We start from the raw sequence: 461,373 nt of genomic DNA, 5'->3' as shown, positions 1-461,373 counted from the left end.
TATATTGCTATGCATGCGTTCAGAACCGCTCAGAGATGCTGATTAAGGCCTATCCCTCTTGATGATCCACCTAATCAGATAAGAACATTGACACGTTCCCTTATGAAGCAAAAAAATATGAGGCCTTATCTTTACTCTTTTAGTTAAGCATTCGCATCAATTTATCTAAAATAAATGATATATACTATTTAATGACTACTTTTATTATATTTTAAATTTAAAAGCTAGGTAATATGAATGATTCCTCCGAAAAAACCCAAAAATGAAGCGGAACGTTTAGCGACGCTTTACAAATTACACATCCTCGATACGGAGAAAGAGGAGCGTTTCGATAGAGTAACACGTATTGCGCGCAAACTTTTTGAGGTTCCTATTTCGGCCATATCTTTTCTTGAGGCTGACCGCCAGTGGATGAAATCTACTCAAGGAATTAATATAAAAGAGGCTGCGCGGAAAACTTCATTTTGTGGTCATGTTATTCTTTCAGATAAAATTATGGTAGTTGAAGATGCTACTCAAGATAAGCGATTTTATGATAATCCTTTTGTCTTAAAAAAGCCCAATTTCAGATTTTATTTAGGATGTCCTTTGCAAGTTAAAGGATATAATGTGGGCGTATTTTGTTTAATCGACAACAAGCCGAGATCAAAATTGGACATTGATCAAAAAATGGTTAATGACCTGGCTCGAATGGTGGAAATGGATTTAGAGCAATTACAGGTTTCCATAACTGATGAATTAACCGGTTTATCGAACCGTAGAGGCTTTTTAAAATTAGCCGACTATTTGTTTCAAAAATGCCAACGTGAAAATCAAGTTTTTACCCTGTTATTTTTTGATTTAGATAAATTTAAGCATATTAATGATGAATTCGGACATTTGGAAGGTGATAAGGTTTTAAAGATTTTTGCGCACGCTCTTCTCCAAAACTTTCGATATTACGATGTAATCGCACGTTGGGGTGGTGATGAATTTTGCGTATTTTGTTCTGGCTTAAAGCGAAAATATGTACCTGGAATTATTCAACGCCTAAAAGACTCATTGGAAGCTGCAAAAATCAAGGATTACTCTATTCAATTTAGTGTGGGTATTATCGAATACAATCAAAAAGAACATCAAACACTTGAGGATATGATAACTCTTGCCGATTCTAAAATGTATGAATCTAAAAATAGTAAAGGATGAAACATTGACTCACAGCGAACGTAAGGGGTCAGGCCTTGAATTGTGACATTTCAAAACTGCAGTCGTAATTTTTTGACTCTTTGATTCACCCTCGAATAAAGCAAGCAAAAATATTCCCCAATTTCTTCGCCACTCAAGGCCTGCCCCCATTAAGTATTTATTTAAAATTGTATAGTTAAATCAAAGAGGAAAATCTTTTTTAATTTTGTTCAAATCAGAACTTTGATCTGATTAAAGAAGAAACCCCAAAAATATAGAAATTAAAATTAGAAAACTAATTGCAATAATTAAGTTGGATACCACCACTGGATTTCTCCAGGAATTAACTGTGAAAGGAGTAGTTATCTTATAAATTATTTGAATGGTAAGTAATGCAATTATGATTTGCGAATTAGGCATTAATATTAATGCGATAGATAATACAAAAATTGCTAGATAGATTGATAGTAATATTTGTCTTGCTGGGGTCTTGGGTCCATATGCTTGGATAATCCAATGTGCATCTAAAATAAAACCGACAATCACAGGTAGAAGAACCACCATGTTTATAACAAGCGCGATGATTAATATTAAGTTCATTTTCGATTAATCTTGATTTTGTAAACTTATCCTATAAAGTGAAAACATTAACAAAGCCCTCCCCAAAAATCTAGATAGTTTTCTTGATGTAACGGTATTCTTTTTTAAATTAATTGAGAGCGGAAAATGTATGGACGAAATCAGTTATCATTATGAGGCGGTTGTAAAACAAGCCGAGTTGGACTTAGTCGAAAAAGGTCATATCGCAGCCGAAGCGGAACATGGCATTGTTTGTAATTATGCATTATTTTACATTGCAGCTAGAGATAAAAAGAATCGTTTAGTTGGGCTATTAACCGCATACACTGCCTTTGCAGAAATTTACGTGGAAGATCTGTGGGTGCACTCCAATTATCGAAAGCATAAAATTGGGAGCACGCTTCTTGAAACTCTTGAAAATCAGTTCAAAGGCAAAGGCTATAATAATATCAACTTGGTAACCAGTGCATTTCAAGCCCCGGAGTTTTATAAAAAAAGCGGCTATGAAGTGGAGTTTGTTAGAGAAAATAAACATAATCCAAAACTAACTAAAACGTTTTTTATTAAATATTTTGAAGATGACGTTCAACATCAAGGTATTATTTCAAATAATAACCAATGATAAGACTGCCTTTGATAAACGGCTGCGTTAGCGTACGGTGTCAGGCCTTAAATTGTAAAATTTTTAAATAGGGACGTCCAATAAATTTTCTTTTAATTTCTTTATCCTGGCAAATGAATAGAAAGTCATACCATTATGAAAAAATCTATCGTTTTAAGCGCTTTAACTTTATTTTTCCAAGCAAATAAGGGATAGAGCACCAACCGATAATGCCCTCTAAAATCAATACAATACCCAATGTGATATAAAAAATCTTTCCCATTCCAAAGATCGCAGCAAGACACAATGCAGCACCAATTATTGTACGGTTTACCCGATCTGTTTTATCTATATTACATGCAAACTTCATTTAAATTCCTTTATTATTTAATTCTAAATTAACTTCAAATCCAACATCGTTGGTTCCTTTGCTCGTTTATCCTTCTCACTTCTATGCTCCCGTAAGGGGTCGGGCCTTGAATTTTGAATTTTCAAAACTGTAGTCGTAATTGTTTGACTATTTTACGCACACTAAAATAATGCAAGCAAAAATGTTCCCCAATTTCTTCACAATTCAAGGCCTGACCCCATTAAGCTGCGCTCAAGTATTTCTTGAACTATAGAACTGATGCATTACTGAAATCAATCGATTGTACAAATTCTTAAATCAATATTTATTTGTTCTGTACAAGCTTAGATAATTCAATCTTAGTCATTGCCAAATAGGTGACGAAGGCAATTTTAACAAACTCAAAAGCATGAATGTGTGAACTCATCGAAGACTGTAGGCTTTGATCGTGTAGTCTAAGTTTCTGTTCAAATGCGCCTGCTAGTCCATTTAGGAAATTATCAAGAATACACAGATCAATTTGACCAAAATTATTTAGCAACGGCATAGGCGCAAATCGAAACAACATTAATGCACGAAGCATAATCAAGGTTTGAAAAACTCGCAGTTAGTGTCATGATATAATATAAAAATTACTATCACTCGAGAAGAAAAGCTCGCGATTGACCTCCATGAGATCTCGTGTTTCTTCGGCAAAGGCTAATACTTTGCCAACCTCTTCCAAATCTATCACTTGCCGAATAGCCTCTTTCACATTCCCGGTTTTAAAAAGCGATGGGGCACGATTATCAGCGGCGTGAATCAATGATTTTAATTCTCGTTTAACTTGCTTAAGTTCCTGAATTTTTTGAGGCAATTCCAAAAAATAATTTCTTATACCATGATTGTATTCATTTGCAACCATGAACTTATCAGTACACATGTTAAATTTGGCATAATTATTCAATTTTTCATTTTTAAAATAATTCTGTTTATCGGAGGTTCTTAAACTTTCAATAGTTTCTTCATAAATGTGCCTCTGGATCAAATAACTATGTAAATGCTTCGGGATAAATGAACCAGGATCATTTATTGCTTCAATTGAGTCCTTTAACTTGGTAAATCTAACCTTCAACTCACTAGCGTCGACAAGATAAGATAGCTTACTTTTTTTACTCATAATTTTAAAGTTAATTCATTGATGTGCAAATATTATACACCGCTAGATTGTTTTGTTCAATTAATTACCTATATGCTCAATTAATACTATGCGGACGGGGTCAGGCCTTGAATTGTGAATTTTCAAAACTATAGCATTTTGAGCATCAATAGATTCATCAACCTTCAATTGAAATTCACAATTCAAGGCCTGACCCCATTAAGTAAGTAAGCATTGTTGATATTTCTTTACAGAAAAACTTAAGCTGCTAGAATCCGCAAAAACAGTGATATGTCGCGGAAAATTATGTAAGCCACGGTTATGATGAGGTGAAGAATGCTGGGCATGGAGAAAGTGGCGAAAAAATTTAGAGCCAAAAAGGCCGAAACAAAGCAAGGGAAAATTAAAGGGTTCTTGAAAAGTTTAATAGAGATTCCTGTTAAAGAAAAGGACGCATTACAAGACCCCGCTGGAATAGATCAAGTCGAACAAGTTACTGAAGCTCAGGATTTTGTTGAACAAAAATCAATAGAAGATACTTTTGCAAGCAGTAAGCAAACGCGTTCGAGAGCTCAGTCAAATCCGGACAGGGAAAGACTGAGAGCGCTCGGTTATCGTAAACGCTCCATCGATAAATTTTTTATGGGCTCAGCGCTACAATTGGAATCAAATAATACGAACGGAAACGAACAAGATCCCCAGTGGCAAGATTTAGAAACAGACTCTGAAAGAAAAATATCTAAAACTGGAAATAATAGACACAGTTATCCAGATACCTCTATTACCTCTTCTGATACCAGCAATGAGGGTAGTCTTAGCTCTAGCCCTATAGCACTTTTTCAAGAAGTATTTGCGCTGGATCTTGAAGAGCATCTTGATCCCCCTATACAACCAGAAAAACGACCAGAAAAAGAAAAGGTTAAATTTAATCTTAGCCCTCTTCAACTGGATCAATTAGAGCTCAGAGAGCATGATTTTGTTCGCAAAAAAACCCCAAGATACCTTAGCCAACAATTTGTTCAAAATCAGTCTAAAATTTCCTCAGAGTATTCTACTTTACCTCAAGCAGATGAAAAGAAAAAATCAAAATTTGATTCATTACCTTTTAGGCGTTCAAACTCCAAAATTAAAAAATCTCGTGAACGAAAAGATGTATTAACAATTGGCATCGATGATATTGATCCGTTTACAAGTTCCTCTGAGTCAATAACTACTAATTCAGATTCATCAGATTATGAGAGCGAATACTGGAGTAAGGAAGATAGAGAAGAAGAAATGAAGCGTAACAAAATTGGCCGATCTGATAAATTCAAATCACAAACTTTATCAGCGTCTCATGAAAGAGAAGCAAACTTATTAGATAATCCTGATGTACCTCGGGTTGATAGTGCCAATATAGAGGGTTCTGATATTACAAATGGCCCTCAACATCAAGATGCGCAAACTGATTTTTCCGCTTTAACTGGAGACGAAAGTGCTGCGACAGATTGTTCTGAAATAACGGAAAGCTTTACAACTCCAAGAGTTGAATTTGATAACCAATTGGACGAGGGAGCCAATGGACGAAGGCCACCAGGTAAACTTAAATCTGTAGTATCAAGTAGAGTGGTGGTTTTAACACCTCGTAAAGGCTCGCTTGCATCTCCTGGCTTCCATAAGCCTGATGAAAAACTGGTGAAAAAGTCAAACATAAAAATAAATTATCCGGGACAAGGAATATTTGGAGCAAAGCAGCAGGATGTAATCTCAGACGAGAATGAATTTGTAACCAATCAAACAATCATTGATCCGTAAAAAATCAGATCAGGAGCAGAATCGATTGAAAAATCAAAATAACTGATGTCACAAGCTTTTGGGTCAGGCCTTGAATTGTGAATTTTCAAAAATATAGTCGTAATTTTTTGACTATTTTACTCTCACTAGAATAATGCGAGCATAATTATTCCCCAATTTATTCACAATTCAAGGCCTGACCCCATTAAGCGCAAGTTGAATGCCGCTTACATATAATATAACATCACCAGAATGGATTTATTTTAACCACCCACTGTGTGAATTATCAATCTGATTTCATAGGAAATAGTAATGTACAATAAAATTGGAAGTGAAAAATATTCAACTCGCAGCAGTTGGGCTAAATCTTCAGAGGAAAAGCAAAAATTAATTTCCGAGTATCAAGACATTTATAATTCTGAATTATCAGAGGGAACTGTATATAGGGTTGTGGGTCTTTCTATTTTAGAAACATTAGCCTTGCCTAGATGTAACCACCTTTGGGTCTTGCCTGTAGGCCGTTATCATAGTGTCCCTCCTGAGCTCACACTTTTCTCACCTGAACGTTTGGAAATACAAAATCCGGGAGGCGCTTCTCGTTTTGCCTCAGTTATTGTCTATGATGAAATAACCGGAGGAATGTGCTTTTTTCATTTTGGTAAAAGTCCAGCATATCTATCTCATTCAAGTGCGGAGTATAAAGAAAAAAACGAGTTCTTTTTAGGTACCCCTTCTGCAAAACTTTCCGTAGACATATTAAATATATTAAAGGAATGTAATACCTTGGATAAGGTAGCAGGATCTAACCTTTTTGCTAGTTTTAAAACACATGTTAAGGAAGAAATAATTAGACATTCAAAAGAGGTAACTGATCAGACCACAAATAATTTAGCAACCTTTACAAACTTAGGCCTTGAGCGTGATACTGTAAAAATCCTCAGCGGCGAGCATGAGGAAAATACGATTATCGGTATTATTCCTTTATTGCCAGAAGAACAGCCACTTATTCTTTGTGATAGGGATCCTGCATGGGGTCCCGGTACCCATTTTACTCAAATCCCTGCTCATTTAATGCAACCATTCACTGAATTAGTTACAGATAAATCTTCTGGTGTAGACAATGAAGTGCTCCATCACTCTGGCGAGGGTGCGTTCAAGCAAAAATCAAATACACCGCATTCTTCTTTGAGCCTCTTTAATAATTCTTCGTCTAATGATAATGTCTCACCTTCTCTAGGCGATGCATTAGAAAAGGCTTTTGTAGGTTTTTAGCACTCACGGGGTCAGGCCTTGAATTGTGAATTTTCAAAACTATAGTCGTAATTTTTTGACTATTTACTCACACTAGAATAATGCAAGCAAAAATATTCCCCAATTTATTCACAATTCAAGGCCTGACCCCATTAAGTATTCATTAAGTATTTGGCTCTACACCAATTAAGGCGGCACTTTAATCAAGATCATCTAAATTAAGTCCTTGATTTAGCGATTAACAAGAGATTAACGTGCCTGGATATAATCTAATCCTAAATTTACCTGGGCTTTCCACAGTAAAGTGAGTGGTTGTAAACGACCAGTCATTCAGTGGTTTTTTTTAGCTGCGTTATGCGAAAAAATAAAAATACATCCTACAATGAAAATCAATAATACTGCGGACGCAGCAAACCGACTCAAATCCAAGCCACCTTTGGCAATCGGTTTATCGAGAAAATCCCCGAGGACAGCGCCCAATGGGCGGGTTAATATAAAAGCTAGCCAAAAAAGGATTGTTTTAGATAACTTAGTATAATAGTGAAACAGTACCAGCAAACAAAGTATACTGCTAAATAATAAGGCACTTCCTGTGTAACCAAATCCAGCACTGTCTGCAGTCCAATCGCCTAATGCCGTGCCTAGGGTTTGAGAAAACATGATGGTGGTCCAGTAAAAAGCTTCTTCTTTGGGTGTTGCTACTGTATTAATTGCAACGGAACCTAAGGTTTTTTGCCAAGTGAACAAAGAGGCTAACAAAAAAAATAATAAGATCAACGAACCACCGGCATAGCCAATACCCAGTGATCGATCGGCAAAATCAGCCAGTGTAGTTCCCACTGTCGTGGTAGCAATAATTGTTAACCAGTAAAGCATTGGGTGGAAATACCGTGCTTTTATTTGCATATAAACAGCAATACAAAAAACGAATGCAAATAAAACTGTGCTGATAAAATATCCTAAATTCATCGACATTGAAACAGCATCACCACCAGTTTCTCCAAGCGTTGTTGCCGCAATTTTCATAATCCAAAATAATAGAGTCACCTCAGGTACTTTACTCAATACCTCTTTTTTTATTGTCCGCACGGCTCCGCCCCAAATGAATTTTAAAAGTCGACATAGAGAAAGACATAACGTTCTTAGTGTGCCTTAAATCAATAATCTAACAATAACAGGCTTCCATCGAAAAATGAATTTTGCACGGCACTCACGCAGGCCTCACTCTCGGGGTCAGGCCTTGAATTGTGAATTTTCAAAACTATAGTCGTAATTTTTTGACTATTTTACTCACACTAAAATAATGCAAGCAAAAATACTCCCCAATTTCTTCACAATCCAAGGCCTGACCCCATTAGGTATTATCATCCCCTTATCCTTTAACTCCTATGTGCATTCTGATTTTTTAATAGCTAAATGCACTCACTTTTAAGCTTGAAGCGCCTTTTATGGCATATTTTTGTACAATCTTTAAATTATATCTACACTAAATACAATAGATATAATTCTTTTAGATCTTTCCTACTGCTTCATTCTTCCAATAAAAATGACGTTGAAAGTAAAGGTACAAAAACGAGGTATTTATGACTTCAAGCAAAACAGAAGCCGATCATACAAACCCGAAGCAGACTCAAACAGCTCAGACTAAAGCGCTGACCGATCTCACCGAACCCCATCGATTGAATATGTTTCAAAATAGCCAAGAGAAGTGGGCAGAAAAATCAGCTGAAGTAGTAGACAAACTTTCTTCAATGGCCAAAAAAGGATGCAGTTTACTCGAGTTATATGACTTTGCTCGTAACAGAAGAGCTGAGATTGCAGTAGAGTTAGGGCAAAACAAAAAACAGAAGAAAAATCTATTTGGTATGATAAGAACTGAGAATTTAATCACTGCAGATGAATATGCTTATCACCATCTTCTGGTAGAAGGTGAAGAAAATTTATTTACTATTATTTCACAGCGGGTTAATTCTCAACGTGAATCATTTAATACAAAAAAAAGCGTTGAATTATCCCTGTCAAAGACTCAACTAAGAGCAAATGAATTTATCTCACAAGCTCCTAAAGAACCTTTAGTCTTTTATGAAACAGACCGCAAAGATCCTTCTGATATGAGCCTTAGTGCCTGGGGTATTCAAGATCCAAATGGACAGGTTCATATACTCAAAGTATCGGCAAAATGGGGTATAACCAGCGAGAAACACTATAAAGAAAAATTGGATGAACTTGATAAGTTACTTAAAGAAGCAATGGACTCTCAAAAGACTGATCAAGAATTTTTGGAGTGTCTTGCTGAATTAATGTATGAACTTTCCAGAGCGATTCTTCTTACCCGAGGTACAGCCGCTGTTGATGGTTGGCTTGCACGAGCACTTGCCCAAACGAGGGGAATTGATCTTGGTAAGATGCATGTTAATGGTCTTCCCTTTGATATTTGTGCAGAACTCACCTTAGACAAAAAGCAATACATAAAAGATTTTGTTCAGTCATTCAGTAAAGACTTTATTACAGGTAAAGAAGAAGAAACAACCTTTACTGATTCACATTCCAATAAACCCGATATAGCCCCCTCTCTCTCACATCAAGACCAAGACTTTGCAAAGAAAAAATTTTCAAACATGCTCTATCTCAATATGAATCTCAGTAAGAAAAAAATAAATGACAGCGATTTTTCCTCTACGGTATTTAAAGATTGTAGCTATGAGCATGTTGATTTTTCTAACTCAAATTTTCATAAGACGGTCTGTACCGATTGCGATTTTTCTTTCTGTAGTTTTAATAGTGTTGGATTTTTAGAGGCAAATTTTTCTAAATCGACATTTATGAATTCAAGTTTTCTCGATGCGCTTCTTGTGTTTACAAATTTTTCAGATTCCAGCTTAATCGAATGCAATCTAACAGGGGCTGATTTAAGAAGTACACGGTTCGTTGGAACAAACCTTACACGTTCTAATTTAACCTCTACTATCCTAGTAAATGCTGATCTCACAAATGCTGATCTCTCTAATGCTAACCTCTCCAAAGCCCACTTAGGCAATGCGAACCTAAAGGGAGCAATATTAGCAGGCGCTGATTTTTCTGGCGCAAACTTGACTAGAGCCAAACTTCAAGATGCACTTTTTTTTGTAAAAACTGATAATTTGGTTGAGTTCAAGAAACAATTAGATTCGTTTGATACGGTATTAAACTTATTAACATCAAAAGAAGACATTAAAGCGCTTCGAGCGAAAGCAGTTGACTCTATTTTGAAAATGTCAGCTCAATTACCTCCCGAAACTGGCGAAGCCATGCGAAAGTTAGCAAGCTCCCATTCGTGTTTTGCAAAGCATAGAGACTTTGATTTATTAAAGTCGGCAGCAAACAGCATGTTTAGTTTTTGGTCAAACTCTCTTGGGATTAAAACAGATTCCCAAAAATCTCTCCTCGATCCTACACCATCAACTCCCTCAAAAAAAAGCTAAAATAATTTAATGCACCTGCCGTACTTACACAAATCAACGGAACTGCCCCACCCTCTCCTTTGGAAAAGTACGAACGGGGTCAGGCCTTGAATTGTGAATTTTCAAAACTATAGTCGTAATTTTTTGACTATTTTACTCACATTAGAGTAATGCAAGCATAAATATTCCCCAATTTATTCACAATTCAAGGCCTGACCCCATTAAGTATTGCACATTAGAGTAATGCAAGCATAAATATTCCCCAATTTATTCACAATTCAAGGCCTGACCCCATTAAGTATTGCTATCTCAAGGCGAAAACATCATGTGGGTGTCTAAACAGTTAGGGCATGTTGATGTTGAAATGGTAATTAAAACTTATGGTCGTTGGATTCCAGATAGCTCTTTGCAATCTGGTTATCGTCCAGTTCATGATTGGAGTAGCCATTTAGGGTGATTTTTTTCTATCTTACTGAACATCATTTCTGTTTTTTTTTCAGATGGTTAGTGATTTTATCTATAGTAGGCCGTGTATCATGTACCGTTATACTTCCATCTACAGTTACTTTTGTTATTGTGCCTCCAAAACCCTCAAGATGATTTTTTAATTGTAACCATTCGCCATCATTTAGTCCCGATTGACTAATAGTCATTAAATCAGGAAAATCTTTTAAGGATATTAATGCGGCACCAATAGTTTCATGCTCTTCTAAAGTAAAACCAATATTTGCTTTTTCCATTTCGAATCCTTTCAAGTTTTAACTATAAGCTTAGACTATTTAATTAAAATATGCCCTCGTAATGAGCCGAAAGAAGCAGAATAAAGAATAATGGTGCCGCTATAGTGCCGGGCTTCGGAAGATAGCTAAATAATCACTTATAAATCAAGAAGTTAGTTGGTGGAGGCGGCGGGAATTGAATTCAATTTCTTTGGCATTGATTTTATTCGATAAATTATTTTTAGACTTTATATGTACCAACAAAAGTACCAACAAATAATTTTATAGTTAACTCCAATATATTAACTGCTCCCTTTTGAAGACCAATAATTTGTGCTATTTCTAATTCAAGTTGAATAAATAAAACATGAAACTTATCTTTCAAATTATTTTTACATTTATTATGTGATGCTAATGCCTCTTTTGAAAAATAGCATGACCTAATTCATCAGATTGAACTCAGTACATTCTCATCATAAAATGGCAGTGGTTGTTTAAGCTCGCCAAATATCCATAAGCTTTCAAAGGACACAAGCGATAGAAACCCACATATTGCCATATCTATTACGCACATAAAATAAGATGCGTTCCCATGGTGTACTAGTCATACGATACATGAACACAGAAAATGATTATTTTTGATATATGAAATGGACCTTCAAAATTATTTACTGATACGGCTAATTAACAGTAACCGGTATTGATAATAGTGTTTCTATAGGTGTGTAAATATCAGCAGTCACATCGGGCGTACTTAACGTAACAATTAAAGTATATCTTGCGTTTTTATTTGTATATCCTTTTGCATACATTTCTCGCCACCAACCTGTAACGGGAAAAACAGCTATATGATTTCTTTCAGATAAACTTATAGCAGTACCATGCCAAAGATCAGAATGAATACTCCCTTTGGATCTTAATCTTTCACCAAAAAACCATTCGGCTGTATCAGCTTTAGATGTAACACTTTTTCGCCCAAGCTCATCATCCCAATGCTTTTTATTAATCCTGGTGATAAATTCTTTTTCTGTTTCAAGCGAAGTTTTAATATCAAATCTTAATCCATGGGACGAATATCTAAACTTGTGTTCCCAGCCTCTTCTTCCTGGATTAGGTTCAATAAAATAAGAAAGGGTTACACGCATCTTTACTGGTGTATCTCCTAATGATTGAAGCACCTCTTTAGGCCAGGGTAATTCATGCAGATTTAATTCATTCATTGAATTTGCATCGTATGGTTTTAACACATCCTGTGCAATAAGGGTTAATGAATTGCTTGCACTCCACAAAGCACGCTCAAGATTTGGAACACCATATCCACATATTCTTAATAAGGATGCTCGGTTTTGTTTATTCTCGATAGGATATGATTTTTTCATTGTTTCGGTCCATTCTGCAGAATGAACAATTAAACCACGAATTGTTTCAGGCCAAAAAGTAGGATATTGATTACCAATTATCGCAGCCATATTGGCAATTTGAGCAGTGGCAGCACTCGTATCTGCCATATGAGTGAACATTCTACCGAATATATTATGATAATTGGTTGATAACAATGCTAAGCTTTGAGGAAAATCTACATTTTCTCTACTTTCATCTATAGCCGCATTTCCTCCTTCAAAAACAACATCAGGTTTTATAGGCCATTTATTATTTTCCCAGATTAAAGAAGTAGTATTTGATGGAGCGATATCTCCAGCCTCAGCTAATGGAGACCAATTTTCAAAATTAATTTCTGATATATGCATCTTTTCAGTATATGAACCAACCGTTAAAGCATTCCATGATTGACCTGGATCATGAATACCATCACTTAGATTAGAATTAGGATATTCTATGTAATTCTGATCTTGAGCATTTCCCGCACAAATAATAACTAAATGTTGTTTTTGTGGAATAGTTATTCCTACACAGATGTTATCAACAGCAGCAGACCAGGATGAAGGCTGCCCTCGATCTCGACCATCAGTAGAAGCGACTGCCATACAAATAATTCGTTCTTTATTAGGATTACTTTCTGATACTTTTCTTATTGCTTCTTCAGTTATGTGACCATATAAATCCGCATGATTTTGCATATTTGGATGTAATATCTTTACAGACTCTAAAGAGCAAGGCACTACAATCTTCTGAGTACTTAAAAGCATGGTACTTAAATCACCATATAGAACAAGACCTGCCATTGCCGTTCCATGACCATCCTGATCATTAGTCGGCCATTCTTGATTAATTGCATATGTATGCTCAGATGCTAAAAATGGTCTAATTAAGGGATGAGTATTTGCAACTCCTGTATCGAGAACACAAACTACTGGACTATTATCGTTTAACGGCTCTATAAGATTGAGAATAGATTCTACCCATTCTCCTTGTTCATTATTGGACATTTCTAAAAAATCTTTTGTCGTTTCTTTAGCTCTTCTTATTTCTGCAAGATAATTTATAGTTTCAAGTGACTCGGATAATATTGCTGCAGTCGTATAAGCCAAAACCACATAGCGCCCAAAACACTCCTGTATCCTTGGGCTTACATTAATTTTTTGTTCCTTGGCAAATTTTAAAAATTGCGGAACAGCATCCGGTTGACCTCTTAACCATATTTCCCACCAAATTGCCTCATTTTGTGCTGGAAATAGCTCTTCTATATCAGTCCATAATGACTTTAATGCAGCGAGTTTAATATTATTTATACTACAAACCAAATCATTATTTTTGGGCTTACCTGTTTTTGTTTCCTCATTTTTATATTGTTCAATCTTTTTTATAAAAACAGGTAACTTACCTTCAGGAACAAATACAGTGGCATTAATCAACTCTTGGCCATCGTCTAGTTTGCTTTTTTTAACATTTAATAACTCAATATTACTTGAGGGAAGATCAAGTTTCTTTAAATCCAAATTAAACCCTGGTGAACTTTCAAACTCTAAAAAAAGCCCCTCAGATTCTATAGTTTTCGATTGTCCAATATTTTCTTTTAGCTTCTCATCATAAATTCGAGTAATTTGAGATAAAAGATGATCTGCATGTTGAGAACGATTACGATTAGGATATTTAACTCGAGGGAATTGATTTGGCGAAGTATAGGATTGCGCAACAGCAGAACCTTTAAGTAAGAAATGAGTAAGTTTGCTTTTATATATTGGCATTAAATATCTCTTTTATGAATTAAAATTTGCTCCTCTATACTATGCACTAATATATCCATAGATAACTTTATTGATTCCTCATTTAAAATGACATGTTTGATTGCGTTTTCACAAGCTTTACATATCTCTGCGAAACTTAATCCTTTACTTATATCGGCCAAAATTGAAAAATTAATATTTTTCTTATAAAACATTGTTAAATAATTTTTGAAAGTATCTTCTGCTAATTTTTTATCTGGAATAGTATATTCTATAATATCATCAAATCTTCTAAACAAAGCTTTATCTAACAAATCAAGATTATTAGTCGCAGCTAATATAATGCTTGTTGAATTGCTTTGTTCTATAAACTGCAGAAAAGAGTTCAATACTCTTCGAATTTCTCCAACGTCATTTTGAGAGGTTCGGTGACTTCCAATTGCATCAAACTCATCAAAAAAATAAATTCCTTTAACTCTATCAATACTATCAAAAATTATTCTTAGTTTTGCTGCGGTTTCTCCCATATATTTTGTGATTAAACCATCCAAAAGGATGGTATAAAGAGGAAGATTTAATTCACCAGCTAAAATTGAAGCAGTGAAGGTTTTCCCTGTCCCTGGAGGGCCATAAAGCAAAACTTTTCTTCTCGGTTGTAAACCATATTCTGCCAGTTTAACTCGTTGTCTTTGCTCTAATATTATGCGTCTTAATCTATTAATTCTGTTTTCGGGAAATATAAGCTCTGCTAATTGATTCTTAGGATATGAAACTGAAAGCAGACCAGCAAGTTCACCTCTTGGTTGGCTTATATTCGAAATTGAGCTAGATTTTTCTAATTCGGGGCTTTTTTCTTTGACCTCATCTATTAACACCCTTAGTTCATGTGCTAAACGAGAGTGTCCCTGTCGAGCTGCTTGAGCAGCCATTTGCATAGCAACAGAATAAAAATGGCTATCATCTCGACCTGCGTGGCTTTTAATTAAAGCTTTAATTTGTTCAGCGGTAGCCATTTCTTCACCACAATATCTAAGGAATAGTTTAATTTTAGCGAAGTTATATTATATTTGCATCGTTTTTATGTGTATGTATTATAAAGATTGCTATTTGTAGCAGAAAAGTAAAGCATACGTTTTATCTATTGCCATAGCCGATAAAGGCTCAAAGGAAGATAAGATAAAAGGTATAAGGTATGACAAGATATTAATAATCCGAAATTAGTGTGTTAATTGGAGGAAATAGCTCACCAACCTCAATATTCAAACACTTAGCAATTTGAATTAAATTAAGTGCTGCAATATTACGCTCACCTCGCTCAACACCGCCCATATATGTTCGATCTAACCCTACTTCTGCAGCAAAACTTTCTTGAGAAAAGCCTTTTGCTTTGCGTAAGTTACGAATTTGATAGCCAAGTTTTATTAATGATGGATGTTTTTTTCTCATCAATAAAGCATAAGTTTGGTATACTCATCGAACCACGGACTATGAGTATCAAACATTAAGTTTGAATTCGATTTAAGCATTTAGTAAACGACTTCACATAAATACTAACAATAATTCAATACGGATTTTGTCAAAAATAATCGGTGGCTAAGGAACTTGTGTCATTAGGCTTTCAAGTTCTAGTTGATAATACAAAAATTAATTGAGTAACATGCAATGAAAACAACATTAAAACATATCCTTCTGAGCCTTATTCCTTCATTAATTCTGGGTTTAGGATTTTTTTTCCTTATATGCTTTTTGAATGGAATGGATGAAGCAAAAAATACCTCTCCTATGTGGATAGTTATCAGTGTTGTAGGGTTTATATTTCTATTTGTTTCATCGAATAAAGGACAGAATATTTTTGGTCAATTTCTTAGATATTCTGCCTATGAATGTTGGATTTCTCCATTATGTGCTCTCATTTATATAATCAAATCAATTTTACAAACAAAAAATAGTCTAAGTAACATAGGTGTATTAGCCACTGGATTTGAGGGTATTTTCTTAATTTTAATTTTTGGAGTTGTGGGTGGGTTATGCGGTCTAGTTCTTTACCTAATCAGCAATTCAATCCTTAAAAAAGCCAATCAACAAGTTCAAATTCCTAATCAGGAAATGATAGCAACACCCCAAATGTTTTATAAAAAAGCAAGAGAAGAGAAAATCTTAAACATTTTACAATGGTTTTGTCCTACATTTGTAATCCTGATTCTCATCTTTATGATTGCGAACAAGCTAACTGTACAAAAGGAAGTAATTACTAACGATCCAAATGTTTCCCTACAGAGAGGCTATGTTCTCAATTCTAAAGAATTAAAAATCTTAGATATATTATTTAAAGACGATATGACAGGTTTTGTAAAAGGTAGTCCATCACTACTAGAAAAGAATAAGAAACTATTAACCGTATCTGTTGGCCAAATAGCTAAAGACTATGATGAAAATCAGGTTGCAGCCGATCAAAAATATTTTAAAAAACTGCTCAGACTTTCTGGGCAGATTGAAAGCATTAATAGTGGATTAGGTAATGAACCTTATATTACTTTGAATGGTATAAATTCATTTTTATTGCCCCAAGCTCACTTTAAGGAGAGTAATACAGCCAAAATTGCTAAGTTAAGGAAAAAGCAACAAGTATATCTAGTATGTACAGGTAACGGTGCGATTATGGGTATACCCACGTTTAAAGATTGCCAGTTTGCTAGAGATTATGCTGAAAAAGAAATTACAGAAATAAAATCAGAGCTGGAGGATTTCCTAGATGGTAAAAAAGATACATCAGAAATAATAGCACATATTGCAATTCTTCCGATTGCTATAACAAGGGCATTGCCACAAACCTCGGTTTGTTTTTCAGACGGTAGGCAACAATGTTTAAAAGAAATAAGAGATGTTACACACAAGAAAAATTTTATCAAAATAACCAAAAAAGTGGTTAATGAATTAAAAAGATCAGGAGTACAGGCCTCAGATATGAGATTCAGATCAAATTCATAAGCGGTGTGATTCATAGAAATCATTTCAACTAATTTACAGTATTCATGATCTATCAATAACAGGTTAAAATGAGAAAAGAATGGATTAACTTGTATCTTTAGAGGCGCAAAGTATATCGAACTATTTGGGAGGAAAGGTTGAACTAAGGTAGTCATCCTCTCATAATCTGCTGATATATTTTAGATGCTTCTATAGGGCATTTAGTATTAATGCTAAGATCATAGTTCACACTTTTAGCTTGTTCATCAACTAAACTTCTTAGTCTTTCAGCATTTTCGATACTAATTCGACCATCGAGTGCTGCTTGCAATATATCTTCTTGCATCTTAGTTTTATTTTTTTGAAATTGAATCCCCGTTGATTCATGATTTGCTTTAGGTATCAAACGTTCAATACAAAGACGTAAAGCTGTTATCTCTCCTTCTAATGCAAGCTCAATCAATTTATTAATTAAACTCTCAGCATGTAGATCTAACATTTTGGCCAATTCTGTACGTTTATTAAGCGTTCCCTTCCGTCTACCATGGGGGTTACCTGATTGTCCTTTTATAAAAGTCATGGCTTGCTCCTAGCTTGTTGTTTACAAGCACTTTAGCTCTGAATTATACCTTAATTCCTAAAGTCCATTTAATAATTAATTGGTTCCGCCAACCGCCAAGTATCCGCCGTGTGTCTTTTTAATAGATTGGCGGACTCCATAAACAATACCCCTATAGTATTCCGCCAGATACTATAGGGGTATGGGGAGTAGCGAGCGAAGTATTAATGAATAAAAAACTAATTTCCATTTGCCTAGGTTATCTGCTCCTTGTTAGTAGATGGAGGGTATAAAGAAGAAATAAGATTTTGAGCTTTATCCGTGAGTTTGTATCGCTTACGATTCTTCGAATCGAGATTTTTATATTCTTCTCTTCTCAATAGCCCTGTGTTTTCTGCATGTAATAAAATACTTTTCATTTGTTTATTATCACATATCGATTTTGGAAATTCAGGATGATCTTTTAATGCTTTAAAAGTATTTGGACGAGCATTATTTGCAGGAGAAATAAAATCATCTTGTTTATAGTACCTATCAATGAGCTTCAACACGATTTTAAGATTTGTTTCAAAAAGATCATTGTTGGACTCATTATTGAGAACTAAAACATAATCAGCAGAAAATGTCATACTGATAGGTTTGGAAAGTTGTCCATGATTTGACTTTTGATGTTCTAGTTTCAATCCTCCCTTATCATCTTTAGTGAGATATAAGCGTGATCGAGCTGAATTATTCCAAGCGGTTGAGCCGCTATAACCTTCTGAGTTGTAATCGCCCTTCGCTTTATTCTTATCTATATGAGAAAGTAATAGTACTGTTCCCAATCGCTTAAGTGCACATAGAAATCCTTGCACTTGAGAGCGGCTATTTTCATTACCATCAAAGGTATCACTAGCATTGTCAATGATAATTACATCTGTCACAAATGCTTGGGTACATGCTAGTAAACTAAAATATGCATTTGTTGCTTTGGTTTCTTGATATATATAAGGGCTTTCTGTAGCATCAATTAATTGGATATTTTTCGCAACTTCTTTAGGATCTAATTGCATTTGTCGACAAATTTTTTGAAATCTATGTCTAATGATTTCATTTTTGTCCTCTCCTGAATAGAATAGAACACGACACTTTTCCACATCCTTACCCATAAATGAATAGCCAGTAGCTAAACAGACGGCTGCTTGGAGTGCTAACATAGACTTTCCAGTGCCACCATGAGCAGATAGTAACGTTAGTTCTCCAGCAGGTAACAGTTCTGCGATCAAAAATTGTGGTGGCTTAGGTGGATTAGTAAATACGTCTGAAACAATAATTTCCGACCATCCAAGTAGTAGCGGAGGGATTAATTGAACTTGGTTATCTGGTAATCGTTTAAATATCTCTTTTGGGTCAGGTCCCGTTCTAGGATTAATCCAGCCTTTTTTTTGTGCGTACGCAAATACTGCTTGATAACCGGTATTATCCCCTGAAAATCCACCCCAGAGAGCAAGATCGCTATCACCCATATATTTATCACTGGTAGCACTCCATTCAGCCCATAACTCATAACCACCCTCTACCCAGCGTAACGCATGTCCAATTGCAATCCAAAGCCCACGTTCATCAGCTGGCATTGAGAACAATGCGGAACGAAGGTCTTGCATTTGCTCAGATGATAACTTAGTCAAAGTTTTTGATGCATTCGAGATTTTTGGAATGTTTTTTTTCTGAGTATCTATACTCGTTCCATGCATAGGGCATAATACTTGCTCTACATAATTTGCAAGGCATATGGGCTGTGTGGGAGCATCCAACCCCAACCATCCGTTAATTGCGTTGCCTGTAATCGTGAAATACCTACCATGACTATAGCTTTCAATGCTAGTTCCATTGCTTGCTAATGTGATGAAGTCTCGACCGTAGCCTAAGGCATGCCAACCCTTTCCACTCGGGCTTAACTCTACATATCCCGGCGGTTTGAGTATATATAGCTCGTGGTTACTCCAAACATCATCTAAATCAATCCCTTGCCAATACCCTCCCTTGCCATCAGCACCAAGCGCGAAACCTAAACCAGTGTAAGCACCTTTTGCATAGACATCATACGTTTCATCAAAGCTTACTAATTGTGCTAAGTCTTCTTGAGTATCAGTTTTTCCTCGTTTTTTCCCATTTGAATAATAAGGAACTTTATTATTATGAAGTAACCATCTTCGACAATCTGGTTTTGTCATATACTCTGGAAGTGTGTTGCGAAGATCTTCACGCCGTTTAATAGGCATATCCCTATGCATACACGTGGCGTTCTGAATGTTATTAGGCATTATATTTGGAATATCCATATCCAACACCTCCCAGTCTTAAAAACTCAACTATAGGAGTTATGTCACATTCCTTTGGAAAAATTTTATATTTTGCTTGGCTTAAGTCACACCATAACATTCCACATCTGCAATCTATATCATCAAATAAAAGAGGTGAAAAATATGCTCCTGCACCAATAATTGCCAAAAACCCCTGCGATGCTGGTATTAAACACAAGATTAGTTTAAAACGGGACACATTTTCTTTTATCCAATGATAAGCTTCACTACGAAAAGTTATGAGTTGAATGTGAGAGTTATTCATTTTTTCTCCCCCAACTCTGATCTTAGAGATTCAACTAATGGGTGCAGATTTCCTACTTTGTCTATGAGCTTGATACTTGAAGGTATTAAGTCGCATGGTCCAAGACACATACAATATATCTCTCCTTCTCGAATGAATGGGGAAAAATAAGGGCCAATTCCGTATACTTCAGTATCAGATTCTATGTGATGGTATTTTTTAAGATTTACCTCATAAATACCTATATATTCACAAGCGGGTTCACGGATCAATATGAATTGCAGATATTTGCGCTGAGATTTATAATTGTAAGTGTTCTTATAGCCTGTTTTTTCTGTCGAGAAGTTGGGGTTTTTCATTACACAGTCTCCATTGGCTTACGAAATTCTGCAATTCGAGCACTAACCCACTCTTGAACCTCTGATTCTATCCATGCTACGGACATTGATCCCAATGAAATAGGCTTGGGAAATTGGCCTTGTTGCATTAAATAGTAAATTCTTGAGCGTGATAACGTCGTAATATCTTCAACAGTTTTACGACGGATTAGGGTTGGGGGTGTATTGGTTTTTATCATTTGTATTCCTTAAGTATTTTAGGGAATACGTATTTAATAACGGATGTCTTGGTATACCCAAAGGGCTTACCAAGATTATTTAATTTTTCTAATAGATTTTCGGATGGATTGTGTTGCTTCTGCAGGTAGATTTAGACGCTTTCTTATTAATTCAGCAACATCTTTTTTCTTACGCTTTCTTTCTGGATCGATTTCCTTATCAATCTTATCCCACAAAATATGATCTTCTGGGGTATACTTAATTGTTGCATCAGTGGCTTTTTTCTGGTTTTTACGCAGCGGTTTTACTCTTAGAGTATTAATATCTATTGCTAGCTGAGTCACTAGCTCTTGATACATTGCTAATACTTCAGATCTAAGTGTCTCTGCCCTTTCTGGATTGTCTTTTGAGCCTAAAGCAATCTTAAGATTTGCATTTTCTTTTGCCAAAAACAAAATGTATCTATTCTGCATATTCGCTCTAGCAAACGCCTCTGCCGTAAGGTTTAAAAGAGCATCTTTCGAAAGTTTTTCTGCCTTGAGCTGCTCCTTAATTTGGCGTCCTTCATCAGATCCCTTTTTTTTACAAAACTCAAGTTCTTCTAAAGAATTACGCATGTTTACTTTCCCTTTAAGTTATCCAGATAGTCCGCCCACTCTTGCATCATAACTCTGCGTTCTGGCAGGTGTGATGTTCGGTTATATGCACGTCCATTAGGATCACGTACCGCATGAGCCAGTTGGTGTTCAATGTAATCCGGCCTGATATGCAGAATTTCATCAAGCAATGTTCTCGCCATCGCACGAAAGCCATGAACACTGATTTCATTTTTAGTAAATCCCATACGACGTAAAGCGAAATTAAGTGTATTTTCGCTCATAGGGCGGGTGCTGGTTTGCTCGCTAGAAAATACATATTTTCCATGGCCTGTCAGAGGATAGAGCTCTCGCAATATAGCCACAGCTTGTTTTGATAAGGGAACTAAATGCGCAATACGCATTTTCATTCGATCTGCTCTAATATTCCATTCAGCAATATCAAGGTTAATCTCATTCCATTCCGCCGCTCTTAACTCACCTGGTCGTACAAACACAAGTGGCGCAAGTTGCAAAGCACATTTTGTAACAAAACTTCCATGGTAGTGATCAATCGCTCTTAACAACTCTCCAATAGCTTTAGGATCAGTAATTGTTGGAAAATGTTTCGTTTGAACTGGTTGTAACGCCCCCTTTAAATTAGGTACAGGATCATGTTCTGCTCTGCCTGTTGCTACAGCATAACGAAATATCTGACTGCAATTTAACAAAGCCCTGCGAGCAGTTTCTTTAACTCCACGTTCTTCAATTCGTCTTGCAGCGATTAGTAATTGTTGTGCTGTAATAGTGGAAATTGGTGATGCGCCAAGCCATGGAAAAATATCTCGTTCAAGACGGCGAATGATTTTATTTGCATGAGAAGGAACCCATATACTGGATTGGTTAACAAACCATTCACGCGCTACCACTTCAAAACTATCAATATTTTGAGTCGTTTTAGCACTTTTGGCAGCTTTTCGAGTTTCGCCGGGATCAATACCATTTGCCAGAAGTTTACGTGCATCATCTCGCTTTAAACGAGCATCAGCCAAACTTATTGTTGGATATACACCTAAAGCTAAGGTTTTTTGCTTTCCATTAAAACGATAAGCAAGACGCCAATATTTCTTGTTATCAGGATTAATCAGTAAAAATAATCCATGTCCATCAGAAAGCTTTAGTGGCTTGTCTAATTCTCTTTTTTGTTTTACTTCTGCGACTGTTAGCTTCATTTTTATTTTTGTTGGTATCTAAGTGTGTTGGTATCGGAAATACCAACGTATAGTACCAACAAATAAAGCAGGACATCAAGGGAATTATCAGGATCACTAAGGAAGGGTTATTTCATAAAACTCAGTCTTTACAAGGAATGGAAAGACTTTTCAGGAACATCTAAGATTAAGTTATGGTGGAGGCGGCGGGAATCGAACCCGCGACAATTTTTTGTAACGGATTGATTTTTATAGGCTTAAATTATTACTTTCTAATTTTGGGACGTAAATGGGGCATTTTTGATGCTCCTTGTCTATCATCTTAATCACAATCTGTGCTCTCAAGTATAATTCTCTTAACTTGAAAAACATTCTTGATTTTCTGCAATTTGCTCTCCGAACTTAACAAAAAATGTTAAGTTTATAAAGTGAATCGCATTGAGAGCATTATAAACGCAATCAATTATTTTAATCATCTGGCCACGAAGGACAAAGATATTTTATGGAAGACATCTTTCATAAAATAGTTTAATGTATATTATTATTTGCGTTAATAGACTTAATGTTAATTATAGTATACATTAAGTTATATTGCTTGTTTTTTAACTTAATGTAACTTATTATTTACGTTAAGATACATAATGTAAAATATAAAATACGTTAAGAGTTAAAAACATGAGTAAAAAAACACATTTACCCATCCCAGTGCAGAAAGTTTTAAGAACCCTGGGCAAGAACATTAGTGATGCGCGACGCCGTCGTCGTATCGCTATGGAGCTTATGTCTGAACGCTGCGGTTTTTCTCGGCTCACTTTATCCAAGATTGAAAAAGGCGATCCAAGCGTATCCATGGGTTCGTATGCATCTGCTCTATTTGTTTTAGGTATGTCTGAGCATTTGACAAACGTTGCTGATGTTTCTCACGATATTGTGGGGCGTGAACTTGAAGAAGAAAGTCTCCCGAAAAGAATTAGAATGCCCCAAGGCAATAAAGGGGACGCAAATGAGTAGCCAACAAATTTATGTTTCGATTGATCTTGGCGAAAAAACGCACAAGGTCGGCAAGCTCTGGTTTCATCAGCGTAACGCCAGGCAAAGTGCATCCTTTGAATATGATCCTGACTGGCTGAAACATTCGGAAAAGTTCGCTCTTGATCCAGCTCTTCAGTTAACATCTGGAGCATTTCATACCACAGCAGACCAGATATTATTCGGTGCTATTGGTGATTCCGCGCCAGATCGCTGGGGTCGCGTGTTGATGCGCCGAGCAGAAAGTGTGCGCTCAAAATCAATGGGAGAAGCACCAAGAACACTGTCAGAAGTAGATTATCTGTTAGGCGTTAATGATGAAATTCGTCAGGGTGCTTTACGTTTCTCGCTAAAAGATGGCGGGCCTTACTTAACTCCCAAAGATAAAGAAAGCATCCCGCCTTTAATCGATCTCCCTAGACTTTTTTCTGCAACTGAACGTTATCTCAATGACGATGAAACAGCTGAAGATTTGAAAATATTATTGGCACCTGGGTCGTCTCTTGGTGGGGCGCGGCCAAAAGCATCAGTTAGAGATAAAGACAGCCATCTTGCGATCGCTAAATTTCCCAAAAAAGATGACGAATTTAACGTGGTCGTCTGGGAAGCTGTTGCGCTGAGCCTTGCAGAAAAAGCTGGTATTAAAACAACGGAATGGCGTTTGGAAACAATCTTGGGAAAGCCAGTGCTGCTTTTGCGCCGTTTTGACCGTCAAGCAGGCCAACGGATTCCATTTCTTTCTGCAATGAGTATGTTGGGTGCAAAGGATAATGACCCTCACAGCTATCTTGAAATTGCTTATGCCATTACACAACACGGCGCAAGCCCAAACAGTGATTTAGAAGAGCTGTGGCGCCGTATCATCTTCACCTTACTGATTTCAAACACAGATGATCATTTAAGAAATCATGGTTTCTTATATGAACGTCATAAAGGTTGGAGATTGTCACCAGCCTATGATGTCAATCCTACCCCCGTTGAAATTAAAGCACGGATGTTATCAACTTCGATAGATTATGATGATCCAACAGCATCTATTGACTTGGCGCTTTCCGTCATTGATGAGTTTCGGATAAAGAAAGCAAGAGCGATTGAAATTATAAAAGAGGTTGTACTAGCTGTCAGTGAATGGCGATCTGTTGCTGCCCAATTTGGTTTAATAAAGAGTGAGATTGACCGCATGGCTTCAGCTTTTGAACATGAAGATTTGAAGAAAATCTAGCACAAAAACATTCATCTGAATTTTTCATTCATGATATGGACCCATTTTTGATGTCTGGTTTAAACTGGGTCATTAATGATGCAGCTCAGCATATAAAAGAGAAGTTTCTTTGCTCTTTGCCTGGTAGAGTCATGGAACAGTACTGAATGATAATGCTACTTTGCCATGCCAGACAATGGTGAGGACCAGTCATTTACTGTTGTATATCCTGCTATGGTTGATGTGTCAGGAATCCATCTACCATAATTTTTAATAATCATTTCTGTATCTTTATGTCCCATTTGCTTTGCAACCCATAAAGAATTTTCGCCAGCGGAAAGCATCATAGAAGCATAAGTATGGCGAGTCTGATATGGGTTGCGGTAGCGAACTCCTGCCTTTTTTAAAATATGAGTCCAGCAGGTTTTTCGAATTTGACCGTCTGTTTCCCAAGCCGTGTTAGTGCGAGGATTATAAAAAACACGTGCCCCCTCAAGGAAAGTAAATTTTTTTTGATTTTGCAGTGCTTCTAGTGCTGGAGGAAGTAAAAGCACATCGCGTTGACCTGATTTTGTTTTGGTGCCTTTTTCTTTTTTAAGAACCACGGCCCTTGATACTCTTACAATCCCATTTAACCAATCAATATCGCCCCATTCTAAAGCAATAAGCTCAGAAGTACGTAAACCGCTATAAAAAGCAAATTGGAATAAATTCCTTGCTTGATCTTTAGCCTCCGAAAGAATGGCTTTAATTTCTTCTTGATTAAATGGATCTACCTCCCAATTACTGCTGCGAGTTTTTTTATCAACTAACTTAGATAAAACCAATCGATCTAAAGGATTTGATGTAATCATTCCATCATTTAATGCTTGATCTAAAGTATTTCTTAATGGGGTTAGAATATTTCGTATGGTTTTTAGCGTCAATTCGAGCTTTGTCACATAATTACGAATAATCATGGATGACAGATCTTTTATAGGAATATTGCCAAATGCTGGGTATAAATGTGCTTCGCATGATTTTCTATAGCCATTAAAAGTACTGGGCTCAAGTGTTTTTTCAGCAATTTCCATATATTCTTTGAGCAACTCACCCACAGTAGATTTCACTACTGAATAGCCAAACATTTTTGACCTTTGGGAATTTGGGAAATAATCCTGATAATTAAATGTACCCAGACTAATGGCGTTTAGAACTTCACCTCTCAACCTTTCGGCGTATTTAATATTTGCTTTGGTTGGTTCAATTTTTAAAGTTTCACGACATCTAACACCACGATACGTAAAATCAATTCTAATACATTTACTGGAATCTAACTCTCGAACACTTATCCCACGCGCAACCGGATATTCGTTGCTTTGTTGCCGTTTTCCACCCATTGTTCAACCTCAACTAAATTAATCCATATGTTACCATCAGGCCCCACTTTACATTGTACACCATCTAACCACATACCTCGCTTTCGTTTGGCGTGAACTGCATTAGAAGTGTCGCCCGATATTTCGCAATATTTTTTTAATTTTACCCATTTCATAATAGATTACTCCCACTCATGCACTAAGTTGTCTAAAATTTTTAGGAAGAGGTAAATATTTTTTAAGCTGTTTTTCTCGACTGTTTATTTCGAGAATCATTTGATATAACCGTACTAATTGCACTTCTGAGGAAAAATTATGTGGTACGAAGTTTTCACGATGAATGGTACTAATATTTTTTATTGAGGAATTTGAAAGATCAGCAATATTTTTTAAGGTGTAGTTTGTAGATTCCAAAATATATTGAATAATTCCTTTATAAATTTGTAATTTGGAATTGTTCTCCATGAGTAATACTCCTTTGACTATCTTGTTTAATAGCTAACTTATTCATTAAAAGTTAAATTATCCCGCAATTTGTTTGGTAGATTAACCAACAACATGATATATTGGCTATAATTATTCTATTTAATATTATTTTAGCAGATTCATTGAATAAATTTATTCAATTAAAAATAATATACATATTTAATGATATGTATGTCAATCTGTTTTCGAATAATTTTATTCATTTATTGGTTTATTAATGACTGAGATGACACTAAGCAATAACTTGCAACAACTAATGAGAATACATGGTAATATTTCTGTGAGTGAGTTAGCTCGGTTAACTGGTATACCGCAACCAACAATTCATCACATTCTCACTGGTTCAACCAAAAATCCGCGAAAGAAGGCATTAGAAGAGCTATCTCGTTATTTTTCTGTTTCCATCAATGAATTAATAGGCCAAGAACCTCTACCCGCTGTTATTCCTGATGTAGTTAAGGAAAATTTACAGATCAGTACCATCCCTGTTATAGAATGGGAGTCATTAAAAACATGGCCTTTAGAAATAATCAAAACCCAAGATACGCAAGAAATATTAATTGATAAGAAAATTGACAAGAATTCTTTCGCATTAGTTATGCCTGATGCATCAATGGAACCTCTTTTTCAACAAAATAGCCTTTTAATCTTTGATTCAGGTAAAACGCCTAAAGATAGGGATTTCGTAATAGTGTTCTTAGCAAAAGATGGACTAGTCGCATTTAATAGATTATTTATCGAAAATAATTCCTTTTATCTGCGGCAGGGTTTAGAAGATGGAAACATTAAACTAACAAAAATAGACAAACCTAATGATCAGATTCTCGGTACTCTTATTGAAGCGCGGATTCAGTATTAAGTTTGTAATCATTAGAGCGTTCTTCATTCAACCCGAATATAAATGGATTAAAGTTTGTATGAATATCGTAATGGTCTACTTGCTCAACTTTCTTCAAATATTTCACGACTAACCAGGCAGGGAACACCATAATGACTGCACAACACATTTTCCATAAATAACCACAAACCATCATCCATCCGAGATGATGATCAGTTAACTTTCCAAAATAATTTAGGATATCAACAACTATTGTAAGCAAGGCTTGTCCTAGAGCGGTAGATAACAAGCATCTTAATATAAAAAATCGGCCTCTTAAAAAGATCTTCCATTTTGAAAGTAAATATATATTAGTCAGTTCTCCAATTAGCAAACCAATAAGGCCCGCACCCACATATCTTAATGTTGGATCAAAAACTATCTGATAAGCTGTTGCTTGTGTGAAAAAAGCTGGTGCAGGCATATGTGATACTGCTGTTACTACTAAGGCAAAAATGAGTTCAGCCAGCACTCCAATCCAAATAAATAACCTTGGGTAAGCATAGCCATATACTTCCCCAACAATATCACAGATGCTAAACGTAAGAGGAAATACAAAAATTCCTCCAGGTTCAAGCATAGTTCCAATTTGCATTATTCTACTAGCTAAACATACCGTTGAAAGTAAAAAGGTTAAATATAACCCGAGTAGCAAATAGGGATATTTATATTGCTTTTTGCGAGTTAGTGCATCAAAAACTTCCCTGCTCAAAAACATCTCCTTACTACAATTATTGTTCTTTATTAATCAGTTGAAACTCTGTAACGGTTTCTCTTACACCTGCTAAATATCCAATTCTATTGGCGTCTGCTGAATTAAATTTTTCAATTAAATCTTTATTTTTTGAAAGTTCAGAAGGGGATTTTTTTATCGTAGTTGCGTTGGATTTTGATTTTATTTCAAGCAAATACTCGTCTACTTCAGGTGTCATATGCTGAACCACAATAGAATAATCAGGTTTTAATCGCTCAACGGTGGCAATGTAAGTCAAAGTCCGAACAGTTTTAGGATCCAGATTCTCAATTAATTCATTATCCATAATAATATCGCTGATATTTTTTTCCTTTGTATGTCTTTCAGACAATTTAATTACTGCTTTTGTAAAGCCAGTTTTTTTACATTCAAAAATATCTACAATTTCATATTTAAGTTTCTTTGCTGTTTCTGCTACAAATTCCTTTAACATGGCGGCAAACCATTCATACCAGCTGATCCTTTCTTTCATCATCCCTCACTCAAATTACTCCAATTGCACCAATACTCTCTTTACCATACTCTGGTAATAGCAAGTCCTCTGGAAATTGACCACTTCTGTTGATGTACTCTGAGTGCTCAATTGAAAAACCAGCTTTTAACAAACTTCGATCTAATACTTCTTTTGTGATCCAATGTACAAATTTAGGTAATGAACTTGCCCGACCACTGCTTTCAAACTTTGCTGGTTCAGTAATTTCGCCAGGCCACTCTTCTTTATTCTCTACTCGTCTATTGAGTTCAGGAATAAAACGTTGCCAATTTCTCAAAAAAGGTGTTTCGCAAACGATATATATCTTACCGTTTGGCGCTAAAAGCTTTGATAATAAGGCCAATGACTCTTCTATCTTGGCACCAGAGAAAAAATGTAAAACACGACAAATCAAAATAGCATCAAATTGTTTTTCGGGAAGACCAATTAATTCATTTGGCAATTCACCCGGTACAAGAATTAATTTACTACTATCTCCCGTTAGTGATTCACTAGAGTCATCAGTTGTTTCCATAAAACGCTGACGAACAACAGCTAAATTTTCCGGATCAATATCATTGCAAAAAACAGTTGCTCCTTTTGCAATAGCTTCCAATGTTGCCGCACCAAAAGCAGCACCAATTTCTAGCACTTTGCCACCCTTTTTAGCTGATAAAGCTGCATGCTCAATGAACCTCTGAGAAACAGGATCGCATGGGGTTGTTGTAAAACCTCCAAAAGGATTATGCGTTTTTGTAAAGATACCGGTAATCTCTCTGGTAAGTGGTGCGTCTACCCTCGAAACACTTTTCGGGTCAGTAACAACATTATTATCATGATCTATACTAAAGCCCTCAATTTTTGAGATAAGCCAAGGAAAATCAATAGTTGACTCTGCTTCGAGGGTTAATTCATCAAATAACTTTGTTGTTTTATCAATCTGCAATTTAAACGATAGGAGAAATGTAATTGTAGGAGTACCAAAATGATGCTCCCATCGCTTGGCTCTGATAATCTGCAAATCTTTTTTCAATGATTCTGTGCTTAGATGATGATAAAAGCCTTCAAATAAAATAGTTGCCTGGGTCATACTGAGAGATTTATTCACTTCATCGCTTTTGATTATCTTATCTAACTCAGCTAGTAAAATAAGATTCTTTTCTGAGACACCATTGTTTTTATTGTCATTTTCAACGGCTTCTTGAATGGCTTTGCAAAAATCTAAAAACTCCATTTACATCCTTCCTACTTCTTAAAGTGTATGCAATATATAATTAAGATCAATTAATTTCAATAATTTTATTCAAATAATTTTTTAGGGCATGCCCATTCAATAACCTTACTCATGAGGTAGAGCAAATAATGAAACTAATAATATCATGCATGCCAAACTACAAGCCATTTTGATTGGATAGAATGCTTGCATGCCAATAATACAATTAACCTAAAAAAGAATTTTAAACAGTCCGATTCATCATTTGAATTCAATCCTAGCCTCTATAACCCCAAGAAATACAAAAAATAGACTATTATTTTAATAAATATACAAATATAAGATTGTAAAATGGCACCTAATATAAGAAATCAATTAACGGATCTAATTGTAGATAGATTAAATGAAACAAAGGAGCATTTGAAACAACAATTTTTTCTTGAGCATCCTATAGAAGTTGCCCGTTACTTTACACTGGATAACCTTCTTCCAACTGAAATTGCTAAAAGAATATATGCCGATTTCCCTAAACCAAACCAAATGCATCTATTAAGTATTCCTGGAAAATTAAAGTTAAAATACAGTCACTTAAAAGATGTATCCAGTTTATTGCAAGATATTAATTCTGTGATTCAAGACCCTCAAGTTGTTCCGGTGATTGAAAAAATAACTGAGATTAAAAAACAAATCCCTGATCCATCACAGTATGCTGGTGGAATTAGCACATTACTCAAAGGATATCGTCTTAATCCTCATTTGGATAACTCGCATGATGTAGACAGAAAATACTATCGAACGGTAAATGTACTTTATTATGTGTCCCCCAATTGGCAGCTCGAAAATGGTGGAAATTATGAACTATGGGATAAAGAAATTAAAAATCGCATTATTGTCCCCAATCTTTTTAATCGCCTGCTTGTGATGGAAACAAATCGAACATCGTGGCATGCTGTCAATCCAGTCTTATGTGACCAACCTCGATGTTGTGTGTATAACTACTTTTTTTCTGAACAATCTCCTGAGGGTGACGATTATTTCTTCAATGGAAATTCATTTAAAGCGCGACCGGAACAAAAAATTCGCCGTGCAATTGAACGTGTCAAGAACACATTCATAAGATAAGCCTTTATCAATGCAACTTGATACACATTGAAAGATGTTGAGAAAAGGATCAAATAAATGTTATTTGCTTTAGTTGTTCTCTTCGGTGTAGTTATGGTTCTTTTTTCAGAGGAGTTTAGCAAATCCTTAAAGAAGCTATGGGCAATAAAAGGAGCTAGGTTACTTCTACCACTGTTTGCTGCTTCCTGGTTTATCTATACTTTTGATTTTTTGTTTGTGTGGGTCATCTTTTATTTAAGTAAATTTTTGCATGATATACTGGCGTTTTTAATAAAGCTTATGCCTTTTCAGCAAGGTGCAGAATCCATAGCATTAGTCATTTTATTAACTTTTTTTTCTGTTGTCCCTGTACTGATTATTGATTTTTTTACACGAAAGAAAACCTATAAGAGTTATCCATATCCTTATATAACAAGTACACTAATTTGGATATTGTGTATTGTTCTATTAATAATCATCTAATTGCCTATACCCTTTGCAGCCCAGAACAATCTTTAAAGAGGGAGAAACGAGGACTTGCTCGCTGATTTTTTAATCCATTTTAATCGAGTCATCCACCTCTTTGACCTAAAACATTTAATACATAGTCCCAAATTTTACTTGGCACATTAATTCGCTCCCCATCAGAAGGGTTAAGGTGCAAATCGATATAGGGAAAGCTATTGTTTTCAATAATTCCAAATGGTTGCTTGTGCCATGGAAGAGAAATATCCTGACAAATAAAATCAAGACCAGTAAGGGGTATATTGAGAATTTTATGTACTTTTTCCAATAACAATTTGTTCTCTGGATGGATTAAATCGGTAACATTACTAATTTTTGCACCACTGCCCATAGTCACTTTTTTAGAAATAAAAATTTGTTGTCCTTTGTTTAGTACTGTGTTCCGTGTAACCCCCTGAGCCTCTAGGATTTTCTTCAAGTAACTATTGAGATTAATTTTGTATGGATTACTACCACCAGCAGCTTCATTCTTTTTATCGATTAATTCTTCAAAAGTACTAATACCGTCACCAATCACGCTCCCAGGTTGTCGCATCACACAAGCGATTAATGAATCATTAATAATTAATGAGCGATAAACATTGCCAGGAATTTGTTGCTCAACCAATACGCGAAAATCGACTTGTTTTACTATTTTAATCGCATCTTTTAATTCCTTTGGCGTTTGAATATTACAAAAGGCATGAATACTTAGGGATTCAGATACTGGTTTAACTGCAAGAGGAAACCCTAATTTAATGCCGTATTGATAAGCGCTTTTGCTGGAAATAAACACTCTTCCTTCAGGACAGGGGATTTTTTGGTTTAATAATTTCTTTTTGAGAATCCATTTATTATCGTATTTGGTATCCTCATCAAAGCACGTATTTTTTTGATAAAGAAGAGAAATAGGAGTCTGCATGAAATAATATCTTTTGCTATGGAATATCAACATAAAATACAACGTGTGTAATTGGAACTCCTTAAAATTATAGAGCTCTAATCCCCTTCGTTGCGCTTCATCCCATAATGCAAGCATGCTGTTATTCCATTGGCTCCTATCAATAATATTGGTTTTGGTAAATAATTTTAGTTTTTGAAAAATATGAATGGACAACCTATTTAATAGGTTATCGAATCGTAAAAAATCATGCTCTGACAGGAGAAACGTTTTAGATAACACGTAGATAAATGGATTGAAGATAAAATAATCGAATAAACTAAACATTTTCCTTCTAACATGACAGCGTTTTTCAGGATAGCAATGCTCACAAGTTTTATCATCCATCACCGTATACTCCCTTATAGGTATGGTGTTATCTCAAAATGTAATAACGCTTTTATTTAAATCCGTATGCTCAACCTTTTTATTCGTAATAGTAGTTTCTACAGCTACCCCAATGTACTAAGCAATGAGTTTAAAAAGACTTACCGATGAGAAACCCTGATTTAAATCCACAATAATTATCCTGTTGATTTTTTTCTTTTCTCTTTTCAGGTGTCAAGAATCCTAAAGTTAATGTTTTTGCTTTTGGTAATGAAGGAGTTAATGGTTCTGATTCTTCACTTACTACCAAACTTTCTTTTATAGAGTCTTTTAATTGTGATCCCTTAAAACTGTCCTTAATAGCAGTTTCTTTTTCTAATTCTTTTGATATATTTTCTTCAATCTTAGGCGCGGTTTTCTTTAAGCAATTGGGATTGACTCCATGGAAATTAGTTATCCCTCCCAGTTCATCAAAATTCCGTGCAAATCCATAGGTTTGAAAAAAGTAATTAAGCACGTTATCTATCTCTACTTCTGGAGATAGGATTGAATCTGCTAAAATATGACCATTATGCGCGTTGGCAAAATATACTATAGCCGACTTGTCTTCTAAATTCATGGCCACCCACGCTCTCCATTCATTCATATCACCAGAATGATAGGCTCTGCTTGCAGGATGGATATGACCTGTTACAGAGGTAATCAATTTTAATTCACTCCCTTCAGCTAATTTATAGGACTCGGTACATTGTGCTTTCAGCCTATTAAAATCATCCTGATTACTCTCAGTTAACTCAATTTTATGAACCGTTCGAGTAGATTGATCCGCATAAAAAAGCATATCATTAAATAAAATAACCGCGTTTCTATCTTCCAATAAGCGTTCTATGCAATCAAAGGAGGACTGACTTGGATCGGTTGTCATTTTAATAAGACCACACCCACTTTGCTCATTGGTTTGTAATCCAAAACCTAAACCCCATGCCACATGATTTCGATCCTGTTCTAATCTGTTTGCCTCTATTGGCCAGTTCCCAGGCAAATAATCATTGTTCATGAAGACATTGGGTTGAAATGCATACTGTAGCTCTTCATCATTCATCCAGGCTACTATAAATTTGGCATAATCACTCGGCGTTGTATAGAGACTATTTGCGGCCTGCGGAGATTTACTTTTATCCGTATGAAAACTGCTGTGCTTCATATTTAACGCTTTTTCCCCAAAGATGTGTTCTTGGGCAAGTGTTTCAAGTTTGGAGTCAGTTAATACCTCGATAACTTCTTGCAAGTAAGCAATTCCTGGACCCGAATAGGCGTATTTTGTGCCAGGGTCAAACTGAAATTCAATGAGCCCTTTGCTCTCATCATGCGTAATAGGTAACCCTGTGGTGTGAGATAATACCATTTCTGCGCTCAATTGCTTGGCCTTATCTTCATCTTCCTTGCGGAATTTTTTTAGTATCTCTGGAAAAACCTCATAAAGAGGGGTTTTTAAATCAAATTTGGCATTAAATTTCCCCAGTCCAGGTTGGGCTTCATTCGCGTTATTTACTGCGATTAATTTTAATACTAAATAGGCAAATATGGGTTTACTAAGCGATGCGGCTCCAAAAACCGTTTCAGAAGTTACTTCGGTAGATGGGCTTGAGTGAAGATGGTCTGTAATCGAGGTAATCTCACTTAATTGATCATCGGACAAGATATCTATTGGTTCATCTTTGGCGAAACTTTTACGTAATTCTTCTAACTGATATTCATCCAGTTCAAGCTTATGAAGTTTATCCTTCGATTTGTTGTAATAAAGCAAGCCTTCTTCAGTCAAGATGTAATACGATTTATAGAATTTGCTTTGCTCTTCGATTGTTTTAGCCACAGACATCTTCAATAACCCACATTGGGTTGAGCTGACAGTGCCTTTAACGAGTGGCGGAGAAATAATTCCTTCATGATTGACCGCGACAACCGATATGCCTGGAATATCAGCTTTTTTCATCACCTCTTCCAATGTCATTTTTGATGTGGAAGCAGTTGCTTGTTGTTTCTTCTCTATAATGGGCTGAAATGCGAGATCGAGAAAATGATATGCAACGTGTCCTCGTTCTGTGTCAAACTCAAGACGAAAATTGAGATTGTTTTCTGGTGAAAAAATATTCTTACCCACAGGAATAAGCTGATAACTTTGCCCGAATGATTGGAGCTTTAACGACTCTCCTTCAAGGGTTATTTCATGAGGCCCATACTTGCCCGTATATTCCTGCAATTTTTCTTTACATACGTCAATTGGGTGATCCAAATCATTTAACCATGCAAGGTGTTTTTCGATCTGCTTCTCAGATTCTAAATCTAGCACCAGTACTTGATTAAATTTGATTATGGCGGTTTTATAATCACCTTTTAATTCTGCTTTTATTCCTTCCTGTCGCTCTTTCCAACCCGGCTTATCATAACACTCAATGTGTTGCGTCAGTTCAACAGTGTATTTAGGTTCCAATTCAATGGCCTTGAGCAATTGGATTTTTGCAGTAACATAATCGCCTCGTGACTCAGCCAGTAAGCCTTCATGTCGTTCTTTGTAACCCGGGTTATCATAGTGCGTGTAATCATATTTGCCACAAAGGTAATCGAGGCCTTTTGTTAAACCAACATGAGGAGTTACTAGTTCTTTGACAAGAGATAACCCATTTTGGCTGTTCGCAAAATAACAAATCGCTGAACCATTTTCAGGGTTTATTGCAACAAATGCCTTCGCGCCTAGTGTGTCTCCCCAATGGAATGCCAAGGTTCCTTTCCCTGTTTTCTCTAAACCCCATCCTAATCCCCAAAACACAGATTGTAGTATTTCTTGAGAAATCTCTTTCTTTCTTGCTATTTCATCTTTTCCTGTTGAGACGAGCTCGTTCATTGCTGTCTTTCTCAGCATTTGCTCCTTGAGTAATGCCATTACAAATTGTGCATAATCATATGCTGTAGTTTGTAACGACCCAGCAGCAGTTAACTCGTTTCTATACGGTTGGGGCTGCATGAGTTCATTATGACGGGAAGCAAATTGTGTTCCTGGCTCAAAACAAGCACGTTCAAAGTGACTGTTTTTCATACCAAGCGGTGTAAATACATAGTCTTGTGCAAGCGTTTCAAGACTTTTTCCCGTTTTTGCTTCAATGACTTTCTGTAAATAGTGATACCCTTCACCAGAATAATGGTATTGTTCACCCGGTTTGAATTGGAACTCAAGTTGATTAGTACCAGGCTCCCAGTTAGGCAATCCTGTTTGATGCGACAAAATCATTTGTGGCGTTAAAGACATTACTTTTTCTTTATCCTCACTCTTAAAACGTCCATATTCTATTTCGGGCAAGAGTTGGGTCAGAAAGTCTGGTGGCAGTTGGTCTTTTTCTATCAGTTTTAATACTAAATAAGCAAACAAGGGTTTACTCAATGAACACGCCTCAAATACAGTAGATTCATCAACACAATCTCCTGAGTCCATATCAGAAATACCGAACGCACCGTTCCAAGAAAGTGTTCCATCAGAAATAGTGGCGATGGATATTCCAGGAATATAGGCTTTTTCCATCAAATCGTGCAACATCACTTTTTTTCCTGAATCAACAGTTGTTAAAGAAGGCTGCTCTTTAGTTCCACCTGTTTTTTCATGATCCGTTTCTAGTTGAGGTTTTGGTAAAGGATGTTTAAACAATAAGGTTTGATCACCATGGATAGAAATAATTTCCACGAGATCTCGCTTGAAACTTAGTTTGAACGATGGATCCTCTTCAGGAAGAAATTCGGTCTCTGATATTCGCACAAGCTTTGTTTCTCTATTAAAACGCCTACAGATTAAGCTACTTTCTCTTAGGTAGATCTCTGCTTCATCGTTATAATTTCCTACAAAAGTCTCCAATGGAGAGGTAAATACTGTTTTTTCTGGAGAAGAATTTTGGTGAACTGCATTCGACCACTCCAAACGCCTTAGCTCAATGGCCTTTTCAAAATAATGTTTCGCCTCTTCAAGCCTACCCTCATTTTCAGCAATCTTACCTGCAATGGTTTCTTGCCAACCTGGCTCATCACTTTGACTAAAACTCATATAGTTAAAGAGCTCTTGCATGTCGCCAATAGGAGGTAAATTAGGAGAGTTCAAAATTTGAGTTGCAATACTCATCCCATTTTCTGAATTCGTAAAAAATACCGCACCCTTTTTTTCTGTAACATTGAGTGCAATAAAAGATCGGGTATTAGGGTTTGCACCCCATTGATAGGCGATGACGGCATCTTTATTTTTATAAAGATGCCATCCTAATCCACATGTATTCGCGATACTGTAAGCACTTCTTGGTTCAAAGGCTTGTTTTATTATTGGATCATCCATACTATCCAACCAAGCACCCATAAATTTTGAAAAATCATTGGCTGTTGTAAGCAGTGATGCGGCAGAATGAAGTGGTGGCTCTATTTCTAATATGGGAGTCGATTTTTCTAGCTGAGTATGAACCACTACAATATTTGTATCGTCTTCTGGTTGCGGCTGGAACGTAGAGCGCTCCATTTTTAAAGGGTCAAACACATACTCTTTAGCCAGGGTCTCTAAATTTTTACCCGTTTTTGTCTCGATAACTTTTTGTAAATAAAGAAACGCTTCACCTGAATACGAATATCCACTACCGAGATCTGATTTAGGATCAAACGTTAGTGTAGAAGATAAATTTGGAGCCCAATTGGGTAAGCCTGTAGTATGTGACAATACATGTCGAGCTGTTAATTGTATCGCTTTTTCGGGATATTCACCATGTACCTTGAATCGTTCATATTCCTGACCTTCTTGTTGCAGAATAGAAAGTAATGGCTCATCCAAATCGATTTGCTTCTCTTTGACCAGCTGTAACACCAAATAAGTAAATACAATTTTACTCAGTGAAGAGGCTGGAAATCTCGTATTACCATCTACGGTATTCTCAGTACCTGTGGATTGAACATTTTTTTTGCCAAGAGCAAGAGAAGTTTTTACCAATCCGTGTTGGTGTTGTTCATTGGATTCAACATAAGCATAACTTACAGCGGGAGTATGAGCAGAATCGATTATTTTTTGTAGTTGCCCTTTATTAAGTATAAAAGTTGTGAGTTCTTGGTGAAGCATTATTTTTTTATCATGCATGTTTTTTCGGTCTATAATAGCCTTTTTTGAGTCTTCTACTCGTTTTGCATCCTCCTCGTTTTCAGGCAAGATAACGGGAAATTGACTCACCGTATCCAGATAATTTTTAAGTGCTGTTGGCGGCTGGCCATGATTGATGTATTCATCAGCGATGAGCGAGTATGTCCAAAAATCTCTGAGATTAAATCTAAGCTCATCCCGATGTTCTTGGAGTATTTTATCTATTTTTTCAAAATCACCATGCCGCGCATAGGCAAACATTCGTTCTCCTACTGATAATTCTTGAGAGATTCTAACTAAATCGGTTGAATCGATTTTGACATCATGAATAACAGGCTCTAAACCAAGTTTCATGGCACATACATTGACTGCCCTAATGTTGGCCGGTGAAAAATAAGCGTGAGTAAAATTAACAAAACCAGTCAAATTGACTTCTTTTCCAGAATGTAATGCATCAAATAACTCGTTTGTGTATTTTCCAGTATCGTGCTTAATCGCACTGCCTATTTTAAACTGCCAATCACCCTGTTCGTCTTTAAAAAACAGAATGTTTTCAAATCCGATGGCATCCAGGATGATATTGGTCTTTTGATAAAAATCACGATAATGATTTAAAAATTCAATCATGACTTCCCGAAGCTTTGGATCGCTATCCAAACGTTGCAAAATGGCTCCGATTCGTTCGTCAATAATCGCATAATCATTAAGCTCAAAATCTACTCCAGCGTCGTCTTTATGAATAAGTGTTTTATGTACTTTATCAAACAACTCCTGGTTGTGCTCCATTAAGTAAATATCAAGTTCTGCAGGTTCTATTTTAAAATCAAATTTTACTTTAGATTTGAAACATTTTTCATATGGAACAATGGATAAAGCTGCATTTTGAGGTTCCTTTCCGGGAAGTTGCACCTGATATGTAATATGTTGTTCCCGGATGCATCGTTGTTTTCCATCTTTATCAAAGCAATCGTATAAAACAGCATATTTTTTCTCTAATTCTTCAAGTTCCATAGGGTTGGGATTTTGTTTCATCAATTTAATAACAAAAGGCGCATCTGGAAATCGATAAAGTATATGAGTCCCACCTTCAGCGATACGCTCAGCTTTAGTTAAATCAATTGCACCGGATTCAGTCTTTGGTACTGAGTGAATGAAATCTTGTTGTGCCCATTCACCTGGAATTTTTTTCACTGAGAGAATTTGAGTGATTTCTGTATTGGATGTTGACATGGAAAAACCAAAATAAAAGTGTTGCGCAGATTTTAACCTAAAAAATTTGCACTCACTTCGGCTGATAATTCTTTTTACGGTTTTTTTACAGCTCAAATTGCTTTTTCATGATTTGATCCCATGACTTTCTTGCTCATTGCTTAAGATAGTCATTAAACCGGTACTTTACCTATCAACAAGTTATTGTCTTTCGCTCTCGCAAACACGTTAATTCCTTATTGCTACATTAACAGCGCTAGATAGAGCTACAAAAAATTAAATTTGACCCACAAAAAAGGAAGGTATAATCTGTACAAAACTGAGTACATTATCCCCCATACAGTGTATTATTAATCATCTCAATAGTACCTACAATATTGACCGCTAGAATTCCACCAAACACATGAATTAAGCCCTTTCCAGTTGCTCCTGGTTGGCTACCCGAACCTGCAGCGCGCGCAATCAATACCCACCCTCTTACAAAAGCAATTAAGCCGATGACTTGAATAATAATAGTCAATGGCCTTCCAACGACACTTCCACTACCAAATAAGGTATCCAAAGTCGAATTACCGCTGTTTACCGGTGCGTATTGAAGAACATTTTGATAACCAAAAGAAGATTGCATGAATGTTGCAAAAGTCGTTGGGAAATAAATCAGCATTGTACCGATGAACAAATAGGTTATTGGCTCTTTAATGTTGGTATTACTCGAATACATTGTTCGTTGTTCACCATATTGCTTTAAAGAATAGATGCCCTTAAATAAAAAAGCGCAACCGATAAGATAAGCTCCTCCGGTAATCAAGCGCTCTACAGGAAGCAAGTTATTTGCAACATTATTTAATACATTGACCTGACTTGATATCCAACATGCTACCGTTCCGCCTGTACATGTATCAGCCATATAAACCTCAACTATTTTCTTAGCTAAACCTAATCACTCTTAATGAGCTCGTAAATACCCATCAACCCTCCACCGAGTTAATTAATTTCACCCCATGCCTTGCAATTTTTTTCTCTTACAGTTAAGTTTAGAACATTTGTACCAATTTGGTTTAAATAAAACCAAAGCAATTAAAATATAATGCCATTTGACTAAATTTTGCATATAATTTAATATATGTATAATATTTTCATTATTTATAAATTTGAATTGGTATCCTTTATGAAAAAAGACAAAGAGAAAGAAAAACATCAACCCGTCTCTGAATCAACCAAAGCAGGCAAACCAACAACCTCTTCAGCTTCAATAACGTTACAACTATTAAACAAAGAAAAAGAAAAAATTAAAGAGGCAGAGAAAAAAGAGGCTGCGGCTGAAGCAGCAAAAGTACGTTGTAAGACTTGTTTTAAAGAAGTCGCTCCTAAACGTCTTTGTTCTGGACATGGCGGCGGTGGTGGTGGAGGTGATAGTGCCTCCTCTGATAAAACATCTGAGGATAAAGCCAGCCAAATTGAAGATAAATCTCTAACTAAACCAAACAAAGTAGTTGAGACTGATGAATTGATAGGCGAGTTTGCTTCAATGGGGGATAATGAAGAACTTGACTTAGAGTCTAGTTTTGACCCAGAAATAATTGAAGAGTTGATTGCCAAAGAAATATTGCTGGTTGAGAATGATCGCGAATCAATGACTCTTACGATTCAATTCAAGCCAGAGCTCCTAACAAAAGAGCAACTAGCGAAAGTGCAACCTGAAGTAAATAAATACATGAACGCTGTTGCAAAAGAATTCAATGACTTCAAAAAAGAACATAACCTTTCGGATGAGTGTATTAACCTCACTAAAGATGATAAAGGAAATATTCTTTCTCTTAGCATTAAGATGCCCACATTAGCTTTATATGATGCATTTATCCAACGGCTAGCAAATAATTTAGTGCCCATACCAGGTCCGAAAGCACAAGAAAAGGATGAAGTCACAAAAAAACAAAGTTTTGCTCCAAATCCACTTTCGATGGAACCTAAACCTTCTACCTCTAAACAAGAAGAAATTGAGCATAATAAGGATATAGAACCTAAAAAGACAGAAAATGAGGAAGAGGAACAAGTAATCTTTAACCCATCTCCTTTCAATATGAAACCTTGGTAAAATAATGAGCGCGAATAAAAAATGTTTTACTTTTATTCGCGCTCATTTTGCGTTTCACTTAAAATAAATATATTGACTAAATACAAGTCTTTTCTTTGTAAGAGGCGATAATATTTCTTACTGCTAAATGTTAGTGACTGCAAGCAAATAATAAGACTGAAAAAAATTAGCTAAAAAAACAATAGAATGTATTTCATCTAGACCTTCATTCCGGAAAAACCACTCCATCCTTCACCTGGGACACGCGTTGCGAAAGACTTTAGAGATTCAAAACAGCATTTGATTTTATTTCGAGAAATTAAAAGAGTAAATATGCAATTATACAGCACCGCGATCCAGATAATCCCCAAACTATGGGTGTTAAAGTGCGCAATTACCAACCATTCAGTCCCTGTGTTCTCTTTTAGTTCAGCAGAGGGACTTACTAGCTTGGAAATTTTGAACACAGCATGAATTAGCTTCAATTTCACATCAGACCTTTTTGGCAGTGCACAGAACAAATGGTTTCTATTAAGTTAGCTAAGATTACGTTCACTATAATTTACTTCTAATTAATACCAAAACCACTCCAACAATTTGATGGTGGTCGTCGTGTTGCACTCGAATATTTGCCCAGTTATCATTGAGTGCTATTAACTCATACTCTTTAGTCGGTTTATCAGCTGATAATTGTTTGTATCGGCGCACAACCACCTCATGGCTATCGCGAGCAATAACCAATCCCCCAGGTTGAACATTTTTATCAGGATCAATAATTAAAATATCTCCGATTTTAAGTTCTGGTAACATGCTGTCATCTTGTACGCAAAATGCAAAAGCATTATTACTAAGTTGTTTTGATAATTCCGGACTGAGCGGAATAAAAGAAACTGAATCACTCTCGCGCTCTTCTTTTAGGGCTTGAATACACGTCGTAGGATCACTGGCTTGTTGTGCATTCAACATGGGAATTAGTGCACCTAGCCATGGAAATTCTGTCTTTATTTGTTTGTCATCAGTCAAACACATCAAATATCCAGGAGCTACATCTAACGCCTCTGCTAATTGTTTAATTTCCTCAGGTCCTGGGGTTCTTATTCCCCTTTCCCAGTTATTTATACGGGAAGGTTTTAAATCGTCTGTAAGCTCTGCTAGCGCTTTTCTGGTCAGTCCTTTAGCTTGTCGCTCTTGAAAAATTCGCTCACCAATTTTTTCTTTGATGTTCATCATTGAGTTATACCTTTTCTCAAAATAACTAATAAATCCATTGACAATTCACTTAGTGTGCAATATTGTCATGCGTAATTGCACATTAAGTGCAATTAAGAAATCATTATCTGTCAAATAAAGATAACACAGAACAAAAACAATAACGAGATGTACAACCAGGAATGTGTATCAATCATGGATTTTATGGTTAACAGCGAGGAACTTGAGGCAATTTATGGTTTGCCTCATGCACAACAACTCGCTTATTTAAGAGGGATACGACCGTATATGGACGTTAAAACAGGACTTGTTGGCGTTAAACGGCGAATTAGCTTCCAGTCGATTGCTGAACAAATTTATATTCAGCCGCACCAAGGTGTAAAAAGCGAAAAATATTCTCGTGCCCAAGTTCGACGTGCTTTGTCTGCTTTAGAGCGCGTTGGTTTGATCAGTTTGCAATCAGAGGAATTACAGCTGATTTTAAAATGCAATTTAGCAACTTTGGGTTATTTTACCCAAAATAAAGTAGTCACAAACCCGTCACAGAAAGCCGTCACATTTTGTTCTGACCAATACCTTGAAAATAAAGGGTTTTACGAAGGTTATTCAGAAAAACCAGTCACAGTAGAACCTCCAAAAGCCGTCATACCTCTTATAAAAGAAAATAATTATATTTATTTATTACGCCAATTCGACCATTTCTGGAATATGTACCCCGAGAAAAAGTCACGTGAGCGTACTTTTGAAATTTTTCAACAAATCAATCCTGATGAGCATTTACTGCAAAGCATGTTGCAAGCACTCGATAGCCAAATCAAAGCCCGTAAAGCAAAAGAAGCTCATGGTGAATGGGTTCCAGCCTGGAAGTTTCCAGCTAACTGGCTGTCGCAGAAGTGTTGGGAAGATGAAGTCAAAATTGAATTAAAGCAGGAGAAAAGGAATGAGAAGCATCGCGCAAGTACTGGAACAGCCCATGATCCCTTCTGGAACGAAGACACAGAAGACTCAGCAAGCACCGGAGAGGATGAATATCAGCAAACCAATGTCGTCAGCTTGCAATGGTACCGACAAGCGGATTGAGAACTTGTTTACCCGCTTTGCTGTTTTTTACGGGCATTTGTGGCGCAGTCAGTTTAAGAGCGATGGATTTTTGGAGTTTGCTAAAAAAGAGTGGTCGGAAGGGTTGGGACAATTTACCGATGAAATTTTGAATCAGGCCATTCTAGCGTGTCGGGATCATTGTGACATGCCGCCGAGTCTACCGCAGATGATTGGTTTTTGTCGTGACATCAAACGACGGAATACTTTTTATGTCGCAGGTGAAGCACATCAACCAGCAAGCCAAGCTGTGGTTGAAGAGAATATCAGGCAATGCAAAGCCTACTTACTTAGATAAAAAGAGGAGAAGCACCATGTTATTTTTAATTAGAAAGGTCGGGGAATCCGTGATTATCGGTGAAGAAATTTACTGCACGGTACTTGAATACAAGCCTGGAGAAGTTTGTCTGGGTTTTCATGCTCCCAAGTCCATTCCCATTCATCGGGAAGAAATTCAACGCAGAATTAACCGCGAACGTCAAAAAACTGAATGGCATAGCGATCGTGTGTCTCATCAAGAAAACGTGGTTGATCGCCTAATCAATAAATTCAAAAGCGAGATGAGTCCTGCTCAGAACCATAAACAATAATAAGAGGATTAACTCAATGATAGAGCTGGTTGAACAAGGACTAACGGTTAAAGACCGTGCTCGTGAAAAGCTAAAGCGTGATTTAGGAGATTTGATTGAAGGAGCGCTTCGCGATCCGAAAACAGTAGAGATCATGCTTAATGCAGATGGCCGACTTTGGCAGGAACGGCTTGGTGAAACCATGCGTTGTATTGGGAATATAAATGCAGCACGTGCCGAATCCATCATCAAAACTGTTGCCGGTTTTCATGGAAAAGAAGTAACTCGCATGAAGCCTTTACTTGAAGGAGAGCTACCTCTGGATGGTTCACGTTTTGCAGGACAACTACCGCCGGTTGTTTCAAGTCCAACCTTTGCCATCCGCAAAAAAGCTTTATCGGTTTTTACGCTGAATGACTATGTTCAATCGGGGATTATGACAGAAGCTCAGTGTGAGCTGATTGAAAAAGCCGTCTCTTCACACCGAAACATTTTAGTTATTGGTGGTACAGGTTCTGGTAAAACCACATTAGTGAACGCCATTATCAATGAAATGGTGATTCATGCACCTGAAGAACGTATTTTTATCATCGAAGATACAGGAGAAATCCAATGTGCAGCTAAAAATTGTGTTCAATACCATACCACGATTGATGTCAGTATGACCCAGCTTTTGAAAACCACTCTTAGGATGCGGCCCGATCGAATCATTGTTGGTGAAGTTCGCGGTAGTGAAGCACTTGACTTGCTGGATGCCTGGAACACGGGACATGAGGGAGGAACAGCCACATTGCATGCTAATAACTGTCTTGCAGGACTTCATCGGTTGAAATCACTCATCACCAGAAATCAGGCCGCACCTTCTGAAATCGAACCTTTAATAGGCGAGGCTGTCCATTGTGTCGTACACATCTCAAGAACCCCTCAGGGACGGCAAATTCAAGAAATTATTAATGTCCATGGTTATGAAAACGGTCATTACAACATCGAAAAACTTATTTAGGAGAAAATGAATGAATCAAACAACTCTGTTTAATCAAAAGAACTACTGGATAATGGGATTAATCGTTTTACTTTTGTTGTTAATCACCCATCCAGCTGCTGCATCCTCTGCAGGCGGAGGACTTCCCTTCGACTCATGGCTGACTAAAATTCAAAAATCCATTACAGGTCCTTTTGCCTTTAGTGCTGCCATTATTGGATTGGTTGCAGCAGGTGCGACGCTTATTTTTGGCGGTGAATTAAATGGGTTTATGCGGTCTCTTGTCTTTTTTGTGTTGGTGCTCTCATTTTTGGTAGCAGCTCAAAATACCATGACGGCAATTACTGGCAAAGGCGCGGAAATTTCTAAACCATCTGTTGGGGTCAAAGCAACGGAGACTCAGCCATGAGTCTTCGTACCATCCCCATACGTCGATGCGGAAACCGCCCAAGTTTGTTTATGGGCGGAGACCGTGAGCTGGTCATGTTCTCAGGGCTTTTGTCAGCAATCCTAATCTTTGCAGCTCAAGACTGGCTGGCAGCCTTTGCAGGTTGTGTCATATGGTTTCTATCCCTGAAAGGGCTTCGATTAATGGCCAAATCCGACCCTTATATGAGGGCTATCTATTTAAGGCAGAGACGCTACCAAGCCTATTATTCCGCCCGTTCAACTCCTTTCAAAATAAATAAAAGGGGGTATCAATGATTGTATTAATCACCTTTTTAATCAGTACCATAGGGCTTTTACTTTTGAGCTGCCTCTTTTGGGAAATTCGCCTGAAAAGCCGTAAATACCATTTAAAAAAGCATCGCCATAATTCAGGAGGCACTGCTGATTTACTCAATTATGCATCAGTGGTCGATGATGGCGTGATTATCGGTAAAAACGGCTCATTTATGGCGGCATGGCAATACCTGGGCGAAGATAATGCCAATACCACGGATGAAGCTCGTGAGATGGTCTCGTTTCGAATCAATCAGGCAATGTCCTCCATGGGCAATGGTTGGATGGTTCATGTAGATGCTATAAGACGAGCTGCTCCAGGTTATAGTGAGCGCGCTTATTCTCATTTTCCAGATCCGATTTCCTTTGCAGTTGATGAGGAAAGAAGAAGACTTTTTGAAAGCATGGAAACCCTATATGAAGGGTATTTTGTGATTACGTTGACCTGGTATCCGCCAGTGATTGCCCAAAAGCGTTTTGTGGAATTGATGTTTGATGACGAAGGATTGAATCTCAGCCAAAAGACAAAGACGCATCAAATGATAGAGGAATTCAAACAAGCCTGCAGAAACTTTGAATCGCGACTGAGCTCAGCACTTCGACTTGAGCGACTAAATGCTGAAAAACATGTTGATGAACACAACAATATAGTGACTCAGGATAACTTTTTAAGATACGTGCACTATTGTGTCACCGGATTTAACCATCCGGTCAATCTGCCGAAAAATCCAATTTACCTTGATGCGTTAATCGGTGGTCAGGAATTAATACTGGGCATTACGCCCAAAATTGGCCGGAAATTTATTCAATGTGTGGCGATTGAAGGTTTTCCAATGGAGTCCTACCCTGGAATTCTAACAGCCCTAACTCAATTGCCAGTTGAATATCGTTGGAGTTCTCGATTTATTTTTATGGATCCTCATGAAGCGGTGGCGCATTTCACCAAATACCGTAAAAAGTGGAAACAAAAAGTCAGGGGATTTTTCGACCAGGTTTTTAACACCCATTCAGGTGTGATTGATGAAGACGCGCTCAATATGGTGAATGACGCACAATCAGCTATTGCTGAAACCAATTCAGGTATGGTGGGTCAAGGTTATTACACCTCCGTTGTCATTTTGATGGATGAAAACCGTGATTTAGTCGAAAAAGCGGCTCTTTTGATTGAAAAGAACATCAATGTCTTGGGATTTACTGCAAGAACAGAAACCATTAATACCATGGATGCCTTTATGGGCAGTCTTCCAGGACATGGTGTTGAAAATATAAGACGGCCTTTAATCAACACCATGAATTTGGCTGATTTGATACCGACCTCTAGCATTTGGACCGGCGAAAACAAATCCCCTTGCCCACTGTTTCCACCATTATCTCCTCCATTAATGCATTGCGTCACCACCGGCAACACACCCTTTCGCCTAAATCTTCATGTAAGAGACTTAGGCCACGGTATTATGTTTGGCCCTACACGCTCAGGTAAATCAACTCATCTTGGTTTAATCGCATTATCCTGGCGCCGCTACAAAGATGCACGGATTTATTCATTTGATAAAGGGATGTCCATGTATCCCACGTGTAAGGCCAGTGGCGGCGAGCATTACATTATTGCGGATAAAAACTCGCACCTCTCATTTGCACCCTTACAGTTTTTATCGACCAAAGCAGATAGAGCTTGGGCAATGGAGTGGATTGATACGATTCTTGCCTTAAATGGGTTACATACCACTCCTGCCCAACGCAATGAAATTGGTCATGCCATTATGAGCATGCATCAGAGTGGTTCTAGAACAGTATCTGAATTGGTTATGACCATTCAAGATGAACCCATTCGTGAAACGCTGAAGCAGTACACGATCGATGGATTGATGGGGCATTTATTGGATGCCGAAACCGATGGTCTAGGACTGTCCTCATTTATGACTTTTGAAATTGAGCATCTTATGGGGCTGGGTGAGAAATTTGCTTTGCCCGTATTGCTGTATCTGTTTCGACGCATTGAAACATCACTGGATGGCAGGCCAACCCTGATTTTACTGGATGAAGCATGGCTGATGTTGGCACATCCGGTGTTTAAAAACAAAATTGCTGAATGGCTTGATTCCATGGCTAAGAAAAACTGCGTGGTGTTTATGGCAACACAGCATTTATCGCATGCCGCAAATTCTGGAATTTTAGACATCATTGTTGAATCAACCGCCACAAAAATCTTTTTACCTAATCTGTATGCACGAGATCCTGAAACACGCCTGATCTATGAACGCATGGGGTTAAACCCACGCCAGATTGACATCATTGCCTCAGCTCAACCCAAGCGTGATTACTACTACGTAAGTAGCAAAGGACAGCGCCTTTATCAATTGGCTTTAGGTCCAATGGCGTTGGCCTTTGTGGGTGCCACAGATCCTGACTCCATCGAGCGAATGAAACAGCTTGAGGCGCAACATGGCGCTGAGTGGGTTTCATATTGGCTTTTAGAAAAAGGAATTACGATGAATCAATTTGGAGAAGCAGCATGAACCAAATAAAACAAAAGTTAAGGCTTAAAAATAAAAAAAACAACTTAACAGATAATCCTTATCTCAATGCCAAAAGAGCCTGGAATTTTCATACAGCAGGTCTTATGAAATCATTACAGATATGGCAATTGGTAAGTCTAGGTAGTCTTTTAATCACGTTGGCTGCTCTTGGCGGACTCATAACGATTGGAAGTCAGTCCAAATTTATCCCCCTGGTATTTCAGCAGGATGCCAGCGGCAATACGTTGTCAGTCACTCGTGCAGACCGTGTTGGTGAGGCAGTCATCGATGATTACCGAGCGGCTGCAGCCCATTTCATTGAAAACATCCGGATGGTCAGTGTCGATGTCGCGCTGCAAAAAAAGGCTGTATTTCAGGTTTATTCCTATTTGAACCAAAACGATGCGGCATTGACCAAAGTTCAAGAATTTTACAGTGACAAACAACACTCCAATCCTTTTGACCGTGCAGCTCATGAACTCGTCAGTATTGAGATTCGCTCAGTCCTGCAAGAGTCTTCTGATACCTGGCAGGTTGATTGGGTCGAGACCGTAAGAAACCGTGACGGAACCCTCAAAGAAAAGCCCGCCCGGATGAAAGCTATTGTAACAATGTATCAGGACAATGAACTTAATGATGTATCCAATGAATCGATTTTAAAAAACCCTCATCTGATTTATGTCCGCGATTTCAACTGGTCTTATGATCTTCAGCATGGAGAAAATGCATGAAAAAAATAATTCTTTCCTTTGGATTGATGCTCCCTTTGACAAGCTTTGCTGTGGACAACACAGAACTTGCTAATTTCTATTTTTCCAAAACCATTCCAGCACTCACGAATCAGGAAAAGCAGGCTTTAAGCATTGCTGAAGAATGGCAGAAAGGGGATAAAACCAGCAAACCGTTCCATTCCTCAGATGGTTCGGTCAGTTTTGTTTATGGTTCGGGCCAAACCAGAGTGGTATGTGCGCCATTACAGGTTTGCGACATTGCGTTACAGCCAGGGGAACAACTTAACGATATGAATGTCGGCGACCCGCGTTTTCTCGTTGAGCCTTCCATTACCGGTTCAGGCATGGATCAACAAATCCATCTGTTAATTAAACCCAAAGATGTTGGACTGGATACTTCTTTAGTCGTTACTACAGACAGAAGGACCTATCATTTCAGGCTGAAGTCCGATCAAAACGATTTTATGCCCTATGTCTCCTTTACTTATCCAGAGGATGCAAAAGCTAAATGGCGATTGATTCAGCACATGCAAGCAGAACGCCGAAAAGCCAATACATTTACTGAAACCAATGAATATCTAGGCGATCTGAATTTCAATTACAGGATACAGGGCAACTCCCGGTTTAAACCGGTTCGGGTTTATAACAATGGCGTAAAAACCATTATTGAAATGCCGGGAAGCATGTCTGAACGCGAAGCCCCTGCCCTGCTGGTCATAAGAAATGGTGGTTTGTTTAAAAAACCAGAATCAGTGATGGTCAATTATCGCCTGCAAGGCTGCCGATATATTGTTGATAGTGTCTTCGACAAGGCAATACTGATTATCGGAAGTGGCTCTTCTCAAGAAAAAATTACCATTACGAGGTGCTAGAGATGAAGAATTTATGTGTTTTATTTTTGGTAATTTTTTTGTCGAACTGCGCAAGCATGCAATATGGAAATTTTACAGTTGCCTCTCAGAGCAAAGATATTTATTTGGCTAAAGATGCTGCATCACAGCTCACTCAGGTTTATCCACCGGCTCAAAATACATTTTATATCAGTCAAAAAGTCAGTGATGGCTTTGGCATTAATTTGATTCATGAAATGCGAAACAAAGGTTATGGGGTAATTGAAAATGTCCAACCAAAACAAAAAGCAAATTTTTTCTATGTAGTTGATGAAATTAAGCCTGGATATATCTATCGAGTCAGTCTTTATGTTGGCTCGCAAACATTCAGCAGAATCTATGTCAAAACTAAAGAAAAAATCGCTCCTGCTAGCCTCTGGTCACACAAGGAGTAATACTGATGAACCCAAATTATGATTTATTATCAAAGGACCACTCACCACAAAAGCTTAAAACAGCGGGAGTAAAGCGTGTAAATAACTTACCCTTAATAATCGCAGTTGGTGTATTGACCGTTTTTGTTGTGCTCATTGTCTTTGTTGCCCATAAGAGAGCCAATGTACAAAACCAAGCCCCAGAGGTTATAAAAGTCACGGGACAGAAGAAAAATAACATGAGTTTGGCCAATGAAGTCGTTGGAAATCACAAAAACGGTGTGATGCCTGCGTCTAATGAGACACTCATCATCAATCATGAGCCAGTAGTTGAGTTACCTGTGAATCAAAACTTCCCTCAAAAACAAGAGATGGATAGTCAAAATGCATCGGACACAGAGCTGGAGCGAATTCGTCAAGAAAAAGCCCAGGCATTTGAAGAGGCAGTCAAAGCAAAAACATCAATTATGGTTGATAATCCTCGCCTGAATAGCAAGGAAAGTATCAATACACACAGAGCAAATTCTGTTGCACCATTCGATGTCGCTGGCGACAGCTCCTTAAAAGAGCAACTTCAACTGTTTGAGGGGCGACAAAATGCCAGACCTATGCCGCAAATTCTGGGTGGTGAGGAAAATGAAATGCGCTGGCATTTAAATTCACGACTTGAAAATCCCAACAGTCGATATGAGTTAAGAACTGGAAGCGTCATTCCCGGAGTGATGATCAGTGGTATTTCTTCTGAACTGCCCGGGCAAATCATCGGTCAAGTCTCCCAGAACGTTTATGATACAGCGACCGGTAAGTATCTTTTAATCCCACAAGGTACAAAGATTTTTGGCCTTTATTCCAGTGAGGTAAGCTTTGGTCAGAATTCGGTACTGGTAGCTTGGCAACGTCTTATTTTTCCAGATGGAAAAGCTTTGGATATTGGTTCCATGCCAGGAGCTGATAGTGCAGGTTTCGCAGGCTTTCGTGATAAAGCTAACAATCATTACTTACGAATTTATGGTTCAGCCCTCTTGATGTCCGGTATCGTTGGGGGAATCAGTTACAGTCAAAATAGTAATCAGTCCAATCAGTATGGATTTAGCCCCCCTACAGCGGGCAGTGTATTAAGCCAGGCATTAGGTCAACAGCTGGGCGAAGTAACGTCACAACTGGTGGCAAAAAATCTTAATGTAGCACCGACTCTAAACATTCGTCCGGGTTATCGATTCAACATCATTGTCGTAAAAGATTTAACTTTTAGAAAGCCCTACCGGCAGTTCAGATAACAAAAAAGAGGAACTGTGATGAAACTTAGAATCCTGTTTGTTTATTTATGGACATTTAATGCCTTCTCCAATATGCCCGTGTTTGATTTACCCAATTACGTACAAAATGGAAAAATGCTACTGAATCAGATTAAAGAGTATAAAACTCAGGTTGATCAATACAACAACCAGATTCAGCAATATCAAAACATGCTGGATAACACCAAATCACTCACATCGTTTCAGTGGGACAATGCCAATGGGGTAATAGATAATCTGCTTGAATCGACCGATACGATTGATTATTACAAACAGGAAGCAGGTAGCCTTCAGAATTACCTGGATAGGTATCAAAGTCAGGAATATTATCAAAAAACCCCCTGCTTTAATGGCAGTAACCAGTGTAGTCCCGAAGAAATCCAGAAAATAAGGCAAAGTAAATTATCCGCTTCAGTGGCTCAAAAACGTGCTAACGATGCCATGCTCAAAGGAATTGATAAACAGCAGCAAAGCTTAAAGGAAGACTCTGTGAAACTGCGCACCTTGCAATCTCAGGCTCAAACTGCCCAAGGACAAAAACAAGCGCTCCAGGCTGCCTCGCAACTGGCAAGTCAACAATCCCATCAACTGCTTCAAATAAGAGGACTTTTATTAGCACAACAAAGCGCACAAACCACAAAAGATGCAGCAGCCGCGAATAAAGAAGCCATACAAAACGCTGCTGATGAGCGTTTTAGATCGGGCAGCTACCATAAAAGTTCAGGTAAAAAATGGTAACTCATTTATAACAAGAGGAAGACAACAATGAAACGATTAGGATTATCCATAGCACTTTTAGCATTTCTGCTTACAGGCTGTGACAGCGCTGAAACGAAAGCAAGAAAAAAGGCAGAGCATCTCGCATCGTTAACCTGCGACAGCTCCAAAGAAGGCAGGACAGCCGATGAGCTGCAGGCCATAGCGGATGCTTGTTTTAAAGGCGGAAGTTATTCCAAAAGTTCAGGTATAAAGTGGTAATCCTATGAAAAAAAAGACAATCACTTATTTAATCGTATTCCTTTTAATTGGGTTTTCCGTGTCCGCCTATGCACAAGGCAGCATGGACAGCAGGGATTTGCTGGATAATATTCTGTATCGTTTTTCCAGCACAGCCTCTACATGGAGCCAAACCCTATTAAGTTATGCTCGATACCTCTTCTGGTCTCTGGCATTAATCAGCATGGTATGGACCTATGGGCTTATGTCATTACGAAGAGCTGATATTCAGGAATTTATGGCTGAAACGGTTCGATTTTTAGTGGTTGTCGGTTTTTTCTATTGGATTTTGGATAATGGACCTGCCATTGCCAGTGCAATCATCGATTCCATGCGACAACTCGCGGCTCAAGCTTCCGGAATTGATACGCACATTTCCCCCTCTGACATTATTGACGTAGGTTTTGATATTGTCTCAAAAGCAATTGATAACTCCTCCCTCTGGTCCCCTGCAGCAACCACGGTGGGATTAATCGTTGCTGGGGTGATTCTGGTCGTTTTGGCACTGGTCAGTATTAACATGCTGATTATTCTGATTACTGCCTGGATTTTAACCTACGGCGGCATCATTTTATTAGGCTTTGGTGGCGGACGCTGGACTTGCGATATCGCGATTCAATACTACAAAACGGTGCTTGGTATTGCATTACAGGCATTTGCCATGATTTTGATTATTGGTATCGGTAAGTCTTTTGTCGACCAATATTATGCCGCTATGGCAAAAGACATTCTGTTAAAGGAAATGTTTGTGATGCTCGTTGTCGCCATTCTTTTGCTGATATTGATTAATAAAATCCCTCCTGTTCTTGCCAATATTGTATCTGGTGGTGGCGGCGGAGGCAGCGGTGGTATTGGACTGGGTGGCGCTTTAGGTGCTGCCAGCATTGCCGGTGCCGCTTTGGCAAGCAGCGCCGGAGCTGTCAGTGCTCAAAGTGCAGGAGGATTATCAGCGCTTCATGCGGCATTCAAAGCAGCATCACAAAGTATGGGGATTGGTGATTTAGGTTCTGTTTCAGATGGGAACACACCTTCTAAAACTGGCAGTTTGACCCAAGCTATGGGACAGGCTTCCAAATTCGCCGGCTCGTTCGGGTCGCATTTGGCATCAGGGGCATTTGATGTGGCTCTTGAAAAGGCAAGTGCTGTAAAGGAGGCGATCGCGGCAACTGTGGCCGAAACTACCGGTGGGAAAATTGCCGATGCAATTCATCAACGGGTGGAATCACAAAACGATTTATCACTATCGGAACACAAGGATTGTGCATTTCAAAATATTACCTCTATAGGTGTCCCAGAAGGAAGTTTTAGTTCTGGAGAAAATGACGATGAAGTCAGCCATTTTGTCAATCGCAAAGCTTCCGGAGACAGCCTATGAATCTGAATAAGCCTAATAAATCTATTGGCCCACAGGTAAGGCAAAAACAGGATAAAAAGAAAACCATACGAATCATTGGAATGATTATTCTGGGTTTTTTAATCAGTCTGGAAATTGGCACACAATATGTGGCTTATAAGTTTCATTATCACAATAGTTTAGGCTTTTCATTGGCGCATGTTTATCTACCCTGGAATCTGTTCTGGTGGAACATGAATTATCATCATTACCATCCCGAATATTTTAATGCCGCCTTGGGCATGGTGGTGATGAGTAGCTGCCTTTTTTTGATGATGCTGTTGTTCGCGAGTCGCCATTTTAAAAAAGAAAACATCAGCGAATACCTTCACGGCTCAGCCAGATGGGCGAATAAAAATGATTTGAACAATGCTGGTTTGCTTGACCAGGAGGAAGGTGTGTATGTTGGGGCGATTGAAGATACGCAGGGAGAAATTCATTATTTGCGCCATAATGGACCGGAGCATGTTTTAACCTATGCGCCAACGCGCTCAGGCAAAGGTGTTGGCCTTGTAATCCCTACCCTTTTATCGTGGAAACACTCCTGTGTCATTACCGATTTAAAAGGTGAACTTTGGGCATGTACTTCCGGCTGGAGACAAAAGCACGCCAACAATAAAGTGATTCGCTTTGAACCGGCAACATTAAATGGCTCAGCCCGTTGGAATCCCCTTGATGAAATCAGAGTGGGTACGGAATCAGAGGTGGGTGACGTACAAAATTTGGCAACGCTTGTAGTTGATCCTGATGGCAAAGGGTTAGAAACGCACTGGCAGAAAACATCGCAAGCCCTTTTGGTTGGTTTTATTCTGCATGCCATTTATAAATTGAACACCCAGGGGGAACCGGCTACATTTCCCAACATTGACCGTATGCTGGTTGATCCCAATATTAATATTGCCGACCTACTCATTGAAATGACCCAATACCCCCATATCGAGGGCAAAACCCACCCTGTTATTTCTGCCTCCGCCCGTGACATGATAGACCGCCCCGAAGAAGAGGCTGGTTCTGTGTTATCCACCTTAAAATCTTATCTGGCGTTATACCGCGATCCAGTGGTAGCACATAATGTCTCGGCTTCTGATTTTTGCATTCGCGATTTGATGAACCATGAAAGTCCTGTGAGCCTCTATATCGTGACTCAACCCAATGATAAGGCAAGACTTCAACCTCTGGTTCGGGTCATGATTAATATGATAGTGAGGCTATTGGCTGACAAAATGGAGTTTGAGCGTGTATCAGATGATAAAGGCTTATCCTATGTCAGAACGAAAAAAACGTATAAACATCGATTGCTTTGCATGATTGATGAATTTCCAAGCCTTGGAAAACTCGATATTCTGCAAGAGTCATTAGCCTTTGTTGCAGGTTATGGTTTAAAGTTTTACTTAATTTGTCAGGACATCAATCAGCTTAAAAGCCGTGAACGAGGTTATGGTCCTGATGAAACCATCACCTCTAATTGCCATATTCAAAATGCTTATCCTCCCAACCGGGTTGAAACAGCAGAGCATCTTTCCAAGCTGACCGGCCAGACGACCATTGTTAAAGAACACATCACCACCAGCGGTAAACGCTTTTCGACGTTCTTGAATCAAATATCAAAAACGGTTCAGGAAATATCAAGACCCCTTTTAACTGTAGATGAATGCCTGCGTATGCCAGGACCTAAAAAGGATGCCAATGGCTTGATTGTAGAAGCTGGGGATATGGTGGTTTATGCGGCAGGATTTCCTGCGATTTATGGAAAACAGCCGCTATATTTTAAAGATCCGGTCTTCATGGCAAGAGCCTCTGTGGAGGCACCATTGCACTCAGATATTTTACGTACCCGTTTAAGTGACGAGGAGCGGATCAAGTTATGAAAAAACTGTCCATCCTCATCGCTATTGTACTAATCAGCCTTATTGCTGCAGGCGTACTGCTCCATGCCATAGGATTTAGGATAAACCGGACTGAATCCATTCCTATAGGCTTATATCGCATCACCAGTGCAGCCCCTATCAAAAATGCCTATGTGATTTTTTGTCCTGATGACAGGGAAGCATTTAGGTTAGCACGCAATAGAGGCTATATAGACCAGGGCCTTAATTGTGGCGGATATGGTTATTTAATGAAAAAAGTGGTGGCTGTATCTGGTGATATCCTCTCGGTGACCAATGAAGGGGTTTTTGTGAATCACATGCTAATCCCCTATTCAAAACCAAAATTACAAGATGGCATGAACCGCGCATTACCTCAATTACAGATAACGAATTACTCACTTCAAAATGATGAAGTCATGACAATGACCAGCCAAAGCGAATGGTCATTTGATAGTCGATATTATGGCCTTGTTCACACAAGGCAAATCAAGGGAATGCTTACACCCATATGGGTAATTAATAAACGGGAGAACACCACATGAATCATGAAACTGAGTTAATGGATGTGATTGCAGAACAATTCGAGGATTTAGAAATCCCTGGATTTCTTCTTGAAGTCAGTCCGGTAGAAGCGGATATCATGGGAGCATTTGTAGAAGATGCACTCAATGAAGAGGATGCGATGGAGGCCATGTATGACTAAGATGCCTTACCATCAAGTCGTTGCCAATCAAATTATTGAAAGCCTGAAAACAGGAACCGCGCCCTGGTTAAAACCATGGGAGCCAGGCACAGGCACTGGTCAAATTCCATACAATCCAGTAACCGGGAAGCGTTATCGAGGAATCAATGCTTTGTATTTGATGGTGAATCAAAGTGATGACAATCGTTGGTTAACCTACAAACAAGCACAAAGTATGGACGCACAAGTTCGCAAGGAAGAAAAAGGCACCACAATCCAATATTGGAAATTTCATGAAGAACAAATCAAACATGATGATACCGGTAAACCTGTGCTTGATGAACAGGGTAATCCATTAAAAGTGCAGGTGAATCTTGAACGACCGAAAGTGTTTTATGCAACGGTATTTCATGCCTCGCAAATTGATAATATGCCAGACCTTGTTACAAAAGAGCCAGACTGGTCCTTAATAGAAAGAGCAGAAAAACTGCTACATAACTCAGGTGCTAAAATTATTCATTCCGAAGCCGACAGAGCTTTTTACAGGCTATCGACGGATAGCATCCATCTTCCACCGAAAGAGCAATTTAAATCCGCAGCAAACTATTACGCCACTGCCCTACATGAACTGGGACATTGGAGCGGCCATACTTCAAGACTCGATAGAGATTTAGGCCATCCGTTTGGTTCAGATGCCTATGCCAAAGAAGAATTGAGAGCAGAAATTGCAAGCATGCTTTTAGGTGCCGAACTGGGTATCGGTCATGACCCATCTCAACACACTGCTTATATCAAATCATGGATTCGGGTTTTGGAAGATGAACCTTTAGAAATCTTCAGGGCATCTGCAGATGCAGAGAAAATAGTGAATCACCTGTGTGCTTTGGAGCAAACCCAAAACATTCAACTGGCAGAACTTATTGAAATCAAGGATGATAAACTAAAAGAGAAAGCTCTTATGGCATCTGAAAACACCACCTCGGAAAAGGTCTGGTTAAGCATCCCCTTCAAACAAAAAGAACTTGCCAAATCCACAATAGGAAAACTTCCTGATGGAACACCAGGAATTGCCTGGGATAAAGTCCAAAAATGTTGGTATGCAAACCCTGGTGTTCCTGTTGAGAAGATCAAAGCCTGGCTTCCTGAATATCAAGCACAATCTCAGGATAAAGCGCTCATTCCTGCAGATGAATTTAAAGCCGCATTGGTAAGCCTTGGTGCTATTGTTTCAGGCGAGCATCCAATTATGGATGGCAAACCGCATCGTATCCCCACGGAGGGTGATAAAAACGGTGAAAAGGCAGGATTTTATGTAGCCCATTTAGATGGTATACCAGCAGGATACATTAAAAACAACCGAACTGGCACTGAGCTTAACTGGAAATCTAAGGGTTACATTTTAACTGATGAACAGAAAGCAACGCTAAAAGCGGAAGCACTTGAGCATCAACAAACTCGTCAACGTGAGCTTGAAGCCAAACAAAAAAGTACTGCATTAAGGCTCAAGCAAAAAATATCCATGATGGCAGAAGTTGTGGAACCCACGCCTTATATGCAATCTAAAGGTATTCAGGTTCATTCTGGGGTGTATACTGATGAAGAAAAAAAACTCACCTGTATTCCGGCAATGGATTGTGAATGGACCCTTTGGACTGTGCAGTACATTGCCGAAGATGGAACTAAGCGGTTTGCTAAAGACTCAAAAAAGGAGGGCTGCTTTCATGTTCTGGGTGGCATGGACAAACTTTCTGATGTACCAGTTATTGTCATTGCTGAAGGTTATGCAACCGCAGCAACGATAAAAGAAGCATGCGAGCTGCCTGCCGTCGTTTCAGCCTTTGATTCAGGGAATCTTAAAGCAGTAGCTAAAGCATTGCATGAAAAATATCCACGTACTCCAGTTGTCCTGGCAGCTGATGATGATAAGCATCTAGAGTTATCGAAAGGTATCAACCCCGGTAAAGAAAAGGCAAGCGAGGCTGCGGATGCTGTTAATGGCTTTATTGTTCTACCAATTTTTGCACCAGGTGAGCAGTCATCAAACCCTAAGCAATTCAGTGATTTTAATGACTTGGCAAATCATAGCAAGTTAGGTTTTGATGGTGTTAAACGTCAGATCAAACCAAAGATTGAAAAAATTGCCAAACGCTATAATCGTCTGCGATTATCAAGGAACAGTAATGTAATTCATATTTCCTAGGCTCAACATGATTGGTAAAGCTTCAATCCGTCAGATTAGGTTTAAAGCTTTACCTTTTATTACAATACACCATTTACTTTCTACGGCTTTTACTTTTCTCATTTATTCCAAAAACTTTCCATCGCACATGGTTATCAGGTTGGAGTCTTTGCTGCTCCAGCTGATCATGTGCATTATCCTGCAATAGCACTTGACCTCCTCCGGTGAGCTGAACCAGATCGCATTTGGACAAGTTTCGCAAGCTGTTGTGATCTTTGGCTGGCGAGCCTTGTCTAATGCTGAAAGCGTTGGACTTTGTGTCTCGGATTTTTCTATTTTCATTGGCTGTTCCAATAGTCTCATGGCTTCCAGGAGCTCTTCTTCGATGGTTTTGTCTGCTTGATCTTGATTGTTCATGAGATTTTTCCTGTTCTAAATTTAGTTTTTGACGTTGATTTTCCAAATCCAAATCAGCAAAAGTGATTGGCATTTGATATTGAATAACAATTTGCAAGATAATCTTTTTAAATAGTGGAGAGCCGTTTACACAAATACAATCACCATAGCGCTGCCTTGCCATTTCCAAGGCTCTTTTAAGCACAGGGATAGAACCACCTTTAGAAATGATAATTTCTTTTCCATTGTCTCTGATAACAGCGTTATCCTTTTTATAAATCTCAGTACCTTCTTTAGTAACAGAGTCGATTTGTCCAAAATTAAAAGAAGAAAAAACTGAGTCTGTGCCCGATATAGTGTAATTACTGTTGTTTTTTCGATTGCGATAACGCATTGCCATTAAAGCATTCTGGTCACCACTTTGCGCTTTGTTTTGCAGCCAATCAGCCCAGGTCTTATTTTGATAGTTTTCCATTAAACTGTGTCGAGCATGCGTATAATTTTTCCTGATGTTCTCAATGTCGTGCAGGAGAGTTTTGCTAATTTGCTGATAAAGAAACTTTTTGCTCATCTGTGAAAGGTTCATTAACTTTAAAGCGGTTCGTTTTATTCGTCCTCGTTTTTTGGCCTTATCAATCAATTTGGCTTTAGCTTCGCACAAGTATTTTAGTTTTGCTGAACGTACATTTTGGCTTTGTGCTTTTTCATGCTGGTACTGGACATAGAGTTCACTACTGATAAACGTTTTGTTTAGTGGTTCATACCGATAAACATTGGATGATGATAGATTTGTTATTGAAAGCAATGGTTCAAATTCACCAAGCTTTGATTCAAGACGCTGTTTTGAAAAATTTCTGGATACAGAACTCGCTTTGACTTTAAGGCCATCCTCATCACAAAAAATAAAGCCATTATCCCTGATTTGTATTCTCATATGGTGTTTCGCTAAAACCTTATGTAAGTCGCTCCAATTTTGAGACGCTTCGATTTGCTCTTTACAATTGCGCTTCATCCAGTTAATCAAGCTCTCAATTCCCGAATGGTGCTCCATATCGTCAGCAAGGTTTTCCGAACGGCTTTTACGGGTTTGATGATTGGTTATTTGAAGACCTAATTCAATTTCGAGCTTGGATGCAATCTCGGCAAAAGTTTTATATGCTCTGTAGGGTTCAATCATATTAAAGGTTTGGGGATGAATTTTATTAATCGCAACATGAATATGAAAATTGTCTGTGTCATGATGAACAACAGAGATTCTTTGGTGTTCTTTAAATCCAATCGACGATGCCACTTTGTCTTCAATTTCTTGTAAAGCTTGAGGTGAAGGGTTTTCTCCTGGAGCGAAAGAAATGAGCATATGGTAGGTTTTATCACCCATCGCTCTCTGATTCTTGGCTTGTGTTGCCAAAACCTCCTGAACAGCCCAAATGGGATCGAGACTATTGCAATTTGTTAGTCTGACTTTGCCCACACGCTCTTCTTTGTTTTGTTTATTACACAGGTATTGGATAAGCCCTGAAAAACTGCTAAGTCTTGTTTTCTTCATAGGTATATGGCAAATAATCATAGTTTTTTCACCACTTCAAACATTGCATCCTGTGTGGTTTGAATACGACTTAACAATGTTTTTATTGTTTGGAGATCAAAGTGCGCAACACGTTTATCTTGAGTCAGCCATAATTTTAACAGTCCGCCAAGCCGTCCTAAGTCTCCATTGATTTTGGCCAGCTGTAGTATGTAATCCTTATCAACACTACTTTGAATTTGATAACCGAGGCTAATCCGTCTTAAGTATTCAGCAATTGAAAGGCCAGCAGTGGCCGCATTCGACTTAATTTGAATTTCTTCGGAAGGCAAAACAGGTACGCGAAGATGACGACTATTTTTTCTGGTAGGGGTTTTAAGTTTCTCGTCCATAAGGATGCCGACCTCTTAACTAAGTGGTTATGCAATCCTTTGAGTATCAATTTGATCTCAAAACACAGTTTTTTCGTTGAGCACCGAAGGTGCGAATAAGACTCGTGAGGTTTGGTAGCCAGCTTGCTGGTTAGCTAACTTCACCTATCTTGCCCTGCGTTTTAAGTTCATTAAATGGGATACTATCAGGTAATTTTATGTAATTTCAAGGTTTTTTTTTGAAAATCCCTATAATTACGTATAATTACCAATTATTACGATAAATTGCATATATGTCTGTTTAAGAAGAAGTTTAATTACGCCAACAGGAAAGAAAATAACATAATCTATTGCACAGAAACGCAATATTTCATACCATCAGAGAGAACAACAATAATTGACGGTATGACATGGGAAGCTCCCTCAGCGAACGAATCGCAGCAAAGCAGATGGAAAGAAAAGTCTCTGATAAATCTGTCAACAAAGCCGCTTTTCTTGCGCTAAAAAAAGATATAGCTTCAGCGCTAACTGATGGCTGGTCCATAAAGCTTGTCTGGGAAACCTTAGTTGAAGAAGGCAAAATCTCATTTTCATATAAAACATTTTGTGGCTATGTAGCACGTTTGATTGCTGCAGAAAAAAAGCCGTCTATTCAGGAGAACACCAAGGAAGATGAACAGGCTAAAAGTAAAGCAAAAAACGAAATTCGCGGTTTTACTTTTAATCCAAAACCCAACCTGGAGGAACTCTTGTAATGGCAAAAATTCATATAACACTGCAAGGCAAAGGCGGTGTCGGCAAATCATTTATTTCAGCAACAACGGCACAATACAAACACCACAAAGGCCAACCCCCTCTGTGCATTGACACCGACCCCATCAATTCAACCTTTCATGGCTTTAAAGCTTTAAATGTCGACCATATTCAAGTCATGAGCGGCGATGAAATCAACCCTAGGCTATTCGATACTCTCATCGAAAAAATTGCCTCAACGACTAATGATGTAGTCATTGACAACGGTGCCAGTTCTTTTGTACCGCTATCTCATTACCTCATCAGCAATCAAGTTCCAGCTTTGTTAAAGGAATTAGGTCATGAAATGGTGATTCATACTGTTATCACCGGCGGCCAGGCCTTGTTCGATACCATTAATGGCTTTGCTCAGCTGATTAACCAGTTTGCAAATGAAGCACAGTTTGTCGTCTGGCTCAATCCATATTGGGGAGTGATAGAACATGAAGGTAAAACGTTTGAACAACTGAAAGCCTACCGAGATAATAAAGACAGAATATCAGCCTTAATTCAAATCCCTGATCTAAAAAAAGAAACCTATGGCCGGGATCTTACTGAGATGTTGCAACAAAAGTTGACCTTTGATGAAGTACTGGGAACACCAGAGAAAAGCATTATGACTCGTCAACGATTAAAAATCGTTCGTGATCAACTGTTTGGCCAATTAGACAACGCCAAGGTGATCTAATGACTGATAAATTTGATGCAGCTATTCAAGAGATCGCCATTAAGCATGGGGTGGTTGTAAGCAAAGATGACCCAATTCTCATCCTGCAGACCATGAACAATAGATTAATTGAAGAAACACGACAGGCACAAGCGGATATGTTGGCGCATTTCAGAGAGGAAATGGAGGGTATTTCCTCTCAATGGAAGGATGATGCCAAGGAAAAGGCGGAAAAGGTACTCAATGCAGCATTAGTTGGAAGTAAAGAAGCTATGACTAACTTGTTGCAAGTAGCCACAAAGGAATATACATTAGCAATTAAAAAAGTAATTTCTGATTCAATAGCAGAAGCCCGTAATACAGCAAAGCAAACAAAGAAATATAGTCTGTTGACTTTATTTGGATTAATGTTGGTTATATCTTGTATATATTTAGTTCTGTTTTTAATTTAGTACTGAATTTGATTTATATCTGGAGAGACTCAACATATTAATTAATTTTAATTTATTCCTGATGGCTTTGCTGTAGTTGTAAACGGGGTAATTGAACTATCATCTTTTTTTATCTCATCCTGACTTGCAGTAAGATCGGGAGCCTTATGCGACATTGCTCTAAAGTTTTGCATTCTTTCACGTGCTTCTAATAATTTTTTCTCTGATGGTTGCAACAACTCGCTATGCTCATCTTTAGTGTATGGCTTATTAGCACAAACAAATGGAAGTGCCTGGTCAGTTATAACATGAATTGTTGATAATTCATTATGTCCACTTGGTAGTGATATAAATTCGACATTATGTCCGTTCCTTTGCAATTCCTCAAAGAATCTCTGGTTGGCCTCAAGTCGAGTTTCGGCTGTGACACTATATTTGGCTTGGTTATCAGGTGTTTGTCTTAGGGTTTCTAATTGGCCAATAGACATGAAAATATTCAAGCCATGTTTTCTGTTAGACTCTTTTAATTGTGTCCCCAGTGATTTAATACTAGTATTGAATGCACCAGAAAGACAGATAACGTTGCCTATATTCTCTGGATGCGCGAGACCAGCTTCCGCAGCAAAATGTCCTCCTAAGCTGAATCCTGTTAAAATGGTATCCTCTGCTTTATTACTTAAATGAAGAGTAGGATCTTGTCTTAATCGTTCAATAGTTGGGGCAATTACAGCGGCATAAAACTCTTCACTATGATCCAAGAACTCATATTGACGATGGTCAGTATCATCTTTTGATATCCCTTCCACTAAATTAACGGGGTGATATTTAACTGAACCTTCCCTTACATTTCCAACAAAAGCAATTACAGTATCTCTTAGCATAGGATTTTTTTTCTGTTGGCGGTCTAAATGAGGTTTCATTAACGTTGTATATGTTCCACCATCAGTGATCACCATTAATTTATATGCCTCTGTTTTTTTTGGATTGAAATCTGGTGGGGTGTATACCCATAATTTTCTTTCACCGAAGCCTTGCTCTTTTGCATCGATATATTGGGTTTGAAGTGAACCTCGCTGATCACTTATTTCTCCTTTATACCATGTTTGCTCCGGATTAGCGTTTGGAAGCACTAATACTGAAGAATTTCGTTTATCAAGAAATGTTTCGCCATTATCTAAATTACAAAGTGGCAAATGGAATGTTTTTTTATTTAGCTGGTCTTGCATATCATGCTTAATACCATCATAACCAGTAACCGTAATACCATAGGGAATAATTACATTATCGGGTATGTTTTCAAGTTTGAACATATAAATGTTTGTACCTGGAATTTTTTCAAATGTCTTTATTTTCCCATCAAGATCAAGTTTTTGCTCATTCAAATCATTACAATCCAGCTCCACTTTAACTTCGTCTTTAGAACGATACAAAAATGTTACCATGTAATTCCCGGAGTGATTTTTTTCAATAATTGGTGTGCCAGTACCTTGCTCAATTTTTTCCCAGAAGTCTTTTAGTATTTCCTCTCTTTTGTCTATCTCTATCTGAGCCATCTTTATTTGAAGATCCAGAAGTGACACATTATTTCCAGAAAGATCGGATGGAATCTTTGCACTGTCAGATTCTCCTGGTTTATACATATTTACCTTCTTTGCCAATGAACTGTATTAAATTATAGCAAATTAGCCAGGTATTAAATAGAAGCATCCCGATAGATTATATTGTGTCTGGCCCTTGGGGGTCGTGTGGAAGAACCACCAAAAGTGTTAATTCTGAATGAAGCCGGCTACCAAGCTGTAATTTAAGCCAAAGATGGAAGTTTAACGTTGGGCTTACGTAATGTGAATTAATTAATCCAGAAGATAACCGTATCAAAAGCCATCATTCAATGTAAATTTTTTGCAAAATAAGTTGAATTAGAAAAAAAATAAGCATCTTTTTTGTATAATCTCCGGACAGAGTAATATAAATTTAACTCTATGCTAAGAGAGCTTACACTGTATTGATTGTCCCCCTATTAAAGAGGTTTACCATGCATGTTGTTTTGTTATTAGGATCATCAACCGCAGGAAAATCATCCCTGTGCAGAGAATTGGTTACAACACATGGGTGGAAATCTTCGAGCATTGATGAAATGGTGGATAAAATTGTTAATATGAGTCCAAGTAATCGAAAGTTATTCATGTTTGAGAAACTTGATGCAGCTGGTGTTATACAAAACCTTCAAACATTAATGACTGAAGAGGAAATGTTAACATTATGTAGTACCGGGGTGCTTACTCTATCCAAAGGCAATCATCTAATTACAGCCCAAGGATTCCCTAATCCCTTGCTTCCTAACCTCGAAGACGTCCTAAAAAAGGCGGGATTTATAGAAAGTGAAATATCTAAACTGGCTAAAGAGTTACGTTTTGTTACCAAAATCGATGATCCTACGGTGATGCTTTATGATGAGGTGTTCGATAAGAGCCATTCTGGGCAATCCATTGTTATTGATCTAGTGCCAAACCCAGATGAAAGTGCCAAAGAATGTTTAAAGTATTTTCAAAAGCGTGCACAGCAATATAATGAAGAAAACCCAAGCGAAACATTAACCACTTCTATAGTTTTTGCTTATTGTCCTGTGCAGAAATTAAGTGAGCGTATTCAAGAGAGAAATCGTAAAGCGGACATCGATAATCCTATGGATAAACGGATAGGATTATTTCCATTTCATCAGTTAGCAACGTTAGTCACGGCAGATAAATTATTTGATGATTCTTCTAAGCATGTTCTCTCAAGAAATGAATTGTTTTATATGGTCAATAAACATGCCAATACAGACAAAAATGGTGACTCCTTATTTTTAGAAAACCCTGTTGATCTTGACGCACTACCACAAAGTTACCAAGAGGAAGTTCAGATAGTAACCACCTCAGATCGTGTGGTCAAACTGCAGATTAACGATGATTCGCTGGAATTATCCTCCGATGATTTACCACGCATAGGCTCTAAAAAAACTATTGAGGAGTATAGTAAGCTAGCAAATAAGTTTGGTTTTTTTGAAAATCAAGAACGTGCTTCGCTTAATATTTCAGAGGGCATAGACTTTGATGCTGTTATTAATACAGCAAAAGGAAATCCTGCAACACTGGCCAACGAATTTTTAGAGAAATTGGAAAAAAGTAAAATATCCTCTGAACGTGTTTCAACACTATAACGGATCTTGGTTAGGAACCCAAAAAAATGCTCACCACACTAAATTTCAGAAATAAATATATTTACTCGCATCTGCCACAATTTATAGGATGCCCATTTTTATTTTCCAGCAATTGATTTAATGCCCATCGTCACGCCATCCATAAGCAAACTTAATAAAAAGTTCCCACTAATGCATACTTTTTACCATTCAAGCCAGATTTAAATTCTGATAGTTGCTTATATCTTTTATCTGAAAGAATACCACCCAAATCAAACGAAATTTCTCCCCGTAGCTTTGCTTCATTGATTGCATACCATAATAGAAAATTGTGTGCGTTAAATTTTCTACCTATCTCACCATTCCACCCCAACAAATAACTACATGATTTACCATGAGTTACAATGATTATCCCTGAGACAGGGACGTCTTTATATTTTGCAATTAAAATATGAATGCTACCACTGCCAATCATTTGTTCATAAAGAACCTCTATTAACTCTCGGGCAACCCCAATAATTTTTTTTTGTATTTTAAATTTTTCATACTGATCGAGCAGCCAATCTAAATCAGCACGCTGAGTTGTTTTTTTTAACTCCAAATGTTTCATTGATCTTTTTAATGAATTTCTCCAATTAGCCTTCATATTTTGAAGTAATTTTTCTTCATTTTGTAATAAATTTACCTTGCTCGACTCCCAGCGTGATTTAGTGGCGAGTCGAAAACCCATAGAGCAAAGTGAATCATAATATACTGTTTGAAATGGTAATTCTGGTTTAATCAACAACAACTGAGCTTTCCAAAAATTCCATCGAGCACGTATTTTTATTAAGATTGGAATTGCATGATTCACTTGATAGCTATCATCTAAAAATAATGGGCCTCGCTCAAGCCTAATATACCTTAAGAAAAAATATCTTTTTTTAAAGATCTGAAAAAAACCTATAATTGTTTCATTGTAGTAAATTAAATATCGTTCAATTCCCCAACCTATTTTGCTCAAAGCCTCGGCATAATCCCAGGATTGCTCCAAATTTGCGTTTTCAATGGATAACATTAATTTATCCCACTCCTCCTTCGATAAATTGTTTTTTTTAAACTGGTAAATGGGGGCATGAGAATTAGAGAAAAATTTATTGCAACCATTTAAAAATGAACATAAATTCTTATTGCGCTGGCTGACTGGCTGACTGGCTGACTGGCTGACTGGCTGACTGGCTGACTGGCTGAGCTTTAGTCGCTTTATAAGCTATGTCAATAATAAAGTGGACTATTCTATCAAGAATCATAAAATTTCCTTGTCCTTCTGCTATATCAAAAATATTACAAACCATTCTAATTTAGATTTCTCTTTTCAAAAGAGCCTGCAATACTATAATGAAGCCCTCTAAAACATCCTGACGCGTATGTTCTATTTTATTATCACTATACCTTTTTTATTAGTTATCTTAAAACTTCTATTAACTAACATACTTGTTCCCTATTTCAAGAAAAAAGAGTTAAAAAAACAGTTAATTCAGAGGTCAGATTGGTCAAGTATAGAAAAAAAGACTAGCATTTTGGAGGCTCTTTACAAAAAAGCCCATGCAAAGTCCTATTCGATAAGGTATCGATTATTACATTTGATTCAAGATAAGGAGTTTATTTATGGAGAAATCGATTTTTTGTCGTTTTATACCATTCTTGAACGAGCCACCCCGTCCAATCAGGATATTTTTTATGACTTAGGTTCGGGCTCAGGAAAAGCAGTATTGAGCGCTATATTATTTTTTAATGTTAAAAAATCTATTGGTATTGAGTTGTTACCTCCTCTATATGAGCAATCAAATACACTGCTTAAAAAGGTAACTCAACGATTTCAACAACATGACGATGAGAAAGAATACCTACCTCAAACGGAGCGCATTCAATTTATCAACGACAGTTTTTTACATTACAATTTTGGAGATGCTAATATTATTTACGTGGCAGCCACTTGCCTTACTGATGCTACTTGGAATGAATTAATTTCAAAGATGGCTCGTCTAAAACCAGGAAGCCGAATTATTGTGACCACTAGAACGATACACCACGAACAATTTGAACCCATTTATCAGGGCATAGAATTAATGAGTTGGGGACTATGTCCAGTGAGAATATATAAAATCAAACACTAAATCGGTTGACTGAATACAACCCATAGGAAGTATAACTGAGAAGGAGTACTCCATAAACTAAGCCCATTCCCGGTAGTGAGAAATTACCGCATCGCATAAAAAAGAATAGAATCAAGGCAGGCGTTGCAGCTATAGCTAATAGACGACATGAGGCTTTAAATGGGAGTTTAAAGCTGAAAAAAATATCAGAGTACAACTGCACCAGTGCGGACAATAGGAGTAACATAACCCCAAAAACCCCAAAATAAAATAAAGTTACGCAGGGAAAGACAAAGATTTGCATCAACGTATTTAATCTGGAAATCCCAGTGGACTCAATCCACTCTGCGCCAGAAAGCAGTCCATTAACCCCTTTGTCAAAATTACGTGTATAAATTAGGTTGCCAATGTTGTCTTTAGCCAAACCTAAGAATTGTTTATAACTGGGCGGTCTTAAAATCATTTTGTTTTTGGTAATTAAAACCGTGAGTTGAGGGTATGACTGATTCATTTCAGACACCGTTCCTGTCGTGTCTATTATTGAGACCACTTCTCCCCTGTTGTTTTTTATTAAATAGGGCATGGGTTGATTGTAAGTGATTTCACCATTTTGTATGGTCAGTAGAGGAAGCGCTTGAATGGGGAATAGAATTTCCCCCTTAAAAAAATGATTAAATGCTATGATTACTCGTCCAGATAAAGGAATAGCTCCCAAAATAATAAGAAATAAAAGGTATCCTATCCCCAATCCGTGCCAACGCTTCACCACATCGGAATATAAAACAGAAGAATAGAACGAAGCGTAAAGAGCTTTACTATATTGTGATAAAGTAAAAAACCAACGATATAATCGATCGTACATTAGTACCTCTTGGGGAATACTATCATTAGCTGGATTTTCCTGCATAACCAGCTCATGATGAGATATTTATTTTCTAATTGAAGTATCAACCTTTTTCTCCGATAGAAACATTTCGAGAACGTAAGTACAGATACAACGTAGTTTTAGAAATATCCAACTGTTCAGCAATTTTTTTAACAGGGATGGTTCCATTTTTATAAAGAGCTTCAGCAATAGCCGCTTTTTCCATTGCTGATTTTGACATGCCCTTTGGTCTTCCACCTTTTCTTCCTCGAGCCCGAGCTGATTTTAACCCTGCTTGAGTTCGCTCACGAATTAATTCACGTTCAAATTCAGCTAATGTTGCAAAAATACCAAAAACCATCCGCCCTTGAGCAGTTGAAGTATCAATAGGATCATTTAAACTAATTAAGCCGACCTTCTTCTCAATCAATTTATTGGTCAAATGGATGAGATGAGCCAAGTTTCTACCTAGCCTATCCAATTTCCAAATGACCAACGTATCACCTTCACGAATGTTTCGCATAATTTCATCAAGAACAGGTCTGGCAGTTTTTGCACCACTTGCAATTTCCTCATGGATTTGATCACAACCGGCTTTTTTTAATGCGTCAACTTGCATGGATAAAGATTGCTCTTTTGTTGAAACGCGCGCATATCCTATTTTCATGCAGAGTAGTCCATTTTACTAATTAAAAAACAATATATTGAACCAAGATTTACTGAACCGCTTTATCTTACCAAAAATGAGCGTACAATCCCATCTTTAATTGCTGAGATTAGTAGTCCAGCAAAACCCTCGTTTTTTTGAACCACCCTATGACAAAGAAAAATCGGTTCCAGTTACTTACCGAGCCAGAAATTGAAGATTTTTATGCGCGTCCTAATTTTAATTCCGGTGAACGTGAGCTTTATTTTGCAATGAATCCACAAGAGATGATTGCGTTGCGTCAATATTCTGCAACAAAGACCCAAATTGCCTTTAGACTGCAGCTTGCTTACTTTAAAGCCAAGCAGAAATTTTTTGAATTCACTTTCGATGAAGTGCATGATGACGTGGCCTATCTCATTGCAAAATATTATAAAAATGCAAAAGCCAAGTTACCAAGCAGCATCACACGTCAAACCCTTAACCAACAAAAACAAGACATTCTAAACTTATTTGATTATCAAAACTGGTCGCTAAAACAAAATGCCTTGGTTGAATCCCATCTCTGCGAATTATTACGTTATTACCCTAAAGGCAATGATACATTTAGGCAGTTGTTGGTATATTTTGAAAATCAGAAAATACTGCTCCCGTCTTACCGTACTTTACAAGATCTGTTTACACGAGCATTTTCCAGAGAAAGTGAACGAATGGGCAAGCTGATTCAGCTAATCCCACAGGAACAACAAGAAAAACTGTCAAATCTGATCAAGCGTGAAGAAGGAAGCACTAAATTCAATGTCATTCGAGCAGATCAGAAGAGCTTTAAATATAATCCTATCAAGGAAGAAGTAGCCAAGGCAGTCGAGCTCCTCGACTTATATGTATTTGCAAAGGAGTTTTTACCCTCGTTACTAATATCCAAAAATGCGATTCGTTATTATTCCGATTTGGCTGAGCAGTATGCCGCATCCAGATTACGTCGAGTCAATAAAACACAACAGTACTTACAGGCATTGTGTTTTATTTACCATCGCTATCAGCAAATCATGGATAATTTGATCACTAGCTTTATGTTTCATATTAGAAGCATCATGTCAGATGCTAAAAAATATGCTGAAAAAGCACGTGCGGAATACAATGCCAATTTGACTGTTGATGTTCCAAAGTTGGCAAAATTTATGAAGTGGTTCCCCAACCGTAAATATGGCATGGGGCATGAAGAATTAAATCGGGAGGCCTATAACATTCTGCCCGAAAAACAATTTCCGATCATTGCAGACTATTTAATGGGAAGCAGGTTTGATGCAAAAGCCGCCAAACGAAGTTTTTATCTGGAGCAGTCTCGTTTATTTGCGCTTTATTTGCGACCGGTATTACTTCATGTTTCATTTGAATACTATAAAGCAGATGCCGATGTCATGGCATTTATCAAACACATGAAAAATCATTATGGTCGCCGGAAAAAAGGCCCGGCATCCTTTAAATTACCTCAAGAGCTGGAAGACAGGATTTCAGAAACTGCCTTGCCTTATTTGAAGAAAACCGCGAACGATGAACAAATCGATCCGCATCTGTTTGAGTTTTTTGTATATCAAAAAATGTATCACCGTTTAGATAAAAATTTGCTCTGTTGTAACGATAGCGTGACCTATTGTGATGTTGATCATGATTTGGTGGCTGAATCAGTGGTTGATGATGCTGAAAAAATTGCCAATGAATTTGGCTATAAAAAAATACCTGTTTATTGCGATGAACGTTTAGATGAAGTTCTGAATGAATTAGACCGTGCATGGGAGAGAACAACCAGTCGAATTAATCGTGGCGAAAATCAGTCCTTCAAAATTAAAGAAACGAAATCGGGTGAACAAGATTGGAGCCTTGGGTATGATGGTGTTGAAAAACTGGAAGATAGCTTTTTTAAAACATTACCCCAGGTAGAAATTCCGGATATCATGATGCACATGGGGGACCGTACCAACATGTGGGATGTGTTTACCCACATGAAGTCACGGTACAATGTAAAAACAAAGCCACCTAAAACTGCGGTAAATGCTTGTATTCTCGCCGATGCCTTCGGTATTAGTACTGAAAAAATGGCTGAAATGTCGGATATGAATTTCAACCTTTTACGCTCAACTCATCAGGATTACATTCGAGTCGATACAATGTGTGCGTCAAATGACAATGCAGGTAATCTTGTGCATGGGTTGCCTATTTTCAAATTGTGGGATCTTATCGACAATAAAACATTGGGGGATGGTGACGGGCAGAAGATGCCAACCAGCGAAAGTACCATTCAATCGCGGTATTCAAAAAAATATCTTGGGAAGGCGCCGGAATTTCTGTATATACATTGATCGCAAACTTTATCGCAGTCAATGCCAAGAACATTGGATTGAATGAATATGAAGGCCATTCACTCTATGATCTTATTAATGGCAATAAAACAGACATCAATATTGATATGGTAACAGGGGATAATCATTCGCTGAATCAATTGAATTTTGTCATATTGGACTCCATCGATGTTGAATACGTACCAAGCATCAAGGACATCAAAGAAGCAGCTCGAAACCTGCTTTCCGTTAAACCAGTTGCTGAATATAAGGGTATGATTTGTCCGAGTGGTGTTGTTAATGCATCATTAATTCGATCACAAAAACGCGGAATCTTGCGTATACTCCTGTCTTTGTTATTACAAGAGAATACTCAAAGCACAATCGTCAAAAAAATTAATTCTTCTGCGCGCTATTCAGGGTTGAAAAAAGCACTATTTGAATATAACAAGCTTTTGAAAAGCATTCATGTTCTCAATTTGATTGATAACGTGGCACTGAGGAAAGCCATACGCACAGCACGAAATCGGACCGAAGCATACCATCAACTGCAAGGCCTCATTAGAAAAATATATCGCGGCGTTTTTAAAGGAAAGAAAATCGTCCACAATCGTGTCAGTGCTCATGCTGTGAGGCTGGTTGCGAATTGCATCATTGCGTATAACAGTATTATTTTGAACATTGTATATGAACAAATGCTCGCCGAGGGTGTAAGTCAGGAGCTTATTAATAAGTTTGCCCGGATTTCCCCGATTGCATGGGCGCATATTGCCTTTACTGGCAAGTACAATTTTAAAAAGAGCAACGGTGAAATTGACATAACAGCGATGGTGAATGCGTTTGAAAAACATTTAAAACAACATTTTTGGAAGGTTTAATGCAGAATTAACACTTTTGGTGGTTATTCCACACGACCCCCCTTGGAGAACATTCTATAATTTGAGGGATACTTATTGATTAAAATTCAAAGACAATTTAATAAAACATCCCTTAAGTCGGTTGGCCGTTCCTTACCCCCCAAGGACCAAAAGTGCCACTTTAGTTGGAGGGACAACAGGAAAAAAAGTAAAATTGCGAGAAGAATTGAAAATGGATTTTTTGCGCGGATTAAAAATGGCCGAAGCAGATTATTTAGAAACATTATAATTAGAAACAAAAGAAATCTGTGAGAAATTGCTTGACAGCGTCAATCCTAAAATTAATTTTATTCATTTAAAAGGTGAAATAGAGAACCCACTATTCTTTGGGAGAGCTGGCATATTTTTACATCAATTCGGTAGAGAGCGATTATCAAAAAAATTTATTGCTCAAATGCCATATGTCACATATTCATCTATTTCAGACGGAGTAACCTGCAATCTAATATTTGCATATCTTACTCAAGATGCCAAAGAGTACTCCAGAGATCTAGATATTTTTATTAATTCTCCGTATTTCAAAAAACGACTGGAAATTTTAATTTATTCTCAAAGTGATTGTTGCATTTTGAGAAAAGATCTTACGGATGCTCACACTAGTACTATTAAAGAGATAGTTGATTTTTATCGTTAACTCTATTTCAATCGGTTCATGCATAATGAATTAATTTTTACCCTATTTTTTGGGGCGCCATTGGGGCATTAAATTAAAATTTGGGGCTTTTTTGGGACATTTTGTAGACAATGATAGACCATGAAATACAACATACAAACCAATGAAAACCCGCGCAATGCATTGATTTTATTGGGTTTATGATGGTCTTTGGTGGTCAGGAATGGTTTGAATAATTGGTGGAGGCGGCGGGAATCGAACCCGCGTCCGCAAATCCTCTGCCTTCAGCTCTACATGCGTAGCCGTGTCTTTTGATTTAACTGTGCATTCTCCGACGGGCAGGATACTACACAGCGATTCCCTGAATTTCGCATCTTAATACGGGATGGATTAAGACACTAGCTTATCTCTTATGACCGTTGATTCGATACCGATAAGCGGGCTCGGTCGAACGGGATACTGGGTTTATTGGCCAGTACACAGTGATGGTTCATCTAAAGTGCTTATTAGGCAGCGATAGCTTCCCCACCAGCAAAGTTTTCATCGTTTGCATTTATATTTAGTTGAGTCTGATTTACGAGAGTTCTCATTCTCGGCATGCACCTCTGGTTTTGCAACCCACGTCGAAGCCAGGTCGCCCCCAATCTGTACATTTTAAGTATAACATAAAATGGTCGCAGATGAGCAGCCTTTCTTGTGAAAATTCATTTGGATTTAGAAAGGCACCTGGGCTACAGCCTCGCTTTCGCCCAGTGTCTCATTACCCCTGAATGCCATTGTGACGTAGCAAAGCATCCACCGTTGCAGGACGTCCTCTGAACTCTTGATAAGCCTCAGCGGCTTTCTTCGAACTGCCTGCTTCCAGGATATAATGCAAGAAATCATGTCCTGTTTTGGAGTTTAATACGCCTTCTTCTTCAAAACGGGAAAAAGCATCGCTGGATAAAACTTCGGCCCAACTGTAACTGTAGTAGCCTGCAGCATATCCACCCCCAAAGATATGACTAAAGCTCTGGGGAAAACGATTGTAAGGAACCACAGGGACCACACAGGTTTTAGCACGTACATCAGCAAGAATGTCATCAACCAATGATTTACGATTCGGAACATATTCCTGATGAATACGAAAATCAAATACTGAAAACTCCATCTGCCGTAACATTGCCATAGCGGATTGGAAATTTTTGGCGGCAATCAGACGTTCAAAAAGTGAATCAGGGAGTGGCTCCCCAGTATCCACATGTGCAGTTAAAGCAGCCAAACCGCTTTTCTCCCAACACCAGTTTTCAAAAAATTGGCTGGGTAATTCCACCGCATCCCATTCGACGCCATTAATACCTGAGGCACCGAGATAATCAACCTGAGTTAAAATGTGATGCAAGCAATGGCCAAATTCGTGGAATAAAGTCACCACCTCTTCGTGGGAAAGCATCGCAGGCTTATTGGCTGATGCCTTAGCAAAATTACAGGTCAAGGTCGCAATGGGTAACTGTAGGGTACCATCTTCCAACCTTCTGCGGCTTTGCAATGAATCCATCCATGCACCGCTGTGTTTATTGGGTCTGGCAAACAAATCGGTAAACACATAACCACGAACATTGTTGTGTTCATCGACAACACAATAGCATTGTACGTCTTTATGCCATATATCAACGCCTTTTATTTCTTCAATCGACATCCCGTAAAGCTTTTTAACTAAATCAAATAGTCCCTGCATGACTTTCGGTTGAGGGAAATAGGGACGCAAATCTTCCTGTGATAGAGTGAATAAAGCTTGTCTTCGTTTTTCAGACAAATACCCTATATCCCAAGGCTTGACCGGATTGAGCTGATACTTTTCTGCGGCAAATTGTTCCAACTGTTTAAACTCACTAGTTGCCTGGGTATGTATTCTGCCAACCAAATCGTCCATAAAATCGCGCACTTGCTGGGTTGATTCGGCCATTTTTGTTGCGATTGATAGTTCTGCATAATTATTGAAACCTAACAGTTTGGCCTTTTCATCGCGTAATGCCAAAATTTCCTGAATCAAGGGTGTATTGTCATAAGTACCCGCATGAGGGCCTTGATCTGAGGCTCTGGTAATATAAGCCTGGTACATTTCTTCACGTAAGGCGCGATCTTCCGCATACGTCATCACCGCTTGATAACAGGGGTACTCCAGGGTCAGCACATGTCCTTCCAGACCTTTTTCTGCGGCAACTTCTTTAGCAGTATGTAACGCATGCTCTGGTAGTCCTGCCAAACGTGCAGGATCTTTAATATGTAAGGTAAATGCTTGTGTTGCATCCAAAATATTGTGTTCAAATTGATTGGTCAGATCGTCCAGACGTGTCTGGATTGCTTCAAATCGCTTTTTATGCTCTTTATCCAAAGCAACGCCGGATAATTCAAAATCCCGCAAACTATCCGCAATTATTTTTTGCTGCACTGGATTCAAAGAATGGAGATCGATTGATTTAATGGCTTCATACAAGTCATGGTTATGGCCCATTGCAGATTCATAAGCTGAGAGTAATGGCAAACAGGCATCATAGCATTGACGCAACTCAGGGGAGTCCATCACCCCATGCAAATGAGACAGCGGAGACCAAAAACGCTCCAGCTCATCAGCCATATCATCTAAAGGGTACATTAAATTGTCCCAGGTGTAATGAGGATTTTCTTTGAGCAAACGCTCCACCTGCTCTAAATGCTTTTTTAATATGGCATCAAGATGTGATTGAAAGTGATTCACATCAAGATGGCTAAATTGGGGTAATCCGACTGGCGCTGACATGCTCTACCTTTGAAAATTAATACAAGACCTAAAGCATAACATTCAATTAATAAAGGCTCTATACCCCAAATGAGATCATTGATGGAGGTGGAGGTTGTGCAGCGAGGTCTCTATTTTCTAGCACGGTGCATCAGAGGAGATCCCTCCCTGCACTCGGGATGACGGCCGATTATTGTAGGCAGCAAGAGGTCTCATCGAGTTGCATCTCGTCTTCTTCCTTAGAAATATTCTCTAACTCTACAATTGCTGGCTCTTTATGGCCAAAAAATCCCAACTTTGACAATGCGGATGAACGATCTAGGGTATCTTTGGGGCGACTCTCGTTAATCGCGTCGGTTAGAGCAAAATTAACAAAACAAATCACCACCAGGGCAATGGCACCAAGCACACCAATAATGGGATTCGCTGCAAAAATAGGAAGCGCGCAACACATAGCCAGGAAAATGAGCGTGGTCGTCGTTAAATGAGAGCCAAGTCGAAATTGCTCAAAGGCAATTTGATTGTCTATTGCTTTAAGGTGCTCGTTTATTGCTCTTTGCTCTTTTATATCCGAGGTCGTGCTTAACATGGTTGTATATTTCGACCGTAGCTCAAATAAACGACTCAACTCAATATACGCACGAGTCAACGACATGATGATATCAAAAGCAAAAGCAGCAAGGGACACATAAAAAGCAAATGGCGCCAAGGCGCCCACTAAATAGTAACAATTAATAAATCCGGCGCTAAACCAAACAATATCATTCCCTAATTCAAACCACCGACGTTTAATTTGCGCATTGAAACGAACAGACCAACCCAAAGATTCCTCTTTCTCCTCCATCCACCAACCAGGCACCGTATGTTTGAACACCACGAAGAAGTTGACCAACAAACGGGGTAGAAAGAAAATCCATGCTATTTGCGCAAGAATAGGGTCCAGAACATTATCCATTACACTGACAAAATGAAGGTATGACTCTGATTTGGATATCCGCGATATAAAATCTAAAGCACGTTTCGAACGTGTGAATAACAATCGAAACGGATTTGCTTCGACCGTCATATTGCGTATTTCTTGAGTAAATGAAAACTCATCTACTGTTTTAGGTTTTTTAGGAAAATTGGGTATTAACTGTGCGAGTAATTCACGATACAAATTTTGTTGCTGACGTAACCGTACCACTTCTCTTGGTACAATCAAATAGTGCGCGTAGATATGTTCCAAAAGTTCAGCCATCATCAATGCGGCAACCAGCTGCTCTGTGAGTCCCTCTCGATCGATCGGCTTCTCAGAGTCAAACTTGGCTTTTAGTTGTTGTCCCAAAAGACTATATTCTAGGTTCAGTACCAAATGAAGAGGGACTATCTTACGATAAAAATCAGGACCTAACTTTTTAATACTTTCTGTGAAGTTCCAATTCACAGGATTTTGTACAACCTGTGAGAAAGGGAGCTCAGAGAAAGTTTCTGCTAAAAAAGTTTCATGTAAATGTCGAATAAGTGGGGTCATGATGTCCTAAAATGAATTTTGGGATATCAAATGAACAATCTTATAGTGCTCATTTGCTTATTGTCTATTAATAACTTCAAAAGTAAAAAAATCGGTCTGATTATATATAAATCTATACAAAAAGAAAATTTATGAACATTAGTTCTACTGGTTATTGTTTCAGTGAATCGATAAAGCACGCCTGGATTCGTTTTTTATCACCCCAAAAATATCCATGATCTATCTTATCGATCTATAATATAGTTACACAAATTTATCGTTTTAGCATGCTCATTAAACACGAAAATAGGACAAAATTAAGTCTTTTTGCAAAATAATGATCAAAAATGCACTTATTTTCTTGCTGATTCATGTCTTCTGAGCGACAATATCACACCGAGTTAAGCACGAAGAGTACCCATGAATCTTTCCAAAGAATTAGCTAATGCCATTCGCATTTTAAGTGTAGATGCCGTAGAACAAGCTCAATCAGGACATCCAGGAATGCCTTTAGGCATGGCAGACATAGCCACCGTTTTATGGAAGAAGTTTTTAAAACACAATCCCCAAAATCCTCATTGGTTTAATCGCGATCGTTTTGTATTGTCCAATGGGCATGGTTCCATGCTGCTTTATTCATTACTTCACCTCACCGGTTATAAGCTTTCTTTGGAAGACTTGAAGCAGTTCCGTCAATTAAATTCGAAAACCCCTGGACACCCAGAATTCGGCCATACGCCTGGAGTAGAAACGACTACAGGTCCTTTAGGACAAGGTTTGGCAAATGCTGTAGGCATGGCTTTGGCAGAGCGGGTGCTCGCAACACACTTTAATCGTGATGATTTTAATCTCGTGGATCACTATACCTATACTTTTACTGGCGATGGATGCCTTATGGAAGGCATTTCGCACGAAGCGTGTTCGCTCGCAGGTACTTTAGGTTTAGGAAAGCTCATCGTTTTCTATGACGACAATGGCATTTCAATTGATGGGAAAGTTGAATCCTGGTTTACTGATAATACAGCCCAACGTTTTAAAGCCTATCATTGGCAAGTTATCGAAGCGGTAGACGGCCATGATATGGATGCCATTGAGCAAGCCATTCTTAAAGCACAGGCCAATACCACACAACCCACACTGATTATCTGCAAAACCGTAATTGGACTGGGTTCCTCGGTAGCAGGAAGTGAAAAAGCTCATGGATCTGCGCTGGGTGCAAAAGACGTTGCCAATGTTCGTGAATTTTTTAACTGGAACTACGAGCCTTTTGTCATCCCTGATACCATTTATCAGCAATGGAATCATATAGAACAAGGGGAAAAAGAAGAGCAACAATGGCTCATGCAACTGAATCAATACCAGCAAAAATATCCTCAAGACCACTATGAATTGTTACGTCGAATCAATGGCGATCTGCCTGATGATTGGCAAAGTTACAGCGATGCATTTCTTGAGCAGTGCCGCAGCAATGATAAAGCCATTGCCACCCGTAAATCATCACAACAATGCATTGAACATTTTGCCCGCTTACTGCCTGAAATGCTCGGTGGTTCAGCAGACTTAACTGGATCCAACAATACAGATTGGTCCGGCACCAAAGCCATCACTGCCGAAGACTTTTCAGGTAATTACCTATATTATGGCGTACGCGAATTCGGTATGGCCGCAATAATGAATGGCCTGGCCGTCCATGGTGGATTTATTCCTTATGGTGGAACATTCCTTGTTTTTGCCGACTATGCACGTAATGCCTTACGTTTAAGTGCCTTAATGCAGCAACGTATTATTTATGTCTTTACTCATGATTCAATTGGGTTAGGTGAAGATGGCCCAACCCATCAACCAGTAGAACATGCGTCCATGCTTCGTATGACTCCAGGTATGAGTGTTTGGCGTCCTGCAGATTTAATGGAAACAGCCGTTGCATGGAAACTCGCTTTGGAGCATCATAATGGGCCGACATCCTTGCTGCTTTCAAGGCAAAATCTTCCTGCATTGCCTCATGGAGCAACAGCGGCTGAGTTAATTAAAAAAGGAGGTTATATCATTCTGGATTGTGATGGAACTCCTGATGCCATCTTAATCGGAACAGGCTCGGAGGTTCAACTAGCACTTGCTGCTGCAGAGCAGGTGAAAACACGAGGACTTAAGGTGAGAGTAGTCTCTATGCCTTGTGCGGAACGATTCTTGGAGCAAGATCAAAGTTATAAAGAACATGTTTTGCCTCAAAATATTCAAACCCGCATCGCAATTGAAGCGGCCAGTTCTGCTTATTGGTATCAATTTGTTGGTTTACAAGGTGCAGTCATCGGCCTGGATCGTTTTGGCGTATCTGCCCCTGCTGCCCAAGCCTATCAATATTTGGGTATTACTGTAGAGCGAATAATTAAGACATTGGAAACATTAGTAGTAAAAAATAAAATATGATTAATAAATTTGTAGTCTAGATAAAGCAAAGAAGCATGCCCTCCCCCACTTGTGGGAGAGGGGTTGAGTGAGGGTTCACATAACCGCAATTAAAAACCCTCATCAGCCCTAAGGACACCTTCTCCCCATGGGGAGGGAAATTGCTGAGCTTCATGGCGGTAAAGCTACGAATTAGATACTTAACTTGAGATAAAGGGTCTGCTTACCATTTGCTAAATTGTAAACAGACGCCACTAAAATTGGAGAGAAGTAATATGACAATACGTGTCGCGATTAACGGCTACGGTCGCATTGGCCGTTGTATCTTAAGAGCAATTTTTGAATCAAAAAAACAAAATGAATTTGAAATTGTTGCAATCAATGATTTATCTGCGATTGATACTACAGCACATCTGACCCGTTATGATACAACACATGGTCGTTTCGCATCCGATGTAAGTGTTGAAGGCGACATGCTTGTTATCGATGGTCATGCGATTAAAATCATTGCCGAACGCAATCCCCTGAATTTGCCGTGGAAACAGTTGAATATTGATTTAGTTTTAGAGTGCACTGGCTTTTTTACCGAGCGCGAAAAAGCGATGCAACATATTACTGCTGGTGCGAAAAAAGTATTGATTTCTGCCCCAGGAAAAAATGTGGATGCGACCATAGTTTATGGAGTAAACCACCATACACTCAAAGCCTCTGATCTCATCGTTTCCAATGCTTCATGCACCACAAATTGTTTAGCTCCAGTTGTGAAACCATTAAATGATGCTTTAGGCATTGAAGCAGGTTTATTAAATACCGTGCATGCCTACACCAATGATCAAATGCTTTTAGATGGAAGCCATGAAGATCTTCGCCGTGCTCGTGCAGCAGCCCACTCCATTATTCCAACCAAAACCGGTGCCGCCGCAGCAGTAGGATTGGTATTACCTGAATTAGCAGGGAAACTGGATGGTTTTGCAATGCGTGTTCCAGTTCTTAACGTGTCTGTTATTGATTTAACTTTTACAGCAAAACGTGAAACCACTGCAAAAGAAGTCAACGATATTGTACGCCAAGCAAAAAGTCGCATCTTACAAATTAATGATGATCCTTTAGTTTCCTGTGATTTTAATCATAATCCTGCATCAGCTATTTTTGACACTACTCAAACTAAAGTATTTGGTAACCTAGTTAAAATTGTAGCCTGGTATGACAATGAATGGGGCTTTTCTAATCGTATGCTTGATACAGCTCAGCAAATGATGAGTTGCTAGAACCCCAGTTTGGAGATAACTGATGAATCTGATACAAATGCGCGATATAGACCTGTCAGGAAAGCGGGTGCTGATTCGTGAAGATCTGAATGTTCCAATCAAAGAGGGGATTATTACCAGTGACCAACGATTACAGGCAGCGCTTCCTACGCTTAAAGCTGCTTTAGATGCTGGTGCTGCAGTTATCGTCTTATCTCATTTGGGACGTCCTGAAGAAGGAAAATTCGAACGACGTTTTTCGATGGCGCCCATTGCAGAATATTTGCAGGACCATTTAGATTATCCTGTTCGTTTCGTAAGTGATTACCTCAATGGAGTGGAAGTCAAACCAGGTGAATTAGTCGTTTGCGAAAACGTACGCTTCAATGTTGGCGAAAAAAACAATGAAGAACAGCTGGCAAGGAAACTTGCCAATCTATGTGATGTTTTTGTCATGGATGCTTTTGGAACAGCGCACCGAGCGCAAGCCTCGACTTACGGTGTCGCTCAATATGCACCGATTGCAGTGGCAGGCCCCTTATTAGTAAGGGAACTGGATGCTTTGAACAAGGCACTTGCCGCCCCCAAAAAACCCATTGTGGCAATTGTTGGTGGCGCCAAAGTTTCCACGAAACTCAGTTTGTTACGCCAATTAGTCACTCTCGTTGATTATTTAATCCCTGGAGGTGGAATTGCCAATACATTCCTTAAAGCCCAGGGATTTGAAATTGGTGTTTCTCTTTATGAACAGAATTTATTGGATGAAGCACGTGAAATTCTCCAACTGGCTAAAGAGAAAGGCTGCCATATCCCCTTACCAACTGATGTGGTAGTCGGCAAATCCTTTAGTGAACATTGCCCAGCCTATAATAAATCACTGCAAAATGTCGCTACAGACGACATGATTCTCGATATTGGTCCGATGACCGTGAGTGAGTACGTTGATATTATTAATCAAGCTAAAACTATCATTTGGAATGGTCCTGTTGGAGTTTTTGAATTTGCACAGTTTGCTTATGGAACCCGCGCTTTAGCTATTGCTATTGCTGAAAGCGATGCCTTTTCAATTGCCGGTGGTGGCGATACGCTTGCAGCAATCGATCTCTATGATTTAAACCAGCAAATTTCTTATGTTTCCACAGGGGGTGGGGCGTTTCTTGAGTGTTTAGAAGGAAAGACCTTGCCAGCTGTTGCCATTTTGCAGGAGCGTGCACAAGATGTTAAGACAAACTAAAATTGTTGCCACATTAGGACCATCCAGTAGCGACCCAATCACACTCCGTGCCATGTTAACCGCTGGTGTTGACGTGGTACGCATTAACTTCTCCCATGCCGATACCTCTGCATTGCAGCTTATTGCCCTGGTTCGAGGAATTGCGGAAGAGTTAAATTGCCCGGTGGCAGTCATGGCCGATTTGCAAGGGCCAAAAATTCGCATTGGCCGTTTCCAAAATAAATCGATCTCTTTGATTGAAGGTCAAGCCTTCACTTTGGATTGCGATGCCCCAGAACTGTTAGGTAATAATAATGAAGTATCTGTAGCTTATCCCAGTCTAGCTCGGGAACTTGCCCCAGGAGATCATTTATTGCTTAATGATGGCTTGATTGAATTAGAAGTCAAAACCATTTCTGGCTCTAAAATTCACTGTATCGTCATTGAAGGGGGTATTCTGAGTGATCTTAAAGGATTAAACAGAAAAGGCGGTGGCCTGGCAGCCAGAACCATGACGGATAAAGACAAACGTGATTTACATACAGCCATTGAAGCGGAGGTAGATTACATCAGTTTGTCCTTTGTAAAAGATGCCGAAGACATTCGCCATACCCGTGCCCTCATCACTGAATTCGGTAAAAAAATACCGATTATCGCAAAAATCGAACGGACAGAGGCGCTGGAATTCCTCACTGAAATTATTCAGGAAGCCGATGCAATCATGGTTGCACGAGGTGATCTAGGTGTTGAAGTAGGTGCTGCAGAAGTCCCTGCCATTCAAAAACATATTATTGGTGAGGCCCGTAGACTGGATAAAGTGGTCATCACTGCAACACAAATGATGGAATCGATGATTAGCCATCCTCAACCCACTCGTGCCGAAGTTTCTGATGTTGCCAATGCCATATTGGATGGAACTGATGCGGTGATGTTGTCTGCAGAAACTGCCAGTGGTCAATTCCCCGTAAAAGTTCTCGCTATGGTCAATAAAATCTGCCTCAGTGCTGAGAAGCATGCGAATTTTTACTATCATAGTAACGAGGAAACCTATCATTACCAACGTGCCGATCAAGCAATTGCGATGGCAACAATGCATGCGGCGAATCATTTCCCTATCCAAGCCATTATTACTTTGACTGAATCAGGTGATACCGCATTATGGATATCAAGACAACAAAGCGCCGTTCCTATTATTGCCGTATCTGCGAATAAGAGAACTATAGGTCGCTTATGTCTTGTTCATAATGTGTTCCCGGTGTTTATGGATTACCATCAATTCGCTTCTGAAACCTTGAATCAACAAGTACTTGCAGAGTTAATCAAGTCAGGCCATCTGGAGAAAGAACACTTTGTATTATTAACACGTGGTCGAGTAATTGGTTCAGCAGGCGGTACAAACAGTATGGAGATTATTCGGGTTTAGCGATTATAATAAATAAAATTTTGCGGGTGTAGTTCAATGGTAGAACCTCAGCTTCCCAAGCTGATGGCGTGGGTTCGATTCCCATCACCCGCTCATTCAGGTGTACTGATGATACTCGTGTGTCATTGGTACTTTTTGATGCAACAATGAAACCTTGTTTGTTCCGTTAGCGGCGTGTATCATAAAGTGTTTTTAATTCGCCACAGCCACCCCAAGTAATAACATAAGGAATTGTTATGAGCTATTTAACTCAAATTCACTAGTTTTAAGTGCTTTCTATTTATTTCCAGATCCTGTTTTAAAATACACACCAACCACGAACTGCCTTATTGTTTGCGGTAGATTGTCTCCTTATGAGCTGAAATTTGCTGCAACTGCACATGCCAAGACACTCAAATCGTTTCAAGGATCTGAAAAAATTGATTACTTTAAGAATTTTGTAAGTCCTAATCGACGTGATTCATCTGTTAAGGATAATTATGAAAATAACATCATTATTTTTATTCCTCGCATCATATTTTTTATGCAGTAGTGCTTATTGTGAAGAAGGCTATTGGGATGTTTTAAAAATAGAAGAAGTTCAGCAAGACAATAAATTTTCTTCTGAAGAGCGCAAGTTACGAGCCCGTGTGCAAATGGTATATCAAAATTACAGCCAAGCACATCCGAATTGCAATTACCAAGCAAATCCTAATGTCTATGTTTATCCAGCAACAACTTATATCCTCTCCAATCCTTATATTCCAACGGGTAAAGAGCGCATGGCCTTTAAATTTAAGATTAGAAATTTTGTAATCGACAGTCCGCCAAGTGATCAGGTTAATGATCCCTACTGTGGCAAAGTCAGCATCAAATGTGCCTCTTATGATGAGCCGTTTCTCAAGTTCAACTATTATTGCGAACGCATTCATGACGGGAAGGTATCCGATCCGGCACGATTATCTGATCCGAGATATAATAAATACCTAGCCTATCAGACAATTTATAATCTGACAGTCATGCCTACAGCACTGAAAAACTTTGGCCTGCTGCAACAATTTTATCCTTTAGAGGCATTCCCTCCCTATTCCAGCGCACAAACCCCTAATCCAGATTATGAATATCCAGCCGTAGTCTATTCTACTTTTAACTATCCAGATCCAACAGTCCCTCCCTCACCCAATTACAGTAACGGCAACTATGGTTTCTTATTCCTGGGTTCAGCAGAAAATTTAAAGTCTTTATGTTATTCAATTAAGCGTTCTAATTTATCATTAGAAGATGCGGGCGTTCGTATTAACGAGTTTTTCGGATTACCACCAGACTCCCCGGACGTACAACGTGCATTTACTTTTTTCAAATTAAGAAATAATCCGCACCTTTCTGGGGTACAAGATGGCAATATGTTTCGACCCTGTGCGGTGAACAGCAGCATTGAAACCCTTTCCTGCCCTGTTTCTGCGCTAGAAATCGCTCATAATTGCAAAAATCCGCCCCCCGCACCCTATGATGGGACGACACTCAGCTCGTTCTTAACAAATCAATTTTATTCCGCTTATTGCAGCAAGACCCCAAGTAAAGATTCGGGTCAACCCATTCATTACCCATGGACAGGACAAGGATTTACTTATGATTGGTATCCATGGCCTATATATCCAATCAATGTTCAAGGAAACTCTGAGTATGTTCCGGCTACAAATAGCGGCGGTTTTAATATCGAAGTAACGGATAAAAAGACGTTAGCAGATTTTCTAATGACTTGTGATTTTGACTAAAAGAAGTGATGCCTTCTAGCCTGGGTAAGGCGCAGCCTAACCCAGGTTCTTTTGTGTCATCTCGGATGCAACGAGGGTTCTCTGAGTATGGCATTGTGCTACAACTTAGAGAGCCCTTGCAAAGTTCGGGATGATGAGATTGCGCCACGTCACTCAAATTACAGCAAGAACTATTCTATGACTTCCTTTTTCTCTTCAAGGCTTCTCGAGAGCCCTAATTTCTCTTTCAAACGCGCGACAACATCGGGATCGTATTGTCTTGTAGTTTTATTTTTTACCATCACTGCCGTAGCTCTAGCAGGTTGTGCTGGTGCATTTAAGGTATTGTATGTTGAGGAGCGCACTGGATAAGTAGGAAAGTGGTCTTCAGCAGGTAACGATGGTTGACCTGTTTTCGCTTGGAAGCTTGTATTTTGCTGCGATGAACTGACTTGATTTGGTGTTTTTTCCGTCAGAACTTTACGTGCATTTCGTACGCTTTTTTCAACACGCTTCTTAATCTTAACTGCAGCGTGCTCGGCTTCTTCTTCGCTGACTTCACCAACAACATTACCGTGCAAATCAATGCGCATTTCTCGCAACTTTAGGCATGCCAAATAATCAAGACGGCGGGTGAATAAAACCACGGCCTCTCTTAATTTACTTTTGGAAATACCTTGTTCTGCAGCGTTATCTGCATGCAGCAAGATATCATCCATAATCCCTATTTTTAATGGACGAATTCGTAATGAATTATCGAATGCTTCAGGAAAATGAGCAGCGAGCCATAACAATGCATCGGTTCGTGCTTTTTTAGACTTATTTTTTTGAGTTTTATTTATAACAGCGGTGCGTGGGTGCAGCTCCTGTTTTCTCATTAGAGTACCCTTGTTAGATAGTAAATGTCATTCCAGATTGGCCTTAAGAATGAGCGCACAATGTACAATGTTTAATGATTGTTTGCAAGCATTCTTAATCATGTTCAGTTTCGGTGCATAAAAAGGAAAATAAGGCAGGTCAGGCGAATAGTTACTCAGTTTGGTCAATGAGTAGAACGATGAACGGCACTAGTAGAAAAATAGGTAATTATGGTCCTATAATGAAACAGGTCTTTTTGCAATGGCCATCGTTTTTTGGTCTGTGCATTGATGTGATAACATTCATAATCCTTGATAAAACAGTTGGAACCCTAGTGAGCATCCTTCGCTTGCACAACTCGTTTCAACTGCTTTTGCTAAGATTATTTAATGACGGATTTAACGTTTCGATTAAAGCTTATGGGAGCACTATATGGTAAGCTTCATACAAAAAATGTTTATATTCTTCCTCGCTGTATTCTTTCCATGGATCATTTTTCTTATGAATGATAATCCTGGAGGTGCCTTTGTTGCCCTAGCTTTACAAGCAACAGTGATTGGATGGCCTTTTGCAACCATTTGGGCTTTGCGAACTCACTATCCTCCCCCAAAAGAAAAATCATAAATCATTTTATGAGGAGAACTATGTTAACGCGTGTTATTGTGAATGGGGCCAATGGTAAAATGGGCTCATTGGCTTGTGAGACTTTAGAGAATCACAAGGAATTTGAATTAGTTGCACAACTTGGCAAACAAGATAATTTAGCGCAAGCAATTGAAGAGACTAAAGCACAAATTGTGGTTGATCTCACTCGTGCAGATTGCGTGTATCAAAATAGCCTTACTATTATCAAACATGGCGCACACCCAATTATTGGAACCTCAGGACTTCTTCCAGATCAAATTAAAGAATTAACTGCATTATGTGAAAGTCGTCGTCTGGGGGGCATCATTGTGCCTAATTTTTCTATAAGTGCTGTTTTGATGATGCTTTTTGCAGCTAAGGCTGCTGAGTACTTTCCCGAGGTGGAAATTATTGAGGCGCATCATCAACAAAAACTTGATGCCCCATCGGGAACTGCGTTAAAAACTGCTGAAATGATTGCTGCAGCAAGAAAACATCCCAAAAATAAATTAAATCTCAAGGAATTGATCCCTGGTGCTCGTGGTGGAACCCATCGAGACGTCAGTATCCATTCGTTACGTCTTCCTGGTGTTATTGCCCGTCAACAAGTCATTTTCGGTAGTGTAGGTGAAACATTAACCATTACTGATGACTGTATTGATCGCCGTTGTTTTATGCCCGGGATTATTTTGTCCTGCCAAAAAGTCTTGGGATTATCTACATTAATTTACGGACTGGAGCATTTACTTTAACATCGAGACTCAGCCCGGCCAACGAAATGCACCGGGCTCTAGTTAATGATGAAAAGGTACCTCACTATGGTGTGATTGTTTCGATTTATTAAACAAGCTGCTCCACTCTTCGACGGTCCGGTCGACCAATCCAGAAAAAGGGAGTTGCTCTTCATTTGCCTTTAAAAGTGAGCGTAAACGTCCATAAACAGAATTTGTAGCCTCAGAACGGGATTCATCTGCTATAGGCCTATCTAATACGATTTGCAATATTTTTTCCAGCCGTACAAGATTATCTTTTCCAGAGGTAGGACTTAACATGAGTTCAGAAATTTGTTCTATTCCCTCAGGAGTTGTTGGCGACGTATCCGTAAAAAACAAAGTAGACCAACGTGAACCCGGTTCTGGGGTAAATAAACTTTTTTCGTTAATTAAAGGATGAAGCGCATCGTAAAGTCGATTACAATTTTTTTTGCCTAATTGTCGCGCCACTAAACGACATTTTAGGGTGTTTTTAGGTAATAAATATTCGTTTACTTTTTTATGACCACCCACAAAAATATTTTTTACTTCGTTATCCGTTGCAGCTCGGTCATCATCTCTAAGCGCTCGCTCACTATCGAGACGCTTTTTAATTTCAGTGGCAATATCTTCTGGTAAATACCATTCAGGAGTTTTAATGCCTTCAGAGCCCGGAGCATTATGTCCTGCATGTTCCTGTTGATGACGGCTCATATAAAGATCAGCGACCAGAGAAACAAAACGAATGCGATCTTTAGCTTCAGGTTCATCGAATATGGGCCAGCAGCCATAAAGCTCTCTATAAAGGAGCATTGCATCCGTATGGATGAGTTCAATGGCTTTTCTATCCTTACCACTCACACAAGATCCATAAGGATGTCCATCAATGGTCAAAATAATTAACTGCTCCAAAGAGCTCAAAAACAACTCTCTGCCAGCATAATCAAAAACCGTTGCGGAACCTGGTTTGGACTCTAAAACATTTTTATATTGATCCAGTAAAGTCTGTAGTCCAGGAGTTGTGGAAACGTATTTTTTCCCGACAGCCAATAAATTCAAACCGTCAGGATCATTTGACGGAGTATAGTAGATCCTTTTTGCTAAATTATAAGGATGATTATTTTGTTGAATGGGTTGAAGCTTTTCTCCCCGCTCTTGCGCATACTTCTCTCGCCGCTCTACCGCAGCCCGTGCTAATTTATACAACGCCAAATCTGGAGGCAATGTGGGTAAAAAGTCTGTAATCCAGGTCGGTACATAGTCTACAGCATGAATTGGACTAATCAGCGTTTGTAATAATGCTGGTTGATCAGGTTTCACCTGCTCCATCACTTTAGCCAAATTCGAGTCGGAATGGCGTTGTTGTACTGCTGCAGGCCACTCCAACCCATCGCGTGTGGCAATATGGCTGGAACGGTAACGTTTTTTTGAGAGTTCGCGAATTACTTTTCCATCATGACTCATGCCCAATAAACTATGAGCGGCATAATTTGCAGGCAAAGGCAGCGTACGATGACGGCTGGATAAGAAAGTAACCGCATCTTCTATTTTATCAAAACCTTGTAGTACGTGTTGCAAAAAAAACTGTTGGTGATGAGGCAATACCCAGTACCATTGCGGAAGGCTGGAGATTTGTCCCACTGTATCCGCACTCTCGCTATTAAAACTCTCTCCAGTGATCAAATCTTTAAACTGATCCAGATTTTTGTCTAATTGAGCAGGATTAGCAGCCAAAAGCCGCATCATCTCTCGCAAATGCGGACTCAACTCATTAAACCATTTGGGGAGTGGCAACAAATTACTAGCAATTTGTTCTAGATCCCTCTTTAAACTGATGGCTTTCTTTTTTATTGATGTCCAATTGATTTTAAAGTCAGTGAAATCCTGAACCACTTTCGTAGGACTGCTAATGTCTCGATCCAGATGGTAAAAATAGGCTTGTTGATATTCAGGCAGCTTGGCTAGCCAGGATGGAGTTTTCGGATATTTCTGGGCTTTTATCTCTTTTAGTTCGTTAATTATTTCATCGTAGTAAGGAGGCAGTGATTCGTCCAATTGAAGGATATAACTGATATCCTCGCCCACTTTCATAGGCATTAAAGTGGCCAAATCATTGCGACCATTCCGCATTAATTCATATTGTTCCGCCTCATTGAGCAGTTCAATCGCTTCTTCGTTAGAGGTACCCCAAGCCAAAGCAATCACTTCGATTAGTTTGGCAGTATATTTTTCTAACTCTTTATGTAACTTATCTGTTGAGCCTTTTGCATCTAAAGCCGAGGTTTTACAGTCCTCTACGTAATCACGTAACGTTTCCTTGGCCAAAAAATTACTCTGCGGAGGTAAGGGGTATGCGTCAAGAAGAAAATTGAACGCATTGTTAAGGCTATTGACCCGACGTCCGAAACTCCGATTATAATCAGGTTTCTGATGGTAAGTTTCTAAAACATAACCAGGAAAGCGTTTCTGTAATGAATTGAGTAATTCTGATGATAATTCGGTACCATGAGGTACACGTATAATAATTCCTTTTCCCATCGATTAATTTCCTTAACTACTTGCCTCGATTCAAAAATATTCAACAGTGCGATTCAAATAGAGGTCATTTTTAGTCCTAATCTCTTCGTTATTATTGTATAAATAATTCCATGAAACAATTACAATAATCACTTAATTTGATAAAAATAATAAAAAGGAGTTTGCTAATGGGCTACATTGTACAACATTATATTGGTGGTCAATTTATCAACGAAACGAACGCCACAAGTCACTCTATCTACAATCCTGCTTTGGGAGAAGTGATTGGTCAAGTTCATTTCGCGTCTACAGCACTGTGTGACAAAACAGTTGCTACCGCCAAAGAAGCAGGAATCCAATGGGCCCAGACTCCCGCCATAAAAAGAGCGCGCATCCTTTTTAAGTTCAGAGAATTATTAGAAAAAAATCAATTGGACCTGGCACGGATCATTACTCGTGAACATGGCAAAACTTTGGATGATGCCAAAGGTTCCGTAGCACGTGCTATCGAAGTAGTCGAATTACATTGTGGGATAGCCAATCACCTGCAAGGTGATTTTTCAGCCGATGTGACCCATGGCATTGATTGCCACACATTAAGACAACCATTAGGGGTGTGTGCCGGTGTTTCCCCTTTTAATTTCCCTGTAATGGTTCCTGTATGGATGATGATTCCTGCTATCGCTTGTGGCAATACATTCATATTAAAACCCTCTGAACAAGACCCTTCTGCCTCTGTCCGCTTGCTGGAATTATTAAGTGAAGCCGGGTTACCAGCCGGTGTGGCCAATTGTTTACATGGTGATAAAGCAACTGTAGACCATTTGCTCGCCCATCCCGACATTGCTGCGTTTACTGCGGTAGCCTCTACACCTGTTGCCCAACATATCTATACTGCAGCAACATCGCATGGAAAACGTGCTCATACATTTGGGGGGGCTAAAAACCATTGCGTGGTCATGCCTGATGCCGACCTCGATCAAGCAGCTGCTGCGATTGTTGGCGCAGCTTATGGTTCTGCAGGTGAACGTTGTATGGCCATCTCCGTCGTTGTTACGGTAGGCGAACATACGGCGGATGCGTTAATTGACAAAATGACACCACAAATTAAAGCGACTCGCATCAATGCTGGGGATGCTCCCAACACGGATATGGGACCATTAATTAGTGGAGTGCATCGAGAAAAAGTATTGGCAGCCGTAGATAAAGGAATAAGCGAGGGAGCCAAACTCATTATTGATGGCAGAGCATTTAAGCATCCTGAACACCCACAAGGGTTCTTCATGGGCCCCTGTCTTTTCGATCATGTGGATGAAAACATGTCCATTTATCAAAATGAGATTTTTGGTCCTGTTTTGGTGATTGTTCGTGTCAATCATTTTGAGGAGGCACTCGCCCTGGTGAATAGAAACCAGTACGGTAATGGCACCGCCATCTTCACACGGGATGGATTTAGTGCTCGCGAATACAGCCAACGCGTCCAAGTGGGCATGGTTGGGATTAACATTCCTATCCCTGTTCCTGTTGCCAATCATCCGTTTGGTGGTTGGAAACATTCTTCTTTTGGCGACAGTAATATGCACGGACAGGAAAGCATCCATTTCTATACCCGACGCAAAACCATCACCAGTAAATGGCCTGTTACTGAAATCAATGAAAGTGCTTTTATTATGCCAACGCATGATTAAAACAAGAGAAATAATTTCATGTGGCCTGAATAAAACGACACAGAACCCGGAACGCTTTGATAGAAAAGCCCCGGGTTAGGGCTTCGCTTTCACCCAGGCTACATTTTACAGCACATGGAGAACGCAATGGCAAAAATAGGATTTGTGGGACTTGGTCATATGGGCTTACCCATGGCCATCAATCTCGTTAAAGCAGGACATCAAGTGACCGGTTATGATGTGCAACAAAGCGCCTTGCATCATTTTTCCCAGGCAGGTGGCCTAATCGCGCAAAACACCCTTGAAGTCGTAAGAGAACAAGATATATTAATTACGATGCTGCAAAACGGCCAGCAAGTATTAAATGTTTGTCATGGCAATAATGGATTGTTCCATGCAGCAAAAAAAGGAGCTTTGTTTATTGATTGCTCCACCATTGATGTCAACAGTGCGCGTGAACTGCATCACTTAGCCAAACAACACCAACTTCAAGTCGTTGATGCTCCTGTATCTGGCGGAGTAGCTGGAGCCGGAGCAGCCACCTTAACCTTCATGGTGGGTGGTGAAGAAAATGCATTCCATGCCGCTCAGCCTATTTTGGCAACCATGGGACAGAAAATCATTCATACAGGTACTGCAGGCAGCGGACAAGCAGCGAAAATATGTAATAACATGATCCTTGGGATCTCGATGATTGCGATTTCAGAGGCATTTACTCTCGCAGAACACCTGCAACTGTCACCGCAAAAACTTTTTGAAGTAGTCACTAATGCTTCAGGACAATGCTGGGCAATGAGCAAATATGCACCAGTTCCAGGAGTTTTGGAAAACGTACCTGCCAATAATGATTACAAACCCGGATTTGCAGCAGCAATGATGCTTAAAGATTTATTGCTCAGCCAGGATTCAGCTCGATCAGTTAATGTGAGTACTCCTTTAGGTGCAAAAGCAACCACCATTTATCAACATTTTATCGACCAAGGCCTAGGCGATTCTGATTTTTCTGCAATTATTAAAATGATTTCTCAAGGTGAAGAGGTATAACATGCATGCTCATTTGCACGATCCAAAATTAACTCCAACTGAAGATTCCCTATGCGAGTTTTGGTCCGAAGTGGCCCAACAAACTGTAGATTGGCTCCAACCTTGGGATACCGTCCTCACCGGCAGCTTCAAACATGGGGATGTCACCTGGTTCAAAGGTGGAAAATTGAATGTCAGCATGAATTGTCTCGATCGCCATTTACCCCATAAAGCAAACCAGCCAGCAATTATTTGGGAAGGCGATGATCCCAGCCAACATAAAATCCTGAGTTTTGCTGAATTACATGCAGAAGTATGTCGCATGAGTAATGTGCTCAAACAGCTACAAGTAAAAAAGGGAGACAAAGTAGCGATTTACTTACCCATGATTCCTGAAGCAGCAATTGCCATGCTCGCTTGTACACGTATTGGCGCCGTGCATACCGTCATATTTGCTGGTTTTTCTGCCCACGCGTTAAGACAACGCGTCATTGCTTCTGAATGCACTTGTTTGATCACGGCAAATCATTTTAATCGTGGTGGTAAATTAGTTAGTCTTAAGGAGCAGGTTGATGAAGCATGTAATGATCTTCCTTTGCAAAGACTCCTAATCAAAACCAGCGAGGATGCCGTTCCTTTTGATAAAAATAAAGATCATTGGTGGCATGAGCTCAAGACAAAAGTAAGCGCGCAGTGTGATCCAGAACCTATGGATGCAGAAGATCCCCTATTCATATTATATACCTCTGGAAGTACCGGCCAACCGAAAGGAGTAGTGCATACCACAGGAGGTTATTTAGTACAAACTGCTTACACCCATCAATTAATCTTTAATTGTCAAGAAGATGAAGTGTTTTGGTGCACTGCGGATATAGGCTGGGTTACAGGGCATAGTTATGTGGTATATGGTCCGCTTTGTAATGGAATAACCACTCTAATTTATGAGGGAATTCCTACTTGGCCCGATTCCTCTAGGGACTGGCAAATCGTGGATAAGCATCAAGTCAATGTATTTTATACGGCACCCACCGCCATACGTGCTTTAATGCGTGCTGGCGATGAATGGTTAAACTCGAGCTCCCGACGCTCCTTACGATTACTTGGATCCGTTGGCGAGCCTATTAATCCCGAAGCATGGCAGTGGTATTATCAAAAAGTAGGCCAAAACAGATGCCCTATAGTAGATACCTGGTGGCAAACCGAAACTGGCGCCGTAATGATTAGCCCCAGAGCGGATGATGCCATCCAAAAGCCTGGCTCAGCGCGCCAACCCATCCCAGGCATCGTTCCTGTACTACTCAATGAACATGGTCACGAAATCATAGGCGCCGGCGAAGGATTTTTAGCAATAAAATACCCCTGGCCTTCTATGGCAAGAACGATTGCCGGTGATCACCAACGGTACTGCATGACCTATTTACACCATGGTTATTACATTACGGGAGATGGTGCAAAACGAGATGAAGATGGTGATTATTGGATTACCGGACGCGTGGATGATGTGATTAATGTCTCAGGACATCGCTTAGGTACTGCAGAAATCGAAAGTGCACTGGTGAGCCATCCTGCTGTTGCTGAAGCAGCTGTAGTCGGTATTCCCCATGAGCTTAAAGGCCAAGGTATTTACGCCTATGTTATTTTAAAACAGGATTATGTGGCTGATGCCAAATTACAGACGGAATTAATCCAGCAGGTCAATAAAGAAATAAGCCCTATAGCCAAGCCTGATGTCATTCATGTGGTGAGTGATTTACCCAAAACCCGCTCAGGCAAAATCATGCGTCGTATCTTACGTAAGATTGCGGGAAAGGAAATAGAGAGTCTTGATGAATTGGGGGATATATCCACTTTGGCAAACCCAAAAATCGTAGAGAAATTGTGGAAGGAGTCAAATCAATCTTAATCCATTCATTTATCTATTAAAAATGTGGCCTGGGTGAAGGCGTCGCCGTAACCCGGGATTTCGAGAATATGAATGTCTTAACCTGGGCTTTTTGGTGCTGCATCCAGGCTATAATTGCACGCCCCAATATTGTAAATTTTTGACCAATTTGTCAAGTAAATGCAAAATATGTATTGCTTTATATGCGAAATATAAGTAAAATTAGACACGTTTTAGCTACAAGTCAGATCCCCTAAAATGCAAGATGCCCCGGATTGTTTTGATTTTTCTCAGCTGTCCTTGGAGGAAATAGCTCATTTACTCCAACGTTTTAGCTTGCGCCTCACTCCCGAAGAAGCCCTCACCATTCAGAATACCTTACTAAAAAGACCACCAACCTATGCTGAATGTGTCTTATGGTCAATTCAGGGTTCGGAACATTGTTCCTATAAAAGCAGTCGCAAACACCTTAACCAATTTAATACGAAAGCACCCCACGTCATCCTAGGCCCCAAAGAGGACGCCGGCATTGTGGCAGTAGCTACAGACAAACAAAATAGACGCTATGGTATTGTGGTCAGTCATGAATCACACAATCACCCCTCGCAACTTGTACCTTTCGAAGGAGCGGCTACAGGAGTGGGTGGAAATGTGCGTGACGTATGCTGTATGGGTGCTGAAGTCATTGCCGTTGCAGACAGTTTGCGCTTTGGAGATATTAATCGTCCAAAAACAAAATGGATCCATCAAGGCGTAGTGCAAGGAATTGCGGGCTATGCCAATCCACTTGGTATCGCCAATCTCGGCGGTGATACATATTATGACGAAGCGTATAATGAAAATTGTCTCGTTACCGTAGTTACCTTAGGTGTGGTTAGAGAAGATCACATTATCCACTCCTATGCCCCCCCTAATGCAGAAGATTATCAATTTATATTGGTCGGTAAACCCACAGATAACAGTGGTTTTGGCGGTGCGGCTTTTGCTTCGGCCACGTTGAGTGAAGAGCAACAAGAACAAAATAAAGGCGCCGTACAAGAACCCAATGCGTTCTTGCAAAGACATATTCTTAAAGCCAATTATGCGATGTTTGAATTCCTGCGCGAAAAAAATCTCATTGATCGCGTTGGCTTCAAGGATTTAGGTGCTGGAGGAATTGCATGCGCCAGCGTTGAATTGGCAGAGGCCAGTGGCTATGGGGCAGAAATCAACCTTGATCTAGTGCCAACCAGTATGAACAATTTATTACCTGCCGTGGTCTTATGTTCCGAAACACAGGAACGCTTTATGTGGGTTGTTCCCAAAGAATTGGTAGAGACCTTCTTAAACCATTACAACACGCGTTTTGCACTTCCAGAAATCTGCGATGGAGCACAAGCAACAGTAGTGGGTAAAATAAGAAATGATGGCTTATATGTCGTTAAAGCCCAAGGAAAAGAAATTGTCTCGGCGCGAGCAGAAGACATTACCCAAGGTATTCTTTACGATCGTCCCTACAGCTCAAAACAACACTCGCACAGTGAACCACAGGCTATTATCGTGAGTGATTTCAATGAAGAATTATTGAGTTTGCTTGCTCATGAAAACATTGCTTCACGTGCCCCCATTTATGAAAGTTATGATAAGCAGGTTCAAGGTCGTTCTATTGTGGAGCCAGGATGCGCTGATGCAGGAGTAATTGCCCCCTTTAATGAGGATAAGTATCCCGAAGAAATTCAGCGCACAGGTGTTGCCTTATCCGTCGATCATAATCCCCGTTACAATAAAATTGATGCCTATTGGGGAGCAGTGAATGCCGTCATCGAATCCGTGCGTAATATCATCGCAGTAGGTGCCTGGCCTCTCGCTTTGACCGACTGTTTGTGCTTCGGCAATCCCGAGAATACCGAGCAAATGGGTGAATTTGTTGACTCTGTGCGTGGGATAGTCGATGCGTGTCATGCGGTAAAAATGTTTACTGATCGCAGTGTAAGCCTCCCTATTATTTCAGGGAATGTGTCGCTGTATAACGAATCAGCCCAAGGCGCCATTCCACCAAGTCCTATTATCAGTTGCCTTGGTGCAATGAATGATTTATCCAAAACGGTCACTTATGATTTCAAACATCCTAATTCAGTGCTTTTGATGGTTGGAGCACGTAAAGATGAATGTGGTGGCAGTGTGTATTATCAGTTACACAATCAACTGGGCAGCCAACTCCCTAAACCGGATCTTGCTGCATTTGCTGATGAGATCAGCGCAGTACATGCAGCCATGCAAGCAGGTCTAGTATTGTCAGCTCATGATATTTCCGAAGGCGGCATCGCGGTTGCTCTCGCAGAAATGAGCTTTAAAAGTGAAATTGGAGTCAATGTTTTTATTTCCGGTGATTTGCCCAATGATAAAAAACTGTTTTCAGAAAGCGGCGGTTTCATCCTCGAAGTTTCCCCGGAAAATATAAGCATGCTGGAACAAATATTCCACCAATATTCTGTAGCGTTTCAAACTATAGGTGAAACCACAGCAACCCCAACCTTGATAATGAATTCGGTTATCAATCTGTCAATCAGTGCAGCCAAAACTGCCTGGAAAAATGGTTTAGTTGAGAGGCTCATATAATGTCAATTATTGATTATAAAGCTGCCGGTGTAGACATAGAAGCAGGCAATGAAGCAGTTCGTAGTATTAAAAAATCGGTAGAAAGCACGTTCTCGCCGCATGTACTGACCGGGATTGGCAGCTTTGGTGCCATGTACGATCTCAAAACCCTGCTGCAAGATTACCAGCATCCGGTTTTAGTCCAAAGCATTGATGGTGTGGGTACCAAAATGATGGTCGCCAAAATGATGCAAAAATTCGATACCATCGGGATCGATTTAGTCAGCGCCACAACCAATGACATTATCGTTTTAGGTGCCAAACCGCTTACGCTGCTTGATTACATTGCCAACGATAAATTAAAACCGGAAATTGTTGAGCAGATCATTAAAGGTATGGTCCAGGCCTGTAAAGAAAACCACATTTCTTTAGTTGGTGGTGAAACTGCAGAAATGCCTGGTACTTATTTACCTGGCGAACTGGATTTGGTTGGAGTTATTACCGGGGTAGTTGAAAAAAATAAAGCGATTGAAGGCAAAGCAATCTGTGAGGGCGATCTGCTGGTGTGTTTTCCTTCAAGTGGCTTGCATACCAATGGTTATTCATTAGCAAGAAAATTGCTCTTTGATGTTGCGGGTTACAAAGTAGAGTCACAATTTCAAGATTTTTCCCATAGTATTGGGGAAGAGCTTCTAACCCCACATATTAATTACACCAGACCTATTTTGAGTATTTTGGAAAAAAACATCGCCATTAAAGGCATGGCGCACATCACGGGTGGTGGTTTATTGGAGAACATTCCCCGTATTTTACCGCAACATTGTGGTGTAGAAATTCATAAAAATCGGATTCCTGAACTACCTATATTCAATTTATTACGTAAGTTAGGGCATCTGGATGATGAGCATATGTATCGTACGTTTAATATGGGCGCGGGTTTGGTTCTTTTTATAGCACCAGAAACATTATCTGCTGTACGCGAAGTACTCCGTGATTTTCCATCGTTCCCTCTTTATGAAATTGGACAGGTTGTAAGAGGAGATCAAAGGGTGAAACTGTTATGATACGCATTGGTTTAATTCAATTTCCAGGTTCCAATTGTGAACGAGAAACGGCGCTTGCGGTCAAACGCGTTGGCATGGAGCCCGTAGAGTTTTTATGGAATGAACCTCTAGAGAAGCTACGTCACTTAGATGGTTATATCCTTATTGGGGGATTTTCTTATGAAGATCGTTCCCGTGCAGGAATTATTGCCGCACTTGATCCCGTAATTCAAGAAATCAAAGCCCAGAGTGAACAAGGCAAACCGGTGTTTGGGATCTGCAATGGGGCCCAAATACTCGTCGAATCAGGTTTAGTGCCCGGCTTTGACCAGGATGAGATTAGTATGGCACTGACTGAAAATAAGCGCATTGCCAATGGCAAAATAGTAGGCACTGGTTTTTATAATGCCTGGGTGCACATGCGATTAGCAGAAAATCATCAGCATAATGCATTTACCCGTCATCTTAAAACCACCGATTTAATTCATCTTCCTATTGCCCATGCGCAAGGGCGTTTTTTAATGCCTGATTCTTTGTTAAAGAAAATAGAACACCATGGTTTAAATTTATTTCAATATTGCGATGCCGAAGGCAAGATTATTGATAATTTCCCAATTAATCCCAATGGCTCTGCAGGCAATATTGCCGCAATTACCAATCAGGCTGGAAATGTCATGGCGATGATGCCGCATCCAGAGCGCACGATTAATGGTGATCCAATTTTTGCCTCCATGCGTGATTATATCAAAGAACGTACTGGTCGCTTGGATGTCGATGCAGCCGCTCCAGAGTCCTCGCGTGAATGGGATTCTGCAAACAAGGCGCGGGAAGGAATCGCCGTCCACCTAAAAAATTTCAATAAAAATCCAACCAGTCATCTTTGTCTGGTCAAACTCATTATCACAGACAACCAAGCTTTGACGGTACAAAAAACCTTAAGACGCTTAGGATTTCCGGTAACAGTGAATCGTTTTGAACACTGGGAAATTGATTGTGATTCTGCAGACGAGTTTGCACAGCTCAAAAATACTGGACTTTTATATTCGGATCGAAAAGAGCGTGAAGTTTCCTTTAACGAGCTCAACTCGAACAATACTTTCGCGTATCTCGTTCGTGCAAAAGAAGACCTAAAAGGACAACAAACGCTACAAACGCTGAATACCCACTATGAATTACCAAAAATTAATACAATTAATCACGGTGTTTTATGGCAGTTTACTAGCGAGGAAACTGATGTTTCTACGTTAATAGACCCTATTTTGTTAACTCACATCATTGGAAATCCCTATGCTCATGAATGCTACCGATACAACCACGCGTTATGACAACGAAATTCGAGAGGCTTTAGCTTTTTGCTTGGATCAAACGAATTTACCTGTAGGCAAAAAATATCAAGGAAAAGTAAGAGATGCATATGATTTGGGTAATTACCTCATGCTCGTTACTACTGATAGGCTCACCGCCTTTGATCGACATCTAGCCCTTATCCCTTACAAAGGTGCGGTACTTAATTTAACCAGTGCATGGTGGTTTGAACAAACCAAAAATCTTGTTCCTAATCACATCATTGCGGTTCCTGATCCCAATGTGGTTATTGCCAAAAAATGCTCCGTTTTTCCGATTGAATTTGTAGTAAGAGGTTATATTAGTGGCACAACCGGTACTTCGCTTTGGACTCAATATCAAAATGGGGTGCGTGAATATTGTGGGATTACTTTTCCTGAAGGATTAAGAAAAAACCAGCAATTGGAACAGCCGGTTTTGACGCCAACCACTAAAGAAAAAATTCATGACCGCCCTATTGCGCCAGCTGAAATTATTTCTGAGGGATGGATGAGCGAAGCGGATTGGTTAGAAGCCAGTGCTTTAGCACTGAAACTGTTTCAACGTGGTGCTGAAATCGCTAAAAATCATGGTTTGATTCTAGTAGATACCAAATATGAGTTTGGCCGTGATGCAGAGGGGAACATTATCGTAGTGGATGAAATCCATACGCCCGACTCCAGTCGTTATTGGCTTGCCGACAGTTATCATGACCGCATTACCGCAGGATTAGAACCCGAAAATATTGATAAGGAATTCTTGCGACTGTGGTTTGCAAAAAATTCAGACCCTTATCATGATGAGCAACTTCCGCAAGCACCACAAGAATTAATTGAAGAGCTCTCATCACGCTACATTCAGTTGTATGAACGAATCACAGGTAAAAAGTTCAGCTTTGCGGAACATAAAGAACCTGCTGAGCAACGGATCATGCGTCATATTGCAAATTACTTGGGGTAACATAACCAATGTGTGGGATAGTAGGTATTTACAGTCATGAACCAGTAGCCTCTGAATTGTATGAGAGTCTTATCCATTTACAACATCGAGGTCAGGATGCCGCTGGCATCCTGACGTGTGATCAGCGGTTCTACACAAAACATGGATTGGGTTTGGTACGTGAAATTTTTACGCCAGATAATGTTTCCCCGCTCATGGGTAACATCGGCATTGGTCATGTTCGTTATCCTACCGCAGGCGGCTATACGGAAACCGATGTCCAGCCCTTATGGATTGGCAGCCCCCGTGGCATAGCGCTGGCACATAATGGCAATTTGTCGAATTACCAAGAGTTGGCCGATGAAATTCGTTTAAAACAACATCGACATCTCAACACGTCCCTCGATTCGGAAGCCCTATTACTGATGCTTGCGGATAATCTGGCCAGTAATGCCGCCAGTAATGAGGAAAACAATGACAGCTTTTTCGAGCTACTGACCAAAGCAGTCTCACATATTTTTGAACGCATGGAAGGGGCTTATTCGATTGTTTCTGTGATTATTGGCAAGGGACTGGTTGCCTTTCGTGACCCCCACGGCATTCGCCCTTTAGTTTGGGGAACACGTGAAAATCCTGATGGAACTGTAGATACAATTTTTGCATCAGAAACCACCCCTTTTTATGCCTTAGGCTTTGAGCCCAAAGGAGATATTTTACCTGGTGAAGTTGCCTTTATTGACTTAAACGGGACGATGCACCGCCGCGTTTTGAAGACGCAAGAATTCAGACCTTGTGTTTTCGAATATGTTTATTTCGCCCGGCCAGATGCAACGCTCAATAACGTCAGTGTTTACCGTTCGCGTTTACGGATGGGACAGAATTTGGCGATCCAATGGAAGAAAAAACATCCCGATCTTATCCCAGATATTGTGATCCCAGCACCGTTCACGGCCAATACCGCCGCGTTGTCTTTTGCCAGCGAATTAGGGGTCCGCTATTCTGAGGGGCTGTATAAAAATCCTTTTATAGGCCGTACGTTTATTATGCCCAATCAAAAGGCCAGAAGTCGGAATATTCGTTACAAACTAACCCCGCAACCAACGGAAATTAAAAATAAAATAGTCATGATTATCGATGACAGTATTGTTCGAGGCACCACCTCTCGCGAAATTGTGAAAATGGTAAGAGAGTCTGGTGCGAAACAAATTTATTTTGCCTCCACGTCGCCCGCACTTAAAAATCCCTGCTTTAGTGGAATTGATATTCCCTCACGCAAAGAGTTAATTGCTGCAAATCAAAGCGAGGATGAAATTGCCAACTATCTCGGGGTGGATGCGTTACTCTATCAATCCCACGAGGACTTGATTGAAGCCGTAACGCGTCGGGGGGAACATCAAATCAAGAAACCCTGCATGGCGTGTATGGATGGCGATTACTTTTGTAAAAAGCTCACTGCAGAAAAAATGAAGCAACTTGAACTACAACGTGAAACAAGTAGAGGTATTTCCCCAAAAAAAGAGGACATTGAATGAACATTCTTGTTATCGGTTCTGGTGCGCGTGAGCATGCACTCATCAAAGCACTACACCGCTCACCACAACGACCTTCATTATTTTGTTATGGGACGGCAATCAACCCAGGCATCCATCATCTCACGGCACACTATGCTGCTGGGGATATTACCGATTGTGCTGCCGTTGTCTCTAAGGCAAAACACTGGAATATTGAATTAGCGATTATTGGCCCAGAAGCCCCTCTTGAACAAGGCATGGCGGATGCATTATGGCAAGCAGGAATTCCAACCATTGGCCCGAAAAAAGAATTGGCGCAAATTGAAACCTCTAAAGAGTTTGCCCGTGATTTAATGAAAAAACATCATATTGCCGGTCTGCCACGTTATCAAAAATTTACCACACTCAATCAAGTTGAAGCATTCCTCTCTGAGCTTGGGGAAGGTAATTACGTCATTAAAGCCAATGGCTTAATGGGGGGTAAAGGGGTTAAAGTCGCAGGGGAACATTTGCACTCAATTGCTGAGGCCTTGCGTTTTTGTCAGGAAATTCTTGATAAAAAGCAAACGATTCTCATCGAAGAAAAACTCATTGGCCAGGAATTTTCCTTCATGTGTTTTGCTGATGGCAAAAGACTCATTCCCATGCCTTTAGTGCAAGATCATAAACGCGCTTATAACGGCGATCGAGGTCCTAATACGGGCGGCATGGGTAGTTATTCAGACACCGACCATCGCTTGCCTTTTTTAACCCCTCACGACGTACACGAAGCGCTAGTGATTAACAATGCCGTCTTTCAGGCATTGTCTTCTGAATATGATGAACCTTATATTGGCATTTTATATGGCAGCTTTATTGCGACTAAAAACGGAATTTATGTCATTGAATTTAACGCCCGCTTTGGCGATCCTGAATCATTAAATGTATTATCGATTTTAGAATCTGATTTTGTTGCCGTTTGCCAAGCAATGATTCATGGCGACTTAAGCGATGATAAGGTCCGATTTTCCAAACAGGCAACTGTGTGTAAATATGCAGTTCCTGAAGGCTATCCTGATACCCCAAAGAAGAATTTTGTCGTTGATTTTTCAAAAGTAGTTTGCCAGGATCATCTCTACCTTTCTTCAGTCAATCAGGTCGATCAGCAAATCATTGCTGAAGGTTCGCGTACTGCAGCTTATGTAGGAATTGCCGATTCCATTGTTGCTGCTGAAATAAAAGCGGAAGGTGAAATTTCATCCATTGAAGGGCCTTTATTTCATCGTGAAGACATCGGTACACAACAATTAATTCAGCAACGTATTGATCATATGCAAAGGATACGCGCCTCATGATTCGCATTGCCGTACTTGGTTCCACTCGCGGTACTAATTTAAACGCCGTTGTTGCTGCAATAAAACAGCAGCGTTTACCTGCAACAATCGAGCTGGTTTTAAGCAATAAAGCAGATGCTCCCATTTTGGAAAAAGCAGAAAATTTCGGACTCAAATCCCTGTTTATTAATCCTCAGGGATTAAGTCGCAGCGATTTTGATCATTCCTTATCCGAGATACTCAAACAACATCGCATAGAACTCATTGTTTTAATTGGCTATATGCGCATATTATCTGCTGAGTTTGTCGCAAATTGGGAACATAAAATAATCAACGTTCATCCTTCTTTATTGCCTGCTTATGCAGGATTAATGAACCTGGATGTGCACCAAGCCGTTTTAGATGAGGCTGAAATTGAAACCGGCTGCACCGTGCACTTTGTCACGGAACAGGTCGATGCTGGCCCAATTATTGTACAAAAGAAATGTCCTGTTTTAGCAGGCGATACTCCCGAGTTGTTGAAAACCAGAGTACAGGAACTGGAAGGAGAGGCTTTGATTGAAGCGATATACACCATTGCAACTTCCGACAAAGCTCCATGTAAATAATAGAGGTGAATATGTCAAATATACTTGTATCAATACTGATGGGCTCGAAATCGGATTGGGCCATTATGGAAGAAGCCAGCTTAACTCTGGAACAATTTAACATTCCTCACGAGGTACGCGCTTTATCCGCACACCGCACCCCCGATGCGCTATTTGATTATCTCAAATCAGCAGAACAACGTGGCGTAGAACTCTTTATCGCTGCAGCGGGTGGCGCAGCGCATTTGCCCGGTGTTGTTGCTGCGAAAACCATAGTACCTGTTTTAGGTGTCCCCATGCCCTCATCGACCTTCACGAATGGTCTTGATGCACTGTTATCCATAGTCCAAATGCCCGCAGGAATCCCCGTAGGCACTCTAGCAGTGGGGAAAGCAGGCGCTATCAATGCGGCTATTTTGGCAGTAACGATCCTCGGCAATAAGTATCCCGAGTATCGCGAGGCGATTAAAAAATATCGTGCCGCTCAAGCAGAAAAAGTATTGGACAATGCGGAAATTAAGGGCTAACTAGAGAATGAATTATAGAAAATTCATCTCTCCATGCAGTTTGTAGATACTGTCTTTAAAAGCAAGTTAAATGTTCATTAAAAGCTTGCTTATTTTTTAAGACACCGAAAATAATGTGAGCTAACTTGCGCATCACAGCACAAATGATTGTTTTCGGTGTTTTGCCTTTCGCTTGAAGTTTATTAGCAAAAGGAAGCAGCGATTTATTGTAACGTTTGGCAACTAAAGCAGCCATGTAAAGAGCCTTTCTTAATCGGCTGTCACCGAGTCTCGAAATCGTAGTTTTGCCGATAAAAGAACCTGATTGATGTTGTTTGGGAGTAATCCCCATATAGGCAGCGAATTGTTTTGCTGTTTGGAAGCATTGTACTTCAGGCATACGTGCCAATATCTGATAGGCAGTAAGTTTTCCAATACCCTTAATAGACAGTAATAATTCAAATTGCTCTCTAAGCTGCTTATTATTATCAATGCGTTCATCAATTTGTTGTTGAATGGCTTTAATTTCTTGTTCCAGCTTCTCAATCATTTTCTTGACGCTTTTCTGTGCTGCATGTCCCTTAAGGCTATGTAGTTGATTCGTTAATTGAATGACCTGGGCTTTTAGCATATCCAATACTTTAGTTAACTCTCTTATTTCTTTTTGCTCTATAGAGCTTGACTGATAAAGGCGGGGTTCCATACGTTGACCAAATTGGGCAATGATTTTTGCATCAATCGTATCATTTTTATTGCGTGCTAGGGAGGCTTTGGCAAAGCTCTTAATTTGAAAGGGATTAATGACACTCACTCGAATTCCTTTTTCCGTTAAGAAGTCAGCAAGCCCCTCGCTGTAATGACCAGTTGCTTCCATACAGACCCAAGGAGATATTGTGTGTTGCTCAAGCCATTTATGAAATGCTTGATATCCTTGTTTGTTATTAGGAAAAACAGCATGTTTGTAACGGTTATTGATTGCTAGAGCACTATCAAACTTATCCTTAGCGATATCAACACCTATAAAATCATATGCACTCATGCTAATCTCCAATGGCTGTAAAAAATACTTGAGGTTATTTATCATTGACCAAGCTTGCGAATACAGGCTTACTTTGACGAGAGCGGCCTAAGATACTGTTCGGTCGATTGATAAGTGGGGAGAAGGTCCTAATCTACACATCAGGCTTTTATGCCTTGCCCGGTTACAAGATCACTTCTCCCATCTCAAGTGCCCTTGAGATTAAGCTTTTTTGCTTACAGATTAAAGATACAAGTCCGGTTGCTTGCAACCAGACTACACTAATTCAAACCATTGATTGAGCAAAGCAATCAATTCCGCAACCCCTTCTTTCTTCAAGGAAGAAAAAGATTGCACGGTGATTAAATGCTCCGCCAAGTCATAATGCTTGCGTACTTTTAATAGGGTGTTCTTTACATCGCTGCGGCTTAATTTATCCGACTTAGTCAGTAAAATATGTACCGGAAGCTCTCGCTCCAAAGCCCAATCGATCATCATCACGTCCAAATCCTTTAACGGATGACGGATATCCATTAATAAGATCAACCCTTTTAAACTTTTTCTGACTTCAAGATAATGTGCTAAATTTTTTTGCCAATCCATTTTCACTTGTAAGGCGACTTTGGCGTAGCCATAGCCGGGTAAATCAACAAGACGACGCTCTGTATCGATCTCAAATAAGTTAATTAATTGGGTGCGGCCGGGTGTTTTACTGGTTCGTGCCAAATTTTTGATGCCGGTTAAACAATTTAAGGCACTTGACTTGCCGGCATTGGAACGGCCGGCAAAAGCAACTTCATATCCTGAGTCCTCGGGCAGATGGGATACGCGTGCAGCACTTTTTAAGAATATTGCTTTAGAATAAGGATTTTCTGACATATGAATTATAATATTTCGGATTTCAACCAAGGCAGTGTACCATTACTTCAAGAATTTATTATGAGAAATCGATGAAAAAATTTGTACTCACTTTTCTTCTCGGTGTACCACTCACCCTTTTTGCCCAGGAAAATGCTAACTCCGTAGCAAATAAAGCAGCTGTTTGTACCGCATGTCATGGTCCACAAGGCAATAGTCCCAATCCTGATTGGCCTAATATCGCAGGACAACATCCCAAATATTTTATAAAACAGCTTAAAGACATCAAAGAGGGTACCCTTCGCAATGTTCCTACCATGCAGGCTATTGTTGCGATGCTGAACGAGCAGGACATGGATGACTTGGCAGCATATTATGCTAAAATGCCTCTTGCTCAAGGCAGCACCCCTGAAAAATTTCTTACTCGTGGTGAACAAATTTACCGTGGTGGAGATTTTACAAAAAGGATTACGGCATGTATTGCCTGTCATGGTCCTAAAGGGACAGGTAACTCCCAAGCGGGCTTTCCGGTGCTTTCGGGGCAACATGCTGCTTATACCGTTTTGCAACTCAATGCATTTAAAGACGGTAAGAGAAAAAATGATTTAAACCATATCATGCAAGATATTAGTAGTAGAATGAGCCAAGATGATATGGAAGCAGTTGCACATTATATTGAAGGGTTACATTAGGAAATTAAAATTATGTTAAAAAAATTAATCGCTGTATTCTTGCTCTTGCCCGCAATGGCTCTAGCCGCTTCATTTGTTGAAGGTAAGGATTATCAAGTTGTGAGTAATCCCCAAGCCACCAATAATAAAAATAAAACCCCCATTATTGAAGAGTTTTTTAGTTATGGCTGTCCTTGGTGTTATAAAATAGAAGCACCTTTAGATGAATGGGTGAGTAAAATGGGTAATAACATCCAATTCGAACGCGTCCCTGTCGTCTTCAAGCCTACTTGGGAGCTTTATGCCAAGGCCTACTACACTGCAAAAACACTCGCACTTTCGGATAAAATGGATCCGTTACTCTTTAAAGCCATACAAGTAGAGAAAAAACCGTTAGAGTCAAAACAAGCGATGATCAATTTCTTTATTACTCAAGGTGTCGATAGGGAAATTGCAAAAAGCGCCTTTGAAAATTCGCCAACAATCGATATGCGCGTGCAAAATGGAATGAGCCTCATGGGCACTTATCAAATTAATGCGGTCCCCGCTTTTGTAGTGAATAATAAATATAAAACTGATTTACAAATGGCTGGGAGTCCAGAGCGTTTACTGGAAATACTGAATTACCTCTCTCGCAAAGGGTAATCTGCCTTATGCGTGCTATACGGCCGTAAGGGTGGTGATGCGGTAAATACCCCCTCACCCTAACCCTCTCCCTCAAGATGGAGAGGGGATGTAGGTGAAATAATATTTAGATAACATTAAAAATCCCCATACCGCTCAAGAAATTTGCTTAGATCGCGGGCTAGCGTCACTGCCATTTAGTTAATAATCCCCACTCGTGCGAGAGGGTTAGGGTGAGGGGATATTTTGACCTATTTTCTTCGCCTGATAGACATAGACCAACTCAAGACATGCTTTTCGGTCAGCATAGGCTCATGCAAATGAATGTCCTGATGGGTGTCGTATTTACAGAACATTGGCCATCGTACTTTTCGGATAAATCAGTTCTTTTGCGCTAGCTGAACCCAACATCTCCCCTAACACATTGGTTAGCACATTTAATGTTTGTTTTAATATTTTTGTAAGCGGACTTGAAACAAAACCACTCAAAACAGGATTGTCCCGTTTATAAAACTCACTCCCTCTTTCCATAAGCTCCGATGCTGTTCTACAAAACGCAACTAACTCCTTCACATTTTTGTAATCAAATAATTGTTTAAAATGAGTTTTGAATTCTTCTTGTAGCTTCTCATCACCTTTACTTAACAACACACCTTGGTCTATAAAAAAGCCGACATGGTTTCTGGGATTAGTTAATTTTAAATACTCATGGAAATACGCTTCTAAGGTATGCTTTACCTTATTCAGCTGTGTAGAAATATATATTTGCTCAAGGATCTGGGTAAACGGTTGCTCAATATTTGCTTTTTTGAGGGCAGAAACTTCTAAATAAGCAAGTCCCAATTCATCGGCGAATTGCTGTGCCTGTTCGGTGGGTATTTCTCGACGATGGGTGATATCTGCTTTACAACCCACGAGTAGTATAGGTACATTTTTTTTAGCTGACCGTAAACGCTCAATATATTCTTTGGTATTCTGTAACGATCCCTTTTGCGAGAGATCAAAGCAAATCAAGGCGCCATCCACCGTACGAAAATAGGTGTCTACTACTTTTTGTAATCTCGGAGCCCCAGATGCATCCCAGATCCGTAATTGTATTTTTTTATTAAAGGCATTTATCCATTGTATTTTTTGATCAACACCCATAGTGCTCATATATTCATCAAAAGGATGAAGGGTGCCCCCACAATAGGTATGCATCAAACTGGACTTCCCTACAGCATTATCTCCAAGAAGAATTACTTTGAAGTGCTCATCATATTCTCTTTTGTGCTCCATGCTAAATAACCTTAGATCAGCTTGAACAAAAATAATAACGAATTATTGGTGTTAATTTAAGTGTTCTTTGAACTTATAGTTATTAATTGGTGCACAGTGAAATCCGCTTTGCAGCGACGAAGATTTTTATCAGGCGCCTTTACCAGGGTTTTCCAAACTTAAGATCCCCGTATTAAAATCGTAGGCAAAAATCTCGGCATAACGCCCCCAATCAATCATGGTGCGTAATACCCGATCAGCTTCTTTTTCACTTAAATAATCTTCAAGCTTACTCAAAAACCGTTCTTCAGAAACTCGATGACCTACTTTTTCATCTAAAATCCGTCGTATATAACGTGCAAGGGGCACTTTTTCCAATAATCTTTGTGCAAATAGTTGCTTACGTTCTTGAAGATCCGCTTCCGCAAATTGCTTTCCTAAGTCGCTTAATTGGATATCCCCCGCAGAAACTTTAGCAAAACCTAATATCTCCAGAGTTTCGAGTATGGGGAAGAGATCATCAATATTCATCATTAATTCATCAGCGAGTTCTGGCAAATCAATCCGCTCTTCAAAAGAAGTCATTGTCTCAATCAAACCCGTTAATTCAGAGGGTTCCACATCAGGCAAGCGATATCCCAAACCGATTTGTCGTTCTCTTTGCGCGCGTTTTGCCTTCTCTTTGGGGCCGGTTGTCATTAACGTATAAATTTTATCAACCAAAGCCCGAAACTCAGGAGACTCAGGTTCACGCGGCTGCGGTAAAGTCACAGGGAGTTCCGCACGAATGTAGCCGGGATCATTACCGAAAATTACAATTCTATCGGCTAATGTAGCGGCTTCTTCAATATTATGTGTTACTAATAAAATTCCATTGGTATTGGTTTTCTTTTCTTTCCACAATTCCAATAAGTCCGATTTTAGGTTTTCTGCGGTGAGTACATCAAGGGCAGAAAAAGGCTCATCCATAAGTAAGACATCCGGATTAATGACAAGGGCTCGCGCAAATCCGACCCGTTGGCGCATCCCTCCAGAAAGCTCTTTAGGGAAAGCGGACTCAAAACCGTCAAGACCAATAATATCAATTGCTTCAATCGCGCGATGTCTACGCTCTTCACGGTTTACACCTTGTGCCTCAAGCCCCAGTTCCACATTTTCTAATACGGTAAGCCATGGCATCAACGCAAAAGACTGAAAAACCATCGCAATACCATCAACTGGGCGGGTAACCGGTTTGCCTCGATAAGTTACCGTTCCACTGGTAGGCGCTATAAGTCCGGCAATAATACGCAGCAAAGTAGATTTTCCTGAACCGGATTTTCCTAATAAAGCAACGATTTCACCTTCTTGCAGTTTAAAATTAACATCCTCAAGCACCAGCAAATCTTGTTCTGCGGCTTTTTTAAATGACTTGCGCAAGCTTTCTATAGCAATAATGGTTTCAGACATAGGTATCTTTTTAATTAAAGTTAAAACGTTCTTCCGCCAACCGATAGAGCGGACGCCAAATCAAATGGTTAAAAGTCAGCACATACAAGCACATCATCGCGGTACCTAAAGCAATCTTTGGGAAATCACCAGTTGCCGTACTGGCTTGAATGTATTCGCCCAGGCCTGTGGCTCTAAGGGTAGTATTCCCCCAACTCACAAACTCCGCGACGATACTGGCATTCCATGCACCACCTGCCGCTGTAATGGCACCAGTAATATAAAAAGGAAAAATTCCAGGCAGCGCCAATCTTTTCCACCAAATCCATCCTTTCAAACCAAAATTATCTGCAGCGAGATAAAGCTCACGCGGAATAGTAGATGCTCCTGCAATCACATTGAATAAAATATACCATTGTGTTCCAAGAATCATGAGTGGCGTCACCCATATTTCTACATTTAAATGAAACGCGACAATAGCAATCACAAATAAAGGATAGAATAAATTCGCTGGAAACGCCGCAACAAATTGGATAACAGGCTGTATTTTTTGTGCAATTCTCGGTCTCAAGCCAATCCACACCCCTATTGGAATCCAGACGAGGGAGCTCAAGAAAATCAAACAAAGAACTCGAGTGCCTGTAGCAGCGCCGAGTAGAAATACATGTAAAATATCACTGACTTTCAATTCTGCAAGGATAAAGCGTAATAGGAACCATGCTCCCGAGCAAACACTGATTAAGACTAAAATACTCCAAAGCCGATCCAGACGTTTCTGTCTTTTAAAATCAACTTCTTTAATGGCTTTAGCCTCATTAATCCTAAGCCAGCGCGCATTGACAAAATAATCAGTAAAAATACTGATGACTTCAGCAAATTGCTTCATTAACCGACTACCGCGTATCCAATCTATCAACCAAGACTGATATTCCACTTCATCATGAGACTGTTCTGTTTTAAATTTTTCGGACCAGGCAATTAACGGTCGGAAGAATATTTGATCATATAAAAAAATAACGATCACCATTGCCAAAATGGCATAACCCACCGCATGGATATCCCGTTGCTGGATTGCTAAGGCAATGTACGAGCCCACTCCGGGTAATCTGATGTCTTGATGGGCTACAGAAATTGCTTCCGATAAAACCACAAAGAACCAGCTTGCAGACATGGAAACCATCATGTTCCATAACAAGCTCGACATCGAAAAGGGAACCTCCAGTTTCCAAAAACGCTGCCATGCTGAAAGTCGAAACATAGAAGACACTTCTTGTAAATCATGAGGTAATGTTTTTAATGACTGATAAAAACCAAAAGTCATATTCCATACTTGGGCACAAAAAATAGCGAAAATGGAGGCACATTCAGGTCCCAACAAACTGTTTGGAAATAGGCGGATAAATCCAGTCACGGTAATGGATAAGAAACTAAGAACCGGTATGGATTGCAAAATATCAATGGCAGGGATAATGATTTGTTCCGCACGGCGATTTTTGGCCGCCCAAAGTCCTACAGTAAACGTAAAAATGATTGAAAAAAACAATGCAATAAACATACGAAGAACTGTACGTAATGCATAAAAAGGCAGATTGGCAGGATCTAAAGAAATGGGTATCTGCTGTCCCAACTGATAAGGAGTAGCCATTTGTGAACCGGCCCACCCCAAAAAAAACAAGATGGAAAAAATAAGAATAAGGAGCAACAAATCCCAACGATTGATATATCGGCCAAATCTATCAGGATTAGCAAAGTAGAATCGACTTTCTCGCACCATGCCCCCCTTAATAACCTTGTCGACACCCAAAACACACTCTGCAACGTATGAATCACGCAGTAAAGGTCTGTTTACAATGCGCTAGATTGGGCGCAAATGGCGTGATATGCGCTGGCATACTATCCCTTGTCATCCCTCGCTATGCTCGGGATGACGGAGATTGGGCACTGCATTTTAATATTCTAAATCACGTCATTTGGGCTCAATCCAGCGAATTTGCAACAGGCCCTATTTTTATAGAAAAAGCAGTGAAGTTCAAAAATAACATCATGATAAGCTTGTATCTCAAATTGTGATACAGGTTTAATTGTATTGATGCGAGTTTCAGCTGCTTGTTTAAGGGGAATAAAATACCATAAAGACAACATAATCGATAGATTTAAGCAGCTGAATATGTACTTTTCTGCTTAATTAGGATGTTTTATCTGACTCAAGTTCAAAAAACCCAACGTTGCTCGATATAAATTTGAGAATAAAATAACTGCTTTAATTATTAAAATGCCTTAATATTCAATAGCCTATTTATTCCATTTGATTATTTATTGATTTAAATGATAAAAATTTGATTAATAATTGAACTTTTTGATATTTTTTGTGTCTAACATAGTGAGCATTTCCCCCGAATGCTTAGCTCCGCTTTACCCCCTCTTAAGCGGGGCAATGTTTGGATTTATAATCTAAACATCCAATTTGCCCCGGCCGCAGCCGGGGATTTTTTTATGTGCATTGAATAATGCTACACTATGGTGTAGTAAACGAAGTCTAGCCCTCCTTATTGTAAAAGGACCATACATATGAATAAAAAATTTGCCTTTATTTTATTATCCATTTTTTTCCAATTAAGTTATGCACAACCTGAACAGGCTGAATTATCGGTTTGGGTCAATGAAGCAATTGTTGCTACATATACCTACAGCTATCAAAATTACCTCGAAGATCAAAAGAAAATAGCCAAATATTTCACAGCTGATGGCTGGATCGCCTTCAGTAATGCTTTAAATGCTTCCAAATTGCCAGAAGCGGTGCAAAAAAATCAATATAGAGTGAGCTCGGTAGCAACAGAACCTCCTTTAATCACTCAAATTGATCCCACGCATTGGAAAGCAAACATGAGGCTGTTGGTGGTCTACCAAAATCCTCAGTATCAGCAACGACAACATTTGAAAGTAGCCATTAATTTTATGGTCGCACCTTCAGGTCAAGGTGTTCGCGGATACAGCATTACCAACTTACAGTCTGTAGAAACGAAACCCGCTTGTAAATGCATTGTCGAAGAAGACAGTGAAACACCGAATAGCACACCATCTCCGAGTACGACAAATACACCATCAACGGGTACTCCACCTACCCCCAATAACGCCAAGCCATAAGACCTAGGTGCACAACAATTAATATGCCAATCAAAATCAATATAATATTTAATTTGGTTGGCATCGATACGTCTAAAGCAGATTGCTCTGGACGATTCGGATTATAATAAATATCAATTGCCTCATTCTCTTGAAAGGCTACGGCTGCTTTATATGCTACTCCACGAGAATATTTACTGTTCGGATTATTATGAGCTGTATCCAAAAACAAATATTCCCCTGTCAAATTATGATCGTTAATCTGATACGTGTATTCAATTTTAGGCCAAACGCTATGGCCGACTGTAGTCCATTCACATGCGGTAATATATCCCTTAACTTTTAGCCATGATTGAGCCTGTACCAAAATTTGTCTATCACGCCAAAAATGTCTAAAGAGTATTAAAAGAAAGAGCAACCAACCTAAATCCAGCATCCAACGCCAAACATTTAGCCCAATCATTAAAGTAGTCCTAAGAAATATGCTGTATGCAATATACAGTATATATCGCAATAGGTATAATCACCCACATTAAGGTGATTGAAAAAGGACGTACAATGATTGCTAAAACCCCTCTTCATGCCACTCATCAAGCATGTGGCGCTAAAATGGTTGATTTTCATGGCTGGGAAATGCCATTGCATTATGGATCGCAGATTAATGAACATCACTATGTTCGAAAAGATGCCGGCATGTTTGATGTCTCGCATATGACCATTGTTGACATACTTGGCGCCGGTGGCCGCCAATTTTTACGTAAGCTGTTAACGAATGATGTGGATCAACTCGAGCACAATGGGAAGGCGCTTTATAGTTGCATGTGCAACGAACATGGTGGAGTTATTGATGATCTCATCGTTTATCAACGTGCTTCCGATAATTACCGAGTTGTCCTGAATTCGGCAACACGACAAAATGATTTGGCCTGGATTCGCAAAAAAAGCGAAGGATTTGCGGTAGGTCTACAAGAACGCAGAGAATTGGCGATGATTGCCATCCAAGGACCTCAGGCAATAGAAAAAACCTTGAAAACGCTTAATCCTGCGCAAATTGATGCAGTCTCTACACTGACACATTTTGAATGTGTGGATGTGGAACAATGGTTTTTTGCACGCACTGGATATACTGGAGAAGATGGATTTGAAATCATCGCTCCTCAAGAGAGCATCGTCCAATTATGGAATAACTTAATGCAGGTGGGCGTACATCCCTGTGGCTTAGGCGCTCGAGATACGCTGCGGCTGGAGGCGGGCATGCTTCTTTACGGCCAGGATATGGACACGACCACTAGCCCCTTAGAATCAGGGCTTGCTTGGACCATTAAATGGGAACCTGCAGATCGTGATTTTATCGGAATGGGGGCCTTATTTTCGCAAAAACAAATAGGAATCAAGCGTAAAATGGTTGGACTTACCTTGTTAGATAAAGGGATTATGCGTCATGGACAAAAAGTAATCATTCCAGGCTGCGCAGATGGGATTATTACTAGCGGCAGCTATTCACCCACCCTGGAAAAATCCATTGCTTTAGCAAGAGTCCCTATTGAGACAGGTGATGAAGTCATGGTTGATATTCGAGGCAAATTAGTTCCAGCAAAAGTAGGTAAACCCCGTTTTGTTAAATCAGGAAAGGCGCTTTAGACACGGTATCGATTCATTATGATTTCAAAATCTAAGTGAACAGACAGAGTTGAGCGTAGGTTGAGCGAAAAGCGCGTTGAAAAAGCGTAGCATAGATGGTTATGTGAACATTTCTCAGCGTGCTTTTCGCCCAAGATGGGCCAAATATGGCTTTTCAGCTGAATCGTTACCAAACATTTTGAATTAAGTGGTTATATAATTAAATAAGGATAATACGAATGAATGAATTGAAATTCACAAATACCCATGAATGGCTCAAAGAAGAGCAAAATGAAGTAACCATAGGCATCACGGATCATGCGCAACAATTATTGGGTGACATGGTTTTTGTAGAACTGCCTGAAGTAGGTGATGAAGTGAGCGCAGGTGAAGAGTTAGGTGTTGTCGAGTCAGTAAAAGCTGCCTCTGACTTCTATGCCCCCGTAAGTGGCGTCGTTACCGCGGTCAATGAAGTAGTCGTCGAAAATCCAGCGCTAGTTAATTCCGACCCTTATACTGCTGGCTGGCTGGTCAAGCTGAAACCTAGTCATCCTGGTGAAATTGACAGTTTATTATCTGCTGAACAATATCAAAATGAGATTGCTGAGGAACACTAATCATGCCTTATATCCCACACACGTCCGAAGACAGCAAAGCGATGCTTGACGCCATTGGCGCGCAAGATACCCAAACTTTGTTTGATGAAATTCCATTGTCTTTGCAATATGCAGGATTTCAAAATATACCTGCTGGCATAAATGAAATGGATATGTTAAAAGAAGCTCAAGAACTGGCGAATAAAAACCGTAACGGAATCTGCTTCCTAGGTGCAGGATGCTACGAGCATCACATACCTGCAGCAGTGTGGGATATTGCTTCGCGTGGTGAATTCTTAACCGCATACACGCCTTACCAAGCCGAGGCCAGTCAAGGCACGTTGCAATTGTTATACGAATACCAAACCATGATCTGTGAACTAACAGGCATGGAGGTATCCAATGCATCGATGTATGATGGTGCTACCGCGCTTGCTGAGGCCATTTTAATGGCAGTGCGTGTCAATAAACACAGCAAAACAAACCGCGTATTAATCACCGGCACAACTCATCCGCTCTATCGTGAAACCATTGAAACCATTCTGCGGAATCAGCACATTGAAGTGATTACATTGCCTTTTGATGAAAAACAGGGCATTACCTCTCTTGCGGCTTTGGAACAATATGCAGGAGAAGATATTACGGCATTGGTTATTGCTCAACCTAATTTTTTTGGTTGCCTGGAAAAAGTAGATGAGCTGAGTGATTGGGCTCATCAAAACAAAACAATCAGTGTTGCCTGCGTCAATCCTGTATCACTTGCCTTATTAAAACCACCAGGTGCCTGGGGCAAACATGGCGTAGACATTGCCTGTGGCGAGGGTCAACCTTTAGGGGCACCAATGGCATCAGGAGGTCCTTATTTTGGATTTTTAAGCACACGTATGGCTCATGTACGCCAAATGCCTGGGCGAATTATCGGATGTACTTTGGATAAAGATGGAAAAAGAGGGTTTACCCTAACCTTACAAGCACGGGAGCAACATATACGCCGTGCCAAAGCAACCTCAAACATTTGTACCAATCAGGGCTTATTGGTTACGGCAGCCACCATTCATATGAGTCTTTTGGGCGCAGAAGGATTACGTCAAGTTGCAAGCCAATGCCACCATAATACTCATGAATTAGTGGACGTCCTAACCGAAATTGATGGTGTAGAACAGGTGTTTACTGCACCTTATTTTCATGAAGCCTTGCTTAAACTCAATCAACCTGTAGAACAGGTATTAAAAAAATTAGCGAATGCGGGTATCACTGGAGGTTATAACCCAGGAGTTCATTATCCTCAATTAGCGAATACCCTTTTAATTTGTGCTACGGAAATGCGAACGCCAGAGGACATCGCGTTTTATGCAAAAACGTTGAAATCCATCATGTCTCAACGAGGTGACTCATGTTTGTAATTCAGTTGACCTATTTAGTTCCTCTTAGTGAAGTAGATAAATACCTGCAAGCACATAGAGAATTCCTTGATTATTATTATAAACAAGGTTTATTGCTGGTCTCGGGTCCTATGAAGCCACGCACTGGTGGAATCATCATCGCAGCTTCAAATGATCGAGCTTATCTCGAATCCATATTCAAAAAGGATCCCTATTATCTGGCGGAGATCGCCGAGTATCAATTTATTGAATTTACTCCGGTCAACCATCGCGCTGAACTTAAAGAATTTATTCAAAAAATGGAAGGCAAATTATGTTGATTTTTGAATTATCTAAAAAAGACCGTCAGGCAGCTGCCCAAGCGCCCAAAATTTCAACCAGCAAATACGCCATTCCCGCTGAATTGGAGCGAAGAACGCCCCCCAAAATGCCCGCTTGCTCCGAATTACAAGTGGTAAGGCATTTTACCCGTTTATCCCATAAAAATTTCTCCATCGACAGCAATTTTTATCCTCTGGGTTCATGTACCATGAAGTACAATCCGCGAGGAGTCCACAAAGCAGCATCCATGGCTAATTTTCTTAATCGTCATCCTTTGGCAACTGAAGAAAACAGCCAGGGTTTCCTGGAAGTATTGTATCGCTTGCAAGAACATATTGCTGAAATTACAGGCATGGCAGGTGTTTCTTTGACTCCCATGGCAGGATCCCAAGGTGAATTTGCTGGGGTTGCGATGATTAAAGCCTATCATCAATCTCGAGGTGACACCGCACGTGATGAAATGCTAATTCCTGATGCAGCCCATGGTACAAACCCCGCTTCTGCCGTCATGTGTGGCTTTAAAATTGTTGAAATATCGACTGCGGCAGATGGCGATATCGATCTTGAAGAATTAAAAAGCAAACTAGGTCCAAGAACAGCAGGTATTATGCTAACCAATCCTTCTACTTTGGGCTTGTTTATGCGTCAAATTAAAGAAATAGCAGCCCTAGTTCACCAAGCAGGAGGGTTATTGTATTACGATGGAGCCAACCTCAATGCTATTTTAGGAAAAGTTAGACCCGGGGACATGGGTTTTGATGTCATGCACTTAAACTTACATAAAACATTTGCTACACCTCACGGTGGGGGTGGCCCCGGTGCTGGTCCTGTGGCTGTAGGCAAACGCTTACTCCCTTTCATGCCATTACCGGTAGTGAAAAAAACGAATTCCGAATATCAATGGGCAACCCATCAAGATTATCCACAAAGTATTGGCCGCTTATCCTGTTTTATGGGAAATGCCGGTATTTTGCTGCGCGCTTATTTTTATATGCGTGTTCTTGGCAAAGAAGGGTTACTCCGAGTTTCAGAATATGCAACATTGAATGCAAATTATCTGCTTAAAGAACTCACTAAAGCAGGTTTTACCGCAGCCTATCCAAGCCGGCGAGCGTCTCATGAATTTATTCTTACTTTAAGTCCAGAAAAGAAAATGTATGGTGTTACTGCAATGGATTTTGCCAAACGATTATTGGATTATGGGGTCCATGCACCAACCACCTATTTTCCACTACTCATCCCAGAATGTCTGCTGATTGAGCCAACAGAAACTGAAAGTAAAGAGGAATTGGATCACTTTGTACAGATAATGAAAACCATTAGAGAAGAAGCGGCCATAAATCCTAATTTAGTCAAAGAGGCACCTCATACGCTGCCTGTCAAACGGTTGGATGATGTAAAAGCAGCCCGAGAGTTGGATTTAAATTATTTTGCACATCAGGAATCCAACGAGAAGTAGAACTATTGCTCTTCCAGACGCCCTTCCCCCATTTGTGGAGGAGGGCATTCTTTTTTTAAGGGTTAGAAAGGTTTTCACTGCAGAACTTTTGGTTACACTCCGTGCTCAAACAGTTCGGAAAAGCCAATAACCATTTATAAAGCACCTAGAATAGCTCTTGTACATCAATCTTATAAGGTCTATAACTATAAGATAGAATGAACCATTTCGGCTCCATCTGCGACCCCGGATTTGTGTGCTCAATGATGGTTTTAAATTACAGCTATTAGAACTCTTAGGAAACTCGCTGCGGGGGATAAAGTGCAAGCAGAGGCGTTGCATCGACGGAGCAATTCGCTCCCTTCAGTAAAATTTCCGAGATCTTTTTAAGGAACAATATAAAGTGCCCCAGAAGAACCTTACAGTTCTCCACTTTCTTTTGCAGGACATAAAAGTCTGTATGGACTTACACTACATAGAACAAGTTCTGCCCTTGCCTATGCTTGAAATTGTACCGTCTAGCCCTATCTACTTTGTAGGGCTAATGAATCTAAAAAATAAATGCATTCCGGTTATTGACCTAGCAATTTGTACTGGCTTGATTCGCAATGAAACATACCCTTTAAATATACCCATCCTACTTTGTTCCGATGGAATGCATCAAGTTGGTCTGATTGTTGATAAAGTGCTTGGGTTGAGTGATATCGACAACCAGCAAATCGAAGTACATGAAGAATTAACAAATAATAACTCACCTTTCTTGGGCGCTGTCACTTTAGAAACTGGGGTTTCACTATTGCTCGACATCAATTGGGTTTTAGCTCTAAAGTTAACGCAAGAAATCAACCTGTCAGATACCAATCATGAGTAATATAACATGGGTAACAATACATTAAATGACATAAAAAAACTTGAATCTGCATTTATCGAGTTAATCCATAAGCGCTATGGATTGGTAATCCATGTGAATCAAGCACAAGAGTTAACAAAAACCATTGCTGTCGCATGCAATAAATTCAATTATCAACCTCAAGAATACTTAGAGCAATTAAATAACTGTGCCAGCAATTCCTCTTTATTAGCTGATTTAGTCGCAGCAATTACCATAGGAGAAAGTTATTTTTTTCGTGATAAAAATCAAATGCAGTTACTTGAGAATAAACTGTTACCTGATTTAATTAATCAAAAGTCACAAGACTTCTCTTTAAAAATTTGGAGTGCGGGTTGTTCTTCGGGTGAAGAAATCTATACCCTGGCCATCTTGTTGGCAGAGCTCATACCCAATATTGACATATGGGACCTCTATTTATTAGGTACCGATATCAATAGCACCTCACTTGAAAAAGCATCTGCAGCTACTTTCGGGCAATGGTCCATGCGTTCTATTCCAGAAAAATACTTACAACGCTATTTCGTGAAAAATGACCGGACTTACATTCTTTCACCCGAGATTCGCGATTTAGTACAATTTAAATACCTTAACTTATGCGATAACAGCTACCCCTCGATAATCAATGGAATATTTGAGGTGGATTTGATCTTATGCCGCAATGTGCTTATTTATTTTGATAATGAACTTGCTGGAAAAATTATGAAAAAGCTGAGTGCATGTATGCATAAAAACGCTTATCTTATATTAGGTGCATCAGATCCTATTGTCACCAATGGGACAAATCTTGTTTTTCATCATGATGGTGCAATCTATTTCTCGCTGGATAGCAGCAGTGAATCAAAGAAGGATATTGAATGATGAATAAAGAACAGCCGCACGCTTCCGCTTTGATGCCCAAAACTGAATTAGCAATAAAAATCCTGAAATCAAGGGCTTTGCAACTTGCAAAACAGGAAATTGATACCAGCAAAAATCAAGGTATTTCTTTTGTTCACTTCAAGCTTGGCCAAAAAGAAAGTTATGGCGTTTCATATCAATACGTTCAAGAAATTTTACATAATACCCCTATAGAGCAACCTCCTTTTGTACCTCATTTTATCTCCGGGGTGATTAATTGGCGTGGTACGCTGATTACAGTGGTTGATCTCAACAAATTTTTTCATCCTCAACATTCGGAACACAATCCGAAGCAGGACAATAAATTTATTATCATTATCCGGGCAAATGATATCACTCTTGGCTTGCTGACTTATCGTGTTGAAGGCAGTGAGACTTATCAACCAGACCAATTAGCGGCCCCATTATCCGCCGTCAACATTGCTAATCCAGAATATATCCTAGGATTACACCAGGCGGCCACTGCAATCCTGAATGTGGAAAAGATGATATCCAGCTTAAACCAAGAAATTAAAATGCGTTTATACAAGACAGGAGAGTCTCATGGAAACTAATAGTAATAAACGAGGTTTTATTATTACTGTACGTGCTCGATTACTTATTGGTTTTATGACCCTGAGCTTGCCCTTATTAATATTAATGATGTTTTTGATACCCAAAGTAGATACGGTGGTCTATCTAAGTCAAAAAATTCGTAGTGAAAACTTACCCCAAATTCTTGATAGTCAAGTATTCCAAGCTCAAGATCTTGTTGAACATTGGGCAATGACCGGCAACCAGGAGGCCAGGGAACATTTTGCACTGCTGTGGAATGAAATCAATAAGATTCGCAGTCAATGGGATCAAGCTATGCACTCCCTGGGTAACAAAAACTTACGCGATGCCTGGGATAAATTACAAGAGTTATATATCCCTCTTTATGATATTCAATCATCCATAATCAATGCCCCTAGAGATCCCAATAATCAAAATAATGTAGAAAATAGCAGACATATGACAAGAACCGTTGAAAATGCAATGATTGACATTATATTGGGCTCCTATTCTCCAGAATCAGGTAAAAGAAATGGGGGGTTATATGTGCTTTTAGGGCAAGAAATAGAAAAAAATACCCATAAAATCAATGACAGCTTAAACTCTTTAAAGATGAGCGCTTATTGGCTATTTAGCCTTACTATTATCCTCACGATTTTAGTTCCTTACCTAACACAGCGAGCCATTGCCAATCCTGTAGACAAAGCAATTAATATAGCAGAACGAATTGCTGCAGGTGAACGTGATGTAGTTATCCAAATTCATTCAGCAGATAAATTAGGCAAATTGCTTTTATCCCTCAAAACCATGCAAGAAGCAATTAGGAAAAATGAGGAAATCCTCCGCACCAAAGAAGAGGAATCACGGGAATTATTTGAGAAACTTGTTAATTCATCGAAAAAATTTAGGCTACATAGCAGTAAAGTTGCAGCGGGCGATCTCAGAGAACGTCTTGAAATCGATAAAGAAGATATACTGCAGGATCTCGGTAAAGATTTAAATTTGATGACGGATGGTTTGGCATCAATTACAGCAAAAATTACTAAAGTCAGTAACGACATTGTCACTATGGTAGGAACCGTGCTCACTTCAGCAAATGAACAAGCAGAAGGGATTACCTCTCAAGCGTCGGCTATCAATGAAATCAGTGCTTCATTAGAAGAAATTGATAAGAGCTCAAAACAAACCATGTTGAAAGCACAAACCCTGCGGGAAGTAGCGAAGAACACCTATGAACAAGGGAAACTCGGAACTGAATCCGTCGAACAAAGCATTCATGGCATTAAAGCCTCAGAAGAAAAAATGAAGCTTATAGCACAAACCATTCTTGATTTAAGTAACCACACCCAACAAATTGGCGATATTACCTCGGTCGTCAACACCCTAGCACAACAATCAAAAATGCTGGCATTAAATGCATCGATTGAGGCATCAAAAGCCGGTGAAGCTGGAAAAGGTTTTGCAGCGGTAGCCACAGAAGTAAGAAATCTTGCCGAACAGTCAGAACAGTCAACTGTACAAGTCCAAAAAATTCTTGAAGATATTCGACGGACCACTGAAAAAGCAGTCACCGTAACCGAGGAAGGAACGAAGTCTCTTGATTCAGGAACAAAACTGATTGAGAAAGCAGGCCAAGTGATTAAAACTCTAAGTAAAATGCTTAATGAAGCATCCGTCTCTAGCCAACACATTGAGGTGGCTATCCGGCAAGAAGCAGTTGGAATTGAGCAAATTGTTGAGAGTATGAATGAAATAAATCGCACAACTTCAACTTTTTCAAGCGGAATAAAAGAGATGATGGCGTTTATTCATAATTTGGATAATATTGCCAAACATCTTAAAGACGATGTGAATATTTATAAAGTTTAGGAGGCACCAATGACTCCAGACGATCACCTATCCAAAGAGTTGTTTGAAACGTTTAGCACAGAGCTTGAATCATTATTGACCGTCATCACGGATAATTTAGAAAAAATGGAACGTGGTGGATCAATGGATGATGTAAGCCATCTGATGGAAGACGTTTCGCGAGCAGGGCGTAATATTAAGGTTTCCGCACTTTCTCTGGGGATTAATGACTTAGGGACCATGGCGGAATACGTTGAAAAGCTGTTTGCACCGTCGCAAAAGGTATCACCAGAAGTCATTAATTTAACGTTTCGCACCATACATGGGATGCGTGAACTCCTTCATGATTTTATAGAACAAAAACCGCGTTCAACTGCGCTTGACGAATTGTTACATCAGTTACAATACATTCTGATTTATGAAGAAAAAGAGGAATCGCCAAGCACAGAAGAACAACCTCCATTACCTGAAGAGAACCCGGTCACCGAAGCCATAGCCCTTTCTAAACCATTGGATAATGAATTCATCAAAAAAATTGTTGAAACATTTAAAACAGAACTTCAAGAAAATTTAATCACGATTACTGATGGTTTGCTACAACTTGAGAAGGGAACAAAATCAGAAGAAGAATTCCAGGGCGTGCTGAATGAAATGTTTCGAGTTGCCCATAACATTAAGGGTTCTGCACGGGGTATAGGTGCTCAAGATGTCGGTGAGATTGCCCATCCTCTAGAAACATTATTTACAGCAATTCAGAAAAAAAGTATTAAAGTTTCCCCTGAACTCATTAATCTTTGCCTGCAATCGATCGATTACATGAATGAAGCAATGCAATGCTACAGCGAGCAAAGACCGCTTTCCTTCGATTTAAAAAAACACTTACTGCAACTGCAACACTACATGGAATTACCTACTCAAGACATATCTTCTGCTCGAGAATTGTATGCAAAAGATATAGAAGAACCTGAAAAAGACCAACATACTCCAACGATACAGGCTAAAACAAGTGAATTTGAATCAATACGCGTCTCTTTGCAAAATTTAGATAGTGTTTCAGTTTATACGGAAGAAATTCAAACCATAAAAATCGCTATTGAAGAGTATTATTCCAAATTAAGTAAAATGAATTTCAAAATCGATGATCTACTCCTTTCATGGAAAAAAAATCGAGCTTATTTCAAAACAAATACCGATGGTATAAGTGGACCAATAGATTACCTATTCGCCACAAATTTCGTTGAATTATCCGACATCAATAATTCGATGCACTTAATGCAAAGAGAGTTGTCAGTATCTATTAACGAACTATCCCTGTTGTTAAATGCCCTGCAAGATGAAATCCGTACCTTACGCCTTATTCCAGTATCCACACAATTACGTTACCTACCACGTATAGTCCGTGACTTAGCTCAAGAACTAAACAAACAAGTCAATCTTGAAATAAGCAGTAATGATGTAAAAATTGATAAAATTATACTGGATGGTTTAAAAGATCCAATTATGCATCTTTTGCGCAACGCAATTGATCATGGGATAGAAAATGCTGAGGTCCGTAAAGCAGCAGGCAAGCCACCGCAAGGAAATATCCACATCAAGGTCAATCAGGAAGATAATCAGATAGTTTTTAAAATTATTGATGATGGAGCCGGCATTAATACCAATGATGTGATGCGTATTGCCCTGCAAAAGAATTTAATTACCCAAGCCGAGCTTGGAAATATGAAAAAAGAAGATATTTATGAACTCATTTTTCGACCCGGTTTCTCTACCCGTGAAATTGCAACAGATATTTCAGGTCGAGGTATAGGGCTGGATGCGGTGCGCTCTAATTTGCTCCGTTTAAAAGGCCAGGCGAGTGTTGAAAGTCAACCCAATAAAGGGACAATCTTTTATCTCAAAGTTCCGCTCACATTGGCTACTGAGCGTGGATTGATTATCTCCTGTTGCAATCAAATTTTTGTCCTTCTTACCAGCTCGGTGGAAAGTGTGATGTTGTTAAGGAAAAATGAGATTATCAACGTCGAAGGAATCCCTTCTGTTCTTGTCAAAGAACAGCCCGTTTTGTTATGCTCTTTGTCTAAAGCACTGCATCTTAATGAAAAAAAACAAAATTTTAAAGAACATATCTCTGTTGTGACAATCAAAAATAATGGAGACCGAATCGCCTTGCTTGTCGATGAAATTGTTGGTGAAAGAGAAATTGTACTTAAACCATTACAGGAACCATTAACCAATATACCTTGTATAATCGGAGCTACCTTAACAGGCAGCAATCAAATTAATTTCGTATTAAACTCTGCAGAGATAATTAAACGAATGTTGCTATAGTGAATTACGGCCTATGATAAAAATTTTAATTGTTGATGACTCGCCAACAGAAGCTGCATTAATTCAACACATCATAGAATCTGAAAAAGATATGCAAGTCATTGGTATTGCAAAAAATGGCCAAGAAGCAATTGATCTCGCTGCAAAATTAAAACCCGATCTCATTACGATGGACATTCAGATGCCCATCATGGATGGCCTTCAGGCAACACGCATCATTATGGCCAAAAATCCAACACCAATTGTCGTGATAAGCTCTCTGGTTAATGATGAATCAATTCATGCCACCTTCCATATTCTTGAAGCAGGTGCATTGACTGCTTTAGCAAAACCAGTGAATGTATTTTCTTCCTCTTTCGAAGAAAGTAGAAAACACATTGTTGATATTTTACGCAGCTTTTCTGATATTCGGGTTATAAAAATACCATTGAAAAAACATCTTGAGGAAAGCAAAAGACATCAGATAGCACATGCTAAAGCAACCCATTACGAAATTATAGCAATGGGCGCATCGATTGGCGGACCTATGGCATTGAAAACCATTCTCGGGCAATTAGCCCCTAATTTCCCTTTACCTATAATGGTTGTTCAACATATGGGTACCGGTTTTATCCAAGGATTTGCACAATGGCTTGGCGAAAATATAAGTCTTAAAGTGAAAAATGCTGAAGATAATGAACCCCTACAAAAAGGAACGGTGTACATAGCTGCTGAACCCAAACATATGGAGGTTGAACGTGTTCATGAACAACTGATCTGTAGGTTAGTTGATGGCGCCCCGGTTTCTGGTTTTTGTCCTTCAATTACACGATTACTGCAATCAATTGCGAAGGTTTCGGGGAAAAAGGCTATTGGAATCCTATTAACGGGAATGAGTAATGACGGCGCAGAGGGTTTATTGGAATTAAAACAGGCGCATGGGCATACCTTGGTTCAAGACCAAGAAAGTTCTATAGTTTTTGGAATGGGAGCTGTTGCTCAGTCATTGAATGCTGTAGATCAGCTCATTGGGTTAGAGCATATTGCAAGTTATTTAACAAAAATTTGTACCACTGAAAATGAGTAGCTCTTTATGGAAAAAGAAAGTCCGGTGATTTTGGTTGTGGATGACAGCGCCACCATGCGTTTAATTACCTGTAATGCACTAAACCAAACGGGATTTACTGTCATTCAGGCTGAGAATGGTGAAGCAGCATTATCATTACTAAAAACTTCGAAACCCGATGCGATTTTGCTGGATGTAGAAATGCCTGGCTTGAATGGGTTTGAAGTATGTGCTGAAATTCGCAAATTACCTGATTGGCGTTATCTTCCGATTATGATGGTTACCGGCTTGGAAGATTATGAATCGATTAATAAAGCGTTCCAGGCCGGTGCGACAGATTTTACCACCAAGCCCATTAATCCCACGCTCTTAGGCTATCGAGTGCGCTATATGGTGCGCACTAATTCGTACTTTCAAGAACTGCAAGTTGCCGAACAAAAAGTCCGAGTACTCAATAATGAGCTTATCGATAAGCTAGTCGAGATCCAGCAAAATGCAATTGCCGTAGCACGCTTTGTGCCCCAAGATTTTCTGAAGGTGCTGAATCGTAAAAATATTGCCGACATAAAACTTGGCGACTGCGTTGAAAAAGACATGACCGTTCTTTTTTTAGATATAAAATCATTTAGCTCCATGGCAGAGCGATTATCTTCTGTTGAAATTTTCAACCTTTTTAATACGCTAATGAGTTATTTAGATCCAGCCATTCTTAAAAATTCTGGCCTTATTGATAAATATATTGGTGATGCCATTATGGCCTTATTCAATAATGCGGATGATGCTGTTGCTGCCGCATTAGATATGCTAGAAGCCTTACATACGTTTAATACCACACGAGCGCGCGATAATCTTCCCCTCATCCACGTGGGAATTGGAATAAATACAGGCAACTTGATTGTAGGTACCGTTGGGTTTGAGGAGCGTATGGATTGCAGTGTCATTAGCGATGCGGTCAATATTGCCTCTCGGCTTGAGACCTTAACGCGAAGTTTTAATATCGAACTCATCATTGGTGAAGAAACTTATGAGCAGTTAAAACAAAAAGAAAAATATAATTTACGTTTCTTAGGCTTCTCGAAAGTGAAAGGCAAAAGCCTGCCGATCAAAGTTTATGAGGTGTTTAATCATAACGCACCCACCGAGGTGCAATTGAAAAATGATTCTGCCTCTATTTTTGCTACAGCTTTGGATCATTATGCGGCGAAGCAATTTGATCAAGCGGCAAAGCTTTTTGAACAAATCGTGACAAGTAATCCCAATGACTCACCTGCAAAATATTTTTTGCAGCAGTGCAAAGAACAATTTTTAAAGTAGTTTGGGCCTTCTGCTCTCCTCCGCACTTTGTATCGCTCCCTTATCCGTTATCGCATCAATAGGCTGCGTGAACTCTTTTGCTTTGCTCCTGCACTCATTGACGATTGCTGTTACCTTATTTTTATAATCCAGCAATTCATTTGCATTGGCAGGTAAAGGCAAGTCCTGTATGTATCTTCGGGCTTTTTGATAATAGCGATTATCATCACTAAAACGATTTATCGCCTGCAAGAGTTCATCAGGTAGTTTGCTGCATTCTCGCGCCACTCCATTTTCCCCTGAAAACCGCAAACTATGTCGTGACTTCATATGAAAAAAACGAAATAAGGGATTGGTTTCTGGGGTGTGCACCAAGCGCAACAGCTGGGCATCGCGGAATTTAAAAACCTCTTCCGCAAGCCCTTTTAGGATTACTTTGGCTTTTAAAGAATCAGGTAACAATGAAATAATACGCTCTCTCACCGCCTCGCTTTGGCTGGCAATCACGATACTCTGTAAGCTTGGGCACTCATCAAATGCCGATGGAGCAATAGCAGTAATCCCATCCGGAATGGTTATTGTTTGTAATCTGCTGCAGCCATGAAATGCTCTGTAATGAATGGAGGTAACTTGTTCCGGAATGGTGATGTTCCTTAATCCACTGCAACCATAAAATAACATGCTTTCAATTGACGCAACACTCTCGGGGAGAAGGATGCTTTGTAATCCACTACACCCCAAAAATGCGCAGGACTCAATAGCGGTCACCCCTTGCGGTATGATAATGCTTTCTAACCCACTACACTGGCTAAATGCCCCATCTCCAATAGAGGTCACTCCTTGCGGAATGGTTATTGTCTGCAATCGGCTACAGCGGACAAATGCCCCCTTTCCAATAGAGTTCACTCCTTGCGAGATGGTGATGCTCTGTAATCCGCTGCAACCCATAAATGCATAATCTCCAATAGTGGTAACTCCTGCAGGGATAACAAGGCTCTGTAACCCACTGCACCCTGAAAATGCCGATGTATCAATAAAGCTAACCCCTTCAGGAATGGTGATACTTTGTAATCCAGTACATTCAGAAAATGTACCCCATTCAATAGAAGTAACTCCGACCGGAATATTGATGCGTTGCAATCCACTACAGCCATTAAATGCACCTTGTCTAATGGAAGTAACACTTTTGGGAATGGTGAGCGATTTTAACCCGGTGCAGGATTGAAATGCCGCCTCTCCAATCGAGGTAACTCCTTCTGGGAGGGAGAGCCTTTCTAAGCCGCTGCAACCAAAAAATAAAAAATTGCTAATAGAGGTAACACTGCTGGGTATGGTGAGACTCTGTAAGCTATTACATTCATAAAATGCCCCCTCTTCAATAGAAGTAACTCCTTCGGGGATAATGAGGCTTTTTAATTTACTACAATAGCTTAATGCCCATCGTCCAATTGAGGTGACACCTTCAGAAATGATGAGACTCTGTAACCCTCTGCAAAAACCAAATGCCATATTTTCAATAGAGGTAACTCCTGCTGGAATCTCAAAAGAACCATCTTTTTTGAGATCGTTATCCCTCACTTCAATTAGCGTCTTGCCATCGTCACTTAATTTCATATTATATCCATGCTCCTTTACACATTTTAGCGAATCACTCATGCTCAAAAGAATTTATTGAGCAAAAAATTTTTAGTCATTTTGTTTCTATCAAAATCTCAGATTTAAATTTTTTATTGTTTATTGAGCCACCCTGAATTTTTTTTAACCATCACTCCATGATTAGCTCAAAAGCCAGCGATCGTTCTCTACTCCAGTGAAACCAAGAGATTGAACAACATCCATAAGAATTGAAAACTCCATGCTTACCGGCTTAAGGCAACCCGCATTCTGTATTCCTCGGTCCTATGTATCGCTCCCTTATCCGTTATCGCATCAATAGGCTGCGTGAACTCTTTTGCTTTGCTCCTGCACTCATTGACGATTGCTGTTACCTTATTTTTATAATCCAGCAATTCATTTGCATTGGCAGGTAAAGGCAAGTCCTGTATGTATCTTCGGGCTTTTTGATAATAGCGATTATCATCACTAAAACGATTTATCGCCTGCAAGAGTTCATCAGGTAGTTTGCTGCATTCTCGCGCCACTCCATTTTCCCCTGAAAACCGCAAACTATGTCGTGACTTCATATGAAAAAAACGAAATAAGGGATTGGTTTCTGGGGTGTGCACCAAGCGCAACAGTTCGGCATCGCGGAATTTAAAAACTTCTTCCGCCAGTTCCTTTAAGATTACTTTGGCTTTTAAGGAAGCAGGCAGTAATGAAATAATACGCTCTCTCACCGCCTCGCTTTGGCTGGCAATCACGATACTCTGTAAGCTTGGGCACTCATCAAATGCCGATGGAGCAATAGCAGTAATCCCTTCCGGAATGGTTATTGTTTGTAATCTGCTGCAGCCATGAAAAATTGACTCACCAATGGAGGTAACTCCTTCTGGGATGGTGATGTTCTTTAATCCGCTGCAGCCACTAAATACCCAGCCTCTAATAAAAATAACTCCTTGTGGGACAATGAAACTCTGTAAGCTGCTGCAGCCCTGAAATGCACCTTCTCCAAGAAAGGTTACTCCTTGCGGCAGAGTGATGCTCTGTAAACTACTGCATCCATCAAATGCCCAGTTTCCAATGAAAGTAACTCCTTGTGGGATGGTGATGTTCTGCAAACCTCGGCACCCTTCAAATGCACTATCTTCAATAAAGGTAACTCCTTCGGGAATAGTGAGATTTTTTAATCCAATGCAGCCCTTAAATGCCTCGTCTCTAATAATGGTAACCCCTTCTGGGATAACTATGCTTTGTAATTTACTGCAACCATTAAATGCACCCGTTCGAATAGAGGTTACCCCTTGTGGGATGACAATGCTCTGTAACTCACTACAATACTTAAATGCCGAGCTGCTAATAGAAACAACCGTTTCTGGAATAATGAGGCGCTTTAAGTTCCAACAGCCGTGAAATGCCCCTTCTCCTATAGAGGCAACTCCTGCTGGAAACTCAAAAGAACCATCTTCTTTGATATCGCTGGGAGCCACATGAAGCAGCGTCTTGCAATCAATACTTAATTTCATACTATATCCATGATCCCTTACACATTTTGGCAAATCATGCGCTTAAGGATTTCACCACCTTCTGAGCAAAAATTTTTTAAGCAATTTTTATTATCATTAAGACACTATGAGTTATTTTTAGCCATCATATCATAAGGATGATGATTTACTCAAAAGTCAGGGATCTTTTCTCTACCCCTGCAGTGAATCCAAGGAGTAGAATCCTCTCAACATGCATAGCTCCATGTTCCTATTGGTTTTTCGCGAAAACAATTTGATCATGTCACGCTATGCCTGTCATCTTATTAAAAATCTAACCTTATGTTTTATAATAATTTTTTTAATGAACCCGAAGATACTTCAGGGTCTTGGCTCAACCTGTACCTTTAACCCGCTTTAATTTGATCAACAACGTGTTGATCAAGATGAGTCACAATTAAACTCACTAGTTTAACTGCTTGATCATAATCACGCTTATCAAATACTCCAGCTTGTTGATGCGCATAGCGAATCGGTACACCGATATTAATACTGGGAACACCTGAGCCAGAACCTTGCACTTTTGATCCATCTTGTCCATAACCTACTTCTGATTCCAATTGGACTTGAATGTTATTCTTTTTGGCTAAATCTAAAATCCAATTAAGTAGTTCTTGATGAGGGATCATGGAACGATCATATACAAATAAAGTAGGTCCTTTACCTAAGGCAATGCGACCTTTACGTTTTGCAACTAACGCTGGGTAATCATCGGCAATGCCGACCTCAACATTAATGGTAATATCAGGATGTGTACTTTGATAAACAGTACTCGCGCCACGCAAACCAACCTCCTCTTGTACTGTTGCAGCAGCATACAGTTGATTGGGGCGGTCCTTAGTGTTTATGGAATCAAGAACATCGCCAATAAGTGCCAATCCGAGTCGATCATCAAGGGCTTTGGCTAAAAAGCGATTTTCACTTAATGGACTAAATTGACTGGCCGGAGTCACTTGCAATCCTGGGCGTACCTTAAATTTTGTTTCGGCTTGTTCTTTGCTTTCTGCGCCAATATCAAGAAACACTGCATTAGCCGCAGGCAGATTATTTTTTTTAGCTTCCTCAAGAAGATGGGTGGAGTCCATTCCTGAATAGGCCAAAATAGGACCGTTGGGAGTCGATACCATCCACCGTTGTGCAAAGATTACCGAAGCAGGGATACCGCCCAAGGGGATGATCTTTAAAAAACCATCTGGAGTAATGGATTCAACCATGTATCCTACTTCATCCATATGCGCCATTAATAAAACGCTAGGTCCTTTTTGATCCTCTTTATATTGACCAATTAAATTACCCATTCCATCCACAGTAAGCTTACTCATGGACTGCTGCCATTGTTGCTTTACTACATCACGAACAGACTTCTCAAAACCGGATGCACCTGCTAAATCAGTTAACTTCACCAAAGAATATTCGTCAGCAACAGCGCCGGTAGCCGCACTGATTAACATCAACCCTAGGGTTAACCCATTTAATTTGTTCATAAAAACGTCCTTATTTTATATAAAATTCAAAACATCAAATACCTCAAGTTAGGAACTATATACCATTCACTCGAGAGAACCAAAATGGACGCGAGCGGAGATTTATCAAGAGCCTAATCCGCAATTATTGTAACCTGATTCCACTATAGTAACCGTATAATATTTAGGCTATTATTGAGCCTTTTTTATCATCGGAACAATTTGTGTCATGTATACGACCATCGTTATCCCTGCTCGTTACGCATCAACTCGCCTACCCGGAAAACCTCTGGCAATGATTCATGGCCAAACCATGCTCCAACGCGTGGTGCAATTATCCCGTGCTGCTGTCGTGGGATTAAACAATGTTTCTGTGGTAGTTGCCACGGATGATGCCCGAATTGTCCAACATTGCGATGAATTAGGCGTTGACTCGGTAATGACCTCAGTTGAGGCGCCCAGCGGAACTGATCGAGTCGCCGAAGCCATCAGCACCATGACGAACAAACCGGATTTTATTTTAAACATGCAGGGCGATGCCCCACTAACGCCCCCTGATTTCTTACGCGCACTGATTGATGCATTTGCTGCCTCTCCTTGCGACGCAGTAACTCCTGTGACTCAGTTAACCTGGAAACAGTTGGATAATCTGCGCAAAAATAAACAAGCCACCCCCTTTAGTGGCACTACAGCCGTTTTCAATGAAAAAACAGGCAATGCCTATTGGTTTAGTAAAAATATTATTCCCGCCATCCGCAAAGAAGAAGAATTACGCCAAAAAAGTGATTTAAGCCCTGTATTTCGTCATATTGGCTTGTACGGCTATTCGTTAGATATGTTGGAACAATATATTACTTTGCCAGAAAGTCCATTCGAAAAAATGGAAGGATTAGAACAATTGCGCCTCTTGGAAAATGGCTATACCCTTCGTTGCATTCCAGTTGATTATAAAGGCCGCGCCAACATGTCAGGCATTGATAGCCCAGAAGATGTGGCTCGCGCTGAGGCGTTGATTGCCCAATACGGTGAATTATTAGAGAGTAGGTAACGATGACAACACGATTACTCATTGCACGCCATGGTAATACCTTTGGCCCAGGGGACATTGTTCGACGAGTGGGAGTCACTGATTTGCCCTTAGTGGATAGTGGTCTGAATCAGGGACGCCTATTGGGTAGCTACCTGAAAAATAATCATCTTATTCCTGATGTCATCTTCACTTCCAAACTCAAGAGAGCCATACAAACTGCAGAACAAGCACAAAATACGATGGGAACCAATTTACCGATTAACACCTTGGCTATTTTCAACGAGATCGATTACGGACCCGATGAAAATCAACCCGAAGAAAACGTTGTTGGCCGTCTTGGTAAAGAAGCACTCCATGCCTGGGAATCAGGCGCGGTGGTGCCTGAGGGTTGGAAGGTAGACCCTGCCGCACTGATTAAGAATTGGATGGATTTTGCCACCCGGATACGTCTAGAATACCCGGGAAAAACATGTCTTGTAGTGACTAGCAATGGGATCGCCCGGTTTTCACCCTATTTAACGGGTGACTTTGCAACATTCAGTGCACAATACGGAATCAAAATCGCTACCGGAGCCTTGTCTGTCTTTGAACATAGCGAACCCACTCAGACATGGTGTTGTCGTGCTTGGAATGTGAAACCACCACCGGATACTTTGTAGCCTGGTGAAATAAAGCGAAGTTCCTCAATTCAGGAAGATGATTAATGAAATTATGGATGATGGTATTTTCTCTATTGATGCACTCCTTTTGCTATGGAGCTTCAGCATATTGTTTGCCTAATCAAGCATGTTGGCCAAGCCAAAAACAATGGGACGCATTAAATAGGCAAGTAAACGGTCATTTGCTGCAAGGACATTCTCCCTTATCTCCTTGTATTAAAAGCTCGAATAACATCGCATGTAGCGATATTCTCAATAAACTTAAAAATCCTTATTTTATTGAATCGCAACCTGGTGCAACTCAATCCAATGGCTGGATCGATGCATGGCAATCGGCAGTAAGTCCTTATGTTGTTGCGGTTGAAAATGCACAAGAAATTGCTTCGGCAGTTAATTTTGCCCGTCAACATCGAATAAAGCTTGTGGTGAAAGGTACCGGTCATGATTATCTTGGTCGCTCCAACGCAGCCAATTCACTCTTGATCTGGACCCATAACATGCGCAAGGTCACCCTCCACGATCATTTTATTCCCCAGGGGTGTCCTACAACACAGAGACCTAAACCTGCAGTCACCATAGCCGCAGGTACACGCTGGTTAGAAGCATATAAAGAAGTCACGACCAATAATGGCCGTTACGTGCAAGGAGGAGGATGCGCTACCGTCGGTGCTGCCGGTGGATTCATTCAAGGCGGAGGCTTTGGAAGTTTCTCCAAAAAATTTGGTACCGGCGCTGCAGGAGTTCTCGAGGCAGAAATCATTACTGCCGATGGCAGGATACGCACTGCGAACGCCTGCCAAAACCAGGATCTTTTCTGGGCTTTGAAAGGAGGCGGAGGAGGTACTTTCGGCATTGTCAGTAAAATCACCTTACTGACTCATGAGCTCCCGAGCTCATTTGGAAAAGTTAAAGGGACAATTACAGCGAAATCAGATACAGCCTACCAAGAACTGATTCGTTACTTTATCCATTTTTATCGAGACCATCTCCATAATGAACATTGGGGAGAACAAGTGAGCTTCACTCCGGGTAATAAAATGACTTTCTCTCTAGTTTTTGCAGGTTTAAGCAAGTCCGAAGTGGACACACTGTGGCAGCCCTTTCTGGATTGGTTAAGCAAAAAGCCGGAACAATACCAAGTTCGATGGGATAGTGCGACACGTCCTGCAAAACACTACTGGGATTTTGATTTTCTGATTGCCAATGCCCCTGAGGCCATTGTGGTAAATAAAGCTAACAATGCATCCCCCAGTGAGTTTTGGTGGGCCTCAAATCAGACAGAAGTATCCATGTACATCAATTATTATTTATCCATGTATCTTCCTGCCAAATTATTTGCTCAAGAAAACGCAGATCATTTGGCCCAAACCCTTTTTAAGGCATCCCGTTTCACTGAAGTGGTCCTTCATTTTAATAAAGGTTTGTCGGGGGCCTCATCCGAGGCTACCGCACGGCAAAAAGATACCGCAATGAACCCAGAAGTACTTGATGCGGTAGCTTTAGTCATTATTTCTGGAGGCCAACAAAATACCTATGCCAACATTGCCGGTCATAAGCCTGATTTAATTAAAGCAAAAAAAGAGATCCATCAAGCGAATAAGGCGATGGAATTATTCCATGCGTTAAGTCCGAACTCAGGGACTTATCCGAACGAAGCAGATTATTTTATTAAGAATTGGCAATCTGCTTTATGGGGAAGTAATTATCCTAAACTACTGCAGATAAAACACAAATACGATCCGCACAATGTATTTAGCTGTCATCATTGTGTGGGAAGTGAGTAAAGTTTGGTGCGTTTAGAGGCGATATTTTGGGATTACAGTGCCTCCATGCCTCCAGCAGCGAAGATCCCTTCTCCACTCGGGGAGAAGGGAAACTCAGTGTGATACAGCTGCCGACCCATCAATTACACATCATCAAAATAATTTTTTAATGTGTACTGTACCTCTAAATTGAGTTCACCTGAATTCGGGTCAATCGCACTCACCGTATCTCCCAGATAGCCAATTGCCCAAAAGAAAAGGTTGGAGGTTTCCATATTGGCTTGCAAATAAGGCATTAGCGAATCGGTAAAAAAGGCTTTTCCTTTTGCAGTCTTCCAAGAGGCCTCACCCAGCACAACAGGATATCCCGCTTGATATAAAAATCCCCATGACCAATCAAAACGTAATTGACTGGGCATCCCAGGTGCTGTTTCCCATCCTGCAACCTCAGCAGGATAAACATGGGGTGAGAAAACCAAATGACCATTCTGAGCCGAATCATCACCCAGCAGCCAGGATAATGCAGCGTCATTTATACCTTGCTTGCTTAACTCACTCTTGAATTTGTTCTTATCAAAAACAGCAATGCCGTTTTTAGCCTGCATTTCATCAAGCAACGGTTTAAAATCCTCACCCCAATTTCCTTTAAAAAACACACGCTCTAAATTGCCACATAAAGAAGGATCTGGAGAATGGCTGTATCCATTGTCATTCACTACTTGTGATTTAGGGATACAAATTACAGGATTGTTTGAATCATCATTTCCTGAATCAGGGCCTTCGACAAACAACAGTAAATCGGGGTTATTTTTCTGTACTGCATTGGCAGCTGTGGCGATGACTTTAGTCCATGGAACTTGAGAGTCATGCGATTTAAACCAATTTAATCGATAAGGCTCATTAAAAATGTCAATGCCTATGACATTGTCTAAGTTACGGTTTTTAATTTCTGTTGCTAATAGAGCAATGTCTTGCTCATATTGCTTCATCTCATATACAGTTCCATCGCGCATCGCATCACCATAACCATGACGATGGTGGATATCAATCATTACCTTGATATTTTTCTTTTTTAATTCGTGCAGAACAATCCAAAAAGCTTGCTTCGGACTCACTGCTTTTTCACACGCCAGACCATTACTTTGCCATGTCTTACAAAATATACCGTTGCCTGCATTTGGGGAAGACTTGTCCGCAAGCCATTTATTCAAATCAACCTCATGTTGCTCATCATAAAGCACCTCAGGTTGTATGGGTAATCGTAAGGTCTTAAAATTCACCGCGGTATTTTTATCTACGCCCGAACTTGGAAAGTTCCCTGGATTACTGATTAAATCCATCATGCCATAAGCTCTTGGGTTGGAACTAAGGGTTGGTATGGCGTAAAAAGGATTGCTTTGCAAACCCTGCAGAATATTTGAGTCCTGAAATCCTGACCATGAAAGGCCATTGATGTGAATAAGCTGGCCTTTGTCATTGTAAATTTTACTGTTTTGAGTTTGGTAGGAGTGCGCATCCAATGCAAGCATTAATAAAAACCAACATCCTAATACGCTTATTTTTTTCATTCACTATTCCTCCAAATTAATACATGGATAATTTTTAAATGAGCATCATTTAGCTACTCATCAATCATTTCAGGTGAAACGTTGAATGGAGTTTACAAAATTCAACAAATGGGGGTTGTATTTGATTGGTGCAAAAACAAACATCATGACAGCCTGAGTGAAGCAGGTGTAACCCATGGTGTACTCAATCCATGGTCACACGTGCTAAAGAAGAAAAGTAGTTAGCCTACATGTGAAAAGCGACGATCATTTTCATAAATGGATCTTTTAACCAATTCATCCATCTCTGCGCTTGGTTCACACGATTGAAAAACCATTTTTAGCGGAGACACGTCTACCGTTGATTTACTCACATCATTTTGCAAATAACCATCAAGATTTCTATAAGTAAGATATTTATCTGTAGCAAACTCTTGGCATTGAGCCATCGTTTCATCTTGGCATATTGAAAATTTAATCAAATGTTCTGCATGGAATGGTTCTTGGCTTTTTGAAAACACATACTGTATATCGTATAGAACACTATCAGCGCCAGCACAAAAATAGGTACCTGATTGAAATTTATTATTTTCGAATACATCACTACGGATATAACGACCTTCTCCTGGTTGCAAACCAGCAAGGGATACTTTATGAGTTGCTATTTCTTTAGGATTGTCTGCAACAACGTAACCAGTTAAAACCAAACCCAATACTACAGAGGCTATTTTCATCATTCTGTTTTAACTCCTAATATGAAATAAATATTCCTTGAAATGGATTATTTTCCCTAAGCCATTACAAAGAATTATAAAAATATGAAGTTGTCTAAAAAAAGAGGGAACTTTCATTAATTTCAGCCGAGCATTATACCCTATTTCATACGAATAGTGCAAAAATTTATAAATTAATTCTCATTTTGATCGAAAACCACTTAATAAATCGTCTAGAAACAAATAAGAACTACCGTCATCCCGCAATGGCTTTTAGACCCAATTCTTCTATTTTTTGATCTCTTTGCTTTTTTTATTTACTAATTTAAAATTATTGATTACACTCTGCAACACTTAAAATAAAAATACATTTTTTAATGTCTAAAAATTTAAGCAAAAAATTCAGAGCGTCATTAATCAGTTATTTTAAGAATCCTGACGAGCTGCAAAATAAAAAAGATCTAGCTGCATCTGCTTTTCTGCTCTTTGAACATGCCGCAAAGACCTGCAATAGCATCGAACCCGATAAATTTATGGGCATGATCGATGACATAGTAAGAGTTGCCGTGCATGGAATTAAAATACATCCATACCTTGGAATCATGCTGGATTCATTTTCTCGAGAATTAAGGGATTCTGAATGTCGTAGTGAACTACTCGCATTTCATGTTCTTACTCTGGCTTATAATCTTTATTTGAAAAATAATTTAATTGACCCAGAACAAGAGGCTAGGGATAAATTAAAAATAGTTGAAGAAACAATTCAACAATTAAAAATGAATAATAATCCTTATGCCGCAGAATTAGAAAGTGCCCTAATCAAACTAACTGTTTTAACGGATGAGTTTTTTAAATTAACCCCCAACCAACAATTTCAAAAACATGCAAAATTTGAGCAAAACCTAAAGCTTGTTTGCTCTAGCCATCAAAAGGCCATAGAAAGCGATTTGCGAGTTAAATCGGCTTTTTATGGTTTCCTTGCAGTAATTTTGAGTTTCTTTAATTTTTTTGGACTTTCGCTTGCTGACGAATACCAAAGGAAAAATAGATTTTTTCAAGAGATTTCTTTGGCTCCAAGGAATACCTTATCGGATTTCAAAATATCTTTTGATGAAATTGAAGAGATTCAGGAAGTCTCCGAAGCTAGATTATAGACAGCTTATAACGTTAATGAAGATCCCTCATCATCGATGTCTGGAAGCTGTTCCACTCCCTCAACTAGCGTCGAACTTGGGGCTGCGTGAAGATGGTGTTTTCCCTCAGGATTTTTAAAAATTTGAGCTTTAGGCTGCTCAGTCTTAGAATTAGGTTGAATCGCTGCAAGTTCTTCAAAATTAGATTTGTTGACCAAACCATCGTTTTCAGAATAATGGACTTCTATCGGAATGAGCTTGTCAACATCCTCTCTTTTGAAAAATCGTTCCAGGTTTTTAAACGCATTGGCTACAAAGGTGATAAAATCCCCAAGCGATGAAAGAGCAGACGCTCCTCCCTCCCGTCTTATTCCTCGTTGTCCTACCAGTTGAGCGTGTTCATCTTTATCGCTTGGATTTCGATAAATCGTGGGTAGATTGCCGATAATTTGTAATAGTGGGTTTTTCATGACTGCTGGAGCGACTAACTGAATCTTTTTGATTTTATTTTTAGCGATACCTTCTGGGGGATTTTCATTCAGTTCATGTATCATATTTAAAGCATTGCTAATAACCGCCCCACCTAAACTGTGACCGAGTAAAACAATTTCATCAACATTTGGATCGCGATAGGCTTTTTCTAACATGCTATAAAAATCAAATTGCATTTGTTTAATATTCAAACCCTTTTCCCCGCGAGATTCATCAAAAGCAGCACCCGACTGGTCATAACTGATGACTTTATAGCCTTTTCTGGCATATTGATTGGCGACTACATTAAAAGTATTGACGCTGTCTTGTAATCCGTGCACGGCGAGTACTAATTTGCGTGGCTCTGTTTCTAAAGTAGAGTCAGACCATGTTTTTGTTTGTAAGGTTCTTATATCATTACCCGTGTTGTGCTTTTTTACGGCGTAATCTTTGATGGCTTTCTTAATTAAATCTTCAAATCGACTTGAAAAGCCCCTACTAAACTTATCAGATAAAAAATATTTTGCTATCTCTTTAACCACATCATCAGGAGATGATTTAGTATCCTGATGATTTTTTATTATACCTCTTATTGCCGCAAGATCGGCTTTCCGCTTCATATTTGGGTTGGGGTTTAAATCTTCATACTGTTTACACGCGTATTCTATTACTTTGGCAATATCATAATTTATTGTTTCTGTTCCATAACGTGCATAAGGCTCTAATGCGATCAAAGCTTTTTGCATGGTTCTATTTATTTCGTTTGCTGCTTTTGACCTTTGCGCCCGTTCGTTTTTGGAACCTCCTTGAGCAACAATCTGATCGGCTAAGACAGCATGCCAATTGTTATTCGTTGCATAATTTTCTGCTCCAATCTCCTTTGCCTTGTCCACTAGAGAGGTAATTACAGCGTCCATTTTCTTTTCATCAATTTTTATAATTTTCTTTGAAATTAAGCTTGTTAATGCAAGCTTAAATGCCTCTTTTAACGCATCATCGGCTCTGGATTCTACTGCCACGGCATCTAATTTTTCGTGATACAAGAGAAGAGCAGCTTTATAGTAATGAGTGAAATCTGGGTTTTTCTGAGCTAATGCTTTATAAGCTTCTAGAGTTTCTGGTTTTTGAACCTCTGTCTGACTCTTTTTAGACTCGAGATAAACAGCAAATGCTTCATTAAGATATTCTAATTTAAGTTTTTTTCGATCAGATAAATCATCCTGCTGATGAAGGTGTTGCACATGTTCCCTAGATCCTAATTTCGTATAAATACTTTCATAGCTACTGCCCATTTTTACACCTCATTCAAAAATACGGCTGTATTTTTTTCTGACATCATCGCAAGAATTATTATTCATCATATAGTATAAATATTATACTATTAATTTATAAAATGAACAACATCCTGTACCCGGTGCACTTCCTTCATTTCACGGGGTAACCTCGCATTCTGCTGGGAATTATCACTGATTTTAAACCGCTACTGGTCAACTAGTTATCATAATGGCAAGTTAAATAATAACTATTTGATTTCATACTAAAAAACTCTTTGCTATTAAAAAAAAATGAGTTATAACTCTCTTACCTGAATCATGGATTGACAGGTATCTGGGATAGGTCAGCATGATGCTGAATATTTTTTTCATGGAGGAGAAAATGAACAGTAAAGTATTTTCGCAACGCTTCAATCGCGAGTTAGCTTCATTGGGCTTTCCTGAAGATTTAGCGGAGAAAATCAAAGCGGTAGCTAAAGTTTTTGGTGTTTCACGACATTTAGCAAATTCTTTAATTTTCGGCCATATACTTCCAGGGAACGAACAGCTCAACAAGATTGCAGAAATTTTAGAAGTTTGCCCACAATGGTTAGGTGGCGCAACTGACAGAAAAAAAACTTATCCAAGCCGCGAAGTTGCAGATAGTGTATAATAGTTAAAGTTGAGATAATTATTATATATTGTAAAATGCTGTATCTGATCCTGATATCGGGTATTGGGTACAGCAGTTTGTATCTCTATTTTTTACCTTAAAAGCTTTATTTCGCGGGTTATTACCATCATGGAATGCTTGAGTTTTTGTATTGCCAAAACAATTGATTTAGCACGAGTCGACAATCATTTTAAAAGTGCTTCAACTGAATTTACTTCGTTGAAGACCCGTGATGTCCTAAAATTAAGTGCAAACCACAACAAAGATCATACGATTTTTATTTTTAAAAATGGCACGGTTGTTTCCTGGGGGATCAAACGTTATCAAATTAATGATTATTTGAATACGATCAAACTCCTGGTTGATAAACCCGTAACTCTTTTAGTGCATGATGAATTTCATTATCAGTTCAGTGATAAAACCACCATAGAACCACATGATTTTTTCGATGTGGATTGTTTAACCATTGAAGATGACAGTGATGAGCTCAAACTCAGCCTTTCTTATGGGTTTTCTCAATCAGTAAAATTACAATATTTTGAAACCATCATTGATGCACTCATTGAAAAATATAATCCGATGATCCAAAGTCTTTCAATCACGGGTGAAATGGAAATTAGCCGCACCCAAATACAACAGATTATTGGAGAAATACTTGGTGCTAAAAGTGAAATGAATTTAATTAGTAATTTCCTTTATCATCCAAAATATTTTTGGCAACATCCAACTTTAGAAGAGCACTTTTCCATGTTGGAACGGTACCTGCACATCCAAAGACGAGTCAATGCAATTAATCATCGCTTGGACACTCTCAATGAAATCTTTGATATGTTTAATGGTTACTTGGACAATCGACATGGTCATAATTTAGAGATTATCATTATTGTATTGATCATTTTGGAAATTGTAGTTGCCGTTTTAAACTTACATTTTTAATAAATTTTCAATTTTAATGAGAGCAAATTAAGACAAAACAAGCTATTCTTTAGAAAAACAAGTTCTATTTATTAAATTATGCTTAGTAATACAAATCAACTCAATGAAGATCAACTCAATGATCTTGAACAATTAAAAACCGTCTGTAAAAAAAAGGATGGCAGCGTTCCTAATTTATATACTCATTTGCTCACTCAAAAACGCAATTTGCCTACGATTTTACTGCATTATGACAAACACCATTTAGTTGGATTTTTAAGTGTTTTTTTCTTTTATGAAGATGCAGTTGAAATCTCGCTGCTTGTTCATCCAGATTATCGACGTAAAGGCATTGCTAAAAAAATGCTTCACACCATTTTGCCTTTAGTGAAAGAACAAGGCTTTTCTAAACTGGTTTTTTCTAGTCCTTCCCATTTAAATCAACAATGGATTGCGGATCTCGGATTCATTTATATGCATAGCGAATATTACATGGAGCGACATGATTTAAATCCCTTACTGGATTATAAGAAAAATCTGACGTATCGCACTGCAACAGAGCAGGACATTCCTTTACTCTGTGTTCTGGATGAGGCATGTTTTTTTAAAACTCAATCCGAATTAATTCCTCGTTTTGAACACATATTAAGTGATAGAACCTATCAAATAATATTGGCCTTTGAAGACAACCATCTTATAGGTAAAGCACATATACGCTGGCAAAAACATGGGGCTACTCTTTCTGATATTGCAGTTTTGCCCGTTCGCCAAGGAAAGGGGTTAGGAACAGCATTGATTTCCCACTGCATTAATTATGCTTTAAGCGAAGGTAAGCCGGAGCTCAATCTCGATGTAGAAACACATAACCAAAAAGCCTTAAATCTCTATACCCGACTCGGTTTTCTCACGCAAAACTCATGTGAATACTGGGAAGTCGATCTCTACACATTGCAAAAATTAGTTAAGCCAAAACACCCCCATTAATTTACATCATGTTTCCCCAGACGCTTTATCTATCTGGGCAAACATTTTTCTGTAAAATAAAACCTCATCGTAGAGCTTGACAGAATTTAAACCCCACCTTTAGTATTGTCCGATCAGCTATTCACATAGAAGTCGCTGTTTCAACGTACATAAAAAGCGTCATCCATTAAAATTAAAAGGATCATTGATGAAAAAAAGGGTTGTCATAACCGGTATGGAAATAACCTCTTCCATAGGAACAGGCTTAAGTAAATTTTGGGAGGCTGCAAAACAGGGACAATGCGGAATAAAACGCATCCAAGGTTATGATCCTTCTTCATATCCCACTCAAATAGCTGGTGAAATTACTGATTTTTCCCTAGAGCACCTTCCCGAACTGAATAAAAACAAACGTTATCCACGAGTTGCCCAATTCGCTCTTTATTGCACACATAATGCCATAGAACAGTCTGGACTTACCGCCCATGAGCTCAGTAAAGCAGGAACTTTCATCGGTACGGGCATGGGGGGCTATCCCGAATCAGAATCAAGTTATCAATTTTTCTTCGCTGATAATTGGAAAAAAATGCAACCCCTGACGGTGATCCGAGGAATGGCTAACTCTATTGCCAATTTTGTTGCCATCGCCTTTGGTCTTGGAGGTCCTAATTCAACCATTTCCAATGCCTGTATTTCATCAGCTGATGCTATAGGCGCCGCCTACCATCAAATTGCTCATGGGCGGATTTCCACGGCGATTTGTGGCGGTACTGAAGCACCAATTTGGGAATCAATGATGTCTGCCTGGTGCAAATTAAAGGTATTGTCTACGAACAATGAAAATCCAACAAAAGCCTGCCGCCCTTTTGATTTGCATCGAGAAGGGATGGTGATGGCCGAAGGAGCTGGAGTTTTAATTCTTGAAGAATTAAATCAAGCCAGAGCACGTGGAGCTACCATTTTTGCAGAAATAATTGGTTTTGGCTCCAGCTGTGATGCCTTTCATATTACCGCACCCTCTTCGGAAGGGCAGCAACGTGCGATTCAAGGGGCATTAGATGATGCAAAATTATCACCGCGCGATATTCAGTATCTGAAAGCTCATGGGACTGGGACGCCATTAAATGATCGAGTTGAAACGCAAACGATTAAATCACTATTTGGTGAACAAGCCTATGAGATCCCAATCACCGCCCAAAAATCAATGATTGGACATGCGATTGGAGCTTCTGGAGTCATGGAAGTCATTTCCACATCACTTAGTCTGCAACATGATTTGTTGCTGCCTACGATTAACTTAGAAACTCCTGACCCTGATTGTGATTTGGATTATGTAGCAAATGAAGCACGTAAAAAGGCTATTGATATCGTCCTATCCAATCATTTCGCCTTTGGAGGGGCTAATATGGCTTTGATTCTTCGAAGATACATCAATTGAAGAGCAAATTTGGCTGCTTTTGGACACGGTATTTAACCTAACTTTTACTCATTGATGCATTGTAGCGTTGTAGGTTGGGTCAAGGCCCATCCTACATCTTGGGATAATTTCTGGTGCAAAAGCAATGGGCTAATTAATACATATAGCCTATGCTGAACATTAAGGCAGTAGTATATAAATGAGGCATGCCTGGACCTTGGCTCAAAGTTGCTCCATCGCCCCCCAAATAATTTTTACCCCAATCGGCAAGTTCAACTCCTGCACCTACTTGCCAATTTTGAGTTAACATTTTTTGGACACCCGCGCCAAGCGTGTAAGAAAAAGCGACTATACTGGAGGTAGTAAACCAATACGTCGGATAAAGAATAGGATCGATTGTTGTAGGCTGCCAGTCATGAGCATGGTTCCACCCCACACCAAAACTGCCACTAAGATAAGGCTGTAGCGTTTGAAAACCGTTACCAATAAGCTTACCTTTAAACTCTGCTCGGAAATGACTTACTTTATACTGATAGGTATAAACATCGGGAACTCCATTCACTGTAACTGTACCCGAAAGAGAAGCATCACTGGCTGCTGCAACTCCAAGACCAAATTGAGCAATGACATTGCTTGCACCGATAAAATGCTGCAACCCAAAAAAGAGTCCGCCAGTGCCTAACCAATCCGATTTCGAATCGGCAAGATAACGGTTGTATTGGGGGGGCGGAAAAGGATAAAGATATTGATCTTTCCCCGGATTAGACCAAGCTGGACCTCCGCTTGCAATAATAATAGACGACCACACCTGCGGTAAAACAGGGGCATAGAGGTCTTCAGTAGCAAAGACATTGATTGAAAGGAATGCAAAAAATCCTGAAACTATTATTTTTTTAAACATTACATATCCTTTTGATTTTTCATCATGAAATCCTGGGCATTCAGGGTAATTTTATACAGTATTTGGATCTACTTTTCTATACCTCGGTTGCGAGAATTGTAGCGTGAACAGAGGGACGGCGGCTATTGAGTTAGAAGAGTTAGACTATTATTAGCTCTTTAAACCCCTTAGGCAGTCTTTCTTATTTCATTTGTTAAGGGCTTGATTGTATGTGAAATTTTTATCAGTATGATTACATAAATTCCCAGGGAGCTATAAAAATGAAAACCAAATTTGGCTTTTTTGGCACAAATATTGAGCTGCAAGAACTAAAGGGACCAGAGCACATCCCATCGTTTAAGGTGATTTTTGTTGGGGACGCTTGCGGCAAAACCTCGCTATTACAAACACTGACTTCAGGAAAATACCCCCGTCATGTTAGAGCTTCAATGGGCGCAAATTTTTATCATAAGTTGTTTGAAGTCAGTGGAAGCAAAATAAATCTTCACATATGGGATATATCCGGCGCAGCACGTTATGGCAATTTATGCAGGCTTTATTTTAAAGAAGCAGACATAGCGATTATAGGTTTTGATCTAAGCCAAAAAGTAACCTTTGATGGTGCTATAAAATGGCTGGAAGAAATTAATCGGCATTTAGATAGGGATATGTTGGGAAAAATTATTCTAGTTGGGTTAAGAAGTGATGCAGTACCTGATCAAGAATTAGACATTAAAATACTGAACGGATTTATTAAGGCTAATAATTTATGTTACATGACGGCAAGCGCAAAAACAGGTCAAAATATAGAAGAGTTATTCTTGCAAGCGGTCACTTTAAAAATGGAGTCATTACGTCGCGAAGAAGAAACATTAACGTTCTCCAGTTAACGTTTATCATTAGACCAAAGGCTGAATTTTTTTAGAATTGTGCCTTGTTGGGAATCATGGGCGACTCAATCAAAAACAGCTAACTAGAGGGTTAACTATTTATCAGCTAAATGGTTTTCATTCTTTCTTTTATGCAGATGTTGATCCACAAAAATGAAGCGGCCTAAAACATAGCAATGGAAGTTTCTTGAGTATATAATCAGCTATTTTATAAAAAAAGGCCAACAGATGAGTTATTCACTACGTGATATAGCAAACAAGGTACAAGGGGTAGTCATTGGTGATGACTCAATAAAAGTTTCTGTCTTATCACCTATTGATGAAATTAGCCCCGGAAGCATTGTGTTTGCTGATAGTAATGAAAATGTGAAGTTAGCAGAAGCCTCACCCGCAGCTGCCATATTAGTCAACGAACAGATTTCTGTTTCAAAAAAACCATTAATACAAGTAAAGCATCCATTTAAAGCCTTCATTTCTTTGATGCATCATTTTAATCCGCCTCAAAAAACGATCCCTGGCATTCATCCTACTGCAGTCATTGGCGAAGGAGTGCAATTGGGAAAGGATGTCTTTATAGGCCCTTATGTAGTGATTGAAGCAGGCAGCATTATCGGGGATCATAGTATTTTAAAAAGTCACATTCATATTGGCCGTGAAGTGACTGTAGGAAATAATACCACCATACACTCCCATGTCACCGTATACGATACATGTCAAATTGGCTCCCGAGTCATTATTCATGCCTCTACGGTTATAGGCTCTGATGGGTTTGGTTATACCTTTGTTGATGGCAAACATCTCAAAGTTCCCCATGTTGGACGGGTCATTATTGAGGATGATGTAGAGATAGGTGCGAATACCGCAATTGATCGAGCCACAATGGGAGCAACGGTTATTGGTGAAGGGACTAAAATTGATAATCTGGTCCAAGTGGCACATTCTGTTAAATTAGGTAAACACAATATCCTTTGTGGTTTTACCGGTATCGCCGGAAGCACTACTTCAGGGAATCATGTAATTTTTGCTGCCAATGTTGGTGTGAGCGATCATGTACGCATTGATGATGGGGTAATTCTAGGGGCTCGTACAGGAGTACCTCCGAACAAACATCTGAAAGAAGGGAATATTTATTTAGGAAATCCTGCTCGTCCCAAAGATCTTGCCATTCAACATGAGTTGGGGGTTAATCGCATTCCCTTGATGCGCAAAAATATTAAAGCGCTTTCGGAACAAGTTGAATTATTGAAGAAACAACTTGCCAAAGAAGAGGCAGAGTAACTATGACATCACCCTTGATCCTCATTGATGGCTCATCCTATTTTTTTCGTGCATTTCATGCACTACCGCCTTTGACTAACTCAAAAGGGCAACCCACAGGAGCGATCTATGGGGTAGCCAATATGATTAAAAGGCTCATTAAAGATTATCAGCCGGAAGAATTAGCCGTAGTCTTTGATGCCAAGGGGAAAACATTCAGGGATGAATGGTATCCAGAATATAAGGCTCATAGGCCGCCCATGCCTCATGATTTAAGCATCCAATTTGAGCCCTTAATCCAGTTATTAGAAGCCATGGGTCTTCCCATACTGATTATTGATGGCGTTGAAGCAGATGATGTGATAGGAACCTTAGCAAAACAAGCCACAGAACAAGGAATCCCGGTTGTCATTTCTACTGGGGATAAAGATATGGCTCAACTGGTTAATGAACATATTACGCTCATCAATACGATGAGCAACACCACCATGGATATTGAAGGAGTCCAAACGAAATTTGGCATTAAACCAGAACAAGTAATTGATTATCTTACGCTAATTGGCGATACCGTCGATAATGTTCCTGGGGTAACCAAATGTGGGCCCAAGACAGCAGTCAAATGGCTTACTGAATATCAAAATCTGGATAACCTGATTCAAAACGCAGACGCAATTGGCGGTAAAATTGGCGAGAATTTACGCGCAAGTATTCCACAACTCCCCTTATCCAAAAAGTTAGTAACGATCAAAACTGATGTTGAGCTACCTCTAAATTGGGGTGAATTAAAACCTAATCCAGTGAATAAAGAGCAGCTTATTGAATTAACGCGCCTATTTGAATTCAAAAACTGGCTAAAAGAACTCTTAGGAGAAGAGGGAAGCTCCTCCTCGAACAAACCAGCTATCTCCAGTATACCCTTTGAAATAATCACAACGAACCAACAACTCGATCATTTGCTCAATCAACTGGAACAATGCCAAGCATTTTGTATCGATACCGAAACAACCAGCATTGACATTATGTTGGCCGAGATCGTTGGCATTTCTTTAGCGATTGAAGAGGGAAAAGCGGTTTATATCCCGTTTACTCATACAGATGGAACAGCTCAATTAATTCGTGAAGAAGTATTAACCGCTTTAAAACCTGTTTTAGAAAATCCTCAAATAAAAAAAATTGGTCAGAACCTCAAATACGATTATGCGGTGTTGAAAAATCATGGCATTACTTTAGAAGGCATACGTTACGACACGATGTTAGAGTCTTACGTACTCAACAGTGGCGCCGGTCGTCATGATATGGATACATTAGCTTTAAAATATCTGGGACACAAAGCGATTAGTTATGAAGAAGTTGCTGGCAAAGGTGCAAAGCAGTTACGTTTTGATCAAGTTCCAGTGGATAAAGCAGCAGCTTACGCAGCGGAAGATGCAGACATTACCTTGCAGCTGCACAATAAACTGTTTCCTTCGATCCCGGAATCGGTGCAAAGTGTATTCAATGACATCGAAATGCCCTTAGTGACCATCCTTGCCGATATGGAACGACTTGGGGTACTCATAGACTCCGTAACCTTGGAGCGACATGGAACCCGTTTGAAAGAGCGCATCCATGCCTTAGAACAAGAAGCATTACAACTGGCAGGCAAACCTTTTAATTTGAACTCACCCAAACAATTACAAGAAATTCTCTTTGATTCCCATAAACTCCCTGTAATCGCAAAAACACCAACTGGACAACCTTCCACAGCAGAGTCTGTATTACAAGAGCTGGCTTATGATTATCGTCTTGCCGCGGTGATCCTGGAATACCGCAGCCTGACTAAGCTGGTTTCTACATACATTGACGCTTTGCCTAAAAAAATTAATCCGCAAACTCATAGAGTACACACATCCTATAACCAGGCGGTTACTGCAACAGGTAGACTTTCCTCAAGTGAACCTAACTTGCAAAACATTCCAATACGCAGTGAAGAAGGTCGTCTGATTCGTACCGCATTTATCGCTCCCGATAATTGCATTATCCTCGCAGCAGATTATTCTCAAATCGAATTGCGGATCATGGCTCATTTATCGCAAGATGAAAATCTGTTAAAAGCTTTTGCTCAGGGTTGGGATATTCATGCAGCAACAGCCAGTGAAATCTTTCAAACGCCACTCGAAGAAGTTAGCAGCGAACAACGCCGCAGAGCAAAAGCCGTCAATTTTGGCCTGATTTATGGAATGTCTGCTTTTGGCCTGGCAAAACAAATTGGGGTGGAACGGCAGGATGCGCAATATTACATCGATACTTATTTCCAGCGTTATCCTAAAGTTTTAGAATACATGAACCGTACCCGCCAACAAGCTCATCAGCTCGGTTATGTAGAGACCTTATTCGGCAGGCGTTTGTATCTACCTGAAATTAATACTCGCAATATGGTACGACAAAAAGCAGCTGAACGAACTGCAATTAATGCGCCGATGCAAGGTACTGCAGCAGACATTATTAAAAAAGCCATGATATCCATCGCGAAATGGCAAAATGAGCAAAAAAATCCATCTGCGAAAATGATTATGCAAGTCCATGATGAATTGGTTTTTGAAGTAAATAAAGAGGCAGTAGAGCCCTGCAAAAAAAGAGTTCGCGAATTGATGGAACATGCGGTGATACTGTCTGTGCCGCTTGTAGTCTCTATTGGTACAGGGACTAATTGGGATGCCGCCCATTAAAAATTTTGGCGGAATACAATTAAATTAGAATTGTATTCCGCGTGCGCTTCTATTATTCTTTTTGAAACACTTAAAAGGACTAAGAAGATGTTTCATAAGATACTAAAAGCCACTTTTTCTATTCTTTGTTTTTCTCTTGGATGGAACGCTCAAGCAGCTCAAGATCTAATGATTATTAATTCGAGTGATCAAATAGCAGAAGCACACGTTTTTAACTACGATTGCCTAGACACCAGGAGTTGTTCTATTGCTCCAGGCACATCAATAACTATTTCCCAAGCCACAATGAATTCTCTTTGTGTAGAATCTCCAGAAAAATGTGAAATTAAACTGGGTGTTGCACCAATTATTGCAGCAATTGGAATCGGAGTTTATCATACTGAACAAGGTTTGCTGTATGTAGCAGGATCCCGCTGGACTGGTTACTCTGCCCGTCAATTAGCAAGTAATATAATTGAAATTTATAAAAAAAATAAAATTGAAGAAACGCATTGATAGTCACTTATGGAGATTAAGTGACTTTTTTATGTATGGTGCGTTGCCCAATAAATATTCAATGCATCACCATATTCTAAAGGTTTAATAATTTGCCCTCTCACATTTAAATCTTTAATTGCTAGCTTATCTTCTTTTGTATAAGCATTGGTCAAAATAAAAACTTCTGTAAATGCTAATGAGGGATCCTTTCGAATAATTTTTAGCAAATCGATGCCGTTTACCTTGGGTACATTAATATCGAGAAGGATCACCTTGGGATGGATTTTTTCTTGTCCATAACGTCCCAATAATTTGTTCAGTGCTTCTTCACCATTGGAAGCCACTTCAATCGCACAAGATTCTTTAACTTTTTTAAATATGCGCTTTACACCCTCGACATCTACAACATCATCCTCGATATACAGAATATCAACGGCGTTCTTGTGTGTTTCCATAACAATTCTCCACCAGCGCATTCCTGTACTTTAAATGATATTTAAAAGTGTGCGGAAATCAGGAAATATTTTGGCTAAAAAATTTAGCCCCAGCGCCTGTATAAGGCTTACATTAATTATAGTACTAAAAATATATCAATTTTGAAAAAAAATTAAATTTATTGCCTATAATTTATATACATATAGAGAAGGATAAAATTATGTATCAATTGGATAAATCAATTCATTTCATGATCATTGACGATGATGTAATTGATATCAAAGACATGCAAAGAACCTTTAAAAAAAATAATATTGATAATCCTCTTCATATTGCAACCAACGGATTAGAAGCATTAAACAAATTATTGGGGCTAAATGGCGAGAAAAAGATTATGCCCACCCCGCAAATTATTATCCTCGACATCAATATGCCTAAAATGAATGGCATAGAATTTATGAAAAATATCCGCGCCAATAATCAATTGAAATCACTGCTGATTTTTATTTTTACTACATCAAATAGTGAGAAAGATAAAATAGAGGCATACAACTTAAATGTGGCTGGCTATATTGTAAAACCTTTTCAGGTGTCACAATTTATGGAAATAATTTCATCATTACATCGTTATTGGAATCTACTCGAATTTCCTAATAAAGATAAGAGCAAGGACTAATCACTATTTTGTTTTCTGATTTGCTTAGGCCAAGTAAATGACATTGCGGTTCCATGGCCTACTTGAGATTGCACCATCACTTTGCCTCCCTGAGATTCAACAATTTTTTTCACAATACTCAAGCCAACACCGGTGGACTCCAATTCATCTCTTGATTTAAGGGTTTGAAAAACGATAAAAATTTTATCAAAAAATTCAGGCTCAATGCCTGGGCCATCATCTCTGATCGTAAACAGATAAAATGCCCCCAATGAATCAACCTCGATTTTGATTGTGCCCTTTTTTCGATGGTGATGTTTGATGCTATTATTTATCAAATTGGACAACACCTGAATCAATGGAATCTTCGCTGTTTGAAAAACGGGTAATTGTTTGGGGTATATAAACTCAAATTGGCCCTCAGGATTAAGGCCTTCAATAATATCTTTCAAAATTGTTTTAGTATCCACAAGTTCAACATTCAAATCGACCCGACCAGCACGCGAATATTGTAATATGCCATCAATTAAATTCGACAAACGCAAAGTACGTTGGCGTAACAATGCCAAGTGTTCTTTTGATTTCTCATCAATCTTGTCGGCATTATCCTCTTCAATCCAAGTAGCTAATCGTTCGATTGCCCGCAAAGGTGCCTTTAAATCATGTGAGGTAATATAAGCAAATTGTTCCAATTCTTCATTGGTCTTAATCAGTTGATTTTCAACTCGCTTCGCCTCGGTAACGTCTTTGGAAATTAAAAGAAAACCAATAGGCTTACCTGAATCGTCTCGACGTAAGCTTAAGGTAACGAAAGCAAGAAAATGTGATCCATCTTTGCGAACCCGTTCAAACACTCCTTCAGCTTTGCCTTCCTGCAAAGCTTTTTGCATAAATTGTTGAACTGCTCCCGATTCAATGTCTTCGGGGATATGTAAGGAAAGTAGATTTTTTTTATTCACCATTTCAGAAGCATGGTAGCCATAATTGCGGTAAGCTCCTTCATTCCATACAATTATTTTTCCATTTAAATCGGTAGCGACAATCGAATAATCTATGGAACTTTCCAGTATATTTTGCAAAATACTTTTTGCATAAAAGGTGTCTTCGTCTGTTTTAATAGTTTGTGCCTCCAAATTGAGAATGCTTTTTTCTGTGCGCATACTCTCTTTGCTCTTGTGTTTTTCAGTCTGATTTAATTGTTGACCAAAGGCTCCAAAAGTCTTTTTCCCACTCTTTTTTCTTTCCGCGAGTATTTTTTTTGCTTTCTTCTCATTGGAGTTTTGCATCCATTCATATTCCATTGTACCTTCCTCAAGATATGGATCTTATTTATATGTCCATAGAATAGATAACTCTAATTATAGCGTGTGTTTTATGCACTTGCTGATTGATCATCAGCTTCAATGCTGGGAAAGGAGTCAACATCGAGAAAATTGAGCACACGGCTGGACGACTGAGAGAAATCACCATCCGGATAAAGAGTACACCCATCGTTTTACGCGGCTCTAAAACGAGCTGGGTATTGGATTAGATGCAATCAAGATGATAATTGGCTTGTCTTTTAGTACGAGTATGATGAGAGTATGTGGGTTGCTTTTCATTGACTGCATCATCAAAATAAAAAGACCAGGTTTTTTGAATGCACTCTGGGTTGACTGTTTTTGTCCAAGTATTGTATTCGTTAACTAAACGATTCGCTTGAATAAAAACCTTGGCGAAAGCACTACGCATAAACTCCGAATCTGACCAGGCAATTATGGGAAGATGGGGATATTTTTGCAAAATAACGGCTGCAAGTTGGGGACCATGAGTCGATAATTCATCAATCAAATTCAACTCACCATCAATGATAACGAGATCGGGCACATGGGTATCTATACAAGACAATGCGTCTTGACTATTACTCACAACATCTATTGATACCGATGCAATTACTGACTCTAAGAGTCGAGACAAACAAAATGCATTAAAGGCATTGTCTTCAATAATTAATACACGCATCGCATCCGGGCTCCCTGTTAGTTCAAGATTAAGTATAAAGATCAAACCTTAAGGAACAATTAAGAAATTATTTTTATAAATAATTATTTTTAATATTGGATTATGAGTCGTTGGTTACGAAAGAAGAGGTGATGATTTAAAAAACAGGTCACCTCTCAGAGGAAAATATTTTGCTTCAAACCATTGGGCTATGATCGTTGAAAAAGTAATGCAGCACGTGCCTGTATTTCCAAAGAGATAGAGAGCTATCGCGCACCACCACCAACGCCACCTATTCCACCATGTCCACTACCACCTTCTCCGGAGCCTTCTCCGCCATAACCTTTTTCATTGTTAGTTGAAAAAGGGGGATGATTGGTATTACAGGAGCAAACAAATAAGGTAGTTCCAAACAGACACAACGCAAAAATAGCTTTTTTCCATTGCTGCATAGTTAACATGTTTTTTCCTTATGAATTATTTATTCCCTTATAGGGTGTCTTACCCATTTATTCATAAACATAATGGAGTAGCAAATCATTACGTTAACTCTAAATATAATATAAGTTAGTTCAAAATTCATTTCGAATAGAATCTTACTCACATTATTGTAAATTATAATCCGCAATTAACTCGTCAATTACGTTCCATGACTTTTCAATGTCCTCTGGATTAGTCCCAGGTAATCTTGCACAGACAATGAGTGCTTTCCATAGCGCCCATCCTCGAGCACGCGCCCATGTTGCTTTATCAAGTTGCAGCGTTTTACGAAAAACCTCACGACTCTCCGTTTTGAAAAAAGTCCAAGCAATCACCAAGTCACATGCAGGATCACCGACTGCTAATTGACCAAAATCAATGACCGCACACAGACGTCCTTCTTTGACTAATAAATTGCCTGGGGCAATATCGCCATGAACCCAAACAGGATCAGAAAGCCAGGCATCACTCAGTGCCTCAGACCAGATTGCAGAAAGAGTCCCAGTATCTATTTGTTGCCGCAAAATTTTAATAGCCTCTTGTGTCTCGGCATCATAAGTTGACAGTGGTCCACCGCGGTAAAAACTGTGCTCGCCAGCTACTGGACCACCAATCGCCTTAATCCCTTGTAATTGCAACAAAAATTGAGCTAAATCAGCAGCAAATCGATTCATTTCATCAATACGCGCAATGGACGCGGTTTGTCCCTCAATCCAGCGGTAAATCGACCAATGCCAAGGATAGTCCTCTGTGGGCTCACCCTTTGCTAACGGGATTGGTATCGGTAAAGACAAATGTGATGCAAGATAGGGTAACCAACGCTGCTCTTTTTCTACTTGGAGTGCATAAAATGCATCACTTGGAAGGCGAACCGTCATTTCGCTGCCAAGATGAAAGGTTCTATTGTCCCAGCCACTGAATTCTACAGGCTGAATGGGTAAAGCAGACCATTGTGGAAATTGTGACTGAATCAGTCTGTGTACAAGTGAAACATCGATATGTACGGTCATTATTATCCCCACAAATGTGGTTTCTTGGTCAATTTTTACTTAACAATAGGTCAACGCTTTTGCGGAGAGCAAAAGCCTATACCTCAACATCATGCGCCAATAAACGTCGATTCGCACGAAAATAAGTTGCCGGAGAATGCTCCAACAAATCCGATAGTTTTTCCATATAAATACACGCAAAGCGATCGACTTGGTAGGCAAAATAACTTTCTTCTGCTCCCGCGCGAAAAATACGTTCCCATTTTGGATTAAAATAGGTTTGTTGTTCCTTTAATAATTTTGTAAGTTGTGCATCAATTTTACTGATTTGCGCCTGCAGTTCTTGAATTTCATGGCTGTATTGATTTGAGCTTTCATCAATCATTTTGGTGTAAATATTGACATATTGCTTTTCCAGTTCTTTTTTTACATTCATGGCTTCGCTAATTTTTTTCTCTACCGGCATTGCCCGTGCTTGCGCCGCTATTTCTTCTCCAAGCTCTTCAACAACTAAAGCAGTACGCCAATTGCAGTCTTTCTTTAATCGTAAAATATCCCCGTAGATATGATCTCCAATATAGAGAATTTCATCGCCACGGACACGCAAATCTTCAGTAAATTTTTTGGCATTACCCCCTTGATACACCCCTGGAACGATAGACCCGATCATATTAGTCATGGTCCCATTCACAGGATTAATCGACAAAAATCGGAGATTATCATAAAAAAAACGGGGTTTATTCGCTAATGTAATGACAAATTCAAATAAATTGATCCAACTCTCACCCTTTTTTAAAAAAGGATTAATCGCATATTCTAGTAAGAGTTTGGTATAGGAATAGTCGGAATTGGTAAGAATAAAAATTTTTTTTCCGTGATGGATAAAATGTTTCAATCCCTCGACTAATGCACGCTCTTTAATCACGTAAGTAGGCAAATTTTTACTAATGATTGTTTTTAAACTGCCATCCGAATGTACTTTATCCACACAAAATTGTACGTCTTGAGCTATGGCTTGATAACTGGGAATTTGCTCAGGATACAAACTATCTTTCAAATCAACTAATTGACCATATAAAACACAGAAAGCAATCGAAAAAGCGGTGTCGATTGCCATATAATTTGGATCACCTAAATCAACATAGATACTGCGATAAATGTTCTGTTGCTCGACAAAATCAATCTGTTTGGTGCCGTGATAACTTTGTCGAATAGCACCATAACGACTCAATTTCAAGATGTTGCCGTTCTTGCTATCAATGACTAAACCACGAATTGCATCATGGTAATTAAAATTTAATTTTTTAATTTGCTCAGGATAATGTTTTACCTCGACCAATTGTTCTTTGACGAGCTGATAAACCAAAGACTCAAAATTCTCCGAATTATAACGAATCAAGGTATGGTCCATATCCAGACCAATTAACTTGATTTTTTTCATATTTAGAATTCGATTTACATAAACTTTATGTTCATTCATTAGCCTAAAACCTATTTATTATAAGTAGTCTGGACCGTGCAGCAGGAACTTTCGTCAACCTCGCATGCTCAGGAAGCTGGGGCCTCTGCTATTTAACGCGCTTCACACCGTCCTGAGAAGCCAATAAAACAACATCCGCCGTACGATGCGCAAATATACCATTTTCTACAACGCCAGTGATGCGGTTAATACGATCTTCCATATCTAATGGTTCATTGATTGTTAAATTAAATACATCAAGAATAATATTACCATTATCCGTGATAAATCCTTCTCTATACTCGGGATCGCCACCTAATTTTACTAATTGCCGAGCAACCATACTCCGTGCTAAAGGAATTACTTCAACAGCGACAGGAAAACGTCCTAAATGTTTTACTAGCTTTGAGTCATCCACAATACAAATAAATTGTTCTGCCAACTGGGCTACAATTTTCTCACGCGTATGAGCGCCGCCGCCGCCCTTTATCATTTCGCCATGCTCAGTTACTTCATCAGCACCATCGATATAAATGGGTAGTTCCTGTACTGAATTCAAATCAATAACGGGGATACCTTCCTTTCTTAAAAGCGCTTCTGTCGCTTTAGAGCTTGATACGCACGCATCAATTTTATGCTTTATGGTCGCCAATTCTTTAATAAAGAAATTCACTGTGGAGCCGGTACCTACACCGACCACCATGTCCTCTTCGATAAATTGCAATGCAGCTTTTGCCGCTTTCATTTTTAATTCGCTCATTAAGAACCGCTCCCTTTTCTTTGCCTTACAATTTCATATAAAGAAACACCAGTGGCTACAGAAACATTCAAACTGGATACACTGCCTAACATCGGCAAAGAGAACAAACCGTCACAGTGCTCACGCGTCAGCCTACGTAGCCCTTCACCTTCAGCCCCCATAACCATTGCGATATTGCCAGTACAGTCTGTTTGATAAAGCGAACTGGTTGCCTCACCCGCAGCACCATAAATCCAAACCCCATGTTCCTTTAAAAGGTTCATGCTACGGGCCAAATTAGTCACTCTGACTACAGGGATTGACTCTGCTGCACCACAGGCAACCTTACTAACTACAGGAGTAATACTGGCGCTTTTGTCTTTTGGTATCACTACAAAATCAACTCCGGTTGCATCTGCGGTACGCAAACATGCTCCCAAATTATGTGGATCAGTGACCCCATCCAAAATAAGAATCAAAACAGGCTGTTTACTGGACTCCAATAATGCAAGCAAATGAGATTCATTATAATCGGGTAACGCAGAAGCTGTTGCCACAATGCCTTGGTGAGTAAAGTCTGCAAAGCGCTGATTCATTTTTTGCATACTCAATTTTTCAATGTGGACACCCATTTGCATGGCTTTATTAATGAGGTCCTGCAAGCGCAGGTCCGCACGTTCTTCACTGATATAGAGTTTTTTAGTCACTCGATGTGGATTGGTTAACAAAGCAGAAACCGCGTGCACCCCATATACATACTGCTCACTCATGACTCTGTGGTTCCTCTACTAGCTCAAAATCAATTTTACGCTCATCCAAATCCACACGGGCGACTAATACCGTCATCCTGTCTCCCAAACGATACACCTGTCCACCACGTGTTCCGATTAGACGATGCTTTACAGAATCAAATGTATAATAATCATTTTTTAAAGAAGTCACATGGACCAGACCTTCAACATAAATTTCATCAAGTTCTACGAAAATTCCAAAACCTGTTACTGCAGAAATTCGCCCGTTGAATACTTGCCCCAATTTATCTTGCATGTACTCACATTTTAACCAAGCAACTACTTCGCGGGTCGCGTCATCAGCGCGGCGTTCGGTCATCGAAGCATGTTTACCTAAGCGATTCATATCCTCATGGGTATAATCAAACTCACAAATTGGCTTCTTATCTAATAAATGACCAATGGCGCGATGAATTAACAAATCCGGATAACGTCTGATGGGTGAAGTAAAATGAGTATAGGCAGAATAAGCCAGACCAAAATGTCCTTCATTCGCCTCAACATAGTGTGCTTGTTTCAGAGAACGAAGCATTACCGTTTCAATCAGATGTTTGTCCGGTCGACCCTCAATGGCATTCATAGTACGCTGAAAATCTTTAGGCCCAGGTTTTTTTCCACCACTCAATTGCAATCCCAACTCACCTAAAAACTGTCTTAAGGCGGTAATTTTGTCTTCTTCTGGCGCGGCATGCACTCGATAAAGTGTAGGAATTTCAGCTTTTTCTAAAAATCGTGCGGTGGCAACATTCGCAGCCAACATACATTCTTCAATTAATTTATGGGCATCATTGCGAATCACTGGAACGATACATTGAATTTTTTTATTTTCATCAAATTCGATGCGCGTTTCAGTGGTTTCGAAATCCATAGCGCCTCGAAGTTTACGAGTAACTAATAAAACATGATACAAATCATGAAGCGCTTGCAATGTAGGCCATAAAGAGACATGTTGTTCATCCGCAGCGGCCTGCTCAAGCCAAGAGCCCACTTGGGTATAAGTTAATCGAGCATGTGAATGAATGACTGCGCGATAAAAACGAGAGCGCGATATTTTACCCTCATTACTGATCGCCATTTCAGCAACCATACACAGCCGATCGACATGAGGATTTAGCGAACATAAACCATTAGATAAAGCTTCCGGTAACATGGGAATTACTTTGCCGGGGAAATAAACCGAGTTACCGCGGCGCGCTGCTTCTTTATCCAATGCCGAATCGTGCATTACATAATTGCTGACATCAGCGATTGCAACATATAATTGAAAACCACCTTTGGGTTTTTTATAACAATAAACTGCATCATCAAAATCTTTAGCATCTTCTCCATCAATCGTCACAAAAGGCAGCCCACGCAGATCAGTACGGCCCTTAATTTGTTCTTCGGTGACATGCTGTGGGATTTTCGCTACTTCAGTGCTTACATCCTCCGGCCATTCAAAAGGAATTCCGTGCGCATAAAGTGCAACTTGAATTTCCATACCGGGAGCCATATGCTCGCCTAAGACATGAATTACTTTGCCTATAGCTTGGGTCCGTTTACTTGGAAAGGCAATTAATTCGACCAAAACAATTTGACCATTTTTTGCCCCATTCACCAGTTCTTGCGGAATGGAAATATCCTGAGTTAAATGTTTGCTATCCGGCAAGACAAAACTAACACCATGATCTGTAAAAAACCTACCCACAATAGTCGCATTAGCATGCTCAATCACTTCGTGGATTTTCGCCTCAGGCCTGCCTTTACGATCCACGCCAACCTGATAGGCAAGGACCACGTCTCCATGCATGACCGCCCGCATTTCTTTAGCAGACAAGAACATATCTTCCGATCTGTCATCAGGGATAAAAAAGCCAAAACCATCTGGATGTCCCTGGACGGTACCGCGCGATAGGTTAATTCGTTGCATTAAACAAAATCGCCCGCGCCGGTCTTGCATAATTTGACCATCGCGCAACATTGCTTTGAGTCTAAATCCCATGGACTCTTGTTTGCGATCATCTTTTATTTGTAATTTATCGAATAATTGATTGCGCGACATAGGCTTACCGTATTCATTAAGAACATCCATAATGAATTCGCGGCTAGGAACAGGATCGGAGTATTTTTCACTTTCCCGTTTATAAAAGGGATCTTTCGATTTTTTGCTCACCGTATATCCTGTTTGTATTTTGTTTTCATCATATTGAATCACTCATCATGTGCTCATGTTCTACCACTTATCTATGAAAGTAGCAAGCTAAGTGGCTCTGCGCTTTACTGGGGTTTGGCTACAGGAATTACAAATCCACGTGTACCTACTGCCGCAGTTAATCCAGATAAGGACATATTTTCTGCTGCCCAAAACGTACTGCCTTTGTCATTAGCAGGAGTCTTTACACCTTTCCATTTGCACACAGCAATGAGGCCTTGACAAGGTACTTGTTGTTCATGACCTGGCTTGGATTCAATGCAATTTAATGCAAATGGACCTTTATTTAAGGCTAATGCAGACCAATTTCCACCTTGTAACCGCGTTGTCCAACCGGCACTGGCACTGGGATTTGCTACCGGATGAGTAATCCATATATCTGTAGAAGCGAGATTATGAATAAAGACCAAACTGCTTTTTTTAGCTTGTAGTGTCACTGTTTCACCTTGAACTGCAACTGCCTGACATCCAGTAGGGAAAGTCGATTCAGCGGTGACACAAAATGACCATAGCGAACAACACAAAAAAGCGAAGATTCTCATTACGTTCTCCCAAAATAAAAATTGAACCTGTTTGTCCAATATTGTGGAACAGTTTAACAAGAATAAAATTATATTTATACAATTAGCCTATGTCTCTAGTCAGCCTTACTTGCTAAAATCATTCTACTTTTCTTTTGCCAATGTAACGAATATGCATATCTGGGTAGATGCCGATGCGTGCCCCAAAGTAATTAAGGAAATTTTATTTCGTGCCGCAGTCCGTACACAAACATCACTGACTTTAGTGGCCAATTCCTTTCTTACCTATCCTAACTCTCCGTTCATCCGCGCAGTGCAAGTCACTAAGGGGTTTGATAGTGCCGATCAGTATATTACAGAACATTTAAAACCGTTTGACCTTGTGATTACCGCCGACATCCCTCTAGCTGCAGAAGTTATTGCCAAAAAAGGATTAGCGATTAATCCGCGTGGCGAGGAATATACTGAAAACTCCATCAAGCAACGGTTAAATTTAAGAGATATGCATGAACAATTACGTGCAACAGGAAATTATTCCGGTGGCCCTGCTGCATTAAGCATCAAAGAAAAAACTGCTTTTGCTAATGCATTGGATAGATGTTTGGCAAAGAAAGCACCAAAATAATTAAATTTCCTTCTCCCGGTCCTTGTCGTTTCGAGCATTCGAGGAATCTCCATGCCGTAACCCAGAATCATGGTGAGAAGGAGTACCTATTGCTGGAATGGAACCCCCATCCCTACCTCTCTGTCATGGATAACAATTCCATACTTCAAGCACGTTCACCAAAGAGCGGGTCATTAAAATTTGACAAATAATTTTCAGCAACCTAGATTTTAAATAGGCACAAGAAGGATGATAAACTGCATGAAGCTGCTTCGGCATATCCTGTTTTTTATTACATTAGTGAGCAATACACTTGCTTATAGCGATACCATTATCGTTGGTGTTTCTAAATCAGCCCCCCCATTTTCTGCAATAGCTGGTGGCGGTCATTATTTTGGCTTTTGTATCGATATTATGAATGAAATATGCAAACGTCTTAATGAAACCTGTGAATATAAACCTATAACCATAAGAAACCAGATAGAGATGTTGAATTCAGGTGACATAGACATTACTTTTCCACCCGCCCCGATACCTCAAACACCATCGCATGATTACATTTACAGTTTGCCTTATATGACCAGCAATGGCCAATTTTTAACCATGTCTCCAGACATAAAAACAATTGCCGACATTAAAAACAAAAAAATAGGCACTGTACAAGAAAGCCACCTTCGCGACACGCTTTTACTTTATACGAGTCAAGATAACATCAAAGAATATCCCAAAATTTCGCTCATGATTATGGCATTACTCAATCAGGAAGTGGATGCAATTATCATGAATGTAAATATCTTTAAGTATCTTACCATTAATAAAGTTATTAATTTTCAAACAGTAGGCCCTCCTATTGTTCTAGGAAATGGATATGGACTCATCACACTCCCCAAAAATGCCAATCTAATTGACAGAATCAATAAGGTGCTATTAGAAATGGAAAATGATGGGACCTATGAAACCATCTATAATAAATATTTCGGCTCTAATTTGTAGCTCTATTGAGTATGGGTTAAACTGGCACCCTTATAAAAAATACAGGATAAAACATGCCAGATAGTATTAATGTCGCAGAAATTACTAACCTTCACAAAAATTCCATCATCACATGGAAAGCTTCAGGAATAGTCCATCAACACCAAGAATTCTATCGGCTGGTTGAAGAGAATCACGCGTTTAACTATCAACTTTGGCATGCGGAAGATAGGGCGCGTCGTGATGATCAGGGCCCTGAGTTTGTATATCAAGCGAAACGGGAGATTGACCGATTTAATCAATTGCGTAATAACCGTATGGAAGCGATGGATGAATGGCTTTTCAACCAACTGCAACCGGAACACTTTAGTAGATGTCCAGTGAACTCTGAATCACCAGGAATGATCATTGATCGCCTTTCTATTTTGTCCTTGAAATCATACCATATGGACCTACAAACTAAGCGCGAAGATGCCACGGAAGAACATCGCAAAAATTGCGCGCACAAGTCAATAATCATCAATCAACAATTGGAGCAATTAGCCCAGTGTTTCAACGAGTTGCTTGAGGAAGTAAAAGCAAAAAAACGTACGTTTCGAATCTATCATCAATTTAAAATGTATAACGATCCTAATCTAAACCCACAATTGTACTGCCGGAATTAGATATCACGTGATGCGTCAAATCTGAATCACTTTTTGAATGGGTCATTGTTCGATCTGGAGGGGGATTTTGAGGGGGGGTATCTTTATGAAAGAAGAAATTCCAAAGAGAAGAAGATGAGCCTTTCCTCGACAGGGAATCAGAGGCGCTCCTTTTGACAGAGTCACTTGATCCCCTGTGGGACTCGGTCTTGCTTTTATCCATCGACACATCGTCCTGGCCAGCCTCTTTCGTCTTAACCTGACCTAGAGGTGGACGCCCTAAGCCACGTGCCAAAGCTCTTAGGCCTAGAATTAATGAAAATAAGACTGCGTTAGCTATCGCTAATACACCCATTACCGGTGTATCTTGATAATGTCCTTCTGAATCCATTTCCTGGAAAGGGGTCGTGACAAAATTAGAAAAATTAAATCCCTTAGAAATACCGGAAGCGAGAGAGCGACCTACCTCACACCGTTCTTGAAAGAAGCTTTGTGGTGAAGAGCTTATACAAAGACCATCTTTTAATGAGGTTTTAAAATGATCTGCCGTTAAAAGTTGAGCATCTTTTTGTTCCTCTAAATCTTTTTTCATCGCTTTTACTTGTGCATAAGGATGTTCTTTTTCAAGCTCTTCTTTTTGTTTCTCCATATGCTGATAATGAGCATGCAACATATAAGCGGTCATTCCGACCATTAACACCAGACCAGAAACAATAAATGCAGCAAGTAGCGCAGGAGGAAAGGCACTTGCAGTAATTAAAAATACCGTGGAGACAGTAAATAAAATACTAGTCAATACTCCATAAGCAAACAAACCATATTTCATTCCCAATAACCCAGCAGTAATGTAACTGTGATTTGTTTGGTTTTGTAATAATTGACGTTCTTCTTCAAATTCTTGAATTAATTTACAAACTTTCCGTTTCAACCGGCTCAATTCCAAGGGGTCTACTGCTTTTCTATTAGCATTTTCTTTTAGCTCAATAAATTGGGCATAAGTAAGTTCTAATTCTTTGGTTGTTAATGCCAATTTACAGCGGGTTTGCGTAATTTCCAATCGCAATTGGAAATCATATTCCTCATATATTCGTGTAACAACACAAGCTAGTGTGTAAAGAGCACTAATGACTGCCATGGCGAGAAAAAGGGGCGGAGAAAGAACTGAGAGACTCACCACACCTATATAAAGATATAAACCATCAATCAATCCACCAGTTCCTACCGCTAAAAAGGCATAAAAACGATCCTCTGCACTCTGATATTCTATGCGATCTAAATAAGATTTACGCTCTAATGGTGCTAATGAAGTCAACTGCTGGATTTCAAGTAAAAGCTCTTTATTCTCATTCATTTGCTTTTTACGCCGCTCGACCATACTGCGTATCCAGAAGCGATTAGCGGCAGCAAACACACCCAATACCAAACCAACAGGAATGACCATATATTTAAGATCCATCCCGCTGATCATGCTTAACACTTGTACGGTACTTCGCCACCCTTTATACGCATTTTTTAAGCCCTTCATTACATCACGAAAATAGGGCCAAGCAGCTGCTATGAATTTTTTTACGGAATTATTTTCTTCTCCATCAAAAACACTAGCAAGAAAGGAAAAAGACACTAAAAACATTGCCTCTGCAGCAACTGCGGCAATGCCTTCAGGAGAGGTGAGTATCTTACGGATTAATTCAGCGTCACTCTTAGCAATAAATACTTCTAAAAAGTATTTAAACATACTGTAGGAAGAGCTTAGGGAATCGAGAACGGCATATGCATGATAGATGTAACGGTCTTTATCGAGTTTTTGCGCGAGGAGTCTACTTTGCGCGTCAATACGGCCGGCGATTGCCAAGAGGAAAACGAGTTCTTTAGAATTTAAAGATGAACCTTCTTCGCCCTTATTAGACATTCTTACACACAAAAATGACCGTAAGTTAGGATGGCGCGAATTATATGGATAATTGCGCTTGATGTCAATAATCGTTTCATCCTGAATTAAAAACACACAATTCAGTTGGCGGTTTATTAGGATATCATACTCAGTTCGTACAAAAAATATTTCTTTAAACCCAACTACGGGTTGTGACTTAAGAGGCAAAACCTGCTACGATATTGCACTAATATTAAAACAACTCAGGAAAGAGGATTAAATGAGATCGATACTTGCTCTCTTTATTTTTGCAGCACTAATGACTGGACCTGTTATGGCATCAAATGAAACACAAATTTACGGGTATGTTGAAAAGGTTACGTTTCCAGATAAAAATTTAACACTCTCAGCAAAACTGGATACCGGAGCTAAGTCAGCCTCATTAAATGCGACCAATATCACCGAAATTACTAAAAATGGCGTCCCTTATTTGCGTTTTACGGTTCCAACGAAAACCGGAGATTTTCAATTTGAGGCAGAATATAAAGGCCGCGTCAAAATAAAAGTTCGTGATGGAGAGCATGGTTCACAAATACTAGCACACGCCCCCATCAAACGTCCTGTTGTACTGCTTGCCATACAACTCGGAGATAAAGTTAGAACGATTAAAGTGAATTTAACTAATCGCAAACGCTTCCTCTACCCTTTGCTTTTAGGACGAGATGCAATTATTGCTTTTAATGGTGCGGTAAATCCTGCACTGACATTTACGTTAAGAAATCAGAGTCTTAAGAAATAATGAAAAATAACGCGCGTCATGTTTATGGACTTATTTTGACTTTATTTATCCTAGGGACAGGGATTTTTTTATACCGACACTTTATACTTGATGTGCCACTGACTGACACTGAAACAATAAATAGTTGGACGGTTGAGTCGAATTTGCGTTTTGTTGCAGATCCGAATACACCAATTAAGGCGAGTTTTAATATACCCTATTTACCGACACATTTTGCGATTTTAGATGAGTATTTTGTGTCAAGGAGTTATGGGGTAACAACCAATTTAAATGGTGATAATCGGGAAACAGTATGGTCCATCAGACGCGCACATGGCCCACAATCCTTATATTACAGAGCAATTTTCCGACAAACTGAGGGAAATGAATCTTCATTAGGAACCCCACCGGCAGTCAAAACACAGCCGCTTGAAGAAAGCCAAAAATCTGCAGTAGAAACGATTACTAACCAAGTAAGACAATCCTCGGCAGACATTAAAACTTTTGCCCAAAGTACAATTAAAGAACTGAATAAAAAGGATGGGAATGCTAAGTTATTGACCGGAAATGATTTTAGTGATGAACGTCTGATTAATGCAGCAATCCTTATTTTGAACCAGTCTAAAATTGCAGCGATTCCAGTAAAAGGAATTTATTTATCGCAAAAGAGCAAGGCGGAGCTCAGTTCATTTTTGGCCGTCTTTAATGGCAAAAATTGGGTGTATATCAATCCTAAAACAGGCAGCGCCGGATTGCCCAAAGATTTTCTTGTCTGGCAATATGGTAATGAACCTGTATTTAATGTAACTGGTGGTAAAAAAGCTCAATTTAGTTTAACGGTGTCTCCTACCCCCATAAATGCTTTAAGTATTGCCAAAACGAGAGGCTTACAATCAGACTCACAATTATTGCGCTTCTCGTTATTGCAACTACCCGTCAACGTACAGGCAACTTATAAAATTTTATTAACAGTACCCATAGGTGCTTTTATTATCTTGATTCTGCGAAACTTTATCGGGATTAAAACATTCGGTACTTTTATGCCCGTTTTAATTGCTTTAGCCTTTAGAGAAACTCATGTAATCTGGGGGATTTCCCTCTTTGTCATTATTGTATCTTTTGGCCTCCTAGCACGCTTTTATCTGGATCAATTAAGGTTGCTTTTGGTACCAAGGCTCGCGGCAATTCTGACTGTTGTCATTTTGCTGATGATCTTTATAAGTGTCATCAGTCAAAATCTTGGGTTAGATATAGGACTATCAGTTGCCTTATTCCCTATGGTCATTTTAACCATGACCATAGAACGTATGTGCATTACCTGGGATGAGCGAGGTGCCTCCGAAGCAATAAAATCGGGGATAGGCAGTCTAGTCGCGGCCGTAATTTCTTATTGGGCAATGAGCTATGAACCACTACAATACCTTGTCTTTGCGTTCCCCGAGCTTCTTTTAGTTCTGCTTGCTTTAATATTGTGGTTCGGACAATATCGAGGATACCGATTATTTGAGTTGAAGCGCTTTAAATCACTTGCGAGACATGTAGAATGATTACGCTGTTTCGTCGCTTAAAAAATCATGGGATATTAAGTATCAACCAGCGTAATACTGATTTTGTATTACGCTACAATCCAAGAAAATTATTCCCTCTTGTTGATGATAAATTAAAAACAAAAAAATTGGCTCTAAAGGCAGGAATCGCTGTTCCCCCTTTATACGATATTATTGAAACAGAACAACAAATTAAAACCATAGAGGAACGCTTAGAGCCTTACAACGATTTTGTGGTTAAACCCGCGCGGGGCTCAGGTGGTGATGGTATTTTAGTGTTTAAAGATAAGGTCTATGGACGTTATCGACAAATTAATGGAAAGTTAACCACCACTCAGGAGCTGAGCTATCATTTATCATGCCTGCTCTCAGGGGCGTACAGTCTTGGTGGCTCCTCAGATTATGCAATTATAGAGAAACGAGTAGTAGTTGATCCTGTATTTGCTGAGGTAAGCTACGAAGGCATTCCTGATATTCGAATTATCAGCTTACTGGGTTATCCTGCTATGGCCATGGTGAGGTTGCCAACACGTTTGTCTGGTGGGAAAGCCAATCTCCATCAAGGCGCAATTGGTGTTGGAGTAGATCTCGCTACGGGAAAAACCCTTGGTGGGGTATTTCATAATGACATCATTGATTATCATCCAGATACACTCAATCCTATTGTGGATATAGAAGTACCTTATTGGAACAAAATACTGGAGATTGCTTCCAGTTGCTACGACCTCACTGGCCTAGGTTATCTTGGGGTAGATATAGTTCTTGATAAAGAACAAGGACCTTTAATGCTCGAACTCAATGCCCGGCCTGGCTTAAATATCCAAATTGCGAATAGGGAGGGTGGTTTGAAACGTTATCGAGCAATCGAAGCGCACCATCAGGAACACCCTAACGAATCAGTAGCCGAAAAAGTAGCCTTTAGTCGTGAACATTTTGCCCGCTTAAAGTAGCACCTGTTGGTAATGTGTACCGCCTGCCGAGGGATAATGAGGGTATCTTCCTGCGAGGAACATGATGCTAGAGCATGAGTTCCCTCACTATATTGGGTATGCGGTTGCTCAAAAAAATCCTGAAGAACTTGATCAAATTCTGAGGAGTTTACGACGAAGGATCTCCTAATTTATGACATATGTTCTATACAGGATAAATGCCACATTCAAGAGATCCCTGTGTTCGGGTTGAAGAAAATAGTCTTAAATAACCATTGCCTTACTTTCTTCATCTTCGCTCATTTCAGCGATCTTCCTTTTTTTGCTCGAATTATTTTCCCCAAATTGGAAGGTGGGACTCCAAGAAGTTAAGTTCGCTTTACGGCTGCTGTCATTCTCAGCACAATCTTCTACCACAAGTGGAGAAAATTCTTGCTCAAACGCATTGTAATCATAGCCAGGAGTTAGAATTCGCTCATTATCCTCAAACTCAAAATCAGATTGCGCAATCCACTCATTCGTTTGCTCTTCCTTAAATGGATTGCAAATGGGCTCCGCAGTTTCTTGTAAATTATAACCTGGAGTTTTGGGGATCACATACTCCATAGTCAGTTCGTTTTCACTCCAGGTCGCCTTGTAATAATATTGGGACTCATTAAAATCAGCAACAATTTGCGGTAAAGAGGTCGGTAAGGCACCATAATCATAATCACTGTAATAGGCCAGAATTTCTTCGCCTGGTTGAATTTGGCGTGTCGTTACATAAGAATCCGATGCAAAATCAAAACGTACATTCATTCCACTTCGGTGTTGTGCCCCTTCTATGCAATAGGCCTCCGACGCTTGATTTTTAGTATAGAGATATCCTCCCCGGCCTGATTGCACTAGGTAATTGATGTCTAGATTACGTTGTTTCGCCCATGATTTCATCCCTTCTTCTGGCACATCATCCATTCTCTGGCCAACGAGTTGGCAGAGTCGTTTTTTCGCAGGGATTCTCTGACCACTAAATAGAGAGTAACGGATTTCTCCATCCCCTCTTACCGTAGGAGCTATAAATAAATGGTAAGGTGAGTTTCTTTTTAGCTCCATTTTTTGATTTGTTTGAAAACGCGCCACCTCTTCTACTTTATCCAAATCATAAATTTTAGGATCTAAATTGCTGTCTAAATACATCTGCTTTTTATGTTCTCTTTTGCGCAGATCCGCTTTCTGCGTTAATAAATGAAAAAAGTCTCTTATTGCATCGGGTGTATGTATTTCTTCAGGATTAACTTCTTGCTCTTGTGTTTTAGCCAAATCCTGCAGAACATCAATCAAAGTTTGTGGCTGGCGCCAGATTTGCGGACGATCTTTTGTAAAGTATTCATCTCCATAAGAAATAGTCAGCTCATCAGCAAAAGCAATTTTTTTGGCCGCGACATAATAGGCATGATAATCAAATTGAGTTGTACCAAACTCGTCTTTCCATCGACGACAAATGACCTTTACTTCTAAATTAGGCTTTCCCGCGTGATTAACCCAACGTGTATTAGAGCCTGCTTTCAACATATCAATGACTACGGCATATTCATCATTATCATCTAAATTTAATTTCCACACATAAGTAGAATCACCTTGATAGTCTTTGACTTCTCGGTCTATTTTAGCACTAGGCTTTATACCGAATAAATCTATGCCTTTGATTTCTCCGACGATTTCTCCTTTGACAAACGATTTAGCTGCATAGACTCCCAGTTGTTTGGAACCAAGACTGGGAATAGCCGCTATAATTACCCCTTGATCATAATCGGTGGATAAATAATCAAAGTCGGGTTGGTCGCATTTATCCTTCACGTAATTACATAGTCTTAATTGAGACTCTCCGCTCTCAGGAAAAAATAACAATTGTTCTGCTAACATTTCTTCTTGAGCTTGCAGCTGAACTCCTTTATTCAAAAATTTAACATTTTTTGGGGGCATATTGATTCTACGTCATTTTATTTGCCACGAATTTTAGTGAAAAAAAATAACCTGTCCAGCTATTTCCTGGATGAAAAATTAATCTTTGTTCTCACCTGCCTCAATCAGAAGTGTTCTCCTTGATGTATCCCCATGAGCGCCACCCGAAAAGCCCAAGTCATATCGGTACAATGATCGTGAAGAATGCATTTGAACATCCCCATGCGAGCGAAAGACACGCCTAAGCCCATGTTTTTGGGGGCACGCCTACATGCATGTAAAGTGCGTTAATAACAATTTGTGGACTTTTATTGGTGTGTGCCTTGCGCGTGTTGGATAAATAACCGTTTTATAGGGGAAAATCCATTACATACATTTAAACCCAGACCACGCAGGGTAACAAGAGGCATAAAGGAATTACTGAATAAGCGCTTGAAGCCTTCCATTAACAAAATCGTTTGCCATACGGCATTTTTACGCTCGCGTTGATAAGCGCCTAATGCCTTTTTCGATACAAGTTTACCATGAGCAGCATTCAAACAATCCATCCAGGAATGGACGTCAGCCAGCCCTAAATTGAGACCTAATCCGGCCAAAGGATGGATTGTATGGGCTGCATCCCCCAGAAGTAACCAACGATTTCCCACATAGTGTTTGACATGTCTCATTTGTAAAGGAAATTGATGACGTGTGCTGATGACTTCGACCTGACCTAGCTTTCTGGCAAAAGCTTCAGTTAAGGATGCATTAAACTCCGACTCTGAAAGATTCATTAATCGTTCAACATGTGCGGGTTTAGTAGACCACACGATGGAGCATTGATGTGCATCCGCTAGAGGTAAAAATGCCAAAGGACCATCAGCGCGAAACACTTGATAGGCAGTCTGCTGATGCTCTTTCTCTACAGAAACGGTTGCAACGAGTGCATGTTGATCATAGGACCAGCTGTTTAAGGGCACCTTGAGTTGTTGACGGACTGGAGAGTTGGCCCCATCGGCCACCATTAACAATTGTCCTTCCCAAGTCTGCTGCTTACTGCATACTCGAACGCCAGCTTCTTCGCAAAAAACATCTTCCACACGGCATTCAGGGAATAAATGAATGAAAGATTGGGTAGAAGCCTGCTGCAGTAAAGCGTGTTTTAAGACAGACTCTTCAATGATGCTCCCTAGATTCGGTGCACCCACGTGACGTGAATCAAAATCAATATGTGCTTTACTTTCAGCATCCCAAACATACATGCGACGATAAGGAGAAACACGTGCACTCTCCAAGTATTGCCAGGCATTTAATTGCTGCAAGAGTGCCTGTGACGCATGATTAATCGCATAGACTCGGGTATCTGATTGTGAATTTTCGACTTGTAATGAACCTGCATCAATGACTGCTACCGTGAAACCACGTTGAGCCATAGCTAAAGCCGCAGTTAAGCCCACGATACCACCACCAATGATTAATACATTAAATTGCAGACTCATTTCATTTCCTTCATAACTATTTTTGCAGCTTTGGCAAAGCAATTTCACAGACTAAATCAGGAATTACTCCCCCGAATCCACGTGCATATCGTGCTAAAAGATTCTTCAAGGCGGGGATATTATCCAGAGCAATCAATCCTAACCCACGCACAATTCCCAATCCAGGTAAACGGCTAGTAAACACTTGGATTAAACCATCGGTTAAATGAGTGATGGCCTTTTGGTCATGAGATCTTAATTGCACATAATGCTGGAGCATTTCTGCATTGAGTCCCCTCTCAGCGATGCATTGTGCAAGCATAGCTACGTCTCTAAGTCCAAGATTAAATCCTTGTCCTGCTACAGGATGCAAGGTGTGCGCCGCATTACCAACAAACACTACGGGCCATTTGGTTTGTATTGGCATTAAAACTTGTTGCAAAGGAAAGGAAAAACGTTTCCCTACTTTGGCAAAACGGCCTAAGCGATAACCAAATGCGCTTTGTAACTCTCGTAAAAAATCAACCTCAGATAAAGACAACAAGCGTGCTGCTTCCTTGGGAGGCACAGCCCAAACCAAAGACATTCGATTTTCTTGCATCGGTAAAAGCGCCAAAGGACCATAACTGGTAAAACGTTCGTAAGCACGATGTTGATGAGGCTTTTGCAAGCCCACGTTCGCTACAATTGCGTGTTGACTATAGAGTTTGGTTTTGGAAGGTAATGAACAAAAACGACGGACTTCCGAATGCGCACCATCAGCAGCAACAATAAGACGTGCCTTAATTTTTATTTCACCCGAATCAGTGAGAACGGTCGCTGAATGGTTTTCATAATCCAGCGCCTGTAAACTCGCTGGAGCAATCAACTGGTCATGAGGCAGCAGTTGATGCAAAGCCTGATTGATGTGCTGCATTTCGGCAACATAGCCCAAAGGGGAATCCAAATCGCCTTGCAGGCGTGATGTTCCAAAGTGATGTTGATCGGAAACATGAATCATCTCTATAGCGGTTACATGCTCTTTAAGAAGATCCCAAACGCCAAGCATCCTTAAAATACGTCGACTCGCGGGCGATAGTGCTAGAGAGCGTGCATCAAAATCAGGACTTATTTTATCACTAAAAGGCTTAGCTTCTACCAATAAAGTACTATACCCTAACCCTTGCAATGCAAGCATTAAAGTGGCACCTGTTAAGCCTCCTCCAATAATCAGTATATCAATCTCTTTATTAATCACGCATTAATGCCTCAATTTCATCTACATCCACAGGTAATGCTGCAGTTAATACTTCATGCCCTGTTTTCGTTACTGCCACATCATCCTCAATACGTACACCAATACCCCACCAACGCTTATCCACTCCCGGACTGTTTGAGCTAATGTATAAACCTGGCTCAACCGTTAAAACCATCCCGGGTTCTAAGGCACGCCATTCACCATTAATTTTATAAAGACCGCTATCATGAACATCCAATCCCAACCAATGTCCAGAATTATGCATGTAAAACGGTTTATATGCTTCTTGGGCAATCAATTCCTCTACATCTCCTTGTAAAATACCCAAGGCGCATAATCCTTCAGTGAGAATGCGGACCATGATTTGTTGTACCCCATTCCACAGCAGACCCGGCTTAATCGCCGCAATCCCCGCTTTTTGGGCTTTAAGCACCAATTCATAAATACTTTTTTGTTCGCGGCTGAATTTGCCATTGATAGGAAAGGTTCTGGTGATATCCGCAGCATAATTTTCAAACTCCCCTCCAGCATCAATAAGGACCAAGCTGCCTCGATGCAAAGGTTTGTTGTTTTCTGTGTAGTGCAAAACACACGCATTTTCACCACTGCCCACAATAGGATCATAAGCGACACTACGGCAACCATGACGACTGAATTCATAAACAAGCTCTGCTTCAAGCTGATATTCATGTTCCAAATGCTTGCAACGACGCATTGCGTGTTCATGGGCTTTCACGGAAATGCTGGCTGCTCGACGCATTAAATCCAGCTCCGCATCGCTTTTAAATAAGCGCATTTCGCCTAATATAGGCTCCAAATCACACAACTGGTCTGGCACCTTAACTCCGCGTCGTACTTGACCTTTAAGGGCTTTCAATGACTGCATGATCGTTTTTTCCATCTCTGGATTTCGAGCCAGTGCGTAATAAATGGCTGACTTACCATTTAATAATTTAGGTAGCTCTTCCTCAACACTGTCTATAGGAAAAGCTGCGTGCATGCCCAACTCAGAAAGCGCCCCATCTTGTCCAAGACGTTTTCCTGTCCATTGTTCTTCCGCCGGATTACGTTTACGATTAAATAAAATACTCTGAGTATTTGCTCCCGCAATAAGTACCAATAAAGCATCAGGCTCATTAAATCCGGTGAGATAATAAAAATTACTGTCCTGACGAAAGCGATAATGCGCGTCACCGTTACGTAATACTTCATGAGCCGCCGGGATAATGGCAATACTGCCTGCGGGCAATTTTTGCGCTAATTTATTTCTTCTTATTTGGTATTCTTGTTGGGAAATCATTGTAACTTCCTTTTTTAATGAGTTATTCCAGTATGACCACCACGTTCTCTTTCATTCATAATTAGATCACTATGCAAACGCAGAACTGCCATCCGTGCATATTCACTGACTTCCATTAATGCACGTTCATCTTCTTCGTCAACATCCAAGGTATCACAATCAAGTTCAGCAAATTCAATAAGATGTTGAAATGCATCCTGAGCCTCTTCTTCATGCAATTGGTTAAGACCTATACCAGCTAAAGTTAATGCTTGGGTAAACCCTTCGCACCACTCACTAAAAGCTTGTGCCCTTAACAATAATGACTCCTCTTCATCAGGAAGCATCATTTGAAATTTAAAATCCAAACTGTTAATTTGTTGCTGGCTTATAGAAAAAACAGCAAACATGGCTAAAACGGCATTGCGGCTGGCTTCATCTTTTTTATTATTTAATAAAGCACGTAAATAAGCTTCTCCTTGACTGTCAGCACCAGCACATAGGTAGCCGCACATCATCCCATGCAATAAGCTGGCTGATATATGCAGCATTAAAACAGAAATGGATGCAGAAAATTCATCATAATCAGGTAAATGCAAATGTTCTCTTTCTTCAGACATATTTAACTCATTTATAGAAAAAATACCCCATGATACCCGATTTAATGCAAGCGTTCATCCTACTAATTGCTGCTTGCGATCAAAATTGTTACTATTCATAACAGCTCTCTATGGAATTGCAAAGGTCTTATTATGACGCAGATGAAATCGTGTACTGTTAAATTACTCAATAAAACATATGAAATTAAATGCCCGGAAGGTGAAGAACCCAATTTATTGCTTGCGGTGCAAAAATTAAATCATCAAATCATGATGAATAAAAAGAAATCGAAACAGTTGGACAATTTCCAAGCCTTGTTGCTCGCTGCACTGGATATTAGTCATGAATTGATACTATGTAAAAACAAACAAGCACAACAGCAACATCAGGTCACTCAATTTATTAACTCCCTGGAAAATAAAATCAATAAAATGGTGGGTGGAGAGATGATAGAACGAATTCCAGAAATGGATTAATTGATTTATTCTGGATTTGCAAAAAATGTTCCCGCCTCTTTCGCGGGAAAGCTAGCACACATGCTTCATCTCTTATCATGTGGGCTTTGTTGATTAGATAGTGTGGAAGAATAGAATAAGCACTATGCTGTCTCTATCATTCCCGTGAGGAGAGAATCGATACATTAGGCATCATGCCCAATGGAGAATAGATTACCGCCTTCGCTGGAATGACTGGCGATTTGTTCAACAAAGTTTAAAAGAGGGACAATAGATCTTGATTAAAAGGACTTAAAAATGAGACGCCAATGGTATATAGGATTTGGAGTAGCCTTATTATTTACTCTTGCCCTCTTTGCGATGTTCCATAGCATCAAATGGTTTTTCGCTTTTCTCATTCCCCTTATTGTGATTTGGATCTACGATTTGATTCAAAAAGAACATACCATTCTGCGTAACTTTCCCGTCTTGGGGCATGTGCGTTACTTTTTAGAGTTTCTACGTCCAGAAATTCAACAATATTTTATTGCTACTGATGAAAGCGAACTTCCTTTTAATCGTGAAATACGTTCCCTCATTTATGAGCGCGCCAAAAATACTCGTGACACAGTCCCTTTTGGTACCGAGCGTGATATTTTAAGTGTTGGCTATACTTGGGCCCTACACTCTTTAGCTCCGAAACATCATTCAGAGGTCGAACCCCGAATTATGGTAGGTGGGCCAGATTGCCTCCAACCTTACAGTGCCTCTCGATTTAATATTTCCAGCATGAGCTTTGGGGCCCTGTCTGGTAAAGCAATTATGGCCATGAACAAAGGAGCGCAGATTGGTGGTTTTTACCAAGCCACCGGTGAAGGAGGGTTAAGCGCCTATCATTTACAAGGCGGCGATCTGGTATTCCAATTTGGAACTGCCTATTTTGGTTGTCGTGATGCTCAAGGCAATTTTGACGAAAAGGAGTTCGCCGCTGAAGCCAATCGTAAAGAAGTAAAAATGATAGAAATAAAACTCTCGCAAGGAGCCAAACCCTCTCATGGAGGCATCTTGCCTGCTGCCAAGTTAACGGAGGAAATTGCAAAAGTCAGAAAAGTCCCTATGGGTCAGGATGTACTCTCTCCTATAGCTCATTCTGCTTTTACCACTCCTGTAGAGTTACTTTATTTCATAAAAAAATTACGCGATTTATCTCATGGCAAACCGATTGGCTTTAAATTATGTCTGGGCCGAAGAGATCAATTTCTCGGCATATGTAAAGCCATGTTAAAAACCAATATCCTGCCTGATTTTATTACTGTTGATGGTGCAGAAGGAGGAACTGGGGCTGCGCCAGAAGAATACATTAATTTTATAGGCACACCGTTAGAAGCAGGGTTAGTCTTTGTGCATAATGCCTTAGTAGGGATTAATGTAAGGGATAAAATTCGTGTTATCTGCAGTGGTAAGGTTGCGAATGGATTTGATATCCTGACTAATATCGCTTTGGGTGCTGATATGTGTAATTCTGCACGCGCAATGATGATGGCTACCGGTTGCTTACAGACGAAACAATGTAATGCAAATACTTGCCCCACCGGAGTAGCAACGCAAAATAAACGCTTACAATATGGCCTCGTTGTCGATCAGAAAAAACATTATGTAGCCAATTTCCATAAAAACACCATGAAAAGCTTTTTAGAAATGGTTGGCGCGCTCGGTTTGGACAATCCCAGCGATTTAAAACCCATCCACATCATGAGACGAGTCAGCGTACAAGAAGTCAAAACATTTAATGAAATATATGATTATCTTACACCAGGACAACTATTAGGCTCTGATATTCCTCAGAGTTATAAATCACATTGGGAAATGGCCGATCCGGATAAATTCTAACTTTAAAAGCGATAATATGGTTTTTCTAGCACCTGCAACCAGGATACTGTCTACGAGTAATCCTGGTCGCAAGCACCTCCATCTTCTACACCCGTCGGTATAAAAAACCTAAAGATAAACAGATTTGCAGACTAAGACCATCCAAGTAATGCGTTACTTCCACTTAATATTGCATCCCAAACTTGGCTTTTGCTCTGGACTCACTGGTTTTCCAGCAAGGAGATTATCCAGGGCATTTTGTAAATGCGAGCCAGTTACCGGTTTATTATTTCCTGGTGTTGATTCATCCAAACAGCCGCGATAGACACAAAGCATGTCTTTATCAAAAATATAAAAATCAGGGGTACATGCTGCTTTATAGGCTTTGGCCACTTCTTGTGATTCATCATACAAATAAGGAAAAGAATAATGAAAGTTTTCCGCTTCCACTTTCATTTTTTCTGGGCCATCAGCAGGATATTTTTCGGCATCGTTGGAACTGATTGCTACAAATTGAATCCCTTTTTTCTGATAAGTTTCCGCTAATTCAACTATTTTTGTCTGAATATGTTTCACATAAGGACAATGATTACACAAAAACATAATCACTGTTGCAATCGGTGATTTAATCTGCGCAAGGGAAACCAAGTGATCATTGCGTGTATCTACTAAAGTAAAATCAGGTGCTTTACTTCCTAATGGAAGCATGTTTGAAGCAGTTGCTACCATAATTACCCCTTATTAACCCAAAATAGGCACTAGAACACTATCGTATTCGTCTCGATTCCTCGTTGCAGGAGAATATCAACAAATAGATTGAGTGAACATGAATTGAAGTGTTGAGTGATCTTCATTTTGAACAAAATTTCAAAAAAGAATTGCGGTTGCATGGTAAACGAAAAATCCAGGGTAATCAAATGGCTCATTCTGAATGGCTTACTGGTATGTCGCTTATTTCATAGAAATCAATTCCCTAGGGCTCATATTTTATCTACTATAGTTTATTTTCTTTACAAAATAGGCAATTAAAAGGCAAACAGGTTCTATTTTATCTATACTTTGATACAGGTCGCTTTACAGATTAAGGTAATAGAAATGGCTTATGACGCATTAGATTTCCCACGAGAAAGGATGGATGAAATTCTTCGAGAATTTAATCAATTAATGGAAGAACTAGAAAAATCATTTGATACCCTCTCTGAAGAAGAAAAAACTGTTTTGGATGGTCTAGATGATGATCTGGCTGAATTAAGTGAACTTCAAGAGGGCAAGAAAGACACTCCATCACTTGCAGTGGAAAAGCTCCTTGAATTAGATCTTCAAACTGCCCTACGCACCGTTATTGCTGAATTCCGACCCACTAAAATTGGTGATTTACAGATGCAATGTCAAAAGTTGATAGACCACCACGGTTTTGCGACCTTTCGAGAAACATTTGATGCACTATTGATTCAGGCTGAATCGTTAAAAAGCCAGGAATTAAGAGCGATGAAGCATATTAATCGCCACTTGATGAACAGAATGGCGGATACCTTTGCCGCCATCGCCGCAGAAGGCTCAAAAACTTACGCTAAAAGCATTATAGATGTACTTAACTTAAATCAGTATTTTCGAGTAGAAGGTCTTGAAGCAGCGAAAACAGACAGTACTAAAGCAAAGGAAATGGCCATCAAAAGGGTTGAGACTGAAGCGGCTCAAGCGCGAGAGGAAATAAGAGCGGAACTAAAAGAGAAAATAGAGGCAATAAAAAAACAAGGGCAGCCTGAAGAGACACAGAAAGACTTGATTGAAAACGCCAACGAGGAAGCCACACAGAAGCTCACTGCGATTAATAAGGAAACCGCAAAAAAGATCACTGCAATTAAAGAACAAAAGGACTGCCTTCATCTCGTCAAGGAACTAACCATCAATCTAATTCAGGCTAAAGCAGCTCAAGAAATAGAGCACATAAAAAAACACAAGCCTGAAGGCGAACAGGAGCAGTTGATTGAGCAAGTCAATAAGGCAACTGCCAAAGAGGTTGATGCGATTAATGCCCAAGAGGACCGTCTTCAATTAGCCAGGGAGATGGCTAGCAAATTGGCTCAGACTGAAGCATTCGCAAAAATAAGGGATATAAATCAAAAGGTACTTACTGAAGCAGAACGAAATCAATTGATTGAACAAGTTAACCAGGAAACCTCCGCAGAAATCAAGGCAATTCAACAGATGGAAGTAATATCACCCGATTATTACGTCCGAGGCGAACGCCGTATTTTTGAAGAACAGGTGTTTCAGGCAGCAGAGAAAGATGGATATCAAAAGGCGAAAAAACTGACCATCAAAGCCATTGAATCGGAACGAGACAAAAAAATAGAGCAACTAAAACAGCAAGAACTTCCTGAAAATGAACCGTTAATTGAGCAAGTCAAAAAAGAAGCCGCTGAACAAATCGCTGCAATCGAACAGATGAAAACCATGCCACTGGATTATTACATCGAAGCGGCACGGCGAAAGATGCTCGTAGACGATACACGTAAAAAAGCTCTTTTTCAGCGCTATGATAAAATAGCGGATTTCGTACTCAAAGACATACTGTCTAGAGAATCGATGGATGAACGAACCTTAGTGATGGAGCGTTATCTGTTAATCACTGAAAAACTGATGGCACATAAACATTATGATGCGGCACTTCCCATTTTTGGAGCATTACAACAAACTCCTATCTTTCGCTTGGCAAAGACAAAAGAAGGATTATCAACTCATGCACAGCACGTTTTAGAAAAACTCGGTGAATTGCAAAACGATGCAAAGAATTTTGCAGCGATTAGAGGGCGTTGTGAGCGTGAAAATACCTACGTTCCTTTGAATTTCACCGTGACTGATATTACCTTTTCTACGGATGATGTTAATCCATTTATTTTAGATAGCAAAGGAAAAATCGTGAGAGGCTGTGATACATTACCCGGCATGGAACGAATCATTTCGAACTGTGTTAAAGCAGCAGCAAGCAAACCCTCTGAACCTGACAACACCCTATCCCTGGAAATGGAAGCACACCGAGAGGAATTAGCCACAAAAACAAAAAAAGAGATAGAAACAGCTCAAGATAAAGCGTCACAGCAGTGTGAAACTCGAGGTGCGCTTCCTGAAGCCAGTACCTTACTTTCTAAGTCAAAGTTAAAAAAATTAATTCACTTGGGAATAGTAGTGCCTCCCAAAAGAAGCGAACAAACGCGGAAAATAGAGGAGGCCTTTCACGACTTAAAAAATCGGATACAAAACAAGTTAGATCACCTAAAAAATCTGGTAGCCCGGTATGAAGACAAGGCGGAACGTAAACTTTCTTCTATTGTAGAAAAAATGCAAAATGCAGTTACTCCTCTTTTTGAACGGATACACACCTCATTAAAAGATTCCATTCAAAACAGTAGTCAGCGATTTCGTGAGTTAATGCTGTCTTCTAAAAAAGAAAAGGAAAATGAAGATCAGGAAGGTGAGCGCCCCCATACTTTTTAAGTCTGCACCAGGCCATTCTTGACTTTCATCGAGATGGCCATGGTATAATCAGCTTAACCCGATAGCGAGAGATTTTAGAACCAATGCTAACAGCATGGGAAGCATCCTGAAATCGGCGTTGTGCAAGCCCACCTTGGAGTGGGAAGCCTGAACCGATTCATTCGCTACCCACTTGAACCTCAGGGTTCATAATCCATGTCTGTCGGGCTCCTTTCTTTTGAGATGCAAAAATCTGAGGGAATGCAGAATTTTCGTCGCCCGATCTAATAATCTTGGTAAATAGTCGTGATTGGTATCGAGTGTCTAATGACGTTACTTCATCAATTGCTCTTTCAATAAAAGATACTCATCTCTAATCTTGGCTGCTGCTTCAAACTCCATGTTTTTGGCATGCAAATACATTTGTTTTTCCAAGGTATTGATGTGTTTTACTAATTCTTGAGTTGACCAGTGCAAATATTCTGGACTGGGTTCTGCAACAGCAATGTTGCGTTTTCCTTGATAAGCACCTTCCATAATGTCTGTTATGGATTTGCTAATCCCTTTGGGGGTGATGCCATGCGCTTCATTATATGCCTTTTGCTTCTCACGTCTTCGGTCGGTTTCATCAAGCGCTCTTTGCATGGAGCCTGTGATTTTATCCGCATAAAGAATGGCACGTCCCTTCACGTTACGCGCAGCCCGCCCTATGGTCTGAATCAAAGAGCGATCAGAACGTAAAAAACCCTCTTTATCTGCATCAAGAATTGCAACTAAAGCCACTTCGGGCATATCCAAACCTTCACGTAATAAATTGATCCCCACCAAAACATCAAATACACCTAAGCGCAAATCGCGAATGATCTCCACCCGCTCCACCGTATCGATATCGGAATGCAAATAACGTACTTTAACGCCATGCTCATTTAAATAATCCGTTAAATCTTCTGCCATGCGTTTCGTTAAAGTGGTCACTAAAACGCGTCCATTTTGTTGGATCACTTGACGAATTTCTGACATTAAATCATCAACTTGAGTACGCACTGGTCGAATTTCCACCTCAGGATCGACAAGACCTGTGGGGCGTACTACTTGTTCTGCAACATTATCAGAATGTTCTTGTTCATAAGAACCTGGAGTAGCTGAAATATAAATCGTTTGTGGTGAGCGTGCTTCAAACTCTTCAAACCGTAACGGTCGATTATCCAGGGCCGAAGGAAGTCTAAAACCATACTGCACCAACGTCTCTTTACGCGAACGATCCCCGCGGTACATACCGCCAATCTGGGGCACGGTAACATGAGACTCATCAATAATCAGCAATGCCTCTTCAGGCAAATAATCAAATAAAGTTGGCGGTGGTTCGCCCGCCTCACGCCCAGATAAATAACGGGAATAATTTTCAATACCCGAGCAATAGCCCAACTCCAACATCATTTCCAGATCGAAATTAGTGCGCTGCTCCAAACGTTGGGCTTCAACTAATTTATTTTGCTCCTTAAATTCAGCCAGCCGCTCTTGTAACTCCTCTTTGACCCAATCGACAGTTTGCAAAATACGATCACGAGGGGTCACATAATGGGTTTTAGGGAAAATCGTAATCCGGGGGAAACGTTGCAAAATTTCACCAGTGAGCGGGTCAAACTGAGCAATGTTTTCAACCTCATCATCAAATAATTCAATGCGTACCGCGTCGCGCTCTGAATCGGCTGGAAAAATATCAATAATATCACCATGCACGCGAAACTGCCCCCGTTCCAGGGACAAGTTGCTGCGCGTGTACTGCATTTCAGCAAGTCGTCTTAAAATTTTACGCTGATCGGATTGTTCTCCACGGGAAAGATGTAATACCATACGCAAATAGGAATCCGGATCACCCAAACCATAAATTGCCGATACCGTTGCGACAATAATCGCATCTTTACGTTCAATTAAGGCTTTGGTTGCAGACAAACGCATCTGTTCTATGTGCTCATTGATGGATGAATCTTTTTCAATAAAGGTATCTGAAGCGGGCACATAAGCTTCTGGCTGATAATAATCATAGTAGGAAACAAAATATTCGACCGCGTTGTCGGGGAAATAGGCTTTAAATTCGCCATAAAGCTGAGCAGCAAGCGTTTTGTTGGGCGCCATAATTAAGGCAGGCCGGCGCATGGATTGAATAACATGTGCTATAGTAAAGGTCTTGCCCGAGCCAGTAACCCCTAAAAGGGTTTGTTTGGATAAACCGGATTTTAAGCCGTCAATTAATGAGGCTATGGCTGTCGGCTGGTCACCAGCGGGCTTATAATCGGCATATAGTTTAAATAAATCTTTCATATCTTATTAGTATATCGCACAGGAGCAACAAATGGATATCGCATTAGCAAAACGCGTGCAAAAAGTTAAGCCTTCACCTACTTTGGCCGTAGCAGCAAAGGCCACCCAAATGCGTGCTCAAGGGCATGATGTTATTAATTTAGGTACCGGTGAACCCGATTTTGACACACCCGATTACATTAAAGAAGCCGCTATTGCTGCGATTAATAAAGGGTACACCAAGTATACTGCAGTTGACGGTATACCTGAACTCAAAGAAGCAGTTAAAAATAAATTTAAACAAGATAACGGCCTTGATTACCAGCTCAATCAAATTTTGGTTTCCGTTGGCGGCAAGCAAAGCTGTTACAATCTCTGTCAAGCGCTGCTTAATCCTGGTGATGAAGTCATTATTCCTGCGCCATACTGGGTCTCTTATCCCGATATGGTGTTATTGGCTGAAGCAACCCCGGTGATTATTTCTACAACCCCGGCACAACGTTACAAAATCAACGCCCAGCAACTCGAAGAAGCCATCACCCCTAAAACGAGGCTCATCTTTTTAAATAGCCCATCCAATCCATCCGGAGTAGCATACACATTGGATGAGTTGAAAGCTTTAGCCGAGGTCTTGAAAAAGCATCCGCAAATTATTATTGCTACCGACGACATGTACGAACACATTCTTTGGAGCCAACCTTTTGCGAACATTCTTAATGCCTGCCCCGAATTATATGAGCGAACGATTGTCTTAAATGGTGTATCCAAAGCGTATGCCATGACAGGATGGCGCATCGGTTATGCAGCAGGCCCGCTGCCGTTAATGAATGCGATGAAAACCATCCAGTCCCAATCAACCTCAAATCCTTGCTCTATTGCCCAAAGGGCCGCTGTAGCCGCACTATCAGGCAGCAATGAAAGCGTCATCGAAATGGTTAAAGCCTTTCGCCAAAGACATGATTTTGTCGCGTCCAGATTGCAAGAAATACCTGGAATAGAAGTGATTCCAGCGGATGGTACTTTTTATATTTTCCCAAGCGTACAAGCAATCATTAAACAACGCGGTTATCAGAATGACCTTGAATTCTCAGAAGAATTACTCGCTAAAGAAGGCGTGGCGTTAGTACCTGGCTCTGCTTTTGGCAATGAAGGCTGCATCCGTTTATCCTTTGCAACCAGCATGGAAATCCTGCAAGACGCATTAAACCGTCTACAACGTTTTTGCAGTTAGATAAATCCCTTCTCCACAAGGGTAGAAGGTGCCCGCCAGGGCGGATGAGGGAATTAAATTGCAAATAATTCCCTCACCCCTACCCCTCTCCCCCAAGTTGGAGAGGGAATTTCTACTAAATGGAACATGTAGAATGTAATCCTGCCACCCAAAAAGCCGCAAATAAAACAAATTTTAAAAAATTATTTATTAAATCTACTTGACCCTCAATCAGAATCGTTTTAAGATTCCGACCCTATTCCCCGGTAGCTCAGTCGGTAGAGCGGATGACTGTTAATCATTAGGTCACAAGTTCGAGTCTTGTCCGGGGAGCCAATTCCAGTCTGGGTTTTGGCGCAAATCAATCAAACCTTAAATTTTACGTGTCGAAGTTTGAGGTAAGATACTGGGCTCTTCCCCAAATCAGGGGTACTAATCAAGAACACACATAACTCATAAATCTGGGCGGTTTTCTAAATCATAAGCACAGTACTAGGGCCTTCATGTCGACATAACGTAGACCGATTATTGCCTACATTTGCTATAATTAAAAAAATAACAATCAATTATATTTATGAACAAGGACGATCAAATATATACCTTAATTGAGTGTAACTCAGCAGACGAATATATTGAGCTGCTAAGAAAAAGTAACTCAAAATGGTGTTTAAGCAATGATCAATTTTATCCGTGGATCTTTCGAGGACATAATAATCATAACTACTCTCTAAAACCCTCTGTCTTCAGAGATAACTTCAATATTAATGAATATGCAAAAACAAATGAAATAATTCATAAATCATTTCAGGAGGTTGAAAACACATTAAAAGAAACTCCTTTAAATTTGATTAATCCCGTTAATGGTAATAACATTAAAGTTGAATTTAGCTCTGCCATGAGCAAAAGATTATCGAAAGTCTTAAAACAAATAATAATTGAAAGATATTTTATTGAAAAATTTACTTCAGAGTCTATTAGGGTCAGACTGCCTATAACCAACTATTATCCTTTTGGCAAACCCACCATTCAAGATCAAGATTTAACAGCTTCATTACCACTTGACAGAACTGTTGAACAAATAATTAACTATGGCGGATTTTTAGTAAGGCACATTAATAATTATTTGGGATTTTTATTTAGTGAAGTTGGATCCTTTGATACTTCTTTTTTAACGACAAATGAAATTGATTGGAACTTAATATGTGCAGCACAACATGTTGGGATTAAAACGAGATTATTAGATTGGACATATAAACCATGGGTGGCTGCTTTTTTTAGTTGTTGGAAAGTGAACGAAAACGAAAAAACAAAAGGAGTCCGCAACCCATCAAATAAAATATGTGTATGGGCGTTTAATCCAAGTACACTTTTAAATCCATTTAACGCTGATTTATATGATGGTACCGTAATTGAACTATTTAATAAGTTTTTACCTTCAGAACACGATTTTTTGTATACTCAACAAGCAGTTTTAACGTTAATGCCCGATGATAATTTCTATTATATTAAGCATGGTGAATGGCCAGATTTAATTTCATCTTTTGAAAAACGAGTTTCTCAAAGTAATAATTTCAAACATGAAATGAAAAAAAATTTAATTAAAATAACTCTACAAAAGTCAGAAGCTAAGAAGTTAATACAATTGCTAGATAAAGAAGACATTACAATAGGCACTTTAATGCCAACATTTAATCATGTTGCCGATATGATTATTAAGGATTAAATTATAAGGCATTTCGACGAAATGCATAGATACTGTCTTTAAAAGCAAGTTAAATGTTCATTAAAAGCTTGCTTATTTTTTAAGACACCGAAAATAATGTGAGCTAACTTGCGCATCACAGCACAAATGATTGTTTTCGGTGTTTTGCCTTTCGCTTGAAGTTTATTAGCAAAAGGAAGCAGCGATTTATTGTAACGTTTGGCAACTAAAGCAGCCATGTAAAGAGCCTTTCTTAATCGGCTGTCACCGAGTCTCGAAATCGTAGTTTTGCCGATAAAAGAACCTGATTGATGTTGTTTGGGAGTAATCCCCATATAGGCAGCGAATTGTTTTGCTGTTTGGAAGCATTGTACTTCAGGCATACGTGCCAATATCTGATAGGCAGTAAGTTTTCCAATACCCTTAATAGACAGTAATAATTCAAATTGCTCTCTAAGCTGCTTATTATTATCAATGCGTTCATCAATTTGTTGTTGAATGGCTTTAATTTCTTGTTCCAGCTTCTCAATCATTTTCTTGACGCTTTTCTGTGCTGCATGTCCCTTAAGGCTATGTAGTTGATTCGTTAATTGAATGACCTGGGCTTTTAGCATATCCAATACTTTAGTTAACTCTCTTATTTCTTTTTGCTCTATAGAGCTTGACTGATAAAGGCGGGGTTCCATACGTTGACCAAATTGGGCAATGATTTTTGCATCAATCGTATCATTTTTATTGCGTGCTAGGGAGGCTTTGGCAAAGCTCTTAATTTGAAAGGGATTAATGACACTCACTCGAATTCCTTTTTCCGTTAAGAAGTCAGAACGTCAATGGGGTCAGGCCTTGAATTGTGAATTGTACCGGTTTTTATTGGCACGTGGTTGGAATTCAAAATTCAAGGCCTGACCCCACAGGTGCACTAATCAAAATTTCTAAACCCATAAGCCATTTTCAAAACAATCGCTACGATGGTTTTAATTTAGAACAGCATCAAATCAATAGCATCTTCTTCATTTTCCTGTAAAGGTACATTTGAGAAAGTATTAATTAAGCTTCTGAATATATGTATCAAAGAAACAATAGGAATCATGGCAATAGTTAATGCTATAGCCAGCGAATGTCTTAGCACTTCGAGGGGAATTGCAATTGCCCAGGCTATTCCATTAATTATGGGTGTATTCTTTCTCTCTTCTAACCAGGTATCAGCAATTAATTTACGTGCTACCAATGGAAAAATTAAAAAATCCAATGCGCCTTTGACCCCTGTTTTACGATTATAAACAGCATGGATTTCGGAACCTACTATTACAGGAATCAGATAGGGACGAAAAAAAGCTGTCAATATTTGTTCAAACACCGCTTTTTGAGAAGCAGAAGGTGGATGATCATAATGCTCACCGACCAAACATGCATATGTTGCATCGATAGTTTCATACCAGCATAAATCTCTATTCCACTGTAATTGAATAAATTCGTGAGTTAACAGATCGGGTATTTCCTCAGGCATTAATACATGGAGCATAGGCTTGTTACGATAGTTAATACCTGACGACCTGGATAAAGGATTTAGCGCTTTAAAAAAATGAGGCATAAAGCTTTATTGTTTAATTTATTGATATAATGACAAAACTATAGCAATCAATTCGAATAGATACTATATCTTGATTACTGCTTGCTAATTCGAACAAGCTAAAGGTTATTATGAAAATGAAGATAATTTTGTAAATTTACCATCCACGCATGAAATTGGTGATATACATTCATTTTGAAGGGTTAAAAATAGAATTAAATGAATCACAAAAAAGATTAATAAAGCTGATTAAAGACAATGGATCGAGTTTGAACCAAGAGAATTTCCGCTCACTTTTACTCTGAAAAATCCAAGTACATTTAGGATAAGATTCTTCAATAGGTACTTTAATCTCCTTTTTGATAGCAAAATCAAGGAGTTAGTCTAGACCAATTTGATTAAAGTGCCCTTTTAGTAGAGCCTCAATGGGGTCAGGCCTTGAATTGTGAGTTGTACCAGTTTTTTATTGGCACGTGGTTGTAATTCACAATTCAAGGCCTGACCCCACAGGTGTAAAAATATACAATGAGGATTGCTCAAGAGAACTTTTAACGAACCACCCTGATTGGATATACCATTTTTATAAAATTGCCCTATATAAAATGCCCCCTTATTTGGGGTAGAGCCCAATCAAGAAATATAAAATAAAATCAAAATGAATCATTAAAGCACAACGTGATTTGAACATGACTATCCGTTCTGGTATGATGCGCATTATTTTTCAAAAAAGTGAAGAATGCGCGTTATTACTGTGCTTGATAGTTATCCCCCTGATTTAAACGGGGGCGCATATTTCACACATCGTCTCGCCCTGCAGCTACAACAACGGGGCCATGAAGTGTTGGTGATTTGCCCTTCGCGAAGTGTGCGACAAGAGTATACAACATATCAGGGTGTTCATTTATATCGCGTTCGTTCTTGGCCTGTGTGGATATATCGACAATTTCGCGTGTGTTGGCCTCTGTTCATTCGCAAAGGAATTGAACAGGCGATAAGGACCTTTAAGCCGGATGTTATTCACCTCCAGGGAAGATTTTTTTTAGGTAGCATCTGTTTTCGTCTTGGAAAAAAGCTCCAGATCCCAATGGTTGCGACGAATCACTTTATGCCCGAAAATTTTTTCCACTATACGCATTTGCCCTCATACCTTAAACCTTGGTTTGCACGCCGATGCTGGCGCCCCATTTTAGACATGCTGCGTCAAGTTGATGCAGTAACAACGCCAACAAAAACCGCCGCAGCGTTACTCGAAGCGTTGGATAACCGATTCCCCGTGCATGCGATTTCATGCGGTGTCAATCTTAATGTATTTCGCCCCCATCAAGAAGCACGCCCCTTACGTCATCGCTTAGGCCTGCCCAACAAACCCATCTTATTATATTGTGGCCGTTTAGATCAGGAAAAAAATTTACCCATGGTCATAACCGCATTTGCAAAGGCACGAAACCACGTAGATGCTCATTTTGTATTGACAGGAACTGGTGCTTACGAGTCCCACCTAAAGCAACACGTCGCACAGTTAGGTATGACGCAGCATGTGACCTTTGCAGGTTATCTATCCGATGCAGAGTATCCTTTCATTTATGGGTTAGCTGATTGCTTTGTGATTGCGAGCACGGCAGAATTGCAAAGCATTGTCACACTCGAGGCAATTGCCTCTGGACTCCCTATTCTGGCAGCCAATGCCATGGCGTTACCAGAGCTGGTACAACCAGGAATCAATGGCTATCTTTTTGCAGAAAATGATGTGGAAGGTCTTTCGCAATTGCTGATGAACATGTTATCGAATCAAGCACAATGCCAGGCCATGGGACGGGCAAGCCGTCAACTCGCACTCCAACATGACATAGAGCATAGCCTCGAGCAGTATGAAGCCTTGTATCGTAAAGTGAGCCGCTCATGAGAAACGTCTTTCTGCAATACCGCACCTTATGCCAAGACCGTCATTATTTGTATTACTTGATGACCGGCGCGATATTATTAATTACCAGTTTTGTTGTCATACATTATGCGGGGTTATATGCCACACGAATGGCAGGATCCTCGGTATCTGATTTATTCCTGGATCACTTACCTCTATGGGATGTGAATGTTTTGCATATCCATGCTGCACTTATTTTTTGGCTTGTTTTCATTATCTATTTATTAATGCAACCCCAATGGTTGCCGTTCGTGACCAAAACAGCCGCGGTGTTCATCTTTGTTCGCAGCGTCTTCATTTGCATGACGCATTTAGGACCGCCTGAGAATTTATTAAGTATTCCGCCGCATTTGGCTTCTTATATATTATTTGATGGGGATTTATTTTTTTCCGGACACGTAGGCGGGCCTTGCCTGATGCTCATGATCTTTTGGCGACACATGCTACTACGTATCATTTGTTTATGCGCCACCGTATTCTTTTCATTAACCGTATTGCTTGGACATATCCATTATAGCATTGACGTATTTTCCGCCCCTTTTATTACTTTCGGTTTATATCAGTATTGTTATCATCAATTCAGAACAGAGCGATCGTATTGTCAACAAGGAATACTTTAACTCCCCGTCCTTAACTGCACTTAAGGCTTACAAAATAAGGCTACTTATAGTCTCTTTCCCAATTACGGGGACACTTGCAATGAACTGCTGAGTCCCCTTACACCAAATCGGTAATTTTCAAATTCTAGTGATTTCTGCGGCGAAACACATCCCCTAGACTACAGATAGAGAGGGTGCTTCCTCAATAACTTCATCACCATCTCCGCTAAGGATTCCGACAGCGTGCAATCCAGTTGAGATCCCGCGGCTGAACATGATAATCGCGGATAATGGGTAAACGACCAGATCGATGAGGAACTGGCAAAAATCTTTAAAAATATATTCTGCGGCATTAAAGAAAAACGCTGCACCATCTTCATTACCACACAACTTATTGATTCCCCCTAAGACCCAACATAGGATTAACAAACTGCTAACAAGAGCAGGTATAGTGACCATTATCGTAGGATCTATTATGGCCCAAAGAATCTGTGCCATGGGTAAAAATGTATGCCGTGCACAATAAATGTACTCTTCTTTTGACTCATAAGGCTGAAAAAACATTTGTCTTACAGTACGAGGCTTACGCAAAATAAAATCATCACTATTAAAATGATTTTTAGTTATCTTTACTGCGCCGGTTAAATAATCTATTGATAGTCCTAATGACATGATTGTCCCTTTGATAGAATGAACAAGATTTTTGATTATGAATTAATTCAGTAAAAAAGAAAAATACAAGCGGCGCAACTGTTGTAGATGAAGATTCGAGGTTAAACTTATAGTTTATTTTCCCCTTTGTTTTCCTCATCAGGATTGAGTTTATCTATTTCTTGGATCTTTTCTTGCAGGTTGGACCGCCAAATGCTGTTTTTTATCAAGCGGTTATGTCTTAGCTGTGTGTCTTCTTTTCGTTGCTGCCAATCGTGGCTCCAGTCCTTGCTTTCCCAAAAAGGTGAAACAGGTTTTAATTTGGTTAGATGAGACTGTGTATCCAGGCTTACAAATTTAACTGTATCCCGAGCAACTTGAGAAAATTCAGTGCCAAATTCCGTTGTGAGTTTATAGACCCTACGTAACTCGGTTAGAGTAACCCATTTTTCATCAGGGCCTTCATCTCTTTTCGCAATTTGCTGTGGATCACAACTTTCATCACTCTTACCAACAACAAAAATTAAAGGAACTATGGGTTTTCCTTCTTTTTTTCTTTTATAATTGTCCAGAATTAAATCATTAAGAATCATCTTAAAGTGACGGTACATAGAATAGGGAATATCTTTACCTAGCTCGTTGTGCTTGAAATCGTAATCGTCAGAATGACAGGCTTTGATTCCATTATTTGCATTGATTCCATTACAGACCTCTTCATAGTCATATTTGCCAAAGCCAAATACCACTACTTCGCCACTCTCACCACACAGAGCATTTACGGACTCTTGATCAATTTTCATGAGTGATGACACAAGACCAACATAGTATAATTATAGACCAATAATTCATGCTTATTTTGTTAAGAGAACACGCATAGGCGGTTGTGTGCTTGCTTGCAGAGGCATCGAAGAACGTTGATTCCTTGTTATGAGAAAAGTGGTGCCAGATTTACTTTCGTTGAAAAAAAACGAGAATTGCTATTGCTCTTAGATTTTTTTAATCACAAACTGAATGCATCAATAGGAAGTAAGTACTCCCCCAAATATTCTTTGAGTAAATCATTCATGATCAAAGTCTTAAAGTGGATAAAGGAAGTCTATACGAATTGGCGAGAAGATCGAGTTGCAAGTCTTGCAGCTGCCCTTGCCTACTATACCCTATTTTCCCTCGCCCCAATTTTATTAATCAGTATTACGATAGTAGGCGCATTATTTGGGGAAGAGGTGGCTCGAAGCCAAATAGTATCCCAAATAACTATTTTAGTAGGGGAAGATGTTGCTTTAGAAGTTCAAGGAATCATTAAAAATATGACCCTACCAACAACTTTCTTAAATGTACAAATCGTTAGTATTGTTATCTTATTATTCAGCGCTTCAGGTATTTTTAGTGAAGTACAGGCGGGATTAAATATTATCTGGGGAGTTAAATCAAATCCCCATAAAAAACGATTTGCTTTCATCAAAAGTAGATTTCTATCCTTTTCTATGGTCTTGATTTCAGCTCTGTTACTGTTAATTTCTTTGGTAATAACTACCTTACTCGCTGCCTTAAGCAGTCGAATTCACTATTTTATAGGTATTAATATTTTTTCTGAATTAATAATGAGTTACTTTTTTTCTTTTATCATCGCCACCCTAGTTTTTGCACTGATGTTTAAACATTTACCCGACGTCAAACTTAAATGGAATAATGTGTGGGTAGGCGCCTTAAGTACCTCCTTACTCTTTATTTTAGGAAAAGTATTAATTGGGTTCTATTTACATCACGCTCACATTGTTTCAATATTTGGTGCGGCAGGCTCTTTAATAATCCTTCTAATTTGGGTTTATTATGCAGCACAAATTTTCTTTATTGGCGCAGAAATAACAAAAATTTATTCGACTAAAAACAAAATTAAGATTACTCCCACGCGCAACGCTTTCCCTATAAAATCAACTGAGGGATAGGCAGATAAAATATTCAGTAAATAAGTGTTTGATTTAACAAGAACTCTAAAAATTCCTAGTTGCAGAAACGGTGAAATCAAGCTTTGGGCGGCTACCGCAGCTCATTAAATAAACTTCTGTCTAGGGTAAAAAAACACAGTTGACTTTTTTTGAGCATTCTGGTTTACTCATTTTGACTCAACTTACTCAATGTTGAATCAAGAAGTAAAAAGGAAGGATGCAATTGCTTAGAATAATGCTATTGGAGAGTTACCCATCTTGTTGCATGTTCAAAAAATTTATCAATAAAAACAAAAATCAAGAGTGCTATTTGGATTATGGAAATTCAATCGGATACCACTCAAAGCTGTTGTGTGCTTATGGAATTTGACCTTACTTTTATTCTATCTCGAAGTGAACTCTTAATTAAAACGGCGTCACCGTGTTTTTAAAAGCAGAACACCAAAAATAGAGTATAAGTATTAGAAATTAAGGATAGAAAAATGATGGCGAAGTTTGCACTATTTAGACCCACATCTTCGAAAGTTCCTTCTATAATTCGAGATGTATATGCCGCTCATAAACCCCATATCCTCACCGGCTCTTATACTGGAAGTAGATGGCGTCATAGAAGCATGGAAAAAACATTGGATAGCATCGCGGATTCCAATAAACTCCAAGAACTCCACAAACAGGCTCAATCTAATTTAGCTCAATGGGCACAAAAAAAATTAGTTCCACCAAAATCGGTTGAAGTAATCCCTAAAGATTGGGGGCTGGCAACACTTGAAGCAACCAGGAAGCATGGTAAACCGTATTCTGTACTCAATATGGCCAATCCAGTATTCCCAGGGGGTGCATCCTTGGAGGGCGGAAGTGCCCAAGAAGAAAATATGTGGCATCGAAGCACCTGTGCTCAATCCTTACTGGATAAAATAATATACGTCGATAAAGACACGATGACCTTTCGCTACCATGATACCGCAAGCAAATTGCTAGAAGCCAAGATTAAAATGACTGATGAAGAACGTGAGGTCTTAAAAAAACAGGTAGGAGAAACGGATTCCTCAGGACATAAAGTACTCTTTAGCCGAATCCCTAGAATATGTTTCAGGGGACCAGAAGTAACTCTGCCCATTGATTCTAGTGATTTTACATCAGCAACTCGTGTTGCAGACAGCGACTTGAGTTATTCATTTCTTCAGCCATCAGAGATTTTCCCATTTTTCGAATTAAGATCAGCAGCCCCTGAATTTGCCATCCAACCCCACGCACTAACGCAAGAAGCTCGGGCAGAATATACGGCGGATTTGCGAAGGCGTATCGCAGCCCAATTAGATACACTAATTCTTGAAGGACAACCCAATGCAATTTTGGGTGCTTGGGGTTGTGGCGCATTTAAAAATGATCCTTCTATAGTGGCAAAGATTTATGGGGAGGAAATTGAAAAACGTGCCCATTTCTTCAACCATATTGTATTCCCTATAATTAACACGGATTCGCATAATAATTTTGCCATATTTGAACAATATCTTAATGGTATGAAACTTGGAGATACTCATTCTGCTGCATCGACTTTGAAATTAGTCTAAATGCTAGGTGCATCGATTGATAACAATCGATCAATGCATTGCGCCAACTGAGCCCCAAAAATTTGGGGCTGAACATGCTAAGCGTTCATACTGACTTGTCGAATCAATGCCCAACCGACAGCAATGACTTGCCATAAAAAAACGAAACGAAAAATAAAATAAATAGCCAAGATGAGCAGAATAACCCATAAGCGTCAAAATTTGGTGATTTTGAAAAAAAGAATTGCATTTTACTCAAGATTTATATTAATCTGAAAGGGACTCATAGGAAAAGGAGATCACCATGGGTAAAAAAGACACAAATGTTGCTTTTGTAAATGGAAATAATAAAAGAAAACAACCTGATACTCATCAAAAATCACAACTTTTCTTTCATCAAAAACAAAGATCCCCATCATCTTTACAGAAAACTCAAAACCCACAGGAAGGACAACAACCCATTCAAGAAATAAGTTTACAGACTACCACTGACTTTTTATTAGCTGCAATTTTACAGGAATTAAAATTGCAAAATATGATTGAACTTAGCAAATTAAAAGCGCAACAACAACAAGAGGAAGCGGAGAAACAAGCTGCCGAAGAAATGCAAGAACAAGAGAGCAACCGCTTCGAAGAAATCCGAAATTCAATGTATATTTGATTTAAATTGCTTTTCTAACCCCCTTCAAATGTAGGCCAGTTTTAATCCTGGTCTACGTTTATTCATAAAAAAAATCTGTTCATTTCTTGAGCAATTAAAAAAAACGACTACACTCATAAAATATGAGCAAACTAAGATACCGATAATTTGTAATGTAATTTGTATTTGAAAACTATTTGGCTACTCTGATGAACTCAAAGAAAAAAATCGAAAGCATGGTTGAGCTGTTCACAGACCGTTGTCTTATGAACCCATCAGCTCCATTGTATTACTTCTCTTCAACGGGATTGTTTGAACACAGTGAGTTACTAACCTACGGCGAACTGCAACAAAAAATCCATTCCTTAGCTGCATTAATTCAACAATACGTAAAACCTGGAGACCGAGCCTTGTTGATTTTTTCACCAGGAATGGATTACATAGTGACTTTTTGGGCGTGCTTTTTTGCGGGAGTACTTGCTGTACCTGCTTATCCCCCGTTTGATAAAAGTACTGTTGAAAAATTACAGGCAATTATTAATAACTCGCAGCCCTCAATTATTTTATCAAATACAGAGATCATACAAAAAATAAAAAAACTGGGATTCATAAAAAATCTTGCCTCCATCCCCTTGATTCAAAAATTTGTTACTAAATTCTCAACCCAGGTGAATCATTTAATGGAATGGGATTTTCACCATTTTCGCTGGCTGGATATCAATAAAGCATCAGTGGATATGGCAAATTTATATAAGCCTGTATTACTTAAAAGCTCAGATATGTGCTATTTGCAATATACATCAGGATCAACTGCCATGCCTAAGGGCGTCATCGTACGACATGGAAATCTGTTGGATAATTTGAGCTTAGTCTATGAAACAATCGGTAAAACCAGCAATGAACATATGGTTTCCTGGTTGCCTCCCTATCATGATATGGGGCTGATAGGTAATTTGTTATTCCCTGTATATGCAGGCTTCCGCATTTTTATGATGTCTCCCATTACATTCCTAAGGCATCCCTATTTATGGCTAAAAGCAATTTCTGATTTTGGAGCACATATCAGTGGCGGACCAAATTTCGCGTATGAACTTTGTGAAAAAAGAATTGATGAACAGATAATTGGCAACAACTTGCAATTAGATTCATGGCGGGTGGCATACAATGGGGCGGAATATATTCATCATAGAACTTTAACGAATTTCCATAACAAATTTAGTAAATACGGCTTCCAAAAAAAATCTTTTTATCCAATTTACGGTTTGGCAGAATCCACTGTATTTGTCAGTGGTCACAAAAATGGGAATGACCATCCGCAACTTTTAAAAGTTGATGTGGAGTCTTTGCGTCAAAATAAAGTAGTCCTGGCGGACCATGTTGAAAATAATAAGCATACTGTTCTAGTTGGATGTGGTAAGCCCATGGTCCCCATAATTATTGCCTCTAAAGCCCCTTTTAAAAAGTGTGCCGAAGGCGAAATCGGAGAAATTTGGTTGCGAGGGCCTAGTGTTACCACTGGCTATTGGGAAAATGATGAGGTAACAAAAGAAACATTTCATGCTGATTTAACAAATTCGGAGGCCATGAAATATCTTAGAACTGGAGATTTGGGATTTTTATACAATGATAATTTATACATCACCGGAAGAATAAAAGAGCTCATTATAATCAATGGAAAAAATCACTATCCCTATGATATTGAAATATTTCTTGCCACATCAGATTCTCGCTTAAGAACAGGCTGTATCGCAGCATTTTCAATAAATGTCAGTGATTCCGAACAATTAGCCATTGTTGCCGAAGTGAAGCAACTTTTTTCCGAGCAAGAGCTTGAAGATATTGTAAATAAAATAAAAGTAAATATTAGTTCTAGTTTGGGCTTAACCCCTCATTTCATTGCGTTGTTACCACCCAAGAAAATTCCTAAGACCACAAGTGGCAAGTTGAGAAGAAACATCATTAAAAAATTGGTGGCTGACAATGAACTCAATGCGTTTTATGTATGGCAATCAGGAAGATGAAAAGATGATGAGTAAAGATCAGTTAAGTATTCGTGACATCGAGGATTATTTACAAAAAAATATAGCAACCATTCTAAGCCAGCCTAAGGAGAATATTGATATAACCTCTCCATTAATCAGTTTTGGTTTTGATTCTTTGCATATTCAACACTTCATTGCCAATATTGAAGATGACTTTCACATGCAAATTGATAATGAGTTAATCATTAATTTCGAGAATCCCCAAGAGCTTGCCAGCTATCTATTCGAGTGTATTAAGGAACAACAATTAAAGCCTGATCTCAGTAAGCTGCATCGTTTTTCAGAAACGAAACAAAAGAAAATAGAAAAAACTGAAGCGAATTATACTGAATTTAAAACCTATCCTCCTTACCTTCATCTAAAGAACATGCAAGCACAGTTAGGGGATAATATTTTTTTTGATGCCCAACAAGGAATATCTGAAAATACCTGTATCATTAATGGAAAAGAATATATTAATTTTACCTCCTATAATTATCTGGGTTTAGCTTCTCATCCAGAGATTATCTCCGCAAGTTGTGATGCAATTAGAAAATATGGAACCTCTGTTTCTGCAAGTCGACTCGTATCAGGACAAAAGATAATTCATCAAGAACTAGAGAATGAGTTAGCAAAACTGTTAGGTGTTGAAGATGCCCTGGTTTTTACGAGTGGCCATGCTACAAACGTTATGACTATTGCCCATCTCTATGGACCTGATGACTTGATTTTACATGATGAGCTTGCCCATAACAGTCTGGTACTCGGCGCGGTTTATTCTAAAGCCACCCGCATTGCGTTCCCTCACAACGATTGGCAGGCGGTTGATACTATTTTAACTAAAGATCGAGGTTTTTATAAAAGAGTATTAATTGTTATTGAAGGTATTTATAGTATGGATGGTGATATCGCCCCTCTTAATCATTTTATTCAGGTAAAAAACCGCCATGCTGCCTGGCTCATGATAGACGAGGCTCATTCCATGGGCGTTCTTGGGAAAAACGGTAGAGGGATTGCTGAACACTATGGCATTAATCCCATGGATGTAGAAATATGGATGGGAACTTTAAGTAAAGCTTTTGCAAGCTGCGGTGGATATATCGCCGGTACCAAGGAACTGATTGAATACTTAAAATACACCTGTCCAGGATTTGTATTTTCAGTAGGGCTCCCCCCCGCTAATACAGCCGCTGCATTATCATCGATAAGAACCATGGCAAAAGAGCCTGAACGAATTAGCCGGTTAAACGATTTAAGTCAATTAGCGAGAAAGACCGCCATTAACTATGGATTTAATATAGGATTAAATGAGCATACCCCCATTTTACCGATTATTTTGGGTGACTCACAAAAATGCATTCATACATCAAGGCAATGTTTTAGCCGTGGCGTAAATGTTAAGCCGATTATTTATCCCGCAGTTCCTGAAAATTCCGCTCGCTTACGCTTTTTTATTACTGCGATGCATACACCAGAGCAAATTCTCAAATCGTTTGAAATTTTATCTAAGTCAATTCGTACTTAACGATGGGTAACCACTTATGGCAGCAATTTCAGGATTAGGGATGATGAACGTGGACCTAAGCTACCCGGTGTTTCAGGCGCTGTTCTCGATCAGTCAAATCAGGTGGAGAAATTTTTAGCAGACTTACTATGTTTCGAACGTTTTTCTCAAAGCATGAGAATTCAAACAATCCGATCGCCTTGCTGTATTCTATAATTAAAAAGTAAATCCCATAGTAAAAACCATCTGCATTGAAGTTTTTTAAAAGAGAACCAACCAGGCAGAAAAATGAGGACCCGAAATTAAGGATTGTGACATGCTATCAAGAACGCTGTTTAGACGAGTACCAAAAGCCCCGGCTCTAATCAAAGAAGTACATGCGGCACATAAACCCAGCTTTGTCCGAGGCAGCCTTACTGGGGAAAGATGGCGGCATAAAAGTATGGGCAAAACCTTAGATTACATCATTGATACGAACAAACTCAAAGAACTTCATACACAAGCACAATTTAACTTAAGTCAATGGGAACAACAAAAAGTATCCCCTCCCAAATCAGTTGAAGTCGTCCCTAAAGATTGGGGCCTTGCAACACTTGAAGCAACCAAAAGACATGGCGTCACTTATTCTGTACTTAATATGGCTAATCCTGAATTCCCCGGAGGGGCTGCTTTGGAAGGTGGGAGTGCTCAAGAAGAAAATATGTGGCATCGCAGCACCTGTGCTCAATCCTTACTGGACAAAATAATTTATCTAGATAAAGCCACCATGACGTTTCGCTACACGAATATGGCAAAAAAATTATTAGAAGCCAAGATCAAAATGACGGATAAAGAATATGAAGCCTTAAAGCAACACAACAGCCAGGCCGATGCCATAGCCTATAAAGTATTATTTAACCGCCACCCCAGAATATGTTTCAGAGGACCAGAAGTAGTACCTGTGACCTCTGGTTTTGATGACGAAGGGTCCAGCAAACTCGCTGCAGACAGTGGCCTGAGTTATTCCTTTCTTCATCCCTCCACTATTTTCCCCTTTTATGAATTAAGATCAGCAGCCCCAGAATTTTCCATTGAACCCCACGAGTTGGCTCCAAAGGCTTTGCAACAATACACCACTGACTTGAGGAGACGGATCGCGGCCCAATTAGATACATTAATCATTGAAAACAAAACACACGTTATTTTAGGGGCCTGGGGTTGTGGGGCATTTAAAAATGATCCATCAGTAGTGGCCCAGATATACGCTGAGGAAATTGAAAAACGCGCCCATCTTTTCGACCATATAGTGTTTCCTATCATTAACACAGGCCCACATGATAATTACACCGTATTTGATCAATGCCTCACTGGTATGAAACTTGGAGAGATGCATTCGACGCTACTGAAACTTTGAGATGGCAAAAATCAGTTTTTTGCTTCTCCTCAAACTCTATCGATTAGCCTCACAAATCGAATGGTTAATAATTTGCTCAAATGAACAAAAAAGATTGAAGAAGATTGGTAAAGGCATTATATTGGGCAACTCAAGGAACAAGCTGCCGCTATTTTAATCATGCCGTATTCTGAATTAAACGAAATTTGTTTGGAATCAAAAACCATCATTCTTGGTAATCATAAAGCACATATTGGCGGCACCACCATGCCCTGGAGTGCGCTCAATGAACGCGATGCAACAGGAGCGGTGATTCTCCCCAAAAAAATCGCCGATTCGATCCTCTTTGCACATTTTGTATCCAATTTTGGTCGTAGTGAAGGGTATGAAGAATCCCATTGGAAGATTCATCTAAGCATCCATCCTTATGACCTTGGGAAGGCATGGGATATTATTTGCCCTATATTACTCGCGCAACAAGTTCCCTGTTTTAAAACAACTCGATTAGCACCCGCGCAAGTGATGCTAGAAGAGATGAAAAAAGTCAGCGAAGCCTTTTTAAGTCAGCGTAACCTGACGCTACACGATAAAAATCAAGCGATTCAGGATATTTTACGTGTATTCAACGGCATGCAAATTACCATTTACATCGAAGAAGGCAAGGAAAAAGACTACAACAATCTTTTGGAGCAGATTGAACCATTGCTTTATAACGCGGGAATTCGTCCTGGTGTCATTGATAGGAGTGACCGCGCGATAGGAATATACAGCTCTATTCGTCATGTTGGCCCGGGCTACACCACTCACGAAAAAGCTGCTGGATATAAATCCGTTGAAGTAACAGATCCCTTCAAACCCATCAAAACTAAATGGAATGATGTCCAAATAAAGTGGCACGGTTTAGATTACCCAAGACACCTTGCTAAAGTCAAAAGTACATTGCAACAGGTTTTGGATGGAAAAAGCGAATATGAGCAAGGTATCATTACTAAACGTGAATTTTTGCAAATTTGTGCGGTCGCAACTGAATTTTTCACACGTTGGCATCATTTAGTTTCGAAAGTTCCTGAAAAAACCACTTTATCCAGTAAGAATTGGGACTCCTTCAATAACTTCAAAAAATGGATTGATGACAGTTATAAGTTGATGCCTATACTTCGCGAGAATAACATCAAAAAAATTAAAGAAGCAGAAAATATTCTCTTGCAGACATCGCCAATTAATGAGGTAAAGGAGGAGCCATTAAGAAAACTTAAAAGACAAAATGCACGAATTGGTTTAATTCAACCTAAAGTATCGCGAGCAAATCCCGATCCTGGAGGCATGACGCCCCCACCAGGAGAAACCAAACACCATGAAAGTACGACAGGAATTTTCACCCAGTTGTATCAATATCGACAGGAAACTTTTAGAAAACTGAAAACACAATCTGAGACAGAGATCGGGAAATTATGCACCAAATCCGCGGGGCAAACTGAGATCGTCTATAAATCACCTGCTTTAAAATTCACTGACAAAACAAAATCAGCGCTAAGGAATTCTCCAGGTTTTTGGGAGCCTTTTATGAGGAGATTGAACGATGGACACAGCAGTACTCTTGCAGGTATTTTGCTCGGCATCATTATCACCATTTTACTTTCAAAACTTACCCTGGGATTAGCTCTAATCATCCCCCCTTTAGTTGGTGCAATCATCGGCGGCATATGCGATTGTCACATCGATACACCCACTGCCCCCACGCCAACAGTTGTCAAGAAAACCGCTGGGGTTACCTCAAGAAGTGTGGCTTCTATAAAAAAGGAACGTACTCTCGCAAGTTCAATGCCCAATTTAAATACGGTGCACCAAAAATCTTCATCAGGGATAAGAATGTATGGGCCTCAAGAGCCCAAAATCGATCAACGTGATCCTCATAAAATGCCTACTCCGCTCATGTAATTCGCTTGATACGTTTATCTAGCTAAACCATATCGAGAGAGTTTTTTGATGCTATGAAGCGGGTGACCCTTTTATTATATCTTTCTTAATTCAAGCTACACTTGTTATATAAGCCTTATTTAAGGAAGTCATGGGAATGAGTAACAAAGCACCCGTAATTATTGGTGATGTAAAAATCAAACCTGGAGAAAGGAAAACCATTTTATTACCCATGCCCAAGTTATATGACTGGACACCCATCAGTTTACCAATACATGTCATTAACGGTGTGGAGGAAGGTCCTTCATTATGCATTACTGCCGCAATACATGGTGATGAAATCAACGGTGTTGAGATCATCAGGCGCTTCTTGAAAAAAAAGGGACTCAAAAGGATCAAGGGGAACATCATTGCAATTCCTATTGTAAATGTATATGGTTTCTTATATCAGAAACGTTACCTCATGGATCGAAGAGACTTAAATCGATCGTTTCCTGGCAATTCCAATGGCTCACTTGCAGCCATTCTTGCAGAAATAATCAGCAAACAAATTTTATCCCAATCAACCCATGCGATTGACCTGCATACTGGCTCGAACCATCGTTTTAATTTGCCCCAAATTAGAGCAAACCTGGATATGCCAGGAATTGAAGAATTGGCCCTGGCATTTAATGTTCCTGTAATCCTGCATTCGACTTTTAGAGATGGTTCAATGCGCGAATATGCCAATGAACAAGGTATCCCCATCTTTGTTTATGAAGGGGGAGAGTCTTTGCGGTTTGATGAGCTTTCCATCAGAACTGGCATTAATGGGATTTTGAGTGTTATGGGCGCCTTAGGGATGATTCAACCAGGAAAATTCAGGGTAAAAAAATGCACACCTACGGTATCCAGAAACAGTTATTGGATTAGAGCCCCCATAAGCGGCATTTTAAGACACATTAAAAAATCAGGAAATCGGGTAGCTAAAGGACAAACGATAGCGGTTATTGCCAATCCAACCAGTACGGAAGAATACCAGTTAAAGTCACCTATTTCCGGGATTATTATTGGTGAAAATATGTTACCTCTGGTGCATTCAGGACAAGCCTTATTCCATATCGCAAGTTTTGAAAAATTAACCATCGTTGAAGAACAACTGGAAAACCTACAAGAAGCATTTGATTTGAACGACTATGAAGATTAACTTCATCAAAAGTAATCAAGCCAAAAGCGTAATAAAGTGGTTACCGCTTGGGGGGATTCCATAGGCGACATATGTCCTGAGTCCTCAATAATCGCTAATTTAGCATTGGGAAGGTGATCGCATAGTTCCTCATGTGTCGCCAAAGAAAAATTTTTATCTTGGCGAGCATGGATCACTAAGGTCGGCATGGTCAAAGAAGAGAGAAAGGAGCGACATTCCTGGCGCGCTAAAAGGATCTTTTGTTGTGCAATAAAAGTTTGTTGGCCAACACTTAAAAACATGGAATAGACTTCTGTTTTGACTCGCTCATCAACAACATAATCATCTGCAAGTGCTGCAGCGACCTCTGCAAATTCTCCTTGTTCAGACTGTTTGATCATCGAAATTCTTTTTTGATGTTTTTCCTTGGAGTCGGGTTGTGCCGATGTATTTAATAAACATAGTTTTAAAATGCGTTCGGGGACTCTCCTGGCAAGCTCCAATGCCAGCCATCCCCCCATGGAATGTCCCGCCAAGAAAAAATCACCTTCAACTTGATTTAAAATCTCTTGGATTAATTCTTCAGTGGTACTTCTCGCTAAGGGGATGCTTTGGCAGCGCACCAGATCCTGCAAATGATTGGTTTGATATGACCAAACTCGCTGATCTGATAAAACCCCAGGTAAAAAAATTAATGTTTTTTGCGACACAATTCCTCCTCTCAATTAAGAAGAACGTTTTCAGATAATAGCAATAAAAAAAAAGAAAAACAGTGATATCATTTATCTTCTTCCTATGCTTTGACTGAATGTAATAGAAAATAAAAAAATCGTTACCTTCGAGAATAGGCGAAACAAAATTAAAAGTATAAAATTTAACAACGCACTTTTTCTGCCTTGCAAGGTTTATTGTCTATGCCGAATCAATCATTGGATACTTATTTAAGCTTATGCACCCAAGTCTATGATTTGAGCAAGCCTCTCCCACCAAAGGATGCTTGGGATTTTTATCTAAGTTATGCACAAGAAGCGGATGGTCCTATTTTGGAGCCTATGTGTGGCACAGGTCGCTTTCTGCTGCCGATGTTAGGCCAAGGATTTGATGTCGAAGGGTTTGATGCAAGCCAATCGATGCTGGATGCGTTACATGCTAAAGCAAGAGCGCAACATTTAAATCCCAATATCTGGCATGGATACCTTGAAAAACTCCAGCAAGCAAAACAATACAGTTTAATCTTTATTCCTAGTGGTTCGTTTGGTCTTATTATTGATTTGGCTACGGTTAAACACGCGTTAAAGGTGATGTACGATCATTTAAAAGAAAATGGTCGCTTGATCTTTGAAACAGAAACCTTAAATGCCGTTCCTAAAGAATTGGGCATTTGGCGTGGTTCACGTTGGTATCGAGCCGATGGACAAATCATTTTGCTCAGTCAACTGGCCATACTCGAAGAATCAATTTGTTATTCAATTGGCAAATATGAATTAGTTGAAGCCAATCAACTGATAACAACTGAAATCGAGGAATATAAAATTCGGCTTTATGATGATCCATCCCTGTTACTGGATTTATTGCATGAAACGGGTTTTAAAGAAATTCGCCTACTTAAGGCATTTGATAGATCTGCATCCCCAGCTAAAAATGACGAGACGGTAATCTATGAATGCAGAAAGTAATCCGGCGTTTCTTTGGGCACAAAACTACCTGAATCAACATGGCTATTCCATACAAGGAACGTTTAAACAAATGCACCATGCTTCCTGGGCCAAGGTGCATCAAATTGCTACTACAAAAGGATTTTTTTATTTAAAACAAATACCGGAAGTCTTTGCTATTGAGCCTAATTTAATATTATACCTTCGCAGTTTTTTTCCAGCTTTAGTACCTGAAGTACTGAGTACTAATTTCGGTTTAGGTTGCTTTTTGATGAGTGATAGAGGGACGCCGCTTAGAGAAAGTATGGCGATGAACTATCAACTTGAATTGGCCAAAGAAGCACTTAAATCTTATGTAACCATCCAAATAGGTCTTATTAGTCAAATGGGTTCCTTGCTGGCGCTCGGAGTGCCTGATTGGCGTTTGACTAATTTACCGGATTTATATTTAAAATTGTTAGAGGAATCTGCTTTTTTAAAAGAGGATGGTTTGCGTACAAATGAGTGGCAGCAACTTATCTCTTTGCACCCCAAAGTGGTGGAGCTTTGCCAGCAACTAAGCCAATATGCAATTCCTGAAACAATAGAGCACAGTGATTTTCACGAGAATAATATTCTGCATCAAGCGCAGCATCTCACAATTATTGATTGGGGTGAAAGCGTTATCACCCACCCATTTTTTTCTCTCATTTCATTTTTGATGGACATGATGCACCAGCATCAGATCAAGGAACACAGTGAACGCTATGACATATTACGTGATAGCTATTTGAGTCATTGGCAGGCTTTTGAACCTCAAGAGCGATTATTGAACGCCTTCGCATTAGCAAAACGTTTAAGTCCAGTTAAATATTGCTTAAGTTTTTATCGCTTAACCCAATGCCCAGGATGGTATCCCATGGCGCGTCATCAAGGACGAATAGCGAGAGTACTGCGCAAATTCATCCAGTCAGAAATAAAAGATTAGCTCCCTTCTCCCCATGGGGATTGCAGGGAATAAGTTTCCTCGCCCCCCTCCCATCGGTGGGAGAGGAATTTGCTTCATTTTTCTTTCTGTATTTTACAACGCAATAATTTCCAGTAACCAAACAGATTGGTCTTTCGAGAATCCAACAGGATTAATGGCTTGTAATTAAGAAGAGATTGGACTGAAAAATCGGATCTAAAGCCAACAAGCTCATTAACTCGTGCAAATACTCTCTCAAAAAAACGAATTACAGAATGTTCCGAAGCAAAATGATTGACAAAGATTATCTCTGCCGTAGGCTTAGCAACGCGTGTTAATTCGCGCAAAAAAGCATTCACATCAGGGACGACAGAGGCCACATACATGGCCACTATGAAATCAAAACTGTTATCAGGAAACTCTAAATGGGCGGCATCCATAATCTTTAACTGCACACGCTCTTCGAGGTTATTTTTTACCACCTGCTCTTCTGCTTTTTCCAACATTTTTTCAGAAATATCAATTCCCGTAATGTGTAAATCTTCACGATACAGCGGTAAAGACAAACCCGTCCCAATACCAATTTCAAGGACTGTAGCGTGTTGCTTTGCTGCTTTGTTGACTACATCGGTACACAAAGAACGACCTGGGTTAAAAATAGAACCAAACAAAAAATCGTAGAATGAAGCGTAAACATTATAAACTTTTCTTATTGAGGCGACAGACATAACAAACTCCATAAAATGCGAATAATTTAATAATTAAATTATGGGTTCCTACCTATCTAATATAGACCTTAAAAGCAAAAAAAAATACTTTTAACTCCTTGTTTTAGAGTTCTATTTCCAATAATTAAATAATAATCCATGTTCACCAAACACGGGATCACTTTGGGGTAATCCAACGCGCTTTATCTGCTCGTCAACCTGGGGGTGTTCCTCTGCTATACCATACTTCATATCAAAATCGATATTGCCGGGATATGCGCCAATACATTTAAAGCCTGGGGATAAATGCAAACTTTTATGTGCTACTCCCGCAGGAATAATCACGACATCCCCCTGACTCACTGCATAAATCCTGCCTTCATCCCCTCCAAATTGAACGGTACCGACTCCTTCAATCATAACCAATACTTCATGCGTTGTACTGTGGTAATGATGGTAGTCGTAAATTGAATCAACCCATGATTGTCCCCAGTGATTTCGCTGTAACACTTGTTGTATGGCGTGCACTGACTGATTGGCTATTGCAAATGTCTGTTTATAGACTAACAACGGAAAACGAGGATTATTTGGAAAAAAACCATTCGGTAGAATAAGCTCCTGGAATAATTTGTGGGGGGATTTTGGCATTAACGCATCCATTTTTTATCCTTAGGCCCTCTAGGCGATTTCGACTCAAAATTATCGCTTAGATACCTCTCTGGGAGAGGTATTGGCCGATAAATTTTTATGGAGGAGTCGGTACAGTATATTCCACCTGTTCCTCTTCCTTTTTCTGGGAAAAAAAACGCCCCCTTTGTTTTTCTCTTCTTGCTTTAATTCCATCGGCATAACCTGTTTCAGGTCGTTGCCTTATTAAGGCGTCCTGATATTCCAAGCGTTCTTGTCCTTGATAAGAATCGGGATCATCTGAGGTAAGTCGACCGTTTGGAGCAATATAGGCTACTGATAATTGGCGTTTAAGACCTAGAGGGGTGAGTCTTCTTTCCTCTTGCTTACCTGAATTATTTTTTTGCTTCAACATGATAAACTCCTTTATTCTGAAATTAAAAATCCATACGCTTTTTTTAAACTTTATATCAAATATAAAGAAATGAAACAATGCAATTCAATTTGATCAATAATAAAATTACTGACAAAATACCTTTCAGCTTGTCTAATTAATTCAGGTTGCTTTATTTAAAATGTCATTAAAAATTGACTTAAACCATCCCATTTTTCTGCTAAAAAATAAAATTCAGGAAGTCAGTAAAAATTTATTGGACGCATTTGGATTTAATTATTTTCAATATTTACGATGTTTTGCGGATGGCTCAATTAATTGTTTGACCAACAATACCGGTCTCTTTGAATACTTCCAACACATTGAGAATGAACCTGTGGTGTTCTCATCATTTGAAAACGATCATGAAAAAACGCACTCATACTGGTTTCTTTGGGATGAAGAATTGCCTAGTACACCAGTGCAAATTGCCCGCGAAAAATTTAATATGCACAATGGGCTGACCTTAGTCCGCCGCAGTAAAAATTATTACGATATGATTGCGGTTGCCTTACCCTATGAACAAGAACATGCGGGATCTTTTTATCTCAATAAACTCAAAGCAATTGAGCAGTTTATTTTTGATTTTGATCTTCAAAACAAAGAATTAATCCAACAACTGAATAAAAACCCCATCGCTTTACCTGAAGCCTATCGTGATGTGAATTACAAAGATATTTGCCTGACTCAAGGCCGAATCCCTGTGATTGGAAAAAGTGGAGCGACCTACCTCACGGGACAAGAATTAACCTGTCTCAGATTATTGCTGCAAGGAGCAACCCACAAACAAATCGCTCAATTTCTTGAGCTTTCACCTCGAACAGTAGATACCTATTTGCTGCGTATCAAACAACGGACAGGATATTCTTCCAAATTAGAAATGGAGCGGATGTTGTATCTATGTTCGGCACTATAGGGTTTTACTAGTGTCCGTGTTTGTAACGGACAGACAACTTCTTTTTCGTTTTCTATACTCCGGCAAAAATTGGTCCAGGAGAATAACTTATGAAACGTCCAGAAATAAAACCAGCAGAGCAACTCTTTAAACAATTTTGTGATGGGTATGAACAACGTAATTTACCTTTGTTACTCAGTCTTTTTACTCAACATACGAATGTTTGGGGATCTGCACTTGATGAATATCGTATCGGCTTAAAAGAAATAGAAGAACAATTTAGAAGGGATTGGAGCCAATCAGAGCAGGGTAAAATAGAAATAATTCGTTTTGTTCCAACTCCTGAAGATGCCATGTGGGCTGCCGCAGTATGTAATGCACGCATTACCATCGAGGGCAAGGAGCATCTATTCGAACATTTGCGTGGTACCCTAACCATCGAAAAAGAGGAGGGAGCCTGGAAGATTGCACACATGCACTGTTCTTTCCCTGATTATCGAAATGCTGAACATGGATCTTTTCCAGTAGGAAATGAATAATGAAGATTTAGCTAAGATCTTAGCTTGGGTGTAAGTCCGAGGAACAGCAAGCGGTTTCTCCCCTACGCTCAGGCTGCACGATATTGTATCACTGAGATTCCATCCCCTTTTTTACCGAATCAATAATCACCACTCGTTTGAGTTTTTTAGCTTTTTTATTAAGAAAAAACAAAAATCTCCAAATTGTCTATACTTATTCTGTCCTGTTAATAAAAGTGACAGCCTTGGCTTCATATTATTCATAAGAGAAAAAAAGAAATTGTGTTTAAACTTCAACCATGAGGACAGAAAAAATGGATCTGAGTAAGCGTATAGAACCAAAAACCTGGGCTTTCGTTGAAAAAATCAAGAAAGCTGGTGGTAAACCGATTTATGATCTTCCAGTACAAGAAGGAAGAGCCATTTTTGATAAATTGCAAGAAGCCCCTTCAATAAAAGAACCTGCGGTAGATATTGAAGATCGTTTTATTCAACATGCCAAAGGGAAAGTAGGCATTCGTATTATTCGTCCCAAAGGCTCAAAAGAAAAACTACCCGTAGTCATGTTCTATCATGGTGCAGGTTGGGTTTTTGGAGATTGGCAAACTCATGGACGTCTTGTGCGTGAACTTGCAGTGGGTGCTCATGCTGCAGTTGTATTTGTCAATTATTCTTTAGCTCCGGAAGCACAATACCCAACTCAAATTGAAGAAGATTATTCGGCGTTGAAATACATTGCAGAGCATGGCAAAGAACTCAACCTGGATACTTCTCGTTTAGCCGTTGCGGGTGATAGTGTCGGAGGAAACATGGCCGCAGTGATGACCATTCTTGCCAAACAACGTGGCGGTCCTAAAATTGATTATCAAGTGCTCATTTATCCAGTAACTGATGCCAACTTTGAAAATGACTCCTACAAAGAATTTGCTGATGGCCCTTGGTTAACCAAAAAAGCCATGGAGTGGTTTTGGGACAATTATTTACCCGATAAAGCAAAAAGAAAAGAAATCACCGCATGTCCGTTGCAAGCCACTGTTGATCAACTCAAAGGGTTACCTCCAGCACTAGTAATTAATGGTGAATGTGACGTATTGCGGGATGAAGGTGAAGCATATGAGCATAAGCTTAATGCAGCGGGTGTTCCCGTCACCGGAATCCGCCATCACGGCACTATTCATGATTTCGTCATGCTCAATGATCTTTTTGATACTCCAGCATGTCGTAGTGCAATCGAAACCATCAACAGTCATTTGCGTATGGCATTTGCCAAGAAGCACTAATTGAATACACTCGAGGGATACGGCAAGTATCCCTCTTTTTTTTATAACAGTTCAAAATTCGAAACCGTTTTTTTATTTTCAGATTCTTTGTTTTTAATGCCTGTAAATAAAGGCTCTTGATACCCTCCTGGAAGGCCTTCTTTGGAAAAGACAATTTGCCATAACTGGTTTGAACGAGCACGAAAAGAACCGGCACATGCTAATAAATAATAGCGCCACATACGATAAAAATGTTGGTCATATTGTTCCTTTAAACGCTCCCAATTTTGCTCGAAGCGGTCATGCCAGGCCATTAGGGTGTTGTCATAATAAGCCCCAAAGTTTGCCCAGTTTTCCATAACAAATAATCCTTCTGAAGCTTTACTGATTTGCTCCATAGACGGAATCACACCATTAGGAAATATATATTTATTAATCCAGGGATCACAGGATTTGGTCGTTTCGTTTCCGCCAATAGTATGTAACAAAAACAAACCATTATCTTGAAGACAATCACGAGCCTTTTGCATGTAAACACGATAATTTCGATAACCTACATGCTCAAACATCCCTAAAGAGACCACTCGATCAAATTGTTCATAAATATCCCGATAATCCTGGAAGCGGATTTCAATAGGCAACCCAGAACAATTTTGTCTGGCATATTCATACTGTTCTTTGGATATGGTGATCCCCACCACACTGACACCATAATGCTCCACCGCATATTTGGCAAAAGCACCAAAACCACAGCCTATGTCTAGTACACGCATCCCCGGTTCGAGTTTTAATTTCTGGCAACTTAATTCCAATTTATTCAATTGTGCCGTATCAAGATCATTGGCATTTTTCCAATAACCGCAGGTGTAATTCATACGGCTATCCAGCATGGATTTAAATAGTTCATTGCCTAAATCATAGTGTCTTCGACCTACTTCCAGGGCTCGTTTTTTAGATTGATGATTAATTAATTTGAGCCAAATTAATTTTGGCCATAACCATTTGTCGGCTTTGACTTTTTGATCCAGCTGCGCCCGCAGAATACGGGTAAAAAATTGGTCGAGGCTTTGACAATCCCACCATCCATCCATGTAGGTCTCGCCTAGTGCTAAAGAACCCTCATTAAAAATACGTTGGTAAAATTCTTCATTATTAATTTGAATATCCCAAGGTTCATTCCCATTGGGCGTAATACCAGCCAAATGCAACAGATCTGTTGTAATTTTCTTAATTTGCTGATTCATGAGTAGACTCATCCATTTGTACTACACAATTCAAAAACTTTAAGCTGAGTAATTGTTATTGCTTTCGATTACTTAACTTATCCTGTAAAAAAATAAATACCTCAAACAACAAAAGTATTAATACAATATATTTTCCATACATTAGCACTGTCTGTACTATAAATTTGTTACCCACATGTTGTTTGTATAAGGCAAAAGAAAATGAATAATACATTCCTAAAGTAAAAATTCGGGTCCATTGAGAAAGATTATAAACAAAAATGCCATCAATAAAACCTGCTATTTTTACTCGATGGTACATTTTAATGAAACTCATTCCCTCAACAAGAAATAATAAACTGGTTGCAAGAATCCAAGTATTAAGAATTACCCTATCATCAAGAGCGTGAGTCGCTGTACTGGCCAATCCCGAGATGGACAGGGCGCCATGAATGATACTGTTTCCATTACTCCAACCTAACAGCAAACGTTTCTTTGAGCATGAAAGCAAATACTTCCCAACAATCATGATCCCAATGACATAGAAAAAATAACCCAAAATTATTAATATCTGGCTTATTAAAATCGGCATTACTGATGCAAACAAAGAATGGGTAAGCAACGCTAATGCTTGCGTACTCACTGTAAGAAGTAAAATATTTCCTGTATGTATTTTTATTTTTTTAAAAAAAATGCGCTGTAAATTGATTAATGAAATAACGAGATAAATCGGCCAAAAAAATAACGCGCAAAAGGCACACAGCCAAATAACCAAATCCCAGGAGGGAAATTCTTGTAAAAATAAGAGTGTTAAAACTGAAGAACCGGCTACCCACGTCCCGATCCCAAATTGATTTATTGCGCTGGTAGTAAACAAATTAAATTGTCCTGCAATAGAACATTTTACAAAAAAGCATATTAAATAAAGCTCTATAACCAACAACTCCAGGATAATGAGTCGTTTAACCAAAGGGGTTACCAATTGAAATTGCGGCAACACATCAAAAGTGGCAATCCCAATAGCCATAACAATGCTGCCGGCAGAGGTCTGGCAACAGACGCCATTCTTATAAAAGTGATGCACCAAAGCTGAGACTAAAAATAAAATCAAGAGATACAGAACTGAATAATATTCCATAAAGTGATGATCTCAGAGAGGACCCAGTTAAAGTCGTATTCCATTCATTCTACACATTTCAACTTATAAGAAAACTCCCTGGCGTGCAAATTGCATGTGGATACAAAGCTACCTTTTAATTTTTGTAGTTCGCTTTTTCCTATCGACCTAATTTTAAGATAGCGCGCCTTAAATTTTTTAGTGAGGATAAAATTATGCCCCTAACCAGTGCATTAAATGGATTAAGCAGTATCAGCGCTCTTAGCCTTTCACAACCTGAAGCCATCGCAGGTTTAGTAGCTCTTGGGATAGTAGGTACAGGAGCAGTCATTGCAATTGCTCATAAAAAATGGGAGCACTATGAAGAAAAAAAACATAGAGATGAAATTGAAGACATCAATCGACGCCATAAACATTTCTTGGAAAAAATTGAAGTCCCTGGTTATGGAGTCATTCAAGGCTTCCCACCCATTTTCAAATTTACCCTTGAAAATGACATCAAATCAGTAGATTCCCTGCACTATACAGTGGATGATATTAAGGAAATAGGCAGAAAACTCCCACAAGTACCCACTGAATTATCCTCATACAGACAATCCATTCTCCATGCCATCTTAAAATTAAAAGAGTATTATTTAAGTCGAGATAATCATAATGATACTACCGCAGGTGTTCTTTCCTATTTACTCAATATTTTACAAAACAGATGCTTAAGCTTCGAAGGCTATGATTTTGATTCTGCATATCTTAGCGCGCTGACCGACTTTATTGATGATTATGCATCTAAAGAAGGACGGGAAAATAGCCAGCATTTTAAACGTTTACAACCAGTATATACCTACTTATTGGATGCCAAACAACACTTGGACAAACATAAAGAGTCACTGTCATTACGCGAATTAGTCAATGAACTTAGAGAAACCTGCCTTGATGACAGTAATCGATTGTTACGACTCTTAGTAAAAATGGTGGTGCCCGAGAAAGAAAAGGATTTAGCAGATACAGTAGCCCTTGATGAGCTGGAAAATAATATGGTCCGTAGAGAGTATATTAAATCTGAAGTATGGGGGGCGGTACTTAGTAAATTTCATGAAATCAATTTACCGGAAGCTGTATTTAAAGACTGGATCATGGGCTTGGCTGCATACTATCTCAAATCCCTAAGGCCTTGTTCCATTTTGAAAGAAAAAAAAGTCATATCACCCGCCGATCTTTTTGCGTTCACGGATTGGGCACAAACCATTCAGCAGCAACCAAGCAAAACATCAAAAGACAAGTCACGGTTAGACAAAGAGTTAAAAGCGATATTGCGGGTATTTAGTGACTCACGCAATTTTATTAACACCAAAAGAGTGGGTCCTGAAAAAGATCCCGAATTTGTGGTGGTTAATGAAGATCACGAGTTGCTGGAGCGAACTGTCATTATGGCAAATTTTGCCCACTTAATTCACGCCATTATTTCCTTACAAGCATTTTGCTCTCACTTATTACACAGCATAGAACAATTGGGAGCAATTTATATTAATGATCCGCAGCATTTTACTGAAATTTTTACGGTACTCGACAATTTATGTAGGGTTGTTGAAGCCGACCTGCAACACGTCAAAGAATCGTTCGTCGCGATCTCTAAAGCTAACAAAAATACCATGCGCCTTGCAAAAGAAGGATTATTTCCCAAAGAAATTATCATGGTTCTCGAGTCAGTAGAACACATGCTACTGAAGCTTGGCACCCAAGTTAAAGAATATAAAAATCGTCACTCTGAACCATCAGAATCAGCAACTAGGACAGCGGTTTATGAGATGCTTGCCGTCGCTCAGTTTTTCGAAAAAATGTATACCCTACCTCAAACCATTGCACAAACGATAAATCCAGCTATGGACGCTAAAAATAAAATTGCAGACACGCCAATCAAAGTCACTGCCCCAACGAAGTCATTATTAAAAGAAACCATCGCTAAAGATGAATTATTGGACATCAACCGAAAAGAAAGGGTTTTAAATGATCTGGATCAGCAAATAAGACAGCAGATTGATGCGATGCAAAAAGAGCAGCCATCCGATTTTAACCGAGCCAAATATCAAAAAATCAGTTATTCCTTGAGGATCTTGAAAATTAAATCCATGGCGATGTTACAAGAAAAATCAACAGACGACGAACGGGTAGATAAAGCCAATAAAACCTATACGTTAGTTCTCTCTTTATATCAAACAACCCTTGAATTTTTGATGCTTCCTCAACAAATGCGAACGGAACAGTCTGGTACGTTTATCCAAAAAATTCAGGATGAATTAAACAATCATGAAAACAGGGCATTCATTGATAAACATCGAGATCCCCTCCCTAAATTCATAGCACAACATTTTGGTTTTTTTCATACGGATACTCGCAATAAATTATCTGCATTGCAACAAGCTTACGAAGGGTTGCACATTCAATCTGCATAGGTGCATTAAAGGATCCGGATATTTAGCAAACCGGATCCTTTCAAATAATAAAGGCTTTATGTCTGAAAGTTTTTCAGGCTTTATTAATTACAACGCGCAGTGCTTGCAACTTTAAAGCGGTACTATGAATGTATCCCTCACTTTCGAGAAGCTGCTTTTTATAATAAGCAATTTCATCCTCACGTATCGAAGGGTTGAGACTTTTTAATGCTTCAAGTCGATTTATTTCATGAGTCACACTTTGTTTCATCTCTATCGTTGCCTGCTCTATGATCTCCTGAAGTTGCGCTTCCGCAACTTTTTTACTTTGCGCTAATATACGTTCAAGATCCGTTTGGATTTGCTGAATAATTGGATAGCCTAAATGACGTTTTACAGGCTCACACATTTGATTTAATTGTTTGTAATCCAATATTTTCGACAGATTCTTTCCAGATACATCCATAAGCACCCGAATAGGGGTAAGAGGCAGAAAGCGATCCAATTGCAATTTTTTAGGTGCAGCACAATTTGCTGTAAAAAAGGATTCCAAAAACAAGGTTCCAGGTTTAATACTTTTTATAGAAATCGTCGCTAAAGCGGCATTTCCCAACTCGGAGTCCAAAGTCATTTCCATACATTCACTGACCATGGGATGCTCCCAGCTTAGAAACTCAACATCTTCTCGCACAAGTGCTTTAGAACGAGAATAAGTCACCGTAACGCCATCTTCTTTTAATCCTGGAAAATGACTTGTTTTCATATGATCCGTAGGACGCAATATTTCCGTATTTTCAGAATGGTACTCATGATCAATACCGTATTCCTGAAATACTTGAGCCATATAATTTTCTAGCTCCAAACAATTTTCTTCTGCCTCAATAGCGGCAATCAAGGCCTCTGCTTGGGAGGTATTACAGGAATTTAATTCCAACAACCGATCGCGGCCTTCGTGAAGTGCTTGATTAATTTGTTCGGCACGAGTTTTCGTTTCCGCAATCAACTGCTCCAATTCGTGTGGGGGTGTGTCTACTGTATCGAGAATGGGTAATAATCGATCTTCAAATTCTTCATAAAGAGTAAAACCCACCGAGCAGCTCTTGGTGAATAAGTTAAATCCCTCTTGATACCAGCGAAATAATTTCTCTTGCACCGTGTTCATGAGATAAGGGACATGAATTTCAATTGTATGTCGCTGGCCAATTCGATCGAGCCGTCCAATGCGCTGCTCTAATAAATCTGGATTTAAAGGTAAATCAAACAATACTAAGTGATGCGCAAATTGAAAGTTTCGGCCCTCACTGCCTATTTCGGAACAAATTAGCGTCTGGGCCCCGTTTTCCAGCTCAGCAAAATAAGCTGCAGCACGATCTCGTTCAATAATTGATAATCCCTCATGGAACGAAGTGCTGCGAAGACCTACTTTTAATTTTAAATACTGGTCTAAAGCAATTGCTGTATTGGCCTTAGCACAAATAACAAGAACTTTGTGGGGATGTAATTCATTAATTTTATTCGCTAACCACTTCACTCGAGGATCATTTTCCAGCCATATTGCTTTATCCAAAAGTTGCTCAGGATAAAGCTTACGTTGGCCTTTTTGTTCATCCATTGCGGAATAAATCGTAGGACACTCCAAAGGATAGGCATGCACCTGACGCTCAGGAAACCCTTGAATCGCTGCACGCGTATTGCGAAATAAGACTCGTCCTGTCCCATGGCGATCCAACACGTCTTTAATGAGCTGATTAACACTCAAACCGGTTATGTCCCCTAAATAAGTTTCCAATTGCGACTTAAGCGTTACTGGCAAGACATCCGTCGCCTGTTCCCCGTACGTCATCAACTCTTGCACCAGCCTGTTGATGTGCTGATACCCTTCTTCTTCTTTTTTGAAGGTAGGAAAATCATAAAATCGTGATGGGTCAAGCAATCTCAAGCGGGCAAAATGGCTGGCAATTCCCGCTTGTTCTGGTGTCGCAGTCAAAAGCAATAAGCCTTTACTTTGTTTTGCTAATTCCTCAATACATTCATACTCAGGACTTTTTTCTTCCTCAGACCAATGTAAGTGATGTGCCTCATCAACAACAAGCAAATCCCACTGGCTGCTCAGCGCTTGCTGGCGAGCTTGTTCATTTTCCATCAGAAAATCCAAGCTGCACAAAACCAATTGTTCGTTTTCAAAAAGATTCTCCTGGCTTGTACCAATATGCATCCCTTCTTCTTCATCTAACTCATATAAAAGTTCATAACGCTCCGCATCAATGATCGAAAAATATAAATTAAATCGGCGAATCATTTCGACAAGCCATTGATGAATCAACGTTTGGGGAACCACAATCAATACTCGGCTGGCACGACCGGTACCTAATTGATAATGAAGAATCATGCCGGCTTCTATAGTCTTACCCAACCCTACTTCATCAGCCAACAACACCCGCGGTGCATAGCGTTGTGCCACCTCATTGGCAATATAAACCTGATGTTTCAGGTGACTGGTTCTTGAGCCCAATAGTCCTCTAACACTAGACTGTTGTAATCTACTGACATGATGCAGGGTATCTATCCTTAATTTAAAGGTGCTTAACTTATCCAACAAACCGCTAAATAATCTTTGTTCTGGAGTGTTTAATTTGATAAAACAATCTAAAGAAAGCTCGCTAATCTGCAGTTCATTGCCCGCCTCATCTTCTCCAGTATAAAATAACAATCCCTGACGCTCTTCCACTTGAGTAATCTGTATTTTCTGTTGGTTTGCGGTAGTGACTTCTTCTCCCACTTTATAAATAATACGACTTAAGGGAGCACTGTCGGTGGAATAAATACGCTCTTCGTCCGCAGCAGGGAAGCTCACGCTCACCTGCCGACCATTCAAATCAATAATGATACCCAAACCAAGTTGGGTTTCGGTGTTGCTTATCCAGCGTTGGCCAATACGATACGTCATAAAAAATCATCTTTTGAGTTAAGTGTGAGTAAAATAATCAAAAAACCAAATAAACTCAACTTGACTTGTATTCTTTTTTTAAATAGCATGACCCGATTTTAATCAAACTCAAGGGGTTTATTTATGGAATCTAAATTTGTTAAAGAACCACGTTCAAGAAAATCAGGACAACGCGATTACCGGGAGCCCTATGAGGAAGAGGAAAAAGAATTAACTGAAGAATCGTATCCATATTACAGCTCGTCTGCTTACCGCTCATCACGTCAACCACTATCTCTTGGCCGTGAAAAAGGCCTATTGGATTTATTGATAGGAAATGCTGAAGAAAAACAAGTTGCAATAAATGCAGTTAAAGAGAAGCTACATCAAGGATATGGATTTGTACAACAAACTGTACCTGGATTTTTTACTCCGTTTGGAAAGAAAAAAGAATTAGCAGAGGAACTTGGACTGACTACTAGATCAGATATCGCAACTACAGTCACAGCACCAATTCATGGGCCTATAGTGTTTGCTCTTGCTGCTGGAGCTGCAGCCATAGCTGCCGCATGCGCTGCACTTTATGCACTTGGAAAATTGGTTATTGCTGCAGGTTTTGGATTACATAGTCTTCGTGCAGGCAAAGAAGAGGCAATAGAAACGGCTCAAGATAACCTCAGAGCTTCTGCAAAAGCTGGAATTATTGCAGCTGCTTGTACTGTAATTGCTGTTGCTGCATCCATAGTAACCGCTGTTATAGCTCCCATAGCATTGCTGTATCTTCTTAGCCGTACCGGCGCCACTGCTGTTGCCGAAATTGCTAAGTGTACCGCCTCTTCAGAGGAAAGCCCTGAATATAGATCTGTTAAAATATAAAATGTACTTTATTAAGTTGGGCTCCCAAGCCCAACTTTGCATAAAGATACATGAATTTTTTTATTTATATATAATCACTTAATTGAGGCATCAGCCTATCATTAACTCCAGAGAATAAATTTTTCTTGTTTTTTTAAGATATTCTGGTTAAAAATAGTAGTTACAGGAAGATTATTCAACAGAAAGGAATTCACATGGCTACCAACGAAGAAGAAACTCGACAACTTATTGATCTGGATGCAGTAGAAGAAAGGGAGCTTGATACTGTACAAGAGCCAGAGCAAGATAAAGAATCAACAATACTCGCAGTCGAAGAAACAGCATCTAAAGAAATAAAAGAGAAGTTAAAAAATCTTAACAATACCGATCAAGACAAACTTGTAAAAATTACTATTACCAAAGAAATATTTGAGCAAATCAAAAAAAGTCTGCAAGATACCATCAAAAGCATGGAAAAAAATCCGAGTATGTTCTCGCGAGCTGCGGAATACTGGGGTGAACTACCTCTTTGGCAAAAGATTATTGGTGGAGTCGCATTAACGGTTCCCACCCTAATCATGGGCATTGTCGCACATATTGGTTTTCTTTTGGCACTTTGTGGGGTCACGGCGGTTACCTATACAGCTGGAGGGATCATCCTCGACGATCATCATAAATGCAGTACCAGTGCTATTGAAAGTTTGCAACAAGGTATTTTAGGCTTAGCCGACCTCCTGCAATTAACCATTAATGCTCTGGATATTATCCGTCAACAATTAGCAGTAGAGATTCAAAAATTTGCCAATGAAAATATACGGCTCACAGAAAATATTGAAGCGCTAAGCAAGCGCATTGATTTGATTGATAAACAAATCATGACCACCGTTAAAATTAATGAGGCTTTAGATGGAACTAGAAATGGATTAGTAGAAATTTCTGAAGCCCTCAAAGAGGGGGTGGAACAACAAACCGACTTAATGAAGAAAAATCAGGAGAAATTAGACCGTATTACAGAGGGATACAAAGCCAGTCAAGAGGAGTTAATGCAAAAAGTTCTGGAAGTGCACAAGGTGAGAGAAGCACTCGGAGCGGATCTTGATAAAGCTCAAGTAATGATCAATACGTTGCATGCTACCATATCAGAATTAACGGTTGCCGCCATTGGCAAGGAAGAACAACGCCAGGCTTTCCAAGAAAGACTCGATGTCTTTCTAAGTAATAAAGAAACGAGCTTTGATACCATAGTGAAACGCATCTGTGATGCGGAAAGCAAACTGGTGCTGGTACAACAAGAGCTAGAGAAATCGAATACTCGTTATCAAGAACTTCTTATGATACAAGAAAAACATATAGACACGCTTAAAACACTAAGTACTCCTCCTTCAAATCAAGGCACTCCTCCTACCGATCAACCACCCCAAATGATACCTGTGAGCCAGTTATTAGGTACGAATGGGTTTTATGCGCAGAAACAAAAAACTGGCAATGGGTTAGATGTGGCAGTGCAAGCATCACAGGTGTTTAACTAATAATATAATGACCAAGAAAAATCCCCTCTTCCAGGTGGGAGAGGGGCCGCGGTGAGGATTCTACCTGCCTTATTTTTTTCTCCCTTCCAAAGTCAAATCATATGCATCTAAAGCCGCCTTCACCGCGGTACGCTCACTGATCCGTTGATACCATTCAAGTAAATGAGCAAAACGTTGCGCATCAATAGTCTGTTGATAAAAAATTTGAAAGCAGTAAATCCAGGGCCAAATGGCCATATCGGCAATGGTGTACTCATTACCACCGATATAAGAAAATTGGGTCAGTTGTTTTTCCATAACCCCTAACAAACGCTCACTTTCATCCACATAACGTTTGAGTGCATAAGGAATTTTTTCATCCATACGATGAAAATGCCCCAATTGACCAAACATGGGACCTATATGAGCTGCTTGAAAAAAGCACCATTCGAGAATAGCGTACTTATTTTGCAGTGAATCCGGTAAAAATCTATGATGCTTTTCTGCAAGATATTGCAATATAGCCACACTTTCAAACAAATAAAAATCGGTTTGCGAGTCATATAAAACCGGAATTTTATTATTCGGGGAAATTTTTAAAAAATCCGGATTAAACTGTTCTCCTTTAGAAATATCGATGGTTTTAATCGAATAGGATTGGGACAGCTCGTGCAGCATAATCGTCGGTTTAATACCATTAGGCGTCCCAAATGAATACAAGGTATACATGAAAACCTCCTTGTTATAAGCGCTAAAATGAAATTATAGTGTAATTTTTTCCTTCGCGTAAAACCAGTCTGGTTAATCACCAGGATAAAAAACATACTTTGAAATAAGCCAACGATATCCCGGCTTGAATTATGTAGCGCTAATGGATAATTTTAGTCTATTCTTAGAAATCATGAGCAGCGAAAAGGAATTAACCATGAGCTTCAAAGATAAAGTGGCTATTCTTAATAGTTCCCGCACTCCCTTTGTCAAATCACAAACGAACTATTTAGGAAAATCCAATCAGGATATGTTAGGGGCAGCATTAGCTGATCTTATTAATAAAACTAAAATTCAAGGTGAGTTATTGGGTGATTTTATTGCAGGAGCAATTATGAATCATCCTTTCGACTGGAATCTGGCGCGCGAAACGGTTTTAGGTAGTGAGTTGTCTCCAGATACTCCCGGATTAACCATACAACGTGCTTGTGGTACGGGTTTAGAAGCAGTCAATTTAATTGCGTTAAAAATTGCTAGCGGCCAAATCGCTGCAGGAATAGGGGGCGGAACGGACACCAATTCCGATATTCCACTAATTGGCCAAAGAAAACTAACTCATTTTTTAATTAAATTTCAACAGGCTAAAGGGGTGAAAGAAAAGCTTAGCCTTTTCAAAGAATTCCGCTTGAGCATGTTAAAACCTCTATTACCGGAAGTCCGCGAACCACGCACTGGTTTGTCTATGGGCGATCATTGTGAATTAATGGTTAAAGAATGGCAAATTAGCCGCCAGGCTCAGGATGAATTGGCTTTTCGCTCACATCAAAATGCGACTCAAGCGTATAATGAAGGGTTTTATGAGGATTTAATCGCCCCCTTTGCTTCTCTAAAGCAAGATACCATTACCCGTAAAGATCCTTCTTTGGAAAAATTGGCGTCCTTAAAACCTGCTTTTGATAAATCTGATAAGGGTAGTTTAACTGCAGGAAACTCAACGCCACTCACTGATGGAGCCTCTGTTGTATTATTAGGCTCTCCTGAATGGGCCAAAAGTCATCAACTAGAACCTCTTGCTTATTTTGTGGACTGCGAAGTGGCTGCAATAGATTTCGTACATGGTGCAGGATTATTGATGGCGCCAACGATTGCTGTCGCTCGTTTATTGGCAAGAAATCGACTGAGTTTGCAAGATTTTGATTATTATGAAATTCATGAAGCTTTTGCTGGTCAAGTACTGTGTACGTTAAAAGCATGGGAATCTGCTGAATATTGTCAAAAAGTATTACATCTCAAAAAGCCTTTAGGAACTATAAACACACAAAAAATGAACGTAAAAGGAGGGAGTCTTGCCCTAGGCCATCCCTTTGCTGCTACGGGTGGACGTTTGGTGGGTGCCGCCGCCAAAATCCTAGCCAATCAAGGACAAGGACGTATCCTTATCAGTCTTTGCACTGCGGGAGGAATGGGCGTTGCGGCGATTGTTGAACGCTAGTCCCTTCATTCTGAGACAATGAGGAGATCTCCACGACGCAGGAGATCCCTCGCTGGGCTCGATGACAGAAGGTCTCGCACTTTAGGCTAACCTTAATTATTAACTAATGTATAAACACTTGTTTCTGCTTTTTGTATTCTCTCAGCATGAAGATGTTTGGCTTTACTGGCAAAAAAATTATGTGCTAGATAAGCGCCCGCCCCTGTGATTGAAGAAACTGCCTCAGTAACCGCCAAAGGAGGGTTGGGGGTATTTTGGTTTGGTTTAAAGAAAAAACCACCGCCATAGGTAGCCTTTGCAGCCACCTCAACTGTTTTGTTGAGCAAGACATTCATCGTATCAAAATACATTGGAATGTTGAAACTACTGGTTCCCAAATCGATGTTGATATTAAAAGGCATTGATATGGTTGGACCATTATAATAGGCACCAGCCACGTAACGTTCGCCAGAGGGAGGATAGGTGATCTTAGGCACTGTTCTGCTGGAAAGATAAAGTGCCGTTGTGGCAACTGTGGTACTGAGCATCGCCATAGATAGTGCGCCAGCAAAAGCTTCTGCACCGACATAACCATACTCTTTCCACTGAGGCTTGGCAATTTGCAATCCATGATTGCGAGCATAATAACGCTGTTCTTCCCTATTTTCCTGCCACTGATTAATCGTTGCGCCTAAAGTTTTTAAGGCAATACCTGACGCCATGCAAATAGTACTGGCTGTTTGCACCATTCCGGAACTAATGTAATCGGTTACATTATAAGCGGTACCATTATTTATATTATTGCTGTAAGTCAAAGGAAATGATTCACTAAGACTATAATTTATGTTTGTAAGGTTAACTCCTAAAGTAAAATTACCCGTAGCATTCACTGCGCCATAATAGGACGCACTGACTTCTTCTAAATTAAGCATGTTAGAGACAGCATATGCTGCACCACCCAGAGTACATGCCAAAGTGCCACATACACTCATTGTATCTGCTACTGCATGAACTGTAGTATCAAATGCCCAACTGGTTGTCGACCAAAATCTATCCGCCCAAAGCATAACCTACATCCTTTTTTACAATAAAAAAAATGACTTGACCATAATTTTTCATCATGACAAGTCAAAATATCGACACCCTAGCTGTCTTAATTTCTATCAGAACATATCTAAATCAACCGGTCAATAATTTATTTAGATGCAGAATTTTATCCATTCGAGGTCATCCCTCGCGCTGCTCGAGTTCGCCCCGCGAAACACAATCTCTCATTGGGCTCTTTCTGCCCCGCAGAGAGGAGATGGGTGTAAACATTCTTCTAAAGATGGCGCAAATAAAAATTAATTTCATTGGCACGATTGGTGAAAAGCCAATTTATTCCTCGATTTAATTCGCGATACATGCTGAACTTGGAATCGATCATGCCTACACCAACAATTTGTTTGGCGGCTTGGAGTCTTTTAACAACCTGATTATTCATTAAAAAATAATGTCCTAAAACACCCCCATAATTCTCTTTTAAACTGATATTGCAAAATTGATGCACATTATTATGCCCTGCTACCAATAACAGTGAATTTTTTGGAAATTGCGATAAGGAGCTAAAAACTGCGGAATCTAACGTGAGCAAGTGATATTGTTCCCCAGCAGATAATCCGTTTAATGCGCGGACCAAAGCTTCCTCATCTTGAAACGGTGCTTTTAATTCGATCAGCAAATGCATGCTGTGTCCATATCTGGCTACAACTTCATTGAGTGTAGGCACTGCTGGGCTCAGGGTTCGTAATTCATTAAAGCTCAGTTGAGCAATTGCTCGATCATGTCCCCACAGACGCTTTAAAGTAGGATCATGATTCACCACGAGCACTTTATCTGCAGTGGCGTGTACATCAAGCTCAATCCCCCAGCACCCCAATTCTTTCGCCAAATCAAATGCCGCTAGCGTATTTTCAATGATACCCTGTGCATGATTGTGCGCTCCCCTGTGTGCAATCAAATGTGTGGATTTAACGATCTCCAATGAAGGTTTCTCCCGGGGAAGGAGCGCGAAATAACCATCCACAGTTCTTTCTATTAGATGAAGTAACACAACCACTATTCCTAATCATTTATATTTTAGGTCAATAGAATCTATTGTATGTGGGGGAAAATGAAAAGGCAAAACAGCTGATTTCTCTTTCAATTTGTGTAAAAATAATAGGCTTTTTAATTTATGGTCTGTATATGCCTTTAATTACAACCCACATCGATGATGCTATTCGCGATTTGCTTGCAGGAAAGCCTGTTGCCATACCTACAGAAACGGTCTATGGATTAGCAGCTCCTATTAATAATGAACAAGCAATTAGAGCCGTTTTTGCAATGAAGAACAGACCCTTAAACCATCCTTTAATCGTTCACGTTGCGCAAGATTGGGATCTCAATCAATGGGTCAAAGACATACCAGTCTATGCCCAGCAACTCATTAAAAAATTCTGGCCAGGTCCTTTAACTCTTGTTTTACGTTGCAAACCAGAGCAAATTTCTCCATTAATTACGGGAGGTCAGACTACGGTAGCCATCAGATGCCCAGCCCATCCTATAGCCCAGGAACTATTAATTAAATTAGGGATCCCGCTGGTTGCTCCCTCAGCAAACCCTTTTGGGAAAGTCAGCCCCACAACGGCACAGCATGTCAGCGAATCATTCCCGAATCAAGAATTAACCATAGTGGATGGAGGTCGTTGTACTGTAGGCATTGAATCCACCATCATTGATGCAACTCATGTAGCGAACTATCAAATTTTACGTCATGGACTTATTGATGAAAAAACCATCGCCGAAGTAATTGCAATACCCTCACTTGACCATGAAAATACGCTGCGGGTTCCTGGAAAATTGGACAGTCATTACCAACCGCAAAAATTGTTATATTATTTTACCGACTATCAGGCACTTAGCCATTTTTGCCAAAAAAATCCAGATAAAATCTACGTTATTGCCAGCAAACAACCCATAGGAATCCTTGGAGAGCATTTTCATCGATTGAAAGAACATCCCGAACAAGTAGCCTTTGATCTCTATTATCAATTAAGAAAAGCAGACACATCCAATGCCCAAGTCATTGCGATCGAGCTTCCTCCGGCAACAGGAGCGTGGCAAGGCGTACGAGAGCGAATCTTAAAAGCAGGAGTCCCCTATTCCAGTTAGTTGAAACATTTTGCGCAAGATTAATCTGAAAAAGCCATTGACAGATCCACAAAATATGAGTAACTTAGCGCCACAATGCCGAGGTGGTGGAATTGGTAGACACGCTAGCTTCAGGTGCTAGTGGGGGCAACTCCGTGGAGGTTCGAGTCCTCTTCTCGGTACCATTAAATCGATTATAAATCCATTTCTAATAGATCCCAATCACGGGAACTTCCAGTAAGCCTGGCTGCTGAAAGCCCTATCTTAATCATGATTCCGCATAAAAATTTTTAAATTCACAGATGGTTCGCTGATTGCAAGCAACCAAACTACATTTCCGTTATGATGTGTGTTGGTAAGTTAATTTGCTTCAGTTATCATAGACCGACGTGAAAAGGAGGTTGTGCATGAAAATTATTATTGGAGGTGGAACAGGATTAGTTGGTCAAACTTTAGTTCCTGAATTGATTCAATCAGGGCATAACGTGTATGTCATTGGGCGAGATGAAGAAAAAATTAAACAAACCTTTGCAAACACGGTACACGCAATTTCCTGGGATGAACTAGATCTATTAAATCCGAATGAATTTGATGTGATTATTAATCTAGCTGGTGAAAATATTGCAGATGCTCGATGGAGTGACGAAACAAAAGAAAGATTATTCTCAAGCCGCATTGAAACAACCAGCCAATTAGTGCTATGGGGAATTAAAGCCGAAACAAAAAAACCTCATTTATATAATGCAAGCGCCATCGGCATTTATGGATTACAGAAAACACGAGCAGCAGATAATCTTACGTTTACTGAAACAACTCCCCCTATTGATTCGCCTGAAACCAGTTTTTCGACTCAGCTTGTAACCCAGTGGGAACAAACCGCCAAAAGAGGTTTTGAATTGGGAATGCCGGTAACCCTAATGCGTTTTGGTGTGGTTTTAAAACGCGGCGCCGGGATGTTAAAAAAATTGGAATTACCTGCAAAATATGGTCTGGGCGCTGTACTGGGTTCTGGTGAGCAACCTTTAGCATGGATTGACAGTACCGATCTTGCTGAGGCCATTATGTTTTTAATCGCTCATCCAGAAATTACTGGCCCAGTGAATTTAGTTGCCCCAGAGTGCGTATCACAAAAAACATTTACTAAAACATTTGCACAGGTGCTAAAGAAACCTGCTTTTCTGCGCATGCCTGCCTGGTTTGTAACGCTTTTATTCGGGCAAATGGGTGAAGAATTATTATTGTCAGGACAAACCGTGGCCCCACAACGCTTGTCAGAGTATCAATTTGATTTCAAATACCCAACTTTATTGTCTGCTTTAACTAAAGAATTTGGAGGTTAAATTATGAGTCTTCGCTTGTTATCCCTGGAAGAAGTAAAACAAAGTATCACCATGAGCCAAGCGATTAAGGCAATGGAAAATGCGTTTATTCAACTCGCAAAACAACAGGTTAAATTACCATTAAGAACAGGGATTACTATTGACGAAGAAGAGGCGCTTACTTTGACCATGCCCGCATATTTGGCCAAAGATAAAGCTTTAGGTTTGAAAGTAGCCTCCATTTTTCCTAAAAATAGCGCCCGAAATAAACCGGCAATTACGGGTTTTATTATGTTGCTTGATGCCAGTACTGGTGAGCCTCAAGCATTAATGGATGCAGGGTACCTCACTGCATTGAGAACCGGAGCAGTTTCTGGATTAGCAACCCAATATTTTGCGACAGAGAACGCGAGTCATGTTGCAATCATTGGCTCAGGGGTGCAAGCAGAGACTCAGCTTCAGGCTGTAGCAACGGTACGTGATATAAAACAGGTCTCAGTCTGGTCAAGAAATATTAAAAGTGCAGAACAATTCGCGACAAAATTTGCAAACCAATACGCGATTCATGTCTGTGATCATATATCTTCTGCGGTTAAAGACGCGGACATCATCTGCACTGCCACTGCCAGTACTGAACCCTTAATTCACTTGCAGGACATACAACCTCATGTACATATTAATGCCATAGGTTCCCACACCGCCAAGATGAAAGAAATCAGTGATAATGTGCTAAAACATAGCGTGGTGATCGTCGATCAATTGAATGCGGTGATGGCTGAGGCAGGCGAAATTATCAGTGCGGTCCAACAAAATCAGTTAAAGCAAGAGGATCTTATTGAGATTGGTACTTGGTTAATGCATAAAAAACCGGATTACAAAAACCAAATCACGGTTTTCAAATCAGTAGGGCTTTCGATTCAGGACGTCAGCGTCGCTTCCGTTGTTTATGAAAATGCGGTCAATAAAAACTTAGGAACTGCATTTGTGTTAAATTAAGAGGAATTTATATAGCATGTCGCCTGGGTTACCGCAGCGTAACCTGGGCGACAATATAATCAGACAGGTTGCATAGATGTTAGTTAATTTCTCCTAACGCCTGACCAAAGCGTATGGTACTGCCTGCTTTTAAGTCTTTATCCCAATTCATTTGAGCACCATTTGCAAACAGCAAAACCACCGTGGAACCTAATTTAAAGTACCCCATTTCATCGCCTTTAGCCATTTGCTGACGCTCTTCAGGGGAGTATTCAAAATCAATACGGTTTTTGCTGCGTTTGATTTCCCCATGCCAGCTAGTTCCTATCGCCCCCACTATAGTTGCTCCGACCATTACCATCACCATAGGACCAATTTGCGTAGAAAAAAAGACAGCCAATCGTTCATTACGTGCAAATAACCGGGGTACAACTCGAGCCGTCGATGGTTGGACTGAAAATAAAGCACCAGGCATATAGGTCATTGAAATGAGTTCAGCATCAATAGGCATATGGACACGATGATAATCTTTAGGTGATAAATACAAAGTAGCGAAACGTCCATTAAGAAATTGCGCAGCCAGCTCTTTATTACACATTAAAAGATCGTCTACTGAATAATAATGCCCTTTTGCCTGAATTAATTGACCTTGCTCTATAGAGCCTATTTCACTAACACACCCATCTACTGGCGAAATAATGTCTGCTTGCGCCAATGGTCTGCATTCTGCTTTTAAATGGCGAATAAAAAAATCATTAAAACAAGCGTATGCGGTAGGATCTTCGATCAAAGCTTCACTCATATTAACTTGGTATTTATTTATAAAGCGTTGAATGATGTAATTTTTTACCTTGTGATGTTTCACTTCAGCCAAACATCCAGCTAGAGTCGTTAGCCCATGTTGAGGAATTAGATATTGAGGCAATGTTTTTATTAAATCAAAGGACATATAAAGCTCTGGCAACATTTTAGAAAAAAGGAATCATAACCTATACTTCCAATGCTCACAAACTTAGTTGCGAACATTAGAAGTACAGACACGCTTAATAAGAACAACCTTCTGTGAGTTGTAGTTGGCGCTGGGTCGCAGAAATGGTCTCATTATGATATTTTACATTATCAAGATAAAACCTTTTATGTTCTTCCAAAGCAAATTGTGCGATTAATTGATATTTTTGTTCTTGTAACATCGCTGGATACTTAATAGTTTCTTTTTTAATCGTTTCTATTATTTTGGTGAACAAACAATCGTTCAGTGCTGAAGAGTCTTGCCCATTCATAAAGATCATGGCGAGCGCTTTCGAATGGCAATTTCCTTTTAAATAACCTTCAACTTCCGATCTTCTGGATGCCCCCCAAAGGCTTCCCCATGATTCCTGTTCATATTTTTTTAATGAGGACTCGATTAAGCTTTTAAATGATCGTTCCGTTAGAGTATCTACCCATTCATACATAGTTTTATACAACATTGAAATACCTCCATCACTAAAAGGATGCATAAATCGTTTCTCCTTCTTAGCAAAAAACACGACATCACGTGTAAAATCGGCAAGCCCTTTTTCAAAGCTTTTATCTCTTATCGCTTGATCAATACTTGGTATGGGGTATTTTTCAAGCATAAAGGGAGTGAGGCCATTGATAAGCAAGGTATTCAATTCCCCATCTTGCTTTGTACCGGAACTTAAAATGTACGCCAAACGCTGATCCCCACTTTCTGCAGAACTGGCTTTTAAATACTTTTTAACGGATTCTGTTCTTTTGCGAAAGGAAAATGTTTCGATGTAAGGAGAATATTTTTTATCAACAATTTCAGTAATATAACGCTCTAAATCTTCGGGCTTAATCGATTTGGCCCAAACAAATAATGAATCATTATATTGATTTTTCACATCTTCATGCGTAAAAGGTAAAACGTCTCTCTTCACCGCCAGTAAGGCTTTTTCCATAAGTTCGTCGGTCTTTGTCAAATGCAACTGGAAATTGACCTGTTCAGCAATTAATTTAAGACTTTCAGCGATATTATTAAATCCAGCGGCATGGGTTGTAGTATTTGCCAAGGCTTGGCAAATTTTTAAATTATGTGTTTTATACAGTAAGCCCAGCTTATCTGAAAACTCAAGGTTATCTTCTTCTGTGAGATCCTTACGCTCTTTTTCATAATAGGTTTCAATAACCGTTCGGAACTCATTAACAAAAGCAACCATAGATAATACTGCATCGCGTAATTTACTGTCTTTATCAACACTAATTTTTGCCGCTATTGTTTCAGCATCAAGTTGAGGGAGATTTCCAAATAACTCCCAGGCACTGGTTATCGTATCATCTGTAGGCTGTTTGCTATCCAGTTTGGAAATTTGTACATGCGGAGGATTAGTCGTTTCTTTAAGTAATGAGTTGGTTAGTCGGTATGTACTGTGGATCAGCTCTTTTATTGTTGGAGCAAATGCATCCCGCCAAACCTGATGATATCGTTTTTGTAACTCATCAGGATTAAATTTAAGCTCCTCTTCCTTTGCATAGGTTGTTTCATTTTCTTTTTTGATCCACTCCCCAATGTTCCGATAAAAAGAAGGTTTTTGATACAGCGCCAAATAAGTAGGCGGCAGGGGTAGCCCATAACCATTATCTAAGCATCCCATATAAAAGACGACCACTCGGTATAAGTTATCGTAATGCTCCTGATATAAAGACATCATAAAATCAACAAATGATTTTTTGTCCGTTTCTGCATTACAAAATTGAGGAAATAACTCTTCATATTTTGCTCGTAAGCTGGGATCCGTTTCATCTAAAGAGGTGTAATTTAAAGGTAAATCACCAAAAAGCTCTGTTAAGCGTTTGCGTTGCAACTCCGGTTGAAACGTTAATAAAGCTTTTAGAGCTGCAGCCAATTTCTGTTCTTGGGCAAGGGAGTTCTGCGCCAAACGGGCGAATTCGGTAGGGTCTGCATACGCTTTCGGCAGCTTTTTAAGCGCTTGTTCTTGTACCCCTGGGACAATTACTGGAATGGTAACTTGCCCTGGATGCTGGTAGGGCGGCCAATGATAAGGCATGGATTCCTGAACATTAGGAAAAGCTTCATAATCCCGAACCGTTAAAGTGACATGGGTTTTAGGAACGCCGATCACCGCTCGTGGTACTTTCATGTAAATTGTGAACCAATACCAGAACATATCAAAATCGATATCACCGGCTAAACTGAGATTATGAGGATGAGAATCGTCATCATCAAGAAACCATCGTCCCAGTAAAAGTTCCATAATGTTATGTTCAATCAGTGTCTTAACACTGGGGGCAACTTGTTCCTTTAACGTACTATTAACAGGAATACCCTGGCTGGCAAAGTGAAACGGTTTAAAATCCTCAATCCCAATAGAAAGCGTACCGATCAATTTGTCCTGAGTGTGGCCTCTCTTTGCGGTGATTTCTAAAATATTGCTCTTTACAGTGCGCAGCTGTTCACTTAAGGGCAGTTCCGGATTAAAATTGGGGATTTCCTTAGTGGCTATTGTATCTTTTTTTATTAGGCCTTCAGGAGTCTTAACCAGATATTGGAATGAGTCTTTCTCAAATTTAATATAAAGGGTGTTGTCTTTTATCGTTTCATTGCGATCGGGCATTAATTCAAGGTCGTACTCCTCGAATACCAACCGCTCTTCCGCGGATCTTTTTCCTTGAAATGATCTTTTGAATGATGAGGTTGCGACGCTTATTTTAGCTAATAATTCAGGATAGTGATTTTTAGGTTCTAATTTTTTAAAAAACGCTTTTTTGACAACTCCATCTTCTTCAAAGGTAACCTTAAAGGTTTGATGAGAGCTATCGGATATCGCTGTTTTTTCTGAATAAGTGAGTTGACTATGCCTCAGTGCCTTTTTTGGAATTCCCATATTTTAATCCATTAAATCACAGTCGTCCTTTTAGAATAGTTCATATTAGGCAGAAATATTCAAGAAGTTCAAGAATAATTTTCAAGCAGATAACAAGGAAACTAAACAGTAAAAAGCAAACACCAACCCTGTCAGCACTCTTGATGTCAGAAAGGTGTGGGAAAGAGAATTTCTCTTTTTTTTCATTGGGTAAGCCCAGGAGGGAGATGAGTTCCTGGGCTCAGGGTTGTAGCGTTCAAGAGCTACATTGGATTTAACTCAGTTGAAAACTTGATATCATTGACCAAATACCATTTTCGTCTTTTTTTTCTGGTTCTACAAGCTCGAGCACTTCTTTATCCAGTGCGCGTATTTCCTCTCCTGAGGTCGTTTGATTGAAAAACCAGAGGTTGCCAGTCATTTTGTATTTAATTGCATTAGCACTAAAAACGGACAAGACCGTAATCACTATGTTAGCAAGAACAATTAAGGCATCCATTATCGTTTTATAATTCCCCGGTTCCATTTGTGGATCAACAATATCAAGAATCACTTTTTCAGCACCCCGTAATCGCTCACGCACATCAATCTCGGGATCCATCAGCGCTTGGTAAGCCATGGTGTATAACTTTCTTCGATACGCTTCTTGTGCTTTTTCCCAGTCTTTACGCATTTGTTGATAAGTCTCAGAGCCGGCCAAACGCTCAGAAATTACTTTGCATTGCGCTTCAACGCGCAAAAGAACTTGTCGAAAACGTTTGGCCCCTTCATCCTCTTGTGCAGCCAAATCAACCATATTTTTGATCATCTTTAATTTCTGCATTAACGTCACGCAAATAAATCGCTCGCGTAAGTCTTCCGCTAAAGCTCTTTGCTGGGGATCGGCCAGTTGCAATATTTGATTCCCTTGCGTTTGTAATCCATGAATAACACCGCTATAAAGAACTTTGATCAAGGTCTTCCTATGTGCTTCATCCTTGATATTCACCAGCTGCGGCAAAAACAGCCGTAAAGACTGTCCTTGAGCATCTTTTTCTAAAACCAACTGATATTCTTGAGGAGTAATATCACCTGATTTTTTTAATTGCAGCAAGGCCATGTTTGCAGCTTGTAATTCTTGAGAAGTTAAATTAAATAATTTCGATTGAAGATCAACACACTCTTTTAGTTCGTCATTAAAATGATGCCTAATCGAATCCTGTAAATAAAGGTGGGGATTTGAAGCATGTTGCTCTAGTCGCTCAATATCAATCGTTTTTGTTTGATCTAAAGCAACTAAACTCGAGGCCATCAGAGGACAGTCCTGCGCTACATCAGCGATTCGCTGATATCCATCCTTAGATAAAGCGCCTTTGACCCAAAAAATCAAACAAAGCATCTTACAGTCTTCATCAGGAAAAGAATGAATAAACCTTAATTCCTCAAGTTTTGTCGGATCATTAAAAAATTCTTTGGCCTCTAGAGCCAGAGCTGGCTCCAGATCAACGAGTTTGTTTAAAGCCTGGTAATACTCATCTTTTGCTAAAATACCGCGAATTTCTTCATCAGTATAGTTTTGTTCCAGTAAGAAGGGGAGTAACTTAATTTGCGTTTCATTCCACATGAATGCGCTGAATTTTTTTATCAGATCAAAATTAGCAAGTAATTCCCGATTTTTCTCCAGTAGTCCTTTTTCATAAAATACGATAAGCGTTTTTAATAAGCTCTTGTTGATGCGCTCATCATCATGTAATTTAAGCGCCTGAATTTCTTTGCATAAGGGACTGGATTCTGACAACAGATCCTTAAGTACGCCTGCAGACAAGGAAAGCTCGTCTTGTATTTTATAGTGCAGAATCTTGTCCAGGGCTGGATTATCGGCAAATAATGCGGGTAAATTAAGCTCTGAAAAGGGTATTGGGCCACCGCGAAGTGCTACTGTTTCTTGCTCTACTTGTAATTTTCGCATCAACAGCGCAATGCGTTGAAAACGTAAATTAACGGTATTATCCCCATTGAGTGCTTGTTGTAATAAAACGCTTGGCAAAGTAGAGCCAACCTGCGCTAATAGGGGGTCTAAAGAAGGCACTAAAGAAACGGTCAATCCAGAATTAGGAACTTTAATCGACGGGGTTAAGTCAAAACTTGATAAACAGAAAAGCGCTCTATCTTTTGGGGCTGCATGGCCATTTTTTTCCAAGGCCATTACCCATTGCGTGGGGTCATCCTTTCGATACATTACCAAAAGCCCACAATTCTCTCCAGCATCGTTAATGTAGGCAAAATTCTGACGCACTAGATTCGCATGGCAAACCTCTGAAGCTTCCCCTACTTTTTTTAGCGGATCAGGCCCAAACAAAAATGCCAAATTACCCGCAGTCATATCACCTTGTAAATAAAATTTTCCTAGAGCCTGGGTGGTCCAGATCTTAAAATGGGTTATTGCTTGTTCTAGGCTACCCAAAAAATGAACGGCAGGAACATCCCGCAAAATTGTCTTGGTGTCATTTTTTTGTTCTGCAATTAGCGGATCCTGTCCAAATGCATGAAAAATTTGCTGCGCAGTTCCCTTTACCCAATAAGGCATAATTCATTTCTCAAGATGACAAATTGAGAGTATTATAACCAATAATTCAACTAATGGTGATGCTTTTTTGCAAAAATTGCATTATTAATACCGAAACTCAGCTCGCACCATACCAGAGCAAGAAAAAGTAGTTTATTGCTCGTAATAAAAATTTTTAAAGAAATTCTATGCACGACACTTTATGTGCATTGCGTAGGTAAAAAAAGTGTTTTTAGGCAAGAAAGAATATGAAATGCAATATCATCGGCGCAGGTCGATTAGGTAAAAATTTAGCCTTAGCTTTATTTCAGGCTCAACTCATTACCTCATTTTCGATTTGTAATCGCAGTTTAGAAAGTGCGCAAAAAGTTTGCCAAGAGCTTGGTTGCGGACAAGCAATCGCGAACCTTGAGCATTTACCTGCAGCGGAGCTAACCTGGATCTGCTGTAATGATGATGCCATTAGCGATGTTGTCGACACCCTGGTGCAATATCCTGTTTTAAAACCGCAGTCTTTGGTTATTCATTGCAGCGGAGTTCAAACTTCTCGGTTACTGCAGCCCTTAAAGCAACAAGGTTGTTTCGTCGCCAGTTTTCATCCACTCAAAGCGTTTAAAAGCAATTACCTCGATGCGGCTGCGTTTCAACATGTGGATTGTGTGCTTGAGGGCGATGCCGAAGTCTGCAGCTGGTTAACACACGCTTTTACACAATTGGAGGCGAATCTCATCGCCATCGAAGCCGACACCAAAGTAGCCTATCATGCGGCAGCATGTATGGCTTCCAATTATTTAATTACCTTAGCCGCCTGTAGTGAAGAATTGTTTCTGCACGCAGGAATTAACCCCCAGCAAAGCCGGCAGATGATGGTCAACTTAATGCAAGGGAATTTAAATAACTTATTGCAAACCCCACACATTGCCGAATCGCTCACCGGCCCTTTGGCAAGAGGCGATCTGCAAACCATTGCCCTGCATTTGCAGGCCATAGAAAACCCTGAAATTAAGCGTTTGTATCAAAGCGCGGCATTGAGCACCTTACCGTTAACGCAATTATCCTTAGAAACAAAAGAAAAAATTAGAGCCCTTTGTAGTTCGGATGGAAGCAAATTTATTACTTAGAAAGGTCAATAATTAATGGTCCTGGGTTAGGGCTTCGCCTTCACCCAGGCTACAACCCTACAAATTATTGGTATGTCATACTGTGGTCAGTTGGAACTTGCTGTACTGAGACATCGACCTGATCATCTGCATGTTGCCCCACAGCATGTCCTTTCTCAATCACTGGAGGAGGCTCTGGATTCGCACCAAAAGGCATCTTCTCTTTCATTTTGCCATAACTATTACCCATATCTTCAATCACATCTTCACCCACATCCTTCTGCACAACAGCAACTCCATTCTCTTCTTTATTCTTTTCAAAATCTTCCATAGCGCTATTTATTGTTGCGTCTATTTTTTTGTTACTTTGATAACTAGAATAGGCATAGAGTGGAAGGCTCACGAGAAGTCCCAGTCCGAACGTAATCACATTGGCGGCAATACCCCAACCTCCAAGGAATTTTCCGAATCCCTTGGCCCCCCAGGGATCTGCCATGAACTCGGTTAACCCTTTATGCGCTTGCATATTACCTGCTTTACCCTGGCTTAAGTATTGGAGTGAAGACTCTTCAGCGATATTTCTATTCATATTAGAAAAAAACGCCTTAATCGCAGCGAAAGGATTTTTTTTCCAATTCACTATTTGGGCAGCATTTACTTTGGCAGATGCTCCTTGGTCCACATCGCTAATCAGCGACACCCCAGATTGCAATCTTTTATCATATTTCGTATCCAGTTTTTGTTTTAAATCTGCAGCCTGCTCCAGTACTTGCGCTCCATTTTCTGCCTTAGCAAGCGCATCTATTGTCCTAAAGAAATGATCCTTAGGCTCACCCTTATTAGCCTTGGCCGCTTCATGGTCCAAGATGGCAACACGGCCATTAATGGCTTGTGCGCGCTCATTTCCACTTTTACATCCAGCAATCGAAGCCTCTTCGATAAAGATAGATAATGATTGTATCAACTTGCTGTATTCATGTTCATGGTGTAAATCATGGGCCATCATTGTTTTTAATGCTGCTTTTGCTCTTTCAACAGGATTATTCTCTACTTCTTCTACTCGATCCTGCCATGCCTCTTTAATTTGCCCGATCAGCTTAATGGCCTCTTTTCCTTCATCGGATTTAGAAAAGAAAAGGTCATCGACAGGATTGGGATCGGCGTTCTCTAAGAAGGCATTATATTTATTAAATACCTCTTCAACTTTAGCCTTGGCGGCATCATCTTTGCCAACCAAATTGTACAACATGGCCATTTCTGCCATCAAAGTGGCTTCTGTTCTTAAATCATTCCCCGCATAGCCCAAACTATCACCAAATCCATTGACTGATATATTTTGTACCAGACAAAATGGTTTAGCCTGCCCTTTTTCCAGCGACATTTGGGCTCTGTTATACAAGTGGGCGCCACTCAAAATTATGCGCGCCCCTGCTGATTGATTATTACCGCCCCTATCCCCGAACCTGTCATTAATCGCAGTATGCAGGTTATAGGTAAAGGCTTTTCCTATCCCAGGTTTTTCTGTGACCACTTTATCTATTGCGTATTTTGTGGCCAATGAAGCCAGCTTAACACTGACATCATTAATAGCATCCTTCTTTTTAATCCCTTTTTTCACATCTAAAGATGGTGTCCTGATTTGTAATCGAGAAGGCGTATAACCATCTTCTTCTAACGCTACAGTCGCAATTTGTCTATCTGCAAGCGTGTCTATGCCTCGTTCATGAGCAGTATTTTGCGAACCAGAAATCCATGTAGCCAGTTTTGAGGAACCATCTGTATGTAATAGGTCGTTAGGAGAAGCCGTTGTCGATTCGGCAAGATGCACGACTTCCTTTTTTTCGAGATCTTTCCTGGAAAGGCGCTTTCCAGTAGCTCTGACAACTTCCTCCATAAGGATGTTATGTGCTTCTTTAGAAATACTCGCACGAGCTTTATCTAATGCTTTAATAAGCTTGGCGTTATCTCCATTAGACGCGTTGAAAGCTTTTTTAAATGCTTCCTCAACTAAAGGCTGCACGCGTTCCATTGTTTTTTGATGCGCCTGAGCCATTTGCTTTTCGAGTTTTTCTCTTTCTCTACTAACTTCGCTGTTGAGTTGCTCTCGGTACTCCTGTATGGTTTTCTGTCTGTTTGGCTTTAGGTCTTTTCGGTTTTGTATGATCCCTTTTCTTTCGGATTCGTTGTTCGTTATAAAAGTTTTTTTGAATGCATCATAATTGAAGTCCTTTCCTTTCTGTTTTTTTTCGACTTCCATTTCCTGACGGAATTTAGTAAGAAATCTAGCTTCCCGCTGTGCTAATTCTTTTTCTTTCTCTGCCAGTGCCCTATCAAGGTTGTTGTCGTTCTCCTCGCTGCGCGCGCTCCTAAATTGCTCCTCCAATACTTTTGCATAGGTACGTGAAGCAAGTGCTAAATGAAAATGATATTCTTGTTGTAGTGGGATAATACTGCTTTGCACGCTTGATAACTGCTGCAAATCGCCTTCATCCAACTCATACTTTTCCATATAAGCTGCTTTCAGTCCTGCGAGCTCTGGATCTGTTGTCACATCAAGGCTAACTGTAGTTACCTTCGTAGGTTTAAAATTTTTATCCCCAGTAAAGCCTTCTTTGAAAGACGCTTGCTCTTCCTCTGATAATTCAACATCAATTAATACGCGTCCTTGGGGATCAAAAAGCAACTTCTCAGGGTTTTTCAAAGCGATTTCTTTTGCTTTTTGAATAAGCAACCCCATATAGGCTTTGCGCGCTTTGATTTGGTCTTCTGTAAGCATAAGAGCTCTCGAGTTGTACTACCTTACCTAAATTTTAGCACATAAATTATTATGGAAACCTTACGTCCAGGGAAGTTAAGTAATCCCTTGAAAGTTCATCATCCCCAGCAGCGCAGCGATCTTCGTGCTTTGGCGCCGTATTAGGATGGCAGATCCCTCGCCACACTCGGGATGATACAGAAGAAAGGTGCACAGGTAGCCTGGGTGCAGTGAAGCAAAACCGGGGAGTAAGGATGATGTAGAACCCGTGTTACGGCTTGTGCCTAGCCCGGACTTTTATTGATCTTAGGTCTGGCTTACAGCAACTTGAAAATCGTTTTTAGGATGTCTAAAGCCCCGCTTCTTTCAAATTGGCGGTATTAGCATTCTTCTTCGCTTTTCTTTTTTCTTGCCAAGTCACCAACATGACAAAAAATGCCGGTACAAAGACTACCGCCAGACAGGTTGAGGCCAACATTCCGCTGCACACGGCAATCCCAATCGAGCGACGGGCATTGGCACCGGCGCCGGTGGCGAATACTAAGGGCATCACCCCGAGAATAAATGCAAAAGAGGTCATCAAAATAGGACGAAAACGGGTTTTCGCGCCAATTACCGCGGCTTCCATGATGGACTTGTTATGAAGCTCATGTTCTTCTCGTGCCACCTCCACAATCAAAATGGCATTCTTCGCCGCTAGTGCAATCAGCAGTAATATCCCGATTTGGGTGTACATATTATTAGAAAGACCCAAAGCGGATAAGGCAAAGACGGTTCCAATCAAGGCTAAAGGCACGCTTAACAAAATCGCTGCCGGGGCAATCCAGTTTTCATATTGGCCCGCCAAAATCATATACACCAAAACAAGCGACAAGATAAAAATATAATAACTCATATTTCCCGCAATCTTTTCCTGATAGGCAGTACTCGTCCATTCGTAAGATATCCCTGCGGGTAATACCTCTTTAGCAACCCGCTCCATCGCTTGCATGGCTTGACCCGAGCTGTACCCTTGTGCGGCCATGCCATAAATATTACTGGAAGGATATAAATTATAAAGAGAAATAATGGGTGGCCCTACAGTAGGTGACATATCGGTCAGTGTACCCAAAGGCACCATTTCACCTGATTTATTTCTAACATAAAAATTACGCACATCGCCAACGGTCATCCGTGAATCGGCATCTGCTTGGACATAGACCTGAAATACCTGACCGAATTTTGAAAAAAGGTTTACGTAGGAAGAGCCAAGGTAGGTTTGCAAGGTTTCGGTTGCATCCCCCACAGTAACCCCCAAAGTTTCTGCTTTGACTCGATTGATGGGGGCCGCAAGCTGCGGTGCTGAAGCACGAAACGAAGTCCGCAACCGTTGCAATTCCGGTTGTTGGCTTGCATAGAGAATCAACTGGTCCGTCGCGCTTTGTAATTTGCGATAATCAAATGATCCATCTTGTAATTCAAGTTGCATTTGAAAACCGCCCGAAGTCCCTAAGCCTTGAATCGGTGGCGGGATCATCACCAGCACTTTAGCGCCCAAAGTTTTCTCTGCAATCGCATTCAGTTTTTTGTACAAGGAAAGCAAATCTTCATCCTTACCGCGCACACTCCAATCTTTAAACATCACATAAAGAACGCCGCCATTGGCAAGGGGAGCACTATTATCCAAAAGCGAGATTCCATCAATGGTGATGACATTCTCTATACCACCAACTTTAGAGACCTGTTCACTTAAATCATGTAACAGTGCCTCCGTCCGCCCTAAACTGGCCCCATCAGGTAATTGGACGTTCATCATCGCATAACCCTGGTCTTCAATGGGAATAAATCCTGTAGGGATCCGGCTCAGACCAATAATCGCCAAGACGACAAGAGCAATACCAATCAAACATACGCTTTTATTTTTATGAACAAGTCGGTCGATAAAGCTAATGTAGTTATTTTCTATAGGATAATAATATTTATCGAATAAACGGAAAATAAAGTTTTTCTCTTTCTGCGTGTCAACAGGTCTAAGCCACATAGCACATTGAGTGGGTTTCAAGGTCATGGCGTTAATCGCGCTGATGAATGCTGTAGCTGCAATAACTAAGGCAAACTGGGCATACATCGCTCCAGTTAATCCGGGCATGAACCCCGCGGGCACAAATACTGCCATTAATACCAGCGTAATTCCAATAATTGGTCCCATTAACTCAGTCATTGCATTAATTGCTGATTGTTTGGGCGAGGTGCCGCGCTCAATATGTTGGGTGACGCCCTCGACAATGACAATCGCGTCATCAACCACAATTCCGATGGCTAAAACCAAGGCAAATAAGGTTAATAAGTTGATGGAATAATGGAGTATGAACATGGCAAAAAATGCACCTATGATGGTCACAGGCACGGTGGTAGTAGGTACCAAAGTAGCGCGGGCATTTTGTAAGAACAGCAGAATCACAACTAAAACCAAAATACCTGCTTCAAACAGGGTTTTGTAGACCTCGTCAACAGAAGCTTTTACGAAAATCGTGGTGTCAAATGGAATCGAATACTCCATCCCTGGAGGAAATTTCTTTGCCATTTTGGCCACGGCTTTGCGCACCTCGTCTGCAACTTGCAGTGCATTGGCTCCTGGAAGTTGATAAATACCAATAGCCGCCGTCGGTTTATTATTCAATTTTGCAAGCTGAGCATAGCTATTAGAACCTAACTCAACCCGACCTACATCACGAATGCGTACGATTTGCGCGCTACTGCTTGCATTAGCGGTTTGATTTGGGGTTTGGGCGACTGTTTTCACAATGATGTTTTCAAATTCACTGACATCAGCAAGTTGTCCTGGCACATTCACGGTAAATTGATAAGGTTGTTTCCCTGCCGCGGGTGGTGCCGCAACTTGTCCAGAAGAAACCTCTTGGTTCTGATGGCTAATGGCCTGTAACACATCACTGGGATTCAGTGAGTAGGCCAGCATTTTTTTAGGATCCAGCCAAACGCGCATTGCATAAGTACCCGTTCCAAAAATAAGCACATTACCTACGCCCGGCAAACGCGCCAACTCATCTTGCATATTAATTGCAGCGTAGTTATCAAGGAACAATCCATCGTATTCACCATTTTTGGAGGTTAGGGTAATAAATTGCAAAATCGCAGTCGATTTCTGCTGTACTACCACCCCTTGTTTTTGCACCGACTCGGGTAATTGTGCCATCGCAGCTTGTACCCGGTTTTGTACCAGTACTTGTGCAAAATTAAGATCAGTACCGATAGAAAAGGTAACAATAAGCGTATAAGCCCCACTATCCGTGCTGGTAGATTGCATATACAACATGTTTTCCACCCCATTCACTTGCTGTTCAATGGGCAAAGCGACGGTTTTGATTAGTGTTTTCGCATCAGCACCAGGATAGGTGGTTGTCACCTGAATGGTCGGTGGAACAATAGCAGGATATTGAGAGACAGGTAGTGCAATAATTGCTACCAATCCCAGTAGCACTATGAGTAACGCAATAACGTTTGCCAATATAGGCCGCTCAATAAAAAATTTAGAAATCATTCTGTCCGTCTTCTCACTTTTTGTAACAATCCCTGAACCATGCACCACTGCCATTAAGCTAAATAATTCCCTTCCACCATGGGGAGAAAGGTACCCCTCAGGGCGGATGAGGGTTTAATTGGGCTGGAACCCTCGCTCCTGCCCCTCTCCCACGAGAGGGAGAGGGGATTCTTAACTTAGTGGCAGTAGAACGACACATACCTCAATTAATGCTTGGCTTCTTTATTCTCTTTGTCTTTATTATCTTTCGTAGGCACAGCCTGTTGCCGCGGCTCCACCTTATTTCCAGGAGTCGCATACTGCAAGCCATCAACAATTACTTGGTCTTGAGCATTAAGTCCCGTAGCGATCGCACGCATTCCATTCTCTACACTGCCTAAAGTGACTCGCTTCAATACGACGACATGGTTGGTATCGACCGTTAAGACATAAGCGCCGATTTGATCGTAAAGAATTGCGGAATCAGGCACGGTTAATTGCTCTTTGGGTTTGGATATCGCCACACGTACCTGCACAAAGAGTCCTGGGACAAAAATATAATCTTTATTTTGCAAAACGGCACGCAACTCCATAGTTCCTGTAGATGCATTAAGGCCTGTATTCACAAAATCAAGTGTTGCTTTGTACTTGAACGTTGTATCGCCTTGTAAGCTAATTTGAACCGGAATTTTTTTAATATCTTTTGGTTTAAAGCCACTCGCACGCGCAGCAGCACGCAATTTGATTAAATCAATTTCATTCAGGTTAAAGTAAACATAGATGGGATCAATCTGCTCTATGGTAGCTAAATTCGTGGCTTCGCCGTGGCCCACAAGATTACCAACATCAACCAAATGTCGCCCAATTCGACCATCAAATGGAGCTGAAATATGGGTATAACCGTAATTAATTGCCGCATTTATTTCTTCGGCTTCTGATTTATCCAATTGGGCGGCAATTTCTAACGTTTTGGCATACCATTTTTCGACCTCATTGAGAGAAGTAGCATGTTCTTTATACATACGCTGTTGGCGTGCGTATTCTGATTTGTTATAAACAAGCGAGGCCTTTGCTGCGGCAACAGTCGCCTTAGCAGCTCTTAGTTTTTCAAAATACGGCTCGGGTTGAATGACGAACAGCTCTTTTCCTTTTTTAACAAAAGTTCCATCAACAAACTCGATGGAATCAAGATAGCCTTCAACACGTGCAACCAGATTAACCGAATTATAAGCTACCGTATTTCCTGTTTGGGTCACATATTCGGCCATTTCTGCAGTTATTGGTTTTTGCACAACTACTGCAGGTGGCGGGATCGTTGGAACATTACTTTTGCCAAAAAAATGCACCATCAAATAGATGAGAAGTAAAATAGCAACAGCTATCCCTGCCATTTTGACCGATTTTGAATCTTTATTAAAGTTCATACCTGATACCATTTTATTTATTTTTCCCAAATTTTCGTTCTCCATTTAAGAAAGAACACGTCGCACTGCGAGGGATAAAGAAACGATAACTTCATCGGCCCCTCACTTCGACCTTACTGCCATTAAAAGAAAATATCCCTTCCTCCCCAAAGGGAGAAGGCGCGCCTGTCAGGGCGGATGAAGGTATTGAGCAGGGCTAATGTCCCCTCACCCCTGGCTCGCTCTCGATAGCGGGTGAGGGGATATTTTTTCCTCCATCCAGGTAACTGTCTTTACCACTTAGGTAAATAAAGTTCTTTTATTCTTTCTTTCTTAGTTCGAGGTGCTTCGTGATTCTGTTGTTTGAGCAAAGTACCCCAGTTTGTACGTGCTGCCATTTCCGCTTTAATTTGTTGTGGTACCACATCATTAGTACCGCGAATTTCCCAACCGCCGCCAAGTGCACGATAAAGAGCGACTAATGCCTGGGGAATGTTCGCTTGTGCATTCACCAATGAAGTCTGCACACTTAATTGTTGCTGCTCGGCATTAAGCACCGGTGTAAAATCTGTTTCGCCGTTAATATAACGAATTATGGCGAGTTTCAACGTTTTGATTGCAGCAGTGTTTGCCTGTGTTAAGGAGCGCTCCGCTTTTTTTGCTTCAATATAGGCCGTAATATTGTTTTGCACTTCTTGCTGTGCCTTTAGAACCAAATTGACATAATTTAATACGGACTGCTGAAATACGGCATCTTGTGCCCGTACCGCGTTGGTGATTTGACCGTAATTGAGTATTGGCCATGTCAGCGTCGGTCCGGCGGTTATCGCACGATTTGACCAATTAAAGAGATCCGAAAGGGAGTTTGACCCAATATTGTTTGAAGAAAAAACAAACGTCCCATTTAAAGAAAAAGATGGAAAAAGATTTGCTTTAGTTGCACCGATTTTGGCTGATTGTGCTATCGCATCCAAACGTGCTTGATGAATATCCGGTCGACGCGCTAATGTTTCTTTAGGAATTCCAACCGCTATCGTTGAAGGTGCTTTAGGAATCCCTTTACTTTTTCTTAGTTGTCCATCAACTCCATTAGGCACCGTCCCTAATAAAAGCGCCATTGCATTCTTTTGTTGTTCTAAACTATTTACCAGTGGCGGCAGAGACGCCTCGGTTTGTGAAAGCTCTGTCTGTGCTTGTTCCACATCAATCAGGTTAGTTTGTCCTGCATTATACCGGGCTTTGGCTATTTTTAGACCTTCCCTCTGCACCACGATGTTGGCTTTTGTTACCTTGATTTGCTCTTCATAAGTACGGATTTGGATGTAGGTGCTGGCAACATCTGCTGTAAGAGTAACTAGGGAATTATCGTATGCGGCTAGAGAAGATAAAAATGTCGCATCATTAGCCTGGATAGCCCGTCGATATTTGCCCCAAAAATCGATTTCCCAATTCGCAGTAAAACCGAGCGAGGCGGTTTCAAAGGTTGAAGGTAAAAGCGTTTGCAGCTCACTGCCACCAATTTCGTAGTAAGTGAAGTTACCGGTTACGGCCTGTTGTTGCGGATACAACATACCAACTGACTGAGCCAACAGTGCCCGAGTTTGCAAAACCCTTACGCCAGCAATCTGTACTGTCAGATTATTGTGATAACCTTGATAAATTAACGAAGTAAGTACTGGATCATGAAAAACTTGCCACCATTTTATTGTTTTAAATGGTGCTTCTTTAACTGTTGCATCCCTTTTTGGCCAATGTGCAGCAACCGGTTTTTTCGGCTCTTTATAATTAGGGCCCACCATAAAACACGCGCTAAGCAGCAGACAAGCAACAAAGGTAAAAATTTTTAACATGAGCGCTAAGATTTCCCTATCTAAACTATTTTCCATTATTGGAAATGATTAGCCATTATTACTTTTCAGAACTTTATCACTACTATAAATTATTTGATAGATCATTGGATTAAATATGTAATTTAAATAAGGTAGGTACTATTTGGAGAAAAACTCATAGCCTGGCTGCAATCAACTGTTTCTTCTATATAAGTCTGTATAGAGCAATCTCATAAGATGAAAGATGACCTGAGCTTGGACAAAACCTCGTCATCTTATGAAACTTTTCTATACAGACTTATGTAGAGCAGCTGCAAGCAACAACCAGGGCACTGTTGATTGCCCTTTTTAAGAGATTATTCGGCGCTAATGACTTGTAATTGAGTCACATTTTGTAAGCCGCGCGGTAATCGATTGCCTCGACGCCCACGTTCCCCTTTATAATGCTCTAAATCAGCCCCTTTCAAGGTAAAATGGCGTTTACCGGCATGGACGGTGAGCGAATCATCTGCAGTGAGTACCTGCAAATCAATCACATATTCTTCGCGCGATACCGCTTTAGCTGCAGGAATGCTAATTAATTTATTGCCCTTCCCGCGAGATAATTCAGGTACTTCTTTGGCCGAAAAAATGAGTAATCGTCCTACACTTGTAGCGCAGGCAACAAATAATTCCTCGTGTTTCGGTAGTATTCGCGGTGGTAAAATGAGACTGGCTTCAGGCAATCTGATACACGCCTTTCCATTGCGATTTTTTACATACAGATCGGCGATTTTTGCAATAAAACCGTATCCCGCGTCACAAGCTAATAACACCAATTGTTCTGGTTCGCCGCCAACTACCGCTTCAAACAATGCACCTTCAGCGGGATTCAGCTTCCCCGTCAGGGGCTCGCCTTGTCCGCGAGCAGAGGGTAAGACATGGCCCGGTAAAGAGTAGACCTTACCTTCACTATCAAAAAAGAGTATTTGCTGATTTGAGCGTGCCATAGCTTGTGCTTTGAACTCATCCCCCGCTTTATAACTGAGCTCACTACCTATAACATCATATCCTTTAGCTGCCCTTACCCAGCCTTTTTTGGAAAGCACGACCGTAATAGGCTCATTGGGTAAAATATCCTCTTCTTTTAACGCTTGTGATTCTTGGCGAACAATAATGGGGGAGCGACGAGCATCACCAAACTCATCTCTATCTCTTATAATTTCTTCTTTAACTAAAGCTTTTAAACGTTGCTCCGAGGCAAGGATGTTTTGCAGATTGTCTCGTTCAGCACATAGTTCATCCAACTCACCACGTATCTTGATTTCTTCCAGTTTTGCCAAATGACGCAATTTCATTTCTAAAATCGCCTCAGCTTGACGGTCACTGAGATTAAAACGAGCCATTAAGCCTTGTTTCGGTTGTTCGTGTTCACGGATAATTGCAATGACTTCATCAATGTTCAGGTAGGCAATCAGTAAACCTTCAAGTACATGAATTCGATCCAGTACTTTGACCAAGCGATATTCCAAACGCCGCTTCACTACCGTTAATCGATAAGATAACCATTCGGTAAGGATATCCAATAAATTTTTAACTTTGGGTCTGCCATCAAGTCCTATCATGTTGAAATTAACACGATAACTTCGTTCCAAATCGGTAGTGGCAAATAAATGAGACATTAAGCCCTCTACATCAACTCGGTTTGAACGAGGAATAATGACTAACCGAGTTGGATGCTCATGATCGGACTCATCGCGCAAATCCTCTACCATTGGTAATTTTTTCTGTTGCATCTGTAATGCGATTTGCTCGACTACCTTGGCACCCGATACCTGATAAGGCAAGGCGGTGATCACGATATTTTGTTTTTCCTGACAGTAAACAGCCCGCATTTTAATTGAACCATTACCTGTTTCATACAGAGTAGCAATTGCGTCAGGTGGGGTTATTATTTCAGCTTCTGTCGGAAAATCTGGCCCTTTAATGTGCTGTGTAATCGCCGCTAAATCGGCTTGAGGATTATCCAGTAAATGCACACAAGCATTAGCTACTTCTGTTAAGTTATGGGGCAGAATATCGGAAGCCATGCCCACTGCGATCCCGGTTGCGCCATTTAATAAGATATTAGGTAAGCGTGCAGGCAATAGTGCAGGTTCTTGCAGCGTTCCATCAAAATTGTCCACCCAATCAACGGTGCCTTGTAATAACTCCGAAAGGAGTACTTCGGCATAAGGAGATAATCGAGCTTCGGTATAGCGCATGGCGGCAAAAGATTTGGGATCATCCGGAGAACCCCAGTTTCCTTGGCCATCAACAAAAGGATAACGGTAAGAAAAGGGTTGCGCCATTAATACCATGGCTTCGTAACATGCACTGTCACCATGTGGATGGAACTTACCCAATACATCCCCAACGGTACGTGCTGATTTCTTATATTTGGCAGTTGCCTTTAAACCAAGCTCAGACATTGCATAAATAATGCGTCGCTGAACTGGCTTTAGACCATCTGCAATATGGGGTAAGGCTCTATCTAAAATGACGTACATTGAATAATCAAGATACGCCTTTTCGGTAAACTCAGTTAATGCTTTTCGTTCTGTAACTTCATTCATTGTTTTTTTATTCATGAAAATAATAATGACTATTTAACCATCGCAATGCTTTATTGCAAAGTAATTTTAACAAAGTTCGCTTATTGCATATATAGAAACTGGATATATATTGTGAATAACTTTGCTCTATCTACAATGTTTATTATAGCATCGCTTGTAACTTATTGAAATTTAAATCATTTTAAAAAAATGTTATTTTTTAAAGCAATTTCGACCTGTGGATAACTTTGTGTATGATGATGGAATAAAATGCTAAGCCATTGTAAATAAAACCTAAAATGGATAGGTATATTTCCTATTGCCAAGAATTACTTTGATAATGATATATAATTGAATAAATGAAAGCATAACTAATGGCTTGTTATGGATGACAGCAAAAATAAAAATAAAGACTATAAATCCAGTAAATTTTTGATGTATTTTATTTTCATACCCGCACTCTCGCTGGTATTGATTATTGGTATTTTCTCTTATCGCCAACTCAATAAGCTGATTGCAGCGAACAGTGTGGTGGCCCATACTTATCAAGTCATTCAAGCCACTGACCAAATATTATTTTCCATTGTCAATCTAAATTCGTTACAAAGGGGCTATCTTATCTCCGGTGATAACCAATTCCTAACAAAAATGGATAAAATAAAATCCGATCTCAAGCCTAGTTTTGATAATTTATTTGATTTAACAAAAGATAACCGTTCCCAAACCGAGCGAATAACACGCTTTATTGATTTAACCAATCAAAGGCTTAGTCAATTAAATCAAACCATTCAATTAAAAATGAATAATAAACTCAACTCACCCGAAGGGAAAGATTCCTTTCGTCAAGAGGTCGATCTTTCAAATCAAATTAAAGACATAGGCCACGAAATAAAATCTGTTGAATTGGTATTATTAAATGAACGAAATGACATCGTTCTTGAAAATGTGAAACTCGCAAACTTTATCATTATCTTTGGCAGTATTATTAGTATTGGGGGTTTAATCTTAGCCTTCATCCTCACGAATAAAGAACTCGCTCGCAGTCTAGCTGCAGAACGAGAAAGAGAAAATGTTGGCACTCAGTTAAGAAGTATCCTGGAAAGTGCATCCGATATGATCGCTGCAGTTGATAGTAATCATTGTTATCTTATCTTTAATGAAGCATATCAACGTGAATTTAAGCGTTTATTTGGTAAACCTATAACCATCGGCATGAATGTTGATGCTGCCCTTACTGATGTTGCAAGTTCGAAAAGTAAACTGGTGGAAGTTTGGAAAGAATCGTTAAAAGGTGGAGAGTTTGTTAGAAATATTGAATTTGAAGTACAAAAGCAACGTAATATCTATGAAATTACCTCCAGCTTTATTAAAAATGATAACGAAATCAGCGGCGCAGTGTTTATTATTCGTAATATTACGAAACAAGTTGAAGAACAAAACGAACTTAAAAAGTCTTATGAACAACTCAATGCAGGAATGCAAGCGCTTCAAGATAAAAATGATCAGATCACTCTTCTTGTTGAATTGAGTGATATTATGCTTACATGCAATTCTCAAGATGAATTAGGTCATGTAATGACCAAATACTGCCAACGGATGTTGAGTTTTGCCAGTGGTTATTTATATATCATGCATCCCTCAGGAAACTATCTGGAAATGGCCACATCCTGGGGCTCACCCAACCCTCAAGAACATGTTTTTTCTCCTGATGCATGCTGGGCAATCCGCTTAGGAAGAATTCATCATGTACGCCCATTACATAACGAATTAATTTGCAATCATGTGCACGTTACCAAAGAGTTGAACTTAACCTATCTTTGCGTTCCGCTTATGGCTCAGAAGGATATTTACGGTTTATTGTATTTAGAAATCGCTCAAGATACTCCAGTTGCATTTTCTGAAAATCAACACCTTATAATAAACGCATTCTCCGAATTAACTGCCCTAGCATTTGCTAATGTACGCTTAAGAGAAAATCTCCGCTATCAATCGATGCGTGATCCTTTAACTGGTTTATATAATCGTCGCTATCTAGAGGATTTTCTTTTAAAACAAATTCATCAATCAGAGCGAACTCGAACCCCACTATCAGTCTTGATGCTGGATTTAGATCACTTCAAAAAAATAAATGACACTTATGGACATGATGCGGGCGATGCAGTCTTAAAAGAATTGGGAAAAGTGTTACAAGATGATATCCGTGTCGGAGACATAGCAGCCCGTTATGGTGGCGAAGAGTTTATTATTGTTTTTTATGGCATCGGTGCCGAAATGATCAAAAATCGTGCTGAAAGCATTAGACACAATGTTTCTCGAATGCAAATAAAATATGGCGCGCAGCCTGTTGGTCCTATAACTATTTCGATTGGTATTGCCGTATATCCTATGCATGGACGCAATGCTGAAGCATTAATCGAGTCAGCAGACAAGGCGTTATATTTCGCCAAAGCCAATGGAAGAAACCAGGTCGTTTTATTTTCAGATATTGAAAAGTCATACAATAATGGCAAAAAAAATGAATAGAACAAATCTTCTATTAGTAATTAATAGAACGTGATCTCCATGATATTGTCAGAAAAGATGCTTGGTTGGTGTCGAAATCAAGGACGACGACTTTTTGTCGTCGTCCATCATAAACACTATGGATAAGGTTGTGCAGTACTGATGCCTTGTGCCGAGGTAATCACAACATTACTACACCAAGGCTGATCTGCCGCAGCACAACTGATATCTGCTGCTGTTGATGTTAATGGCGCAGGAGCGTTCAGCGTGAAGTGATAAAGTCTTTTAAGCGAGTCCTCTAGCGTGATGACACAAGGAAAAGAACTGCTTGGAAGTTGGAATTTGAATGACGCCCCGCCTCCAAGACTAGATGGCGCTGTCTGTGAACATACACCATAATGGGTAAAGACAGGAAGAGAGCTGCCAACTGGCGGTGTGCCCAAACTAACGGTTATCACTTGCTGCGGATTATATTGCTGGGAATTGGGTAACCCTTTCGCACCGCCAACCGTGATCACAAGTCCATTGCCTATGGTACTTATAAAACCTACCGCATCATCTACAGAGTACGCATAAACATTCATTTGCAGCGCTTGATGAATCAGCGAAGTATAGGGATTAAAATCCTGTGCGTAGCTTGAATAGTTTTTGTAGTTATACTGGAGTGCTGTATAGGCATCGAATCCGGCCCCACTGCTCGGTAAAGGTGTAGCGCAAAACGCAAGGTAACCATATATATTTTGCATTGGTAGCGCAGTTGGTCCACTTAAATGCGTACCATTACAAGCGAAATAATTGGCATCAAACAGATTAAATACGGCAGTACAGTTGGCATAATCCGGACTGGCTGCATTCGTGCTGCAATTGTTCCAGTAAGCAGTGAGTGCCGCAATTTGTGCGGCAGTGCTTGTTAGTTGTGAATTACCAATAACTACATTATAAGCTCCAGGAACTCTAGGATAAGGAAGCCCTGCGTAAACAGGCCATTGTGTTCCAGCTAAAAAGATGTTCAGACTACTTCTAAAACTGGTTAGATCCACAACTGTTCCAGTATAACCAAGCAGGTTTGAACCGTAGGGCTCCATTGCCACCGGTAAGTAAACTTGATCCACCGCTGAATAATCATAATTAACGATTGTGCGATCAATGGAATATGGAAGTGGTAGAGTAGGTACCACTGCTGCAAAAGTATATTCAGTGAGCTGTTGCGGATCATTAGTTGGCATGATGCTTGTCGCACTAAATACACTGGTTTGCGAGCAGCCACTAATACAGGTTGGACCGGGAGTATATAAAGTCACGGGACTAACACCGGCTTCACTTTGTGTTTGAATTAAGTTGGATTGCACATCATAGATATAGACACGCATTGAAGACCACCAATCCACATATTGATCAGGGGTATTGCCTCCAGTCGGATTAGGAACTAAACCACTGTAAAAGGGGACAGAGACTAATGCAGACTGCATTGGAGGGATACCATTGATTCCATTAATATAAACTCTATGTAGATGGGTTGCTGTAAAGGTGTAGCTGGGATCCGTTACCGCAAATTGTGCTTGCATCCACGTATCAACCGGCAGGATGGGTGCCTCAATAACCGGATATATGGTCTCAGACGTATTATTGTAAAAATAAAGTACTTTGGTTGGTACTTTAGACACATGAACAATAATGGGGATTCCAACTACGGACGTAGCATCATCTGCTGTAGCTGTAATTGTGATCACCGTAGTAGCGTCTACTCCTGTGAGATTAAACGTACCCGTTTGAGTGCCAGTAATGGTTCCTGGTCCACTGATTGCAAATGTATAGCTCACAGGATGACCTGAACTATCCGTAGCATTTGCGACAAAGCTACCAAAACCATTTCCCGTGATGTCTGTTTGTGCAGAACCACTATGAAAACCGGGCCAGCTAATTATCGCAGTAGAAGGTTGAGCACTTGCAGTTGTCGTCACCTCAGTACTAGTGCAGGTAGAAGTAGTTGAATAAGTCTGACCGGTTTGAGTCTGGTCAGCAATTCTTTTATCGGAATGATTACAGGTACTGTGATCGACAGCATAGCTTGTCATCGATAGAAAAAATGTGATGGCGAAGATAAAATCACGTAGGTATTGTGTCACCGTCTTATCCTTAAATAATCTTTAAAATTTCAATAATATGGAACATTTAATCTGTAATTAATTAAAGAAATATGCCCCCTTTACCACGACTGCATTCGCATGTTTTGCTGTGTCATCTGAAGAACAGTAACCCGGGTTTCGCTGTGCTTTACCCAGGTTACCAAATAAAGGGGTATCTCTTTGACAGGGGATTGTTACTTAATGGTCTTTCTTACTTTTTGAATCGCACGAATTTGTGCAACAGCGCGTGCTAATTCTGCAGCAGCAACTGAATAATCCATTTCACCGCCCTTGCTGGACATTGCGGCTTCAGCTTGGGCTTTTGCAGCAAGTGCAGCGGATTCATCAAGGTGATCAGCACGTTCAATCACATCAGCAAGAACAGTAACACTGTTAGGCTGAATTTCCAGCATTCCACCTTGAACATAATAAATTTCTTGGTGGCCACCAGGTAAGGTAACTCGTACTTCACCTGGTTTGAGAACGGTAAGCAAAGGCGCATGACCTGCTGTAATGCCTACTTCACCTAATTCTCCGGTTGCGACAACCATTTCGACCACACCGGAGAATATTTCATGTTCAGCACTAACAATATCTAAGTGCGTAGTTCTAGTCATATTTGCCTACCTCATAAGGTCTTAGCTTTAGCAACTGCTTCCTCAATGCTACCAACCATATAAAATGCTTGCTCAGGTAAATCATCATATTCACCGGCGAGAATACCTTGGAAGCCTTTAATTGTATCTTTTAAAGAAACATATTTTCCTGGAGAACCAGTGAAGACTTCAGCAACGAAGAATGGTTGTGACAAGAATCTTTGAATCTTACGAGCACGCGTAACAACACGCTTATCTTCTTCAGATAATTCATCCATACCAAGAATCGCAATAATATCTTTTAATTCTTTATAGCGTTGTAATGTTTGTTGAACACGTCGAGCGGTATCATAATGTTCTTGTCCGACAATGAGCGGATCCAATTGTCGAGAAGTTGAATCTAAAGGATCAACCGCAGGATAAATACCCAATTCAGCGATTTGTCGTGACAATACAACTGTAGCATCCAAGTGAGCAAACGTCGTTGCAGGAGATGGGTCAGTTAAGTCGTCAGCGGGTACGTATACCGCTTGAATTGAAGTAATAGAACCTGTTTTAGTTGAAGTAATACGTTCTTGCAACATACCCATTTCTTCAGCCAATGTTGGTTGGTAGCCCACCGCTGATGGCATACGACCTAACAGCGCAGATACTTCAACCCCTGCTAAGGTATAACGATAGATATTGTCAACGAACAGTAATACATCACGGCCTTCATCACGGAATTTCTCAGCCATAGTCAAGCCAGTTAATGCAACGCGTAAGCGGTTACCTGGTGGCTCATTCATCTGACCGTAAACTAATGATACTTTATCCAATACATTAGAGTCTTTCATTTCATGATAGAAGTCGTTTCCTTCACGAGTACGTTCACCCACACCCGCAAAAACTGAGTATCCACTGTGCTCAATCGCGATGTTACGAATGAGTTCCATCATGTTAACGGTTTTACCTACACCCGCACCTCCGAACAGACCTACCTTTCCGCCTTTGGCAAAAGGACAAAGCAAGTCAATTACTTTAATACCGGTCTCAAGCAATTCTTGACTGCCTGCTTGTTCTTCGTAACTTGGTGGCTTACGGTGAATTGACCAATGCTCTTCGGCGCCGATTGGGCCTGCATCATCAACTGGGCGGCCAAGAACATCCATAATTCGACCCAAGGTTTTCTTGCCAACAGGTACTTGAATAGGATTGCCTGTATTTTCAGCGCGCAAACCACGTTTAAGTCCTTCAGTTGTTCCCATAGCAATAGTACGAACGACACCATCACCAAGTTGTTGCTGTACTTCAAAAACCAAATCACCATCAACAAGTTTTAATGCATCATTGATTTTAGGGACATTCTCACGGGGGAACTCCACATCCACAACCGCGCCAATAATTTCTACTACAGTTCCTAAGCTCATTTTATACCCTCTTATAAAGCGGCTGCGCCACCGACAATTTCTGCCAATTCTTGCGTAATTGCAGCTTGTCGTGCTTTGTTATAAGCCAATTGAAATTCTTTAATCAAATCACCGGCATTATCCGTTGCATTTTTCATTGCAATCATCTTAGCCGCTTGTTCACAAGCAATGTTTTCAACAACTGCTTGGTAAATCTGCAATTCGATATAACGTTCTAAAAGATTATCCAGCAATTCCTTAGCATCAGGTTCATAAATATAATCCCAATGATGCCCCATTGTCGTGCTGTCTTCTTCTGATTTTGGCAATGGTAGTAATTGTTTCACCACGGGTTTTTGCGTCATGGTGTTAACAAATTCGTTGTAAACCACATGCAGTGCGTCGATGGTGCCGTTGTTAAACGCATCAAGCATCACTTTCACAATGCCAATAATGTCATTAATGCTTGGTGTATCACCAAGATGGTCTACAGAACCAAGAACATTACTGCCAACACGCTTAAAAAATGCTTGCCCTTTACGACCGATTACTGCCAGATCAACCTCTTTACCTTGTTCCTTCCAGTTACGAATAGTACGAACTGTTTCACGTAACAGGTTTACGTTTAAACCACCACATAAACCTCGATCGGTAGTAACAACGATAAGACCAATACGATTAATCTCGCGATGGGTCATAAACGGATGTCTGTATTCTGAGTGCGCACGCGCAATGTGCTTTACTACGCTGTAGATCTTACTGGCATACGGCTTAGATGCGCGCATTCTTTCTTGAGTTTTGCGCATCTTACTTGCTGCCACCATCTCCATCGCACGAGTAATCTTTCGAGTTTTGTTAATACTCGAAATTTTCGAACGGATTTCTTTTGCTCCAGCCATAATATCATTTCGCCTTAAATTGACTTACCAACTTGCTGTACGCTTAAAGTCTTCTACAGCTTTTTTCAATTTTGCTTCAATGTCATTATCGTAAGCACCTGCTTCATTGATCAGTTGTAACAGATCAGGATGTGAGCTGCGCATATAATCATGTAATGACGCTTCAAATGCAGCAACTTCATTTACAGGCACATCATCCAAATAACCTTTTTCAACTACAAACAATGCTGTACCCATTTCAGCAACAGATAATGGAGAGTATTGTTTTTGCTTCATCAGCTCAGTGATTCGCTGTCCGCGCTCTAATTGCTTACGGGTTGCATCATCAAGATCGGAAGCAAATTGGGAGAAAGCCTCCAACTCACGGAATTGAGCAAGTGCCAAACGAGTACCGCCACCTAATTTTTTCATGATTTTGGTTTGTGCAGCGCCGCCCACACGAGATACAGATAGACCTGAGTTAATTGCAGGTCGAACACCTGAGTTAAACAAATCCACATCAAGGAATATCTGACCGTCTGTAATCGAAATCACGTTAGTTGGTACGAATGCAGAAACGTCACCTGCCTGGGTTTCAATAATTGGCAATGCGGTTAATGAACCTGTTTTGCCTTTTACTGCGCCCTTAGTCAGCTTCTCTACTTCATCAGCATTTATTCGTGCAGCTCTCTCTAATAAGCGTGAATGCAAATAGAAAATATCCCCAGGATAAGCTTCACGGCCTGGTGGTCTGCGTAATAACAAGGAGATTTGTCGATATGCCCAAGCTTGTTTGGTGAGATCATCATAAACAATCAATGCATCCTCGCCATGTTCCATGAAGTATTCGCCCATAGTACATCCCGCGTAGGGAGCAATAAATTGTAATGCGGCGGAATCAGAAGCACCTGCAACGACGACGATGGTATGTTCTAAAGCACCGTGCTCTTCAAGTTTACGAACTATAGCAGCAACAGAAGAAGCTTTTTGGCCTACGGCGACATAAATACACTTAACGCCGGTACCTTTCTGGTTGATAATTGCATCAATAGCAATTGCTGTTTTTCCTGTTTGGCGGTCGCCAATGATAAGCTCGCGCTGACCACGTCCAACAGGGATCATCGCGTCAATCGCTTTTAATCCAGTTTGAACAGGCTGATCTACTGATTTACGTGCAATAACCCCAGGAGCTACTTTTTCAATGGGGGACATGCCTGCAGCATCGATTGGTCCTTTACCATCGATCGGATTACCTAATGCATCAACAACGCGGCCTAGAAGTCCCTTACCTACTGGTACTTCAAGAATACGTCCGGTACATTTACCTTTTTGACCTTCAGCTAAAGAAGAATATTCACCAAGAACAACCGCGCCCACTGAATCTCTTTCAAGGTTAAGAGCCAGACCATACACGCCGCCTGGGAATTCAATCATTTCCCCAGCCATTACATCTTCAAGGCCATGTAAGCTCACAACACCGTCTTTTAAACTAACAATAGTACCTTCATTTCGTGCTTCAGATACTACACTAAAGTGTTCTATTTTCTTTCTGATTAATTCACTGATTTCAGAAGGATTTAATGCTACTTGTTCTGACATGGAAACTATCCTCTAAATTATGCAGCCAGTTCGGTGTTTAGCTTATTAAGCTTGCCACGAACTGAACCATCTATAACTAAATCGCCCGCTCGAATTATTGCTCCACCAAGCAAGGAAGGATCAATATTGATTTTTAACGAGACCTTACGCTGCAAGCGCTGACTTAAAGATTCGATTAATCGTTGTTGTTGTGCACTAGATAAATCAGAGAAACTGCTTACATCAACATTCAGAGTTTTTTCTTGCTCTGCGCGATGTGCTTCATAGAGTGCATAAATATCAGGTAGCAACATCAATCTTTTATTGGTAGCCAGTAAAGTAATTAAATTACTTAATGGCTTGTTTTCATTTGGTTTTGCACCAATTGCTGTGTGCAACAACTCCATATGCTGTTCTACAGTTGTTGCAGGATTAGCAATAAAGTATTCAGCTTCTGTCGTCAACACGGCTTGCGCAAGATTTCTCAAATGTGCTGACCACTCAGCTAATTTTTTTTCCCCTAAAGCATATTCAAAAATTGCTTTAGCATAGGGTCTGGCTATGGTGGTACTATCAGACATTTTAAATCTCTTCTATCAAGTTATCTAACAATGCAGTATTTGCTTTAGCATCTATTTCGCGCTTTAAAATTTTCTCAGCGCCTGTTATGGCTAAGTGTGCAACTTGTTTGCGCAACTCATCTTTTGCATGATTGATTTGTTGCTGTAATTGCTCTTGTGCCAATTTCACTTGCATTTGCGCTTCATGTTTTGCTGTTTCTTTTGCTTCTTCAATTATTTGCGCAGCACGCTTATTTGCTTTTTCAATAATATCAGCAGATTGAACTTTAGCTTGCTTTAGTTCATCTTTGACGCGATGTTGCGCCAATTCTAATTCTTTGCGACCACGTTCAGCAGCAGCTAACCCATCAGCAATCTTGTCTTGTCGCTCTTCCATTGCTTTTGCCAATGGAGGCCATACTAATTTCATAGTAAACAAAACAAAAGCTGCGAAAACGAGCATTTGTACAATTAGTGTTAAATTAATTTCCACCGTTTAATCTCCTGTAACAATTAGGGCGCTTTGCGCCCCGATTATGTGTTATCAAGAACCCAGGTTGCTTAGGAAAGGGTTTGCGAAAGTAAAGAACAATGCGATACCCACTCCAATCATGGTTACGGCGTCTAACAAACCAGCAACGATGAACATTTTTACTTGTAACATTGGAACCATTTCTGGTTGACGAGCTGAGCCCTCAAGGAATTTGCCACCAAGCAAACCAAATCCTATCGCTGTGCCCAATGCACCCAAACCAATTAACAAGGCAACCGCAACAACGGTCATACTTTGAACTTGTGCTATTAAACTAGCGGCTTGCATATTTATCCCCTTTACAATGGATGAAAATTAAATCGGTTAATGATCTTCGTGTGCTAAACTCAAGTAAACAATCGTTAGCACCATGAAAATAAATGCTTGCAATGTAATTACCAATATATGGAATATTGACCAAGCCAGCGCCAAGATAAATTGTGCTGTGCCCAAAGTCGCGGTACCCAGTGTTGATGATGTTGCAGCATTTAAGGTTAACAGGGCGATCAATATGAATATCAATTCGCCTGCATATAAGTTTCCAAATAACCGCAGTGCTAGTGAAATGGGTTTCGCAACGAGACCAACCACTTCAAGCAATAGGTTAAAAGGTATAAATCCGGGATGATTAAAAGGCTGTAAGGTGAGCTCTTTTATGAACTTTTTTGGTCCTTTTATCTTAATACTGTAAAAAATAATCAGAATGAATACAGAAATTGATAAACCAAAAGTTAAATTCAAATCGTTAGTTGGTACTACTTTCAAGTAATGAATACCACCCGTCTGAGCAATGGCAGGTAATATGTCTACGGGTAATATATCCATAAAATTCATTAGGAAAACCCATAAAAATATAGTAAGCGCAAGCGGACCAATTAAATTATTTTTGCCGTGGAAGCAGTCTTTTACCTGATTATCAGCAAACTGGAGCATGATTTCGGCAAAATTCTGTAACTTGCCGGGAATTCCAGTTGTCACTCGGCGTGCACCAAAATACATCAGCGCGCAAACGAATATTCCCAAAACGATTGAGAAAAACAGTGTATCGAGATTCAATGTCCAGAAACCACCCGAACCCAATTTCATATCACTAACGTTGTATGTCAAGTACGTTAAATGATGCTTGATGTAGTTTGTGCTAGATACCATTTCAGTCACTTTCAGGCCTATTCTGTTTATTTACAATAATCAACGGGGCGAACCAATGCGTCATCTGGATCATAATGTATGATACAAAAAACGCTAGCGGCGTAATTTTAAATAGTAAAAACACCGCGGTGAATAGGAATATGGATATAATTATCTTTAACGCTTCGCCTTTGTAGAAACTATTTACGATCTGCTTGGCTGAACGAGCACCTTGATACTTAAACAGTTTGCTTGCAAAATACGCGTTAGGAACAATACAAACTACACCACCAAGCAATGCTGAGCTTGCCGCATTAGTACCATATACTAGTGCGCATAAAGCTGCAAAGACCAATGTAACGCCTGATTGTACATACCATAGTCGCACAATACCACGTTTACTTAGCTGTTTGTTCACATATTCACCTAAGTTTCACCGCGCGAATTATAAAGCAATCAGTTTGAATAAGCAATGCCATATTTTATACACGCATGATTCTTTATCACCAGTGACCTATGTTTGGTGCGGATGCCCAGGGCTCTTGGATAGGTAAGGGCTCCCCTTTTTGCAGCAATTCGATAGAGATATTATCTGGCGAACGAATAAACGCCATACGTCCATCTCGAGGTGGCCTGTTAATGACTACCCCTGCATTTTTTAATCGTTGGCATGTAGCATAGATATCCTCTACTCGATACGCCAAATGGCCAAAATTTCGTCCTTCTTGATACTCTTCTGGATCCCAATTGAATGTAAGCTCAAGCATTGGCGTATTTGCCTGCTGGGCGTGCTCTAAATCATTAGGTGCGGCTAGAAATATTAATGTATATCGGCCTTTCTCATAGTCTGTACGCTTGACCTCAACTAAACCCAGTTTATTGCAATAGAAGTCGAGTGACTCTTCCAAGTTGGAAATCCGCACCATCGTATGTAAATAATTCATGCTGTACTCCCTTAAACGTTTCTTTATATCCCGCCGAATGCCGCAAACAACAGATTTTAGCGTCTATAATTAGAATGTGGAACTTATTATCGCAAATCAGGTAATAAGTAGTGTTATTAACCTCGCAAAAGGAAAGAACATGCCTGATAAGATCCAACATACTGCAGCCGGTCTGCAACAAAAAATGCTCGCTCGTTATAGCGATGGGTTACCTCATAAACATAATAAACATCATCTAGAATATCGACAACACTGTAGATCTCACCCTTGTAATCAAAGTAATGGCTTAAATGAAGAAGAAGGATTAAATGGTTCTACGGGATTGTTACGGCAATTTAAATTGAGGAAAATGCGTAAACGACCTGACAAAGGACATTCACATTAATACATGCATCCTAAAAGAAGCGGTTGGATGTATGTTTCTTCTGCATCCACTGCTTTTTTAGGATTAAGCAACCGCATTATTTTGATAAGTATAATATTTAAGAATTTTTACCACTCGCGCAACATCACTGGTTTGTCTTGCCATATTAATTACTTTCTCGGCTTGCTCTTGATGTACATCTCCCATTAAATAAACAACCCGATCCGAAGTCACTACCTTAAATGCATTCGGATCAATAGAACCATCAGCGAAAATTTGGCTGCGAATCTTGGCGGTGATCCAACTGTCTTGCATCGAATTTGATCCCGCAGAACTTACCCTGACTTGATTAAACAAACGTCGATAACCTTTTACTGTAGCCAATCGTCGTTGTAACTCGGCTTGCATTTCAGCGGTAGGAACATGGCCCGCTAATAAGACATCTCCATTGAAAATAGCAATATCAATGACACAATTGTTATTTTTAAATGCATTATCAACGGTGATTGCATTATTCACTTTAAGGAATAAATTGTAATCATCCAACTTTTTATACACATCGTGTCTATCGTAAACCATAGTGGCGCCTGTCCATAAGCTGCCTATGCAGCCAGACAAACAGAATAGAACGAAGACTAGTAATACAGCAAAACATCCTTGTTTTAACATGTTATTTTAATGTATGTATTGAAAAATTTTAACCACTTTATTTACGCCATTAACTCGTCGTGCTGCATCTACGGCAAGCGCTGCTTGATGATCGTTAACGATACCCATGAGATACACGACTCGATTTTCAGTCACAATCCGGATAGAACCCGACTCAAGACCTTTTTTAGCCAGCAATCTGGTGCGAACCTGGCTGGTAATCAAACTGTCATTCGAACGAGCAGTAAGCGGTATAGGATATCCAACCGATAATTCATTATATACGCGATGCACTCCGGGGGTTCCTCGTGCAATTTTTTCAGCCAAATCTCGTAAAGAGGGGGTAGGTGTTTGGCCAACAAGCAATACCACACGATTAAAACTGGTCACCAGAACTCGTGAATCACTAAACTGACGGTTTGTTACAATGGCTTTATGTATGACATGAAATAGTCGTGCGTCGGCTTCCATAGTGATAACCCCACGCCGGTCATAAACCATTCCAGCCACTGCACCAGTTACTACTGCCGCAACACAACCTGTTAACAGGGTAGCCACTAAAAGAAAAGCGATCGATCTTAATTTAAATCTCATTTTTTTACCCCATGACTTGACCAAATAATGATTGGTCAATTAAATCACAAAAGCAATGTAAGATGAACAGATGCATTTCTCTAATTCGCGCTGAATTATCCGATGCAACGCGAAGTTCGATATCCTCTGGGCCTAAATGGTTTGCGAGAACACCTCCATCCCGTCCACTCAAAGCAACTGCATCCATACCTCGTTCATTGGCAGCATGGAGGGCATGCAGCATACTGTCTGAGTTGCCTGATGTGGTTAATAAAAGCAAGACGTCATTTTCTTGCCCAAGCGCTTGAATTTGTCGGGCAAAAATTTGACTGTAATGATTGTCATTTGCAGAAGAACTTAAGCTGGTTGCGTCTGTACTTAAATTGATTACGGGCAGAGAAGGCCTTTCAACTTCAAATTGATTCAACATCGCACTGGCAAAATGCATGCAGTTGGCACTTGAGCCCCCGTTGCCACACAACAATATTTTTCCATCTGCAAGCAAACAATTCACTAAACGTTGACCAGCCCTGGCAATCAAATCAGATAAAGAATCAGCAAGAGCTATTTTGGTTTCTATGTTTATACCAAATAAATGCCTTACTCGTTCCTCCATTTGTACCATCATATTAAACCTCTACTTCATTAAAAAATTGTAACCTGTAGGAAGAACAACCAGAGGTGTCATCCCTAAGCAGTTCTCACTTAGATGTAGGTTGGGCCCAAGGCCCAACCTACATCCAATTAAGCAGCAAACAGCAGCTAGCTTAATCAATAATCCACCCCAAATGCATCCTTTATCCAATTTATGGACGCTGATTTTCCATCAATGCTTATCACATCAAAACGAAGAGCAAATTGATCATATTTTTGATGTTCTAGCATATAGAGGGTAGCTGCCTTGATTATTTTTTGTCTTTTTGTATAAGTAACACTCGCAATACCCCCACCAAACTGGGTGGAAATTCGCGAACGGACCTCTATAAAAACCAGCACGTCCTTGTCACGCATAATTAAATCAATTTCGCCCAGCCGGCACCTGTAATTTTGCGTAATTAATTTAAGTCCTTGTGCTTTTAAATAGGCTAAAGCGTTCTCTTCAGCAATGCGTCCTTTCTCTTGCGTTATCAATTACACTGTCTCACCCAATGAATGCACTAGTCCTTGTTTGAATTGTCCCCACTCCAATACACGGGCAACGTGTTGTGATGGTTTGAGATATAAAATACCATCGCCATTATGCGATTGATCCGCGGGGAATAACATCAATTGGTTCAATTGGGTAGCCAAAGTATAACTGTCTATTCCTAAAGCATACAAACGATTATAACTATTAAATTGTTCTGGCCAATTGCGTGTACCTGCCTGGTGTGCAAAAACCCAGGGAATGTCACAGAAAATAATTCCATCAAGGTCTTTATCTTTCAACGGGTTAGCCTGACCACCATAGACACTGGCAGTAGCATAAACTGGAACATCTCCCGCAAAATAATAATTTAGCAACGGCATAATTTGCCGTGCTTTTGACGGGTAGGCTAATAGAAATATCATATCAAAATCTTGTCTCCTGCTAATAACAGGTTGGATTTTTTGCCCGAGTAACTCCCTTATTTTTTTCTCACGTTGCTGACTGCTGCTGATTTGCAGAAAATCCTTCATTTTTTTATTCAAATCATCATTTGAGCCATATGAAAAAGTATCAACAACACGACCACCACCCTTTTGCCATTGTTGTGTAAACGCTTTGGTCACCTCTTTACCCCAATCATTTCCAGGCGCAATAATCAATGCACGACTATACCCCTTGTTTTTTGCTCTGATCGCTACCTGGATTGCCTCATTTACAGGTGAAAGTCCAAATGAATAAGAATTTTCCTGGATGCTAGTATCCGCATCATTTAATAGCAAGGTAGGAACAGGATGTTCTAATGCAGCGATTACCGCGACTTGTGATTTTGTTAAGGGCCCTACAACATAATCAGCACCATCAGTGATCGCATTTTTGTATAAAGAAGCAACATCTCCTTTACTGGTATCATAGGTTTTCACCTGCATGGTGCTGTTGCTGTTGTTTTTTTTATAGGCGGCCATAAATCCATCGCGTACTGCAGTTCCAGGCCCCTGTAATGCACCGCTTAAGGGGAGTAATAACGCGACATGTTTCGGTGGGGTATGCATTTTACTGGCAATTGAATCCAACGGATTAGGTAAAATATGATTTGCCGGATGAGTACTAAAATGAGATTGCCACTGTTCTAAAGCAGTCATTAAAGACTTGGGATCATCACGATACTTACGCGAAATTAACGCAAGCTGCAGCCAACCTTGTAAAACCGCTTGATCGGATGCCTTAGGAGTCAAAGAATTTAATTCCGCCGGTGAAACATGAGTTAAAGTTAGCCACAATGTACGACGATTAGTGGCTTGGCTCTCTTCATCAGTCAATAACGATTCAAGTTTTATACGTTCATTAATCGATTCCAACAGGTTGTTTGTGCCACGGTAAGCTTGAGCCAACAGCTCGTGAAATTGAATCTTTTGGTATGGGGCAAATGCGTCGCCTTCGCTAATACGGGTTAATTTACTTAATGCCATTTGCGGGCGATCCCGAATGAGATCAATTTGCGCCAATAAAAGATTTTTTTCATTCATAACTGCCGGTGTTAAGTCAGAAGTCTGTGCTAAAATAGCAGCGCCTTGTCGCCATTGGCCTTCTGAAATCAAACGTCCTGCTGCACGGATTAATGATTGTTGCTTTTCACTGCCTTCTTGATTTTTGGCCTGTGTGAGGTAACTTGCCGTAGGTTTGGAATAAGGATTCGCTATTTTTTTGTTCTCCACTTTGGGAGTCGTTACTGGGGCCGGCGTTGCCATTTGTGGAGGATTAACTGCGGTGGTGCATTCACAAAGAAAAAAGGTTGATGTCAGTAAAAAAAATGTGCGAATTTTTATTGTTTTAATAAACATATTTTTAGACATTGAATAAGCAATAACGCAAGAGGATAAACTATGACTAACTCACTAGCAACAGGCAGAGGAACTCTCTATATCGTTGCAACTCCGATAGGAAACCGTGAGGACATTACGTTTAGAGCATTAGAGGTGCTTAAATCAGTTGATTTTATTTTAGCGGAGGACACGCGTCACTCCCTACAATTACTTAGCTCCTTAGGAATAAAAAAGAGTCTTGAATCGCTGCATGCGCATAATGAAAATGACAAAAGCAAACACATTATTGAAGAACTTTTACTAGGAAAGTCTGTCGCCTTAATCAGTGATGCCGGAACTCCATTAATTAGTGATCCGGGTTTTTTATTGGTTAAACTGGCAAGACAACATCACATTCAGGTTGTTCCGGTGCCTGGGGCTTGTGCATTAATTACCGCACTTTGTGCCGCAGGCATCCCTTGTGACTCTTTTCTTTTTTTAGGATTTCTCCCCGCGAAACAACAGGCGCGGAAAACTAAATTAGAATCTTTACGGACAGCACCCCATACGCTGATTTTTTATGAGTCAACCCATAGGATTCTTGAATGCCTCGATGATTTGGGTGAAATTTTTGGTGAATCATGCGAGATGGTACTTGCAAAAGAATTAACCAAAACTTTTGAACGCTTTATTTCAGGAACTATCAAGGAAGTTAAAAGCTGGCTTTTGGCCGAACCAGCGCATGTAAAAGGTGAATTTGTTTTGCTTATCCCTCCGCGCCCAGCTGTTTCTGAACCGGATAGTCAGGAAAAACTACTTGAAGTATTGCTCAGCGAATTGCCGCTGAAACAAGCCGTGGCAATTGCGTGTAAGTTGAGTAATGGCAGTAAAAACGAATTGTATGAAAAAGCATTGGCGATAAAAAATAAATCCATGTAGATTGGAACCACATCATCCCTGTTCCACTTGGGATGATGTGGGGGCACTAGCGATAATCAGCCCCCTAGGTGAACTTAATTAAAAGCACAACAGCTTATATCAACCTCATCCTCCTCTAGCTTATCCGCTTTTTCGTCACTCGAACTATCCATAACCGGTCCATCCAGAGCTAATGGCGCTTTCGTACTGTTATGCTGATCATAAGCATGATAAAGTTCATAACCTAGATAGAGTGCCGTTAAAACTATAGCCGCAGGCCAGCAAACAGCAAAAGTAGCAATTAAAAGAGTGGGCATTACGGTATTTTTGATCATCGTAAACATAAAATCATTGCGCGCCGCTTCGTATTCTTTAAGTGCTAATTGAAGCTCTGTTCCAGTTTTAGCCGCATCCAAGCGTAAACTTTTCTCCTGGAGTTTCGAATAAGAATCAGAAGAAAGATACATGGCTACGGCAAGAGTACAAACAAAAAAGCAAGCAACAGCAATTCCTGGTCCTGTAAATATGAGCGAGGCGGAAAATCCCAGCATCAATAAAGCAGCTGCAGCTGCATTGAAATAAAAAGTTCCTTGTTTGGTTTGCCAGTTAATTTCCAACTCTAAAAGTTCAAGTTCAAGCATGGCTTTATGCTGCTCTAAATCCATCCCTCGGTACCTTTCTGGATACGCTGAGTACTCACGCCATTGCTTCTCGAGTTCACTCTTCTTGAGTAAATACTCCTGTTTGGCCAAATGGCATTTGTACAAAGACATGCACACGTCAAAGCCTAAAAAAACCGCAGTAATTATCCCGGCAGTAGGATCTGGGATGTTGGTAATATGGTTAAAATTAGTAATGAAGTTTACCGTGGCCCATACCAAGTCATTCGCAAAGTTACAATGACGCTTGTAAAATTCAAACTTAAAACGCTCAAGAGCTGTAGTTTTATCCTTTTTTTCTCCCTCCGTTGGAAACCAAGTGTGTTGAACCAAATAACCAAAATCGATTGCAAAGCGGATTAAAAACAAACCCACGCTCAAATAATTTAAGACGCCATTAGGTGTTTTAATAAAGTCAATTATTTTATCAGCATCAGTATGCGTCCCCAGAATTGCGTCCAGCTTTTCAAGAATTTGCAACTCTTTTGCGAGAGTAAAGCCCTGTGTGAGGGTTAAACGGCAAAAAACCCAATACACACGGCATAGATTTAAATAAGCAACATAATCACGGATTTGTGATAAATGTGCTGGTGCTTTCCGCAAATTTTCGAAACTTTCACTAAAGCTCTTTCGCAAAGATTCGAGAAACGCCTTTTCCTTTTTTGCGTCTTCCTTAGTCCTTTTTAAGAGACGGTCTAAAATGTTCTTTTTAGTCTCTTTATATTTTTCGACTTTACTATGTTGTGAATATGCTTGATGAAAAGCTTCTAAAAGGGTGCAGCAATAGTAACAATACTTCCAAAATTGGATGTTCTTTAAGTCATCTTCATTGCGTTGCTTTTGCAGTACATTGAATAGTAGGTTGAATTCTGTTTCAAGAGATTTTTGATTGTCTAATATAAAGGAATAACTGGTCTCAGCAGCCCGGCCTTCAATATCCTGAAGACTGTTTATTTCATTCCTATGAAGTTGCGTGAAAAACTGGATCTTATCGTTAGTAAACGCCTCATTTTGTTTTGAAAAAGCCATCGCAACCTCACAAAAAATATACAGGGAGTTTTATTTCTAAGATACGGTACCACTGGATTTTTCATTTGACAAGAATTTTTTGTTTGTTTTTTCATCACAATGTTTCAAAACGGTAAAAATGTTTCAAAAAAGTAAAGAAATGATAAGTAGTAATTCATAGAGACTGCTTTTTTGATGAGAAACTAATCTTTTACATTTCAAAATAGATGCTGGGGACCACCATGAGCAACAATTAAGCCCGAACTCTTAAATAGGTGTTACTTCAAATTATTTAATACTGATAAGGAAAGTGCCTTCGCTACTTAAGGCCCCCATGGATTATAATTTGTGGCCAATAAAATTAAATAAAATCTTTTTTGCTAACTCATCAATATCTTATGCCTTTAGATGGGACAAGTCCTTACATTTTAGCTTGGTTATTGGGAGTACTATTAAGTATTTTAATTTTAATTTGGCTAGTTTCTCATATTTAGATATTCTAGAGATATCCCCATGAAGAGTCGCAGCTAGAGAATATCACCCAAGATGAGAAAGAAGTTCAATTTATTATTTAGTTTATTTTTTTTCCCTTTTGTTGTTTATGCACAGGAGGATCCTTGCAAGGGCGACAACATGCTTTTATCAATTATAAATAGACCTTCTTTCTCTGATAGCTCCTGTACCGTCCCCAAAAACACTTTTCTCATTGAGGGAGGTTTTCAAAATCAAAAACTCATAGGGAGTTATTGTCAAAAGTGGTGTACAGCATTAGGCGGCGTTTCTGTCTGATTGTTCACCAACCTGTACTCCGTCTTCAAACTTCACGTTATTAACAACAAGAGTTAATAGGTTAAACCCTCTAATTTTAATCCATCGTTTCTGAGCTGACTCCATCAATTTAAATACCATTGCCAACGTGCTGTCTCTTGAGCCACAGTTACGTGATTTTTTTGTACGTAGGCGCACTGTAGCGAAAGCGGATTCAATTGGATTTGTTGTTCGGATATGAATCCAATGCTCCGCAGGAAAATCATAAAATGCGAGTAATTCCTCACGGTCTTTACTTAAGCACTCCATTGCTTTTGGATACTTAGGCGCGAATAACTCCACTGTGTTGTCAAACGCTTTATAAGCCTCTTTGCGTGTTGATGCCATCCAGATTTCATGCAATGCTGCTTTCACCTTGGGCTGCACCGATTTCGGTAATTTATTCAGGACATTGGCTGTTTTATGCACCCAACATCGTTGATGACGGGTATCGGGATACACTTTGCTAATAGCATTCCAAAAGCCCAATGCACCATCCCCTGCAGCCAGTTTTGGAGTGTGAGCAAGCCCCCTTTGTCGTAAGCTTGTCAACAGCTCCTCCCAGCTTGCTGAGGACTCACGGAACCCATCACTCACAGCGACTAGCTCTTTATGACCGTGCTCAGTAACGCCAATAATAACCAGCAAACACAAGCGGTCATCCATTCGCACTTGACTGTAAATACCATCTGCCCACCAATAAACATAACGCTTGTGACTTAAATCCTGACGCTGCCAGCTTTGATGCTCATCAAGCCATTGGCTTTTTAATCGACACACCGTATTTGCAGATAAGCCTTTTGCATGCTCACCCAACAGAGAACCTAAAGCCTCGGAGTAATCACCCGTTGATAATCCTTTTAAATAAAGCCAGGGAATCAATTCCTCAATACTCTTTGTACGTCTTAAATAGGGAGGTAACAAATGGCTTTGAAAATGAATACCAGAGCCTCCCCGGTCCCGCACTTTGGGTACTTTGATGCTGACATCACCAACGCCTGTCTGAATGGTTCTTTCTGGCAAATAACCGTTGCGAACGATAGCCTGTCTACCGTCGAGTAATTTATAATCCTCATATTCAGACAACATAGCACTGAGCTCCGCTTCTACTGCTTGCCTAATCAAATCACGGGCTCCATTTCTCAATAATTCAGTTAAGGGATCAGCAATTTTTTCAACTGGTGTTGAGACTTCTTTCAGTTTACAATTCTTCATGGCGTAGTTCCTTTTGTTGATTATGTTCTTGCGGAACAATCAACAGAATACGCCACCTAATTTATTTTTCCCATACACCAGATTCGAGCATAACTCACTCATAGGCGGAGGAACACAAAGAAATGGTCCTGAGCTCAGTGCGCGAGTCGGCTTATCCAATAACTCGGAATTTGTGATTACACCCTCTAATTATATTCATCAAACAATCGCTCCATTTTCTGGGACAACCCCCATTTGGATGGGGATAAAATATAGGTTTTATTACAACAAAGATTGGATTATTTCCGGAGAAGGATTATTTTCTCCTCCTAGTGGAAATGAAAACTTCGGCAGTCCCCATTCAGAAGCTACTATAAATGGGATGATTACTAATAAACTTACCAATGAGCTTTCTTGGCAACTTCAAATGGGTATCAGTACTTTCAGTGATCCTTTAATTCAGGATGGACAGCAATTTCAAAGTATAAATCCAATTTTTTCAGTCAGTTATACTTTAAAAAATATAAGCACCTATATAGAGTTTGTCGGGCAATCAAAAACCAGTGCGCATGAATCATTAGGAATAGCTGGAGGAGGAGGAATTATATTTCTTTTTAACGCGAAAACCACACTTGATATGACATTTTATCAGCGCATAACAGGAAAATTTCAAGGATTTAATAATCTTATAGGAGTAGGAGCAACTCATTTATTTGGCTAGTACTTCTATCTTGACCCTATCCGGGATAATTAATTACTTTTTAATGTTGACGTCCTTGCCGTATTAATACACACATTTTATAGGGGTAATCTTGGAAATACCCAAACAAAAAGAAGATAAACGTATTTTTTCACTTTCATTCTATTTAAAAATTTTGGCAAAAAGATAACCAATTCCGGCTGCGATAAGAACAGAAGTTAGTGGTTTTCTTTGGATAGAATGGGCAGTACATGCTATAGAGTCTTCAAGGTATTTTTCTGCCTTATTGATTTCTTGCTTCCCAGATTGATACAAATCGACAGCGGTATTACCGATTTGTGCTGCTAATTCATCTGCTTTAGGTTTCGTTTCGTAATAAGCATTTCCTGCTTTTTCTTTAGCAGTTTTTAAAAGTTCACTCGCTTTTCTTTTAATTTCTTTTGCATTCTCATCAAAGTCATTCATCACTAATCTCCCTTTAGCCATCCTAAACGAATTGCAATTTGCCATGCGTCTATAAATAAGCTTAATAAGAGGTGACTATTTGTCAAATTAAAATTTTTCAATAAATAAATAGATGCTCTTATTTTAGACTCTAACTCAGGTAATCCCTCGTCTTTGATTCGAAACCGCTATGTTATAACTGATTAAATCCACTTTTTAAGTGGAGAAGCAAGCTCATTAAAAAAACAAAGAACTAACAATCATTCCATGCTTAATTAGCAACTCATACTGCGATAAAAAATGGCTGCTCTTGATGGACTTAAATTGCTATGTTACTGATAGATAGCTCCTCTTATTGCCGCACGACTACAAATAATTTTTAATAAAAAAACGATAATATAATCAGATAAAAATCCATCACTTGAGCTATCCCATTCCTTTCTTTTTCCAATGAAACCTCATTGTGTCCTATAATTAAACAGTATCTATTATTCCTAAATGTACTTTTGAGAATAAATCAGGGAGTTAAGGATGGTGCGTTCAATTTGGAAAGGTGATATTTCTTTTGGATTGGTTTCAATTCCAATTTCATTGATCTCTACCGAAGAAAAAAATGAAATACACTTTCATCTACTAAATTCCAAAACACAAACCCGCGTACGTTATCAGCGAGTAGACGAAGAATCGGGCAAGGAAGTACCATGGAACGAAATTGTAAAAGGTTATGAATACGATAAAGGTAATTACATTATCGTCAATGAAGAAGCTTTTGAAAAAGCGAGTCCTGAGCTCTTTAAAACCATTGATATCGAAGAATTTGTCGACATGAAAGATATTGATAGTCTCTTTTTTACAAAACCCTATTATTTAATTCCTGAAGGAAAAAATAAAAAAGCCTATGTACTTCTACGTGAAGCTTTAAAAAAAACAAACAAAGTGGGTGTGGCCAAAACCATATTACGCACCAAAGAATATTTGAGTATCATTCTTCCACATGAGCATACTCTCCTTTTATATCTTATTCATTTTAAAGATGAACTCCGTTCAGAAGAAGACCTTAATGTTCCTAAAGAAAATATAAAAACGTACAAAATTTCGGATAAAGAAATAAAGATGGCAGTCGATTTAATTAATGATATGAGCGCCACTTGGGAGCCAGAAAAGTATCATAATGAATATCGCGAAACGATGCAAAAATGGCTGGATCAACAAATCAAGGACATAACCAAAAAAGGTAAAAAAGTCTCTAAAGCGGTTCGAAGCCATGATTCTGTAGTTGATTTTGTTTCACTTTTGAAAGAAAGCATGAAAAAGAAAAAATCGAACAAATCTTCTGCAACCAAAAGGAGTGCTACAAAATAAGGAATCGTGTTATGGGACTTAGTCAATATCATAAAAAAAGAGATTTTACTAAAACTCCCGAACCGAAAGGCAAGGTTATCAAAGAACATTCGCGTCTGTTTGTAATTCAAAAGCATGCTGCAAGCCATCTCCATTATGATTTTCGTCTTGAACTGAATGGTGTCTTAAAAAGTTGGGCCATCCCAAAAGGACCAAGCCTTGATCCAAAAGTCAAACGTCTCGCCCTACACGTCGAAGATCATCCCATTAAATATGGTTCTTTTGAAGGCATTATTCCTAAAGGACAGTATGGTGGAGGAACGGTGATGCTGTGGGATAAGGGAACTTGGGAGCCACTCGATGATAATCCTTATACCGCCTATGAAAAAGGACATTTGCGTTTTAATCTTCATGCTAAAAAATTAAATGGCCGCTGGGACTTAATTCGATTTAAAGATGAAAAAAATTGGTTTTTGATTAAATACGAAGATCAATACAGCAAAGAAGAACAAGACTATGATGTAACCCAAATTCTAACAAAAAGTGTTAAATCAAACTATTCCATCGAGGAAATTGCGAAACATTATACCCATGTCTGGCAAAATTCCGAGGCTAAAGCGGTTAAGACCCAAAGAACGAAAAAAAAAACAAAAATTAAACCCACTATTTCCTTACCAGAAAATCTAAGAAAAACGAATTTTCCTGATTTTATTGCACCACAACTTGCAACTTTAGTTGACGAGCCCCCTGAAGGTAACCAGTGGGCTCATGAAATTAAACTAGATGGTTATCGAATTTTATCCTTTAAAAATGGTGCAGAAGTCATGCTTAAATCGCGCAATAATAAAGATTGGACCCATGAGTTACAGCCTATTGCCGAAGCAATAAATCAACTTCCTTTTGCTCAGCTCATTCTCGACGGGGAGGTAGTAGTCCTGGATGCTAAAGGGCGTTCGGATTTTCAATTATTACAAAGCTCTATTAAAAATAAACAAAAAGCCCCTTTGATTTATTTCCTTTTCGACTTACTTTACTTTGAAGGTTACGACTTACGAGGACTAACCTTAATTGAGCGTAAATCCATTTTAAAAAATATTCTTGCTGCTAATGTACCTCTCCTTCATTTTAGTGACCATATCATTACAGAAGGAAAAGAGCTTTATGAATATTCTTGTAGCCATGCCTTAGAAGGAATTATTTCTAAGCGTGTAGATGGAGTCTACCTTTCTAAACGAAGCAAAGATTGGTTAAAAATTAAATGCATCAAACGACAAGAGTTCGTAATTGGTGGTTACACTTCCCCTAAAGGAGGACGTGCTCATTTTGGTTCGCTGTTACTTGGGGTATATAATAAAAAAGGAACATTAGATTATACAGGAAATGTGGGGACAGGATTTAATACCCAATCACTGAATGAAATCAATGAACTTCTACTCCAAAATAGGGCACCAATTAATCCATTTAATAGCAAACCTCCTACTCAAGCCCATTGGCTAAAACCGCTTTTGGTCTGTGAGGTAGAATTTACGGAGTGGACAAAAGAAGGTCTTTTGCGGCACCCTAGTTTTAAAGGGATGCGATTGGATAAAAAAGCCACTGAAGTCATGCGTGAGCTTGAGCTTCCTTTAAGAAAGGTAAAAAAAGAAAAAGCGACACAAACCACCAAGAACCATTCTCAATTTAAAATTACCAATCCGGATAAAATTCTTTATCCTGAAGATGACATAAGCAAACACGATCTACTGACTTATTATGAAGCAGTCAGTGATTACATTCTTCCTTATTTGACTCTAAGGCCATTAACCTTAGTGCGTTGCCCTTCAGATTACAATAAATGTTTTTATCAACGCCATTATAATAAAGCAACTCAAAAAGCGCTTCATCCCATTGAAGATCCCACAGACGAGGATCATGAGCACTACATTTATTTAAATGACAAAGAGGGGTTATTAAGTCTCGTTCAAATGGGCGTTTTAGAAATTCACCCTTGGGGTAGTACCATTAATCATCTAGAACAGCCAGATATCATTATTATTGATTTAGATCCTGCCCCAGATGTGGCTTGGGCTGATGTCGTTACTGCAGCATTCGATGTTCGCGAGCATTTAATCCAATATAAATTAAAATCATTTGTAAAAAGTAGTGGAGGCAAAGGGTTACACATCGTTATCCCAATTTTACCTGAATACGAATGGGAGGAAGTAAAGCTATTTACTCAGATCTTTGCTCAATTTTTAGAGAAATTCAACCCTCAGCGTTACATCAGTAAAATGACTAAATCAAAACGTAATGGCAAAATTTTTGTAGATTACTTACGTAATCAACGTACAGCAACAGCCATAGCACCTTATTCTACTAGAGCAAAAATTCATGGTTCTGTTGCAACCCCACTTTCATGGGATGAGTTAAGTGATAATCAAGCAGATAATAGTTTCACTATTAAAACCTTACCTGCACGTTTAAAGCAATTAGCAAAAGATCCCTGGAGCGATTTTTGGATCATAAAACAATCATTAAGGCTTAACGAATTATAATCGATGCTTTCTTTTTAAACAGAAGAAAAATTAAGATTTACTTTTCAAATAGCGTCTCATCCAAATCTAATTCAAGTTGAATCCCCTCAAGGATTCTCTCTTGCTTCAATTTGATTCCTATGCCTAATAATCGCACTGGCATACGCTTTCTTAAGAAACCTTCATGGATGAGTTGGCATACAATTTTAAAATCGAGACTGTCATGCACGCGCTCCACTGTGGTTTGCTGAAAGTCATTGAATTTTAATTTAACAAAAAGAGTATGTATTCCAAGAACTTCTCCGGCTCGCTGGATTCGTGCTTCAAGGCGCACCATTAATTCGGGTAAAGCAGCCAAACAGGCTTCCACATCCGGTAAATCGTGCAAAAAAGTTTCTTCGACACTAATCGATTTTCGAATACGCTCAGGATTAACCGGACGCTCATCCACACCCCGCGCTAAATCATAAAGCCTCTGCCCCATCACGCCAAACTCATTCACTAAATAGTCCATTGAATGATGTTGTAAATCACCACAGGTTTGAATATTTAATGACTTGAGTTTCTCTTCCATTTTAGGGCCTACACCAAATAATTTGCGTACAGGCAAATCAATCATAAATGCAGCCACTTCCTCTGGTTTAATCACCTTTTGCCCATTCGGTTTATGCCAATCACTGGCAATTTTTGCCAAACTCTTGTTCGGTGCAATTCCTGCACTCGCAGTCAATTGTCGTGTCTGATAAATTCGCTCCCGTAACTCTTGAGCTATCCAAGTAGCACTTCCTTTACAATTAGGTGAGTCCGTCACATCAAGAAAAGCTTCATCCAAAGATAACGGTTCAATAAGGTCAGTGTATTCTGCAAATAAATCTCTAATATATTGGCTTTCATTTCGATAAACTTCCATACGCACAGGTCGCAAAATAAGGTGACGGCATAATTTCAGTGCCTGTGCGGTGGACATGGCAGAGCGTACCCCAAATGTACGGGCTGCATAATTGCACGTGGCAATAACCCCTCTGCGGTCAGCGGCCCCTCCTACCGCGATGGGTTTATTGGCCAGCTCAGGAAAATCACGCATCTCAATTGCGGCATAAAAACAATCCATATCAATATGAATGATTTTTCTTATTGAATTTTTATCCTTTACCTCTTTCATGATGTCCTCTTTTAATACACCCGAACCAGAGGAACCTCAGACCATCGAGTGGTATAAGCAGGTGATTTAAGTTCTGCTCGCATCGCCCAAGGCTTTGAATAGCCTTCCGCTGCGAGTCGAATGGTGCTTCGTCCAAATTTTTGGTTGATTTGATCAAACACACTCATCAATTGTTCTGCGTCTTGTATTTGTTCCTCACATGGTTGGTGAAACAAATCCAGCTGTCGTGGTTTTTTAGGAATTAAGTCAAGAAGACATACACCCGCTTTTTTATAGTAATATCCACTTTTAAAAATACGTTGCAGACATCGTTTGGCGATTTTAGTAATTAAGCGCAAATCATCAGTGGGATTAATGAAACGAAACTCTATCGATTGAACATGTTGCGCCAAATCTTCGCGAAACCGATTGGTATGCAGAAAAACACTTATGCGTTGTGCCACCAAATGTTGATGACGCATTTTTTCCACCGCTCGAGCACAATGACTGCTGACTGATTCCGCGATTGAAGCCAATTGTGTTTGCATTTGTCCAAAACTTTTAGAGGACATAATATTTTGTTTGGCCTCGACCGCTTCTAAACCACCACAGGCAACTCCTTGCAGTTCCATTGCCGTCCGCATCAGCACCACATTAAAACTCTTCTTCAAAAGATGAGGATTCGTCGTTGCCAAATCATAGGCAGTATGAATGCCGCGCGCGATTAATTTGTTTTCCCATTGCCGTCCTACACCCCAGATGTCCCCTACTGAAATCTGCTGCAATAAGGATTTACGGTTCGAGGTAATATTAAATATGGGAATTTTAAAAACCTTTTTACACAAATGATTGGCTACCTTGGCCAAGGTTTTAGTGGGCCCTATACCAATCGAAGTAGGTATCCCTGTATGTTTTAAGATTTTCTTTTGTAATTGTTCGCAAAAGGAGTCATGCATGGCTAAGGGTAAGCTACTTAAATCAAGAAATGCTTCATCAATGGAGTAAATTTCCACATGCGGCCAGCTTTCTTCAATGGTACACATCACCCGATGACTGATGTTGCCATAAAGGGTGTAATTCGAGGAAAAGGCTTTTACTCCATGCTGTTTGCACAAACCTTTAATTTTAAAATAAGGCTCCCCCATGGCAATGCCCAATGCCTTAGCCTCATTCGAACGCGCAATGCAACATCCATCATTATTGGATAACACCACGATAGGAACATCCATTAAATCAGGGCGAAACAAGCGCTCGCAACTGGCGTAAAAATTATTGCAATCCACTAGCGCAAACATGTTAGACAAGCTCATGTAGCACTAAAGTCACCACACCCCAAATCACCATTTCATCCTCTTCCGTAATATCAATGGGTTTAAATTTGGGATTGGCAGGGAGTAATTGTACCTTGCCTGCCTTTTTCGACAGGTGTTTTACGGTGAGCTCACCATTGACTGCCGCAATCACAATACGGCCATCGGATGGTTCTATGCTTCTATCAACTAAAAGCCAATCCCCTGAAAAAATACCCGCATTCACCATGGAATCTCCTGTCGCTTGCAACACAAATGTGGAGGCTGGGTGCTTTATGAATTTGGTATTTAAATCGAGATAGCCCTCAATGTAATCATCGGCAGGTGATGGAAAACCTGCTTGTATTTTGCTTGCAAATACCGGCAGCTGGTATGCCGCGCGATTCTTTAGTTGCTCTAACTCAATAAGTTGAGATAGGGGAAGACGAACTGCTTTGGTCGGCTCACCCTTGGGACGCCCTGCACCTGCTCTTTTTCCGCCTCGTGGTGACATAAATGGTTCTTTTTTGATTTACGTACAATTATCATAGGCAAAAGAAAACACGCTGTAAATCCCATCCCAAGCCACTTGCACTAAAATTCAACCTAAGTCGGCGAGAATATTAAGAAAAAATTTTTAAAATTTTTTTATTGAGACAATGCCATTACCAGTGGATGAGAAAAATCAATTGAATTGTGGTATCACCAGAAGGAATAAATCTCCAGCGCAATAACAGTCTTGGTATTTTATGAGCGTTCGTTGGAACAACGACTGCTCATGGAGGACTATTAAATCGTTTGGTAATAGGGATTAAATCCAATCACTTACTTCCCTCTATGAATGACATTCCCATATTCAAGCCCTCGTCAGCACCTTCTTCAAGCAGATTTTCTCCTTGGTCTACTAGTGATTGATTTTGTCCGCCACTTACAGATTGCACCATATCATCTAGAGCATCAGGTAACATAGATGAGGCAATCTGCATAAGATCTGAATCAGTTCCTGAGGGGGAGTCCATGCTCATGCTTGAGTCGTCATTAGATTGGTCATTAGATTGGTCATTGTTTTGATTTTGTAACATCTGTGCGGCATCGTTTATTATGTCTAAAGAATCGTCTGCTATCTGCTTGACTACTTCTTCGGCTATCTGAGCCATAATGAATACCTCGTTTATAAAGCTCTATATATAAGAATAGCACAAATAATGAACAAAAAGAGCCTTACTGACGGGTCATGCAGTTCAGTCTAGGTGGGCGCTTGAGTTCCATCGCAAACCTTTACTTACCAATGCAGAAACTGGAAAAGATATACCCCAGTAAATCATCAGAAGTGAATTCGCCAGTGATTTCACACAAACTTTGATGTGCTTGACGTAAATCTTCGGCTAACAATTCCCCAGCTCGATGCTCGAGCAGCTGTTGTTGGCCAATAGCCAGTATTTTTTTGGCTTCATCTAATGCGTGCAGATGACGTCTTCTGGCAAGAAAGTGTCCCTCATTCGGTTGATAACCTACAACTTGTTTTATCAATTGCTTCAAACCATCCATTCCCTCTCCTGATTTTGCAGAAATATAGACGGTATGATCGTGTATTTGCGTAGTATGTCCCAAGGTATCAATTTTATTGAATACAGTAATAATAGGAACTTCTGGTGGTAATGCGGTTTTAATTTCTTTTGTTAAATGATAATGCTGCTCTAAATCATTCACATCAACAACAAGTAACACACAATCTGCTTTCTTTAGTTCTTGCCATGCGCGTTTAATTCCCTCTTTTTCAACTACATCATTCGATTCGCGTAACCCCGCGGTATCGATGATGTGCAGGGGAATATCATCCAGTAAAATATGTTCTCGCATGATATCACGTGTAGTGCCAGCAATTTCGGTAACTATGGCAATATCACGTCCAGCCAAGCAATTAATTAAAGTTGATTTTCCCGCATTAGGCCTTCCAGCAATCACTACGGATAACCCTTCGCGCAGGATCACCCCTTGATTGGCTTGAGCTCGTATCTCTTCTAATTCAGTTACAATATTTTGTAATAAATGGGCAACTTTACCGTCATTAAGAAAATCTATTTCCTCTTCTGGGAAATCAATTGCCGCTTCTACATACAGGCGTAAATGAATAATTTTTTCATTTAATTGATTAATTTTATTTGAGAACTCACCTTGTAATGACTTTAAAGCCATTCGCGCGGCAGTTTGTGAACTGGCTTGGATTAGATCAGCTATTGCTTCTGCTTGAGTTAAATCGATTTTATCATTTAAAAACGCGCGTTCCGAAAATTCGCCTGGCCGTGCCAAGCGAGCCCCAAGTTGCATACATACTTTGGTAAGCATATCAAGAACAACAGGAGAACCATGGGCTTGGATTTCAACAACGTCCTCACCGGTAAACGAATGAGGTGCTTTAAAATAAATCATAATCCCTTGATCAATTAAAGAATCTAAGGAGGGTGATTTATTGTTTGCTGTACATGAGTAAAAGGAGCAAAAAGTTGCCAAGCGGGGTTTTAAGGTCTTATTGCCATTAAGCAATACAGCAATGGAATATGCTTCTGGCCCTGATAATCGGATAATTCCTACCCCACCTCTTCCGGGTGGGGTAGCGATAGCTACTATAGTTTCTGTAGACATTTATTTAGCTGGAGCAAGTTTTTTTACAGATTTTTCATCAGAATATTTACGGGTAATGTACCATTGTTGCAATATAGATAAAGTATTATTCACAATCCAATACAATACCAAACCGGCTGGAAAATTCCAAAACAAGCCTGTAAATAATACCGGTAAAAACATCATGACTTTTGCTTGCATTGGATCCGGGGGTGCTGGATTTAATTTTTGTTGAATCAGCATCGTAGCCCCCATAATTAATGGCAATACATGGTAGGGATCAGCTGAAGCCAAATCTTTAATCCAGAAAATAAAGGGCGCTTGTCTTAACTCAACACTTTCCAGTAAAACCCAATACAGAGCAATAAAGACTGGAATTTGAATCACGATGGGTAAACAACCGCCCAAAGGATTTACTTTTTCCTGTTTGTATAACTCCATGGTAGCCTGGCTGATTTTTGCTTTATCATCGCCATAGCGCTCGCGCAAAGCTTGTAATTTAGGCTGTAACTTTCGCATTCCAGCCATGGATTTATAGCTAGCAGCAGATAAACGATAAAAGGCTAACTTGATTAATACGGTCACTAAAACGATAGACCAGCCCCAGTTACCTACAACATTATAAATCGCTTTCATCAACGAGAATAATAGCGATGATAAAAACCATAAAATTCCATAATCCACGGTAAGATCAAGCGATGGAGCAATATTTTTTAAGACACTGGTAATTTCAGGGCCTAAATACAATTTAGCACTGACCGTTTTTTGCTCTTCAGGTTTCAGTGTAATCGGGTTGCTTACAGCACCAATGGTATAATCATTATTTACCGCTCGTGTATAAAATTTATTATTCGTATCCGCAGTTGGAATCCAAGCTGTTAAAAAATAGTGTTGCTGCATGGCAATCCAGCCACCTTTACTGTCCACATCCAGGTTTGCTTTATTCATGTCACTAAAGCTTACTTTTTGATAACGATGTTTTCCTGGTTCTGAATAGGAAGCGCCTGTATATGAGCCAACATGAAATACACTTGATTTGTCTTCTTTGGGTGAACTACGTAACAGCTGCGTATTCAAATATCCAGTCCAATCCGTGCTGCTGCTATTAACAATTTTGTAATTTACCTCAATGAGGTAGCTACCTTTAGTAAAAACGAGCTCTTTTTTTACATCGAGTCCATCGTCATTTTTTCCACTCAGTGTTACTACTAATTGCTTCTGATCGGGAGCCAGTTCGTATTGTTGTTTTGGGGTTGTAAAATTAAAATTAAGTGCTTGAACATTCTGTCCTGCAGGAACAAAAAGACTGCTGTTCGCCACATAACGCTCGCCAGATTGGTTCTGTAACAGAAGAAATGGCTTATTTTTTTCATCCACACTTTGAGGATAATCAAGGAGCTTTCCAGAGACTACATCACCATGTTGCAGATCAATACTTACATCTAAAACGTCTGTTTTAACACGCACTAATGGGGCATTGCTGTTATTGGTTTGCTCAACAACTGGAGTTGTTGGAGTTGATGTATTGGAGTTAGAGGGTGCTACTTGAGGTAACAATGGCTGGCCACTGTTCTCTTGGCTCATCGCATTTTCTGTTGGTATAGGCTTAGCAGGATAATCTATTTGCCAGGCATTCCAAAGTGATAAACTAACTAGCGCAAGCGCCATATATAAAACAATACGTCGTATATCCATCAATGATTCTCGTTGTTGGGGAGTACTGGATCGTAACCACCGCGTGACCAAGGGTGGCACCGTAATACTCTTTTTAAAGCCATCCATAAACCTTTGGTTATGCCACATTGTTGGATAGCGCTTTCCGCATATTGTGAACAACTTGGGTAATATCGGCAACTTGGCTTTAACAAGGGGCTAATCAAATATTGATATAGTTTGATGGGAAAACAAACTATTTTTCGTAACATGAGATTATTTTTTTCCATGTTTTGCCCATTCTAGCGTTTATACTTGCACTTGTTTGTTTTGCTACGCCTTGTCTTGCTAAAAAAACCACATCGACTGCAGGTAGTTCGTCTTGTCGAAAGCTTTCTCTTAACAGCCGTTTGATACGATTTCGATCATGAGCTTTTGCTATCACTTTTTTTGATAACGCCAGCCCAAGTCGTGCATAACCTAAATTATTCTCTCTAAAGAGAATGATAAATTCGGATGTTACTATTTTTTTTGCTTGTTCAAACACATGATTATAATCTTTTTTGGTTAATAATCGTTGTGTTTTTTTAAATGCAAACACTTATGCAGTCAAACGCTTACGGCCTTTAGCACGACGACGTTTAATTACTAATCTACCTGCACGAGTAGCCATACGCTCACGAAAACCATGATCACGTTTACGTTTTAAATTACTGGGTTGAAAGGTACGTTTCATGATGAACCTGCTAATAAATTATGAGGCTGGCAATGATAGAGAACTTTTTTTCTACTGTCAATTTTAGCATTTGATTATTTTTTGTATATTTTCGTTTTTTAATTTGAAAAGTGCTCGCTGTTAATAACTTCATTAAATTTATTTTTTTAAATTTTTTATTATTACTATGTCTTATATCTCTTGTTGATAACTTTTTTATTTTATTAAAAATCAATAAGTTAGTTAATAAATAAGTTTGTTTGTAAGCTCTTTTTAAGCCTGTGATCTATTTGTATGTATCTTTATGTTTTGCTTTATTCATTGTTTTATTAGCATCTTATTCCCGTTATTCGATCGTATTTATTCATAGGTAACTTGGGTCAATCTGCTTTGATTTTTAACATTTGTTAAGATGACGTTTGCGAAGGATTTGTCTTTTTGGCACGATAAATAATTATTTATTGATTTAAATATACTTTCATAGCTTCGTTTATAAGGATTAAAAAGTAAAAAGAGGCCCTTTATTTTGTCCAATATTTATCTGGGGCAATAATGTGATGAGGATCAATCGCGTCTTTAATTTTTTTGATCAAAGACCAATACGGGCTCTCTAAATTAACAAGGGTGTTGATGACATGGATAGGTACGCGATGGGGGACAAACCCTTGTTTTATTCCTCGTTCTAAAAGATCCAGATAAAAAGCATGCGCTTTGTCTTTGCCAGTAGGATCAGAAAGATTGAATGCGACACGCGCTAATCCTACTAATACATCCGATTTATAGGGAAGGACGTGAAATCGGTTATCAGTCACTTGGTGCAGCTCAGCTGACGTACTGACAAGCTCATGAAAAGAAAGTAAGTTTTCTGATGTCGCTGCGAAGAGGACAATATACCATATAAAGCCAACACCATCTTCTGCTAATTCTAAATACCTGTCTTGAGGAACATCAATTTGCAGCAGTTGATATTGTTCTTTTAAATTATGCTCATTGGGATATCCTTTAGCATAACTCAATGACATGTCCAATAAATCTACTAATGAGGCAATTCGACTCAAATGCATTTGCATAAAAGGATGATGAAACAGTTTTTTTAAACGCAAAATGTTTTTATCGCCAATGGAGTAACCTTTTAAGCCTGCGTTTCGTATGAGCTTTTTTAACATTTTTTTTCTGGCTTGATGTAACGAGAGGTCCATACTCGCGATGATGCAAGAATAAGAATATCCACCCGTTTGTTTCGTAGGGAGTAATGCCTTGCTCCATCTCCCACTGAGTATATTGCTGTGGCCATTTAGGGCATTATATTGATGATAAATATCAATGGTCTTAGCCAGGGCTGTTTTATCAGGAGCACTAATGTAAAAGGTAGTGATGTATTTGGGTTGGTGATATAACGCTATGGTCATCGCGGTGACTATAGCAAAATCGCATTGAATAAATAAACCTTCCAAGAGAGGACCAACACCAATTCTGATGGGGGGGGTGAGTTGTTTTTTACAAAGCACATTTATCCCATCGTTATAAAGGGAGCCATCTGGAAGTACGCATTCAATAGAACGAATGGTATGAATGGCCGATCCTAAAACCCCCACACCTTTATCCAAGATATTACCTATAATGCTGGTATTCGGGCCGGCTCCGGTAATGGAACTCATGAATTGAGCTTTTTTGTTATCAAGAAAGACGCGTAAGTCGCCTTGAGTTACTCCGGGCTGAATGGTGATTATTCCTGTTTTTTCTTCAAAATGAATCACTTGTTTCATTTTGGATAGGTCTACAACCACTGATTTGTTATGTTTTGGTATGGCACTCCCCAATCCCCAATTACGACCTGTACTAATCGGATATAATGAGATTTGGAATTTATTGGCTAATAAAACCAGTTTTTGCACATCTTCCTTGCACTCGGGTTGGAATACGGCATCAATCTCCGCGTTAATACCTAAGGTGTTTTTTTTATAAAAGGCAAGATCTGGTTCTCTAATGATTGTTCCTGTACCTTGAAGTTGTTCGAAAAAAGAATCCGGTATGTTTTGATCCATATTTTTTCTTCCAGATAGCTGACTAACTCGCTAGGTCATGCAAGTCCAAACTATTATTGAGTATAGGATATAAAGAGTAATGAATTGGTAAGGGTTAAAAATAATCATGCATTGATTCCCTTTGAATCGATTAAAACTTCTGGAAATTCCCTTATTATGGTCTAAATTTAAACAATATGGCTTTTGTAATCCACTTAAAGGTTGAGTATTTAAAAAGATGTATTAGCAATGCGTTGTATGGGATTAACGGTGTGAACTGAATAATAATTTAAAAAATCTCCAAATCCTCATTTCAAGCATTAACTACAGAACAGATTAAGAGCGCAACATTCTTTTTTCTAAAAGAGAATGAGTTTTGGGGTCAACGTGAAGAATTTGTATGTAAAAACGATCAAACCCGGACATTTAACTGATTCACAAAAGCAAGAGCTGGTTGCATTGCATCAACAGCAAATTCATCTGGACGCACAAACTATTTTGGATTATCTGCTCCCTCGCGATTATCTACTGTTCTATTACCATAAACAAAGCCATCATTTGGTTGCTACTATTGGGGTACAGATCATTAATTTTAAAAAAACATCGATTATTTATTTTGGCAATGTCGTGGTCGATCCATCCTGTGCACATGAAGGGTGTATTTCTCATGCTTCAGCCAAATATGTTTTTCGTTTATTTTTAAAATATCCATTCAAACGCAAATACTGCTCGGGTTTAGCTTCAAGTTCGGGTTCTTTAGTTTATTCTTTAAAGCACAAACCCTCATGGCCTAATCCTGATGAAGAAACGCCAGAGGACATCACTCAACTCATGATCAAAGCCCTACATGAAATAGGAGTAGACAGTTATCGAGTGGAACAGGGAAATTTAATTGCTACTAATCTAGCAAAGAAAGTAAAAAAAGAGTTCCATGTGAAGCAAAAGCCTCCTACTGCAGCAGAGTCTTTTTTTAAACGAATAAACCCAGGGGCGGAACAAGGGGAGCAAGTATTTTTTTTAAATCCATTTACTTTAACAAATGCCCTCGATTTAGCCATTCATGCGTTGCATGGGCATTTAATTAAAAGCCCCGGATTTTATCGCCGTATAAAGAAATATAAACAGGAAAAACCATTTTTTTGTCTTATTATCTTGGGGTTATGCATTGTTAAAAATAAATTTTGGTGAATCCGCTGTGATCTCGAGCACCTCAAAAGTAGTTTTCGCACCCAATCCATCGATTTCTCAGATTGTTCTATAGTTGTTCCAAATAAAGGTCAAGTGTAAGATGAAAACCAAGTTTTGGATTTGAAAGCTAACTCGAAGAAAAGAAGGAGATATGGACTCTCTTTACAAACAACTGATTCGATCTTCAATTTTAGGGACGCTGGTGATGCTCGCGCTCCTTTTTATCCCAGCAGGTACCCTGAACTATTGGCAAGGTTGGGTTTATATGGCGGTATTCATGATTGCCTCTGCCGCATACAGCGTATATTTAGCAAAACATGATCCAGCGCTTCTCAAGCGCCGTACCGAAGCGGGCATAGCGTATGAAAAGGAACCTGCCCAGAAAATTATTATGTTTTTACTTTTTGTGACCTGTACCGTGCTTATTGTTCTGCCGCCGCTCGATGTGCGCTTCGGTTGGTCGCTGGTACCCGGGTACGTCTCGATCATTGGTGACCTGCTAATTGTTTTCTCATTCTACATTTTTTATCTTGTCTCAAAAGTGAATACTTATGCTGCTGCCAACATTGGTGTGGAAGAGGGGCAAAAAGTAATAAGCACTGGTCTATACGGGGTCGTCCGTCACCCGATGTACCTTGGTGCCATATTTCTTTTCATCGGCACGCCGCTTGCACTTGGTTCTTGGTGGACGCTGCTTTGGGTTCCCGTCCTTTTGTCCATTCTAGTTGCTCGTATCCTAAATGAGGAAAAAATACTTGCACGGGATTTGCCAGGATATACGGAGTATCAAAAAGAAGTCACCACGCGGCTTATACCGTTTATTTGGTAACCCAAACAATACTGTATTCTTCAACTTGTTATCGCCGTTGCCACGATAATAGATTCGATTAGTTATCCATAACGGAGCGCAAAATTAAATAAAAATTAGATCTGATTAGCTAATCAGACCCTTTTAACATCCTAATCTGTAGATCTGGAATTAAAAGTTAAAATATAGCGAGAAGGATGTTCTGGATGATAACTAACACTTTTTAATTCTTTTGAATAATTATTATTGGTGAAATTTGCAATGGTTTTACACCAAAACTTCAAAGCAAGAACATTTTCAGGAATTACGCTTACCTCCCATTGCCCAGGATGAGTTTTCCAAAGTTCCTCGGCAATTTGAGCCGCTACACCTTTGCCTTGAAATTTTGCCAAAATAAAGAATTCTCCCATGTTCCATTGAGTAGTTGATGAAATGCCGATTTGATTCAGTAAGACAAAACCAGCAAGTTCTTTTTCTACGAGGACAAGAAATGCTTTCCGAGTAGGGTCCTCAAAATAAATTTTAAAATCGAAACTTTCATAAAGACCGTCCTTTGGACAAGCCCAATCATCGGAGATAAATCCACAATAACGTGACATATCGTAAACATAAAAACGGGCCATATTTTGAATGGTTGGATAATCCTTGATAGAAGCCGGTCGAAGAAATGGATGAAAGGGCTTGAGTTTATTTTCTTGGATTTTATTATCCAAAATTAAGGACATATAAACCATATTCCATTGATAGCCAGCAGGTTTTAAATTAAAAAGTGGTTGGAATCCCTGACGCTCATAGAATCTATAGGTATTTAAATAATTCGCATCCCGTTCATCTGGAGATAAGGTTTCAACAGTGATTGTAAGTGCTGATTGAGCTACTGCATATCTAATTGCTTCCCGCATTAATGCATATCCAAAACCCTGTCCATGGTATTGACGAAGAATTCCAATCCAAAAAATACTCCCATTTCTTGGATATGGAAATTCTAAACAGAGGAGTCCTACATACCTCTTATTTACTTTTACTGCAAAATTGATGTGCTCTTTTACTCCATTTACATAGTATTCATTGCATTCAGGTAGACCAAACCATTCAGGTAAATCGATAGTAATTTCCCTACATAACTGTTCAGCAACATTTGGTTGTACTTGATCTACTTGATAGTTCATTCTTTATATCCTATGGCCTTACTTTAATAAGCTTTTATACACTAGAGTTAATGGGCACGAAATCTAATTGTTTTAGTTTGGGGGTTAATGTGGTAATTCCTTGATGCTCATTACCATTACCATGCACTAGTATTATAGCTCCTGGAGTAATGGGCTGGTTTTTTGCTATCCAAGCATCAGCACCTAAAGGGATTAAGCCAAATTTCTTGATCTTCCTAATTAATTTTTTATTGGCAATAAGACCAGGGAATCTAAAGAAAATGGAAGGCACTTGATTTTGTTCTAAAAGATATTTTTCCGTTAACAGAATTTCACTCTCTTCATTAATCATCTTGGATAAAAGAAAGTTATTGGCGTAGGGCAAATCATCGTAATAAGGATGACTAAAGGAGTGATTGACCCAAGTAATTGTTAATTGTTTTTTTGCTTGTAGATCCAATAGGTATTGAAACTCGTTTTGATGCATCAATAACCACAATCCAGACATCGATATAGCCACAGGAATAGGTTTTTTATTAGATAAACTCGCTAATTGATCAAAAAACTCTTTTTCAAAGGGTACAGAAGATTGGCACATATCTATAGTTAATATATTGCCTAAAATAGTACTTTTAGCATGGGTTAAACCATAATTTTCCATGACATAGGGTTTTGAGGTGTACTTTTGCAGTAATTGATAATAATTGGTACTTGCAATCTGCCACTGGGCATAATCACCAAGGCGGTTACTATTTTTCCCATCAGTAAGGGATATTTCGGTGATTGGTACAACACCGGTATCTAAGTTATCGGTATTAACAATTAAAAATGAAGGAATGTTATTTCTTTTGAAGGTACGAAGAGCAATCGAAAGAGTCCCATCTTTCGTATAAACCGGTATATAGGTTGGTTGATAATCAGTAATCGTAATGTTTTCAGAGTATAAAATTGTTGAACTACAAATTAATGCAATATAAAAGCTGATTTTTAAAAATTTCATTAATAATTAATGATAATTACAGGTGTTAACTAGTTTAAATTGTTGTGAAATGAAACACAAATTTCACTTTTTCCTAAGTCTAAATAATGATTTTTCTATGGGATTAACCTTACAAAACCCGTTTATATTTTTATTCAGTATGGGATACCCTTAGTTCATTATTATCGGAAATGTACTAGTATTGAACTAAGGGAATATCAATTGTTCTAAGTGCTTGCCATGTTGACCCAATTAATCAATTATTTTATTCCAGAAAAGATTAAAGCACGTCGTGAAGATTATTTTCGCGCCAAAAATATTCTTGGTGGCGTCATAATTGCCGCTACCTCAGCGCCTATTTTTGCATTTTTTTATTATTTTTTGGGCGCAAAGGCTGCTGCTTTGGTGATTTTACTCGAAGGGGCTTGCATTGTAGGTGCCCCATTTATATTAAAGAATTCAGGATCGGTATTTTGGACACGTGAGCTTATTGTTGGTAGTTTAGCGCTAACTTTATTTTGGCTGGGTTATACTACTGGGGGAATATCTGCACCGGCTACATTTTGGCTCGCTTTACCGCCCATCACAGCATTCTTTTTTGGTGGAATTAAATCAGGGATCTTTTCGGCTTGTGTATGCAGCATAGCGGTAATCTTGATCTATGGTTTAGGATTCTTTGCCTTCTCAACGCCCTCATTACCGATTGTGCACTCCCCACTTTTGGACATAATATCCATTTTGGGTTTGTTGTTCATTATTTTATGTTTGGCTTATTTTTATGACAAAAGAGCTTTAGAGTTTATAAAGAGCCTAGAGGATGCATTAAATAAAGAACAAGTCATTATAAACGAATTGGAAATGCGAACTCGATCTTTGCAAGATCAGAAAGCTGTTACTGAAATAGAGCGATCATCTAAAAATTTATTACACAATGTTTTAGAAAGTTCGCGAGAATATTCCATCATAGCCACCAACTTGACCGGTGATATTTTAATTTGGAATAAGGGTGCGTTTTATAATTATGGATATACAGCAGAAGAAGTTGTGGGTAAGGCAAATCTTGAGATGCTCCATACACCTGAATATATTAACTCAGGGCAATATAAACGGTTTTTAGAAAAAGTGAACATGGAAAGTGAGGCTGAAGAGTTTATCGAACGCGTTCGCAAAGACGGTTCTCATTTTATTGCCTCGGTTGTAATGACGATGCGCAAGGATGATGAAGGCAAACCAATTGGTTATCTCAACATTTCCCACAATATTACCCAGCAGAAACGCTTAGAAGAGGAATTGATTAAAATTAATAAAGAATTAGAGCAATTCGCCTACATTGTTTCACATGATTTAAAAGCACCTCTGCGTGCGATTGAACTGCTTTCTACTTGGATTGAGGAAGATAGTGGTGACAAATTAGATGAGCAAGGCAGGAAGAATTTTGCTTTATTACGCAGTCGTGTGAAACGCATGTCAAATTTAATATCAGGCGTTTTAGGGTATTCACGAGTTGGATATACAGAAAAGAAAATACAAACAGTCAATACTAAGGATCTAATAAAAGGGATAATTGAAACCCTAGATCCTGCCAAAAGATTTAATATTCATTATGCTGAACATCTTCCAACACTACATGCTGATGAAATTCAATTAAGTCAAATTTTTTCTAATTTAATTGATAACAGTATGAAACATCACCATAAAAAAGCAGGTAACATTGATATTGATGCTAAAGGGATTGACGATTTTTATGAGTTTTCTATTAAGGATGATGGCCCTGGCATCGAATCGGAATACCATGAAAAAATTTTTACCATATTTCAAACCCTAAGAGGGCGTGATGAATTTGAAAGTACAGGCGTGGGTTTAACCATTGTAAAAAAAATCATTGAATTAAATGGTGGAAAAATAAGGGTGTATTCAGAATTAGGCAAGGGCACCACTTTTTATTTTACTTGGCCTAAGAAACCCAAAAAATCAGAGTAATTCCTTGGCCTGGAATTTCATTTTCATGACTTCATTGAGTGTTCCAAGCATCAAGAACAAGAAGAAAATTTCTTTTTTGAGTTGAAATAGTACCCGGTTGCTTGCCACAGTAATAGTGTTGTTATTACATATAATTTCATCTATTCTGGTACATTTCATCTATAAAAGCAGACTTAAAATAAGAGTATGACACTATCTACCAAAGCGATTCTGGGTGCCCTAGGAAAACCCACTGCCTCAACAAAAGAATTTCCTATTGATCCCAATGAACTTACAACGGAATATGCGCTTGCGGAAGCGATTGATGCACACCATGTGTCTCTGCAAGATACCGATATGGTGGTCATTCTTTCCGGACGTAGTGGATTTTTTGGTAACTATTTGGAGGTGGCAGCTGATAAATTTGTTTTATGTGAAAACGAATACGATAAAACCGACACGGTACGTCGAATGGAATATGGAATTAACATCGCAAAGCAATGTACACAAAACAATCTTAAAAACGGCATTACTAAACCTGTTTATATTTATTTCAATGGAGTTCAGCGACAAAATGAGGAGCTGAGGACAATATTGAAAGCAAAAGGAGCGTTCAATGGGTATCCTGCCGCTTTATTTATTATTGATGCGATTCCGTTTGACAATACTCTTGGGCAAGTTCTTGGGTTGAGTCGATTTCTTGATACGCACTGGAGCCACTTTTGTAAAACCCACAATTTATCTCGTTCGCCAAATCTGGTTATTTGTACCAGTAGCTATCATGTTCCTCGAGTCACGCTTGCTCATGGGGCAAACTCCCCTTTACTCACCGCTACTTTTTGGCACAACCAACCGGAGTTAGTAAAAAAATTATCTCATAATATGCAGAACTATATTTTAAATCCCGGTGAGATTCTTAAAAAGTCGAGTATAGTGGTATTGGGTTGCGACCGACAAATTACGGCAAACCCATGCTGGGAAAAAGATTTAAAAGGGGATATGGAAGCCCGGGTACGCTATTCATTTTTACAAAAAGTTCCCTCCATTGCCCAAAAGCGTGCTGATAATGATGTGACCGTTAAAAGCGCCCTGGTTTTAAACAGTTTTTATAATCTGCTCAAAGAGCGGGTATTTTGGGAAACGATGAGCGATCAGAATCCCAACAAGGAACAGGTAAGTCGGGATAAGGAAAATACAAGCAATATTTCGCTCACAATACAGTAGGATTTGCCAATAGATTAAAGATCATAAAAAGCTCCCTATTTATCATTGCTTAGGTAAAGAGTTAGGAGCTTGATATCGTTCTTTAGAAAGTATGGTATGAATCATTTGAGCTGTTTGGGGTAACCTAATGATTCTAAGTTATTAGGATTTCTTCATGGAATTTTTTAAATCAGTTTTAAATGGCGTTGGATCAGGAGCCGGTGTTGCATGGCCAGTGTTTGGAATAGTTTTTACTTTATTCGGTGGGGCGGTTGCCAGCCTTTTTTCTTTAACTTTGGGGATTGTTTCAATTTCTTTGTTTTTTGCTGTTGGCATTCCTATTTTCTATTTTTCATATCAAGAAATGAAAAATGAAGAAGGAAGATTTCAAGAGCAATTAGATAAAAATCAACAAAAATTATTAACCGATATTCAGGAGTATCTAAATAGCATTTATCGGTATGCGCTGCATGAAAAAAATAAAACGGATGTTCATGAACTATTCGCCCGAATCCTCAACATGGATCTCAATAAAATTGCCCATGAGGATGCGCGTTCACCTTTATATCTGATCCTGTCGCTTCTCTATGAGGAATATAAATTAAAGCAAACTATTCCTAATAATAAAGTTATTTTGGATCATCTTGTTCATAAAATATCCCTATCTCCTGTGCCCTTATCTCAAAAAATGGTTCCTCCATTTTTAACATTTGTTGGTACTTTTGGTTCTATCACAGGGTGTAGCGCCGGTGTTTCAGGGGTGTTGACAGGCATGGGATTGTTTTCAAGTTTTGCTGCCTTTCCTTTATTAGGATGGGGAATTTTAGCCTTTGCATTAATTAGTGGCATTGTAATGGCTTCTGAATCCATTGCTAAAGCGAGTGAGCGTTTTAAAAAGAAAGAGTTAAATCAAACAATAAAAAATATGCATAGTCAATTAAGCAAGGCAACCATTGAACGTGATTTAACTGCAAGATTATACAGTACGTTCACCTCATTAAAGGAGCTGGGTGAAGAAGAAAGAGTAGCGCATCTCAATCAACCCATCTTACCCCATCCTCTTTTTAACCGCGCAAGCGAAAAGCAGACTAAATTGACTTTTTCATCTTTTGTTAATCTAAAACAATCGCACTCTGGCAATTCACAAGATGATGACCCTGTTTTTTATAGTCCTTCTTAATGACTTCTTATTTCATGTGCACTCACGTTATTTTTCATAGTGTACTTGATTATTATTCTGAGACTGCATCCCTTGAGCAGGCATTTATTTTATGAAAGAACGGTAATTTAGTGAACTCCCATTTTTTCAAGAACCTACAATTCTTTTGTGCTGGAGTTAGGGAAAATATCCACACTTTTTTTGTGGATAACTTTTCTTTATTCCAAAGCCTGAGTATAATTTGCTTGCAGCAGCACCTTAGTGAACTGAAGAAGTTTCTACTTCTCCACTTCTGCGAAGTAATTTTCATGCTTAATTATCTTGCTGTCCAGGTACTTTCAGTGGCATATTTAAATGCTGTGGATAATTAGTTTTAATATTCTTTTTACCACCCTTCTTTGATGAGGAGTTAAGTTGTGTCAGCATCTGTTTGGCAAAAATGTTTAGGACTGTTACAAGATGAGTATTCTGCTCAACAATTTAATACCTGGTTGCGTCCTTTACAGGCTCATACAGATGAGCAACGTTTTATTTTATTTGCCCCGAATCGATTTGTTGTGGATTGGGTAAAAAAACATTTTTTTTCTCGAATCGAAGAATTAATTAAACAATTTTGTGGTGATGAGATTAAATCAATATCCATTGAAATTGGCAGCAAGACTTCCAGTACCGACTCTGAGTCGAGCTCTTCGGGTTCATTTTCATCTGAAGTAAAAGCATCTGCACCAACGAATTCTACCGAAATTAAGGCGGTACCCAAAAAAGCGGTTGATTATAAAAGCAGCCACTTAAATAAAAAATTTGTTTTTGAAAGCTTTGTTGAAGGCAATTCTAACCAGCTTGCTCGTGCGGCCTCCATGCAGGTGGCGGAGCGACCTGGTGATGCATATAATCCCTTATTCATTTACGGCGGGGTGGGTTTAGGAAAAACCCATCTGATGCATGCTATTGGTAATGCCATACTAAAAAATAATCCTGATGCCAAAATTCTGTATTTGCATTCTGAACGTTTTGTCGCAGATATGGTTAAGGCTATTCAGACTAATTCAATCAATGAGTTTAAACGCTTTTATCGCTCTTTAAATGCCTTGCTTATTGATGACATCCAGTTTTTTGCCGGTAAAGACCGATCGCAAGAAGAATTTTTCCATACCTTTAACGCCTTATTGGAAGGGCAACAGCAAATCATCTTAACGAGTGATCGATACCCTAAAGAAATTGAGGGGATGGAAGAACGATTAAAGTCTCGGTTTGGTTGGGGATTAACTGTTGCTGTTGAGCCACCTGAGCTTGAAACTCGCGTTGCTATTTTGATTAGCAAGGCAGAGCAGTCCAATATCGATTTGCCTTATGAAGTTGCATTCTTTATTGCAAAACGGATTCGTTCTAATGTTAGAGAGCTCGAAGGTGCTTTACGCAGGGTTATTGCTAATGCTCATTTTACAGGTAAACCAATTACTATTGAATTTGTTCATGAAGCCTTACGTGACCTTTTGGCACTACAGGATAAATTAGTTACGATTGAAAACATTCAAAAGACAGTGGCTGAGTATTATAAGGTCAAGGTGGCTGATATACTGTCAAAACGACGTAGTCGCTCTATTGCACGGCCTAGACAAATGGCTATGGCTTTAAGTAAAGAGTTAACCAACCATAGTCTGCCTGAAATTGGGGATCATTTTGGTGGTCGTGATCACACAACGGTTATTCATGCCTGCAGAAAGGTTAAGGAATTGGTTCAGGATGACAGTGATTTTGCTGAAGATTATAAAAATTTAATGCGTATTTTATCTTCTTAATACATAAAATGAGACGGTACTAAAGTAGGGCATGGCTAAATCCTCATTTAGGCGGCGTGTGTCTATAGGTTTGTTTTTATTTAATCCTGCTTCATGCCCTAGTTCTGAGCGCTACGAGTAAGTTAAGAAAACTGCCTACGCCGCCCGACGTGTTCGTGGGGCGTATTGAGTCAGGGCTTATTTTAACAGAATGACAGTGAGTTGGGACTGGGGACGTGAAGTGTTTGTTAGTTAGCTGAATATGGAGTTCTATCTTGTTTGAATTCGCTATAAAAAAAGAAGACTTACTTGCCCCAATACTTACCGTGGCAGGTGCTGTAGATAAAAAACAATCCTTAGCTATTTTGTCGAACTTTTACTTTAAATTAGCAGATGGCTTATTGAACATCACAGCTACCGACTTAGAAATCGAAATTTCCGCACAAGTTGCTTGCGAGTCCGGATCACAGACTGGCAGTATTACGGTGCCTGCTAAAAAATTTATTGATATTTTTCGTTCTTTAGATGATCAAGCGACACCCAACGTGATAGTGGACAATGGCCTTTTAACTATTAAGCAAGGACGAAGTTCGTTTAAGCTAGCGACCTTACCCGCTGATAGTTATCCACTGAGTGAAGATGAGTGTAATGAAGTTGAATTAACTATCCCCCGTTTGGTTTTACTCAAACTCCTGCAATCCACTCATTTTGCCATGGCACAGCAAGATGTCCGCGTTTTCCTTAATGGCTTATTTCTTGATTTTGAACCTAATCTTATTTCTGCTGTTGCAACGGATGGGCATAGAATGGCAATTTGCCGTCATCAATGTTCTAATTTGAGTGAAAAAAAACTATTGTTACCCAAAAAGGGAATTCAAGAGTTATTACGACTTCTTAATAGCATTGATGATGAAGAAGTTTTACTGGCTGCCGGTAAATCACATTTTAAATTAGTGTCACGTCAGTTTGTATTTTTGTCCAAATTAATAGAAGCACGCTTCCCTCCTTATAATAAGGCAATTCCTAAAAATCAGGACAAACAAATCATTATCGATTGTTCTGTGTTTAAACGTTCGTTGTCTCGGATTGTTATTTTGGCTCATGAAAAATCTAGAGCGGTTATGCTCCACCTACAACCGGGCATGCTCACTTTAATAGCCAACAATAATGAACAGGAAGAGGCTGTAGAATCTTTAATTGCTGAAACTCAGGGCGACGAATTAAAAATTGGCTTGAACGCCACGTACTTACTTGATGTGCTTTCTCATTTTGGGGAAGGACAAATCCGTTTATCCTTATCCAATACAGACAGCAGTATTTTAATTGAGTCCTTAGCTGACGATAATTACCAATATATTATTATGCCCATGAAGATATGATTTTATCCGAATTAAAAATTCATCACCTCCGTAATCTTTCATCAGTTCAACTCGATTTAAGTCCCCGATTTAATTTTATATTCGGGGCAAATGGAAGTGGCAAAACATCCATCCTCGAAGGGCTTTATCTTTTAAGTTGTGGTCATTCATTTCGCTCTCGCGAAATTTCTCCAATTATTTCCTATGAGCAAACTTCTTTAACGGTGTTTGCTCGTGCACAACAACAAGAGACGATAAGTATCCAAAAATCTTATTCTGAACCGACTCAAATTAAATTAAACAATCAATTTTGTTCCACCACCAGTCAATTGGCTTATGCTTTACCCTGCCAGGTTTTTTACTCTGATATTTTCCAAATTATCGATGCGGGACCTTCCGTGCGTCGCAGCCTATTGGATTGGGGACTGTTTCACGTGAAACATAATTATCTTTCCATTTGGAAAGAGTATAAAAGGGTGCTCAAACAGCGTAATGCGCTTTTACGACAGCACGCTCCTTATGATCATTTTATCCCCTGGGATAATTTGTTAAGTCAATTTGCTAATCAACTCCATTTACTTCGCAAGGAGTATTTTGCGCAATGGTCTTGCGAATTTACAGACGTTTTAAAAGAGCTTACTCCACTTGACTGCACGCTGAGCTACTATAAAGGGTGGGATAAAAAAAATACGGGCAAAGACTTGGTGGACATATTACAAGAAGGGTTTGCCAGTGATAACCAAAAAGCGTATACCCAGTTTGGCGCTCATCAAGCGGATATTCTGATTGAGGTCAATCACAACAAGGCCAAACAAGTTTTGTCACGAGGGCAACAAAAAATAATTTTGTTTGCAATGCGCTTAGCACAAGCAAATTTGTTAACAAACGATTGTTTGTATTTAATAGACGATCTTCCAGCCGAACTCGATGAGCAACATCAAACTAAGTTGATGGCCTATCTTGCAAAAAGAGCAGGTCAATATGTAATTACCTCAACGAGCTATCCTTCCTTATTGGTCCCCACAATCATCGATCAACATCATTTAATCCTACCAATTAGTGACGTTACATTAAATCAATGACAATTGTTTCACGTGAAACAAAAAGAAAAGGGCAAACTCAATTGGATGTAAAACCACAAGAGATGAAAGTCTTTAATTCCTCACAAATGCCTTTCATCTTACCTGGCCAATCCTCATGAATGTAAAGATACTCGATGAGATATAAACGCAGCTCAAAATATGCTATGATAAAGTATTCAGAATAGAACACCACGAAAGGTTAAGAGGACCTCCTAATGAGCGTTGATGCCAGTTACGATTCAAATAATATTAAAGTCCTAAAGGGGTTAGATGCGGTAAGAAAGAGACCAGGAATGTACATCGGAGATACGGATGATGGTACTGGTCTGCACCACATGGTTTTTGAAGTTGTAGATAACTCTATCGACGAAGCTCTGGCGGGCCATTGCAAAGAGATTTTTGTAACCATCCATTCCGATGAATCAATCACCGTAAAAGATGATGGACGAGGAATACCAGTAGATATTCACAAAGAAGAGGGTCGATCTGCCGCTGAAGTGATAATGACAGTACTTCATGCTGGCGGTAAATTTGATGATAATTCCTATAAAGTATCGGGTGGCTTGCATGGTGTAGGGGTGTCCGTAGTTAATGCTTTATCTGAGGAATTACATCTGACGGTGCGTCGGCATGGCAAAATACATGAACAACATTACCGTAATGGAGTCCCCGATGCGCCCATGGCAGAAACAGGTGATGCAACTACAACTGGAACTCAGATTTGGTTCAAGCCAAGTGCCGAAACCTTCTCCAATATTGAATTTCACTACGATATTTTGGCCAAACGCTTAAGAGAATTATCCTATCTAAACTCTGGTGTTTGCATCCACTTATTTGATGAGCGCTCACAAAGACAAGATACGTTTCACTATGAAGGCGGAATAACGGCGTTTGTGGAACATCTTAATAAAAATAAAAACGTCATTATGCCTGCGGTTTTTTCCATGACCGCTGAAAAAGATAATATTGTTGTTGAACTCTCAATGCAGTGGAATGACTCTTATCAAGAAACGCTGTATTGCTTTACAAATAATATTCCACAGCGCGATGGGGGAACCCATATGGCGGGATTCAGAGCGGCATTGACCAGAACACTAAACAATTACATTGAAAACGAAGGTTATGCTAAAAAAGCTAAGGTATCACCAACGGGAGATGATGCGCGCGAAGGCTTGACGGCAGTGCTTTCAGTTAAAGTACCTGATCCAAAATTCTCTTCACAAACAAAAGATAAGCTTGTTTCTTCAGAAGTAAAATCTGTGGTTGAATCGAGTGTTTCCGAAAAATTCAATGATTTCCTCCTGGAAAATCCATCCAGTGCAAAAGCGATTGTCGGCAAAATAATCGATGCTGCACGTGCAAGAGAGGCAGCCCGACGCGCTCGGGAAATGACACGTCGCAAGGGAGCGCTTGATATAGCCGGATTACCTGGAAAGCTCGCTGATTGCCAAGAAAAAGATCCCGCTTTATCAGAACTCTATCTAGTAGAGGGAGACTCAGCAGGTGGCTCGGCAAAACAAGGGCGAGACAGGAAATTCCAAGCAATTTTACCGCTCAAAGGAAAGATATTGAACGTTGAGAAAGCACGTTTTGACAAAATGCTTTCATCCCAAGAGGTTGCTACACTCATTACTGCTTTGGGTTGTGGCATAGGACCTGATGAGTATGATCCAGATAAAGTACGTTATCACCGCATCATCATCATGACCGATGCTGACGTGGATGGCTCGCACATAAGAACCTTACTGCTTACGTTCTTCTACAGACAAACCACGGAGTTGTTAGAGCGTGGTTATATTTATATTGCTCAACCCCCATTGTATAAAGTAAAACGCGGAAAACAAGAACAGTATGTTAAAGATGATGAGGCGCTGTTCGAATATTTGACACAAAGTGCTTTGGATGGAGCAGCATTCTATCCAGGAAAAGACATTCCGCCGATCACTGCTATGGCTTTGGAAGAGTTGGTACAGCAGTATCGACGTGTTGAAAAGATTATCAAACGCTATAAAAGACGATATCCCTCTGATATATTGAAACGTGTAGCCTATTTACCCACTTTACATAGTGAAGACTTTAGTCAGCACGAAAAAATAGCCAATTGGTGCAAGCAATTGCATTTAGGCATGCAGCAGCTTGGAAGCAAAACAGAACAATATCAAGTAGAGGTTCACTCATTAGCTGATACCAACCAGTTTATCCCCAGAATAATAGTTACTCAGCATGGAATGGAAAACTACATTCCTATGAATGTGGAATTCTTCAACTCCAAAGACTATAAAGAATTAGTTAGCCTGGGTTCTAAATTAGCAAGTCTGGTGGAAGAAGGCGCTTATGTTAAACGTGGTGAAAAGGAACTCGCTGTAGAACATTTTGAGCAAGCTCTAAACTGGTTAATGGAAGAAGCGAAAAAAGGTCAGACTATCCAGCGCTATAAAGGCCTTGGCGAAATGAACCCTGATCAACTTTGGGAGACAACAATGGATCCGGCAGTGCGACGTATGCTGCAAGTAAGCATTGAAGATGCCGTTGCTGCGGATGCTATATTCACTACCCTTATGGGTGACAATGTTGAGCCCCGAAGGGAGTTCATCGAAAGTAATGCCTTAGAAGCCGAAAATATAGACGTGTAACAAGGCGCAAGCTTGAAGGGCTTGTTTCCATTTTTATTATTGTGCACAAATGGTCACGTTATCGCGAGCATAACGTGAACCTGCTAGCTGCCCAAGCTAAAGAAATGGAAACAGACCCTAATAGGCCATGAACATACAAAATTCATTGCGTCGAATCATGAGTGCATCCTAATAGTTGCAAAAAAGTATTCTAAATCAAGCAGATGGATCACCTAAAACAATTCTGGACAAATGATATCACCTATGACAGGATATCTATCACAATTAGTTTACTTTAAAAATCGCATATCATTCTCGCTAAAAGGAAATGACTAAGGTCGAGTTCGGTACTCATCGCTCCTTTAAGACTATGTATTGAATGAAGTCCAAAATGCTCCTTGCATCAGTAGGATTTATTTCATAAGCAATGGAGTATTCGAAATCAGTTATTTCTTATTCAAGAAAAATTATTGAGTTTTATGGCTGTAAGGATTTAACTATACAAGGAGATGCTATGAAATTAAAATTAAATGGGCTGCCATTTAAACTTCTAGTTACACCAGTTGTATTAGGTTTATTGAGTGTACAGGCTTATGCTTTGCCAACAGCCCCAGGGATAGCTCATCATCCCATTCATTATAAACCCAACACTCCTCACTTTATGCCTACTGGATTAACACCAAGTCAAATTCGAGTTGCCTATGGGTTTAATTCTGTGAATGCTCAAGGGAAAGGACAGGTTATTGCAATTGTAGATGCATATGATGACCCAAAAATCGAATCAGATTTAGCGGTATTCTCAAAACACTTTGGTTTGCCTGCATGCACAACAGCAAATGGGTGTTTTAAAAAAATATATGCTACAGGTAGAAAGCCAAGAACAGACGCAGGTTGGGCTGGAGAAATTGCTTTAGATGTTGAATGGGCACATGCGGTAGCACCGGCAGCAAAAATCATTTTAGTTGAAGCTGCAAATGATCAAATGGATAGTTTATTTAAAGCCGTGCAAGTGGCAGTAAAAAATGGGGCTACCGTGGTTTCCATGAGCTGGGGTGGCAGTGAGTTTGCTGGGCAAACCTCCTATGACGCGGTGTTTAATAATCCAAAAGTAACCTTTACTGCATCCTCTGGTGATAGTGGCGCAGGAACCATTTATCCCGCATCATCTCCCTATGTCTTGGCTGTAGGTGGAACTACTTTAAATGTTGACTCCTATGGAAACTATCAAGGAGAAGAGGCGTGGTCAGGTAGTGGTGGCGGAGTTAGCTCAGTAGAAGCTTGGCCAGATTATCAAAAAAATCTACCAATCCCTCAATCAAACAATATGCGCGGGGTTCCTGATGTAGCATATAACGCTGATCCAGAAACAGGATTTTCAGTTTATAACTCCGTTCCAAGCAGTGATGGTGTGGGCTGGGCCGTAGTTGGTGGCACCAGTGCGGGTGCTCCTCAATGGGCGGGAATCGTTGCGGTTGCTAATTCACTCTATGGTAAAGTATTTGGTGGCCATTTTGTGAATATATTATATGCTGCAGCAAACCCTAATGGTGGAAAATACCATTACAATTATAACGACATCACCTCTGGAACTAACGGCGACTGTGGTTACTATTGTACTGCTCAAGAAGGTTATGACTATGTAACGGGTTTAGGCTCACCAGAACTTGGCAGCTTGATTCCAGATTTACCGAATTATCAACTGATAGATATTCCGCCAGTCAATAAGTAAAACCCAAACTCTTGATTGAATTCAAAACTCAATCAAGAGTTTCCTCCTTGAAAAAATACCCCCCTGAAATAACAGGATCTCAAAAAAATCAGGGCTGATTACCTTGTACGCATTTGTAAAACAGCAAAAGCAAAGCCCTTGAAAGAGATAAAGTTTTTTATAAATTTCATGTGCAAAAAAAACAGCAAAAACTTTTGATTGAGTAACCAACTGTACATATGTATAATTCGCACGCTTTATGAACCTAAATTTGACATTTCTTTGAGGCAAATATGATTTTTGTAATTATTGGCGGAGCATCGGGTTCCGGAAAGACAGGCTTATCTCATCATCTATTAAACAAATTAAAAAAAACTGGAACAAGCGCGCAAATATTAAACATGGATGATTATTATAAAGAATGCCCAAAGGATGTTAATCTCGAAGACTATCGAAAAAATACTAATTTTGATACACCTGAAATGCTCCATTTAGATTTATTAATCACGCATATTGGCGAGTTGCATCAAGGAAAATCGATCACTAAGCCCATTTTTGATTTCAAAACGAACAGTCGCATCGATGAAGAGCAGGTGGACCCATCCGATGTGATTATTCTGGAAGGGATTTTTGCGCAATATTTTTATAAAAAATATTGGTCATCGGATGTGCCGGTAGTCACAGCGAATATTGCCACGGACAATTATTCAGACATCATTGAGCGCCGTATTAATCGCGATATGAATGAGCGCGGCCGAATTCGTTGCGATAGTATCAAACAGGAAAGAAAATACGTCGGTCCAGGATTCTTAAGATTTACTGCAAGTAGTTCCATGGGGGCCGACATTTATGTTACCAATGAGCATAGTGATGGAGTAGAAGGACAGAACTTTATTTTAGATACAGCAGCCGATGAAATTATCGCTGTAATAGGCCAAAAAATTGAAGAAATAAATGTTGTAGCGACACAAACCAAACAAAGTGCACCCAATCCCCAAGAACTCATAGCTAGGAGCCATCTCATCGCGGGAACCTTGTTTCACACACGCAAATTTGAGGGACATTTTAGTGGCGTCTTTGGTGATTTTAAAGGGAAGTTTGTCAGGGAATTTTCTGAAGAGGAAGCAGAAAAAATCACCGCGGCATATAAACCCTAGAAAATAGTTATCTGAGATCGTATAGAGAGTTTGGGTCCAACAAAAGCGCTGCATTGAGACTGTCTTTTGTGTTGGGCTTTATAATGTTGTAGTGCTCTAAGAATTTGGAGGAGCAAATCTAAGGCACTACAACACCATACCTACAATGGAGTAATCTCTCTTCGTACCAGCCATGGACGGAAGAGAGATTTTTTTCTTATGGAGAAATAAGATATATTAAGCGTTTAGTGTGCCGCATCCTTGCAGCGAAGTACATCCCATGTACTGGTCCCTTAGTTTGACTTCCTGTCAGACGAATCCGTGTCATCCCTTTGAATTAGAGTATAGCCTTTTGGCTGTTGTTGTCATTGCGTGGATGGAGCAACACAATGTAAGAAATGTCTCAAAGAGTAGGTCGTGTTGTCTTAGACAGGCTCTTAGGCTCCTGTTGGGTGATGCAATGGATTCCCCCTCCTCCGGCAAATACATCCAGTGCATCAATTTGCGAAATATGATAGCCCGGGTATAACTGCGAGAATAACTGATAGGCTGCCTGGTCGTGTTGTGCATAACCAAAAGCAGGCATGACAATTCCCTTATTGGCCAAATAAAAATTAATGTAGGATAAAGTTAATCGTTCTCCATCAAGATAGGTGGCTGGTGGTTGCTCAACCGTATAAACCTCCAACTTTCGCCCTTTTGCGTCAGTCGCAGATTTAAGAATTTCCAGGTTCTCATGCAAAGTTGCATAATTAGGATCTTCCTTATCATGAGTAATAAGGCAAAGCACTTTTCCGGGGGCAATAAAACAAGCGATTTCATCAATATGACCATCGGTTTCATCCCCTAATAACCCCTTGTTTAACCAAATGATTTTCTGAGCACCCAGAAAATCATACAAATAATTTTCAATCTCTTGTTGGCTGAGCTTGGGGTTACGGTTTTCATTAAGCAGGCATTCGCGGGAAGTGAGTATGGTTCCTTCGCCATCGACGTGAAATGAACCACCCTCCATAACCAACGGTGCTGAAAAGGCCAGGGCATGAGTCTGTTTTAAGATTGCTCCTGCAATTTGGTTATCCAGCGCACAATCTTGATAGTTACCACCCCAAGCATTATGTATCCAATCAACTCCCGCTAATTGTTGGTGCTGATTTAATAAGAAAGTAGGTCCTGTATCTCGGGTCCATGAATCATTAATAGGTAGCGTGAACAACGTAACTCCATCACCACATAGGTTTTTGGCTGATTCTTCATCCCCTGGATTGACCAGCATGGTTACTGGTTCATACTGGGCTATAGCTTGAGCAACCCGTGCGTAGGCACTGCGTGCTTTTTGGAGGCCAATTTTAGACCATGTTTCAAGATGACAAGGCCATGCCATCCAACACCGCTCATGAGGATGCCACTCAGCGGGCATAAAAAATCCACTTTGTTTTGGTGTCATCTTATTTTCTCCGAATATGTTCGTCTAAATAGGTTAATTGAGAAAAAATGCTTCTTAATTCATTTAAATACAAAAGCGTCGTTTCCTTAGGGAGCTCTGCATGAATTAATTGTTTCTCATAAGATTGGACTAATTTTTTGGTATCAAAATGAGCGAGGTTCAGCACATTAGTTACTGTATCGCCACTGACCAAATCATTAAGTTCAAATTGCCCATCGTCAAACAGTTTGACATCCAAGGAATTGGTATCCCCGAATAAATTATGCAAATTACCCAATATTTCTTGGTAAGCACCCACCAAGAAAAAACCTAATGAGTATGGATTGTTATTGTCGTATGGAGGAAGCATTAGGGTTGAATTCACACAGGAACTACCAAGGTATTCTTTAATGGTTCCATCTGAATCACAAGTTAAATCTTGCAAAACACTGTGCATGTACGGTGTTTGGGTAAGCTGTGAAATTGGGGCGATTGGAAAGATTTGGCCTATGGCCCAGGCATCCGGAATCGATTGGAAAAATGAGATATTACAAAAGACCTTAACGGCCATATCTTCATTGATTTTTGCCAACAAAGTTTCTTCAGAAGGGTTTTCCACATTGAGGCGTTCTTTAAGCTCCAGGCATATATTGGTATAAAATGCCTCTACTTTAGCCTTCTCCTGCAAACTAATAACTCCATGCTTGAACAAAGAATGGGCCTCATTTAATGAATGTTCTGCATAGTTATATATTTCAATAGGTGAGCTTGCAGTAATGGAGTGATACGTATCATAGATATCACGAATCACATGGGAGTCTTCATCCGTAATTTCTGGAAGCGAGGGCGCTTTATTCATTATTTCTATATCACTAATATCAGAAATTAATACCGCATGATGAGCGGTTAAGGCACGTCCTGATTCGGAAATAATATTGGGCTCGGGAACATTGGCTTCCTGACACAGATATTGAATGGCGAGGAGAATATGTGTGGCATATTCATGGATGCTGTAATTCATGGAGCAACCCTGATTGGAATGAGTTCCCTCATAATCCACACTGAGTCCACCACCGACGTCAATGGTATCGATGGGTGCATTTAATTGGCGCAACTCAACATAGTACCGGGATACTTCCTGCATGCAATGGCGTATATCGTGAATGTTGGCAATTTGTGACCCCAGATGACAATGCATCAGCTGTAAGCAATCGAGCATATTATGGGCTTTTAATTTATTGACCAACTCGAGTACCTGCTTAGCGGTAAGGCCAAATTTGGATTTGACGCCGCCAGTGTGTTCCCATTTTCCGGCGCTTTTACTGATTAAACGGATGCGAACACCAAGAGAGGGTTTTATTTTTAAGCGAGCCGATTCTTTTAAAATAATATCCAGCTCCGAGATTTTCTCAATAACAATAAAAACCTTGTGTCCCATTTGTTGAGCAATAAGCGCCGTACGTATGTAGTAGCTGTCTTTATAACCGTTACATACAATCGTGCTGTGTTGTTGATTGCCCAACATGCCAATTACTGCCATGAGCTCAGGTTTCGAACCCGCCTCCAGGCCAATCGAGTGATTGGGTGATTTCAACAGTTCGCGAACTACGCTTTGTTCTTGGTTCACTTTAATGGGGTAAACCAGCTTGTAATGCCCTGTGTACTCATTTTCTTCTATAGCTTGCGTGAAGGCTTCGTAGATACGGTGTACACGGTCATGTAAGATATCCGAACAACGGATGAGCAGGGGAAGATGAAGCCCCGCTCTGCTTGCCTCATTAACAATCGCTTGCAGCTCAACACCTGGTTTCCCCGGTGCCTTGCTTATTTCGATATTCCCTTGAGCATTAATACTGAAGTATCCCTCACCCCAGTTGTTGATGTTATATAAATTTTCTTCAGGTGATGCACTGATGTTCATAGGTCGATTTTCCAAAGGCATTAGCGTGATTTTACAAGATCATGGTAGGTAGAAGGCTCTCGCTGCTGAGCAAAGGGAAATAATCTTCCCCACAATGCGCGCTGCCCAAAGTCGAGTTCGGCGACTAATACTGCGGGTTTATCGCGAGATGCTTGTGCTAAAATTTCACCCATAGGCGTACTAATGAAGCTGCTACCATAAAACTCTAATCCGTCTTCACAACCAATTCGATTGGCGGCAATGATAAAGGTATTACTCATGATCCCTTGGGCAACCATAACTTTCTGCCACATGGGTTGCGTATTCACCTCAGGAGCTGTCGGTTCACCACCAATTGCGGTGGGGTATACTAAAACTTCCGTGCCTTTTAAACCATAAATACGCGACAGCTCTGGAAACCATTGATCATAACAGGTGGGTAAACCCCATTTATGCCCCGCGATTTGGTGGACTGGATAATCGGAATCTCCAGGTTTAAAGTAGAAATTTTCATGATATTTTTCCCCAGTGGGGATGTGTTGTTTTCGAGTGATTCCAATCAGCTCGCCTTTATTGTTATAAGCCACAGCAGTATTGAAACCGGCTTTTTCGAAAAGTGAGGCGGTGATGCAAATATTATGCGCTTTTGCCATTTGACTGACAAATTGAGCTGTAGGGCCTGTATGGATGTCTTCCATAAATGGGCTAGGATCTACATTGGCGCGTGTACAGAAATAAGGGCTCAGGGTAAGCTCTTGTAAACAAACAATGGCCGCTCCTTGTTGTGCGGCGGCATTGATTCCGGACGCTAGTTTGTCTTGATGTTCTTTAGGGTTTTCATGCCATTTTTCTTGCACTAAGGCAACAGTGAGTTTTTCGTGAGTCATTAATATCTCTCTTGAAATTAAGGATCAAAATAAAGTGCCCTTACTTTGTAAGGGCGGACGGGTTTAAAACGGAGTGAAATTAGATTCTTCAAAATATTCTTCCTCTTTATTTTCAGATGAGCCATCACTGGACAGTTCTTTCTCATCATCAGCTTCACTACTTAAATCAAATTGCTCCATAGACAGGGATATTTCACTCACGGGAGATGTTGGTGAGCGATTAAATAAACTATTTCGATTACTGGCTTGAGACTCATTTTTCTTTTGTTCCGAGCTTTCCTTTTTATTTATGGCATCGGCAATTAATTTGAACGGATTCGTTGCATCAAAGGCTTCGGTATGCAGTAACTCCAGGTGGCGTTTGACCGATGAGCGACTGACAGATTCTAACGCACACAATTTTCCGGCAATTGATTCTTCCTGGCCTTTTAATAAGACACGAAACATATTGACGAACATCCTGCAGCTATCCCCATCATAATCACGGCTGGTAAAAAATTTATCTGGAGTATCACTTAGTAACAATTTTTCTATATTGCGACGCAACAAAAATGCATGATGAATTTTTTCATTAAGAATACTCTTAGGAAAAGCGATTCCGACATTGAAAGCGATTTGATGGCGCTCTTGCTCTGGAACACACAAAGCTAATCGCTCTGCAATTTCTGACTCATTGCTTTCTAATAATTGCTTGGCAAGCGCACTAAATTGAAAGAAAGGTGCAGGATTAAATTCCTTAGCTGAAAACAAAACATGGGGTGATTTATTTCGGGGATCGAGTAAGGAATTGATGCGTTGCCTCACTTGGTATGCTTCAGTGATGACCGAGTGGAAACTATCCTCACTTTTAATTAAGCCACCTAATGCTTTGATGTGATTGCCATATTGTTTGAATTTTGCTTCCGGGCAGGCGGCGATTAGTTTAGTTGCCATGGCAATTTTTTCTTTACGACTTAAGGTCTCAAATGCCTTAGCATTCTCGGCGAGTGCATCACCATCGCTCAGATGTTCATAGGGATTTTCTAGGGCAATTAATTCTTCATAAGTAAATACCATTTAATCCTCCTTAAATTAAGATGAGAAAGGGTACTGAACAATAATACAAAGGAGCTACTCCCTGGGGTCTGTTGACCACTCCACTATCCTGTGCAAAAAAATGCCATTTTGATTCAAGATAGCGAAATTTAAACAGACCCTATAGTAACGGATTAAAATCGAACTGTCATGAAATTAATCTAAAGTTTTCTGAAAAAATGTCGAATAAGTGATCAGATGCATGTTTTGCCTTTAAAAAATACAATAACAATAAGGAGTAGGCAATGTCTAAAACTCATTTATTACAAGACCCTTTCTTAAATGAATTGCGTAAAGAGAAGGTGCCCGTATCCATTTTTTTGGTAAATGGAATTAAATTGCACGGTATTGTGGATTCGTTTGATCAGTATGTGGTAATGCTGAAAAATTCGATTACACAAATGGTTTATAAGCATGCGATTTCCACAGTGGTGCCATCACGTGCCATAAAAATGCCCGTTGAAGATGAAAATTCCGGCAATGAAGGTGCTGAGGAAGGTTAAAATGGGCGTTATGCCTTTGGTGGTTAAGCTAAGCAAAAGCTGTCATTTCTGCGCAAGCAGGAATCCATCCACGATTTAGCGTGATGCTAAAACAGAAATGGATCCCTTCTTTCGCGGAAGCGATCCATTTTCTTTCAAATTGACTAAAATATTTGCTATACTAGGTCTGACAGTTATTTATTACATAGCCTGGGCGCGGTATGTAGAACAGCTAGACACTGTTAATGTAGTGTTAATAAATTATATTCTATAATCAGATCATAAATCGTCCATATCTTATACCTTTTAAGCAGGAGCTTGTTTATGTCTATGTCCAAGTCTGAGCCTCAGCTTTATTATCTTGAAGATACAGTTGAAAACATCTTCAAAGCCCGCGACTTGTTGGTAATGCTGAAAAGAAAAGATGTACCTAATGATAACCAAATAAGGCTCGATTTATATCCACGAGTCCCAATATTTCGCATACCCCAAATCAGGGATAAAATGGAACAACATTTTTTACCGGAAGAGGATGAGATTGACCCAATTAGAAATCGCTATATGCAAGGTGATATGTATGGTGGAAATTTAAAATTTCTATTGGGGGACATGCCCTTCTATGATCTAAATGATCCAGAGAGGGAAGAGAATACTCCTAAAGTTGTAGATGCAGGTGCCGCGTACCTTGATTCCAAAGGCATTCCCGCAGGTATATCAATTTTTTATCGAAGAGGTCAGCCGAATCAATGGATGATTATAGTATCTAAAGATACCCATTTGCCACCAGAGAAGCGTCGAGCTTACGTCCTGTCCTCAATAGACCCAAACATTTTTTTTCCAAATAGATCAGAAAATGTTGAAGTTGGTGGCATGCAGCTTTTGTCTGCTTTGCAAGAAGCTGCAGACTCAAAGGCTATAAGTGCGATAATAGGTAACATCTTGGAAGAAGATGGAAAAATTAAAGAACATGCTGAAATTTTTCATGAATTATTTACGGGAAATTTTGTCGTAGATGAAAAATTTGAGGATGATAAAAAATGGATGAGTTTTATTGAGACACATGCTGCAGATATAATAAAAAATCGATATTTAATTGCTTTACATGCAATGGGCATGAAATTAAGCCTGGAGCAGATTGAAGCATGTCTTAATGAGAACAGTGAATTATCGAAAATACTGAAATCCATTCTGGATAGCCACAAAGTACAGGAAAGAGATATTAAGCTAGCGCTTAACCTACATCGATTATACCATGAAGATAAATTTGCTCAATTGCGAGGTTTTACAGAGAAATTCATTGATTTTTTTAACAATCTGGCGAGTGATGCTAAAAAACATGATTTATTGGAATCAGTTTTAGCAAACGAAAAAGGGATAGATTGGTTAGTTTCAATTCTAAGATGCAAGAATGCAAATGAATTGATGGAATCAATTTTGAACAATGAAAAACCTCTCGCTAAACTGGAGCGACTTCATCAAGCAGTTAGTAAAGTAACACCGTATGAACCTAAGGATGAACGAGTTTTATCACTGGCTGTTGAGTTTTTAGATAAGGAAGGATTTCAAATCCCAATTAAAAAGCTGGTTGGTTTTTTAAATCAAGCCCCAGGAATTGAAAAAATCAAACGAGACTCAGTGATTCAATTTTTATCTAATAATGTAGACAATGATGAAGAGTTAGCTTTTGCTCAAGAAACTCTAGCAAAACTCGCTAAGCTAAAAATATCAGATTCTAGAACATATGAGTTGGTTTTAGAGTCTGAGCAGTTCAGAAGGATGGTGGCTATTTTAGGCACTAAAGACGTTAAAGAGGCTAAAAAAGTAGTTAAAGTAGTTAAAGAAGCTAAAGACGTTAAAGACGTTAAAGACGTTAAGGACGTTAAGGACGTTAAGGACGTTAAGGACGTTAAGGACGTTAAGGGCGTTAAAGACGTTGAAGAAACTCAAGAGGCTAAAGAAGCTAGGGAAACTAGAGAAGCTAAAGCAGCTGAAGACATCAGAAAACGTATTGAATTAGCAAAAAATTTGGTTGAATTAGGTCATTTGTCAGTTTTTTCCCCATTATCTAATAACTTACAATGGGTCAGCTCATTTAATCAGCTTGTAAAAAATGAAGAATTAAAGGGTATTTTGGTTCAAAAACTAGCTGCTGAGGACGTTGCCAAAGCTTGTCAGCCGATATTAGAAAACTCCTTATGGAACGCATTAATTGCCGCAAATATCCCAATTGATAAACCGCTGGTAGATAAAATTCTAAATCCAAAAAATGAACTGGCCAAGAAACTTCAGACGATTACTAAAGAAACAAATCCTGCTAGAAAAGAAGCTTTATATCAATTGGCTATTGATCTAGATCAAATAGGTGCTCTGGGGGCATTTGATAAGTTTAAAAAGGATAACAATCAATTTTTGGCATCGTTTCATCAGTTTGCTTTGGTCCCTAATGGTAATGCGAAGTTAAAGCAAATGTTATCCAATGATCCTTTAGGAGTCGATAAATTAAGGTTGATGGCCAATAGTAATAATGCTGTTAAATTTTTTAAAGAGCTCTTAGAGAAAGACGACAAAACATTTAAAAATATAAGTGGACATCTGCGTTGGCTTAAAGGTACAAATTTACAGCCTAAAGTCATGTCAATGGCAATAGACCTTTTATTTAAACAACCCAACATTGAACATGAAGAATTCAGAGATGTTGTTCTTGAATTTATGAATGGTACGCCCATGCCAATATCGGATTCACAAAATCTGCAAGATTTCCTATCTCAGCATTATCAAAAAAGGGATAAGCCATTACGTTCAGAAGTGCGCGAGGGCTTCCATAAGCTTGCCGAAAATGGTGTAAGTAGTGAAGAACACTATGGGAATGTTCTAAGGAGTATCTTTTTTAGGAAGATTGTGCATAGCTTACCTCCGATAAGTGAGGGTAAAAAGCCCTGTAGTTTTTTTAAGATCGGAAAGGCCCCAACCCACGATGAGTTGGGCACATACAGGAGTTCACGTTATATTCTTACTGAGAATGCACTGCTATTCTTTAACCAAGAAGATCGAAAGCTGCTCACTATATCGGAAGATCCGTCAACGATAGCTTCGTTAAATAAAAAATTTATCAAACTACCTATTGATAAATTAACCAATGAGCAGTTTAAACAACTCACAGCTATTACTCCTATTAAAGAATACAATGCTGAACGCATTAAACTAGCAAGCGTTCTTTACAAAAACGGGCTTTTAGAAAAAAGATACAATCAGCTTGCCGCTCATAATCACTTAGTACCTTATTTTAATCAATTCGCGCAGTATCCGAATCTAGAAACTGTGCTACTTGAAAAATTAAGGAAAAGTGTTGGAGTAACTACAGCTTTATTAGGCAACAAACGCTTAAAGGCCCTGATGGATGCACATATTGAGCCTACCACTTTTGCTTCTCCAGCCCAAATCCGGCAATTATTAGATCCTGATCACCCGAAATCGAGGGCCATGGATATATTATTAGATCTTAATTTAAAAAATAAAACAGCTTATCAATGGGCGTTTGTCGATACTGCCACAGCAAAAAAGTTCAGAGAAGTTTTGCATGCGATTCATAATGATCCAACAATCGAACCAGCAACACAATCCAAAATGATTGAAACTCTTTGTTCGCTTCAGCTCGGTGACAAATGGAATAATATTGTCGGCAAAGATGTTTTTAGCCTGTATTTACGTCACGACAAGCAAGGCAAAAAATTTAGAGAAATAGTGCTTAGCTTACCTCCGATAAGCCAGGGTGAAGAGTTATGCGGTCTTTTTAAAATGCAAAATATTCCTAGCCAGGAGGAGATGCGCGCATATGAGAGTTCTCGTTATATTCTTACTGAGGAGGGCCTTTTATACTTTAACCAAGTAGATAAGCGGCTTCTGACTATATCGAAAGATAAGTCAAAGATGGACTCATTAAATAAAAAATTTACTCAACTACCTATAGATGAATTAACCGACGAGCAGTTTAAACAACTCACAAGTATTGTGTCCATTAATAATTACAACTCGCAACGAATTATGTTTGCCTACAATCTGTGTGAGCTAGAACACTTAGATAAATATGATGAATTTGCAGATCCAGAGCAGTTTTACTACTTTAATTCATTTTGTAAGTTTTCTAATCTAAAAGAGATGCTACTCGGGAAATTAAAAGTTAGTGTAGAAGAAACTAAAGCTTTATTAAACAATGCGCATTTAAGGGCTATGATTGATGCAAATATTGGAGCGAATATTGAAGCTGCCGCCTTTACTCAATTAACTTCAGAACTACTGGATCCAAATAATCCAAAAGCAAGTGCCATGGATATACTATTGGCGCTTAACTTAAAAGATACAATAGCTAACAAATGGGTGTTTATTGATACTCCTGAAGCAAAAAAATTTAGAGAAGTTTTAGATGCGATTAATGGTGATGAAAAAATCAAAGTAGCAAGAAAATCAAAAATGATTGAAACTCTTTGTTCATTGCAGAAGGATGGTAAGGATGTTTTTAGTATGTATTTAAGTCCAAATGAGCAAGGGAAAAAATTTAAAAGTTCTTTGCTTAAAATTGAAACCACTTGCGCGGAAATAGCATCTCGATGGGAAAATGAAAAATCAGAGAATGCTCAGGTAAAAGCCAGCTCATTTTCGGTTGCAGAGCCAGGATATCGAAAAGGTTTATATGTGGCTGTATTTAATAATCAACTTAAACCATCTGAAAAAGATTTCAAAGCTAATATTGCGAAGGCCTCTGAGAAGATGTTGTCTGTTGTTGATGTGCGTCGTCGATCTTGGATAAAAGCCATTGCGGAAACTTTGCTTGATGCTTTAAATATTATTTCTGGTACATTTATAAGCCGTAACACTAAGGGAACATCCTTTTTTTCTCGCACCACATCGGGGCAAGCAGTTCGAAATTTAAACGAGTCTCTTGTAGATGAAGATTTGAAAGAAGAATTAGAAAAACAGAAATCAGAGGCAAAAGAGCCTTCTATTGGGCCCATCCTTTAATATTTTTAAGTAGCTCCAGAACACGAGCGTTTGTACATAGGCTAATTTATTCGGCCTATTACAACATGGTGTTTTTTTTCTTCTTTTGCCATAATACTTACCCGTTTAATGGGGCTTATTTTTGCAGGCTTGAAGTTGTGGGCATCAGGTCACTATAGGATAAATTAAGAGAGGGAAAGTGAAAATATATGATGTGCTAAAAGCCTTAGGTCGAACGGAGACCCATTTTCAATTTTTATTCCTCAATTGGAGTAATAAAACCTATTTTTTGGAGAGCAACTGAGTGTTTGAACGTCCTCAAGGTGGTGAGCGGGCAGTATTGGTGCAATTAGCCCTACCGGGAATTGATGCGGATAAGGCATTGCAGGAATTTGAAGAACTAGCTCTTTCAGCAAATGCGGACATTTTGGATTGTGTTTTAGGCACGCGGGCAACTCCAGATGCCAAGTATTATATAGGCAAAGGGAAAGCGGAGGAGATTGCACAGCTGGTGAAAGCGCTTGAGGCCGAATTGGTACTGGTCAATCATGAATTATCCCCCTCTCAAGAACGTAATCTGGAACGTTTATTCGAATGCCGGGTGGTTGATCGCAGCGGCTTGATTCTCGATATCTTTGCTCAGCGTGCACGAACGTTCGAAGGGAAATTGCAAGTCGAGTTGGCTCAATTACAGCATTTATCAACACGCTTAATCCGTGGTTGGACTCATTTGGAACGCCAAAAAGGGGGTATTGGATTACGAGGCCCAGGTGAAACTCAATTGGAAACAGATCGTCGTTTATTGCGTGAGCGTATCAAATACATTAATAAGCGTTTGGAAAAAGTCCGCAGCAATCGGGATCAAAACCGTCAGGCTAGACGCAAAGCATCTTTACTCACGGTGTCTCTAGTGGGTTATACCAATGCCGGTAAATCCACTTTATTCAATGCATTAACTGGAGAAAGCATTTATGTGGCGAATCAGTTGTTTGCTACGTTGGATCCCACCATGCGTCAACTCAATTTACCGGGCTCTTCTTCGGTGATTTTAACTGATACCGTCGGATTTATTCGTGATTTACCGCATCAATTAGTAGAGGCATTTCGGGCAACCTTAGAAGAGACTCAACAAGCGGATTTATTACTGCACGTGATCGATATTTCTGATCCTCATTGGCGAGATAACGTTTTTTCAGTGCAACAGGTTTTGGATGAGTTAGGAGTGCATGATATTCCCATCATTTTGGTATTTAACAAAATTGATTTAAAAGAAGGGTATCAGCCCAAGGTAGATTATCAGGAAGGGAAATGTAAAGTATGGATCTCCGCGGCATCCAATTTGGGACTGGATGTACTCAAAGAAGCAATTAGCACCCAATTGCATGGGGCCGTTCTTATTGAAAATGTAGTGCTTAAAGCAACTCAGGCAAAACTAAGGGCACAACTCTATGAATTAGGTTCCGTTTTAAACGAATCGCATAATGAAAACGGTGATTGGTTGTTGAAAATTCGCATTACTCAGGAACAAAAACAACGTTTGTTTGTGGAGAATCCCTCATCCCAAACGGAATGAAGGATCTCCATGAAGTGGTATGAGCTTTATAATCAACAATGACGCTCTATCAGGAGATTCCTCATCGTAAACTCCTCAGGGTGATGAGAGGTATACGATATTTTATGCTTCTTTTATTGCGGTATCTAAGGTTTTTATATCTTGGCCGCCATAGAGCGTATCAACGAGCTCTCCTTTGGGATTAATCACAAAGGTCACCGGCACGCCAATAATGTCGCCTAATCCTAAAGCAAGTGCTGGATCGGAGGCGAGTGAGGGATACCGAATATTAAATTTTTGAATGAGCTTTTTTTGTTTATGTATGGGTAGCCCATCATAATTTACAGCGAATAATACAATGGGGTCTTTTTCATGTTTTTGATAAAAGCGGTTCAATTCAGGAATTTCATCAATACAGGTTTTACACCAACCCGCCCAATAATTAATAAGTACCCACTTCCCTTTTAGCGAGGAAAACGGAATGGTGTTGCCCAGGGTATCTTTAAGCAGAACATCTGCCTGGCTTAGGGATGCGATGCTCATTAAGATAAATGCGACAAATAAGTTCTTTATTTTTGAGTTCATAGTTATCTCATGCAATATTTGGAAGCTATTTCATTCTATTGTAAGTGCTCATAGGAAAAAATATTTTTTTGTACTATACCAAAAAAAGTGTTCAAAATCGCTCGGATTAATGAATTAATCAAGGCTAATCCAGGCTACAATGATGTTCGCATTGAATTAGAGCACGAGAGTAGATTCTAAGTGGATGATTTAGGTATGATGAGTGCATTTCAAAAAAACTGAAATCCTATGGCAAAACTCTATTTTTATTTTGCAGCAATGAATGCAGGGAAAAGCACGGTGCTTTTGCAATCAAGTTATAATTATCGTGAACGTGGAATGAATACCATATTATTTACGCCATCCATAGATAATCGATATCAACATGGTGCCGTTCATTCCCGCATTGGTTTATCGGAACAAGCCTTTATTTTTAATCCCAAAGACGATTTGTACCAACATGTCCTAGCCCAGGAAAAGGAATATGCTTGCGTTTTGGTTGATGAAGCCCAGTTTTTAACACGTGCCCAAGTTTATCAATTAACGGAAATTACTGATCAACTAGGGATTCCCGTTCTTACCTATGGATTGCGTACTGATTTTCGTGGAGAACTATTTGAGGGAAGCCAATATCTTTTGGCGTGGGCGGATGAGCTTGTTGAGCTCAAAACCATCTGCCATTGCGGACGTAAAGCAACGATGAATTTACGATTAAATGCTTATGGCGAGGTAATCACTGAAGGTGATCAAGTCATTATTGGTGGTAATGATATGTATTCATCAACGTGTAGAATCCATTTTAAGCAGGGAGAACCAGGCATTACGCGAACGAAAAAAGAAGCATCGATGGAACGCGCTTGACCAAAGAGTTTTTCGCTTATCGCGACCTCCCGCAGCTTAATCTCAGGTCAGACAAGAGAAGAGGAACAATTGGACTCAGCAAAAACTAGTAAGGCTATAGTCCAATTGAAACAACAAAAATACTCTTAATAAGAGTCAACGAAAACAGCCATGAACTTCTTTGTATCTTAGTACTTTAATTTCACACAGGCATTATCCCGCTTAACTATCTATTCAAAATGAGATTTATAATTGCAGAGTACTATCAAGTCCTTGTGAAAAAACAGCTTTTTTATTCGGATTTGATTCAATTATCGATGCTGCATAGTCAATGAGTTCTGGAGAGCCAATGGCAATTTCATTAGGAACACTTTGTAATACCATGGTTTCTTCAGTCGCTTCATAACCTTCAATTAGTTTTCGATAGGCCGCAGAGCCCATTAAAGTAGAAGCATCTGTTAGCGTTAAAATTCTGCGGTCAGCCGGTATTAGTCCTAATTTAAGTGCGCGTTCATTCATTTTTTCGAATTGTTTGGGGAACATCGCACCTTCAGCGGTGGCCGTAGAGGAGACCTCTATTGACATAATTCTTGGGCGGTAGTCGGGGTTTTTCACCGTTGTAGTTTCTATTTCCCCTGCCTTAATAAATCCATTTAGTCCTTTCAACAAACGTCCAGCAGCTCCTTGTACCAGGACTATGCTATGCACATCTGTATCAAATCTTGGACGCCAATCATCTTCTTTTGTTGCTCCCAAAATTGCTGTTGTTTCATTATTTCCCTGAGCTAAATCAAAAATATCTTCAACCCTTCGAAACTCGCCAGGATCTTGTTGTCCATTAAGTAGTTTTTGATAATATTGAAATGCTTCAATATCAATATGTCTTGCTGTTTGCGGACGAATATAGACAGAGGGTAAACACATGGAGGCAATGGCGCCTTTGGCGCTGATGAGCTGAAACCCTATCATATATTCTTTAACGGTGTGTGGATCTGGTGAGGTCGAAAGCAATGCACTACTTTTAGGATCATGGATGAATTGAGCGATATTTAAAATAAAAGGTCTTGCGGCATAGATCCCCGCACCAAGTCTACCATCGGTTGCAATACATAGTGGCTCTTTAAATCCTGACATCCCACGATGAACCATTTTTTTGGGTAAGGTAGTACACAGCTCAGAGTAGTCGATTGTTGCTTTTTTAACAGGCACTTGCTCCATGGCTGCTATAGGTTGAGCTTGGGCAGCGTTAAAAAGTTTTCCTACTCCGCTACGATTTGAAACCAGTTTATGAAGCACATGGCGGCATGGACTTGGTTTTACACCTTTCACAACTCGTGGTGCTCTGCTTAACATAATTGGCTCCTCCATTCCACTTCAAGGAAATGTAGTAATTTTAATTAAACTGCCTATTTTGTAAGCATAGCAGAAAATTATTTGTTTAAAAAATGGGCGGCCGTGTTGGCTTATATTGGGTGATGCAGGGTCTTAGTCCCAACTTACAGAAGTCTCAGAGCTGGAGCTTTGTCCCATAATAATGTTTATAACCGTAGTGAATGAGCAGTAATTGTTGGTGGGATATGTAGTTTTCCAGTAGTTTGCTTTGATTCCTCAGCTGAATACTTCAGGACTAGCAATAACTTTTGGTAGATAATGTGCATCCGATGCTTAGCCTGAGTATCTTCAGGCTAAGATTATCGGGGTTTCCTTGGCTAAGGTGTATAATTTTGAGCTGGCAGGTTTTCTGCCTCCATCTTGTCTACCGAATAGTTAAAAATACTTTTGGTGACCAAGGGGGATGGTTTTTTAGCAGATTTTGATTCTACTGATACGGAAGATTCTATTTCTTTTGTTGCAAGTGGATCCACCGATACAGAAGCGGGGGCCTGCTGCGCCTGATTTCGCTCCATCACCTCTTTTATCTGCAATAAATCCGGTAACAATACAAAAATTAATTCAATAATTTTTGGCGCCAATAGTTTTTGATGTTGAAATGCAGAGGGTGAATTTTTGTTTAAGTTTATTTCTTGGGTTTCAGTTAAAGGATCTCCATGCTCTATATAATTTCTCAGATTTCTTAATGCCTCGTAGCCTAGGGTTAAGTGTTTTGAACTCTGGGCTTCCGCGTACCCTTTAATTGTATCGAGATGCTGTAAAAGTTGTCCGGCATTATATTCAAGAGCATCACTTAATTGATGGTTAGAAACCAATAACTGTATCAGATCAGATTGTCCCTGCCTTGCATGATATAAATCCCAGCTTTTCATGTTTTTATGAGGCTGACCGATAACCAGGTAACCTGCTTCCACTAAAAATTCTTGCATGTTGTTTAATGCTTCAATGGCTGCATCGATTCTTTTCAGGGGAGTAAGCATATGTTCCCGAACTGGAGTTGCCATAAGCTGCTTGGCAAGTTCACGTATATGGTCTAGTCCAATAAAAATACTTTCCCTGGCTGATTTACGTAACGCTGCTTCATTTTGTTCTTGCAACCTTTTTTGTTGTCGTTCAACCGCAGTGGTGCGTGGTTTTACGGTGGCATTCGTGAGTATTTGCGCCATTCTCTTATATTGTGACTCATGCTCGGTTTTTTTGAACTTGGCAAAGGGTTGTAACAGTTCCCCTATTCTTTTTTTACTCGGTATCTCTGCTGTCCCATCAAAAAGTTTATGACATTCTGTAATCATTTCTTGTGGATTGGGAATGGTAATCATCTGTTTGAGTAATTCAGATTTGAGTAATTCAAAGAGTATAAAAAACTCATCTTCTTCTTGTTGAGGTATTCGGCGCTCAGAAGCGTCAACAACAACCTCTTGTTTGCCTTTGGCTTTTTCTTGCGTCACTTGAAAACGTTCTTGTTCTGCTTTTAGGACGCTCGCCCAAAATTCTCTGGGATTCTCTTTATAGGTGCCATAAACTTTTTGACGTAATTCAATAAACTTTTGCACTCTTTTAAATAGGCTGTACATTTCACCTGAGGCTATTGTTTCCAGCTTGTCTTTATCTTTTAGCAAGTTATCAATAATAAATTTATTATTCCCCTCATCTTGGTGACAAATTCCATCACGTAGGGTGATTAATGCCCGAAAATCAATTGTTTCATCAAATTCCGTAAAATCAGATTTTTTTCCGGTTAACAATTCTCCTATGCGCTGAAATCTTCGTAGCAGCGCATGTTGTCCTGCTTTCGTTGTCAGGTCGAGTCTTCGTCGATATTGTACTTCAGGGGGTAGGGCCGTAAATACAGCTTTTACGCCAGATAATCCGGATAAAGTAAGTACTTTTTCCTGATCATATACTTCTCCTTCGGTATAATTCACTAGATTGAGTAAGTCAATTAAGTATTTAGTTTCCAAAAAGTAGCGAGTTATTGCCTTTACATTAGGTAAAATTAGTGATTTATCCACTGTGGGGGTGTCGGGTTTAAGTTCTTTAGTGAGCAGAGATCTAAAAAATTGATTTAAAGCATTTAACTCGTTTAATACAGAAGGTATTGCTTCTTCAACGAGCTCTTCTCTATCAGAATGCTCTTGAAACAGCGAGCTCTCGGCATCATCAAAATGCAAATCAGTTAAATTTTTTTCTAAGGCGAAATGAAAAACCATTTCCGGGGTTGTTTTTGCTGTTGCACCACCAAGTTGTTCCAGGGTTATCCAGCTTAAAGGTTCAAGTTGCGTCTTATATCTGCTGCGCAAAGATCCAGATAAATTACTAATAATGATAGAAAATCTATTAATGCTCTCTCTGATATAATCAATACGTCGATAATAGAGGACTTCCCTTTCGAAAGGGCTAAGTTTGCAATCAACTAAAGAAGAGTCGTTTAAATTATTATGATATTGCTGCAGGTGTCTTAAGATGTGTAAAAGGCATATGAGACGTTTAACATCGAATTGAGCATTTTCTTGGTCAGTAAGAAATGAGTTTTTTAAAGGGAGCGCCTTAAATAAGGCATCAATCGATTCACGCTCCTTTATATATTGCGCATTTTCATGACTTGCGATTTTATAAACAGCATTAGCGATGAATTGCATCCATACTGGTTTTAGAAATTTATTTCCATTGGCATTCGCCTTTTCCAGCAGAAAATGGAGCGTATAATTTTGATTCGTTACCGTATAATCGATAGGGCTAAGGCCATTTTCTTTAATGTCGACATCCAAAAAAAGGGCTTCCCTGTTTCTTATCAATACAGCCAATAACTCCGTAAGAATTGTATCGTGCGGGTTGCAATTTTTGCACCCGTATAAAAGAGCTTTGTTATATTGTTTTTTATGAATTAACTCCAAAATCAACTGATGTTGTTCGGTTGTTTTTATTTGACTTATTTCAGTAATTAAATTGCTATGTGCATCTTTTGTGGGCATAGACATCACCTCGAGCTAATGGTTATTTTTTTTGCGCTTTTTGTTTTATTTAATGCGGCTCAAAAACTAAATATTATTCAATATGATCATTTGGTGAATGTATGATGCAATAAATCTGTTTGCAAGGTTTATTTTTAATTCTATGGGATCGATGTATGGGCTTAATGTAGTTTAAAAGATAGAATCGTATATTAAGTGCACATAGAGTGATTCTGACCTAGGATTAATATTTATATTATCTGATAGTTTTTGGGCTATGCTATATAGCAGTGATTTGTAAATTAATGGGTGTATTAGCGAACATGGAGTGTATTCATGAGCGAAATTAAAGTAGAGCGATTAATTAAAGGTATCCTTGTGCGTGAAGGTGCTGGGGTGAAATTACATCGCTATATAGGCATCGAGAGAAGCAATGATTTTGAACCTCTTCTCTTGCTCGATTATTTCAATAGCACCGATCCTTTGGATTATATGGCTGGGTTTCCTTCTCATCCTCATCGTGGTTTTGAAACAATTACCTATTTGCTCGACGGTAAGATTACCCATGAAGATAATAAGGGGCATAAAGGAGTTATTACTGCGGGAGATGTGCAATGGATGACTGCTGGGAGAGGAATTGTTCATTCTGAAATGCCTTCAGCGAATGGTCGATTACATGGTTTTCAATTGTGGTTAAATTTACCTGCAGCTGAGAAAATGCGACTCCCTCGTTATCAAGAAATGCGAAGAGAGCAATTACCTGTGGAAACACATGATTCAGGCGGTCAGATTAAAGTAATTGCAGGCAAGACGGATCAGGGGACTATTTCTCCGATTACCGGTATTGCCACTCGACCTTTGTTATTCGATATTATCTTGCCACCGGGTGCGAGCATAGCGCAACATATCCCTAATGACTATCAAGCGATACTTCTGGTTATTTCAGGAACGATTCGCATTGGCGAACAGTTAGTACAACATGATACCTTAGCAAAACTTGGTGCTGGGGATACTTTGCTTTTGAAAAGTGAAACTGCAAGTCAATGTATTTTGATCGCTGCTGCCAGAATTCATGAGCCTATTACGCGTCATGGGCCTTTTGTAATGAATACCCAGGAAGAAATAATACAAGCTATGGATGACTTTCGTAGTGGTCGCTTTTAATTTGAACTGATTTGACTCCGCCTGTTTCCAATTTCTGTCAGCCCGAGTGCAACGAGGTATCTTCCATCTTAACTCAGTAGTAGCGCATGGATATCCCTCGCTGCACATGGGATGAAGTGTATTCCATTTTGTGATACTGCTTGGGCTCAATCTAACGAATGGCAAACAACTCCTAAAATTTGGTCTAAAATTGGATTATTGGATAAAAAAATGGCAAGTTAATGGAGTAAAGCCTGTGCACCCAAGAAAAGAACAATCTGCCAAAGAAATCTATAGGATTGTAGACCAGTATTGTGAAGCAAACATGCACAGTAAATACCGATCCAGTTCAGCAATCTCTCTGGTCTTAGGTATTTCTGATGTTGATGCTCAGAAATTAATTAATAAAATTTTAATTGCTTTACCGGATTGTTTTTTTTATTTAGCAAAGCCTGAGCGCATTAGTGAGATGGTGAATTTTATTGCCCAGCAATATTTACTTTTCCAAGCGCAAGAAAACGTTAATGATGAGTTATTTTCTAACTTACTTATTAACTTTGTTGATAACTTAGTCGAAGAAATCATGCTTCGATATTTTTCATATGCTTGACCAGGTGATTTATGACTCGAGAAGAAATAATTCAAGGAACAGGACTTAGCAGCGAAGATTTAGATGCATTATTTTTGCTGAATAGGTTAATGCATGCGGATAACCCTACTCGGGGTCTCGAGTTAGCAGGTAAAGAAAAAGAGAGGGTTGTTGCTTTTTTAGAAAATGCGATGGGCAATTTGGAGCTAAATAGAAAAATCCTAGAGTTAGGGAAACTGAAAGAGCAAGATACCGGAATTAGTTTTGCGGTGATTAAGACCCTAAGAAATTTAACTTTTAAATCAAGGCATTGGCACAAAACTCACTTTGATGATCATGACAAAATAACCCTGTCAAAATTAGGGGCTTTAGCAGATTTAGCCTCACTTACTCATGATTTGGCTGTATTCGAATCCTCAGGCATCATCAATGATAGCGCTCGTTTATCCCAGCTGTATCATGATGCTCAGTGGGCATGGAGATCGGGTTTTTCTAATGATCTTGATCTTTCTTCTAATGTGATGGTTTTTGAGATTAAAGCGACAAAAGGTGGTGCGCCTATGTTTTTTCATACAAAGTACCAAAAAGATGCATTTGTCTTATCTGAATTTCTCTACAGTGAGGAGTATCGGATTAGGCTAGACAAGTTAATTGAACGTGATGAAACAAAAGAATTTTTAAAAAAACATTTAGGTGATGATTGGTTACAGCAATTGGAACATAGATTTGGAAAAATTCAACGAGAAATGCATGATGCACAGCTAATGGGGCCTCATCAAGGATTGGTGCATCAAGATGACACGGCGCAAGAGCTTTTTCGTGCAGAAGATAAAAGCCCCGTGACGCTTATTTGTTCTCCATTTGTCGGCTTATCTACCCTCGCTACTGTTAAAGAATTAAATGTACAGTTGATACAGGAATTAAATGGTAAGGGAGTGACGGATATTCCTCCTTTATTGCAATTACCTGTTCATGAAGAGGTGGAGGCTTTATCCCCTTCTTGTTTTCTTGATGCACTGGATAAATGGAACGCTTTGGAGCGAATACCTAGAACACGTCTGAGTGGGGCTAAAGATGAGGGTGAAGAGGAACATCCCTTCCATCAGCCTAAGTAGTAGAACCCTCACCCCCGACCCCTCTCCCGCAAGCGGGCTAGGGATGAGGGTTATAAATCAACCAGCTCAAATTTACTTAAGCCACTCCGTTAACAACGACTCCATCATTTGGCGAGCGTTTTTTAAAGAATCTGAATCGAGTGAGGAGGGGCTATGCAAATCATCGCAATGAGCCGCTCCTTCAATCAATTGATAAGTCAATTTAGGATTAATCGCATTGCCGTTTTTTTCTGCCAAAGACAGTGTAGACCAGGGATCATTTTCTCCATTCGTGAAATAAATATTAGAAGTAAGAATATCCATTAAAGGAAAATAAAGACTGTTATTCAGTTCTGTCGTATTGACTGGTTGGGTTAGACCAAACAATCGTTGACATATTTTATGATGATAATCCAGATTAATTAATGAAGAACGAGTAGAGCGCGTTGGATTTGGATGGGCATTTTGCCAATATCCGTACTCCTTACACGATTGGTAGTACCATTGCCGCATCCCTAAGCCGTCTTTATAATCACTTGGATTTTCACTCATGGCGCCTTGTGCGGTCATCTCTACCGCACTGACATGCATGTCTTTATATAGTTTTTTAGCGAACTCTGCATAACCTTGAAGTGGTGTCGGGCTGGTTGCCAAGCTGGAACAAAATGCATCGCGCATTCCATATTGCACTGCTGCAGCACCGGTATCAGCAATCAAGTATAAAAAGTCCACCGGATCGGCAACCGCAGAGGCATCAAATAGTGATTTCATTTGCGCCCACTGTGCTGCATCATTCAAGCTGGCTTCTACTTCACTGACCACCTCACGTATTTGACTGGCGCAATGTGATCCTGCAACTTGGGTCACGTGGGCATCATATTCAACAAAATCTTCTTTTGCCATTACGGGTGCTGACGAGGCCAAAGCACCTACCACCAGATATGGGAATTTTAAACGATAATAAGCGGATAAAGAGCCGGGGTAAGAGCCCCCAAAAGCGACCCATTTGCCATTCCAGTTTCTTTCATTTTTTAGATGGCGTTGAAAATAGGCCAAATCATCTAGAGCTGCTTCTGTAGTTAAGAAGCGTAAGCTTTTAGTGGATAGTGAATTGAAAGGCAAACTCTCCCCATAATATCGATGTTCTAGGGCAACCAGTTTGGCATGAAATTTTTGTGCGTAGTTTCTGATTGCCCCATTTAATGCACGTTTCGTACAGGCTGCTTCACCGCAAATATAAAAAAATACGGGGGAATCATCACTGAGGCCATAGGATTCATCGATGTAGTAGCGTTGTGAAAAAGTACCCACTGTAGGATCATTATGATCGATCAACTGTTTAAAGTATGCGACTCGTATGGTTTTGTCGGCTACTAAGGGAATTCTTTCTTCTTGTCTTTTTTGTACATAGCGCTCTACTATTCCTGCATGAACTGCAGAAAAGGAAGTACAAAGACAAAGAAAAAGCACGGCATATTGTTTAGCAAACATACTATTTATCCTTAATGTTATTGTCTACTCGTTAAGCTGGGCCAATGACTCGGACACAACGAACATTGTTTGTGTCCTCCCGAAATTCAGCGCCCTGGGTACTCTTTTGATTACCAAAAAACTCCTGATACCATGCATCAGAAGTTGCATTATTGTATTCCGTAGAGCTCCAATATCTGCCTGCTAAGTCAGCTAAAAATCCTAAATTATATAAATTAGAAACGACATTGGGGAACCCAGTAGGGCATGCCGCATCGCTGCCATTAGGTAAATTTGGCTCATATATTCCAAGCTCACAAACCGCAGGTAAATACCAGGTTCCTGGCATGACCGGACCGGTGTTGTCATTTTGAATGCGATAACATAAAGCAGCAGCATTATTCGTTGCAAACTGGCCATAATGATTCACTATTTGTTGTGTATTACATAAGCCTTCAGTAGCACCGTTGCATGCATCAGGAGGATTATTAGACGTTTTAGACGTTTCAGTGATGCCAGGTATAGGAAACGGTGGCGCCGGAGCGTCATCACTCCATAAGGATGCTGAATCAGCATTTTGTATTACATACATATTGGGGCCCTGAACAGAAAATATCAAATAATCAAATATAGAAAAAGCTAAGGCCATTGTTGGCGGAGAGCTTATATTATCCCCGTTAACTAATATCCCACCCTGAGCAACATAACCAGTAAATGCGTTGGAAGTTATAGTTAAGCTACAGGAGCCATTTCCTGGGATAACACTGCATGTGGTACTACTCACCGTTGTCCAGGCAGGGGGTAGATTTACGGTTACATTATAGGCTGGATTGCTGGTGAGATTTATTACGTTAAAACTCACCCCAACTGAATCAGCAACAGGAATAATTGCAGTCGCAGGAACCGAGATTACCGTGACGGGAGTTGAACTGACATTAATGGTTATTGGAACTGAGTTTGAGGCGTTGCTGGCAAGGATTGTCGCGGTGGTCGTTCCCGAAGTGGAATCGGAGACAAAGGTGAATTGACATGAAGCATTGGGTGCTAGAGTAGAAGGACAATTGTTTGTTACGGAAATACCCAGAGTAGGAGAGGCCAATGTAGCTTGTATATTACTCGCATTTGCATTGCCAATATTGGTCAGGGTGACGTTCTTTGCAGCGCCTCCAAAGGCTAAATTGACTGTAGTTGGAGTGGCACTTAGCCGCGCTTGCGTCGTAGGGCATGCCAAAGCGTGCATATTAAAAAAAGTTGAGGTGGTATTGGTTCCTTTGACTAATACATTAGGAATTAAAAAGGTTACTGAAGTATTGGTAAAAAAGGAAATACTGCAGCTTTGTCCCGGTTGTAATGAAGCTGGGCATCCATTGTTTTGCACGACATAATTAATAAAATTACTGTCCGCAGATGATGCTTGTATATTTTTCGCCACAATTCTGGAATTGTTCGTGATCGTAATGGTGCCAGGTTTAGAGAGGCACTGCGGGAAGTTTTGACTAATTTGAATCACACAATTTTGCAATGAACTAGAACAATTTGGTACGGTAGCTCCAAAACTAATGGTTAATGAGGCTTCTTCTTTTATTTTAGGAGATTCCTGCGCCCATAATAGCTGTAGCGGAACAATGAAACAGAGAACAAAGTATAACCTTCGCAGTGTTGAGCGACTCATGAAATCATCCTTAATTAACGGAACGCGTTGTCATGCAACCATATACAGAGACCATCTTTTTTGCAATAGTACGAAGCGATGTGATTGAGTGTAACTAATAGAAACCATGAGTGAGTAAAGAACACGCCACACTTTAAGATTCAATAGACATGCTTTTTCAAGATTAAGCGATTTTATAGGCGCATTTTGATACTTTATCTTCTGGATTCTATGAACAATAAACGTGATAATAGGTTTTTTTGTCATGCATTATTGAACCCGATTCTTTTAGTAAATAATGCAACTCATTAAGGATAGATGATGACCATTGGTAATAAGCTCAGCGTACTCTGTTTTTTAATTGTTGCCACTCCAGTGTTTGCTTCAATGAGTCCCCCGCAACCTGCAAATAACACCGCGTCATTGGGCATACAGGTCAATGGCAGTAATAAAAATGCTGCGAACAATTGCTCCCCCTCATTACAAAATTGTACGATTCAGATTACTCAAAAAGATTTAGGATGTTTGTCTCAACCTGGGTCTATTACGATTACTAATAAGTCACGTATTAATGCGATGAACATTAGTGCCTCATCGACTGATTCTAATTTTAATACTTATGTAGTGCAAAATAATGGTTGCCCTGCTACGTTGCCTCCAGGAAGAAATTGCACGATTTCTTTTTTTACGAATGCCCCAGTAGCCTTTACCGTGCCCAATGTGATTGTCAAAGGAACCAATACCAGCACCACACTTTTTAACATTCAGGCTTTTCAGTGTGCGGCTAGTTTGGGTGTCACTCCTGCAACTTTTACGACGACTATCGGTAGCAGTCAATTGGTGACTGTAACCAACTTTGGAAATACAACGGCACGCAATATTACTGCATCACCAACCAGTCCTCTTAGCGTACAAAGCACAACGTGCGGTTCCAGTTTGCCGCCTGGGGCTTCGTGCCAGATAACGTTTAATGCAACAGGAGCAACGACGCAAACTATTCCTATCCAGGGGACCAACACGAATACAATCAGTTTACCGGCTACGGTGCTTGGCGCAGTTGCCGGAGCACCGATTCATTTAACTTCAGTTGCCGGCAATGGACAAGCCACACTTACATGGGGGGCGCCTACAAATATAGGCGATTCGCCCATTACAAGCTATACCATTACCCCATTTGTTGGCGCTACGGCACAAACACCGGTTACAGTAGCCAGTTCTGTTTTAACGACTACGATATCGGGTCTTACTAATGGGGCAACTTATACTTTTACGGTGGTTGCAAATAATGCCAGTGGCAAAGGCCTTGCTGCTTACAGTGATTTTGTTACTCCGAACTCGGGACTGGTTGTTAATCCATCCACTCTGGCACTTTCCGGGCTGGGTGGAGGCGCTCCAAGGACATTAACTTTAACTAACACAAGTAATCAAACCATTACGCTGAGCGGTGTGATCGGACCATTTCCAGCATTACCTGGATCAGCAACAGTTTCGATAGATAACTGTTCCAGTGTTGTTAATTTGTCACCCGGTGCCTCATGCTCAATAACTATTGATCCAGGAGCTGTTGCCACCTCCACGTCAAATTGTACGCTGGGAAGTTCACCGACTCCGAGTGATTTCATATTTTTTCCGGTGTCAGGGCCTCCAGCAAGTGCCAATATTGTGATCTTGGGTTTTGGATGCATTTATCAAAGTGGCTATCTTTTTTCAATTGACGATACAACCCCTACTACAGCCAGTATCGGTGGAATTGTTGCCGCATTAAATGATCAAGTATTACCCACGACAGGCATTCCTTGGAGTCCAGGTGGCATAGATACGCCGATTTGGGGGATAGGAGACTTTTCCAGCCCCTCTTCTCCCTCTCCTAATGCGACATCCTCTTACCCTGCCGTTCTTAGTTTGGGACAGGCTAACTGCGATGGTCCAGATGATGGATTCTGCAACACCAGTAACATGTTTACCTTTTTTTCAACCGGTAATACCTATTCCGCTGGCGTATGCAAAGGTATTAGCAATGGGGGATATTTAGATTGGCATTTACCGGCAATGTGTGAATTAGGGCCTTTTAATCCCTTTGGTCCCTCACTATGTACTCCAGGGAGCACGAATATGCTCAATGAATTGTTCTTACAGGGTATTGGTGGAATGCTTGATCCTGGTGAATACTGGAGTAGCACCGAATCATCTGATGTGGGCATTTTTGCATGGAACAGACTATTTCAAACGGGCTTTCCACCCAGTGAGCAACTGCTAAATGGGAAGAGTTTTGCGTTTGGTATTCGCTGTGCTCGTAATTTGGCAAATTAGCTAAACCAGCAGGGCTCTGAGCCCTGCTGGTTTTTAGTTAATTGATTCTATTGACCCGATTAACTGTTTTTTTAATTTTGGTATTATTTGAGTTAATTGGCGACTTAGGATATTGAATTTTTGTACGCCCCATTAGTTAATCTTTTGAAAAAAAATATTTTGTTTGCCCCAGAACAGATAGAAAAAATTTGCACAATTGACTTGTGAAGTGTTTATTTTAATGCCATCATGGTGTCACTCTGGATCTTTTGAGTGATTTTTATGATAAAAAAACTTCTAGGCTTTACTCTTGTTTTGGTCGCTTATGATGCCTTTGCTGTAACAGAAGTAGATTTATATCAGGCGCCATTAACTAGTCTGTCTCAATTTTCACTTAAGAAGCCATCTCATGTGAGTGCCCGTACAGCAGCAACTCCAAGTGCAGAAAAAAATACCCTACAGCAAGTCAATCAGACTCAGGAGCACGCAAAAACGATTATGCGATATCAGCAAATGTATCGCGGAATTCCAGTTGTCGGGGCACAAATTATGATTACTAAAGAGGATGGCCAAGTAAACGGGCATTTACTTAACGACATGCAATTGAATATACAACCCGCGTTGACCCCGAATCAAGCCATTGATTTAGCTAAAAAATCTTGGTTCAGTTTTAATTCGCCAATGCCTACTTATGAAGAGATGAGCGAGCTACAAATTAGAGCCGAGCAACAGAATGAATTGAAACTGGTTTATCAGGTTTCATTTAAAACAACTCAGACTGATAATAAGCCCGCATGGCCATTTTTTATTGTTGATGCACAAAGCGGTGAAATCACCAAGCAATGGAATAATATTAAAAATTATAGGGATGGTGGTCCTGGTGGCAATGAAAAAGTACATGAGTATTGGTATGGAAGAGATGGATTACCCTTTTTGGAGGTAATCCAAAATGGCAGTCAGTGCGTTATGGATACAGCCAAGGTAAAACTGGTTAATCTGGGATCGGCTTGGGATTGGAATGATCTTTTAAGCACCCCTTTTCAATATACCTGCAACAACAATACGGAAGAAAACGTTAATGGTGCCTTTTCGCCAACCAATGATGCGTATTACTTCGGCCAAACCATTGTCGATATGTATCAAGATTGGTATGGAATCAACGCACTGCAAAATACGAATGGGACCCCAATGCAGTTAGTGATGCGCGTTCATTTTGGCCAAAATTATGATAATGCTTTTTGGGATGGACAATATATGTCTTTCGGCGATGGCGAGGATTTTTATCCTTTGGTTTCTTTGGATGTCGCAGGTCATGAGGTTACTCATGGTTTTACCGAGCAACATTCAAATCTTGAATACCACGATCAGTCAGGTGCTCTTAATGAATCATTGTCAGATATGGCCGGTCAAGCAGCGCGTGCTTATCTCTTGGAAAAGTTTCCTCAGTTTTATAATAAACTATATCTGGAGCCCAATACGGTAACATGGGGGATTGGTGAGACGATTGTGCGCGATTCTTTTGGCAAGGCTTTACGCTTTATGGATTTTCCTTCTTCAGATGGCAGTTCTGCTGATTGTATGGATAAAAATTTAGCTCAAAGTCATGGTGCCTATTGCGCCATTAGTTATCCTGAATTAGTTGCTTACGCGAAATCACGCATTCCAAATCCTCAAGAGCGACAGAATTTTATAGTGCATACAGCGAGCGGGATATTTAATAAAGCATTTTACTTATTGGCGAAAAATATAGGGATTAAAAAGGCTTATCAGATGATGATCATTGCCAACAGCAAATATTGGACTCCGACGACCAACTTTACAAAGGGTGCTTGTGGCGTGCTTTATGCTGCAAAAGACTTGAGTGTGGATCAACAAATGGTTAAAACAGTTTTTGATCAAGTCGGTGTAAGTACCACAAGTTGTGCAGTTCATTAAATCCAATTGCTGAAGGTTGGGCCTTGGCCCAACAAAATTCCATAATCTATTTGCTTTGAAGGCAATGTTGGACCAAGGTCCAAATCTACTGTACCTCAATTATACAATTGCGTCAAAAGCAGCTTATTTGTGTCTTTACGCAGCTCACAAAGAGCCTTTTTTGATCTGCGCGTTCTTTGCTGGGCAATGGAATTAGTATATAATACGCAGTTCAATATTTATTTAGGTTGGTAGCCGAATGGTCATCCTTTTTATTACTCTAAGCATTTTGGTATTAAGCCTGATTTGCGTAGCTGTGATGGTTTTTAAGCTCATTCGTCAGCCCGCTGAACCTTTATCTTTAATGCAATATTTGAAATTAAGTGTCAGCGGGGTGATTGCTTTTATTGCAGATACTTTGGGTGTTGGTAGTTTCGCTGTTAATGTCGCTTTGGCTAAGTTTTTGGGCACATTTCGTGATGATGAAATGCCGGCTGTCAATAATGGAGCACAAGTAATCCCTGGAACAATCGAATCCTTGTTTTTTATGGGGTTAATTAATGTGGATTTAACCACTCTCCTAACCTTAGTTATGGGTACCTGTGTTGGTGGCTTGCTGGGTGGGTTTGTCGTAAGTCATTTAAGCAAACAAGCAATCCGTTTGTCGATGATATGTTGTTTTGCTTTAATTATTATGCTGTTAATTTCACACCAATTCCGTTTATTACCCGTTGGTGGTGAGCTCACGGAGTTGCATTCCTGGAAATTGATCGTAGGCTTTTTAGCAATGGTGGTCTGTGGCGCTTTAACTTCGGTAGGCGTTGGTTTGTTCGTTATGGTGCAAGGTGTGCTCTTTTTAATGAATATTTCGCCTGTGGTAGCATTTCCAATTATGACTACTGCTGGAGCCATGCAACAACCATTAACTACTTTGGTATTCTTAAAACATAATAAAATTCCTCTAAAGAAAACCATGATTCTAAGTCTTTCTGGTTGTTTGGGTGTCCTAGTTACTATCCCCATTTTTATGGAGTTAACCATAACTTGGTTGCATTACCTTTTATTATTCATCCTGATTTATAATTTCTTTGCTGTGGGACGTACCTATTTACGTTCCAGACCCAGCAAACAGTACGTACAAACTCCAAGACCTGCTTCCCTCGTTGCAGCAGAATAAGAATCAGTAAAATCATGCCCTCATTTGGTGAGGGCGTGAAGTATATAGTATGATGAGCTAATTTTAAGATTAAAGTGACCGTTCAGAGGGTATGCTTGAATCTTGGGGGACGGTTGGATTTGAGCGAAGGTATCGCGAAAATGATCCTGAGGAATCAAGCACACCTCCGTATGTGAGGTTTTCTAAGCATGATTTTCGCGTAAGCAGTACCAAAACAGCCGTTCAGTGAATAGGGCGTAAACACTTAGAGATTAAAAGAACCTGCTATGGATGAACCAGTCAGTAAATCACAGAAAAAAAGAGAAGCCGATTTTTTGCAAAAAATGGGTGTAAAATTTATCGACTTAAGTTTGACCAAACTTGATTTACTTCCCTTACCAGAAAATTTGTATAAAGCCATTATCGAGGCAAAATCAATTAAAAGTCATGGTGCCAAAAGAAGACAAGCGCAATTAATTGGAAAATTGATGCGTGCCGCCGATTATGAAGAAATTTTGGCGGCTTATGAGCGGGTGCTTGAGGAAGACAGTGCAGTGACAGCATCTTTTCATGAGGTTGAGTATTGGCGTGATCGCTTAATCAACGAGGGTAAAGAAGCATTAACCGCATTTATTGAAGCGCATCAACCTGAAGACGTACAGCATTTAAGACAACTCATTAAAAAAGCAGTTGATGATCAGCAGAAAGAAAAAAATACAGGCGCTGCCAAGGCACTTTTCCGCTATTTGAGGTCATCCATAGAATGAAATATTCTCTATTTATCAGCTGTCCACGTGGGCTTGAGTATTTATTAGAAGAGGAATTAAAAGCTTTAGGCCTGTCGGTTACCCGGGTTAATCCACAAGGCGTCTATGGAGAGGCCAATTTATTGACCTTATACACCTTATGTCTCTGGTCAAGAATAGCCAATCGCATCCAATTAATTCTTTTTAGCGGATACGCCGGCAATGAACAATCTCTCCACCAACTGTGTACCGAATTTCATTGGCAGACGGTTTTTTCACAGGATAAAACCATTGCGATTGAATTTCATGGGTCTTCTGAACATATTCGTAATACTATGTATGGTGCTCAGGTAGTTAAGGATGGAATCGTCGATCATTTCCGACGATTGAATCATTCTCGTCCTTCTGTGGATAAGGAAAAACCACAAATTCTCATTCATGCCTATTTAAAAAATGACGTGGTCACGGTAAGTTTTGATCTTACTGGATACAGTTTGCATCAAAGAGGATATCGCCATAAAGCAGGTGCGGCTCCTTTAAAGGAAAATGTCGCTGCTGCGTTACTGATGCGCGCTAAATGGCCAGAGTTGGCTTCTAAAGGCTATGCCTTACATGATCCTTTTTGTGGCGCAGGCACATTAGTTATTGAGGCGGCTATGATGGCGGCACAGATTGCCCCTGGTTTATTGCGCCAAGATCAATCCTTGCAATATTGGGCACAACATCAATCCTCATTATGGGAAAAGATGCGGGTGGATGCCTTGAAGCAGGTTAAATCAATGCCATTGACTTTATTAGGTACGGATGCGGACCACAAAATAATTGCTATCGCACGTGCAAATGCTGAACGCGCTGGGGTGGCTCCATTGGTTGAGTTTAAAACGCAAGCATTAAAAGACGTTAAGGCATCAGCACAACAAGGATTAGTCGTATGTAACCCTCCTTATGGAGAGCGTCTCAGTGAGGCGACCCATTTGGTCCCGCTCTATCAGCAGCTCGGCAAAATTTTGCATGAACATTATCAAGGTTGGCAGGCAGCAGTTTTGACTTCTAATCCTATGCTGGCTAAGGCTTTAGGATTACGTGCCAACAAACAATACACCCTATATAACGGGGCGCTGGAGTGTAAGCTTTATTGTTTGGATATTCACGTTGCGAATGAGCTTAAAGGGAGCATGAGCAGTACTTTATCTGAAAGTGCACAAATGCTTTTTAATCGACTGGAAAAAAATTATCGTCATTTACAAAAATGGGCGAAAAAAAATCATATTTCCTGTTACCGAATCTATGATGCCGATTTACCTGAATACGCGTACGCTATTGATGTATATAATGATTATGCCGTGCTCCAGGAATATGCTGCTCCTGCTAGTGTTCCTGCCCATAAAGCAGAGAAACGTAGCCTGGAAGTGATGCAAGTTGTCCCCAAAGTATTAGAATTAGAACCTAATCATTTGGTAGTGAAGCAACGCAAACAACAAAAAGGAAGTGAGCAATACCAAAAGCTAGGGCAAAGTCGACAATCTATGATTGTTACAGAAGGCCAAGCTAAATTAAAAGTCAATTTATATGACTATCTGGATACCGGTTTATTTTTAGATCATCGTTTAATGCGCTTAAGCTTCGCCAAATTAAAACCAGGAACTCGGTTCCTCAATTGTTTTTGTTATACTGCCAGTGCCAGTGTTCATGCTGCTTTAGCGGGTGCATTGACAACTAATGTCGATCTTTCTAATACTTATTTACGCTGGGCTGAGGACAACTTCAAGCTCAATCATATTGATTTATCCAAACATCAGTTTCTGCAGTTTGATTGTCGGGAATGGTTGAAAGTCGCTCGCGATCGTTTTGATGTCATTTTTTTAGATCCCCCCAGTTTTTCCAATTCCAAACGCATGACGGATACCTTGGACATCCAACGCGATCATGTTGTTTTAGTGAACTCCGCCATGCGGTTATTAAATCCAGGTGGTGTTTTATATTTTTCTACTAACTTACGTCAATTTAAATTGGATCCTCTACTTAAAGAAAAATATTCAGTACAAGACATAAGCGCACAAACGATAGATCAGGACTTTAAACGCAATCAAAAAATTCATTATTGCTTTAAAATAATGATGCCGCAATTTGCTGAGACTTGAACGGATGACTCGTGTACAGGGAGTACATATGAAAAAGCAAAGAAAAAAGAAAAAAAGTATCCTAACCCCAGCTAATGTATACCAGCATATGCTGCGTAATGCTTTTTTTGGAATGCTTATGACCGCAGCCGCCCTTTTTATAGGAATGTTGGGATATCATCATTTGGAGCAAATGTCCTGGGTTGATTCATTTATGAATGCTTCGATGATTCTTTCAGGTATGGGGCCAGCATCCAATTTGGTAACATTTTCTGGTAAGGTTTTTGCTGGATGTTACGCCTTATTCAGTGGTTTGGCTTTTATTGCGATTATGGTGATTATACTTTCACCTCTGATTCATCAGTTTTTTCGTAAGATTCATTTGGAAAGCAAAACAATCTATTCTGATGAAAGTCAAAACTAAAAAATATCTTTAATTTTTTACGGAGTAGATTGAGCCTTGACCCAACAAAGGTCAAAATGCATTTTTAAATGTTGGACCAAGGCTCCAATCTACATATTAGAGTGTATCTTTTTCAGGGCCGTATATTTGTGCTTTTAACGATGACATCAAGCCGGCCATAAAAAAGAGTTCTGCAACTAAGTATAAAGGGGCAATGAACGCTTGGCATAAATTGTCCATGAAAGCGGGTTTCTTGCCCTCCAAATAATGGCCGTAAAATTGTAAGCCCCAACCCACTATAAAAAAAATGACAAATGACCAAACGCCTAATGTTGTGGGGCCGTCTTGGCTAAACCAATTGGCGATTAATAACAGGATGAGCATTATCGGCGTAAGCGCCAAAGATAATTGCCAATTTAAACGAAAATAATAAATTAAGGCAATCAACGTGCCTATACAGGCAAGGTTTGTAGCAAAAACCCCAGGCATAATTATTTTTATAAAACCCAACAGGATCATTACAGACAAGATGATGATGGGGACGCCTGCCATGTGCGTGTAGCGTGTCTGAATGTTCTGATGATATGCGGCGTAAAATTGCGCTTGTTCAATAAAGGATTTCATTTTATAAATTTTCTGATGGAAGTCCTTAAAACATAGCACATTATCTTAAAAAAAGCAGTTGGACTTATTGGTAAGGTGATGATGTTTTGTCGCCGGATTAGCGCAGCGTAATTCGGATTTTTTGTTCTATCCATAGGATCATGCAGCGCCAATTCGGGTTTACTCTGGTTATGCAGTACTCTTTTACTTATCAAAAGAGTATGTTCCTACAATATAAAGAACATTGCCATTGGTTGATGATCCAGGAACATAGGCAGCTTTGAGAGAAAGTTTTTTATAAAACACTCCAGCCCATGGCACGGCTCCTGGAAAAGGAATGTTGTGTAGAATATCAGGACGTGCTGTAACTAAAATAGAAAATCCCAAACCTGCCTTAAAATCTTTAGTCAGATTTGCTACTTTCAAATAGGCATATCCTGCAGTTGGTTCTAGATTACGGTGAGAGTCTAGGAACGCAAAGGCGTACAGACCGTGCCAATTCCCCTTCTCGTCAAAAAAGCCTTTGCCAAATCCGCCTCCCCATGCAAGCTCGTTGTATTTTTTTTCTCGAAGCCGTTCGGCAGAATAGGTAAAGCGGTTATGCCAAGCATAGCCAGAAAGATAAAGATCCGTATTTCCCTCAGTCCATACCTGATGCAGGCGATGGCAAAAAGGTTTAAATAATGGAAGCCAATATTTACATCCTTTAGGTTCGTTGCTTGTCAAAGCCACTTTATCGTTTTCTTGCTCTTTTTGAGTTACAGATGAAGAAGAAATTACGGAGGGATTACTACTGTACGTATTAAAAGAAAACAGTGTTAACAGACCAATAATGATCATTCGTAAGGTAAAGTTTTTCATTTAATTTAAACCTAAGCGAGATCTATACTACAAAATATAAATTTTGATCAGGGTTTCCTATTCTGATTTGGCAGCATTCTTGCTTATTTATATAGAATTATGAGTTTCAAAACGGTGAGCATACCATGGACTTGTTTCGTAAAAAAGAGATCAATGCATCAGTGGGGGAATCCCAGCTTACTAAATGTCTGACGGCTTTTGATCTCACTCTTTTAGGTATTGGAGCCATTATCGGTGCTGGTATTTTTATTTTGACGGGAATTGTCGCGGCAAGAGATGCAGGACCAGGGGTTATTTTTTCTTATGTATTGGCTGGATTTGCTTGCATTTTCTCCGCTTTATCCTACGCGGAGCTGGCTGCATCTATAGGTGGATGTGGTAGTGCTTATGGATATGCTTATGCCGGTTTTGGTGAGCTAATTGCCTGGATTGTGGGTTGGGACTTGTTGTTGGAATATGCCATTTCTGTTTCTGCAGTTTCTGTAGGTTGGAGCAGTTATGCAAATGATTTTTTGATGGCGATAAAAATAAATCTTCCTAAAGTATTTTTACATGGTCCGTTAGAGGGTGGTATCTTTAACTTATTAGCCTGTACGATCATTGCGACGTTAACTGCTTTATTAATTTGGGGGGTTAAATCAAGCTCCCGAGTCAATAATATTATGGTGATGATCAAACTTTTTGTGGTCCTTCTTTTTATTGTGATCGCTGCAGGAGAAGTGCACCCGGCCAATTGGTCACCATTTTTACCTTTTGGTTGGGAGGGCGTAATTAAAGGCGCCTCATTAATATTTTTTGCTTATATTGGATTTGATGCGGTATCTACAGCTGCTGAAGAAGCGATCAACCCCCAACGCGATTTGCCTATAGGAATAATCGGTTCATTATTTATTTGTACCGTTTTATATATTATCGTTTCCGGATTATTAACAGGTATTGCGCACTACAGTACGCTCAATGTTGCATCTCCAATTAGTCATGCTTTATTAGTTTTAGGTTATAAATCCGTAGCCAGCCTGATCAGTGTCGGTGCTATAGCAGGATTGACTACCGTCATGTTGGTATTATTTTATGGTTTAACACGCGTTATGTTAGCCATGACGCGTGATGGTTTATTACCTAGGCTTTTTTCCAAAACAAATCCAACGACTCACACCCCCATACGAATTATTTTATTGTGCGGTGTTTTAATGGCATCACTGGCTGCTTTTATTCCTATGGATATTTTGGCTGAGCTGGTGAATGTAGGTACTTTATTTGCGTTTTTTATAGTCTGTGCTGGCGTATTGTTTTTACATTATAAAAAGCCAGAAATGCACCGTCCGTTCAAAACCCCCGCGATGCCCTATGTGCCTATTTTAGGGATGGCAACCTGTCTTTATTTAATCATTCATTTGCCCTCAATTACCTTAATCCGTTTTGTGATTTGGATGGTGGTTGGTTTGGTAATTTATTTTGCCTTTAGTTACAGCCATAGCAATTTGAGAAAAAAATAGGTAAGTATTCAGATTCGTTGCATCAGTTAAGAAATCTTCTCTCCCACACGTGGAAGCGGTTTTTTTGATGGCGGTGGAGCTTGCTCTTCTTAAATATGACTCAATGTCAATGCGGCAGATATTATTCCTGCTGCAGGAATTGTAATGAGCCAGGAAAAGAAAATTCTTTTAAGAACATGCCAATGGGTTCCAACAATTCCGTTAGTTAAACCTACTCCTGCAATTGCTCCGGTTACGGTATGGGTGGTGGAGACGGGGACCCCACATTGAGTCGCAATAAAAAGCGAAACGGCCGCGCCAGTTTCAGCAGCACAGCCCTTCATGGTATCCAGTTTTGTAATTTTGGTACCCATCGTACGTACGATGCGCCATCCTCCTGCCAGTGTTCCAAGACTAATGGCTGCCTGGCATGAAATAACTACCCAATAGGGAACATAAAATGGACCTTCAATCCATGCTGATGAAAACAGCAATATTGAAATGATACCCATGGTCTTTTGTCCGTCATTACTCCCATGGGTCAAGCTAAGTAGTGCTGAAGAACACAGCTGAAATCCTTTAAAGAGTTTCAGTTCAGTTTTCGTTTTCTGATGTAATAAGAGATTAAAAAAATAGGTCACAAGCAGCGCAATGCATAATCCAAACGCCGGCGAAATAAAAATTCCACCAATCACTTTGACAAAACCGGATATTTTTAGCGATGAAAATCCTCCTTTGGCTATTGCCGCACCAGCTAGTCCGCCAATAAGTGCATGAGTTGAGCTTGATGGAAGTCCATAATACCAAGTGACAAGATTCCAAAAGATAGCGCCGACCAATGCTGCTAAAATAAAATGTGCATCGACAAAATCAGTATTAATCAGTCCATTACCGATGGTTTTTGCTACGGTTAAATTAAAAACTAAAAAAGCGATGAAATTGAAAAAAGCAGCCCATAATACGGCTTGTTTAGGGGTCAAAACTTTGGTAGTAACAATCGTCGCTATAGAATTTGCTGCATCATGGAAGCCATTGATAAAGTCAAAGGCATAGGCAATTAAGATAACAAAAAGTGTGAATAAAATGGCCGAGTCCATATCTAATAGTTCCTTGCGCCATAGCTTTATCTAGTCTAATTTCTAGAAATTCAACCACTTAATTGCGGATTCCGCTCCGTTTCATCAGACTATTATACATAGTAACTGCTTTTAGTCATTAATTTTGAAACAGCACGCATTAACTGTTTCACGACATAGGGAAGTTCAATACCCCCAGCCTTCAACGCAGTTGCTGCATGTTGCTCTTCATCCTCTTTCATTTGAATGAGAATTGCGTGCGATTTTTTATCGTGCTCGGGTAATTTATCTAAATGCCGTTGGAGATGAGTAGAGACTTGTCGCTCGGTTTCTGCAACAAAGCCTAAGCTGATTTTATCTCCGGCCAAGCCCGCAACTGCACCTAAAATCATCGAGCCGCCATACCAAAAAGGATTTAAGATGCTTGGTTTTGAATCCAATTCCGCCAATCGCGCTTCACACCAGGCCAAATGATCCGTTTCTTCAGCCGCGGCATCGCTCATTTGCTGTTTTATATGCGTTAGTTGTGCCGTTAAAGCCTGGCCTTGATAAAGTGCCTGTGCGCAAACTTCCCCCGCATGATTAACGCGCATGAGACCGGCAATATGTTTCTTTTCTTGTATAGAAAGGTTCGTGTCGTTAAGTTGTTCTGCAGGAGAGGGACGAGCACTCATTCTCTGTGCTGGAGGAAATAATGTACGCAGTGCATTATCCACTTCGGCTATTAGTGTATCAAGTGTGGTCATAGGAAACATGGCTTTTACAAAAATTTTGGACTTTTATCTATCATATCCTGAAGATTGGGCTTCCTGCCAGAATTTTTAGAGGTTTCTGAGTCGAGCCTGCCAAAACTGGTGTTTAACATGTCACTTGAATCACGCACCGCTATGTCACTTGAATTAGGCGCCGCTATCTCAAGGAATTCATCATCATCATCAAGATCATTACCTTGGGCATCTCTTGCTCTCATATGGGCATCTACATTACTTGTTTCAGGGATTTTAGCACAATCATGCTGCTCCTCAGCTTGATTCTCCTCAGGATAAATGGTTTTGCGACCGAGTAAATGCAGGACACCTATAGACAAGGCTCCTGTCGCTAAAGAGAGTGTTGCTCCAGTAGCCGCGGAAATCGATACGCCTATTAAAGAAAATAACTGGGCAAAGGGGTAGGCCAGGGTTGTAAGCATGGATAATGCTCCAGGCCCCATGGTTGGCATAAGTGCTGCGACGATAGGTGGGGCGAATACTGCGAGAGTCGCTATTATTCCGCCAATAAAACATACTGAGGCTAAAGCGCTGAGATATCCTAAAGCAGGATGAATTTTATGAGCTGCCTTAAAGCTGACTATAGGTGAGGTAATGGTCCTAAGCAGATAGCTTGCAGCCTTAAACAGCCCTTGTAGTCCAATGGCGCTAAGCAGCAAAACACTGCGTATGCTCTGGGTTATTCCATTCGTTGGCGCCCAGGATAGGAGCTGATTTTTTAAAAAAGAGGATGTTTCACTCAGCAAATTAAGTGGGAACTCAAGAGCAAGTGACAGCAAATTAGTTAATGGGCTGGTAATAAACTTGAGTGTGATAAAATAAGCGATTTTAGAGCCTTTTGCCTGTGATGGCCAACCCATAAAATAGTGCCCAAAATGATAATTATTTCGTTCATCTTCATTAACAAGAGGCAAAAAAGTATCCTGCCAGGCCTTTTTTAAAAAAGAAAAAATGGAGGTTTCGGAGACTTTGGGGGCTTGTTGATCATGAAGTTCTTTTGCGGAAGTGGTTACGGGAGCTATTAATGCATCTAAAAGCCGTTCATTACTTGGAGCGAAATTGGCGTCCTCCTCAAGAAAATCGGCTAAAGTTTTGATGAGATGCCCCGTATGATAACCGCAAGTAATGCCATCAAAAAATGATTGTGTCCCCAAAGAATAATAGCAGGCTGATTTGATTTGCGGAGCATTAAAATGGCTTAAGTCAACCGTTTGTTCTGTACTTGCCAATGGGTTTAGGGCATGTAATAAACTGCTTGCAATACCGGTAAGGGTATTGCTGGATGGCTCGCGTGAAAAAAAACGCTCAGGATTGCTGAATTTGGAGTCATAGACTTTAGGTTGTGCTCCGTTTGGGGGAAGATGCATGGTGACAATATGTTGTTCGGTAGCTCCTTGGCCCACCACTCCAAACAAGATATGCTTTTGGGTTAAATCATTTCTCGTATCAAGAAATGCAAAAAATGTTGCAAGTGATTCAATGGGTATTGAGTCATGCACAATAATCACATTACTGCGGTGTTCTAGAGTGAGGTCTAACGCTGAAGCTTTGGTTTCAACCCGCCCTGAAGCGGCTTTAAATAAAAACGGATAGACAATATTACTAAGACGAAAATAGCCAGCCATATTAACCTTGAGTCTATATAACCTACTTAATTATACACTGTTCACTATTAACGCAACCTTAAATGCTTGCGTAATAAGGCTTAATAATCTTTGTTCCGGGCAAAAAACAAATATAACTAAGAAAGATCAGAAATAACTCACTAATTTAAAACGTCAGCTCAGTTATTCAACCATTTCTAAGGAATTGCTCCTTAATACCTCAGCGCAACGCCTTTGCAACACCTTGTTGGATAATCCAGCCTCAACTTGATCTCTAATTAGACATTTAAGTTGACGTACTCTATGATTATAAATAGAACTTAACGGTTAAGTTGTTGTCATTTTGTGGGGCATGAGAAGAGCCATACCCTGAGCAGTGACATGTCGCCTTGGGTTTTGAGCATCTATCGAATGTTATCACTTTCGACGAGGTACGCTGTTTTCTAGCAACAGGTTACATACCTCTATGTATTTCAGATGTTTGATGGCTTTGGTGTCAGACCCAAACTACTTGGATACTTGAGTGAAGAGGCCGCTATGAGAAGAAGTTTCTTTAAACTGGGAGAACTAACTGGAAAAGGAGCTGCGTTTAGAGGAGCGGTATTAAGCCAAACAGCCCAATCTGCAGGGTTACTTACAAACTATCCCTATAGGTCCACTGTGGAGCAGGATATCGGGCATGCTGAGTTATTGAGGAGTTTACCAGTAGGAGAAGGTATTATTTATCGAGGTACAGCAGGTACAGATGAAATAGTGGAGATAATGCGATCTGGTGAAATGGGTACTGGGGAATATACGAGAAGAGAATCAAATTTAGAAATTCCCGAGTTTATTGAGATGAATAATAGTAGTTGTCTTCTCTCTGCTTCTCCTTGCCCTTATACAGTTCAAGACTATGCTGAAGGCCTATCTGTTCTACCTGCCAAAGGATATATTATTGTGATGGGTATGCCCAAAGTATTTATTCGTCCTCAATTAGTATTACATCTCGATAGAGAAATTTATGAGGAATACGCACGATTGAAAAATGAAAGAGAGGATCAATCGGTGCGGACAAGTTATAAGTCTATTGTTGATACAGCGCAAACAAACAATGAGGTGACAATGATTTTGGGAACTGGTGGACAAGATAATTGGAGACCAGAAATTGGTACTGATGTCATGAGAGTTGTTGAGATTACCGCTCCTGGTAAAATTCTAGGGAAGTTTATGGCTGCTAAAAAGGTTCACAGTCGAACGATTGATAATGAGGAGTATGTTCGGCGGCCTTGGGCTATAGAAATTGTAACTACCAGGCATTCAGGTGCTCCTGATTTTAAATCTGCCTATGAGCGAATGAATCATCGCGCTGATGAACTAGGTCTGATGACTCTCTCCACTTCTGAGAGAAGGTTGCTGACGATTGAGGATGCTGAGGCAATCATGAGATCAGGTATACTCGAAGAGTTTGCACAAAATTATACTTCGGAGAAAACAGTTGTATTTAGAGAGGTGCCAAAGGAAATTCCTATAGGGAATGCAGAGGCATTAGCTCAATTCCTTGTTCCTGAACTTAAATCGCAATCTACCTTGCAGGAAATGATGCGAGCAGAAAGCCCCACCCATTTTTAACAGAATGTACTATCTGTCCAGCACAAGGTCGGGCCAAGGCGCGGCCTTGGTTAATCATTTATAAATTTGTTATTGTTGAATCCAATCTTGTACCGCTGTTATGGTTTCCTGATGCACCTGGAGAAATTGTTGGTACAGGGTTTGTGGGTAAATTTTCGGATGGTGTTGGAAATGTCGTTCCAAAGCTTCGCATGCATGGCGCATGCGGATGGTGCCACAATAAAGGGCACTGCTTTTCATCTTATGGGTAATTTTATGAATTTCAATGAGATCTTGCTTTTCCCACGCTTGTGTTGTTTTTATCAAATCTTTGACATTTTCTTCAATGAATAGAGGCATTATTTTTTTGAGTGCCGTTTCTGAGCCTAGATTATTTATACCGTGAGTCAAATCAAACAATGGATACTCATCAATTGGCAGCATGGATTCAAATTTTGTGGTGGGTAAATCGTCAGTTTGAACCGTGCTGTAGTGCGCCAAAAATTCCTCCAGCATGTTGCTTCGCAAGGGTTTAGTAATTACTCGATTCATCCCCGCTTGCAAACACTCATTTTCTACATCAGCTACCGCATGGGCGGTCAAACCAATGATCGGAGTTGGGGGTTGATTATTGTTTTGTTCATGCGCACGAAATTGTTTTGCCAGGTGTATCCCCGTAGTATCAGGCAGACCAATATCAGTTAATACCCAATCAAAAGTATGTGATTGAAATAACGCCAGCGCTTTGCTCCCCGTCGATGCAGATAAAAAGCGGATACCCAATTGTTGCAAAAGATTCTCTAACATTTTTAATGCAATCGCATTATCTTCAATCAGCAGTACAAGAGGTGAGTGACCTGTATTTGCTAGAGGATTGTTTTGCATGGTGATGGTGGATAGGGGCGGTTGAGGTTGATTTGCCGGTTTTTCCGCAATGTGTACGGGGATTGTCAGTGTAAACGTAGTTCCTGTATGGAAGGTTGAGTCCACACGTATTTTTCCTTTTAATAATTGAGTATAGCGTTTCACTATATGCAAGCCCACACCATGACCTGAGTAAATCCCTTGATCGGTAGGCGTTGCACGATAAAAGCGTTTGAAAATCTTGTTTTTATCTTTAGGCTTAATGCCAGGCCCGGTATCTTTGACAAAAAACTCCAGGAATGTTTTTCCATGACTGTGCGACTTTGGCTTGACTCCTATCTCAACAAAACCCTTTTCCGTAAATTTAACCGCATTCCCTAATAGATTTAATAAAATCCGATGAAGTTTTACCTCATCTGTAGCTACCCATTCTGGGGTATTGATATCAATAGTGACTATTAAGTTTAAATTTTTTAGTGTGATGGTGGGAAATTCGAGTTCGGTGATGCTGCGAATCAAATCATGGACATTGCATACCGATTCATTAATTACATTTTCTTGTTGGCTGCCTGCAGCGATAATATCGAGTACTCCGTTAAGCAGTGCTAAGAGATGCTCTCCACTGATATTAATCATGCGTGCATGTTCTTTTTCTCGAGCAGTTTGAGCTTCTTGCTCCAGAATGCTCGACATGCCAATAATCCCACTTAAAGGGGTACGAATATCATGACTCATGTGACGGATGAACTCATCTTTAGCTCGGTTCGCTGCTTCTGCTTTGTCTTTAGCCTTCATGAGTTCGGTTTCGATTTTTTTTAGATAAGTGATGTCGATGGTATTGCCAACTATGCCAACAATCTTTCCTGATTTATCTAATAAAGGCCTTTTAGTAGAAAGCAAAATGACTTCTTCGCCAGAAGGTAACATTGTTTTTTCTTCTCGGGACAATTCAACATTTTTTTCGATTACTTCAAGATCATTCGCCCGAAATAGATCCGCAGTTTGTTTACTAAATAGCTCATAATCGGTTTTACCAATCACTTCATTTTCATTGCACTCCTTGATAAATTTCATATGGTGTAGGCTTTCAATACACCGTTGATTTATTCCCGCCCATACTCCCTGTAAATCTTTCCAATAGATGTCTCCAGGCAAGGCATCAAGTAGTTTTTTCAATTGAGTGCATTGTGCTTCCAAATGATTGACTTTCTTTTGCAATGTATTGATTGTTTTTTCTAAATCGGCTACTAAATTCGTCGAATTGGAAGTTTCTTTTTTTGCCATCTTTTTCCATTATCAATAATAATTTTTAAATTTAGCGTATATTGGTCACTCAGTTCTAAAAAACACGAATTATCCTGTATTTTAGAGCTTGGTCAATCAAGTTAATTGAAATAGAAGTAACTTGTATTTTTAAGCATAGCATAGATAAATACTTCTCTTGCTTTCTATTTGCAGCTACCTTGGATAAAGTGGCAAAGTTTTGCGCAATCGATATTGTAGAATTCTTATTGATTCAGCTGCTCTTAAAGTTGATGCTCTGTTTTATTTGTATTCTGTTATAATGGGCAAAGTTTAATATTCGGTGACATTATGTTAACTCCTGATGGACATTGTGCTAATAAAATTGAAAAAGTAATGCTGTTGGCGCTCTGGGCAAATACTTTAAGAGATGAAATTCAAACACAAGGTTTATCCGATACAAAAAAATTAATCTTTGCCGGTCTAGGAAAACCAACTTATCCCATTAATTCTCAGACTATTGCATCGTATCTCTCTTATTGGCAAAGATTAGATGATTTAACTAAAAAATGGCGATTAGAGCCTCATGGAGTTGATGAAGATATAGCGATTGATTATGGAGATCCTCGGGGAGACTATGCACCACGAAAATTAATGGCTGATGTCATGTCGCGTTGGTACGCGACAGAAATTAAAGCAGAAAACGTCTTATTTACGGTGGGTGGTATTGGCGCGCTGCGGGTATTATTTGAAACCTTTAATACGCATTATGAGGATGTGCCAGGATATCGAATTATTACCCCTTTCCCATATTATAGTGCGTATTCAAACAATCCATCGCACTGTTTGCATCCTATTCATGTGATGGATGAGCCTGGGTACAAACTCACAGCGCAAGCAGTGGAGGACAGTATTCAAGAGGCGTATACAGCCGCTGAAATGGACCATGGCTGGCCAAAAGCTGTATTGATTTGCAATCCATCCAATCCTTTGGGAAACATCATTGATGAAGACGAGTTAATAAAAATTGCTGATGTTTTGCGCCATTATCCTGATTTGTACATCATTTTTGATGAAGCGTATACGGAGATGAGCTTTTTAGAAATGCCCTCTTTTTTAAAAATTGCCCCTGATCTGAAAGAACGGGTAATCATTTTACGTTCAGCAACTAAAGCCCTCTCTGCAGCAGGGGAACGCATGGCCGTTCTTTTAGTATTTGAATCCAGTTTGATGAATGAAATGCTCAATAAAAACATAAGCTATTTTATTCATGCACCACGCTCAGCACAAGCAGCCTACGCCGAAACGATGGTTAATTTCGGGGCTGAGGAAAAAAAGAGTATTGCGAGTTTCTATAAGAAAAAGGTCGATTATGTCGTTGACCGCTTAAAAGCTATGGGCGCTGCCATGCCCGATCCCTTATATCAGGTAGAAGCCACTTTTTATGTTCTTGCTGACTTTAGTGATATGTTCGGTTTGCCTTTGCCAAAGGAGGCGGCGCGAGTTCTGCAGAAAACAGGGATGGTCAAAACAGATGAAGAATTGGCTTATTATTTGTTGTTCCAAGATAACCTGATGATTACCCCTTTATCTTATTTTGGCTTGTCAAAACATGACGGTTTTATGCGCATTACGTGCAGTGGTCGAGAAAATGAATTGCTCGATTTAATGAATCGATTGGAGGGAAGGTTATTTGAGTCAAGAAAAAATAAAAAAAATATGCTTCTCGAAAAAATAAAGCAAAGACTTCCGGAGTTAGAAAAAATCGATACTCATATGTTTGATTTAATTTGTCAGAAGTTGCAAGCCGGAACTATGGAAGAAGATACCTGTTTGAATTTAAAATCCAAGAATCAAGCCCTAAGAAAAATTTATGATACGATAATCGATTTTTTTGAAATCATGAAGCATGAAGTTTATTAATTGAAGAGTCAAAAGAAGCGGAGCTCTGATTATGGGAGCTCCGCTTATCCCGATCTTAGGATCTGAGTAGACGATTAGTTATTAACAAATTGATTGATCGTTAGAGTTAATCGATTAACTAATTCTTCTATTTCTGCTTCGTTAATGATTAATGGGGGTAAAAGTCGAACTACCGTATCTGCGGTAACATTAAACAATATGCCATTGGCAAGTCCCAATAAACGAGCGTCAATAGCTGGTCGGTCCAGTTCAATGCCAATCATATAGCCTTTACCGCGAATCCCTTTCACACTTGGATGTTCTCCAAGATTTTTGATTAATTTTTCCATTAACAGGGCGCTGTTTTTGGTGACCTTTTCACAAATTTTATCGCGCTCTATGACTTCCAATACTGTTAAAGCGGTAGCACAAGCCAGGGGATTGCCACCAAAAGTCGAGCCATGATTTCCTGGTTTAAATAAATCTTTTGCTCGTTTACTCATCAGACAGGCACCAATAGGGACGCCGTTACCCAGACCTTTAGCAGTTGTAAGGACATCAGGTTGAATGTCATAGTGCATGTAGGTAAAAAGCTTTCCAGTACGGCCATTTCCAGTTTGGATTTCATCCAAAATAAGCATCCAGTCGTGTTGATCACAGAGCTTAGCTAGGGCGCGAAGGTAGCTCTCTTCTGCAGCATAAATTCCACCTTCACCTTGGATAGGTTCAAGCATCACCGCAACCACATCTTCTCGATTTGCGGCAATCGTGTTAATGGCATCCAAATCATTAAACGGTGCGCGAATAAACCCGGGGACCAAGGGCTCAAAACCGGCTTGCACTTTACGGCTTCCAGAAGCAGTTAAAGTTGCCATGGTACGACCATGAAAAGCTCTTTCCATAACAATAATTGAAGGAGTTTCTATTCCTTTTTTATGACCAAAAAGACGAGTCAATTTAATGGCTGCTTCATTTGCTTCAGCACCGGAGTTAGCAAAAAAAGCTTGCTCCATTCCCGTCATGGCTGTCAGCTTTTCAGCAAGTAATTCTTGTTGTTTGATATGAAACGTATTGGAGGTATGAATGAGTTTAGCTGCTTGTTGCTGTATGGTTTTTGTCACATCAGGATGGGCGTGTCCTAACCCACAAACTGCTATCCCGCTTAAGGCATCAAGATAAGCCTTTCCTTGTTCGTCATACAACCAAACTCCTTCTCCATGGGTAAAAGTTATTGGCATAGGATTGTAACTTGTAATTAGAGCCATAATATTTTCCTTAAAACTGAAGGATGTCCACTACTCAAAAATTATCTCTCCCATTTAAGAGAGAGATAGTGAGGGTGCCATTATAGCCACAACTTTCTTTGCTTGGGTATAGGTAAAGACCCCCTCAGTAAAAAAGAAGGTGCTTATTTTAGATTACTGGCTACAAAATCCCAATTGACTAAAGCCCAGAAAGCAGAAACGTAGTCAGGACGTGCATTGCGATAGTCAATATAATAAGCATGCTCCCATACATCGCAAGTCATTAATGCGGTTAAACCTTCCGTCATCGGAGTGCCTGCATTACTGGTGCTGATTATTTTTAAAGCCCCCGCATTGTCTTGAACAAGCCAGGCCCAGCCAGAGCCAAAAGTTGTGATTGCAGTTTGGGTGAATAGCTCTTTAAATTTACTGAAAGATTCAAAATGCTTATTAATTGCTTCAGCTAACTTACCTTTAGGCTCACCACCACCATTGGGACTGAGGCAATGCCAATAGAATGTGTGATTCCAAACTTGTGCGGCATTATTAAATATCCCGCCCTTTGATTTTTTAATGATCTCTTCCAGGTCCATGGATTCAAATTCGGTCCCAGGAATTAGTTTATTCAAATTGGTAACGTAGGCTTGATGATGTTTGCCATAATGATACTCTAAGGTTTCACTGGATATATGAGGTTCTAAGGCATTCTTAGCGTACGGTAATTCAGGCAATGTAAATGTCATCCTAATCTCCTATTATTTTATTCTGCTTATTTTATTCTGCTGGTAAGTGTAGCAGGAAGGACATGATATTCAATGAAGAATAACCATAATACTTAAAAAAGCAAACAAGGACCATAACTACTAGTGGTGCTGCAATAAAAGAGCATGTTCACTGTCCATTTATATCGAATTTTTTGGTTATTAATAGATCAAATGGGGCATTAGTTGGCTTTTGGGCTAGGATCTGTTAATCTATTGTGCTAAAAATTTATTGGTTGCGGGCTTAACCGGTTTTCGCGATAATGGGCGTAATTAATTTTATTATTTAAGGTGTGTGTGTGGATACTTTAGAAAAAATTAAAAAGCAAATAGCAGAAAATGCCATCCTGCTTTATATGAAAGGATCGCCAAAAATGCCACAATGTGGATTTTCTGCGCGTGCGGTACAATGTATTGAATCATGTGGTGTCGATTTCGCTTATGTAGATGTTCTTGCTAATCCTGACATCCGCCAAACATTACCACAGTATTCTGATTGGCCCACCTTTCCACAACTCTATGTGAAGGGGGAATTAATCGGGGGGTCTGATATCATTGCCGAGCTTTTTCAACAAGGTGAATTAGAAACCATGCTGCGTGATGCAATTACTGCATAATAATGAGTCAATGCCATAAATAATAACTATAATGATGGAGATCATAGAATGAGTGTATTAGTGGGACGAAAAGCCCCTGATTTTACCGTAGCGGCTATTATGCCTAACGGTGACATTATGGATAAATTTAATTTACACGAGCATTTAAAAGGTAAGTATGGCCTCGTGTTTTTTTATCCTCTTGATTTTACTTTTGTATGTCCTTCTGAATTGATTGCTTTAGATCATCGAATCGATGAGTTCAAAAGTCGTAATGTTGAGGTGGTCGCTGTTTCTATTGACTCACACTTTACTCATAATGCATACAGAAATACTCCAATTAATAAGGGAGGCATAGGTCCTGTTCGCTTCACTATGGCTGCTGACATGACCCATAGTATTTGCCAATCTTATGGAGTTGAGCATCCAGCTGCAGGTGTTGCATTCCGAGGCGCATTTATTATTGATACGAATGGCGTAGTTCGCTCACAAATCGTTAATGATTTGCCTATTGGTCGTAACATGGATGAAATCATAAGACTCATTGATGCGGTACAGCACTTTGAAGAAAATGGTGAAGTTTGTCCTGCGGGTTGGCAAAAAGGTAAAGCGGGTATGAAGGCATCTACTGACGGTGTTGCTGCCTATTTAGCAGAGCATTCAGAAAACCTATAATTAGAGTATCAAGAACCTCCTCTTCTGCTTGTAGGAGAGGGGGCAAGAGTGAGGGAGCATTAAGTACAATTAGCACCCTCATTTGTCCTTACGGGCATCTTCTCCCTACGGGGAGAAGGACATTCCATAACTGCATCCCTGGTTGAAAAACTTTATCGAGAATTTGAATCGAATCATCCCTTACTGCATTTAGTTGCAGTTTCTTGCATCATTTTCCACATATTGGCCATATGACAAAACAAATCAGCAGTTTTTTCTGCGTCATAAATTGCTGAGTGCGCTTCTTGAGCATTAAAATGAATTTTTGCTGCCTGAGCTGCTTTGGCTAATACCGTTTGTCCATAAATGAATCCCCCCAATGTCGCTGTATCAAAACAAGTAAAGGCGTGGAATGGCGATTTAACACCGGTTCTTTTTATTGCTTCCTTTATAAATAACAAATCAAACCATGCATTATGGCCGACCAGCACAGCGCGTTGGCATTGAGTTTTTTTAAGTGCAGCAAAAATAGGCTGAAATAAATTTTCTAACGCAATTTTCTCATCAATAGCAAAACGCAGGGGTTGATAAGGATCAATTTGATTGAATTCCAGAGATTTTTGATCTAATTCAGCACCAGGGAAAGGCAAAATATGCTCAAAATAACTTTCTCCACGGTGAAAATTACCTTGTTCATCCATCCAAATAAATACAATACACATTTCGAGTAATGCATTTTTATAGGGATCGACTCCGGCTGTTTCTACGTCAACGACTACAGGTAAAAAACCACGAAATCGTTCTTTTAGATTAAGGCAAGGCAAACTATCGTACGGGTTCATGAATACTCCATTGAATGGTTTCACCCGCAGCAATTGGGACAACTTGACTTGAGCCGAAAGGCAGATGGCTCGGTATCGTTTGTGGCGATTTAACTAATTCAATGGTCTGCTGATTGGGGGGTAATTGATAGAATTCGGCACCGAAACGACTGAGAAAGTTGTTGAGTTGTGTTAACTGGTTCAGCTCCTCAAACACTTGTGTATATAAAGCAACAGCGAATGGAGCAGAATAAATTCCTGCACAGCCACAGGCAGTTTCCTTAGCACTGACACTATGTGGGGCACTGTCTGTGCCGGCAAAAAACTTTGGATTACCACTGCAGGCGGCCTTCTGTAATGCTTTTTGATCCTTTTCATGTTTCAAAATAGGTAAGCAGTAATAATGCGGTCTGACTCCGCCCACGAGCAATTTATTGCGATTGTATAATAAGTGATGCGGTGTAATCGTCGCGGCAACAGTTGCTGGTGCTTCAGTCACAAATTCGACTGCTGCTTGGGTCGATATATGCTCAAGAACAATACGTAACTTGGGAAAATTCTTTACTATGGGTTTTAAATACTCATCAATGAATAAAGACTCGCGTTCAAAAATATCGCTGTGCGTTACTTCCCCATGAATTTGCAGTACCAAGTTACTCTTTTGTAAGGTTTCAAAAAGGGGATAAAGATCGTTTAGGGATGCTGCCCCTGCTTCAGAATTAGTTGTCGCTCCGGCGGGATAAAGTTTTGCACCGAGAATATAAGGAATATGTGCTGCTTGATGTAATTCGTCGGCGCTCACAGAGTCATTCAGATAAAAAGTCATATAAGGTTCAAAATTCGTGCCTTTAGGAATGGCAGTTAGAATTCTATTTCTATATGAATTAATGGAAGATAATGTAGTGAGAGCCGGTTTAAGATTCGGCATAATTAACGCACGAGCAAAGTGTTGTGCACTATCTGCCACAGTATGTTGTAACATCTCATTATCTCTAAGATGGACATGCCAATCATCAGGACGATTAATTATTAATGTTTGCATAGTAAAGATTCCTGCGTTCTTGCCGATAACTAAGGATAACATGAAATCAGTGGCAGGAATGAATAAAAGATGGCATTTGTGGATCACAAAGGACAATTTCTAACATGTGTTGCGTTGAGCGCCATGCTTACAATAAGTACAGCATATCCAATGACACAAGTTCATTTTGCAAATCCCTTAGGGGCAAAGGGATGGCGCGTAAGCCGTAATCCACTTCGCTGTGGTCTATCTCTTACCATTCCAAATTATGGGATCGCGTATTTTGAACAATATGCAACTAAATCACCGCATTTTATCTTACGTACTTGGGATGAAGTCCAGCGATATTTACCAGCAAAACTGATTATAAAAGCGCCTATGTGGAAGCCATCAGGACCTATCGCTTTAGCGGGGAAATTAATAGTTAAACCGGGTGAATACGGTATTTATCTGCGACGGGACTCAACTTTAAAGTTGCTGACCTTTTTATTACAAGGTTATGAACCCAATTTCATTTACCGTGGCGAAACAGGATTTAGTACCACAGTTGCCTTATCCCCAATTGGATTTCAGAAACCTTATTCCCGTTATCAAGAATGTATTGGAAATCTATTACCATTTGATTACCAACACATAAGAGAAAGTGTGTTCCATTATAAAGAAGATGATAGAGAGTTAACGGACGCATATAAAAATCAATTGCGTCGTATTGCCCGCTATGTAGATGCAGACCCTCAAATACACGAAATAAGAGTAGTGGGTTATGCTGATGGGAATGGTCGTAAGGGTTATAACAATGCAATATCTGAAGACAGGGCAAGGGTCGTTAAAAAGTATCTATTACAACTGGGTGTTCCTAAAGAAAAGCTCCATGTGACTTGGGTTGGTGAGCTTTATCCTATCGCTAGAAATGATACTGATGCAGGCCGAGCAGCAAACCGAAGAGTCGAGATCACACTCATCAAGAAATAGATGTGAAAAATTATATTTAAACTATTTATAAGTGATTTTATTAAAATAATGGTTGCAAGTTATAATTTATTCTCTATATTACTATCCTTAGCATTTCATTTTAAGTCCAAACTTTATTAGTTAGTGCTACAGAGGATGACTATCAGCATGACGATCTAAAGAAATACCATGCTGCTCAAAAAAAATATTCAATGAGCAAAAAAGACATATCTCATTGAAAAATATTAATTTTTTTTATTAAATCTTCTTGACTTATTTCATTCCACTGCTAATACTCACACTGTTGCATGCATCGACCTGAAGCGACGAAGGCATGCTAATGACAACTCCTAGTAGAGAGTTATCAATAGAAATAGGAAACAATAATAATTTATGCGGAGACATAAGCATGTTAAGTTTAAAGAAAACAACTTTAGCTATTTTAGCTTTGGGCAGCAGTTCACTATTTGCTGGTACCATGGGGCCAGTTTGTACTCCAGGTAACGTTACAGTTCCATGCCCAAGTACTGGATGGAACGTTGGTGGACAAGCTCTTGTTTTACAAGTAATGACTGATAACAACATTTCTTTAGATTTGGATGCTACCCCAACTGGTGCTTCTCTGGACACTGATTTGTCTGCACAATGGGACTGGGGTTTCCAAATTGAAGGTTCTTACCACTTCAACACTGGTAATGACATTACTTTAACTTGGTATCATTTAGATACTGGTTGGAATAACCACGAGTTCAATCCAGCATTTGACCCTGATTTATTAGTTGGTTTTGGTCACAAAAACAGATGGGATGCGGTTAACGGTGAAATGGGTCAATTCGTTGACTTCAGCGCTAACAAGAAAATCCGTTTCCACGGTGGTTTCCAATTCGCTAGCATCAAGAGAAGCGTTCACGCATTTGCATTTGAAGCTCCTGAAGCTGTCGAAGGAGAAGCAGGCGTTGATGTAGGCTTCGAAGGTAGCACTCAGTACAACGGTTTTGGTCCACGTACTGGTATCGACATGAACTACGTATTCGGTAACGGTTTTGGTATTTATGCTAAAGCAGCTACTGCAATATTAGTTGGTACAGCGAAACACGGATATGATTTTGATACTTTTGATCCTGCTACTGGCTTGGAAGTGTTTGATTTCGATGTTAGCGGAAACAGAACTGCGATTGTTCCAGAATTAGAAGCTAAGTTAGGTGCTAGCTATGACTATGCAATGGCACAAGGCGACCTGATTCTTGACGCTGGTTACATGTGGTTTAACTACTTCCATGCGTTAAATGCAACCGTTCTGCCTGTAACTGCTACTGATTTTGGCGCCGCTGGTCCTTATTTTGGTCTGAAGTATATAGGAAACGTTTAATTCGCTATCGTTTTAATAAATTTAATCAATACTGTTGACTTTATGAAAGTCCGGTTAGATAATTGAGCAAGGTACGCTCTCGGTATAGAGCGAATATGCGTACCGTTGCTCAATATTAAAATTGGTAACGAACGGAAATAATAATAAAAAGTGGAGATAAGCATGTTAAATTTGAAAAAAACAGCGTTAGCTGTTCTTGCTTTAGGTAGCAGTGCAGTATTCGCTGGTACCATGGGCCCAGTTTGCACCCCAGGTAATGTTACTGTTCCTTGCCCAAGCAGTGCATGGGATATCGGTGGACAAGCTCTTGTTTTACAAGTAATGACTGATAACAACATTTCTTTAGATTTGGATGCTACCCCAACTGGTGCTTCTCTGGACACTGATTTGTCTGCACAATGGGACTGGGGTTTCCAAATTGAAGGTTCTTACCACTTCAACACTGGTAATGACATTACTTTAACTTGGTATCATTTAGATACTGGTTGGAATAACCACGAGTTCAATCCAGCATTTGACCCTGATTTATTAGTTGGTTTTGGTCACAAAAACAGATGGGATGCGGTTAACGGTGAAATGGGTCAATTCGTTGACTTCAGCGCTAACAAGAAAATCCGTTTCCACGGTGGTTTCCAATTCGCTAGCATCAAGAGAAGCGTTCACGCATTTGCATTTGAAGCTCCTGAAGCTGTCGAAGGAGAAGCAGGCGTTGATGTAGGCTTCGAAGGTAGCACTCAGTACAACGGTTTTGGTCCACGTACTGGTATCGACATGAACTACGTATTCGGTAACGGTTTTGGTATTTATGCTAAAGCAGCTACTGCAATATTAGTTGGTACAGCGAAACACGGATATGATTTTGATACTTTTGATCCTGCTACTGGCTTGGAAGTGTTTGATTTCGATGTTAGCGGAAACAGAACTGCGATTGTTCCAGAATTAGAAGCTAAATTAGGTGCTAACTACACTTATGCAATGGCTCAAGGTGATTTAACTCTGGATGCTGGTTACATGTGGTTTAACTACTTCCATGCATTGAATGCAACCGTATTGCCAGTTACTGCAACTGATTTCGGTGCTGCTGGTCCTTACTTCGGTCTGAAGTATGTTGGAAATGTTTAATTTCTTAATTGATTAAGATCTTATAAAAGCCCGTCATTAATGATGGGCTTTTTTTTTCTAATGGAGTATTCATGTTTAAGAAAGCAACTATATCTGTATTAGGATTGGTAGCAAGCGTAGCTACTGCAGGTAGCATGGGTCCAGCATGCACCCCAAGTAATGTTACCGTTCCATGTATAACAAATCTCTGGGACTTTGGTGCACAAGCGCTTTATTTAAGATCAATTTATGGTCCTGCCAAATCCGTAGAATTTGGTGCATTGCCACAAAATAAAGAAATTAAAAATGATTGGAATTGGGGCTATCGTTTAGAAGGGTCTTATCATTTTAACACTGGAAATGATATAACAATTAACTGGATGCATTTTAGTACATCCATTGATCCAACAGATTTTTTAGGTGTTCTTGCGATCCCTGTAATAGGCATACCGGCAATTCCGGCTCCCTTTGAATTAATTAGTCGTAATAGAATAGACCAAGTTAACGTGGTTATGGGGCAGTACACCGATCTTAGCATAAGAGACAAGATGCGGTTCTATGCGGGTTTACAATATGCGAATATTGAATCGACATCTAAAAACTACTACATAACCGAGGAAATTCCATTTATTGGAAGCAATCCATTTTCCAAATTCGACAATACTGATTACAAAGGTATCGGACCAGTTCTCGGAATTGATTACTCCTATTACATTACGAATTCACTTAGCCTAACCGCAAACGGAGCAGGCTCCATCCTCATTGGAACCAATAAGTATCATGCTGGTTTTGTCGTATCACCGACTGAGGCTATTGTAGAACAAGTGTTTTTCCGCAAAAAAGGGGTAGTTCCAAGCCTTGAAGCAAAACTTGGGGTGAATTATGCACATACTACACCAATAGGTGTGGCAAATATTCAAGCAGGCTATCAAGTGGTCAATTACTTTAACGTGCTACAAGAGCAATTATTCCCCAATTTAGTTGGTCCTGTTCGTCCAGTTGATTATGGAGTTTTTGGTCCCTATTTTGGTCTGAAATTAATTGGTAATGCCTAAAATTGCGTCAATTCCCTAATTTATCACAGTCATTCAATTGAAACCCATACATACGCTATGGGTTTTTTTTACACAAATCATTGAGTTGCAAAATTTAAGCAAATTTGTGAAAAATAAGCTAGCCACTCCTTGTTTACCAAGATATAATTTTCTGCCCTCCCGATGTGGAAGTAAAAATAATGAACAGGAGTACCGCATGCAGTATAAAAAAATCATATTGGCTCTAGTCTGTTTGTCATCGCCACTCTATGCGGAACATGATCAACAGTTGCAGCGTCAAATTGCTCGTTTGCAAAAGCAAGCAGAACAACTTCAAACTCAATTAAATGCCTTACAAAAGGAACTTGTTTCAAATAAAGTGCCCCGTTCAACTAATACGAATAAAAAGGCAAAGAGACAAGAACCAGCTTCTCCTAAAAAGCATGGAAAAAAACATGGGCATCATAATGCTCATCAAGATAAAATGATTAAATATCATTCATCAACCTTATCCGTACACACTCCTGTAGAGCATCCGGAATCAATAGGATTTTACCCAACGGCCTTAGTTGCGGACAATCGTGTTGTCACCTACATTGCAGGAACGCCCGTAGTCGCATCACCCTATTTAGGGGATAGACCTGCGTTTGATGGCTCTGACTATCTTGTAAATATTTCAAGTATCAACCGCGACATTCGTTTGATGCAACAACGTCGAAGATTATATAGAGCATATCAAAATATGGGATATCCAATCCCTGAAAGACCAATCATTGCGCTCAGTGGTAAAGCCGAACCTGTAGGCATGATCAACAGTAATTATGTTGGAGGTACTAATGTTGATTTAACTCTAGGGTCAAGTGAGTTAGATGTTGCGGCTGCATTAAACCAAAATGTTGAGGCTTATATCGCGATAGCCTATGATGCCAGTCCACCTGAGGTTGGCCCAAGAATTAATAATTCAGCATTTAACTTAAATATGGGGTTTGTGAATATTGGTAATCTGGATAAAACTCCATTTTACTTTACAGCAGGGCAATTGTATGTTCCTTTTGGGCGTTATTCCAGCTCCATGATTAGCTCGCCATTAACTTTGGATATGGCACGAACGAAAACAAGGCCATTTATTCTCGGTTATAAATCCCAAGAAGATACAGGGCCATTTGTCGCGACTTACATCTATCGAAGTGACACCACACTAGGAAGAGCTGGTGTAGGTGGGGTGAATGCGGGATATACCTATGCATTTAACGAAATTCATGGTGAGGTGGGCGCAAGCTACATTAGTTCGATTAATGATGCGGCAGGAATGCAAAGTACTGCTCCCAACCCAGGAACTTTCGGTGGTTTTGGTTCCTTGCTTAATGGAAATGAAGCAGTCCGTAAAACCCAAGCAGTTGATGTGTACGGTAACTTAGGATTTGACCGCTTTAACTTTGCTGCTGAATGGGTTGGTGCAGTCGAGGCATTTAGGGCCCAAGATTTAAGCTTTAATGGTCGAGGTGCGCAGCCTCAGGCATTGCAAACTGAAGTTGATGTGACATTTAGAGCATTCAGTAGACCCTCATCCATAGGGGTCGGTTATCAATGGACGAAAGACGCACTGGCTTTAAATCTTCCAGAACAACGTTTTATCGGCGTATTTAATATTTCTATTTGGAAAGATACTGTAGAAAGCATCGAATACCGACATGAAATAGATTACGGGAAAAATCAATTTGCTAATGGTGCAGCACCTCCAGGACTTGTAAATGCACCTACAGTGGGAACAGGTGGCACGGCGGATACTGTTTCGGCTCAAATTGGAGTTTATTTCTAAAAAATCTATCCCTCAGAAATGGATTGGCGGTATTGTAGGTTAGGCCTTGGCCCAACAAAAAATCCCTAGCGAATATGTACTAAGGATTTGGGACCAAAGCCCAACCTGGTTATACAGGCTACGATATCTCATCACAAGAAACGAATCTTAGAGCAATCAGGTTGCCCGCAAGGTACGCCGCAATAAAGAATACAAACTGTGCTATCTTTTATCATATACGGGGTATTTCATAAAGGAAAGGAGCATGTGTAAATCGTACAGCATGCCAAGGTCCAAACTCACACCTTCGGGTATCATGACATTTATATTCCAGCTCGGTTTGTTAGCTATTTTATTCATCTATTCCTCTGCTTACGCATCAAAAGTGATTGAACTCAATATCAAAGGACCAATTGGTCCAGCTACCGTAGACTATGTGGTACGTAATATTGATAAGGCACAACAAGCAGATTTAATCCTGATCACTCTTGATACTCCAGGAGGGCTTGATGAAGCCATGCGTTCCATAATTCAAAAATTTTTATCATCGAATATTCCTATCGTAACTTATGTTAGCCCACATGGTGCGCGTGCAGCCAGTGCCGGAACCTATTTGCTTTATGCCAGCACTTTGGCCGCTATGGCACCAGGAACTCAATTGGGAGCAGCAAGCCCCGTCAATTTAGACGCCTCAGGTTTTGGCAGTGAGACCTCCAATAAGCAAACAACCATGGAGAAAAAAATTACTAATGATGCTGAGGCAACACTACGCTCATTGGCCCAGCTCAGAGGACGAAATCCTGATTTTGCACAAAAGGCTGTTAAGAATGCAGAGACCTTAACCGCTACAGAAGCTTTAAAAGCAGGAGTCATTAACTACATTGCAACGGATGAAAAAGACTTACTGACGCAGTTAAATGGTGTATCAGTAATGCAAAACAATCAAAACATCAAACTCAATACCAGCAATCCACACATTCAGCGCATTGAGCCTGATTGGCGTACCCGATTTTTATCAATAATTACTGATCCGACTGTGGCATATCTGCTGTTGTTACTAGGAATATATGGTATTTTTTTTGAATTGGTCAATCCAGGACATCTATTTCCCGGAGTAATTGGTGTTATATCAATGTGTATTGCACTTTATGCATTCCAATTATTACCGATTAATTATGCGGGCTTTTTCCTTATTGTGTTGGGAATAGGGTTTATCATCGCGGAAGCATTTATACCCGCATATGGATCTTTAGGTGGCGGCGGGACAATTGCATTTATTATTGGTTCTATCATGTTACTAGATACAAATAATGCGTTGTACCACATCGCTTGGTCGGCAATAGCGGCTATGGTGTTAGTGAATATTCTGCTGTTTGTGCTCTTGCTCGGTATGGCAATAAAAGCAAGACGGCAGCGAGTAAAACATGGTGTAGCTGTATTGATAGGAGCTAAAGGACGCACACTTGGCGACATTAATCTAGAAGGACAAGCAATGATTCATGGAGAAATTTGGAGCGTTCGTTCAAAAAAATTTATTGCCGTAAACAAATCAATAACAGTCATTGCAACTTCGGGTCTAGTCTTGGAAATCGAAGAAGATGCAGCGAATCAAGGAGGGTAAAAATGGGACCTTTTTTAACGGTAGTCGTAGTGCTGATCCTGCTGCTTTTGATATCAGCAGTAAAAGTATTTAGAGAATATGAGCGGGGCGTCGTGTTTATGTTAGGTCGCTTTTGGCGAGTTAAAGGACCTGGTTTAGTACTGATTATTCCAGTAATTCAACAAGTGGTACGAGTCGACTTACGTACCATCGTTATGGATGTTCCCAGCCAAGACGTAATCTCCAAAGATAACGTTTCTGTGAGGGTCAACGCCGTCTTATACTTTCGTGTCGTGGCACCAGAAAATGCAATTATCCAGGTAGAAAATTATTATGAAGCAACCAGCCAATTGGCACAAACGACACTACGTTCTGTGCTGGGCCAACATGAACTGGATGAAATGCTTTCCGAGCGCGAACAGTTAAATAGTGACGTACAAAAAATATTGGATGCACAGACAGACAATTGGGGCATCAAGGTGTCCAATGTCGAAATTAAGCGCGTTGATTTGGATGAAAGTATGATTCGTGCTATTGCCAGACAGGCGGAAGCAGAACGCGAACGACGAGCTAAAGTGATTCATGCCGAAGGAGAGTTGCAAGCCTCAGCAAAATTATTGGAAGCGTCACAAGTATTGGCAAAGCAGCCGCAAGCGATGCAGTTACGTTATTTGCAGACCTTGGCCGCTATAGCCAGCAATAACAACTCAACAATTGTGTTCCCAATGCCGATGGAGCTGGGTGATATTTTATCCAATATGGCATCAAGGAAACCATAACTTAAATCAGGACTATAGCCTGGGTGAGGCAAAGTGATACCCGAGTTTTGCGACGCGTCACCCAGCTACAAGCTGACAAGCCTCGAAAGCAGTGTATTTTGGGGAGATTAAAAAACTCTTCGTGGTTTTAATGTAAAGGAAATTTTAGTAAGAATACTTATGGTTGGTAACAGAACTATGTATGAAAGTATTTCAATTATTTTAAATAAATACTTTTTTTTCCCTTCTGCTAAGGCATAATTTCGACTAAATTTTTCAAATAATGGCCAATCGCAAATTTTAAAACCATTCGGTGATTTATATCCCATAAAAAAGTAACCCGTAAAATATCCATAAAATTGATAGAATTTTCGAGGATAAAAAATATAGGTGGCCGCAGCTGAGGCTTCAAGATAGGTCGTATAATGCCAACAATTTTTAGGCAAAAATATCATATCTCCTCGTTCAAGCGTGATGTCATACCCTTCTGCCTGGTTTAATCGTGGAAATTGTTTCGATAATAAATCCCATGGCTGGCCGAATTCCACCAAACTGTCACCAACGAAAGGAAGCTTATAAATAAAGTGGCTTTGATCCTCAGTGAATAATAACAATTGTTTTTTGCCACTTAAGCATAAATGAAGATTACAACAATGCTCTCTATCAAAGTGGATTTCTGTATGTGCCCCTCTACCGCCAAAAAAATAAATAACTTTCAGTTTCTTATTAAAGTATCTAGGCCGAAGTGGAATTTTTTGCCAAAGAGGTACATGTCGTTCTATTGCTTTAGAATGTAGCGGAAAAGTCTGGCCAAAAATTCTATACGGCATATTATTTTTAATTTGAGACATGACCGTAGTAAAAGGGCCGCTATCATAGGATTTCCAACTGTTATTTTCGTAGGTATCATAGGTTATTATTCCTTCAAGAAGGTTTTCAAAATAATCTATAGAAAACTTGTCGGTAAAATTTTTTATTTTTATTAAAATAGGTTCTTTTGATCGATAAATAAGATGCTTAATGTATTCTTCTTGGCCATATTCGTACTCAACTTCTTGTATTTTTTTTATTTTCATCTTTTAACCTTTTGAATAAGATAATAAAAATAATACTTTTTCCCCCAGAATTTTTCTTTTCGGGCGTATTTTGCAACGTAATTCAGTGCGGGATTTTTAAATCTAATTTTCCACCATGGAAGAAATATTAATCCACAGACCGCTGCAATAGTTGGAAGTTCGGATATAAATTTACTTACATCATCCCCAACAATAGACAAGGCTTGCCTATAAAATGCTTCTTCATTAACAATTAAACGTTGATAAAGAGAGGCTTGTACTTGCTTGGTAATATTAGTTTTTTGAATTATTTTCAATTTGCCGCTGTTTTTAATAAATCGTTCTAATTTGTTTGATTGATCTTTATTTTTGAAATAATGATCTGCATAACAAAAAAATCCCCCTAAAGACAAGACGCGTTCAACTTCAGAAAAAAATTCGTCAATTCGAGGATAAAGATGAGAGCTTTCAAGATTGATAACAATATCAAAGCATTCATTTCCTAATGGCAGATTTTCCGCATCTGACTGAATATAATTCACTTTATCTTGCTCGTAGAAATGTCGATTGGAATTGATTACTAATCGGTTAACCAAATCGACACCTAATGCATAATCAGTTTTTAATAGTTGAGAACTTGCTTTAAGACCAAGACCATTACCACTCCCTATTTCAAGTAATCTCCTATTAAAAAATTGAGTTTTTATTAATGGTCTAATCAGGGTATAAAGAAGCAATTGTGAATAAATATCTTGTACCTCAGATATTTTGGAAAAATCAAAATTTAATTCTTTATATTCTTCATGGATTTTTGTATCCCATAAGCCTAAGTTCAAAAATACTTTATTATGATGTAATTGACCAAAAGTGTTATAACTGTCTTGAATCAGTTTTTTCATTAATTTGATTTCCGAGAGATCCAGGTAATGATGTCTCATTACGAAGCCGATTTGTCTAGCCGCATGGCTATAACTTGGGGTTTCTTCATCCATTTATATCAAGTAGTTATGTCAGTCATATAATAAGTATAAACGATTTTATTCAAGAGAAAGGATTCCATAGAAAGTCATGAATCTTTTGGCGCAATATAAATACAATCTTTCGTTTATCCTGCTTTTATGATAGAACACTCCTTTTGAAGAATTTATGAGGTTTTTACTGTGTCGATCAAATCAGATAGATGGATAGAAAAAATGGCGCTGGAGCATGGAATGATCTCTCCATTTCAACCCGGACAAGTGCGTGAAAATAATAATGGAAGAATTATTTCCTACGGCGTATCCAGCTATGGATACGACGTTCGTTGTGCTAATGAATTTAAAATTTTTACTAATATTAATTCTGCTATCGTGGATCCTAAAGCGTTTGATGAAAACAGCTTTGTCGATGTGCAATCGGATGTATGCATCATTCCGCCTAACTCGTTTGCCTTGGCGAGAACGGTAGAGTATTTTCGAATTCCACGTAATGTTTTAACCATTTGCCTAGGCAAATCTACGTATGCACGTTGTGGAATTATTGTTAACGTGACTCCTTTAGAGCCGGAATGGGAGGGGCATGTCACTTTGGAATTTTCAAATACTACTACATTGCCTGCCAAGATTTATGCCCATGAAGGCGTGGCACAAATGTTATTTTTAGAGGCCACAGAAGTGTGTGCTGTTTCATATCGCGATCGTGGCGGCAAATACCAAGGGCAAACGGGTGTTACTCTACCGCGGACTTAAGGATACGTTATTCTGAGGATATGGGGATCTTCAGCATGGAACATGAGTAGGATGATAAGATGCTCAAATAGGAGATCCATCATCCTAAACGCCTCAGGATAATGATGTCTTGCCGAGCCGGGGTTATGGTCTGCGTCCTTCCCCGGGGCTGCAATTGGAGGCCATAGCGAGCAAGAAACAGATGCGCCTATTCTTCATCAGGTAATTTATATTTATCTCGTGATGCATCAACGCGCTCACGTAATTCTTTTCCTGGTTTAAAGTGCGGACTGTATTTCGCTTTAGTCACAACTTTTTCACCCGTCTTGGGATTATGAGCATTTCGTGGAGGTCTATAATGGAGAGAAAAGCTGCCAAATCCCCTAATTTCTATTCTTTGATTTTTAATAAGTGCTTCACTCATTAATTCCAATATCTTATTTATACCATCAGCAACTTGCTTTTCAGTAAGATGCGTCATTCGAGCAGCGATTTGTTCAATGAGTTCCGATTTGATCATACCCACCTCGTGTTGTCGCGTGTTTCAAAGTCTGCTACCAATAAAGATTAGGCGCTGACAATTGTCCCTTGTTTTATTAGTATAGACCGGGAAAAAAATTATTCAATCTTTTCAAGACAGTTAGTCGCCGTAGTTTTTCTAGAGTGGATGTAGGCAAAAACAACTCCCCAACTCATTTCAACTTGAGTACGTTTTATCAAAGTAAAATGTGTAGAGGATAATGCTCTGCTGGTGGTAATGATCGTTTTAAGATGCGATAAATGATCAAGCTTAGCGCAGAGCTTTTCCCATAGAGGTCCAAAAAAAGCAGTAGAATTTATAAAAACAAGCGTTGCCTCGTTTAAATTCACTTCAAGAAAATCACCTAAAATGAATTTAATTTTTTTTGCCTGCATTGCATAATTTGTTATGTTTGCTAATTCTTCGGCTTGTTTGCATGCTGCAGAATATAGTTCGGGAAACAATTCAATTCCTACACTTTTGCGTACAGGGAAGACCATGCTACAAGCCAGTACTGCTTTACCTGTTCCGGAACCTAGATCATAGAATACAGTTGTTTCATCGGGGTTAGTTAAGGATAAAAGAGCGATGAATGATGAAAATTCGATTTCTCCATAAGCATATTCCATTGCATCGTTTGCTTGACGTGCATTCTGTGACAGTATAAACCCATTGACATTTGTGTAGAGTTGGTGGAACACTTGAGCGTGTTTTTGTAAATTTAATGATTTTTGCCAGCGAATTACATGGAATTGCCTTCTTCGGAGCCGCACATGAATGAGCAGGGTAAAAAGTATAAGAAGTAAGCAAAAAAAATAGGGTATCCAGTGGTTCAAAATAATCCTTTAATTATGTGCCATTCCAAATTAGGAATTGTTAATACACCTGGTTTATTTCGTTTTATAATGCATTTCCTATGGAAGTACGCCGCTTTGATAGAAAAGATTATAAAGGATGTACGGAACTTTCCTTAATGTAGTTTGCCGAAATTTCATATAAACGCAAAGTATAAAAGACATTGATCACTGTCTTATTATTGTGTAATCGAGTAAAATTACAGCATCTAGTATAGAATTATAATGTTAAGTATAATTTTATTACTATAATTTTATTTTAGAAAAGTGAGCACCATTGTAAATTTATGCTCATGAGGTTTGTAAGTTAATATTTCCTTAATTTTGATTCATTAGAATGAAATTATATTGAGGGATGGGAGAGTATTATGGCGGGTTTTTTTAGTACCAGAGCTTATGTGCATCATGAGCCAAAGCCACGTGCAGAATACAATTTTATCAACGTGGGTACAGAACAATTTCATGCTGTTGCGGTGGCGATGATCGATTCGTTACAAAGTACTTCCCATCGGGGTAATGATGCTACCTTGAAAAAAATTTTGGAGCGTTTTTATCTACACTTTCCCAAATACATCAGCAACCAACCTTATTTAACACTCCCGGAACGGATGGGGATGTTACTCAATAGTTCTCGTAAGTCAGAATTAGTCGAATGTATGGCTTATGTTTTGCGGCAGTTGGCAGTGGACGAGCTCTATACCCATCCATTGATGTATCGTGAGGTGTTTGATGGATTAAGTGCGGAAACTCCCAAAAGTTATTTGCGTGATCCCACAGTGCAATTACCAGCGAGTGCTTTAAATGCCCTGGCTCAGACACTGGGGATTAGTATTACATTATCTTTTAAAGAACTCGGAAAGGAACTGAGGAAAAAAGAAGTATATGATGGAGAAGCATAATGCATAAAATGAATTTAGTGATTCAAGTTCAAGGGGAAGGACAGCAAGAACGGTATTTCCCTGCGGTAAAGCAAGGACATGAGAAAGATTTTGCCTATGTGGGGCAATTAGCAATTAATCCGCCTGAACCTGTTGAAAATACAAAGGAGCAGGGGGAAACTCTCCATGACATAATTCACCTAATCGAAGAGGACAATAAACAGCTGTTGCATTCTTATGATACCTATCGCACCGCCATTTTTAGCACGGCTCGAGATGAAGAATTAACCCCCGAACTGTTACACAAGCGGTTAAGAGAACTCTACATCAAGCATTTACCTCAAACGAACAATACTGTATCTGTGGCCGCTTTAGAGCAGTCCATAAGAAAGCCAGTTATTGCTGATGCCCCCGAGAAAGGGGAACAACAAACGATTAAGCTATTGGTAAACGCTTTATCAGACTGGATTACCACAAAGCAAGTTGATCCGGATACCATATTTGATGAGCTAGAAAAGCGCTCTACTGTTGGATTGAGTAGGTAACTTAGCCCGGGTTAGACGCAGTCGTAATCCGGGGTTAAGACCATTTCCGTACTAAATAGTAAAGTTTATAAAAATCCCTGTTCTTTCATCCATTCATCATGGGCAAATTTAGACATATAATTGCGAATGGAGTCAGGTAAAATAACCAGACATTTTTGTCCTCTACTTAAAGATTTTGCAGCTTGCAGTGCGGCCCACATTGCTGCCCCGGAAGAGCCTCCTACCAGTAGCCCCTCCTCACGAATTAAATCCCTTGCAGTTCGAAATGAATTAAGATCATTTGTTTTAATATATTTATCGATTAAATCATTATCTAAAACCTCTGGAAAGAAGTCATAGCCTATGCCCTCTACCGCATAGGATTTAATTTCGGTTCCACCACCAAGAATAGAGCCCTCGGGATCAACGCCAATGATTTTAATCTCCGGATTATATTCCTTAAGGCGTCTAGCAATACCAGTAATTGTGCCGCCAGTTCCTACTCCGGCAACAACCATGTGTAAGTCCTTGCCAAAATCATCAATAATTTCCTGGGCGGTACCATGATAGTGCGCATTAGGGTTATTCGGATTGGCATATTGATCAAGAATATAGGAATTAGGGATTTCCGCATTCAGTCTTTTAGCTAAAGAAATATGACTTTCCGGATCATTATAAGCTGCCTCTGTTGGGGTACGGTAGATCGTCGCTCCGAGGAGCTCAAGAACGGATTGTTTTTCCTGACTCATTTTCTCAGGCATAGTAATTATTACTTTGTAACCTAATATCGCACCTGCGAGGGCAATACCTATTCCTGTATTCCCAGAAGTAGGTTCAATCAGTGTATAACCTGGCTTAATATGCCCATCTCGTTCTGCATTAACAATCATTTCATACCCGATACGATCTTTAACGGAACCACCTGGATTAAAAAACTCACACTTTGCATACAACTCACAATCGAGCTCACGGCCAAGACGATTAATTTTTACTATGGGGGTTTGTCCTATGGTGGCAAGAATATTCGGATAGATCATATTAGTCCTTTATTGAAGAGTAGTTTGCTTTTGATTATATGGGTTTTAATCAAAAAAAAAAATTCTTGTATGATTTGGGTGGTGATTTTAAAGTTTTTGATTTATATTTAATTTTCGAAAACTAACAAAGCAGGGAGCTGGATATGTTTAATTTAAAATCACTTAAGTGGTGTTTTGGTATTGCTTTGTCTCTAGGCTTGTGTGCATGCATGGATATGCAACGTTCAGAACATGCTAATAATAACGCTCAATACTATGAGCAAATGAATGCCCAGAACAAACAAAAAGCAGAGAATAAGGCCAAAGCCCAAAAGACTTATGCTTCAAAAGATCCTACTCAAAAAGCAACCCCAGGACCTAAGCGAAATGCTGCACCACAAATTCCTGTAATACAATAATGATTTTCTCCGGGTTACGGCGTGCGCCTAACCCGGGTCATGACGTAACCATCAGGTTTACTCCCTTTAAAAACTTGCAATCATCTCAATCGAGATGTTAGCTTATTTATTGTTTGTTTCTTTCAATGGACTGATTTTTACTCTATGAAAAAAGTATATCGAATTATAGGGACTGCTATAGGCACAGCCTTTTTTTTACTCACTAATAAAATTTTTGCTGTGAATCCGACGGGAATCATTACTCCTTCAGTAATCAACAAAAGCACTACTACCAATCCGAAAGAAATTCCTTTAAAAAAAGCGCTAGCAAAAGCAACATCAACTCAAGTGCCAGAAGACAGCGAAGAGGCTAAAAAATTATATAAAGAACGTCTAAAAAAAAATCCGGGTGATGAAGATGCGCGTCTTCTTTTGGCGAATTATTATATAGCAAAGAGGCGTGATTCAACTGCCCTTAGGGTGATTAAACAAGGATTGCGGCTTAATCCAAACAGTGTACTCTTGCTGATGAAATTAAGCGATATCCAGACGTACCTTACCGCCTATGCTCCTGCGATCGCAACCAACAAAAAAATACTCACCTTAGATCCGAGCAATGTCTATTCGAAGCAATATTTATCCGATGTAAACCAAGTTATTCCTCGTTATGTCTACGGTGTGAATGAAGTCGGTTTTACCACAGATAACTCATATGTTACTGGTTTCCATCAGATTTGGGATTATTCTTCACTCTATTACACTCGAGATACGAGCTACGGTCGATTCGGTGGCCGTATTAATTTTGCAGCACGACAAGGATTCACTGCGCCCCAATATGAGTTGGATTTTTCACCTGTGCTTAATCGGGATGTTTCATTTAACTTGGTTGCCACGTATGCGAATCAACCTAATTTATTTTCTGATTACTCCTATGGTGGACAGGCAAACATTAGTTTGACGAGCTCTCTCCAGTTTACGGGCGGCGCAATTTATTCGAACATCGCACCTACTTTTTTTATGACCTATATTGCAGGATTAAATTATGCTGTAGGTAATTATTTGTTGAGCGTTACTCCTTACTATTTTGTCCCACAAACCAATGTGAAATCAGTGTTAATGACTGGAGTGATCAAACGTTTTTTTGCCACTGAGGATCATTCCATTTCTTTAACTGTGGGTATAGGCCATAGCCCTGACTTGGCAAATTTGACGACGGTTAATTTTATTGTGCTAAAGAATGATTTTGCAAATCTGCTCTATGAATTTCCAATATTAGCACACCGCCTAGTTGTTGATTTACAGATTGGATACCAACGCTGGGAATTTCCTACAGGCGAAATAAATAATTTTTATGATACCTTAGTTGGTTTGAAATATCGATTTTAAGTCGCTTGCATAAGTTGGACCTGACGGCCCAACTCTTACATTCTAAACTGACTAAAAGGAACGCTGGTGTTTATTTCATCTTCTCTTGCTTGGCGCTCTTCTGCCATTTCTGTCTGAATTTGCATTAATTCCAGCCCATCTTTAATCATTTCATCTCGTACCGCTTGTCGGGAGGCACGATTTCCAAAGAAGCTGACTTTTTTCTTACTCGCCTTTTCGATTAACTGATGAGATGTTCGTGCATTTTTGTGATCTTGATCGATTGATGCAGATTTTTGAACCACAGGGATTTCTCTTTTATGTTTCATACTTGAACCTTATTTTCCTATAAGTTTTTTATTAGTTTCATCCTTACATTACTTTTGAAAGCAAAGTCCATTTCTACTTCAAATCAGTTAATTGAATGACCTAGGTTCTCCTTTTTTAAAGAGATCACGCCTTCAAATTAACAGGGGGGCAAACTATGCAACAGATTGGCATCGATTTTCAAGTGATTTTTCTAGGTGCTGCTGACAATTCTAATCTCTTGGCTAAAGTGAGATGGAATTTATGTGCTGTCAACAGCCCCTAATGAATTACTGCGGAGCGATCATTTCTTCGGGTCTTACTAATTCCGCGAAACGCTCAGCGGTCAAAATGCCAAGTTTAACTGCTGCTTCTTGTAAGGAAGAATTGTCTTGGTGTGCCGTTTTAGCGATTTTTGCGGCTTTATCATAGCCTATGTGTTGGTTAAGTGCCGTGACGAGCATTAACGAATGATGCAGATAATAGTCAATCACTTGATGATTGGCCTCGATTCCTTCGGCACAAAACTCTTGGAATGAGTGACAGGTATCGGCTAACAAATTGAGAGAATGCATTACGTTAAAGATGATCACCGGTTTAAACACATTCAATTCAAAATTACCTTGGCTATCAGCGATACCCACCGTTGCATCATTTCCCAGCACTTGCGCGCAAACCATAGTCATGGCTTCGCATTGGGTAGGATTGACTTTTCCAGGCATAATTGAAGATCCAGGTTCATTTTCTGGAATGATCAATTCCCCAATACCGCAACGTGGGCCAGAAGCTAACCAACGAATGTCATTCGCAATTTTCATTAAAGCACAAGCCAATGCTTTCATGGCACTGTGGGCATTAACCAATGCTTCGTGTGAGGCCAGTGCAGCAAATTTATTCTCTGCGGTAACAAAAGGTAATTGGGTTATCTGCGCGATGTGTTTGGCAACCTTTGCGGCAAATTGTGGATGAGTATTTAAACCAGTTCCTACGGCAGTTCCCCCTGCAGCTAATTCGTAAAGTTCAGGCAATGCCCCTTCAAGACGTTGCAGGCAAGCATCCAGCTGGGCAACATAACCAGAAAATTCCTGCCCTAAAGTGATTGGCACGGCATCTTGTAAATGAGTTCGGCCTATTTTGACTATATCTTTGAATGCTGCCATTTTAACCGCCAAGGCATCACGCAAACTTTTTACTGCGGGGATTAATTTTTTATTAAAAGCAATGGCTGCGGCAATATGCATTGCTGTCGGGAATGTATCATTCGAAGATTGAGACATGTTCACATGATCATTAGGATGAATAGGTGATTTACTACCCATGGTTCCGCCAGCCAGTTCAATTGCACGATTTGAAATGACCTCATTGGCATTCATATTTGATTGCGTGCCACTTCCCGTTTGCCATACATGCAAAGGAAAATGCTCGTCTAGCATTCCTTTACTCACCTCATCGGCAGCCTGAATAATTAAATCTGCTTTATCTTTAGGTAACTTGCCTAAGTCCAAATTGGTCAATGCGGCGGCTTTTTTTAAAATACCAAAAGCGTGAGTGACTTCACGCGGCATAATGTCCTTGCCTATATTAAAGTGATGTAATGATCGTTCAGTCTGTGCACCCCAATATTTGTCGGCAGGGACAGCGATTTCACCCATGCTATCAGATTCTATGCGTGTTTTGCTCATGGTTTTTAATTTCCTTAGACCCTAGTGAAATAAAAAATTCTAACACATAGGGCAAAAATAAGTAATTTTTGTTATAGTATTGGCATAATTATCGATACGTAGACTGGGTTAGGGTAAGCCGTAACCTGGGAACAGTGATAGAAAAACCAGGCTCTTTGCCTATAAACCCGGATTACACTGAGCTAATTCGGACTTACAAAGCCTCCAGGCAACATAAGAGAACCACCAGCACATGAGAGCAGTACGTATTTATCAATCTGGAAACTACCATACAGGCCAACATTTAGAATTATCTCCCGAAGCCAGTCAACACGTTGGGGTTGTTTTGCGTATGCAGATCGGCGAAAAGATCACTTTATTTTCTGGTGATGATCGTGAGTTTGACGCGACTATAGTTGCTGTGAAAAAAAAACAGGTCACTGTCGTAATTGGCTCGGTAAGTAAGGTGAGTCGTGAATCACCATTGGCTATCCATTTGGCTCAAGCTATTTCCAAGGGGGAACGCATGGAGTTCGTCATGCAAAAAGCAGTCGAACTCGGTGTGACCAGCGTTACTCCTCTTATTACGGAGCGTTGTGTCGTCAAATTAGATAAGGAGCGAATGGCAAAAAAACTTCATCAATGGCAGGCGATTATCATTGCCGCGTGTGAACAATCAGGAAGGAATCAAGTTCCTGTAGTAAATCCACCTATCACTTTAGAACATTATGTCCGTGAGGTTGAAGTTGGATTAAAATTGATCTTGCACCCAGGTGAGAATAAAAATTGGCGAGATTATATGATTGGATCTGCTGCGATTGCATTGCTTATTGGCCCGGAAGGAGGATTAAGTGAGCACGAGGTTCAATTGGCGTGTCAGCATGGATTTCAACCTTTATCCCTAGGGCCAAGAATTTTACGCACAGAAACCGCTGCGATTACAGCACTAAGTGTGTTGCAAGCGATAGGCGGTGATCTATAATAGTACTTGTAGTCAGTCTCTCTCAATGCGAAAATCTAAAAGCATAATGGTACTAATAAATATATTCCTTGATGCAGAGTGAGTTTGGCGATTAACTTATTTTAAACAACAGAGGTTGACTCATGAGTGATCTTATTAAAACAATATCAGATGCAAGTTTTGAACAGGATGTAATCCAAGCCAATAAGCCTGTTTTAGTTGATTTTTGGGCAGAGTGGTGTGGGCCATGCCGCGCATTGACCCCTATATTGGAAGAAGTGGCTGCTACTCATGGTGAGCAGGTAACTTTTGCCAAGATTAATATCGATGAGCATCCACAAACACCGGCAAAATTTGGTGTGATGAGTATTCCAACATTGATTTTATTTAAAAACGGTCAGGTTGAAGCTGTTAAAATGGGTTTGCTTTCAAAATCTCAATTAAGTGCTTTTGTTGAGAGCCACGTTTAATTTTTTATTTTTCTATATAAAAAATGTTGTATCTTTTAGTAAAGCTGTGATAGCCTGTTGCAATATGTGATATAATGTAAATATATCACATAGGCAGCAGAATCCTTAGCTGCTATTCTTGAATAATATTTTTCCCGGATATCCAATTCGAAATTAATCAACCAATCAAGTGAGAAGTATGAATCTTAGTGAACTTAAGCAATTGCCTATTGCCGATCTCTTTAACATCGCACAAGAGATTGGTGTCGAGAATCCTTCCCGTATGCGCAAACAAGAAATTATTTTTGCCATTCTTAAGGCCCACGCCTTAAAAGGTGAAGACATCCACGGTGATGGTGTTTTAGAAGTCCTGACTGATGGTTTTGGTTTCTTGCGTTCTGCCGATGGCTCTTATTTGGCAGGCCCTGATGATATTTATGTATCTCCCAGCCAAATCAGACGTTTTGGTTTACGTTCTGGTGATACGATTTCAGGTAAAATTCGTCCTCCCAAAGATAGTGAGCGTTATTTTGCTTTATTGAAAGTTGATGAAATCAATTACGATTCACCTGATAGTGCCAAACGAAAAATTTTATTTGAAAACCTTACTCCTTTATTTGCTACCGAACGCTTGGTTATGGAGCAAGGAAACGGCAGTACCGAAGATTTGACGGCGCGAGTTGTTGACTTGTGTGCTCCTTTTGGTCGAGGACAACGTGGTTTGATTGTTTCTCCACCCAAAGCAGGTAAAACACTAATGCTGCAAAACATCGCACGTTCTATAGAAAAGAATTATCCTGAGTGTTACCTCATCGTGTTATTGATTGATGAGCGCCCTGAAGAAGTAACTGAAATGCAACGTTCTGTAAAAGGAGAAGTGGTCGCTAGTACTTTTGATGAGCCTGCTAACCGCCACGTTCAGGTTGCCGAAATGGTTATTGAAAAAGCCAAGCGCTTGGTTGAACACAAGCGTGATGTGGTTATTTTGCTTGACTCAATCACTCGTCTGGCGCGCGCTTACAATACGGTGATTCCTTCATCTGGGAAAGTACTTACTGGGGGTGTTGATGCCAATGCGTTGCAAAGACCTAAGCGTTTATATGGTGCCGCACGTAATATAGAAGAAGGTGGTAGTCTGACTATTATTGCTACAGCTCTGGTAGACACAGGTTCTAAAATGGATGAGGTGATTTACGAAGAATTCAAGGGAACCGGTAATATGGAAATCCACTTGAGCCGTAATATTGCTGAACGTCGCGTTTTCCCTGCGATTAATATTAACCGTTCCGGTACACGCCGTGAAGATCTGTTATTAAGTCCAGAAGATCTACAACGCACTTGGATATTGCGCAAAATTCTGCAGTCTATGGATGAATGTGATGCGATTGAATTCTTGCTTGAGCGTATGAAGAATCATAAAACCAATGCTGAATTCTTTGATGCAATGAAACGGCAAGAGTAGTACTTATCAAAAATGCAACTTCGGTGAAGGCCCAAAGAGCCGAAACCCGGGAATTGTTAAGCTCCTTTCAGGACTGTCTGCCATAAGTCAAGAAGAAATCCCCTCTCCCTCTCGTGGGAGAGGGGTAGGGGTGAGGGTGATTAAACAATACCCTCATCCGCCCTGACGGGCACCTTCTCCCTAGAGGAAGAAGGGAGTTTTCTTGAAATGGCAGCGAGGTTACTAGGGGATTATGAATGAAATACTCTGATTTAAGAGATTTTATTGCACAACTTGAATCACGTGATTTATTAAAACGCATCACCTATCCTGTATCACCCTATCTTGAAATGACGGCAGTCAGTGATCGAGTACTTCGCTCTGGTGGCCCTGCTCTTCTCTTTACTAATACGCCAAACCATCACATGCCTGTTTTAACCAATTTATTTGGTACTGTTGAACGTGTGGCGATGGGAATGGGTGAAGACAGTATCAGTGCGTTGCGGGAGGTTGGCAAATTATTGGCTGCCTTAAAGGAGCCTGATCCACCTAAAGGCTTTAAGGACGCGTTTAATAAGCTCCCTTTGTTAAAACAGGCATTAAATATGGCACCAAAATATGTGAGTGGTGCAGAATGTCAAAACCATGTTTGGGAAAAAGATGAAGTCGATCTGACTTCATTACCTATTCAAACCTGTTGGCCTAAAGATGCTGCTCCATTAATCACTTGGGGGCTCGTAACCACCAAAGGACCTGATCAAACGCGTGAAAATATGGGGATATACCGACAACAGCTGTTGAGTAAGAATCAATTGATTATGCGTTGGTTGTCCCATCGAGGCGGTGCATTGGATTACCAGGCATGGCAAAAAGCTTATCCTGGTGAACGTTTTCCAATTGCAGTGACGCTTGGTGCTGATCCTGCAACAATACTCGCAGCCGTAACCCCTGTTCCTGATACTTTATCTGAATATGCTTTTGCTGGATTATTACGCGGCCAACGTACTCGTTTGACAAAATGTATTGGCAATGAACTGCATGTCCCTGCGAGTGCGGAAATTATCTTGGAAGGTTATTTAGAGCCTGGGATTGAGGCGCCAGAAGGGCCTTATGGGGATCACACGGGTTACTATAATGAAGTACAATCTTTCCCGGTGTTTACTGTGGAGCGCATAACGCATCGAGACTCCCCCATTTATCACAGCACCTATACTGGCCGGCCACCTGATGAGCCCGCCATTTTAGGTGTTGCATTAAATGAAGTATTTATTCCCTTGTTACAGAAACAGTTTCCAGAGATTGTTGATTTCTATTTGCCGCCAGAAGGTTGTTCCTATCGTTTAGCCGTAGTGACTATCAAGAAGCAATATCCTGGGCATGCGAAACGAATTATGATGGCGGTATGGTCATTCCTAAGACAATTTATGTATACCAAATTTGTCATCGTTTGTGATGATGATATTGATGCGCGTAATTGGCAGGATGTGATTTGGGCGATGACGACCCGCATGGATCCTGCACGAGATACCGTAATGATGGAAAATACCCCCATTGATTATCTGGATTTTGCTTCGCCCGTTTCAGGTTTAGGCTCAAAAATTGGCATGGACGCAACAAGTAAATGGCCTGGAGAAACTCAAAGAGAATGGGGAGAGCCCATTGTGATGGATGAAGAGATTATAAAAAAGGTCGATGGCTACTGGTCTTCTTTGGGGTTGGACAAATGAAGGAAAAAACAATTAAAGCACTTGTAGAAGATATTTCACCGTTGACAGACAGTATTATGCGCCTGGTTTTAACTCCAGAGACTTACATAGATTATCAAGCGGGACAATATTTGCAAATTCTTTTTAATGAAGATGCTTTTAGCTATTCTATTGCTAATGCGCCATTAGGATCGCATAAATACGAACTTCATATTCGACATAGCTTGGATAATCCCTACAATCAGCGGTTATTTGCCCAAATCAAAGAATCGGGGGCGGTGAATATTCGTTTACCTTTTGGTACATGTTCCGTTGATCATTTGTATCCAAACCGCCCTATATTATTTATCGCAGGTGGAACCGGATTTGCGCCGGTAAAAGCGATGATCGAGCACTTATTAGCGACATCAGATACTCGGCCTTTTGAGTTATTTTGGGGTGCTCGTTTGCAAAATGATTTATACATGGATGAAAAGGTAATGACTTGGCAAGCTCATGTGAGCCGCTTTAACTATTTTTCTTCGGTATCAGAGGACAATGGTGTGCCTCTAGCCTCCTTGGTACTAGACAAACATCCACAGGATCTTGGTGAATGGCAAATAGTGATTAGCGGACCTTTTGATATGGTGTACAGTACCCGTGATGCATTGGTCAATAGTGGGGTTTCACCTGCTCATTTATTCTCAGATGCATTTAGTTTTGAAGCAAAATAAGGAAGCATTTTATGGAGACTTTGTACCAAATCCTGGGTCTTATTGGTGCCGGATTGATTATTTTTATTTTATACCGCGCGATAAAAGGAAGCCCTGAGCAATTTAGCAAAGAAAATTTAAATAAAAGTTTCTTTACTATGGGGGTTTTAGCGCTTGTATTGATTGGTTTTATTGCGCTGTTAGTTTTAATTTTACGAAATACGTAAAAGCCTGGGTTATGCGCAAGCCGTAACCCGGGGAATGGTGCCATCTCCCGGATTACGCTGCGCGAATCTGGGCTACAATGCACTCCGACTGCAAATAGCATCTAATGTGGGGGATGTGCATTACTATAATGTCCTCCATTTTCTTTTAAATAAAATCCAATATGCGGATTGTTAATAGGCATTCGGCTGGTGTCTGCGATTAGCATGCATTCCTCCACATAAGTGATTTGGCTGCTGTCATCAACCAATAAACGATACCAAGGATTGCGAGTAGCAAATTCGCGCTTATGTGCTTGTGGATTATAACGACCCGAAGCCTGAAATAACGGATCTACATCCACAACAATCGCTCTGTAGCGGCTGTGTTTATGAATGACTAAATCTCCAATGTTGAATTGTGCAATTTTATCCATCTAAGCCTCTTTGTTGTGCATTTTGAATAATATATCGGTCGAAATAAAATAAGCTTGAAGGTTACTGAAATTGGAACGAAAAATAATGATGCAAAGGTTGATAACCACCGAATCAAAAAAGCGAATTATGGGGCTACTGATTCATTGTATCGGCAAATTGTTCGTTCGGGTCTTTTCTAGTCCGTTTTACTATGGATTCGAGCGAAAATGAGGCAATTCAATAGACGGTATTCCTTGTTCTGCATAAGCTTGCTGAACGGCTGTCCATACTTCATCATATGAGTTCATGCCTGGAATAATCAGATAATGAACGCAGGGATCCAGTATGCATACCTTTTCTCCTGCCGCTACCAAGCCTTCAGCAGCTTGTTGTACACAAATATTTCCGCATATGCCAGTAAGCATCAGCTCGCTGTATTCTTGATTGTGAAAAAACTGGAGAAAAGTCAGGGCACACTCATCATAAATGGGGTTCCCTGTATTTAAAAAGTGAGGATCACTTAATTCAATTTCTTCCTTAAGTTTCATTCCTGCCTCAGGAGCAGAAAAATTGATTTTAGCGAAGCGATAAATCGGGATATTTTCTTTCAGATTTTTTAGCCGTTCCTCGATGGGCTGAGAAATCGCAGCACCGATGGTGCCATTAAGGCAATGGAATCCATATTGCCCCTTAAGCGGATTAAATGGCAGCAATTCATTGTGTTCAATGTGTAGTGTTTTTTGCGTATGCACTTTCCCATAACTTTTCAGCATGATTTGTGCGTCGATGTTGTCGAGAGTCCGTTGGAACACATGCGCATCTTGAGTGGTAATAATCTCAAGATGATGACCAAGCATGGGATAATCGATTATTAATTCACTAACCGCATCAAGTAATGCCATATTACGAAACAAAGTATGTTCGCCACCAGGGGCATATAAGGCAAAACCTTGCAGCACAAAGTCATTTTGAATGTCGACTAATATGAGGGCTAATTTTTTAGTTTCACTGAGTTTTTTAAGGACTATATTTTTTAATTCATCTTTTAACCTGGGATCCGTTTTATCATATTGTTGATTTATTTTTTGAAAACGAGAAGCGGCATTTTGACGTAATAATGCTTGTGCGTGTAGGTGTTGTGTCAATCTTAATTCATTAGGCATATTTATTTTATCGTAATAAAAACATTAGGCTGCATAATACAAATTTAAAATGCTTATTACTATTATAGTAGTTTTGGGTTTCAGGGAATGGATGCCGGTGTACTCTACTTGGGTTTTCATTCCGAGGGAGTGGTATGCTTTCTGAAAGAGCTTTTTGTTGCGTAAAAATTGGATCCCCGCCTTGCGCAGGGATGATATTTGATCTGGCAGATTACTCTGATTTTAATTAAATCTCGAATAGCGTTCGGATATCTTCTAAGACCTCATCAACCGGAGCTTCGATTTCTTTTTGAGCTTCCGTTTTGTCAAAGAAGGGCGTTGCTCTTCCAGTCAGAGCTTTTGAACAAACCAATTTTGCTAATGTAGCCAGGCTTAATAAGAAATTGCCTAGGGTTGCATACCAGGCTGTGTGCCCACACATCACATCATCCTGGCTGTGTAACCGTGCTTTAACTTTCATTTCAAATTGTTGGTATGTCACTTTATTGGGGATTGCAGCTTTATTTTGATAAACAAATTGATCCACATCTTTTGTAAGATTCGCAGCAAGTTTTTCGATTATTCCCTTTTCAGGCTCAGGCAATTCTTTTGCATAAGTCTCTATATCTGCAATTTTTTCATATAAATCCTGCATTTTTAGGGCATATTGCTCCTCTTTACCTTTTTTCTTTTTCAAAGCCAAAAGCGCTTGTCGTGCTTGTTCAGAAAGGTTTGCTACTGCCTCAGGTTGCGCATCGGCATCCATGAGCTTCACGACAATTCGACTAAGAGTAGCCTGCATTTTAACGCCAGGAAATTCATCGATTTGAGTCATAATTTTCTTCAGCAACGCATCACTGTTTCCGGAGTCTACGTAGTTTTTGAATAGCCCAGTATTTTCATTAACTAACTCGTCTATGAATTGTTCGCGAAAATCTTTATCTGTGGCGTCAAAAAAATCTTTAGCACGATAATACCTATTCTGGTTACGCTGCTTTTTATAGTTTTCAAGCATTTTTTTAAATTCAGCGGCAAGAATCACACGTGGTTGTTTTAACTCTTCTTGGCGGGCTAATTCCTCTCGCTGTACTGGTTCTTGTCTTTCTAATTCTTGCTGTTGTTCTCGGGCTCGTTTTCTTTCCTGTTCTTCTTTGTGCTCTATTTCTTTAATTTGCCGATCAAGTTCCGCTGCTCGCTCCGTAAGTTCCTTAATAGTAACAGTGTCCATTTCAGTGATTCGCGAAGACAGCTCAGTGACTTCAGCGGCTAATTTATCGCGCTCATCACAGTTGGATGTTACTTTGCTTTTGAGTTGTTCTAATACTTTTGAGGAAGTTGAGAGTAAGTCAAGATAACGTTCATCTGCGACTTGAGCAAATTCTACAACTTCAACTTTTTTGGGAACAATAGTGGATAATTTTTTATAATCGGTACTTTTCCAAGTTAAAAAATAATGTGATGGGTCCTCTCCTAAAATTTCCAGCATTAGGTTAAAACCAGTATTTGCAGGCTTTTTGCTACTGGGAAGACCTGATTCATTCGCAAGTCTTGCAAGTTCATTACGGTCATAGGCGTTAAAACCTAATTCAAGGTGATTTTGAACGGCTTGCAGAAAATTAAATAATTTCTGTGTTTTCTCGTAATGTACGGTTTCCTTATATTGTCTTACTGCCTCATCTATAATAATTAATTGGGCGTCAAGATACTTTAAAACCTCGCCCTTATTTTGGGTGTCCATGTGTTCTGATGCGGTTGCCTGAAGCTGAACGGGTTCTAACGTGTCAGGGACCTTTATTGTTATGATAGTATTATTATCTGTATTATATTTTTCAATCCGTATTTCAATGTCTAACTTTCTCTCTTGCAACCGGGCAATTTCTTCTCTTTGCGCTTTGATTTGCTTTTGTTTCTCTTCATACTGGAGGACTAATTCGTGTTTCTCTATCATTTTATGCTCACATCTACATGCTCAAAATATGGGCGTGAATTATAAAGCAAAATCATTGAATGGTCATTAAGTGAGCACTAAGTTTGTTTAAAATAAATGCAAAAAAGCTTATATGAAATAAATGGCCAGAATAATCCCGGTTTCGTAGAGCAGACACAGCGGAATCGCGAGCATGATTTGGGAGAAAACATCGGGGGGAGTAAGTAACATTCCTACAATAAAGGCGCCAACAATGACATAGGGTCTGATTTTTTTTAGCGTCACGACCTCAATGATTTTTAAACGGACTAGGACAAAACAAATCAACGGCACTTGAAAGCAAAATCCAAAGGTCATGAGCATTCTAGTTATAAAATCCAATGCATAACTCATATCTGGCATGTAGCGTACCCCTTTGGGTAGCGCGTGTGCAAAAAAATGGAACATAAATGGCAGGACCAGATAGAAACAAAACAAAACTCCAGCTAGAAACAGTAAGAGGCTGAAGCTTAAGGCGATGCGCAGCGTGGTTTGTTCTCTTTGATACAGGCCGGGACTGATAAACCGCCAAAATTGAAATAAAGCAATTGGAGCGCTTAGTAATAGTGCCGCATCCGCAGCCAATTTAAGTGGCGTAAATACTGGAGAGGTTACTTGGGTAGCAATTAAGCCTTCTTGTGCAGAAAGCGAGTGCAATAGTGGGCTAACTAGCGCCTGGAATAAATCATTCGCCCAAAAAAAGAAAATAAAAAATAATCCGCCAAACCAAATCAGGGTCTGTAATCCACGACGGCGCAGTTCTATAAGATGATTGAGCATGAATATTGTTTATGTATAAGTTAGAATCAGTACCTTATCATTCTCATTAAGGTAAAAGGAATCCCCTCCAAGTAGGGGTTTGGTTAAGGGTGAGGGTTTATGTATCACAACCAATACCCTCATCCATCCTCACGGGCACTTCCTTTCTATGTTCCGTCATCCCGAGTGCAACAAGGGAGCTCAATGCTGTAGCACCCTATCTCAATGAGGAGATCCCTTGGGATGGTGGGAGAAGGTAACCTTTCCTCCCATGAGAAAAGAGGCCGTTTTAAACTTCCGCAAGTTCTTTGCTTTTAATGCCAATTTGTTCAGGTCTTATTTCTCTCAAACGATTAAATTGATCAACAAAAACCACAGTTGGAACCAGGCTTGCACAGTCCTCTTCCAATACTTGGGTAAAAGAGGCAATAATGATTAAATCACCAGGAGTGACCAGATGTGCTGCTGCTCCATTAACGCAAATTTCAGTAGATCCTGGTTTACCGGTAATCGCATAAGTCTCAAATCGAGTACCTGCAGTGATATTCCATACATTGACGGCTTCATAAGGTAATATATTTGCTGCTTTAAGAAGCTCTGGAGAAATAGTAATGCTTCCTTCATAGTCCAAATCGGCTTCAGTGACACAAGCACGATGAATTTTGGATTTTAACATTTTTCTATAAGCCATAAAGATCCCAGCCTTGTTCATAGTGGGCGAATTTTACACCAAATTGCGAAGTTTATGCTATACCCAAGTAACCCAAAATGCTAATTTTGGGTTGCTTTTTTGAGTTAACCTGGGTATCTAAATTTCATGCTTGGACTTTAAAGTCGATTGAGAGTGGGGCATGGAAAACCCGCATTTTACTTCGTTTTGTTTAGGCTACTTTTTATTGAGGATGCACGTTATAATTGGTTTTTTATTTATAGGGTGAATTAAGGTGAGGCATAGCCCACGTAAGCGGTTTGGCCAGAATTTTCTACAGAACCGGCACATCATTGAAGACATTGTAGGTGCAATCAATCCGCAAGCAGAAGATAATATACTGGAAATTGGTCCAGGCTTGGGTGCGTTAACTGAGCCATTGTTGCGTCGTTTAAATCATTTAACCGCTGTCGAAATCGATACGGATTTACAAAAATATCTGTCAGAGCGTCCTATTGCACAGGGTAAATTACATTTGGTTGCTGCAGATGCGTTGACCCTTGATTACAGCCAATTTGGCTCTCAATTACGTGTGGTGGGTAATTTACCCTATAATATTTCAACTCCATTGCTAATTCATTTGCTACGCTTTGCTTCGTACATAGAGGATATGCATTTTATGTTGCAAAAGGAAGTTGTAGCGCGTATGGCAGCACAACCGGGCAGTAAGGCCTATGGCCGATTAACGGTGATGCTGCAGTATCATTGTGCTGTGGAGCATTTGTTTGATGTACCCCCAGAAGCATTTGATCCACAACCCAAAGTAGATTCAGCGGTGGTGCGTCTTATACCCCATCGTGTTTCTCCCTTTGAAAAAATATCTGTGGCGCAGCTGGAGCGATTGGTGGCAAGTGCTTTTGCTATGCGCCGAAAAACGCTGAATAACAATTTAAAAGGAATAATAACATTTGAGCAATTGAGTAGTTTGGGGATTGATGGAAATAAAAGGCCAGAACAGATTTCTATTTCGGAATATGTTCAACTAGCGAAATTTATTTCCAATTAGTGTAAAATTAATCATCATGGACATAATTTTTCAATCTTGGAGTTATTAAATTATTATGGAGATGGCCTTGTTTCATCGTCAACGTCAGCGTAAAGGTTCCTTGTCCTCACAAGGTAAATCTTTAAAAGATTTAACACGCATTGTTAATGCAAACCTTATTTTGTCAGAAGATAAGAGGCAGACACTACTTAAGCGAATGAGAATGTTATCTGGTCTGGAAACGGCGCGATATGACAGTTTATGCGGCCTCCTGATTAATAACCTCGTTCACTATTGCCAAAATTTACCCGAAACGACAAATAGTTATTATTCACAGCAAGGTGGGCTTGTGGATCATGCGCTGAATCGTACGGAAGCGGCATTGAGCCTCTTTCAGGGGTTTATGGAACAAGAGCAGCCTGATCTACTCTCCGAAGAACAAAAACTTTGGCAATATGCACTGTTTTCAGCAGCAATTCTGCAAGGGATAGGTAAGTTATTCGTTGATTATCGTGTGAGTTTTTATGATGCCAATGGACAATTTTTAAAAGAATGGAACCCCCTGCTTGAAAATATGACCAGTACAGGGGTTTATTACTTTTACGAATTTGAAAAAGAGCCCGAAATCGAATTTCGACGTCGTCTCAATTTATTGTTGGCAAGAACATTAATGCCTGCGAGTGGATTTGCCTGGTTAGCGTCTAATCCCGAAGTTCTTGCAGTGTGGCTTGCCTTGTTGAATGAAGATGAACGTTCTGCCGGTACTTTAGGCGCCATCTTAATTCGAGCAGAAGCGATTGCTATCCAGCGTTATTTACTTGAATTTATGGTGAGAGGTACTGCTGCTCATAGTGGCGGTCGTTACCGTGCAGGTACTTTTTCTGGTGGACAACCCGAAACCTTATTAGAAAAAGAACAAACCGTAGGTATGGACTTTATCCAATGGATGATAAAAGCCTTAGATGCTGGCCGAATTATGGTTAACAAAGCCCCGCTATTTATGGTTCCCGGGGGTATGTTGATGTGTGCAGAAATGTTTCAGCTCTTCGTTCGTGAACATCCTGAATATAAGAATTGGCAAGCGGTTCAAAATGGGTTTTTATCTTTAGGCTTACATAATCGTGCTGCTGATGGTGGGGTTCTCAGCCGATTTGAAACCAAAAATCAAATGGAAACTGGAATTGTATTTTCTAAGTATGCTCTTGCTTTACCGGAATCCGTCAAGGTTGTGCAGATGAGTACTGGAAAAGTAGAATCGATGTCTGCAACAGAATTGATTCATAAAGCACAATTTAGTAGTCAATTTACCCAGCAACAAAGCACTGGTTTAACTCATTCATTGCAAAAATTAGATGCGGCAGGAAAATGGCAAGCCTTAGAAAATGAAGGACATGGCCTTAAGCCAGGAGCAAAAAACGGTGTCTGATTATGCAATTGGGGATGTGCAGGGTTGTTATGAACCATTGCAACGCTTATTGGAGCTCATTGATTTTGATGACAAAACGGATCGGCTGTGGTTTGTTGGTGATTTGGTGAATCGAGGCCCTGAATCTTTGGCTGTTTTACGTTTTGTCAGCTCCTTACCTGTTGCGCCCCGCGTGACCCTTGGCAATCATGATTTACACTTGTTAGCCTCCCTCTTTGGGGGTAGGCCATGGAAAGGTCACGATGATACCTTACAGGAGGTAATGCATGCTGCTGATGGTGAAAGCTTAGGCCATTGGTTAAGAAAACAATCCATTTTGTATTATTCGCCAGAACTCGATGTAGTTATGTGTCATGCGGGAATTTGTCCTTTGTGGGACTTGCCGCAGGCAATGCAGCTTGCCAAGGAGCTCGAAGAAGCCCTGGCGGGTGAATCTTATCGCGATTTTTTAGCGAATTTATATGGAAACCAGCCCGATATATGGTCAGATGAGCTCAAGGGGAGCGATAGACTACGGGTGATTACTAATTATTATACGCGTATGCGGTTTTGCGATGCACAAGGACGACTCGAGTTGGGTTATAAAGGCACTATTGCTCAAGCACCCGCAAATCTTTATCCTTGGTATGAGGTACCGCATCGTAAAGAAATTGATGTCGATATCGTTTTTGGACATTGGGCTGCTTTAATGGGGAAATGTCCTAATCCCAAAATTCATGCAATAGATACAGGATGTCTTTGGGGTGGCCAATTAACTGCATTACGCTTGCAGGATATGCAGCGATTTGCAGTCTGGAATAATAAATGATGTTACTAAACAAGTTGAGCTCCATCGCTTCAGCCTTAATTGTCATTAAGTTAAGAATTCCCTCTCTCGTTCGTGGGAGAGCGGTATTCGAGAGGGCTCATTGGTCAAAATCAATACCCTCATCCGCCTTAATGGGCATCTTCTCCCCATGGGGTGAAGGAAAATTCTTTAACTTAATGGTTATGGGGGAGGCTCGTAAGCGAGGGTTGGCTGTTATATCTTTTGTATTCTGCTCCCTGTTCGGATTTAATGCTTGGTCAATTCCAGTAAGTGACGATTTACAAGTAAAACAAGCAGAGGAAAGATTGCAAACAGCAATCAAAAATCCTGAATTTATGTTACACAACTGGATAGAGTTACCCACCTCACCGGCAGCCCGTAATAAAAAAGTTCATCAGCTGAGTCTAAGAGAGGCGATTTTATTGGCCTTACGCTACAATCCCAATATTCAAAATGCCGAGCTAGACCGTATCGTACAACGCTATCAATTACGTTTGGCGCACAATCAGTTTGAACTGCAATATGCTTTAGGTGCTTCTGGAGTGGTGCAAAAAAGCAGGTTCAACGGGGTGGGTACGGACACGACCCATACGCTATTAGCCAGTCCCGAGTTCAATTTGAAAACGAAACTCGGCACAGAAGCCAATTTATCGATAAATAATAACGTCAATGAAAATAACAATTACAATCCGGTATTGAATTTTTCTTTAACCCAGCCTTTATTGCGTGGCTTTGGAAAATCGGTAAACGAAGCTGCGCTTTTAGATGCTGAGGACAATGAGTGGTTAAACAAATTAAACTTACAACAGTCGGTTGCTGATCAAGTCACACAAGTCATTATGGCTTATCGAATGCTCATTTTGAGTGGTAATAATTTACAGAATCAACGATTGCAGTTAAAAGAAGCTAAAAAAACTTATGAAATTAATGAAAAAAAAATCAAGGCGGGGCAATTAGAACCAACAGGCAATATTCAGCAATCCTACCAAATCGAATCATTAAGTTTAATGGTGGAACAGGCTGAAAATGATTTTCAAACCGCAGCACAGGATCTGTTGCAGACTATAGGCCTTGATCCAGAAATGCATATATCAGTTCCCAGCGATGTTGCTTTAGATAAACTCGCTGTTCCCAATTTACAGCAATCCATTGATCAGGCATTGAATCATAATACCGTTTATTTAGCACAAAAAATGACATTGCGAGCCGATGAGCGAGCCTACAAGGTGGCTAAAAACCAACAATTATGGCAATTGGATGTGTCAGGTAACGTGCAAAGTGGCGTGGTGAATGATGTCACTGGGGGTAATGGTGGATTTAATGGTATTTACAATGGCAATAACATCACGGAAGCAGCTCGTGTGACCTTAACTGTTCCTTTGCATGATATTGGTCGTCGCAGCCAATTAATTAACGCTAAAGTACGCTTGGAAAAAGACCGCTTAAATTTACTGGCTACAAAACGAGCATTGATAACGAATATAACCAATACCATTAACAATATAAGAAGTTTGGCAAAACGTTATCAATTAGCACTCAAACAAGTGAAATTGGCAGAGCAATCTTATGCCTTGGAGAAGAAGAAACAGCAAGCGGGGATATCGAGTGCATTGGATGTGAACAACACGCAGAATCAGCTGATCCAGGCACAGTCTGGATTAATCAATGCTAAGATGGCCTATCTCAATCAGATATCAAATCTGCAAAGGACTTTGGGAACAACGTTGGAGCATTGGCAAATTAAATTAAGGTATGGTGGATGAATAGGTTATACAAATCAAAATTTATCATTTTATTATTGAGTGGGCTTCTTCTATCCGCATGTGGTCATCACGAAAAGAAAAAAACGGTTGCATTACACCGATATAAAGTCGAAGAACAAACCATGCACAAGACCCTACATTTTACGGGAACGGTGCAGCCTTTGCATGAAAATACCATTGCCAGTCCAATCGAAGCCGTCGTTGAAACCATGAATTTTCATTATGGGCAATTGGTTAAAAAAGGCGATATGATTTTAACGCTTAACTCAACTGAGTTACAAAGACAATTTAACGAGACTTTAACGGAATATTTAAAAGCCAAAGACAGTTATACCATAGCAAAGGCTAAATTTGTTGGGACTCAGGACTTATGGAATTCAGGTCTATTATCCAAAAATAATTACATGAGTGAAAAATCAAATGTAGATACCGGCCGGGTTACTTTAATGCAATCCACACGTAAGCTGACTGAAATGTTGGAAAAATTGGATGAAAACAGCCCCAAAAATTTATCTGCTTTAAGTTTGGCTGATTTCGATAAGATAAAAACCATTTTGGCTGCGAATCACAATCTAATTCGTTTAAAAGCCCCTGATGATGGAATACTCCTGTACCCACCGAAAGCCGGTGAGGATAAAAGTGCACGTGTTACTGTAGGCTCTACAGTAAAGTCAGGCCAAGTTATTGGTTTAATTGGTGATTTATCGGGGATCCGTATTGAAATTGATGTCCCTGAAATTGATATCACGCAAATTGAAACAGGCATGGATGCGACGGTCAGTGGGGTTGCATTTGGTAAATATCAATTAAAAGGACAATTAGTCACAGTGAATGCGCAGGCATCCACCAACAATGGATTACCTTTTTTTACTGCAGTAGTTGAGGTTAGAAACCTGACTCCTGAACAGCAACATTGGATCAAAGTGGGCATGAGCGCATCCATAGAAATTAGTGTTGATAATGGTAAACAACTTCTAGTACCGATTGCTGCAATAAAGCGGGAGAAAGGCCAAAGTGTAGTTCACGTGCAAACTAAGCCCAATGTTACGGAAAAGCGCGTGATTACGACCGGTGCCGCACAAGCGGATTTAGTGGTTGTTGAGAGCGGTTTGAAGGCCGGCGAAGTGGTGGTTTATGAATGATCTCGTTATAAATTGCGATAACAGCGATGTCTTTGAAGAGGGGCGGGTTCTGCAACAATTGAATCCAGCATTAAAAGTGCCGGATGCCAGCAGGATTAAAAAAAATCAACAACCATTAATGAAGCTTTCTAATATTGTTAAAACGTATCATCTTGAAGGAATCAGCACCACGATTTTAAAAGAAGTTTCCCTGACCGTATATGAAGGAGATTTATTGGCGATTGTAGGTGCTTCCGGTTCTGGTAAATCGACTTTAATGAATATTATGGGACTTCTGGATAAGGCAGATGCGGGAAGCTATTTATTAAAAAATCGTAATGTTGCCGCTTTAACCGATGATGAGTTAGCTGAGTTACGAAATCAAAACATTGGTTTTGTGTTCCAACAATTCAATTTATTACCAAGATTTAGTGCCATGCAAAATGTGGCATTGCCGTTAATTTATCGGGGTGTTGGTGCTGCTGAAATTAAGGAAAGAGTGCTCGTGGCCCTTGAGCGAGTAGGTATGCAGCAGTATGCACAGCACCGACCTACACAATTATCCGGTGGACAACAGCAACGCGTTGCCATTGCGCGTGCTTTGGTAACCGAGCCACAAGTGATTTTGGCAGATGAACCTACAGGTGCTCTTGATTCACGTACGGGTAATGAGGTAATGAATTTATTTTTAAGTTTACATGCTCAGGGTCGTAGTATCATTATGATCACCCATGATGAGCAGGTTGCCGCATTATGTCAGCGAAAAATCACCCTTGTGGATGGTTTGGTGATGACGGAGAATGCATCATGAATTTTGCCGGACATTGTCAGCAAGCTTTAGTGAATTTGACTGCTGCTAAGTTACGCTCTTTTTTAGCAGTTTTAGGCATTTTAGTAGGTACTGCTGCCGTGGTTGCTTTAATTAGCTGTGGCCAACTTGCTACAGAAAAAGCGTTAGCTCAATTCAAGGCATTAGGTACCGATTTATTGGCGGTAGCTGTTTATCCCAAAACGAGTGAAAAATCTGGGAGCATGGAATCTATCTCCGCAGCTCAATGGGAACAATTGCCTGAACGAATCCCTTATATTGTTGATATGGCACCCTATAGTACGGCATATCAACCCTTGAGTTTTCAAGGCAAACAAATGCAAGGAGCTGTTATTGGAGCAAATGAGCATTTGGCAAAAATCGTGCACATCAAATTAGCTGCCGGTCATTTTGTTTCTTTTGTTGAGTCTTATGAACATTACTGTGTTATTGGTGCCGGTTTAGCGCGACAAATCCAAGAAATCAGTTTTGATGATCCCATTGGCAAACAATTGCGTATAGGACAATCTTTATACACAATCATCGGCGTGGCTGAGCCTTGGAAAGAAAATGGTTTTTTTAATGAAGACATCAATCAGGCCGCTATTATTCCATTGGCTGGGATTAGTCTGGTGAGTAAAGATGCGAAAGTGAATAATGTGGTTCTGGAGTTGAAACCGGATAGCCCTATCGATGAGGTGATTGAAGAAATAAAACAAATTATTGGTTCCATTGCTCCGAAGCTAAGTGTTTTTTCACGTAGTGCCAAACAAATTATTGCCAGTATGGAAAATCAAGGGCATATTTTTACTTTATTGCTTGGTGTAATTGGTGGAATTTCGCTTTTAGTGGGTGGAATTGGGGTGATGAATGTCATGTTGGTTTCAGTCAGTGAGCGTAAAAAAGAAATTGGTATTCGTAAAGCAGTTGGTGCTAAAAATAGCGAGATTCAAGCATTATTTCTAGTGGAATCCGTGATGCTTTCTTTGCTGGGAGGGATTCTCGGAGTGATTTTAGGTTTAATTTTTACACGTATTTTGGCCTATTTTAGTGATTGGAATTTTTCAATCTATCTTCTTCCCCCTCTCGCGGGTTTTTTGGTCTCGGCAGCCACTGGTATTTTCTTTGGTTTTTATCCCGCACGACGTGCTGCAAAATTGGAGCCCGTAGTTTCTCTACGTAGTGAGTAATCTGATTGAGTTGTAACCTGGGTTCAAGGCCGCAGAACTTTCGTCATCTCGAGTGCACGAGGGATCTCCCATTACATTGTGCTACAACATGAAGCTCTCCTGTTGCACGCGGGACGACGGTAAACGCTCTGCAGGTTCCGTTGTTCTGCACCAGGCGACATAGTAAAGTTCAATTACCTTTCTATTGCATGGAATTTATAAGTAACTTATGATGAAAAATTATTTGTATCGCTAAATGGACTTGCATATGTTAAAAAAATCTTTGGCTGTGATGGCCTTAACGTCCAGCTTGTTTTCTTTTTCTTTTGCTGATTCTGCGCCGCCACAAACTACTTCTGCAAGTAATGTTCAAGTTCCTTCAAGTTATTTACCTGTAGTCATTCATGAGACTTTTAATAGTATTTTGCAACGCATGAGTGGTGAAAAAAAAGCGATTAATGAACGTCAGCAAGAACTGTTAAAACAGCGCTATGACCTGAGTAATAACCCGTCTAAAACGGTGAAGATGTCTGGGGGAAAACCCGTACAAGAAGGGGTACGCGTGAAGCTTGCCGAGGGGGTTACCTGGGATCAGCTCGCAAAAATGAGTCCTGAGGATATTAAAAATAAAGGCTTATTTCCACAGGGATTCTTACCCCTGCCTCATCCCAATCATCCGGAAGGCGGGATGTTATTTCCCAAATTTGTTATTGATGAAATAAAAAAACAGGAAGATAGAGATCTGAGCCGTTTTGATTTGGATTTTGATATTCCGGATCATTTTTTACCTCCTTATCCTGCTCCAATTTATCTGACGACTCGACCCGATCTCGGTGATGTTTCGCAAGGTAAAGTGGTAACGCTAGAAAACTATTATGAATTATTTAACGGACTCTTAAATCCGAAACAAATAGAGGGACTGCGTTTATTACTCACTCCATTCCCCCAACAGCAATTTAACCAAACTGAAGATCGGCGTACTGTCAGACCAAGTCGTGGTGTAGCCTGTTTTGATTGCCATACGAATGGGCATACGAATAAAGCAACGCATTTGGTTGGTGATATCAGACCCCAGGAATTTCGTCATCGTATCAATACTCCAACCTTACGCGGTGTGAACATCCAAAGACTATTTGGTTCTCAACGTGCGTTAAAGACCATCGAAGACTTTACGGAGTTCGAACAACGAGCAGCTTATTTTGATGGTGATCCCGTGATTGCGACGAAAAAAGGAGTCAATATTCTGGAGCGAGGAAGCCAAGTTCATTTTATGGCTGAATTTCAAGAAATTCTTGATTTTCCTCCTGCACCTAAACTGACTTGGGAAGGTAAACTGGACCCAGCCAAAGCAAGCCCTGCTGAATTACGCGGACAAGAATTGTTCTTTGGTAAGGCAAAATGCTCCGGTTGTCACACCCCACCTTACTATACCGACAATACTATGCATAATTTGCAGACAGAAAAATTCTATCAACCGCAAATGATTAACGGCATGAAAGCAGTTGGCGATGGACCTATAAAAACATTTCCTTTGAGAGGAATAAAGGATTCTCCGCCTTACTTACATGATGGCCGGTTGTTAACTCTTGCCGATACGGTTGAGTTTTTTAACTTAATCTTGCAGTTACAGTTAACTCAAACTGAAAAAGCCGATTTAACGGCATTTATGGAAGCATTGTAATACTCACGGTATAATCGCTTGTCTTTGCGAGCCAGAGTGCTATGAGGCCTGAGTGAAGGGTGCTGGAATCTTGGTGGGTGGCGGGAGGTTCCACGTGCTTCACTAGGTTGTAAATAAGAGAACAGGCTATGGTTTTAAGAGAAATGGTCTATCTTAAATATTAAGATGGCAGTCAGATAATCAAAAAGAATCAGGGGGAAGGGCTATGAAAAAGTGGGGACTTGCGATTATCGCCTGTGTTCTAGTACATCATGTTGCCTTTGCACAGCAGAATTGGAATGATTGGGTTGCGGGTGTTAGAGCTGAAGCGTTGCAACAAGGGGTTTCGCCAGAGACGTTTGATGAAGCTTTTGCAGGAATCCATGAGCCAAGCCATCAAATTAAAGGACTTTTGCGTTCGCAGCCAGAACATCGACTTACTTTTATTAAGTACCGCAATACTCGGGTCGATGCGTATCGCATTGCGATAGGACGTAAGGAATATAAAAAAAACCAGTCCGTATTGGAAGCAGTAGCAAAGCAATATGGGGTAAATCCATGCTTTATCGTGTCTTTTTGGGGAATGGAAACAAGCTATGGTACTTATATGGGGAATTTTCCTGTAGTGAAAGCCTTGGCGACCCTTGCCTATGACTCCAACAGAAAAGATTTTTTCCGTAAAGAGTTATTTATTGCTTTACGTATTTTGAATGAAGGGCATGTCAGCTTGGCTGATTTCAAAGGAGAATGGGCTGGAGCCTCAGGTCAGCCGCAATTTTTACCCTCGAGTTGGGTTAAATATGCTGTTGATTATGATGGAGATGGTCGAAAAGATATTTGGAGGAGCAAACCCGATGTATTTGCTTCAATTGCAAATTACATGAAACAAAATGGGTGGCAAACAGGTGAGCCATGGGCAATCCAAGTCAAGTTGCCGCGTAAATTTGATATGGCCCTAGAAGGTAAAACCATCGTGAAACCAGTGAGTGAATGGAATACGATGGGGGTGCGTACAGAAGATGGCAAACCCTTGCCCTATCAAAATTTGCAAGGCAGTATCGTTCAGCCATTGGGTGGCCCAACCTTCTTAACCTTCCCCAATTATAAGATGATTTTGCACTATAATAATTCTATCTATTACGCAGGGGCCGTGGGTTATTTAGCAGATAAAATTTGCCAAGGGCAACAAAGGTAAAGTCTATGGACACTTATTTAGATAAAACAGCCAGCTTAACTCCTTTAGCAAAGAGGGTGATTTGTGATAAAGCTACAGAGTATCCGCATACGGGTTCTTACAATTTTGTCATGACAAGCGGTACCTATTTGTGCAGACGCTGTGGTTTGGCCTTATTTCGTGGGTCAAGCCAATTCAGCTCTGGCTGTGGTTGGCCAAGTTTTGACGATAATATTGTCCATGCGGTACAACAGATTCCTGATCGCGATGGCAGACGTATGGAAATACTCTGCTCACGCTGTGATGCTCATTTAGGACATGTCTTTACTGGAGAATATTTTACCCAGAAGAATTTGCGTCATTGTGTTAATTCAGCTTCCATTGATTTTGTGGCAGACAGCCAGGTATTAGATACCGAAGAAGCCATTATGGCTGGTGGGTGTTTTTGGGGGGTTGATCATTTTTTAAAGCAAATACCTGGGGTTCTTCGTGTTGAAGTGGGCTATACGGGTGGGGTTACTTCAGAACCGAGCTATGAGCAGGTTTGCCAAGGCAATTCAGGACATTATGAAGCAGTCCGGGTTATCTACGATAAAGATAAAACCGACTACCACCAGGTTTTAAAACGTTTTTTTGAAATACATGATCCCACGCAGAAAACAGGACAAGGTCCTGATATCGGTCAGCAATATCAAAGCGCCGTATTCTATTACACTCAAGAACAATTGGAAGAAGCGGAAATTTTAATGCAAATGCTGCAAAAACGAGGTTATCAAGTGGCTACTCGTCTTTTTCCAGTACAAACATTTTGGCCGGCAGAAGAATACCATCAGGATTATTATGCCAAACATCATAAAGCACCTTATTGTCATCAACCAGTAAATCGTTTTGGTTAAGATTTTGGGTTGTGGAGGGGTAGGACATGGAATTTACTTTTCGAATTGCTAAGAAAAAAGATAAAGAAGAAATCCTGATTTTAGTTAAAAAATTGGCTGAACATGAGCGAAAAAAACCAGAAGAAGTTACGTTGACTTTAGACAAAATTGAGTCGCATGGTTTTGGACGAAATAGGTATTTTTATGTCTTATTGGCTGAATATAAGAAAAAACCAGCGGGGTATGCTTTATATTTTTTCACCTACTCTGCTTCGGCAGGAGCCCCTATACTTTATATCGATGAGCTGTTTGTAGATGAACTTTATCGGAGCTATGGCTTGGGTACCTTGTTGTTGTCGCATCTTGCTCGGTTGGCAATTGAGAAAGAATGTTGCCGGTTGGAGGGCCACACCGTTACTTGGAATAAAAAAGGCATTGAATTCTTTGAGTTTATAGGAGCAAAACCGCGGACGGATTTATTGCAGTTTCGTTTATCAGGAGAACATTTAAAAAAATTGGCTGCGCAAACATAGAGTGGCTCATTTTTTTAGTTTGGCCATCACAATCCCTAAAAAAGGAAAGGCCAACAATTGGATTGCAATAGAGAAGATAACCACTGCAGAAATGGAAATGTCGTAAAGTACGCCCATGATAACGCTACCTAAAAACCAAAAAATACCAAAGCCGGTATTGAATACTCCATAAGCAGAACCCCGTCTTTCTTTAGGCACTATGCCAGCAACTATCGCACGCATCAGCGATTCATGGGCACATACGCCAATACTCCATAAAATAACCCCTGATAAAGCCATGCTGGAATTGCCAAAAAAAACTAAAGGCGCAAAAAAACAAGATAAAAACGAAATAATCACCAAAATAATAAAACCATAACGATCATAAAGAGATCCCAGCAATGGGGCGCTTACTATATTAAAGCCTTTTGCTATAGCGTAAGAAATTGGAATCCACAGCGGAGATAAAATCCCGGTTTTCTGAAAGTGAAAAGCGATTAAAGGAAAATCGGCATAACCTGCCGCAATAAGCGCGGCTCCTGATAAGTACAACCAAAAAACGGTGTTCCTATTCATGCCCGTTACTTCAAGTGTATCGTGATGAACCTCCAAATCTTGAGGACGTGGATAGAGCCATCGTGCGAGCCATAGGGTACCTAAGGCACATAATGCTGGAATTAAAAGTAAGGCAAAGCAGTACCGATATTCTAATTTTAAATAAAGAGCTAGGGCAAGAATCAAAGGGCCTAGCATCGCACCTGTTTGATCCAATGCTTCATGTAGGCCAAAAGCCCACCCCAGTCCTTTTTGCTGCCCAGCATGGGCAAGCATGGCATCACGAGCCGGTGTACGAATCCCTTTACCTATGCGTTCTGTAATAATGAGAACAGCAGCAATCCACCATTGACCGGCAAGTGCTAACAAAGGAACAGCTAATAAATTACAGGTATAACCTAGAATGGTAATGGTCCAATACTTGTGGGTGCGATCGGCAAGGTAGCCTGAAACCATGCGCAGCACATAACCTAATAACTCTCCAAAGCCTGAGACAAATCCAACAACAGCAGCATTCGCCCCTAATAATGCCAAATACGGTCCGGTGATACTACGTGATCCCTCATAAGTCATATCAGCAAAAAGACTAACAATCCCCGTAAGGATAATGAATTTAAGCGCGGTATCTTTGGATAAATCCTTTTGAAAGGCCATGAGTGCGTCTTTACGAGATAGATTTCATTATTTGTAGCCTAGGTGAAGTTGTGATTCAACCAATCACCCAGAGCATCCATAATCTATTATAAGCATCCTAAGGAGTATTTAAACAGATGTACAAGCCTTAAAAAGATAAAATATTAATTTTTTTGAGCGCAAATGCACTTATCTCAAAGTATTGAGTTAAAGGAGGATGTAAATGATAAAAATAGTGTAAAACATGAGCTAATGGTTTGAAAACAAACCTCGCGGAACTATACTATTAATTAGGTAATTTGTTACTTACCGAAAATGTTTTCATTTGTTGCAGAGGTTCATCATGTTGTATTCAAAATTATCCAAAGCATGTTTAGGAACGACTCTTTCAATCGCACTCGTTATGCCTTGCTATGCGCTTAATGTCACATCAGCTGCGCAAGCAAAGGGATTCGCGTTGGCTCCGAGTGCAACCTATAAAAATGCCCAAGTGACTAATGCTGCATTAGCACGCTATAAGATGGCGGGATTTAACAACATCGTTACGGGAAAAGGAGCTGCCCCCAGGAGTATTACTACCCTACGCAGGGTTTCCACCGCGAAGACAACCGCTCCAGCTGCTGCCGTTCCAGCTGCAGGAAAGGCGGCTCCTGGTGCAGTGACTGCTCCGGCAAAGGCTGTATCTGCTACAACCGCAGTAGGTAAAGCAGGCGCATTTCGAACTGGAATTCTTGGTTTTAAAAAACGTTAATTCCAGACTTACTGTATAGACATTTATAGCATTCCTTCATATTTTAATCGATAGGAGGGAATGCTTTAATCGTCTTAACCAAAGCCACATTTGACGCATCGACTTGGACTTCAAGTAGACTGTTCCCGACAAATTTTTCTTGGAGGCTAAGAGATATAAATCCAGTTAGGCTACCTGGCTTGCATTACCAGTTTTCCTAAATTTAGGACGATTGTTCTTTTTTATATTGCTCGTCTGCTTCTTTAGCTTTACGTTGATTTTCTTGTAATTGAACTGCATTAAGTTGCTGTTGCCACAACGCGGCCGCTTGTGCTTTAAGCTGATTAAGTTTTCTTAGTAATAAGCCTAAATGGGTTGCCAGCATTGGAAGTTTTTTGGGTCCAAAGACGATGAGGGCAACCATCAAAATGACAAGAAGTTCACCACTGCTCATGAGGATTTATTGTCCTCTTTTGAGGAATCCTGTGTTTGTTCTTCATTCAACGCTTTGCGAAAGTTTCGAATTGCTTCACCAAGATCCGTACCTATGGTTTTTAATTTAGAAGTGCCAAAAAGAGCGACAATAATGACTAGAATTAATAATAAAGAAAGAGGGCTGATGCCACTTAATCCCATGTTAGTTCCTCGCGTTACGGTTAATTAGTACAAACAGACCCGTTAAAATGGCTCCAGTTAAAGCAAGAGGAGCAAGCTGCTTGTGGTGGATAAGATGCAAATAGTCTAGCAGGCTAACTAAAAGGAAAGAAAGTCCTGCACCAATTGCCATGCTATTCCATTGCACTGCTGGCTTTTCATTTTCTGGCTGCGCGTTGGCGCGCTCTTTATTTATTATTAATTCTTCTTTTTTAAGCTCTAGAAAATCAAAGAGCAGTTTTGGCATATTCGGTAATTGTTCTGCTAAAAAGGGAAGATTATGCTTTAATTGGGTGAAGAATGCTTTGGGTCCAATTTGGTCTCTTACCCATTTTTCAAGAAAAGGCTTAGCCGTGGTCCACAAATCTAAATCGGGGTAGAGTTGACGCCCGAGTCCTTCTACGGCCAGTAAAGTCTTTTGCAATAAAACCAGTTGTGGTTGTACTTCCATGTGGAAACGCCTTGCAACCTGAAAAAGGCGCAACACGACTTGTGCGAATGAAATGTCTTTTAGAGGTCGTTCAAAAATAGGTTCACATACAGTACGAATCCCACTTTCGAATTCTTCAACACGCGTAGTACGCGCAACCCAACCTGATTCAACATGCAGTTCGGCCACACGTCGGTAATCTCGATTAAAAAAAGCGAGGAGATTTTCAGCTAAATAGCGCTTGTCATTGTCATTTAAGGTGCCCATGATGCCGAAATCAATGCAGATATATTGGGGTTCTTTGGGATTTTTGTAGGAGACAAAAATATTTCCTGGATGCATGTCTGCATGAAAAAAACAGTCACGGAATACCTGAGTAAAGAAAATTTCTACGCCACGTTCAGCGAGTTTTTTTATATCGATTCCATGTGCCTGTAAACTATTAATATCTGAGACCGGGATGCCATGGATTCGTTCCAGCACCATCACATTGGAACGAGAATAATCCCAATATATTTCAGGAATGTATAAAATAGGAGAATTCTCAAAGTTTCTTCTTAATTGAGCTGCATTCGCAGCTTCTCTTAATAAATCCAGTTCATCGAGTAAGGTATGTTCGAACTCTGTTACAATTTCCTTAGGTTTTAAACGTCTCATTTCAGGCCAATAGCGATCCGCCCATTTGGCGATAGTGTGCATAATGCTTAAGTCTTGCTCAATAATCCGTCGCATATTAGGTCGTAGTACTTTGACAATTACGTCTTCACCTGTTTTTAAGGTTGCTGCATGGACTTGTGCCATTGAAGCGGATGCTAAGGGTATGGAATCGAATTCAGCAAAGACTTCGTAGGGGGACAAGCCATAGGCTTTTTCAATAATGGCCATTGCTTGCTCACTGGGAAAAGGAGGTACTTTATCCTGTAATTTGCTGAGTTCAAGGGCGATGTCCGGAGGTAAAATATCGGGACGGGTGGAGAGTGCTTGACCAAATTTGATAAAAATAGGCCCAAGCTCCTCCAAAGACTTACGAAGTGCTTCGCCATGGGTTAAATGCTCCTTGCGAAACCAATTCCAGGGATTTAAATAAACAATGAAGCGCAATGGTGCAAACAATCTTAATGACACCACTACATTATCCAGCCCGTTTTTAGCCAGAATATAGTTAATGTGAATAAGACGAATGAGCTTTTTAATTGATTTCATAGCGGCTTATTAGTTGATTGACATGAGCTTGTAGGCGCTCAACGCTTAAAGATAACTCATCGACCTCGGCAAAAAAATCTTCCAATTCATCTTGAGTGGGAGTCACGCGTAACTCTTCTTGAAAATACTCAGACACATTTTGCCGCATGGATTCTTCAATTTTCTTTTTGAAGGATATTCCTTTACGTACAAAAGCACCAATTTGATGTGCCACCACATCTCCGGTGAAATGAGCCAGATGTCCTTCCCAATCGATATCCATCTCATCAAATAACTTTTTTACTTGTTGCCCTAATTCAGTATCTCCAGTCATACGAATTTTATCATTAAACAATGATCGCGCTTTCGATGCGGGTAATAAACTTAGGCGAATTAAACCTAAAGGATTGCTGTGAATGATGGTGTCTGCTTCTTTATCATAACAATCAAGCAAGATGATTTCACCGTCTTTAAAAAGTATAAAAAAATTAACATTTAAAGGGCTTATTATCATCTCAAGAGTTTTGTTATCAAGCGCTTTTAGCTTGACTGGCATCTGTTCATCCAATTTGGCTGCTTTATTAATGGCTATTTGGAGAGCCTTTAAGGAATATTTTTTTAACATAATGCACTCAATATTTATAGGCAATGTGCAAGGCAACTATGCCGCCGCTGAGATTGTCATAGTGGCAGTCTTCAAATCCTGCATGTTCAATCATTTCTTTTAGTTTGATTTGATTGGGATGCATGCGTATCGATTCAGCAAGGTATTGATAACTGGATTTGTCCTTCGCAATAAATTCTCCTATTTTAGGTAAAATATTAAACGAATACCAGTCATAAATCGGTTTTAATCCGGGAAAGGTGGGCGTTGAAAACTCAAGAATCATCACTTTCCCACCGGGTTTGCATACACGATACATCGAGCGAAGAGCTGCTTCTTTATCGGTGACGTTTCTCAAGCCAAAACCCATGGTAATACAATGAAAGCTATTATCAGCAAAAGGAAGGCATTGGGCATTACCTTGTACATAATCAATATTTTTATATAAGCCTTCGTCTAATAAACGATTTCTACCTACATGAAGCATGGCCGAATTAATATCTGCAAGGACAACACGACCCGTATCACCAACCCTTTTACATAATAATCGCGTTAAATCGCCACTACCTCCGGCCAAGTCTAAGACAGACTGTCCTGGATGCACTTGGCTTAAGGCTACAGTATAGCGCTTCCAAAGATGATGGATGCCTAAAGACATTAAGTCATTCATCACATCATAGTTTTTGGCTACGGAATGAAAAACCTCAGCTACCTTCCTTTCTTTTTCATCCCAGCCTACAGTGGAGTAACCAAAATGAGTCTTTTTTTCTTGATCAGCCATACAGAGAACACAGATTTGTTATTTAATCCTCCATATTAACCGATTTTGCAGAGGATACCCAGTCTTATATGTTCTACTTATTCATTAGGTAATTCGCATGAGCACGGGAGTATATTTTATTCAATAATTTTGTTTTTAAAGTAATTTAGATATTATTTGGCCAAATTTCATTTTTAAACCAAAATAAGGGCAGGTAAAATTTATGAAATCAATTATTGAACTTACTTCCATGATTGACAAAGAAGGTACTTCGACCATTAGCGGTGTGAAAAGCAGAGTTAATCAGCTTTTGGAATTAAATAAGGGCGGGTTTAAGGTAAGCGAATCAACTAGTCGCGATAGTGCGGATGGGGCATTAACTGATTTAAGAACCTCACCTTTACCTACCTTAGATCCTGAGACATCAGAAATAAGAAGACGCTTAACCTTGTTACAAATTAAATACAATTTAATTCACTTTGAAGAAAAAGTTAAAGAGGGGAGTCAGTCTACATTTATTATTACCAATGTTGCTTACCCTGAGTTTCTTAATGTGACTGAAGGTAATTTTCAATTCCCTACAGATAATATGCGTTTTCCTGAAGTCAATTCAGTCATCATCAGAGGTGGATTACATGACATCCGTTGTCACTACATTCAAGTCCAAAAGGGTACTCAAATGTTTTATCCCATTCAGGATTTGCAAATACTCAAAGAGCCCGCGCATCAGGAGGTTGATAATGAGGTAGTGAAGTATGTGAGAAATAATCCTGGTGATAATTTTTCTATCATGGACTTCATCGCTTCTCAAGATCAAAATGATTTTAATGAGATTAAGAGTATGCTAAATAAATTTTGTGATTTGGAGACAAATGATGGATTTTCACTTTATTTTCAGTCCAGTAGTCCTGAATTTCCAATCGACCTTAGAATTTTCCTCGATAAAGAGGATGCAAAAGGAAAAAATGCTCAATTAAGGCTCTCAGGCTTTGTCCAATTCGGAGGCCGTTTAATTTATGAAGTAAAGTCCACTGAAGACTCCAATCAAATAGCGATTATTATAAAAGCAGTCAATAAAGCGCATTTAGAGAAATATTTTACCAATAAAGGACAAGTTCATTTAGAGGGAGAGCAATTAGAAAAAGCCCTTACTTTAATTAAAGAGCATTTTCCAAATGATAAACACATTCAGGATTTGGTTGTTGTTAGCGGGGAAGGCAGTTATTCAAGACCTTTTCCACACATACGCACCACTAAGTTTTGGTCTTTAAGCCAAATTGATCCAGACACAATTAGGGTGTTAAGTCTTCTGGATGAATTAGATTGTATTGATTTTGATGAAAGACCGGAAAATCGATATTCAGTGGAAAAACGCAATAATGCGCGGTACATTCAAGCAAACAAAGCTCCTGTTAACTTCCAGAATGATAACTTCCAGCTGATTGTCGTACCTAAAAATCTAAGTCTTTTACAAGAAAAACTGGAGACTATGGTGTCAAATTTTTCATTTGATAATTTGGGATCAAAGAGATCATATATGTCGAAAAACTAACAAAAATTATTGGCTCTCTTCAGTTGTTAGCGGCCAGATCACTTTGGAGAGCCTCGTGTAAATATACAATCGCAAAGGAAAATAATATCAATAAATAATATTTTTTTATTGTAAAACGATAAATATTTGTTATCATTTAATCTGGTTTTATTAATGGGTATTTATCATGAAAAAAATAAAAAACACCAGTCATATTCTGTATCTGCTATTTCGTACTCTTTGCTGGCTTATTCCACTCACGACCACTTGCTTAATCTTATTTAAATTCGATTGGATGTGTCATATAGGGGCCTGGTCCTCCTTAATTTCTCTGGAAAAAATCTATGATCCGTCCCATTTTTCTTGGTCGCATCGAGGTGTCTTGTTGGCGATTGAATGGATGCCACTGACAATTACTGTCTTAATTTGCCATAAGTTGGCTAAATTATTCAGGCTTTTTGAAAAAGGCCATTTGTTTGAAGAAGAAAATATCAAGTTAATTAAACAGGTAAGTATTTATATGATTTTAGGTGAATTGGTGCAGCTATTTTATCAGCCCTTGATGACAGCAGCACTCACCTTTAATAATCCTAAAGGAGAACGTATCGCCAGTATTACCTTAAATTCAGCAAACTTATCCACCTTAATTACCGCATTTATTATTTTAGTTGCTTCCTGGATTATTCAAGAAGCTCATCAGCTAAAATCAGAAACTCAATTAACAATTTAAGGAATATGCACGTGTCTATTATTGTTAATTTGGATGTGATGATGGCAAAACGCAAATGCAGGCTAAAGGAGTTGGCGGAGGCAATAGGAATTACTGAGGCGAATTTGTCTATTTTAAAAAACGGCAAAGCTAAAGCGATACGCTTTGCGACATTGGAAGCAATTTGTGCTTATCTAAATTGCCAGCCTGGAGATATTCTTGAATATCATGTGGAACAACAAGATGATTTAGCAGAGCCTAGTGACGCCTCCCCTCTCCCGTTTGCGGGAGAGGGCTAGGGTGAGGGGGCCATTCGGTATATCATCCACCCCACCTGTGTACCTTCTTTCATATTGTTCGTCATCCCGAGGGAGCTCCCTCGTCCGACTCGGGATAACGGGAGCAGGGAGAACTAATTCAAAGCTCAGCTAAAGCGTGTAAGTAATGCGTTTCATCGGGAGGGAGATTATTTTTTTGTGAAAGCCATAAGCATTCGGCTAATTGTTCCATCATTAAATGCTCAACTACTAAAGAGTCATTATATTTTTTGACTAAATTCTGATAGATAAGGTGAATACCGCTAGGGCGATCCGTAGCGATTTGCTCCCTAATTGCCAGATGAAGTCCCATGTGCAGAAATGGATTGGGCTCTCCTGATTCGGGGAAATAAGATTGTTGTTGAAATTTATCTTGATTCTCTAACATCTTGTGATATTCAGGATGGGCTAATATCACTTGGACAATCTCATTTTCTAAAGGGGACAACAATTTTTTATGCTGGTATTTTTCCCAACTGGAAAAAAAGAGTTGCCTTGTCTCTTGGATGCTATCGCCGTAAAACATGTATTGCTCATATTTTATGAAAGCTTGAGTTTAACGGAAGTGAGTTAGAACAACAATAGAGCTCTTTGTAAACCCTACTAAAGAGTTAATTACTTTGCGGATGCGGGCTGCGCCTACACCTCCAGACCAGAATGGCCACCCATAGAGGTTTATGACCAAAGGACTGTCGATTGGAGTACCTATTTTATGACCTGTGCATTGACTGGTACTTAAAGCACTAGGTTGACATGAATAAATGGTTATGAGATATTCACGCTGCGAGGTTGGACTTGCTATGTGTCATTCCACTGGGTCAATTGGCGACACACTGATTGGCCCTTTCTACGAAATCGATTTTCCAATCATCTCTGAAATTAAGCTTAAACAATCGGTACCGAGCTTAATCCCTATCAACGCCATTAATAAGCCACTCAGTAACTCAATTCCTTTCCACACATTGGCTTTAGTTAAAACATCGGAAAAATATCGCGCGGTAAATGTTAATGAGCTGAACCAAAGAAAGCTTGAGGTGAGAACACCTAATAAAAAAATATGTTCTTGATTGGGATACCCGCTGCTGCCGCCACCGATTATGACCAGAGAATCAATAATAGCATGAGGATTTAGGATGCTAAATCCTAAAGCCAGGAGAATAATTTGGGTTTTGCTACGTGGTTGATACGTACTTTCTGTATTTTTTGCTGATTTTGAAAATGCATTCGCTAATGCTTTTGCGGAATAAAAAAGGAGAAATAATGTACCTAACAGCATCATCCAAATTTGTAGAACAGGACGAACGAGTAATAATTCATGCAAGCCTGCGATACTAGAACAAATTAAAATAAGATCACAGATAAAACAGATGACAGCCGAAAGTACCGCATGATTCTTTTGTGCGCCTTGTTTAATCAAAAAGACGTTTTGCGGCCCGAGGGCAATAATTAAAGATAAGCCTAAAAGCAAACCATCAAGATAAACAAACATAATCACAATAGAAAAATAATCAAAGATAGCAATTATAACATTGCAACTTATGCGTTGTGGAGTATAAAATGCGTCGATTACTCTGTCTCCGCAAGAGAAGCGTGCAAAATAAGAACAAATAGGAGGGAGCGTGGGCTCTTTGTTACTAAGAAAGCTAATTGTCACTGCAACTTTGGCCGTACTTGGCATGGCAGGTCAATTATTACATGCAGAAAATGCTGCACCGGCTCAACAGAAATTACAAATTCATGATGGATATTATCCTGTTTATCCACCTACGGCTCCAGCTACAGGCGAGCAACAAAGTTTAATTGAGCGCGGGGAGTATTTATCAAAGATAGGCGATTGTATTTCCTGTCATACCAATGTAAAAGCAGGGACACCTGCCTATGCTGGTGGATTGCCTATAGAAACTCCATTCGGGACTTTTTATAGCCCTAATATCACTCCAGATAAAGAAACTGGGATCGGTAACTGGACAGAGAAAGACTTTATTCGCGCCCTTAAAGAAGGTCGGGATCCTAAAGGGAGAAACTACTTCCCTGTATTCCCATATATTTATTTTTCTAAAATAACGGATGATGATGCGCGTGCTCTTTATGCATATTTTATGAGCTTGCCGGCAGTTAATTTACCGAACAAATCATTGCCTTTCCCATTTAATGTTCCTGGATCTCGGTTTACTCTGTGGGGATGGAACTTATTATTCTTCTTTCCTGAAGGTCATGGATTTCAATATGAAAAAGGCCGCTCTCCTGAATGGAATCGTGGGAAATATATTGTAGATGGTTTAGGTCATTGCAGCATGTGCCATACGCCTTTAAATCCATTTGGCGCACCAAAGAACAAATATTATCTAACTGGTGGATTTATCAATGGCTATTGGGCACCAAACATTACCAAGTATGGATTAGAAACCGCAACTCATGAACAAGTTGCTGATGTGTTCAAATTCAATAAGTTGATAAACAATGCTGGTCCTGTAGCTGGTCCTATGGCAGAAGTAAATCATAATAGTTTGATGTACTTAACTGATGCAGATAGGATGGCTATTGCTACCTATCTGAAAACAGTAGTCAGTGAAGAGCCTTTAGGTCTACCTGCGTCCAATGAACGTCCTTCGCTGGATCGTGGAAAACAAGTTTATTTCACAGCATGCGTCATTTGTCACCAAGATGGCGTAATGGGTGCCCCTTTAATCGGTAATGCAGCCGGTTGGTATGAGCGATTAAAAACAAGTGGATTAACCGGCTTGTATCACCATGCAATTAATGGTTATAACTCAATGCCGGTAAAAGGGGCCTGTGTGACTTGTTCTGACAACGACATTATTTCTGCGGTTGATTACCTATTGAATGAGTCATTAACTCGTACGGAGTTAGAAAATCTAAAGTCAGGTGGTGCAGAAAAATATCCTGCAAGTGGAGAAGCCGTTTATAACGAAAATTGCGCGGCTTGCCATAATGAAGGAAAAAATGGTGCGCCTAAAATTGGTGATAAAGAGGCATGGAAACCCTTGATAGCAAAAAATATGGATGTATTGATTGAGAATACTGTCAATGGGAAAGGCCATCCGAAAAACGGGGGCTGTAAGCAATGCACTACCAATGAAGTAATTGAGGCAATTAAGTTTATGGTCAGTAAATCTAAAACCGAAGGAAACTACTCATTGTGGTAGTCTAGTACTGATTGCACTATCCCCCACGAAAGTAGGGGATAAATTAAAAATGTATAAACACTAAATTGAAGCTAGGTAGCCTAGCTTATTGACAAGACGAGGAACGGGGATGTTAAACAGGTTAAAGATCTGTAGATTATTAACAATACTTGGTGCCTGGGTTGCAAGTCAACCCATATTCGCTGCTGCGGATTTCTGGCAGGTAAATATGCATGAGGGGGTAACGCCTGTCAGTAGGGACGTGTACTACTTACATATGGTCTGTATGGCAGTATGTGCCGTTATCGGGGTTGTGGTATTCGGCGTGATGATCTATTCCATGATTCACCATAGGAAATCTAAAGGTTATAAGGCCGCATCATTTCATGATAACCCCCGATTAGAAATTGTCTGGTCAATTATTCCTTTCTTAATTCTCGTTGGACTTGCGATCCCAGCTACTCGTGTTTTGATCCGTATGGACGATACAAGACAATCAGAAATAACGGTAAAAATAGTGGGTTACCAATGGCGATGGCAGTATGAGTATCTTGATCAAGGAATAAGTTTTTTTAGCACCTTATCTACCCCTTTTGCACAAATTCAAAATAAAGAAAAAAAGAATGACTGGTATTTATTAGAAGTAGACAAACCTATGGTTTTACCGGTGAATAAAAAAATTCGCTTCTTAGTTACCTCAAATGATGTTGTCCATTCATGGTGGGTTCCTGAACTTGGTATTAAACGCGATGCGATACCCGGTTTCATGTACGAAGCATGGGCGACAATACAAAAACCAGGAACATACAGAGGGCAGTGTGCTGAACTTTGCGGTGTCAACCATGGATTTATGCCTATCGTTGTTGAAGCGGTAAGCCAGGATGATTTTGATAAATGGGTAGCTGCTCAAACAAAATCACAAGATCAATATAACAAAGAAGAAGCAACTCCAGCAGCACAAAAAACAATGACCCGTGATGAGTTGCTCACGGTTGGAAAACAAAAATATGAACAATTTTGTTCTCCATGCCATAGGCCTGATGGCACCGGTATTCCACCATTGTATCCTGCACTTAAAGGCAGCTCTGTAGCAACAGGCAATCCTATTTCACGACATATAGATACAATACTTAACGGTGTTCCTGGTACAGCGATGCAGCCTTATAAAGATCAACTGACCGATGAGGAAATCGCTGCTATTGCGACGTATGAGCGCAATGCCTGGGAGAATAATACTAATGACGAAGTCCAAGCTGCAGAAGTTGCGGCACAACGTCAGAAAGCTAATCAACAACCAACCATGGTTAATAAAGTTCAAGCTGGAGGTTTGCAATGAGTAGTTATACATTAGCACACGATGAAAAACATGACGATCATGGTCCTGAACAAGGCAAGGGCGTCTTAGGATTTATAAAACGCTGGTTGTTTACTACAAACCACAAAGACATTGGTACACTTTACTTGTGGCTTGCGATGATCAGCTTCTTTTTAGCTGGCGGCATGGCTTTGCTTATTCGTGCAGAATTATTTCAGCCAGGCCATCGCTTTGTTGACCCTAATTTCTTTAACCAAATGACAACGCTTCATGGGTTAATTATGTTATTTGGGGTGGTCATGCCAGCATTTACTGGAATGGCGAACTGGCAAATCCCAATGATGATCGGTGCTCCAGATATGGCTTTGCCCCGTTTAAATAACTGGAGTTTCTGGATTTTACCTTTTGCATTTACATTATTGCTTTCCACAACGTTTCACGCTGGAGGCGGTCCTAACTTTGGGTGGACGATGTATGCACCACTATCTACCAAATACGCCCCACCAAGTACCGATTTTATGATTTTTTCAATCCATATGATGGGTATTTCATCCATTATGGGTTCTATAAATATTATTGCGACCATACTTAATTTACGTGCACCAGGCATGACATTGATGAAAATGCCTATGTTCGTATGGACTTGGTTAATCACCGCCTTTTTATTGATTGCAATTATGCCTGTCTTGGCTGGCGCTGTAACTATGATGTTGGCTGACCGCCATTTTGGTACCAGCTTTTTTGATGCAGCAGGTGGTGGTGACCCCATACTGTTCCAACACGTATTTTGGTTTTTTGGACATCCCGAAGTATATGTTCTTGTACTACCCGCTTTCGGGGTTATATCCGAAGTTATTCCTACCTTTAGCCGTAAGCCATTGTTCGGCTATTATTTTATGGTCTATGCGACAGTCAGTATTGCTATATTGTCATTTATTGTTTGGGCGCACCATATGTTTACCTCCGGGATACCCTTGGGTGCGGAATTATTTTTCATGTACACCACGATGCTTATTGCGGTACCCACAGGGATTAAAGTGTTTAACTGGGTCAGTACGATGTTTAGAGGTTCTATGACCTTTGAAACGCCGATGTTGTTTGCGTTAGCGTTCGTCTTTTTATTTACTATAGGTGGATTTACTGGTCTGATGTTGGCATTGGTACCTGCAGACTTCCAGTATCAAGATAGTTATTTCGTTGTAGCACATTTCCATTATGTTCTGGTTCCAGGCGTCATTTTTGCCTTATTTGCTGCTACATACTATTGGCTGCCCAAATGGACAGGCCATATGTATAACGAATGCGTAGGTAAATGGCATTTTTGGTTATCTGTTATTTCAGTGAATGTGGCATTTTTCCCCATGCACTTCTTAGGACTGGCTGGTATGCCAAGAAGGATCCCAGATTATGCGTTACAGTTCACCAATTTTAATATGATCTCGTCAATTGGCGCATTTATTTTTGGTTTTACCCAACTGCTCTTTTTATATAATGTGATTGCTACGGTTAGAAAGAAAGGTACTAAAAAGGACATCGCAGCGGGTAGAGCATGGGAGGGTGCATACGGTTTAGAATGGACCTTGCCTTCTCCACCTCCTTATCACACATTTACGACTCCACCTAAGTTGGATTTATAGGTTCGCTGTATGAAAAAACAAAAAGGCCATCATAAGTTAATTATAATTTTATCCGGCCTTGTGCTAGGAATGTTTGCCTTTGGATTTGCATTAGTACCCATTTACAACAGTTTATGTAAGTCACTGGGTATTAATGGTAAAACAAATCCTGAGGCAGTCGCTTATGATATAACTAAAGCAAAAATTGATAAAAAAAGAGAAGTAACTGTCGAGTTTGTTGCGACAAACAATAGCGGTGTCCCTTGGGCATTTTATCCCAAAACTCGAAAGATCAAGGTTCATCCTGGCGAAATAGCAAAACTTGCCTTTTATGCAGAAAATAAAACGGACCATCAGATGACGGTACAAGCGATACCAAGCGTTACCCCTGGTATTGCTGCTAAATATCTGAAAAAAACAGAATGTTTTTGCTTTACCCGGCAAACCTTAAATGGACATGAGGCTATGGATATGCCTTTACTATTTCATTTGGATGCTGATTTACCCGAAAAAGTAAACACCGTTACATTGTCTTATACTTTATTCGATGTAACCGATAAGGCTTAATGCACTTTTGGTTGTGTGGAGTTTGACAAAGCTCATACGATGTTACAACGTCCATCTATAGAGAGCGTATTTAGAACTGATTATTGATACAGGAGATAAAAATATAATGGGAGCACATGGTACTTATTATGTCCCTAAGCCAAGCCATTGGCCTTTGGTTGCATCATGTGGGCTGACTACTCTGCTTGTAGGTGCAGCATCTTGGCTTCATCACGATTGGTATGGGCCTTACATATTCACTATTGGCATGGGAATTATGATTTTTATGCTATTTGGCTGGTTTGGCCAAGTAATCTATGAGAACTCAAAAGGAGTTTATGACCAACAGGTTGATCGCTCATTTCGTTGGGGAATGTGCTGGTTTATCTTTTCTGAAGTTTGTTTTTTCGGAGCATTTTTTGGCGCCTTGTTTTATACACGATTTTGGGTTGTTCCTTTTTTAGGGGGCGATGTACATCCCATTACTCATTTTACCTTATGGCCTGATTTTAATTCGACCTGGCCTCTATTAGATAACCCCAATAATAAGGTTTTTGCAGGTGCTGAGGAAGCAATGGGAGCCTGGGGATTAGCAGCCGTCAACACGCTCATTTTATTGACCTCAGGGGTTACTATCACTTGGGCACATTGGGCTTTAAAATTAGAAAAGCACAAGCAAGTACTGATTGGAATGGTTTTAACGATTGCCCTAGGTATTTTGTTTTTGGTATTGCAAGGTTATGAGTATCATGAAGCATATACCAAGATGAATTTAACGCTTTCTGCAGGTATTTACGGAACGACCTTTTTTATGCTCACAGGATTTCACGGTCTGCACGTAACCTTAGGTACTATTATGCTGATAGTGATCGCGGTTCGTTGTAAGTTGGGGCATTTTACACCAGAGCGTCACTTTGGATTCGAAGGTGTTGCTTGGTATTGGCACTTTGTAGACGTGGTCTGGTTGTTCTTGTTTGTTTTTGTTTATTGGTTATAAATAGACGGTAAGTTGGGCCAAGGCCCAGCTTACATCAAATTTAGAAAATTTCATTCATAAACGAGTATTAATTAACAAACCGGGCTGGAATTGAATTTCTTGTATCGTTAATTGATAGGTAAAAAATGAGTGAGCAAATTTAATTTCCTCAATAATTGCTTGTCCACGAAAGTGCTTTGCAAAAAAAGAAATCTCAATATCTTTTTCAATATACTCATCGCATTTCAGTTCTAATTTGTCTTCAGATAAACTCAGTAGCTGGCCTACAAATTCATCTTCGCCAATTTTCATTAGAACATAAACAGGTTGAACTGGCTGTATTAACATTGCAGACTCCTCGCAATATAACCAGCTTATATCTATAAGTGTAGCTTAATATAAAGCCCTTTTTTATAAATTGAACGTATAAAAGCGAAACTAGAGAGAGCGTTTTTTTGATTGGATGCTTATGATGGTCTATGAATGAGTACTTTAGGTGGATGTAACCAGTCCTGCTTATCAGGGGATTAGACACCGATTAACGATTGCAATAACCTAGGAGCGCTAGGTTATTGGATTGGTTGGAGAAACAAAGTCATTGATGCGTACGACCCAATTGATCAATTATCATTTGCAAAAAATGTTCATTGTCATAGTGAATAACTAATGAGCCTTTGCCTGCTTTTCCAGGTTTTAGTTTAATTGACGTTTGCAAATGTTGTGACAGATTGTTTAACTGCTCTTGGTACAGGGAATGGCCTAGCTCAGGTTGCTGTTCCTTGATTTTTCCCGATTTAATGCGTTCAACCAATTTTTCGGTTTCACGTACCGATAAATTTTTAGCAACAATCAATTGCGCTACTTGATTTTGCTGCTCTTCATCTAACATTAATAAGGCACGCGCATGCCCCATATCGAGATCACCATGCTCTAAAAGTTTTTTAACGCCAGTTGATAGGGCCAATAATCGCAGGTAATTACTGACTGCAGTCCTGGATTTACACAAGAGATCCGCAACCTGTTGATGTGTTAAAGAAAACTCGTTCGTCAATCGATGCATCGCACGTGCTTGATCCATGGCATTGAGATCTTCGCGCTGCAAATTTTCAACTAAGGCCATGGCCATAGCTGTTTCATCATCAACTTGTTTTAAAATCACTGGAACTTCGGTAAGTCCTGCTAATTGACTGGCTCGCCAGCGACGCTCACCGGCGATTATTTCATAACGCCCGCTACTCAATTCACGAACTAATAGCGGTTGCAGCAAACCTTGCTTTTTAATGGATTGGGCAAGTTCCATTAGGGGTGCCTCTTCCATTTCACCGCGCGGTTGATATTTTCCTGGTTGCAAACAATCTATTGAAAGCTTTAGGCTTTCAACTGGGGGCTTCTCATTTAAAAGAATACCATTTGATTGGCTTAGTAAAGCGGATAAATTACGTCCTAAACTACTACGTTTTACTGTCATAAATTACCCCATTTATCCTACTACAGTCTGTTTATTAATTAACTCGGAAGCAAGAACCATATAGGCTGCTGCGCCGGGTGATGTTTTATCATATTGCAAGGCAGGCAACCCGTGGCTTGGTGCTTCAGCAAGTCTGACATTCCGTGGTACTACGGTTCTGTAGACCTTAGTTGGAAAGTGTTCTATAAGTTGTTTGGATACCTCGGAACACAATCGATTACGCGCATCGTACATGGTCCGCAACACACCCTCAAGGTGCAAACGAGGATTTACTGAAGCTCTAACCTGTTCGATAGTCGATAGCAATGCGGCTAAACCTTCAAGTGCGTAGTATTCGCATTGCATCGGAATAAGCACTGAGTCTGCAGCTACAAATGCATTGATGGTCAAAGTATTCAACGCGGGTGGGCAATCGATCAAGACAAAGTCATAATTATTTTGAATGGGCTGTAATGCCTTATATAAGAACGTTTCACGATGATTACGTTCCATCAGACTGACTTCAGCTACGGTTAAATCATCATTTCCGGGGAGTAAATCATAACCACATGTGGTGGCAAGACATGCCTGCTCAGCAAGACAATCATGTAATAAGACATCATTGGTGGTATGTACCAATTGACTTTTATCCACGCCACTACCCATGGTTGCGTTACCTTGTGGATCCAAATCAATAAGTAAAACGTGTTGTCGATTGGCTGCTAAAGAGGCAGCTAGATTAATCGCTGTAGTGGTTTTGCCTACCCCACCTTTTTGGTTGGCAATGGCTATAACTTTTGCCATGATTTATTCCTTGGTTAAACCAGAAAAGCAGTGAACTAGAGCTTACCTTCTACTATCTTGGCCCAAATGGCCTAATTTTCTGTGCTCCGATACTCACATACTTCGTGTATGCTGCGTTTCGGTGCTCGAAAATTAGGCTATTTGGGCTCAAGATAGCGAAATCTAAGTCCTAGTTGACCCCACTATTCTTAGGTAAATTTTCAATAATGACGCAACAGCGTTCGCCTTCAACCCCTGCGACAGTATAATGCTTTACCGTGCAGTTTTGCTTTATCTCATTCAATTCTATATCAGGATGACGCCCTTTCATTGCCAGCCAGATTCCTTCATCAGCAATAAGATGTTGCGTCCACTGAATCATTTGTTCAAGGCTACTAAAAGCTCGACTTACTACTGTATCAAAACCTTGAGTTGGGTGGTAGTTTTCGACTCTAAATTGTACAATTTCAACATTTTTTAAATTGAGCTGTCGTTTTACTTCCTGCAGGAAGCGCGTTTTTTTACCGTTAGAGTCCAGCAAAACAAAATTAAAATCCGGTCTAGCCAAAGCGAGTGGGATGCCCGGCAGGCCTGCACCGGTTCCTACATCAATAATTTGATTTCCTTTAAGCCAAGGTAAAATAGCCAGGCTATCTAATAGATGCTTACCAACCATAGACTCAAGATCACGAATTGCTGTGAGATTATAAGCTAAATTCCACTTATTAAGTAAGAATAAATAATCAGATAAAGAGGGGAGCAGTGCCTGCAAATTAAATTGCTGCAAACCCTCTGCAAGTTGTGGTTGTATTCTTGCTATTGATTCCTTCATGCCTCAATTCGCTGTTTTTTTAAATGGACTAAAAGAAGCGACAAGGCCGCAGGAGTGACGCCAGAAATACGGCCAGCCTGGGCTAAAGTAGCAGGTTTAATTTTTGTAAGTTTTTGGATTACTTCATTGGATAATCCACTGACCTCACTATAATCCAGCGACTCGGGTAATCTCGTATTCTCGTGTTTACGCATTTTTTCTATATCTTGCTGTTGTCTTTCGATATATCCTGCATATTTGTTTTGAATTTCTATTTGCTCGCTCACCTCAGTGGTTAACTCAGGCAAGTTTAAATCATCGAGCATTAATAAATGCTGATAATTTATTTCAGGACGTTTAAGAAATTCAGAGGCACGATTATCATGTTGCATGGGATTGAGCAGTATATCTTTTAAGTGCTCATTATGTCCTACACGCACCCAAGTGTTATGCAATAGTGCCTGGGTAGATTCGATTGCTTCAGTTTTAGTGGAGAAATGTTGCCAGCGCTTTTCGCCGACTAAACCTAATTCCCTACCCTTAGCCGTTAAGCGTAAATCTGCATTGTCTTCCCGTAAAAGCAGACGGTATTCGGCACGAGAAGTAAACATTCGATAAGGTTCTTGAGTTCCGCAGGTGATGAGATCATCAATCAACACGCCAATATACGCTTCATCACGTCGTGGGCACCAAAGTTCCTTTTCTTGAACCTGTAGGGCAGCATTCATACCTGCAATGATTCCTTGTGCTGCAGCTTCTTCGTAGCCGGTGGTTCCATTGATTTGGCCCGCGAAAAACAAATTGGGAATGGGTTTCGTCTGCAAGAATGAAGTTAATCCACGAGGGTCAAAGTAATCATACTCAATCGCATATCCTGGACGAGTAATATGGGCGTTCTCAAAACCTTTAATCGTACGCACAAACTGTACTTGAACTTCAAAGGGAAGGCTTGTAGAAATACCGTTGGGGTAAATTTCTTCAGTGGTTAAACCTTCAGGCTCGACAAAGATTTGATGTGATAATTTATCCGCAAAACGAACAATTTTATCCTCAATAGAGGGACAATAGCGTGGTCCTACGCCTTCAATAACTCCAGCGTACATAGGTGACTGATGCAGATTATTACGAATAATTTCATGTGTGGCTTCTGTTGTATGGGTAATATGACAGGGAACTTGTTGTGGATGATCACTGACATGTCCCAGATAGGAAAAAACAGGTGTGGGTGTATCACCAGGTTGCTCCGTCATTTGACTGTAATCTAAGGAGCGACGATCAATTCGTGGCGGTGTTCCAGTTTTTAAACGTCCCACTGGTAAATCCAGATCACGTAAGCTTTTAGCTAAAGCAATCGCTGGGGGATCACCTGCTCGACCACCAGCATACTGGTTCATTCCTACGTGTATTTTCCCCCCCAAAAAGGTACCAACAGTCAAGACCACTGCGCGAGCCCGTAAGGTAAGTCCCATTTGAGTCACCACAGCGGTTACACGACCTCCTTCAATCAATAAATCATCAACGGCTTGCTGAAACAGAGTCAGATTTTCTTGCGTTTGGAGTTGTTCTCTAATGGCTTGTCGATAAAGTACCCGATCGGCTTGTGCACGAGTAGCACGCACGGCAGGTCCCTTAGAGGCATTCAGCGTTCGAAATTGAATTCCGGCTCTATCCGCTGCTTTGGCCATCGCCCCATCCAAGGCATCAATTTCTTTGACTAAATGTCCTTTTCCTATACCACCTATGGCCGGATTACACGACATTTGACCGAGCAAATCCATGTTATGAGTCAGTAATAATGTTTGTGCGCCCATTCGTGCTGCAGCCAGAGCAGCTTCTGTGCCCGCATGTCCACCACCTACTACAATAACATCATATAATTTTTCAAGATTCATGACTGCTCAATATTTGTGAAACAAAAAGAGGAATTATACACTTTTTTATTCATTGTCCCAATATGGCCTGCTTTTTTAGCTAAAAAATGCAATAAAGTGGCTGAATACTGTTGAGAGGGTTAGATCCAGATCTAATTTTACCTACTCTTTCCCTGTTCATCTCTACATCATAATTAATTGTTATACTGTAAATGGGGATAAATTTTATTGGGATAAGCAATGTTTTTTAAGACTGATATTGAAACATTTGAACAGCTAGAAGCGGATTCGGTAGGGCATTTAAGAAAAAAAATAAACTCTATGAAAGGCATTAAAGCGTCCAAAAAATCGATTGCTTTAGCGATATTACGAATGCTTCCCTTCGCAAGTAAATTTATTGATTCTCTAGGGGGAGCCGGGAGTACAATTAATCATTTGGTCGAGGTAAAAGGCATTGTAAATCATGCTACAAGTGCAGCGGCTGAAAGTTTTCAAATTATTAAATTACTGACGAGTATCACTGATTTTGTGGTGGTTCCGATTATTTATTTTGGTGCTTATATAACCAATCAAAAAGTACCCTTTACATTGTCGCGTAATGCGCGTTTTGTGTATGCGGCAGTAATTTTGGGACTTACGATAACTGCGTTGGCTTTTCCTCCTGCAGCTCCTGTTATTGCTTTGGTTACCTCAATCGCTGCATTGGGCCTGAGTCTCATTACGCTAACCAAACTTTATTACAAACGTTATGAACTGGAAGATAAGTTGGTCAATATAAAAGAACAAATCGAGGTCCAAAAAAACCAGCTCAAGATTTTAATCGATTATTTAGAACAATTAGAGGCAGATGCCAAAAAAGCGAAGGAAGATGGAAAAATAGAGGAATATAAGACACTAGAATCAAAAATTGAAAGTGAACGAAGTACCATTAAAGAACAATTTAATTCATTACAGGAATTACTAAACAATCAAGTGAGCTGCGAGCAAAAATTAGAAAAGTTGCGCACAACTGCTGTTTGGGATAAATCAGCCGGCGTCGCGTTTGCTTCACTAGCACTAATTGGCGCAATAGTCAGTTTAATCGCTCCTCCCGCAGGACTTGGAATACTTGCGGTGACCGCTTCTTTGGCAATTGCCTATACGGTTGCACGACTGACCTTTCCCTTGTTCAAGTCTCTTGCAAATAAAATAGTAAATTATTTTACTAGAAAATCTGAACCTACTAAAGAAGAGAACGAGGACCCAGGAGTGAAAGAGGCTCTGACCGAATCAGAATTTGATAGCTCGGCTAAAAGAGTTAAAAAGGATATGGCAGGCATAGAAAAAATTGCAGAGCGATTAGAACACACCGTAGCGAGTGAGCCAATCAGTCATTCAGGAACACAACCCGATCACGCTGCACATGCCCTTGTTTCCGAAACGCTATTTAAACCGGTGTCTCAAAAGAATGAAGATGATGAAGAAAGAGATGGTATAGAAGAGCAAAATGATGAGGAGCATAATAATTTAATCCAATGAGAGCACCCAGGAGGGACAAAGAGTACACACTATACACTCATTTGAAGGTTCAAAATGACTATGCCCCCAGTGATCTTGATCCGCATGAGCGAGAGTCATCCAATAAAAAGCTAGCCTATTCTAAAAAATTTCACTGCTTTCATACTGCACATTAGGTGCAGTATGTCAGAGATTGTGGGCAAAGAATCCTTCTAAAAATGAACTTTTCAAGACGGATTAATAGGTGGGAGGTCATTTTTGTTTTCTTGTTTACTTGCATTATTTTTTTTCATTTGTTGGATACTGCGCCACAATTCATCCCCACGCCACAAGACTTTTTCTTTACTTTTGTACAAAACTTGCGACAGAATTTGCACTTGTTTTTTAAAAGGCGCATCGGCAGTAAGACGTGTTAAGTCAGTCAAATTCAATATGGGGGCATCAGGCCAATGCATTCTGGCCCATGTTAATAAGGCATCACGCGCCTGTTGAGGATTTCCTTGCGCGCAGGCTTTATGAAGTTCGTTTAATGCTGTTTTGTATCGACCCTTTCCCGCATTTTTATTCCGTCTTTGCCAAGCCCATAGCGCTATAGTAAGTAGCCAGGCGAAAGCAAAAAGTGCAGCCACTACCCACGCCCAATTGAATGGTGCTGATGACGTGGATCCCCCCGTGTTTTGGGTAGGTTGGGTCATCGGTTGATTTTTGCTTACTGCAGGTTGATTGGTATTTGCTGCAGGGACGGGGGCGGGATTCGAGGGGGTAACTTCAAGTGTTTTTGCAGGCAAGGTGGCTAGTTCTTCTTTTCCTGTTTCTGTATTGAACCAAGGGAGTTTTAATTCTGGGATTGTTATTTTTCCTGCTTTATTGAATAAATAGGTAATCTTAATCTCAGTACGGCCAATCAGTTCTCCTTGCGTTACCCGATTTTTATCTTTACCTTTCTCCGGGTAAACACTAACCCCATCTGTTTCTGCAAAATTGGGCGTAGGTAAAAGTTGTGCAGGAACACCCACGCCCTCAATAATGACGTTACGAATTAATGTGTTGCCTTGAGTGATGGTTGGCGCGGAATTTTCATAGTGTTCGAATAATTTAACTCCTTTCGCGGGTAACCATATTTTACCTGAAAATTCTTTGGGTATGGGTTGTACATCGAGACTAATCGTTTTGTCCGTCGCCTTAACTCGTTCGGGATTAAAATCATAGATCAAAGCGGTAAAAACTGGGGATTTAATTTTTAGAGGGCCACTTTTTTGAGGAAAAATAGCATAATTTTGTTCTTCGACAATAAAGGTCACTCCATTTTTTTGGATTTGAGAGCGTCTGTTTTCACCTAAAGGAACAATCAAGGCATTTTCTACTTGAGGGCCTTGATAGTCTGCATCTAAAAGATGTTTGGAATTGTATAAAGTAACCTTATAAATAATTTGTTGGTTTAAATAAGGATTTTTTTTATCAACTTGTGTCGTTAAATAAAGATCTTGATTTCGCTGGGGGCTAACCGAAGTAGGTTTGTTTTGAGCGGTTCCTGAAGTGACATCAATTGTTAATGGTTTTGTGTATTCATTGCCTATTTTAATCCCTGGGATTGTTAATTTACCTTGTTTTTGTGGTTTTAATGTGACGGTCCATTCGCTGGATGATTGAGATTGCCCATTGATAATGGAATAATTCATGCGGCGTTCGGTGCCAAGGATCATAAATTCTTTTTGTAAGGGAGTTAGATCAGGAATACCCCCATTTTGCAAATTATCTTGAGTCAGAATTAATCTGAATGAATCATCGATACTTATTTGAGAGGGTTCAACCTGCACTTGTACTTCAGCATAAACTAATGTACTGAATAAATAAAAAAAACCAATAATTATTAATTTTCTCATTGATACCATCCGCGTTCCCTTCGTAAATGATCACGTAAGAATTTTTCTCGCATTAACCCACCAGGATCATCTGGAATCAAACGTAACCACTGTTCTTTTGCTTGTTGTTTTTCTCGCTCTGCTTCAGACTGAGCTTCGCTGTTGCTTGGGTTATTCTTTTCTTTGTTTTGCTGATCCTTGTTTTGCTGATCCTTGTTTTGCTGATCCTTGCTTTGCTGGTCCTTGTTTTGCTGATCCTTGTTTTGCTGATCCTTGTTTTGCTGATCCTTGTTTTGCTGATCCTTGTTTTGCTGATCCTTGTTTTGCTGATCTTTGTTTTGTTGATCTTTGTTTTGTTGATCTTTGTTTTGTTGATCTTTGTTTTGCTGATCCTTGTTTTGCTGATCCTTGTTTTGTTGATCTTTGTTTTGTTGATCTTTGTTTTGTTGATCTTTGTTTTGCTGATCCTTGTTTTGTTGATCCTTGTTTTGTTGATCTTGGTTTTGTTGATCCTTATTTTGCTGATCTTTGTTTTGCTGATCTTGGTTTTGTTTCTTTTCTTTATCTTGCTTCAAAAGATCTTCAACTAGCTTGCGGTTATAAAGGGCGTCTTGATCTGCTGAATTGAGTGCTAATGCCTTATCATAAGCTTTAATTGCATCTTCATATTGTCCCATATGCGCTAAAGCATTACCTTGGTTATAGTAGCCTTGTTCATTCTTTAATGCTTGATACAACTCAGCAGCCTTTTGGTAATCGCCTGCTCGATATGCCGCAGCAGCAGCCCAATCATTGCGTGTAAAGGTTTCTTTAGCTTGTTTAAATTGACTTTTTGCCATTAAGTCTCGTCCTTGTTGATCCGCGGTAGACCATAAGTCCTGCCAACTAAAGGCATGGGTCGTTAAAGACATAAATGAGCAGCATAAAAGAATAAAGTAACGCATCATACAACGATCCTCTGTATCCACCCACGTCGAAATACAGGCAAAAGCAACAACAAAGCAGGAATTAAAAACCAGCGTCCTTCATCGCGCCAAAGGGGTATGTCATCGTCTTGGCTTAAAACAAAATCGTTATTATTACTCGAATTGAGCCATTGCTCTAAGTCATGGGAGTCTGGGGTATATGGTACCAATTGTCCTCCCCCTGCATCAGCAAAACGTCCAAAAAGGGGATTCAGATTTTTATCTGCTTTAACGGGCATAATAGAAGAATAAATCCCCGATTCGGCTAATTTTTTTGCGAGAGCAATTGCCTCATCGGAGGGACTATCTGCAGTTAATACCAAAATTTGTCCTTGGTTATAACCCGCTTGTTTGATAAGTTTACTGGCTTCATTCAAGGCACTATCAAGATTCTGTCCGGTGACGGGCATGATATCTGGGGTTAGCGAAGAAAGTAAGGATGAAATAGTTTGGCCATCATCAGTCAGTGGTGAAACAACAAAAGGTTCACCGGTAAAGGCCACAAGACCGAATTGCCCTACCTCTTTGTGAGCAAACAAATCATGCAACTTAAATTTTGCTCGGCTTAAGCGGTTGGGGGATAAATCGTTAGCCATCATATTTTCTGACATATCTAAAACTAGGACTCGAGGTTGTATGGGCTTATAGGTTGCTACGGGCAGTTTATACCAAACAGGACCGGCGATGCTCAAAATCATAAAGAGAACACTTAAAAACAGACACAGCATAGAACTCATCCGTCGGCCTTGGCCTTTTTTCTGCAGCAGATGACTCAGTAAATGGGAATCACAGACTTCTGACCAAGCATGTAACTTCGGTTTTTGCCGCCATAAAACGAAAATCAATCCTAATAAAGGCAAAATCATTAAAAGCCACCAAGGCCTTAAAAAATGAAAATCTGCACTCATGATTTTAATGCCCCCCGACTTGATACCACAGAGTTTACGCTCAAGTTCAGGCCTGCTTTGCTAATTAGCCAAGAGAAACAAAGTAATAATGCCATACCAACACACCATGGATAATATTCTTTTTGTGGTCGCACAGTGGCTTGTTCCTGACTTACGGTTTCCAACTCGTTAATTGTTTTATAAATAGAATGTAATGTTTCTGTATCCGTAGCGCGGAAATAACGCCCCCCAGTCATGTCAGACATTTTTTGTAAGGTCTCTTCATCCAAATCTGCGGAAGCATTTTGCATTATAAAATCACCCACTAAGGCTCTTGAATCTGCTTCAGATCCTAAGCCTATGGTGTAGATTTTAATTCCTTCTTCTTTAGCGAGTTCAGCTGCTTTTAGTGGGGCAAGTATGCCGGAATTATTTGCTCCGTCAGTCAATAAAATCAGAATTCTTCCTTTTTTGGGGACATCATCCAACCGTTTTACAGCAAGACCAACGGCATCGCCAATGGAGGTGGTTTTCCCTGCAAGGCCAGCGGTGGCATCTTCAAGACGTAAAAGAATGGTATGTCGGTCATAAGTAAGTGGTGTCTGCAAGTAAGCGCGCGTTCCGAAGAGGATCAGGCCAATTTTGTCTCCTGACCGATCGCGTACGAATTGCTCCGCAGCACTTTTTACTACGCTTAAACGACTTACAGGTCGTCCATAGAGGAGCATATCAGGAATTTCCATACTGCCAGATAAATCTAAAGCCAGCATGATGTTAAAACCTTCACGCGCAATGGGTTTGGGAGCACCAATCCAACGGGGGCCTGCTAAAGCAATAACCAATAATAACCACACCATAGCTGGAATTATCAGTGAATATTGTGCTGAAACAGAGCGTCTCTCTTGATCGGCGATGAGAACCATATCAGCAAAAAAAGGGACTTTCAACGCAGCCGGCAATTGTACTCTGGCTCTTGGTATTAAAAACCAAAAAAGTAAGGGTAAAGGTAACAAGATTAAAACCCAAGGATTGGCTAATTCGAACATGGCACTCTCCTTTGTTTAATCCAGAGTTGTGCGGTGGTGAACAAGGGTTTGAGATCCATGGTTTCCCCTGTTTTAAATGGAGCATCTAACAACATCTCTTTCACCACATAAAAATCAAGTCCTTTGCTGGTTTCATTTAAAAATTTAAGCCATTCTTCCCCATGCAAACTGGCAACACGTTCCCTTGGATAATAGACAAGAGCGACTCGGCGTAACAATTCTGAAATATGGGCGCTGGCCAACGAGCTATTCTGTTCTTTTTCATAGTTTTTTAGATATTCATGTAACAAAAGCAAAGCGTGTTTCTTAGCCAATGCATGACGATGTCTTTTATAAGCACTATAAGCGAGTAGGATTGCTATAAATAAAATGAGTCCCATCAGAATATACCATCCAGGAGCCAATGGCCACCAACCAATCGGAGTAGGAAGATGGATGTCTTTTAACTGTGCCAAGGGATCAGTGTTAGCCACGAGACCTCCTGGGAAACGTTTGACGTACCATCTGTGCTAAATTAACATCTGCTGTAACCTGTACATACTGAATGCACAAGCGTCGTAATTGATTTTGCAAATGCTCTAGGCGCTGTTGACAATATTGCTCATAAGCGGTGTTCACTGAATGTAAGCTGGTATCAAGTATTATTTCTTGCTGTCCATTCGTCATCGCATATTGCTGTGGTTTGGGTGGAGAAAGCTCCACTCGATCACAAATATGATAGGCTAAGATGTCATTATGATAGCGTAATCGATTTAAATGCTTTTCACATTCACTGTCCATCGAGTAAAAATCACTGATCAGAACCAGAATACTCCCTGGTCTCACCACGCGCCGTAAGCGTGCTAATGCATCACTAAGCAACCTAGGTTTGGCTTCTCTTTGTTCTTCGCTCTGATCAGTATATCGACTCAAAGAGGCTAACAAAGGCAATACACCCATATCACGACTGCGAGGAGTAAATTCACTGTGATCAGTGGCTGAGAAGAATACACCACCTACTCTATCGCCTTCCTTGATTACTGTCCAAGCAAGAAGCGCCGCTAATCGGGCAGCAATCACTGATTTAAACGCAATGCGAGTACCGAAAATCATTGAAGGATTAAAATCGGTGAGAATGACCACTGGCCTTTCACGCTCTTCTTGATAAATTTTGACATGCGGCCTACCGGTACGTGCAGTAACGCGCCACTCCATATGGCGTATTTCATCACCTGCCTGATAATTCCTAACTTCGGCAAAATCCATGCCACGACCACGTAATTTGGATAAATGATTGCCGGAGCGTATTGCTTTACCCTCCGGGTGATAATGAACGGATTGCACGTAACGCCTTAAATCAATTAACTCATTTAATTCTGCAATAACGCCATTAGCCATAAAAACCTCATGTACCTCAAATGCTGTGTAAATGGGGGTTGAACCCACCAAATTCAAGGCTATCAATTTGTTGGGCCAGCCCAAGCATGGGGAGGAGGGAACTTAATGGTAGTGTCCTAAACCCCAAGCTACGGAACAGCAACTAAACGTAATAAAGAGTCAATAAAATCATCGCTGTGGATTCCTTCCGCCTCAGCTTCAAAACTTAACAAAATTCGATGTCGTAATACATCATGCGCAATGACATGAATGTCATCTGGAGTGACATAATCTCTACCAGAAAGCCAGGCATGAGCTTTGGAACAGCGGTCCAAAGCAATGGTGGCGCGCGGGCTGGCACCAAAACGCAACCAACGGCCTAGTTCTTCACTGTATATACCTGGATTACGTGTTGCGACCACTAATTGCACTAGATAGTTTTCCAATGCTTCGCTTGTATGCACATTAAGTACTTGTTTCCGTGCTTCAAATAATGTTTTTTGTGACAATTTCTCTGATGAGGGTGGTTTGGTGGCCATTGTAGCGCCTAGGGCTTCTTTGCGTGATAAGGCCAATATATCGTGCTCTACTTTGGCATCAGGATAACTAATTTTTACGTACATCAAAAATCGGTCCAATTGGGCTTCAGGCAAAGGATATGTTCCTTCCTGCTCAATGGGGTTTTGGGTTGCCATAACTAAAAATAATTCAGGCAGTGGATAGGTCTTGCCTCCGATAGTAACTTGTCTTTCAGCCATTGCTTCAAGTAAGGCCGATTGTACTTTTGCTGGGGCACGGTTAATTTCATCTGCTAAAAGCAAATGATGGAATATAGGCCCTGGTTGAAATACAAAAGAACCATTTTGTGGATGATATACATCCGTACCGGTTAAATCGCCAGGTAATAAATCAGGGGTAAATTGGATGCGATGAAAATTACCTTCAACCCCATCAGATAACTCTTTAACCGCCCGGGTCTTTGCCAATCCGGGGGCGCCTTCCACGAGTAAATGGCCATCAGCAAGTAAGGCAATGAGCAAACGTGAGATTAATTCATTTTGGCCTAAAATTTGCGAATTTAAGCGATGACTTAACTGTAATATTTGGTGCTGCACAGCATTTCCAGTTTTATTGTCTTCTACCTGCGCCATAATTTCTACCTTAAATATGAAAAACATCGAAGAATAAAATTAAGAGAACTTATCCTAACGTGAATTGTACGCGCTGCCAAGTGGGGGAGAACAACTGAGTTCTCGTCAGCCCGAGCATCTCGAGGGATGAGGAGGCTTTTGTGGGGTGATGGCCGCTGCACTCAGGATGATGTCAGAAACCTGAGGCTACGTCTCGCTTCACCCAGGCCACAGTATTGATTATTGCTGGTAATCAGGATGAAGCTCTAGTGGCATCATCGTTTGTAGCTTTTGATATAGCGAAAGAATTTCTTCACAAAAAACATGGAGCTGTTGTTGATTTTCCCATAAATCGTAATCCGTTCCCTTAAGAAAAACCTGTTGCTTTGCTAGAGTCTTTAATAAAACGAGCTCTTGGCGAGAAAAACCCAAATGGCTATTTAATTCAACCAGTTCCATAAGTTTCTTGTGCTCTTTAACTGGACGGTGTTCATGCAAACAATACGCTTTTAATGTCAGTTGAAACGCTTGGTACATCAGCGAAGTGACGGGGGTTAATACGGCAAGTGGATCGGCTTGTCGAAAGGTCCAATCGGTAATTTGTTGTAACAGATAATCTGCAGCATAGGCGTGTTGTGTTGCAATATTGAGCATTTCCAAAGGGGATAAGTAACGTTTGTCCATAAAAAGCTGTTCCTGTTTAATTCGGTACCTTTAGCTTGCGCAGCAGATTTTAACTGCTTTTTTTAGGTTCAAGTATGTTAAAATAGGCCCTCATTATATCCATGAAATAAATTGATGCACGCTTTTCTTAATAGTTCTTTGAAATTGGGTTCTTTGACTCTAGCCAATCGATTAATTCAAGGTCCTTTGGCTGGTTATAGTTGTGCACCATTCAGAGTCTTGTTTAATCGATATGCGTCACCTGCATATTGTGTTACTGAAATGAGTTCTGCCACGGATATCCTGTATAAACACACGGCAAACTCCCGTTATATTTACCGAGCGCCGCAGGAACAGATTCTTGCTTATCAAATTGCAGGGACCGATTCGCACATTCTGGCACAAGCAGCGCAACTGTTGCAGCTCAATGGCGCCGACATCATTGATATAAATTGTGGATGCCCTAAACCTAAAATACGAAAAAAGGGGGCGGGAAGTGCCTTGCTGGAAGTTCCAGAGCAATTGGTTCAAATTATAAAAGAAGTTCGCGCTGTAATTACTATTCCTTTAACGATTAAAATTCGCATACAAGGCAATAAACAGGATCTTGTTCTGGCAAAGAAAATTGAAGAAGCGGGAGCGGATGCATTGATTGTGCATGGGCGGCGTTGGATTGATGACTACGATGTGGCCTCTGATTTACAGCAAATCGCGCAAATCAAACAAGGTATTACCATTCCTGTGATTGCAAATGGCGATATTCACGATGTTACCAGTTTACAAAGAGCAATCGAAGTAAGTGGTTGTGATGCGTATATGATATCGCGCGCTGGAACTGGCAAGCCTTGGCTTTATCAGCAGCTACTGCAACAATCCCATGGGGTTGTGAACCTCGAGGAAAAAATTAATTTATTTATGGATCACTTACAGGGTCTGGCTGCATTAGAAAATGAATATAAAGCAATTTTGCAAAGTAAATCTTTAGTACGTTACTATTTTGGGTCAATGTTTGATGCGTCATTGCTGCAACGTTTTTATCAATTGGACTCTCTTGAAAAAATACATCAATTCTTTGCTGTATTTACCACAGATCCAGTAATTATTTGATGGTCTCCAGAAAAATGCTTTTTGTTCATTCAATTTTTAGATGGAACATTTGAAGAAAACTTAGATTAGATCACTATAATCTTGTTGATAAACATGCAGATGTTGTAATCGTTCGGCTACTTTTTGGGCTCCTTGCTGATCACCGTTTTCAAAACGAAGTTTAGCCAGATAATTGAGATAAAGCTCTATATAATCCGGAGGAATAGGATAATGAAGACCAGCTTCCAAAACTTGCTGGGCGGGCTGCAGTTCTTTTTCCTCTATTAAGAAGCGGGCAAAAGTAAGTCGAGCCAAACAAAAATGTGGATTATTTTTTAGCGCCTTAAGAAAATATTCTTTTGCCTCTCGGGGCTCATTAAAGACTAAGCTTTGTAACAAAGCCATTTGAAAATAGGAACGGGCAAAGTAGGGATTCATCGCGATTGCATGATTAATGGCAGTTACCGCTTTTTCTGTCCAATAATGACGTAGGTGCTCTGATGTTGCATTCTGGATCAATTGGAGGTACGCATCGATTTGCAGACTTTGAATTTCCACAAAATGAAATGACTTTAAAGCCTGGTTGCTGTGATGAACTGCATGATGAAATTGTTTTTCCTGAAGTGCAGTCTCCGTTTTCCCTATATAGTGTTCTAGGATTAAAAAACGGATAAAGTAACTGCTTAAAAGTAAAAGAAATATCATTAGACTGCTTTGTAGAATCCAAATACTTTTTCCAGCTGACAATAAATAAATTCGGACACAGCCTTCTTTCTTAAAGAAATAATAAAGATATCCTAAACAACATCCCATGAGGAGATTCATGGGAAATACGTAGAAGTTGAAATCAATAATACTATGGCAAATTAAAGCACCTAATGCGGCAAAACAAGCCATAGCTTGGATACAGGTTATGGGATTTTTATGTTGCTTTTTTAAGTAGCGGCTTAAATAAACAATGAAAATTACCATCACACCAATAAGAATAACAACACCAGGAACTCCTGTTTCAATTAATAATTGTAAAAAGTCATTGTGCGCGTATTCGAGATTTGAGCCATCACCGGGTAAACTAAATGCCGGATAGTACTGTTTAAAATTGAAAATACCTAAACCGTACCAAGGGGTTATTTGCCATAAGTGCCATGCACCTTGCCAAATAACAAGACGTGATTTCTCATGAGCAAGTAAATCCAGCCGATGATGTATGGCAGGTTGCGCCAAGAGATACAAAGTAATTAAAGCCAGAACCAGGACTGCGGATAATTGATAAATCGTTTTTATTTTTATCGCCTGACGAGACAAAGCAATTTCCAGTACAGTGAAGAAAATAAAACAAAGGATCACACCGCGGCTTAATGCCGCGAATAAAGCAAAGGTAATCATGTAAATACTGATTAAAAGAGACGTTTTATGAAGTATCTTGGGTACTTTGGATGGAGTTATGTCAATAAATTCAGGATGATTTAAGCTAAAGAATTTTCCCATTAATAATAGGTTAACCATCATTAAAAAGGCTGCAGCAGTGTTTTTACTTGCAAAAAATCCAGTAGGCATTGCATTTCTAACCAAGAGTTGCATAAGCGCATACACCGCACAGATTAAACCCAATACCCAGAGTATCCTCAGCAAATTTTGCCATAACCATTCAGTAAGAGGATTTTGAGCCATTAAAAAAAATCCAAATATCCAGGCCGTACACTGGAAAATGCCGAAAAAAGCGGTATTCGGAACCCAGCCCAGCAGCGGCGGGATAGTTGTCCAGGCAAGCCAGATAGCCAGCAAAAATGTTAGGGTGGACGTTTGAATTGATTTTGAAGGCCAATGAAAAGAAATAGAACGGACTAGAACTACGAACATCAAGCTGTAGCTAATCAGTAAAATAGAATAATCGCTTGTTCCTTTAAACAAAAACGATGCGATCAGCAGGAGGAAAAATAGGGCTCCTACTATTTTATGAAGACGCGACGTAATCACTCCCCCCCTTGCCTATGTGCTGAGGCTTTTCTGTGAAAGCCATTTTGGATCTACTTTCATGGATGCCGCGGATAACCCGCGGCACATGATTGGATAAGGGTAGTACCCAGTGCAAAGGATTTTAACATCAAGAAAGCCATTTTGCTTTGATAAAAGGACCATCCAGAGAGAAATCATTCTGGGTTACAACAGTTGCAGGATTAGAGTTTCCTCCGGGAGGAAGAAGAAACATATCAAAATAATGTTGCCACATCCAACCGCCCATTAAGGTAAGTTGTCCGCTAATGCAGCTGCCCCATTGATAGCTTAAGCCTAATTTTGCTTCCAATTCGGGAACGATATGGGTGCCTTTGGCTTGCGCGCTAAAAGGAAAAGCATTGGGTCCGCTTATATTTGCCCCCGATAATTTTGCTTTTCTTTCGCCAAGGAGTATGGCTGTAGCACTTTGAGCAAATACAGCAAAACCATGGTTCAGTTTATGAGCCATGTCTATTCCCACTCGAGGGCCTGCACCTTGGAATTTTGTATGCGCTACTGATTCTTGAAAGAGAGTATTAGGTGGGAAGAAAATGACATTTTCAAAATCATACTCTGCACGTTTAATCTTGGAGTTGACATATTGTCCTCCGCCATAAAAACGAATGTCTGTATTTTCACCGAAGGAGCTGCTTTGTGCCAATTCAAGATTGACCGCATCAAAATAAGTGTCAAATCTCAATTGAGTAGTATTATCTGCTATAAATGGGTTTACCGCTGGGTTTTCATTAATGAAGGTAAGAACACTACTGGAATGATTTCCTCTAAAGTGCAACCAATTTAAATTAAGGTCATTTCCTGTGTTAAAATGATAGCCTCCTTCCAGCAAAAACCCCCAATCCCAAGAGGATTTAATGGTATTGGACGTTTGGGTAATTGTGCCATCCGTTTGGAAATGTTTTACAGTCAATGCAGGATTGAGCAGGTCTGAATTGGTGTTTGGCTGTAGATATAAAGCGCTAATACCGATTTCCCATGCATTGCATGGACAGGGAACGGTTACATCATCAGTCTCGCAAGAGGGTTTTATTACCCCCATAGCCCCAGCATGTAGCAAACTGGTATTTAAGGCAATAAATAGAAAAGTTCCTATTTTTTTCATAAAGTCACGATCTCCTTGTGTTTTTTACTTATTATTTAATAAGTTTCTTGATTAAGCAATTAGATAATAATTTATTTAGCCTCGCAAGCTTCTCCCGCCATCCACTTTAAGTATCTGTCCGGTGATGTAGGGATTTTCAGCCAAAGCTAAAATGGCCTGAGCAATATATTCTGGATCTCCATGTTTTTTTAATGGTGTTTTCGCAATAATTTCTTCTTTTCTTTCTGGAGTGAGCGTATTGAAATTTTCAGGCCAGGCGGTTGCGCCTGGAGCAATGGCATTGACCCTGATTTCGGGAGCAAATTCGCGGGCCAAGCTCTTCGTTTGCATTTCCAAGGCTGCTTTGCTTTGACAATACACCGAGTACCCTTTCAGTGGTTTTTCTGCATGGGTATCCGTTATGTTGATAATGGCTCCAGAGTGTTTCGCCAGCAATGGACGCGCTGCAAGGCTCAGTAAAAAAGGTGCCTTAACATGGACATTAAAAAGAGCATCCCAATCGCTTTCAACAAATGCAGTAAATTCAGTACGGATGAAAACGGAGGCATTATTGACTAATAAATCCAAACGACTGGTCCAATCTTGTATGGAGGTAATGATCTCTTCTGCGGCACCCGATTCGGTTATTTCTCTTTGTAAAACAAAGGCGCTATTTGGTCGTTGCTCATTTAAACCTGCTGCTAGAGAATGAGCCTCTTGCAATGAATGATGGCAATGAATGATTGTTTTGTATCCTGCTGCATGCAGGGTTTTGACTGTTGCGGCACCAATACGACGTGCTCCACCAGTGACTAAAGCAACCTTTGCTTCTTGTTTGTTTGTCGGATTCAATGTATTTTCCCTATTTTTTAGATTATCCTGGGTTTTGCCTATTAAAAAGAATCCCCTCTCCTACTTGCGGGAGAGGGGCCGGGACGAGGCCCTCATCCGTCCTCACGGGCACCTTTTCCCCCCAAGGGGAGAAGGGAATAATTTGCTAATGGCGGGGTTGCCCAGGTTTTTATCTACAATTTTTTAAATGACTGACTATGAGTATATTACAAACTTTACATACACTACTGGCTGAACGCCAGTCGATTCCCTTTGTGGAATTCATGCAGTGTGCATTGTACGCTCCTGGTGAAGGATATTACAGTTCTGGGTTACAAAAATTAGGGAAACAGGGTGATTTTATTACCGCTCCTGAGTTGACTCCCTTATTTGGTAAAACATTAGCGAATCAATGCCAACAGGTGCTCATGACGCTGGAGTCTCCTGTTATATTCGAATTTGGTGCGGGTTCAGGGGCTCTTTGTGTCGCTGTTTTAGAACAGCTGGAAGAGCAAAATTCTTTGCCAGCAGCATATTACATTTTGGAAGTCAGTGCCAATTTACAGCATCGCCAACGCGAACTTATAGCACAAAAAATTCCCCATTTAGCCCATTTAGTTATCTGGCTTGATCGTTGGCCGAAAGTTCCTTTTAATGGGGTGGTGTTGGCTAATGAAGTCCTGGATGCGATGCCAGTTCATCGTTTTATGAAAACCGAAAAGGGTATTATGGAAAGTTATGTTGCTTTGAATGAGCAGCAACAATTAACGGAACGGTTCGAGCCCTGCCATAATCAACGCTTGTTGGATTATATAAAGAACAGATTATCCTTGCCTGATGCGCCTTATCTCTCTGAAGTGAATCTTTTTATTGATGATTGGATTTTGAATATTTATCAGATGTTAAAGCAAGGGGTGGTGTTTTTAATTGATTACGGATTTCCCCGCCATGAGTATTACCATCCAGATCGTAATCAAGGAACATTGATGTGTCATTACCAACATCGCAGCCATCCGGATCCTTTATTGCATCCAGGAGAGCAAGACATTACGGCGCATGTGGATTTTACGCATGTAGCAGAAGCTGGACAACAAGTGGGTTTTCATATTGCGGGTTTTACCAATCAAGCCTCTTTTTTGCTGGCTAACGGTTTGCTAAGCTTATTAAATACTTTGGATAATGAATTGGATCAAGTACGAGCAAAACAAGCGATAAAACAGCTTACCCTTCCGAGTGAAATGGGGGAGTTATTTAAAGTAATCGCATTAAGTAAGAATGTAGAAGTTTCCTTAAATGGATTTCTATTAAATGATAAACGAGTGAGTTTATGAAGATAAAAAGATACCTAACCACAGTGGAATTACAAAAAGAATCCATGAAATTTTCTGCTGGCCATACAACCATTTTCTCGGCAACTGAAAGAGAACCATTGCACGGTCATATGTATGGAGTTTATTTGGCACTCACCACTTGGGTTGAAGAAAATGGGATGACTTTTGACTATCGTTACTACAAAGAACGTATTCATAAATTATGTCGTTATTTAAATCAAACGTTTCTGATGCCGCAGTTTTCTCCTTTTCTGGAGTATGCTGAAGATGAAGAATATTATTATTTTACGTTTAACCACAAAAAAATTCCTTTTCTTAAAGAAGATGTGACTTTATTGCCTGTAACGAATATTACCGTTGAAGAGTTATCACGTTGGTTTGTTAATGAATTGATTAAAGATAAGGCAGAGCTGGATCGACATCGTATTGAACATGTAGTGGTCAAGGTGTTTTCGGCTCCGGGACAATCAGCCAGCCACCAATGGCAAAGAGTGCATGAATAACACCGATCACGAACATTCTATTGGGAAAAATTCTGTGTCAGCTCAAGATACTTCTTTAGAGTGTGTCGATGATGAGAGTTCCGGGAGCAAATCGCAGGGAAGAATGACTGTTTATCAAGTTTGCATCCCACACACGCATCGAGATTGTTTTGATTATGTCGCAGAAGGTTTAAACCCATCTATCGGTGTTCGAGTCTGGGTTCCTTTTCGCAAACAAACTCGGTTAGGGGTGGTAATCGGTAAAATCAACTCTGTGTATGATGTGACTTCCCTAAAAAATATTCATACGGTTATTGATGAACAACCTTTAATCGATGAAACCATGTTGACTTTATGCTCATGGATTGCCAATTATTATCAATCGCCTTTATCTGAAGTATTACCCCTGGCTTTACCTAAAAAATATCGATTAGGAGAACCTTGCCAATTGCCGACAGGGGATTTTTATCACCTGGCATTACCTGTCGATGAGGCCAAAAAGCGTATCCCTGCTCGTGCACATAAGCAATTGGAGCTTATCGAGTTCTTGAGTGGACAAAAGGAGCCGGTGGCCAAACATCGTTTGACAGAGAGGGGATTCAATTCCACGCAACTGTGTAATTTACTTGCAGCTCAGGTTATTTCTTTATCCCAGCAGATCATGCTCCCAGAAAACGCAGAGGCCTCATTATCATCCCCCTTAACACTTAATCTCGAACAAGCTGTGGCTGTGGCGGCGATCACGGAAGCTTTACACCAATATCAATGCTTTTTATTGCAAGGGGTTACCGGGAGTGGCAAAACAGAAGTCTATTTGCAGGTAATCGCGCAAGTATTAGCGCAACAAAAACAAGTTTTAGTGCTCGTTCCTGAAATCGGGTTAACCCCGCAATTAGTCTCACGCTTTACGGCACGCTTTAAGCAACCAATTGCTGTAATTCATTCCAGTTTGAATGAAACGGAGCGGCAAGTTGCATGGCAATTAGCAAGGGAAAGCAAGGTGCAAATGGTGATTGGAACGCGGGCTGCACTGTTTACACCTATGCCCAATTTAGGACTCATTGTCATTGACGAAGAGCATGATGCATCATTGAAACAAATGGAAGGGGTACGTTATTCTGCCCGAGATGCGGCGCTAATGCGGGCGCATTTGGCCAACATCCCTATTATTTTAGGTTCAGCAACCCCTAGCCTTGAAAGCATGCATAATGTGAGGCAAAAGAAATACACCTTATTACGTCTGAATCATAAAGCGCTTTCAATTACCCCTTTGCATTATCAACTCATTGATTTACGTTCGCAAACATTACAGCATGGTTTGGCAGCAACAACGTTGCACGTCATTAAAGAGCATTTACGCAAACAAAATCAGGTAATGGTATTCATCAACCGTCGTGGGTTTTCCCCAGTTTTGTTATGCCATCAATGTGGCTGGATGGCTGACTGTCGTGCTTGTGATAGCCATTTAACGCTGCACAAACAGTTAGGGCAGATGATATGTCATCATTGTGGATTGACCCAAAAAACTCCGAGTCATTGCCAAAGCTGTCAAAGCATGGAATTGATTCCAGTTGGGGCAGGAACCCAACGTATCCATGAGTTTCTAAGCGCTTACTTTCCGAATACGGAAGTAGTGCGCATCGATCGTGATGCCGTGCGTAAAAAAAACGCTTTAAATGAACATCTAAACAAAATTCATCAAGGCGAGGCACAGTTAATCGTTGGCACCCAAATGTTAGCAAAAGGCCATCATTTTCCTCGTCTCTCTTTAGTGGTTATTCTGGATGCAGATGCGGGACTTTATAATCAGGATTTCCGAGCTCTAGAGCATTTAGGGCAGCTATTAATGCAAGTTTCAGGGCGTGCAGGGCGAGCAGACCACGACGGTCAGGTTTTGATTCAAACGCATTTACCCAATCACCCGTTACTTAATTTATTGATTCAGCAAGGATATGATAGTTTTGCGGATGCGTTATTAACTACCCGGCAACAAGCTCAACTTCCTCCTTTTCACTATTTGGCCATAATCAGGGCACAAGGAAAAGTCGCTGGAAGTGTATTAAAATTTTTACATGCAGCGAAAGAGCAAATGCTAGAACACTCCATCACGGTGATGGGGCCAGCACCTGCTCCTATGCCACGTAAAGCCAATCAATATCGGATGCAACTGTTACTTAAGTCCTCATCGCGAAAAAAATTAAAAAATGTTTTAACGCAATTACGAGAATGGCTTATGGGAAATAAATTAAGTAATGGTGTACGGTGGAATGTGGATGTGGATCCTATGGATTTATCTTGAAGGAGGTCGATAAGTGGTTGATTCGAAAATTGAAGTACATAAAAAAGTTTTTTCCATCGCTTGGGGGGATATGGATGCACTGGGGCATGTAAACAATGCACGCTATTTTGATTATTTTCAGGAAGCCCGTATTGAATGGTTACGACAACTCAATATCAGTATGACTGAAAATACCGGGCCTGTAGTAATTCATGTTGCATGCACTTTTTTAAAACCGGTCATTTATCCGGCGACAGTGACTTTGTGTTCCAAAATACACAGTCTGGGAAATTCCAGCATGATGATGGACCATGATTTATACCAGGATGAGCTACTAATGGCCCAAGGCAGTTGTAAAATTGTTTGGGTGGATTATGTTCAAAATAAATCGGTTCCCTTACCTGATAAAATTCGTAGATTTTTTAAATAAAATCTCGTTAGAAAATTAGCAATGCCGTTGTTTTATTAATTTGAGTCTATACTCAATGGTATAAGTTTTAGGTGATGGAATAAACTTATGCAGATTTTATGTATAGAGTCTCAGCATCAACAACCGTCGAGATCACTCAGCTTTAGTGATACGTTACACAGAATTGATCTTTCTCGATATGAGGAGTCATTGAGGTTTTATACTACAAATAAAAGCGTTAATGTTTTTCGCGAATTACTAAATAATCTAGATATTAAGACAACGTTATTTACACTATTAGGTTCTGGAGATTTTCATCATCTATCTTATTTTTTTTTAGAACGAATTAAAGAACCTTTTAATTTAATTGTATTTGATAATCATACCGATTGCAGTTTCATGCCCCCTAGGTTTCATTGTGGTAATTGGCTTTACAGCGCGGCGCAGCTGTCACTATGCAAAAAGATCCTTCATATTGGTGCTACAGATGGATATTGCTGGTTTGATCGACTATTCGGTTTAAACCAATTAATACGAAAAAAGCACTTCATTGCGTTTTCAGCACAAGATGTGCAGAGTCAAGGAATTCAGGGTTATCAAAATGCATTACAACAAATTGATAGGGATTTACCCATATATATAAGTATCGATAAAGATGTTTTCTCAGCTCAAGAAGTTGAAACAGATTGGGATCAAGGTATTCTAAAAATAACTGATTTTTTGGAAATGTTAGCTTTGTTAACTCAATATAGAATCATAGGAGCTGATATAACCGGGGAACGAACGGAGCCCGTTCGTTATAAAAGCGTTATTAAACGGACCATGTCGCACTGGGAGCATCCCACATTGCGAGCAATTGAGGGTGACAATCGATTAAAACCTAATGAGCTTAACCAATATATTATGGAAACATTGGGAGTCGAATTAAATGATGGTGCTTGAATGGATTCCATTATTTTTATTTTGCTCTCTTCTCGAAGCCCTCGGTCAGCTGGCTTTTAAAAAATGTGCACTTGCAAGCTCATCCCTAGCAGGTATTAATTATTATTTGAGCCTTTTTAAAAATATTTATTTATTTATGGGAATTTCCCTTTTTTTAATGGAATTTATAGCCTGGGTATTCATCTTGAGACACCTACCCTTAAATATTGCTTTCCCACTGACCGGAATACAACAACTGATTGTTATCTTTTTTTCGTGTATTTTTTTAAAAGAAAAAATAAATTTCGCGCAGTGGATTGGCGTGGGAATGATAGTTATGGGGATAATATTACTGGAATAGGACTTAACATTATTATGAATATACAACTTCAAAATTTTTTTGAAGGCAGAGATTGGCTCTCCCTTTATTTAAAACATCCCGATCCTCAGTTCTTGCCTCAAGAAATCAAACTGGAAGATAATTCTACTACTTTTGTTTTTTTGGGAAAAGTGAATTTATCCAATTTACTTGAAACGCCTATTCCACTTCCCTCCTTATCGATCCTTTTTTGGGGTAATCCCATTACAGATTTATTTCCCGCATGCAACAGTATGAATGCAATTGAAATGCAAATTGAAAAGGTATTTAACCTTGCTAAGAGCCAGAATGTCTCTGCTATTGCGGTTAAAGATTTACCTGATGGTCATTTTCTTGAAGCAAGCTTAATAAAAAGAGAGTTTATACCCATTGAGCATGATCCAATTTGGTATCATAAAGTGCCTATGAGTCTGGATGATTTTTTCTCTACCTTATCAAAAGGGAGGCGAAGGGGGTTAAAAAATAGATGGATCCGTTTTCAAAAAATGGTACAGGTAAGAGAAGCAACCCAGAATGATATTTCATTTATTATGACTGCTTATGAACATACCTGGCAAAATGCAGTATTAAAATTAGAAAAGTTGACCATCGACTTTTATATGGCCGCATTGCTTAATGACCAATGCAAAATCTTTATTTATGAACATCATAATACACCTTTTGCTTTTACTTTACTCTACCTCAAAGATCAGATGATTTTTGATAAATATATAGGGAGTATACCCGCAGTCGCGCATAAATTCTCTTTTTACTCAATGAGCATTCTCTACATATTAGATTGGGCAAAGAAACAAGGTTTTCAGTGGTATGTTGCAGGGCAAGGTTGTGGGGAATCTAAAAGAGCATTAGGATTTTCTGCAATTCCTTGTAAGATTTGGGCTAAGCCCTTGAAATTAGCTCGAGTGCTCATGCTTTTCTCGAATAGAATTATTAAAACTCACTCCAATAGGATTAGGTGCATATGAAGGCTTTTTTGCTCTGGGTCTCATTGATCATTAGTGATACGGTTACTCAATTATTAATTAAAAAGGGCGCTGTAGTTGCCGTTGCTCAAGACCACTACGTAAATGGTTATATTTTTGCAGGGTATGCAACTTTGGTCATTTCCTTTTTGATTTGGATGAGTATCTTAAAAACTATGCCTTTATATCTGGCATTATCTGTATCCTCATTTGTCTATATACTCATAGCGCTGTCCTCTTACTTTATTTTGGGTGAAACGCTTACAGTAAAGATTTTTATAGGTACTCTACTTATTGGAGTAGGTGTTTATATTATTAGTTATAATTATTATGCATCTAAATAAATGTAGCCTTCTTTTCGAAGCAACAAGTTGCAAAAGTACTCAAGCGGACCGACAATCGAGAATATTTACAAGTTCAGAAAGTGATTTTTACCCGCTTGAGTATCTCATAATTTGATTCATTGCTTATTTAAACCGCAATTGGCGCTTTGATTGCGGGATGAGATTGATAATTTACGAACTCAAAATCATCATAAACATAATCAAATAACGATGAGGCTTTGCGTTTTATATTTAAGGTAGCTAGGGGTAAGGGTTCTCTGCTTAATTGCGTACGCGCTTGTTCTAAATGATTGAGATATAAGTGGCAATCGCCGCCAGTCCATATAAAATCGCCCACATTGAGATTGCATTGCTGGGCAACCATGTGAGTGAGTAGCGAATAAGATGCAATATTAAAAGGTACACCTAAAAACACATCTGCAGAGCGTTGATACAATTGGCACGAAAGCGTCTTGTCAGCCACATAAAATTGGAATAACGCATGACAAGGCATTAACGCCATTTGATCCAACTCGCCAACATTCCAGGCACTGACCAGTAAACGGCGTGAGTCAGGATTGGTTTTGATTTGCTGTACCACATCACTGAGTTGGTCAATCGTACGGCCGTCTGTGGTTGGCCAGTTCCGCCATTGTTTTCCATAAATAGGCCCTAAATCGCCATCGCTATTGGCCCATTCATCCCAAATAGTGACCCCATTCTCATTTAAATAGGCAACATTGGTATCTCCTTTTAAAAACCAAAGTAATTCATGCACAATACTGCGCATATGCAATTTTTTGGTAGTTACTAAAGGAAATCCTTGGCGCAAATCAAATCGCATCTGATACCCAAAAACCGATAAGGTTCCTGTCCCTGTTCGGTCTGTTTTTTGGGTACCGTGTTGTAAAATATGTTCTAATAAATTCAAATAAGTTTTCATCGTTTAAGCCACCATAACCAAAATCCAAGTAATAACATGGGGATAGATAAAATTTGTCCCATAGTCAACCATCCAAAGGCAATATAGCCAAGCTGTGGATCAGGTTGTCGGAAAAATTCCGCAATGATACGACACACTGCATACCCCATTAAAAAAACAGCGGACACCCGTCCAGCGGGACGAGGTTTACGTGCATAGATCCAGACAAGGAGAAATAAACCAATTCCTTCCATACCGAATTCATACAACTCAGAGGGATGGCGAGGCTGGTTATCCACATGACTGTATACCATACCCCAAGGCATATCAGTCACTCGTCCCCATAACTCCCCGTTAATAAAATTGCCGATACGCCCAGCACCTAAACCAATAGGGACCAGGGGGGCAATAAAATCGCCTATTTCCAGGAATGATTTTTTACTTTTGCGAGAAAAGAGCCAGAGGGCGACAGCAACACCCAGCAAGCCACCATGGAAAGACATTCCTCCTTGCCATATTTTAAATAAAGAGAGGGGATCATGCATCAATTCCGGGAAATTATAAAAAAGCATATAACCAATTCGGCCACCAATAATGACACCTAGAGCCGCATAAAAAATCAAATCACTGATTTGTTCTGAAGTCCAATCCAGGTGATAGTGCTTGTTCCGCCAATGAGCGAGTAACCAGCCACTGACAAAGCCAATCAAATACATTAAGCCGTACCAATGAACTTGTATTGGACCTATTGAAAATGCTACAGGGTTAATGTACGGAAAGGTTAGCATATTTTTTAAGTTCCTTTTTTTCCGAACCCACGCCATCGGGATGGCGCAGGTTTTTGTCGTGCTGCACCCAGGGTATTGGATTCAATCAGATTCTTATTCATAAAGACTTTCCAGCACGGATGAGGCCGCCTAATCCTTCTTCCTCTAATGCCTTTTGTAAATGAAAACGTATTTGCGCTGGGTGTTCGAACTCCAATACTTCGGCAAGAATCTTGCGCGCATTAGCAATGGCTAAATTACGAATAACCCATTTCACACGCGGTAAACTAGAAGAGTTCATACTTAAGGTATCAAAACCCATGGCGACTAATAAGATCACAGCTAAAGGATCACTGGCCATTTCACCACAAATACTCACTTCCACTCCTGCTGCATGACCTCCTTCAACTACCTTCAGCAAAACACGCAACATCGCTGGATGCATGGAATCATAGAGGCCGGCAACGCGGGCATTATTCCGGTCGACAGCCAGAAAGTATTGGGTCAAATCATTGCTGCCTACAGAGATAAAATCAACTCGCTTGGCGATTTCCCGTGCCAAATAAGCAGCGGCAGGAACTTCGATCATGACACCTAACTTTGGTTTTTCGATGACACAACCTTCTTCTAACAATTCTGTAAACGCTTGATCAATAAGATAAGAAGCTTCTTCAACCTCGCTTAAATTGGTGACCATAGGTAACATGATCCGCAAATTATTCAACTCTTCGCTTGCACGCATCATCGCGCGCACTTGCATCAAGAAGACATCAGGATGATCCAGGGTGACCCGAATTCCTCTCCATCCTAAATAGGGGTTATCTTCTTCTACAGGAAAATAGGGGAGTACTTTATCGCCACCAATATCCAAAGTTCGCATGGTTACTGGACGGGGGGCGAAGGCTTTCAATGTTTGCCGATAAATAATGGTTTGCTCATCTTCTGAAGGGAAATGATCCCGACTCATAAAAGGAACTTCCGAACGGTATAAACCCACACCCTCAGCTCCGACGCTCATGGATAAACCAGCGTCCATAGCTAAACCGGTGTTTACTTGCAGAGAAATTTTATAGTTGTCGGTAGTTTCAGCAGGCTTATCCCTTAAACTGATTAGACTCTGGTTTAGTGCCTGTTCTTCTTGTTCCAGAAGTTTGAATTCTGCAAGTACAGATTTCGATGGGGAAATATAAACTTGTCCATAATACCCATCAACAACAATGGCGCGTCGGGAAATTGAATCTAATTTTAAACCACGAACGCCCATAACTGTGGGAACACCTAAGGCGCGCGCTAAAATAGCAACATGCGAGTTATTAGAACCCTTGGCTGATATAACTCCCGCCAGGTATCCTTCAGGAACCTCAGCCAATGCTGCTGCAGTTACTTCCTCGCCAACCAAAACGGTCCTTTTAGGGTATACAATCTCTTCTTGTTGTGACCACTGTAATGCTGCTAAAACACGACGTCCCAAATCGCGGAAATCACTGGCTCGCTCTCTAAGATATGAATCCTCCATATTTTCAAATTGGGCTATGTGTTTTTTAATTACAGTAGCTAATGCAGCCTGGGCTCCAATTTTTTCTTTACGAATGATGTGTTCGACTTCAACACCTAGGCTGTCTTTATCCAAAATACGTAAATAAACGTCAAACAGGGCATGTTCTTCTTCCCCGACAACCGACTTCATGCGCCTACTTAAGCGGTGCATGTCTTCACGAGTGGACTCCAGAGCTTCGTAAAACGCATTAATTTCCTCATCCAAAGTCTCAACTGGATTTTGTGGTACCGCATCAATATCTGCTTGCGGATATACAACCACCGCAGTACCTATTCCAATACCTGGGACCGAGCCAATCCCTGCTAGAGCGGTTGTACTGGTTTCAACTTTTTTAGTAACACCCATAGGCTTGGGTTGGGTTAGTTCCGCTAACTCACCTGTTGCCTCTGCATGAGCGATAATTCCACCAAGTTGAGCCGCTAAGGTAATTAAAAAAGATTCTTCTGTATCATCGAAGTAACGTTGTTCTGTTTGTTGAACAATGAGGACGCCATAGAGTTTTCTATGCTGAATAATAGGAACGCCTAAAAATGCTTTAAGATGCTCTTCGCCCAATAGCGGATTATGATAAAAGTCAGGATGGGCAGGGGCATCTTCAAGATTTATAGGCTCTTCCCGCCGACCGACAAGGCCTACAAGGCCACTATCAAATGAGATGCGAACCCGAAATTGTGCTTGCTTGTTTAAACCTTCTGTTGCAATAAGGACATATTCAGCGTGTTTGGTATCGATGAGGTAAACGGAAGCGGCCTCCGCATTAATGGCTTTATTTATTTGTTGCACTAAAATGACAAGCGCCTCAGAAAGCTGCTTTGCTGTAGTGACTTCTTGAACTATCCGTTTAAGTACTTTGAGCATCTATGCCTATGATTACCTCTTTTGTAAATGGTCACCCTATTAAGGAACGGCCGTATCGAGTATATGTGGAATAAAATCGCTGCGAGAAATACTCCCGTACGATTTTCGTTCAATCTATGCTCAAATTCAATCGTTCACCAACATTTTTAAATCGCAGCTGTCCTATGTTCTCTTTTTTCGTTTAATGCCATAGGGGGAACGACGATTCTTTTTCAATAAAGGCTCTAATTCTTTTAACGCCTGCGAGTACACTTGGCGTTTAAAAAAAATAACCTGCCCTTCTGGCTCATGAAAATCAACCCATCGCCAGCTGTCAAATTCTGGTGAGTCGCTCAGATCCAGTTTGACTTTCTGCTCACTGGCAACGAGCTTTAACAAATACCATTTTTGTTTTTGTCCAATCACTAAAGGTTCGCTGCCATGACGCAGATATTGTTTAGGAAGTCTGTATTTAAGCCAGCGTTTGGTAGAGCCAATCACTTCAACATCTTCCTTATCCAAACCTACTTCTTCATGCAATTCCCGAAACATTGCTTCTAATGATGTTTCACCAGCAGCCAGGCCGCCCTGCGGAAATTGCCATGCATCATGACCAGTCCTTCTACCCCAAAAAACCCTATTCTGTGCGTTGACAAGGATAATACCTACATTCAACCGATAACCGGCACGATCAATCACCATGATGTCACTGTTTAGATTAAACCGCTAATAGCTTGATTTTTCCATAAACTGCGAGAGCTTGGCAATTAAATCTGTAATTATTATTGAAAAAAGGTAACTACTCAACAAAATCCGTCTTATTTCTATTAACGTAAATGGTGCCTGTCCGCATCCGAACCCGAAAAAGCATTGTAGGTATAGGCTTAAGAGCGAGAATCATGAATCATTTCTATACTCACTAAATGGCGCACGATTTTCGGTTGACATATAAGGTCATATACATGGATTAGAATCCCTCAGTATGCATGACCCTACCCTGGATTCAATAAACGTATATAATTGGGACAAATATTTTGAGTTTGAAGCATATGAAAAAGAGAATTTTAATCATCAATACGGGCGGGACAATTAGTAGCATTAAGACAGAAAATGGTTATGAGCCAGCTGCGGGTTATGTAGAAGCTGCTTTGCAACAGATTCCTTTGCTCAAACATGAAGACATGCCCGAATATTCGATAAAAGAATATGATCCGCTGCTTGATTCCTCGAATATGACGGTGTACGACTGGAATCGAATAGCACGTGATATAGCGGACAGTTATGCCTATTTTGATGGCTTTGTTGTATTTCATGGCACGGATACCATGGCTTACACTGCATCGGCTTTATCCTTTATGTTGGAGAACTTAGGTAAACCAGTCATTATTACCGGTTCGCAGATTCCTTTATCTGAAGTACGTAATGATGCAATCGATAATGTGATCACTTCCTTATGGCTTTGTGCGAATCAGCCCATACACGAAGTATGTATTTATTTCAATCAACATCTGTTACGCGGTAATCGCTCACAAAAAATTAGTTCACAAGGGTTTAAAGCGTTTGATTCTCCGAATTACCCCCATCTAGCGTCTATTGGGATTGAAATAAAAGTTCACAAAAGCTTGTTGCTGAAACGACCGCAAAAGCCCTTTCATTTACAAACAATAGAGCCACAGTTTATTGCCAATTTCAGGTTATTCCCGGGGTTCGCTACGGAGGTTTTGACTTATATTTTAAATCAGTCTTTATGCGGTTTGATCCTCGAGACGTACGGTGCAGGTAATGCACAAAATAATGATCCTCGTTTTTTAAAATTACTCAAGGATACTTGTGCACGTGGGGTGATCATTGTTAATTGCACCCAATGCCAACAAGGTGGTGTGGAAATGAGTCAATACGCTACCGGACATTCTTTAAAGAAAGCGGGGGTGATTAGCGGTCATGACATGACCCCAGAGGCAGCTCATTGCAAATTATTGTATTTGCTAAGTAAGCGATTAGAAATTTTAGAAATAAAAAAGCTTATGGAAACAGATCTTTGTGGTGAATTGACTTCATAGCTAAATATTTTTGCCCCAGGCCAGGGGACGACTCAACAAATTTTTCCCATCCCGGGGGAGATGGGATTTTTTTAAGACCGAATAATTAAAGTGATAACGCTACTTTCTCTTCTTCCTTTTCTTTTTTATCGTGTGCTCTGGCTTCAATTTCCTCAAACGCATTGTCCATCGCGACTTTTAATCGGCCACGACTTGGTTTTATAGTTGGTGCTTTTACACGAGCAACGGCAATCAAAGTGACTTGCACCGGTATCGAGTCAATTGGTTTGGACTCTTCACAAATTTCAGCATTCTCTCTATGAATGGCTTGTATTGCTTCAATAACAAATGTTTTACGCAAACTTTTGTAATCCGGTTTATCTGGATCTAAACCGCCCAGTTTTTTCTTACAGATGAGAATATTTTTCATCAGGCACTCTTCTTTTTTGGCTCTGATTTCTATCGCGGTAGAGTTACTAATGGAATTGGTTACTTTTTCATATATTTTCGCGAGCATTCCTTCTTCTGGTGGACAAATAATGTGTTCGCCCAAATAATAAGCTGCATGAGCACAAAGTAGATTAAACGGATCATCATCATCAGCGACATCGATAAAAGTAAATGCTTTCTCACCGTTCTCGCTTTTCTCATTTTTCTCAGATTTCTCCACAAGACAACGGTAGAATCGATCTAGGGTTGAATTGAGTTTACTTAAAGTGTCATTCAAATCACCGCGCTTCCATGATTTTTTTGCACGCATACTTTCAACTGCGCTATCTATGTCGCTAATGAGTAATTGCAAGGCTGCTAAATTTTTTTTATCTGTATCTTCTGGGACAAAGTCTGCAACTAATTTTTGCAGAGTACGGGTTATATTTCTTTGTTGTTCTGAATGTTTGGTATCTCGAAACAATCCATATAACATCCCATTATCATCAGCAATTGAATCTTCAATTGATTTATTCAAAACTCGGTCAATAAGTGCTTGGACTGTTCTAACAAATATGGTCATCGCTCTACTCCTTGAACTGTAATTTAGTTATCATACCTGTACTATTGAGACAGACTTTTCATCGCATGGCTGTCATTGTGCTTAACCTAGGAATTCATAACTCCATGAACTTACAAATTATTATTTTAGCTGCAGGACAAGGCAAACGAATGTATTCTAGTACCCCTAAAGTACTTCACCAAATTGCTGGGAAGCCTATGTTGACTCGGGTAGTAGAAACCGCACAACAACTAAATCCTGATGTAATTCATGTTATATACGGTCATGGTGGTGAACAACTTAAGAACTCACTCCCTGACTTACCTGTGCATTGGGTATATCAAGCAGAACAATTGGGTACTGGACATGCAGTCATGCAAGCCTTACCTTTTATTCCACCACAAACACAAGTACTTGTTTTATCTGCTGATGTACCGCTCATTCAAGCAAATACGTTGCATGCTTTAATCGAATGCAGCCATACAGCAAATTCCTATAAATCCGTTTTGGCACTTTTGGTTGCTCATCTCGAAGATCCTAGCGGTCTTGGACGTATTATTAGAGACAACCAAGGTGAAGTTTCCATCATTGTAGAAGAAAAAGATGCAAATGAGCAAGAAAAGAATATAAAAGAAATTTATTCTGGGATATGTTGTGCACTATCTGATGACCTGGCTTCTTGGTTGCCCAAATTGAGCAATGATAATGCTCAGTCTGAGTATTATCTAACAGAAATTATTGCTTTAGCGGTTGCCAGTCAAACCCCAATTAAAACACTGAGTGTAAAAGATAGCGCAGAAATTCAAGGTGTAAATAACCGATTGCAATTGCAGCAGTTAGAACGCATATGGCAGGTACGGCATGCAGAACAATTATTGCAGCAAGGTGTGATGCTTGCTGACGCCAATCGCTTTGATGTGCGTGGTGAGTTAGTCTGTGGTAAAGACGTATTCATTGACATTAATTGCGTATTTAAAGGAAAAGTAGTGCTCGGCGATGGCTGTTCTATAGGACCTAATTGCGTACTCACCGATGTAAGTTTGGGAGCGGGTTGTGAGATTTATGCCAATAGTGTATTAGAAGGATGTGTCATTGCTAATGATTGTACTATTGGCCCTTTTGCTCGCTTAAGAACGGGCACCGAATTGGCTCCGCACTGTAAGATAGGTAATTTTGTTGAAACCAAAAAAGCTGTATTTGATGAGGGCTCTAAGGCAAGTCATTTAAGCTATTTGGGTGATGTGACTCTTGGAAAACAAGTTAATGTGGGGGCTGGTACGATTACCTGCAATTACGACGGGGTAAACAAACATAAAACCATTATTGAGGATGGAGTTTTTGTTGGTTCAGATACTCAGCTCGTTGCTCCAGTAACGGTAGGTGCCTATGCAACTATAGGCGCGGGCAGTACTATTCGTAAAAACGTTCCTCCTGGTGAGTTGACACTCACTGAATCAAAACAGAAAACGGTTTATGGTTGGAAGAGACCGGTGAAAAAATAAGTACTCACGCTGTATGACTGGAAAGTCACATTGGGCTCATCGTTCAACCTAAGCTCAAATCTGACTTTCCACCATAATTCAAATACACTTCCTAACCTCGTCATCCCGCAGTAGTGAGGGAGCTCCACTGTGTAGCACGGTGATTAGTATGAGGAGATTCCTGATTGCTCTTGGATGTCGTCAAAATCCTCGGATTCCGCGCATCAATCATACTGCAAAGCCAATGACTTGTTTTTTTCCATATAAGCACAGAACCACAGAATAAATGGTAGAAAAATCAAGGCCATTAATAATTTATAATGCCAAACATTTGCTACTAAATTAATAATTTGATCATAAGGATAGATGCCACCGAATAGTAAACTATAGTCAATCAAACATAATAAAGAAGTAGAACAAAAATTAGCGATTAAAATACGTAAGGGACGATGAAAGTTCCATTTGGAGTTTTTCAAATAATGGAGCAGCATGGCATTACTGATAAACCCAATAAACAAGGTCAGAGAAGCAGTGGGTAATCGCTTCAACATAATGTAGTTGTAGAAAGGATTCAAATTAAAAAATGTTGGAGAGGGTAAGGCTACAATCCCCATTAGTAAAACATCGAAGGTAAATTGGGTGGCAATGAGTATCAGACATAATTTTAGATTGACTCGATAACCCCAAAGCTCACCGAGAATGGTACTAATTGCCAGGGTAATGGGAAAAAATAATGAACTTGCCGAGAGCACCATGTATTTATTGATAATGGTTACTATTCTGTATTCACATGCTAAACAAATAAGCATGACCACAATCGCAATACAAATAAAGTAATGATATAAGGGTAACTCTTCTCTGCCGCGTTCAGGAAAAAATAAGTTTTGGTATTTCAATAATAAAGTCAGATAGAAAACACCGATAACGAGTAGTATAAGCGAGGCAATCATCAATGAATCAATAAAAATTTGTTTGAAACTTTGAAGATGAGTTCCTGAAAATAAGAGAAAAAAGTCCAGCCCAAAAAAACTGATGCCACCTAATACTGCTAGAAGCATGCATTGTTTGGGAGTGGGTGAAGTTTTACTGGATTTAGGATAAACCAAAAGATGGGGTAGGTAAAAACTCAAGGCAAAAGCAATCGTAGTTGCAAAGAACTTTTTAGGTATGTCTTCAAAAATAATTTGATACACTGGATTATCATGCATGTACTCCGCTGCAGGTAAATTGATTAGGACATAAACGCCAATACAATAGAGATACAACGTCATCAGCGACATATTGAGCATGTGTCTTTGCTCTTTAATCGTGCAATTTCTTAATGCTAATAAATACAAGCCTGCTATAAGGGGGCAGATTAAACCATTTACAGAAAATATTAGCCCTTGAATCAGTACAATTTTAAAAGAGACATTGATTAATAAAATCAGGGTGGTAATTACACCTACGGTTAGAAACAAAAAACAGCGTGAACGCTGTGAAGGCAATGATTGATTCATATTTATCGGATTTCCATAATTTTTCCTTGGCCTGTGCTGATAATTGCCCTGTAATCAACTAATTCGCGCGTAAATATAACACCATTGCATTTAATATGGCAATAGTTGGCCAGTTTTGCTTAAGACACAGATGATATGGGGTTAAAAACGGAATTTTTTTATAGAAAATAGGCATAAATTAAAATGTTCACCAAAGTAAGAGGAGCGCCGATTTTTATGAATTCAAAGAAGCCAAAGCCTCTAACGCTTCTTTTTTCACAGTTTTGAATGATAATAATATTACTTGCTGCTCCTAAAATTGATAAATTGCCTGCAATCGTACTTCCTGCCGCTAAAGCCAACAGACTTGAATCAGAAACAGAATGGTGCAGGAGTAGTGGTAAATATAAGACTACCAACGGCACATTGGAAATAAATTGGCTCAGAATGATGCTGATTATCAATATAACAGGAACGGCGGTAACAGAAAGTTGAGAATGATTGATCCGCGTTTGCAAGAAACCACTATCCCATACACTTTGCATCAGAATAAAAATACTCGCGAAAAAAATCAAAGTGCCCCAATCCAACCGTTTGAGGAGTTCCCATCGGAGTTTACTAAAAAAAATCGGCAAGGATGAGATAAGCGCCATGTAACTAAAATTCAAGTGAATAGGTGATTGTAGGGATTCAAAAATTATTTTAAGGGTGATTAGCAAAAAGAAAATGATTAAGCTCAATTTAACAAGGGTCATTGTATGATGATCATTGACAGGCTTAGGAATAGGCTTTTCTATAGGTTCATTTAAGATATCTCTATATAAAAAATAAATAAAAAAATAAGTAATGATAAGATTTATTACAGTGGGTATCGCCAAGAGTCTTATGAATTGAAAAAAAGGCGATGGCATGTTTGCTTTTACAGCAATCAATAAATTTTGTGGATTACCGATGGGAGTGAGCGTACTGCCAATGGTGATTGAAAAAGCCAGTGCAAAAAGTAGAGGTTTAATTAACCTTTTATTAGATTGACACAATTGAATAATAATGGGGGTACCGATGATGGCAATTGTATCATTCATAAGCAAGGAAGCACTTAAGCCAAGAATAAATAGAATAATGAATAAAGCCTGTTTTCCTGTGTGGGCATGAAAAAATATTTTATCGGTTAGCTGTTCTAAGTAACCACTGTCTTCGGCTGCTTGGGCGATGAAAAAAACCCCAAACAGATAGAGCATCACATCCGGTTCAATTGCTGCAATTGCATGAATTGGAGTGATTTGCCGCAATAATAGCGCGACAGCAGCACCTACCGTGGTTATCAGCCAAATGGGAATGATGACCTGACTCATTCTGCGAATAGCAATTCCAATTAAGGTGATGAAAAGAATCAGGATTGCTGCAGGCATTCTTTAATCACCTTAATTCATTAGTTGTTTTCGAGTGAAGCATATTCCTGTGTTGATTGCGAGGAAGATAGTTCTTCATTGTTTGATGGTAGGCTATCGGCATTGCCTACGAGCTTAGGGCGCTGTTTGGTAGAAAATAAACTGTTTGCTGTGATTAAAGACCTAGGTTTTTGGGAAATTAATCGTTTCGCATCAGTCACCGTTGGCGCTCTTACTGTTTTTAAATCATCTGCGGGAGGCAGCACTTTAGTTGGAGACTCAGGAGGCAGCTCAATGATCTTACCTGTTTCATGTAAACCCACTTTCGAATTTCCTTTTGCCAAGATGACCTCGTAAGCCACATTATTTCGTTCAAGCCATAATTTAAGTGCAGTAACAAACGTCCAAAAGTCTTCCTTTTTACTCAAGGATAATAGAAATTCAGATAATTTTATAGGTAAACCAAAACGGTAGTTTAATAAAACTGGAAGTGTATATTTGACTGTGGCTGCAATAGGCTTATGCGCTGTCGTTAGTGATTTAACGGGTTTTGCTGCTTCGACTATTTCCAGAATGTAGAGTAAATCACTGCGTATGTCAGGCCAAAATTGCTTAATCACCGGGTCATTGACTGCATTTTTAGGGCTAAGAAACATATTGGGTAAAAGAACTCTTGCCGTTTTCTTGAAAAAACCTGGTTGTGTCACTTGTACTTGCTCTAAATCGCTTTCAAGTATGTTCGTTAAGAATTTAAAAACAGTTGATAGAGGGATGAATGGCTTTGATCCTGGTGGTTGTTTAAAATCAATAGGTATTCTTTTCATCAATCCTGCAAACACCACATCAACAGCAAATCGTTTCGTACGATCAAAAATAACCAAAGGATCGACAGGGATTGCTCCTTTTGCGGATCGAACTAAGGGTAAAGACATGTGTGATGCAAGATTAATATGTGCCAAAAGTAATAAATGGCGTAAGGTTCTGAGATAAAGATAGGGAGGCATTCCCACGGTGGATTCAAGGCCATACTCCATCAAAGTTGAAGCCGCGGTGTATGTTAAACCCAAAGATAATATGGATTCCGACTTCATGGCCTTATGGCGCTCGCAGCGTTCTGGTGTTGCCATACGCGTAATATATTCACCATAAAAGTAGATGGCTAATATCCAAGAAATTTGCTCGCCACCATAAGGAAGTTTGCTAATTCCCCAAAGTAAGACATCATTAAGCATCAATACTAAAGGTTCACGCAGAGAACCTTTAAATTTACGTTTAAAATTACAATCTTCTTCTGTTTCCCCGCAGAGGGTTGGAGGAGGAGGAGTCTGTTTTCCTTTGTGTTCATTAAAAGCTGAAGAACCAAATACATCAAGCGCCAAAGTATGTGCAATTATTTTAGGGGCTTGTCTGTAGGTATAAGCCTGAACTCCATAGTTGATTAAAGCCAATGTCGGTAAAACTAAGGAGTAGGGTGAAAGACCTGTTGTTGAATCTTCTGGATAGCTTTGGCGAACGTAGCTTTGTATTCCGTTGTTGACAAAATGTACTGTGGCAACAGGTAAAACATCATGGAAAAGAATATTTCCTGCGCCATTGACAATTTTCATCACCGGCGGAGTAACTACAGCAGGAATTGCCTCACGTAAAGCTAAAACTTGCTCCACTACATAAAATGCTGTATTCGCAGCATAGGCTATGGTTTGCTTTATCGGTGCATTATTCCAAACCCATGTTGCTCCATTGCCAAATGATTTGGCCCCATTAACGGTAGATGTCCACCAGTTCATATGTTTGCTCTCCCTGCAACAACGAAATTTTATTGTAGGGGTAAAAATTTAGAAATGCTAGTCTTTTTCTCATGAAGCGCAGGAACATAACATGTTGTTACGATTCTATTAAGATCAATATGTCTAAAAACATAGTGGGTTATTCTTTATCTTTCAGCTCAACGACTCCAATGTCATCACTGATTAATTGTTTCTTCCACGGTAAGTCATGATAAGTTTGACCCTTTTGCAGGGGTAAGATTGGATATTTGATCACATCAAAAAAGGGGGAAAGATCAAAGTCACTAGGGGTATATAGCCGGGGATTTCTGTGGATTAATGCATAGCCTGTTTTATCTTTTTTTATAAGCGGCAAAATAGGGTAGTTTACTGATTGAAACACATGAGCAATCATCGAAGAGCATATATCCTCTGTGGGTTGCAACATATTGTGCTGGAATAAAGAAGAGCGCCATTTACGAGGAAAAAAACTCCAAGGAAAAATAAAGCGTGCCAGATCAAAAAGATGTCTTAAACTGTAGTACTTGCCAATTTTATGAATGGCGGCAGCAATCACTTTTTCTTTATCCTCGGCGAGCAGTAAGGACGGTCTTAAAATGCGGATGTGATCATTTTTATATTCATCAACACACGAAATTCGAGTTCCTTCGCCAAGGACACTTTCTATGATGAGCTGATCTGAAGTCAGATTCGGAGAATTTTTTTGTACTATTTCACGTAAAGACGGATTTGTAATCTCCTCAAGACGCCCAATATATAAAGCGGCGTGCGTCCAGGTGCTTTCGGAAATAAGGCGAATAATATTGCCCATACGTGTATGACTTTCTACTAAGAGCACATCTCCAGGTTTTATTTCCTGGGTGAATTGAGCGAAATCATACAGATATGTTCTTTTAGTGACGTTATCTTCCTTTGATAAAAATTGGTAAAATTTTAATAAAATGAAATTTATAAAAGTTTTTTTATCGCTTTCTTTCATTGTTGTTGTCCGTAACTTATATTTTTATCCAACCCTCATCCGCCCTAACGGGCACCTTCTCCCCCATGGGGAGAAGGGATATTTTTAGCTTAATGACAGCGGAGAAACTTTTCACAACCATCAATTACGCAATCTCCCCTATCCCACTTGTGGGAGAGGGGTAGGGGTGAGGGTGATCTTCTTCCCTGATAGAGAATAGAGAAGAAAATTTTATCTTATAAATTCTGATCTGGGTACTCACAAAGATCCTGGATGATGCATGTCTTGCAATGAGGGCTTCGTGCCGTACACACGTATCGTCCATGCAAAATCAGCCAATGATGGGCATCTTTTAAAAATTCAGGCTCTATGTTTTTTATGAGTGCTTTTTCCACCGCTAAAGGAGTTTTCCCTTTAGCAAGTCCAGTCCGATTGGCCACTCGAAAAATATGCGTGTCTACTGCAACAGTGGGTTCGCCAAAGGCTGTATTGAGAATGACATTGGCAGTTTTGCGCCCCACTCCAGGTAGAGATTCCAATTCTTCACGTTTATTGGGAACATTTCCATCATACTTATTAACCAGCAAAGCACAGGTTTTCATAATATTTTGTGCTTTGCTGTTATAAAGACCTATTGATTTAATATATTCCTTTAATTGTTCCAGCCCCAAATCTAGAATATCCTGAGGCGAGTTTGCAACAGGGAATAATTTAGCAGTTGCTTTATTTACCCCAGTATCCGTTGCTTGGGCTGATAAAATGACCGCGATTAATAATTCAAAAGAAGAATGATAAACTAATTCAGTCGTTGGATGAGGATTTTGCGCGCGAAAGCGTACAAAAATTTCTCGACGTTTTAGCTTATTCATAATTTTTTCGCTTTAACACGTGCCAATGCTTGTTGAATGTAGTCTTGCTTTGCATGTATGTCTTGAGTTTTATCCGCTTTCAAAGCAAGTTGACGTTTTTCTCTGTAAGCTTGTTGCTTTTCATGTTCCTCGCGCAATAAACGGCTTTGTTTCGCGTGAAAACGTGTGCGTGCCAAATCTTTATCGTAGTGTACCTCCGGTAAAGTAACCATCTCAATGCAATCGACTGGACAGGGTGCGACACACAAACCACAACCGGTACATTCATGGTCGATTACTGCATGCATTAATTTGCCACTGCCAATAATTGCATCAACTGGGCACGCTTTGATGCATTTGGTACAACCAATACATTCTGCTTCACGAATGACTGCAACCGATGGCGCGCGAGTATTTGCAAGTGCGTCTGCCAAATAAGGAGTTGGATCAACCTGCAATAAAGCGCCTAACGCTTTGACGGTGGCAACTCCTCCAGGAGGACATTTATTAATCGTGGTTGTCCCTTGAGCCAAGGCTTCAGCATAGGGTAAGCAACCAGGAAAATCGCATTCACCGCATTGAGTTTGCGGCAAAAGCGCGTCAATTTCTTTAACTGAGGCCATTGTACACCTGTTTGGATTGCTCCAGCATGGCTTGTATTTTTTCCTTTTCAACACGCACCATTAAAGGCTGGAAAGTATTGAGATGGTGATTTAATAAAGGATGATCGATTGCATCCCAAGCAAGCGGTTCACAATTCAAAAAGTCTTCCGCGGCTTTTGCCATCTGCGGCAATACCGGCTTTAAATAAGTGATCAGGATGCGAAATAAATTAATTCCCATGGTGCAAATGTCTTGAACTTCAGATAAACGTCCTTCTTCTTTTGCCAAAACCCAGGGTTTATTCATATCAATGTACTGATTCACTTTATCAGCACAATCCATGATGTGACGAATAGCGCGTGCGTAATCACGAGAAATAAAAGATTCTATGATCTCTGCGCGCATTTCCAGCAGTTCTGCATACAGCCGCGGATCACTTAAGCGGTCGCTGAGGCGGTTATCAAAACGTTTATTAATAAAACCGGCACAACGACTGGCGATGTTGACCACTTTTCCGACCAAATCGGCGTTGATGCGATTGATAAAATCATCAAAATTTAAATCCAAATCATCAACACGGCCATTGAGTTTGGCCGCAAAATAATAACGCAGGTATTCAGGATGCAAATGCTGTAAATAAGTACGCGCTTCAAGGAAAGTCCCACGTGATTTTGACATTTTTTGGCCGTCAACAGTCAAAAAGCCATGGGTATAAACTGCTGTGGGCATGCGATGACCACTGGCAGCAAGCATGGCGGGCCAAAATAAAGCATGAAAGTAAACAATGTCTTTGCCTACGAAGTGGTACAATTCGGTTGTGGAGTCTTTATCCCAAAATTCACTAAAGGAGATATTTTTCTCATCACAGTATTTTTTAAAACTGGCCATATACCCAATAGGGGCATCAAGCCACACATAGAAGTATTTGTCTGTAGTCCCAGGAATAGCAAATCCAAAATAGGGCGCATCGCGGGAAATATCCCATTGCTTTAATCCGGCGGCAAACCATTCATCCAGTTTGTTCGCTACCTCTGCTTGCAAGTGACCACTACGGGTCCATTCTTTTAAGAGATGCTCATAACGAGGTAAATCAAAGAAGTAATGCTCTGAATCTTTTTCTATAGGTTTGGCACCAGAAATAGCAGATACCGCATCGATTAGATCCGTCGGGGAGTAGGTTGCACCACATACTTCACAGTTATCGCCATATTGATCTTTAGCACCGCATTTGGGACAGGTTCCTTTGACATAACGATCTGGCAAAAACATTTGTTTTACGGGGTCATATGCCTGACGTATGGTTCTTTTAATGATTGAGCCATTTGCTTGCAATGCCTCGTAAATCGCTGAAGCCAATGCTTGGTTTTCTGGCGAGTGGGTGGTGTGATAGCAATCATAATCAATGGCAAAGGCTTTGAAGTCTTGTTCATGGCTTAACTTAATTTCAGCAGTCAACGCTTCAGGTGTAATCCCCATTTGCTCTGCTTTCAACATAATTGGGGTCCCATGCGCATCATCGCCACAAATGCTGATGCACTCAATGCCCGACATTTTATGGGTGCGTACCCAGATATCCGTTTGAATGTGTTCGACTAAATGACCAAGATGTAAATGGCCATTTGCATAAGGTAAGGCGCTGGTTACCAGCATTTTACGTTGTTTCGCCATCAATGAGTTACCCGCTTGTATTAAATGAGAGATTATAACGCATATGAGTGATAAATGCTGTAGGTAGCTGAGTTATTGCGAGAGTCTTAATTATAGGCCTGTTTTGGAATCAAGCGCACCATACGATGCGGTATTCGCGCAGATTAAAATGAGTTGCCACTCTTTTGCATGTACAAATAAAAAACGCGGCCTAGGCCGCGTTTAGCAGTAATTTTCACTCAACCCAATTATTGCTGGCTGCCTGAAAGCTTACGTACAGGTGTGTGAGTATCTTCTTGGTCCAGACCAAGTAAATCTTCTTGTGATTGTTTAGCAGTAACAGTAGCTTTTGATGAAGCAGGTGGTTGAAAGTGAAACACTTCCGCTTCTTTTTTATCTTTCTTTTCAACTGAAGAAGCACCTAAATTGCTTAATGAGCTAGGAACTGATGGTACCAACAAATCATGTTGATCTTCACTAACTGAAGAAAGCAATGAAGCTTGGCGGCTAACACGAGCCTTTTTGCAGCAGCCTGCAACCCAAGAAGCAAAGTTACCAACAGCAGCACCAACATAAGCTAGAGTAGAAGTAGCTGCAAAAGCTAATGCAGAAGCAACACCGATTTGTGCAAGAGCGTTAGCGCCAGCGATACCTGCAATCGAAATACCGTAGATTGAGAATGAAGCAACAGCAGTTAAAGCAGCAGGCCACAAGAATAAAGTAAGGGCAGCAGCACCAGCAACAGCTAAAGAAGTCCAAGCAGCAACAGCAATCGCTTTCTTATGCGCAACTAAAAAGTCAGCAGCTGCACGAGTAACAGTCTTGAGACCATCAGCTAATAAGCCAACTAAAGATTTGATACCATCAGCTAATAAGCCAATTAAACCAGGCTTTTTCACAGATAGACCGGTTTGCTTATCTGTTTCAGTAGAGCCTAATAATAAATTAGTAATAAAGTTAAAGGCAGTAGCTGGCGCATAACCAACTGCACTGAAGAAATTACTGATTTTTTCTTTCTGTTTTTTTGTTAATGCCATGTTTTACTCCAAGGTTATAAATCACGGCGGATGATAGCAATGTTTTTGCTACATGTGAATCAAAAATGCTCAATTTGTTGTAACAAAAGTGTAAAATTATTTGATTTTTTGGCACCAATAGTATAATAAATAGACATGTTTTTCTTTATTTGCCCTTGAAGATAAATTATTGTTCATCCGTGAATCCTAGTTATCAGTTAGGGACTATCAATACCTGTCTTTAATCGATATTACTTATTGGTGAGATGAATGACGGTATAAGGTAGGGTCAGCAACTCCAGCTCCGATAAAACCACGTTGTCTAAACGTACAGCTGTCGCATTCTCCGCAAGCTTCGCCAGCATCATTTGCCTGATAGCATGAAACCGTTAAGCTATAGTCTACGCCTAGGCTTGTCCCCAATTGAATGGTTTGTACCTTACTCAAGTGCTGTAAGGGCGCGTGAATGGAAAAATGATCCCCTGTGACGCCCGCTTTGGTTGCCAAATTGGCTAAAGTTTGAAATGCATCGATAAATTCAGGACGACAATCCGGATAATGTGAATAATCAACTGAGCTTGCGCCGATAAAGATATCTCGTGCCCCTATGGATTCAGCAAGACCTAAGGCCATTGACAAGAAAATTGTATTGCGAGCAGGAACATAAGTAACGGGAATCTCAGAGCCCTCCTGAAAAGCAGGTACTTCCATGTTGGAATCAGTCAAAGCGGAATTGCGGAACAGTTCTGCATCTAAGGTAACGATATGATGTTTGGCCACTTTATAATGTTGTGCAATACGCTGCGCGGCGAGCAACTCAGCAGAATGCCTTTGTCCATAAGCAAAACTTAGTGCATAACAGGAAAAACCTTTGGAGGTTGCTAAAGCCAGACAAGTCGTTGAATCCAGACCCCCAGACAGTAAGACTACCGCTTTTTTCATAATGTAAAAGTCTCCATGAAGAATTTAGCTATCTTATAACATGTTCAATAAGCCTAAGTAAAAAAAGCTCGCTACATTTTGCCGACAGGTCATGAAGTCAAAGGAAATCATTTTTTACTACGTGCCGAGAATTCTGAAACTTTGAACCCATTACCCGACCCCGCTGACAAGTCGCTGGGGCTAGGCAGGGGATTTTACCATTTAACTGAATGGTGTCTGAAAATGTTGCGAGGGTTTCTGTCTAGTCTTATCGAGAAGTTACCTTTTTTTAGGTCAAAAATGCTGTTAGAATGCGCCAAATTATGCCATAACATGGGACCTTATGACGACTACTCTTTATCCTGTTATCCTAGCTGGAGGTTCTGGAACTCGTTTATGGCCATTATCTCGTAAAAATTATCCGAAACAATTCCTGGCTTTAAATGGAGAGTTATCCCTTTTACAACAAACCGTGAAAAGGGCTCAGAACTTGGTAAGTACTCAATCTCTTATTGTGAGTAATGACGCCCATTATTTTCTTTGCCAGGATCAATTAAATCATTTTACCCATTCAATGACTTATCTGCTGGAGCCTTGTGCCCGCAATACAGCTCCGGCGATTGCCTGTGCTGCGCATTACTTATCTCAAATTGCCGGCCCAGATGCAATGATGTTAGTACTGCCTTCAGACCATTGGATAGCCGATGATCAGGCATGGCGAGAAGCGATGTTGATCGGGGCGCAATTTGCCGCCGAGCATCAAGCTCTAGTTACTTTTGGTATTGAGCCTGATAGTCCTAAAACAGGATATGGTTACATAGAGGCGGGTATGTCCTTAACCGACAAGGTGCAGCAGGTTTTGAGTTTTAGAGAAAAACCAGCCATTGAGATGGCAAAAGAGTTTATCGCCAGTGGCAATTATTTTTGGAATAGTGGCATGTTTGTGTGTCGTGCTGATGTCTATCTCCAGGAGTTAGCAGAATACCAACCTGATATTTGTTATTTTAGTCAGCAAGCGGTTTTAAAAGCCCAGCATCATCATGATTTTTTACGTCTTGATCTCGAATGCTTTTCGCGTTGTGAAGCAGAATCTATTGATTATGCGATTATGGAAAAGACTAATAAAGCAGCAGTTATCCCGGTTTCCATGCAGTGGAGTGATTTAGGATGTTGGTCTGCAGTTGCCGATGCAAACATACCTGATCAAGACGGAAATACGGTGACTGGAAAAGTTATTGCTCAGCAGAGTACGAATTGCTTGATTCATAGTACCGACATTTTGGTCACTGCAATCGGGGTTCAAGATCAAATTATTGTCGCAACCCAAGATGCTGTTTTAGTAGCAGACAAGCAATATTCACAACAGGTTAAGGATTTGGTGAGTTCTTTAAGTAAAGATCATCATCAAGTAACCCAGGATCATCAGCGGGTATCTCGTCCATGGGGATATTATGAGATTTTAGCCGAGGGTGCTTCATTTAAGGTAAAGCGACTGATGGTGAAACCTGGAGCACGTTTATCCTTACAAATGCATCAGCATCGAGCGGAACATTGGGTGGTTGTTTCTGGGAAAGCAGAAGTAATCAATGATACGCAAACAATCCACTTATCGGTAAATCAATCGACTTATATTGCACAAAATACGCTGCATCGATTAAGCAACCCAGGAGATGAGCCGCTGTATGTAATTGAGGTTCAAAGTGGTGCCTATTTGGGAGAAGATGATATTAAGCGTTTTGATGATATTTATGCCCGTGATCTCTCCTAAAAATTGAGCTGCCTTTAGGTTGGGTCTTGGCCCAAGCTACAAGATCGCAATGAATTTTACATCATGGGGCATCTTAACCCCGAGTTTCACATTATTTCACCTCAAAATATGATTAAGTGCCTCTTAAAAGGAAGTATTTTGTAAAATTATGGTTTCAAATGTGTAAATCAATGTATGTACATCTTGTTTTTTTAATTGATTTTATGTTATAAAAAAGAACAGATTAATTTTTTTCTTTGATTAAATGAATTAGTCGCCGAAATTCATGATCACCGAGGTGGCACTTATGGCAACAAGTAGCGCAATTCTTCAATCCTTTCTTCGAGATGCTTTAAAAGAAAATAAGGAATTTGCTGATTTGAGCTTCGAGGATTTGCTTAAGTACAACAGAGCAGAGTGCGGCCTTATCAAAATCGATCCAGAGCAGTTTGATTTTGAAGTTGAAGATCAAGATGAAGATGAAGCCCGCAAAAAAATTCACACCCTCCGTAAATTGCTTCACGGTAAGAATGCCATCGTTTTGCAGGAAGGTGCGCTTTATTATGTTGAAATAGATGAACAGCGAAACAACGTAAAAATACGCTTTCTTGAAGAACCAGATCAACTCGATCCCAGCGCCCAGACTTATGAATACTTTCAATCCATTTCCCTTCAAAAGCAATATGACCAATTAAAACAGGCCTGTTCTAAAAAATATCAACGTGCCAGAGGAGCAGAGCTAGACGCAATCCGCTCTTTAACTGGTCGCGCGTACACGGAACATCGTAGTGATAGTTTTCTGCCCTCCTTAGAGTTTTATTTAGGAATATTGGATAACACCGATAGGGTTATGTTTGCATATATGAGTGACCAACAAAAAGAAGAGTTGGCATTCAATTTGAAAATTACCCTGATGCTTTTGGCAGCACAACAAAAGCATGAGATTGACTATCAAAAAACAGAAAATGCAAAAAAATATGGGGAGTACATTAAAAGATGTTCAAAGTTCCTTATAGAACTGGATCCAGTGTATGAACAACGTATTAAAGACTATCCTGAGAATGTTATCAACGTCGCAAAAGCAGTCAAAGCAGGACAACATGATGCGCAACCACTAAAATATTTAGGTATTCCACTTGGTCAATTGTTGGCCAGAGATGTTGTCGATTTATCGGGTGGTACGGCTAAAGAAATTAGAGATAATATGGGACGCCTGAATGAAGCTCGACTCTATTGGGTATGGGGATCAAGTTTCTTAAAAACAGTGATTAGCCTGGTTCCCGAGGATTTTTATTATCAAAAACAGGCAACCGATGTGATAAGAATGCCTGATCCTTATACCGGGAATCTGAGCTGGATTTTATATTACGCTCGTTTTGCCTTGAATCTGTTTTTATTACTCAAGCACACCATTAAACATCCATGGATGAGTGACGAAGAGGCAAAAACACCTTGGCAGGAACGTTTCCTAACGCAATGGGATCAGAGAAAATTTACCTTATTGAATGATTCAATTTGGGGAACGGCTAATTTAGTGTGTTTTTTCTGGCTTACTGGAAAAGGTTTATTAGGTACAGCTGGGGATGCGGTTACTCTTGCCCTATTAGTTTTTGATATTGCCATAGCATTATGGGATTTTGCTGAGCAAAGTACAAAATATAATAAAGCCATGCTGCAATATGAAGAAGATTTAGAACGATTACAAAGGCAACTTCAAGCTCTTAAGGATCGAGAGTTAGCGCTTAATGAAGAAGAGCTAAAAGAAAAACGCCAAATCGAGATACAAATCCATACATTGAACCGTGAAAAAGGAAAATGCGAGAGAGAATGGCAACTGCAAAAGGTATCCTTAGTTGTTAATATCGCCTACGCTGTTGGTTTGATGGCGGCTTTTATGATCTTAACCATGCCATTCATGCCGATATCAGCTCCAGTTTTAGCTTCAATGGCCATCGCTGGTGCGGTATTGTGCCTTGCATTTACGATTATCAGTAATGTAATCAAAGGAGGTATTGAGATCTATAAAACCTATAAGACGATGGAAGAGCAAAAAAAAGAGTATTTACTTAAGGAAGCTGAATTAACTAAGTTATTAAAATGTGAATATTATAGTTTAAACAAGAATGAAAAAGAGCTTCTATTTTTAGAAATCAAAAAATGCCAAGCAGAATCCGAATATCAAAAAGAGATGATAGTTTATCAATCAGTAAATTTAGTGCGCAGCATTTTGATACAATGTATGGTTCCTGCTGTTGTTTTTGCCAGTTTAATGTTTGTACCTTTAGGCATAGGCATCCCAATGCTTGTTGCAGCAGCAGCGTTGGCGATCGCATCTCAACTTTTGGTGGATGCTCTATTTAAACCAGAAGAAAAGAGTTCGTTGGAATTTGATGACAAAGAATATTCGGCGTTTTGTCAAAAACTTCTTGAAGAGCCTACGCCTGAACCAAAACCTGAGCGTTCATTCATTTTCTCCTTGTGGAGTAAAAAAGAGCTTTCAAGCGAGAAAGTACCTTTGTTGGGTAGTGACGATGGACAAACGGTTACCCCAGCTGGTTCTCCCATGAATGATTTTTGTTAGTATCGTAGCCTGAATATTTTAGCTCGGATTAGCTCAGCGTAATCCGGGTCAGGCGTTTTCTGCAGCATTTAAATTAGACACTTTAGTTAATTAATTTTCATTAAAATTCAATATCTTATATACAAATAAAAACTGGCTTTCAGGTTCATCTTATGTATAATGTTCAAAAGAAGCCTGGTTGGAGTGTCTTAATGAAAAAGCTCACTGCCTTGTTGTTGCTTGTTTTTTCTGTCAACGTCGTTGCTTCTGTAGGATTTGGCGATGCATGTGACACGCATGCAGGCATGTCTGACTCTTATGTGCTTGCCCTCAGTTCACAACCAGGTTTTTGTCAAACTTATGGTTATGAAGCAGGTAAACCCGAGTGCATGCACTTATCTAAAAACTCGTATCAAGCAAAACATCTTACCTTACATGGTTTATGGCCAAATCAGAATGCTTGTGGTCAAAGCTATGGATTCTGCGGGGTAGAACAAAAATCCAGACATTGTGCTTATCCTCCATTGAGTTTATCACCCCAAGTATCGGAAAATTTGAAAAAACTTATGCCCAGTTACAATTATGGGAGTTGTTTGGAGCGCCATGAATGGAATAAGCATGGCAGTTGTCAAATTTTGTCTGCAGATGAGTATTTTTCTTTAGCCATGCGATTGACCGAAGCGGTCGATAATTCAGTTTTAGGACAGTATCTTACCCAACATCAAGGACAAAAAGTGCCATTAACTGTTTTGCGGGAGAGGGTAGCCCAAGCCTTTGGAAAAAAGAACTCTGGCAAGGTTTATTTAGGGTGTAGAAATGGTATTTTGGTTGATATTTATATCCAATTGCCGGCTTTAATCCCTTTTAATGAATCGTTAGAATCTCTAATCGATGATGCCCCTAATGCTCCAGTGAACGATACTTGTCCTGCTCATGTAATGCTTTCTGATTTTAATAAGGGATCCTGGTTTTAGTTACCTCCTGGAAAAAAGGAACGCCACGGATCCCCGCACCATCTATGAATTAGGTAAATCTTAAGCACAATAGCTAAGAAAGTTGCTCAAAGAAAATTTTGTAGCAAGTCAGTCATACTATTTTTATGAGACCAGCTACTCCTGAACCGGGTAGAACAGATCTTGAGTAGATTCTACCCTGGCTGATGTTGTTATTATCCCTGTAAATATTCTCATCATGTGAATATCTAGGCCAATAGTGAATTCAAAGAGTGATGCAGCATCATTGACCTTGCACATTGCCAGAAGTTGCTCTAATGTAGAGGAATTATTGAAACTAGGAATGAAATCTATGCAAAAGCGGTTTTACTTATTGATTCTAAGTGTCTTTTTATTAACCGCTTGCGCGCATCATGGGCTCCAAAAAAAAATAACACCGCCTTTACCACAAGCGGTGAAGACGAAACAAGTCAGAGCAGTTCCAACCTTTAATCAGTTGGTTATAGAAGGACCGCTCAGTGTTAATTTGCACACGGGCTATAAACAGCCGCAAGTGATTTTATCCGGAGATGCGCGTGATCTCGCCACAGTAAAAGCAGAGGTCAAACAAAATACACTGTATTTGTCTATAGGTAATGCCCATGGTCCAGTTTATGCGGATGTTCGCGGCCAGTTTCTTAATCGCTTGATGGCTCAAGGTGTTCCTTTAATTAGGGGAAGTCAGATACACACCAGTGTATTGGATGTTTATTTAGTAAAAACGGGGAACGTCAGGTTAGGCGGTACTATCGGTTTACGCGTATTGGATGTCAAGGGCAAAGGCCTGGTGCAAATTGGCGGTATCGCAAGCCAAAATTTACAGATAAATCTGCAGGGAGACCCAAAGGTTCAGCTTGAAGGGGTTGCCAATTTAGCCAACTTGTCGATGTATGGCAATGCCTGGCTCAGTTTGTATTGGGTTAGAACGGATAACTTGATGGTTCGTGCAAAGCAGAAAGCGACGCTTCAACTAGCGGGAGCAGTCAATAGGCTTGATGTTGAACTCTGGGGAAATGCTCGATTTAAAGGACGTTATTTACGTGCACAACGTAGCTTTGTAAGAACGCATGGGCATTCTGTTGCAGAAATTTCGGTGGCGAAACATCAAAGTAATTTAGCTACGGATGCCAGTGATATTTATTATTATAACCTGCCAACCACTCGAGCGGACTTTATGGCTTTTGATGGTTCGGTATTGGATATGCGTGAGTGGAATCAAGCAGAGTTGAAAGATTTTACTCTTTACAATAAGCAAGTTCCTTAAAAGAATGAGGTTTTTTACCCTCAGCCTGTGCAACCGGAATGATGGGTAACACTTTAAACCGGGATGATAGGTAACAGATTAAAATTTTAGGGCCTAGAAATTTTATTCTGTCTCACATCAATCATCCCTAGTTTTAGTTTCGAGAAGAATAAAGAGGCTCTTCCATCATCAATGATTTGCAAGCCGACAAGTTCTCCTCTTAGTAATTCAGAAACATAATATTTTTTACCAAACCATTTTATCTCACCGTTGGTTCTCACTTTCCGCACTTCATAATTACAAGGGTAACTGACTTCTGGGAGTTTATTGGGTAAACTTCTTGATGAAGCGCGAT

The 461,373-nt window shown here is 39.8% G+C and carries 394 protein-coding genes, 3 tRNA genes, 2 other RNA genes and 1 pseudogene (1 of these 400 running past the window's edge); 212 read left to right on the top strand and 188 right to left on the bottom strand.

All coding sequences use genetic code 11. The features are described from left to right. Positions 1–237 precede the first annotated feature (237 nt). Positions 238–1,185: a diguanylate cyclase gene (locus ACF8MK_RS06225; protein WP_392538601.1), complete on the top strand. Its 948-nt coding sequence runs from the start codon at positions 238–240 to the stop codon at positions 1,183–1,185. Positions 1,186–1,894: 709 nt separating this feature from the next. Then, positions 1,895–2,365, top strand: a complete 471-nt coding sequence (locus ACF8MK_RS06220) for a GNAT family N-acetyltransferase (RefSeq protein WP_392538600.1) — start codon at positions 1,895–1,897, stop codon at positions 2,363–2,365. Positions 2,366–2,510: 145 nt separating this feature from the next. Here ACF8MK_RS06220 and ACF8MK_RS06215 read toward each other — a convergent pair whose 3' ends face one another. Together ACF8MK_RS06215 and ACF8MK_RS06210 are read right to left on the bottom strand one after the other, a co-directional pair. Continuing rightward, on the bottom strand, positions 2,511–2,714 hold the full coding sequence (locus ACF8MK_RS06215; RefSeq protein WP_392538599.1) for a DUF2892 domain-containing protein: 204 nt from the start codon (positions 2,712–2,714) through the stop codon (positions 2,511–2,513). Positions 2,715–3,306: 592 nt separating this feature from the next. Further along, a complete protein-coding gene (locus tag ACF8MK_RS06210; protein WP_392538598.1) occupies positions 3,307–3,852 on the bottom strand; it encodes a hypothetical protein in 546 nt (181 codons plus the stop codon). A 333-nt stretch (positions 3,853–4,185) separates the two neighbouring features. Here ACF8MK_RS06210 and ACF8MK_RS06205 point away from each other — a divergent pair, with 333 nt between their 5' ends. Further along, positions 4,186–5,625, top strand: a complete 1,440-nt coding sequence (locus ACF8MK_RS06205; protein ID WP_392538597.1) for a hypothetical protein — start codon at positions 4,186–4,188, stop codon at positions 5,623–5,625. 291 nt (positions 5,626–5,916) lie between these two features. Beyond that, positions 5,917–6,876 carry a hypothetical protein gene (locus ACF8MK_RS06200; RefSeq protein ID WP_392538596.1) on the top strand — a complete coding sequence of 320 codons (960 nt, stop codon included), beginning with the start codon at positions 5,917–5,919 and terminating at the stop codon, positions 6,874–6,876. A gap of 309 nt (positions 6,877–7,185) precedes the next feature. On the opposite strand, the gene ACF8MK_RS06195 is transcribed toward ACF8MK_RS06200, so the two are convergent. Continuing rightward, entirely contained in the window at positions 7,186–7,944 is a 759-nt protein-coding gene (locus ACF8MK_RS06195; RefSeq protein ID WP_392538595.1) for a hypothetical protein, read from the bottom strand. 494 nt (positions 7,945–8,438) lie between these two features. Here ACF8MK_RS06195 and ACF8MK_RS06190 point away from each other — a divergent pair, with 494 nt between their 5' ends. After that, complete coding sequence (locus tag ACF8MK_RS06190) at positions 8,439–10,316, top strand: pentapeptide repeat-containing protein (RefSeq protein WP_392538594.1); 1,878 nt, start codon at positions 8,439–8,441, stop codon at positions 10,314–10,316. 304 nt (positions 10,317–10,620) lie between these two features. Then, on the top strand, positions 10,621–10,752 hold the full coding sequence (locus ACF8MK_RS06185) for a hypothetical protein (protein WP_392538593.1): 132 nt from the start codon (positions 10,621–10,623) through the stop codon (positions 10,750–10,752). Between the two features lie 22 nt (positions 10,753–10,774). Here ACF8MK_RS06185 and ACF8MK_RS06180 read toward each other — a convergent pair whose 3' ends face one another. From ACF8MK_RS06180 to ACF8MK_RS06165, 4 genes are all read right to left on the bottom strand, one after another. Next, positions 10,775–11,035 (bottom strand): hypothetical protein, encoded by a 261-nt coding sequence (locus ACF8MK_RS06180; RefSeq protein ID WP_392538592.1) that lies wholly within the window; start codon positions 11,033–11,035, stop codon positions 10,775–10,777. A 659-nt stretch (positions 11,036–11,694) separates the two neighbouring features. After that, positions 11,695–13,911, bottom strand: a complete 2,217-nt coding sequence (locus tag ACF8MK_RS06175; protein WP_392538591.1) for a S8 family peptidase — start codon at positions 13,909–13,911, stop codon at positions 11,695–11,697. A 248-nt stretch (positions 13,912–14,159) separates the two neighbouring features. Beyond that, a complete protein-coding gene (locus ACF8MK_RS06170; RefSeq protein WP_392538590.1) occupies positions 14,160–15,152 on the bottom strand; it encodes an AAA family ATPase in 993 nt (330 codons plus the stop codon). A 190-nt stretch (positions 15,153–15,342) separates the two neighbouring features. Next, the gene (locus ACF8MK_RS06165; protein WP_392538589.1) at positions 15,343–15,585 is read right to left on the bottom strand and encodes a helix-turn-helix domain-containing protein; all 243 of its coding nucleotides are present in this window, start codon (positions 15,583–15,585) and stop codon (positions 15,343–15,345) included. 216 nt (positions 15,586–15,801) lie between these two features. Here ACF8MK_RS06165 and ACF8MK_RS06160 point away from each other — a divergent pair, with 216 nt between their 5' ends. Further along, complete coding sequence (locus tag ACF8MK_RS06160; protein ID WP_392538588.1) at positions 15,802–17,127, top strand: hypothetical protein; 1,326 nt, start codon at positions 15,802–15,804, stop codon at positions 17,125–17,127. A 151-nt stretch (positions 17,128–17,278) separates the two neighbouring features. Here ACF8MK_RS06160 and ACF8MK_RS06155 read toward each other — a convergent pair whose 3' ends face one another. The 6 genes from ACF8MK_RS06155 to ACF8MK_RS06130 all read right to left on the bottom strand — a co-directional run bounded on the left by ACF8MK_RS06155 (position 17,279) and on the right by ACF8MK_RS06130 (position 22,615). After that, complete coding sequence (locus ACF8MK_RS06155; RefSeq protein ID WP_392538587.1) at positions 17,279–17,686, bottom strand: DUF5681 domain-containing protein; 408 nt, start codon at positions 17,684–17,686, stop codon at positions 17,279–17,281. Between the two features lie 233 nt (positions 17,687–17,919). Continuing rightward, on the bottom strand, positions 17,920–19,986 hold the full coding sequence (locus ACF8MK_RS06150; protein WP_392538586.1) for an AAA family ATPase: 2,067 nt from the start codon (positions 19,984–19,986) through the stop codon (positions 17,920–17,922). Further along, positions 19,961–20,272, bottom strand: coding sequence for a hypothetical protein (locus tag ACF8MK_RS06145; protein ID WP_392538585.1), 312 nt, complete (start codon positions 20,270–20,272; stop codon positions 19,961–19,963). The genes ACF8MK_RS06150 and ACF8MK_RS06145 overlap by 26 nt, the downstream gene beginning before the upstream one ends. Before the next feature lie 337 nt (positions 20,273–20,609). Continuing rightward, complete coding sequence (locus tag ACF8MK_RS06140; RefSeq protein WP_392538584.1) at positions 20,610–20,828, bottom strand: helix-turn-helix transcriptional regulator; 219 nt, start codon at positions 20,826–20,828, stop codon at positions 20,610–20,612. A gap of 75 nt (positions 20,829–20,903) precedes the next feature. Further along, complete coding sequence (locus tag ACF8MK_RS06135) at positions 20,904–21,425, bottom strand: hypothetical protein (RefSeq protein ID WP_392538583.1); 522 nt, start codon at positions 21,423–21,425, stop codon at positions 20,904–20,906. Between the two features lie 2 nt (positions 21,426–21,427). Continuing rightward, positions 21,428–22,615, bottom strand: a complete 1,188-nt coding sequence (locus ACF8MK_RS06130) for a tyrosine-type recombinase/integrase (RefSeq protein ID WP_392538582.1) — start codon at positions 22,613–22,615, stop codon at positions 21,428–21,430. Positions 22,616–23,269: 654 nt separating this feature from the next. Between ACF8MK_RS06130 and ACF8MK_RS06125 the strand changes: the two genes are divergently transcribed. Together ACF8MK_RS06125 and ACF8MK_RS06120 are read left to right on the top strand one after the other, a co-directional pair. Next, the gene (locus ACF8MK_RS06125) at positions 23,270–23,605 is read left to right on the top strand and encodes a helix-turn-helix domain-containing protein (RefSeq protein WP_101898881.1); all 336 of its coding nucleotides are present in this window, start codon (positions 23,270–23,272) and stop codon (positions 23,603–23,605) included. Next, positions 23,598–24,845: a type II toxin-antitoxin system HipA family toxin gene (locus ACF8MK_RS06120; protein ID WP_101898882.1), complete on the top strand. Its 1,248-nt coding sequence runs from the start codon at positions 23,598–23,600 to the stop codon at positions 24,843–24,845. Before ACF8MK_RS06125 ends, ACF8MK_RS06120 begins: the two co-directional genes overlap by 8 nt. Before the next feature lie 155 nt (positions 24,846–25,000). Here ACF8MK_RS06120 and ACF8MK_RS06115 read toward each other — a convergent pair whose 3' ends face one another. From ACF8MK_RS06115 to ACF8MK_RS06105, 3 genes are read right to left on the bottom strand one after another with little or no spacing between them, the layout of a single operon-like run. Then, positions 25,001–26,203, bottom strand: a complete 1,203-nt coding sequence (locus tag ACF8MK_RS06115) for an Arm DNA-binding domain-containing protein (protein WP_392538581.1) — start codon at positions 26,201–26,203, stop codon at positions 25,001–25,003. Further along, positions 26,152–26,358: an excisionase gene (locus ACF8MK_RS06110; RefSeq protein WP_081465868.1), complete on the bottom strand. Its 207-nt coding sequence runs from the start codon at positions 26,356–26,358 to the stop codon at positions 26,152–26,154. The genes ACF8MK_RS06115 and ACF8MK_RS06110 overlap by 52 nt, the downstream gene beginning before the upstream one ends. Before the next feature lie 16 nt (positions 26,359–26,374). Further along, a complete protein-coding gene (locus ACF8MK_RS06105) occupies positions 26,375–26,647 on the bottom strand; it encodes a hypothetical protein (protein WP_101898884.1) in 273 nt (90 codons plus the stop codon). A gap of 238 nt (positions 26,648–26,885) precedes the next feature. Between ACF8MK_RS06105 and ACF8MK_RS06100 the strand changes: the two genes are divergently transcribed. Continuing rightward, positions 26,886–27,527, top strand: a complete 642-nt coding sequence (locus ACF8MK_RS06100; RefSeq protein WP_392538580.1) for a LexA family protein — start codon at positions 26,886–26,888, stop codon at positions 27,525–27,527. Here ACF8MK_RS06100 and ACF8MK_RS06095 read toward each other — a convergent pair. The 3 genes from ACF8MK_RS06095 to ACF8MK_RS06085 are packed head-to-tail and all read right to left on the bottom strand — an operon-like array spanning position 27,502 to position 30,005. Continuing rightward, the gene (locus ACF8MK_RS06095; protein ID WP_392538579.1) at positions 27,502–28,263 is read right to left on the bottom strand and encodes a queuosine precursor transporter; all 762 of its coding nucleotides are present in this window, start codon (positions 28,261–28,263) and stop codon (positions 27,502–27,504) included. The genes ACF8MK_RS06100 and ACF8MK_RS06095 overlap by 26 nt on opposite strands. Positions 28,264–28,276: 13 nt before the next feature. Then, positions 28,277–28,774 (bottom strand): hypothetical protein, encoded by a 498-nt coding sequence (locus tag ACF8MK_RS06090; protein ID WP_392538578.1) that lies wholly within the window; start codon positions 28,772–28,774, stop codon positions 28,277–28,279. Positions 28,775–28,781: 7 nt separating this feature from the next. After that, positions 28,782–30,005 carry a class I SAM-dependent methyltransferase gene (locus ACF8MK_RS06085; protein ID WP_392538577.1) on the bottom strand — a complete coding sequence of 408 codons (1,224 nt, stop codon included), beginning with the start codon at positions 30,003–30,005 and terminating at the stop codon, positions 28,782–28,784. Between the two features lie 330 nt (positions 30,006–30,335). Between ACF8MK_RS06085 and ACF8MK_RS06080 the strand changes: the two genes are divergently transcribed. After that, a complete protein-coding gene (locus ACF8MK_RS06080; RefSeq protein ID WP_392538576.1) occupies positions 30,336–31,106 on the top strand; it encodes a 2OG-Fe(II) oxygenase in 771 nt (256 codons plus the stop codon). Positions 31,107–31,163: 57 nt separating this feature from the next. After that, the gene (locus tag ACF8MK_RS06075) at positions 31,164–31,568 is read left to right on the top strand and encodes a hypothetical protein (RefSeq protein WP_392538575.1); all 405 of its coding nucleotides are present in this window, start codon (positions 31,164–31,166) and stop codon (positions 31,566–31,568) included. 88 nt (positions 31,569–31,656) lie between these two features. Here ACF8MK_RS06075 and ACF8MK_RS06070 read toward each other — a convergent pair whose 3' ends face one another. The 3 genes from ACF8MK_RS06070 to ACF8MK_RS06060 form a co-directional block, all read right to left on the bottom strand. Beyond that, a complete protein-coding gene (locus tag ACF8MK_RS06070) occupies positions 31,657–32,877 on the bottom strand; it encodes a hypothetical protein (protein WP_392538574.1) in 1,221 nt (406 codons plus the stop codon). Between the two features lie 130 nt (positions 32,878–33,007). After that, the gene (locus ACF8MK_RS06065; protein WP_392538573.1) at positions 33,008–39,238 is read right to left on the bottom strand and encodes a serine hydrolase; all 6,231 of its coding nucleotides are present in this window, start codon (positions 39,236–39,238) and stop codon (positions 33,008–33,010) included. Positions 39,239–39,545: 307 nt separating this feature from the next. Beyond that, positions 39,546–40,124: a type IV secretion protein IcmC gene (locus ACF8MK_RS06060; protein WP_101898891.1), complete on the bottom strand. Its 579-nt coding sequence runs from the start codon at positions 40,122–40,124 to the stop codon at positions 39,546–39,548. Between the two features lie 261 nt (positions 40,125–40,385). On the opposite strand from ACF8MK_RS06060, the gene ACF8MK_RS06055 reads away from it, so the two are divergent. Further along, complete coding sequence (locus tag ACF8MK_RS06055; RefSeq protein ID WP_392538572.1) at positions 40,386–41,312, top strand: hypothetical protein; 927 nt, start codon at positions 40,386–40,388, stop codon at positions 41,310–41,312. Positions 41,313–41,846: 534 nt separating this feature from the next. Here ACF8MK_RS06055 and ACF8MK_RS06050 read toward each other — a convergent pair. Continuing rightward, positions 41,847–42,521 carry a LexA family transcriptional regulator gene (locus tag ACF8MK_RS06050; protein WP_101898894.1) on the bottom strand — a complete coding sequence of 225 codons (675 nt, stop codon included), beginning with the start codon at positions 42,519–42,521 and terminating at the stop codon, positions 41,847–41,849. Between the two features lie 174 nt (positions 42,522–42,695). Between ACF8MK_RS06050 and ACF8MK_RS06045 the strand changes: the two genes are divergently transcribed. Genes ACF8MK_RS06045 through ACF8MK_RS05960 form a run of 18 tightly spaced genes read left to right on the top strand, consistent with a single transcriptional unit; the run spans position 42,696 to position 58,817 of the window. Then, complete coding sequence (locus tag ACF8MK_RS06045) at positions 42,696–43,580, top strand: hypothetical protein (RefSeq protein WP_392538571.1); 885 nt, start codon at positions 42,696–42,698, stop codon at positions 43,578–43,580. A gap of 4 nt (positions 43,581–43,584) precedes the next feature. Continuing rightward, positions 43,585–43,896: a Vir protein gene (locus ACF8MK_RS06040; RefSeq protein WP_101898896.1), complete on the top strand. Its 312-nt coding sequence runs from the start codon at positions 43,585–43,587 to the stop codon at positions 43,894–43,896. 16 nt (positions 43,897–43,912) lie between these two features. After that, the gene (locus tag ACF8MK_RS06035) at positions 43,913–44,188 is read left to right on the top strand and encodes a carbon storage regulator (protein WP_101898897.1); all 276 of its coding nucleotides are present in this window, start codon (positions 43,913–43,915) and stop codon (positions 44,186–44,188) included. A gap of 16 nt (positions 44,189–44,204) precedes the next feature. Continuing rightward, the gene (gene trbB / locus ACF8MK_RS06030) at positions 44,205–45,170 is read left to right on the top strand and encodes a P-type conjugative transfer ATPase TrbB (RefSeq protein WP_101898898.1); all 966 of its coding nucleotides are present in this window, start codon (positions 44,205–44,207) and stop codon (positions 45,168–45,170) included. A gap of 10 nt (positions 45,171–45,180) precedes the next feature. Next, positions 45,181–45,558, top strand: a complete 378-nt coding sequence (locus ACF8MK_RS06025; protein ID WP_392538570.1) for a TrbC/VirB2 family protein — start codon at positions 45,181–45,183, stop codon at positions 45,556–45,558. Continuing rightward, on the top strand, positions 45,555–45,854 hold the full coding sequence (locus ACF8MK_RS06020; RefSeq protein ID WP_101898900.1) for a conjugal transfer protein TrbD: 300 nt from the start codon (positions 45,555–45,557) through the stop codon (positions 45,852–45,854). Before ACF8MK_RS06025 ends, ACF8MK_RS06020 begins: the two co-directional genes overlap by 4 nt. After that, positions 45,851–48,388, top strand: a complete 2,538-nt coding sequence (locus tag ACF8MK_RS06015) for a conjugal transfer protein TrbE (protein ID WP_101898901.1) — start codon at positions 45,851–45,853, stop codon at positions 48,386–48,388. The genes ACF8MK_RS06020 and ACF8MK_RS06015 overlap by 4 nt, the downstream gene beginning before the upstream one ends. After that, positions 48,385–49,119: a conjugal transfer protein TrbF gene (locus ACF8MK_RS06010; protein ID WP_101898902.1), complete on the top strand. Its 735-nt coding sequence runs from the start codon at positions 48,385–48,387 to the stop codon at positions 49,117–49,119. The genes ACF8MK_RS06015 and ACF8MK_RS06010 overlap by 4 nt, the downstream gene beginning before the upstream one ends. Then, the gene (trbG, locus tag ACF8MK_RS06005; protein ID WP_101898903.1) at positions 49,116–49,991 is read left to right on the top strand and encodes a P-type conjugative transfer protein TrbG; all 876 of its coding nucleotides are present in this window, start codon (positions 49,116–49,118) and stop codon (positions 49,989–49,991) included. The genes ACF8MK_RS06010 and trbG overlap by 4 nt, the downstream gene beginning before the upstream one ends. Positions 49,992–49,993: 2 nt before the next feature. Beyond that, on the top strand, positions 49,994–50,404 hold the full coding sequence (locus ACF8MK_RS06000; RefSeq protein WP_392538569.1) for a conjugal transfer protein TrbH: 411 nt from the start codon (positions 49,994–49,996) through the stop codon (positions 50,402–50,404). A gap of 5 nt (positions 50,405–50,409) precedes the next feature. Continuing rightward, the gene (locus ACF8MK_RS05995; protein ID WP_392538568.1) at positions 50,410–51,660 is read left to right on the top strand and encodes a TrbI/VirB10 family protein; all 1,251 of its coding nucleotides are present in this window, start codon (positions 50,410–50,412) and stop codon (positions 51,658–51,660) included. A gap of 18 nt (positions 51,661–51,678) precedes the next feature. Further along, positions 51,679–52,416 (top strand): P-type conjugative transfer protein TrbJ, encoded by a 738-nt coding sequence (gene trbJ, locus ACF8MK_RS05990; protein ID WP_101898906.1) that lies wholly within the window; start codon positions 51,679–51,681, stop codon positions 52,414–52,416. 27 nt (positions 52,417–52,443) lie between these two features. Beyond that, entirely contained in the window at positions 52,444–52,656 is a 213-nt protein-coding gene (locus tag ACF8MK_RS05985; RefSeq protein ID WP_101898907.1) for a hypothetical protein, read from the top strand. Positions 52,657–52,660: 4 nt separating this feature from the next. Next, positions 52,661–54,049 (top strand): P-type conjugative transfer protein TrbL, encoded by a 1,389-nt coding sequence (gene trbL, locus ACF8MK_RS05980; protein WP_101898908.1) that lies wholly within the window; start codon positions 52,661–52,663, stop codon positions 54,047–54,049. Continuing rightward, positions 54,046–55,935, top strand: coding sequence for a type IV secretory system conjugative DNA transfer family protein (locus ACF8MK_RS05975; protein WP_101898909.1), 1,890 nt, complete (start codon positions 54,046–54,048; stop codon positions 55,933–55,935). The genes trbL and ACF8MK_RS05975 overlap by 4 nt, the downstream gene beginning before the upstream one ends. After that, entirely contained in the window at positions 55,932–56,477 is a 546-nt protein-coding gene (traF, locus tag ACF8MK_RS05970) for a conjugative transfer signal peptidase TraF (RefSeq protein ID WP_392538567.1), read from the top strand. The genes ACF8MK_RS05975 and traF overlap by 4 nt, the downstream gene beginning before the upstream one ends. Then, the gene (locus ACF8MK_RS05965; protein ID WP_165397106.1) at positions 56,474–56,638 is read left to right on the top strand and encodes a hypothetical protein; all 165 of its coding nucleotides are present in this window, start codon (positions 56,474–56,476) and stop codon (positions 56,636–56,638) included. Before traF ends, ACF8MK_RS05965 begins: the two co-directional genes overlap by 4 nt. After that, positions 56,631–58,817 (top strand): zincin-like metallopeptidase domain-containing protein, encoded by a 2,187-nt coding sequence (locus tag ACF8MK_RS05960; RefSeq protein ID WP_392538566.1) that lies wholly within the window; start codon positions 56,631–56,633, stop codon positions 58,815–58,817. Before ACF8MK_RS05965 ends, ACF8MK_RS05960 begins: the two co-directional genes overlap by 8 nt. 73 nt (positions 58,818–58,890) lie before the next feature. Here ACF8MK_RS05960 and traI read toward each other — a convergent pair whose 3' ends face one another. Further along, a complete protein-coding gene (gene traI, locus ACF8MK_RS05955) occupies positions 58,891–60,759 on the bottom strand; it encodes a TraI/MobA(P) family conjugative relaxase (protein WP_392538565.1) in 1,869 nt (622 codons plus the stop codon). Continuing rightward, positions 60,756–61,109 (bottom strand): conjugal transfer transcriptional regulator TraJ, encoded by a 354-nt coding sequence (traJ, locus tag ACF8MK_RS05950; protein ID WP_101898913.1) that lies wholly within the window; start codon positions 61,107–61,109, stop codon positions 60,756–60,758. Before traJ ends, traI begins: the two co-directional genes overlap by 4 nt. Before the next feature lie 389 nt (positions 61,110–61,498). On the opposite strand from traJ, the gene ACF8MK_RS05945 reads away from it, so the two are divergent. From ACF8MK_RS05945 to ACF8MK_RS05935, 3 genes are read left to right on the top strand one after another with little or no spacing between them, the layout of a single operon-like run. Beyond that, a complete protein-coding gene (locus ACF8MK_RS05945; protein WP_101898914.1) occupies positions 61,499–61,843 on the top strand; it encodes a TraK family protein in 345 nt (114 codons plus the stop codon). Continuing rightward, positions 61,843–62,568: an ArsA-related P-loop ATPase gene (locus ACF8MK_RS05940; protein WP_101898915.1), complete on the top strand. Its 726-nt coding sequence runs from the start codon at positions 61,843–61,845 to the stop codon at positions 62,566–62,568. The genes ACF8MK_RS05945 and ACF8MK_RS05940 overlap by 1 nt, the downstream gene beginning before the upstream one ends. Continuing rightward, on the top strand, positions 62,568–62,999 hold the full coding sequence (locus ACF8MK_RS05935; protein WP_101898916.1) for a conjugal transfer protein TraM: 432 nt from the start codon (positions 62,568–62,570) through the stop codon (positions 62,997–62,999). The genes ACF8MK_RS05940 and ACF8MK_RS05935 overlap by 1 nt, the downstream gene beginning before the upstream one ends. Before the next feature lie 47 nt (positions 63,000–63,046). On the opposite strand, the gene ACF8MK_RS05930 is transcribed toward ACF8MK_RS05935, so the two are convergent. Beyond that, the gene (locus ACF8MK_RS05930) at positions 63,047–64,618 is read right to left on the bottom strand and encodes an alpha/beta hydrolase-fold protein (protein WP_392538564.1); all 1,572 of its coding nucleotides are present in this window, start codon (positions 64,616–64,618) and stop codon (positions 63,047–63,049) included. Between the two features lie 392 nt (positions 64,619–65,010). On the opposite strand from ACF8MK_RS05930, the gene ACF8MK_RS05925 reads away from it, so the two are divergent. Then, positions 65,011–66,177 (top strand): hypothetical protein, encoded by a 1,167-nt coding sequence (locus tag ACF8MK_RS05925; protein ID WP_392538563.1) that lies wholly within the window; start codon positions 65,011–65,013, stop codon positions 66,175–66,177. Positions 66,178–66,328: 151 nt separating this feature from the next. On the opposite strand, the gene ACF8MK_RS05920 is transcribed toward ACF8MK_RS05925, so the two are convergent. Next, positions 66,329–67,213 carry a peptidoglycan bridge formation glycyltransferase FemA/FemB family protein gene (locus ACF8MK_RS05920; RefSeq protein WP_392538562.1) on the bottom strand — a complete coding sequence of 295 codons (885 nt, stop codon included), beginning with the start codon at positions 67,211–67,213 and terminating at the stop codon, positions 66,329–66,331. Positions 67,214–67,322: 109 nt separating this feature from the next. Further along, positions 67,323–67,445, bottom strand: coding sequence for a hypothetical protein (locus ACF8MK_RS05915; protein ID WP_392538561.1), 123 nt, complete (start codon positions 67,443–67,445; stop codon positions 67,323–67,325). A 375-nt stretch (positions 67,446–67,820) separates the two neighbouring features. Between ACF8MK_RS05915 and ACF8MK_RS05910 the strand changes: the two genes are divergently transcribed. After that, positions 67,821–68,312 (top strand): hypothetical protein, encoded by a 492-nt coding sequence (locus ACF8MK_RS05910; protein ID WP_392538560.1) that lies wholly within the window; start codon positions 67,821–67,823, stop codon positions 68,310–68,312. Here the strand turns inward: ACF8MK_RS05910 and ACF8MK_RS05905 are convergent. After that, entirely contained in the window at positions 68,302–69,198 is an 897-nt protein-coding gene (locus tag ACF8MK_RS05905; protein ID WP_392538559.1) for a DUF1189 family protein, read from the bottom strand. The two genes, ACF8MK_RS05910 and ACF8MK_RS05905, sit on opposite strands and share 11 nt — an antisense overlap. Positions 69,199–69,238: 40 nt before the next feature. Then, positions 69,239–69,823 carry a recombinase family protein gene (locus ACF8MK_RS05900; protein WP_392538558.1) on the bottom strand — a complete coding sequence of 195 codons (585 nt, stop codon included), beginning with the start codon at positions 69,821–69,823 and terminating at the stop codon, positions 69,239–69,241. A gap of 149 nt (positions 69,824–69,972) precedes the next feature. On the opposite strand from ACF8MK_RS05900, the pseudogene ACF8MK_RS05895 reads away from it, so the two are divergent. Next, positions 69,973–73,019, top strand: a pseudogene (locus ACF8MK_RS05895) (Tn3 family transposase). Positions 73,020–73,908: 889 nt separating this feature from the next. Here the strand turns inward: ACF8MK_RS05895 and ssrA are convergent. The 3 genes from ssrA to ACF8MK_RS05880 form a co-directional block, all read right to left on the bottom strand. Next, positions 73,909–74,313, bottom strand: a transfer-messenger RNA (tmRNA) gene (gene ssrA, locus ACF8MK_RS05890). 118 nt (positions 74,314–74,431) lie between these two features. After that, positions 74,432–76,450 (bottom strand): M3 family metallopeptidase, encoded by a 2,019-nt coding sequence (locus tag ACF8MK_RS05885; protein WP_392538557.1) that lies wholly within the window; start codon positions 76,448–76,450, stop codon positions 74,432–74,434. Positions 76,451–76,619: 169 nt separating this feature from the next. Beyond that, positions 76,620–77,942: a hypothetical protein gene (locus ACF8MK_RS05880; protein WP_392538556.1), complete on the bottom strand. Its 1,323-nt coding sequence runs from the start codon at positions 77,940–77,942 to the stop codon at positions 76,620–76,622. Positions 77,943–78,341: 399 nt separating this feature from the next. Here ACF8MK_RS05880 and tkt point away from each other — a divergent pair, with 399 nt between their 5' ends. From tkt to ACF8MK_RS05850, 6 genes are all read left to right on the top strand, one after another. Further along, positions 78,342–80,348 (top strand): transketolase, encoded by a 2,007-nt coding sequence (tkt, locus tag ACF8MK_RS05875; protein ID WP_392538555.1) that lies wholly within the window; start codon positions 78,342–78,344, stop codon positions 80,346–80,348. Positions 80,349–80,602: 254 nt separating this feature from the next. Continuing rightward, positions 80,603–81,595, top strand: a complete 993-nt coding sequence (gene gap / locus ACF8MK_RS05870) for a type I glyceraldehyde-3-phosphate dehydrogenase (protein WP_392538554.1) — start codon at positions 80,603–80,605, stop codon at positions 81,593–81,595. 22 nt (positions 81,596–81,617) lie between these two features. Further along, entirely contained in the window at positions 81,618–82,808 is a 1,191-nt protein-coding gene (locus ACF8MK_RS05865) for a phosphoglycerate kinase (RefSeq protein WP_392538553.1), read from the top strand. Next, positions 82,792–84,210: a pyruvate kinase gene (gene pyk / locus ACF8MK_RS05860; protein ID WP_392538552.1), complete on the top strand. Its 1,419-nt coding sequence runs from the start codon at positions 82,792–82,794 to the stop codon at positions 84,208–84,210. Before ACF8MK_RS05865 ends, pyk begins: the two co-directional genes overlap by 17 nt. A 22-nt stretch (positions 84,211–84,232) precedes the next feature. Beyond that, positions 84,233–84,303: transfer RNA gene (locus ACF8MK_RS05855), tRNA-Gly, on the top strand. Positions 84,304–84,689: 386 nt separating this feature from the next. Next, on the top strand, positions 84,690–85,964 hold the full coding sequence (locus tag ACF8MK_RS05850; protein ID WP_392538551.1) for a hypothetical protein: 1,275 nt from the start codon (positions 84,690–84,692) through the stop codon (positions 85,962–85,964). 170 nt (positions 85,965–86,134) lie between these two features. Here ACF8MK_RS05850 and ACF8MK_RS05845 read toward each other — a convergent pair whose 3' ends face one another. Further along, positions 86,135–86,821 carry a ProQ/FinO family protein gene (locus tag ACF8MK_RS05845; RefSeq protein WP_392538550.1) on the bottom strand — a complete coding sequence of 229 codons (687 nt, stop codon included), beginning with the start codon at positions 86,819–86,821 and terminating at the stop codon, positions 86,135–86,137. A gap of 412 nt (positions 86,822–87,233) precedes the next feature. Here ACF8MK_RS05845 and ACF8MK_RS05840 point away from each other — a divergent pair, with 412 nt between their 5' ends. Together ACF8MK_RS05840 and dapB are read left to right on the top strand one after the other, a co-directional pair. Then, a complete protein-coding gene (locus tag ACF8MK_RS05840; protein WP_322783963.1) occupies positions 87,234–87,425 on the top strand; it encodes a hypothetical protein in 192 nt (63 codons plus the stop codon). Positions 87,426–87,445: 20 nt separating this feature from the next. Then, positions 87,446–88,177, top strand: a complete 732-nt coding sequence (gene dapB / locus ACF8MK_RS05835; protein ID WP_392538549.1) for a 4-hydroxy-tetrahydrodipicolinate reductase — start codon at positions 87,446–87,448, stop codon at positions 88,175–88,177. Between the two features lie 42 nt (positions 88,178–88,219). On the opposite strand, the gene ACF8MK_RS05830 is transcribed toward dapB, so the two are convergent. Then, positions 88,220–90,715, bottom strand: a complete 2,496-nt coding sequence (locus ACF8MK_RS05830; protein WP_392538548.1) for an oxidoreductase — start codon at positions 90,713–90,715, stop codon at positions 88,220–88,222. A 167-nt stretch (positions 90,716–90,882) separates the two neighbouring features. Here ACF8MK_RS05830 and ACF8MK_RS05825 point away from each other — a divergent pair, with 167 nt between their 5' ends. The 11 genes from ACF8MK_RS05825 (at position 90,883) to purE (ending at position 105,086) form a co-directional block, all read left to right on the top strand. Next, positions 90,883–92,382 carry a CoA-acylating methylmalonate-semialdehyde dehydrogenase gene (locus tag ACF8MK_RS05825; RefSeq protein ID WP_392538547.1) on the top strand — a complete coding sequence of 500 codons (1,500 nt, stop codon included), beginning with the start codon at positions 90,883–90,885 and terminating at the stop codon, positions 92,380–92,382. A 126-nt stretch (positions 92,383–92,508) separates the two neighbouring features. Then, on the top strand, positions 92,509–93,405 hold the full coding sequence (gene mmsB, locus ACF8MK_RS05820; RefSeq protein ID WP_392538546.1) for a 3-hydroxyisobutyrate dehydrogenase: 897 nt from the start codon (positions 92,509–92,511) through the stop codon (positions 93,403–93,405). Position 93,406: 1 nt separating this feature from the next. After that, the gene (gene acs, locus ACF8MK_RS05815; RefSeq protein ID WP_392538545.1) at positions 93,407–95,287 is read left to right on the top strand and encodes an acetate--CoA ligase; all 1,881 of its coding nucleotides are present in this window, start codon (positions 93,407–93,409) and stop codon (positions 95,285–95,287) included. Between the two features lie 237 nt (positions 95,288–95,524). After that, the gene (gene purL, locus ACF8MK_RS05810) at positions 95,525–97,864 is read left to right on the top strand and encodes a phosphoribosylformylglycinamidine synthase subunit PurL (RefSeq protein WP_392538544.1); all 2,340 of its coding nucleotides are present in this window, start codon (positions 95,525–95,527) and stop codon (positions 97,862–97,864) included. Next, on the top strand, positions 97,864–98,907 hold the full coding sequence (gene purM, locus ACF8MK_RS05805; RefSeq protein ID WP_392538543.1) for a phosphoribosylformylglycinamidine cyclo-ligase: 1,044 nt from the start codon (positions 97,864–97,866) through the stop codon (positions 98,905–98,907). The genes purL and purM overlap by 1 nt, the downstream gene beginning before the upstream one ends. Beyond that, on the top strand, positions 98,904–100,211 hold the full coding sequence (purQ, locus tag ACF8MK_RS05800) for a phosphoribosylformylglycinamidine synthase I (RefSeq protein ID WP_392538542.1): 1,308 nt from the start codon (positions 98,904–98,906) through the stop codon (positions 100,209–100,211). The genes purM and purQ overlap by 4 nt, the downstream gene beginning before the upstream one ends. Continuing rightward, entirely contained in the window at positions 100,174–101,169 is a 996-nt protein-coding gene (locus ACF8MK_RS05795) for a phosphoribosylaminoimidazolesuccinocarboxamide synthase (RefSeq protein WP_392538541.1), read from the top strand. The genes purQ and ACF8MK_RS05795 overlap by 38 nt, the downstream gene beginning before the upstream one ends. A gap of 8 nt (positions 101,170–101,177) precedes the next feature. Then, the gene (gene purF, locus ACF8MK_RS05790; protein WP_392538540.1) at positions 101,178–102,680 is read left to right on the top strand and encodes an amidophosphoribosyltransferase; all 1,503 of its coding nucleotides are present in this window, start codon (positions 101,178–101,180) and stop codon (positions 102,678–102,680) included. Beyond that, the gene (purD, locus tag ACF8MK_RS05785) at positions 102,677–103,993 is read left to right on the top strand and encodes a phosphoribosylamine--glycine ligase (protein WP_392538539.1); all 1,317 of its coding nucleotides are present in this window, start codon (positions 102,677–102,679) and stop codon (positions 103,991–103,993) included. The genes purF and purD overlap by 4 nt, the downstream gene beginning before the upstream one ends. Beyond that, complete coding sequence (purN, locus tag ACF8MK_RS05780) at positions 103,990–104,580, top strand: phosphoribosylglycinamide formyltransferase (protein WP_392538538.1); 591 nt, start codon at positions 103,990–103,992, stop codon at positions 104,578–104,580. Before purD ends, purN begins: the two co-directional genes overlap by 4 nt. Before the next feature lie 11 nt (positions 104,581–104,591). Beyond that, positions 104,592–105,086: a 5-(carboxyamino)imidazole ribonucleotide mutase gene (gene purE, locus ACF8MK_RS05775; protein ID WP_265703800.1), complete on the top strand. Its 495-nt coding sequence runs from the start codon at positions 104,592–104,594 to the stop codon at positions 105,084–105,086. A 55-nt stretch (positions 105,087–105,141) separates the two neighbouring features. Here the strand turns inward: purE and ACF8MK_RS05770 are convergent, their stop codons facing one another. Then, entirely contained in the window at positions 105,142–106,104 is a 963-nt protein-coding gene (locus ACF8MK_RS05770) for an IS110 family transposase (RefSeq protein WP_392536322.1), read from the bottom strand. A 255-nt stretch (positions 106,105–106,359) separates the two neighbouring features. Continuing rightward, entirely contained in the window at positions 106,360–106,962 is a 603-nt protein-coding gene (gene yihA / locus ACF8MK_RS05765; protein WP_265703799.1) for a ribosome biogenesis GTP-binding protein YihA/YsxC, read from the bottom strand. Between the two features lie 71 nt (positions 106,963–107,033). On the opposite strand from yihA, the gene ACF8MK_RS05760 reads away from it, so the two are divergent. After that, a complete protein-coding gene (locus ACF8MK_RS05760; protein ID WP_265703798.1) occupies positions 107,034–107,633 on the top strand; it encodes a cytochrome c in 600 nt (199 codons plus the stop codon). A gap of 12 nt (positions 107,634–107,645) precedes the next feature. Then, positions 107,646–108,257: a thiol:disulfide interchange protein DsbA/DsbL gene (locus ACF8MK_RS05755; protein ID WP_392538537.1), complete on the top strand. Its 612-nt coding sequence runs from the start codon at positions 107,646–107,648 to the stop codon at positions 108,255–108,257. Positions 108,258–108,581: 324 nt separating this feature from the next. On the opposite strand, the gene ACF8MK_RS05750 is transcribed toward ACF8MK_RS05755, so the two are convergent. The 3 genes from ACF8MK_RS05750 to ACF8MK_RS05740 form a co-directional block, all read right to left on the bottom strand. After that, positions 108,582–109,514, bottom strand: a complete 933-nt coding sequence (locus ACF8MK_RS05750) for a Rab family GTPase (protein WP_392538536.1) — start codon at positions 109,512–109,514, stop codon at positions 108,582–108,584. Between the two features lie 129 nt (positions 109,515–109,643). Continuing rightward, entirely contained in the window at positions 109,644–110,942 is a 1,299-nt protein-coding gene (locus ACF8MK_RS05745) for an AAA-associated domain-containing protein (protein ID WP_265703795.1), read from the bottom strand. A 10-nt stretch (positions 110,943–110,952) separates the two neighbouring features. Then, a complete protein-coding gene (locus tag ACF8MK_RS05740) occupies positions 110,953–112,692 on the bottom strand; it encodes an ABC transporter permease (protein WP_392538927.1) in 1,740 nt (579 codons plus the stop codon). A gap of 797 nt (positions 112,693–113,489) precedes the next feature. Here ACF8MK_RS05740 and ACF8MK_RS05735 point away from each other — a divergent pair. Next, entirely contained in the window at positions 113,490–114,065 is a 576-nt protein-coding gene (locus tag ACF8MK_RS05735; RefSeq protein ID WP_392538535.1) for a DotI/IcmL family type IV secretion protein, read from the top strand. Here ACF8MK_RS05735 and ACF8MK_RS05730 read toward each other — a convergent pair. Beyond that, positions 114,040–114,507: a DUF3592 domain-containing protein gene (locus ACF8MK_RS05730; RefSeq protein ID WP_265703792.1), complete on the bottom strand. Its 468-nt coding sequence runs from the start codon at positions 114,505–114,507 to the stop codon at positions 114,040–114,042. The genes ACF8MK_RS05735 and ACF8MK_RS05730 overlap by 26 nt on opposite strands. 95 nt (positions 114,508–114,602) lie before the next feature. Here ACF8MK_RS05730 and gcvT point away from each other — a divergent pair, with 95 nt between their 5' ends. The 12 genes from gcvT to ACF8MK_RS05670 all read left to right on the top strand — a co-directional run bounded on the left by gcvT (position 114,603) and on the right by ACF8MK_RS05670 (position 128,259). Then, positions 114,603–115,685, top strand: a complete 1,083-nt coding sequence (gene gcvT, locus ACF8MK_RS05725; protein WP_392538926.1) for a glycine cleavage system aminomethyltransferase GcvT — start codon at positions 114,603–114,605, stop codon at positions 115,683–115,685. A gap of 218 nt (positions 115,686–115,903) precedes the next feature. After that, positions 115,904–116,281: a glycine cleavage system protein GcvH gene (gene gcvH, locus ACF8MK_RS05720; protein WP_392538534.1), complete on the top strand. Its 378-nt coding sequence runs from the start codon at positions 115,904–115,906 to the stop codon at positions 116,279–116,281. A 2-nt stretch (positions 116,282–116,283) separates the two neighbouring features. Continuing rightward, positions 116,284–117,663, top strand: a complete 1,380-nt coding sequence (gcvPA, locus tag ACF8MK_RS05715) for an aminomethyl-transferring glycine dehydrogenase subunit GcvPA (RefSeq protein WP_392538533.1) — start codon at positions 116,284–116,286, stop codon at positions 117,661–117,663. Beyond that, positions 117,654–117,962 carry a YciI family protein gene (locus tag ACF8MK_RS05710; protein ID WP_028381567.1) on the top strand — a complete coding sequence of 103 codons (309 nt, stop codon included), beginning with the start codon at positions 117,654–117,656 and terminating at the stop codon, positions 117,960–117,962. Before gcvPA ends, ACF8MK_RS05710 begins: the two co-directional genes overlap by 10 nt. After that, entirely contained in the window at positions 117,956–119,422 is a 1,467-nt protein-coding gene (gene gcvPB, locus ACF8MK_RS05705; RefSeq protein WP_392538532.1) for an aminomethyl-transferring glycine dehydrogenase subunit GcvPB, read from the top strand. The genes ACF8MK_RS05710 and gcvPB overlap by 7 nt, the downstream gene beginning before the upstream one ends. 382 nt (positions 119,423–119,804) lie before the next feature. After that, complete coding sequence (locus tag ACF8MK_RS05700; RefSeq protein ID WP_392538531.1) at positions 119,805–120,272, top strand: chemotaxis protein CheW; 468 nt, start codon at positions 119,805–119,807, stop codon at positions 120,270–120,272. Between the two features lie 6 nt (positions 120,273–120,278). Next, positions 120,279–121,151 carry a CheR family methyltransferase gene (locus ACF8MK_RS05695; RefSeq protein ID WP_392538530.1) on the top strand — a complete coding sequence of 291 codons (873 nt, stop codon included), beginning with the start codon at positions 120,279–120,281 and terminating at the stop codon, positions 121,149–121,151. Continuing rightward, positions 121,148–121,744, top strand: a complete 597-nt coding sequence (locus ACF8MK_RS05690) for a chemotaxis protein CheW (RefSeq protein WP_392538529.1) — start codon at positions 121,148–121,150, stop codon at positions 121,742–121,744. Before ACF8MK_RS05695 ends, ACF8MK_RS05690 begins: the two co-directional genes overlap by 4 nt. After that, the gene (locus ACF8MK_RS05685; RefSeq protein ID WP_392538528.1) at positions 121,734–123,593 is read left to right on the top strand and encodes a methyl-accepting chemotaxis protein; all 1,860 of its coding nucleotides are present in this window, start codon (positions 121,734–121,736) and stop codon (positions 123,591–123,593) included. The genes ACF8MK_RS05690 and ACF8MK_RS05685 overlap by 11 nt, the downstream gene beginning before the upstream one ends. 9 nt (positions 123,594–123,602) lie before the next feature. Beyond that, positions 123,603–125,900 (top strand): chemotaxis protein CheA, encoded by a 2,298-nt coding sequence (locus tag ACF8MK_RS05680; protein WP_392538527.1) that lies wholly within the window; start codon positions 123,603–123,605, stop codon positions 125,898–125,900. Between the two features lie 13 nt (positions 125,901–125,913). Then, positions 125,914–126,966, top strand: a complete 1,053-nt coding sequence (gene cheB, locus ACF8MK_RS05675; RefSeq protein ID WP_392538526.1) for a chemotaxis-specific protein-glutamate methyltransferase CheB — start codon at positions 125,914–125,916, stop codon at positions 126,964–126,966. 6 nt (positions 126,967–126,972) lie between these two features. Beyond that, entirely contained in the window at positions 126,973–128,259 is a 1,287-nt protein-coding gene (locus ACF8MK_RS05670) for a response regulator (protein WP_392538525.1), read from the top strand. On the opposite strand, the gene ACF8MK_RS05665 is transcribed toward ACF8MK_RS05670, so the two are convergent. From ACF8MK_RS05665 to ACF8MK_RS05655, 3 genes are all read right to left on the bottom strand, one after another. After that, positions 128,251–129,852, bottom strand: coding sequence for a leucine-rich repeat domain-containing protein (locus ACF8MK_RS05665; protein ID WP_392538524.1), 1,602 nt, complete (start codon positions 129,850–129,852; stop codon positions 128,251–128,253). The genes ACF8MK_RS05670 and ACF8MK_RS05665 overlap by 9 nt on opposite strands. Before the next feature lie 245 nt (positions 129,853–130,097). Further along, positions 130,098–131,360, bottom strand: a complete 1,263-nt coding sequence (locus ACF8MK_RS05660; RefSeq protein WP_392538523.1) for a leucine-rich repeat domain-containing protein — start codon at positions 131,358–131,360, stop codon at positions 130,098–130,100. Positions 131,361–131,725: 365 nt separating this feature from the next. After that, positions 131,726–132,829 (bottom strand): M42 family metallopeptidase, encoded by a 1,104-nt coding sequence (locus ACF8MK_RS05655; RefSeq protein ID WP_392538925.1) that lies wholly within the window; start codon positions 132,827–132,829, stop codon positions 131,726–131,728. A 241-nt stretch (positions 132,830–133,070) separates the two neighbouring features. Here ACF8MK_RS05655 and kdsB point away from each other — a divergent pair, with 241 nt between their 5' ends. The 3 genes from kdsB to ACF8MK_RS05640 are packed head-to-tail and all read left to right on the top strand — an operon-like array spanning position 133,071 to position 136,314. Further along, positions 133,071–133,889, top strand: a complete 819-nt coding sequence (gene kdsB, locus ACF8MK_RS05650) for a 3-deoxy-manno-octulosonate cytidylyltransferase (protein ID WP_392538522.1) — start codon at positions 133,071–133,073, stop codon at positions 133,887–133,889. Positions 133,890–133,891: 2 nt separating this feature from the next. Then, positions 133,892–134,530 (top strand): histidine phosphatase family protein, encoded by a 639-nt coding sequence (locus ACF8MK_RS05645; protein ID WP_392538521.1) that lies wholly within the window; start codon positions 133,892–133,894, stop codon positions 134,528–134,530. A gap of 44 nt (positions 134,531–134,574) precedes the next feature. Further along, positions 134,575–136,314 carry an FAD-binding protein gene (locus tag ACF8MK_RS05640; RefSeq protein ID WP_392538520.1) on the top strand — a complete coding sequence of 580 codons (1,740 nt, stop codon included), beginning with the start codon at positions 134,575–134,577 and terminating at the stop codon, positions 136,312–136,314. 122 nt (positions 136,315–136,436) lie between these two features. Here ACF8MK_RS05640 and ACF8MK_RS05635 read toward each other — a convergent pair whose 3' ends face one another. Next, positions 136,437–137,861 (bottom strand): cellulase family glycosylhydrolase, encoded by a 1,425-nt coding sequence (locus tag ACF8MK_RS05635; protein WP_265703778.1) that lies wholly within the window; start codon positions 137,859–137,861, stop codon positions 136,437–136,439. Between the two features lie 81 nt (positions 137,862–137,942). On the opposite strand from ACF8MK_RS05635, the gene ACF8MK_RS05630 reads away from it, so the two are divergent. Next, positions 137,943–138,086 (top strand): hypothetical protein, encoded by a 144-nt coding sequence (locus ACF8MK_RS05630; protein ID WP_265703777.1) that lies wholly within the window; start codon positions 137,943–137,945, stop codon positions 138,084–138,086. Here the strand turns inward: ACF8MK_RS05630 and ACF8MK_RS05625 are convergent. Next, positions 138,083–138,577, bottom strand: a complete 495-nt coding sequence (locus tag ACF8MK_RS05625; protein ID WP_392538519.1) for a hypothetical protein — start codon at positions 138,575–138,577, stop codon at positions 138,083–138,085. The genes ACF8MK_RS05630 and ACF8MK_RS05625 overlap by 4 nt on opposite strands. A 353-nt stretch (positions 138,578–138,930) precedes the next feature. Between ACF8MK_RS05625 and ACF8MK_RS05620 the strand changes: the two genes are divergently transcribed. Beyond that, a complete protein-coding gene (locus ACF8MK_RS05620) occupies positions 138,931–139,707 on the top strand; it encodes a hypothetical protein (protein ID WP_392538518.1) in 777 nt (258 codons plus the stop codon). 5 nt (positions 139,708–139,712) lie between these two features. On the opposite strand, the gene ACF8MK_RS05615 is transcribed toward ACF8MK_RS05620, so the two are convergent. Then, positions 139,713–141,449, bottom strand: a complete 1,737-nt coding sequence (locus tag ACF8MK_RS05615; RefSeq protein WP_392538517.1) for an alpha/beta hydrolase — start codon at positions 141,447–141,449, stop codon at positions 139,713–139,715. 364 nt (positions 141,450–141,813) lie between these two features. Between ACF8MK_RS05615 and ACF8MK_RS05610 the strand changes: the two genes are divergently transcribed. From ACF8MK_RS05610 to ACF8MK_RS05595, 4 genes are all read left to right on the top strand, one after another. Further along, positions 141,814–142,083: a hypothetical protein gene (locus tag ACF8MK_RS05610; protein ID WP_028381550.1), complete on the top strand. Its 270-nt coding sequence runs from the start codon at positions 141,814–141,816 to the stop codon at positions 142,081–142,083. Positions 142,084–142,212: 129 nt separating this feature from the next. Continuing rightward, positions 142,213–143,019, top strand: coding sequence for an RMD1 family protein (locus ACF8MK_RS05605; RefSeq protein WP_265703772.1), 807 nt, complete (start codon positions 142,213–142,215; stop codon positions 143,017–143,019). Positions 143,020–143,097: 78 nt separating this feature from the next. Next, positions 143,098–143,982 carry a GNAT family N-acetyltransferase gene (locus ACF8MK_RS05600; protein WP_265703771.1) on the top strand — a complete coding sequence of 295 codons (885 nt, stop codon included), beginning with the start codon at positions 143,098–143,100 and terminating at the stop codon, positions 143,980–143,982. 187 nt (positions 143,983–144,169) lie between these two features. After that, positions 144,170–145,399, top strand: coding sequence for a beta-ketoacyl-[acyl-carrier-protein] synthase family protein (locus ACF8MK_RS05595; protein ID WP_392538516.1), 1,230 nt, complete (start codon positions 144,170–144,172; stop codon positions 145,397–145,399). 133 nt (positions 145,400–145,532) lie between these two features. On the opposite strand, the gene ACF8MK_RS05590 is transcribed toward ACF8MK_RS05595, so the two are convergent. Next, positions 145,533–146,279 carry a hypothetical protein gene (locus ACF8MK_RS05590; protein ID WP_392538515.1) on the bottom strand — a complete coding sequence of 249 codons (747 nt, stop codon included), beginning with the start codon at positions 146,277–146,279 and terminating at the stop codon, positions 145,533–145,535. Positions 146,280–146,539: 260 nt separating this feature from the next. On the opposite strand from ACF8MK_RS05590, the gene ACF8MK_RS05585 reads away from it, so the two are divergent. From ACF8MK_RS05585 to ACF8MK_RS05570, 4 genes are all read left to right on the top strand, one after another. Further along, positions 146,540–147,148, top strand: coding sequence for a Rab family GTPase (locus tag ACF8MK_RS05585; protein ID WP_392538514.1), 609 nt, complete (start codon positions 146,540–146,542; stop codon positions 147,146–147,148). A gap of 228 nt (positions 147,149–147,376) precedes the next feature. Beyond that, positions 147,377–148,426: a UDP-3-O-(3-hydroxymyristoyl)glucosamine N-acyltransferase gene (lpxD, locus tag ACF8MK_RS05580; RefSeq protein ID WP_392538513.1), complete on the top strand. Its 1,050-nt coding sequence runs from the start codon at positions 147,377–147,379 to the stop codon at positions 148,424–148,426. 2 nt (positions 148,427–148,428) lie between these two features. Further along, entirely contained in the window at positions 148,429–151,113 is a 2,685-nt protein-coding gene (gene polA, locus ACF8MK_RS05575) for a DNA polymerase I (RefSeq protein WP_392538512.1), read from the top strand. A gap of 87 nt (positions 151,114–151,200) precedes the next feature. Continuing rightward, positions 151,201–151,608: a hypothetical protein gene (locus tag ACF8MK_RS05570; RefSeq protein WP_392538511.1), complete on the top strand. Its 408-nt coding sequence runs from the start codon at positions 151,201–151,203 to the stop codon at positions 151,606–151,608. A gap of 29 nt (positions 151,609–151,637) precedes the next feature. Here ACF8MK_RS05570 and ACF8MK_RS05565 read toward each other — a convergent pair whose 3' ends face one another. Beyond that, the gene (locus tag ACF8MK_RS05565; protein WP_265703764.1) at positions 151,638–152,045 is read right to left on the bottom strand and encodes a response regulator; all 408 of its coding nucleotides are present in this window, start codon (positions 152,043–152,045) and stop codon (positions 151,638–151,640) included. A gap of 200 nt (positions 152,046–152,245) precedes the next feature. Here ACF8MK_RS05565 and ACF8MK_RS05560 point away from each other — a divergent pair, with 200 nt between their 5' ends. Beyond that, positions 152,246–152,701, top strand: coding sequence for a response regulator (locus tag ACF8MK_RS05560; protein ID WP_265703763.1), 456 nt, complete (start codon positions 152,246–152,248; stop codon positions 152,699–152,701). Here the strand turns inward: ACF8MK_RS05560 and ACF8MK_RS05555 are convergent. The 9 genes from ACF8MK_RS05555 to ACF8MK_RS05515 form a co-directional block, all read right to left on the bottom strand. Then, positions 152,698–153,981, bottom strand: a complete 1,284-nt coding sequence (locus tag ACF8MK_RS05555; protein WP_392538510.1) for an ATP-binding protein — start codon at positions 153,979–153,981, stop codon at positions 152,698–152,700. The genes ACF8MK_RS05560 and ACF8MK_RS05555 overlap by 4 nt on opposite strands. A gap of 226 nt (positions 153,982–154,207) precedes the next feature. Continuing rightward, positions 154,208–154,681 carry a response regulator gene (locus tag ACF8MK_RS05550; RefSeq protein WP_265703761.1) on the bottom strand — a complete coding sequence of 158 codons (474 nt, stop codon included), beginning with the start codon at positions 154,679–154,681 and terminating at the stop codon, positions 154,208–154,210. Between the two features lie 245 nt (positions 154,682–154,926). Beyond that, entirely contained in the window at positions 154,927–155,121 is a 195-nt protein-coding gene (locus tag ACF8MK_RS05545; RefSeq protein ID WP_265703760.1) for a hypothetical protein, read from the bottom strand. Between the two features lie 144 nt (positions 155,122–155,265). Beyond that, the gene (locus ACF8MK_RS05540) at positions 155,266–156,150 is read right to left on the bottom strand and encodes an aminoglycoside phosphotransferase family protein (protein WP_392538509.1); all 885 of its coding nucleotides are present in this window, start codon (positions 156,148–156,150) and stop codon (positions 155,266–155,268) included. Between the two features lie 76 nt (positions 156,151–156,226). Next, positions 156,227–157,609: an HAD-IG family 5'-nucleotidase gene (locus ACF8MK_RS05535; RefSeq protein WP_392538508.1), complete on the bottom strand. Its 1,383-nt coding sequence runs from the start codon at positions 157,607–157,609 to the stop codon at positions 156,227–156,229. Between the two features lie 88 nt (positions 157,610–157,697). Continuing rightward, positions 157,698–158,348, bottom strand: coding sequence for a ribose-5-phosphate isomerase RpiA (rpiA, locus tag ACF8MK_RS05530; RefSeq protein WP_392538507.1), 651 nt, complete (start codon positions 158,346–158,348; stop codon positions 157,698–157,700). After that, positions 158,348–159,097 (bottom strand): 23S rRNA (guanosine(2251)-2'-O)-methyltransferase RlmB, encoded by a 750-nt coding sequence (rlmB, locus tag ACF8MK_RS05525; protein WP_392538506.1) that lies wholly within the window; start codon positions 159,095–159,097, stop codon positions 158,348–158,350. Before rlmB ends, rpiA begins: the two co-directional genes overlap by 1 nt. After that, a complete protein-coding gene (gene rnr, locus ACF8MK_RS05520; protein WP_392538924.1) occupies positions 159,090–161,270 on the bottom strand; it encodes a ribonuclease R in 2,181 nt (726 codons plus the stop codon). The genes rlmB and rnr overlap by 8 nt, the downstream gene beginning before the upstream one ends. A gap of 104 nt (positions 161,271–161,374) precedes the next feature. Beyond that, positions 161,375–161,851, bottom strand: coding sequence for a hypothetical protein (locus ACF8MK_RS05515; RefSeq protein WP_392538505.1), 477 nt, complete (start codon positions 161,849–161,851; stop codon positions 161,375–161,377). 151 nt (positions 161,852–162,002) lie between these two features. On the opposite strand from ACF8MK_RS05515, the gene ACF8MK_RS05510 reads away from it, so the two are divergent. The 3 genes from ACF8MK_RS05510 to ACF8MK_RS05500 all read left to right on the top strand — a co-directional run bounded on the left by ACF8MK_RS05510 (position 162,003) and on the right by ACF8MK_RS05500 (position 164,071). Then, positions 162,003–162,455: a YaiI/YqxD family protein gene (locus ACF8MK_RS05510; protein WP_392538504.1), complete on the top strand. Its 453-nt coding sequence runs from the start codon at positions 162,003–162,005 to the stop codon at positions 162,453–162,455. A 240-nt stretch (positions 162,456–162,695) separates the two neighbouring features. Further along, positions 162,696–163,427, top strand: a complete 732-nt coding sequence (locus ACF8MK_RS05505; RefSeq protein ID WP_392538503.1) for a transporter substrate-binding domain-containing protein — start codon at positions 162,696–162,698, stop codon at positions 163,425–163,427. A gap of 53 nt (positions 163,428–163,480) precedes the next feature. Next, positions 163,481–164,071 carry a DUF4254 domain-containing protein gene (locus ACF8MK_RS05500; RefSeq protein WP_392538502.1) on the top strand — a complete coding sequence of 197 codons (591 nt, stop codon included), beginning with the start codon at positions 163,481–163,483 and terminating at the stop codon, positions 164,069–164,071. On the opposite strand, the gene ACF8MK_RS05495 is transcribed toward ACF8MK_RS05500, so the two are convergent. Then, positions 164,037–165,959 carry a hypothetical protein gene (locus ACF8MK_RS05495; protein WP_392538501.1) on the bottom strand — a complete coding sequence of 641 codons (1,923 nt, stop codon included), beginning with the start codon at positions 165,957–165,959 and terminating at the stop codon, positions 164,037–164,039. The genes ACF8MK_RS05500 and ACF8MK_RS05495 overlap by 35 nt on opposite strands. 241 nt (positions 165,960–166,200) lie before the next feature. Between ACF8MK_RS05495 and ACF8MK_RS05490 the strand changes: the two genes are divergently transcribed. Genes ACF8MK_RS05490 through ACF8MK_RS05480 form a run of 3 tightly spaced genes read left to right on the top strand, consistent with a single transcriptional unit; the run spans position 166,201 to position 169,195 of the window. After that, complete coding sequence (locus ACF8MK_RS05490; protein WP_265703748.1) at positions 166,201–166,719, top strand: RimK/LysX family protein; 519 nt, start codon at positions 166,201–166,203, stop codon at positions 166,717–166,719. Beyond that, positions 166,719–168,245 carry an inactive transglutaminase family protein gene (locus ACF8MK_RS05485; RefSeq protein ID WP_265703747.1) on the top strand — a complete coding sequence of 509 codons (1,527 nt, stop codon included), beginning with the start codon at positions 166,719–166,721 and terminating at the stop codon, positions 168,243–168,245. The genes ACF8MK_RS05490 and ACF8MK_RS05485 overlap by 1 nt, the downstream gene beginning before the upstream one ends. Beyond that, positions 168,242–169,195 (top strand): alpha-L-glutamate ligase-like protein, encoded by a 954-nt coding sequence (locus tag ACF8MK_RS05480; RefSeq protein ID WP_392538500.1) that lies wholly within the window; start codon positions 168,242–168,244, stop codon positions 169,193–169,195. Before ACF8MK_RS05485 ends, ACF8MK_RS05480 begins: the two co-directional genes overlap by 4 nt. A gap of 243 nt (positions 169,196–169,438) precedes the next feature. Here the strand turns inward: ACF8MK_RS05480 and ACF8MK_RS05475 are convergent, their stop codons facing one another. The 5 genes from ACF8MK_RS05475 to ACF8MK_RS05455 all read right to left on the bottom strand — a co-directional run bounded on the left by ACF8MK_RS05475 (position 169,439) and on the right by ACF8MK_RS05455 (position 175,708). After that, positions 169,439–171,136, bottom strand: coding sequence for an SET domain-containing protein (locus ACF8MK_RS05475; protein ID WP_392538499.1), 1,698 nt, complete (start codon positions 171,134–171,136; stop codon positions 169,439–169,441). A gap of 287 nt (positions 171,137–171,423) precedes the next feature. Then, positions 171,424–172,593, bottom strand: coding sequence for an FAD-dependent oxidoreductase (locus ACF8MK_RS05470; RefSeq protein ID WP_392538498.1), 1,170 nt, complete (start codon positions 172,591–172,593; stop codon positions 171,424–171,426). A gap of 16 nt (positions 172,594–172,609) precedes the next feature. Further along, on the bottom strand, positions 172,610–173,809 hold the full coding sequence (gene ubiH, locus ACF8MK_RS05465; protein ID WP_392538497.1) for a 2-octaprenyl-6-methoxyphenyl hydroxylase: 1,200 nt from the start codon (positions 173,807–173,809) through the stop codon (positions 172,610–172,612). Continuing rightward, a complete protein-coding gene (gene pepP / locus ACF8MK_RS05460; protein ID WP_392538496.1) occupies positions 173,802–175,109 on the bottom strand; it encodes a Xaa-Pro aminopeptidase in 1,308 nt (435 codons plus the stop codon). Before pepP ends, ubiH begins: the two co-directional genes overlap by 8 nt. Positions 175,110–175,123: 14 nt before the next feature. Next, positions 175,124–175,708, bottom strand: coding sequence for a YecA family protein (locus ACF8MK_RS05455; protein WP_265703741.1), 585 nt, complete (start codon positions 175,706–175,708; stop codon positions 175,124–175,126). 132 nt (positions 175,709–175,840) lie between these two features. Here ACF8MK_RS05455 and ACF8MK_RS05450 point away from each other — a divergent pair, with 132 nt between their 5' ends. Further along, positions 175,841–176,164, top strand: a complete 324-nt coding sequence (locus tag ACF8MK_RS05450; protein ID WP_265703740.1) for a cell division protein ZapA — start codon at positions 175,841–175,843, stop codon at positions 176,162–176,164. A gap of 276 nt (positions 176,165–176,440) precedes the next feature. Further along, positions 176,441–178,012 carry an FMN-binding glutamate synthase family protein gene (locus ACF8MK_RS05445; protein ID WP_392538495.1) on the top strand — a complete coding sequence of 524 codons (1,572 nt, stop codon included), beginning with the start codon at positions 176,441–176,443 and terminating at the stop codon, positions 178,010–178,012. A 153-nt stretch (positions 178,013–178,165) separates the two neighbouring features. Here ACF8MK_RS05445 and ACF8MK_RS05440 read toward each other — a convergent pair whose 3' ends face one another. Continuing rightward, positions 178,166–178,720: a thioredoxin family protein gene (locus ACF8MK_RS05440; RefSeq protein WP_392538494.1), complete on the bottom strand. Its 555-nt coding sequence runs from the start codon at positions 178,718–178,720 to the stop codon at positions 178,166–178,168. 366 nt (positions 178,721–179,086) lie between these two features. Between ACF8MK_RS05440 and ACF8MK_RS05435 the strand changes: the two genes are divergently transcribed. Together ACF8MK_RS05435 and ssrS are read left to right on the top strand one after the other, a co-directional pair. After that, positions 179,087–181,489, top strand: a complete 2,403-nt coding sequence (locus ACF8MK_RS05435; RefSeq protein ID WP_392538493.1) for a RasGEF domain-containing protein — start codon at positions 179,087–179,089, stop codon at positions 181,487–181,489. Positions 181,490–181,541: 52 nt separating this feature from the next. After that, a non-coding RNA gene (gene ssrS / locus ACF8MK_RS05430) (6S RNA) lies at positions 181,542–181,702 on the top strand. Positions 181,703–181,801: 99 nt separating this feature from the next. On the opposite strand, the gene uvrB is transcribed toward ssrS, so the two are convergent. After that, positions 181,802–183,790, bottom strand: a complete 1,989-nt coding sequence (gene uvrB, locus ACF8MK_RS05425) for an excinuclease ABC subunit UvrB (RefSeq protein WP_392538492.1) — start codon at positions 183,788–183,790, stop codon at positions 181,802–181,804. 31 nt (positions 183,791–183,821) lie between these two features. Between uvrB and ACF8MK_RS05420 the strand changes: the two genes are divergently transcribed. The 3 genes from ACF8MK_RS05420 (at position 183,822) to ACF8MK_RS05410 (ending at position 186,702) form a co-directional block, all read left to right on the top strand. Further along, positions 183,822–185,000, top strand: coding sequence for a pyridoxal phosphate-dependent aminotransferase (locus tag ACF8MK_RS05420; protein ID WP_392538491.1), 1,179 nt, complete (start codon positions 183,822–183,824; stop codon positions 184,998–185,000). A gap of 239 nt (positions 185,001–185,239) precedes the next feature. After that, positions 185,240–185,315, top strand: a tRNA-Asn gene (locus ACF8MK_RS05415). 238 nt (positions 185,316–185,553) lie between these two features. Then, positions 185,554–186,702 carry an FRG domain-containing protein gene (locus ACF8MK_RS05410; protein WP_392538490.1) on the top strand — a complete coding sequence of 383 codons (1,149 nt, stop codon included), beginning with the start codon at positions 185,554–185,556 and terminating at the stop codon, positions 186,700–186,702. Between the two features lie 38 nt (positions 186,703–186,740). Here ACF8MK_RS05410 and ACF8MK_RS05405 read toward each other — a convergent pair whose 3' ends face one another. Together ACF8MK_RS05405 and ACF8MK_RS05400 are read right to left on the bottom strand one after the other, a co-directional pair. Next, on the bottom strand, positions 186,741–187,475 hold the full coding sequence (locus ACF8MK_RS05405; RefSeq protein ID WP_392538489.1) for an IS110 family transposase: 735 nt from the start codon (positions 187,473–187,475) through the stop codon (positions 186,741–186,743). A gap of 185 nt (positions 187,476–187,660) precedes the next feature. Next, positions 187,661–188,272, bottom strand: coding sequence for a hypothetical protein (locus ACF8MK_RS05400; RefSeq protein WP_392538488.1), 612 nt, complete (start codon positions 188,270–188,272; stop codon positions 187,661–187,663). 715 nt (positions 188,273–188,987) lie between these two features. On the opposite strand from ACF8MK_RS05400, the gene ACF8MK_RS05395 reads away from it, so the two are divergent. Both ACF8MK_RS05395 and ACF8MK_RS05390 read left to right on the top strand, forming a co-directional pair. After that, on the top strand, positions 188,988–190,154 hold the full coding sequence (locus ACF8MK_RS05395; RefSeq protein WP_392538487.1) for a glycosyltransferase family 4 protein: 1,167 nt from the start codon (positions 188,988–188,990) through the stop codon (positions 190,152–190,154). Beyond that, positions 190,151–190,792, top strand: a complete 642-nt coding sequence (locus ACF8MK_RS05390) for a phosphatase PAP2-related protein (RefSeq protein WP_392538486.1) — start codon at positions 190,151–190,153, stop codon at positions 190,790–190,792. The genes ACF8MK_RS05395 and ACF8MK_RS05390 overlap by 4 nt, the downstream gene beginning before the upstream one ends. Positions 190,793–190,945: 153 nt before the next feature. Here the strand turns inward: ACF8MK_RS05390 and ACF8MK_RS05385 are convergent, their stop codons facing one another. Both ACF8MK_RS05385 and ACF8MK_RS05380 read right to left on the bottom strand, forming a co-directional pair. Further along, positions 190,946–191,443, bottom strand: a complete 498-nt coding sequence (locus ACF8MK_RS05385; protein WP_392538485.1) for a hypothetical protein — start codon at positions 191,441–191,443, stop codon at positions 190,946–190,948. A 107-nt stretch (positions 191,444–191,550) separates the two neighbouring features. After that, complete coding sequence (locus ACF8MK_RS05380) at positions 191,551–192,222, bottom strand: hypothetical protein (RefSeq protein WP_392538484.1); 672 nt, start codon at positions 192,220–192,222, stop codon at positions 191,551–191,553. Positions 192,223–192,486: 264 nt separating this feature from the next. Here ACF8MK_RS05380 and ACF8MK_RS05375 point away from each other — a divergent pair, with 264 nt between their 5' ends. From ACF8MK_RS05375 to ACF8MK_RS05340, 8 genes are all read left to right on the top strand, one after another. Beyond that, on the top strand, positions 192,487–193,368 hold the full coding sequence (locus tag ACF8MK_RS05375) for a YihY/virulence factor BrkB family protein (protein WP_392538483.1): 882 nt from the start codon (positions 192,487–192,489) through the stop codon (positions 193,366–193,368). Between the two features lie 482 nt (positions 193,369–193,850). After that, entirely contained in the window at positions 193,851–194,939 is a 1,089-nt protein-coding gene (locus tag ACF8MK_RS05370) for a poly(ADP-ribose) glycohydrolase domain-containing protein (protein ID WP_392538482.1), read from the top strand. A 283-nt stretch (positions 194,940–195,222) separates the two neighbouring features. Then, positions 195,223–195,579: a hypothetical protein gene (locus ACF8MK_RS05365; protein WP_392538481.1), complete on the top strand. Its 357-nt coding sequence runs from the start codon at positions 195,223–195,225 to the stop codon at positions 195,577–195,579. Between the two features lie 188 nt (positions 195,580–195,767). Further along, entirely contained in the window at positions 195,768–197,579 is a 1,812-nt protein-coding gene (locus ACF8MK_RS05360; protein WP_392538480.1) for a fatty acyl-AMP ligase, read from the top strand. Then, a complete protein-coding gene (locus ACF8MK_RS05355; protein ID WP_392538479.1) occupies positions 197,539–199,104 on the top strand; it encodes an aminotransferase class I/II-fold pyridoxal phosphate-dependent enzyme in 1,566 nt (521 codons plus the stop codon). Before ACF8MK_RS05360 ends, ACF8MK_RS05355 begins: the two co-directional genes overlap by 41 nt. Before the next feature lie 295 nt (positions 199,105–199,399). Then, complete coding sequence (locus ACF8MK_RS05350) at positions 199,400–200,476, top strand: poly(ADP-ribose) glycohydrolase domain-containing protein (RefSeq protein ID WP_265703708.1); 1,077 nt, start codon at positions 199,400–199,402, stop codon at positions 200,474–200,476. A gap of 159 nt (positions 200,477–200,635) precedes the next feature. Further along, positions 200,636–202,393 (top strand): hypothetical protein, encoded by a 1,758-nt coding sequence (locus ACF8MK_RS05345; protein ID WP_392538478.1) that lies wholly within the window; start codon positions 200,636–200,638, stop codon positions 202,391–202,393. Between the two features lie 136 nt (positions 202,394–202,529). Beyond that, positions 202,530–203,558, top strand: a complete 1,029-nt coding sequence (locus ACF8MK_RS05340) for a succinylglutamate desuccinylase/aspartoacylase family protein (protein ID WP_265703706.1) — start codon at positions 202,530–202,532, stop codon at positions 203,556–203,558. 5 nt (positions 203,559–203,563) lie between these two features. Here the strand turns inward: ACF8MK_RS05340 and ACF8MK_RS05335 are convergent, their stop codons facing one another. Next, positions 203,564–204,247, bottom strand: coding sequence for an alpha/beta fold hydrolase (locus tag ACF8MK_RS05335; RefSeq protein ID WP_392538477.1), 684 nt, complete (start codon positions 204,245–204,247; stop codon positions 203,564–203,566). Positions 204,248–204,451: 204 nt separating this feature from the next. Here ACF8MK_RS05335 and ACF8MK_RS05330 point away from each other — a divergent pair, with 204 nt between their 5' ends. Further along, positions 204,452–205,213, top strand: coding sequence for a bifunctional 2-polyprenyl-6-hydroxyphenol methylase/3-demethylubiquinol 3-O-methyltransferase UbiG (locus ACF8MK_RS05330; protein ID WP_265703704.1), 762 nt, complete (start codon positions 204,452–204,454; stop codon positions 205,211–205,213). Beyond that, positions 205,197–206,159 carry a phosphotransferase gene (locus ACF8MK_RS05325; protein WP_392538476.1) on the top strand — a complete coding sequence of 321 codons (963 nt, stop codon included), beginning with the start codon at positions 205,197–205,199 and terminating at the stop codon, positions 206,157–206,159. Before ACF8MK_RS05330 ends, ACF8MK_RS05325 begins: the two co-directional genes overlap by 17 nt. A gap of 74 nt (positions 206,160–206,233) precedes the next feature. On the opposite strand, the gene ACF8MK_RS05320 is transcribed toward ACF8MK_RS05325, so the two are convergent. The 3 genes from ACF8MK_RS05320 to ACF8MK_RS05310 all read right to left on the bottom strand — a co-directional run bounded on the left by ACF8MK_RS05320 (position 206,234) and on the right by ACF8MK_RS05310 (position 207,887). Next, entirely contained in the window at positions 206,234–206,866 is a 633-nt protein-coding gene (locus ACF8MK_RS05320) for a class I SAM-dependent methyltransferase (protein WP_265703702.1), read from the bottom strand. A 111-nt stretch (positions 206,867–206,977) separates the two neighbouring features. Continuing rightward, positions 206,978–207,493 (bottom strand): cupin domain-containing protein, encoded by a 516-nt coding sequence (locus ACF8MK_RS05315; RefSeq protein ID WP_392538475.1) that lies wholly within the window; start codon positions 207,491–207,493, stop codon positions 206,978–206,980. A gap of 97 nt (positions 207,494–207,590) precedes the next feature. Further along, entirely contained in the window at positions 207,591–207,887 is a 297-nt protein-coding gene (locus ACF8MK_RS05310; RefSeq protein WP_392538474.1) for a hypothetical protein, read from the bottom strand. A 160-nt stretch (positions 207,888–208,047) separates the two neighbouring features. Between ACF8MK_RS05310 and ACF8MK_RS05305 the strand changes: the two genes are divergently transcribed. From ACF8MK_RS05305 to ACF8MK_RS05295, 3 genes are all read left to right on the top strand, one after another. Beyond that, entirely contained in the window at positions 208,048–208,821 is a 774-nt protein-coding gene (locus ACF8MK_RS05305; protein ID WP_392538473.1) for a helix-turn-helix transcriptional regulator, read from the top strand. A gap of 89 nt (positions 208,822–208,910) precedes the next feature. After that, positions 208,911–209,339, top strand: coding sequence for a nuclear transport factor 2 family protein (locus ACF8MK_RS05300; RefSeq protein WP_392538472.1), 429 nt, complete (start codon positions 208,911–208,913; stop codon positions 209,337–209,339). A 293-nt stretch (positions 209,340–209,632) separates the two neighbouring features. Further along, positions 209,633–210,598, top strand: coding sequence for an alpha/beta hydrolase (locus ACF8MK_RS05295; RefSeq protein WP_265703697.1), 966 nt, complete (start codon positions 209,633–209,635; stop codon positions 210,596–210,598). A gap of 41 nt (positions 210,599–210,639) precedes the next feature. Here ACF8MK_RS05295 and cfa read toward each other — a convergent pair whose 3' ends face one another. Continuing rightward, positions 210,640–211,821 (bottom strand): cyclopropane fatty acyl phospholipid synthase, encoded by a 1,182-nt coding sequence (cfa, locus tag ACF8MK_RS05290; RefSeq protein WP_392538471.1) that lies wholly within the window; start codon positions 211,819–211,821, stop codon positions 210,640–210,642. Positions 211,822–211,876: 55 nt separating this feature from the next. Continuing rightward, positions 211,877–212,938 (bottom strand): hypothetical protein, encoded by a 1,062-nt coding sequence (locus ACF8MK_RS05285; RefSeq protein WP_392538470.1) that lies wholly within the window; start codon positions 212,936–212,938, stop codon positions 211,877–211,879. Between the two features lie 194 nt (positions 212,939–213,132). On the opposite strand from ACF8MK_RS05285, the gene ACF8MK_RS05280 reads away from it, so the two are divergent. Beyond that, positions 213,133–215,364, top strand: a complete 2,232-nt coding sequence (locus ACF8MK_RS05280) for a hypothetical protein (RefSeq protein ID WP_392538469.1) — start codon at positions 213,133–213,135, stop codon at positions 215,362–215,364. Between the two features lie 73 nt (positions 215,365–215,437). On the opposite strand, the gene rapA is transcribed toward ACF8MK_RS05280, so the two are convergent. Then, positions 215,438–218,290, bottom strand: a complete 2,853-nt coding sequence (gene rapA, locus ACF8MK_RS05275) for an RNA polymerase-associated protein RapA (protein WP_392538468.1) — start codon at positions 218,288–218,290, stop codon at positions 215,438–215,440. Between the two features lie 123 nt (positions 218,291–218,413). Here rapA and ACF8MK_RS05270 point away from each other — a divergent pair, with 123 nt between their 5' ends. After that, positions 218,414–219,145: a hypothetical protein gene (locus ACF8MK_RS05270; protein WP_392538467.1), complete on the top strand. Its 732-nt coding sequence runs from the start codon at positions 218,414–218,416 to the stop codon at positions 219,143–219,145. Between the two features lie 194 nt (positions 219,146–219,339). Then, positions 219,340–220,653, top strand: a complete 1,314-nt coding sequence (locus ACF8MK_RS05265) for a LegC2/C7 family Dot/Icm T4SS effector (RefSeq protein ID WP_392538466.1) — start codon at positions 219,340–219,342, stop codon at positions 220,651–220,653. 69 nt (positions 220,654–220,722) lie between these two features. Here ACF8MK_RS05265 and ACF8MK_RS05260 read toward each other — a convergent pair whose 3' ends face one another. After that, entirely contained in the window at positions 220,723–221,361 is a 639-nt protein-coding gene (locus ACF8MK_RS05260) for a glutathione S-transferase family protein (protein WP_392538465.1), read from the bottom strand. A gap of 196 nt (positions 221,362–221,557) precedes the next feature. Here ACF8MK_RS05260 and ACF8MK_RS05255 point away from each other — a divergent pair, with 196 nt between their 5' ends. Continuing rightward, positions 221,558–222,832: an acetyl-CoA C-acetyltransferase gene (locus ACF8MK_RS05255; protein ID WP_392538464.1), complete on the top strand. Its 1,275-nt coding sequence runs from the start codon at positions 221,558–221,560 to the stop codon at positions 222,830–222,832. A gap of 92 nt (positions 222,833–222,924) precedes the next feature. On the opposite strand, the gene ACF8MK_RS05250 is transcribed toward ACF8MK_RS05255, so the two are convergent. Both ACF8MK_RS05250 and ACF8MK_RS05245 read right to left on the bottom strand, forming a co-directional pair. Next, complete coding sequence (locus ACF8MK_RS05250; RefSeq protein ID WP_392538463.1) at positions 222,925–223,878, bottom strand: hypothetical protein; 954 nt, start codon at positions 223,876–223,878, stop codon at positions 222,925–222,927. A gap of 254 nt (positions 223,879–224,132) precedes the next feature. Next, positions 224,133–224,903 (bottom strand): glycerophosphodiester phosphodiesterase, encoded by a 771-nt coding sequence (locus ACF8MK_RS05245; RefSeq protein WP_392538462.1) that lies wholly within the window; start codon positions 224,901–224,903, stop codon positions 224,133–224,135. Between the two features lie 134 nt (positions 224,904–225,037). Here ACF8MK_RS05245 and ACF8MK_RS05240 point away from each other — a divergent pair, with 134 nt between their 5' ends. From ACF8MK_RS05240 to ACF8MK_RS05225, 4 genes are all read left to right on the top strand, one after another. Then, positions 225,038–226,003, top strand: coding sequence for an L-threonylcarbamoyladenylate synthase (locus ACF8MK_RS05240; RefSeq protein ID WP_392538461.1), 966 nt, complete (start codon positions 225,038–225,040; stop codon positions 226,001–226,003). A 77-nt stretch (positions 226,004–226,080) separates the two neighbouring features. After that, positions 226,081–226,167: transfer RNA gene (locus tag ACF8MK_RS05235), tRNA-Leu, on the top strand. Positions 226,168–226,389: 222 nt separating this feature from the next. Next, positions 226,390–227,322 carry a TIGR01777 family oxidoreductase gene (locus ACF8MK_RS05230; RefSeq protein WP_392538460.1) on the top strand — a complete coding sequence of 311 codons (933 nt, stop codon included), beginning with the start codon at positions 226,390–226,392 and terminating at the stop codon, positions 227,320–227,322. Positions 227,323–227,325: 3 nt separating this feature from the next. Beyond that, positions 227,326–228,297 (top strand): ornithine cyclodeaminase family protein, encoded by a 972-nt coding sequence (locus ACF8MK_RS05225; RefSeq protein WP_392538459.1) that lies wholly within the window; start codon positions 227,326–227,328, stop codon positions 228,295–228,297. A 79-nt stretch (positions 228,298–228,376) separates the two neighbouring features. Here the strand turns inward: ACF8MK_RS05225 and asd are convergent, their stop codons facing one another. From asd to ACF8MK_RS05210, 3 genes are all read right to left on the bottom strand, one after another. Next, a complete protein-coding gene (asd, locus tag ACF8MK_RS05220; RefSeq protein ID WP_392538458.1) occupies positions 228,377–229,225 on the bottom strand; it encodes an archaetidylserine decarboxylase in 849 nt (282 codons plus the stop codon). Positions 229,226–229,319: 94 nt separating this feature from the next. Then, on the bottom strand, positions 229,320–232,166 hold the full coding sequence (locus ACF8MK_RS05215; RefSeq protein ID WP_392538457.1) for a hypothetical protein: 2,847 nt from the start codon (positions 232,164–232,166) through the stop codon (positions 229,320–229,322). A gap of 253 nt (positions 232,167–232,419) precedes the next feature. Continuing rightward, a complete protein-coding gene (locus tag ACF8MK_RS05210; protein ID WP_392538456.1) occupies positions 232,420–234,711 on the bottom strand; it encodes a hypothetical protein in 2,292 nt (763 codons plus the stop codon). Between the two features lie 227 nt (positions 234,712–234,938). On the opposite strand from ACF8MK_RS05210, the gene ACF8MK_RS05205 reads away from it, so the two are divergent. Further along, entirely contained in the window at positions 234,939–235,811 is an 873-nt protein-coding gene (locus tag ACF8MK_RS05205; protein WP_392538455.1) for a Rossmann-like and DUF2520 domain-containing protein, read from the top strand. Positions 235,812–235,875: 64 nt separating this feature from the next. Here the strand turns inward: ACF8MK_RS05205 and ACF8MK_RS05200 are convergent, their stop codons facing one another. From ACF8MK_RS05200 to parC, 5 genes are all read right to left on the bottom strand, one after another. After that, complete coding sequence (locus tag ACF8MK_RS05200; RefSeq protein WP_392538454.1) at positions 235,876–238,566, bottom strand: hypothetical protein; 2,691 nt, start codon at positions 238,564–238,566, stop codon at positions 235,876–235,878. 328 nt (positions 238,567–238,894) lie between these two features. Further along, positions 238,895–242,083: an efflux RND transporter permease subunit gene (locus ACF8MK_RS05195; RefSeq protein ID WP_392538453.1), complete on the bottom strand. Its 3,189-nt coding sequence runs from the start codon at positions 242,081–242,083 to the stop codon at positions 238,895–238,897. Positions 242,084–242,289: 206 nt separating this feature from the next. Further along, complete coding sequence (locus ACF8MK_RS05190; RefSeq protein ID WP_392538452.1) at positions 242,290–243,486, bottom strand: efflux RND transporter periplasmic adaptor subunit; 1,197 nt, start codon at positions 243,484–243,486, stop codon at positions 242,290–242,292. Positions 243,487–243,758: 272 nt separating this feature from the next. Next, positions 243,759–245,315 (bottom strand): efflux transporter outer membrane subunit, encoded by a 1,557-nt coding sequence (locus ACF8MK_RS05185; protein ID WP_392538451.1) that lies wholly within the window; start codon positions 245,313–245,315, stop codon positions 243,759–243,761. Positions 245,316–245,650: 335 nt separating this feature from the next. Next, positions 245,651–247,888, bottom strand: coding sequence for a DNA topoisomerase IV subunit A (gene parC / locus ACF8MK_RS05180; protein ID WP_392538450.1), 2,238 nt, complete (start codon positions 247,886–247,888; stop codon positions 245,651–245,653). A 363-nt stretch (positions 247,889–248,251) separates the two neighbouring features. On the opposite strand from parC, the gene ACF8MK_RS05175 reads away from it, so the two are divergent. Beyond that, positions 248,252–250,390, top strand: coding sequence for a diguanylate cyclase (locus tag ACF8MK_RS05175; RefSeq protein ID WP_392538449.1), 2,139 nt, complete (start codon positions 248,252–248,254; stop codon positions 250,388–250,390). A gap of 116 nt (positions 250,391–250,506) precedes the next feature. Here the strand turns inward: ACF8MK_RS05175 and ACF8MK_RS05170 are convergent, their stop codons facing one another. The 11 genes from ACF8MK_RS05170 to ACF8MK_RS05120 form a co-directional block, all read right to left on the bottom strand. After that, positions 250,507–252,495: a hypothetical protein gene (locus ACF8MK_RS05170; protein ID WP_392538448.1), complete on the bottom strand. Its 1,989-nt coding sequence runs from the start codon at positions 252,493–252,495 to the stop codon at positions 250,507–250,509. Positions 252,496–252,689: 194 nt separating this feature from the next. After that, a complete protein-coding gene (locus ACF8MK_RS05165) occupies positions 252,690–253,112 on the bottom strand; it encodes a F0F1 ATP synthase subunit epsilon (protein ID WP_265703673.1) in 423 nt (140 codons plus the stop codon). A gap of 11 nt (positions 253,113–253,123) precedes the next feature. Then, a complete protein-coding gene (gene atpD / locus ACF8MK_RS05160; RefSeq protein ID WP_028381468.1) occupies positions 253,124–254,500 on the bottom strand; it encodes a F0F1 ATP synthase subunit beta in 1,377 nt (458 codons plus the stop codon). Positions 254,501–254,511: 11 nt separating this feature from the next. Then, positions 254,512–255,378, bottom strand: coding sequence for a F0F1 ATP synthase subunit gamma (gene atpG / locus ACF8MK_RS05155; RefSeq protein ID WP_265703672.1), 867 nt, complete (start codon positions 255,376–255,378; stop codon positions 254,512–254,514). A gap of 24 nt (positions 255,379–255,402) precedes the next feature. Then, positions 255,403–256,956, bottom strand: coding sequence for a F0F1 ATP synthase subunit alpha (gene atpA / locus ACF8MK_RS05150; protein ID WP_058388161.1), 1,554 nt, complete (start codon positions 256,954–256,956; stop codon positions 255,403–255,405). A 17-nt stretch (positions 256,957–256,973) separates the two neighbouring features. Continuing rightward, positions 256,974–257,516, bottom strand: a complete 543-nt coding sequence (locus ACF8MK_RS05145; protein ID WP_392538447.1) for a F0F1 ATP synthase subunit delta — start codon at positions 257,514–257,516, stop codon at positions 256,974–256,976. Position 257,517: 1 nt separating this feature from the next. After that, positions 257,518–257,988: a F0F1 ATP synthase subunit B gene (locus tag ACF8MK_RS05140; protein WP_028381464.1), complete on the bottom strand. Its 471-nt coding sequence runs from the start codon at positions 257,986–257,988 to the stop codon at positions 257,518–257,520. Between the two features lie 51 nt (positions 257,989–258,039). Further along, on the bottom strand, positions 258,040–258,279 hold the full coding sequence (gene atpE / locus ACF8MK_RS05135) for a F0F1 ATP synthase subunit C (RefSeq protein WP_196795569.1): 240 nt from the start codon (positions 258,277–258,279) through the stop codon (positions 258,040–258,042). Positions 258,280–258,351: 72 nt separating this feature from the next. Further along, complete coding sequence (gene atpB / locus ACF8MK_RS05130; protein WP_265703850.1) at positions 258,352–259,176, bottom strand: F0F1 ATP synthase subunit A; 825 nt, start codon at positions 259,174–259,176, stop codon at positions 258,352–258,354. A gap of 1 nt (position 259,177) precedes the next feature. Further along, complete coding sequence (locus ACF8MK_RS05125; protein WP_265703670.1) at positions 259,178–259,573, bottom strand: F0F1 ATP synthase subunit I; 396 nt, start codon at positions 259,571–259,573, stop codon at positions 259,178–259,180. 85 nt (positions 259,574–259,658) lie between these two features. Continuing rightward, a complete protein-coding gene (locus tag ACF8MK_RS05120; protein ID WP_392538446.1) occupies positions 259,659–260,099 on the bottom strand; it encodes a VOC family protein in 441 nt (146 codons plus the stop codon). A gap of 139 nt (positions 260,100–260,238) precedes the next feature. Between ACF8MK_RS05120 and ACF8MK_RS05115 the strand changes: the two genes are divergently transcribed. Then, the gene (locus ACF8MK_RS05115; protein ID WP_265703668.1) at positions 260,239–260,484 is read left to right on the top strand and encodes a hypothetical protein; all 246 of its coding nucleotides are present in this window, start codon (positions 260,239–260,241) and stop codon (positions 260,482–260,484) included. A gap of 63 nt (positions 260,485–260,547) precedes the next feature. On the opposite strand, the gene ACF8MK_RS05110 is transcribed toward ACF8MK_RS05115, so the two are convergent. The 5 genes from ACF8MK_RS05110 to ACF8MK_RS05090 all read right to left on the bottom strand — a co-directional run bounded on the left by ACF8MK_RS05110 (position 260,548) and on the right by ACF8MK_RS05090 (position 264,663). Beyond that, on the bottom strand, positions 260,548–261,132 hold the full coding sequence (locus tag ACF8MK_RS05110; protein ID WP_392538445.1) for a BON domain-containing protein: 585 nt from the start codon (positions 261,130–261,132) through the stop codon (positions 260,548–260,550). Between the two features lie 6 nt (positions 261,133–261,138). Continuing rightward, positions 261,139–261,705, bottom strand: a complete 567-nt coding sequence (locus ACF8MK_RS05105; protein WP_392538444.1) for a BON domain-containing protein — start codon at positions 261,703–261,705, stop codon at positions 261,139–261,141. 4 nt (positions 261,706–261,709) lie between these two features. Further along, entirely contained in the window at positions 261,710–262,309 is a 600-nt protein-coding gene (locus ACF8MK_RS05100) for an SIS domain-containing protein (RefSeq protein WP_265703849.1), read from the bottom strand. Positions 262,310–262,455: 146 nt separating this feature from the next. Next, entirely contained in the window at positions 262,456–262,812 is a 357-nt protein-coding gene (locus tag ACF8MK_RS05095; RefSeq protein WP_392538923.1) for a YraN family protein, read from the bottom strand. A gap of 3 nt (positions 262,813–262,815) precedes the next feature. Next, positions 262,816–264,663, bottom strand: coding sequence for a penicillin-binding protein activator (locus ACF8MK_RS05090; RefSeq protein WP_392538443.1), 1,848 nt, complete (start codon positions 264,661–264,663; stop codon positions 262,816–262,818). Between the two features lie 30 nt (positions 264,664–264,693). Here ACF8MK_RS05090 and rsmI point away from each other — a divergent pair, with 30 nt between their 5' ends. Further along, positions 264,694–265,551 carry a 16S rRNA (cytidine(1402)-2'-O)-methyltransferase gene (rsmI, locus tag ACF8MK_RS05085; protein ID WP_392538442.1) on the top strand — a complete coding sequence of 286 codons (858 nt, stop codon included), beginning with the start codon at positions 264,694–264,696 and terminating at the stop codon, positions 265,549–265,551. A gap of 74 nt (positions 265,552–265,625) precedes the next feature. Here the strand turns inward: rsmI and ACF8MK_RS05080 are convergent, their stop codons facing one another. Next, positions 265,626–267,218, bottom strand: a complete 1,593-nt coding sequence (locus ACF8MK_RS05080; RefSeq protein WP_392538441.1) for a hypothetical protein — start codon at positions 267,216–267,218, stop codon at positions 265,626–265,628. A gap of 747 nt (positions 267,219–267,965) precedes the next feature. Further along, positions 267,966–269,219, bottom strand: a complete 1,254-nt coding sequence (locus ACF8MK_RS05075; protein ID WP_392536665.1) for an IS256 family transposase — start codon at positions 269,217–269,219, stop codon at positions 267,966–267,968. Between the two features lie 238 nt (positions 269,220–269,457). Here ACF8MK_RS05075 and ACF8MK_RS05070 point away from each other — a divergent pair, with 238 nt between their 5' ends. Continuing rightward, positions 269,458–269,919, top strand: a complete 462-nt coding sequence (locus tag ACF8MK_RS05070; RefSeq protein ID WP_392538440.1) for a transporter — start codon at positions 269,458–269,460, stop codon at positions 269,917–269,919. 141 nt (positions 269,920–270,060) lie between these two features. On the opposite strand, the gene ACF8MK_RS05065 is transcribed toward ACF8MK_RS05070, so the two are convergent. Continuing rightward, the gene (locus ACF8MK_RS05065; RefSeq protein WP_392538439.1) at positions 270,061–270,363 is read right to left on the bottom strand and encodes a hypothetical protein; all 303 of its coding nucleotides are present in this window, start codon (positions 270,361–270,363) and stop codon (positions 270,061–270,063) included. 510 nt (positions 270,364–270,873) lie between these two features. Between ACF8MK_RS05065 and ACF8MK_RS05060 the strand changes: the two genes are divergently transcribed. Continuing rightward, on the top strand, positions 270,874–271,704 hold the full coding sequence (locus tag ACF8MK_RS05060; RefSeq protein ID WP_392538438.1) for a Ku protein: 831 nt from the start codon (positions 270,874–270,876) through the stop codon (positions 271,702–271,704). An 11-nt stretch (positions 271,705–271,715) separates the two neighbouring features. Next, on the top strand, positions 271,716–274,217 hold the full coding sequence (gene ligD / locus ACF8MK_RS05055) for a DNA ligase D (RefSeq protein ID WP_392538437.1): 2,502 nt from the start codon (positions 271,716–271,718) through the stop codon (positions 274,215–274,217). 37 nt (positions 274,218–274,254) lie between these two features. Here ligD and dinB read toward each other — a convergent pair whose 3' ends face one another. The 10 genes from dinB to ACF8MK_RS05005 all read right to left on the bottom strand — a co-directional run bounded on the left by dinB (position 274,255) and on the right by ACF8MK_RS05005 (position 283,661). Next, positions 274,255–275,358 (bottom strand): DNA polymerase IV, encoded by a 1,104-nt coding sequence (gene dinB, locus ACF8MK_RS05050; RefSeq protein WP_392538436.1) that lies wholly within the window; start codon positions 275,356–275,358, stop codon positions 274,255–274,257. 11 nt (positions 275,359–275,369) lie between these two features. Next, a complete protein-coding gene (locus ACF8MK_RS05045; protein ID WP_392538435.1) occupies positions 275,370–276,647 on the bottom strand; it encodes a Y-family DNA polymerase in 1,278 nt (425 codons plus the stop codon). Then, positions 276,634–277,140, bottom strand: a complete 507-nt coding sequence (locus ACF8MK_RS05040) for a LexA family protein (RefSeq protein WP_392538434.1) — start codon at positions 277,138–277,140, stop codon at positions 276,634–276,636. Before ACF8MK_RS05040 ends, ACF8MK_RS05045 begins: the two co-directional genes overlap by 14 nt. Positions 277,141–277,447: 307 nt before the next feature. Further along, positions 277,448–277,783 carry a hypothetical protein gene (locus ACF8MK_RS05035; protein ID WP_392538433.1) on the bottom strand — a complete coding sequence of 112 codons (336 nt, stop codon included), beginning with the start codon at positions 277,781–277,783 and terminating at the stop codon, positions 277,448–277,450. 121 nt (positions 277,784–277,904) lie between these two features. Next, complete coding sequence (gene mnmE, locus ACF8MK_RS05030) at positions 277,905–279,269, bottom strand: tRNA uridine-5-carboxymethylaminomethyl(34) synthesis GTPase MnmE (RefSeq protein WP_392538432.1); 1,365 nt, start codon at positions 279,267–279,269, stop codon at positions 277,905–277,907. After that, positions 279,270–280,943, bottom strand: a complete 1,674-nt coding sequence (gene yidC, locus ACF8MK_RS05025) for a membrane protein insertase YidC (RefSeq protein ID WP_392538431.1) — start codon at positions 280,941–280,943, stop codon at positions 279,270–279,272. Next, entirely contained in the window at positions 280,943–281,191 is a 249-nt protein-coding gene (yidD, locus tag ACF8MK_RS05020) for a membrane protein insertion efficiency factor YidD (RefSeq protein WP_265705051.1), read from the bottom strand. Before yidD ends, yidC begins: the two co-directional genes overlap by 1 nt. Then, a complete protein-coding gene (gene rnpA / locus ACF8MK_RS05015; RefSeq protein ID WP_392538430.1) occupies positions 281,158–281,502 on the bottom strand; it encodes a ribonuclease P protein component in 345 nt (114 codons plus the stop codon). The genes yidD and rnpA overlap by 34 nt, the downstream gene beginning before the upstream one ends. Beyond that, positions 281,503–281,637 carry a 50S ribosomal protein L34 gene (gene rpmH / locus ACF8MK_RS05010; protein WP_019232681.1) on the bottom strand — a complete coding sequence of 45 codons (135 nt, stop codon included), beginning with the start codon at positions 281,635–281,637 and terminating at the stop codon, positions 281,503–281,505. Between the two features lie 500 nt (positions 281,638–282,137). Beyond that, positions 282,138–283,661 (bottom strand): FAD-dependent oxidoreductase, encoded by a 1,524-nt coding sequence (locus tag ACF8MK_RS05005; RefSeq protein ID WP_392538429.1) that lies wholly within the window; start codon positions 283,659–283,661, stop codon positions 282,138–282,140. 366 nt (positions 283,662–284,027) lie between these two features. Between ACF8MK_RS05005 and ACF8MK_RS05000 the strand changes: the two genes are divergently transcribed. After that, entirely contained in the window at positions 284,028–284,828 is an 801-nt protein-coding gene (locus ACF8MK_RS05000) for a hypothetical protein (protein WP_265705054.1), read from the top strand. Between the two features lie 151 nt (positions 284,829–284,979). Beyond that, complete coding sequence (locus ACF8MK_RS04995) at positions 284,980–285,657, top strand: methyltransferase family protein (protein WP_392538428.1); 678 nt, start codon at positions 284,980–284,982, stop codon at positions 285,655–285,657. 131 nt (positions 285,658–285,788) lie between these two features. Here ACF8MK_RS04995 and ACF8MK_RS04990 read toward each other — a convergent pair whose 3' ends face one another. Together ACF8MK_RS04990 and ACF8MK_RS04985 are read right to left on the bottom strand one after the other, a co-directional pair. Further along, a complete protein-coding gene (locus tag ACF8MK_RS04990) occupies positions 285,789–286,805 on the bottom strand; it encodes a GNAT family N-acetyltransferase (protein WP_392538427.1) in 1,017 nt (338 codons plus the stop codon). A gap of 34 nt (positions 286,806–286,839) precedes the next feature. Then, positions 286,840–287,784: a hypothetical protein gene (locus tag ACF8MK_RS04985; protein ID WP_392538426.1), complete on the bottom strand. Its 945-nt coding sequence runs from the start codon at positions 287,782–287,784 to the stop codon at positions 286,840–286,842. 219 nt (positions 287,785–288,003) lie between these two features. On the opposite strand from ACF8MK_RS04985, the gene ACF8MK_RS04980 reads away from it, so the two are divergent. The 9 genes from ACF8MK_RS04980 to ACF8MK_RS04940 all read left to right on the top strand — a co-directional run bounded on the left by ACF8MK_RS04980 (position 288,004) and on the right by ACF8MK_RS04940 (position 301,779). After that, positions 288,004–289,743, top strand: coding sequence for an ATP-binding protein (locus ACF8MK_RS04980; protein ID WP_392538425.1), 1,740 nt, complete (start codon positions 288,004–288,006; stop codon positions 289,741–289,743). 186 nt (positions 289,744–289,929) lie between these two features. Beyond that, positions 289,930–290,946 carry a hypothetical protein gene (locus tag ACF8MK_RS04975; protein WP_392538424.1) on the top strand — a complete coding sequence of 339 codons (1,017 nt, stop codon included), beginning with the start codon at positions 289,930–289,932 and terminating at the stop codon, positions 290,944–290,946. A gap of 154 nt (positions 290,947–291,100) precedes the next feature. Then, positions 291,101–292,105, top strand: coding sequence for a hypothetical protein (locus tag ACF8MK_RS04970; RefSeq protein WP_392538423.1), 1,005 nt, complete (start codon positions 291,101–291,103; stop codon positions 292,103–292,105). Positions 292,106–292,500: 395 nt separating this feature from the next. After that, positions 292,501–293,883, top strand: a complete 1,383-nt coding sequence (gene dnaA / locus ACF8MK_RS04965; RefSeq protein WP_265705061.1) for a chromosomal replication initiator protein DnaA — start codon at positions 292,501–292,503, stop codon at positions 293,881–293,883. Between the two features lie 254 nt (positions 293,884–294,137). Then, on the top strand, positions 294,138–295,241 hold the full coding sequence (gene dnaN, locus ACF8MK_RS04960) for a DNA polymerase III subunit beta (RefSeq protein WP_265705062.1): 1,104 nt from the start codon (positions 294,138–294,140) through the stop codon (positions 295,239–295,241). Then, the gene (gene recF / locus ACF8MK_RS04955) at positions 295,238–296,302 is read left to right on the top strand and encodes a DNA replication/repair protein RecF (protein WP_392538422.1); all 1,065 of its coding nucleotides are present in this window, start codon (positions 295,238–295,240) and stop codon (positions 296,300–296,302) included. Before dnaN ends, recF begins: the two co-directional genes overlap by 4 nt. 215 nt (positions 296,303–296,517) lie before the next feature. Then, entirely contained in the window at positions 296,518–298,935 is a 2,418-nt protein-coding gene (gyrB, locus tag ACF8MK_RS04950) for a DNA topoisomerase (ATP-hydrolyzing) subunit B (RefSeq protein ID WP_392538421.1), read from the top strand. A 493-nt stretch (positions 298,936–299,428) separates the two neighbouring features. Continuing rightward, positions 299,429–300,643, top strand: coding sequence for a S8 family serine peptidase (locus ACF8MK_RS04945; protein WP_265705065.1), 1,215 nt, complete (start codon positions 299,429–299,431; stop codon positions 300,641–300,643). Between the two features lie 272 nt (positions 300,644–300,915). Beyond that, positions 300,916–301,779 carry a uridine kinase gene (locus ACF8MK_RS04940; RefSeq protein ID WP_392538420.1) on the top strand — a complete coding sequence of 288 codons (864 nt, stop codon included), beginning with the start codon at positions 300,916–300,918 and terminating at the stop codon, positions 301,777–301,779. 382 nt (positions 301,780–302,161) lie between these two features. Here the strand turns inward: ACF8MK_RS04940 and ACF8MK_RS04935 are convergent, their stop codons facing one another. The 4 genes from ACF8MK_RS04935 to ACF8MK_RS04920 form a co-directional block, all read right to left on the bottom strand. Continuing rightward, entirely contained in the window at positions 302,162–303,205 is a 1,044-nt protein-coding gene (locus ACF8MK_RS04935) for an agmatine/peptidylarginine deiminase (protein ID WP_392538419.1), read from the bottom strand. 1 nt (position 303,206) lies between these two features. Next, on the bottom strand, positions 303,207–305,105 hold the full coding sequence (gene speA / locus ACF8MK_RS04930) for a biosynthetic arginine decarboxylase (RefSeq protein ID WP_392538418.1): 1,899 nt from the start codon (positions 305,103–305,105) through the stop codon (positions 303,207–303,209). Positions 305,106–305,125: 20 nt separating this feature from the next. After that, positions 305,126–305,971, bottom strand: coding sequence for a carbon-nitrogen hydrolase (locus ACF8MK_RS04925; RefSeq protein WP_392538417.1), 846 nt, complete (start codon positions 305,969–305,971; stop codon positions 305,126–305,128). A gap of 63 nt (positions 305,972–306,034) precedes the next feature. Further along, positions 306,035–307,027: a lpg0008 family Dot/Icm T4SS effector gene (locus tag ACF8MK_RS04920; RefSeq protein WP_392538416.1), complete on the bottom strand. Its 993-nt coding sequence runs from the start codon at positions 307,025–307,027 to the stop codon at positions 306,035–306,037. A 263-nt stretch (positions 307,028–307,290) separates the two neighbouring features. Here ACF8MK_RS04920 and hfq point away from each other — a divergent pair, with 263 nt between their 5' ends. From hfq to hflX, 3 genes are all read left to right on the top strand, one after another. After that, entirely contained in the window at positions 307,291–307,548 is a 258-nt protein-coding gene (hfq, locus tag ACF8MK_RS04915; RefSeq protein ID WP_265705071.1) for an RNA chaperone Hfq, read from the top strand. Positions 307,549–307,851: 303 nt separating this feature from the next. Then, complete coding sequence (locus tag ACF8MK_RS04910) at positions 307,852–312,543, top strand: hypothetical protein (RefSeq protein ID WP_392538415.1); 4,692 nt, start codon at positions 307,852–307,854, stop codon at positions 312,541–312,543. A 283-nt stretch (positions 312,544–312,826) separates the two neighbouring features. Next, positions 312,827–314,095, top strand: coding sequence for a ribosome rescue GTPase HflX (gene hflX, locus ACF8MK_RS04905; protein ID WP_392538414.1), 1,269 nt, complete (start codon positions 312,827–312,829; stop codon positions 314,093–314,095). A gap of 102 nt (positions 314,096–314,197) precedes the next feature. On the opposite strand, the gene ACF8MK_RS04900 is transcribed toward hflX, so the two are convergent. Further along, positions 314,198–314,659 (bottom strand): TlpA disulfide reductase family protein, encoded by a 462-nt coding sequence (locus ACF8MK_RS04900; protein ID WP_392538413.1) that lies wholly within the window; start codon positions 314,657–314,659, stop codon positions 314,198–314,200. Positions 314,660–314,887: 228 nt separating this feature from the next. On the opposite strand from ACF8MK_RS04900, the gene ACF8MK_RS04895 reads away from it, so the two are divergent. Then, complete coding sequence (locus ACF8MK_RS04895) at positions 314,888–315,499, top strand: thymidine kinase (RefSeq protein WP_265705075.1); 612 nt, start codon at positions 314,888–314,890, stop codon at positions 315,497–315,499. A gap of 225 nt (positions 315,500–315,724) precedes the next feature. Here ACF8MK_RS04895 and ACF8MK_RS04890 read toward each other — a convergent pair whose 3' ends face one another. Both ACF8MK_RS04890 and ACF8MK_RS04885 read right to left on the bottom strand, forming a co-directional pair. Further along, positions 315,725–316,831 (bottom strand): hypothetical protein, encoded by a 1,107-nt coding sequence (locus ACF8MK_RS04890; RefSeq protein ID WP_392538412.1) that lies wholly within the window; start codon positions 316,829–316,831, stop codon positions 315,725–315,727. A gap of 356 nt (positions 316,832–317,187) precedes the next feature. Next, positions 317,188–319,842, bottom strand: a complete 2,655-nt coding sequence (locus tag ACF8MK_RS04885) for a hypothetical protein (protein ID WP_392538411.1) — start codon at positions 319,840–319,842, stop codon at positions 317,188–317,190. A 315-nt stretch (positions 319,843–320,157) separates the two neighbouring features. Here ACF8MK_RS04885 and ACF8MK_RS04880 point away from each other — a divergent pair, with 315 nt between their 5' ends. The 3 genes from ACF8MK_RS04880 to ACF8MK_RS04870 all read left to right on the top strand — a co-directional run bounded on the left by ACF8MK_RS04880 (position 320,158) and on the right by ACF8MK_RS04870 (position 322,668). Beyond that, positions 320,158–320,985, top strand: a complete 828-nt coding sequence (locus tag ACF8MK_RS04880; protein ID WP_392538410.1) for a pirin family protein — start codon at positions 320,158–320,160, stop codon at positions 320,983–320,985. 235 nt (positions 320,986–321,220) lie between these two features. Continuing rightward, positions 321,221–321,574: a hypothetical protein gene (locus tag ACF8MK_RS04875; RefSeq protein ID WP_028381419.1), complete on the top strand. Its 354-nt coding sequence runs from the start codon at positions 321,221–321,223 to the stop codon at positions 321,572–321,574. An 11-nt stretch (positions 321,575–321,585) separates the two neighbouring features. After that, positions 321,586–322,668, top strand: coding sequence for a hypothetical protein (locus ACF8MK_RS04870; RefSeq protein WP_392538409.1), 1,083 nt, complete (start codon positions 321,586–321,588; stop codon positions 322,666–322,668). A 72-nt stretch (positions 322,669–322,740) separates the two neighbouring features. Here ACF8MK_RS04870 and ACF8MK_RS04865 read toward each other — a convergent pair whose 3' ends face one another. Both ACF8MK_RS04865 and ACF8MK_RS04860 read right to left on the bottom strand, forming a co-directional pair. Then, positions 322,741–324,138 (bottom strand): S28 family serine protease, encoded by a 1,398-nt coding sequence (locus ACF8MK_RS04865; RefSeq protein WP_392538408.1) that lies wholly within the window; start codon positions 324,136–324,138, stop codon positions 322,741–322,743. 31 nt (positions 324,139–324,169) lie between these two features. Next, on the bottom strand, positions 324,170–325,789 hold the full coding sequence (locus ACF8MK_RS04860) for a hypothetical protein (protein WP_392538407.1): 1,620 nt from the start codon (positions 325,787–325,789) through the stop codon (positions 324,170–324,172). Between the two features lie 300 nt (positions 325,790–326,089). Here ACF8MK_RS04860 and ACF8MK_RS04855 point away from each other — a divergent pair, with 300 nt between their 5' ends. From ACF8MK_RS04855 to ACF8MK_RS04830, 6 genes are all read left to right on the top strand, one after another. Then, positions 326,090–328,078: a fibronectin type III domain-containing protein gene (locus ACF8MK_RS04855; protein WP_392538406.1), complete on the top strand. Its 1,989-nt coding sequence runs from the start codon at positions 326,090–326,092 to the stop codon at positions 328,076–328,078. A 261-nt stretch (positions 328,079–328,339) separates the two neighbouring features. Next, positions 328,340–329,992, top strand: coding sequence for a M4 family metallopeptidase (locus ACF8MK_RS04850; protein ID WP_392538405.1), 1,653 nt, complete (start codon positions 328,340–328,342; stop codon positions 329,990–329,992). 238 nt (positions 329,993–330,230) lie between these two features. Beyond that, positions 330,231–331,148, top strand: a complete 918-nt coding sequence (locus tag ACF8MK_RS04845; RefSeq protein ID WP_265705084.1) for a sulfite exporter TauE/SafE family protein — start codon at positions 330,231–330,233, stop codon at positions 331,146–331,148. Positions 331,149–331,414: 266 nt separating this feature from the next. Then, positions 331,415–331,894 carry a ribosome biogenesis factor YjgA gene (yjgA, locus tag ACF8MK_RS04840; protein WP_265705085.1) on the top strand — a complete coding sequence of 160 codons (480 nt, stop codon included), beginning with the start codon at positions 331,415–331,417 and terminating at the stop codon, positions 331,892–331,894. After that, complete coding sequence (rlmKL, locus tag ACF8MK_RS04835) at positions 331,891–334,014, top strand: bifunctional 23S rRNA (guanine(2069)-N(7))-methyltransferase RlmK/23S rRNA (guanine(2445)-N(2))-methyltransferase RlmL (protein ID WP_392538404.1); 2,124 nt, start codon at positions 331,891–331,893, stop codon at positions 334,012–334,014. Before yjgA ends, rlmKL begins: the two co-directional genes overlap by 4 nt. Before the next feature lie 28 nt (positions 334,015–334,042). Beyond that, positions 334,043–334,417 carry a hypothetical protein gene (locus tag ACF8MK_RS04830; RefSeq protein WP_392538403.1) on the top strand — a complete coding sequence of 125 codons (375 nt, stop codon included), beginning with the start codon at positions 334,043–334,045 and terminating at the stop codon, positions 334,415–334,417. Positions 334,418–334,513: 96 nt separating this feature from the next. Here ACF8MK_RS04830 and ACF8MK_RS04825 read toward each other — a convergent pair whose 3' ends face one another. Next, positions 334,514–335,020: a DUF962 domain-containing protein gene (locus ACF8MK_RS04825; RefSeq protein ID WP_392538402.1), complete on the bottom strand. Its 507-nt coding sequence runs from the start codon at positions 335,018–335,020 to the stop codon at positions 334,514–334,516. 183 nt (positions 335,021–335,203) lie between these two features. Beyond that, positions 335,204–335,860 carry a lipid IV(A) palmitoyltransferase PagP gene (gene pagP, locus ACF8MK_RS04820; protein ID WP_392538401.1) on the bottom strand — a complete coding sequence of 219 codons (657 nt, stop codon included), beginning with the start codon at positions 335,858–335,860 and terminating at the stop codon, positions 335,204–335,206. Positions 335,861–335,985: 125 nt separating this feature from the next. Between pagP and ACF8MK_RS04815 the strand changes: the two genes are divergently transcribed. Further along, positions 335,986–337,356, top strand: a complete 1,371-nt coding sequence (locus ACF8MK_RS04815; RefSeq protein WP_392538400.1) for an amino acid permease — start codon at positions 335,986–335,988, stop codon at positions 337,354–337,356. A gap of 89 nt (positions 337,357–337,445) precedes the next feature. Here the strand turns inward: ACF8MK_RS04815 and ACF8MK_RS04810 are convergent, their stop codons facing one another. The 3 genes from ACF8MK_RS04810 to ACF8MK_RS04800 all read right to left on the bottom strand — a co-directional run bounded on the left by ACF8MK_RS04810 (position 337,446) and on the right by ACF8MK_RS04800 (position 340,803). Next, positions 337,446–338,432 carry an anion permease gene (locus tag ACF8MK_RS04810; RefSeq protein WP_392538399.1) on the bottom strand — a complete coding sequence of 329 codons (987 nt, stop codon included), beginning with the start codon at positions 338,430–338,432 and terminating at the stop codon, positions 337,446–337,448. 92 nt (positions 338,433–338,524) lie between these two features. Continuing rightward, positions 338,525–339,157 (bottom strand): 2-polyprenyl-3-methyl-6-methoxy-1,4-benzoquinone monooxygenase, encoded by a 633-nt coding sequence (coq7, locus tag ACF8MK_RS04805; RefSeq protein WP_392538398.1) that lies wholly within the window; start codon positions 339,155–339,157, stop codon positions 338,525–338,527. Between the two features lie 14 nt (positions 339,158–339,171). Continuing rightward, positions 339,172–340,803 (bottom strand): hypothetical protein, encoded by a 1,632-nt coding sequence (locus tag ACF8MK_RS04800; RefSeq protein WP_392538397.1) that lies wholly within the window; start codon positions 340,801–340,803, stop codon positions 339,172–339,174. Positions 340,804–341,319: 516 nt separating this feature from the next. Here ACF8MK_RS04800 and ACF8MK_RS04795 point away from each other — a divergent pair. Next, positions 341,320–342,393, top strand: coding sequence for a hypothetical protein (locus ACF8MK_RS04795; RefSeq protein ID WP_392538396.1), 1,074 nt, complete (start codon positions 341,320–341,322; stop codon positions 342,391–342,393). Positions 342,394–342,462: 69 nt separating this feature from the next. Here ACF8MK_RS04795 and ACF8MK_RS04790 read toward each other — a convergent pair whose 3' ends face one another. Continuing rightward, complete coding sequence (locus ACF8MK_RS04790; protein ID WP_392538395.1) at positions 342,463–344,520, bottom strand: ATP-binding protein; 2,058 nt, start codon at positions 344,518–344,520, stop codon at positions 342,463–342,465. Positions 344,521–344,829: 309 nt separating this feature from the next. Between ACF8MK_RS04790 and ACF8MK_RS04785 the strand changes: the two genes are divergently transcribed. After that, positions 344,830–346,401: a pyridoxal phosphate-dependent aminotransferase gene (locus tag ACF8MK_RS04785; protein ID WP_392538394.1), complete on the top strand. Its 1,572-nt coding sequence runs from the start codon at positions 344,830–344,832 to the stop codon at positions 346,399–346,401. Positions 346,402–346,475: 74 nt separating this feature from the next. On the opposite strand, the gene ACF8MK_RS04780 is transcribed toward ACF8MK_RS04785, so the two are convergent. Together ACF8MK_RS04780 and sodB are read right to left on the bottom strand one after the other, a co-directional pair. Further along, positions 346,476–347,645, bottom strand: a complete 1,170-nt coding sequence (locus tag ACF8MK_RS04780) for an aspartate aminotransferase family protein (protein WP_265705097.1) — start codon at positions 347,643–347,645, stop codon at positions 346,476–346,478. A 143-nt stretch (positions 347,646–347,788) separates the two neighbouring features. Beyond that, on the bottom strand, positions 347,789–348,367 hold the full coding sequence (gene sodB / locus ACF8MK_RS04775; RefSeq protein ID WP_392538393.1) for a superoxide dismutase [Fe]: 579 nt from the start codon (positions 348,365–348,367) through the stop codon (positions 347,789–347,791). Between the two features lie 317 nt (positions 348,368–348,684). On the opposite strand from sodB, the gene grxD reads away from it, so the two are divergent. Continuing rightward, the gene (gene grxD, locus ACF8MK_RS04770) at positions 348,685–349,002 is read left to right on the top strand and encodes a Grx4 family monothiol glutaredoxin (protein ID WP_265705099.1); all 318 of its coding nucleotides are present in this window, start codon (positions 348,685–348,687) and stop codon (positions 349,000–349,002) included. 48 nt (positions 349,003–349,050) lie between these two features. Beyond that, positions 349,051–349,656, top strand: a complete 606-nt coding sequence (locus ACF8MK_RS04765) for a peroxiredoxin (RefSeq protein WP_392538392.1) — start codon at positions 349,051–349,053, stop codon at positions 349,654–349,656. Between the two features lie 173 nt (positions 349,657–349,829). On the opposite strand, the gene rnt is transcribed toward ACF8MK_RS04765, so the two are convergent. Beyond that, a complete protein-coding gene (rnt, locus tag ACF8MK_RS04760; RefSeq protein WP_392538391.1) occupies positions 349,830–350,477 on the bottom strand; it encodes a ribonuclease T in 648 nt (215 codons plus the stop codon). Further along, positions 350,461–351,498, bottom strand: a complete 1,038-nt coding sequence (gene pyrC, locus ACF8MK_RS04755) for a dihydroorotase (protein ID WP_392538390.1) — start codon at positions 351,496–351,498, stop codon at positions 350,461–350,463. The genes rnt and pyrC overlap by 17 nt, the downstream gene beginning before the upstream one ends. 69 nt (positions 351,499–351,567) lie before the next feature. Here pyrC and ACF8MK_RS04750 point away from each other — a divergent pair, with 69 nt between their 5' ends. From ACF8MK_RS04750 to ACF8MK_RS04720, 7 genes are all read left to right on the top strand, one after another. Beyond that, the gene (locus tag ACF8MK_RS04750; RefSeq protein WP_392538389.1) at positions 351,568–352,449 is read left to right on the top strand and encodes an OmpA family protein; all 882 of its coding nucleotides are present in this window, start codon (positions 351,568–351,570) and stop codon (positions 352,447–352,449) included. Between the two features lie 388 nt (positions 352,450–352,837). Further along, entirely contained in the window at positions 352,838–353,797 is a 960-nt protein-coding gene (locus tag ACF8MK_RS04745; RefSeq protein WP_392538388.1) for an Lpg1974 family pore-forming outer membrane protein, read from the top strand. Positions 353,798–353,959: 162 nt separating this feature from the next. Continuing rightward, positions 353,960–354,919, top strand: a complete 960-nt coding sequence (locus ACF8MK_RS04740) for an Lpg1974 family pore-forming outer membrane protein (protein WP_392538387.1) — start codon at positions 353,960–353,962, stop codon at positions 354,917–354,919. Positions 354,920–354,990: 71 nt separating this feature from the next. Continuing rightward, positions 354,991–355,953, top strand: coding sequence for an Lpg1974 family pore-forming outer membrane protein (locus ACF8MK_RS04735; protein ID WP_392538386.1), 963 nt, complete (start codon positions 354,991–354,993; stop codon positions 355,951–355,953). Positions 355,954–356,149: 196 nt separating this feature from the next. After that, the gene (locus ACF8MK_RS04730; protein ID WP_392538385.1) at positions 356,150–357,751 is read left to right on the top strand and encodes an LbtU family siderophore porin; all 1,602 of its coding nucleotides are present in this window, start codon (positions 356,150–356,152) and stop codon (positions 357,749–357,751) included. Between the two features lie 295 nt (positions 357,752–358,046). Next, complete coding sequence (locus ACF8MK_RS04725) at positions 358,047–359,351, top strand: nodulation protein NfeD (protein WP_392538922.1); 1,305 nt, start codon at positions 358,047–358,049, stop codon at positions 359,349–359,351. A gap of 2 nt (positions 359,352–359,353) precedes the next feature. After that, complete coding sequence (locus ACF8MK_RS04720; protein ID WP_265703652.1) at positions 359,354–360,109, top strand: slipin family protein; 756 nt, start codon at positions 359,354–359,356, stop codon at positions 360,107–360,109. A gap of 107 nt (positions 360,110–360,216) precedes the next feature. Here the strand turns inward: ACF8MK_RS04720 and ACF8MK_RS04715 are convergent, their stop codons facing one another. Further along, on the bottom strand, positions 360,217–361,164 hold the full coding sequence (locus ACF8MK_RS04715; RefSeq protein ID WP_392538384.1) for a cupin-like domain-containing protein: 948 nt from the start codon (positions 361,162–361,164) through the stop codon (positions 360,217–360,219). Then, positions 361,161–362,042: a class I SAM-dependent methyltransferase gene (locus tag ACF8MK_RS04710; RefSeq protein WP_392538383.1), complete on the bottom strand. Its 882-nt coding sequence runs from the start codon at positions 362,040–362,042 to the stop codon at positions 361,161–361,163. Before ACF8MK_RS04710 ends, ACF8MK_RS04715 begins: the two co-directional genes overlap by 4 nt. A 261-nt stretch (positions 362,043–362,303) precedes the next feature. On the opposite strand from ACF8MK_RS04710, the gene dcd reads away from it, so the two are divergent. Further along, positions 362,304–362,870 (top strand): dCTP deaminase, encoded by a 567-nt coding sequence (dcd, locus tag ACF8MK_RS04705; protein ID WP_265703648.1) that lies wholly within the window; start codon positions 362,304–362,306, stop codon positions 362,868–362,870. A 187-nt stretch (positions 362,871–363,057) separates the two neighbouring features. Here the strand turns inward: dcd and ACF8MK_RS04700 are convergent, their stop codons facing one another. Further along, a complete protein-coding gene (locus ACF8MK_RS04700; RefSeq protein WP_028382383.1) occupies positions 363,058–363,369 on the bottom strand; it encodes an integration host factor subunit beta in 312 nt (103 codons plus the stop codon). 98 nt (positions 363,370–363,467) lie between these two features. Then, positions 363,468–364,205, bottom strand: coding sequence for a hypothetical protein (locus ACF8MK_RS04695; protein WP_392538382.1), 738 nt, complete (start codon positions 364,203–364,205; stop codon positions 363,468–363,470). Between the two features lie 386 nt (positions 364,206–364,591). Here ACF8MK_RS04695 and ACF8MK_RS04690 point away from each other — a divergent pair, with 386 nt between their 5' ends. Both ACF8MK_RS04690 and ACF8MK_RS04685 read left to right on the top strand, forming a co-directional pair. Beyond that, positions 364,592–365,122 (top strand): transposase, encoded by a 531-nt coding sequence (locus tag ACF8MK_RS04690; protein ID WP_392538381.1) that lies wholly within the window; start codon positions 364,592–364,594, stop codon positions 365,120–365,122. Then, on the top strand, positions 365,122–365,646 hold the full coding sequence (locus tag ACF8MK_RS04685) for a hypothetical protein (protein WP_392538380.1): 525 nt from the start codon (positions 365,122–365,124) through the stop codon (positions 365,644–365,646). The genes ACF8MK_RS04690 and ACF8MK_RS04685 overlap by 1 nt, the downstream gene beginning before the upstream one ends. A 65-nt stretch (positions 365,647–365,711) precedes the next feature. Here the strand turns inward: ACF8MK_RS04685 and ACF8MK_RS04680 are convergent, their stop codons facing one another. Continuing rightward, positions 365,712–366,662 (bottom strand): pyridoxal-phosphate dependent enzyme, encoded by a 951-nt coding sequence (locus ACF8MK_RS04680; RefSeq protein WP_392538379.1) that lies wholly within the window; start codon positions 366,660–366,662, stop codon positions 365,712–365,714. Positions 366,663–366,805: 143 nt separating this feature from the next. Between ACF8MK_RS04680 and ACF8MK_RS04675 the strand changes: the two genes are divergently transcribed. Both ACF8MK_RS04675 and ACF8MK_RS04670 read left to right on the top strand, forming a co-directional pair. Beyond that, positions 366,806–367,060 (top strand): hypothetical protein, encoded by a 255-nt coding sequence (locus ACF8MK_RS04675; protein WP_265703643.1) that lies wholly within the window; start codon positions 366,806–366,808, stop codon positions 367,058–367,060. Between the two features lie 144 nt (positions 367,061–367,204). Beyond that, complete coding sequence (locus ACF8MK_RS04670; RefSeq protein ID WP_392538378.1) at positions 367,205–368,425, top strand: YaiO family outer membrane beta-barrel protein; 1,221 nt, start codon at positions 367,205–367,207, stop codon at positions 368,423–368,425. Positions 368,426–368,460: 35 nt separating this feature from the next. On the opposite strand, the gene ACF8MK_RS04665 is transcribed toward ACF8MK_RS04670, so the two are convergent. Together ACF8MK_RS04665 and fumC are read right to left on the bottom strand one after the other, a co-directional pair. Further along, positions 368,461–368,733: a hypothetical protein gene (locus ACF8MK_RS04665; protein ID WP_392538377.1), complete on the bottom strand. Its 273-nt coding sequence runs from the start codon at positions 368,731–368,733 to the stop codon at positions 368,461–368,463. Between the two features lie 267 nt (positions 368,734–369,000). Next, a complete protein-coding gene (fumC, locus tag ACF8MK_RS04660; protein ID WP_392538376.1) occupies positions 369,001–370,392 on the bottom strand; it encodes a class II fumarate hydratase in 1,392 nt (463 codons plus the stop codon). A gap of 232 nt (positions 370,393–370,624) precedes the next feature. Here fumC and ACF8MK_RS04655 point away from each other — a divergent pair, with 232 nt between their 5' ends. The 6 genes from ACF8MK_RS04655 to ACF8MK_RS04630 all read left to right on the top strand — a co-directional run bounded on the left by ACF8MK_RS04655 (position 370,625) and on the right by ACF8MK_RS04630 (position 375,847). Further along, positions 370,625–371,353: a 16S rRNA (uracil(1498)-N(3))-methyltransferase gene (locus ACF8MK_RS04655; RefSeq protein WP_392538375.1), complete on the top strand. Its 729-nt coding sequence runs from the start codon at positions 370,625–370,627 to the stop codon at positions 371,351–371,353. A 122-nt stretch (positions 371,354–371,475) separates the two neighbouring features. Next, on the top strand, positions 371,476–371,802 hold the full coding sequence (trxA, locus tag ACF8MK_RS04650) for a thioredoxin (RefSeq protein WP_058478045.1): 327 nt from the start codon (positions 371,476–371,478) through the stop codon (positions 371,800–371,802). Positions 371,803–371,980: 178 nt separating this feature from the next. After that, a complete protein-coding gene (gene rho, locus ACF8MK_RS04645) occupies positions 371,981–373,243 on the top strand; it encodes a transcription termination factor Rho (RefSeq protein ID WP_010652211.1) in 1,263 nt (420 codons plus the stop codon). A gap of 236 nt (positions 373,244–373,479) precedes the next feature. Next, complete coding sequence (gene ubiD, locus ACF8MK_RS04640) at positions 373,480–374,949, top strand: 4-hydroxy-3-polyprenylbenzoate decarboxylase (protein WP_392538374.1); 1,470 nt, start codon at positions 373,480–373,482, stop codon at positions 374,947–374,949. Continuing rightward, entirely contained in the window at positions 374,946–375,641 is a 696-nt protein-coding gene (locus tag ACF8MK_RS04635) for an NAD(P)H-flavin reductase (RefSeq protein WP_392538373.1), read from the top strand. Before ubiD ends, ACF8MK_RS04635 begins: the two co-directional genes overlap by 4 nt. 11 nt (positions 375,642–375,652) lie before the next feature. Beyond that, positions 375,653–375,847, top strand: coding sequence for a hypothetical protein (locus ACF8MK_RS04630; RefSeq protein ID WP_028382394.1), 195 nt, complete (start codon positions 375,653–375,655; stop codon positions 375,845–375,847). A gap of 101 nt (positions 375,848–375,948) precedes the next feature. Here ACF8MK_RS04630 and hspQ read toward each other — a convergent pair whose 3' ends face one another. The 5 genes from hspQ to panD all read right to left on the bottom strand — a co-directional run bounded on the left by hspQ (position 375,949) and on the right by panD (position 380,798). After that, positions 375,949–376,260 (bottom strand): heat shock protein HspQ, encoded by a 312-nt coding sequence (gene hspQ / locus ACF8MK_RS04625; RefSeq protein ID WP_392538372.1) that lies wholly within the window; start codon positions 376,258–376,260, stop codon positions 375,949–375,951. A gap of 189 nt (positions 376,261–376,449) precedes the next feature. Continuing rightward, positions 376,450–377,403 carry an isochorismatase gene (locus tag ACF8MK_RS04620; protein WP_392538371.1) on the bottom strand — a complete coding sequence of 318 codons (954 nt, stop codon included), beginning with the start codon at positions 377,401–377,403 and terminating at the stop codon, positions 376,450–376,452. Between the two features lie 226 nt (positions 377,404–377,629). Further along, complete coding sequence (locus ACF8MK_RS04615) at positions 377,630–379,330, bottom strand: hypothetical protein (protein ID WP_392538370.1); 1,701 nt, start codon at positions 379,328–379,330, stop codon at positions 377,630–377,632. A gap of 108 nt (positions 379,331–379,438) precedes the next feature. Then, complete coding sequence (tatC, locus tag ACF8MK_RS04610) at positions 379,439–380,128, bottom strand: twin-arginine translocase subunit TatC (protein WP_265703633.1); 690 nt, start codon at positions 380,126–380,128, stop codon at positions 379,439–379,441. A 268-nt stretch (positions 380,129–380,396) separates the two neighbouring features. Beyond that, positions 380,397–380,798 (bottom strand): aspartate 1-decarboxylase, encoded by a 402-nt coding sequence (gene panD / locus ACF8MK_RS04605; RefSeq protein ID WP_265703632.1) that lies wholly within the window; start codon positions 380,796–380,798, stop codon positions 380,397–380,399. Positions 380,799–381,051: 253 nt separating this feature from the next. Between panD and rsmA the strand changes: the two genes are divergently transcribed. The 11 genes from rsmA (at position 381,052) to ACF8MK_RS04550 (ending at position 393,138) form a co-directional block, all read left to right on the top strand. Beyond that, positions 381,052–381,822 carry a 16S rRNA (adenine(1518)-N(6)/adenine(1519)-N(6))-dimethyltransferase RsmA gene (gene rsmA, locus ACF8MK_RS04600; RefSeq protein WP_392538369.1) on the top strand — a complete coding sequence of 257 codons (771 nt, stop codon included), beginning with the start codon at positions 381,052–381,054 and terminating at the stop codon, positions 381,820–381,822. A 55-nt stretch (positions 381,823–381,877) separates the two neighbouring features. Continuing rightward, complete coding sequence (locus ACF8MK_RS04595) at positions 381,878–383,227, top strand: conjugal transfer nickase/helicase domain-containing protein (RefSeq protein WP_392538368.1); 1,350 nt, start codon at positions 381,878–381,880, stop codon at positions 383,225–383,227. Then, positions 383,220–384,035: a symmetrical bis(5'-nucleosyl)-tetraphosphatase gene (locus tag ACF8MK_RS04590; protein ID WP_392538367.1), complete on the top strand. Its 816-nt coding sequence runs from the start codon at positions 383,220–383,222 to the stop codon at positions 384,033–384,035. The genes ACF8MK_RS04595 and ACF8MK_RS04590 overlap by 8 nt, the downstream gene beginning before the upstream one ends. A 176-nt stretch (positions 384,036–384,211) precedes the next feature. Continuing rightward, entirely contained in the window at positions 384,212–385,798 is a 1,587-nt protein-coding gene (locus ACF8MK_RS04585; protein ID WP_392538921.1) for a TolC family protein, read from the top strand. After that, positions 385,795–386,940 (top strand): efflux RND transporter periplasmic adaptor subunit, encoded by a 1,146-nt coding sequence (locus tag ACF8MK_RS04580; protein ID WP_392538366.1) that lies wholly within the window; start codon positions 385,795–385,797, stop codon positions 386,938–386,940. The genes ACF8MK_RS04585 and ACF8MK_RS04580 overlap by 4 nt, the downstream gene beginning before the upstream one ends. 118 nt (positions 386,941–387,058) lie before the next feature. Then, on the top strand, positions 387,059–387,730 hold the full coding sequence (locus ACF8MK_RS04575) for an ABC transporter ATP-binding protein (RefSeq protein ID WP_392538920.1): 672 nt from the start codon (positions 387,059–387,061) through the stop codon (positions 387,728–387,730). After that, positions 387,727–388,917, top strand: a complete 1,191-nt coding sequence (locus ACF8MK_RS04570; protein ID WP_265703658.1) for an ABC transporter permease — start codon at positions 387,727–387,729, stop codon at positions 388,915–388,917. The genes ACF8MK_RS04575 and ACF8MK_RS04570 overlap by 4 nt, the downstream gene beginning before the upstream one ends. 247 nt (positions 388,918–389,164) lie before the next feature. After that, positions 389,165–390,577, top strand: a complete 1,413-nt coding sequence (locus tag ACF8MK_RS04565; protein WP_392538365.1) for a cytochrome B6 — start codon at positions 389,165–389,167, stop codon at positions 390,575–390,577. Between the two features lie 205 nt (positions 390,578–390,782). Further along, positions 390,783–391,751 (top strand): lytic transglycosylase domain-containing protein, encoded by a 969-nt coding sequence (locus tag ACF8MK_RS04560; protein ID WP_392538364.1) that lies wholly within the window; start codon positions 390,783–390,785, stop codon positions 391,749–391,751. Between the two features lie 5 nt (positions 391,752–391,756). Next, positions 391,757–392,626 carry a bifunctional methionine sulfoxide reductase B/A protein gene (locus ACF8MK_RS04555; RefSeq protein ID WP_265703625.1) on the top strand — a complete coding sequence of 290 codons (870 nt, stop codon included), beginning with the start codon at positions 391,757–391,759 and terminating at the stop codon, positions 392,624–392,626. 26 nt (positions 392,627–392,652) lie between these two features. Beyond that, positions 392,653–393,138 (top strand): GNAT family N-acetyltransferase, encoded by a 486-nt coding sequence (locus ACF8MK_RS04550; RefSeq protein WP_265703624.1) that lies wholly within the window; start codon positions 392,653–392,655, stop codon positions 393,136–393,138. 6 nt (positions 393,139–393,144) lie between these two features. Here ACF8MK_RS04550 and ACF8MK_RS04545 read toward each other — a convergent pair whose 3' ends face one another. Next, positions 393,145–394,326 (bottom strand): MFS transporter, encoded by a 1,182-nt coding sequence (locus ACF8MK_RS04545; RefSeq protein ID WP_392538363.1) that lies wholly within the window; start codon positions 394,324–394,326, stop codon positions 393,145–393,147. A 322-nt stretch (positions 394,327–394,648) separates the two neighbouring features. Here ACF8MK_RS04545 and ACF8MK_RS04540 point away from each other — a divergent pair, with 322 nt between their 5' ends. After that, positions 394,649–395,056: a hypothetical protein gene (locus ACF8MK_RS04540; RefSeq protein ID WP_392538362.1), complete on the top strand. Its 408-nt coding sequence runs from the start codon at positions 394,649–394,651 to the stop codon at positions 395,054–395,056. A 202-nt stretch (positions 395,057–395,258) separates the two neighbouring features. On the opposite strand, the gene ACF8MK_RS04535 is transcribed toward ACF8MK_RS04540, so the two are convergent. Genes ACF8MK_RS04535 through ubiE form a run of 5 tightly spaced genes read right to left on the bottom strand, consistent with a single transcriptional unit; the run spans position 395,259 to position 398,686 of the window. Then, positions 395,259–395,489, bottom strand: coding sequence for a twin-arginine translocase TatA/TatE family subunit (locus ACF8MK_RS04535; protein ID WP_392538361.1), 231 nt, complete (start codon positions 395,487–395,489; stop codon positions 395,259–395,261). Continuing rightward, entirely contained in the window at positions 395,486–395,671 is a 186-nt protein-coding gene (gene tatA / locus ACF8MK_RS04530; RefSeq protein WP_392538360.1) for a twin-arginine translocase TatA/TatE family subunit, read from the bottom strand. Before tatA ends, ACF8MK_RS04535 begins: the two co-directional genes overlap by 4 nt. A gap of 1 nt (position 395,672) precedes the next feature. Next, complete coding sequence (gene ubiB / locus ACF8MK_RS04525; RefSeq protein ID WP_392538359.1) at positions 395,673–397,322, bottom strand: ubiquinone biosynthesis regulatory protein kinase UbiB; 1,650 nt, start codon at positions 397,320–397,322, stop codon at positions 395,673–395,675. Next, the gene (locus ACF8MK_RS04520; protein WP_392538358.1) at positions 397,309–397,926 is read right to left on the bottom strand and encodes an SCP2 domain-containing protein; all 618 of its coding nucleotides are present in this window, start codon (positions 397,924–397,926) and stop codon (positions 397,309–397,311) included. Before ACF8MK_RS04520 ends, ubiB begins: the two co-directional genes overlap by 14 nt. A 7-nt stretch (positions 397,927–397,933) precedes the next feature. After that, positions 397,934–398,686, bottom strand: a complete 753-nt coding sequence (gene ubiE / locus ACF8MK_RS04515; protein WP_392538357.1) for a bifunctional demethylmenaquinone methyltransferase/2-methoxy-6-polyprenyl-1,4-benzoquinol methylase UbiE — start codon at positions 398,684–398,686, stop codon at positions 397,934–397,936. 202 nt (positions 398,687–398,888) lie between these two features. Here ubiE and ACF8MK_RS04510 point away from each other — a divergent pair, with 202 nt between their 5' ends. From ACF8MK_RS04510 to ACF8MK_RS04500, 3 genes are all read left to right on the top strand, one after another. Further along, positions 398,889–400,217 carry a hypothetical protein gene (locus ACF8MK_RS04510; protein WP_392538356.1) on the top strand — a complete coding sequence of 443 codons (1,329 nt, stop codon included), beginning with the start codon at positions 398,889–398,891 and terminating at the stop codon, positions 400,215–400,217. Between the two features lie 166 nt (positions 400,218–400,383). Continuing rightward, positions 400,384–400,926 carry a DUF2975 domain-containing protein gene (locus ACF8MK_RS04505; protein WP_392538355.1) on the top strand — a complete coding sequence of 181 codons (543 nt, stop codon included), beginning with the start codon at positions 400,384–400,386 and terminating at the stop codon, positions 400,924–400,926. 11 nt (positions 400,927–400,937) lie between these two features. Beyond that, positions 400,938–401,204 (top strand): helix-turn-helix transcriptional regulator, encoded by a 267-nt coding sequence (locus tag ACF8MK_RS04500; RefSeq protein ID WP_265703615.1) that lies wholly within the window; start codon positions 400,938–400,940, stop codon positions 401,202–401,204. A gap of 118 nt (positions 401,205–401,322) precedes the next feature. On the opposite strand, the gene ACF8MK_RS04495 is transcribed toward ACF8MK_RS04500, so the two are convergent. Continuing rightward, complete coding sequence (locus ACF8MK_RS04495; protein WP_392538354.1) at positions 401,323–401,748, bottom strand: DUF1841 family protein; 426 nt, start codon at positions 401,746–401,748, stop codon at positions 401,323–401,325. A gap of 321 nt (positions 401,749–402,069) precedes the next feature. Further along, positions 402,070–402,711: a LysE/ArgO family amino acid transporter gene (locus tag ACF8MK_RS04490; RefSeq protein WP_392538353.1), complete on the bottom strand. Its 642-nt coding sequence runs from the start codon at positions 402,709–402,711 to the stop codon at positions 402,070–402,072. 130 nt (positions 402,712–402,841) lie between these two features. Here ACF8MK_RS04490 and ACF8MK_RS04485 point away from each other — a divergent pair, with 130 nt between their 5' ends. The 5 genes from ACF8MK_RS04485 (at position 402,842) to ACF8MK_RS04465 (ending at position 408,842) form a co-directional block, all read left to right on the top strand. After that, entirely contained in the window at positions 402,842–404,389 is a 1,548-nt protein-coding gene (locus ACF8MK_RS04485) for a c-type cytochrome (RefSeq protein ID WP_392538352.1), read from the top strand. Positions 404,390–404,498: 109 nt separating this feature from the next. After that, positions 404,499–405,704 carry a cytochrome c oxidase subunit II gene (gene coxB / locus ACF8MK_RS04480; protein ID WP_392538351.1) on the top strand — a complete coding sequence of 402 codons (1,206 nt, stop codon included), beginning with the start codon at positions 404,499–404,501 and terminating at the stop codon, positions 405,702–405,704. Further along, complete coding sequence (ctaD, locus tag ACF8MK_RS04475) at positions 405,701–407,320, top strand: cytochrome c oxidase subunit I (RefSeq protein WP_392538350.1); 1,620 nt, start codon at positions 405,701–405,703, stop codon at positions 407,318–407,320. The genes coxB and ctaD overlap by 4 nt, the downstream gene beginning before the upstream one ends. Before the next feature lie 9 nt (positions 407,321–407,329). Continuing rightward, on the top strand, positions 407,330–407,866 hold the full coding sequence (locus ACF8MK_RS04470) for a cytochrome c oxidase assembly protein (protein WP_392538349.1): 537 nt from the start codon (positions 407,330–407,332) through the stop codon (positions 407,864–407,866). A gap of 106 nt (positions 407,867–407,972) precedes the next feature. Beyond that, positions 407,973–408,842: a cytochrome c oxidase subunit 3 gene (locus ACF8MK_RS04465; RefSeq protein ID WP_392538348.1), complete on the top strand. Its 870-nt coding sequence runs from the start codon at positions 407,973–407,975 to the stop codon at positions 408,840–408,842. 54 nt (positions 408,843–408,896) lie between these two features. Here ACF8MK_RS04465 and ACF8MK_RS04460 read toward each other — a convergent pair whose 3' ends face one another. The 5 genes from ACF8MK_RS04460 to mnmG all read right to left on the bottom strand — a co-directional run bounded on the left by ACF8MK_RS04460 (position 408,897) and on the right by mnmG (position 413,754). Continuing rightward, positions 408,897–409,169, bottom strand: coding sequence for a hypothetical protein (locus tag ACF8MK_RS04460; protein ID WP_265703609.1), 273 nt, complete (start codon positions 409,167–409,169; stop codon positions 408,897–408,899). 247 nt (positions 409,170–409,416) lie between these two features. Then, positions 409,417–410,289, bottom strand: a complete 873-nt coding sequence (locus tag ACF8MK_RS04455) for a ParB/RepB/Spo0J family partition protein (protein WP_265703608.1) — start codon at positions 410,287–410,289, stop codon at positions 409,417–409,419. A 12-nt stretch (positions 410,290–410,301) separates the two neighbouring features. Next, positions 410,302–411,072, bottom strand: coding sequence for a ParA family protein (locus tag ACF8MK_RS04450; RefSeq protein ID WP_265703607.1), 771 nt, complete (start codon positions 411,070–411,072; stop codon positions 410,302–410,304). 169 nt (positions 411,073–411,241) lie between these two features. Next, complete coding sequence (gene rsmG / locus ACF8MK_RS04445) at positions 411,242–411,883, bottom strand: 16S rRNA (guanine(527)-N(7))-methyltransferase RsmG (protein ID WP_392538347.1); 642 nt, start codon at positions 411,881–411,883, stop codon at positions 411,242–411,244. Then, the gene (mnmG, locus tag ACF8MK_RS04440) at positions 411,880–413,754 is read right to left on the bottom strand and encodes a tRNA uridine-5-carboxymethylaminomethyl(34) synthesis enzyme MnmG (protein WP_392538346.1); all 1,875 of its coding nucleotides are present in this window, start codon (positions 413,752–413,754) and stop codon (positions 411,880–411,882) included. Before mnmG ends, rsmG begins: the two co-directional genes overlap by 4 nt. Positions 413,755–413,973: 219 nt before the next feature. On the opposite strand from mnmG, the gene ACF8MK_RS04435 reads away from it, so the two are divergent. After that, complete coding sequence (locus tag ACF8MK_RS04435; protein WP_392538345.1) at positions 413,974–415,251, top strand: hypothetical protein; 1,278 nt, start codon at positions 413,974–413,976, stop codon at positions 415,249–415,251. 206 nt (positions 415,252–415,457) lie between these two features. Here the strand turns inward: ACF8MK_RS04435 and ACF8MK_RS04430 are convergent, their stop codons facing one another. Continuing rightward, positions 415,458–417,113: a BatD family protein gene (locus tag ACF8MK_RS04430; protein ID WP_392538344.1), complete on the bottom strand. Its 1,656-nt coding sequence runs from the start codon at positions 417,111–417,113 to the stop codon at positions 415,458–415,460. A 97-nt stretch (positions 417,114–417,210) separates the two neighbouring features. On the opposite strand from ACF8MK_RS04430, the gene ACF8MK_RS04425 reads away from it, so the two are divergent. Then, positions 417,211–417,720 (top strand): Cys-every-fifth RiPP peptide CefA, encoded by a 510-nt coding sequence (locus ACF8MK_RS04425; RefSeq protein ID WP_392538919.1) that lies wholly within the window; start codon positions 417,211–417,213, stop codon positions 417,718–417,720. A gap of 315 nt (positions 417,721–418,035) precedes the next feature. Here the strand turns inward: ACF8MK_RS04425 and ACF8MK_RS04420 are convergent, their stop codons facing one another. The 6 genes from ACF8MK_RS04420 to ACF8MK_RS04395 form a co-directional block, all read right to left on the bottom strand. Then, on the bottom strand, positions 418,036–418,965 hold the full coding sequence (locus ACF8MK_RS04420) for a VWA domain-containing protein (protein WP_392538343.1): 930 nt from the start codon (positions 418,963–418,965) through the stop codon (positions 418,036–418,038). Beyond that, positions 418,962–419,990 carry a vWA domain-containing protein gene (locus ACF8MK_RS04415; protein ID WP_392538342.1) on the bottom strand — a complete coding sequence of 343 codons (1,029 nt, stop codon included), beginning with the start codon at positions 419,988–419,990 and terminating at the stop codon, positions 418,962–418,964. The genes ACF8MK_RS04420 and ACF8MK_RS04415 overlap by 4 nt, the downstream gene beginning before the upstream one ends. Then, positions 419,978–420,463, bottom strand: coding sequence for a DUF4381 domain-containing protein (locus ACF8MK_RS04410; protein WP_392538341.1), 486 nt, complete (start codon positions 420,461–420,463; stop codon positions 419,978–419,980). Before ACF8MK_RS04410 ends, ACF8MK_RS04415 begins: the two co-directional genes overlap by 13 nt. Further along, positions 420,456–421,367: a DUF58 domain-containing protein gene (locus ACF8MK_RS04405; RefSeq protein WP_392538340.1), complete on the bottom strand. Its 912-nt coding sequence runs from the start codon at positions 421,365–421,367 to the stop codon at positions 420,456–420,458. The genes ACF8MK_RS04410 and ACF8MK_RS04405 overlap by 8 nt, the downstream gene beginning before the upstream one ends. A 128-nt stretch (positions 421,368–421,495) precedes the next feature. Beyond that, positions 421,496–422,497 (bottom strand): AAA family ATPase, encoded by a 1,002-nt coding sequence (locus ACF8MK_RS04400; protein ID WP_392538339.1) that lies wholly within the window; start codon positions 422,495–422,497, stop codon positions 421,496–421,498. A gap of 219 nt (positions 422,498–422,716) precedes the next feature. Next, complete coding sequence (locus ACF8MK_RS04395; protein WP_028382441.1) at positions 422,717–423,160, bottom strand: hypothetical protein; 444 nt, start codon at positions 423,158–423,160, stop codon at positions 422,717–422,719. Between the two features lie 114 nt (positions 423,161–423,274). Between ACF8MK_RS04395 and ACF8MK_RS04390 the strand changes: the two genes are divergently transcribed. Further along, positions 423,275–424,246 (top strand): tRNA dihydrouridine synthase, encoded by a 972-nt coding sequence (locus ACF8MK_RS04390; protein WP_392538338.1) that lies wholly within the window; start codon positions 423,275–423,277, stop codon positions 424,244–424,246. Between the two features lie 60 nt (positions 424,247–424,306). Here the strand turns inward: ACF8MK_RS04390 and ACF8MK_RS04385 are convergent, their stop codons facing one another. The 3 genes from ACF8MK_RS04385 to ACF8MK_RS04375 all read right to left on the bottom strand — a co-directional run bounded on the left by ACF8MK_RS04385 (position 424,307) and on the right by ACF8MK_RS04375 (position 428,171). Continuing rightward, the gene (locus ACF8MK_RS04385) at positions 424,307–426,202 is read right to left on the bottom strand and encodes an O-antigen ligase family protein (RefSeq protein WP_392538337.1); all 1,896 of its coding nucleotides are present in this window, start codon (positions 426,200–426,202) and stop codon (positions 424,307–424,309) included. Between the two features lie 127 nt (positions 426,203–426,329). Beyond that, positions 426,330–427,340 carry an Lpg1974 family pore-forming outer membrane protein gene (locus tag ACF8MK_RS04380; protein ID WP_392538336.1) on the bottom strand — a complete coding sequence of 337 codons (1,011 nt, stop codon included), beginning with the start codon at positions 427,338–427,340 and terminating at the stop codon, positions 426,330–426,332. Positions 427,341–427,415: 75 nt separating this feature from the next. After that, entirely contained in the window at positions 427,416–428,171 is a 756-nt protein-coding gene (locus tag ACF8MK_RS04375) for a pteridine reductase (RefSeq protein ID WP_392538335.1), read from the bottom strand. Positions 428,172–428,368: 197 nt separating this feature from the next. On the opposite strand from ACF8MK_RS04375, the gene ACF8MK_RS04370 reads away from it, so the two are divergent. From ACF8MK_RS04370 to ACF8MK_RS04335, 8 genes are all read left to right on the top strand, one after another. Beyond that, a complete protein-coding gene (locus tag ACF8MK_RS04370) occupies positions 428,369–429,481 on the top strand; it encodes a class I SAM-dependent methyltransferase (protein ID WP_392538334.1) in 1,113 nt (370 codons plus the stop codon). Then, complete coding sequence (locus ACF8MK_RS04365) at positions 429,478–429,984, top strand: 6-pyruvoyl tetrahydropterin synthase family protein (RefSeq protein WP_392538333.1); 507 nt, start codon at positions 429,478–429,480, stop codon at positions 429,982–429,984. The genes ACF8MK_RS04370 and ACF8MK_RS04365 overlap by 4 nt, the downstream gene beginning before the upstream one ends. A 103-nt stretch (positions 429,985–430,087) precedes the next feature. Then, complete coding sequence (locus tag ACF8MK_RS04360; protein ID WP_392538918.1) at positions 430,088–432,262, top strand: primosomal protein N'; 2,175 nt, start codon at positions 430,088–430,090, stop codon at positions 432,260–432,262. 70 nt (positions 432,263–432,332) lie between these two features. Beyond that, entirely contained in the window at positions 432,333–432,671 is a 339-nt protein-coding gene (locus ACF8MK_RS04355; protein WP_392538917.1) for an acyl-CoA thioesterase, read from the top strand. Positions 432,672–432,758: 87 nt separating this feature from the next. Beyond that, the gene (locus tag ACF8MK_RS04350; RefSeq protein WP_392538332.1) at positions 432,759–433,592 is read left to right on the top strand and encodes an arginase family protein; all 834 of its coding nucleotides are present in this window, start codon (positions 432,759–432,761) and stop codon (positions 433,590–433,592) included. Then, on the top strand, positions 433,579–433,932 hold the full coding sequence (locus ACF8MK_RS04345) for an EamA family transporter (protein WP_392538331.1): 354 nt from the start codon (positions 433,579–433,581) through the stop codon (positions 433,930–433,932). The genes ACF8MK_RS04350 and ACF8MK_RS04345 overlap by 14 nt, the downstream gene beginning before the upstream one ends. Before the next feature lie 14 nt (positions 433,933–433,946). After that, positions 433,947–434,915 carry a GNAT family N-acetyltransferase gene (locus tag ACF8MK_RS04340; protein ID WP_392538330.1) on the top strand — a complete coding sequence of 323 codons (969 nt, stop codon included), beginning with the start codon at positions 433,947–433,949 and terminating at the stop codon, positions 434,913–434,915. Further along, on the top strand, positions 434,912–435,256 hold the full coding sequence (locus ACF8MK_RS04335) for an EamA family transporter (protein WP_392538329.1): 345 nt from the start codon (positions 434,912–434,914) through the stop codon (positions 435,254–435,256). Before ACF8MK_RS04340 ends, ACF8MK_RS04335 begins: the two co-directional genes overlap by 4 nt. 127 nt (positions 435,257–435,383) lie before the next feature. Here ACF8MK_RS04335 and thyA read toward each other — a convergent pair whose 3' ends face one another. The 4 genes from thyA to ACF8MK_RS04315 form a co-directional block, all read right to left on the bottom strand. Continuing rightward, the gene (thyA, locus tag ACF8MK_RS04330; protein WP_392538328.1) at positions 435,384–436,178 is read right to left on the bottom strand and encodes a thymidylate synthase; all 795 of its coding nucleotides are present in this window, start codon (positions 436,176–436,178) and stop codon (positions 435,384–435,386) included. Continuing rightward, positions 436,175–436,945: a prolipoprotein diacylglyceryl transferase gene (lgt, locus tag ACF8MK_RS04325; RefSeq protein ID WP_028382451.1), complete on the bottom strand. Its 771-nt coding sequence runs from the start codon at positions 436,943–436,945 to the stop codon at positions 436,175–436,177. Before lgt ends, thyA begins: the two co-directional genes overlap by 4 nt. A gap of 97 nt (positions 436,946–437,042) precedes the next feature. Beyond that, the gene (ptsP, locus tag ACF8MK_RS04320) at positions 437,043–439,340 is read right to left on the bottom strand and encodes a phosphoenolpyruvate--protein phosphotransferase (RefSeq protein WP_392538327.1); all 2,298 of its coding nucleotides are present in this window, start codon (positions 439,338–439,340) and stop codon (positions 437,043–437,045) included. Positions 439,341–439,502: 162 nt separating this feature from the next. Then, positions 439,503–440,018 (bottom strand): RNA pyrophosphohydrolase, encoded by a 516-nt coding sequence (locus ACF8MK_RS04315; RefSeq protein ID WP_392538916.1) that lies wholly within the window; start codon positions 440,016–440,018, stop codon positions 439,503–439,505. 350 nt (positions 440,019–440,368) lie between these two features. On the opposite strand from ACF8MK_RS04315, the gene ansA reads away from it, so the two are divergent. Beyond that, entirely contained in the window at positions 440,369–441,379 is a 1,011-nt protein-coding gene (gene ansA / locus ACF8MK_RS04310) for an asparaginase (protein ID WP_265701865.1), read from the top strand. Positions 441,380–441,464: 85 nt separating this feature from the next. Here ansA and ACF8MK_RS04305 read toward each other — a convergent pair whose 3' ends face one another. Beyond that, entirely contained in the window at positions 441,465–442,370 is a 906-nt protein-coding gene (locus ACF8MK_RS04305; RefSeq protein WP_028382455.1) for a hypothetical protein, read from the bottom strand. A gap of 104 nt (positions 442,371–442,474) precedes the next feature. On the opposite strand from ACF8MK_RS04305, the gene glmU reads away from it, so the two are divergent. Then, entirely contained in the window at positions 442,475–443,851 is a 1,377-nt protein-coding gene (gene glmU / locus ACF8MK_RS04300) for a bifunctional UDP-N-acetylglucosamine diphosphorylase/glucosamine-1-phosphate N-acetyltransferase GlmU (RefSeq protein WP_392538326.1), read from the top strand. Between the two features lie 203 nt (positions 443,852–444,054). Here glmU and ACF8MK_RS04295 read toward each other — a convergent pair whose 3' ends face one another. The 9 genes from ACF8MK_RS04295 to queC all read right to left on the bottom strand — a co-directional run bounded on the left by ACF8MK_RS04295 (position 444,055) and on the right by queC (position 454,497). Further along, entirely contained in the window at positions 444,055–445,329 is a 1,275-nt protein-coding gene (locus ACF8MK_RS04295) for a VUT family protein (RefSeq protein WP_392538325.1), read from the bottom strand. 158 nt (positions 445,330–445,487) lie between these two features. Further along, the gene (locus ACF8MK_RS04290; RefSeq protein WP_392538324.1) at positions 445,488–446,717 is read right to left on the bottom strand and encodes an SLC13 family permease; all 1,230 of its coding nucleotides are present in this window, start codon (positions 446,715–446,717) and stop codon (positions 445,488–445,490) included. A gap of 20 nt (positions 446,718–446,737) precedes the next feature. Beyond that, complete coding sequence (locus tag ACF8MK_RS04285) at positions 446,738–448,483, bottom strand: hypothetical protein (protein ID WP_392538323.1); 1,746 nt, start codon at positions 448,481–448,483, stop codon at positions 446,738–446,740. A gap of 139 nt (positions 448,484–448,622) precedes the next feature. Next, complete coding sequence (locus ACF8MK_RS04280; protein WP_392538322.1) at positions 448,623–449,462, bottom strand: YiiX/YebB-like N1pC/P60 family cysteine hydrolase; 840 nt, start codon at positions 449,460–449,462, stop codon at positions 448,623–448,625. 215 nt (positions 449,463–449,677) lie between these two features. Further along, positions 449,678–450,310 carry an endonuclease III gene (gene nth, locus ACF8MK_RS04275; protein ID WP_392538321.1) on the bottom strand — a complete coding sequence of 211 codons (633 nt, stop codon included), beginning with the start codon at positions 450,308–450,310 and terminating at the stop codon, positions 449,678–449,680. Beyond that, complete coding sequence (locus tag ACF8MK_RS04270) at positions 450,307–450,912, bottom strand: RnfABCDGE type electron transport complex subunit B (protein WP_392538320.1); 606 nt, start codon at positions 450,910–450,912, stop codon at positions 450,307–450,309. Before ACF8MK_RS04270 ends, nth begins: the two co-directional genes overlap by 4 nt. Further along, complete coding sequence (gene metG, locus ACF8MK_RS04265) at positions 450,899–452,560, bottom strand: methionine--tRNA ligase (RefSeq protein WP_392538319.1); 1,662 nt, start codon at positions 452,558–452,560, stop codon at positions 450,899–450,901. Before metG ends, ACF8MK_RS04270 begins: the two co-directional genes overlap by 14 nt. Before the next feature lie 227 nt (positions 452,561–452,787). After that, complete coding sequence (locus ACF8MK_RS04260) at positions 452,788–453,576, bottom strand: hypothetical protein (protein ID WP_392538318.1); 789 nt, start codon at positions 453,574–453,576, stop codon at positions 452,788–452,790. Between the two features lie 234 nt (positions 453,577–453,810). Next, positions 453,811–454,497: a 7-cyano-7-deazaguanine synthase QueC gene (gene queC / locus ACF8MK_RS04255; RefSeq protein WP_392538317.1), complete on the bottom strand. Its 687-nt coding sequence runs from the start codon at positions 454,495–454,497 to the stop codon at positions 453,811–453,813. Positions 454,498–454,819: 322 nt separating this feature from the next. Here queC and ACF8MK_RS04250 point away from each other — a divergent pair, with 322 nt between their 5' ends. The 4 genes from ACF8MK_RS04250 to ACF8MK_RS04235 all read left to right on the top strand — a co-directional run bounded on the left by ACF8MK_RS04250 (position 454,820) and on the right by ACF8MK_RS04235 (position 461,039). After that, on the top strand, positions 454,820–456,244 hold the full coding sequence (locus ACF8MK_RS04250) for a mannose-1-phosphate guanylyltransferase/mannose-6-phosphate isomerase (RefSeq protein WP_392538316.1): 1,425 nt from the start codon (positions 454,820–454,822) through the stop codon (positions 456,242–456,244). 286 nt (positions 456,245–456,530) lie between these two features. Beyond that, on the top strand, positions 456,531–458,804 hold the full coding sequence (locus tag ACF8MK_RS04245) for a hypothetical protein (RefSeq protein ID WP_392538315.1): 2,274 nt from the start codon (positions 456,531–456,533) through the stop codon (positions 458,802–458,804). Positions 458,805–458,995: 191 nt separating this feature from the next. Next, entirely contained in the window at positions 458,996–459,757 is a 762-nt protein-coding gene (locus tag ACF8MK_RS04240; protein WP_392538314.1) for a ribonuclease T, read from the top strand. A gap of 331 nt (positions 459,758–460,088) precedes the next feature. Further along, positions 460,089–461,039, top strand: a complete 951-nt coding sequence (locus ACF8MK_RS04235; protein WP_392538313.1) for a GIN domain-containing protein — start codon at positions 460,089–460,091, stop codon at positions 461,037–461,039. A gap of 86 nt (positions 461,040–461,125) precedes the next feature. Here the strand turns inward: ACF8MK_RS04235 and ACF8MK_RS04230 are convergent, their stop codons facing one another. Further along, positions 461,126–461,373, bottom strand: partial view of an integrase core domain-containing protein gene (locus tag ACF8MK_RS04230; protein ID WP_392538312.1) — the end only. It continues 901 nt past the right edge of the window; the window shows 248 of its 1,149 coding nt (coding positions 902–1,149); the start codon falls outside the window, past its right edge; its stop codon occupies positions 461,126–461,128.

Origin of the sequence: Legionella sp. 227, assembly GCF_043161935.1 — a bacterium.
Taxonomy (GTDB): Bacteria; Pseudomonadota; Gammaproteobacteria; order Legionellales; family Legionellaceae; genus Legionella; species Legionella sheltonii.
This window is presented reverse-complemented; position numbering and strand designations above follow the sequence as displayed.

What these genes read in the sequence shown, in the direction of transcription:
- ACF8MK_RS06225 (WP_392538601.1), top strand. Translation starts at nt 238, where the DNA reads ATGATTCCTCCGAAAAAACCCAAAAATGAAGCGGAACGTTTAGCGACG.
- ACF8MK_RS06220 (WP_392538600.1), top strand. Translation starts at nt 1,895, where the DNA reads ATGGACGAAATCAGTTATCATTATGAGGCGGTTGTAAAACAAGCCGAG.
- ACF8MK_RS06215 (WP_392538599.1), bottom strand. Translation starts at nt 2,714, where the DNA reads ATGAAGTTTGCATGTAATATAGATAAAACAGATCGGGTAAACCGTACA.
- ACF8MK_RS06210 (WP_392538598.1), bottom strand. Translation starts at nt 3,852, where the DNA reads ATGAGTAAAAAAAGTAAGCTATCTTATCTTGTCGACGCTAGTGAGTTG.
- ACF8MK_RS06200 (WP_392538596.1), top strand. Translation starts at nt 5,917, where the DNA reads ATGTACAATAAAATTGGAAGTGAAAAATATTCAACTCGCAGCAGTTGG.
- ACF8MK_RS06190 (WP_392538594.1), top strand. Translation starts at nt 8,439, where the DNA reads ATGACTTCAAGCAAAACAGAAGCCGATCATACAAACCCGAAGCAGACT.
- ACF8MK_RS06185 (WP_392538593.1), top strand. Translation starts at nt 10,621, where the DNA reads ATGTGGGTGTCTAAACAGTTAGGGCATGTTGATGTTGAAATGGTAATT.
- ACF8MK_RS06180 (WP_392538592.1), bottom strand. Translation starts at nt 11,035, where the DNA reads ATGGAAAAAGCAAATATTGGTTTTACTTTAGAAGAGCATGAAACTATT.
- ACF8MK_RS06170 (WP_392538590.1), bottom strand. Translation starts at nt 15,152, where the DNA reads ATGGCTACCGCTGAACAAATTAAAGCTTTAATTAAAAGCCACGCAGGT.
- ACF8MK_RS06165 (WP_392538589.1), bottom strand. Translation starts at nt 15,585, where the DNA reads ATGAGAAAAAAACATCCATCATTAATAAAACTTGGCTATCAAATTCGT.
- ACF8MK_RS06160 (WP_392538588.1), top strand. Translation starts at nt 15,802, where the DNA reads ATGAAAACAACATTAAAACATATCCTTCTGAGCCTTATTCCTTCATTA.
- ACF8MK_RS06155 (WP_392538587.1), bottom strand. Translation starts at nt 17,686, where the DNA reads ATGACTTTTATAAAAGGACAATCAGGTAACCCCCATGGTAGACGGAAG.
- ACF8MK_RS06150 (WP_392538586.1), bottom strand. Translation starts at nt 19,986, where the DNA reads ATGGATATTCCAAATATAATGCCTAATAACATTCAGAACGCCACGTGT.
- ACF8MK_RS06145 (WP_392538585.1), bottom strand. Translation starts at nt 20,272, where the DNA reads ATGAATAACTCTCACATTCAACTCATAACTTTTCGTAGTGAAGCTTAT.
- ACF8MK_RS06140 (WP_392538584.1), bottom strand. Translation starts at nt 20,828, where the DNA reads ATGATAAAAACCAATACACCCCCAACCCTAATCCGTCGTAAAACTGTT.
- ACF8MK_RS06135 (WP_392538583.1), bottom strand. Translation starts at nt 21,425, where the DNA reads ATGCGTAATTCTTTAGAAGAACTTGAGTTTTGTAAAAAAAAGGGATCT.
- ACF8MK_RS06130 (WP_392538582.1), bottom strand. Translation starts at nt 22,615, where the DNA reads ATGAAGCTAACAGTCGCAGAAGTAAAACAAAAAAGAGAATTAGACAAG.
- ACF8MK_RS06125 (WP_101898881.1), top strand. Translation starts at nt 23,270, where the DNA reads ATGAGTAAAAAAACACATTTACCCATCCCAGTGCAGAAAGTTTTAAGA.
- ACF8MK_RS06120 (WP_101898882.1), top strand. Translation starts at nt 23,598, where the DNA reads ATGAGTAGCCAACAAATTTATGTTTCGATTGATCTTGGCGAAAAAACG.
- ACF8MK_RS06115 (WP_392538581.1), bottom strand. Translation starts at nt 26,203, where the DNA reads ATGGGTGGAAAACGGCAACAAAGCAACGAATATCCGGTTGCGCGTGGG.
- ACF8MK_RS06110 (WP_081465868.1), bottom strand. Translation starts at nt 26,358, where the DNA reads ATGAAATGGGTAAAATTAAAAAAATATTGCGAAATATCGGGCGACACT.
- ACF8MK_RS06105 (WP_101898884.1), bottom strand. Translation starts at nt 26,647, where the DNA reads ATGGAGAACAATTCCAAATTACAAATTTATAAAGGAATTATTCAATAT.
- ACF8MK_RS06100 (WP_392538580.1), top strand. Translation starts at nt 26,886, where the DNA reads ATGACTGAGATGACACTAAGCAATAACTTGCAACAACTAATGAGAATA.
- ACF8MK_RS06095 (WP_392538579.1), bottom strand. Translation starts at nt 28,263, where the DNA reads ATGTTTTTGAGCAGGGAAGTTTTTGATGCACTAACTCGCAAAAAGCAA.
- ACF8MK_RS06090 (WP_392538578.1), bottom strand. Translation starts at nt 28,774, where the DNA reads ATGATGAAAGAAAGGATCAGCTGGTATGAATGGTTTGCCGCCATGTTA.
- ACF8MK_RS06085 (WP_392538577.1), bottom strand. Translation starts at nt 30,005, where the DNA reads ATGGAGTTTTTAGATTTTTGCAAAGCCATTCAAGAAGCCGTTGAAAAT.
- ACF8MK_RS06080 (WP_392538576.1), top strand. Translation starts at nt 30,336, where the DNA reads ATGGCACCTAATATAAGAAATCAATTAACGGATCTAATTGTAGATAGA.
- ACF8MK_RS06075 (WP_392538575.1), top strand. Translation starts at nt 31,164, where the DNA reads ATGTTATTTGCTTTAGTTGTTCTCTTCGGTGTAGTTATGGTTCTTTTT.
- ACF8MK_RS06070 (WP_392538574.1), bottom strand. Translation starts at nt 32,877, where the DNA reads ATGGATGATAAAACTTGTGAGCATTGCTATCCTGAAAAACGCTGTCAT.
- ACF8MK_RS06065 (WP_392538573.1), bottom strand. Translation starts at nt 39,238, where the DNA reads ATGTCAACATCCAATACAGAAATCACTCAAATTCTCTCAGTGAAAAAA.
- ACF8MK_RS06060 (WP_101898891.1), bottom strand. Translation starts at nt 40,124, where the DNA reads ATGGCTGATACATGTACAGGCGGAACGGTAGCATGTTGGATATCAAGT.
- ACF8MK_RS06055 (WP_392538572.1), top strand. Translation starts at nt 40,386, where the DNA reads ATGAAAAAAGACAAAGAGAAAGAAAAACATCAACCCGTCTCTGAATCA.
- ACF8MK_RS06050 (WP_101898894.1), bottom strand. Translation starts at nt 42,521, where the DNA reads ATGATGAACATCAAAGAAAAAATTGGTGAGCGAATTTTTCAAGAGCGA.
- ACF8MK_RS06045 (WP_392538571.1), top strand. Translation starts at nt 42,696, where the DNA reads ATGGATTTTATGGTTAACAGCGAGGAACTTGAGGCAATTTATGGTTTG.
- ACF8MK_RS06035 (WP_101898897.1), top strand. Translation starts at nt 43,913, where the DNA reads ATGTTATTTTTAATTAGAAAGGTCGGGGAATCCGTGATTATCGGTGAA.
- trbB (WP_101898898.1), top strand. Translation starts at nt 44,205, where the DNA reads ATGATAGAGCTGGTTGAACAAGGACTAACGGTTAAAGACCGTGCTCGT.
- ACF8MK_RS06025 (WP_392538570.1), top strand. Translation starts at nt 45,181, where the DNA reads ATGAATCAAACAACTCTGTTTAATCAAAAGAACTACTGGATAATGGGA.
- ACF8MK_RS06020 (WP_101898900.1), top strand. Translation starts at nt 45,555, where the DNA reads ATGAGTCTTCGTACCATCCCCATACGTCGATGCGGAAACCGCCCAAGT.
- ACF8MK_RS06015 (WP_101898901.1), top strand. Translation starts at nt 45,851, where the DNA reads ATGATTGTATTAATCACCTTTTTAATCAGTACCATAGGGCTTTTACTT.
- ACF8MK_RS06010 (WP_101898902.1), top strand. Translation starts at nt 48,385, where the DNA reads ATGAACCAAATAAAACAAAAGTTAAGGCTTAAAAATAAAAAAAACAAC.
- trbG (WP_101898903.1), top strand. Translation starts at nt 49,116, where the DNA reads ATGAAAAAAATAATTCTTTCCTTTGGATTGATGCTCCCTTTGACAAGC.
- ACF8MK_RS06000 (WP_392538569.1), top strand. Translation starts at nt 49,994, where the DNA reads ATGAAGAATTTATGTGTTTTATTTTTGGTAATTTTTTTGTCGAACTGC.
- ACF8MK_RS05995 (WP_392538568.1), top strand. Translation starts at nt 50,410, where the DNA reads ATGAACCCAAATTATGATTTATTATCAAAGGACCACTCACCACAAAAG.
- trbJ (WP_101898906.1), top strand. Translation starts at nt 51,679, where the DNA reads ATGAAACTTAGAATCCTGTTTGTTTATTTATGGACATTTAATGCCTTC.
- ACF8MK_RS05985 (WP_101898907.1), top strand. Translation starts at nt 52,444, where the DNA reads ATGAAACGATTAGGATTATCCATAGCACTTTTAGCATTTCTGCTTACA.
- trbL (WP_101898908.1), top strand. Translation starts at nt 52,661, where the DNA reads ATGAAAAAAAAGACAATCACTTATTTAATCGTATTCCTTTTAATTGGG.
- ACF8MK_RS05975 (WP_101898909.1), top strand. Translation starts at nt 54,046, where the DNA reads ATGAATCTGAATAAGCCTAATAAATCTATTGGCCCACAGGTAAGGCAA.
- traF (WP_392538567.1), top strand. Translation starts at nt 55,932, where the DNA reads ATGAAAAAACTGTCCATCCTCATCGCTATTGTACTAATCAGCCTTATT.
- ACF8MK_RS05965 (WP_165397106.1), top strand. Translation starts at nt 56,474, where the DNA reads ATGAATCATGAAACTGAGTTAATGGATGTGATTGCAGAACAATTCGAG.
- ACF8MK_RS05960 (WP_392538566.1), top strand. Translation starts at nt 56,631, where the DNA reads ATGACTAAGATGCCTTACCATCAAGTCGTTGCCAATCAAATTATTGAA.
- traI (WP_392538565.1), bottom strand. Translation starts at nt 60,759, where the DNA reads ATGATTATTTGCCATATACCTATGAAGAAAACAAGACTTAGCAGTTTT.
- traJ (WP_101898913.1), bottom strand. Translation starts at nt 61,109, where the DNA reads ATGGACGAGAAACTTAAAACCCCTACCAGAAAAAATAGTCGTCATCTT.
- ACF8MK_RS05945 (WP_101898914.1), top strand. Translation starts at nt 61,499, where the DNA reads ATGGGAAGCTCCCTCAGCGAACGAATCGCAGCAAAGCAGATGGAAAGA.
- ACF8MK_RS05940 (WP_101898915.1), top strand. Translation starts at nt 61,843, where the DNA reads ATGGCAAAAATTCATATAACACTGCAAGGCAAAGGCGGTGTCGGCAAA.
- ACF8MK_RS05935 (WP_101898916.1), top strand. Translation starts at nt 62,568, where the DNA reads ATGACTGATAAATTTGATGCAGCTATTCAAGAGATCGCCATTAAGCAT.
- ACF8MK_RS05930 (WP_392538564.1), bottom strand. Translation starts at nt 64,618, where the DNA reads ATGTATAAACCAGGAGAATCTGACAGTGCAAAGATTCCATCCGATCTT.
- ACF8MK_RS05925 (WP_392538563.1), top strand. Translation starts at nt 65,011, where the DNA reads ATGCATGTTGTTTTGTTATTAGGATCATCAACCGCAGGAAAATCATCC.
- ACF8MK_RS05920 (WP_392538562.1), bottom strand. Translation starts at nt 67,213, where the DNA reads ATGTTATCCATTGAAAACGCAAATTTGGAGCAATCCTGGGATTATGCC.
- ACF8MK_RS05915 (WP_392538561.1), bottom strand. Translation starts at nt 67,445, where the DNA reads ATGATTCTTGATAGAATAGTCCACTTTATTATTGACATAGCTTATAAA.
- ACF8MK_RS05905 (WP_392538559.1), bottom strand. Translation starts at nt 69,198, where the DNA reads ATGCAGGAAAATCCAGCTAATGATAGTATTCCCCAAGAGGTACTAATG.
- ACF8MK_RS05900 (WP_392538558.1), bottom strand. Translation starts at nt 69,823, where the DNA reads ATGAAAATAGGATATGCGCGCGTTTCAACAAAAGAGCAATCTTTATCC.
- ACF8MK_RS05885 (WP_392538557.1), bottom strand. Translation starts at nt 76,450, where the DNA reads ATGTCAGCGCCAGTCGGATTACCCCAATTTAGCCATCTTGATGTGAAT.
- ACF8MK_RS05880 (WP_392538556.1), bottom strand. Translation starts at nt 77,942, where the DNA reads ATGACCCCACTTATTCGACATTTACATGAAACTTTTTTAGCAGAAACT.
- tkt (WP_392538555.1), top strand. Translation starts at nt 78,342, where the DNA reads ATGAATCTTTCCAAAGAATTAGCTAATGCCATTCGCATTTTAAGTGTA.
- gap (WP_392538554.1), top strand. Translation starts at nt 80,603, where the DNA reads ATGACAATACGTGTCGCGATTAACGGCTACGGTCGCATTGGCCGTTGT.
- ACF8MK_RS05865 (WP_392538553.1), top strand. Translation starts at nt 81,618, where the DNA reads ATGAATCTGATACAAATGCGCGATATAGACCTGTCAGGAAAGCGGGTG.
- pyk (WP_392538552.1), top strand. Translation starts at nt 82,792, where the DNA reads ATGTTAAGACAAACTAAAATTGTTGCCACATTAGGACCATCCAGTAGC.
- ACF8MK_RS05850 (WP_392538551.1), top strand. Translation starts at nt 84,690, where the DNA reads ATGAAAATAACATCATTATTTTTATTCCTCGCATCATATTTTTTATGC.
- ACF8MK_RS05845 (WP_392538550.1), bottom strand. Translation starts at nt 86,821, where the DNA reads ATGAGAAAACAGGAGCTGCACCCACGCACCGCTGTTATAAATAAAACT.
- ACF8MK_RS05840 (WP_322783963.1), top strand. Translation starts at nt 87,234, where the DNA reads ATGGTAAGCTTCATACAAAAAATGTTTATATTCTTCCTCGCTGTATTC.
- dapB (WP_392538549.1), top strand. Translation starts at nt 87,446, where the DNA reads ATGTTAACGCGTGTTATTGTGAATGGGGCCAATGGTAAAATGGGCTCA.
- ACF8MK_RS05830 (WP_392538548.1), bottom strand. Translation starts at nt 90,715, where the DNA reads ATGGGAAAAGGAATTATTATACGTGTACCTCATGGTACCGAATTATCA.
- ACF8MK_RS05825 (WP_392538547.1), top strand. Translation starts at nt 90,883, where the DNA reads ATGGGCTACATTGTACAACATTATATTGGTGGTCAATTTATCAACGAA.
- mmsB (WP_392538546.1), top strand. Translation starts at nt 92,509, where the DNA reads ATGGCAAAAATAGGATTTGTGGGACTTGGTCATATGGGCTTACCCATG.
- acs (WP_392538545.1), top strand. Translation starts at nt 93,407, where the DNA reads ATGCATGCTCATTTGCACGATCCAAAATTAACTCCAACTGAAGATTCC.
- purL (WP_392538544.1), top strand. Translation starts at nt 95,525, where the DNA reads ATGCAAGATGCCCCGGATTGTTTTGATTTTTCTCAGCTGTCCTTGGAG.
- purM (WP_392538543.1), top strand. Translation starts at nt 97,864, where the DNA reads ATGTCAATTATTGATTATAAAGCTGCCGGTGTAGACATAGAAGCAGGC.
- purQ (WP_392538542.1), top strand. Translation starts at nt 98,904, where the DNA reads ATGATACGCATTGGTTTAATTCAATTTCCAGGTTCCAATTGTGAACGA.
- ACF8MK_RS05795 (WP_392538541.1), top strand. Translation starts at nt 100,174, where the DNA reads ATGCTCATGAATGCTACCGATACAACCACGCGTTATGACAACGAAATT.
- purF (WP_392538540.1), top strand. Translation starts at nt 101,178, where the DNA reads ATGTGTGGGATAGTAGGTATTTACAGTCATGAACCAGTAGCCTCTGAA.
- purD (WP_392538539.1), top strand. Translation starts at nt 102,677, where the DNA reads ATGAACATTCTTGTTATCGGTTCTGGTGCGCGTGAGCATGCACTCATC.
- purN (WP_392538538.1), top strand. Translation starts at nt 103,990, where the DNA reads ATGATTCGCATTGCCGTACTTGGTTCCACTCGCGGTACTAATTTAAAC.
- purE (WP_265703800.1), top strand. Translation starts at nt 104,592, where the DNA reads ATGTCAAATATACTTGTATCAATACTGATGGGCTCGAAATCGGATTGG.
- ACF8MK_RS05770 (WP_392536322.1), bottom strand. Translation starts at nt 106,104, where the DNA reads ATGAGTGCATATGATTTTATAGGTGTTGATATCGCTAAGGATAAGTTT.
- yihA (WP_265703799.1), bottom strand. Translation starts at nt 106,962, where the DNA reads ATGTCAGAAAATCCTTATTCTAAAGCAATATTCTTAAAAAGTGCTGCA.
- ACF8MK_RS05760 (WP_265703798.1), top strand. Translation starts at nt 107,034, where the DNA reads ATGAAAAAATTTGTACTCACTTTTCTTCTCGGTGTACCACTCACCCTT.
- ACF8MK_RS05755 (WP_392538537.1), top strand. Translation starts at nt 107,646, where the DNA reads ATGTTAAAAAAATTAATCGCTGTATTCTTGCTCTTGCCCGCAATGGCT.
- ACF8MK_RS05750 (WP_392538536.1), bottom strand. Translation starts at nt 109,514, where the DNA reads ATGGAGCACAAAAGAGAATATGATGAGCACTTCAAAGTAATTCTTCTT.
- ACF8MK_RS05745 (WP_265703795.1), bottom strand. Translation starts at nt 110,942, where the DNA reads ATGTCTGAAACCATTATTGCTATAGAAAGCTTGCGCAAGTCATTTAAA.
- ACF8MK_RS05735 (WP_392538535.1), top strand. Translation starts at nt 113,490, where the DNA reads ATGAATAAAAAATTTGCCTTTATTTTATTATCCATTTTTTTCCAATTA.
- ACF8MK_RS05730 (WP_265703792.1), bottom strand. Translation starts at nt 114,507, where the DNA reads ATGATTGGGCTAAATGTTTGGCGTTGGATGCTGGATTTAGGTTGGTTG.
- gcvT (WP_392538926.1), top strand. Translation starts at nt 114,603, where the DNA reads ATGATTGCTAAAACCCCTCTTCATGCCACTCATCAAGCATGTGGCGCT.
- gcvH (WP_392538534.1), top strand. Translation starts at nt 115,904, where the DNA reads ATGAATGAATTGAAATTCACAAATACCCATGAATGGCTCAAAGAAGAG.
- gcvPA (WP_392538533.1), top strand. Translation starts at nt 116,284, where the DNA reads ATGCCTTATATCCCACACACGTCCGAAGACAGCAAAGCGATGCTTGAC.
- ACF8MK_RS05710 (WP_028381567.1), top strand. Translation starts at nt 117,654, where the DNA reads ATGTTTGTAATTCAGTTGACCTATTTAGTTCCTCTTAGTGAAGTAGAT.
- gcvPB (WP_392538532.1), top strand. Translation starts at nt 117,956, where the DNA reads ATGTTGATTTTTGAATTATCTAAAAAAGACCGTCAGGCAGCTGCCCAA.
- ACF8MK_RS05695 (WP_392538530.1), top strand. Translation starts at nt 120,279, where the DNA reads ATGGGTAACAATACATTAAATGACATAAAAAAACTTGAATCTGCATTT.
- ACF8MK_RS05690 (WP_392538529.1), top strand. Translation starts at nt 121,148, where the DNA reads ATGATGAATAAAGAACAGCCGCACGCTTCCGCTTTGATGCCCAAAACT.
- ACF8MK_RS05685 (WP_392538528.1), top strand. Translation starts at nt 121,734, where the DNA reads ATGGAAACTAATAGTAATAAACGAGGTTTTATTATTACTGTACGTGCT.
- ACF8MK_RS05680 (WP_392538527.1), top strand. Translation starts at nt 123,603, where the DNA reads ATGACTCCAGACGATCACCTATCCAAAGAGTTGTTTGAAACGTTTAGC.
- cheB (WP_392538526.1), top strand. Translation starts at nt 125,914, where the DNA reads ATGATAAAAATTTTAATTGTTGATGACTCGCCAACAGAAGCTGCATTA.
- ACF8MK_RS05670 (WP_392538525.1), top strand. Translation starts at nt 126,973, where the DNA reads ATGGAAAAAGAAAGTCCGGTGATTTTGGTTGTGGATGACAGCGCCACC.
- ACF8MK_RS05665 (WP_392538524.1), bottom strand. Translation starts at nt 129,852, where the DNA reads ATGAAATTAAGTGACGATGGCAAGACGCTAATTGAAGTGAGGGATAAC.
- ACF8MK_RS05660 (WP_392538523.1), bottom strand. Translation starts at nt 131,360, where the DNA reads ATGAAATTAAGTATTGATTGCAAGACGCTGCTTCATGTGGCTCCCAGC.
- ACF8MK_RS05655 (WP_392538925.1), bottom strand. Translation starts at nt 132,829, where the DNA reads ATGTTAATCAGTGCGGCTACCGGCGCTGTTGCTGACGAATATTCTTTG.
- kdsB (WP_392538522.1), top strand. Translation starts at nt 133,071, where the DNA reads ATGTATACGACCATCGTTATCCCTGCTCGTTACGCATCAACTCGCCTA.
- ACF8MK_RS05645 (WP_392538521.1), top strand. Translation starts at nt 133,892, where the DNA reads ATGACAACACGATTACTCATTGCACGCCATGGTAATACCTTTGGCCCA.
- ACF8MK_RS05640 (WP_392538520.1), top strand. Translation starts at nt 134,575, where the DNA reads ATGAAATTATGGATGATGGTATTTTCTCTATTGATGCACTCCTTTTGC.
- ACF8MK_RS05635 (WP_265703778.1), bottom strand. Translation starts at nt 137,861, where the DNA reads ATGAAAAAAATAAGCGTATTAGGATGTTGGTTTTTATTAATGCTTGCA.
- ACF8MK_RS05625 (WP_392538519.1), bottom strand. Translation starts at nt 138,577, where the DNA reads ATGATGAAAATAGCCTCTGTAGTATTGGGTTTGGTTTTAACTGGTTAC.
- ACF8MK_RS05620 (WP_392538518.1), top strand. Translation starts at nt 138,931, where the DNA reads ATGTCTAAAAATTTAAGCAAAAAATTCAGAGCGTCATTAATCAGTTAT.
- ACF8MK_RS05615 (WP_392538517.1), bottom strand. Translation starts at nt 141,449, where the DNA reads ATGGGCAGTAGCTATGAAAGTATTTATACGAAATTAGGATCTAGGGAA.
- ACF8MK_RS05610 (WP_028381550.1), top strand. Translation starts at nt 141,814, where the DNA reads ATGAACAGTAAAGTATTTTCGCAACGCTTCAATCGCGAGTTAGCTTCA.
- ACF8MK_RS05605 (WP_265703772.1), top strand. Translation starts at nt 142,213, where the DNA reads ATGGAATGCTTGAGTTTTTGTATTGCCAAAACAATTGATTTAGCACGA.
- ACF8MK_RS05600 (WP_265703771.1), top strand. Translation starts at nt 143,098, where the DNA reads ATGCTTAGTAATACAAATCAACTCAATGAAGATCAACTCAATGATCTT.
- ACF8MK_RS05595 (WP_392538516.1), top strand. Translation starts at nt 144,170, where the DNA reads ATGAAAAAAAGGGTTGTCATAACCGGTATGGAAATAACCTCTTCCATA.
- ACF8MK_RS05590 (WP_392538515.1), bottom strand. Translation starts at nt 146,279, where the DNA reads ATGTTTAAAAAAATAATAGTTTCAGGATTTTTTGCATTCCTTTCAATC.
- ACF8MK_RS05585 (WP_392538514.1), top strand. Translation starts at nt 146,540, where the DNA reads ATGAAAACCAAATTTGGCTTTTTTGGCACAAATATTGAGCTGCAAGAA.
- lpxD (WP_392538513.1), top strand. Translation starts at nt 147,377, where the DNA reads ATGAGTTATTCACTACGTGATATAGCAAACAAGGTACAAGGGGTAGTC.
- polA (WP_392538512.1), top strand. Translation starts at nt 148,429, where the DNA reads ATGACATCACCCTTGATCCTCATTGATGGCTCATCCTATTTTTTTCGT.
- ACF8MK_RS05570 (WP_392538511.1), top strand. Translation starts at nt 151,201, where the DNA reads ATGTTTCATAAGATACTAAAAGCCACTTTTTCTATTCTTTGTTTTTCT.
- ACF8MK_RS05565 (WP_265703764.1), bottom strand. Translation starts at nt 152,045, where the DNA reads ATGGAAACACACAAGAACGCCGTTGATATTCTGTATATCGAGGATGAT.
- ACF8MK_RS05560 (WP_265703763.1), top strand. Translation starts at nt 152,246, where the DNA reads ATGTATCAATTGGATAAATCAATTCATTTCATGATCATTGACGATGAT.
- ACF8MK_RS05555 (WP_392538510.1), bottom strand. Translation starts at nt 153,981, where the DNA reads ATGGAATATGAATGGATGCAAAACTCCAATGAGAAGAAAGCAAAAAAA.
- ACF8MK_RS05550 (WP_265703761.1), bottom strand. Translation starts at nt 154,681, where the DNA reads ATGCGTGTATTAATTATTGAAGACAATGCCTTTAATGCATTTTGTTTG.
- ACF8MK_RS05545 (WP_265703760.1), bottom strand. Translation starts at nt 155,121, where the DNA reads ATGTTAACTATGCAGCAATGGAAAAAAGCTATTTTTGCGTTGTGTCTG.
- ACF8MK_RS05540 (WP_392538509.1), bottom strand. Translation starts at nt 156,150, where the DNA reads ATGACCGTACATATCGATGTTTCACTTGTACACAGACTGATTCAGTCA.
- ACF8MK_RS05535 (WP_392538508.1), bottom strand. Translation starts at nt 157,609, where the DNA reads ATGAATGAACATAAAGTTTATGTAAATCGAATTCTAAATATGAAAAAA.
- rpiA (WP_392538507.1), bottom strand. Translation starts at nt 158,348, where the DNA reads ATGAGCGAATTAAAAATGAAAGCGGCAAAAGCTGCATTGCAATTTATC.
- rlmB (WP_392538506.1), bottom strand. Translation starts at nt 159,097, where the DNA reads ATGAGTGAGCAGTATGTATATGGGGTGCACGCGGTTTCTGCTTTGTTA.
- ACF8MK_RS05515 (WP_392538505.1), bottom strand. Translation starts at nt 161,851, where the DNA reads ATGAGAATCTTCGCTTTTTTGTGTTGTTCGCTATGGTCATTTTGTGTC.
- ACF8MK_RS05510 (WP_392538504.1), top strand. Translation starts at nt 162,003, where the DNA reads ATGCATATCTGGGTAGATGCCGATGCGTGCCCCAAAGTAATTAAGGAA.
- ACF8MK_RS05505 (WP_392538503.1), top strand. Translation starts at nt 162,696, where the DNA reads ATGAAGCTGCTTCGGCATATCCTGTTTTTTATTACATTAGTGAGCAAT.
- ACF8MK_RS05500 (WP_392538502.1), top strand. Translation starts at nt 163,481, where the DNA reads ATGCCAGATAGTATTAATGTCGCAGAAATTACTAACCTTCACAAAAAT.
- ACF8MK_RS05495 (WP_392538501.1), bottom strand. Translation starts at nt 165,959, where the DNA reads ATGTCTAATAAGGGCGAAGAAGGTTCATCTTTAAATTCTAAAGAACTC.
- ACF8MK_RS05490 (WP_265703748.1), top strand. Translation starts at nt 166,201, where the DNA reads ATGAGATCGATACTTGCTCTCTTTATTTTTGCAGCACTAATGACTGGA.
- ACF8MK_RS05485 (WP_265703747.1), top strand. Translation starts at nt 166,719, where the DNA reads ATGAAAAATAACGCGCGTCATGTTTATGGACTTATTTTGACTTTATTT.
- ACF8MK_RS05480 (WP_392538500.1), top strand. Translation starts at nt 168,242, where the DNA reads ATGATTACGCTGTTTCGTCGCTTAAAAAATCATGGGATATTAAGTATC.
- ACF8MK_RS05475 (WP_392538499.1), bottom strand. Translation starts at nt 171,136, where the DNA reads ATGCCCCCAAAAAATGTTAAATTTTTGAATAAAGGAGTTCAGCTGCAA.
- ACF8MK_RS05470 (WP_392538498.1), bottom strand. Translation starts at nt 172,593, where the DNA reads ATGAGTCTGCAATTTAATGTATTAATCATTGGTGGTGGTATCGTGGGC.
- pepP (WP_392538496.1), bottom strand. Translation starts at nt 175,109, where the DNA reads ATGATTTCCCAACAAGAATACCAAATAAGAAGAAATAAATTAGCGCAA.
- ACF8MK_RS05455 (WP_265703741.1), bottom strand. Translation starts at nt 175,708, where the DNA reads ATGTCTGAAGAAAGAGAACATTTGCATTTACCTGATTATGATGAATTT.
- ACF8MK_RS05450 (WP_265703740.1), top strand. Translation starts at nt 175,841, where the DNA reads ATGACGCAGATGAAATCGTGTACTGTTAAATTACTCAATAAAACATAT.
- ACF8MK_RS05445 (WP_392538495.1), top strand. Translation starts at nt 176,441, where the DNA reads ATGAGACGCCAATGGTATATAGGATTTGGAGTAGCCTTATTATTTACT.
- ACF8MK_RS05440 (WP_392538494.1), bottom strand. Translation starts at nt 178,720, where the DNA reads ATGGTAGCAACTGCTTCAAACATGCTTCCATTAGGAAGTAAAGCACCT.
- ACF8MK_RS05435 (WP_392538493.1), top strand. Translation starts at nt 179,087, where the DNA reads ATGGCTTATGACGCATTAGATTTCCCACGAGAAAGGATGGATGAAATT.
- uvrB (WP_392538492.1), bottom strand. Translation starts at nt 183,790, where the DNA reads ATGAAAGATTTATTTAAACTATATGCCGATTATAAGCCCGCTGGTGAC.
- ACF8MK_RS05420 (WP_392538491.1), top strand. Translation starts at nt 183,822, where the DNA reads ATGGATATCGCATTAGCAAAACGCGTGCAAAAAGTTAAGCCTTCACCT.
- ACF8MK_RS05410 (WP_392538490.1), top strand. Translation starts at nt 185,554, where the DNA reads ATGAACAAGGACGATCAAATATATACCTTAATTGAGTGTAACTCAGCA.
- ACF8MK_RS05400 (WP_392538488.1), bottom strand. Translation starts at nt 188,272, where the DNA reads ATGCCTCATTTTTTTAAAGCGCTAAATCCTTTATCCAGGTCGTCAGGT.
- ACF8MK_RS05395 (WP_392538487.1), top strand. Translation starts at nt 188,988, where the DNA reads ATGCGCGTTATTACTGTGCTTGATAGTTATCCCCCTGATTTAAACGGG.
- ACF8MK_RS05390 (WP_392538486.1), top strand. Translation starts at nt 190,151, where the DNA reads ATGAGAAACGTCTTTCTGCAATACCGCACCTTATGCCAAGACCGTCAT.
- ACF8MK_RS05385 (WP_392538485.1), bottom strand. Translation starts at nt 191,443, where the DNA reads ATGTCATTAGGACTATCAATAGATTATTTAACCGGCGCAGTAAAGATA.
- ACF8MK_RS05380 (WP_392538484.1), bottom strand. Translation starts at nt 192,222, where the DNA reads ATGAAAATTGATCAAGAGTCCGTAAATGCTCTGTGTGGTGAGAGTGGC.
- ACF8MK_RS05375 (WP_392538483.1), top strand. Translation starts at nt 192,487, where the DNA reads ATGATCAAAGTCTTAAAGTGGATAAAGGAAGTCTATACGAATTGGCGA.
- ACF8MK_RS05370 (WP_392538482.1), top strand. Translation starts at nt 193,851, where the DNA reads ATGATGGCGAAGTTTGCACTATTTAGACCCACATCTTCGAAAGTTCCT.
- ACF8MK_RS05365 (WP_392538481.1), top strand. Translation starts at nt 195,223, where the DNA reads ATGGGTAAAAAAGACACAAATGTTGCTTTTGTAAATGGAAATAATAAA.
- ACF8MK_RS05360 (WP_392538480.1), top strand. Translation starts at nt 195,768, where the DNA reads ATGAACTCAAAGAAAAAAATCGAAAGCATGGTTGAGCTGTTCACAGAC.
- ACF8MK_RS05355 (WP_392538479.1), top strand. Translation starts at nt 197,539, where the DNA reads ATGAACTCAATGCGTTTTATGTATGGCAATCAGGAAGATGAAAAGATG.
- ACF8MK_RS05350 (WP_265703708.1), top strand. Translation starts at nt 199,400, where the DNA reads ATGCTATCAAGAACGCTGTTTAGACGAGTACCAAAAGCCCCGGCTCTA.
- ACF8MK_RS05345 (WP_392538478.1), top strand. Translation starts at nt 200,636, where the DNA reads ATGCCGTATTCTGAATTAAACGAAATTTGTTTGGAATCAAAAACCATC.
- ACF8MK_RS05340 (WP_265703706.1), top strand. Translation starts at nt 202,530, where the DNA reads ATGAGTAACAAAGCACCCGTAATTATTGGTGATGTAAAAATCAAACCT.
- ACF8MK_RS05330 (WP_265703704.1), top strand. Translation starts at nt 204,452, where the DNA reads ATGCCGAATCAATCATTGGATACTTATTTAAGCTTATGCACCCAAGTC.
- ACF8MK_RS05325 (WP_392538476.1), top strand. Translation starts at nt 205,197, where the DNA reads ATGAATGCAGAAAGTAATCCGGCGTTTCTTTGGGCACAAAACTACCTG.
- ACF8MK_RS05320 (WP_265703702.1), bottom strand. Translation starts at nt 206,866, where the DNA reads ATGTCTGTCGCCTCAATAAGAAAAGTTTATAATGTTTACGCTTCATTC.
- ACF8MK_RS05315 (WP_392538475.1), bottom strand. Translation starts at nt 207,493, where the DNA reads ATGCCAAAATCCCCCCACAAATTATTCCAGGAGCTTATTCTACCGAAT.
- ACF8MK_RS05310 (WP_392538474.1), bottom strand. Translation starts at nt 207,887, where the DNA reads ATGTTGAAGCAAAAAAATAATTCAGGTAAGCAAGAGGAAAGAAGACTC.
- ACF8MK_RS05305 (WP_392538473.1), top strand. Translation starts at nt 208,048, where the DNA reads ATGTCATTAAAAATTGACTTAAACCATCCCATTTTTCTGCTAAAAAAT.
- ACF8MK_RS05300 (WP_392538472.1), top strand. Translation starts at nt 208,911, where the DNA reads ATGAAACGTCCAGAAATAAAACCAGCAGAGCAACTCTTTAAACAATTT.
- ACF8MK_RS05295 (WP_265703697.1), top strand. Translation starts at nt 209,633, where the DNA reads ATGGATCTGAGTAAGCGTATAGAACCAAAAACCTGGGCTTTCGTTGAA.
- cfa (WP_392538471.1), bottom strand. Translation starts at nt 211,821, where the DNA reads ATGAATCAGCAAATTAAGAAAATTACAACAGATCTGTTGCATTTGGCT.
- ACF8MK_RS05285 (WP_392538470.1), bottom strand. Translation starts at nt 212,938, where the DNA reads ATGGAATATTATTCAGTTCTGTATCTCTTGATTTTATTTTTAGTCTCA.
- ACF8MK_RS05280 (WP_392538469.1), top strand. Translation starts at nt 213,133, where the DNA reads ATGCCCCTAACCAGTGCATTAAATGGATTAAGCAGTATCAGCGCTCTT.
- rapA (WP_392538468.1), bottom strand. Translation starts at nt 218,290, where the DNA reads ATGACGTATCGTATTGGCCAACGCTGGATAAGCAACACCGAAACCCAA.
- ACF8MK_RS05270 (WP_392538467.1), top strand. Translation starts at nt 218,414, where the DNA reads ATGGAATCTAAATTTGTTAAAGAACCACGTTCAAGAAAATCAGGACAA.
- ACF8MK_RS05265 (WP_392538466.1), top strand. Translation starts at nt 219,340, where the DNA reads ATGGCTACCAACGAAGAAGAAACTCGACAACTTATTGATCTGGATGCA.
- ACF8MK_RS05260 (WP_392538465.1), bottom strand. Translation starts at nt 221,361, where the DNA reads ATGTATACCTTGTATTCATTTGGGACGCCTAATGGTATTAAACCGACG.
- ACF8MK_RS05255 (WP_392538464.1), top strand. Translation starts at nt 221,558, where the DNA reads ATGAGCTTCAAAGATAAAGTGGCTATTCTTAATAGTTCCCGCACTCCC.
- ACF8MK_RS05250 (WP_392538463.1), bottom strand. Translation starts at nt 223,878, where the DNA reads ATGCTTTGGGCGGATAGATTTTGGTCGACAACCAGTTGGGCATTTGAT.
- ACF8MK_RS05240 (WP_392538461.1), top strand. Translation starts at nt 225,038, where the DNA reads ATGCCTTTAATTACAACCCACATCGATGATGCTATTCGCGATTTGCTT.
- ACF8MK_RS05230 (WP_392538460.1), top strand. Translation starts at nt 226,390, where the DNA reads ATGAAAATTATTATTGGAGGTGGAACAGGATTAGTTGGTCAAACTTTA.
- ACF8MK_RS05225 (WP_392538459.1), top strand. Translation starts at nt 227,326, where the DNA reads ATGAGTCTTCGCTTGTTATCCCTGGAAGAAGTAAAACAAAGTATCACC.
- asd (WP_392538458.1), bottom strand. Translation starts at nt 229,225, where the DNA reads ATGTCCTTTGATTTAATAAAAACATTGCCTCAATATCTAATTCCTCAA.
- ACF8MK_RS05215 (WP_392538457.1), bottom strand. Translation starts at nt 232,166, where the DNA reads ATGGGAATTCCAAAAAAGGCACTGAGGCATAGTCAACTCACTTATTCA.
- ACF8MK_RS05210 (WP_392538456.1), bottom strand. Translation starts at nt 234,711, where the DNA reads ATGCCTTATTGGGTAAAGGGAACTGCGCAGCAAATTTTTCATGCATTT.
- ACF8MK_RS05205 (WP_392538455.1), top strand. Translation starts at nt 234,939, where the DNA reads ATGAAATGCAATATCATCGGCGCAGGTCGATTAGGTAAAAATTTAGCC.
- ACF8MK_RS05200 (WP_392538454.1), bottom strand. Translation starts at nt 238,566, where the DNA reads ATGCTTACAGAAGACCAAATCAAAGCGCGCAAAGCCTATATGGGGTTG.
- ACF8MK_RS05195 (WP_392538453.1), bottom strand. Translation starts at nt 242,083, where the DNA reads ATGATTTCTAAATTTTTTATTGAGCGGCCTATATTGGCAAACGTTATT.
- ACF8MK_RS05190 (WP_392538452.1), bottom strand. Translation starts at nt 243,486, where the DNA reads ATGAACTTTAATAAAGATTCAAAATCGGTCAAAATGGCAGGGATAGCT.
- ACF8MK_RS05185 (WP_392538451.1), bottom strand. Translation starts at nt 245,315, where the DNA reads ATGTTAAAAATTTTTACCTTTGTTGCTTGTCTGCTGCTTAGCGCGTGT.
- parC (WP_392538450.1), bottom strand. Translation starts at nt 247,888, where the DNA reads ATGAATGAAGTTACAGAACGAAAAGCATTAACTGAGTTTACCGAAAAG.
- ACF8MK_RS05175 (WP_392538449.1), top strand. Translation starts at nt 248,252, where the DNA reads ATGGATGACAGCAAAAATAAAAATAAAGACTATAAATCCAGTAAATTT.
- ACF8MK_RS05165 (WP_265703673.1), bottom strand. Translation starts at nt 253,112, where the DNA reads ATGACTAGAACTACGCACTTAGATATTGTTAGTGCTGAACATGAAATA.
- atpD (WP_028381468.1), bottom strand. Translation starts at nt 254,500, where the DNA reads ATGAGCTTAGGAACTGTAGTAGAAATTATTGGCGCGGTTGTGGATGTG.
- atpG (WP_265703672.1), bottom strand. Translation starts at nt 255,378, where the DNA reads ATGGCTGGAGCAAAAGAAATCCGTTCGAAAATTTCGAGTATTAACAAA.
- atpA (WP_058388161.1), bottom strand. Translation starts at nt 256,956, where the DNA reads ATGTCAGAACAAGTAGCATTAAATCCTTCTGAAATCAGTGAATTAATC.
- ACF8MK_RS05145 (WP_392538447.1), bottom strand. Translation starts at nt 257,516, where the DNA reads ATGTCTGATAGTACCACCATAGCCAGACCCTATGCTAAAGCAATTTTT.
- atpE (WP_196795569.1), bottom strand. Translation starts at nt 258,279, where the DNA reads ATGACCGTTGTTGCGGTTGCCTTGTTAATTGGTTTGGGTGCATTGGGC.
- atpB (WP_265703850.1), bottom strand. Translation starts at nt 259,176, where the DNA reads ATGGTATCTAGCACAAACTACATCAAGCATCATTTAACGTACTTGACA.
- ACF8MK_RS05120 (WP_392538446.1), bottom strand. Translation starts at nt 260,099, where the DNA reads ATGAATTATTTACATACGATGGTGCGGATTTCCAACTTGGAAGAGTCA.
- ACF8MK_RS05115 (WP_265703668.1), top strand. Translation starts at nt 260,239, where the DNA reads ATGCCTGATAAGATCCAACATACTGCAGCCGGTCTGCAACAAAAAATG.
- ACF8MK_RS05110 (WP_392538445.1), bottom strand. Translation starts at nt 261,132, where the DNA reads ATGTTAAAACAAGGATGTTTTGCTGTATTACTAGTCTTCGTTCTATTC.
- ACF8MK_RS05105 (WP_392538444.1), bottom strand. Translation starts at nt 261,705, where the DNA reads ATGAGATTTAAATTAAGATCGATCGCTTTTCTTTTAGTGGCTACCCTG.
- ACF8MK_RS05100 (WP_265703849.1), bottom strand. Translation starts at nt 262,309, where the DNA reads ATGGTACAAATGGAGGAACGAGTAAGGCATTTATTTGGTATAAACATA.
- ACF8MK_RS05090 (WP_392538443.1), bottom strand. Translation starts at nt 264,663, where the DNA reads ATGTCTAAAAATATGTTTATTAAAACAATAAAAATTCGCACATTTTTT.
- rsmI (WP_392538442.1), top strand. Translation starts at nt 264,694, where the DNA reads ATGACTAACTCACTAGCAACAGGCAGAGGAACTCTCTATATCGTTGCA.
- ACF8MK_RS05080 (WP_392538441.1), bottom strand. Translation starts at nt 267,218, where the DNA reads ATGGCTTTTTCAAAACAAAATGAGGCGTTTACTAACGATAAGATCCAG.
- ACF8MK_RS05075 (WP_392536665.1), bottom strand. Translation starts at nt 269,219, where the DNA reads ATGAAGAATTGTAAACTGAAAGAAGTCTCAACACCAGTTGAAAAAATT.
- ACF8MK_RS05070 (WP_392538440.1), top strand. Translation starts at nt 269,458, where the DNA reads ATGGGGATAAAATATAGGTTTTATTACAACAAAGATTGGATTATTTCC.
- ACF8MK_RS05065 (WP_392538439.1), bottom strand. Translation starts at nt 270,363, where the DNA reads ATGAATGACTTTGATGAGAATGCAAAAGAAATTAAAAGAAAAGCGAGT.
- ACF8MK_RS05060 (WP_392538438.1), top strand. Translation starts at nt 270,874, where the DNA reads ATGGTGCGTTCAATTTGGAAAGGTGATATTTCTTTTGGATTGGTTTCA.
- ligD (WP_392538437.1), top strand. Translation starts at nt 271,716, where the DNA reads ATGGGACTTAGTCAATATCATAAAAAAAGAGATTTTACTAAAACTCCC.
- dinB (WP_392538436.1), bottom strand. Translation starts at nt 275,358, where the DNA reads ATGAAAGAGGTAAAGGATAAAAATTCAATAAGAAAAATCATTCATATT.
- ACF8MK_RS05045 (WP_392538435.1), bottom strand. Translation starts at nt 276,647, where the DNA reads ATGAGCTTGTCTAACATGTTTGCGCTAGTGGATTGCAATAATTTTTAC.
- ACF8MK_RS05040 (WP_392538434.1), bottom strand. Translation starts at nt 277,140, where the DNA reads ATGTCACCACGAGGCGGAAAAAGAGCAGGTGCAGGGCGTCCCAAGGGT.
- ACF8MK_RS05035 (WP_392538433.1), bottom strand. Translation starts at nt 277,783, where the DNA reads ATGGCTCAGATAGCCGAAGAAGTAGTCAAGCAGATAGCAGACGATTCT.
- mnmE (WP_392538432.1), bottom strand. Translation starts at nt 279,269, where the DNA reads ATGTCTACAGAAACTATAGTAGCTATCGCTACCCCACCCGGAAGAGGT.
- yidC (WP_392538431.1), bottom strand. Translation starts at nt 280,943, where the DNA reads ATGGATATACGACGTATTGTTTTATATATGGCGCTTGCGCTAGTTAGT.
- yidD (WP_265705051.1), bottom strand. Translation starts at nt 281,191, where the DNA reads ATGGAAAAAAATAATCTCATGTTACGAAAAATAGTTTGTTTTCCCATC.
- rpmH (WP_019232681.1), bottom strand. Translation starts at nt 281,637, where the DNA reads ATGAAACGTACCTTTCAACCCAGTAATTTAAAACGTAAACGTGATCAT.
- ACF8MK_RS05005 (WP_392538429.1), bottom strand. Translation starts at nt 283,661, where the DNA reads ATGGATCAAAACATACCGGATTCTTTTTTCGAACAACTTCAAGGTACA.
- ACF8MK_RS04995 (WP_392538428.1), top strand. Translation starts at nt 284,980, where the DNA reads ATGGACTCTCTTTACAAACAACTGATTCGATCTTCAATTTTAGGGACG.
- ACF8MK_RS04990 (WP_392538427.1), bottom strand. Translation starts at nt 286,805, where the DNA reads ATGAACTATCAAGTAGATCAAGTACAACCAAATGTTGCTGAACAGTTA.
- ACF8MK_RS04985 (WP_392538426.1), bottom strand. Translation starts at nt 287,784, where the DNA reads ATGAAATTTTTAAAAATCAGCTTTTATATTGCATTAATTTGTAGTTCA.
- ACF8MK_RS04980 (WP_392538425.1), top strand. Translation starts at nt 288,004, where the DNA reads ATGTTGACCCAATTAATCAATTATTTTATTCCAGAAAAGATTAAAGCA.
- ACF8MK_RS04975 (WP_392538424.1), top strand. Translation starts at nt 289,930, where the DNA reads ATGACACTATCTACCAAAGCGATTCTGGGTGCCCTAGGAAAACCCACT.
- ACF8MK_RS04970 (WP_392538423.1), top strand. Translation starts at nt 291,101, where the DNA reads ATGGAATTTTTTAAATCAGTTTTAAATGGCGTTGGATCAGGAGCCGGT.
- recF (WP_392538422.1), top strand. Translation starts at nt 295,238, where the DNA reads ATGATTTTATCCGAATTAAAAATTCATCACCTCCGTAATCTTTCATCA.
- gyrB (WP_392538421.1), top strand. Translation starts at nt 296,518, where the DNA reads ATGAGCGTTGATGCCAGTTACGATTCAAATAATATTAAAGTCCTAAAG.
- ACF8MK_RS04945 (WP_265705065.1), top strand. Translation starts at nt 299,429, where the DNA reads ATGAAATTAAAATTAAATGGGCTGCCATTTAAACTTCTAGTTACACCA.
- ACF8MK_RS04940 (WP_392538420.1), top strand. Translation starts at nt 300,916, where the DNA reads ATGATTTTTGTAATTATTGGCGGAGCATCGGGTTCCGGAAAGACAGGC.
- ACF8MK_RS04935 (WP_392538419.1), bottom strand. Translation starts at nt 303,205, where the DNA reads ATGACACCAAAACAAAGTGGATTTTTTATGCCCGCTGAGTGGCATCCT.
- speA (WP_392538418.1), bottom strand. Translation starts at nt 305,105, where the DNA reads ATGAACATCAGTGCATCACCTGAAGAAAATTTATATAACATCAACAAC.
- ACF8MK_RS04925 (WP_392538417.1), bottom strand. Translation starts at nt 305,971, where the DNA reads ATGACTCACGAAAAACTCACTGTTGCCTTAGTGCAAGAAAAATGGCAT.
- ACF8MK_RS04920 (WP_392538416.1), bottom strand. Translation starts at nt 307,027, where the DNA reads ATGGTATTTACTTATGAAGAATTAATTGCCCTAGAAAATCCCTATGAA.
- hfq (WP_265705071.1), top strand. Translation starts at nt 307,291, where the DNA reads ATGTCTAAAACTCATTTATTACAAGACCCTTTCTTAAATGAATTGCGT.
- ACF8MK_RS04910 (WP_392538415.1), top strand. Translation starts at nt 307,852, where the DNA reads ATGTCTATGTCCAAGTCTGAGCCTCAGCTTTATTATCTTGAAGATACA.
- ACF8MK_RS04900 (WP_392538413.1), bottom strand. Translation starts at nt 314,659, where the DNA reads ATGAACTCAAAAATAAAGAACTTATTTGTCGCATTTATCTTAATGAGC.
- ACF8MK_RS04895 (WP_265705075.1), top strand. Translation starts at nt 314,888, where the DNA reads ATGGCAAAACTCTATTTTTATTTTGCAGCAATGAATGCAGGGAAAAGC.
- ACF8MK_RS04890 (WP_392538412.1), bottom strand. Translation starts at nt 316,831, where the DNA reads ATGTTAAGCAGAGCACCACGAGTTGTGAAAGGTGTAAAACCAAGTCCA.
- ACF8MK_RS04885 (WP_392538411.1), bottom strand. Translation starts at nt 319,842, where the DNA reads ATGCCCACAAAAGATGCACATAGCAATTTAATTACTGAAATAAGTCAA.
- ACF8MK_RS04880 (WP_392538410.1), top strand. Translation starts at nt 320,158, where the DNA reads ATGAGCGAAATTAAAGTAGAGCGATTAATTAAAGGTATCCTTGTGCGT.
- ACF8MK_RS04870 (WP_392538409.1), top strand. Translation starts at nt 321,586, where the DNA reads ATGACTCGAGAAGAAATAATTCAAGGAACAGGACTTAGCAGCGAAGAT.
- ACF8MK_RS04865 (WP_392538408.1), bottom strand. Translation starts at nt 324,138, where the DNA reads ATGTTTGCTAAACAATATGCCGTGCTTTTTCTTTGTCTTTGTACTTCC.
- ACF8MK_RS04860 (WP_392538407.1), bottom strand. Translation starts at nt 325,789, where the DNA reads ATGAGTCGCTCAACACTGCGAAGGTTATACTTTGTTCTCTGTTTCATT.
- ACF8MK_RS04855 (WP_392538406.1), top strand. Translation starts at nt 326,090, where the DNA reads ATGACCATTGGTAATAAGCTCAGCGTACTCTGTTTTTTAATTGTTGCC.
- ACF8MK_RS04850 (WP_392538405.1), top strand. Translation starts at nt 328,340, where the DNA reads ATGATAAAAAAACTTCTAGGCTTTACTCTTGTTTTGGTCGCTTATGAT.
- ACF8MK_RS04845 (WP_265705084.1), top strand. Translation starts at nt 330,231, where the DNA reads ATGGTCATCCTTTTTATTACTCTAAGCATTTTGGTATTAAGCCTGATT.
- yjgA (WP_265705085.1), top strand. Translation starts at nt 331,415, where the DNA reads ATGGATGAACCAGTCAGTAAATCACAGAAAAAAAGAGAAGCCGATTTT.
- rlmKL (WP_392538404.1), top strand. Translation starts at nt 331,891, where the DNA reads ATGAAATATTCTCTATTTATCAGCTGTCCACGTGGGCTTGAGTATTTA.
- ACF8MK_RS04830 (WP_392538403.1), top strand. Translation starts at nt 334,043, where the DNA reads ATGAAAAAGCAAAGAAAAAAGAAAAAAAGTATCCTAACCCCAGCTAAT.
- ACF8MK_RS04825 (WP_392538402.1), bottom strand. Translation starts at nt 335,020, where the DNA reads ATGAAATCCTTTATTGAACAAGCGCAATTTTACGCCGCATATCATCAG.
- pagP (WP_392538401.1), bottom strand. Translation starts at nt 335,860, where the DNA reads ATGAAAAACTTTACCTTACGAATGATCATTATTGGTCTGTTAACACTG.
- ACF8MK_RS04815 (WP_392538400.1), top strand. Translation starts at nt 335,986, where the DNA reads ATGGACTTGTTTCGTAAAAAAGAGATCAATGCATCAGTGGGGGAATCC.
- ACF8MK_RS04810 (WP_392538399.1), bottom strand. Translation starts at nt 338,432, where the DNA reads ATGGACTCGGCCATTTTATTCACACTTTTTGTTATCTTAATTGCCTAT.
- coq7 (WP_392538398.1), bottom strand. Translation starts at nt 339,157, where the DNA reads ATGACCACACTTGATACACTAATAGCCGAAGTGGATAATGCACTGCGT.
- ACF8MK_RS04800 (WP_392538397.1), bottom strand. Translation starts at nt 340,803, where the DNA reads ATGGCTGGCTATTTTCGTCTTAGTAATATTGTCTATCCGTTTTTATTT.
- ACF8MK_RS04795 (WP_392538396.1), top strand. Translation starts at nt 341,320, where the DNA reads ATGAGAAGAAGTTTCTTTAAACTGGGAGAACTAACTGGAAAAGGAGCT.
- ACF8MK_RS04790 (WP_392538395.1), bottom strand. Translation starts at nt 344,520, where the DNA reads ATGGCAAAAAAAGAAACTTCCAATTCGACGAATTTAGTAGCCGATTTA.
- ACF8MK_RS04785 (WP_392538394.1), top strand. Translation starts at nt 344,830, where the DNA reads ATGTTAACTCCTGATGGACATTGTGCTAATAAAATTGAAAAAGTAATG.
- ACF8MK_RS04780 (WP_265705097.1), bottom strand. Translation starts at nt 347,645, where the DNA reads ATGGCTCTAATTACAAGTTACAATCCTATGCCAATAACTTTTACCCAT.
- sodB (WP_392538393.1), bottom strand. Translation starts at nt 348,367, where the DNA reads ATGACATTTACATTGCCTGAATTACCGTACGCTAAGAATGCCTTAGAA.
- ACF8MK_RS04765 (WP_392538392.1), top strand. Translation starts at nt 349,051, where the DNA reads ATGAGTGTATTAGTGGGACGAAAAGCCCCTGATTTTACCGTAGCGGCT.
- rnt (WP_392538391.1), bottom strand. Translation starts at nt 350,477, where the DNA reads ATGAACCCGTACGATAGTTTGCCTTGCCTTAATCTAAAAGAACGATTT.
- pyrC (WP_392538390.1), bottom strand. Translation starts at nt 351,498, where the DNA reads ATGCAAACATTAATAATTAATCGTCCTGATGATTGGCATGTCCATCTT.
- ACF8MK_RS04750 (WP_392538389.1), top strand. Translation starts at nt 351,568, where the DNA reads ATGGCATTTGTGGATCACAAAGGACAATTTCTAACATGTGTTGCGTTG.
- ACF8MK_RS04745 (WP_392538388.1), top strand. Translation starts at nt 352,838, where the DNA reads ATGTTAAGTTTAAAGAAAACAACTTTAGCTATTTTAGCTTTGGGCAGC.
- ACF8MK_RS04740 (WP_392538387.1), top strand. Translation starts at nt 353,960, where the DNA reads ATGTTAAATTTGAAAAAAACAGCGTTAGCTGTTCTTGCTTTAGGTAGC.
- ACF8MK_RS04735 (WP_392538386.1), top strand. Translation starts at nt 354,991, where the DNA reads ATGTTTAAGAAAGCAACTATATCTGTATTAGGATTGGTAGCAAGCGTA.
- ACF8MK_RS04730 (WP_392538385.1), top strand. Translation starts at nt 356,150, where the DNA reads ATGCAGTATAAAAAAATCATATTGGCTCTAGTCTGTTTGTCATCGCCA.
- ACF8MK_RS04725 (WP_392538922.1), top strand. Translation starts at nt 358,047, where the DNA reads ATGACATTTATATTCCAGCTCGGTTTGTTAGCTATTTTATTCATCTAT.
- ACF8MK_RS04720 (WP_265703652.1), top strand. Translation starts at nt 359,354, where the DNA reads ATGGGACCTTTTTTAACGGTAGTCGTAGTGCTGATCCTGCTGCTTTTG.
- ACF8MK_RS04715 (WP_392538384.1), bottom strand. Translation starts at nt 361,164, where the DNA reads ATGAAAATAAAAAAAATACAAGAAGTTGAGTACGAATATGGCCAAGAA.
- ACF8MK_RS04710 (WP_392538383.1), bottom strand. Translation starts at nt 362,042, where the DNA reads ATGAAAAAACTGATTCAAGACAGTTATAACACTTTTGGTCAATTACAT.
- ACF8MK_RS04700 (WP_028382383.1), bottom strand. Translation starts at nt 363,369, where the DNA reads ATGATCAAATCGGAACTCATTGAACAAATCGCTGCTCGAATGACGCAT.
- ACF8MK_RS04690 (WP_392538381.1), top strand. Translation starts at nt 364,592, where the DNA reads ATGGCGGGTTTTTTTAGTACCAGAGCTTATGTGCATCATGAGCCAAAG.
- ACF8MK_RS04685 (WP_392538380.1), top strand. Translation starts at nt 365,122, where the DNA reads ATGCATAAAATGAATTTAGTGATTCAAGTTCAAGGGGAAGGACAGCAA.
- ACF8MK_RS04680 (WP_392538379.1), bottom strand. Translation starts at nt 366,662, where the DNA reads ATGATCTATCCGAATATTCTTGCCACCATAGGACAAACCCCCATAGTA.
- ACF8MK_RS04675 (WP_265703643.1), top strand. Translation starts at nt 366,806, where the DNA reads ATGTTTAATTTAAAATCACTTAAGTGGTGTTTTGGTATTGCTTTGTCT.
- ACF8MK_RS04670 (WP_392538378.1), top strand. Translation starts at nt 367,205, where the DNA reads ATGAAAAAAGTATATCGAATTATAGGGACTGCTATAGGCACAGCCTTT.
- ACF8MK_RS04665 (WP_392538377.1), bottom strand. Translation starts at nt 368,733, where the DNA reads ATGAAACATAAAAGAGAAATCCCTGTGGTTCAAAAATCTGCATCAATC.
- fumC (WP_392538376.1), bottom strand. Translation starts at nt 370,392, where the DNA reads ATGAGCAAAACACGCATAGAATCTGATAGCATGGGTGAAATCGCTGTC.
- ACF8MK_RS04655 (WP_392538375.1), top strand. Translation starts at nt 370,625, where the DNA reads ATGAGAGCAGTACGTATTTATCAATCTGGAAACTACCATACAGGCCAA.
- trxA (WP_058478045.1), top strand. Translation starts at nt 371,476, where the DNA reads ATGAGTGATCTTATTAAAACAATATCAGATGCAAGTTTTGAACAGGAT.
- rho (WP_010652211.1), top strand. Translation starts at nt 371,981, where the DNA reads ATGAATCTTAGTGAACTTAAGCAATTGCCTATTGCCGATCTCTTTAAC.
- ubiD (WP_392538374.1), top strand. Translation starts at nt 373,480, where the DNA reads ATGAAATACTCTGATTTAAGAGATTTTATTGCACAACTTGAATCACGT.
- ACF8MK_RS04635 (WP_392538373.1), top strand. Translation starts at nt 374,946, where the DNA reads ATGAAGGAAAAAACAATTAAAGCACTTGTAGAAGATATTTCACCGTTG.
- ACF8MK_RS04630 (WP_028382394.1), top strand. Translation starts at nt 375,653, where the DNA reads ATGGAGACTTTGTACCAAATCCTGGGTCTTATTGGTGCCGGATTGATT.
- hspQ (WP_392538372.1), bottom strand. Translation starts at nt 376,260, where the DNA reads ATGGATAAAATTGCACAATTCAACATTGGAGATTTAGTCATTCATAAA.
- ACF8MK_RS04620 (WP_392538371.1), bottom strand. Translation starts at nt 377,403, where the DNA reads ATGCCTAATGAATTAAGATTGACACAACACCTACACGCACAAGCATTA.
- ACF8MK_RS04615 (WP_392538370.1), bottom strand. Translation starts at nt 379,330, where the DNA reads ATGATAGAGAAACACGAATTAGTCCTCCAGTATGAAGAGAAACAAAAG.
- tatC (WP_265703633.1), bottom strand. Translation starts at nt 380,128, where the DNA reads ATGCTCAATCATCTTATAGAACTGCGCCGTCGTGGATTACAGACCCTG.
- panD (WP_265703632.1), bottom strand. Translation starts at nt 380,798, where the DNA reads ATGGCTTATAGAAAAATGTTAAAATCCAAAATTCATCGTGCTTGTGTC.
- ACF8MK_RS04595 (WP_392538368.1), top strand. Translation starts at nt 381,878, where the DNA reads ATGGAGATGGCCTTGTTTCATCGTCAACGTCAGCGTAAAGGTTCCTTG.
- ACF8MK_RS04585 (WP_392538921.1), top strand. Translation starts at nt 384,212, where the DNA reads ATGGTTATGGGGGAGGCTCGTAAGCGAGGGTTGGCTGTTATATCTTTT.
- ACF8MK_RS04580 (WP_392538366.1), top strand. Translation starts at nt 385,795, where the DNA reads ATGAATAGGTTATACAAATCAAAATTTATCATTTTATTATTGAGTGGG.
- ACF8MK_RS04575 (WP_392538920.1), top strand. Translation starts at nt 387,059, where the DNA reads ATGAAGCTTTCTAATATTGTTAAAACGTATCATCTTGAAGGAATCAGC.
- ACF8MK_RS04570 (WP_265703658.1), top strand. Translation starts at nt 387,727, where the DNA reads ATGAATTTTGCCGGACATTGTCAGCAAGCTTTAGTGAATTTGACTGCT.
- ACF8MK_RS04565 (WP_392538365.1), top strand. Translation starts at nt 389,165, where the DNA reads ATGTTAAAAAAATCTTTGGCTGTGATGGCCTTAACGTCCAGCTTGTTT.
- ACF8MK_RS04560 (WP_392538364.1), top strand. Translation starts at nt 390,783, where the DNA reads ATGAAAAAGTGGGGACTTGCGATTATCGCCTGTGTTCTAGTACATCAT.
- ACF8MK_RS04555 (WP_265703625.1), top strand. Translation starts at nt 391,757, where the DNA reads ATGGACACTTATTTAGATAAAACAGCCAGCTTAACTCCTTTAGCAAAG.
- ACF8MK_RS04550 (WP_265703624.1), top strand. Translation starts at nt 392,653, where the DNA reads ATGGAATTTACTTTTCGAATTGCTAAGAAAAAAGATAAAGAAGAAATC.
- ACF8MK_RS04545 (WP_392538363.1), bottom strand. Translation starts at nt 394,326, where the DNA reads ATGGCCTTTCAAAAGGATTTATCCAAAGATACCGCGCTTAAATTCATT.
- ACF8MK_RS04540 (WP_392538362.1), top strand. Translation starts at nt 394,649, where the DNA reads ATGTTGTATTCAAAATTATCCAAAGCATGTTTAGGAACGACTCTTTCA.
- ACF8MK_RS04535 (WP_392538361.1), bottom strand. Translation starts at nt 395,489, where the DNA reads ATGAGCAGTGGTGAACTTCTTGTCATTTTGATGGTTGCCCTCATCGTC.
- tatA (WP_392538360.1), bottom strand. Translation starts at nt 395,671, where the DNA reads ATGGGATTAAGTGGCATCAGCCCTCTTTCTTTATTATTAATTCTAGTC.
- ubiB (WP_392538359.1), bottom strand. Translation starts at nt 397,322, where the DNA reads ATGAAATCAATTAAAAAGCTCATTCGTCTTATTCACATTAACTATATT.
- ACF8MK_RS04520 (WP_392538358.1), bottom strand. Translation starts at nt 397,926, where the DNA reads ATGTTAAAAAAATATTCCTTAAAGGCTCTCCAAATAGCCATTAATAAA.
- ubiE (WP_392538357.1), bottom strand. Translation starts at nt 398,686, where the DNA reads ATGGCTGATCAAGAAAAAAAGACTCATTTTGGTTACTCCACTGTAGGC.
- ACF8MK_RS04510 (WP_392538356.1), top strand. Translation starts at nt 398,889, where the DNA reads ATGAAATCAATTATTGAACTTACTTCCATGATTGACAAAGAAGGTACT.
- ACF8MK_RS04505 (WP_392538355.1), top strand. Translation starts at nt 400,384, where the DNA reads ATGAAAAAAATAAAAAACACCAGTCATATTCTGTATCTGCTATTTCGT.
- ACF8MK_RS04495 (WP_392538354.1), bottom strand. Translation starts at nt 401,748, where the DNA reads ATGTTTTACGGCGATAGCATCCAAGAGACAAGGCAACTCTTTTTTTCC.
- ACF8MK_RS04490 (WP_392538353.1), bottom strand. Translation starts at nt 402,711, where the DNA reads ATGTTTGTTTATCTTGATGGTTTGCTTTTAGGCTTATCTTTAATTATT.
- coxB (WP_392538351.1), top strand. Translation starts at nt 404,499, where the DNA reads ATGTTAAACAGGTTAAAGATCTGTAGATTATTAACAATACTTGGTGCC.
- ctaD (WP_392538350.1), top strand. Translation starts at nt 405,701, where the DNA reads ATGAGTAGTTATACATTAGCACACGATGAAAAACATGACGATCATGGT.
- ACF8MK_RS04470 (WP_392538349.1), top strand. Translation starts at nt 407,330, where the DNA reads ATGAAAAAACAAAAAGGCCATCATAAGTTAATTATAATTTTATCCGGC.
- ACF8MK_RS04465 (WP_392538348.1), top strand. Translation starts at nt 407,973, where the DNA reads ATGGGAGCACATGGTACTTATTATGTCCCTAAGCCAAGCCATTGGCCT.
- ACF8MK_RS04460 (WP_265703609.1), bottom strand. Translation starts at nt 409,169, where the DNA reads ATGTTAATACAGCCAGTTCAACCTGTTTATGTTCTAATGAAAATTGGC.
- ACF8MK_RS04455 (WP_265703608.1), bottom strand. Translation starts at nt 410,289, where the DNA reads ATGACAGTAAAACGTAGTAGTTTAGGACGTAATTTATCCGCTTTACTA.
- ACF8MK_RS04450 (WP_265703607.1), bottom strand. Translation starts at nt 411,072, where the DNA reads ATGGCAAAAGTTATAGCCATTGCCAACCAAAAAGGTGGGGTAGGCAAA.
- rsmG (WP_392538347.1), bottom strand. Translation starts at nt 411,883, where the DNA reads ATGAAGGAATCAATAGCAAGAATACAACCACAACTTGCAGAGGGTTTG.
- mnmG (WP_392538346.1), bottom strand. Translation starts at nt 413,754, where the DNA reads ATGAATCTTGAAAAATTATATGATGTTATTGTAGTAGGTGGTGGACAT.
- ACF8MK_RS04435 (WP_392538345.1), top strand. Translation starts at nt 413,974, where the DNA reads ATGTTTTTTAAGACTGATATTGAAACATTTGAACAGCTAGAAGCGGAT.
- ACF8MK_RS04430 (WP_392538344.1), bottom strand. Translation starts at nt 417,113, where the DNA reads ATGAGAAAATTAATAATTATTGGTTTTTTTTATTTATTCAGTACATTA.
- ACF8MK_RS04420 (WP_392538343.1), bottom strand. Translation starts at nt 418,965, where the DNA reads ATGAGTGCAGATTTTCATTTTTTAAGGCCTTGGTGGCTTTTAATGATT.
- ACF8MK_RS04415 (WP_392538342.1), bottom strand. Translation starts at nt 419,990, where the DNA reads ATGTTCGAATTAGCCAATCCTTGGGTTTTAATCTTGTTACCTTTACCC.
- ACF8MK_RS04405 (WP_392538340.1), bottom strand. Translation starts at nt 421,367, where the DNA reads ATGGCTAATGGCGTTATTGCAGAATTAAATGAGTTAATTGATTTAAGG.
- ACF8MK_RS04400 (WP_392538339.1), bottom strand. Translation starts at nt 422,497, where the DNA reads ATGGCGCAGGTAGAAGACAATAAAACTGGAAATGCTGTGCAGCACCAA.
- ACF8MK_RS04395 (WP_028382441.1), bottom strand. Translation starts at nt 423,160, where the DNA reads ATGGACAAACGTTACTTATCCCCTTTGGAAATGCTCAATATTGCAACA.
- ACF8MK_RS04390 (WP_392538338.1), top strand. Translation starts at nt 423,275, where the DNA reads ATGCACGCTTTTCTTAATAGTTCTTTGAAATTGGGTTCTTTGACTCTA.
- ACF8MK_RS04380 (WP_392538336.1), bottom strand. Translation starts at nt 427,340, where the DNA reads ATGAAAAAAATAGGAACTTTTCTATTTATTGCCTTAAATACCAGTTTG.
- ACF8MK_RS04370 (WP_392538334.1), top strand. Translation starts at nt 428,369, where the DNA reads ATGAGTATATTACAAACTTTACATACACTACTGGCTGAACGCCAGTCG.
- ACF8MK_RS04365 (WP_392538333.1), top strand. Translation starts at nt 429,478, where the DNA reads ATGAAGATAAAAAGATACCTAACCACAGTGGAATTACAAAAAGAATCC.
- ACF8MK_RS04360 (WP_392538918.1), top strand. Translation starts at nt 430,088, where the DNA reads ATGACTGTTTATCAAGTTTGCATCCCACACACGCATCGAGATTGTTTT.
- ACF8MK_RS04355 (WP_392538917.1), top strand. Translation starts at nt 432,333, where the DNA reads ATGGATGCACTGGGGCATGTAAACAATGCACGCTATTTTGATTATTTT.
- ACF8MK_RS04350 (WP_392538332.1), top strand. Translation starts at nt 432,759, where the DNA reads ATGCAGATTTTATGTATAGAGTCTCAGCATCAACAACCGTCGAGATCA.
- ACF8MK_RS04345 (WP_392538331.1), top strand. Translation starts at nt 433,579, where the DNA reads ATGATGGTGCTTGAATGGATTCCATTATTTTTATTTTGCTCTCTTCTC.
- ACF8MK_RS04340 (WP_392538330.1), top strand. Translation starts at nt 433,947, where the DNA reads ATGAATATACAACTTCAAAATTTTTTTGAAGGCAGAGATTGGCTCTCC.
- ACF8MK_RS04335 (WP_392538329.1), top strand. Translation starts at nt 434,912, where the DNA reads ATGAAGGCTTTTTTGCTCTGGGTCTCATTGATCATTAGTGATACGGTT.
- thyA (WP_392538328.1), bottom strand. Translation starts at nt 436,178, where the DNA reads ATGAAAACTTATTTGAATTTATTAGAACATATTTTACAACACGGTACC.
- lgt (WP_028382451.1), bottom strand. Translation starts at nt 436,945, where the DNA reads ATGCTAACCTTTCCGTACATTAACCCTGTAGCATTTTCAATAGGTCCA.
- ptsP (WP_392538327.1), bottom strand. Translation starts at nt 439,340, where the DNA reads ATGCTCAAAGTACTTAAACGGATAGTTCAAGAAGTCACTACAGCAAAG.
- ansA (WP_265701865.1), top strand. Translation starts at nt 440,369, where the DNA reads ATGAAAAAGAGAATTTTAATCATCAATACGGGCGGGACAATTAGTAGC.
- ACF8MK_RS04305 (WP_028382455.1), bottom strand. Translation starts at nt 442,370, where the DNA reads ATGACCATATTTGTTAGAACAGTCCAAGCACTTATTGACCGAGTTTTG.
- glmU (WP_392538326.1), top strand. Translation starts at nt 442,475, where the DNA reads ATGAACTTACAAATTATTATTTTAGCTGCAGGACAAGGCAAACGAATG.
- ACF8MK_RS04295 (WP_392538325.1), bottom strand. Translation starts at nt 445,329, where the DNA reads ATGAATCAATCATTGCCTTCACAGCGTTCACGCTGTTTTTTGTTTCTA.
- ACF8MK_RS04290 (WP_392538324.1), bottom strand. Translation starts at nt 446,717, where the DNA reads ATGCCTGCAGCAATCCTGATTCTTTTCATCACCTTAATTGGAATTGCT.
- ACF8MK_RS04285 (WP_392538323.1), bottom strand. Translation starts at nt 448,483, where the DNA reads ATGAACTGGTGGACATCTACCGTTAATGGGGCCAAATCATTTGGCAAT.
- ACF8MK_RS04280 (WP_392538322.1), bottom strand. Translation starts at nt 449,462, where the DNA reads ATGAAAGAAAGCGATAAAAAAACTTTTATAAATTTCATTTTATTAAAA.
- nth (WP_392538321.1), bottom strand. Translation starts at nt 450,310, where the DNA reads ATGAATAAGCTAAAACGTCGAGAAATTTTTGTACGCTTTCGCGCGCAA.
- ACF8MK_RS04270 (WP_392538320.1), bottom strand. Translation starts at nt 450,912, where the DNA reads ATGGCCTCAGTTAAAGAAATTGACGCGCTTTTGCCGCAAACTCAATGC.
- metG (WP_392538319.1), bottom strand. Translation starts at nt 452,560, where the DNA reads ATGGCGAAACAACGTAAAATGCTGGTAACCAGCGCCTTACCTTATGCA.
- ACF8MK_RS04260 (WP_392538318.1), bottom strand. Translation starts at nt 453,576, where the DNA reads ATGGCATTAACAAAAAAACAGAAAGAAAAAATCAGTAATTTCTTCAGT.
- queC (WP_392538317.1), bottom strand. Translation starts at nt 454,497, where the DNA reads ATGAAAAAAGCGGTAGTCTTACTGTCTGGGGGTCTGGATTCAACGACT.
- ACF8MK_RS04250 (WP_392538316.1), top strand. Translation starts at nt 454,820, where the DNA reads ATGACGACTACTCTTTATCCTGTTATCCTAGCTGGAGGTTCTGGAACT.
- ACF8MK_RS04245 (WP_392538315.1), top strand. Translation starts at nt 456,531, where the DNA reads ATGGCAACAAGTAGCGCAATTCTTCAATCCTTTCTTCGAGATGCTTTA.
- ACF8MK_RS04240 (WP_392538314.1), top strand. Translation starts at nt 458,996, where the DNA reads ATGAAAAAGCTCACTGCCTTGTTGTTGCTTGTTTTTTCTGTCAACGTC.
- ACF8MK_RS04235 (WP_392538313.1), top strand. Translation starts at nt 460,089, where the DNA reads ATGCAAAAGCGGTTTTACTTATTGATTCTAAGTGTCTTTTTATTAACC.